The organism is Serratia sp. NFX21, assembly GCF_048517035.1.
In the GTDB taxonomy this organism is placed as follows: domain Bacteria; phylum Pseudomonadota; class Gammaproteobacteria; order Enterobacterales; family Enterobacteriaceae; genus Serratia; species Serratia quinivorans.
Genome location: NZ_CP183196.1, coordinates 3,026,887 through 3,488,259, shown reverse-complemented (window position 1 = coordinate 3,488,259; position 461,373 = coordinate 3,026,887). Strand labels below are relative to the sequence as shown.

Genomic DNA, 461,373 nt, shown 5'->3' with positions numbered 1-461,373 from the left:
TCTGAACATATAAGTGAAGTGTGACTGTGAGCCGAAACCAAAATCGAGGGCGATGTCGAAAATAGAGGCGTCACTGCTTCGCAACTGGTAAACCGCACCGGCCAGCCTGCGTTCGCGGATGTACTTGCCCAGCGAAATCCCGGTCGCTTCTTTGAACAACTTCTGCATGTGCCACAGAGAGTAGCCGGAGTATTCGGCCAGCTCTTCAAGATGGATCACTCTTCCAAGGTGAGTTTCGACCCATTTACTGAGGGCGCAGACCAATGAGAGGTGGTGTTCTTGTATCATCAGTGCGTCTGTGTGAGATCTACATAGCGCTGAAGTATACACAACTTGCCGCCATGGACAAAAAAGCCACCGACACCCGGGTGAAATTATTCGGAAAAACCATTGTCAGGTGGCTTGTCAGACCGAAGGGAAAACGGCTAATCTGGGCTTGCCCGCTGCCGCTGCTACCGAAGTGGGTCAGGTCGCAAAAAATAACAGCCTAAGCAGAGTCAGCCGTGACAATTCAGCGTTGATGGGGTGATCGCATGTTAATGACAGTGATTATTACTCTGGTTGTAATTGTAGGTGTAGCCGCTTTTATGGTGACACCGGTGATGAGAATGAATAATGCGGAAGGTGTGGGAGGTGAAGAGCCGTGAAATCAGGGCAGAACATGACCCCAAAAGGGGTCTGACAGACTACCGAAAAAGCCTGGGCAATCAGTGACCCGGGCTTTTTATTGACGAGCGTTTGCCGATCAGACGTTTTTCCGCTCCACGGTTTCTTCGCCCCAGTACAGCTGGTCGGCGCTGGTTTTGGCAAACGCCATTTGCAACGCTTCGTCACTGCCTTCTTCCCAGATTTTTTGTGCCAAAACCTCGTCATTTTTCGCCAGTTCAAAAATGGCCTCGGCGATCTCAACCGAAGTCTCACGCACGGTAGCCCAGGATTTCACATTGTGGTTTGCCATAACTTTCTCCTGTTGGGTGTGGCTGAGGGATACGCCGAAATGCGCGCCGCTCAAGCCCCAAGTATAGGTCAATTCAGCCGGGTGTTTTGACGCCCAATGCGCAATAACGTTGAAAATTCAGCGGCAAACGGCCAGGGAGCAGCAAAGCGCCAGTCGGCATGCTATTGTGTGCGGCGTCTGAATCAAGAAGGAAAGGTATTATGTCCGACATGCTGAACAACGATCAGGAATTGGCTTCCGACCTGGTTGCCTGCCAATTGGTGATCAAACAGATCCTGGATGTTATCGATGTAATCGCACCCACCGAGGTGCGGGACAAGATGGCCAGCCAGTTGAAAAACATCGATTTTACCACTCACCCAGCCGGTGCCGATCCCGTGACCCGGCGGGCGATTGAAAAAGCGATCGCGCTGATTGAAATGAAGTTTACCCGCAACTGAGGGGAAACCGCCGCTGAGCGACGGTTTGGGCGGTGGTGATTAATCCACCACCGTTTCGACTTTCTTGAACAGCGGGCAGTCGGCAACGCCAATCAGGCCGTTGTCACCATGCAGATACTGGGCAATCACCAGGTTGCGTGCCGTCATGTATTTACATTGCAATCCCAATCCCCCGACGTTTTTATTGCTGCCGACCAATACGCCATATCCCGAGAACAAAAACGCGCCATAAACTACCGCCAGCAGAACCGCCCATTTAATCAGCTTACCCATTGTGACTCCTTGTTATTTATCTTCGTTGCGATATAGCCATGCGGAAGAACGGGCCGCAATGGTAACAATCTGAAAAGTGGTGCTGGCACTGGTTTCTAAACGACAGGTTAAAGTTCGTTTAAGTTGGCTGTGATACATTCGGAACAAATTATCAAGATAACAATGAGGCTGCTAAATTTGTTGCGGAAAAAAATCCTCGTGATAATAGCCTTCCTTGCTGCCTGCCTGTTCTTTTATCTGTTGGCGCTGGATAGCTATTGCGATGCGGGGGGCACATTTGCGTTGGGAGTTTGCTCCGTCACCCGTTTCGTTCCCTGGTGAGTTGCGTAGCGGTGCGTAACAATTTTCTATCGGGATGTTCGAGCCTGCGCCCGGAGTGCTAAGATGTCCGCCTGTTTTTAGCAGTAGATAGGGTTGTCCATGTACGATTTAGGTTTTGGTCCGAATAGCCTGGTGTCGCTGGTTGTCGCCGTGTTGGCATTGTTGGTGGGATTATGGATCTGGTTCCTGGTGAATCGCGCCAGTGTGCGAGCCAATGAGCAGATCCGCCTGCTGCAGGAAATTGCCGAGCAGCAGCGTCAACAAACCGCGTTATTGAAAAGCCTGGCGCAAAGCGCGCGCGGCGATAGCGTAACGGACGATGACGATCTCAGCCCGGCGCTGGATTTCAAAGGTTTTATCCCCGAGCGTTAATCAAACTTTCTGCCGGGTGGCAGTGCCACCCGCGTTGCGCCGAAAAACATTAGTATAGATAATATGAAAAGCCATCCCATTGTCATAAATCTGTCGTATTGGCGTCGTAATGTAGCGCCAACTCTACGAAAGATGGATAAAGCCGATGATTAAATGGTATGAAGAAAGCGACGCCGAAGTGAACCGCAGCATTGCGCTGATCACCGGAGAAAACCCGGACAAGTGGTATCCTTACGGCGGCGTGAAAGGTAAAGATTATTGCAAGAACCCCTCCGATGCCTGGCCGATTATCTGCGCCAATAAAATCAGTCTGAATGCCGATACTCAAAGCGATAGCTCGCAGTGGCAGGCACGCATGAGCACCCAGCGTGGCGAGTGGCAGGCGGATTGCAGCAGCCCACTGCGCGCGGCAATGATCTGTTTCCTGCTGAGCCAGCAAACTAACGAAATGGTACGTTGAAACACCAGAATTACTGATGACTTTCCCTTTTTATGACAACAGAACTTGTCTCTGGCGGAGCCTGTTTATGAAGCGCATTATTAAAGGTGATAAAAACTTGTCTCATCTGGTGGTTGCCCATGCGGCAATCGATCGTCATGCCGAAAGCTTCGGTCAGCGCCGACAGGGCTGGCCGTCAACCTATCTGATAAAATATCAAAACGATCGCGTGGCGGTCGAAGTGGTAACGCGACGTCAGTCCTACGTCGCTACGCTGATGATTGGCGCGCGCAATCTGACCAAGTTGTGCGGCCTGTCCGGCTAAAAACCTCCTCTCTATAGGGTTACTCCCAGTCTAAAATAGCGCCCTGGCCATCCTTGCCGGGGCGCTACTCCTTGATGCTCACGGGGTTAAGTGTTAAAAAGCCGCCCGCAGATACATTTATTGATTGGCGAAATCTTGCGCAAAAGCGACAGGATCCCACGCCATATGAGGATAAGATGGGCGGTCAGCAGCAGGATACCCCGCTAAAACGCGGTTTAAAAAACAGACATATACAACTTATCGCCCTGGGCGGCGCCATTGGTACCGGCCTGTTTCTCGGCATTGCACAGACCATTAAAATGGCTGGCCCTTCGGTGCTGCTGGGCTATGCCATCGGCGGCTTTATCGCTTTTTTGATCATGCGGCAATTGGGTGAGATGGTGGTTGAAGAGCCGGTTGCGGGTTCGTTCAGCCACTTTGCCTATAAATACTGGGGTGATTTTGCCGGTTTTCTTTCCGGCTGGAACTACTGGGCGATGTTCATTTTGGTCGGCATGGCCGAACTGACCGCGGTTGGCATCTACATTCAATATTGGTGGCCGGACATCCCTACCTGGGTTTCCGCCGCGGTATTCTTTGTCCTGATAAATCTGATCAACCTGGTTAATGTGCGGCTGTACGGCGAAACCGAGTTTTGGTTTGCCATTATCAAGGTGGTGGCGATTGTCGGCATGATTGTTTTCGGTGCCTGGCTTTTGGCCAGCGGCAACGGCGGTCCGCAAGCCAGTATCAACAACCTGTGGGAGCAGGGCGGCTTTATGCCACACGGCATCGAAGGGTTGGTGATGGCGATGGCGGTGATCATGTTCTCATTCGGTGGGCTGGAGATGGTGGGTATTACCGCCGCCGAAGCGGCCGATCCGCGTCGCAGCATTCCCAAGGCCACCAATCAGGTGGTGTACCGCATCCTGATTTTTTATATCGGTTCGTTGACGGTACTGCTTTCACTCTATCCCTGGCACAAAGTGGTGGAAGGCGGCAGCCCGTTCGTGATGATTTTCCATGCGTTGAACAGCAACCTGGTGGCGACCCTGCTGAACGTGGTGGTGCTGACTGCAGCGCTGTCGGTGTATAACAGCGGGGTCTATGCCAATAGCCGTATGCTGTTCGGGCTGGCGACACAGGGGAATGCGCCCAAGGCATTGACCCGGGTGAATAAGCGTGGTGTCCCGGTATTGTCGATCGCGCTGTCGGCGCTGGTGACCTCCATCGGCGTATTGATCAACTATGTCATGCCCGGTAAGGCGTTTGAATTGCTGATGGCGCTGGTGGTGTCCACTCTGGTGATTAACTGGGTGATGATTTGTCTGGCACACCTGCGATTCCGCGCGGCGAAAAACCGCCAGGGCGTGATCCCGGTCTTCAAGGCCTTGTGGTACCCCTTCGGCAACTATCTGTGCCTGGTGTTCCTGAGCCTGATTCTGGTGATTATGTATTTCAGCGAGGGGATCCGTATCTCGGTATTACTGATGCCGGTGTGGATCTTGCTGTTGTGGGTTGGTTTTATGCTGACGCGCCGCAAAGGCACTAAAGTACGGCGGTAATTTTAACGGAGGCGCTATCTGGCGCCTCCGTTCCATCCATTAGCTGCGCGGCATAAAGGCATTGCCTGGGTTGGCGCGGCCCAATCCCAACAGTTTCCTGCACAGCAGGAACAGGGTGGTGATGACATCGATAGCCACCACGCTCAGCATCAGTACGCCCAGCATGAAGAAACTCACCAGCGCACCCAGCAGCAGCACCAGCGGTGCCGGTACGCGTACCCGGCGCAGTTTCATCGCGGCATACATTTTCCAATACTGCATCTGTGCCAGCATCGCGCTACGGATACGGCCCAATCGAACACGTGACTTGCGTGATGTAGAACGGCTCATAACTTCTCCTTTTCTGAATGTCCTATAAGTAAATCACAAGGATCTTAAGAGATGCTTAACAGGCTCTAGTCGGCCCTGGCATTCTCACAGAGACTGTGACAACACAATACCCGAAAAGGTCACTCAAGGTGAGCACGGTTCACAAAGCACGCCGATCGAGTATCTTGTTATGTTATTCACCTGCCCGTGTTGGGTGTCCGCAGTGGTCGGGAGAGCAATTTGAAGATAACCAATCGTTACTATGATGCCGGCAAAACGCACCATACCCCGCAGGGGTTTCGTAACCCGGAGCCTTCGCAGCGTCGGGATGGGGATTTGAAACGCTGGCAGAATGAGCGTAAACAGCAGGGGTTGCCCAAACCTCCGCAGATGGGCTATCAGCAGTTTACCCAGCGCTGGTGGCAACGTGCCGACCTTGGCGGCAGCGATAACAGCATTTGGTGGTTGGGGCACGCCTCAATGCTGCTGCGCCTGGATGGCCGATACATCCTGATCGACCCGGTATTGTCTGAACGTGCATCGCCGCTGAGTTTCTATGGCCCAAAGCGCAAAACACCGCCGCCGTTGACGGTGCAACAGTTGCCGGCAGTAGACGTGGTTTTAATCTCCCACAATCACTATGACCATCTCGATCGGCGCACCGTGCGGCAGTTGGCACGGCGTTTTCCGCACGCGACCTTTATTGTGCCCTTGGGGCTGAAAAACTGGTTCCGACGTTACCGGCTGCAACGGGTAGAAGAGCTGGACTGGTGGGATAGCCTGCAGTTGGGCGATTTGACTTTCTATTGCACGCCGGCGCGTCACTGGAGCATGCGTACCCTGTGGGACCGCAATCGCTCTCTCTGGTGCGGTTGGGTGATTCATCATCCGGCGCTGCGTTTCTATTTTTCCGGAGACAGCGGTTATTCGGATCGCCTGGCAGATATTGGCACCCGTTTAGGGCCGTTTGACGTGGCGGCATTACCGATTGGCGCCTACGCACCACGTTGGTTCATGCAGGAACAACATATGGATCCGCAGCAGTCGGTGACGCTGTATCAACAATTAAATGCGCCGCGGGTCATTCCGATCCATTGGGGCGTTTTTGAGTTGGCCGATGAGTCGTTGGATGAACCGCCGCAGCAATTAAATCTGGCTCTGAGTGCGGCGGGAATAGAGCAGCACCAGTTTCGGCCCATCAAAATTGGCGAGCGCATTGCGCTTGATGCTAACTCTTAAGCGTTATTCCTGGTCCTGTGTGGCGGGGGCTGTTGTCGTCACCGTCTGCAGGCCAGTCCCAATGCGGGTTGTAGCCATTCGGTGGTGCAGGGCCTGGCTTATCCCGCGTCTGACGTAACCTGTTGGCATGAATAGGGGCAACGCGTAGGAAAAGATAAAATAAATACGTTCACATGGCATTGTTATTGATGGCGTAAATACCTATGCCGATTTTAAGATTTAATTCAGCTATGGATTCCCATTGTTCTCAAGATTATTGCCGTTATTTAACCCTCGCAGACAGTAATGTATTTCTCTGCCACCGCACGGCAATAGTGCGTAAATTCTGATTTTGCATGCTTATGCACTATAAAGTGGCACGTTATTTGATTTTTGTCGCGAGAACTCCGCTGCACAAATTGTGCGCACCCTCACTGAGGGCAATAATGATCTTCAGTATTATTTCGTTGTCACAAGCGAGTGAAGTCGCCGACGTGAGGCGGTAGCAGCGTTGGGCCGTCCGGATGGCGGGCCGATGGTCGGATCATCCGATATCAAATGTACCCGTTCATCGATATTCAAAAGTTTTATAAGAAATACCATAAAGATTCAAAATTTTTAACGTTCTAAGCGTCCGTCAGGGGTTATATGTTGCCACATACATTGTTCAATCGGATGAAAGAATTGTTAAAATTCAGTCTGGGTGCGGAGTGTAGCGGGGTGCCATTGTTAAGCAGAAAATAGCTAAGGCTTCAACCTCTTTTAGTCTATTTAAGCTTATGTTGCTCTCGACCGTTTCAAATATGTGCGACAGCTCCACCAGTGATTAAAAATGGCTTGCCATCGAATACAGAGTATGTGATAACGCATCTGGGTAAAACGAGGTACAGTTCTGTATATGTGTGGCATTTTCAGTAAAGAAGTTCTGAGTAAAAACGTTAGCGTTGAATACCGCTTCTCTGCCGATCCTTATCTTAGTGCCTCAAGCAGTAACGACTCTAGTTTGTCTATGTAACGCCTCCGGGCGGTTTAAACAATCCAAAGGAAATACTCAAGATGGCAAAGATCAAAGGTCAAGTTAAGTGGTTCAACGAATCTAAAGGTTTCGGTTTCATCACTCCAGCTGACGGCAGCAAAGACGTGTTCGTACACTTCTCTGCAATTCAGGGTAACGGCTTCAAAACCCTGGCTGAAGGCCAGAACGTTGAGTTCGAAATCCAAGATGGCCAGAAAGGCCCATCTGCAGTAAACGTTACTGCAATCTAATCAGCGTCAGCTGTACAAAAAACCCGCCTCAGTGCGGGTTTTTTCGTTTCTGTTATCCGCCGGTAATAATAATTCCCGCGTACTGATTGCGCCCTCTAATCCCCGGATGAGTGGGATCTTGTTCGCGTCGGTGGCTGTTGCGCCGGTAGCTGGTGTATTTAAAACGCTGTGGCTGGCGCGGATCCGTGTTGGGGGTGCAGATGGTGCAGCTACCGGCATGGTCAACGGCGGAAAAACCCAGTTCGCGCAGTTTGGATTCGGCGATGGTGGCCAGGTCCAGGTGGCGAAAGCGTGGGCTGATTAAGGCCGCGGGCAGTGGCAGCTGTTGCTTGAAGCGCGCGACCAGTTCCTCGTTGACTTCGTAACAGCAGGGGCCGGCGGCAGGGCCAATGGAGGCCACCCAGTTAGCAGTCGAGTCATCACGGCTGATGCGCGCCGCCAGTTGCTCCAGTATGCCATCCAGCAGGCCACGCCAACCGGCATGGACGGCAGCAATGGCAGAGCCGTCGTTGCGGCTGAAAATCACCGGCAGGCAGTCTGCCGTTAACACACTCAGCAGAATGCCAGGCTCAGTGGTATAGAAACCATCGGCTTCGCCGCACTGTTGTTCCGCCTGGGTCACGTCAACAATGCGTGTGCCATGCACCTGTTTTTTTTCCGGCAGGGTAGAACGATAGGCCAACAGATGGCCTGGCAGCAGCGCACTTTTGTTGCCGAAACCGTGCTGGATGGATGGAATGGCGTTGAGCAGTGGGGAAAAATCGGTCATATCACGTCTTTGCCTGCGTAAGAAAAGTTAACGTCAGTGTAGCCAGTTTTTTTCCTCCCTGGCTAGGGGCTTGCGGCATCTGTCTTGCATCGTACAGAAGGCTTCTTTAGACTAGCCGCGCCGTATCTCTCTGGAATCCAAGCCATGTCTTATCAGTGCCCTCTGTGTCATCAGCCGCTTCATCTTTCTCATCTGCAATGGCGTTGCGACGCTAACCATCAGTTTGACTGCGCCAAAGAAGGCTATGTCAACCTGCTGCCGGTACAGCACAAGCGCTCAAAGCAGCCCGGAGACAGCGCGGAAATGATGCAGGCGCGGCGTGCGTTCCTTGATGCGGGTTTCTATCAACCCTTGCAGCAGCGGGTGGCTGAGCTGTTGGATCAGGCATTGGCGAGCGATGCGCAGGCGTTACTGGACATCGGCTGTGGCGAAGGCTATTACACGGCGGAAGTGGCTGCCCGGTTGGCGCAGCAGCGTAATATCACCGTTTATGGCCTGGACGTCGCCAAGGTGGCGATCCGCTATGCGGCCAAGCGTTACCCGACGGTCTCATTCTGCGTGGCGTCGAGCCACCGGCTGCCGTTTGCTGATGCTTCTCTGGACGCCATACTGCGTATTTACGCCCCTTGCAAAGCCGAAGAACTGGCTCGGGTAGTAAAACCCGGTGGGGTGGTGGTTACGGTATCGCCTGGCCCACGTCACCTGTATCAATTGAAAGAGCAGGTGTATCAGCAGGTGCAACTGCATGTCGAACAGGATGAGCAGTTTGCCGGTTTTGACTGCGAACGAGTGGAGTCATTGGCATACCCGATGACGCTGCCGGGTGAACAGGCGGCCAACCTGCTGCAGATGACGCCATTCGCCTGGCGCGCCTCGCCTGAGGTTCAGCAGCACCTGAGTGGCTGTGAGGCCTTCGCCTGCGAAACCGATTTTGTTATCGCGTTGTACCGCCGCCAGCCCGATTAAGCTGGTGGACAGACGGCCGGGTCATTGGTCCGCTCGTCTTCCAGGCTGTCAGGGGTGAGGGCGAAATGCGTTTTCAACGCCACCCAGCCCTTTGGCGTCACCGCGAGCGCTCGGGAGGACGGCAGCCGTTGCAGCCAACCCCACAGACAGAAAGCATTGAGCAGGTGAGCCGCCAGCGGCCCTGCAAGATGATATTGTCTCTCGGTCCAGTCCAGGCATTGGCGTCCTTTACCCACATCACCGGACGACAACGCGGCGGCCTCAGCCCCTAGCTCCTGCAGCCAGTCGGCCCCTGCGGGCGTCAGTGAATATTCTTGCAGGTCTTTTTCGACCATCAACCCCTGTTCCAGCAGGCGGCGCGTTATCGCTACGCCGACCTTTCCGGCTAAATGATCGTAACAGCAGCGCGCAAAGCGCATCTCCCGTGCCGAGCGATTGGGCGTGCTGCGCCAGGCCGGCGTAACCGGCCCTATCGATGCCAGACTTTCCAGCAGATGTGAAACATGAGGCCCGGCAAGGCGATAATAGCGGTAGCGGCCCCTCTGTTCGACGTTCAGCAACCCGCCATCCAGCAGTTTGCCCAGATGTGAACTGGCGGTTTGCGGGGTGACGCCTGCGGTCTCTGCCAGGGCACTGGCGGACAGGGCATTGCCGTCGGCCAGTGCGATCAGCATCACCGCCCGCACCGGTTCGGCAATCAGATGTGCCACGGTGGCAATATTGTGTTGGCCCACGACGTTATCCTCCCAGGATGGTCGGTGATATTTTAAGCGCTTAAGGCACGCTTCGATACGGCTCGAACTATTCCAGGCTAATCGTTGTTTATAGTCAACGCCTATTTCTTCAGCCGGGGGCCGCTGCGAGTGGCAAGCTTGAATCAACATCAAAAATCGGTCCTGATGGCGACCAGCCTCAGTTATGTCATCGTTATTCTCGATACTTCGATTGTAAACGTTGCTCTGCCGTCGATCGCCGGCGAACTTGGGGCAGGGTTGAGTGGCCTGCAGTGGGTAGTCAATGCCTACACGTTGGCGTTTGCCAGCCTGTTACTGAGCGGCGGAGCACTGGGGGATCGGTTGGGGGCCACAAGGCTATACCTTGGCGGGCTGACGGTTTTTGCCGGCGCTTCGGTTATTTGCGGCCTGGCAGAAACCCTGCCCGTACTGGTGGCGGCCAGAGTCTGCCAGGGGGTTGGCGCCGCGTTGCTGGTACCCAGTTCATTGATGCTGCTTAATGCGGCATTCGGCGATGCCAGGCAGCGGGCAGGGGCGATTGGCGTGTGGGCCGGATGTGGTGGCGTGGCGATGGCGGCGGGACCGCTGGTCGGCGGCTTGCTTATCGAACTATGGGGCTGGCGCAGCCTGTTTTGGATCAATCTTCCGGTGATTGTGCTGGGGATAGGTCTTACCCTGCGAATTGAAGTTCGGCGTCCGGTACCGGCCTTGCGACAAATGGATTATGCCGGGCAGGGCGCGGTGATCCTGGCGTTAGCCAGCTCAGTGTGGGTGCTGATCGAAGGCACCAGGCTTGGCTGGTGTTCTGGTTGGATCCTCGGCGGTATGGCTATCGCTGCCCTGAGTTGGTGGCGATTTGTGGTTATCGAACGGCGGCACCGGCAGCCGATGCTGCCGCTGACATTGTTCCGTAGCACCCTGTTTTCTGCCTCTGCGCTGGTTTCGTTAGTCTCGGCGCTGGTGTTCTACGGCGCATTTTTTCTGCTTAGCCTCTATTTTCAGCGGGTGCGGGGCTGGACGCCATTACAGTCTGGCCTGGCGTTTCTCCCCCTGACGATGATGGTCACGCTGGGCAGTTTTATTTCTGGCAGGCTGGTGCGGGCATGGGGGGGCGGGCGAGTGGTTTATTGCAGTTTGTTGCTCTATGCGCTGGGTTTTGTCGGTTTACTGGCGCTGGCGGAAAGCCCGCCCTACTGGCGCATTGCCTTGTCTTTTCCGTTGCTTGGTCTGGCGGCCGGTATCATTACCCCGGCGGCCACATCGGCATTGATGAATGATGTCGCGAATGAACGGGCGGGGATTGCAGCCGGCGTACTCAATGCCGCCCGTCAGAGCGGTTCGGCCTTTGGCGTGGCCATCTTTGGGGCGCTGATGTCGACCTCCCTTTCGCAGGCCGGCGGTATTCAGACTGCGGTGTACGGTGCCCTTGGGCTGTCATTATTCACCGCCATTGGTTGGCGTTTAGCGATAAATTTAGCGGCTCGTCCAGTTGCGTCGGTGAGGAATGAGCAAAGAGAGTGACGGGCCACAAACAAAAAAACCTGCCGTTGGGCAGGTTTTCTTTGGGTTCAGCGCTATCAGGCCAGATAGCCCAAATGCTCCAGCAGGATGTTCACACCGATACCGATCAGCACTACGCCGCCGAGGATCTCCGCGCGTTTGCCGAGCAACGGCCCGATAAAGCGGCCTATCATCATGCCCAGGGTGGCCATAATCATGGTGGCGCAGCCGATGGCCATGGCGGTGTGTACGATGTTCACCTGCAGGAAGGCCAGGCCGACACCGATAGCCATGGCGTCGAGGCTGGTAGCGATGGCGGTAGCGACCAATAACCAGAAGCCGTGACGCTTCACTTTTTCCACTTCGTCAGGCCGGTTCCTGACGCCTTCGACGATCATGCGCATGCCGAGGATAAACAGCAGCGAGAAGGCGACCCAGTGATCCCACTCCATAATGTATTGGCTGGCGAATAAGCCGATGCCCCAACCGATAATCGGCGTAATGGCTTCTACCACGCCGAAGATAAGTCCGGTGCGTAGTGCTTCACGAAAACGGGGTTGATGCAGGCTGGCACCTTTGCCAATTGATGCGGCGAACGCATCCATAGACATGCCAAAAGCGAGAATGAGTGTAGCTGACAAGTTCATGAAAAATAACCTCGGCCGGGCGGCTCCATATACACGTAACCCACCCCCAACCATACGACGGAGTTACGTGTCTATGGTCTCGCCAACCTTACCTGGCTGCCCGCACCACGTTTTAATGTATAAAACGAGTATGTTGATACGGGCGTTTCTGGCGTTTTATTATCCAGAAACCGGCTACTCCCCAATGACGGCGCAACCATAGCATATTAATTCCGTTACCAACAACCCTTATTCCCCATGGGCATTGGTTTGAAATTGATAATGGTTTTCATTAATGAAGTGTATAAGAAGGAATATAATGTAGGCGAGTGCAACAATATTGCGTAAATAATCATCAGGTAGCCATGTGCGCTGATGATTAAATATCCACATACAGCGCGGGGCAACACGGGGGAAGGATTGAAATTGTTTTTTACTCACTGATTTTCAACAAAAAAGTGGTAAATCTTTTCCAAGTCGTCTAATTGAGTGACCTGAATCAACAACCGACGCTGCTCAAGATCTATCACCAGGATGCCATCCTCGGATAAATTCATAGCCTTAATCCGGTTATATTCAATAAAGGCATTGGCATAAAAGAAACCCTGCGCTTTAAACAACATCTTGGGCCAGCGGATATAAGAAATATAAATGGCGATCAGTGCTAAAGAAATAAGCAGATAGGTGGTTATTACCGCACCCTGGGTGGTGACATTTCGGTAGAGCAGAATGGCGATCAGGCCGACAAATATCAGGCAATCAATCCGATTCCGGCGCTTTAACTGCACCTTGAGCAAGGTTTTGCCTTTCAGCAGGTTCATGCCGAACTCGTCGTAAATCGCATACACCAGCATCAGCGCGGTGAAAATCAGTAATACGCCATCGGTCAGCGACATCTTTCAACTCCACAAATAAAAAAACCGGGGGTTTCCCCGGGCAGACGGCTGGCAGAGCCAGTTATTAGGGAGAGCGTGCCGAAGGGGTTGTCGCAACTTTAGTTGCCGGAGCGCCCCTCGGTGCGCTAGGCCCGGGTATCTCGGGCTAAATATCAAACTCAAACCGGGGGTTTCCCCCCGGCGGTTAAAACGCTTACAGACCCAGCAGACCTACCCAATAACCGAAGATACCGATGGCGAAGAAGCCAATGATGATCCACAACGCATTCACTTTCCTGCGCAGCAGCCACATACAGCCGAAGGTCAGCAGCAGCGGCACCAGGCCCGGCATCAACTGGTCGAGGATGGTTTGCACCGTGGTCACCGTGGTATGCCCGGTCTGGTCGGTGATCTTCGACACCACCAGCGGGATATTCACGTGCGTCCACTTGTTAACCAAAGCCCCCATGACAAACAGGCCAAGAATGGACGCTCCTTCCGTCAGTTTTTGCAGGAAGCCGCCGCCCATATCATTAACGATATCCACGCCTTTGCGATAACCGTAGGCCACGCCGTAATAGCGGGTCAACAGGCGCACCAGGTTGAACAGGACGAAAAACAGAATCGGGCCCAGCAGGCTGCCGCTCATGGCAATGCCGGCGCCGAGCGCAGCGAATACCGGACGTACGGTACCCCAGAAAATCGGGTCGCCGACACCGGCCAAAGGCCCCATCAAACCGACTTTGATACCGTTGATGGCCGCATCGTCGATAGGCGCGCCGTTAGCGCGCTGTTCTTCCATCGCCATGGTAACGCCAAGGACCGGCGCCGCCACGTAAGGGTGGGTGTTAAAGAACTCCAAATGGCGCTTGATCGCCTGTTTGCGGTCGTCGTTATTTTCCGGATACAGGCGACGGATCACCGGCACCATTGAGAAGCAAAAACCCAGCGCCTGCATACGTTCGAAGTTCCATGAACCCTGGAACAGATTCGAGCGCATAAACACACCGCGAATATCGGCCGGCGTGAGTTTCTTTTGAGCTGTTGTATCAACCATTTCTCTCACCTATTCCTAGTCGAGTTCGTTATCGAGGTCGTTGGCATTTGCCGGGCCAGCCTGGACTACCTGAGACTTGTTGTATTTCGGGCTGAGCTGGATATAAAGCACGGCCATCACCACGCCGATCACGCCGAGGGCGACCAGGTTAAAGTTGGTGAAGGCAGCGGTAACGAAGCCGAGGTAGAAGAATGGCATCAGGTAGCCGGCACGCATCATGTTGATCACCATGGCATAACCAACCACCACGATCATCCCGCCGGCGATGTTCAGGCCGCTGGTGACGACTTCCGGGATCGAGTTAAGCAGCGCGTGAACGCCAGATGTCCCCACCGAGATAGCGACGATAACGGCCGGAATGGCAATACGCATCGCCTGCAGCAGCAGGGCAGAGATATGCAGCCAGGTGATGGCTCGCAAACTGCCTCGCTCCGCCGCGCTGTCCGCCGCGTGCTGGAAGGCCACGGTCAGGGTACGCACGATGATGGTCAGCACTTGCCCGGCCGCCGCCAGCGGAATGGCCAGGGCGATACCGGCACCGACGCTTTGTCCGCCGGCAATAACCAGAATGGTGGAAATAATTGACGCCAACGCCGCATCTGGCGCTACCGCCGCACCGATGTTCATCCAGCCCAGGGCGATCATCTCCAGCGTACCGCCGATGATGATACCGGTTTTCATGTCACCGAGAATAAAGCCGATCAGGGTACAGGCGACCAGCGGACGGTGGAACTGAAACTCGTCGAGGACGGAACCCATCCCGGCGATACAGGCAACGATAAATATCAGTACAATCTGAAGAGTGGTAATCTCCATTGCACTTCTCCTATGACCAAAGATCTCTGAGTAAAATAATTATTGGCTGTCGCCATTAATTGAGTTTGTTAATCAGGTCCATCATTTTTAACCGACTGTCGGACGAGACTTTACGAACTTCCAATTCAATACCGCGCTCGTTTAATTTCTTAAACGCTTCGATATCTTTTTCGTCAACCGAGACGGCGTTGTTCACCTGGGTTTTGCCCTGACGGAACGCCATACCACCGATATTCACCGATTTGATATCCACGCCGGCTTCCACCAAACGCCAGACATCGGTCGGGTTGGTAAACAGCAGCATCACGCGATCGCCGGCATATTTCGGGTTGTTCCACACCCGGATAGCTTTCGCCACGTCGACCACGTGTGCGGTGACGCCCGGCGGGGCAACCTGAGTCAGCAAGGTTTTGCGAACGTGGTCGGCGGCGACTTCGTCGCTGATCACGATGATACGGCTGACGTCGGTTTCCTTGGTCCAACGGGTCGCGACCTGACCGTGGATCAAACGGTCATCGATACGGGCCAGGCCGATTTTCATATGGTCATTGGGACCCAGCGGCGCCTGAGGGGCGGCGGGTTTAGCGGTGGGAGCACTTTGTGGTGCCGCGGGCTTAACACTCTCTTCGGCCGGTTTTTTCAGCGCTTTCACGCCTTCACGGCCGGTTTCCAACGCCAGCGCGACCAGTTCGTCGAAGCCAGGGTTGTCGTCTCGTGCCATGAACGTTTCCACCAGCATCGGAATGTTAACCCCGGTGACGACCTCATAGTTCTCTTTATCGACGGCGATGCGACTGGCCGCGTTGAACGGGCTGCCGCCCCAGGTATCCACCAGGAACAGGACGCCACCGCTGGTGTCTAGTCCGCTGATTTTACCCTTGTACTTCTCGATTAACGTTTCGGCATTCTCACCGGGGACGAAATCTATAAAAGCGACGTTATCCTGTTCGCCCAATAGCATTTCCGTGGTCTTCAGCAATTGTTCTGCTGCGGTCCCGTGTGTGCCGATGATAATAGCTATTGCCACTCGCTACCTCCTCATAGAACTTCATGCACGGATGGTGTGTTGGTTCAGTTCATTTTATTGCTGGCGGTCACTTCCGTGGTTCAGATACATTATGGTAGAAATTTAGAAACCCGCCGTTAACATTTCTCGCGCAGTTTCAAAAGCCTGTGCGCGTTGATCCACGCCAGCGCCATTTATTTTAGTGAGTGAAAAAATAAATTTTGTGACATTGCTCTGCTATTGAGCGCTCGGATTACTCCTAACCCGGTGTTTGCGGAATTAAACAACAGAGCTGTTACAAGACGATGCAGAAGGTAAAAAAGCTTCTTTGCCGGCCAAAAAATTCCTGCTAGAGTATTTCTTCTTTCATATTCAGGAGTGAAGGGCCTCAGCCCACCCTATGGACTGTCACCGAAGTTACTGTTTTTCAAGGTTCCACCCGCCACCTGCTGGCGTAGTACAAATCACACGGCCGCTCGGCCATTCCCCGGTACTGCAATCCCGATATCTTGCTATTTCTGTCCGCGCCTTTGCTGCGTCGGCATCGTCACGCCTGAGCATCGCTCGGCCATCCTGTCTTTTTTTCGGAGTCTGATATGGAATTTCTAATGGACCCCTCAATTTGGGCTGGGTTACTGACACTGGTGGTATTGGAAATCGTACTGGGCATCGACAACCTGGTGTTTATCGCCATTCTGGCCGATAAGCTGCCGCCGAAGCAGCGCGATAAAGCGCGTATCCTCGGCTTGTCGCTGGCGCTGTTTATGCGTCTTGGCCTGTTGTCGGTGATTTCCTGGATGGTGACGCTGACCACGCCGCTGTTTAGCGTCGGGGAGTTCAGCTTCTCCGGTCGCGACCTGATCCTGTTGTTTGGTGGTGTGTTCCTGTTGTTCAAGGCCACCATGGAGCTGCACGAACGGCTGGAAGGGCAAACGCACCAGGATGGCGCCAACCGTGGCTACGCCAAATTCTGGGCGGTGGTGGTACAGATTGTGATCCTTGACGCCGTGTTCTCACTCGACGCGGTAATTACCGCCGTGGGCATGGTGAACGACCTGCCGGTTATGATGACCGCCGTTGTCATCGCCATGGTGGTGATGCTGGTGGCTTCCAAACCGCTGACCAACTTCGTTAATGCGCATCCTACTATTGTGGTGCTGTGCCTGAGCTTCCTGTTGATGATCGGCCTTAGCCTGATCGCCGAAGGCTTTGGTTTACATATTCCTAAAGGTTACCTGTATGCCGCAATTGGTTTCTCGATCCTGATCGAGCTGTTTAACCAGATTGCCCGCCGTAACTTTATCAAACATCAGGCTCATCGCCCGATGCGTGAACGCACCGCAGAGGCGATCATGCGCCTGATGGGGCAGCAGCGCGCACAGCAGACTGACGAAGCGGCACCGCTACCGGTGAATGAAACCTTCGCCGAGGAAGAACGTTATATGATCAGTGGCGTGTTGACGCTGGCCTCACGTTCTTTGCGTAGCGTGATGACGCCGCGCACCGATATTTCATGGGTGGATTGCGATCGTTCCCGTGAAGAGGTGCGTGAACAACTGCTGGATACGCCGCATAGCCTGTTCCCGGTGTGCCGCGACTCGCTGGATGAAATTATCGGCGTGGTGCGTGCCAAGGATCTGCTGGTGGCCGTAGAGCGGGGTGAGGATATCGCCGAGTTTGCCGCGCGTACGCCACCGATTGTGGTGCCGGACACCATGGATGTGATTAACCTGCTGGCGGTATTGCGCCGTGCCAAGGGGCGTCTGGTGGTAGTTACCAACGAATTTGGTGTCGTGCAGGGGCTGGTCACGCCACTGGACGTGCTGGAGGCGATTGCCGGTGAATTCCCGGACGAGGATGAAACGCCGGATATCGTGGTGGAAGACGCCAGTTGGCTGGTGAAGGGCGGCGCCGACCTGCACTCACTGGAGCAGGCGCTGAACTGCGACGATCTGGTCAGTCCGACGGCGGACTTCGCCACTCTGGCGGGGTTCTTGCTGTCCCACTACGGCCAAATGCCGGCGGTGGGTGAAACGGTGGAGCTTAACCGGCTGCGTTTCGAAGTCGTTGCCGTGTCCGAGTACCGCATTGAACTGGTGCGTATTACCAAAGTTGAACCTCACGACGAGGAGCACCAGTAACCTACGGGCCGGAGGCATCACGCCTCCGGCTTGCTTTCCTGCTCCATCCGCCGTTCCTCCCGCTGATTCACCGCCCGCAACCGCGACTCATACTGCTGTAACCACAGTGGGAATACATTGATTGGCATCGGTTTGGCGAAATAGAACCCCTGCAACGCGTTCACCTCGCGCGAACGCAGATAATCCGCCTGTTCGGCGGTTTCTACCCCTTCCGCCACCAGTTTCAGCTTCAGGCGATGTGCCAGGGTAATGATGGTATCGGTGACGGTGGCGTTAATCGCATCGGTACCTATGGCCGCGGTGAAACCCCGGTCGATTTTCAACACGTCAGGGCTGAGTTTTTTCAGGTAACTGAGTGAACTGTGCCCGGTGCCAAAGTCGTCGATAGCCAGCATGATGCCCATTTCCTTCAGCGTTTTGATTTGTTCATACTGAATTTCCGACAGGGCGGTACGTTCGGTCAACTCAAGCATCAGCGAAGGCATAGGATGGGCAGGAAGCCACAGACGGCGGATATCATCGATAATGGTCACCCCGTTGAAATGCTCGGCCGCGACGTTGATGCTGATATAAAACGACGGGCGTGGCGGGAACAACTGCAGGTTTTCCACCACGGTGCTCATCAGGTAACGGGTCAGAGCGATGATCAAGCCATGCTGTTCCGCCAGCGGGATAAACACGTCGGGGGAAATCCAGCCCTGTCGTTTGTTTTTCCAGCGCAGCAGCATTTCAACCCCGACACAGCGGCCGGTTTCAGCATTGATGATGGGCTGACAGTAAACACGGAATTCGCGGCGGGAAATGGCATGACCAATGTGGTACGACAGGCTCATGCGATTAGCGGTGAGCAGATACACCACATAGGCCGCCAGCAGACTGATCAACAACGACAGCGGGATATGGCGCGGCAGCGCCGCCAGCGCCAGCATGCTGGCCTGCGGGCCGAACAGTGAAATAGAGAACGGATACCGAGTGGATTTCGCGGTATAGCGCAGGTCAGTGGTCAGGGTATCGCTGCGCAGGATTTCCCGACGCCCATACTCCAGGCTGTAGTTGCCGACGTTCAGCACTACTCGCTGCGCGTAGGGTTCCTGAGGTTCCAGCAGGAAGTTCGCCAATAGCTCAATATTGAACACGTGCAATACGCCGTTACTGTTGTTATCCGGCTGCGCGGGGGTCCACATGATCAGGGTCGGCACGCCTTTGGCGACAGAGAGCGAAGGGCGCAATACCAGCTTCGCGCCATCGTTTGCTACGCTGGGTAAAATAGTGCTTAAAAGGTACTTACGGGTGCCAAACAGGCTGGAACAGTAAATAACCCCGTCCTTAACCAACAGCATTGCCCGCAGAGCCTGGTTTTGCGCAGCGCGAAAACGCAGCGTTGGCATCACCTCTTCACAGGTGGAGCCCAGCAGTGGCATGGAGCGCTCGGCCTGTTGCATTGCCGGTGCCAGCAGATCGTTAATCTTGGCGACGGTGCGGGTCGCGAGCACCTGCCGGTTTTGTTCAATAGTGCCAATCTCTTGATAATAACGGGTGTAGAGCGATAACAGCAGAATAGCCAACCCGACCGCCCCGGCCAGTAGCCAACGGTAATAGCGGTATTTGCTCACGGCAAGTTGGGTCATCAACATCGCTAAATCCTTGTTCGGTAAGCCAGCCCTGAATCACCGTCAGGCCAAACTGCCATGAATGATACTTGGCTAATTCTAGCCTGTCGTTATACAAGAGTGATGTTAACCCAATAAATTATTTAAATTTGGCGAAACAGAGGGCTAAATTGCCGGTTAACTGTGGGATAGGGTTTTGAATAGCAGATGTGACGTTGTCACTAAAAAGGGGCAATGATTTGACTGGCTCAGGGGCAGGAAGAAAAAACCCGCCGGAAGGTGCAATGCCGTTCAGTTAAGCAAAGTTCTGAATAAGGATGTACGACGTTGTTTAAGTGGGCGTCCCCCTCTCCCGAGGGAGAGGGCCGGGGTGAGGGGCTTTCGCGTAAGTATGTATCCCCTCACCCTAACCCTCTCCCAAAGGAGAGGGAACAATATCACCTTAACTGACCAGCATTGCCGCCGGAAGGCGGGGTTAGAGGGTCAGTCACACTGCACTTTGATCGCCAGACCGCCGCGAGAAGTTTCGCGATATTTGGCGTTCATGTCTTTACCGGTTTCGTACATGGTTTCGATGACCTTATCCAGCGAGACACGTGGTTCACTGGTACGACGCATTGCCATACGCGCCGAGTTGATCGCCTTCACGGAAGCAATGGCGTTACGTTCAATGCAAGGAACCTGAACCTGACCGGCAACCGGGTCACAGGTCAGCCCCAGGTTGTGCTCCATGCCGATCTCTGCCGCGATGCAAACCTGCTCCGGGCTGGCGCCCAGCAGTTCGGCCAGGCCGGCCGCGGCCATTGAACAGGCCACGCCCACTTCACCCTGACAACCCACTTCGGCGCCGGAGATAGAGGCGTTCATCTTGTACAATGCGCCTACTGCGCCCGCAGCCATAAAGTAACGGATATAAATATCCGGGCTGACGGATTCAATAAAGTGGTCATAGTAAGCCAGTACGGCAGGGACGATGCCACAGGCGCCGTTGGTCGGTGCGGTGACGACTCGGCCGCCGGCCGCGTTCTCTTCGTTGACCGCCAATGCGAACATGTTGACCCAGTCAATCACGTTCATTGGATCGTTGGACAGTTTGTCGGAAGACACCAGCATGCGACGCAGCGCGGATGCACGACGTGGCACACGCAATGGCCCCGGCAGTACGCCCTCGGTGTTCAGCCCGCGATCGATACAGGCGCGCATGGTCTGCCAGATATTACCGAAGTAGGTCTCGATATCCTGCTTGCTGTGCAGCGCCAGTTCGTTCTGCATCACCAGGCCGGAAAACGACAGTCCGGTATCACGGCAGTGGGCGAGAATATCACGGGCAAAACTGAACGGATAAGGGACGCTCAGCTCGTGCGCGTCGGCTTTACCGAAGTTCTCTTCGTCGACGATAAAACCGCCGCCGAGTGAGTAGTAAGTCTTGCTGTAAACTTGTTTATCCCCGGCGAAGGCGTGGATCTGCATGCCGTTCTCATGCAGCGGCAAATTGTCGCTGCGGAAAACCATGCCGCCGTCACGCGGGAAATCAACCTCATGCGAGCCGTTGGCCAGCATCAGGCGTTGACGTTGTTCTACATCGCGAATAAAGCCCGGGATGCTATCGATATCAACGGTGTCGGGCATATTGCCCGCCAGGCCGAGGATGATAGCGATATCGGTATGGTGACCTTTACCGGTCAATGAGAGTGAGCCGTAAACATCTACGGCAACACGCGTGATAGAAGGCATCAGGCCTTGATTTACCAGATCGTCGACAAACTGTTTGCCGGCTTTCATCGGTCCAACCGTATGAGAGCTGGACGGGCCGATGCCGATCTTAAACATGTCGAAAACGCTAATCACGCTAAAACTCCTTAGAGGCATATTGTTATGGCTGCAGCGGTTAAAAACCGAGCAGGGAACAGCGATATTGTAAAAGGGCCGCACGGGTTTGGCTGCCTTTTTCGCATGAAATTAAATAATCCTTGGTGTTAGTTTTTTACTGATTGCCGCAGGCATTCGGCCGTTCGTGGAACATCCGTTGCCTAAACTCGGTTAATGGCAATCGCGCCAGCTTCCGCTGCTGAACGCGGCCGGCTTAAACCCTGCTGAAATAGTGGTTTATTCCGGACTGCGGTATTTTACAGGTATTTCGTAAGGTTGAAGAGAGGGTTTACAGTTTTTTTAAAACTCTGATAGCCAGAAAGGTAGTTTAAAAAGCAAACCAATGAAGTGATGCCGATCGCTTTACCCACGCCTGTTGCGCAGGTAACCGTTTGGCTTGTGATGGGCATCACATTATTGGCGTTAAATGCTGACCTGCTGTGCCAGTCGTCGAATGATGGCGGCGGTCATTCCCCAGACAAATTGGCTCTGATACCAGGACAGATAAATGCGGTGTGAATGACCGGCGCGGTGAATATCCAACGGATAATAGCGCGAAAGCGTCAGCGCTTCGTGCAGCGGCATTTCAAAAACCTCGGCCACTTCGTCTTCATTGGCGAAAAATTGCACGTCGGGTGAGATCAAGCCAACCACCGGGGTCACCTGAAAACCGGTGCTGCTGTCGAGGGGGGCCAGTTGACCCAGAATGGTCACGGCCTGGGGTGGAATAGCCACTTCCTCCTGAGCTTCACGCAGGGCGGTGATAATCGCCGAGGCGTCTTCAGCATCGGTTTTACCCCCCGGAAATGCCACCTGGCCCGGATGTTTGCGCAGTGAGTCGGCGCGGCGGGTCAACAACAGGGTAGGTTCGGGGCGGCAGATAATCGGGATCAGCACCGCTGCGGGCCGAACGTTATGTGAAATCTGCGATGCCTGTGGCAGTTGCAGCTGAAAGCGGCTGATAAAGGCTGCCAGCGAGGTGGGATAGGTCGGTGGGTTCATGAAGCGATAAACTCCCCCAGTTGCGGCAGGATGCGGCCGACTTTATCAAAGGTTTCCTGATATTCCGCCTGTTCCTGACTGTCGGCAACGATACCGCCCCCGGCAGAGCAGTAAATGCGGCCGTTTTCGGTGATCAGGGTGCGGATAGTGATGTTGGTGTCCATGGTGCCGCAGGCGCTGATATACCCGATGCTGCCGCAGTAGGCGTTTCGTCGCTGCGGCTCCAGCTCTTCAATAATTTCCATCGCTCGCACCTTGGGCGCCCCGGTAATGGAACCGCCCGGGAAGCAGGCGCGCAGCAGCTCGGTCGCCGGAGTGCGTAGCGGCAGGGTGGCGGTGATGGTGCTGACCAGATGGTGTACCGCCGGGAAGGGTTCGACCACAAACAGTTCGGGAACCTGCACGCTGCCCGGTTCGGCAACTCGGCCGATATCATTGCGCAGTAAATCGACAATCATCAGGTTCTCCGCACGGTCTTTGCTGGAGTTTGCCAAGCGTTGTGCCTGCTGCGCATCCTGATCGGCATCGGCCAGCCGCGGCAGGGTGCCTTTGATCGGGCGGGTCTGAATATGTTGGTTTTCCAGCCACAAAAAGCGCTCGGGTGAAACGCTCAGCACGGCGTTATCCGGCAGACGCAGGAAGGCAGAGAAGGGGGCGCGATTGCTGGCGCTCAATTGCTGAAAGGCTTGCCATTCATCGCCCTGATAATCGGCAGCAAAACGTTGCGCCAGATTGATTTGATAACAGTCGCCACTGCGCAGGTAATGCTGAATACGCTGGAACTTTTCACCGTACTGCCGTCGCGTCATATTGGCCTGCCAGGGGCTGGTCAGGGCAAATGCCGACTCTGGCGCAGGCTGCTGATTGCGGAGCCACTGCCAGCGCTGTTCCCCATCACCATAGCTGAGTAACGTCAGCGTTTGTCGGTGGTGATCGGCTATCACCGCCCAGTCGTAAATACCGACCGCCATATCCGGCAGCGTGATATCTGCCTGTGCCCATTGAGGCAGTTTTTCTACCCGACGACCCAAATCGTAACCGAACAACCCGAGGGCGCCGCCCTGGAACGGCAAGCAGGCATCCACCTGCGGGTGCAGGTTCAGCTGTTCCAGCTGCTGTTGTATCAGGCGGAAAGGATCTTCCGGCGACGTCCAATGCTCTTCACCGCGACGGATCTCGGTAATGGGGCCACGAGTGCTCAGGGTTGCACAGGGTTGCGCCACCAGAATATCGAAACGGTTATGTGAGTGTTCGGCAAAACCGGAATGTAGCAACATCGCCCAAGGCTGTGAGGCCAGTGGGGCAAACAGCTCCAGCAGGGCGGTGCGGGTGTAGGGTAAAGACTTAATATTCGGTGCGGTTGCGCTCATGGGCCTCAATAAACCTGACTGATGGGGCGGCGGTTTCTGACGGCTATTCTGCCATATTCAACCGGCTGACGCATGCTCTGGCATCAGGCGCATAAGCACACTCCGTATAAACGATGATTAAACATTTTTGCAAATGAAGCATTTTTTGCGACTTTGACTATAATCCAATATGTTAAAAACTACACCAGTGAAAGGTTGAGATAATTCTCGGACTCGATGTTTTTTAAATTCTAAACTTCATTATTAGTTTCATTCGGTTATTGTTTTTGCTTGTTATCACTCGTCTGTGAAAGCGCAGATCTTAAAATATAAATGATAACAAGACACATTTGTGCCCCGGCAGAGTCGATGGGCCAATGCCTTATTTAATTGCACCCTGATATTTTTAAAAATAGAAATATTCATTCGTTACTTTTTGCGAAGAGCTGCCTATGCCCCTAATGCTGAGTGTTATTGTCCCGTTGCACAACGTGGGCGAACTGTTTGAGCCGTTTCTGGCATCACTGCTGGCCCAGAACGAACGTCGGTTGGAAGTGATCATCGTTAATGATGGTTCCACCGACGGCTCGGGTGATATCGCCCACCGCTATGCGCAGCAACACACGCATATTACCGTGATTGATCAGCTTAATGCGGGGGTGTCCTGCGCCCGTAATGCCGGGTTGGCGGTTGCCAGGGGGAAATATGTGGCATTCCCCGATGCCGATGACTTACTGGCTCCGGAAATGTATTCAACGCTGATTGAATTAGCCGAACAAAACCAATTGGATGTCATGCAGTGTAACGGTGAGCGTTATTTCACCGACCAGGATGAATTGCAGCCGATTATTCCGCTAAAGCGATTAGGTGATACCGATGTTATTAGCGGCGTGCAATGGCTGGAGCGTGCGTTAGAATCAAGAAAGTTTATTCATGTGGTCTGGCTGGCGGTATATCGTCTTGATTTTATTAAGCAGCACCGGTTGTATTTCGAACCGGGTTTGCACCATCAGGATATTCCCTGGACTACTGAAGTGATGTTTAATGCCCAGCGGGTGAAATACCTTGGCAAAGCGCTGTATCGCCAACGGGTGCACGGCCAGTCGATCAGTAACCGCCGCCGTACGGGCAAGGCAAACGTCGAGTATCAGCGCCATTACATGAAAATTGTAGCCATGCTGGTGGCGTTGAATCGGCGTTATGCCGATAAAATTGCCATCCGCCCGGCTTTCCACTGGCAGATTACCCGTGAAGCCTTGGGCATTTGCCACAGCATCCGTCGTGAGCCAGAGCTGGCGGCCCAGTGCCGTATCACCGATGAGTTCTTTCAGCTTGGCATCGATCGGGCGATGGTTGATAACGCGCGCGGCCTCAAACAGGGATGGCACGTTATTCTCTGGCTTCACCGCCTGAAGCAGTGGCGACATGGCGATCCTTGTTCACTGCCGGCGGCCGAATAACAGACGTTGGGATCCGTCGGTTTAAGGCGTATACTCAGCCTCCATTTTGCCGGAGAGAAACACATGCTTGCAGGTATGCCGTCACTGAGTCATCTAGAGCAGCAGGAAGCTGCAGATCGTATCCATCTGTTGATGGAACAAGGCATGAGCAGTGGTGAAGCCATCGCGCGCGTCGCGCAGGAAATCCGCGAAAAACATCAGGGTGATCAGGTTAGCGTCATGTTTGATGACGAAGACGACGATGAAGAGTATCAGGAACGGCCGGATGACCAGGCTGATGACGACTCGGAAGAAGACGAAAACTATTGATGTTGTCGGGGCCGGCAAACCGGCCCCAAAGCATTAACCTTCAATCACCACCGCAGCTGCGGCCCGTTTGGCCGATTCCACCGGCAGCGCTACATTTTCTGCCGTAGCCAGCGCGACCCCCATCCGACGTTGACCGTTAATTTCCGGCTTGCCGAACAAACGCAGTTGATTGTGGCCGACCAGCGCGCGATCCAGCCCACTAAAGCGCAGGTCACCGCTGATTAGCTGTGGCAGGATCACCGCCGAAGCAGAAGGGCCAAATTGGCGAATGGCGCCAATCGGCAGACCGAGGAAAGCGCGAACGTGTAGCGCAAATTCGGACAGATCTTGTGAAATCAGAGTCACCATGCCGGTATCGTGCGGGCGCGGTGAAACCTCGCTGAAGATCACTTCATCGCCACAAACAAACAATTCAACGCCGAACAGGCCAAAACCGCCCAGCGCCTTCACCACATTTTCTGCAATCGCCTGTGCGCGGCTTAGCGCCAGGTCACTCATCTGCTGCGGTTGCCACGATTCGCGGTAATCGCCGTCCTCCTGACGATGGCCGATCGGCGCACAGAAATGCACACCGTCGACAGCGCTGATGGTCAGCAGGGTGATTTCAAAATCAAATTTTACCAGCCCTTCAACAATCACCCGGCCACCACCGGCGCGACCGCCTTGCTGGGCATAATCCCAGGCGGTTTTCAACTGTTCCGGGCTGCGGATCAGACTTTGGCCCTTGCCGGAAGAGCTCATCACCGGCTTGATAATGCACGGGTAGCCAATTTCGTCGACCGCCTGGCGGAAAGCGGTTTCGCCGTCGGCAAAACGGTAACTGGAGGTTGGCAGGCCAAGGGTTTCCGCCGCCAGACGGCGGATGCCTTCGCGGTTCATCGTCAGGCGAGTTGCCTCGGCGCAGGGCACCACGCGGTGTCCTTGCTGTTCCAGTTCAACCAGCATGCTGGTGGCGATGGCCTCGATCTCAGGCACGATATAGTCAGGACGTTCCTGCTCAATCACGGCCTTCAGCGCGTTGCCATCGAGCATGTTAATCACGTGGCTGCGATGCGCCACATGCATGGCAGGGGCGTCGGCATAGCGATCTACGGCGATGACTTCGAGGCCCAAACGCTGGCATTCGATAGCAACTTCTTTACCCAGCTCGCCGGAGCCGAGCAACATAACGCGGGTGGCGGACGGGCGCAGGGCGGTTCCAATAGTTAACATAGTCTCGTACCTGGATCTGTGGAGTGTAATGCGGTCGGATAATGGCCCGGCAGTATATACGAAAACGTTTGCGTATGCAGCCGGAGGCTATTGAACTGCCGATGTGTTGGCCAAAAGCCGCAGTTGGCGGCTTTTTTTATGCGTGAAATCCGTAATCCACCCTATCTCTGTTATCATCTGCGGCTGATTCGGTGCTGCCCTGAGCGCGCCGCCATTCCATTTGCCATAAAGAGTTATCGCCGTGAGCACAGTATCTTTTTCTTCCCTGCCGCTGCCAGCCGAACAGTTGGCCAACCTCAACGAACTGGGGTATGCCGAAATGACACCGGTGCAGGCCGCCGCACTGCCCGCCATCCTGAATGGGCAGGACGTACGTGCCAAAGCAAAAACCGGCAGCGGTAAAACGGCGGCGTTCGGCATCGGTCTGCTGGACAAAATTAACGTAGCTCAGGTGGCCGCGCAGGCGCTGATCCTGTGCCCGACGCGTGAGCTGGCTGACCAGGTGAGCAAAGAATTGCGCCGTTTGGCGCGCTTCACCCAGAACATTAAAATTTTGACCCTGTGCGGCGGCCAGCCGATGGGGCCGCAGCTTGACTCGCTGGTACATGCCCCCCATATCGTGGTGGGGACGCCGGGGCGCATTCAGGAACACCTGCGCAAGAAAACGCTGGTACTGGATGAACTGAAAGTGCTGGTGCTGGACGAAGCTGACCGCATGTTGGATATGGGTTTCGCCGATGACATCGATGATGTGATCAGTTACACGCCGCCGCAGCGCCAAACGCTGCTGTTCTCGGCAACCTATCCGAGCGGTATCGAACGCATCAGCGCCCGCGTGCAGCGCAGCCCGTTAAATGTGGAAGTGGACGACGGTGAAGAACAAACCACCATCGAACAACGCTTCTATGAAACCACCCGCGATCAGCGTCCGGCGGTGCTGGTGTCGGCAATCCGCCATTACCAACCTTCTTCCTGCGTGGTGTTCTGCAACACCAAGCGCGACTGTCAGAGCGTGTATGAAGCGTTGGAGTCTCGCGGCATCAACGTGCTGGCGCTACATGGCGATCTGGAACAACGCGATCGTGACCAGGTGCTGGTGCGTTTTGCCAACCGCAGTTGCCGGGTGCTGGTGGCAACCGACGTTGCCGCACGCGGCCTGGATATCAAAGAGCTGGAGCTGGTAGTTAACTACGAGCTGGCATTTGATCCGGAAGTGCACGTTCACCGCATTGGCCGTACCGGCCGTGCCGGTTTGAGCGGCAAGGCGATCAGCCTGTGCACACCGCAGGAAATGACGCGCGCACATGCCATTGAAGACTATTTGCAAACCAAGGTTAAGTGGGCACCGGTATCTGAGCTGAGCGGGGCGGGGAATACCACGCTGGAAGCCGAAATGGTCACCCTGTGCATCGACGGTGGTCGCAAGGCCAAAATCCGTCCAGGCGACATTCTCGGCGCATTGACCGGCGATGCCGGGCTGACGGCGGCGGAAGTGGGCAAGATCGACATGTTCCCGGTACATGCCTATGTGGCGATCCGCAAGGAAAGCGCCCGCAAGGCACTGCAACAGCTTCAGCAGGGCAAAATCAAGGGTAAGAACTGCAAGGTGCGGTTGTTGAAATAAGTCGCGTCAGGGGTGCGCTTGCATCCCTGCGTAAAATCACCTTATACTGTATAAAAATACAGTATTCTAACCTTTGAGGAATGCACACATGGCCGTTGAAGTTAAATATGTGGTGGTGAGAAACGGTGAGGAAAAGATGACTTTCGCAACCAAGAAAGAAGCCGACGCTTACGACAAAATGCTGGATCTGGCAGATAGCCTCGGTGAATGGCTGCAGCAGTCACCCCTGACCCTGGATGATGAGCAGCGTGAAGGGCTGAGCTTCTTCCTGGCGGAGAATAAAGACGTGCTGGGGCAAATTCTGCGCGGCGCTGGGCCGACAGAAGCGCCTAAGAAATCCGCCAAAGTGAAAACGGAAAAACCTGTCGCTACCACTAAAGAGGGATCTGCGTCAGAAAAGCAGGCAGCATAATGACTTATGTTGCGGCAATGTGATGAAAAAGGATCTAGAATGAGCCGTGAAATAACTTTCTTCAGCCGCTTTGAGCAAGATATTTTGGCCGGGCGCAAGACCATTACCATTCGGGATGCCAGTGAATCCCACTTTCAACCCGGTGAGGTATTGCGCGTTAGCCGCAATGAAGACAACGTCTTTTTCTGCCAGATTGAAGTGCTGTCAGTCACGCCGGTGCGCCTGGACGGGTTAACCGAGCAGCATGCCCGGCAGGAAAACATGTCACTCGGCGAACTGAAGCAGGTGATCAAGGAAATCTATCCGGGGCTGGATGAGCTGTTTGTCATCACCTTCGCCAAACGCTGATCTGTCGCCAGGCCAGTTGTGAGCCAAGGGCCAATGCCTGCGGATAGCGTTAATCACAACTGGAGGGAATATGAAAACAACGGGACTGAGTTTGGCGGTAGCGCTGTTGGCCATGGTGGGGTTAACCACCTCGGTGCAGGCACAGGAGCAACGTAGCGCCAAAGTCGCGCAATGCGCGGGTCTGCAACCGGCAGACGTTGCCGCTCAGGTGAAACGCGATTTTCTGCAAAACCGTATCACACGCTGGGAATCGGATAAAAAACTGCTGGGCACGGCCACCCCGATCGCCTGGATCAGCCCGGAAGCCATTACCGGTAAAGATGCCGTCTGGCAGGTCCCTTTGACGGTTCGCGGTACCAAACAGGATAAAACCTATCATGTTATCCTGGACTGCAACGCCGGCAAGATCACCTACAGCGAACCACAGTAGTAGCGCAAGTTTCAGGCGGTGCTGCGTATAGCTTGCCCAACTGAAAAAACTCAGCCCGCCTTATCAGCGGGCTTTTTGTTTTAAACCGTCGGCCTTAGTCGGTGAACGGGATCACTAATTCACCCGGTTTCACTTCCAGTCCTTTCGCCAGTTTCTTGGCCATCGCCTCGGTTTTACTGTTATCCGGGTTCAGCACGTAGGCCGGCTTTTGGTCGAAGTAGGATTTCAGCGACTGATTCAGGTAAGGCGTCAGCGCCTTCATCACCGTCTGCATTTTCTCTGGCTGCACGCTATAGTCGGTCAATTCCATATCCTTCAGGAATACCGCACCTTGCTCGCGGTCATAGACCGGCTGTGCCTTCAGCGTCAGCTTCAGATCCGCAGTCTGCGGGCCAAGGATCGAGGTAATGTTCACTTTCGCATCGCCGGAAAGGGTGACCTTGCCAGGTTCACTGCGGCCGATTTGGCTCTGCAACTGCGTCAGCACGATATTGGCGTCCAGTAATCCCGGCACGCCGATCTGCTTCTGGTAATCGTTATGCTTTTGCAGGTAGTCGTTCACTTCCTGCTCGCTAAGTGTGTATTGGGTCAGTTGGTTGCAGCCGACCAATGCGCCAACAAATGCCAGGGCTGCCACACCCATTAGGATCTTTTTCATAAGTACTCACGTGTTGGGGGCGTAGCTATCTGCCCCGATTGACATGGCCGCAGTATACCGCGGCCCTTCCGAAACATGGGATAATATTGATAATGCGCGGAAAACTTGTCACGACCTATCGGATAACGCCGAAACTGTTCAGCGCCGCAAACGCAATGCCAGCAACAGTACTCCCCCCAGACAGGCTAACCCGCCCAATGCCGGAAACAGCGGAATGCCCCACAACCGCACCGAGGATTGCATCAGATAGGGCGCCAGGCCCAGCGTGAAGGCGGCGGTCACTATGGCAATGGCCAGCGTGACGGCAGCACGTTCCAGCGCTTTGCTTAACTGACTGATGTTCTTGAGGTTGATATCGGCGCTGATTTGCCCGCGTTTTAGTCGGCGCATCAGCAGACGCAGGGTCTGCGGAAGTTCTTCGCCCGCATCCAGCGCTTCACCGCCTAGCGCCAGCATCCGCCGACGCACCGCTTCAGGGGTGTAACGCTGCAGCATCACCTGTTGCAGCATGGGTTTCAGGGTGGCGATGATGTCGAAATTGGGATCCAACCGGTGCAACACGCCGTCTGCGGTGATTAACGCCTTGAACAGCAACACCAGATCCGGTGGCAGCGCCAACTGATGTTCACGCGCCATCACCAGCAGATCGGTCAATGCCTTACCCAGCGTCAGGGTTGCCGAAGCCTGCTTATCGAGAAAGTTTTGCGCCGCCAGTTCCAAATCCAGCAGATCCAAAGGATCGCTGTCCGACCAGGCGATCAAGGTATTGACGATACCGCCGGACTCCCGCTCGGCAATCGCCTGCAGCAACAGCAGTAACTGATTGCGCCGCCGTTCGGAAAGTTGGCCGACCATACCGAAATCGATAAAGCCGACGCGATTATCCGCTAACGCCATCAGATTACCCGGGTGCGGATCGGCGTGATAAAGCCGGTGCTCCAGCACCATTTTCATAAAGGCCTGTGCGCCGCGCTGTGCGAGAAGTGGGCCATCAAAACCGGCGGTTGCCAATTGCTGTGGATTTTCCGGCGCGATGCCGGGCAGAAACTCCTGCACCAGCAGACGTTTTGACGACCATTGCCAGTAAATTTTCGGTATTACTACCTCGGGCTGTTGAGCAAATTGCTGAGCCACCCGTTCACAGTTATTGCCTTCGTGAGTCAGGTCCAGCTCATGATTAAGCGCGGTTGCCAGCGCTCGTACCATCTGACGTGGCCGATAGCGGGCCAGCGCCGGGCTTTGTTGTTCCACGGTTTCCGCCAGATAGGCCAGCAGGCGCAAATCGGCGTGAATGGTTTTTGCCAGACCGGGGCGTAATACCTTGATCACCACGGCTTCACCGCTGTGCAAACGGGCGCGATAAATCTGTGCCATCGATGCGGCGGCCAGTGGGGCTTGATCAAACTCGGCGAACAGGTGGTGTGGGTCACCGCCCAAATCGGCGGTAATCTGCGGTGCCAGTTCGCTCCAGGCCAGGGTTGTCGCCTGGCTGTGCAGGCGATCCAGTTCGTCGGTCCAGCTTGAGTCCAACAGGTCTGAGCGGGTAGCCAGGATCTGGCCGAATTTGACAAAGGTTGGCCCCAGCGCTTCCAGTGCGGCACGCAAGCGTTGTGGCAAGGTTTGGTTATCTTGCGGTTCACCGCCGCCTTCACCGCCGCTTAGCAGGGTGCTCAGGCCCAGCAGGCGAATGACATCCTGTAGGCCGTAGCGGATCAGCACCGCGGATATTTCTTTCAGCCTCGCCCGATCGCGGGCGGTAACCAGCACCATTTTCAACATTTGCGTGCTATATCCTTATTGCGGGGGATCACTGTTCCATATCGAACAGCAGTGGAATATCACTGCGCTGCGCCATCCGGTTACGATAGGCATCGATGTTATCCGGCAGCGTAAGCCCGGCGACGATCGACAGCGAACGCAGCAGTGGGAACAGGTGAATATCGTCTTCCGACAGGGTACCGTTCACGGCATCAGGGGCGGCTATCAGCCCGGAAAGCACCTGGAGATCGGCTTCCAGCTGAGCGATCAGATCGGCGCTGTCGGCAAGGTGCGTGGAGAAGTCACCGATTGAAGCCTGCTTTTTGTCGGTAAAATACTGGCGCGCTCCTGCTGTGGCGAACTCTTCGAAATCCGCGTTGGCGAAGCGTGGCAGCAGCAAGTTGAGGCTGTAGCTACCGACCCGTTGTAGCCATTCGGCGATCGCCGGGTTGGTTTTACCGGTCAGCAGGGGGTTACCGTCGAGTTGGTCGACGTAATGCACGATATCCATGCTTTCCGGCAGGTAACTGCCGTCGTCTTTTTGCAGAATGGGGGCCATTTTCTTGCCAATCATGCCGATCGGCGTCGCTTCATCATCGTTGAGCAGAGTGACCAGGCGGACGGGCAGATTTTTCAGGCCAAAAATCATACGGGCTTTAACGCAGAATGGGCAATGATCGTAGATAAACAGTTTCATGCTTGCTCCGGTTGTCAGGTTTTAACAGCAATAGTTATCACAGCATACTGAGGCTGTCGCGAAGAGTTCTTGTTGGAAGGTGCGTTATTGTTGAATGGCCCGCGCAAAGTACGCGGGCCAAAGCAGGCGTTATTTTTTGGTTGGAACGGAATTGATCACTTCTATCAGGTGGATACGCGCCTCTTCCAGATCGATTTTATCCCGTTCGTTGCTGGCGTTGACTATCTGCAACTGTTTGATGATGTCGCTCTTCAGGTTGGCATCTCCAGCAATGATATGGGCCAGTGCTTTTTCTACCAGAGTTGAGCGCGCGTACAGCATGCGCAGGTTCAGTACCATGTGCTCCAGTAACTGCGGTAATTTTGATTCATCGGTCATCGCCAACTTCTCCTGTTTATGTTTTTACTATCAGGATAGCAGCTATGGGAAATTCGGCTGATTTTCTGGCAACTTAGAGAAAAAATTAGCCTCCGGGGGCAACTGCCGGTGCGCTGCTGCGCGGGTTGAACTGCCAGTAAAGTGCAAACAGGGTAATAAAGCCTACGATACCCAGCAGTATCCACGGCAGTTCCGGCATATTCAGCGAGTGGCCGGTGTCGTACATCCAGCCGCCGCCGGTGTAACCCAGTGCGCCGCCCAATGCCAGCCCCAGGCGGCTGAACCCCATGTAACTGCCGCGTGCGCGGGGATCGGCCAGCGAGGCGCTGAGGGTTTCACGCGCCGGTTCGGCGATAATGGAACCGAGATAGAAACAGCAGATCAGGGTAAAGACGCCCTGCAGGCTGGTTGCCAGGCCAACCGGCATCAGGCTGAGGGTCATCAGCAGCAGGCCGGCCATCAAGCGTTGCTCCAGCCGAAAACGTTTTTCACTCCAGCGAGCCAGTGGATACAGCAGTGACAGCGACAGCGCGGCTTCGATGGCATACATCCATTTTACCGCCGTGGGTGAACCGGCGATTTCATTGACCACGATCGGCAGCATCAGCATCACCTGTACCGACAGCATGTAGTAGCCGGTCAGCGTCAGCACGTAGGTCAGGAAACGGCGGTCGCGCAGTACGCGCATCATGCCTTCCTTCATTGGGGTGCGGACGGTAGAAATACGGTATGCCGGCAGCAGCCAGGCGTTCCAGCCCGCGGCCAACACGAAAATGCCCGCGCCGACCCAGCAAACGAAGTGGAAATCATATTGCAGCAGCCAACTGCCGATCAGGGCGCCAATCACCGCCCCGGCACTGTCCTGCATCATTAACAGAGAGTAAAAACGGCCGCGCTCATGCGGACGGGTGAGCTTAATCACCAGCGCGGTGCGCGGTGGGTCAAACAAGGTGCCACCGAGGGCGGAAAGGGCGCAGGAGAACCACAGCAGCCAGGGCTGATCGGCCATTGCCATGGTGGCGAAACCGGCCGCGCGCATCAGCATGCCAGTGACAATCATCGGTTTGGCACCAAATCGGTCGGCGATTGCTCCGCCAAAAATCCCTAATCCCTGTTGGATTAATTGCCGTAAACCCAGTGCGGCACCGACCACCACGGCTGCCCAGCCAAGCTGATCGACAAAGCGAATCGAAATAAGTGGAAAGACTACAAAAAAGCCTAAAACCACTAACAGGTTATCGAGTAATAGAAAATACTTACCCAAGCTCCGAGCTTGCGATACCAGAGACATGCTTCACCACGAGCAATTAAGGGGGAGAGGAGTGCGACCGCTCTAGTTTGTACCCATTCCCGGATTGCCGATAGGGGCGAGGAAGATAATATTTTTTTATCGTCAATACGTTACCTGCACGGCAAAACAGCACGAAAATAGCCGTAAAATGGTTAATCGCTTATTTACTGAGCTGCCGGGATTTTACCTCCGGGGCAGGCTACGGTTATATTAAATGAGGGTAAGTGCGGTTCTGCGCCGGTGTTTAAAAAATAATGGCCCAGGATAGGTTCGTCGCAGGATGAATATCCAGACGTGCGCCCAATAAATACTTCTTATCGAACCGTTCTGACCGCGGGGGAAATGATGTTTGGCTATCGCTCTGCATCACCAAAAGTACGCCTCACCACCGACCGGCTGGTTGTCCGTTTAGTTCATGAACGCGACGCCTACCGGCTGGCGGAATACTATGCCGAAAACCGAGCCTTTCTTAAGCCCTGGGAACCGGTCCGGGATGAAAGCCATTGTTATCCTTCCGGCTGGCAGGCACGGCTGGGGATGATCACCGAAATGCAAAAGCAGGGCAGCGCCTACTATTTTATCCTGCTCGATCCGGAAGAACATGAAGTGCAGGGCGTGGCGAACTTCAGCAATGTGCTGCGCGGTTCTTTCCATGCCTGTTTCCTCGGTTATTCATTGGCCGAAAAATGGCAGGGGCAAGGGCTGATGTATGAAGCGCTGCAGTCCGCAATCCGCTATATGCTGCGTCAGCAGCGAATGCATCGCATTATGGCCAACTATATGCCGCACAATCAGCGCAGCGGCGCGTTGTTGACCCGCCTGGGATTTGAACGTGAAGGTTATGCCAAGGACTATCTGCTGATCGACGGGCAGTGGCAGGATCACGTACTGACGGCATTAACCAATAAAGAATGGCTACCGCCACGCTGAGGCCAGAAAATGAAATATGAATTAAGCGCTAAAGAAGCCAGGGTGATTGGCTGTCTGCTGGAAAAGCAGGTCACTACCCCGGACCAGTATCCCCTTTCTCTCAATGGCATCCAGCTTGCCTGCAACCAGAAAACCAACCGCGAGCCGGTGATGGAACTGACGGAAAGCGAAGTGCAGCAAATTCTCGACCTGTTGCTAAAGAAACATTTTCTGCGCACCCTCAGCGGCTTCGGCAATCGAGTGGTCAAATATGAGCACCGCTTCTGTAATTCGGAGTTCGGTCAGCTAAAACTGTCTGTTGCCGAGGTAGCGGTGGTTGCCACCCTGTTGCTTCGTGGCGCGCAAACCCCCGGTGAACTGCGCACCCGCACCAACCGCATGCATGAGTTCAATGATGTCAGCGAAGTCGAGCAGGTGCTGACGAATCTGAGCGCCCGTGAGGATGGGCCTTTTGTGGTGCGTTTGGCACGTGAGCCAGGCAAACGTGAAAGCCGATTTATGCATTTGTTCTGCGGCCAGATTGACGAGGCACCGGCAGAAGCCGCATTGGAAAATGACACTGAATTGACCCAGCGAGTGAGCGTATTGGAAAGCGAAGTTGCGCAGCTTAAACAACAATTGCAGGCGTTATTGGAGCGGGGGACGCATGACTAAATTACGCGTTGGCGTCGTGGGGTTGGGCGGCATTGCGCAAAAAGCCTATTTGCCGATCCTCAGTCAGGCGGCGGACTGGACGCTGGTCGGCGGTTTTTCTCCTAACCAGCAAAAGGCGCAGCCGATTTGCGACAGCTATCGGATGGCCTGTTTTTCGGGGCTGGATACTTTGGCTCAGCAATGCGATGCCGTTTTCGTCCACAGCAGTACCGCCAGCCATTTTCAGGTGATTGGCGAATTACTGCGCTACGGCGTTCACGTCTATGTCGACAAGCCGCTGGCGGAGACGGTTGAACAAGGCGAGCAGTTAATCGCGCTGGCTGAAAAGCAGGGCAAAACGCTGATGGTGGGTTTTAACCGTCGCTTTGCGCCGTTATATCTTCAGTTGAAGCAACAGATGCAGCAACCGGCATCGATTCGCATGGACAAACACCGCGCCGACAGCGTTGGGCCAAACAGCCTGCGCTTTACCCTGCTGGACGATTATCTGCACGTGGTGGATACCGCGCTGTGGCTGGGCGGCGATGAGGGGAAATTACTCAGCGGTAGCCTGCGAGCCACGGCGGCCGGTGAGTTGATGTATGCCGAGCATCATTTTGAGTGCGGCGAAACGCTGGTGACGACCAGTATGCATCGCCGGGCCGGCAGCCAGCGCGAAAGCGTGCAGGCAGTCACCGACGGCGCGGTCTATCAGCTGAGCGATATGCGCCATTGGCTGCGAGAAGACTCACAAGGCGTGCTGGAGCAACCGACGCCAGGCTGGCAGACCACCCTGGCACAGCGCGGTTTTGACGGTGCAATCCGCCATTTCCTTGCTTGTGTCAGCAACCAGACGGTGCCGGAAACCGCCGGAGAGCAGGCAATTGCTGCTCAAAGGGTGATTGAAAAACTGCTGCGCGATGCCGGTTTATAAGGTAACCCCATGTAACATATGGCGGTAGCTATTCTGCCGCGGATGGGTAAACTTAGCCGATAGTTTTACTGACGCCTGCTGATGCAGGCGTCGACATTTACAGGGCACATCAGAAAAACCACATGAACCTACTAAAATCGTTGGCCGCCGTCAGCTCTATGACGATGTTTTCGCGGGTGCTGGGCTTTGCCCGTGACGCTATCGTGGCGCGGGTGTTTGGCGCCGGAATGGCAACAGATGCCTTTTTCGTGGCGTTCAAACTGCCCAACCTGCTGCGGCGTATTTTTGCCGAGGGCGCATTTTCTCAAGCCTTTGTGCCGATCCTGGCCGAATATAAAAGCCAGCAGGGTGAAGAGGCGACGCGTACCTTTATCTCCTACGTTTCTGGTCTGTTAACGCTGATACTGGCGTTGGTCACGGTGTTGGGGATGCTGGCTGCCCCCTGGGTTATCTATATTACCGCACCGGGTTTTGCCGATTCGCCGGACAAGTTTGCTCTGACGTCGTCGCTGCTCCGCGTGACCTTTCCCTACATTCTGCTGATTTCGCTGGCCTCGCTGGTCGGCTCGATCCTCAATACCTGGAACCGTTTTTCAATCCCGGCGTTCGCGCCGACGCTGCTAAACGTCAGCATGATCGGTTTTGCGCTGTTTGCCGCGCCTTACTTCAATCCACCGGTGATGGCGCTGGCCTGGGCGGTGGTGGTCGGTGGGGTACTGCAACTGGGTTATCAACTGCCGCATTTGAAGAAGATTGGCATGCTGGTGCTGCCGCGCATCAAACTTGGTGATGCCGGCGTATGGCGCGTGATGCGTCAGATGGGGCCGGCGATTTTTGGCGTTTCGGTTAGCCAGATTTCACTGATTATCAATACCATTTTCGCCTCGTTTCTGGTCTCGGGATCGGTTTCCTGGATGTACTATGCCGACCGTCTGATGGAGTTCCCTTCCGGGGTGTTGGGTGTGGCATTGGGCACTATTTTGTTGCCGTCGCTGGCAAAAAGTTTCTCCAGCGGTAACCACGACGAATATTCCCGACTGATGGACTGGGGGCTGCGTCTGTGCTTCCTGCTGGCGCTGCCGAGTGCTATCGCACTGGGGATCCTGGCCAAGCCGCTGACCGTTTCGTTGTTCCAGTATGGCAAGTTCAGTGCCTTTGATGCCGCCATGACTCAGCGTGCGCTGGTGGCCTATTCGGTCGGGCTGATGGGGTTGATCGTGGTGAAGGTGTTGGCGCCAGGATTCTATTCGCGTCAGGACATTAAAACACCGGTTAAAATTGCCATTATCACGCTGATTTTGACCCAGGTGATGAACCTGATGTTTATCGGCCCGCTGAAACATGCCGGGCTTTCGCTGTCGATTGGTCTCGGGGCCTGCCTTAACGCTTCGCTGTTGTACTGGCAGTTGCGTAAGCAGAAGATTTTCCACCCGCAACCGGGTTGGGCGATGTTCCTGACCAAGCTGGTGATTGCGGTGATGGTGATGTCGGTGGTGCTGGTCGGTGTGATGTGGCTAATGCCTGCCTGGGATCAGGGCAATATGCTGGAGCGCCTGCTACGACTGGCGGTCGTGGTGGTCACCGGCGTGGTGGCTTACTTTGGCGTATTGGCTGGCTTGGGCTTCCGGCCTCGCGACTTTGCACGCCGGGTGGCATAAACGGACATTGCCGTTACCAAAGCATAAAAAAAGGGTCGCCGTGGCGACCCTTTTTCGTATTCAACCCGAGAGGTTACATACGCTCGACGGTTTCGATGCCCAGCGTGTCCAGACCGGCCTTCAACGTTTTGGCGGTCAACAGTGCCAGTTTCAGGCGGCTCTGCCGCGCTTCTTCGCTGTCTGCATTGAGGATCTGGCAGTGCTCGTAGAAGCCGGAGAACAGGCCCGCGAGATCATACAGGTAGCTACACATCACGTGTGGGGTGCCTTCACGCGCCACTGTGGTGATCACTTCTTCAAACTGCAGCAGACGGGTTGCCAGCGTGATTTCACGCTCTTCGGTCATCACCAGTGGCAGGGTCAGGTTGCTTTCATCGACACCGGCGCGTTTGAACACCGAGGCAACGCGGGTATAGGCATACTGCATATAAGGTGCGGTATTGCCTTCAAACGCCAGCATGTTATCCCAGTCGAAGATGTAATCGGTAGTCCGGCTTTTTGACAGGTCGGCGTATTTCACCGCACCGATGCCAACGGCATTGGCCAGGCTTTGCATTTCTTCTGCCGGCATATCCGGGTTTTTCTCGGCGATCAGTTTGCCGGCGCGATCCACCGCTTCATCCAGCAGATCGGACAGTTTCACCGTGCCGCCTGAGCGGGTTTTGAACGGCTTGCCGTCTTTACCCAGCATCATGCCGAACATGTGGTGTTCCAGCGACAGCGAGTCCGGGATATAGCCGGCTTTACGCACGATGGTCCAGGCCTGCATCAGGTGCTGGTGCTGACGCGAGTCGATGTAATACAGCACACGATCGGCGCCCAGCGTTTCATAACGGTATTTGGCACAGGCAATATCGGTAGTGGTGTACAGGTAGCCGCCATCCTTTTTCTGGATGATGACGCCCATCGGCTCGCCGTCTTTATTCTTGTATTCATCGAGGAATACCACGGTGGCGCCTTCGCTTTCCACCGCCAGACCCTTGGCCTTGAGATCGGCAACAATCCCCGGCAGCATCGCGTTGTACAGGCTTTCACCCATCACGTCGTCTTCGGTCAGGGTGACGTTCAGACGGTTATAGGTCAGCTGGTTTTGTGCCATGGTAATGTCGACCAGCTTGCGCCACATCTTCAGACAGTACTGGTCGCCGCCTTGCAACTTCACCACATAGGCGCGAGCGCGCTCGGCAAAATCGGCGTCTTCGTCATAGTGTTTCTTCGCTTCGCGGTAGAACTGTTCCAGGTCGGACAGACCCATATCGCTGGCGTTCTCGTTCTGCATTTTTTCCAGATAGGCGATTAACATGCCGAACTGGGTGCCCCAGTCGCCAACGTGGTTAGCGCGGATCACCTTGTGGCCCAGGAACTCCTGGGTACGTGCGGCGGCGTCACCGATAATGGTGGAGCGCAGGTGGCCGACGTGCATTTCTTTCGCCACGTTGGGGGCAGAGTAGTCAATAACGATGGTCTGTTGCTTGACTGGTGCAATATCGAGTTTTGGCGCACTCAGCACGCGATCGGCTTGCTGGGCAACCCATTGGCTGTTCAGGAAAATATTGATAAAGCCGGGGCCGGCGATTTCCACTTTGCTGGCGACGTCGCCGAGGTCAAGCAGTTGCACCACTTTTTCCGCCAACTGGCGCGGCGGCATGCCGAGTTTTTTGGCGACGGACATCACGCCATTGGCCTGATAATCACCGAACTGTGCTTTTGCTGATTGACGGACCTGCGCTTCGCAATCGGCTGGCGCGCCTGCGGCAATCAGCGCCTGGCTGACTTTATCTGAAAGAAGAACCTGAATATTCACCGGGTTACCTTAATGACGAACGAGGGGCCGTATGCCATGCCCCTGCGGGATTCAAAGGTGGTTTTTTTGGCTGCGCGTCAACACGGCGGCCCACCACAAAACAGCCTGTAATTGTAACTGATTTGATGGGTTACGTCAGCAGTTGGCGCGGGAGGATTAGGTGAAAGTCTTGGTTCATTAATGCCCGCCTGCAATGAGTTGCGGTGGCAGAGTGAACGGCATACGAGAAAAACATGGATGGGATAAAATGGAATCAGCAGAACTAGTGCTTTTTGTTTCGGCGGCCGGCATCCAGCGTGTTATTGCGACGTGATTTAAAATGACGATATATCGCATAGGCAGCAATAACTACCAATAGCAAAGAAACTATTAAAAGGAACATAAGTGATTATCTCTGACTCAATTTTCACTAAAGTAGCTCAATTGATATTTCCAAGCAATTACTGTACTCGTGTTTAGGAAGATTCTCATGCTTGGTTTATTGTAAAGTCTTTAGTTAACAGGTTGTTACTGTTTGTTTTTGTATGGGGATTCATTTCCAATCGTTTTTTGCTACGTATGAATTAACTATTTCTTAAGCATTTATGAATGTTGGCAGCGCTGAATTATTTGGCTTAATAAGTTAGCAATATCTTCAGTGCTCTGGTCATAAGAAAAAGCTATAAACTTATGCCATAGCCTTTGTCAGGAATTAAAGGCTGAAAAAGCAAAATCCGCAGTGTAATAAAAAACGTGAAAATTATTCTTTCGTGCTTTTTATGTTCAGCGAATAGTCACTTTATCTTGTCGCGATTTTTGAGAGCAAAAAATATTAACTTGCCGCGTCAGCCGGGTGGCTAGCAGCACCCCAGACGTGTAAATTACACCTCCTGAAAACCGCTTCCGCAGTATCGAGGACGTTATGACCACTTTCCCGGCGATGGCCGAACTTAACGATTTAGCGCTGGATTTACCCCGCTTTGAACTGGCGTTGAGCCGGTTTGCCGAAAAGCTGCATTTGGATTTGTCCCAGTTTACGGCGGATCATATCTCGGTGCGTTGCCATCAAAACACCACGGCCGATCGCTGGCGGCAGGGGTTGCTGCAGTGTGGCTCATTGCTGTCAGAGTCGATGATCAATGGTCGTCCTATTTGCTTGTTTGATCTCCAGCAACCGCTCAAGGTCGGGCCATGGTTGATCGACTGCGTGGAGCTGCCTTATCCCGGCGATAAACGTTATCCACACGAGGGCTGGGAACATGTGGAGCTGGTGCTGAGTGGCGAACCGGCCACCTTGTATGCGCGGGCGTTGAGTCATTTGCCTGATGAAGCGTTGTTGGCACCTGGGATTAAATTGAAACAGAGTTCACCGCAGGGCGAGGGCGAACGTTTGCCTAATCCGACGCTGGCGATCACCGATGGGACTGTGACTATCAAATTTCATCCTTATTCCATCCGGGAAATCGTCGCCAGCGAGCAAGCCTAATTTGGCATCAGCGCCTGGGTCGCCAGCATCATGCGATCCAGCGCCTGACTCAGTAGTTCACGCCGACAACCGAAATTCAAACGGACGAAATGGCGGTTGCCAAAATCCAGCCCCGAACTTAACCCGACGCCAGCCTGTTCAAAAAAGGCGTGTGGGTTATCGACTGCCAGTTGGCTGCAGTCGATCCAGGCCAGATAAGTGGCTTCGATGGGCTGCAGCAACAGTCCGGGCATGGCATTAATACGCTCGGTCACCAAATCACGGTTGGCGCGCAGGTAACTTAACAGCGCGTCCAGCCAGTCTTGGCCATGCTGGTAGGCGGCCTGGGCGGCAACCAGCGCCAGTACGTCCACCTCTGGCACGATGCCGCTGCGAGCACGGGCCAGCTTCTGACGTAACTGCGGGTTGGGAACAATCGCCATCGAGGCGCCAAGACCGGCAATGTTGAAGGTTTTTGACGGCGACATCAGCGTGATACTGCGCTGGGCCGCATCTTCATTCAAAGTGGCAAAGGGGATGTGCTCACCGCCGGGCTCAAGCAGCAGGTCGCAATGAATTTCGTCCGAACAGACTGTCAGCTCATGGGCCAGGGCAAACTCATGGTGTTCCAGTAACTCCTGCCGGCGATAAACCGTACCGCCCGGATTTTGCGGGTTGCACAACAACAGTAGTTTCTCTTTGCCGCTGAGCTGCCCGGTAATGGCGCTGAAATCCAACAGCCAGCGACGGTCGTGCAACGTCAACGGCACCGGCAACTGGGTGCGTCCGGCGAATTTCGCCGCTTTGCGAAACGGGGGATAAATGGGTGACGGTGCCAGGGTGCCTTCTCCTTCGGCGGTAAAGGCACGCACGCATAAATTAAGACCGCAAACCAGACCGGGCAGGAAAATCAGCCATTCGGGGTTGATTCGCCAGCCGTAACGTTCCAGCATGCGGCGGGTAAAAACCTCAATAAGTTCGGGTGAGGGATGACTGTAGCCGAACACCGCATGGGCTACGCGCTCCTGTAATGCGTCGATGATGGCCGGCGGTGACGGGAAGTCAGTATCAGCGACCCAGAGTGGAATAATGTCGCGGTCGCGATATTTATCCCACTTAACGCTGTCACTGTGACTACGGTCTACCCATTGATCAAAATTGAATGCCATAGTTACTACCCTGTATAGGTTGATAGCTCTTTATCAGCCTAAGAGATAAATCGAAAAATTAACAATTGCCGTCGCAGGTTAGCCGTCATCTGGGGGTGACAATGATAAAACTGGAAGTTTGTTGCTATAGCGTCGATTGCGCGCTGACGGCTGAGCGGGCAGGTGCCGATCGCATAGAATTGTGCGCCAGCCCGAGTGAGGGCGGTTTGACACCCAGCTACGGCTCATTACGCCTGGCGCGCGACAGAGTCAGCGTGCCGGTGCATCCTATTATTCGTCCACGCGGTGGGGATTTTTGCTACGGTGCGGTGGATTTTGATGTGATCAAGCATGATATTGCGCAGATCCGCGATATGGGTTTTGCCGGTGTGGTGGTCGGCATGCTGGATGAAGAAGGGCATATCGACCTGCCACGCATGCGTGAAGTGATGCGCTTGAGTGGCAATATGGCGGTGACCTTTCATCGCGCGTTTGATATGTGCCAGAACCCGATGGTGGCGCTCAGTCAACTAACTCAGTTGGGCGTGGCGCGGATACTGACTTCCGGCCAGCAGCAAAATGCGGAGCTGGGTTTACCCTTGCTGCGTGACCTGCTGCAGGCCAGTCAGGGGCCGGTAATTATGGCCGGTGCCGGCGTGCGCCTGAGCAATCTGCATAAATTTGTCGATATCGGTATTCAGGAGCTGCATAGCTCATCCGGTCATGCGGTGCCTTCGACCATGCGTTATCGCAAAGCCGGCGTGACCATGTGTTCAGACAGTGAGTTTGATGAATTTAGCCATTATTGCGTGGATGGCGAAATGGTCGAAGCCATGAAAAACTCGTTGGCGCTGGTCGATCCGCTGGTGCAAAGCGCATAAAGCACGTGGCCAAAGCATTTACCGACTGACAACATCATCCCCGTTGAATGTAAATCCAGCGGGGATGATGTTTTGGGCCTTAAGGTTTCCGGGCCACCAGCACGGCACGCAGCGGGGCGGGGTAGCCTTCGATGGTTTTGCCCGGATCGTTAGGATCAAGGAACTCGGCCAGTGACTCGCTGGTCATCCAGTCGGTGCGGCGTTGCTCTTCGGTGCTGGTCACGCACATGTCGGCGATTTTCACATCGACGAAACCGCACTTCTCCAGCCAGCACTTCAGTGCTTCGGCAGATGGAATAAAATAGACGTTACGCATTTGCGCATAGCGGTCACCGGGCACCAATACCTGATTGCGGTCACCTTCTATCACCAGCGTTTCCAACACCAGTTCACCTTCACTAACCAGCTGGTTTTTCAACTGGTAGAGGTGATCCAGCGGCGAGCGGCGGTGATACAACACACCCATCGAAAATACCGTGTCGAAGGCGGCCAGTTCGGGCAGTTGCTCAATGCCGAGCGGTAGCAGATGAGCGCGCTGATCGCCGCCCAGCAGTTTACGCACCGCTTCGAACTGACACAGGAATAACTGCATCGGGTCGATGCCGACTGCCAACTGCGCACCGGCGCCAAGCATGCGCCACAGGTGATAACCGCTGCCGCAGCCGACATCAAGAATGGTGCGACCGGCCAGCGGTGAAATGTGCGGTAAAACGCGATCCCATTTCCAGTCGGAATGCCATTCGGTATCGATATCGATGCCATACAGCGAGAACGGCCCTTTACGCCACGGCATCATGGTGCGCAGCATTTTTTCGATGCCTTCCAACTGGCCTGGTGACAGAGGGGTGTCCATCTCGGCACGCACGCCGTTCAGCAAATCCAGACGGGTCGGCGTCAGTGCCGGCAGGTGTTCAACCGAATTAAACCACTGTTTGAACTTGCCGTGCAGCGACTCACGCTGCCAGGCGCTAAGCTGTGCGGGCAGGGTATCGAGCCAATGGCTGAGGTTGCCTTTTGCGATGCGTTGATAAAAATCACCAAATTCAATCATGCTGCCGCCCCCGATTTCAGGGCGATCAGTGAACCGAAGTTAAAGCACTGGAACCAGACTTCAGCGTGTTCAAAACCGGCCTGCTTCAAACGCGTCTTGTGGGCGGCCACGGAGTCGGTCAGCATGACGTTCTCCAGCATGCTGCGCTTCTGGCTGATTTCCAGTTCGCTGTAGCCGTTGGCACGTTTAAAATCGTGGTGCATGTTGAACAGCAACTCGCCGACGTCGGCATCTTCAAAACTGAATTTCTCCGACAGCACCAGTGCGCCGCCCGGACGCAGCCCGCGATAAACCTGTTCCAGCAGGCGCAGGCGGTCGGCCGGCTCCAGGAATTGCAGAGTGAAGTTCAACACCACCATCGAGGCATTTTCGATTTTGATATCGAGAATATCAGCCTCAATCACTTCTACCGGGGTGTCGGCGCGGAAGGCGTCAATATGGCGGCGGCAGCGTTCCACCATCGCCGGGGAATTGTCGACGGCAATGATGTTACAACCCGCCACCTTGATATTCCTTCGCATCGACAGCGTTGCGGCGCCCAGTGAACAGCCGAGGTCATACACCTGGCTGTCGGGCTGAACGAAACGTTCGGCCAGCATGCCAATCATCGAAATGATATTGGAATAGCCGGGAACGGAACGCTGGATCATGTCAGGGAACACTTCAGCGACGCGTTCGTCGAAGGTCCAGTCGCCCAGTTTGGCGATTGGGGCAGAAAAAAGAGTATCGCGGTTTGGCATGGCGGCAAATCAGTTCAGAATTCGAAGGCGCATATGCTAACAGAAAATGGCAAGAAAGAGCAGCGGAAGCAGGCGGCGTAACCGCCTGAGGTGGTGCGGGGATCAATGAAGGCTGAAAATAATATCCCACGGCAGATAGAAAATATTGGCCAGCACCATTAACACCAACGAAAGGTAGGTGGCAGTCATGCCGGAACGACGCCAGCGGACTTCACGATTGCGTAAACCGTAATAATGCACCAAACGGCCGGCCATCAACATCAGGCCACAAATATGGATCATCCATACTTCAGCGCCGTTCATCTCCATGATCACCAGCAAAACGGCGGCGATAGGAATGTATTCTACGGCATTGCCGTGAACGCGGATGGCGGTCTGTAGCTCGTAAAACCCGCCGTCTCCGTAAGCGACACGGTATTGCATCCTTAGCCTAACCACGTCATAAGATAGTTTGAGCAACAACAGTGCGCCGAGCACGACATAAAGCGCGCTTACCATTTTTAACTCCATTCCCTAACCAAAACTGGCAGCCAGCATCATAGCCGCCATTGCATTCACTGTCGCGAGGAAAAATCTGATGTAATTGGTCAGATTAATAGGTCAAAACAGTGCATCCTGCTCGGGCCAGTCGGGTGGGGGCGGTAAATTAGGAATAGCCTGATGCAGTTGCTGCCAGATTTTTTGGGCCTGTTGTGGGGAATCGCCGTTATCCGGCGTATGGATAAACAAGAAGGGTTGATGTTGAGCTTGCCAACTGGGCAGCTTCTGTTGCCAGGCGTCGAACCAGCGCAGGTTATCCTGTAACACATCGCCACCGATAAAACGTACCAATGGATTGTTGGCGGTGACCAGCGCGTGTACCGGCAGTTTGGGTTTTTTCTGCTGTGCATCGCGCACCGCTGTACTGTTGGGGGCGGCGTGATGTACCGGCCGGCTGTCGAGGATCACCCGGTTGATACCGCGCTGATGCAGCCCCTGATTCAGCAGTCTTTCTTCTTCCCCCTTGCCAAAGAATGCCGGGTGGCGGACTTCCACTCCGTAGGTAAACTCTTTTGGCAAGGCGTCAAAAAATTGCCACATTGCCGGTAGCTCCGCCGGGCCGAACGCGGCGGGCAATTGCAGCCACAGTTGACCGATACGTTGATGCACCGGGCTCAGGCACTGGTAAAAGGCTTGTAGATCGGCGTCACAGTTGCGTAGTGCGGCCTGATGACTGATGGTGGCGGGAAATTTGAAACAGAAGCGAAAATCATCGGTGGTCATGTCGCGCCAGCGCTGGACGATTTCCAGTTTCGGTAACGCGTAGAAGGTGGTATTACCTTCCACGCAGTTAAAGTAGCGGCTGTAATCCGCCAAATCGCGCAGCCCGATACGGTTCCAGGCCGGGTGTTGCCACTGTGGGAGTCCGATATACATCAAGCTGGCATCTTCCTTAATTATCCCTGTCAGTCAAACGCGGGCGCAGTATGCGGCGCCCCTACAACTTAACGTTACTCGCCGATGGCGGCAAGAATTTCACGGGTGCTGCGAACGCGCGCCAGACGCGGGAAGATGTTGTTGAAAGCAAACTGGTGCATTTCAGCGTTGGGTGCGCTGCACAGGTCTTCGGCGATCACCAATTCATAGCCGTGTTCCCAGGCGTCACGGGCGGTCGATTCCACGCCGATGTTGGTGGCAATGCCCCCCAGCACGATGGATTTGATGCCGCGGCGACGCAGTTGCAGCTCAAGGTCGGTACCGTAAAATGCGCCCCATTGGCGTTTGGTCACCAGGATATCGCTGTCGCTAACCGCCAGAGACTCGGGGAATTCCCACCAGTTGGCCGGCAACCCGCCTGCAGGCGCTGGGGCGGGTTGATCCACCGGCTGTTTCAGCGCTTCGGCAAAGGAATCTGACCAGCCGACACGTACCAGGACAACCGGTGCACCCAGCGAACGAAAGTGTGCTGCCAACTGTGCACCATGGGCAACCACGCTCTCGGCGCTGTGTGGTCCACCGGCATAGGGCAGAATGCCGTTTTGCAAATCAATCAAGACCAGGGCCGTGGTTTGAGCATCAAGTTTTAACATGGGAATATCTCGTTACGAGGTGGATAAAATACGCGCAGGTGAGCTGGCGTGCTAAACAGGGGTTGATTCAGGCTACGTGAAAAAAGCGTCACGGGTTAATGGGAAATTTGTTAATCAATGTGTTACTTCGGGCAAAAACACGGCATTTAGTGCTGCAACAAAACCGTGTTCGCACTTATCTGGCGCATGAATTTCCTTTATAATGATCGCCTTTTTTCAACACACTTTACTCCGACGACCTATGCCGATTTATGAATATGCATGTGGTGCTTGCAGCCTTCGGTTAGAGAAACTGCAAAAATTTTCCGATGCGCCGCTGACAGATTGTCCGGCGTGTGGGCAGCCCGCGTTAACCAAGCTGATTTCGTCCACCGGTTTCCAGTTAAAGGGTACGGGTTGGTATGCAACAGACTTCAAACCGGGTAATAAGTAGAGTTCATCAGAAATCATCAGAAAACAGCCGCGTGGCAGGCGCTAAAGCCCGCGCGGCATCGGCTTAAGCCAAAAGGATAGCGTATGCGTACTGAATATTGCGGGCAGTTGAATCTGTCTCACGTGGGCCAGGAAGTCACTTTGTGTGGTTGGGTCAACCGTCGTCGCGATCTGGGCGGCCTGATCTTTATTGATATGCGCGACCGCGAAGGCATCGTGCAGGTGTTTTTCGATCCGGACCAGAAGGCCGCGTTCGATAAGGCGTACGACCTGCGCAATGAATTCTGCATCCAGATCGTCGGCACCGTGCGTGCCCGTCCGGACAGCCAGATCAATAAAGATATGGCCACCGGCGAAGTGGAAGTGTTCGCCCACGCTCTGGAGATCATCAACCGTTCCGAGCCTCTGCCGCTGGACTCCAACCAGGTCAACAGCGAAGAAGCGCGCCTGAAATATCGCTACCTGGATCTGCGTCGTCCGGAAATGGCCGATCGCTTGAAAACCCGCGCCAAAATCACCAGTTTTGTGCGTCGCTTTATGGACAGCCACGGCTTCCTCGATATCGAAACGCCGATGTTGACCAAAGCCACGCCGGAAGGTGCCCGTGACTACCTGGTACCGAGCCGGGTACATAAAGGCAAATTTTATGCGTTACCGCAGTCACCACAGCTGTTCAAACAGTTGCTGATGATGTCCGGTTTCGATCGCTACTATCAAATCGTTAAATGCTTCCGCGACGAAGACCTGCGTGCTGACCGTCAGCCTGAATTTACCCAGATCGACGTAGAAACCTCTTTCATGACCGCCGAACAGGTGCGTGAAGTGATGGAGAAACTGGCGCGTGAACTGTGGCTGGACGTGAAGAACGTAGATCTGGGTGATTTCCCGATCATGACCTTCGAAGAAGCGATGCGCCGTTACGGCTCGGACAAACCGGACCTGCGTAACCCATTGGAACTGGTAGACGTTGCCGACCTGGTCAAAGACGTAGAGTTCAAAGTGTTCTCCGGCCCGGCTAACGATGCCAAAGGCCGCGTAGCCGCGATTTGCGTTCCGGGCGGCGCGCAGCTGACGCGTAAACTGATCGACGAGTACGGCGCTTTCGTTAACATCTATGGTGCCAAAGGCCTGGCCTGGCTGAAGGTCAATGACCGTGCCGCCGGCATGGAAGGCGTACAGAGCCCGATCGCCAAATTCCTCAGCGCAGAAGTGCTGGAAGCGATCCTGGCGCGCACTAACGCGCAGTCAGGCGACATTCTGTTCTTCGGTGCCGACAGCTTCAAAATTGTCACCGATGCGATGGGCGCACTGCGTCTGAAACTGGGCCGCGATCTGGAGCTGACTAAACTGGACAGCTGGGCACCGCTGTGGGTGGTTGACTTCCCAATGTTCGAAGAAGACGGTGAAGGCGGCCTGGCAGCGATGCACCATCCGTTCACTGCTCCACGCGACATGAGCCCGGAAGAGCTGGCTGGCACGCCAACTAACGCTATTGCCAACGCTTACGACATGGTTATCAATGGCTATGAAGTGGGCGGCGGTTCAGTGCGTATTCACCGTAGTGAAATGCAGCAGACGGTGTTCAGCATTCTCGGTATTAACGAGCACGAACAGCGCGAGAAGTTTGGCTTCCTGCTGGACGCTCTGAAGTACGGCACGCCGCCACACGCCGGCCTGGCTTTTGGCCTGGATCGTCTGGTAATGCTGCTGACCGGTACCGACAACATTCGTGACGTCATCGCCTTCCCGAAAACCACCGCAGCGGCCTGTCTGATGACCGAAGCACCGAGCTTCGCCAACCCGGCGTCGCTGCAGGAGCTGGCGATCTGCGTGGTGAAGAAAGCCTCTGAACAAGAGAGCGAGTGATGAACTACAAGCGACCCGAGTCTATTCTGGTAGTGATTTATGCAAAATCCAGTGGTCGGGTGCTGATGTTACAGCGGCGCGATGATACCGAATTCTGGCAGTCGGTGACCGGCAGCCTGGAGGAAGATGAGTCGCCGCCGCATGCCGCCCGGCGTGAGGTCATGGAAGAAGTCGGCATCGATATCGAAGCAGAGAATCTGCCGTTGTTCGATTGCCAGCGCTGTGTGGAGTTTGAACTCTTTGTCCATTTGCGACATCGCTATGCCCCGGGAACCACGCGCAATAAAGAGCATTGGTTCTGTCTGGCTTTGCCTGAAGAGCGCGATCCGGTGATTACCGAACATCACGCCTACCAGTGGCTTGAGGCGGCGCAGGCCGTGAAGTTGACCAAGTCCTGGAGCAATCAGCAGGCGATTGAAGAGTTTGTGATTAATTCAGTCCAGTAATTTTTTTCGGAGATTTTTTATGGCAGGTCATAGTAAGTGGGCCAACACCAAGCACCGCAAGGCAGCGCAGGATTCCAAGCGCGGTAAAATTTTCACCAAAATTATTCGTGAGCTGGTGACCGCCGCGAAACTGGGCGGTGGCGATCCGGGGGCTAACCCGCGTCTGCGTGCGGCGATCGACAAGGCGCTGTCCAACAACATGACGCGCGACACCCTGAACCGTGCCATCGCGCGTGGTGTGGGCGGTGATGATGATTCCAACATGGAAACCATCATTTATGAAGGCTACGGCCCGGGCGGTACTGCCGTCATGATCGAATGCCTGAGTGATAACCGTAACCGTACCGTGGCCGAAGTGCGTCATGCCTTCACCAAATGTGGCGGTAACCTGGGTACTGATGGCTCCGTGGCTTACCTGTTTACCAAGAAGGGCGTAATCACTTACGCACCGGGCCTGGATGAAGACGTGGTGATGGAAGCGGCGCTGGAAGCCGGTGCTGAAGATATCGTCAGCTACGACGACGGCGTGATCGACGTATTCACCGCCTGGGAAAACCTCGGCGAAGTGAAAGACGCTCTGACCGCAGCCGGTTTCACCGCCGACTCGGCGGAAGTTTCCATGATCCCATCGACCAAGGCCGATATGGATGAGGAAACCGCGCCTAAGCTGTTGCGCCTGATCGACATGCTGGAAGACTGTGACGACGTGCAGGAGGTTTACCACAACGGTGAGATCTCCGACGAAGTAGCAGCGACGCTGTAATCGGCTTGAAGTACGGCGCTGCCTGGTGGCAGCGCCTGGCGAAGTTAATGCTTAACGCAAGGTGGGTGTAGGGATGACGATCATTCTCGGTATCGATCCCGGATCGCGCGTCACCGGTTACGGCCTTATTCGCCAGCAGGGACGCCAGTTGACCTATGTGGCCAGCGGCTGTATCCGTACCGTGGTGGATGACATGCCGACGCGTTTGAAGCTGATTTATGCGGGCGTCAGCGAAATAATCACCCAGTTTAAACCGGACTTTTTTGCCATCGAACAGGTGTTTATGGCGAAAAACCCGGATTCGGCGCTCAAACTCGGGCAGGCGCGCGGTGTGGCCATTGTCGCCGCCGTGAACCAGGATTTGGAAGTGTTTGAGTATGCGGCACGCCAGGTGAAACAAACGGTGGTCGGTACCGGTGCGGCAGAAAAAGCGCAGGTGCAGCATATGGTGCGCTCCTTGCTGAAACTGTCGGCCAACCCTCAGGCTGATGCCGCCGATGCGCTGGCCATCGCCATCACCCACTGCCATCTCAGCCAGAACGTGTTGCGGATGAGTGAAGGGCGCTTGAACCTGGCGCGTGGGCGTTTAAAGTAGCGCTTGATCGGTGATATAACAGGCTCCAGATAAAGTTTGTTATTAGGGAGAGCGTGCCGAAGGGGTCGTAGCGGCTTGTCCGCCGGAGCGCCCCTCGGTGCGCTAGGCCCGGGTATCTCGGGCTTGAAGGCCACTTTGTTATTAAACTTAGGCTGGATATTCATCCAGCCTTTTTTATGTTATAAGCTTTACCAGCACGGCATGACAGCAGGTCATGCTCATGAATTCTGCAGGAGGGTAAATGATAGGTCGTCTCAGAGGTTATATTCTGGAAAAGCAGCCGCCGCTGGTGTTACTGGAGGCAAACGGTGTGGGCTATGAAGTGCATATGCCGATGACCTGCTTTTATGAGCTGCCGGAACTGGGGCAAGAGGCTATCGTGTTTACCCAATTCGTGGTGCGCGAAGATGCACAGCTGCTGTACGGCTTTAATGATAAGCAAGAGCGTGCGCTGTTCCGCGAGTTGATCAAAGTCAACGGCGTAGGGCCAAAGCTGGCGCTGGCTATTTTGTCCGGCATGTCCGCGCAACAGTTCGTCAGCGCGGTAGAGCGTGAAGAGATCACTTCATTGGTGAAATTGCCGGGCGTAGGCAAAAAAACCGCTGAGCGCCTGGTGGTGGAAATGAAAGACCGCTTCAAAGGGCTTAATGGCGATCTGTTCAATAATAGCAGTGAAATCACGCTGCCAACCGCAGCGCAAGCCGCCGAGTTGGACGCGGAAGCCGAGGCAGCATCTGCACTGGTGGCATTGGGATACAAACCACAGGAAGCCAGCCGTATGGTCAGCAAAATCGCCAAGCCTGGCGCCGATTGCGAAACCCTGATCCGCGACGCGTTGCGCGCCGCGCTGTAAGCGCCGATAAGGGATAGAGAATGATTGAAGCCGATCGCCTGATTTCTGCCGAACCGATCAATGAAGAAGAAATTCTTGATCGCGCCATCCGGCCGAAGCTGCTGACGGAGTACGTCGGTCAGCCACATGTCCGCGAGCAGATGGAAATCTTTATTCAGGCGGCCAAGCAGCGTGGCGACGCGCTGGACCACCTGCTGATTTTCGGTCCGCCGGGGCTGGGTAAAACCACTCTGGCCAACATCGTTGCCAATGAAATGGGCGTTAACCTGCGTACCACTTCCGGGCCGGTATTGGAGAAGGCGGGCGATCTGGCGGCGATGCTGACCAACCTCGAGCCACACGACGTGCTGTTCATCGATGAAATCCACCGCCTCTCTCCGGTAGTAGAAGAAGTGCTGTATCCGGCGATGGAAGATTACCAACTGGATATCATGATCGGCGAAGGCCCGGCCGCTCGCTCGATCAAACTCGATTTGCCGCCGTTCACGCTGGTGGGTGCAACCACCCGTGCCGGTTCACTGACGTCGCCATTGCGTGACCGCTTCGGTATTGTGCAGCGCCTGGAGTTTTATCAGGTCGCCGATTTGCAACATATCGTTTCACGCAGCGCTAATTGCCTGGGGCTGGATCTGTCGGAAGAGGGCGCCCATCAGGTAGCTCGTCGTGCGCGCGGCACACCGCGTATTGCCAACCGTTTACTGCGCCGGGTGCGTGACTTTGCCGAAGTTCGCGCCAATGGCGTCATCAATGGCGAAGTGGCGATGCAGGCGCTGGATATGTTGAACGTCGACGCCGAAGGTTTCGACTATATGGACCGTAAGCTGTTGCTGGCGATTATCGACAAGTTCACCGGCGGGCCAGTGGGCCTGGATAACCTGGCGGCGGCGATTGGCGAGGAGCGGGAAACTATCGAAGACGTTATCGAACCCTTCCTGATCCAGCAGGGTTTTATCCAGCGCACACCGCGTGGGCGCATGGCGACCAATCATGCCTATAAGCACTTTGGCATGGTGCGCGAAGAGTAAGAGAACGCTGTGCATTAAAAAGGGCCGCAATTGAATCAATTGCGGCCCTTTTGACATCGGTAGCTGCCGGGGTCAGGCTTGCTGCTTCTTGGACAAGCTTAAAACAAACAGCACCGCGGCGCTCAAGACGACAGACGGCCCGGCCGGAGTGTCGTAGAAGGCCGAAAAGGTCAGCCCGCCGGTTACGGCAAGTATGCCCACCAGCACCGCGTATCCGGCCATTTGCTCCGGCGTGCGAGCGAAGCGGCGTGCGGTCGCCGCAGGAATAATCAACAGTGAAGTGATGATCAGCGCACCGACGAATTTCATCGCCAGGCCGATGGTCAGGGCCGTCACCAGCATCAACACGGTGCGCGCACGCACCAGATTAACACCGTCGACATGTGCCAGTTCCGGGCTGACGGTCATCGAAAGCAGGTTGCGCCACTGCCACCACAGGATCAGCAGCACGACGGTTACGCCAATGCCAATCATCCAGATATCGGTGAGGGTGACCGACAGCAGATCGCCAAACAGGTAGGCCATCAGATCGACCCGCACGTTCGACATCAGCGCCACCACGACCAGCCCCAGTGAGAGTGCGCTGTGCGCCATAATCCCGAGCAGGGTATCAACGGAAAGCTGCGGGCGACGCTCCAGCCACACCAACACCAGAGCCAACACCAGCGTCACGGCAATCACCGCATAGAAGGGATTGATGTCCAGCAGCAGACCGAAAGCCACGCCAAGTAACGAGGCGTGCGCCAGGGTATCGCCGAAATAGGACATCCGTCGCCAGACCACAAATGAGCCAAGCGGACCGGCGGCGCAGGCCAACAGGACGCCGGCCAGCCAGCCGGGTAATAACAGTTCGATCATGCCTCACGGCCCCCGGTTTTCTTCAACACAATTCGTCCTTGCAGGTCGTGACGGTGGTTATGGTGGTGGCGATAGACCGCCAGCTGTTCCGCACCGCGGTTGCCGAACATGGCGATAAATTCAGGATGCATCGAAACTACCTCCGGCGCGCCGGAACAGCAGATGTGTTGGTTGAGGCACAGCACTTCGTCGGTTTTCGCCATCACCAGGTGCAGGTCATGGGACACCATCAATACCGCGCAGCCCAACTCTTTACGCAGTTGGTCGATCAGATCGTACAGCGCCAGTTGGCCGTTAACATCAACCCCCTGGGTCGGCTCATCCAGCACCAGCAGTTGTGGCTTGTTCAGCAGCGCCCGAGCCAGCAATACGCGCTGGTTTTCACCGCCAGAGAGTTTTTGCATGGGCTGATCGAGCAGGTGGGCCGCCTGCACACGCTTAAGCGCCGGCAGAATATCGGCCTTTTTGACGCCGGGCTTCAGGCGCATAAAGCGGCTGACGGTCAGCGGAAGGGTGGCATCGAGGTGTAATTTTTGCGGCACATAGCCAATGCGCAGACCAGGCTCGCGTTCCAGTGTCCCCTCGGTGGGCGCAATCAGCCCCAGCACCACTCGCACCAGCGTGGATTTGCCCGCGCCATTTGGGCCGAGCAGCGTCAGAATACGGCCCGGCTGCAGGCTGAGCGAAATATTCGACAGCACCTTGCGGTTACCAAAGGAGACGGAGATATTTTTTAGCGTTGTCAGTGTGGACATCTCATGATTACATTTTGCAGAACTAACCGAATGTTATAATATCACGCCTCGCTGATGAAAACGACGGGATTACTGATAATGGCACAGAAAAATAAATGGCTGCAGCGTACGTTGCTGGCTAGCGCATTGATGATGGCCGGGCCGCTGAGCAGCGCGTCTGCGGCGGTGGTGACTTCTATACGGCCGGTGGGTTTTATCGCTGCGGCAATAGCCGATGGCGTGACGCCGACCGAAGTGCTGTTGCCGGATGGCGCATCACCGCACGATTTCGCGCTGCGGCCTTCCGATATCCAGCGCCTGCGTGCCGCCGATCTGGTGGTATGGGTGGGGCCGGATATGGAAGCCTTTCTGGCCAAACCCTTAATCTCCATATCGGCTAACCGCCAGGTTGCCATCAGTGAATTGAGTGGGGTCAAACCGCTGCTGATGAAGGGTGAAGACGACGATCACGACCATGAACACGACCATGATCATGCAGCAGATGCGCATAATCATGCTGGAAGTGACGAAGGGGATGGGCACCATCACGGCGAATATAATATGCACGTTTGGCTGTCCCCGGAAGTGGCAAAAGTGACCGCGATCGCGATTCACGACAGGTTATTGGAACTTATGCCGCAAAATAAAGACAAATTAGACGCAAACCTGCGCCAGTTCGAGAATCTGCTGACGCAAACTGACAAAAATGTTGGTAACATGCTTAAGCCTGTGCAAGGCAAGGGATATTATGTTTTTCATGATGCTTACGGCTACTTTGAGAAACATTTCGGTTTGAGCCCGCTGGGCCATTTTACCGTTAATCCCGAAATCCAGCCTGGGGCACAGCGCTTACACCAAATTCGAACACAGTTGGTTGAGCAGAAAGCAGTATGCGTTTTTGCTGAGCCACAATTCAGGCCGGCCGTAATCAATGCGGTTGCCAAGGGGACCAAAGTGCGTTCTGGAACGCTGGATCCGCTGGGCATCGGCATCGCACTGGGGAAAGACAGCTACGGGAACTTCCTGACTCAGCTGTCAAACCAGTACGTGAGCTGCCTGAAGTAAAGATTATGAGGATAAAATCGAGTGCAGCAGATAGTCAAAACTATCGCTCTGGCGTATAACAACCTGCCACGGCCCCACCGCGTCATGCTGGGGTCGTTGACAGTGGTTACATTGGCCGTTGCCGTCTGGCGGCCTTTTGTTTATCACCCAGAACATAACCCCATCGTTAAGAGTATCGAATTAGAATCCAGCCAGTTACGATCCTTGCTGCCAGAAGCCAGTGAGCCGATCGATCTTGACCAAGCCACCCCCGATGATGACATCCCACAGGATGAGCTGGACCAGAAGGTCGCCGGCGAGGATGGAGTGCATGAATATGTGGTTTCCACGGGTGACACCCTCGGCAGTATCCTGACCCAATATGGCATCGATATGTCGGACGTCACGCTGTTGGCATCGCAGAACCGCGATCTGCGTAATCTGAAAATTGGCCAACAGCTGTCATGGACAGTGAACGATGCGGGCGATCTGCAGCGTTTGACCTGGGAAGTGTCCCGCCGCGAGACCCGTACTTACGATCGTACGGGCAACAGCTTCAAAGAAAGTCAGGAATCTCAACAGGGTGAATGGCGTAATAATGTGATCAGCGGCCGACTCAACGGCAGCTTTGTCACCAGCGCCGCTAACGCCGGCCTGAGCCGTGCCGAAATCAATGCGGTGATCAAGGCGCTGCAGTGGCAGTTGGATTTCCGCAAACTGCGCAAGGGCGATCAATTCTCGGTATTGATGTCCCGCGAACACTTTGATGGCAAGAGTGCGCAGAGCCAGTTGCTGGGTGTGCGCATGCGCACCGGCGGTAAGGACTACTACGCTATTCGTGCCGAAGACGGTAAATTCTACGATCGTCAAGGTTCCGGTCTGGCGAAAGGCTTTATGCGTTTCCCGACCATGAAGCAATTCCGCATTTCCTCAAACTTCAACCCACGCCGGGTTAACCCGGTCACCGGGCGCATTGCGCCGCATAAAGGCGTCGACTTCGCGATGCCGGTTGGCACCCCGGTGCTGGCCGTAGGTGACGGTGAAGTACTTATCGCCAAACGCAGTGGCGCTGCGGGTAACTATGTGGCCATTCGTCATGGTCGCCAGTACACCACGCGTTATATGCATCTGAAAAAACTGTTGGTTAAGCCAGGTCAGAAAGTGAAGCGTGGTGATCGTATTGCGTTGTCCGGTAATACCGGCCGCTCTACCGGCCCACATCTGCACTTTGAAATGTGGACCAACCAACAGGCCGTGAACCCGTTGACGGCGAAACTGCCGCGCTCTGAAGGGTTGACCGGTAAAGATCGCAGTGATTATCTGGCGCAGGTGAAGGAAGTCACCCCGCAGCTGCAGTTGGATTAATCCCTTGTTCAGGCGCTATGCGCCAGTGATACCATCGGCCTGATTTCGGGCCGATGTTGTTTTATATTGGCGCTTCGCCGTGGTTAATTGCAAAATCAATCTTTGCAATTATGATTAGCCGAACCGCTAAGTTAAGAGCTTGTGCATGCAAAACGAAAAAAAATCTAACTCAGAGTTCATCCCGCAATTTCAGAAAGCCTTTTACCACCCGCGCTACTGGGGCGTTTGGCTGGGAACCGGGCTGATGGCCGGTATTTCATTAGTGCCTGCGCGCTTGCGCGATCCGGTGCTGGGTGCCGTTGGCAAGCTGGCCGGCAAGGTGGCTAAAGGCGCCCGACGTCGTGCGCGCATCAACCTGCTGTATTGCTTGCCGGAAGTGCCGGAAAACGAGCGTGAGCACATCATTGATGAGATGTTTGCCACCGCGCCGCAGTCGATGATCCTGATGGCCGAACTGGCCTGTACCAAACCGGAAAAAGTGTTGAAGCGCGTTCGCTGGCACGGGGAAGAGGTGTTGGATAAAATCCGTGAAGAAGGCCGTAACGTGATTTTTCTGGTACCACATGGCTGGGCGGTGGATGTTCCGGCGATGTTAATGGCGGCTCGCGGTCAACCGATGGCGGCGATGTTCCACAACCAGAGCAACCCGTTAGTCGACTACCTGTGGAATACGGTGCGCCGTAAATTTGGTGGACGGATGCATGCGCGCAATGACGGCATCAAGCCATTTATCAGCTCAGTGCGCCAGGGCTATTGGGGCTATTATCTGCCCGATCAGGATCACGGTGCCGAACACAGTGAGTTCGTCGACTTCTTCGCCACCTATAAGGCGACGCTGCCGGCAGTGGGCCGTCTGATGAAAGTCTGTCGTGCGGCCATTGTGCCTTTGTTCCCGGTGTATGACGGTAAAACCAGTATGCTGGATGTTTATATTCGTCCGCCGATGGACGATTTGGCCACCGCCGATGACCACACTATTGCGCGTCGGATGAATGAAGAGGTGGAGAATCTGGTAGGGCCGAACCCGGAACAGTACACCTGGATCCTCAAACTGTTGAAAACGCGTAAAGAAGGTGAGATTGAACCTTATTCGCGCGATGATCTCTATCGCTAAAAGTCATATTTGCTTAATGCCAAAGGTCAGTCATCTCAGGTGATTGGCCTTTTTCGTATGGTGCTTAAAAATGCAATAGGTGGCGCTCCATTTGCCGTAACGGCGACTGGAGATGAGTTTCTCAGGGGGAAGGGGGAGCGTAAAAAATGCCGACCGCGTTAACGGCCGGCAGCAGTATATTTTACTCGACGCGCAGAATACGGCTGGTATTGGTGGTACCCACGGTTTCCATCACGTCGCCCTGGGTGACGATCACCAGATCGCCTGAGACCAGGAAGCCTTTATCGCGCAGGCGGTTAACTGCGTCATTGGCCGCGATAACGCCATCATTATGGCTGTCGAAGTACACTGGCGTAACGCCGCGGTACAGCGCAGTCAGGTTCAACGTGTGCTCATGGCGTGACATGGCGAAGATCGGCAGACCGGAACTGATACGTGACATCATCAGCGCGGTTCGGCCTGACTCGGTCATGGCGATCAGGGCGGTAACCCCTTTCAGATGGTTAGCTGCGTACATTGAAGACATGGCAATGGCTTCTTCAATGTTGTCGAACTGCACGTCCAGACGGTGTTTGGAGACGTTGATGCTTGGGATTTTCTCTGCACCCAGACAAACACGCGCCATCGCCGCCACGGTTTCTGCCGGGTACTGGCCTGCCGCGGTTTCAGCAGACAGCATCACGGCGTCGGTACCATCCAGCACGGCGTTTGCCACGTCCATGACTTCGGCGCGGGTAGGCATAGGGTTGGTGATCATCGACTCCATCATCTGGGTCGCGGTAATGACGGCGCGGTTGAGCGTACGGGCACGGCGGATCAGTTTTTTCTGGATGCCGACCAGTTCCGGATCGCCGATTTCGACGCCCAGGTCGCCACGGGCTACCATCACGACGTCGGAGGCCAGGATGATGTCATCCATGGCTTCGTCGCTGCAAACGGCTTCGGCACGTTCAACCTTGGACACGATCTTGGCGTTGCAGCCGGCATCGCGCGCCAGTCGACGTGCGTAGTTCAAATCTTCGCCGGTACGCGGGAAGGAAACTGCCAGGTAGTCGACGCCGATTTTAGCCGCGGTGACGATATCGGCCTTATCTTTCTCGGTCAGGGCTTCAGCGGACAGGCCGCCACCCAGTTTGTTGATGCCTTTGTTGTTGGACAGTGGGCCGCCAACGGTGACTTCGGTAAACACTTTCATGCCCTGAACTTCGAGCACTTTCAGCTGTACGCGGCCGTCATCGAGCAGCAGCACGTCGCCGGGTACCACGTCGGCAGGCAGGCCTTTATAGTCGATACCGACTTTTTCTTTATCGCCTTCGCCCTTGGACATGTTGGCATCAAGCAGGAATTTATCACCGATGTTAAGGAAGATTTTGCCTTCCTTAAAGGTGGAAACACGAATTTTCGGCCCTTGCAGGTCACCCAGAATAGCGACGTGGCGTCCCAACTTGGCAGCAATTTCGCGCACTTTGTCAGCGCGGATCTGGTGGTCTTCTGCGGTGCCGTGGGAAAAGTTAAGCCGAACTACGTTAGCGCCGGCGGCAATGATCTTTTCCAGATTATTGTCGCGGTCTGTAGCCGGACCCAGGGTGGTAACAATTTTGGTTCTTCTGAGCCGTCTGGACATGTATTACTCCGTTGACTGGTGAAGCAAATTATTGGTGTTGCGATAACGTCGGATAACGAAACCAGGAGTGAAATGTCATTTTACTACACTGATATTTCACCCGGGTTACCCGCATGAGCGTATTACAGGGTACTGCCTCTAATGCTGCCGTCCAGATGACTTTGAACGACAGTTTTTTTCACATAGGTTACGAGTCGAAACTGTTGGGGATAACCACACCCTTATCAAAGCGCGATTCTTTCAACGCTTCCTTGACCCGCTTCAAGTTATCTCTGAATTTGGCCCCTCTACGCAAGGTAAATCCGGTGGCCAGCACGTCGATGAGCGTTAATTGCGCAATTCGCGATACCATCGGCATATAAACGTCGGTATCTTCCGGAACATCGAGCAATAATGCCAGCGTGGCTTCATGAGCCAGCGGGGTATCGCGCGAGGTAATGGCTATTACCGTGGCATCGTTTTCGCGTGCCAGTTGCGCCATTTCCACCAGGTTCTTGGTGCGACCGGTATGGGAGATGAGTACCACCACATCCCCCTCGCTGGAATTCATGCATCCCATGCGTTGCATGACGATGTCATCGAAATAGACCACCGGAATATTGAAGCGGAAAAATTTGTTCATCGCGTCGTGGGCCACAGCCGCCGAGGCACCCAAACCGAAGAAAGAGATTTTTTTTGCCTGGGTAAGCAAGTCAACCGCACGATTGATTGCTGCAATATCCAAATTTGCCTTTACTGTATCAAGGCTGGCCATGACGGATTCGAAAATTTTACCGGTATAGGAAGCAACGCTGTCATCTTCCTCCACGTTACGGTTTACGTACGGGGTGCCGTTGGCCAGGCTTTGGGCAAGATGCAGTTTAAAATCGGGAAAACCCTTGGTATCGAGACGGCGACAAAAGCGGTTGACGGTGGGCTCGCTAACGTCCGCCATCCTGGCCAGCGTCGCGATACTTGAGTGAATGGCGGTCTGCGGGGAGGCGAGGATCACCTCGGCGACTTTCCGTTCAGATTTGCTCAGCAGCTCCAGATGGCTCTGGATTTTTTCCAGCGTATTCATATAACGAGAGTCACTCATGGGTTTTGTCGATTTCAATCAAAGGAGAAATCAATGCCGGTTTAGTGAAAATATACTACGTGCTGGTAACCGTTGGCAGTGTCGACAGAGGGTATGCAGAGTTTTTTCATCAGAACATGACCTGTGTCTAACTTTCATAATGGTAAAAGAGCGTCAAAAAAGACAGAAAATTACAGTTTTTAGTTCAGTCAGCGGCATTTACTGCCAATAGCGCTTAACACTGCAATTTTTGGGGCTTTTTTTCTACTTTTGATCCGGGTTTACTGGCTGTAGTTAAAGAGAGTACATTAGTAATGTAAGAAAATTACAAATATCCTGCAACGAGGAGATGAACATGGCGGTAACCTCTACAGCCCAGGCGTGTGACCTGGTTATTTTCGGCGCGAAAGGCGATTTGGCGCGTCGTAAGCTGTTGCCTTCCCTGTACCAGTTAGAGAAAGCCGGTCATATCCACCCGGATACCCGTATTATCGGCGTCGGCCGTGCCGAGTGGGATAAAGATGCCTATATCAAGGTGGTCAAGGAAGCGCTTGGCACCTTTATGAAAGAAAAACTCGATGACGAACTTTGGGCCACGCTGAGTGCGCGCCTGGACTTCTGCAACCTGGATGTGAACGACAGCAAAAATTTTGCCAAATTGGGCAAAATGCTGGATCAGAAACATCGCACCACCATCAACTATTTTGCCATGCCGCCCAGCACTTTCGGCGCGATCTGCAAAGGGTTGGGTGAGGCCAAGCTGAACCACGAGCCGGCACGCGTCGTGATGGAAAAACCACTAGGTACCGATCTGGCGTCTTCGCGCGTGATCAACGATCAGGTGGCGGAGTATTTCAACGAGTCTCAGGTTTACCGTATTGACCACTATCTTGGCAAAGAGACGGTGTTGAACCTGCTGGCACTGCGTTTTGCCAACTCACTGTTTGCCTCCAACTGGGACAATCGTACCATCGACTCGGTGCAAATTACCGTAGCGGAAGAGGTGGGTATTGAAGGTCGTTGGGGTTACTTTGACCAGGCCGGCCAGATGCGCGACATGATCCAGAACCACCTGTTGCAAATTCTGACCATGATTGCCATGTCACCTCCGGCGGATCTGACCACTGACCGTATTCGCGATGAGAAAGTGAAGGTGCTGCGCTCACTGCGTCGTATCAATCAGACCAATGTGCGCGAAACCACGGTGCGTGGCCAATATACTGCCGGTTTTGTGCAGGGCAAAAAGGTCCCTGGTTACCTGGAAGAGGAAGGGGCGAACAAAAGCAGCAACACCGAAACCTTCGTCTCTATCCGCGTTGATATCGACAACTGGCAGTGGGCCGGCGTGCCGTTTTACCTGCGAACCGGTAAGCGCTTGCCGACCAAGTGCTCTGAAGTGGTGGTCTACTTCAAGAACCCACCGCTGAACCTGTTCAGCGATTCTTACCAGCAACTGCCGCAGAACAAATTGACCATTCGTCTGCAACCGGATGAAGGCATCGAGATCCAGGTATTGAACAAGGTCCCTGGCCTGGATCACAAACACCGCCTGCAAACCACCAAGCTGGATCTGAGTTTCTCAGAGACCTTCAACCAGGAGCACGTGGCAGACGCCTACGAGCGCCTGCTGCTGGAGACCATGCGTGGTATCCAGGCGCTGTTTGTGCGCCGTGACGAAGTGGAAGAAGCCTGGAAGTGGGTTGACTCCATCATGGACGCCTGGAAAGCGGATAACGAAGCGCCGAAGCCGTATCAGTCCGGTACCTGGGGCCCGGTAGCCTCGGTGGCGATGATTACCCGCGATGGCCGTTCCTGGAACGAGTTCGAATAACGACCCGGCCGGCAGTTTATCTGCCGGCATTTTTTTGCCTGCACGACCGGGGCGCAACATCACTTGGGGTACGGCCGGACGCCCGCGAGACTCTGTGGGCCCCTGTGGCAGGGGCGTGCCATTGATAACCCGTAAGTAATGGAGAAGTAACGATGAAAAACTGGAAAACCAGCGCGGAACAGATCCTGACCGCCGGTCCGGTAGTTCCGGTGATTGTGATTAATAAGCTGGAACATGCGGTGCCGCTGGCCAGGGCGCTGGTCGCCGGTGGCGTGCGCGTATTGGAAGTCACTTTGCGCACTGCCTGCGCGATGGACGCGATCCGCGCTATCGCGGCAGAGGTGCCGGAGGCGATTATCGGTGCCGGTACTGTGCTTAACCCGCAGCAGTTACAGGCGGTGACCGAAGCCGGTGCGCAATTCGCTATCAGTCCGGGCCTGACGGAGGCGCTGCTGAAAGCCGCTACCGCAGGCAGCATTCCATTGATTCCGGGTATCAGCACCGTTTCAGAACTGATGCTGGGCCTGGATCACGGTCTGCGTGAGTTCAAGTTCTTCCCGGCTGAAGCCAACGGTGGCGTTAAGGCGTTACAGGCGATCGGCGGCCCATTCCCGCAGGTACGTTTCTGCCCAACCGGTGGCATCACACCAGGCAACTACCGTGATTACCTGGCGCTGAAAAGCGTATTGTGTATCGGTGGTTCCTGGTTGGTACCGGCCGACGCGTTGGAAAATGGCGACTACGCACGCATCACTGAACTGGCTCGTACCGCAGTGAGTGGCGCCACGGCGTAACCCGCGCCGGGCCTGGGTTTGGCGATTACTTGCCCGAACCAACCTAAACCAAGGTTCAACAGAATGTTGAACCTTTTTTTTATTTTTAAATTCCTTAACTTTCTTATTTATAGACTATTTTTTTATAGTTTTTGTGAAAATAGCGGTTTGCTTTATGATTATTGCTATGGTACAACTATTGCAGTTAAAATTTTACTTGATGAGGATATTGGGCAAATCGCACTCCGTGTAACAAGATTATGTGCGGCTGAGAATAGAGAATACTTATGATGACAACTAATGGAATTACCCTCAGAACCTCTACTTGCCAGCTTTTCCTGTCTGCCATCCTTGCCAGTGAGCATCACTGGTGCAGCGAGCTATAGCGTCTTTCTCCCTTAACCGGTGCTGGTGACAGGCTCAGTCCTTCGTCATTTCGCGTAGCCGGGCAAACATTTTTATTACGTTTGGGTCAGTTTATCCCCAGGGATCTCTGCGTCTTCAGCGCCTGTTTGCGCCTGTCTGACGAGATAAATCGGGATAAATATGCCTTAGCGTGCCTTATTCGCCGTTTGGGAGAGAAATCATGATTTATTGGATCTTTTTAGGTTTGGCCATAGCGACCGAAATTATCGGTACCCTGTCAATGAAATACGCCAGCATTAGCGGCGGCATGACCGGCCATATAGTGATGTATGTAATGATCACCGCATCGTATGTAATGCTGTCGATGGCGGTAAAACGGGTTGCTTTGGGCGTCGCTTATGCCCTGTGGGAAGGTATCGGTATCCTGTTTATTACCCTGTTTAGCGTGCTGTGGTTTGACGAACCGATCTCGGCGTTGAAGGTACTAGGTCTGGTGACGTTGATTGTCGGCATCATGCTGGTGAAGTCCGGCACCCGCAAACCACGAAAACAGGTAACGCCGCGAGGTGACAACCATGCAACAGCTTGAGTTGTACCACATTGCTTTTCTGGGATTGGCAATCGTACTGGAGATTATCGCCAACATTTTCCTGAAGATGTCGGACGGTTTCCGTAAAGTTTGGTTGGGCCTGCTGTCTCTGCTGTCGGTACTGGGGGCGTTCAGTGCGCTGGCGCAGGCGGTGAAGGGGATTGATCTTTCGGTTGCCTATGCGCTGTGGGGCGGTTTCGGTATCGCCGCGACAATCGCTGCCGGCTGGATCCTGTTTGGTCAACGGTTAAATGCCAAGGGCTGGATTGGTCTGGTGTTGTTACTGGCGGGGATGGTGATCATCAAACTGGCTTAATCAGCAGCAAACACGACAAAATAAAACCGCAGGCGTTATCGTCTGCGGTTTTTTTGCTTTACAGCGCGGCAATGATTTTGATTTCAACCTTGTATTTCGGGTTCATCAATTTTGCCTGCACGGTGCAACGCACTGGGGTACTACCGGCAACCACCCAGGCATCCCAGGCGGCATTCATCCCGGCAAAGTCAGCGCCGTCGGCCAGAAAAATGGTGGCGTCCAGCACCCGGCTTTTGTCGGAACCCACACGGGCCAGGATCACGTCAATCGCCGCCAGGGCGTTAGCGGTCTGTGCGGTAGCGTCATCATCCAGATTTTCCGGCACGCTGGTGTAATAAACGGTGTCGTTGTGAACCACGGCTTCAGACCAGCGATCGGCGGGATCAATTCTTTCAATATTCATTCGGTTATCTCCATATCATAGTCGCGTGTAGGGTATCACAGCCATCGGCAGAAATACTCGACGTTAAAGTCGGTGGTAGCCGCGCGGCAGGATTGGCATAATCAACGCTGAATAATACCGGCAGAGAGATAGCGTGACAGACGATTTCGCAACAGACGGCGCCCTGGCGCAGGCAATCAAGGGTTTCAAACCGCGTGAAGCACAGCGGCAGATGGCGGAAGCGGTCACCGAAGCCATTAACTTCAAGCAGGAGTTGGTGGTTGAAGCGGGCACCGGCACCGGTAAAACCTTCGCCTACCTGGCACCGGCACTGCGGGCCGATCGCAAAGTGATTATTTCCACCGGTTCAAAAGCGCTGCAGGACCAGCTTTATGCACGGGATCTGCCCACCGTTGCCAAGGCGCTGAACTACAAAGGCAAGATGGCGCTGTTGAAGGGGCGATCCAACTACCTGTGTCTGGAGCGTCTGGAGCAGCAGTCGATGGCCGGTGGCGAACTGGCCGGACAGGCGCTGATCGATCTGGTCCATCTGCGCAAATGGTCATCAATGACCAAAGAGGGTGACATCAGCAGCTGCAGCGACGTGGCGGAAGACAGCTTCGTCTGGCCGCTGGTGACCAGTACCAACGATAACTGCCTGGGCAGCGACTGTCCGTTGTATAAAGATTGCTTTGTGGTCAAGGCGCGTCGCCGTGCCATGGATGCGGACGTGGTGGTAGTGAACCACCATCTGTTCCTGGCGGACATGGTGGTGAAAGAGGGCGGCTTTGCCGAACTGATCCCCGAGGCCGATGTGATGATCTTCGATGAAGCGCATCAGATCCCTGACATCGCCAGCCAGTACTTTGGCAAACAGCTAACCAGCCGCCAACTGCTGGACTTGGCCAAAGACATTTCCATTGCTTACCGTACCGAAGTGCGTGACGCGGCGCAGCTGCAAAAAAGTGCCGACCGTCTTAGCCAAAGTACGCAGGATTTCCGCTTAATGCTGGGAGAGCCAGGCTTTCGCGGTAACCTGCGCGAGGTACTAAGCCAACCTAATGTGCAGCGCGCCTTGCTGTTGCTCGATGATGCGCTCGAACTCTGCTACGACGTAGTCAAGCTGTCCCTCGGTCGTTCAGCCTTGCTGGATGCCGCCTTCGAACGCGCCACGCTGTATCGTGCGCGCCTCAAACGTTTGAAAGAGGTGACGGAACCCGGTTTCAGCTACTGGTACGAGTGCAACTCACGCCATTTTATTTTGGCGCTGACGCCATTGACGGTCGCCGATCGTTTCCGCGAGCTGCTCGATGAAAAACCGGGCAGTTGGATTTTCACCTCGGCAACGTTATCGGTTAATGAGCAAATGGGGCATTTTACCGATCGTCTGGGCCTGAATAAGGCCAAAACCCTGCTGTTGGCCAGCCCGTTCGACTATGCGAAACAGGCATTGCTGTGCGTGCCGCGCTTTTTGCCATCACCGAACCAGCCGGGTGGGGCACGGCAATTGGCGCGTATGCTGCGGCCGTTGATTGAGGCCAATAACGGCCGCTGTTTCTTCCTCTGTACCTCGCACCAGATGATGCGTGAACTGGCGGAAGAGTTCCGTGCAACCATGACCTTGCCGGTGCTGTTGCAGGGGGAAACCAGTAAGGGCCAACTGTTGGCGCAATTTGTTGAGTCCGGTAATGCGCTGTTGGTGGCGACCAGCAGTTTCTGGGAAGGGGTCGACGTGCGCGGCGATGCTTTGTCGTGCGTGATTATCGACAAGCTGCCGTTTACCTCGCCCGACGATCCCTTGTTGAAAGCGAGGATTGAAGATTGTCGACTGCGCGGTGGCGATCCTTTTAACGATGTGCAATTGCCGGATGCGGTCATCACTCTGAAACAGGGAGTTGGGCGCTTGATCCGCGATACCGACGACCGTGGCGTGTTGGTGATCTGCGATAACCGCCTGGTGATGCGGCCGTATGGAGAAGTGTTCCTCAACAGCCTGCCGCCGACGCCCCGTACCCGCGATATCTCCCTGGCGATTGCCTTCCTGCAGGCGGAGCGCTAGCGGATAGGCGTGACCACAGGGCTGTGCTACAATGCGCGCCCTGTATGAAAAACCCTGTTTTTTTCCCGCCTGAGGTTGGCATGTCCACGCGAATTTTAGCGATCGATACAGCGACGGAAGCCTGTTCCGTTGCCATCTGGAATCAAGGCGAAATCCACGCCCTGTTTGAACTGTGCCCACGTGAGCATACGCAACGCATTTTACCTATGGTGCAGCAAGTGCTGGCGGAATCCGGCGTCACTCTTAATCAACTCGATGCTCTGGCCTTTGGCCGTGGCCCAGGGAGTTTTACCGGCGTGCGTATTGGCATCGGTATCGCGCAGGGTCTGGCGTTGGGCGCCGACTTGCCGTTACTGGGTATTTCTACTTTGCAGACCATGGCACAGGGTGCCTGGCGCGTCGCCGGGGCCGATCGAGTGCTGGCAGCGATAGATGCGCGCATGGGTGAAGTTTACTGGGGCCAGTTTGAGCGTCAGCAAGACGGCCATTGGCTGGAAAGCGAAGGTGAGGCGGTACTTTCACCTCCGCAGGCGCTGGCGCGAGCGCAAGGCCTGCAGGGGCACTGGGCGCATGTTGGCACCGGCTGGCAAACCTATCCGGATCTGGTCACCGGTTCTTCGCTAAGCTTGAGCGATGGCCAAATGCTGTTGCCGCAGGCGGAAGATATGCTGCCATTGGCGCTGCATGCCTGGCAACAGGGGCAGGCCGTAGCGGTAGAAAATGCCGAGCCGACCTACCTGCGTAACGAAGTCACCTGGAAAAAATTGCCGGGGCGTGAATAGCGCAAACCTATTGTGCTTTGCTGGCGTTCGGCATATGAATGAACTGCAACTTGCTCGGTGAACTGATGTCAAAGTTACAGCTATTTCAGGAGATTGCGACGATGCTAACCCGCACTGTAAGTAAAAAAATGGCGCTACTGGCTATTGCCGGTGGTGCGTTTGCGTTGTCGGGCTGCGTTACCGTGCCCGATGTAATTAAAGGCAGCACGGAAACGCCGGTGCAGCAGTTGTCCTCGGTGCAGAATGCACCGAACCTGTTTGTGGGTGCTGAGGCCCGTTTTGGCGGTACTGTGGTGAATGTCGCTAATGAGCAGGGGCGTACGGTGCTGGAAATTGCCGCCGTGCCGCTCGATTCCGGTGCCCGACCGATTTTGGGCGAGCCGTCGCGGGGGCGCTTGCTGGCCTCTGTTAACGGTTTCCTGGAACCGGTTGATTTCAAAGGTCAGCTGGTTACCGTGGTGGGCCCAATTACCGGCGTCAGAGACGGCAAGATTGGCATGACGCCGTACAAGTTTGTCACCATGAACGCCACCGGCTATAAACGCTGGCACCTTAGCCAACAGGTGATGATGCCGCCGGCGCCAATGGGGCCATGGGGCTGGCGTAGCGGTACCTGGGGCCCCGGCTGGGGCGTGGGTTACGGCTGGTACAATCCTGGTCCGGTGCAGGTGCAAACCATAGTTACCGAGTAGTGTTCGCGAGAAGTTAACAATTTTGAAAGGGCGGCTCCGGCCGCCTTTTCCTTTTGGCGCAGGGAAACGGCGCCAATTAGTGACGTACATCGCAACCTTAATATTGTTTAAAACTCAAACTGGTCTGCTGAGTTAAAATATTGTTATGGTTTGGCTGCATATTTAGGGGCTGCGATGATAATGAATAATGATTTCAGGAGTAATACCTTGGATAAGGTTTGGTTAAAACGTTACCCGGCAGATGTTCCGGCAGAGATCGACGCCGATCGTTATTCATCTTTGGTCGAAATGTTTGAAAATGCGGTTAAGCGTTACGCGGATCAACCCGCTTTTATGAACATGGGCGAGGTGATGACCTACCGCAAGCTGGAAGAGCGTAGTCGCGCTTTTGCCGCTTACCTGCAAAATGAACTGGGTCTGCAGAAGGGTGACCGCGTTGCCCTGATGATGCCGAATTTGTTGCAATATCCGATCGCACTGTTTGGCATTTTGCGAGCCGGTATGGTGGTGGTCAACGTTAACCCACTGTATACGCCGCGTGAACTGGAGCACCAATTGAACGACAGCGGTGCCAGCGCCATCGTGATCGTCTCCAACTTCGCCCACACGCTGGAAAAAGTGGTGTTCAACACCCAGATAAAGCACGTGATCCTGACGCGCATGGGCGACCAGCTCTCCGCTGCCAAAGGTACGCTGGTTAACTTTGTGGTGAAATACATTAAGCGGCTGGTGCCGAAATACCATCTGCCGGCGGCTATTTCTTTCCGCAGTGCGCTGCAGCGCGGACGCCGGCTGCAGTATGTCAAACCCGATATCATCAACTCTGACCTGGCGTTCCTGCAATATACCGGTGGCACCACCGGCGTGGCAAAAGGCGCGATGCTGACGCACCGTAACATGCAGGCCAACCTGGAACAGGCCAAGGCGGCCTATTTACCGCTGTTCCGCGAAGGGCAGGAACTGGTGGTGACGGCGCTGCCGCTGTACCACATCTTCGCATTGACGGTGAACTGCCTGCTGTTTATCGATCTGGGCGGACATAATCTGCTGATCACCAACCCGCGCGATATTCCGGGGCTGGTGAAGGAACTGGGCAAATATCCGTTCACCGCCATGAGCGGGGTGAACACCCTATTCAATGCGCTGTTGAACAACGAGGACTTCCACAAGCTCGATTTCTCCACGTTGCGTTTCTCCGTCGGCGGTGGCATGTCGGTGCAGAAAGCAGTGGCGGAAAAGTGGGAGAAAACCACCGGCAAGCACCTGCTGGAAGGCTATGGCCTGACGGAGTGTGCGCCACTGGTCACCGGAAATCCTTACGATCTGAAACACTACAGCGGCAGCATCGGTTTACCGGTGCCTTCCACCGATATTCGGCTGGTGGATGATAACGGCCATGATGTGCCGGTCGGCGAGCCGGGCGAACTGTGGGTTAAAGGGCCGCAAGTTATGTTAGGCTACTGGCAGCGGCCGGATGCCACTGATGAAGTGTTGAAAGATGGCTGGCTCGCGACCGGCGATATCGTTACAGTGGATGAGATGGGCTTTGTGCGCGTCGTCGATCGCAAGAAGGACATGATCCTGGTTTCCGGGTTCAACGTCTACCCGAACGAGATTGAAGACGTGGTCAGCCAGCACCCTAAAGTGTTGGAATGCGCGGCGATTGGCGTGCCAAGTGACGTCTCTGGTGAAGCGGTCAAGATCTGCGTAGTGAAGAAAGACGCCTCGTTGACCAAAGAAGAGCTGTTGACCCATTGTCGTCGGCAGCTTACCGGGTATAAAGTGCCTAAAATTGTTGAGTTCCGCGACGAGTTGCCGAAGTCTAACGTCGGTAAAATTTTGCGGCGAGAACTGCGTGATGAGCAGAAAAAACCTGTGGCAGCCGATGCCGCCTAGGCTATCATCTACGCCTTACAGATCAACAACGCCGGTGAATGCCGGCGTTGTTGTGTTTGAATCATGAAAGCGACCAAGAGAATGACGTTTTGAACTATCAGTTGATCACTACCGATGCCGGATTGCAGCAGGTCTGCGATCAGGCGAAAAAGCATGCCCAGATTGCGCTGGACACCGAATTTGTCAGAACGCGCACTTACTATCCGCAGTTAGGCCTGATTCAGTTATACGATGGTGAACAACTCTCCCTGATTGACCCCTTGCCGATCAAGCAGTGGCAGCCGTTTATCGAGCTGCTGAGCAACACTCAGGTGGTGAAATTCCTGCACGCCGGCAGTGAGGATCTGGAAGTGTTCCTCAACGCGTTCAAAACGCTACCGACGCCAATGGTGGATACCCAGATCCTGGCGGCCTTTACCGGTCGTCCGATGTCTTGTGGTTTCGCTACCCTGGTGGCGGAGTACATGCAGGTGGAGCTGGATAAAAGCGAAGCCCGGACCGACTGGCTGGCGCGTCCGCTGACGGAAAAACAGTGTGTCTACGCTGCGGCGGACGTGTTCTATCTGTTGCCAATGGCCAAACGGCTGGTGCAGGAGACGGAAGAGGCCGGTTGGACGGCGGCTGCCAGCAATGAATGCCTGCTGTTGTGTCAGCGCCGTAGTGAGACGCTGGCGCCGGAATTGGCCTATCGTGAAATTACCAACGCCTGGCAATTACGTCCCCGCCAGTTGGGTTGCTTGCAGAAACTGGCTGAATGGCGACTGCGTCAGGCGCGTGAGCGTGATCTGGCGGTGAACTTCGTGGTACGTGAGGAGAACCTCTGGCAGGTAGCGCGTCATATGCCGACCTCGCTGGGTGAACTGGACTCGCTGGGGCTGAGCGGCCCTGAAATTCGTTATCATGGTAAAACGCTGGTGGCGTTGGTGGCAGAGGCCGCCGAGCTGGAAGAATCGGCATTGCCGGAGCCGTTACCGAACCTGATCGACCAGCCGGGTTATAAGAAAGTGTTTAAGGAAATCAAAGCGGCGATCGTCATTGCCAGTGAGCAAAGCGGGTTGAGCAGCGAATTGTTGGCATCGCGTCGGCAGATTAACCAGTTGCTGAACTGGCATTGGAAATTGAAGGTTGGCGACAATTTGCCAGAATTAGTCAGCGGATGGCGCGGTGATTTATTAGCGGCACCACTTCAGGACATTTTGAAGGGTTATTAATCGGGCTGTAAAACGTTGGGGTAGGGTAAGGAAACCCTGCTCTGATTATTTATTAGAAATAGTCGAAGTCAAAACACTTATCGGTAGCTTTTACTTTAAACAAACGTGACGCAAGATTAATTGAGATTAATCCCAAAGGATAAAAACGATTATTAAGTCTTTTTTATCTCAATAACTGGTTATGCATACAGTTACCCCCTGTATAAAATACACAGGGGGTAATTAATGCGTCACACTCATTTAGTTACTTCTTCCGATTCCGGTAATGTCACGTTGAGTTCAAGCACCGAAATATCGTCCCCTTTCTGCTCAAACTGCACGTGCAGCATTTCAGGGTCGATTTGAATGTATTTGCAAATTACCGCCAGAATATCGCGTTTCAAATCAGGCAGATACGGGGGCTCACTGTCCCCCCGACGACGCTCAGCGACGATAATCTGCAGCCGTTCCTTGGCTATATTGGCTGTCTGCTTTTTGCGGGACAGAAAGAAGTCTAGTAATGCCATGGTTTATCCCCCAAAAAGGCGTTTCAGGAAACCCTTCTTCTCTTCTTCAATGAAGCGGAAGGGGCGTTCTTCCCCTAACAAGCGGCTAACGGTGTCGTCATAGGCCTTGCCAGCGTCTGATTCGGCATCAAGGATCACCGGCTCACCCTGGTTGGAGGCCCGCAGCACGGACTGGTCTTCCGGGATAACGCCGACCAGTGGAATGCGCAGGATTTCCAGTACGTCTTCCATGCTCAGCATATCGCCACGGCTCACGCGGCCCGGGTTATAGCGAGTCAGCAGCAGATGTTCCTTAATCGCCGATTCGCCTCTTTCAGCGCGACGGGATTTGGATGACAAAATGCCCAGAATACGGTCGGAGTCACGTACTGAGGAAACTTCCGGGTTGGTGGTGATGATGGCTTCATCCGCGAAGTACAGCGCCATCAGCGCGCCGGTTTCGATACCTGCCGGAGAGTCACAGACCACGAAGTCAAAATTCATCTCGCCCAAATCGTTGAGGATCTTTTCAACGCCTTCGCGGGTCAGCGCGTCTTTATCGCGCGTTTGCGAAGCCGGCAAGATAAACAGATTATCGGTGCGCTTGTCTTTGATCAACGCCTGGTTCAGCGTGGCATCACCCTGAATGACGTTAACGAAATCGTAAACCACCCGGCGTTCGCAGCCCATGATCAGGTCAAGATTCCGCAGACCGATATCAAAATCGATCACCACGGTTTTCTTACCTTTTTGGGCTAGGCCGGTAGCGATGGCCGCGCTTGAAGTGGTCTTGCCAACGCCCCCTTTACCCGATGTAACAACAATAATGCGTGCCATGAAATGGATTCCTTGTCAAAAGGGCTTAATTTAAAGGTTGTATGGTTAAAGCGTTATCCAACAGGCTGAGTCGTACAGCCTGCCCGACAAAGTCGGACGGGATTTGGTCGCTCAACCAGTACTGCCCTGCGATAGAGACTAGCTCAGCACCCAGGTGCGTGCAAAAAATCTGGCACTGCGTATCACCTGAAGCACCAGCCAGCGCACGACCGCGCATCATGCCGTAAACGTGAATATTGCCATCGGCAATTAATTCAGCGCCGGCGCTGACGCTGCTGGTCACGATCAGATCGCTGTTGCGGGCATAAATCTGTTGGCCGGAACGAACAGGGGTACTGATGATGCGCGTCTTGGCGGGGGCGTTGGGATCCACTACCGGGGCTGGCGCGGGCGCCGGTTCCGGGGGAGCCATCTTCTGGCCTTTGCCTTCGTTCAATAACGGCAGCCCGGCACGGGCTATTGCACGTTTTTGCCGCTCATCTCTGCAACCGCTGATACCCACAACGCGCAGCCCTGCTGCCGTGACAGCCTGTTGAAGTTCTTTCCAGTTTGCGTCGCCGTTCAGCGTTGCAACGTTGATAACAACAGGGGCATTTTTCAAAAAAGCGGGCGCTTGCTCGACTTTTTCTTGTAACGCCTGACGTATTACCTCGGGTTCCGAATTATACAAATGAACAACCGATAGGGTAAAACTGCTGCCTTTTAGCTCAATTGGCGATTGTGACATCTATCCTGACTCAGTCTCAGCAACTTTAAATCCCCGGAATACCAATCGGGGTGCGATATTCCGAAGTACTATAAGCATGTTATAGTCAGAGTTATATCCAGGCAAGACGCTGCCCCAATTAAATAGAGTTAAAAACATGCTTTGTGTGATCTATAGAAGCTCGAAACGCGATCAAACTTATCTTTATGTCGAAAAAAAAGACGATTTCTCCCGAGTGCCGGAAGATCTGCTGAAAAGTTTCGGCACGCCGCAATTGGCAATGGTGCTTTCTCTTGAAGGTCGGGAGAAATTAGCCTCGGCAGATATTGAGAAAGTGAAAGAGGCCCTGAAAGAAGAAGGGTTCTATCTGCAGGTTCCACCGCCGCTGGAAAATTTATTAAAACAGCACTTGTCTGACGACAAAAAATAACCGTCGTTGGCGTACAGGGGCTACGCTGGATCAGTAACCCCAAACCAACAAAGGAGCTGGGTGATGAGAGGGTCAGCGAAGACAGCGATAGTGGCTCTGCTGGCGTTGGGAACTGGCGTCTGTCCGCAACTGATGGCACAGGTCGCTTCACCGGTCACAACTGCTGCGCCAGCACAAGGCACGTTGGCTGAAACCGGTCGCGATCCGGCACAGTTCCCAGCCTATATAGAACAACTGAAACGTCAGGCGCTGGCGCAGGGCATTAGCCCGGCTATCGTCGCCAGCGCTTTTGCCAACGTGCATTTTGTCGACCGAGTGATTAAGGCAGACCGTAATCAGCCGGAAAAGAAAATCACGCTGGATGATTATCTAAAACGTGTATTGCCGCCGGCCAAGATAGCGCAGGGCCGCGCTTTTTACCGGCAATATCAACCCCAGTTGTCTCGTGTTACCGCTCACTACGGTGTTCCTGGACGTTATGTGGTGGCGCTGTGGGGGATGGAAAGCGCCTTCGGCAAGATCCAGGGGCGTGAAGACGTGATATCTGCGCTGGCTACGCTGGCCTTTGAAGGTCGCCGTGAAGCTTTCTTCAGCCAACAGCTAATGGCAGCACTGCGGATCCTCGAACAGGGGCATGTCAGCCGTGAACAACTGAAAGGCTCCTGGGCCGGTGCGATGGGGCAGTGCCAGTTTATGCCGACCTCATTCCTGAATTATGCGGCGGATGGCGATGGCGATGGCCGTATTGATATTTGGAACAACGTTGATGATGTGTTTGCCTCTACGGCCCGTTATCTGTCGCGTGAAGGTTGGCAACCGGGCGTAGGCTGGGGCAGGGAAGTTAAACTGCCTGTCGGTTTCAGCAGTGACAGCCTGGGGCTGAAAGTGAGCCAGGCCCACAGCGTCAATGAATGGCAAAAACGTGGCGTGCGTCGTGCGGATGGTTCAGCCTTGCCGCATTCTATCCTGCGCAGTTGGGTGATCACGCCGGATGACATGCAGGGCCGGGCGTTCATGGTTTATGACAATTTTCGCACGATCATGCACTGGAATCGCTCTTACTATTTTGCCATCGGTGTGGGTATGATGGCTGACGGTATCGGGCAATAAAATAGGGCCAGGGTACCTCCACCCGCGCGTGGGATAACGGGCTTAGCAAGCTAAGCCCCTACATGATTGTAGGGAGATGCGGTATGTATCAACATAGAGACTGGCAGGGTTCATTACTTGATTTTCCGGTAAACAAAGTGGTTTGTGTAGGCAGTAACTACGCCGATCATATTAAGGAAATGGGTAGTGCGACCTCGGCAGAGCCGGTAGTGTTTATCAAGCCTGAAACGGCGCTGTGCGATATCCGCCAGCCGGTGGCGATCCCCAAAGAGTTCGGTTCGGTACATCATGAAGTGGAACTGGCAGTGTTGATTGGCACGCCGTTAAAACAGGCTAATGAAGATCGAGTGGCTCGGGCCATCGCCGGTTACGGTGTTGCGCTGGATTTGACGCTGCGTGAGCTGCAGGCGGGGTTCAAGAAGGCCGGGCAGCCTTGGGAAAAAGCCAAGGGTTTTGACGGCTCCTGCCCGATCTCCGGTTTTATTCCGGTGGCAGAGTTTGGCGATCCGCAAAATGCCGAGCTGTCACTGACGGTCAATGACCAGGTGCGTCAGCAGGGCAATACTCGCGATATGATCACCCCGATCCTGCCGCTGATCAGCTATATGAGCCGTTTCTTCACGCTGCGCGCAGGTGACATTATTCTTACCGGTACTCCGCAAGGCGTTGGCCCGATGAGCTCAGGCGACATGCTGAAAATCACACTCAACGGTAAATCATTAACGACTCGCGTGATTTAAAGCCAGGCAAGACGGCACTAAAAAAGGCCCCATGGGGCCTTTTGTCTTTTCTTCGGTTAGGGGCGGGTAAAGTGCTTATTTACGGCCCAGCAAGAAACCGAAAACAATCCCGACTGCAGCGGCGATAGCCACGCCGGCAAGTGGGTTGGATTCAACCTGAGTCCGCACCGTATCAGCCGCATCGCGAGCCGCGTAGCTGGCCTGAGAGGCATATTTGCGGGCTGCGCCTTTAACCTGATGATCCGGCGAGTCCGTTGCTTTACCAAAGGCTTCTTCAACGGCACCGGCAGCTTCATTGACCTTGTCTTCTGCTTTTCCAAACATACTTGGCTCCCTATCTCGGTTATAAAGGCGAACATTAAACATAGCAGGATTATGCCGTTCCTGGCGGCAAAAAGTGCTTTATAAGATGAATCTTAGCGGTGAGTTGAAGCGTTGGCCGGCAATAATCCTGGGGGAAACGAAAGGGTGATAGGCCTGTGATTTGTACGTATAATTAAGCGATGCGAGCCGTGTTGTTTTCCACCGAAAGCTCACAAAAATTGGCCGATGGCCATGACGCTTAATGCTGAATACTGTTGTTTTAAATAGCATTTTTTTTAAACAGATATATTGTTATCGCTATGATTATATTGTGTTTTCAGCCTTTCCATTTGGTTGGGATATCTATATAGTGCATCCTCAAAACCTGTACGCAGGTTATCTATTCATTTACCTATACCGGACGCGAACATGTCACAAACCCCTTTTTGGCAACAAAAAACGCTGGCGGAAATGTCAGAACAAGAGTGGGAATCGCTGTGCGACGGTTGTGGGCAATGCTGTCTGAATAAGCTGATCGACGAAGATACCGACGAGATTTATTTCACCAACGTAGCCTGTGACCAGTTGAATATTAAATCGTGCCAGTGCCGCAACTATGAACGTCGCTTTGAGCTGGAAGAAGACTGCATCAAGTTGACGCGTGAGAACCTCACGACGTTTGACTGGTTGCCACCGACCTGCGCATATCGCCTGATTGGCGAAGGCAAACCGTTATTCTCCTGGCACCCACTGGTTAGCGGTTCCAAGGCGGCGATGCACGGTGAGCGCATTACGGTGCGGCATATTGCGGTACGTGAAAGTGAAGTGGTGGACTGGCAGGACCACATCATGAACAAACCAAGCTGGGCGCGATAAACGAAAAAAGCCCCTGCAAAGAAGAGGGGCAAGACACACAACAACACCAGGGAAATCGTTAATACTAACTTGCGGATACTATAAGGTTTTTGCGGCCAAACTTCATCAAAATATCGATGCAATAATGCATCACTATGATGAGTTTTTTTGTATAAGGTGGGTGAGAGCAGATAAGTTGTTCCGTTATAGTACGATTTTATAGCGGAAAAGTGAGATTGTAATCCCGCGAATAAGACGTTTTCCCCCGCTAACTTAATGTTATGTAAATTACGTGCCAAATCTCGTCCGGATGCTTCTTTTTATACAGAAGGTTAGGTAGTTTGACCGCTCTCACGCTAAGTTCCGAGAGTAAAATAATGAAAATGATACGTCTGTTTGCCGTCGCTGGGGCACTGATAGTGCTCGTTTATTACCTTACGCACACTTGATATCGCTTTATCTCTGAAGAGTCTCCTCAACTCCATAAAAAACGGCGCCCTGAGGCGCCGTTTTTTATTCGGGCATGCTTAACGACCAAACAGGTCACGTCGACGCGGACGCACAAACTGCGCGATCAACACAATGATGGCGAAAAGCAGATAAGCCGTGAAGATACCCACCAGCCACTGCGGCATCTCCAGAGTCAGAAACTCCCATTGACGCACTGAACAGTCACCTGACGCGTGAAACACGGCAGGCAGCCACTTATCCAGCGGCAGCCAGGATGGGAAGCTGACAAAGAAATCACAGGTATTAAACGGCGAAGGATGCAGTTGGATCATGGTGTGTTTCCATGCCAATTGCAGGCCTTCCCAGGCGCTGTAAATCCACAGCAGGATAGCGGCATAACGCAGTGGCGTTTTCGGTGCGATGGCACCGAGCAGCGAGGCGCCCAGAATACCAAACAGCGCACAGCGTTCGTAAATGCACATCACACAGGGTTGCAGCAGCATTACGTGCTGAAAGTAGAGAGCAACTAATTCCAGCACCAGCGCAGTCAGGGCCATCAACAGCCAAGCACCGCGCCCCTGCGAGCAGCGGTTAAAGAATTGCAACATATATTTATTCTTCCATGCAGTAAGCAATTGAACTGGCAGTGTAAACCAATTCAACTCTGCTGCCAGCTACCTGAGCCTGTTTCAGCACAAAAATAGTCGCTGACAGCGGAGTGGGTTAACAGTGTCAGTGTGTAGCGGCTTCAATCGATGGCAGCGTCAGCCAATGCCACTGGGTCAGCAGCTCAGTCGCAGGTGCCAGTGTAAACTGGACGCACAGCAGACCCACCAGGGTTAATACCACAGTATAGGGTAAAGCCATCCATACCATCCGCCCGTAAGACAAACGCACCAGCGGTGCCAGCGCAGAGGTCAGCAGGAACAGGAAAGCCGCCTGACCATTCGGCGTGGCGACCGATGGCAGATTGGTGCCGGTATTAATGGCGACCGCCAGCATTTCGAACTGCTTCAGGGAAATCACACCGTTTTCAAATGCAGCACGGGCTTCATTGATGTATACCGTACCGACGAACACGTTGTCAGATACCGAAGACAGCAGGCCATTAAACAGATAAAACAGCGCCAGTTGTGAAGAGGGTTGCGCCTGCAGAACAAAATGAATAATCGGTGTAAACAGGTGTTGCTCAATAATTACTGCCACCACGGTGAAAAATACCGTCAGCAGCGCGGTAAAAGGCAGCGCCTCCTGGAAGGCCTTACCGATGGCGTGTTCATCGGTGACGCCGCACAGTGAAGTGGCGAGAATAATGACCGAAAGACCAATCAGGCCTACTTCCGCCAGATGAAAGGCCAGCGCCACCACCAACCAAATGCCGATTAGCGCCTGAACGACCAATCTGACCTGTTCTTGTTTACTGCGTCCGGCGGTAGCCTGGCGGTCAAACTCGGTCAGTACCTCACGTACGCGTTCCGGCAGTTTTGCTCCGTAGCCGAAGACGCCGAAGCGTTCGAGCAGTAAGCAAACCAGCAGGCCGCACGCAAACACCGGCAGGGTAACCGGCGCCATGCGCAGGAAGAAGTCAACAAATCCCCAGCCGGCGCTTTTGGCAATAATCAGGTTCTGCGGTTCACCCACCATGGTCATCACGCCGCCCAGCGCAGTACCGACGCCTGCGTGCATCAGCAGGCTGCGCAAGAAGGCGCGGAACTGCTCGAGCGTCTGTTTGTGATCGTCACTGACCAGGGTGCTATCGTCACCGACATCAATATTACCGTCATTACCGTCAGAACGGTTTGAAGCCACGTTGTGGTAGATCGAATAAAATCCGGTAGCGACGCTGATAACCACCGCAACGACCGTCAATGCATCGAGGAAGGCTGACAGCAGCGCCGCCGCAAAACAGAATGCCAAAGAAAGCAGCATTTTTGAGCGGATGTTGAGCAGTAGCTTGGTGAAAACGAACAGTAGCAACTGCTTCATAAAGTAGATGCCGGCTACCATAAAGATCAGCAGCAGCAGCACTTCCAGATTATGGGCAATTTCCGCACCCACCCGATCGGGGCTGGTCATGCCGATCAGCACTGACTCAATGGCCAGCAGACCACCCGGCAGCAGTGGGTAGCACTTCAGCGCCATTGCCAGGGTAAAGATAAATTCGACTACTAACAGCCAACCCGCAATGAACGGATCGACCAGGAAGAAAACCAGTGGGTTGACCACCAGGAAAACCAGAATGGCCAGTTTGTACCAGTCTGGTGATTGCCCGAGGAAGTTTTTCACCAGGGCACTGCGAAAGGTCGTTTCCATTATGCGTTACACGTCCTGAAAATAAGTTGTCTCATACTAGCCTAACAATGCCGCCGGGGCAGATGCAATAAGGGCTTGCTTTACGATGAGAAATTTCTCTAAGCGGTGTTTTTGCACGTTTTTTGCCACTTTATGCACAGTTTCGTTCAATGTTTTTCGCTCACGCTAGGTCATGCAATAGCGATCTGGTATGATCAGCCGACTACTATTACTGATTATCGTCGCTACGGAACGTCAAACACATGGTCATAAAGGCGCAGAGTCCTGCCGGTTTCGCGGAAGAATACATTATCGAGAGTATCTGGAATAATCGCTTCCCTCCTGGCACTATTTTGCCCGCGGAGCGTGAGCTTTCAGAACTGATTGGTGTCACGCGCACCACGTTACGTGAAGTTTTACAACGCCTGGCGCGTGATGGCTGGTTGACCATTCAGCATGGCAAACCGACCAAAGTAAATAATTTCTGGGAAACATCCGGCCTCAATATTCTTGAGACGGTGGCACGCCTCGACCATCAGAGCGTTCCACAATTGATCGACAACCTGCTGTCTGTGCGAACCAATATTGCGGCGATCTTTATTCGCGCAGCGGTGCGTAACCATCCAGAGGCCGCTCAGGAAGTGTTGGCGAAAGCCACTCAGGTGGAAGATCAGGCGGATGCTTTCAACCTGTTGGACTACGAAATTTTCCGTGGTCTGGCGTTTGCCTCCGGCAACCCGATTTACGGTCTGATCTTCAACGGTCTGAAAGGCTTGTATACCCGCGTTGGCCGTTACTACTTCTCAAACCCGGAGTCTCGCAAACTGGCGCTGACTTTCTATAGCAAGCTGTCGACGCTGTGCCATGAGAAGTCATACGATCAGGTAATGGACTGCGTGCGTAACTACGGTAAAGATAGCGGCGCCATTTGGCAAAGCATGCAAGGCACTATGCCAAGCGATCTGACCGAAGCCCGTCGTTAACCTCAACACCGCATTACGTAAAAGGGGCGCCATTTGGCGCCCCTTTAGTTTTTAGTTATTGAACAGTCTTACAGTGGTGTTGGGCGCGGTGGGCAACGCTCCAATAGCTCGACGCTGCCGTCTTCGTTCTGTTGCTCCAAAATAATGTCGAAGCCCCACAGACGGTGCAGGTGTTTCATCACTTCACGCCGACTTTTATCCAGCGGAGCGCGATCCTGCGGGATATAACGCAACGTTAATGAACGGTCACCGCGTAAATCTACATTCCAGATCTGTATGTTCGGCTCGTGGTCGCTCAGATTATATTGCGCCGACAACTCCTGACGGATTGCGCGGTAACCGGCTTCATCATGGATCGCGGCTATTTCCAGGTAGTTATTGCGATCGTCATCCAGTACGGTGAACAGCCGGAAATCACGCATGATCTTCGGCGACAGGAACTGGCTGATAAAGCTTTCATCCTTGAAGTCACGCATGGCGAAGTGAAGTGTTTCCAGCCAGTCTTTACCGGCGATGTCCGGGAACCAGTAACGATCTTCTTCCGTCGGCGACTGGCAGATGCGCTTGATGTCCTGGAACATGGCAAAGCCCAGTGCGTAAGGGTTAATGCCGTTGTAATAAGGGCTATTGTAAGGCGGTTGATAAACCACGTTGGTATGGCTGTGCAAAAATTCCAGCATAAAACGTTCGGTTACCCGACCCTCGTCGTACAGATGATTGAGGATGGTGTAGTGCCAGAATGTCGCCCAGCCTTCGTTCATCACCTGGGTTTGTTTCTGCGGATAAAAATACTGACTCACTTTGCGTACAATTCGCAGAATCTCACGCTGCCAGGGTTCCAGCAACGGAGCATTCTTCTCCATAAAGTAGAGGATGTTTTCCTGCGGTTCGCTCGGATAGCGGCGCGCCTGCTCAGGTGCCTCTTCACGTTCAACCCGTGGCAGGGTCTTCCACAGCGTGTTTACCTGGCTTTGCAGGTACTCTTCGCGGCTTTTTTGCCGGGCAGTTTCTTCGACCAGTGAAATTTTCTGCGGCCGTTTGTAACGGTCCACGCCGTAGTTCATCAACGCATGGCAAGAGTCCAGCAGTCTCTCCACTTCTTCAACGCCGTAGCGCTCTTCGCACTGGCTGATGTAGTGGCGGGCGAACAGCAGGTAATCGACAATCGAACTGGCGTCGGTCCAACTGCGGAACAGGTAGTTATTCTTGAAGAAGGAATTGTGCCCATAGCAGGCGTGCGCCATCACCAAAGCCTGCATGGTGATGGTGTTTTCTTCCATCAGGTAGGCGATGCAGGGGTTGGAGTTGATCACAATCTCATAGGCCAGGCCCTGTTGCCCATGCTTATAGCGCTGCTCGGTCTCAATGAATTTTTTACCGAATGACCAATGGGTGTAGTTAATCGGCATGCCGACGCTGGAATAAGCGTCCATCATCTGCTCTGAGGTAATGACCTCGATCTGATGCGGGTAGGTGTCGAGCTTGTAATGTTTGGCTACGCGATCGATGTGCTCCAGATACACCTGCAGCAACTCGAACGTCCAGTCCGGTCCATCGCTCAGACGTTTATCTTCCTTGACCTTATCATGTGTTGAAGTAGTCATCAGCGCACCCTCGTTATTACGGACCTTGCTCGAACGGCAGACCCTGTATCAATCGTAGCTCAATCTACGCAGAGGTAATAATGATATAAAGCTTAAAAATTCAACGATCTGTCGTCGGCAACCCACATGGAGAGCTACCGGGGAGCTTTTACCCTGAGTTTTTTCTGCTGGGAAGGGATCTCACTCCGGCAAAGCGTTATATCAGTAAAGTTGCTATTTTGTAGTTTATTACTCTGTGGTATTGGCGCTGTTTCATTTTTATATTCTGTTAAATCCTTGTTGCTTTCTTGGCTTTTACTTGGTGCTATCAATGCAGTCATTGACTGCGCATCGGCCTGTGTTTCGCTCTCAAATCCTCCTTTCACCGCATCTTATCGCTATTTATAGGTAGCTATTGCAAAAGAGACGGCCATGAACGATAAATTAATTGTGAATGTTGTCACGTTTGATGACGAAGATGTTGGACGGATTTTTCCACTGAGTTAATTTCCTGTGAGCAGAAGATTATGCTTTGTGAAGCCTTAAGCTGGAGTCAGCGATGCGAGTGGTAATTTTAGGTAGTGGAGTGGTGGGTGTTGCCAGCGCCTGGTATTTGGCGAAAGCGGGGCATGAGGTGACGGTGATCGATCGTCAACCCGGCCCGGCGATGGAAACCAGTGCGGCGAATGCCGGTCAGATCTCACCGGGCTATGCGGCTCCGTGGGCTGCGCCTGGCGTGCCTTTGAAGGCGGTTAAATGGATGTTCCAGCGCCATGCGCCTTTGGCGGTGCGTCTGGACGGCAGCAGCTTCCAATTGAGCTGGATGTGGCAGATGCTCAAAAACTGCAATACCGAACACTACATGACCAATAAAGGGCGTATGGTGCGGCTGGCGGAATACAGTCGTGACTGTATCAAGGCGCTGCGCCAGGAAACCGGCATCCAGTATGAAGGCCGTCAGGGCGGGACGCTGCAACTGTTCCGTACCCAGCAACAGTTTGAAAGTGCGGCGAAAGACATCGCGGTGTTGGAAGATGCCGGCGTGCCCTACAAACTGCTGGAAGCCAGTCAGTTGGCCAGCGTTGAACCTGCGCTTGCACAGGTGGCGCATAAGCTGACCGGTGGGCTGCAACTGCCTAACGATGAAACCGGCGACTGCCAACTCTTTACCCAGCAACTGGCCAAACTGGCGCAGCAGGCCGGAGTTACTTTCCTGTATAACCGCAACGTCGATCGCCTGCTGGTGGAAGGGGACAAGATCAGCGGTGTGCAATGTGGCGGAGAAATCTTCAAAGCCGACAGCTACGTGGTGGCCTTTGGTTCTTATTCCACCGCGCTGTTGCGTGACCTGGTGTCGATCCCTGTCTATCCGCTGAAAGGCTACTCGCTGACCATTCCTATTACCGATGAGTCCGCCGCGCCGTTCTCAACCGTGCTGGATGAAACTTACAAAATCGCCATTACCCGTTTCGATCAGCGTATTCGCGTCGGCGGTATGGCGGAAATCGTTGGTTTTAACACGCAGCTTGAACAAAAGCGTAGAGAGACGCTGGAGATGGTGGTGCGCGACCTTTACCCTAACGGTGGACGGGTGGAAGACGCTACCTTCTGGACCGGTTTGCGGCCGATGACGCCGGACGGCACGCCAATTGTCGGCAAGACCTCGCTGAAAAATCTGTTCCTGAATACCGGCCACGGCACCCTGGGCTGGACCATGGCCTGTGGTTCCGGCCAACTGCTTTCCGATTTGATTTCCGGTATCACGCCGGCCATTCCTTCAGACGATCTGGGAGTGGCACGTTACAGCGCCGGATTTCGCAGCCTCTACACCGGCCCCTTGAACGATGTGCATCCCGCGCGTTAAAAACCCTAATTTATAATGTTATTGTCACGGGCGTTGGCCCGTGACCGCATTTGCCGGCCCGTAGGAGTGCCCATGCCTCGCCCGATTTCCGCCACGTTACACCTTGGCGCTTTTGAAAATAACCTGCAGGTGGTTCGCCGTTTCGCCCCCAAAGCCAAAGTCTGGTCGGTGGTCAAGGCCAATGCCTATGGTCACGGTATCAAACATGTCTGGCGCAGTCTGGCGCAGACAGACGGTTTTGCCTTGCTGGATCTGGCCGAAGCCATTTTGCTGCGTGAGTCCGGCTGGCAAGGACCGATTTTGTTGCTGGAAGGTTTTTTCAAGCCACAGGATTTGGCCCTGCTGGACCGCTATCGTTTGACGACCTCGGTACACAGCGACTGGCAACTGGCGGCGATAGCCGAGGCCAAACTGTCGGCACCGCTGGATGTTTACCTGAAAGTGAACAGCGGCATGAACCGTCTGGGTTTTGCACCGGAACGTTTGCACTCTGTCTGGATGAAGGCTCAGGAGATCGGCAATATCGCCAGCCTGACGCTGATGAGTCATTTCGCCACCGCGGACGGTCCACAGGGCGTCGAGTCGCAAATGGCCAGCATAGAACGGGCGGCGAAGGGCATCACTTTGCCGCGCTGTCTGGCCAACTCTGCCGCTACGCTGTGGCACCCGCAAACCCATGGCAGTTGGGTGCGGCCGGGCATTGTGCTCTATGGTGCTTCACCAAGCGGCCAATGGCGTGACATTGCCGACAGCGGTCTGCAACCCACCATGACGCTGAGTAGCGAAATTATCGGTGTTCAAACGCTGAAGTCCGGTGATCAGGTGGGTTATGGCTGGCGTTACCGCGCCGAGGGAGCGCAACGCATCGGCGTGGTAGCCTGTGGTTATGCCGATGGCTATCCGCGTCATGCACAAACCGGTACGCCAGTCTGGGTGGACGGTGTGCTGACACGAACGTTAGGCACGGTTTCAATGGATATGCTGGTGGTCGATCTGACGCCTTGCCCGCATGCGGGTATCGGGGCGGAAGTGGAACTGTGGGGGCGACGCCTGCCGGTTGACGATGTCGCCACCGCGGCAGGTACGCTGGGCTATGAATTACTGACGGCACTGGCCGCCAGAGTGCCAATCATCACCGAGGCCTAAGCCTCAGGCAATCTTCTTCAACTGACCTTTTATTTGCTTGCTGCGCTGTCGTGCGTGCAGCGCCAGCAGGCAACCCACCAGCATCACCAGCGCCAGTGACAGTTTGGGCTGCAATGGCAGCGCCATCGCCAACAAGCCCAGAGCCGCACCGCCGGCCATCTGCACAAAACCTACCAATGCAGAAGCTACCCCGGCCTCATTGGAATACGGCTCCAGCGCGTAGCTGGTTGCCGGGCCCATCACAAAGGCTAAACCAGCGCAGGCAAAAGCGACCGGTAGCATATAAGCCAGCCAGTGAGTTTGTGCCGCACCAGACAGTAAGGAGACGCCCAGCAGTAGCCCAATAGCCCCGATACCCATCAATATACCGCCGGTTGCCAGACAGACTGGGCGTCCGACCTTGTGAATGATGCGGTTGGCGAAAAAACTCACCAGCATGATCCAAAAACCATTGGCGCCAAACACCAACGAGAATTGCAACGGCGTCAGCCCGGCGGTGCCCATTAGCACGTTGGGGGCCAGCGAAACGTAGGTCAGCGCCATGCCCATGGCACCGGAGTTGACTACGGCGAAGGACAGAAAGCGGCGATCGCGGGCGATGCGTGCATATTGTCGCACCGGCAATCCTTTGACGCGCACGGTGTCCGCCGGACGGGTTTCCGGCAGGCGAAGGGCGATCAGGACCAGTACCGCCAGCGCATAACACACCAGGAACCAGAATGGGGCGCGCCAGCCAAAGGCTTCTGCCAGCAGCCCACCCAGCAAGGGGGCCAGAGCAGGAATAATATTCAGCGTACCGTTGAGAAAACCGAAGGCACGGGCCGCATCGTCGCCGTTCATCCGATCGCGCACGCCACTGAATGCCACCACTGCGGTACAGCAGACCGCCACACCCTGCAACAGGCGAGAGGCGACAAACATCGTTGGCGTGGTGGCCAGCGCCGCCATCGCCGCGCCAATCATGTAAATCACAATACCGGCCAGAGCCACCGGCTTGCGGCCGTAGTTATCCACCAGCGGGCCGGCAATAACCTGCCCAAGGCCCAGCACCAAAATGAACAGAGAAATGGTGGACTGAATCAGCGCTTCACTGCTGTTAAGGCCAACGGCGATAGCGGGGATGGTCGGCAGATAGAGATCGATACCCAGCGGGCCGAGCAGCACTAGGCTAAGAAGCAGAAACAGAAATTTTTGCATAACAAAAACAGCACATCCGAGTGACAAAGAGGGCTAGAGTAGAGATTCTGGCGCTAAATGGAAAGAGGCAAAACATAGGCCCGCCGCCGGTACGCCAGTCCGGTTCTATTTATGACCCAGCGGCTTTGCGATAGTAAAGTGCCGATACCGTATCCGCCACGTAACGCGCCTGATGTTTGGCGTCGTCCAATGCCCGGTGGGGCGTGCCTTCAAATGCCCGTTCTTTCTTCGGATTAAAGCCCAGCATTTCTGCCAGGGTGATCACCGTGCGCACATCTTGCGTATCCCAAAACTTCCATGGACAGGGCATATCAAGCTGCTGGAAGGCATGTTCGAGGATGGCGCAATCGAACTCCTTGCCGTTACCCCAAACCTTGACCTTATCGGTGCTGTTCATATGGATAAACCGGCTCAGGTTGGTCAATGTGCGTTTAAGGCTTTCTGTGCCGCCGAAAGCCAGCTTGCGCGCTTCGTCAGACTGTTTCGCCCACCAGGCGACGGTATCCAGGCTGATGGTTCTGCCGGGTTGATCTTTTTGGCTGCTGACGGCGTTTTCAAATTCCGCACCGAGCTGCCCGGTTTGAGGATCGAAAAATACCGCGGCGACCACCAGGATCACCGCACTGGGTTTTATATCCAGCGTTTCAATATCTAACATCAGATGGTGCATTGGGTCTCCCGGCCGGTTGAGGTACCGCATAATATTACTACAAACCGGGCCAGGATGCGCCGTCAGCCCCGACGGTTGCCGGCGGTATTGGCCAGCGTTACTGCGAGCACCGCCAGTAATATCAGAGCGATCGCCGGTGCCAGGACTCCCCACGGCGCCCGTTCGATATAGGGCATGCCTTCCGCCAGCACCAGCCCCCATTCTGCGCTGGGTGGCTGCGGACCCAGGCCAAGGAAACCCAGGGCGGCCAGCGCCAGCGCAATGCCCGGCAGGCGCAGCATGGCATGGCGCAGCAGTGGCCCCCATAAGGCAGGCAGCAGGTAATGCGTCAAGGTGCGCACTCGGCCTATTCCCAACACCGGCAGCATGCGGATATAGGGCTGAGTGCGGGCTTCCATCAGCAGCGAAGCGCAATGAGCGGCCAGCGGAGCCCAACTGACCAACATCACCGCGCAGGCGGCGCCGTAGGCTGAAGGGCCGCTAATGGCGACCACTAACAGGCCTGCGATAATCGGCGGTGTGGCGTTGGCCAGCTCAATCATTCCGCACATCAGACGTGGCATCAGCCCGAACATTATCCCGAGGAACAGCGAAGCGAAGCTGACCGCCAGTGCCAGCAGGCTGGTATTCAGCGCACCGTAAGCGACGCGCGCCAGAATGTCCCGACCGGTGGCATCCGCGCCGAAGGGCAGATCGAGGCTGGGCGGCTGGAGGCGAATATGCAGAGACGAAAGTGGATCGCGTATGATCCCGCTCAGCACCAACAAGCACAACAACAGCGCGGCAAAGGTGGCGAAAACGTAACTGCCTTTGCCGCTGTGCGGTGGCGGCGTCGAATTGGCCAGGCTTGGCGCTACCCGACCCAGCAACAGATAATGCGCGCCCTGTGCCAAAAAACCGGTGCTGAAGGCGATCAGCAACAAGATCAGAATGCCGCACTGCAGCGTTGGCAGATCTTGTGCGATGGCGGCACCTAATGTCGCTCTGCCCAGACCGGGAATGGCGAAGACTTTCTCGACGGCGATGGCGCCGCCGGTAAGCCCAACCAGCACCAAACCGATTTGTGGTAACAAGGCGGGTAGCGTGCGGCGCAACACCGCCAGCAGACAATGCCACCGGGAGATACCGGCCAGGCTCCAGGTGATTAACCAGCGTTCGGATAAGGTCGCGGCCAGGCCGTCACTGAACAACAGGCCCAGCAGGCCGCCGGCAGGTAAACCCAATGCCAGCGCCGGCAGCACCACATGGCGCAAACTTTGCCAGCCGTAGGGGGGAAACCAGTTTAGCCAGACGGCGCCGAGGATCAGTAACAGCGCGGCCAGGAGAAATTCGGGCAGGGCGGTCAGCGCCACCGCCAACACGCCTGCAGAACGGCGGTACTCGCCATGCAGGCCGCGCCAAAGGGTTGGCAGTGCCAGCAACCCTGCGACTAACAGCGCTATCGCCAGCGCGTAGCCCATTAACGTTAGAGAAACCCCGGTAGCCTGTAACAGCCCCTCCAGTACCGGGCGACCGGAGATCCAGGAATGACCGGCGTCGCCATGCAATACCCCATTAAGCCAGCGGCCAAGCAGCATCAGCGGCCCGTCGTCCAGAGCAAAGCGTTGGCGAATGGCATTCAGGGCTTCGGGGGTCGCTTCCTGTTCGGCCGAGCGAGCTCGCAGCAGGCTAATTGCCGGGTCGCGACCGGATAGCCAGGGCATCAGACCGATCAGGGATATCATTGCCAACAGGGCAAACAGCCGCGAGGCCAGTGGCAATAGCCATTGCGCCAGTCGCATCAGGGCTGTCCGCTGACGATCATGCTGCGCGGTGTCACCAGTTGGCGTTCTCGCGGATCGCGCTCTGCATTCTTCATGCCCACGGCTTCCCCCTGGATCACTCGTTCATGCAGCAGCGGGATCGCGGCATTAGTGGCCAGTATGCGATTTTCCGCCACCATGATCGCCTGACGCCGCTGTGCTCCGGCCGCAATAGCGGCAGCCTGAGTTATAGCCGCATCCACCTGCGGGTCGCACAGTTGGGCGATATTGAACGAGCCCTGACAGGCGAAATCGCTGAACATATAAGCCAGTGGATCGCCGGAGTCCAACACCGTGGCTCGCGACAGAATAAATGCATCGAATTTGCCTGCCAGCGCATCGGCCTCAATATGCGCATATTCCCGCACTTCCTGTTTCACCACAAAGCCTGCCGCGCCAAGCTGTTGCGCCAGATAAACGGCGACTTCCGGTAGCTCGGCGCGATCGCTGAAGGTGGCCAGGGTGATGGTTTTATTCGTTACCGTCTTGGTGGGCAGCAAGGGTTGCGGCTGTCTCAATGGGGCGGCCCAGGGCAGTGCCGGGCCAAGCAGTCCGCTGGCGACATCGGCACGGCCTTCGTAGACATTGTCCACCAGGGGTTGACGCTCAATAGCCGCGGCGGCGGCGGCACGCACCTGCGGATCGCTAAAGACACCTACTCGGGTGTTCAGATACAGGGTGTTGGTGCGCGGCATCGGCACTTCATGGATGCGTTCTGCCGCAATCAGTGGCAACTGTGATACCGGCACGGCTTCAACCAGATCGGCACTGCCGGTGCGCAGAGCTGCGGCTCGGGCGGAACCGTCCGGTACAAAACTGACGTCGATACCCGGCGCTGCGGCTTTTTGGCCCCAATAACCTTCAAAACGCTTTAGTCGCGCGCTGCTGGTCCCGTTGATTTCCGTCAGCACAAAAGCGCCGGTCCCGGCCAGCAATGGGTTAACCACGCCGTTGGCACCGTAAGCCCGTTCGGCAAGGATCGCCAACTGTGGGCTGGACAGCCGTTGCGGAAGTAAAGGGTCGGGGACCGCGGTGGAAATAATCACGGCGTGATCGCCTTCAATGCTGACTGATAATTCAATGCCGTCGAGGATACGCGGTTTGGGTGCGGCGTTGATTGCCGCCGAAAGTGAGCGTACGACGCTCTGTGCTGTCATTACACTGCCGTCGTGGAAACTGACCCCCGGCCGCAACACAAAGCGCCAGCGGTGTTGATCTATCTGCTGCCATTCGGTGGCCAATGCCGGTTCGGCATCTCCATTGGCGTTCAGCAGCACCAGCGTTTCGGTATTGCTCCAGCGCGAAAGTTTAAACGCATCATCGCTGAGCGGCGTGAGCCCGGAACGAGGCGGTTGCAACATGGCCAGCCGGATGCGTCGTTCTTCGCCGGCATCGGCTTTCGGTTCGGCAGGGTCAAAACAGCCGCCAAGCAGCAAGCTGCCGGCGAGCAGGCAGCCGGTGGGGCCAATAAAGCGTGGGTTCAACATGAAAAAGTCCTCAGAATGTCAGGGCTGATAAAGGGCGGGTAACGAGGGAATGGCGGCCAGCAGATCGCAGGTGGCGGCATGTCGCGGGCTGCGCAGCAGTTCATCGGTTGGACGATCTTCCACGATGACGCCGCAGGCCATCACCAGCGTTCGTTGGCATAGGGCGGCGACCAGTGAAATATCATGGGAGACAAGCAGCATGCCCATATTTTGTTGACGAGTAATCTTGTCCAGCAGGCCGATGATCTGCTGACGCAGTGGCAGATCCAGACCGCTGACCGGTTCATCGGCGATTAAAAATCGGGGTTGTAGCGCGATAGCACGCGCCAGCGCCACCCGTTGTGCCTGCCCACCGGAGAGCTGGCCGGGGCGGGCGTGTATCAGGTGATCATCCAATTCGACCTGCCGCAAGGCCCGCTCAGCGGCAATGCTCAAATCCTGCCTGGGTGCCAGCTGACGCAGAGGTTCAATAATCAACTCGGCCACCGTGTGGCGCGGGTTAAGTGAGGCATGGGCATCCTGAGGGACGTATTGCACCAAACGTCGATACCAGCGCAATGGGTTCACAGCGGTTGGGCGGACGGCATTACCCTGGCACAGGATATGGCCGGCATCAGCAGTTTCCAAAGCCAGCAACAGCCTGAGCAGCGTCGATTTCCCTGCGCCGGAGCAGCCTACCAGCCCTACGCGTTCCTCCGGATAAAGATTCAGGTCGGTGGGTTTCAGTCCGTCAGACTGTGATGAATATCGCCGACAGACTTGCTGCAGGCTGATAAAGGGCAGTGCTCCACTGATTGACATGCCATTCACTCCGTTAACCTGCCAGACTCAACGGCGATGTCCGCTGGAAGGTTGGACGCTGCGCTGTGGCAACCAACTGCCGGGTATAGGGGTGAGCAGGGTGATGCAGCAATTGTGCAAACGATCCCTGCTCGACTATTTTGCCATCTACCATCACGATGGCGCGCTGACACAGGTTGGCGGCAACGGTGAGATCGTGGGTAATAAACAGCAATGCCGGTGCGTGAGGACGTTCGGTGTAAGCTTTCAGGATCTCGAGCAGTTGATGTTGGCTGACCATGTCCAGTGCAGTGGTAGGCTCATCGGCGATTAGCAGGCTTTTCTCACCCACCAATGCCAGCGCCGCGCAGACTCGCTGGCATTGTCCGCCAGACAGTTGGCCAGGATAGCGTGACATGATGATCTCCTGCGGCAAGCCTAATACTGCCAGCAACTCGATGGCGCAACGCTGTGCCCGCTGTTTTTTCATGTTGTTCTGCCCCTGCAGTGCCAGGATTAGCTGCTGGCCCACGCGGGTCAGGGGATTGAGACTGGTAAAGGGATCCTGAAAGATGGCCGCCAGTGCGGGGCGTTTGCGCTGTTGCAAATGCCGGCCAGCGAGTTCTTGCCCTTGCAGCCGAATGGAACCATTGACTGTCGCGCCAGTCGGCAGAGTCCCCAAAATGGCGGCGGCAGTGAGTGATTTACCTGAACCCGATGCCCCCAACAGACACAGACGTTCGCCGGCATACAGCGTAAAGTTCAAATCGTGAATTTTGACGTCTCCATCAAGCGACAGCGTCAGGTGTTCTACGGTGAGTAACGGCGAGGGTTGGTTATCCATGGCAGATCTTTTTCTTGTGATTTTTGTTATGTGATAACATAACATTCGCGTGCCGGAAATAACCAGCGGATTTACGAAATACTTTGAAATAGTGTAAAGCGGGGTAAGCAAGGTATGATGCTGAGGGTTTTGTTGTCAGGTTGGTCTTATCGGTGAGAACGCTTATTTTTGTTTTATGTATGGCAGGTTATCTGCTGGTGCTGAGTTACCTTGGTGTTTTCGTCACGGATAAAATATGTGAGAAATCCAATAACTACACCAAGGTGTGCCGCCTGGTCGATATTTCAGAACCGCATATTCCAAAGTAAATTCGGCTGTCAGCTCAAATAGTCAGCGGTGATCAACGGCGTCAACAGCCCTGCTAATGCCGCCAGCATTGCCCACTGTCGCCACCCAAGTCGTGCCAACCAATCCTGGCGCAGTGGCGGTGTCGCAAGCTGACCCACCGCAACCGTGCCGGTCAGCAGCAGCGTCAGAAAAATGAAAACCAACCCACGGCTCCATGCATTGAACTCGATGTGCAGCACATTGGCGTAGTACAGCCGCATCAGAATGTAATAGGCCAGCATCACCCAGGCGAAATGGGTGCGTTTTTTCAGCACCTGGTAAAGTAAAAATGCGATGAAAATACTGTGGCACACGGAGATCAGTGGCGCTTCAATCGGGCGCCTGACGCAGCCGTTATAGACCGCCAGATAGATATTAAAGACCAACTGGGCATAGAGGGTATAGATATACCAGCCATAGATGATTTTGAGCTTTTTGGGGGTGGGTGGGGTTGGGCAATAATCCGATATCATTGGAGCCTCCTGAGCTGACTAGCGTTATACCACCTAAAAACTAAATGAAAATTAAACGCCAAACAGGCTTTATTTTACTCCCGATCTGGAACTAAGCCGCATTCGCCAGGTCTGTTAAATGCTGCGACACGCAAGGTGTTTTAATGTGGTTCATGATGGTAATTCATTGATATGAAAGATTATAAAAGCGATAACTCCGCCGTGTATCTGCTGATTATCACCCTGGGACTTTATTTCTTCCTGCCACCAGCGCTGGTCGCTTTCTTCTTTGATTGGTTAAACCTCAACCCCTTCGTCATTATTCGCTTCTGGCATTTTAATCCGTTTTCCGCCGACCGCGGGATCCCCCTCTATCAAACCTTTATATACATATTAAGTTTATGGGTTATAGCGAATATTCTGCTGGCGCTTATTTTGCTGGTGGCTCGGCGTCTCTATGTTTGGTTCGTCAAAGGAACTCGTTGAGCACTGGCACCAGATAGATCATATTGATTCGAGTGTGTATGCCAGCCAAATGCTGGCATTTTTTTATTGTTGATTTTCAATCTACTTTTCCACAATCAGCCCAAGGTTTTTTGCCGACGGCAAGTTAGTTCGTCTGCTGATAAAAAGTATCCTCATGCTTGTAATTCCTTATCGATAAAGATAATAATTATCATTAATATTTCCTTTTCTTTACATACAGCACACCGATAGATCTTTTGCACTCTTGTCAGCCAGCGCTGCTGATGGGGGCGGGTCGGGGGTGACTTAATGATACTTACCGGGGATTACAAATATGCAGATGATTTTTCCTGTCAAACGATCGCGTGTTTTGTGTGCATTCGCGATGTTCCTGCCGTTGACTTCGTTGGCTGAAGACACCCTGGTGGTGAGCGCCAGGCCCGCTGATACTGCCGAGTCGGTGACTCAGGGCTACCAGGCGACCACCAGTCAGGGGGCGACTAAAACCGACCAGCCGCTGATCCTGACAGCGCAATCTGTTTCCGTGGTGACACGCCAACAAATGAGCGATCAGAATACCCAAACGGTCAACGATGCACTGAAATATACCCCGGGCGTTTTCACTAACTTCGCCGGCGGCGCGACACGCTATGACACCATTGCATTACGCGGTTTCCACGGCGGTGATGTCAATAACACCTTCCTCGACGGCCTGCGCCTGTTAAGTGACGGCGGCACCTATAATGCCTTGCAGGTTGATCCCTGGTTCCTGGAGCGTATCGACGTTATCAAGGGGCCTTCTTCAGTGATGTATGGGCAAAGCATTCCGGGCGGGCTGGTGGCCTTGACCACCAAGCGCCCGCAGTTTGCCACGCAGGGGCAGGTTAATCTTTCGGCGGGTAATAACAGCACCCAGGGCGCGGCTTTCGATGTGACCGGTCCTTTGTCGGAGCAGTGGGCTTACCGGCTGACCGGAATGACGCGCAGCAGCGATACCATGTATGACCATCAGCGTGAAGAACGCTATGCAATTTCGCCGTCATTGCTGTGGCAACCAGATGAAAATACCTCACTGTTACTGAAAGCTTACCTGCAAAAGGATCCGTCCGGCGGTTATCACAGTGCAGTACCGGCAGATGGCAGTATCTATTCCAGCGCGGGTGACAAACTGGGGCGCGGATTTTTTGATGGCGAGAGTAGTCGTAACGTCTTCAAACGTTGGGAGCAGATTTACAGCTACGCTTTCTCGCACAGCTTTAATGACGTTTGGTCATTCCGACAGAATGCCAGCTATACCCATTCTAACGTTGAACTGCAGCAGGTTTATCAGATTGGCTGGGATCAGGATCACCAGTTGCTGAACCGCTATTACAGCGGCTCGGCAACCTCACTGGATGCATTCGCCGTCGACAACCAACTGGAGGCCGACTTTGCTACCGGGCCGCTGGATCACAAAGTGATGCTGGGCCTGGATTACCAACGTTTTCGTAATAACCTGTGGGATGAATCTGCCGGCGCCTCTCAATTGAACCCTTATACCGGTGTGTCGGGGGGCGCGGGACTGACCAATCTGACGCATACCGATTCCCGACGCCACTATGAACAGACGGGCGTTTATCTGCAGGATGAAATCAGCCTGCAGAACTGGTATCTGAATCTGTCTGGCCGTTTTGACCGTATAGAGGCAAAAAATACGGTGCTCAACACCGGCACCAGCGATGAACGTCGTGACGACAACTTTAGCGGCCGTGCCTCGTTGCTGTATCGCTTTGACAGCGGTTTCTCACCGTACGCCAGTTACAGCACGGCGGTGACGCCGGAAGCGCTGGCCGATCAAAACGGCCATATGCTGAAGCCGAGCACCAGCGAGCAGTACGAGGTGGGCCTGAAATATCAACCGCCGGGCAGTTCATCAATCTACAGCATGGCCCTGTATGACCTGACGCAGAATGACGTCGCTAACCGGGTGGTGCAGCAAAGTTATTATCTGCCTGCCGGGAAAGTACATTCTCAGGGGATTGAACTGGAGGCTCGCAGCAAGTTAACCGAACATCTCGATCTGATAGCGGGCTACACCTACAACAAGGTGAAGTTTAAAGATGCAATTGACGGCAACAATGGCAATACGCCGTATCTGGCACCGGAGCAAATGGCTTCGCTGTGGGGCAAATATGCCACTGCCTACGGCGTGGATCTGGGGGCTGGGGTGCGTTATATCGGCAAACAGTGGGCGGATAACGAAAATACGCTACGTATTCCTTCCGTGACGCTGGTGGATGCTTCGGTGCGGATGAATCTGGATCGCGTTAATCCATCGTTGAAAGGGGCATATGTGCAGTTAAACGTGAATAACCTGACTGACCGAAAATATGTCGCGGCCTGTTATGGCACCGGTTATTGCTATTGGGGGGCAGAACGCTCGGTGCTGGCGACGGTAGGGTACGATTTTTAACGGAAGGCTCATGACTGCCCCGTCGCTCTTTGGCGGGGCGGTATCTCAAGCGTTAGAACAAGGAGAACATCAACACTACCGGCAGGCTCAATGGCCAGGTCAGGCCAATGGTTAACGCACTGATAAAACGAATCTTAATGGTATCTCGGCTGACCAGATAGGTAAAAATCATAGAAACTAACAGGCCAATTAAATAAAAGTATTGTGTTGCTACCCACAGCGACGACATGAAACCAATCCCAGTTGTATTTTTAAGCCTTAAATTTTAAGACCTCAATCCCACATAATCAATGCTTATTAATTCTTTCTTTTTTTAAAGAAATATACCCACAGAATTTGTAGATATATACCAATTTAACGGTTTTATTAGACTGCCGGGAGAGAGCGTAATTTGAAAATGTTAAGGATATGTAATATATTGGTGTCTTATAAAGCAAAATGAGGCGTTATTATGAGCTTTTGGAGAATTGTATTTACCATCATCTTGCCCCCTTTGGGTGTACTGCTGGATAAAGGGATCGGCGGGGCGTTTATCCTCAACATTATTCTGACCTTGCTTGGCTACTTCCCCGGCCTGATCCACGCATTCTGGATCCAGACCAAACAGTAATGGTTTTGCGGGCATATCGCCCAGGGAAGCGGTCTGTTCAGCGTAACGCTATCAACCCTGGTATGGGCACATGCCGGGGTTTTTATCTTTGAAGAGGCTAATGAATATTGAGGCCGTAGACAAACAACCATGAAAAAAGCATCGCCAACAGGCCTGCGATACAAAGAATGGAGATCATTTCCTTCACTGAATAATTCCCTTTTGGTTTCGTTGAAATTACTTCCCATTGTTTTTTCATGAGATTTTAGATCGTAATGGGTAAAAATCCTAGTTTTAATGTCGTGATGTGACCGAACCGTGGACTTATGCTGACGGAAATCTGGCAGATCACCCGAGCTGAATGGAACGCCAGAAGGGATATAACCAAGGGTTAACTATTCGTAGCTATTGCTGAAAGCGGCGGCAGTGAACTATATACAACAGGGCATATAAGGCGTTTTGGCTTGGTGCAGATGGCGCTGGAAGCATGGCGATGTTGATTATCGGGTCTGGCGTAACGCCTCCACGTGGTTAAAGAAGGAATTTGTGATGAATGCAAAACCTACAGTAGTCCTGGTTCATGGATTTTGGGGCGGTGCAGCGCACTGGAGTAAAGTCATTACCGAATTGTCGCATAAAGGATATCACTCGATTCATGCCGTAGAGATGCCGCTGACATCGCTGGCCGATGATGCAGAGCGCACGCGCAAGATGGTGGCACAGCAAGAAGGCCCGGTGTTATTGGTCGGGCATTCTTATGGTGGCGCGGTAATCAGCGAAATGGGCAATTTGCCTAATGTGGTCGGGCTGGTGTTTATCGCTGCCTTTGCACCAGATGCAGGGGAAAGCCCTGGCGGCATCACTCAGCAACATCCTCCGATTGCGGCGGCGAACCTGGCACCGGACAGTGATGGCTATTTATGGATTAAAGCCGATAAATTTCACGAAAGCTTCTGTCAGGATCTTTCCGCCGATGCAGCACTGGTGATGGCGGTGACCCAGAAGGCACCGCTGGCCAGCACCTTCGGTAACGTGATCACCGAACCGGCCTGGAAACACAAACCTTCCTGGTATCAAATTTCCAGCAATGACCGAATGATTGCACCAGAAAATCAACAGCATATGTCGGCGCGGTTGAAGGCAAAAAAAGTGATTACGTTGAATGCCAGCCATGCCTCACTCGCTTCGCATCCAAAGGAAATCGCCGCTTTGATCGACGATGCCGCTAACGCTTCGTAAACCTCCATCGCTCAGGCCCTGCGACTGCGGGGCTTTTTTATGACGGTCGGTTACTCGCGGACGTCTACCAGACCTCAAAATCCCTTCTGGCTATCCTGTTGACCTACAAAGTTTGATGCCAAAAAAATCCCGCACAGCGGCGGGATTAAGGGATGATAGCGACAAACTGGATGTTGTTCTGATTCTGCGGTGTTGTGTGTTTCCAGACCACGACAGTAGCGCACCTGAATTTCGACGACAAGACGAAAAACGGCAATAGCGCAGGTATCAGAATATCCTCATAAGAAACTGAAATTGTTTGCTAAATGGGTAACTCAATGGAAGGGGCATAGCCTGATAGCGATTATAGAACCACTTCCTTGTGGAGAGGCGTCCTAGCGTCGTTTCCGCTTGGTGTTGAAAGTAGTTCCCCTTCTTTGCCGCAAATACATGACAAAGGAAAATACGACAACTGCGATCAAAACGACGATGATTGCAACGGGAAGGTATTCCATAGCACTCACCTGAGATGGCAATTCGGCATCCCATTAAATAGGACTTTTCCTAATTCAAGCAATAAGCATTGCGTAAGGGAAGCGTAATTAGGAATTACCTTAGCTATTGTCCCCTGGAACTGTGCAGGAGAAAAAACCATTAAACGAACAGTAACTTACAGCTTTATCTGAGAGGCAGGGAAGGCGGGCAGTTGATTTGATCGACCGGGGCGTTAGGTAAACCTGAATTAAAACTTTCCAGTGGCAGTTTTCATTATTTTTGCAAAAGAAAACGGCCGATTAGTCTGATTAACCGGCCGTTGATAAAGATGTTAATTATGCGGTCTGCTTGTGGAAAAGCTCGCGGAACACCGGATAGATATCGTCCGGTTCGCGGATATGCTGCATGGCAAAATTATCGAATTTCGCCTGCAGGTCTTCATACTCACGCCACAGTGTTTGATGGGCACGGCGGGTGATTTCAATGTAGCTATAGTAACGCACCATCGGCAGCAGTTTCTTCGCCAGCAGTTCGTGACATAGCGGTGAATCATCGGCCCAGTTATCGCCATCCGATGCCTGTGCGGCATAGATGTTCCATTGTGCCGGGTCGTAACGTTCTTCAACCACTTCATTCATCAGTTTCAGCGCGCTGGAAACTATGGTGCCGCCAGTCTCCTGCGAGTAGAAGAACTCCTGTTCGTCCACTTCCTTCGCCTGGGTATGGTGACGGATGTACACCACGTCGACGTTTTTATAGGTTCTGCTCAGGAACAGATAGAGCAGAATATAGAAACGTTTGGCCATGTCTTTGGTGGCCTGGTCCATCGAGCCGGAAACGTCCATCAGGCAGAACATCACCGCCTGGCTGGAGGGTTCGGGCCGCCGTTCATAGTTCTTGTAACGTAAATCGAAGGTGTCGATAAAGGGCACGCTTTCGATTTTTTTGCGCAACTCGGCAATTTCCTTCCGCAGCCGTTCCTCTTCCAGCAGTTGCACCGGCTCGGTGTTTTCCATCTGGGTGAGTTCGTCTTCCAACTCATGTAAGGCACGCCGTTTACCGGCGGTCATGGCGGTTCGTCTCGCCAATGAGTTTTGCAGAGAACGCACTACGCTGATGTTAGCCGGCACGCCGTTGGCGGTGTAACCGGCCCTATGGGTCTTGTACTCGGTGAGCTGCTTGTACTGATTCTTTTTCAGGTTTGGCAGCGCCAGATCTTCAAACAGCAGATCGAGATACTCGTCCTTGGAGATCTGGAAGACAAATTCGTCCTCGCCTTCGCCGTCCTGGCTGGCGTTACCCTGGCCGCTGCCACCGCCGCCGCCACCCTGTGGGCGCTCAACGCGGTCATTCTGGACAAAGTGGTCATTACCGGGATGAACGCGGTGGCGTGTGCCACCGCGACCCTGATGAAACATCGGCTCGTTGATATCGCCAGTGGGGATCGAGACGGACTCCCCGCTGTCTACGTCGGTGACCGAACGCTTGTTGATGGCTTCGGCAATCGACTGTTTGATTTGCGACTTGTAACGACGCAAGAAGCGCTGGCGGTTCACCATGCTCTTGTTTTTACCGTTCAGCCGTCGGTCAATAAAATAAGCCATACTTCCCCCAAACGACGTTGCCAACTTTCTACGCCATCTCCATGACGCTAATTCTCATTAGACGTTATGAAGACTTTCTGACCCGCAGATACCATTCACACAGCAGGCGAACCTGTTTACGGGTGTAGCCTTTCTCCATCATGCGATCGACGAAGTCGTCGTGTTTCTTCTGCTCGTCCGTTGAGGTTTTAGCGTTAAACGAAATGACCGGCAGCAACTCTTCGGTGTTCGAGAACATTTTCTTCTCGATCACGGTACGCAGCTTCTCATAGCTGGTCCAGTTAGGGTTGCGGCCACTGTTATTAGCCCGGGCGCGCAGCACGAAGTTGACTATTTCGTTGCGGAAATCTTTCGGGTTGCTGATGCCGGCCGGCTTCTCGATTTTTTCCAGTTCGGCGTTCAGCGATTCGCGATCGAACAGTTGGCCGGTATCCGGATCACGGTACTCTTGATCCTGGATCCAGAAATCTGCATAGGTCACGTAGCGGTCAAAAATGTTCTGGCCGTATTCCGAGTAAGACTCCAGATAAGCCGTCTGGATCTCTTTGCCGATAAACTCGGCGTATTTCGGGATCAGATAGCCTTTCAGGTGCTCCAGGTATTTCTCTGACTGATCCTGAGGGAATTGCTCACGTTCGATCTGCTGTTCCAGCACGTAGAACAGGTGTACCGGGTTAGCGGCGACCTCTGCGTGATCGAAGTTGAATACCCGCGACAGAATTTTAAACGCGAAACGGGTAGACAGGCCGTTCATGCCCTCATCAACCCCGGCATAGTCGCGGTATTCCTGATACGACTTGGCTTTGGGATCGGTGTCCTTCAGGCTTTCACCGTCATAGACGCGCATTTTCGAGTAAATGCTCGAGTTTTCCGGCTCTTTCATGCGCGAGAGCACGGTAAAGCGAGCCAGCGTTTCCAGGGTGCCAGGAGCACATGGCGCATGGGTCAGTTCACTGTGATCCAGCAGCTTGTCGTAGATTTTGATCTCTTCCGACACCCGCAGGCAGTAAGGCACCTTGACGATGTAAACACGGTCGAGGAAGGCCTCGTTGTTTTTGTTGTTACGGAAGGTCACCCATTCGGATTCGTTGGAGTGAGCCAGGATAATACCGCTGAACGGCAGGGCGGAAATCCCCTCGGTCCCGTTGTAGTTACCTTCCTGGGTGGCGGTCAGCAGAGGATGCAGCACCTTGATCGGCGCTTTAAACATCTCTACGAACTCCATGATCCCCTGGTTGGCGCGGCACAGAGCACCGGAATAGCCATAGGCATCCGGATCGTTTTGCGCGTGATTCTCCAGCTTGCGGATATCGACCTTACCGACCAGCGCAGAGATATCCTGGTTGTTCTCATCGCCCGGTTCGGTTTTGGCGATGGCAATCTGTTCCAGAATAGAAGGGCGTACTTTGACGACTTTGAATTTGGTGATGTCGCCGCCAAACTCATGCAGGCGCTTGGCCGCCCACGGCGACATGATGGTGCCGAGGTAGCGATTCGGGATGTTATATTCTTTCTCCAGAATATTGGCATCCTCCTGCGGGTTGAACAGGCACAGCGGGTGGTCGTTAACCGGGCTGCGTTCCCCGTTGGCGCTCAGGGTGTAGATAGGCACCAACTGCATCAATGCTTTCAGGCGTTCTGCCAGTGATGATTTCCCGCCGCCCACCGGGCCCAGCAGATAAAGGATTTGTTTCTTCTCTTCGAGGCCCTGCGCGGCGTGTTTCAGGTAAGAGACTATCTGCTCGATAGCTTCCTCCATGCCGTAGAACTCTTCGAATGCCGGATAGCGTGCGATCACGCGGTTGGAGAACAGGCGAGACATGCGCGACTCAAGCGCAGTGTCGACCATGACTGGTTCACCGATAGCCATTAGCAGACGTTCGGCCGCATTGGCATATGCACTGCGATCTTGCCGGCAAATGGTAAGAAAGTCCTGCAGTGTGAACTCTTCGTCCTTGGCAGCTTCGTAGCGCTGGCGATAGTGGTCAAATATGTTCATGGCGATGCCCGTCCTTTCGTTATTAGCACAGGTTAAAGGGAGCTGGTGATAGTGTTTTGGCTCCCGAAAGAAGAAGTTATCCCTGAGTACAGCAACTCGTATGCCAACTTGGTGCGCTTATTATCGCGAGTTGCGCTGTATTGCCACTGGCTCAGGATTTATTCACCTTCTGATTTAAGCTTAGTTTGCATACCAGAAAATTTCCTGCGTGATAAAAAGCTTTTTTTAAGTCATATCAATGACTCAGTTATTACAGGGATAGCCAAATGCCTTGTCTGGCGCGGCCTGCGGCAAAAAACGTCATGGTTCTGCCATGATTAATTCATATTTAGGTTCTAAGTTATTCGATCTCGGTCGTTTTCTATTGTAAAGATTCAGCGCCTAACTAAATTCTCACATAAACTAAGCACGCTATTAACTCTGTTATTTATGGAAAAAGAACCAGTGAAGATTTTTAAACTCAAAACGCTAGCAATTATCGCTTCCGCAATGGTTTGTGCGCAAAGTGCTCAGGCAGGAACTTGGTCACTCGGCGCTTCCGCGCTGGTTAGCCCGGATCCGTATCGTGGCTATCAGGACCGCGTGTATCCGGTACCCGTCATTAACTATGAAGGTGACGATTTCTACTTCCGTACGCTGACCGCCGGTTATTACCTGTGGAAAGATCAGCAAAACCAACTGAGTCTGATGGGCTACTTTTCACCGCTGGGCTACCGCCCGGGTGACAGCGATGATGACCGCATGAAGCAGTTGAACAAGCGTCGCGGTACGCTGATGGCCGGTCTGGCCTATTCGCATTTTGCTGAGTGGGGGATTCTGCGCACCACCTTTACCGGTGATACGTTAGACTACAGCAACGGTATGGTGGGTGATTTAGCCTATCTGTACAAATTTGATCTGGGCGACTTCACCCTGGTACCTGGTGTGGGCGTGTCGTGGAGCAGCAAAAACCAGAACAAATACTACTACGGTATCAGCGAAAATGAATCTCGCCGCAGCGGTCTGGACAGTTACACGCCAAGTGATAGCTGGGCCCCGTACGTTGAGCTGAGCGCCAACTATAAGATCAACAAAGACTGGGATGCCTTCTTTGTTGGGCGTTATGTCCAACTGTCCGATGAAGTTAAAGACAGCCCAATGGTGGATAAATCTTACACCGGACTGTTGATGACGGGTGTGAAATACAGCTTCTAATCGAAGCCTGCACCAATGTTGTGCAATGTAGGCATTATAAAGGGGCGCTGGCGCCCCTTTTGCACATCTGTAGCGCAGCAAGTCTTTACTGCACTTAAAAGGGATCAGCCGTTGTTACGAATGCGGAAGGTCACTGCCAGCCGGGCCGGTTGTTCACCGGCTGCCAACAGGGGTTTACTGACGCGACCGGTTTCTACGCAAACCATGGTTTTATAACCGTCATTTGGCATATCCGCCATGCTGCAAGAAAGCTCCACGCCGGGATTCCAGGCAATCACGTCACTCATGTGATGGTGATGAACCTCAATGGTGCGTTGTTGCGCCGCATCTTTGATCAGACTGAAGGCGTCCGGCTGGGTATAAACCCGGTCGGTCTGGCCGAGAAAGGTCACGTCACCCACCTGGCGAGCTTCTGCGCCGCCGGCAACCTTATCGATATAGGGTTCGCCGAGCCCGGCAACTTTAACCTGCCCGATATCACCGATCTGGAAGTAGGTGTGCAACGCCGCGGTCGCCTGATAGTCGCCGTGGGATTCCAGCTCTATTTCGCATTCCTCACCCAGTTTGAAGCGGGCGATCAGCGTAAAGGCATGTGGCCACAGGCTGCGGGTCTGCTCATTGTCTTTCAGCGTGAAGGTCAGAATAACGCCGTTGTCGTCTTCATCATGCGCGGTCAGAGTCCACGGCTGATTGCGTGCGAAACCGTGTGAAGGTTTTGCTACCGGGCCAAACCAGGGCCAGCAGATAGGCACGCCGCCACGGATGGCATTGCCCTTTTTAAAGGGGGTGTTATTGCTCAGCCAAATAACCGGTTTTTCGCCGCTAGGTTGCCAGGCCAACAGATGCGCACCCTGAAGTGAGATAGCGGCACGCACTTTCGGATGGGAAACCACTACGACAGGCAGTTCATCGAGCTGGCGCTGACTGATAAAAGGGGAAATTTGTTCGGTAACGGGTAGGGTGAAAATCTTTTCGTTCATCGGGTTGCCTTTTGTTCGCCGTAGAAACAAAAAAAGGGTGACAAAAATGTCACCCTCATCATCAGCTTAACATCAATCCATTATTTGGAGATGTGAGCGATCAGATCCAGAACCTTGTTGGAATAGCCGGTTTCGTTGTCGTACCAGGAAACCAGTTTCACGAAGGTGTCGCTCAGAGCGATACCGGCTTTGGCATCGAATACGGAAGTCAGAGTTTCGCCGTTGAAATCGGTAGAAACCACTTCGTCTTCGGTGTAACCCAGTACGCCTTTCAGCTCGCCTTCAGAAGCGGCTTTAATAGCAGCACAGATTTCTTTGTAAGAAGCTGGTTTTGCCAGACGAGCAGTCAGGTCAACCACAGACACGTTCGGAGTTGGAACGCGGAACGCCATACCGGTCAGTTTGCCGTTCAGTTCTGGGATAACTTTACCTACTGCTTTAGCAGCACCGGTAGAAGAAGGGATGATGTTCTGGGATGCGCCGCGGCCGCCGCGCCAGTCTTTGTGAGACGGGCCATCAACAGTTTTCTGAGTTGCGGTAGTTGCATGCACAGTGGTCATCAGAGCTTCAACGATACCGAACTTGTCGTTGATAACTTTAGCCAGTGGTGCCAGGCAGTTGGTGGTGCAAGAAGCGTTAGAAACGATTTCCTGGCCAGCGTAGGATTTGTGGTTAACACCCATAACGAACATTGGGGTGTCGTCTTTGGATGGGCCAGTCAGAACAACTTTCTTAGCGCCTGCAGCGATGTGTTTACGTGCAGTTTCGTCAGTCAGGAACAGGCCAGTTGCTTCAGCAACGACGTCAACGTTGACTTCGTTCCACTTCAGGTTAGCCGGATCTCTTTCTGAGGTACAACGGATGGTTTTACCGTTAACAACCAGGTGGCCGTCTTTAACTTCTACAGTGCCGTTGAAGCGGCCGTGAGTAGAGTCATATTTCAGCATGTAAGCCATGTACTCTGCGTCTAACAGGTCGTTGATTGCAACGATTTCGATGTCAGAACGTTCTTGAGCAGCACGAAAAACAATGCGACCGATACGGCCAAAACCGTTGATACCTACTTTGATAGTCATATATTCCACCAGCTATTTGTTAGTGAATAAAAGGTTGCCTGTAAAATTACAAAAACCTTACCAAGCGTCAAGCGGAATCGTGTCAATTCTTGCTGCAAATCAAACCTGGAAGCCGGGTTTGAGTGCTTATTGCACATTCCGTTTGCGTTCGGCCTCATCCGTTATATGGGGTCAAACCGCTAAGTATAAAGTCAGCCTGTTTAAGATATGTGATCGGTATCACATATTGTCATGACGTGACCTTTATGGGCTACAGTTTAGGCCAAAAAGCGCTGCAGTGTTGTTAATTTTTTGTTATTATTACTCATTGTTTTCGTTGACATTATCCACATTCAGAGAAACGCACAAATGGCTAAAGAGACAACCCCTGACCATCCGGCCACGGAACTGAATGAAATCCAACGTTATGTGACTCAGGAACGTGGTACCGAAGCGCCGTATTCCGGCAAATTGCTGCACAACAAGCGCGAGGGCGTGTACCATTGCCTGTGCTGCAACCAACCGCTGTTCTACTCCGACAGCAAGTATGATTCCGGCTGTGGCTGGCCGAGCTTCTATCAGCCGGTTTCCGACGATGCTATTCGTTATCTTGATGATAATACGCACAATATGCATCGCGTTGAGATCCGCTGTGGGCATTGCGACGCACACCTGGGGCATGTCTTCCCCGATGGCCCGCAGCCAACCGGTGAGCGTTTTTGCGTTAACTCGGCGTCGCTGAGCTTTACCGACGGTGAGAACGGCGACAAAACCGCCGGCTGACGGATTATTCAGTAAGAAAAATCGATTCAGCTAATTATTCTTCCAAGAGTGAGGAAATGCTCTGATGGACGTAAAAGATCTGATTGCCGCCATGACGCCGGAAATCTATCAGCGACTGGTACTGGCCGTTGAGTTGGGCAAGTGGCCGGATGGCGTAGCGCTAACGCCGGAACAGAAAGAAAACAGTCTGCAGGCGGTGATGCTGTGGCAGTCATTGCACAACGCTGACCCGCAGCATATGAGTATCGGCACTGACGGGCAGATCGTGATGAAGAGTAAGCAGGAGCTGAAACAGCAGTTCATTGCTGAACCGCTGGTCAAGTTAAAGCCACAGTAAGTCTGACAGCTGGGCGATGCGAACATCGCCCGCTGAATTACTGTTTCCCGCCGTTAATCCCCAGAGATTCCGCCAGTTGATGTGCTAACCGGTTATTGTCGTCTGCGCCATATTCCCAGAACATCGCACCGCCCAACCCCTTGCTTTTGATGTAGTCAGCCTTGAGTGCAACCGAACGTGGGTTCTCGTAGGAAATAGCGAACAGCGGCTTGCCCTCGGCGGATTTCATCGTCAGATAAGGCACCTGGGCGTCACTGTCCCAATGGGCGGTGAAGCGCCGTTGGGGATCGTTTAGCAGCTTGCTGACGATATCGTTGTATTTGAAATAGCTGTCCTTGGTCAGATCCAGCCCCATAGCCTTGAACACGGCAGTTTCGCGTGCGGTGAAGTAGGGTTGGGTGACCGGGTTTTTAGCCGCATCCGCTTTGTCCCAATCGATGCCCGGCTCGGTAGCCCGTTTTGGCACCCGGCCATAGAAACCAATGCCCAGGTTCAACTGAGCAGGTTTTAACCCGGCGGCCAGATAGTTATCCACCACAAAATTGGCGCTGTAACGATCGGCAGCAGCGACGGTTGGCCATTGTTTGGAGTCATACAGATTGGAGTTGAAGTATTGGGTGCCGTACGCCATATCGTAAGTCATCAGGTTGATGTAATCGAGGTAGGGCGCAATGCCTTTAACATCGAGCCATTCCTGCGGGCTTTTCACGTTGGCCCCGACGGCGATGGTCAGCAACTTGCCTTTATCCAATGCTTTATGCAGCTCTGCCAGCAACAGCGTGAAGTTGGCACGATCCGCCGGTTGGCTTTCGACCAGCCCCCAGGCACCGTTAACCGGGTATTCCCAGTCAAGATCGATGCCGTCCAGATGATATTGCTTGATGACCTGCTGCACCGAGCGGATAAACACCGCCCGGCTTTCCGCTGTGGCAGCTGCGCCTGAGAACCCGCGCGCGCCCCAGCCACCGACGGACAGCAAGACTTTCAGCTCCGGGTTCTGTTTACGCAGTACCGGCAACAGTTGCAAATCCGCCATCACCTTGGGTGACAAATAAATTTGGTGCAGGCGGGATGGATCTTTTAACGCTGGGTTGGTTTCCTGTTTCTCGTCGTTGTAGATCAGACCGAAAGAGTAATTGAGGTGGGTAATTTGTGTGACGTCGAGCTTGTTGATATCGCCACCAGGGCCGGCGGTAACATCACCGCCACCGTTGAAATAACCGACGGAAAGGTAAGAAGCGGCATGAGCCATGCCGGCACCAGCCATACCAAGCTGCACCGCTACCAGCAAAGGCAGCAGTTTACGGGTTAATACCATGTCATCTCCTTTGGTCGGCAAGGCCGACCGAAACCGCCTGAGGCGGTAACATAAAGCCGGGCTCAATGGGCCCCGGATGCGTATAACTTACTGATGCCAATGCATCAGCGGTCATAACAGCAAAAGTGCCGCACGCGAACAAGATGTAATCACAGGAGAATGGTCGGAATGTGAGCGATGTCGAGATTTGGGCAGGGGGAGTGAAAGGGCGCAAAAAGCGCCCAAGGGCATCAGCGGTCGATGAATTGTGACAGGGTAACTAATTGTGCTCCGGCCTGTTGCATTATCCGCAGGGCTTCCTGACTGTCGCCGGGCTGCAAATCAACCCCGCGGCAGCCATCGGTAATCACCGTAGTTCTGTAGCCCAACTCCAGTGCATCCAGCACGCTGAATTTTACGCAGTAGTCGGTCGCTAACCCCATAATCGCCAGATGGCTAACGTTCTGCGTTTTTAGCCAGCTGTCCAACTCGGTGTGCGAGCGGTGACCGTTGTCGAAGAAGGCGCTGTAGCTGTCGATATCCGTATTTTGGCCTTTACGGAACACCGCGATAATCTCCCGTTGGTGTAATTGCGGATGAAACTCAGCGCCCTGGCTTTCCTGTACGCAATGCACCGGCCACCAAACCTGTGGTAACCCCTCCAGCTCACCCAGAGTGCCCACGGGGGCGTTGGCATTTACCGCAAAGCTGCGGTGATTGGCGGGATGCCAGTCCTGGCAGGCGACCACTGGCTCACCGCGTGCGCTGCAGGCCGCGATGGCCTGATTGGCAACGCTGATGACGGCATCACCGTTGGCCACAGCCAGTGCGCCGCCGGGGCAAAAGTCGTTTTGCAAATCGATAAGCAACAGGGCTGTTTTCATTGCGCCTCCGTGGTGTATGGGTTAACCGCTAATGCTTAGCTCGCCACGCAGATCCAGTTGCATCTGGCTGCGAATTTGTTCCGGCGTCAGCGGTTGGCTCAGCAGGTAATGCAGCTTGGTCAATGCGGCCTCGACCGTCATGTCAAATCCACTGATGACGCCGGCATGGGCCAGTGCATTACCGGTGGCGTAGCCTTCCATATTGACCCTCCCGGAGATGCACTGCGTCAGGTTGACCACCACAATGCCGCGTTCGGAAGCATCGCGCAATTCATCCACCAACTCTGCTTTTTGCGGCGCGTTGCCTACCCCGTAAGAGCGCAGGATCAAGGCTTTCACCGGCTGTAGCAGGAAGTTGCGTACTACCGCGCCGGAAATGCCTGGGTAAATGGTCACCACACCGATCGGCTGTGGCGTAATGTCATGCACCTTGAGTTCGCCATTGCAGACCGGGCTGTCGATGCCGTTCTGGCGACGAATATGAATACCGGCCTCCAGCAGCGGCGGCAGATTGGGGGAAGCAAAGGCATCGAAACCGTCAGCATGCGCCTTGGTGGTCCGGTTGCCGCGGAACAGCTTGTTATTGAAGAACAGGCTGACTTCATTTACCGGATGGTTGGCTGCCAGATACAGCGCGTTCAGCAAGTTGGTCTGGCCATCGGAACGCAGTTCCGCCAGTGGGATCTGAGAACCGGTGACAATCACCGGCTTGGCCAGATTTTCCAGCATGAATGACAGCGCCGAGGCGGTGAAGGCCATGGTGTCGGTACCGTGCAGGATCACGAAGCCATCATAGCGGTCATAATTCAGTTTGATATCGTCGGCGATATGCTGCCAGTCTTCCGGCGTCATGTCGGAGGAGTCGATCAGCGGCGCATATTCATGAATGGTGAAGTCCGGCATTTCCGGCCGGTGGAATTCCGGCATCAGGGCCAGTTGCCGCTGCAGGTGGCCGGAAACAGGAATATAACCGTGCTCAGAACGCTGCATGCCGATGGTCCCGCCAGTGTAGGCGACGTAAATCGATTTCTTTTGCATAGTGATTGTTTTAACAGAAATAAGATGGGCTGAATTATAGGGGGATAAGCGCAGAAAAAAAGCCCGGCGGGTGCCGGGCTGAGGATTAATTTGTTAGCGGACTTCTCCGCAGGTCAAACAGATGGCATAGCGATTTTGCGGATCGTTCAGGTTATTGAACAAACCCGGTTGCTCTTTGACCGCCATAGCCACTGATGCCAAGGGCGCAGGCAGCATCGACTGGATGGCTGCCGGCAGCATGGCGTGAATGGAAACGCCAAACTGACTGAGCACCATATCGGTCAGGCTTGGCGTATCGACAAACCAGTTAAGCTGCCACTGTTTCAATTGCGCCAGTTCGGCGGCTTTCTTCACCGCGTCGTCGAAGTCACCCAACTGATCGACCAGACCATTGGTCTTGGCATCGCTGCCCAGCCACACGTGGCCCTGAGCAATCTGATCAACCTGCTGCGGTGTCATTTTGCGTGACTTGGCGACCAGGTCGATAAAGTTTTGATAACCTTTCTCGATGTTCAACTGCATCATCTGCGAGAACTCAGGCGGCAGCGCCTTGGTGACCGCCAGATCCGCCAGCGGCGAGGTTGCCACGCCGTCGGTATGCACGCCGATGCTGTCCAGCGTCTGCTCGTAGGTGTTAATCACCCCGAAGATGCCAATGGAACCGGTGAGGGTGCTCGGGCTGGCGATGATGTAGTCCGCCGGTGTAGAGATCCAATAGCCGCCCGAGGCCGCCATGCCACCCATGGAAACCACCACAGGTTTACCGGCGGCACGTACCGCAGCCAACTCGGAGCGGATCACTTCCGAGGCGCTGACGCTGCCCCCTGGGCTGTTGACCCGGAAAATCACCGCCTTGATGGCCGGATCCAGTCGCGCCTGACGCAGTTCTGCGGCGGTGGTATCGCCGCCAACGGTGCCAGGTGTTTGCGGACCGTCCATGATCGCGCCGTTAGCGAAGATCACGGCGATTTTACCGCCTTGATCCGGCGTTGGCTTCGGCTGGTAGTCGTAGATGCTGGTCGCGTTGAAATCATTGGCCTGCTTGTCCCAACCGAAAGTCTTGATCAGTTGGTTTTCGATGACGGTGCGCGACGCCAGTTCATCGACCAGTTTGTTATCCAGCGCATACTTGGCCGTATCCCCCCCGGCAGCCTGCATACCGCTCAGCACGCCTGCGGCCCCTGGGAACAGCTGTTGCGCCGTGATCTGGCGGTTAGCCGCCACGGTATCCAGATAGTTTTGCCACAATCCACCAATCCAGCGGCTGTCTGCCTCACGGGCGGCCGGTGACATATCGTCACGGATCAAGGGTTCCACGGCGGATTTATAGGTACCGACGCGGAAGATGTTGGTGGTGACCTTGAGTTTTTCCAACAACGATTTGTAGTAAAGGTTGTTGGTGGCAAAGCCGTGCAGGTCGACCGCACCCTGTGGCGACAGATAAACCTTGTTGGCGTAGCTGGCCAGATAATATTGCGTCTGGTTATAGCTGTCGCCAATGGCAAAGATCGGTTTGCCACTGTCACGGAATTCACGTAGCGCTTTGCCGATGTACTGCAGCGAAGGCTGATCGGCACCGGCAAAGTCATTCAACTGCAATACCATGCCGGTAATGTTTTTGTCGTCTTTAGCCTTGCGGATGCTGTCAACCACGTCAAACAGGGAGTTTTCCTGCAGGCGGTTGCTGGAAGCGCCCAACAGTTCACGACCCCATTGGCGAACCTTGTTGTTCATCGATGGTTGGTCAACGACCACGCCGCTCAGGTCCACCAACAACGCACCGCGGGTAGGCACGGCAGGGGTGGTGGCACTCTGGAATGAAAGATAGATACCGACCCCAACCAGGATCAGCAACACCAGGAACAAATTGAGGATCAGTTCCCTGATAAAGTTCAGCAGACGCCATGTCCACCTGAAAACGCCGGCAATGATTTGCCACAATGTGCGCATGTGCTCTCCAGCAAGAGTCGAGAATGTTCCGCTATCCTAATGAGCGGCCAAAGAAATGTCAGCTTTAAATCGTGGGTCACAGAGGCTAATGCCGAGGCTGTCACTCGCCGTTTAGCTATGTTAACGTGATTTGAATGAAAATTGTTATCAGGAGTTTACGATGGATGCACTGGATCTTTTACTGAATCGCCGCTCTGCGTCACGCCTCGCGGCCCCGGCGCCGACGGGTGAGGCACGCCAGAATATCATCAACGCGGGCCTGCGAGCGCCCGATCATGGTGCCTTGCAGCCATGGCGTTTTGTGATGATCGAAAACCAGGGTCTGGAGCGTTTTAGCCAATTGTTACAAGCTGCTGCAAAGCAGGACGAAATGGATGAAGCCGCGCTAGAAAAGGCCACAAAAGCGCCATTCCGCGCCCCGCTGATTATCACCGTGGTGGCCCATTGCACTGAAGAAACCAAGGTGCCGCGCTGGGAACAGGTGGTTTCTGCCGGTTGTGCGGTTCAGGCGATGCAGATGGCCGCACTGGCGCAGGGTTTCAACGGTATCTGGCGCACCGGCGCCTGGACCGAACATTCACTGGTTCGTGAAGCCTTTGGCTGTCGCGAGCAGGACGAAATTGTCGGCTTCCTGTATTTGGGGACTCCACAGTTAAAAGCTTCCACCAAAGTGATCGCCCCAGACAGCACGCCTTTCGTCAGCTATTTCTGATCCCACTGGCGGGATTGCGGCAAAAATGCGCTAAATCCCGCCATTCTGTGTTGTTTATGAGCAGGCCGTTCGGTTATCGGCAGCCCGCTCTTACCAATCCCGTCGGCAAGCGCTACCCTATGATATCTTGAATGCCGTTAACCGAAGGGAGTGGTATATGACATCGCCAGCGATCCGTTTAACCCAGTACAGCCATGGCGCCGGCTGCGGTTGTAAAATCTCACCGAAAGTTCTCGAAACTATTCTGCACAGCGAGCGGGAGAAATTTGTCGATCCGCGCTTGCTGGTGGGTAATGAAACCCGTGACGATGCGGCGGTGTATGACATCGGCAACGGCGTGGGCATTATCAGCACCACCGACTTCTTTATGCCGATCGTCGATAACCCGTTCGATTTCGGTCGCATCGCCGCCACCAACGCCATCAGCGACGTGTATGCCATGGGCGGTAAACCGATCATGGCGATTGCCATTCTGGGCTGGCCGATTGCCACGCTGCCGGCAGAAGTGGCGCAGCAGGTGATCGACGGCGGGCGCTATGCCTGTCAGCAGGCGGGTATCGCCCTGGCGGGCGGCCATTCTATCGATGCGCCAGAGCCTATTTTTGGCCTGGCGGTGACCGGCATCGTCAATACCGAGCGGGTGAAGAAAAACAGCGCGGCGCAGGCCGGAGCCAAATTGTACCTGACCAAGCCGTTGGGCATTGGCGTGCTGACTACCGCCGAGAAGAAAAGCAAACTGTTGCCAGAGCATGAAGGCCTGGCAACCGAAGTGATGTGCCAATTGAATAAACCGGGCACGGATTTTGCCGAAGTCGAAGGTGTGACGGCGATGACCGACGTTACCGGTTTTGGTCTGCTGGGGCATCTGAGCGAGGTTTGCCAGGGCTCAGGACTGCAGGCGACGGTCTGGTTTGATCAGGTACCTAAATTGCCGGACATCGAGCGTTATATTGCCGAAGGCTGCGTGCCTGGCGGCACCGGGCGCAACTTTGACAGTTACGGCCATCTGGTCGGTGAAATGACCGACCTGCAGCGCCAATTGCTGTGCGATCCGCAGACCTCCGGCGGCTTGCTGCTGGCGGTACTACCTGAAGCGGAGCAGCAGGTGCAGGCGATTGCCGAGCGCCACGGCATTCAACTCCAGGCTATCGGTGAACTGCATGCGGCAGTGCCGGGCAAGCCGTTGATTGAGGTTGTCTAGTGTCAGCCACCAGGGAACGGGAAGACGGCCAGGATTATCGCCGTATTTTTTTGCAGGATATCCCGCTGATTGACGTGCGGGCGCCGGTTGAGTTTCAGCAGGGCGCGTTCGCCAATGCTGTGAATCTGCCGTTAATGAACGACGACGAGCGGCAGGCGGTTGGCACCTGTTACAAACAGCAGGGGCAGCAGGCAGCGATTGCGCTGGGCCACAGCCTGGTTAATGGCAGGTTTCGTGAGCAACGTACGGCAGCCTGGCTGGCGCAATGTGCCCAATGGCCGGAAGGCTATATTTACTGTTTCCGCGGCGGTTTGCGTTCTCAGTTGGTGCAGCAGTGGCTGCGTGAGGCCGGCGTCGTCTATCCGCGCATCACCGGTGGTTACAAGGCCCTGCGCAATTTCTTGCTCACCACGCTGGAGCAGAGCGCCGAACTGCCGATGGTGCTGATCGGCGGCAATACCGGCAGCGGTAAAACTCTGTTGGTCAATGAGCTGGCCGACGGCGTTGATCTGGAGGGGGCAGCGCACCACCGCGGTTCATCTTTTGGCCGAACGCTGGTGAGTCAAAGCGGACAGATTGATTTTGAGAATCGTCTGGCTGTGTTATTGCTGAAAAAACAGCATGGTGGCTGCCGCCGCTGGGTGCTGGAAGACGAAGGGCGCATTATCGGCAGCAACAATCTGCCATTACCCGTCTTCAACCGCATGCAGCAGGCACCGGTGGCGGTGATAGACGATCCTTTTGAGGTGCGTCTGGCACGGCTGCAGCACGAATATATCGACCGGATGCGTATTGAGTTTGAACAGGCCTACGGCGCGCAGCTCGGCTGGCAGAAGTACGATGAATATCTGCATCACGGCCTGTTTGCCATTCGCCGCCGCCTGGGGCTGGAGCGTTTCCAACTGCTGACGCAGCACCTGGAACGGGCACTGCAGTATCAGCAGGCCAGTGGAAATAGTGACGAGCATCAGCAGTGGCTGGTGCCGTTGTTGCAGCACTACTACGATCCGATGTATCACTATCAATTGGAAAAGAAATCCCAGCGGATTGTGTTCCGCGGGAATTATGCTGAAGTAAGAGAATTCCTGATGACGTACAGCCAGAATAACGGTGAATAATGCGACTGTTTATTGCCGAGAAACCGAGTTTGGCGCGCGCCATTGCCGACGTACTTCCCAAGCCGCATCGCCGCGGCGATGGGTTTATCGCCTGCGGTAACAATGATGTGGTGACCTGGTGTGTGGGCCACTTGTTAGAACAGGCGCAGCCGGATGCCTACGACAGCCGTTATGCGCGCTGGTCGCTGGCCGATCTGCCGATCATCCCTGAAAAGTGGCAGTTGCAGCCACGGCCTTCGGTCAGCAAACAGCTTAATGCCATCAAAAAGCTGCTGCACGAGGCCGATGAAGTGGTGCATGCCGGTGACCCGGACAGGGAAGGCCAATTGCTGGTGGATGAGGTGCTGGACTATCTGGCGTTGTCGCCGGAAAAACGCCACAGCGTCCGCCGTTGCCTGATCAACGATCTCAACCCGCAGGCGGTGGAGCGCGCTATCGAACGGCTGCGTGACAATCGCGACTTTATCCCACTTTGTGTCTCCGCCCTGGCGCGTTCCCGCGCCGACTGGCTGTATGGCATCAACATGACCCGCGCCTACACCATTTTGGGGCGTAATGCCGGTTATGATGGCGTGTTGTCGGTGGGCCGGGTGCAAACGCCGGTGTTGGGGTTGGTCGTCAGACGTGACGAAGATATTGAAAATTTTGTCTCGAAGGACTTCTTCGAGGTTAAAGCGCACATCGTGACGCCCAAAGACGAGCGTTTTGTCGCCCTGTGGCAACCGAGTGACTCCTGCGAGCCTTATCAGGACGAAGAAGGGCGCTTGCTGCACCGATCGTTGGCAGAACACGTGCTCAAGCGTATCGAGGGCCAGCCGGCGCTGGTCACCTCTTATAATGATAAACGGGAATCAGATACCGCACCCTTGCCGTTTTCACTGTCGACCTTACAGATTGAGGCTTCCAAACGCTTCAACCTGAGCGCGCAGCAGGTACTGGACGTGTGCCAGCGGCTGTATGAAACCCATAAATTGATCACCTATCCGCGTTCCGACTGCCGCTACCTGCCGGAAGAGCATTTTGCCGGGCGGCATTCGGTGTTGAACGCCATCAGCGTTCATCAGCCGGATCTGTATCCGCAGCCGGTGATCGACAGCGATCGCCGTAACCGTTGCTGGGACGACAAGAAGGTTGATGCTCACCACGCCATTATTCCGACCGCCCGTGCCAGTAAGGTTAGCCTCAGCCAGGATGAACTGAACGTTTATGGCTTGGTGGCGCGGCAGTACCTGATGCAGTTCTGCCCGGACGCCATGTTCCGCAAATGCGTGATTGAGCTGGATATTGCCGGCGGCAAGTTTATCGCCAAGGCGCGTTTTCTTGCCGAAGCAGGCTGGCGAACACTGTTGGGCAGTAAAGAGCGTGATGAAGAAAATGAAGGCGCTCCGTTGCCTGTGGTGGCGAAGGATGACCAGCTACTGTGTGAGCGTGGTGAGGTGGTTGAACGTCAGACCCAACCGCCACGTCCTTTTACCGATGCCAGCCTGCTTTCCGCCATGACAGGGATTGCACGTTTCGTTCAGGATAAAGCACTAAAGAAAATCCTGCGAGCGACCGATGGTTTAGGGACAGAGGCCACGCGCGCGGGCATCATTGAGTTGCTGTTCAAGCGGGCGTTTTTGTATAAGAAAGGGCGCTATATTCACTCCAGTGAAACCGGCCGGGCGTTGATCCATTCGCTGCCGGATATTGCTGCCCGTCCTGATATGACCGCCAACTGGGAAGCCACGCTGACGCAAATCAGTGAGAAATCCTGTCGTTATCAGGACTTTATGCAACCTCTGGTAGGTACTCTGCAGGAGCTGATTTATCAGGCCAAGCAGAGTCGGGCGAGTATGGCGTTTCGCGGGTTGCCGCCGTCGCCTTCCGGCGGGGCGAAAAAACGCAAGAAAAGCGCCGGTAAGGCGCGGGAGAAGAGCGAATGAATCACGGCTTACTGTTGCTGGCCGGTAGCGCACTGTTGTTTTGCAACGCGGCGATGGCCAATCGTGGCGATGTCGATGTGGTGGTGCCAGTGTCGCCGGAGATCTGGGGGGCAGCAAAAAACGCTGCGGCTCAACCCGCGGCACAACCTTGCAGCCGCTGCTGCATCTATCAGGATCAAAACTATTCTGAAGGGGCGGTTCTCAAGGTGGAAGGGGAAGCGTTGCAGTGCGTACGCGACCCCAACGTGGTAGGGACTAATCCGTTAATCTGGGTGCGTCTGAAGAAGTGACGCTGTAACTCAGGCTTCCGCCTGCAATGCGCTAATATAGGCGGTTAATAGCGGCACGTCCGCCGGAGCCAGGGGATAGTCAAACGCCTGCTCCGGCGCCAACCAGACAAAATCCGAATGGCAGCGCTTTTGTAATTCGCCACTAAAGGTATCAACCTGCCAGGCATGTAGCCGGATCATGCGCTCACTCTGTTGCCACTGGTTGCTGGCGACATAGCGGCCAACACTGGCCACAATTCCCAACTCTTCGTCCAGTTCACGCGCCAGTGCCTGTGGCTGGCTCTCGCCTGCCTCAACCTTGCCGCCGGGAAACTCCCACAGCCCGGCCTGATCGCTGTCAGCATTACGCTGCGCCAAAAGAATTTGGCCATTTCTTTCAATGATGGCGGCGACGACATCGATAATTTTCATAGGTACCACATAGCAAAACCCCGGCAATGGCCGGGGTTGGGTCAATTACAGCGAGAATTCCGCCCAGACTGGCGCGTGATCCGACGGTTTTTCCATCCCGCGGATCTGATAATCGATGCCGGTGGCGGTGCAGCGTGCGGCCAATGGCGTGCTGGCCAGCAGCAGATCGATACGCAGGCCCCGGTTTTCATCGAAACCGCGTGAACGGTAATCAAACCACGAGAATTGATCGTTACGTTCCGGGTTAGCGTGGCGGTAGGTATCTACCAGGCCCCAGTTCATCAGGCGATCCATCCATTCGCGCTCCTCCGGCAGGAAAGAGCACTTACCGGTACGCAGCCAGCGCTTACGGCTTTCCTCGCCGATGCCGATATCGTAATCGCTTGGGCTGATATTCACGTCACCCATCACCAGTACCGGTGAGTCCACCGACATTTGCTGCTCCAGGTAGTTTTGCAAATCCTGATAGAAGCGTGTCTTGGCGGGGAATTTGATCGGATGGTCACGGCTTTCCCCCTGCGGGAAGTAACCATTGATCACCGTCAGCGTGCCTTGCGGCGTCGCCAGATCGGCCATGATGATGCGGCGCTGTGCGTCTTCATCATCGGTAGGGAAACCACGGCGTACGGCAAGCGGCTTTTCTTTGGTTAGCAGCGCCACGCCATAGTGACCTTTTTGGCCATGATAGAACACGTGATAGCCATGCTGGCTGACTTCTTCCAGCGGGAACATGTCATCGTGAACTTTCGTTTCCTGCAGGCCGATCACGTCGGGCTGGTGCTGTTCGATGATCGCGGCCAGTTGGTGCGGACGCGCACGCAGTCCATTGATATTAAAAGAGACAAACTTCATGAGCGGTGCCGTTTTTACAAGAAAAATGTGTTGAGATAGTAGCAGAGTTTGACCAGAAATGTAACGCAGGCCAGCGGCATCGGGCCGCCGGCGGCAAGTTGAATTATTTTGCCCAGCGGTCGTAAGTTTTGGGCTGATAGTCGTCAAATTGTTGCAGTAAGGTTTGCGCTGATTCACTGATGTGCATGGTGCCCAGATAGTCATGGCGCATAAAGCCCTGATCGGCCACGTGCTGCAGGAAACTGTTTAGCGGGCGATAGAACCCGTTCACATCCAGCAAACCAACCGGTTTACTGTGATAGCCGATCTGGCCCCAGGTCCAGATTTCAAACAGTTCCTCGAGGGTACCTATGCCGCCGGGCAGAGCAATAAAACCGTCTGCCAGAGCCGCCATGCGCGCCTTACGGGTGTGCATGTCCGGAACCACTTCCAGTTCAGTCAGGCCACGATGTGCGGTTTCTGCTTCTACCAACCGCTCAGGAATAATGCCCACCGCCTCACCTCCGGCGGCAAGTACGGCATCCGCCACAATGCCCATCAACCCTTTTTTGCCGCCGCCATAGATTAGGCGTCGACCCTGAGCGGCGAGCGTTTGACCCAGTTGCCGCGCATTCTCGGCATAAGCAGGATTAACGCCTTCGCTGGCACCACAAAAAACGCAGATATTGTTACGCATGCACTTTCTTCCTTACTGCATTAAAGAAGTCAGTGGTATAGCGAATTGTTGGCCGGAGTTCAAGTTGAGGATGCGCTGAATGGTTAAGGGAATTGATAAATGATGAACTGAGAGAGTGATGGAATGCTGTCAGGTTTGGTTTGATTCTGGGGGATATACAAGGATGGTGGTGGGGGAAGGATTATTCGTCGCTGTGCGACTCACCCTTCGGGCCGCGCTGAAGCGCGTTGTCTCACTGCGTGAGACTCGAACCTTGTCGAAGCTTCTCATCCTTCCCGCTTGGGAGTGATGGAATGCTTTCAGGTTTGGTTTGATTCTGGGGGATATACAAGGATGGTGGTGGGGGAAGGATTCGAACCTTCGAAGTCTGTGACGGCAGATTTACAGTCTGCTCCCTTTGGCCGCTCGGGAACCCCACCATGGTATTCATGGTTTTACAAATTGTAGTTCCGGTTTCATCCGGAAGAAACCTGGCCGGTTTCTTTACTGCGTCTTCACTCTTGACAGAGAGAAGATGGTGGTGGGGGAAGGATTATTCGTCTCTTCGTTCCTCACCCTTCGGGCCGCGCTAAAGCGCGTTGTCTCACTGCGTGAGACTCGAACCTTGGCGAAGCTTCTCATCCTCCCCCTCAGTGTTTTATGTAGCTTCAGCTTTCGCTGCGCTCTCATCAACAGAGAGAAGATGGTGGTGGGGGAAGGATTCGAACCTTCGAAGTCTGTGACGGCAGATTTACAGTCTGCTCCCTTTGGCCGCTCGGGAACCCCACCACTGGCCTTGCTTGCGAAACATCTGTCTCGGTAAGCGGGGCGCATCATATCAAATGAAACGGGCGTGTAAAGTATTGAAATGCAGAAAATGAATCGTTTGCCGATTTTTTACTCGTGGCGGTGCATCCCTGAACGAAAGGCACCGCTTTCTTGAGCAATTACAGAATAACCGTCCGGTTACCGTAGACAAATACCCGTTGGGCCAACACATGGTAAAGCGCGCGGCTGAGCGCATTTTTCTCGACGTCTCGTCCGGCACGCATCATATCTTCAGCAGAATAGGTGTGATCGACATGAATCACGTCCTGCATGATGATCGGGCCTTCGTCCAGATTATCGTTAACGTAGTGGGCCGTAGCGCCGATGATTTTCACGCCACGCTCGTAAGCCTGATGATAAGGCCGTGCACCGATAAAGGCCGGCAGGAACGAGTGGTGAATATTAATCACCTGGTTCGGGTAGTGCTGTACGAATGCTGGCGTCAGTACGCGCATATATTTGGCCAACACCACGTAATCCGGCTGATACTGATCGATCTGGGCCATCATTTTCTGATCGTGTTGATCGCGCGTCAGGCCTTCATGGCTGACCAGGTGGAACGGGATATCGAAACGTTCCACCAACGTTTGCAGCGTATCGTGGTTACCGATAACCGCCGCAATCTCCACATCCAGGCCGCCGTAAGCGCTTTTCATCAGCAAGTCGCCCAGGCAATGCGCTTCTTTGGTCACCAGCACCACAATACGACGACGGCCGGAGTTATGCAGTTCGCGGACCGAACCCACCGGCAGTGCGCTATCGAGATCCGCCAGCAAAGTAGTGTCGTTAAAAATGCCTTCCAGCTCGGTACGCATAAAGAAGCGGCCGGTGCGGTGATCAACGAATTCATTGTTCTGAACAATGTTGAGTTCATGTTTGTAACAAATATTGGTGATCTTGGCGATCAGACCTTTGGCATCCGGACAAATGGTGCGCAAAACTTTTCTTTGTACATTTTGGTGTGGCATGGGAGTGAGGATCCTGTCTGATACTGAACGTCCTGTCTTCGCAGGCGAGAGTTTTTATCATCTATATTTTCAAGCGGCGACCGGATTGGCTGCGACCTGAAATCTATCGGGCTCTGTGACTGCCGGCTAACGCCCGCAGCACTTTTTATATTTTTTACCTGAGCCGCAGGGGCAAATGGCATTTCTGCCCGGCTGGGGTTTGGTTCCGTCAATATAATACCAGCGTTGGTCAAGTTGAAGGAAGCGTGAACGCTCGTGCATTGCCTGGCGTTCACCGGTGTTACCGTCAACGAATTGGGCAATGAATTCGACAAAACCTTCCCCGGCCTCATGGCCCTGTTTTTCTTCAACCACCGTCAAACCCAGCCATTCGGTATTTTTGAAACTGTCGACGATCGCGTTGCGCCATTCCGTGGCATGGCAGTCGGGATGCCAGGTGGCAATCAGATAATCCACGTTGTGTTTTACGTACGCGCTAAAGCGCGAACGCATTAATAGTCCGGGTGTCGCTGGCGTTTGAGTGCCGTTGACGTAGGGTTCGCAGCATGCGCTATACTCCAGTCCGCTACCGCAGGGGCATAATTCGGGCAAGGTGACTCCTAAAATGGCCGGAACGAAATGAACGGGCCGATGCCGAAAGTAATTTAGCGCATATGTTACCTAACAACATTCGACCCTGACAATCTACGCTGACGGCAGGATCGAAGCAATTCACCGAAAAAGGACCGGAACTATGCGAAAAATTAAGGTTGGATTGGCATTGGGCGCGGGGGCGGCTAAAGGATGGGCACATATTGGCGTGATCAATGCACTAAAGAAGTTGGGTGTTGAAGTCGATATAGTAGCCGGTTGTTCGGTTGGCGCATTGGTAGGGGCGGCTTTTGCCAGCCATCGTCTGCCGGCCATGGAAACCTGGGTGCGTTCATTCAGCTATTGGGATGTGATCCGTTTGATGGATTTGTCCTGGCAACGCGGTGGGTTGCTGCGCGGTGAGCGGGTGTTTAATGCGGTAGGGCAGTTGTTGAAGATCGATGATATCGCCGAGTGTTCATTGAAGTTTGGTGCCGTGGCGACCAATCTGAGTACCGGGCGGGAACTGTGGCTGACCGAAGGTGACATTCATCAGGCTGTGCGAGCCTCATGCAGCATGCCCGGCCTGTTGGCGCCGGTGTGGTTTGACGGCTATTGGCTGGTGGACGGCGCTGTGGTGAATCCGGTACCTATCTCATTGACCCGGGCGTTGGGGGCCGACATTGTTATCGCCGTTGACTTGCAACATGATGCCCATCTGATGCAGCAGGATTTGTTCTCGGTACGCAGTCCGGATATGGACGCGGCAAAAGATCTCCCCGCCCGTAACTGGCGAGGACGATTAAGGGAACGCATCAGCAAAATGACCACCAGAAAGCCTAATTTCACGCCAACGGCGATGGAAATTATGGGAACTTCTATTCAGGTGCTGGAAAATCGATTGAAACGCAACCGCATGGCGGGCGATCCGCCTGATGTGTTGATCCAACCCTATTGCCCGCAGATTTCAACGTTGGATTTCCATCGTGCCGAAGAGGCGATTGAAGCCGGCAGGCTGGCGGTTGAAAAACAGCTGGATAAACTGTTGCCCTTGATAAAAAACAGATAATTTACGGTTCTTGACTGTATAACCTGCGATGGGAGCAATTTCCGACAGGCATAAAAGGTCTTTTTGAGCCACTATTACATTATGAAAAGGGAAGAGGCTCGGCTGATGGCATTACCATTGACTCACAAGCGCATTTTGGTCGTTGAGGACGAACTGGTTTTTCGTTCCGTGCTTGTTGGCTATTTGAAATCGTTGGGGGCGGAAACCAGTGAGGCTCCCAATGGTTTGCAGGCGTTGAGTCTGGTGGATGATGTTCATCCCGATTTAATCCTGTGCGATCTGGCGATGCCGGAAATGGATGGGATTGAGTTTGTCGAACATCTGCGGCTGCAAGGGGTGCAAACTCCGGTGTTGGTGATTTCGGCTACCGATAAAATGGCGGATATCGCCAAAATGTTGCGGTTAGGCGTTCAGGACGTGTTGTTAAAGCCGGTGACCGACCTTAATCGTCTGCGTGAAGCGGTGTTGGGGTGTCTGTATCCCAATATGTTCACTTCGCCGGCCATTGAGGAGGTGGAACTGTTCCAGGACTGGGATGCGCTGAGTAAAAATCCTTCCGAAGCGGTGAAGTTGCTCAAACAGTTACAACCACCGGTGCAGCAGACCGTGGCTCATTGCCGGATTAATTATCGGCAATTAACCACTAGCGAGAATCCGGGATTGGTGCTGGATATTGCGGCACTGTCGGATAAAGACCTGGCGTTCTATTGTCTGGATGTGACCCGCGCAGGAGATAATGGCGTATTGGCGGCACTGCTGCTGCGCGCATTATTTAATGGATTGTTGCAAGATCATTTAGCTAATCAGCGTCATCGGCTGCCGCAAATGAGCGCATTGTTAAAGCAGGTTAATCAATTATTACGTCAAGGCAAGCTGGAAGGGCAATTTCCGATGCTGGTCGGTTATTATCACACCGAATATAAAAACCTGATCCTGGTCTCCGCCGGCCTGCATGCCAATGTAAATACCGGTGATAATCAAATTCAACTGAGCAACGGTGTGCCACTGGGAACGCTGGGTGCGACGTACATGAATCAAATCAGTCAGCACTGTGCCGCCTGGCAGTGCCAGGTTTGGGGCTCGGGTGGCAGGCTACGCTTGATGCTCAGTGCTGAATAATCCTCCTGGGTCAAAATAGTATTTGAAATTTATATATTTGAGATGCTTATTTTTACCTCAGTCAGTCCATTGGGTAATTGTCCTAAAGTTTTTCTATTTGCGCTGCGGTTAATGCCAGTCAGTCATAAGCTGGTATACTCCGAGGGTTTTTGTATGGCGGATGAAGCTCATAAACTGAGCGCTATTAAGAGAGGAAATAATGCCTGCTGTAAATCGTAAAGTCAGAAAGGCTGTGATCCCGGTTGCAGGCTTGGGAACACGGATGTTACCGGCGACAAAAGCCATTCCTAAAGAAATGCTGCCGCTGGTTGACAAACCCTTGATCCAATACGTTGTCAATGAGTGTATTGCGGCAGGGATTAACGAAATTGTGTTGGTTACCCATTCCTCCAAGAATTCGATCGAAAACCATTTCGATACCAGTTTTGAACTGGAAGCGATGCTGGAAAAACGAGTTAAGCGTCAGTTGCTCGATGAAGTGCAGTCTATCTGTCCCAAGGGCGTTACCGTAATGCAGGTGCGTCAGGGGGTGGCTAAAGGCTTGGGTCACGCGATTATGTGTGCCTATCCACTGGTGGGTGACGAACCGGTGGCGGTGATTTTGCCGGACGTGATCCTCGATGAGTACAGTTCCGATCTGAAAAAAGACAATCTGCACGAAATGCTGCAGCGCTTTGAGCAAACCGGTATCAGCCAGATTATGGTGGAGCCTGTGCCGCATAAAGATGTTGGCAACTATGGCGTGGCCGATTGCAAAGGGTATGAGCTGCAGCCGGGCGAAAGCGCCCCGATGGTTAGCGTGGTAGAGAAACCTTCGCCGGAGGAAGCCCCTTCCAACCTGGCCATTGTTGGCCGTTATGTGCTCTCCGCCGATATCTGGCCGCTGCTGTCGAAAACCCCTCCGGGCGCTGGTGGTGAAATCCAACTGACCGACAGCATTGAAATGCTGATGCAGCAAGAGACGGTAGAGGCGTATCACCTGAAAGGGATCAGCCATGATTGCGGCAACAAGCTGGGTTATATGCAGGCATTTGTCGAGTATGGCATGCGCCATGCCGGGCTGGGCCAAGAGTTCACTCAGTGGTTGAAACAGTTACTGGCCGCTGATAAAAAATAATTTATTCATCTTTCGTCTTAATTTGAAAAACTAGGATTTTCCCATGAAAGTAACAGTTTTTGGTATTGGCTATGTTGGCCTGGTGCAGGCTGCGGTGTTGGCTGAAGTCGGCCACGACGTTATGTGTATTGATATAGACGAACGTAAAGTCGAAAACCTGAAGAAAGGGAATATCCCTATTTTTGAGCCAGGCCTGACGCCGTTGGTGCAGCAAAACTATGAAGCAGGTCGCCTGCAGTTCACCACCGATGCTAAAGCCGGCGTTGAACATGGCACCATTCAGTTCATTGCCGTGGGCACGCCACCGGATGAAGATGGCTCTGCCGACCTGAAGTATGTGACTGCCGTGGCCCGCACCATCGCGGAACACATGATCGATCATAAAGTGGTGATCGATAAATCTACCGTACCGGTTGGCACCGCAGATAAAGTCCGTCAGGTTATGGAAGAAACGCTGCGCAAACGCGGCAGCACGATTCCTTTCGATGTGGTTTCCAACCCCGAATTCCTGAAGGAAGGCGCGGCAGTAGCAGACTGCATGCGTCCTGAGCGCATTGTTATCGGTACCGATAACAAAGATGTGATTGAACCTATTCGCGAGCTGTATGAGCCGTTCAACCGCAATCACGATCGCATGATCATGATGGATATTCGCAGTGCTGAACTGACCAAGTATGCTGCCAACTGTATGCTGGCAACCAAAATCAGCTTTATGAATGAAATGTCTAATCTGGCCGAAATGCTGGGTGCAGACATTGAGAAAGTGCGTCAGGGTATCGGCTCTGATTCCCGTATTGGCTATCACTTTATCTACCCAGGCTGCGGCTATGGTGGCTCCTGTTTCCCGAAAGACGTTCAGGCCCTGATCCGCACGGCTGAACATATCGGCTACCAGCCAAAACTGTTGCAAGCCGTAGAGCAGGTTAACTATCAGCAAAAATATAAGCTGACCAAGTTTATCAAGCATCACTTTGGTGAAGATCTGAAAGGCAAAACCTTTGCGCTTTGGGGGCTGGCATTCAAACCAAATACCGACGACATGCGTGAGGCTTCCAGCCGGGTGCTGATGGAGCAACTGTGGGAAGCGGGTGCTACCGTGCAGGCGTACGACCCTGAAGCCATGAACGAAGTTCAGCGCATCTACGGTCAGCGTGACGATCTGAAACTGGTAGGCACCAAAGAAGCGGCGCTGCAGGGCGCTGACGCGCTGGTTATCTGTACCGAATGGCAGAACTTCCGCGCGCCGGATTTCGACGTGATTAAAGGTTCGTTAAAGCAGCCGGTGATCTTTGATGGTCGTAACCTGTTTGATCCTGAACGTCTGGAAAGTCGTGGCTTTACCTATTATGCGATTGGTCGCGGTGCGTCCATTCAGCCGGTTATTTAAGGGATAAATATGAAATTCCTGGTTACAGGCGCGGCAGGGTTTATTGGTTATCACACCGCTGAGCGTCTGTTGGCCGCTGGGCATCAGGTTGTCGGTATCGACAACCTGAATGATTACTACGACGTGGGTTTGAAAATAGCGCGTCTCGATTTGCTGGCGGATAAGCCTGCCTTCCGGTTTATTAAGCTGGATTTGGCCGACCGCGAGGGCATGGCGCAGCTGTTTGCCGAGCACCAGTTCCAACGGGTGATTCATCTGGGTGCTCAGGCCGGGGTGCGTTATTCATTGGATAACCCGCTGGCGTATGCAGACTCGAATCTCATCGGGCATTTAAATGTGCTGGAAGGGTGCCGACACAATAAAGTTGAGCATCTGTTATATGCCTCATCCAGTTCGGTATATGGTCTGAATCGTAAGCTGCCTTTTGCGACCGAAGATTCTGTTGATCACCCGATATCTTTGTATGCGGCAACCAAAAAAGCCAATGAGCTGATGTCGCACAGCTACTCCCACTTATACGGTCTGCCAACCACCGGTCTGCGTTTCTTTACCGTATATGGTCCGTGGGGACGCCCGGATATGGCGCTGTTCAAATTTACCAAGGCCATATTGGCCGGTGAGAGCATCGATGTATATAACCACGGAGAGATGCACCGTGACTTTACCTACATCGACGATATCGCTGAGGCTATTGTGCGGTTGCAGGCAGTTATTCCTCAGGCAAATGCTAGCTGGACGGTTGAGCAGGGTTCACCGGCGACCAGTTCTGCGCCATACCATGTCTATAATATCGGCAACAGCAGCCCGGTAAAGCTGATGGAATATATCAGCGCACTGGAACAGGCGTTGGGGATCGAGGCGCGTAAGAATATGCTGCCGATGCAGCCTGGCGACGTGTTAGATACCAGTGCCGATACTGCGGAACTTTATCGTGTGATTGGCTTCAAGCCTGAAACCAGCGTTGAAGAAGGTGTGAAACGCTTTGTTGAATGGTATAAGTCTTTTTATAAAGTTCAGTAATTGAGCTGTACGTAAATGCTATAAGGGGCCACGGCCCCTTTTTTATGCTTTGCAAAAGTCAGGAAGGGGCAGCTAGCCGAGAAGCAAGACCAATGAGGTAGAAGGTTACCTGCATAGGATAATTACGCAAAGCCTGACTTGTGTTCTACTACTTCTGAAAATAAGCATAACAAAAAGGCTCCCAAGGGAGCCTTTTTAACTTGCAGCTGAATGCTATTACAGCAGGAAATCGTCCAGAGATTTACCTTGCTCTTCGATAGCTTTCTTAATCACTGCTGGGGTACGGCCCTGGCCAGTCCAGGTTTTCAGTTCGCCGTTTTCGTCTTTATATTGGTATTTGGCCGGACGTGCTGCACGTTTAGCTTTACCAGCGGCTTTAGTTGCAGCCATAGTTTGCAGCAGTTCATTAGGATCAATACCGTCAGCAATCAGCATTTCACGATATTGCTGCAGTTTACGGGTGCGTTCTTCAACTTCTGCTTGAGCCTGGCTGTCTTCTTCGCGACGTTCGTTCACAACAACTTCCAGTTTTTCAAGCATTTCTTCCAGCGTTTCCAGGCTGCATTCTCTTGCCTGTGCGCGTAGAGTACGGATGTTGTTCAAAATCTTTAATGCTTCGCTCATTGTCCTAGTCTCAAATTATATTGGTGGGGGGCGTCTGGATAATAATAGAGTGCTCTTTTCTTTTCTGCAATAGCCAAATTGAAAAGGAAGGCTCAAATTTACCTTTTAAAACACTAAACCAGAACACTCTGGCTAATATAGGCGGGGGAGATAAGTATTACAACCGTCATTTTTAAGTCAAATTTTCAACAGTGACGGTATGTTTGCTATGCCGGAATGGCATTCATGACTAAGTTATAATTGTGTTTTATATCAATATTACGTCGAATTCTGTGGGTTAAATCACGCGACCCAGTATGCAAACACTGTAAACAATGGGGGTATACGAGTAAAGATAACGTCAAGAACTGTACCCTGGCTGTTTTATGTCATTAAATACTCAGGCGTGGCGCTAAGGAGTGTTAATAGATTTAATTCCGTCCTGACCTGGCGCTTCTGGGGCTTTACTGTGCTGGCATAACCATTAATGCCGGGTGCTAATCATTAGCAGTAATTAAATGTGATGTCAGACAGAAATTATCCTGTAAATAGATGTAAAAGTAAGAGGTGCAGCGAACAGAATGTTTCACTTGAAAGTTTGGCATTCGTTTAGCGAGATGTTGATTAACCCGGAGGCGTGAGCAGGCCGATAGGTTATGGTACACTTTACCTCTGAATCAACCTTCGAATATTTCTTATACCATTGGAGTTGCGGGCCCATGGCTCAACTTTATTTTTATTACTCTGCTATGAACGCAGGGAAATCTACCGCGTTGTTGCAATCTTCATATAATTATCAAGAGCGTGGTATGCGCACGTTGGTGTTTACCGCCGAAATAGATCATCGATTTGGTGTCGGTAAGGTCAGCTCGCGGATCGGGCTGTCGTCACAGGCGCAGCTCTATAATAATGAGTCGATGCTCTATGCGATGATTGCACAGGAACATCAACAGCAACCGGTACATTGCGTGTTGTTGGATGAAAGTCAGTTCCTGACGAAACAGCAGGTTGAGCAATTGTGTGATGTCGTCGACCAACTGGATATTCCGGTTCTGTGTTATGGCTTGCGTACCGACTTCCTGGGGGAACTGTTCATTGGCAGCCAATACTTGCTGGCCTGGGCAGACAAACTGGTAGAGTTGAAAACTATCTGCCATTGCGGACGCAAGGCCAATATGGTGCTACGGCTGGATGAAAGCGGGCAGGCTATGCATGCCGGTGAGCAGGTAGTGATAGGCGGGAACGAGAGCTACGTCTCCGTTTGCCGCAAGCATTACAAGGAAGCCATACAGGCACTGGAGTAGCGTTTAGAACGCCCCAGGGAGTCCTGTGGCGTGTTTGAGCGCTATTGCGCACTCTGGTAAGTACTGGCCAACGTGCCGCATAAAAAAACCGCCTTTCGGCGGTTTTTTTATTGGTTCAATGAACCGTTATTTTTTGGACTTTTTTTCTGCTTTGGCTGCCGCTGGAGCTACCAAAACTTCTTCATCTTCCGCTTCACTAAACTTACGGCCGTAGAAGGTATCCAGCATGATTTGCTTGAGTTCGGCAATCAGTGGATAACGCGGGTTGGCGCCGGTACATTGGTCGTCAAAGGCGTCTTCAGACAGTTTGTCGACTTTCGCCAGGAAATCGGCTTCTGTCACACCGGCTTCACGGATTGAGGCCGGGATGCCCAGTTCAGCTTTAATCTCGTCCAGCCAGGTCAGCAACTTCTCGATTTTCTGCGCGGTACGGTCGCCCGGTGCGCTTAGACCGAGGTGGTCTGCGATTTCACCGTAGCGGCGACGAGCCTGTGGGCGGTCGTACTGGCTGAAAGCCGTTTGCTTGGTTGGGTTGTCGTTCGCGTTATAGCGAATAACGTTGGAGATCAGCATGGCGTTGGCCAGACCGTGTGGGATGTGGAACTCAGAACCCAGTTTGTGGGCCATTGAGTGGCAAACCCCCAGGAAGGCGTTGGCGAACGCGATGCCGGCGATGGTCGCGGCATTGTGCACGCGCTCACGGGCGACCGGGTTCTTGGCACCTTCTTTATAGCTGGCTGGCAGATATTCTTTCAGCAGTTTCAACGCTTGCAGCGCCTGGCCATCAGAGTATTCGTTCGCCAGTACTGAAACGTAAGCTTCCAGTGCGTGAGTCACCGCATCCAGGCCGCCAAAGGCGCACAGGGATTTTGGCATGTTCATCACCAGGTTGGCGTCAACAATGGCCATGTCCGGGGTCAGAGCGTAATCCGCCAGTGGATATTTCTGGCCGGTCACGTCATCGGTCACTACCGCAAATGGCGTCACTTCTGAACCCGTACCTGAGGTGGTGGTCACGGCGATCATTTTCGCTTTGACGCCCATTTTCGGGAACTTGTAGATACGTTTACGGATATCCATAAAGCGCAGCGCCAGGTCTTCGAAATGGGTCTCAGGATGTTCGTACAGCACCCACATGATTTTCGCCGCATCCATCGGTGAACCACCGCCCAGCGCGATAATCACGTCTGGTTTGAAGGAGTTCATCTGCTCCGCGCCTTTACGCACGATGGACAGGGTTGGGTCTGCTTCAACTTCAAAGAACACTTCTGTTTCAATGCCGTGTGATTTCAGTACGGAAGTGATCTGGTCAGCATAACCGTTATTGAACAGGTAGCGGTCGGTCACAATGAAGGCACGTTTTGCCCCGTCGGTCGCTACTTCTTCCAGCGCGATAGGCAGTGAGCCACGGCGGAAGTAGATTGATTTCGGAAGTTTATGCCACAACATGTTTTCTGCTCGCTTCGCTACAGTTTTCTTGTTGATCAGGTGTTTTGGACCGACGTTTTCAGAGATGGAGTTACCGCCCCAGGAACCGCAGCCCAGCGTCAGAGACGGAGCGAGTTTAAAGTTGTACAGGTCACCGATACCACCCTGAGACGCTGGGGTGTTGATCAGGATACGTGCGGTTTTCATCTTGTCGCCGAAGAAGGCAACGCGTTCCGGCTGGTTATCCTGGTCGGTGTACAGGCAAGAGGTGTGGCCGATACCGCCCATGGCAACCAGTTTTTCCGCTTTGCTGACGGCGTCTGCAAAGTCTTTGGCGCGATACATGGCCAGCGTAGGCGACAGTTTTTCGTGAGCGAAAGGCTCGGTTTCATCAACCAGTTTCACTTCACCGATCAGCACCTTGGTGCTTGCCGGCACTTTGATGCCCGCCATTTCAGCGATTTTTGGTGCAGATTGGCCAACGATAGCCGCGTTCAGGCCGCCGTTTTTCAGGATGATGTCCTGCACGGCTTTCAATTCTTTACCCTGCAGCATGTAGCCACCGTGGCTGGCAAAACGTTCGCGTACGGCATCATAGATGGAGTCAACCACGATGACCGACTGCTCAGAGGCGCAAATCACACCGCTATCGAAGGTTTTAGACATCAGAATTGAGGCGACAACGCGTTTGATATCCGCAGTTTCGTCAACCACAACCGGAGTGTTACCCGCACCCACGCCGATTGCCGGTTTGCCGGAGCTGTAGGCGGCTTTCACCATGCCTGGACCACCGGTTGCGAGGATCAGGTTGATGTCAGGGTGGTGCATTAACTGGTTGGACAGTTCAACGGTAGGTTGGTCGATCCAACCGACGATGTCTTTTGGTGCACCGGCGGCAATTGCGGCCTGCAGTACGATATCCGCTGCCTTGTTGGTAGCGTTTTTCGCACGTGGATGCGGGGAGAAGATAATGCCGTTACGGGTTTTCAGGCTGATTAACGCTTTGAAAATGGCCGTAGAAGTTGGGTTGGTGGTAGGCACGATACCGCAAATCAGGCCAATAGGCTCTGCAATGGTGATGGTACCGAAAGTATGGTCTTCGGCCAGGATGCCGCAGGTTTTTTCATCTTTATAGGCGTTGTAGATAAACTCTGATGCGAAGTGATTCTTGATCACTTTATCTTCAACGATACCCATACCGGATTCTTCAACGGCCAGTTTGGCCAAAGGAATACGGGCATCGGCAGCGGCGAGGGCAGCAGCGCGAAAAATTTTATCAACTTGCTCTTGAGTGAAGTTGGCATATTCGCGCTGGGCTTTTTTGACACGTGCAACTAGCTCGTTCAGTTCAGCGACATTTGTTACAGCCATAATGCTCTCCTGATAATGTTAAACTCTTTCAGTAAATCAGCCGTGCGAGCAAGTAGTATAGACATTTCGGTGGGAAATGCTGTTTTAAAAACAAAGGCTTTCCACCTTTTTGTGCCGCATGCTGCTGATTTGCTTAAAGAGCTTTACCCGATGCTTCAGCAGGAGAAGACAGCGGGCCGAACAGAGATGCCACTTTTTCCTTAACCTGTTCTACTCCCTGACTACGACTAAGAGCTTAACTACTCTTGGGTAGTGATTTTGTGATTTAAATCATAAAAAACGCAAGCTGACACCATTCAGCCATGGTTTTTGAGAATCATTCTTGATAACTGTGATGTCAGGCTCTTTTCTCAACATAAAAAATCATAAACCGTACATTGCTTTAACAATAGAGAATTATCTTATCTGCGAAGGTGTAAATAGAGATAAATCTCGCGCATGAGCAATGGATTACCCATGGCAATTCTATTACATTAGCGCGCGAAGGCAGTGTCACTTTTAAAGCTATTAAAGCGGAGTCATTTGTGGGCCAATCTCTGTTGGATTTTTCCGGCTTCATTAAATTTTTTGTCGGCCTGTTTGCGCTGGTCAACCCGGTGGGTATTTTGCCGGTGTTTATCAGCATGACCAGCTACCAGGCGGCGGCTGGGCGCAATAAAACCAACCTGACCGCCAACCTGTCGGTCGCCATCATCCTGTGGACCTCGCTGTTTTTGGGGGAGGGGATTTTGCGCATGTTCGGTATCTCTATTGATTCATTCCGCATTGCCGGCGGCATCCTGGTGGTCAGCATTGCCATGTCGATGATCAGCGGCAAACTGGGTGAGGATAAACAGAACAAACAGGAAAAATCAGAGAGCGCAATCCGTGAAAGCATTGGGGTCGTGCCATTGGCATTACCACTGATGGCTGGGCCGGGTGCTATCAGCTCCACCATTGTCTGGAGCTCCCGCTATCATAGCTGGCAGAACCTGCTGGGGTTCAGCCTGGCTATCGCGTTGTTCGCTTTTTGCTGCTGGCTGTTGTTCCGGGCTGCGCCTTTGCTGGTACGCCTGTTGGGGCAAACCGGTATTAACGTCATTACCCGTATCATGGGGTTGCTGCTGATGGCATTGGGTATCGAGTTTATCGTGACTGGCATAAAGGCGATATTCCCCGGCTTGCTGTAATCAGCCGAATGAGTCGCGAATAGGATGATTCGCGGCTCAAATTAATTTTAAAATTAAAAACTATTATTAGCTCGCATTAATATAGTGCGTAATATGAATGAATTTTCTTCACTTGCACCATGATGTGGCATAAATCTCAATTTGTTGCTCAATAAAAGCTCTAAGCGTTGTTTTTACCCCTTATCTTCCTCACTTCCTGCCCTTTTTCGCCTCCCGAATATCAAATTTGCTGTTAATTTAATCACATCATTCTGTAGGGCTTGTCTCGCTTTCATCCAGGTGTTATTAGTGATTAACCGCACATAAGCAGGTGTTTGTTCTTTGAACGGCGGCTTTGTTAACTGAATGTTTCTTTATCTGGTGTGTGGGTTCGCTGCGTACGGCTTTGATGGTGGTGTATTCAATTTTAATGATTAAAATCAATAAGTTGATTTGCACCTTTGTTACCCCCTCTTCGGGGTGACAAAACCCGTCTGATGCAATAAAAGAGAATTGCTTAACATTTCTGTAAAAATTATTGGCTATGGAAATTGCCTTCTGCTAATTTCCGAGCAACTTTCTACGCGTAATTAACGGTATCGCGTCGACAAAGTGGGAATGATTTTTGCTGGTGTCTGTTTATTTAGAATTCTTATAAATACTTCACGAATATCGATAAGCAATGCTTGTTGGTGAAAAGGAGCCTCGACCATGCAGCAAACCCTAAAGCACACACCATTAGCTATGTTGATTGCCGGCCTGCTGAGTATCAGCGCCGTTTATTCTGCTCAGGCGGCTGATGTTCCGGCCGGGGTGCAATTGGCCCAGCAGCAGAAGATTGTCATTAACAACGGCTCGGAAGTGGCTTCATTGGATCCGCACAAGGTTGAAGGCATACCGGAAAGCAATATCATTCTGAACCTGCTGGAAGGGCTGGTCAGCACCGACGCCAATGGGCACGTGGTCGCGGCTGCGGCGACAAATTGGGAAAATCAGGATTTTAAGACCTGGACTTTCCACCTGCGTCCCGACGCAGTTTGGAGTGACGGCTCTCCGGTTACCGCGCAGGATTTTGTCTACAGTTGGCAACGCCTGGCCGACCCGAAAATTGGCTCACCTTATGCCAGCTACCTGCAGTACGCCAAAGTTGAAAATATCGACGCCATTCTGACCGGCAAGCAAAGCCCGCAGACGCTCGGTATTAAAGCTATCGATGATAAAACTTTTCAGGTCACGCTAAGTGAGCCGGTGCCGTATTTTATCAGCATGCTGAGCCACACCTCGCTGAAACCGGTAAAACGTTCGGTGGTTGAGAAGTTTGGCGACAAGTGGACGCTGCCGGCGAACTATGTCGGTAATGGTGCGTATCGCTTGAAAGATTGGGTGGTGAATGAGCGCATTGTGCTTGAACGCAGCCCGAGCTACTGGAACAACAAGAAAACGGTTATCAGCCAGGCAACCTTCTTGCCGATATCCTCAGAGGTCAGTGACGTCAATCGCTTCCGCAGCGGTGAAATCGATATCACCAACAGCGCCATCCCGCCGAACCTGTTCGCGAAAATGAAAAGCGAGATCCCTGAGCAATTGCACGTTAACCCTTACCTGTGCACCTTTTATTACGAGATTAACAACCAGCGCGCGCCTTTTACCGATGCACGAGTGCGAGCCGCAGTGAAACTGACGTTGGATCGCGACATCATTGCCAACAAGATCATGGGCCAGGGGCAGATCCCGGCCTACAGCTTTACTCCGAGCTTTACCGAGGGTGCCAAATTCACGGCGCCGGAATGGGCAGGGTGGAGCCAGGAGCAACGCAATGCCGAGGCGAAGAAATTGTTGGCCGAGGCAGGCTTCAGCGCGACCAAACCGCTGAAATTCACATTGCTGTACAACACTTCAGATCAAAATAAACAGCAGGCGATCGCTGCCGCGTCAATGTGGAAGAAAAACCTCGGTGCGGATGTCCAACTGCGCAATCAGGAGTGGAAAACCTCGCTGGAAAGCCGCCATCAGGGGCAGTACGACGTGGCACGGGCCACCTGGTGCGGAGACTATAACGAGCCTAGCGCCTTCCTGAATCTGGTTGTCTCCAATAGCAGCATCAATACCATTTTTTACAAGAGCCCGGCGTTTGACGCCCTGATGGCCAGCACGCTAAAAGCGCCGGACGAAGCTGCGCGTGCTGCTCTTTATCAGCAAGCTGAGGCTCAGTTGGACAAAGACTCGGCGTTGATCCCGGTGTATTACCGCGTCAGTGCGCGCCTGATCAGACCGTCGGTGGGGGGCTTTACCGGTAAAGACCCGCTGGATTACACCGATGTAAAAAACCTGTACATCATCAAGCAGTAACGAGGGGTATTACGCCACGCCAACAGGGGTGAGTAATACAAGGGAGTCCGCCTGCCGTATTCGTTCAACGGCCGCCGGCATAACAAGGTCCGCTCACGGGCAACGCAGGTTCCACGACGAGCCTGTGATAATAAAAACTGGAGTATACACACATGACCAACATCACGAAAAAAACCATCCTTGCGGCCGGCATCATTGCCGCGCTGGGTATCACAGCAACCGGAAGTACTTTTGCGGCCGTTGTGCCGGCGGGCGTACAACTGGCAGACAAGCAAGAGATAGTTAAAAACAACGGTTCGGAAGTACAGTCGCTGGATCCGCACAAAATTGAAGGCGTACCTGAAAACAACGTTACGCGCGATCTGATGGAAGGCCTGGCCAACAACGGCCCGGATGGTTCCATTGTTCCAGGCGTGGCCGAAAGCTGGGATAACAAAGATTTTAAAGTCTGGACCTTCCATCTGCGTAAAGACGCAAAGTGGTCGAATGGCAAGCCGGTAACGGCACAAGATTTCGTGTATAGCTGGCAGCGCGTGGTGGACCCTAAAACTGCATCCCCATATGCCAGCTATCTGCAATATGCTCACGTAGAAAACGTTGATGACGTTATCGCCGGTAAAAAAGACAAGTCTACCCTGGGCGTAAAAGCCATCGATGATCACACCTTCCAGGTTACCCTGACCGAGCCGGTGCCTTACCTGGTTGAAATGACGCCGCACTATGCGATGAAGCCAGTATTTAAAGACGCGGTCGAGAAGTTTGGTGAGAAATGGACCCTGCCGGCGAATTACGTCAGCAATGGTGCCTACAAGTTAAAAGACTGGGTCGTTAACGAACGTATCGTGCTGGAACGTAACCCGGAATATTGGGATAACGCGAAAACCATCATTAATAAAGTCACGTTCCTACCAATTTCGTCTGAAGTGACCGACGTAAACCGCTACCGCACCGGTGAAATCGACATGACCTATAACAACATGCCGATTGAACTGTTCCAAAAGTTGAAAAAAGAGATCCCGAAAGAAGTTCACGTCGATCCATATCTGTGTACTTATTACTACGAGATCAACAACCAGAAAGCGCCGTTTACCGATCAGCGCGTCCGTGAAGCGCTGAAGCTGGGCCTGGATCGCGACATCATCACCAATAAAGTGAAAAACCAGGGTGATTTGCCGGCCTACAGCTTCACCCCACCTTATACCGATGGTGCCAAGTTGACGCCACCAGAGTGGTTCGGCTGGACGCAGGAAAAACGCAACGAAGTGGCGAAAAAACTGCTGGCTGAAGCGGGTTACGGCCCGGGCAAACCACTGACTTTCTCACTGCTGTACAACACTTCTGATCTGCACAAAAAACTGGCGATCGCCGCAGCCTCCATCTGGAAGAAAAATCTGGGCGTGGACGTGAAGCTGGTGAACCAGGAGTGGAAAACCTTCCTCGATACCCGTCATCAGGGTACCTATGACGTAGCGCGTGCCGGCTGGTGTGCCGACTACAATGAACCAAGCTCGTTCCTGAACATGATGCTGTCCGACAGCAGCAGTAACACCCCGCACTATAAGAGCGCGGAGTTCGATAAGCTGATGGCGAACGTGCTGACGGCGAAAACCAAAGAAGAACGCGCTGATTTGTATCAGAAAGCCGAAGTGCAGCTGGATAAGGATTCGGCCATCGTTCCGGTTTATTACTATGTGAATGCCCGTCTGGTGAAACCTTATGTTGGCGGTTACACCGGTAAAGACCCACTTGATAACGTGTACGACAAAAATCTGTACATCATCAAGCATTGATACGGTAAGTGCCGGCGGTGTAAACCGCCGGCCCATGTTGAGAATAATAAGCCGTTATCAGGCTGCAGCACAGGGTTAGGGCAATGCTTAAATTTATATTTCGTCGCTTGTTAGAAGCGATCCCGACACTATTTATCCTTATTACCATCTCATTCTTTATGATGCGTCTGGCTCCCGGTAGCCCATTTACCGGTGAGCGCGCGTTGCCACCGGAAGTCATGGCTAACATCGAGGCCAAATATCATTTGAACGATCCGATCTGGAAGCAGTACGGCCATTATTTGGCGCAACTGTCGCAAGGCGATTTCGGCCCGTCGTTCAAATACAAGGATTACTCGGTTAACGATCTGGTCGCCGCTTCATTCCCGGTATCCGCCAAGCTTGGCCTTGCCGCATTCTTGTTGGCGGTAGTGCTGGGGGTTAGCGCCGGGGTAGTGGCTGCACTGAATCAAAATACCAAATGGGATTACACGGTGATGGGCTTTGCCATGACCGGGGTAGTGATACCCAGTTTCGTGGTGGCGCCGTTACTGGTGTTGATTTTCGCCATCACGCTGAAATGGTTACCAGGCGGTGGTTGGAACGGTGGCGCACCGAAGTTTATTATCTTGCCGATGGTGGCGTTGTCACTGGCTTATATCGCCAGTATCGCCCGTATTACGCGTGGCTCGATGATTGAAGTGCTGCACTCAAACTTTATCCGCACCGCCCGTGCCAAAGGGTTGCCGATGCGTCGCATCATTTTCCGCCATGCGCTCAAACCGGCGTTATTGCCCGTGCTTTCCTATATGGGCCCGGCGTTTGTCGGCATCATCACCGGTTCTATGGTGATCGAAACCATCTACGGCCTGCCGGGTATTGGCCAGCTGTTTGTTAATGGTGCGCTGAACCGCGATTATTCTTTGGTATTGAGCCTGACCATTCTGGTGGGTGGCCTGACCATTTTGTTTAACGCGATCGTCGACGTGCTGTACGCCGTTATCGATCCAAAAATCCGTTATTAAGCTGGAGCACGCAAATGATGTTGACGAAAAAGAACAGCGAGGCTCTGGAGAACTTCAGCGAAAAGCTTGAAGTGGAAGGGCGCAGCCTGTGGCAGGATGCCCGTCGCCGCTTTGTGCACAACCGTGCGGCAGTCAGCAGCCTGTTTGTGCTGGCGCTGATTACCCTGTTTGTGATTGTAGCCCCCTGGCTGTCACAGTTTGCCTATGACGATACCGATTGGGCGATGATGTCGGCAGCACCGGCCTTTGACGCGGGGCACTACTTCGGGACCGATTCCTCCGGGCGTGATTTGCTGGTACGTGTAGCGATTGGCGGACGTATCTCGTTGATGGTCGGCGTTTCCGCTGCGCTGGTGGCGGTCATTGTCGGTACCCTTTACGGCGCAATGTCCGGCTACCTGGGCGGTAAAATTGACTCGGTAATGATGCGTCTGCTGGAGATCCTCAACTCCTTCCCGTTTATGTTCTTCGTGATCCTGCTGGTGACCTTCTTTGGTCAAAACATTCTGCTGATCTTTGTGGCGATCGGCATGGTGTCCTGGCTGGACATGGCGCGTATTGTGCGTGGACAGACCCTGAGCCTGAAACGCAAAGAGTTCATTGAAGCGGCGTTAGTATGCGGGGTTTCCAGCCGCAATATCGTACTGCGTCACATTGTGCCGAACGTGCTCGGCGTGGTGGTGGTATACGCTTCATTACTGGTGCCGAGCATGATCCTGTTCGAATCCTTTCTCAGTTTCCTGGGGTTGGGTACTCAGGAGCCGTTAAGCAGTTGGGGTGCATTGCTGAGCGATGGTGCCAACTCGATGGAAGTTTCACCGTGGTTGCTGCTGTTCCCGGCGGGTTTCCTGGTTGTTACTCTGTTTTGTTTCAACTTTATCGGCGATGGTCTGCGTGACGCCCTCGACCCGAAAGATCGTTAAGGAGTGCAATCATGAGCACCATTGAAAATCCGCAGTTGCAAACCGGTACCGGTGTTAAATCACCGCTGTTACTGGATGTTAAAGATCTGCGCGTGACCTTCGGCACTCCGGACGGTGATGTGACGGCCGTCAACGATCTTAACTTTGACCTGCGTGCCGGCGAAACGCTGGGGATCGTGGGTGAATCCGGCTCCGGTAAATCCCAGACCGCTTTCGCGCTGATGGGGCTGTTGGCCAGCAATGGCCGCATTGGCGGCTCGGCCAAATTTAACGGCCGCGAAATCCTTAACCTGCCGGAAAAACAGCTCAACAAGCTGCGGGCAGAAGAGATTTCGATGATCTTCCAGGACCCAATGACTTCGCTTAACCCTTATATGCGCGTTGGCGAGCAGTTGATGGAAGTGCTGATGCAGCACAAGAAAATGAGCAAAAGCGAAGCCTTTGAAGAGTCGGTTCGCATGCTCGATGCGGTTAAAATGCCGGAAGCGCGTAAGCGCATGCGTATGTACCCGCATGAGTTTTCCGGCGGTATGCGCCAGCGTGTAATGATTGCCATGGCGCTGCTGTGCCGGCCCAAACTGCTGATTGCCGATGAGCCGACCACCGCACTGGACGTGACGGTTCAGGCACAGATTATGACGTTGCTCAATGAGCTGAAGCGCGAGTTCAATACGGCCATCATCATGATCACTCACGACCTGGGGGTGGTGGCCGGTATCTGTAACAAAGTGCTGGTGATGTACGCTGGGCGGACCATGGAATACGGCAGCGCGCGTGACGTGTTCTATCATCCGAGCCATCCTTACTCCATCGGTTTGCTGAATGCGGTGCCGCGTCTGGACGCCGAAGGTGAGGCGCTGATGACCATTCCAGGTAACCCGCCGAACCTGCTGCGTCTACCGAAAGGCTGCCCGTTCCAGCCGCGTTGTGCGTACGCGATGCCACAATGTTCGAGCGCTCCGCCATTGGAGCAGTTTGGTGAAGGGCGCTTGCGTGCCTGCTTTAAACCGGTGGAGGCGTTGGTATGAGTACGGTAACCGACAAGAAAGTGTTGCTTGAAGTGGCCGATTTGAAAGTGCACTTCGACATTCATGATGACAAACAGTGGTTCTGGCAGCCGCCGAAAACCCTGAAGGCCGTTGACGGCGTGACGCTGCGCCTGTTCGAAGGGGAAACTCTGGGCGTGGTGGGTGAGTCTGGTTGTGGTAAGTCCACCTTCGCCCGCGCCATTATCGGTTTGGTGAAGGCCACCAGCGGGCGCGTTGCCTGGCTGGGTAAAGACTTGCTCGGTATGAGTGACGTTGACTGGCGTAAAACCCGTAGCGATATCCAGATGATCTTCCAGGATCCGCTGGCTTCGCTGAACCCGCGCATGACCATCGGTGAAATCATTGCCGAGCCACTGCGCACCTATTACCCAAAAATGCCGCGTCAGGAAGTGAAGGACAAGGTCAAGGCTATGATGCTGAAGGTTGGCCTGCTGCCAAACCTGATCAACCGGTATCCACATGAGTTCTCCGGCGGTCAGTGTCAGCGCATCGGCATTGCCCGTGCCCTGATCCTTGAGCCGAAGCTGGTGATTTGCGATGAACCGGTTTCGGCACTGGACGTGTCGATTCAGGCTCAGGTGGTGAACCTGTTGCAGCAACTGCAGCGCGAAATGGGCCTGTCGCTGATATTTATCGCCCATGACCTGGCGGTGGTAAAACACATCTCTGACCGTGTGCTGGTGATGTATTTGGGCCATGCGGTGGAGCTGGGCACCTATGACGAGGTGTATCACAATCCTCAGCACCCTTATACCAAAGCGCTGATGTCTGCGGTGCCAATTCCGGATCCGGATAAGGAAAAGGACAAACAGATCCAACTGCTGGAAGGGGAACTGCCTTCGCCAATTAACCCGCCATCCGGCTGCGTGTTCCGTACCCGTTGTCCGATTGCCGGGCCGGAATGCGCCAAGACGCGTCCACTGCTGGAAGGCAGCTTCCGCCATGCGGTTTCTTGCCTGAAGGTCGATCCGCTGTAACCGGCCACTTCAATCCGTTGTGTCGCCTAATTCAGGGTTCATGTTCATCATGAACCCTTTTTTTATAATCCCACATCACAAAACCGACAAAACCACATTTTTAATGGCTGCCTACATCACTGTTGTTTTTAGAGTAAAAATCAATTTACTGATTATAAGGCAGTTAATTGCTTTTTTTGTGTTTTATGGGTTTTTCTCTAGTGTTGATTTGTGTGGTTTTGGTGTTGTAATTGCCGTTCTTGTGTGGTTTTATTGTCACATGTTTCGTGGTGAGATAACGCGTATGACACAGCTGAATGAAAATGTTGATGTGGTAGTTATTGGTGGTGGCGTGGTGGGATGTGCCGTGTTCCGGCGTTTCACCCTTATGGGGGCGAAAACGCTATTGCTGGAGCGGGGCGGTGATATCTTGTCGGGCGCCAGCAAGGCTAACAGCGCCATTTTGCATACGGGCTTCGATGCACCTACAGGAAGCCTGGAATTACAATGCATGCAGGCCGGCTACGAAGAATATTTGGCGATCAGGGAAAAGATGAATCTCCCACTGTTGCAGACCACGGCTATTGTGGTGGCCTGGAATGAAGAACAGCTTGCCGCTCTGCCTGGCATTGTGAAGCAAGCGCATGAAAATGGGGTGACTGACGTGGAGCAAATTTCAGCCGCTGATGTTTACCTGCGCGAGCCAAAATTGGCCGAGGGGGTGTTGGGGGGCGTATTTGTCCCCGGCGAATATGTCATCGACCCCTGGAGCGCGCCGCTCGCGTATGTCACGCAGGGCGTGATGCATGGCGGAAAATATCGTTTCAACTGCGAAGTGACCAATGCGACACAGGATGAGCAGGGCTGGTTATTAAACACCCGTCAGGGCAGTGTGAGAACCAGACTGGTGATTAACTGTGCAGGCAACCATGGCGATTTGATCGATGGTCTGTGGCGTACGCCGGACTATGAGATCCGCCCACGCAAAGGGCAGTTTCTGGTCTATGACAAAGCGGCGGCCGCAGATATCAATGCCATTATCTTGCCGGTACCGACGGCCACCACCAAAGGCGTTCTGCTGTGTCGGACCATCTTCGGTAATATGATTTTGGGTCCAACGGCCGAGGAACAAACCGATCGTGACCGTGCGGATGTGGATGAGGCGGTGCTTAAAGGGCTGATTGAAAAAGGCAGCCAAATGCTGCCGACGTTGGGCCAATATACCGTTACCGCCACCTATGCTGGCCTTCGCCCAGCAACGGAAAAGAAAGAGTATCGAATTTATCATTACCCTCAGGAGAATTGGGTCAGCGTAGGTGGCATTCGGTCCACCGGGCTGACTGCCGCGTTGGGCATTGCCGCCCATGTGGAAGATCTTTACCGCAACCATTTCAGCGAGCTGTTTTCAACCCAACCGCCAGCCGATGTGCAGTGGCCGGTGATGCCGATGTTGTCTGACTACCAACCGCGCGATTATGCCTGTTCGGGCAATGGCGGCATCATTTGTCATTGCGAATTGGTTACGCGACGCGAGTTGGAGGCGGCCTTCCACTCGGCGGTACCGCCTGAATGTATCGGGGGTCTGCGTCGCCGCACTCGCGTCATGATGGGACGTTGTAACGGTTTTTTCTGTAGTAATCAGGTTGCCGAAATTGCGGGCGACCGTCTGGATAATACGCTGGTCGTCGGGAGGGTAGAATGAGTCGATTATACGACGTCATTATTATTGGCGCAGGGCCTGCTGGTTTGGCCGCCGCCCGGACTTTATGGGACGAAGGAGTAAACCGCGTTCTGTTGTTGGAAAGAGAAAAGGAGGCGGGTGGTGTACCGCGCCATTGTCGCCACCCAACCTTCGGTATGCAGACCTTCCACCGACCGATGAAAGGACATATTTGGGCTGAACGGATATTGAGCCTGGTGCAAAAAAATTGTGAAATCAGAACCGGCACCACGGTGGTGAATATCAAACCAGGTGGTGAAGTGACGGTCTCCAGCGACCGGGGTCTTGAAACCCTGGTAGGTAAACGCGTCATTATTGCCACCGGTGTGCGCGAAACGCCACGCCACGCCAGACTGGTTAGCGGCGTCAGGCCGCAGGGGGTGCTGACCGCGGGGGCATTGCAGCAGTTTATCTATTTGAAAAAACTAAAGCCGGGTATTCAGCCGGTGATCATAGGGTCTGAATTAGTCAGTTTTTCCACTATCTGGACGTTACGCAATGCGGGTATTAAAGCCCTGGCGCTGATTGATGAAAACACCCGGCCAACTGCGTTTCGTCTGGCAGCAATATATGCCCGCCTTATGGGGGTGAAACTCCATCTGGGGGCGCATGTTACCCAGATCAATGGCCGTGAACGGGTAGAAAGTATCGAATTTACCGCCGCAGACGGCAGTGCGCAGCAACTGGCCTGCGACAGTATTATCTTTACCGGCCGTTTTACCGGTGAATATACGCTGATTCGTAACAGCCACCTGGCCTATGAGCCAGAGAGTGGCCGTCCATGGTTCGATCAACATGGCCGTTGTTCTGACCGCGATTATTATGTGGTGGGCAATATGACTCATCCCGCTGATATGGGCGATCAGTGTTACCTGGAGGGGTTACGCGTAGGTCGGTTGGTTGCACAATCGCTACTACGGCAAGGCGCGCAGCCTTTTGATATTCCAGTTCAATTGGATGAGATATTCCGTATTGCCGCACCCAATGTTATCTCCGTCTCGCCAGAGGCCGCGGATCGCGTCACATTGAACGTGCGTGTTAACCGCTATCATAAAGGCGAAATCATCGTGCGTGATGGTGAAAAGGAACTTTACCGTGGTAAACACCGTTGCTTGCCTGAACGTCGTATTCTTCTGAAAAATATCGATATTTCTGGCTTAACATCGGACAGCCAAATAAGGGTTATCGCCCGCTAGGCTTTCTTTACTCGGCCCATCGAAAAGCCTGCAAATTTGCAGGCTTATTTTTTGGTCGTATTACAGAGAGTTATTTAAATTCGTGCTCAACTTCTGACCACAGGCTTACGCGTTGATTGCGAGATTGATAGAACTCAATCTCTCGCTTGATGCCTGCACTGTTATCCCAGCCGGCAAGATCCAAAATAACCAACTCCTCCATCAAATCTAAAAACAGGGCGTCAACGGGAGCCCACATTTTACCAATCTCTGCCTTATCGGTCTTTGCCAACTGCAAATTAATCGGGTGCGACATGGTTACCTGACTGAAAACCGCATGGCCCGCCTCGATGATGTTGGCAGCGACTTTATTACAAGCCAGGAACCGCTCCTGGACTACATTCTCATCGGCATGGCTGTAGGGGCAGGCAAGGAATATCTTACGCATGGTGACCTCATAGACTTAAAATAAAGCTGTGCCTTGGGAAGGCACAGCAAGGGAATAAAATAGGGGGATTAAATGGTTTGAGGGACGGCCGGTCGATCGTTTTGTACCGCGTCCTCTTCAACCTGATCGCGCTTTTCCATACGTTGCGCTTCCGGTACGGAAATGAAGATAGCGATGGCTACGGCAATGGCGCCGGCAAGAAATTTTCCGACCATAATTGGCAGGACCAGGGTCGGCTGGAAGTTAGCGGTAAAGGCCAAATGGTCACCTAATGTAGCCTGGGCACATATACCAAAAGCCACGCATAACACTTTGTCGCGGGCTCGCATATCTTTGAACAGGTGATAGACGGCGATGATATTTGCCAGCACCATGACCATGCCAATGGCTCCAGCGTCGGTAAGCCGAAGTTGACGGCCAATGAACTTCATCGGGCGCTGACAATATTTTTGGAACAGGTAACAAATCGGGAAGGTACCTGCCAGCATGATGCCGATATAACCGGCAATCTCAATGGCCCGATAAAGCTCTTTTTCGTCGGCGAAGAGGGGATCAAATACCCAACCGCCAAAGATTTTGCTAAACACGCCGGTGAAGTGCTGAATAATGCAGGCGGCCAGCACCATCTTGATAAAGGCATCCATAATTTTGCCAAAGAACAGGAAGCATTTAACCATCCACAAGGTTCGGTACTTCAGCCCCAATGCCAGCAGAATACAAAAAACAAACAGGGGCGAAAGCAGTTGCAAGGCATTGAAAAAGTCGATGCTCAGGTAATGGTTGGCGGGTGACGATGTGGAGATAATGTCCCTCACGGGAATATTATTGAAGGTGATGATCGTCAATGAAATCAAAACCCCAAACGGGATGCTGATCAAGCCTGCCATGGCGCCCAGGGCCAGATATTTATGGTCTTTGGGTTGTAACATCACCAGACCGACCGGGATCAAATAAACGATGCTGGCACCCGAGGTGTAGCCAATCAGCATCGCGGTGATCCATTGATCCCGGTTTGCGGCAATGGCGTCCGCCAACTGGTAGCCCCCCATATCAACGGCGATAATGGAAAGGGCGGCAATGGACGCATCCGATCCCATTGATTGGAACAGTGGGCCGACGGTGTAGGTAATGGCGTAAGAGAGGATCGGGATCGCCGCCATAATACCGGCTTGTGCCAGAAATACGGGGCCAATCGAGTGGATACCATTGACGAACTCCTTGCCTAAGCCGCTTTCGGGTTTTATCACCGATGCCATGGCACCGAGCAGGGTTCCGGCCATAATGATATAGATAATGATGTTGCCAATCTCAGACATAACTGCCTCCATTTTTCTTATTATTTATTCGCTACGCAGATTGCGGGAACGGGAAATAATGTCCTTATATTTTGCAAAATAAGGGGACAGATCGCGTTCTGCAGGTTCAGTAGTAACGTGTTGTGTGCTGACGTTCATGGGGTGGGCATTACCTAACCCCTTGCGCGCCAATAAAGCGACGCCCTGGGCGGTAATTTCCCGGTTTGACGGAGTGACGATGCGTTTTTGGATCAGGCTGGCCAGAAACTGTTTAAAGTAGAGATTTGCCGATAAGCCACCGTCCACAGAAATGGTGTCGCCAATGGGGCGAACTTTGTCCATGGCGTAGATCACCTCGGCTGAGCGCATGGCGATCCCTTCAAGAATGGATTGCAGCATATCTTTGCGTTCGGTTTCGAGCGACAACCCGGCCCAGAGACCCGCAGCGGAGCGATCCCAATATGGGCAGCCCAATCCGGAGAGCGCAGGGATAAATGCCAATCCACGAGCAATAGCCGGTTGATCCGGGAAGTCTGAGAACTCCTCGATATCACTGTACAAGCCGATCTTTTTGGCCCAGTTGATGGCTGATGCCGCGTTATAGACCCCGCCATCCAGGCCATAGAGCGGGGGTTCACCCGGTAATTTCCAACATAGCGTCGGCAATAGACCCGAGCCCTGCGCATCGGGCACCACGGTACCGGTAATAGACTGCAAAAATGCGCCAGTACCGAAAGTGATTTTCATCTGGCCGGGTTGCAGGCAGCCATGGCCATAGGTACCGGCGAATTGATCGACGATGCAGGCGGTCAATGGCGTGGTATTGCCAGAGCAAGCCACATCGCCAAAGTGGCCGATATTATCCCGAATTTCTGGCAATGCGGTGATTGGAACACCAAAAATCCGGCACAGTTCTTCATCCCATTGCAGGGTGTGAATATTGAACAGCGAAGTCCTGGAGGCTGAGTTGTAGTCCGTGACATGAGTACCGCACAGATGGAACATGAAAAAACTGTCCATGGTGCCAAGCCGTAACTGACCGCGGCGGGAAAGCTCGTCGGCACCGGGCACATTGCGCATAATCCAACCCAGCTTACTGCCTGAGAAATAGGTATCCAGTGGCAAGCCGGTTTTTGCTCGAACGGTTTCTTCTACACCTTCTGCTCGCAGACGGCGGAGAACGGATTCAGTTCGCTGGTCTTGCCAAATAATGGCGTTATATAGCGGTAAACCGCTCTGCGCATCCCAGGCAACAACGCTCTCTCCCTGATGAGCCAAACCCATAGCATCGACGACGCCACACTGGCTGATACAGGTTCGTATGTTGCGCAGGATCTCCATCGGGTCATGTTCAACCCAACCCGGATTGGGCGTTAACTGTTTATGCGCGATGGCGGCGGGGGAAAAGTGTTTTCCATCCTCGCCGAACACCACGACGCGTGTTCCGGTTGTTCCTTGGTCAATGGCTGCATAGCGTTGGTTCAGCATAAAGCCCTCAGGTCTATTTGTGGTTTAGATGTTGTCATTGTGCCCGTTTATATTACTTATTATCATTAAAGCACATTAAATCAACATTAAATTCACAACATTCGATTTAATTGTGACCAATATCGCGGTTTTTACTGATGGCAGTGTGGTTATGATGTGGTTGTTGCTGTGTTTTTGTGTGTGAAAGTTCAATAGGCTGTTGCTTCATGGTTGGAGTTGGTGAACAATTGCCAACTAAGCAATGAAAAACCCTTAAATCCACAATTTTTATCATGTTAAATGCAGCGAGATGGGTTAGAAGATGGATTATTCAAACGCACTAGAACGCAGAAACATCATTCTCGAAAAGTTGAAAACTAACGGGCAAGTCTTCGTCAATGAACTGGCTGATGATTTTAATGTTTCGCAGGAGACCATCCGCAGAGATCTCAATAAGCTTGAAGAACTCAAACACATCAAGAAAATCCATGGCGGGGCAGTCATCGCTCAGTTTGGGTTTGAGCTGGAGTTTAATCAGCGAGCCAGATTGGCTGAGGATGACAAAAAGGCCATAGCCGTTAAAGCTGCCGAATTGATCAAGCCCGGTGACTCACTGTTTATCGATTTTGGTACCACAACCTTAGAATTTGCCAAACAGATTGCCGGCATTAACCAGCTTACCGTTATCACCAATTCACCGGTTATTGCCAACCTGTTTCATGAAAATACGACGATTGACCTGATTTTGATCGGCGGGCAATTTGGTCTGTCAAAAATGGAATGCATTGGGCCGGTGGCATTGCAGGGCATCAGCGCTTTCTATGCGGATTATGCGGTTATCGGTGCGGGTGCGGTGAGCCCTAAGGCCGGGGTGATGGATCAGGATTTGAACGAAGCGGCGATCGCCCGTCAGATGATCAAAAACAGCAACAAAACCATTGTTCTCGCCGATGGACATAAGCTAAATAACCATGCGACGGGCCTGGTCGCAGATTTAAAAGATATTTCGTGGTTGGTGACCAGCGATCCGGAGAAGAAATTGAAGAACCTGGTTTTCCCGGCCAATCTCCAGGTGATCGTCGCCTGACGGCAAAGATAAATAACCATGCCGGTCAACGTGACCGGCATGGTTTATATTGATGTATGCGCTGTTACTCTTTCCACAGAATGTGGCAAAGCTTGTGGTCTTTCTCACGGCACAGCAACACGCGGGCAAACACGTCATTGATCGGTTCGCCATCGCTGTCCGCCAGGCCAATCACCACTTCGGCGAAAAAGTCCGGGTTCAGGTCAAAGTCCACATGTTCTGACCAGTCTTCCGCCGGGTCATACAGTTCTGCGCCGCCGCGCTCCTCAAACTGCAGGTTGAACAGCAGAATATCCGCCGGATCCAGATTGTCGCCGGCCAACTCCAAAAAGATGTCGTAAGCCTGTTCCAGCGTTTCGTCTTCAGTAAGGCGGTTATTCAAATCCATAATTAAATCCCGATAACAAATGATTCCTCATTATACCCTATGAATTTCAAGTTGCAGCTAGGCGACCAGCTCATTCATCCTCAGGCGCTTACTTAAGTAAGTAACTGGGGGAATGAGTGCAGGTAACAACGCTGCAACTTGAAAGGCGACGGGTATGAAGCATGCCCGTTACGGCGTTTATAACAGCGGGCTGAAAAAGTAGAACAGGCGCTCAACAATACGGTGCCAAAAAGGCCGTTTCTGCCACTCTGCGGCATTCAATAACTGCGAACGAGCAATATAGTCGTCCTGCACGCAGGCCAGATCGCTACCGAAACCGTCATCGTCAATCACCAGGGTAATTTCAAAGTTCAACCACAGGCTGCGCATGTCCAGATTCACCGTGCCGACCAGGCTGAGCTGGCCATCAACCAGTACGCTTTTGGTATGCAGCAGGCCGTCTTCAAACTGATAGATGCGTACGCCAGCCTCCAGAAGTTCGGAGAAGAAAGAGCGACTGGCCCAACGGACCATCGTTGAATCGTTATCGCGTGGGACAATGATGCTGACTTCAACCCCGCGCAGGGCGGCGGTGCAAATCGCATGCAGTAAATCGTCGCTGGGTACGAAGTAGGGGGTGGTCATGATCAACTGTTCACGTGCTGAGTAAACCGCAGTCAGCAACGCCTGGTGGATCATTTCTTCCGGGAACCCGGGGCCAGAGGCGATAACCTGAATAGTGTGGCCGCTTTCCTGTTCGAACGGCATGATATTGACGTCCGGCGGCGGCGGCAGGATCCGTTTACCGGTTTCAATCTCCCAGTCACAGGCATAAACGATGCCCATGGTACTGGCGACCGGGCCTTCCATACGGGCCATCAAATCGATCCACTGACCGACCCCGGCATCCTGTTTGAAATAGCGTGGGTCGACCATATTCATACTGCCGGTGTAGGCAATATAGTTGTCAATCAGCACCACTTTACGGTGCTGACGCAAATCCATTCGGCGCAGGAAAACGCGGAACAGGTTTACCTTGAGTGCCTCCACCACTTCGATACCGGCATTGCGCATCATGCCAGGATAGGGGCTGCGGAAGAACTGCAAACTACCTGCAGAGTCCAGCATCAGGCGGCAATGTACGCCACGGCGTGCAGCGGCCATCAGCGATTCGGCTACCTGATCGACCAACCCGCCAGGCTGCCAAATGTAAAACACCATCTCTATATTATGGCGTGCCAGCTCAATATCACGGATCAGCGCCTTCAGCGTTGCATCGGTAGTGGTGAGTAACTGGAGTTGGTTGCCCTTAACGCCATCGATGCCCTGACGGCGATCGCAGAGTTGGAACAGGGGTCTGGCGACCTCGCTGTAATCGGTGGCGAAGATGCGCTGGCTCTCTTTTAACTCGCTCAGCCAGCGTGCGGTAGAAGGCCACATGGCCTTGGCGCGTTCGGCACGGCGTTTGCCCAGATGTAATTCACCAAAAGATAAATAAGCCACAATACCGAACAGCGGCAGAATATAGATCACCAGCAGCCAGGCCATAGCGGAAGGTACGGCGCGGCGTTTCATCAGAATACGCAGTGTTACACCAGCGATAAGCAGCCAGTAACCGAACACCATGAGCCAACTGATTACGGTATAAAATGTTGTCATAAAGGCGAAAAATCCCGTTCGCAAACCACCAACGATGAGTGTACGCACAGAACGCTAAAGGGGAAACCTTTTCTCGGCGCTTATGTTGCAAAAATATGATTGGCTTAAGGCACTTGCTGTAAACAAAAAAACATTTTGGCGCGGAAGACGCGTCGCCCAGCCGGATTAAAATACGCTGAACTGTGGCTTGGATCCTGTAATGAAAGGACTATAATGCCCGCCGTTGGCATTTGACGAATGAGTGACAAAACGATGAGACGCAGTAGAAACGAGGTGGGCCGCTGGCGGATGCTGCGGCAGAGTCAGCGCCGCAGGCATCGCTGGTTGGAACGCCAGTCTTGCAGCAATCGGCATATTATTCGGGTGCGTCGTCGCCTGGATGACCAGCACCGGCGTTCATTGCTGTTTGTGGTGGCCTACGAGTGGTAAAACAAAAACAGTCCCCAAGGGGACTGTTTTTGTTAGCTGGGTTGTGATTATTTCCCCAGATAGGCGTTAAGCATCCAAACCTGTTTTTCCTGCTCTTTGATGTAGTCGCTCATCAGTGAAGCAGTACCTTCATCACCCGCATCGGCGGCCAGCGTCAACAACTCGCGCTGCTGTTGCAGCAGCACCGAATAGCCGTGCAGCAAACCACCCAACGTGCCTTTATCGTCGGTGACATTAGTGTCTTCCTTGATATCAGACGTTTTCAGATAATCGCTGAACGCATGGCGCGGCTGCGAGCCCAGAGTCAGAATACGCTCTGCCAGCTCATCAACCTTGGTCAGCAGATCGTTATAGGTTTCTTCAAATTTGACGTGCAGTTCAAAGAAGTGCGGGCCGGAAATATTCCAGTGGTAGCCGCGCACGTTCATATACAGCACCTGATAATTTGCCAGCAGCGCATTCAACGCTTCCGAGAGTTTTGCCGATTGTTTGCTGTCCAGGCCGATATGGTTTTTCGCTGCTTTCTTCGTCGTTGCCATAATAATCTTCTCCTGATTATTTGATTCGATGATTTACACAATATCCATAACAAACACAGTAACCGGATTTATCGCAGGGTTAAAGACGATCAAAAGCATCAATGCAATTGCTGAAACCGATAACGATAAATCCGACAAGCAAATTGCCCATTCAGTGTAAGCAGAATGCGTTAACAACAACAGCGGCTTGGTATCATTACTTGCGTAAGACCAATTTTGCCACGCCGGCGCTTAGCGCCATCAGTAATGCTGCTGCAATCAACACCGCGATAAATGCTCGGTCGAAAGCCAGCCGAGCCAGTTGTCTCAGTTGTTCAGCCTGTTCGACAGCCAGATTGGCAGCCAGCCGCAGGGCTTCATCAATGCTGTCGTAAGCGACGTCGCCCACCGGCAAATTGTCGGGTAACACCAGGCTGTGGCTATAGATGGCGGTCATCAACCCACCCAGCAAGGTAATACCGAGCACGCCACCCAGCTCATAGGACACGTCCTCGATCGAGGCAGCCATACCGGATTTTTCTTCCGGAGCATTGAGCATGATGGCGGTCGACGCGGCGGTAATGGCACCACCGATGCCAAAACCGGCGATAAACAGACAAACCAACTGCGACATCAGGCTGTTCTGGTAAAGCAGGGCCAGCCCGGCAATGCCCAGGCCGGTCAGGAACAATCCACCGAATATCATGTTGCGCTCGCCGTAACGCGGCAGCAGTAAACCGGCCAGCGGACCGGCCAGTGCGGAGGCCACCGGGATCGGCAGAATAAACAGCGCGGCCTGTAATGGACTCAGCTCAAGCACCAGTTGCAGGCGTTGAGTCAGTACCAGTTCAACACCGACTAGCGCAACCATCGACACCAGAGCCACGCCGACGCCGCCGGCAAACAGCCGATTCTGAAATAGTGAGAAGTCGATCATCGGATAACGGGCCCGACGCTGTCGACGAACAAACAGCCAGAGCGACAAAATGCCAATGGTGGCGGCGATTGCCAGCGCAGAAATGGAGGGCGTTGTTTTGCTCAGCTCCTTCAGGGCATAGATGCTACCCACCAGACCGGCCATGATCTGCACTGACCCGATGATATCGTAAGGGCGTTTATTTTCCCCACCGCAGTGCGGTATCAATCGCCAGGCCAGCGGCAGCACCACCATGACGACAGGGACGTTGATCAAAAATACCGATCCCCACCAGAAATACTCCAGCAAGACTCCACCGACCACCGGGCCGATAGCGGCACCACCGGACGCGACTGCGGCCCAAATGCCAATCGCCAGGGCGCGTTCACGTTCGTCGGTAAACACATGGCGGACAATGGACAGGGTTGCCGGCATCATCATCGCTGCACCTACCGCGAGAAATACGCGGGCGGCGATCAGCCATTGGGCTGAAGGAGAAAAGGCGGCACAAAGGGAGGCGACGGCAAACACCGGCAATCCGGCCATAAACAGCCGTTTATGACCAATGCGATCGCTCAACATGCCCGCACCGGGCAGTAACCCGGCGACCACTAGCGGGTAGGCATTCACAATCCATAATTTTTGCGAGGCGCTGGCGTCCAGCGCCTGGGTCAGCCGTGGCAATGCGGTGTATAGCACCGTCATATCGATAATGATCAAAAATAGCGCGCTGGAGATCATTGCCAGGATCAACCAGCGGTTGTTTGCGTGCATAATATTATTCCAAAAAAGCAGGCGACGCGGATGCGTTGCCATAAGGTCACCACCCGAACGCGCCGGGTGGTATACTGGCGTAATATATATCCATACGTATGTATTGAAAAGAGGGTTTCTCAATGGGACGTCAACGGAGCATCGATCGCGACAAGGTTCTGGATATGGCGGAGGAGATTGTCGCCAGGCAGGGTGCCGCCGGGTTGACCATTGATTCTGTTGCCAAGGCGATGGGGATTTCCAAGGGCGGGGTGCAGTACTGCTTTGGTACTAAAGACGCGTTAATTGATGCGATGTTCGAACGTTGGGGGAAAGCCTATGACCAGGTTTTCGATGCCATTGCCGGGGAAAGTCCCTCGGCCACAACGACAGTGCGGGCGCATATGCAGGCCACCCAAAGTTCCGATCAGGCATCCAGCGCCAAGGCCGCAGGGCTGATGGCGACCCTGATCCAAACGCCAGAGCACTTGGAAAGCACGCGCGAGTGGTACCGCAGCCGGATCGCCGGTCTGGATTTAACCACCGAGGAAGGCAAGCGGGCGCGGTTGGCCTTTCTGGCTACCGAAGGGGCATTTATGTTGCGTTTCTTTGGCCTGATGGAGATTAACCAGCCGGAATGGGATGCCATGTTCGCGGATATGCAGACGCTGATTCTGGCGAAAAAATAGTTCACCTATCACAGCGATAGCTGGCGGGCCGGCAGGTGAAGAGAGTAAGTTTAACGGACAAGATATTCCCTCGAAGAACCCTTTAGCCAGCCACTCCGTGCTGGCTTTTTTTTGCATGAAAAAGCCGCAGTGATCTGCGGCTGTTGTTAGTGTCGAACTCTTTAGACCTGACGCATATAAACATCCGTAATGCGCAGGTCGAAGTTGCTTTTCATTTTTGTGGTATCAACCAGTAAGAACGCATGAGTCGCCCAATCTGGAGCCCGTTCAAATGATGGTGGCTGGGTGACATAGCCCTGCATTTGTCCAGGAATGACCACGGTTTTCAATTCGGATTCTAATCCGCTGAAATTAAAGGTGTATGAGTGGCCGGTTTGTTGCATTAGTATTTTGGGCTCAACATCCTGCTGAGCACCAAATTCGCTCAGTTTTGCCCAAACAATTTTAACCTGGCAGCTTTGACCATCGCCTGCGAATGTATTGGCTCGGAGGTGATGAATGACACTGCCGTAGCCTTTCAGTTTTATGGTTCCTAACACGGCCTGAAATACACCGTCTCCGGCGCTTACATTACGCCCCAGGGAGACAAAGTTGGCCTGTCGGATCATACTGAAATTGGTACTGGCCGCGGTTCCCCAGCCGTAACGTGATTTGCGCACGGTATTAACGCCTCCTGGCGGTAATATCCAAACTTCCTCGGTCCATTTCTCATTCCCGGCACCGCTGGTATAGGTTGAGCCATCGAGCCAGTTGTCCTGCACCGTTGCATCGGTACGTACTTGCGACAACAAATAAGGCCAGGCAATCGGCAGTTGCGTATCATGCATTGATACTGAACCGTTACCATCAATCCAGCCGCTAACGTTTGCATCGCCACCTTGCTGCATCTGACCAATATTGACTTTTTCAAACACGACTCGTGCCAGGCTGCCAAAGTAGAAAGGGTTACAGGTAGTCGGATAGGTCGATGGGCTGCCACCAGCTTTAAAGGTGAATATGCCGCCAATAAAGTTAACTTTACAGCTTTTATCATCTGGGATGTTGACGATGTAATTTTGGGGGCCGTAACCCTCAAAGTGGCAATCGCGGAAAGTGTGTTGACCGCCTTCGATATGAATATATTTTCCCAGTCTGTCTGCCGACGTTTGCGGCCCACTTTTCCCGTAGATATAGTCGAAGGAACAATTGAAGAAGTAGCTGTAGCCCCCTTGCAAGTTAACGCCACAGTTACTTTGCGCAAAGACACAGCTGTGGAAGTTCATCTCTTCACCGGAGTCTGAGGTATTGTTTGGGAAGAAATAGCAAGTGTCGCAATGGTTGAAAGTGAAACCGTACATGCGCAGGAAATAGAAATTAGTGGTACCTGTTATGCCGCAGGAGAACCCCTCGATGCCACCGCCGGTGAACGTCAGCGAGTTACGTGGGTAGCTGCCTGAAAGCGATGTAGAGAATGCCATTCCATCAATAAACGAGTCAGCGCCAGGGCCGATCATTCGCAGATTTTTAGCACTAAGATTACCTTGGGCATAACCGGCATTATTTTTCCAGTCGATGGCAGCCTTGTGAAGTTCTGCAGTGCCAGGTGTCATTGCTGTGAAATCCAGTAATGCACCGGAAAAATCAAAATCGACGGTTTTGGTATCAAAGGTTAGTTTTGTCATACATTTGAAACGACCATTTCCAAAAATAAGATTGCCGTTTTTCAACACTCGTGCACCGCTGGTGGTTGCCCGCGAACTGGCGTAATCATGAGCTTTTTGGATCGCATCGGTATCGTCAGCAATACCATCGCCTTTCGCGCCGTACATATAAGGCGAGACGGTGCCCGCTACTTCTAATACGCGCAGCCACACCCACGACGCATTAGGGCGAATAAACATGCCACCGTCGTCTGCTGGGGTCGATTGCGCTTTTGCGACAAAAACACCGCCTCCAGTAGGTTGAAGATTACTGGTGCTCCAGTCGTCATTATAGGCGGTTACGGTGATCAGCTCACCGGCAGCGGTAGGAATAGTCGTTCTTAATGTTGCGATATTAGGGCAGGTGTTCATTATTTAGATCCTCATAGTTTTCAATGACTGTATGTGTGTACAGTCATTTTAGTCTATGAGTACGTCGGCTAATTCACCATAGCATGCGGTTGTGCCATGGAACGCTAAACATGGCGTATATCGGCAAACACCCCACGGCGACAGAGGCCAATGGGGTGCAATTGAAATCAGAACACCTGTTTAAAAGGTTTAACCGTCACGTCAGCATAAACGCCGGCGGCAACGTAGGGATCCTGCTCGGCCCAGGCTTGGGCGTCCGCCAGTGAGGCGAATTCCGCAATCACCGTAGAACCGCTAAAACCGGCACTGCCTGGGTCGTTGCTGTCGATGGCAGGATTGGGACCGGCCACCACCAAACGGCCTTCATCACGCAGTGTCTGCAGGCGTGCCAGGTGGGCCGGGCGTACCGACAGGCGGTTTTCCAATGAATTGGGTACGTCTTGTGCGTAGATCAGATAAAGCATGTTTCACCTTTAAAATCATTGCTATAGAACGGTAAATGTAAAGTAGCGCAAAAGGGGATACATGGGAATGCCTGCCCGTTGGATTTTGCCTGCGGCTGGCGCTTATGCCTTGAAGCGACTAGCTTTTATTCGTATAGTGCGGCCGCGCGATTTAATGAGACAAGGATCCAGAGGTGAGGAAATGACGGAACTGGTTAGAGATAAACTCGACTTGCCTGAAGGCAAAAGCAAACTGCTGCTGCACTCTTGCTGTGCGCCCTGTTCCGGTGAGGTGATGGAAGCTATTCAGGCTTCTGGCATCGAATACGCCATTTTCTTCTATAACCCGAACATTCATCCGCAAAAAGAATATCTGCTGCGCAAGGATGAGAACATCCGCTTTGCCGAGCAGCACGGCGTGCCTATTATCGACGCCGATTATGATACCGATAACTGGTTTGCTCGCGCCAAAGGAATGGAGCACGAACCTGAGCGCGGGATCCGTTGCACCATGTGTTTCGACATGCGTTTTGAACGCACTGCGCTGTACGCGCATGAGCATGGCTACGACACCATATCCAGTTCGCTGGGAATTTCACGCTGGAAGAATATGCAGCAAATCACCGACTGCGGCGTGCGCGCAGCGGAAAAATACCCGGACCTGGAGTATTGGGATTACAACTGGCGCAAAAAGGGCGGTGCGTCGCGGATGATTGAGATCAGCAAGCGCGAACGCTTTTATCAGCAGGAGTACTGTGGCTGCGTCTATTCGCTGCGTGACAGCAACCTGCATCGCAAGGCGCAGGGCCGGCCGCTGATCAAACTGGGCGTGCTGTATTACGGCGATGAAGAGTAACGCTGCATTGGTGACGAATGACCCGCTACGGCGGGTTTTTTATTTTCGGCGGCGGTAAATCAGGTTAATGAAGCGTGTAAAAGCCTAAGTTAAAAGGCAAATGAAAGGTTAATATCCCCATGAGTTTGCAGGTTTTAGCGATGAATAATGACGATTAGAGCGATAGTTTGCCATTCGTTATTGAATATGATTGCTATTTGCATTTAAACTTGGCGAACCAGAGGAAACAGAATCATTATGCCGCTAAAAAAGATGTTCCTTAATCGCCGTTTGTCCGTGCCAATTATCCTGTCTGTTGGCTTACATAGCGCCCTGGTGGCGGGTCTGCTCTATGCTTCTGTCAAGGAAGTGATGGAGTTGCCTAAACCTGAAGATGCGCCGATCAGCGTCATGATGATCAATACCGCCGCGATGGCAGAGCCGCCTCCGCCTGCACCGGCCGAACCTGAGCCAGAGCCACAGGTAGAGCCGGAACCCGAGCCGGAGCCGGAACCGCTCCCAGAGCCGCCGCCGAAGGCGATACTGAAGCCGGAGCCGGTAAAACCCAAGCCGAAGCCAAAACCGAAGCCGAAGGTCGAAAAAACGGTTAAGCGTGAACCACAGAAAACCGAACCGCGTGAGCCGTCGCCGTTTGAAAATAACCAACCGGCCAAGCCTATCGATAAGGCTCCGGTGAAGCAGGGGCCGGCAGCACCGATTCAGGGCAATTCACGAGATGTGGGGCCGAAACCGATCAGCCGTGCCGATCCGATTTATCCGCCGCGCGCCAGAGCGTTGCAGATTGAAGGCAATGTGCGGGTGCAGTTTGATATTGACAGTGATGGTCGTGTGAGTAACGTGCGTATCCTGTCTGCGGAGCCGCGCAATATGTTTGAGCGTGAGGTGAAACAGGCATTACGCAAGTGGCGTTATGAAGCCAAAGAAGCGAAAGATCGTACCGTAAACATTCGCTTTAAAATTAATGGCACCACGGAAATGAACTGACACTGAGATGGTTTTTTTATAACGAAGAGGGTCGCCATGCGACCCTTTTTGCTGTCTGCGACCCGGTAAAACATCGTCTTCGCTTTGAAATTTTGTTGGAAATAAAAGAGTGTAACGATAAACCTTTAGTTGATTCGCCCCTGGCCTAATGAATAAAAACCCTACTCTGGGGTTAATTCTCTGGATTAACCTCAAAAAAACACGATCCCCATCCCACTTGTCGTATTAATAACAGCCTTCTGAACGAATTGTGAACCCGATCACTTCAATAAAAAGGTGCATAAAACAAAATAAATTGGTGTAACGTTAAACCTTTTCGGGGAAAGCTATGAGTTCTTACAAAGCAAGTTTACTGTCAGTCTCATTTATGACCTACATGGTGATGGCCGGACTCCTCACTCAAATAGGCATTGTCATTAGTCCGATGTCTCAATATCTGGATATCAGTATTACGGACGCCGCGGCCATGTTCTCGTACCTGACCGGCGGTACTCTCCTGGGAACATTCATCTCGATGGTGGTGTATTCCCGATTTGAGATCCGCCACATTTTGCGAGCCACCTATGCAATTTTTCTGATTGTTATGGCCGCATTGGTCTTTCTCGAGGTCAGAAATCCGTTTGTCGTCTCGTTTTATCTGTTTGTTTTGGGAGCCTGCTGCGGTACCGGTTTGTCAGGCGGCGCCGTACTGATCTCCAAAGTTTTTGATGAAAACAAACGCGCTTCCGCCTTTATCGCCACCGACTGTGCATTTAGCGCCTCAGGTTTTATTTTTCCATCGGTGGCGACAATGATCATCGCTGCAAACATGCAATGGACCAATGCTTACGGATTGGTCGGCATTATTGCCGCACTGGTGTTTATCAGCACCTTTGTTTTGCAATACCCGAAAGGGGATTTGGCGGAAAACACGAGAGGTGAAGCCAACGCCAGCGCTTCCGGATTTAACTTCAAACAGATTATGACCCCCAGAGTGATTCTGATGGGGTTAGCGCTGGGTATCTATCTGTTCGCCCAAAGCACTTTCCTGACCTGGTCGCCCAGCTACCTGCAGCAGGCGTTTGGTTTATCTTCGACGGATTCCGGTGCGGCAGTGCGAAATTATTGGGGGCCATCCGTGTTTGGCTTAATCGCCGCCGCCATATTAGTGAATAAGATCCCCGCGAGGGTCATGCTGGTGACGGTCTCTGTCATCGCCATTGTCGTAACCTTCTACTTAAGCATGACCCATAGCCCGAAAGTCTTTTTGACCGCCACCCTGGGGTTCGGTTTCCTGACCTCGTGTGTCTATAAATTAGGGATTTCTGTTGGCTCTCAGCAGGTTAAAAACTCACCCGCGGTGCTCGTCACCTTCTTGCTGACGTGCGGAACCCTTGGCAGCACCATTTCGCCGGCCTTGTCTGCCGCCATGGTTGCGCGGTTCGGGGTTGCCAGTGCGATGGTCATGACTGCCCTGGGTTTTACTGCCGTATGCGTTTGCGTTGTCGCCTGCCTGATCCTTGAGAAGGTTGAAAATTCCAAATCCACAAAGGAAATATACTTATGAAGAGAAAAGTCATTTTTGATACGGATCCCGGTATTGATGACACTATGGCGATGCTATTGGCGCATGCCAGTGACCAGATTGAGCTGGTGGGCATTACCACGGTTTTTGGCAATGCGACCATTGAGAATGCCACAAGAAACGCCCTGTATATAAAGCAGCGGTTTGGCCTGACTGCTGATGTCGCCGTGGGCGCGGATACGCCTTTGGTGGTAGCGGCGGGTGAGGCGACCACTTTCGTTCACGGCGAAAATGGTTTGGGGGATATAGATATCCCCGCGGGGGATTACCAGGGTATTGATAAGCGAGCGGCACATGACTACATCATCGATAGCGTAAAAGCGCATCCCGGTGAAATCACGCTGATTGCCGTCGGCAGGTTGACCAATCTTGCCCTGGCGGTTGAAAAGGATCCCGGTATCGCCAGCCTGATTAAAGAGGTGATTATTATGGGCGGGGCATTTGGCCATAACGGTCATACGGGCAATGTTACCCCTTTTGCCGAGGCCAATATCATCGGTGATCCCCATGCAGCCGATAGGGTGATGACCACCAACTGGCCGGTTTCCGTCGTCGGACTGGATGTCACTCAGCAAACGGTGATGAGCAGCGAATATATTGAGCGTTTGCGCATCAATTCAGCCCGCTACGGTGAGTTCATTTACCATATCACGCGTTTTTACGCTGATTTTCATAAGAGGGAGATCGGCATGGATGGATTCTATGTACATGACTCCTCGGCCATTGCCTATGCCATTGCGCCCGAGTTGTTTGAGGTAAAAGTCGGTGCTGTACGGGTGATTACCGAGGGGCCGGCCATCGGGCATACCCTGCTTAAGGAAGGGGCGAAACCTTACCCTATCGATGAGTGGAGTGGCAAACCTCAGCAACGGGTCTGCGTTCAGGTTGACCATCGGGGCGTGCTTGATCTCTATATGGCAACCATGGCGGAGAGGGTTACCGCTTAGACTACGCGTTTTTGACGGTCATTTGCCAAAATCGGTGGGTTCACTGACTGAGCCCCTGACAACCAGGCTGGGCGTGGCGGATATTATTGCTTTACTGCCTGGGGTGGACATTTTCATGCTCAACCCTTCCAGCGCCTGGTAAGCAATGTCGTCCAAAGGAATTCTGACCGTGGTGAGTGACGGGAAAGACAATTTGGACATTTCTATATCATCATAGCCAATGACCGAGAGTTCTCTGGGTATTTTCAAACCTAACTCATTCGCTGCATTTTGTACGCCAATGGCCATTAAGTCGTTATGACAGATAATGGCCGTTGGCAACGCCACGGAGGAAAATAGTTGATACATGGCATCAACGCCACTCTGATAGGTGTAATTCCCTTCGATAAAATCGACTGAGTCTTCCGGCAGGTTAAAATCTGCAAGTGCCTTTTTCAAACCCGCTATGCGATTCACCGTGGTTTTTAACGCTTTTGGGCCGGTAACGCAGGCAATTTTTTTGTGCCCTTTGGACAGCAAAAATCTACCGGCTATGTAGCCGCCGGTCTCATTGTGTAAATTGAATTCCGTACCGCCGCAGAGGCTCATTACATCACCGATATCGAAAGCGATGGCAACGACGGGGACCGCATGGATATGTTTGATTACGTTATCGATTTTATCGCGCTTTAACGAGATAAGGATGATTCCGTCAACGCGACCCGACATCAGATTAATGTAGGTGTGTAAATCCTCTTTATCTTTATGGCGGAAGCAGGAGATAACGGTAAAGTCTTGCTTGAAGCACTCATTTTCCAGCTTGAAGAATAACTCGGAGAAAAAGGGATTTTGGTCAACGATGGAAATGATGCCAATGCTTCTCAGGCTCGCAGAGCTTTTCTTCAATGAGGCGGCCAGGGCATTGTGTCGGTAGCCGGTAGCTTGAATAGCCTCCAGAATGTTATGCCGGGTATCATCTTTGAGCTTTTTTTTATTATTAATAAAATTCGATACTGTCGTTACAGAGACACCGGCATGGAGTGCAACGTCTTTAAGGGTAGCCATTCTCTACTTATAACCTCAGTTTTATGTCACAAGATGGATTGATAGTGCGCATCCCTTAACAGAATACCCATAGGCGCCCCAGGTCGTGAGGGTACCCGGTTGATTATACACAAGCAAAATCAAGATTCAGGCCTTTAACGTTGAAAAGGCGTTATCGAAACTGGGTATTGCGGCACCGGGTAATCAGCATCAATAAAAAAACCCGATGGGTCACATCGGGCTTTTTGAAAAAGAATCCTGGCGCTAAGGCTTATTCTTCGAATCCGACGCGGAAGTTCATCTTGCCATCGGGCAGGGCGCGTGAATTGCCTTCATCGTCTACGGCAACATAGGTAAACACCGCTTCGGTGGCGCGATAGCGCTGGCCGATAGGGGCGGAAGACACTTTCTTGACCCACACTTCGATATTGATGGTGATCGAGCTGCGTCCGGTACGGATACAGTGCGCGTAGCAACATACCACGTCACCTACCGCGACCGGCTTCAGGAAGGTCATGCCATCCACTCGCACGGTGACTACGCGGCCTTCGGCAATTTCTTTGGCCTGAATAGCGCCGCCGATATCCATCTGCGACATCAGCCAGCCGCCAAAAATATCGCCGTTGGCATTGGTATCTGCCGGCATCGCCAGCGTTCGCAGCACCATTTCGCCACTGGGTAAAGGTCGTTGTTGAGTCATAGCTGTCTGCTTATCAAAGAAGGGATTTCACTATACTGCCCGTAGCAAAGGCTACGGGCATTAACAATTTTGTAACTATTTTTTCTGTTCTTCCGGCATGTGCCGATAAATATAAACGCCGCTGAGCAGAGTAAAGACCAGCGTCAACGCGGTCAGGCCGAACACTTTAAAGTTAACCCAAACGCTCTGAGGCAGCCAGAAGGCGACGTAGATGTTTGCCAGGCCGCAGACCAGGAAGAACACCGCCCAGGCCAGATTGAGGCTGTTCCAGACCTTATCCGGCAGCGTCAGTTCTTTGCCCAGCATGCGTTGCACTAACGGTTTTTTGAGCACCAGTTGGCTGATCAGCAGCGCCAGCGCGAACAGGGTGTAGATGATCGTCACTTTCCACTTGATAAACAAATCGTTATGGAACACCAGCGTCAAAGTGCCGAACACCAGCACCATCAGGAAGGTGATCAGAGTCATCTTCTCGATTTTGCGGTATTTGAACCAGGTGAACACCAGCGCCAGGGCGGTAGCAACAATCAATGCGCCAGAGGCCACATAGATATCGTAGAGCTTATAAAAAGCGAAAAAGACAATTAACGGGAGGAAATCAAGAAACTGCTTCATAAATCAATCCATCATCTGTTCATCGGCCGACTATACCGGATTTGGCGGGCTCTGTGTACCGCTGGCAACTGCTGATTATCGGCGTTTGGCCGCCGGATTTCCGCCATGAAAGCAGGAATTTGCATAAACTTACGATTGAGGTCGCGAGTTCGCGGCGGGCAGATTGCCAGCACGGCATTGGCATCGCATGATACGCGCAATAATAGCCGGATAATTTATAACGGAAAACAGTTTATGCAGTGGAAATCTCTCCAGGCGCTTACGCCCGGTTTGACGCATTTATTAGGGTATCAACGCAGTTGGCTCAAACCGGACATCCGCGCCGGGCTTTCCGTCGCCGCCGTGGCCTTACCGGTAGCGATTGCCTACGCCGAACTGGCCGGAGTCAGCCCGATAGTGGGGTTATATTCCTGTATTTTACCCATGGTGGCCTATGCGTTTTTCGGCTCCTCACGCCAACTGATTGTCGGGCCGGATGCGGCGACCTGTGCAGTGATTGCCGCCGTTGTGACCCCGTTGGCGGCGGGTAATATGGAACGTCACTGGCAATTGACCATTATGATGACGGCGATGATGGGCGCCTGGTGTCTGTTGGCCAGCCGCTTCAAACTGGGCGCACTGGCCGATTTACTCTCACGACCGATACTCAGCGGGTTGCTGAACGGCGTGGCGATTACCATCATGGTCGATCAGATTGGCAAGGTGTTCGGATTTGGTGTGCACCCGGCGCAGCTGATCGAACGTATTTACGCGTTGCCAGGCAACCTGATGCACAGTGATTGGCTGACCATGGCGGTCTCGTTACTGGCTTTGGTTACGCTGATCGGGTTTAAAAAATGGCGTCCCAACTGGCCGGCACCGTTATTTGCCATTGTTCTGGTCACGTTTATTACCTGGGCATGCAAGCTGCAGCAACATGGTGTGGTGACGGTCGGCGGCTTTAGTGATGTCTTGCCGATAGTACAGTGGCCGGATTTTCAACCGGGTTTGCTACGTGACATGGTGATCCCGGCGCTCAACTTGGCCGTCGTGAGCTTTGTCAGCATGATGCTGACCGCCCGAAGCTTCGCGGCGAAAAACGGTTACGAGGTGAATGCGGATGCCGAGTTTCGTGCGCTCGGGCTGGTGAATATCGTCTCGGCGCTGTCGCAGGGGTTCGCCATCAGCGGGGCGGATTCACGCACCGCGGTCAATGATGCCAACGGCGGCAAGAGCCAACTGGTGTCGATCATTGCGGCGGCGGTGATTGCCTTCGTGCTGTTGTTCCTGATGGCGCCGCTACAGTTTATTCCGGTCGCGGGGTTGGGCGTGGTGCTGATGTATGCCGCCTGGTCGCTGCTGGATATTCGTGGCATCTGGATCATGCGGCGACGCAATGCTCAGGCCTTCCGGCTGGCGATGTTTACCTTCCTTAGCGTATTGCTGGTGGGGGTGATCAGCGGTATTGGCCTGGCGGTTTTACTGGGTCTGATGCAGTTTCTGCGCACGGTGTTCCGCCCGACTGAGCAGCTGTTGGGCGTCAATGAGGAAGGCATGATCCACTCGATGGGCAACAATAACGGCATTAAAGCGGTACCCGGTGTGATGATGTATCGCTTCAACTCGCCGCTGACCTATTTCAACGTGGCGTATTTCAAACGGCGGATCCTGAACCTGGTGGACAGCACACCGTTCCAGCCGCGTTGGGTGGTGGTGGACGCCGTTGCCAGCTTTACCCATGCCGATATCAGCGTACTGGCGGCCATCGACGAATTGAAACGTGATTTGTTACAGCGTAACGTGAAGCTGGTGCTGGCAGGGCGACGAACCGAACTGACGCGCTGGTTCCGTATTAATCGGATGGGGCGCGACCGGGAGTTGATCCTGGTACCGGATTTGTACCTGGCGCTAAAGTTGATCCAAAGTAAGGAACAGGCGGAACCGGCCGTGGCTCAATAAACAAAAAGGCACGCCGAAGCGTGCCTTTTGGATTTCTACCGCAAGATTAGCTGCGCAGCAGCATATACAGACGGAACAGGTAAATCAGCAACAGGGCCGAAACCAGGTTGCTCAGGGCGGTCAGCACTACGCTGGCGACGTTCGGGGTCAGCACCGAAAGGTGGCTCACCATAAACAGCACCAGCAGCTTGGCTGCCAGCCACAACATCATCGCCGGAACAATCACCCGCGCATTGGCGAACGCCAACTTGCAGCTCAGCTTAATCGAAGCGAAAACGCCTTTCTTGTCGGTAGCCGTAATCACCGGCGCCAGCGAGAAGGCGATCGCCATGATCACGCCCGGCACCACAAACAGCGTCAGGCCCAGCTGGATCAACAGCGTGCAGATAAACAGCAGCAGCAGCAAACGCGGCAGTTCCGGCGCGGAAGCACCGATAGCGCGCAGTGCGCTGATGCGCTGCCCCTGAGAAACCAGACGAATCAATGTCAGCATCCCGCCAACCAGCAACACGTTGCCCACTAAGGCGGAAAAAGTGGCGGCGGCTGAAACCTTCAATAACACCATCTGTTGCTCAGGCGTCATTTGTTGAATGATTTCCTGGATCCCCATACCGGCGGATGCAGCAAAGTCACCTTCCGTTGCGCTCAGGATCTTCAACTGCTCGACGTCAGGGCTGAAAGCCTGATTGAGCAGCACAGAAATGAACGCGGTCAACAGCGCCAGCATCAGAATACTGGTCAGTTGGTTACGGAAAAAATTAAAACTGTCACGGTACAACGTGTTGGCCGTGATAGGCATGCAGACTCCTTGGCATCGAGAAACAGAGATAAATCAAAATCAGTGGGCGATTGTACCCTGTTCCAGGCCGCTGTGGCACCCCGCGAAGTGCACTGTGACGATTTCTTCTGCAATCAGCCTCATCGACATTCCCCGTCGTCTTTCAAGCCGCGCCCTGGCAACTGAACATGTAGATAATTTGCAACAAAAGGCGTTTTTTGATTCAGATCAATCCTTGATTTATTAGCCTCTTAGGTAACCTTGTTTTTAGTAGGAATTAAAACTTTTACACATAAGATGTGATCTCGATGGGATCATAAATACCCGTAAGTAGGTATATTCCCCCTGGATGATAACCACACAAATGGAATGGATAATGAAAAAGACAACTCTGGTGGTATTGGCGGCAATGATGGCCCCTATGTTGGCAAGTGCGCATCAGGCAGGCGATTTTCTGTTCCGCGCAGGCGCTGCTACTGTGCGGCCAAATGCCGGATCGGACGACGTGCTGGGGCAAGGCTCATTCAGTGCCGACAATAATACCCAGCTTGGTCTGACCTTCGGCTATATGGTAACGGACAATATTGGCGTCGAACTGCTGGCCGCAACGCCGTTTCGCCACAAGGTAGGGCTGAATGGTGGCGCAGTGAACGGCAATATCGCGACGGTACACGATTTGCCCCCGACCCTGATGGCGCAATACTATTTTGGCGACAAACAGGACAAACTGCGTCCGTACCTGGGGCTGGGCGTTAACTACACCACCTTCTTCGATGAAAAATTCAACGATAACGGTAAAAGTGCCGGGCTGAGCAACCTGAGTTTGAAAGACTCCTGGGGCGTAGCCGCGCAGGCGGGTCTGGATTACAACCTGGATGAACACTGGATGCTGAACATGTCAGTGTGGTGGATGAACATCGAAACCAAAGCTCGCTTTGACGATGCGGACGGTAACCATCACAGCATTGATACGCGTTTGGATCCGTGGGTGTTTATGTTCGGGGCAGGGTACCGCTTCTGACAGGGGTGAAACAGGGAGGCGCATGCAGCGCCTCCGTTTTACTTTTACTACTTGATGTTCATGACGTTCTCAACGGATTTCACACCCGCTACGCCACGAGTCACCTGTACCGCACGGTTGGCATCGGCGCTTGAGCTGACAAAGCCGCTCAGTTGCACACGACCTTTAAAGGTCTCGACGCTGATTTCGGTAGATTTGATGGTTTTATCCGCCAACAGCGCTGACTTCACCTTGGTCGTCACTACCGTATCGTCAATATAACCGCCAGTCCCTTCAGATTTCGCTGTTGGCGCGCAGGCACTCACTGCGAATGCCACAACGGCTGCCATGCATAAGACCGAAAGGGTTTTAAATAGCTTCATAAATTACTCTCCATGCAATGTTATTGTTGAAACTACATTTGGGTATTCACCTGAAAACATAGCGCATTCCCCCAAATAAAGAAATGCCCAACGCGCAAGGTTAATTGTGAGACAAGAATTGGGTTTGTTCAAATCCAGGCTGTAAAAAATAGCACAACTTTGAAGAGAAACAATATGTTAACAACGGGCACAGATCCTCTGCGCCCGTTGCTGGCCAATTATGCCCGGGTTGCGGCTTTCATTTCACTGACGAAGGTCGCCAGTCGCGCCAGCATTTCGGCCGGTTGCGTATGGTTTTGCTCGATAATCTTGACGATCGCCGAGCCGGATATCGCCCCGGCAGCCCCGGCCTGCAGTGCATCACGCACCTGGGCCGGCTCAGAGATACCAAAGCCTTGCAGCGGTGGCGCAGCATGGTATTCACGCAGTTTGTTCACCAGATGATGCAGTGGCAACTGGGCGCGGCTTTCGGTTCCGGTTACGCCTGCACGTGACAGCAGGTAGGTGTAGCCCCGGCCATGTGAGGAGATTTCACGCAGCAAATCGTCGTCTGCATTGGGCGGGCAGATAAAGATTGGCGCGATACCATGGCGGATAGCGGCGGCACGGAAAGGCGCAGACTCTTCATACGGCACGTCGGCGATCAGCACCGAGTCTACGCCCACTTCGGCACAGCGTTGGTAAAACGCATCGATGCCTTTATGGAACACCAGATTGGCGTACATCAACAGGCCGATCGGCATGCTGGGGTGTTTCTGGCGGATAGCGGCCAGCGTTTCGAAGCACTGAGTCGGCGTGACGCCAGAGGCGAAAGCGCGCAGCGCCGCACTTTGAATGGTTGGACCGTCAGCCAGCGGATCGGAGAACGGGATACCCAACTCCAGCGCGTCGGCGCCGGCTTCAACCAGGGTATCGATGATTTGCAATGACAATGCCGGGTTAGGATCGCCGAGGGTCACGAACGGGACGAAGGCGCCTTCCTTGTTGCTTGCCAGGCGGTCGAACAGTTGCTGGTAACGTTCCATCAGATTTCTCCCCGTGCTTTCAGAATGTCGTGAACGGTAAATATGTCTTTGTCGCCGCGGCCGGACAGGTTAACCACCAGGATCTGTTCCTTTTGCGGTGTTTCACGGATCATTTTCAGCGCATGCGCCAGGGCGTGGGAAGACTCCAGCGCCGGGATAATCCCTTCGCTACGTGACAGCGCCTTGAATGCGTCCAGCGCTTCGTCATCGGTAATCGACACATATTCGGCGCGACCGATGCTGTTCAGATAGGCGTGCTGCGGCCCAACGGAAGGGAAGTCCAGCCCGGCGGAAATGGAGTAGGACTCTTCAATCTGGCCTTCGGAAGTCTGCATCATCGGCGCTTTCATGCCGAAATAGATGCCAACGTGACCGTGTTTCAACGGCGCACCGTGCTGGCCGGTTTCGATACCCAGACCTGCGGGTTCAACGCCGATCAGCCCTACGCTGGTATCATCGATAAAGTCGGCAAACATGCCGATGGCGTTGGAGCCGCCACCCACACAGGCCAGTACCGCATCCGGCAGGCGGCCTTCGCGTTCCAGCATCTGCGCTTTGGTTTCTTCACCGATCATGCGTTGGAATTCACGCACGATAGTAGGGTACGGGTGTGGGCCGGCAGCGGTACCCAACATATAGTGGGCGGTTTCGTAGCTGCCGGACCAGTCGCGCAGCGCTTCGTTACAGGCGTCTTTCAGCGTAGAAGAACCGCTATGTACCGGGATCACTTCCGCACCCATCAGGCGCATGCGGAATACGTTAGGCGACTGGCGTTCAATATCTTTGGCACCCATATAGATGCGGCATTTCAGACCGAGCAAGGCACAGGCGAGGGCCGAGGCAACGCCATGCTGACCGGCACCGGTTTCGGCAATGATTTCGGTTTTACCCATGCGTTTGGCCAACAATGCCTGACCCAACACCTGGTTGGTTTTATGCGCGCCGCCGTGCAGCAAGTCTTCACGCTTCAGGTACAGCTTGGTTTTGGTACCGGCCGTGAGGTTTCTGCACAGCGTCAGCGCCGTTGGGCGACCGGCGTAGTTTTTCAGCAGGTCAATAAATTCAGCCTGAAACTCTGGGTCGCGCTGAGCGCTGACAAAGGCTTCTTCCAGTTGTTTTAGGGCCGGCATCAGAATCTGCGGCACATATTGGCCACCAAATTCGCCGAAGTAGGGGTTAAGCAGCGTCATTATAGTTCCCGTTATTATCCGTTAATGATCTTCAGTAAGCGCGCAGGGTCTGGAACACCGCTGCGAGGCGGGCAGGATCCTTAATGCCGGGCTGGCTCTCAACGCCGGAGTTAAAGTCCAGACCGGCACAGCCAAGTTTGGCCGCGTCAACACAGTTATCCGCGCCCAGGCCACCGGCCAGCATCACGTTCTCCAGGTTTTCGCCGTGCAGTACCGACCAGTCGAAACGCTGCCCGGTACCACCCGCGCCGTTATCCAGCAGATAGCGGTCAACGTGCAGCAAATCGCGCTTTGGCAAATGGTCTTTTACGCTCAGCGCTTTCCAAATTTGGCAGTCGGCCGGCAGTTTGGCACGCAAGGCGGTGATATAGGCTTGATCTTCAGCGCCGTGCAGTTGCACCGCTTTCAGGCCCAGGCGCTCGACGGTCTGTACTACCGTCTCTACCTGCGCGTCACAGAACACGCCGACGTATTTTAGCGGTGCACCGGCAATCACTTCGCGGGCACGATTGATATCAACATAGCGCGGCGAGCGCCCGACAAAAATCAAACCCCCGTAGACGGCACCGGCCTGATAAGCCGCGGCAGCATCCTGTGGACGGGTCAGCCCGCAGACTTTATTGTCGCCCAGTATCACCCGGCGAACGGCTGCGCGCAGGTCAGTTTCCGACATTAATGCGCTGCCAATCAGGAAACCGTTGGCAAAGTGGCTCAACTCGCGGATCTGGCCGTAATTGTTGATGCCGGACTCGCTGATCACCGTCACGCCGTGTGGCACGCGTGGCGCCAACTGACGGGTGCGATCCAGATCGATACTCAGGTCGCGCAGGTCACGGTTATTGATGCCCACCACGCGCGCTTCCAGAGCAATGGCCCGTTGCAGCTCTTCTTCGCTGATCACTTCGGTCAGTACACCCATGTTCAGGCTATGGGCCACTGCGGCTAACTTGCGGTATTGCTCGTCGTCAACCACCGACAGCATCAGCAAGATGGCATCGGCCTGATAGAAACGCGCCAGATAGATCTGATACGGGTCGATAATGAAATCTTTGCACAGTACCGGCTGTGTCACCGTTTTGCTGACCAGCGGCAGAAAATCGAAGCTGCCCTGGAAGTATTTTTCGTCTGTCAGCACCGAAATTGCCGAGGCAAAATCTTTGTAGACCGAAGCTATTTCTACCGGATCGAAGTTTTCGCGGATCAACCCTTTGGAAGGGGATGCCTTTTTACATTCAAGAATAAACGCCGTTCTGGCTCCCTCTAACGCGTGGTAAAAACCGCGTTCGCTTGGGACGATTTCATTTTGAAAACTGGCCAGTGGCTGTTGTTGCTGTCGTGCTGCGACCCATTGCGCTTTGTCACGAACAATCTTGTTGAGCACGGTTTCCTGCATCATTTATCCTCTTGCTGCCAGTGCGGTGACACGCTCGTAAGCCTGCCCGCTGTGAATCATGTCCAGTGCCTGCTGCGCATTTTGGCGCAGGTCTTCATGCCCGAATAACTTCAGCAGCAGCGCCACATTAGCGGCTACCGCAGCGGCGTGCGCCGGGTCACCTTTACCTTGTAACAACCTTGCCAGAATGTCACGATTTTCTTCCGGCGAGCCGCCCAGCAGGGCTTCCAGCGGATAGCTTTGCAATCCGAAGGACTGCGGCGTCAACTGATAGCTTTCAATTTCACCGTTGTTCAGCTCGGCCACGTGGGTCGTTGCATGGATCGCCACTTCGTCCATACCGCCGCCGTGTACCACGGCCGCCCGTTGATAACCCAGTACGCGCAGGGTTTCGGCAATCGGCAACACCAGTTCCGGGCTGTAAACGCCGATCAGCGCCAGCGGTGGGCGTGCCGGGTTGATCAACGGGCCGAGCACGTTGAACACCGTGCGAGTTTTCAACTGCTGGCGTACCGGCATCGCATGGCGGAAACCGGTGTGGTACTGCGGGGCAAACAGGAAGCACACGCCCAGTTCGTCCAGTGCCTTACGTGCTTCTTCTGCCGGCAAATCCAGGCGAATGCCAAATGCAGCCAGCAGATCCGATGAACCCGAGCGGCTGGAAACGCTACGGTTGCCGTGTTTGGCCACTTTGGCGCCGCACGCCGCCGCCACAAAGGCGCTGGCGGTGGAGATATTAATACTGTTGGTGCCGTCACCCCCGGTGCCGACGATATCGGCAAAGGGGTAATCCGGGCGCGGGAACGGCAGGGCATCGGCCAGCAGCGCTTTGGCTGCACCGGCGATCTCTTCCGGGTGTTCGCCGCGGATCTTCATGCTGATCAGTGCGGCGGCCAGTTGGCTTGGCTCCAGTTCACCGCGCACGATGGCGCTGAATAACTGCTGGCTCTCCTGCTGGTTCATCGACTCTGAACGGTACAGTTTTTCAAGAATAGTTTGCATCGTCGTTTCCCCTCGTTATTTCGCCAGCGCCCAGGCCAGAGTCTGCTCAAGCAAACGCGCGCCATGGGTGGTCAGGATCGATTCCGGATGGAACTGGAAACCGCATACGCGATGCTGGTCATTACGCACTGCCATCACCATCTCGTTAAAATGGGCGTTAACGGTGAGTTCGGTCGGGATATTGCTGCCAACCAGTGAGTGGTAGCGTGCTACCGGCAGCGGGTTCGCCATACCGGCAAACATGCCTTCGCCGTCATGACTGATTGCCGAGGCCTTGCCGTGCAAGATCTCCCCGGCCTGGCCGACGTGGCCACCGTAGGCTTCGACAATCGCCTGATGTCCCAGGCAGATGCCGATAATCGGCAACTGGCCGCGCAGGCGCTGTAACAGCTCCGGCATGCAGCCGGCTTCGGACGGGGTACCCGGACCCGGTGACAGCATCAGCACCGGTTGTTCCATCTGCTGCAGGCGTTCGATAATCACGTCGGCAGAAATCTGGTTACGGTAAATCACCACCTGATGGTCGCTGGCGCGCAGCTGATCGACCAGGTTGTAGGTAAAGGAATCGACGTTATCGAGCAGTAAGATATCGGCCATCAGAACACCTCCTTGGCCTGGTGCGCGCTGGCAATGGCACGCAGCACGGCACGTGCCTTATTACGGGTTTCATCGGCTTCCGCCTGAGGAACAGAATCCAGCACCACACCGGCACCGGCTTGCACGGTAGCAATGCCGTCTTCAACATACGCGGAGCGGATGACAATACAGGTATCCAAATCGCCGGTGGCGGTGAAATAACCGACCGCACCGCCGTAGCTGCCGCGGCGGGTGCCTTCAGAGGCGGCGATTAACTGCATGGCGCGCACTTTGGGGGCGCCGCTCAGGGTGCCCATGTTCATACAGGCCTGATAAGCGTGCAGCACGTCGAGGTCGGCGCGCAGGGTGCCGATTACCCGAGACACCAGGTGCATCACGAAAGAGTAGCGGTCCACTTTGGTCAGGTCGGCCACATAGCGGCTACCGGCCTGACAGATGCGCGCCAGATCGTTACGTGCCAGATCGACCAGCATCAGATGCTCGGCCAGTTCTTTATGATCGGTCCGCATTTCCAGCTCGATACGGCTGTCGAGATCCAGATCCAGCGAACCGTCGGCGCGACGACCACGCGGGCGGGTACCGGCAATCGGGTAGATCTCTATCTGGCGGTTGCCGGCGTCGTATTTCAGCGCGCTTTCCGGCGAAGCACCGAACAGGGTGAATTCGTCATCCTGCATATAGAACATGTATGGGCTTGGGTTGTTGTCCTTCAGCGTCTGGTAAGCGGCCAACGGGGCCGGGCACGGCAGTGAGAAACGGCGTGACGGTACCACCTGGAAGATTTCGCCCTGACGGATGGCCTGTTGCAATTCGCTGACAACCGCACCGTATTCTTCATCGGTCTGGTTACAGCTCAGTTGCATGTTTTCCAGTTTCTGGTGCGGGATCGGCTGTGGGGTCTGTTTCAATTGCAGCTGCAACTGCTCCAGGCGCTGTTGCAAGCGCTGTTCTTCCGCCGTATCGGCCGTGAAAACGCTGGCCTGCAGACGGGCAACGCCGCGTTGATGATCCAGCACCAACAAGGTTTCCGCCAGATAGAAGCAGAAGTCCGGGCAGCGGTTTTCCTGACGCAGCGGCGGCAGGTCTTCGAACCCGGCGACCAAGTCGTAGGCAAAGAGTCCGCCGAGCATCACCGCTTCACGTTCGTCAGCCGGGGAGTCGACCAGTGTCAGCAGGGTGCGCAGTGCATCAAACACCGACAGCGAACGCAGGCGGGCATCTTCATCCTGAATCGCATCAATCACCGGGAAAGTCAGTTCACGTCCATTAGGACGCACCTGGTTCTGGACTTCTGCCGGCAGGGCCTCATCCAGCAGCGGCAGCATCGCCGCGCCGTTGGCGGTCAGCGCATGCAGCGTCACGGTGCGGCCCAGTGCGGTGATGCGCAGAGCGCTGTCAATTACCAACAGGCTTTGCAGGTTTTGCTTGCTGTTGATTTCAGCCGATTCCAACAGCAGGGTGGCCGGACGAGCGCCGCACAGCTGGTGGAAAATGGTGGTCGGATCGCCCCGGTAACTGGCCTCCGCCTTCAGTAGTTTGAGTTGTGGTTTGATGTTCATCATTGGTGGTTCCAGTTAAAATTTGTCCATAAAAAAGCCCGCGTTACCAGCGGGCTTAGGGAATCTGCAGTGTCAGATGACAGGTATGCGTGATTACTCCGCCCGAAAAAGGGAGTGACGCCACCAACGAAGAAGAGAAGTTTGCTTATTCATTTCTATGCTCTCTTGTTTATCATCCAACCAGGGAACTGCCCTGAACTTGTGTACTAGTTAACTGGTTCGCAGGAATAAAGTCAACCCTCTTTTCGCACAATGTTTTAGCGCCAGGCGTGAATTATTTTCATCAAGGGGAAGGGGACGTGACCCAGAATAGATTTCCGTCCGGCGGGCGATCGCGGGTATGATAGAAACCCAAGCCATTGCCGGATATTCCTTTTGACAGACAGCAACCCCCAGCCCTCCGCCTTTACTCTCTACGACTTACACAGCCACACCACCGCCTCTGACGGTTATTTGACGCCGGCGCAGTTGGTGCAGCGAGCGGTTGAAATGCGGGTAGGCGTTTTGGCGATTACCGATCATGACACCACCTCCGGCCTGGCCGCTGCGGCCGCCAGCATTGCTGAATTGTCGCTGCCGTTGCAATTGGTTAATGGCGTAGAGATCTCCACGCTGTGGGAAAATCACGAGATTCATATCGTGGGTCTCGGGATAGAGACCGAGCACCCGGCGATGGTGCAATTGTTGGCCGAACAGACTGAACGCCGTAACCTGCGAGCGCAGGAAATAGGCGTACGGCTGGCTAAAGCGCGTATCGACGGTGCTTTTGAATGTGCGCAAAAGCTGGCGGACGGTGGTGCGGTGACCCGTGGCCACTTTGCCCGTTATCTGGTGCAGATCGGCATGGCCGATAATATGGCTCAGGTGTTCAAGAAATACCTGGCCAAAGGCAAAACCGGTTACGTTCCGCCCCAGTGGTGTACAATAGAACAAGCCATTGATGTGATTCATCAATCTGGTGGCCAGGCGGTGATAGCTCACCCTGGTCGTTATGACCTGACGGCCAAATGGCTGAAGCGGTTGTTGGCGCACTTTGCGGAACATGGCGGTGATGCCATGGAAGTTGCGCAGTGTCAGCAGGCGCCGCATGAGCGTTCGCAACTGGCAAAGTATGCGCAGGAATATCAATTACTGGCGTCGCAGGGTTCTGATTTCCATCAACCCTGTTCGTGGATCGAACTGGGTCGCAAACTGTGGTTACCCGGCGGTGTTGAACCCGTGTGGCGTGACTGGCCGCAGCCACAACTGGCCAAGGTCGATTGATTTAACGTGGGCGACGCCGCCCGCGTGCATCATTTTTAGGAGCAAGTCATGAGTCAGCTTTTTTATATTCATCCAGACAATCCGCAACCGCGACTGATCAACCAGGCGGTGGATGTGCTGCGTAAGGGCGGGGTGATCGTCTATCCCACCGATTCCGGTTACGCGCTGGGTTGCAAGCTGGAAGAGAAGTCGGCAATGGAACGTATCTGCCGCATCCGTCAATTGGACGGCAATCATAACTTTACGCTGATGTGTCGCGACCTGTCCGAGCTGTCGACTTACGCTTATGTCGACAATACCGCGTTCCGACTGATCAAGAACAACACACCCGGCAACTACACTTTCATTCTGAAAGCGACCAAGGAAGTGCCGCGTCGTTTGATGAATGACAAACGTAAAACCATAGGTTTGCGCGTGCCGTCGAACCCGATTGCGTTGGCGTTGCTGGAAGTCTTAAACGAGCCGATGATGTCGACTACGTTGATGCTGCCGGGCAATGATTTTGCCGAATCCGATCCGGAAGAGATCAGCGATCATCTGGGTAAACAGGTGGATCTGGTGATCCACGGCGGTTTCCTGGGCCAGCAGCCAACCACCGTCATCGATCTGACCGAATCCGCGCCGGAAGTGGTGCGCGAGGGCGCGGGCGACCCAGCGCCTTTCCGCTAAGTTATTGCCGGAATTTTTGCTCATTTTCTGAAAAGTGGCTGAAACGACGTCATTTATCGTTAAAGCCGCTATTCTACAATCATCAAAAATTGATAATCAGGCAGGATGCGTAGCGATGATTAAGTGTGTTTCTCTTTTAGCGGCCATATTGTTTTCCTCTGCGGCCAGCGCGGGTTTTTATTCTGGCAGCGCCTTGCTGTCTGAGACCAGCGGTTATGTGAAAAATAAAGACGGGGCAGCCACCGTTGCCGAAGCGCTCGATGGCGGGTTGTTTATGGGCTATGTGGCTGGGGTATTCGATACCTTTTCGATGCAAGGCAACCGCAATATTTGCCCGGATGCCGGTATGAGCGTTGGCATGGCATCAGATGCAGTCATGCAGTATTTAAATGAACACCCGGAACAACTGCACTACTCAGCACCTTCGGTGATTATGCTGGCATTAACCGCCGCTTACCCTTGCGAACGGCATTAAAACTGTTCGTTTAGTGCGTATTTTTTCATTAGGTGCGAAGCCGATTATTTAGCACCATTTCCAATCGATGAAATCGATAAACGCTGTCATTTTACCGCTAACGCACAACACCCCTAACCGATGGGGGAATATGACGTTCAGGAGATAAAATGACAGCGTTTCGCCATGGTACTCTTTCCCTCGATTATCAAGATTCCGGCTCAGGTCCGCTGACGCTGGTATTACTGCCCGGTTGGTGTGAGCCGAAAACCGTTTTTGCCCCTTTCACCGCTTTGGCAGAACAACACTACCGGGTGATTAGCCTCGACTGGCGCGGCCACGGCCTGTCAGCCCGCGATGCCGGGCTGTCGCTGGGCGCCGACGATTTGCTGGCGGATCTGCGGCAACTGTTACTGGCACTGCAGGTGGAGCGATTTGTGACCCTGTCTGTCGCGCACGCCAGTTGGATTGCGGTGGCGCTGGCCGAAAGCCTGCCACAGCAGACGCAAGGGATGGTGTTTCTCGATTGGATAATGACACCGCCCGAAGCGGAATTTTTCGATTCGGTACAACAAATGCAATGGCCAGAAAAATGGTTGGAGGCGCGCGATGCTTTGTTTAACTTCTGGCAAGGTGGCATTGAGCAACCGCAGGTTAAACATCATTTGACCGTTGAAATGGCACGGGAAGATTTTCGTGTCTGGCAGGCGGCCGGCGTGGCGATTGAACAAGCCTATCGGCAATACCATTCGCCGCTTAACCGACTGCGTGAATTAAGCTCACCCCCGGCTTGTCGGCATATTTACTCTCTTGATCGTGACGCCGATTACCTGCGGCAACAACAGACATTTGCCGCTGAGCATCCGTTTTTCTCGGTTGTACGACTGGAACAGGCCCGTACTCATCTCGGTATTCTGGAACGGCCGGATGCGGTGTATCGGGAGGTCGTCAATTTCCTCGGTAATTAATCAGCCGGGCAATAAAGTGGGTTTCAACCCCATTGAAAGCCTGTATAATGCGCGGTTCGATCTATGTAAACGTATTGTTACTGCTGCGGCGCCTGACGCCGCGGCAGTCATCCCCCCGACGCCTGTGAAGGCGACACTAGAGGTTGCTCAATGAGCGAGAAGTTACAGAAAGTTTTAGCGCGCGCCGGCCATGGCTCGCGTCGTGAAATCGAAACCATTATTGAAGCCGGCCGCGTCAGCGTCGACGGTAAAATCGCCAAATTGGGTGATCGCGTTGAAGTCACCGCTTCAATGAAAATCCGTTTGGATGGCCACGTTGTCTCAATTAAAGAATCCGAGGAAGAAGTTTGCCGTGTGCTGGCGTATTACAAGCCAGAAGGTGAACTCTGCACCCGTAGCGATCCTGAAGGCCGCCCGACGGTGTTTGATCGCCTGCCTAAGCTGCGTGGCTCACGCTGGGTGGCGGTAGGGCGCTTGGACGTCAATACCTCAGGTTTGCTGCTGTTCACCACCGACGGTGAATTGGCGAACCGCCTGATGCACCCGAGCCGTGAAGTTGAACGTGAATATGCGGTGCGTGTATTTGGTCAGATTGATGACGAAAAAATCAAGCAACTGAGCAAGGGCGTTCAGCTGGAAGACGGCCCGGCCGCTTTCCGCACCATCAGCTTCCAGGGTGGCGAAGGCATCAACCAGTGGTACAACGTAACCCTGACCGAAGGGCGTAACCGCGAGGTTCGTCGTCTTTGGGAAGCGGTTGGCGTTCAGGTTAGTCGCCTGATCCGCGTACGCTACGGCGATATCGATCTGCCGAAAGGCCTGCCGCGTGGCGGTTGGACTGAACTGGATTTGCCGGCGATTAACTATCTGCGTGAACTGGTTGAATTGAAGCCGGAAACCGTTAGCAAGATGCCGATTGAGCGCGAACGTCGCCGCGTGAAAGCCAATCAGATCCGCCGTGCCGTCAAGCGCCATACACAGGTTGCCGGCAGCGGTCGCCGCAGCACTGCGGGCAGCAAGCCTGGCAGTAAGCCTGGCAACAAACCTAGCAAGCGCAGCTAATCATCACGCCGCAACCCTCTTAGGGCTGCGGCGTTTTCTTTCTGTTACCAGTCAATTCCCTGTTGCGCCTTGATACCTGCGTCAAACGCGTGTTTCACCGGCCGCATCTCCGTGACCGTATCCGCCAGTTCCAACAGATCGCGATGGCATCCCCGCCCGGTGATAATCACCGTTTGGTGCGCAGGGCGCTGTCGTAACGCCTCCAGCAGTTCCTCCAGCTCAAGATAGCCGTAGCTGACCATATAGGTCAGTTCGTCCAACAGCACCAGATCCAGGCTGCTGTCGGCCAGCATGCGCTTGCCGTGTTGCCATACGGCCTGACAGGCTGCGGTATCGCTGGCTTTATCCTGGGTTTCCCAGGTAAAACCGGTAGCCATCACCTGAAATTCAACGCCATGTTGCTGCAACAGATTTTTTTCCCCGTTCGGCCATTCACCCTTAATGAACTGAATAACGGCGGCTTTCATGCCGTGGCCGACGGCGCGGGTAACGGTGCCAAACGCCGCGGTGGTCTTGCCCTTGCCGTTACCGGTGAATACCAGCAGCAAACCCCGTGCGTCCTGAGCCGCAGCGATACGGGCATCGACCTGTTCTTTCAGGCGTTGCTGACGTTGTTGGTGACGATCTTCAGCCATGGTAAAGCCCCTTTTATTCGGCGGCGCCGGGTTTACGGTTTGGCTGTGCGTCGAAGCTCATGCCGGTTTTACGGCGGCTGTCGTCACCCATCAGATAGAGGTAAAGCGGCATAATATCAGCCGGAGTTTTCAGCTTGCTTTTGTCTTCATGCGGAAAAGCCGTTGCGCGCATTTGAGTGCGCGTTCCACCAGGATTGATGCAATTTACCCGAAGATTGCGACTTTTATATTCATCGGCCAACACCTGCATCATGCCTTCGGTGGCAAACTTGGACACCGCATAGGCACCCCAGTTAGCCCGCCCGCTACGGCCGACGCTGGAGCTGGTAAAGACCAGCGATCCGGCATTGGATTTCAATAGCAGCGGCAACAGCGCCTGGGTGAGCATAAAGGTCGCGTTGACATTCACCTGCATCACCTCGTTCCACATCTCCATCGACAGCTCGGCCATCGGGGCGATATCGCCCAGTAGCCCGGCATTATGCAGCACGCCGTCGAGGCGCGGGACATGAGTAGCCAATTCTTCGGCCACCTGTTGGCATTGTTCCTGAGTGGTATGCAGCAGATCCAGGGTGATGATGTAGGTTGGCGCACTGCTGAGCCTGGCGATTTCGGCTTGCACCGCCTGCAGTTTGCTTTCGGTACGGCCTAACAGCACCAGTTGCGCACCAAATTTTGCGTAAGTGAGTGCCGCTTCGCGACCGATACCATCACCGGCGCCGGTGACCAAAATAATACGTTTTTCCAGCAAATCTTGTTTAGGTTGGTAATGCACAATAATTCCTCGCGCCTTGGCGGCTGGTCTCCCGCTTGCATCGGGGAGAGGGGTGGGTTGAGAGGCCATGACAGGAGCTAAGGCTCGACCGCATGCAAGGCCCCGCAGCGAATTTGGATCATCATGTTGATGAATAATCCGTGTTATATGCCTTAAATGGATCGTATTTTCAATGATTAGGCAGCAGAATCGGCATTCTTTTGTAACAAAAACGGAACAGCAGCGGCTTGGTTAAGCCAAAATGCGCCCACATAGTAAAGAGGTAGCACAAGGAATTTTTATTTAGCCGCGACAGCCACTGCGTCGGTTGGCTAGAATGAATGAGATAGTACTAACAACCTGTTAATAAAGGCGGAATCTGTGGAGTTTATATCTGTTTACGGCCTGTTTTTGGCCAAAGTCGCGACGGTAGTGATTGCCATCGCCGCGCTGGCGTTGCTGGCGGTCAGCCTGGGGCAACGTAAGAACCGCCAGAAAGGGGAACTGCAGCTGACTGACCTCGGTGAACAATATCGCGACATGCAGCGTGATATGCGCCTGGCGCGCATGGGTGATGCGGAACAAAAGGCCTGGAACAAGCAGTTTAAAAAACAGACCAAGGCCGATGATAAACTGAAGAAACAACGCGCTAAAGCCGGTGCGGTTGAAGCCACCAAGCCTTGCCTGTACGTGCTGGATTTCAAAGGCAGCATGGATGCCCATGAGGTGACCTCACTGCGTGAAGAAATCTCGGCGGTGCTGGCGGTGGCGACGCCGCAAGACGAAGTGTTGCTGCGGTTGGAAAGCCCGGGTGGGGTGGTACACGGTTACGGCCTGGCGTCATCGCAACTGGCACGTTTGCGCACCGGCGGTATTCGCCTGACGGTAGCGGTAGACAAGGTGGCGGCCAGTGGGGGCTATATGATGGCCTGCGTGGCGGATCGCATTGTTGCGGCTCCCTTTGCCATCATCGGTTCAATCGGCGTCGTGGCGCAAATCCCCAACTTCCACCGCCTGCTGAAAAAGAATGATATTGATGTAGAGCTGCACACCGCCGGCGAGTTCAAACGCACGCTGACGCTGTTTGGTGAAAATACCGAGCAGGGGCGTGAGAAATTCCGTGAAGATCTGAACGACACCCATGAGCTGTTTAAGCAGTTTGTGCATCAGCAACGTCCATCGCTGGATATCGACAGCGTGGCGACCGGTGAACACTGGTTCGGCACTCAGGCGAAAGAGAAAGGGCTGATTGACGCTATTGGCACCAGTGACGATTTACTGATCGCTGAAATGGAGAATCACGAGGTGGTCGGGGTGCGCTATGCACGTCGCAAACGCATGATGGACCGTTTTACCGGCAGTGCGGCTGAAAGTGTCGATCGTCTGCTGTTACGCTGGTGGCAGCGTGGTGAAAAGCCACTGCTTTAAACCGCAGAATTAAACATCAAAGGGGCCAGGGCCCCTTTTTAATGCTTAGTCGACTAAATGATATTTATCAGAAAACACGTGGGCCAAGTGTTTAAACATATTAAATACTGCGGTAGTTTTTATTGTTGGCAATCCGTCCGGATCCAAAAAGAATTCGCCGCGGAAAACTAAAACGCTGCCTTTTTGTTCAACATCGGTGGCAACCATACCTTGCAGATAATCATCATGCTGACGAATTAGATTATTTGCTTCTTCCAGCAGGGCTTCACGGGCAATAGGTGAGGTTTCAGCGCGCATTTATTACACTCCAATGAAAAATTCTGCACATATTCTAACGCCAGTTCGCATTTATCCGCAAACAGACTAAGGTTTATTTGCCGTCTGGATGGCCAGCACTATCTGCCGATTGGCGAAATCTGCCTTTCCGTGCTAATTAGGTTGCGTGACGCTTTTTATCAGGTACAGTGTGGGATTTTGCGGCGTCGGGTGGAAGGTTTTGTTTACGCCATAAATGAGTTTCACACAGCCATACCTCTGGGGCATGGGTGAATAGCGGCCAGGATCAACAACTTGCGTTCAGGTTGAGCAGTTAAGCAGCCAATAGAAAAAAACATGTTGATCTCTTGCCAGACTGCCGCAATATAAAAAAGAGATACGAATCGCTGCGGCAAGGCGAGATAAAAGACTTCTTTTTAGAAGAAATAAAATTAGGTAAAGGTAAATATGGGTAAAGCTCTCGTAATAGTTGAGTCCCCGGCAAAAGCCAAAACTATTAATAAATATTTAGGTAATGACTACGTGGTGAAGTCCAGCGTCGGTCATATCCGTGATTTGCCGACCAGTGGCTCAGCCAGCAAAAAGAGCGCTGACTCAACCGAAGACAAAGCCAAGAAGAAAGTTAAAAAAGATCCAACGACGGCGCTGGTAAATCGTATGGGCGTCGATCCTTACCATGGCTGGAAAGCGCATTACGAAATCCTGCCGGGTAAAGAAAAAGTTGTTGCCGAGTTAAAGTCGTTAGCGGAAAACGCCGACCACATTTATCTCGCAACCGACCTTGACCGCGAAGGGGAAGCCATTGCCTGGCACCTGCGGGAAGTTATCGGTGGTGACGACAAACGCTTTAGCCGCGTGGTGTTTAACGAAATTACCAAGAACGCGATCCAAAACGCGTTCAAACAGCCCGGCGAACTGAATATCGACCGTGTCAACGCACAGCAGGCGCGTCGCTTTATGGACCGCGTGGTGGGTTACATGGTCTCGCCACTGCTATGGAAAAAAATTGCCCGTGGCCTGTCCGCTGGGCGAGTGCAATCCGTTGCGGTTCGACTGGTGGTGGAGCGTGAGCGCGACATCAAAGCCTTCGTGCCGGAAGAATACTGGGAGTTGCACGCCGATCTGTTGGCGAAGGGTGATACCGCGCTGCAGATGGAAGTGACCCATGCCCACGACAAACCCTTCAAACCGGTTAACCGTGAGCAGACTCACGCCGCACTCAACGTGCTGGAAAAAGCCCGTTATACGGTACTGGATCGCGAAGACAAGCCGACCAGCAGCAAGCCGGGTGCACCTTATATTACTTCTACGTTGCAGCAGGCGGCCAGTACCCGTCTGAGCTTTGGCGTGAAGAAAACCATGATGATGGCTCAGCGCCTGTATGAAGCCGGTCACATCACCTATATGCGTACCGACTCCACCAACCTGAGCCAGGATGCGCTCGAGATGGTGCGGGGCTACATCGGTGACAATTTCGGCGACAAGTACCTGCCGAAAGCGCCGAACCAGTACAGCAGCAAAGAAAACTCGCAGGAAGCACACGAAGCCATCCGTCCGTCGGATGTCAACGTGCTGGCCGAGCAGTTGAAAGATATGGAAGCGGATGCGCAAAAACTGTATCAGCTGATTTGGCGCCAGTTTGTCGCCTGTCAGATGACACCGGCGCAGTACGACTCCACCACGCTGTCGGTGAAGGCCGCTGATTACCAGCTGCGCGCCAAAGGCCGTACGCTGCGTTTCGATGGCTGGACCAAAGTGATGCCTGCTCTGCGTAAGGGTGATGAAGACCGCACCTTGCCGTATGTTGAAGTAGGCAGCGATCTGGAACTGCAGAAACTGATCCCAAGCCAGCACTTTACCAAACCGCCGGCGCGTTATAGCGAAGCGTCATTGGTAAAAGAGTTGGAAAAACGGGGTATCGGCCGTCCTTCAACCTACGCTTCGATCATTTCCACCATTCAGGATCGTGGTTATGTGCGAGTCGAAAGCCGCCGTTTCTACGCTGAGAAAATGGGTGAGATCGTTACCGACCGTCTGGAAGAAAACTTCCGCGAGCTGATGAACTATGACTTCACCGCACGCATGGAAAACGGTCTTGACCAGGTAGCCAACAACCAGGCCGAGTGGAAAGCGGTGCTGGATGAGTTCTTTGCCGAGTTCAGCGAACAGCTGGAAACGGCGGAGAAAGAGCCGGAAGAAGGCGGTATGCGCCCGAATCAGATGGTGATGACCAGTATCGATTGCCCAACCTGCGGTCGCAAGATGGGTATCCGTACTGCCAGCACCGGCGTTTTCCTGGGTTGCTCCGGCTATGCATTGCCGCCGAAGGAACGTTGTAAAACCACCATTAACCTGGTGCCGGAAACAGAAGTGCTCAACATTCTCGAAGGGGATGACGCGGAAACCAACGCGTTGCGTGCCCGCCGTCGCTGCCAGAAATGCGGCACGGCGATGGACAGCTACCTGATCGATAACCAGCGCAAGCTGCACGTGTGCGGTAACAACCCGGCGTGTGACGGCTATGAGATCGAAGAGGGTGAGTTCCGCCTGAAAGGGTACGACGGCCCTGTGGTTGAGTGCGATAAGTGTGGTTCTGAAATGCACCTGAAAATGGGGCGCTTCGGTAAGTACATGGGTTGCACCAACGAGAGCTGCAAAAATACCCGTAAGATCCTGCGTAATGGTGATGTTGCACCGCCGAAGGAAGATCCGGTTCCATTGCCGGAGCTGCCATGCGAAAAGTCGGACGCTTACTTTGTTCTGCGTGACGGCGCTGCCGGTGTGTTCCTGGCGGCCAATACCTTCCCTAAATCGCGCGAAACCCGTGCGCCGTTGGTGGAAGAGTTGGCCCGGTTCAAGGACCGTCTGCCTGAAAAACTGCGTTATCTGGCGGATGCGCCGGTGGCCGATGCGGAAGGCAACAAAACGCTGGTGCGTTTCAGCCGCAAGACCAAGCAGCAGTATGTCTCGGCAGAGAAAGACGGCAAAGCCACTGGTTGGTCTGCTTTCTACATCGATGGCAAATGGGTTGAAGGCAAAAAATAAATTTGCAGCCTGAATGCAACATTAAAAACCAGCCCATGTGGCTGGTTTTTTTATTGGCCAAAGAGGGCTAACGGATCTATCCTTGGCTGTTTTTTTCCTCCTGGGCCTGGGTTTCACCTTGATCGCAATGCAAAATAATCGTTACCACAGTGTGACGTGGATCTATACTTGAAGCTGTAGCGTGATATAGTGGTTATATAAAAAGTTTTTTTATGATTAAAGCTTATTAACAACGGCGGTTTCTTCAGCGTCTGGGTGAAACACGGTGTTTATGGCTTGTTACTTTTCAGCATACCGGGGCGACACCGATATACCTGGCTGCGGCTCAACGCAGTGTTTAACCTAGGATGGTATAAGATATGAAATTGCAGCAGCTTCGTTACATCGTGGAAGTGGTTAACCACAACCTGAATGTCTCCTCGACGGCAGAAGGGCTTTACACTTCACAACCCGGTATCAGCAAGCAGGTGCGGATGCTGGAAGATGAACTGGGCATCCAGATTTTCGCCCGTAGCGGTAAGCACCTGACTCAGGTGACTCCGGCAGGCCTTGAAATTATCCGGATCGCCCGTGAAGTCCTGTCCAAGGTAGATGCCATCAAAGCCGTCGCCGGCGAGCATACCTACCCGGACAAAGGTTCACTGTATGTGGCCACCACTCACACCCAGGCACGTTACGCGCTGCCTAACGTCATTAAAGGCTTCATTGAGCGTTATCCGCGTGTTTCGCTGCATATGCATCAGGGGTCGCCGACGCAAATCGCCGAAGCCGTATCCAAAGGCACCGCAGACTTTGCCATTGCCACTGAAGCGTTGCACCTCTACGACGATTTAATCATGCTGCCGTGCTACCACTGGAATCGCGCGGTGGTAGTAAAACCCGATCATCCATTAGCCGGTAAAAGCCACATCACCATCGAAGAGTTGGCGGCTTACCCGATTGTTACCTATACCTTCGGTTTCACTGGCCGTTCCGAGTTGGATACCGCTTTTAACCGCGCCGGTCTGACGCCACGCATCGTATTCACCGCGACTGACGCCGACGTGATTAAAACTTACGTGCGACTGGGGCTTGGTGTAGGGGTGATTGCCAGCATGGCTGTGGATCCGGTTCAGGATCCCGACCTGGTGACGGTGGATGCGCGTGATATCTTCACTTACAGCACCACCAAAATCGGTTTCCGCCGCAGCACCTTCCTGCGCAGTTATATGTACGATTTCATTCAACGCTTCGCTCCACATCTGACGCGTGACGTGGTCGATAGCGCAGTTGCGCTGCGTTCCAACGAAGAGATTGAAGCGATGTTTAAAGACATCAAACTGCCGGAAAAGTAAGCCGTCAGGTTAATGGCTGATAGCAGGAGGGGAACCCACCCCTCCCTGTTTTATCTTTTCAGGTTTGTTCACCTCTGATACCCCCTTTGTACTCCCACAGAACGCTGCCAGTACCGGCATCCATTCGTCAGCTGTTTCTCATTGCCAGTTTCTGCTGCACGGCAAGCAGGGTGCGGCGCCTTATCCAACCGCTGGCCGGGCGAATGGCTCCCCAATAGCAGGCAAAACGCGCTTTTACCTGGGGCGTAGGGCACCAGACGAAGGTTTCCGTACTCAGTATTGCCCATCCGGCATTGTCCTGTGTGACGTTGAAGCGCAACACCAGCTTAGCCGCAGCGGGATCGTTGTAATGGGCAAACTCTTCTGCATTGGCCAGATTTGCCACCCCCATGGTTGGGCGCCAGAAACGACCGGCCAATCCAAGAGAAATTTCATTAGTGTTCTGATGCAGCAGGGTAAAAGTGTCGAAACCAAATGCAGCGGCCGGCGTAGTGTTTTTGGTGTTGGTGAACCATTGGCGCAGCTTCGTGGGTAACTGACGCAGCATCAGTAACCGGCTTATGATTGGGTCCTCGGCCATATCCAGCGCAAGCACCGCCTGAATAATGGCTTCAGGTGTGGCATTAATGGGGGCTGACTGATGTTTTTCATGAAAGCTGAAGGCGGGAATATAGGGCGGCGCGCTTTGCCAGCGCTGACACTCACGTTCACTGACGAATCCCAAAAATGCCACTATTCTCTCCCTGGATTTAAAATATGACTTTGGCATCACGGCCGATGCCGTGCGGTAAGTCGCAAGTGGCTCTTCGAACGGCTGGAAAGGAACCTTAACAGATAGCAATCGACGCAGGAATATGGCCCTGTTGCTATTCTGTGCTCAGCGAAGCTCATGCCTAAGCCGTTGGGAAAAAACGACTTCTCCCTTCTTGATTACTTCTGCCTATCGTTATGATCAAAACGTGTTGTTATCAAAACGTTACATCATCTTTGTGTTATCTTTAAGTAAGACCTCAGTGATTACCCTGTTTTAAGCATAATAAGAAATGGAGGAGCTATGTCGTCCGATCTTCGTGAAACGAGTATGGATAAGCTGGTTGCACTGAATAACGAGTATCGTTATTACAGTCTGCCACTGGCCGCGAGACAGCTGGGTGATATCGACCGGTTGCCAAAATCAATGAAAGTGCTGTTGGAAAACCTGCTACGCCATGTGGATGGCGACACCGTGCAGGTTGACGACCTTAAAGCTATCGTCGGCTGGTTACAGACCGGTCATGCCGACCGCGAGATTGCCTACCGACCGGCTCGCGTACTGATGCAGGACTTTACCGGCGTGCCCGCGGTGGTGGATTTGGCCGCTATGCGTGAAGCGGTGCAGCGATTGGGCGGCAATGTTGACCAGGTCAATCCGTTGTCACCGGTCGATCTGGTGATTGACCACTCGGTCACCGTTGATGAGTTCGGCGATGACGAAGCGTTTGAAGAAAACGTGCGTATCGAAATGGAACGCAACCACGAGCGCTATACCTTCCTGCGTTGGGGGCAGAAAGCCTTCAACCGCTTCCGCGTAGTGCCGCCGGGTACCGGTATCTGTCACCAGGTTAACCTGGAATATCTTGGCCAAACGGTGTGGCACACCGACGAAAGCGGTCAGCGTATTGCCTACCCGGACACGCTGGTGGGCACCGACTCCCATACCACCATGATCAACGGTCTGGGCATTCTTGGTTGGGGTGTGGGGGGTATTGAAGCCGAAGCGGCGATGCTTGGCCAGCCGGTATCGATGCTGATCCCGGACGTGGTGGGCTTTAAACTCACCGGTAAGCTCAGCGAGGGTATTACCGCTACCGACCTGGTGTTGACCGTCACCCAGATGCTGCGTAAACACGGCGTGGTGGGCAAGTTTGTTGAGTTCTACGGTGACGGCCTGGCGGATCTACCGCTGGCTGACCGAGCGACCATTGCCAATATGTCACCGGAGTTTGGCGCGACCTGTGGCTTCTTCCCGGTGGACGAAGTGACGCTGGGGTATATGAAGCTGAGTGGCCGCAGCGATGAGCAAATCGCGCTGGTGGAAGCCTATGCCAAAGTGCAGGGCATGTGGCGCAATCCTGGCGACGAACCGGTGTTCACCAGTACCCTGGCACTGGATATGTCGACGGTGGTAGCCAGCCTGGCTGGGCCGAAGCGCCCGCAGGATCGCGTAGCGCTGCCAGAGGTGCCCAAGGCTTTCAATGCCGCTACCGAGCTGGAGATCGGCAACCAGCAACGCAAATCCGAATTCAAGCCCTTCACCCTTAATGGGCAGCAGCACGATCTGCATAACGGCGCGGTGGTGATCGCCGCCATTACCTCCTGTACCAACACTTCCAACCCCAGCGTAATGATGGCCGCCGGCTTGCTGGCGAAGAATGCGGTGAAAAAGGGGCTGCGAACCAAACCCTGGGTGAAAACCTCATTGGCGCCGGGATCCAAAGTGGTGACCGACTATTTCGACAGCGCCAAGTTGACGTCCTACCTGGAAGAACTTGGGTTTAACCTGGTGGGTTACGGCTGTACTACCTGTATTGGTAACTCCGGGCCGTTACCTGAGCCTATTGAGCAGGCGATTAAAGAGGGCGATCTGACCGTTGGTGCGGTGTTGTCAGGTAACCGTAACTTCGAAGGCCGTATTCATCCGCTGGTGAAGACCAACTGGCTGGCCTCGCCACCCTTGGTGGTTGCCTATGCACTGGCCGGTAGTATGAAGATTGATCTGACCAACGAGCCGCTGGGTGAAGGCCGTGACGGCCAGCCGGTTTATCTGAAGGATATCTGGCCGAGCAGCCAGGACATTGCCCTGGCAGTCGAGGAAGTGCGTACCGAGATGTTCCATAAGGAATACGGTGCGGTATTTGACGGTGACGCCAACTGGCAGTCGATTCAGGTTGCCGGTTCGGCGACCTATCCATGGCAGGCGGACTCCACCTATATTCGCCATCCGCCGTTCTTCAGCAGCATGAAAGCGCAGCCGGATCCGGTGCAGGACATCAAGGACGCCCGCATTCTGGCGATCCTGGCCGACTCGGTGACCACCGACCATATCTCACCGGCAGGGAACATCAAACGCGACAGCCCGGCAGGCCGCTATCTGAGCGATCACGGCGTTGCGGCGCTGGACTTCAACTCTTACGGCTCGCGCCGTGGTAACCATGAAGTCATGATGCGTGGCACCTTTGCCAACATCCGCATCCGTAACGAAATGGTACCGGGGGTTGAAGGGGGTTATACCCGCCATATCCCGTCACAGAATCAGTTATCAATCTACGATGCTGCGATGCAGTATCAGCAGGAGCAGGTACCGCTGGCGGTGATCGCCGGTAAAGAATACGGTTCCGGTTCCAGCCGTGACTGGGCTGCGAAGGGGCCACGACTGTTGGGGGTTCGCGTGGTGATTGCCGAGTCCTTTGAGCGTATTCACCGTTCCAACCTGATTGGTATGGGCATTCTGCCACTGGAGTTCCCGGCAGGTGTGACGCGCAAAACGCTGGGACTGAGTGGTGATGAGCAGATCAGCGTCAGCGGGTTACAAACGCTCAAACCAGGGCAAGTGGTGCCGGTGCTGATCGCTTATGCCGATGGGCGCAAAGAAGTGGTCAATACCCGTTGCCGTATCGATACCGGCAATGAGCTGACCTACTATGAAAATGACGGCATCCTGCACTACGTGATCAGGAAAATGCTGTAATAAAAAGGGCGCCTTTCATGGCGCCCTGATTTTTCCCGCGGGAAATTACTCTTGGTCCAGTAAATGGCCCATTTTTGCGGCCTTGGTGGCCAGGTAACGCTCGTTCTTCGGGTTGCGACCGACGATCAGTGGCACACGCTCGGTAATGTTAATACCGGCTTCGGTCAGGATCTCGACCTTTTTCGGGTTGTTGGTCAGTAAACGCACCGCATCCACGCCCAGCAGTTTGAACATGTCCGCACACAGGGTGAAATCACGTTCATCCGCAGCAAAACCCAACTGGTGGTTGGCTTCTACCGTATCAGCGCCCTTGTCCTGCAGGGCATAAGCGCGGATCTTGTTCAGCAAACCGATATTACGACCTTCCTGACGATGGTAGAGCAGAATACCGCGACCTTCTTCCGCGATATGCTCCAGTGCGGCTTCCAGCTGAAAACCACAGTCGCAGCGCAGGCTGAATAAGGCATCACCGGTCAGACACTCAGAATGTACACGTGAGAGTACCGGTGTTGCGCCAGAAATATCCCCGAACACCAGTGCCAGATGATCGTGCCCGGTCGCCAGTTCTTCGAATCCTACCATCAGGAAATCGCCCCAAGGTGTTGGCAATTTGGCCTCTGCCACCCGTTTAAGCTGCATGTTGCTCTCCACAAATACTTCCGATTCAATCATGGTTGCGCATCCTACTTCCGGGTCAGTTGGCTGACCAGTATTAAATGCACAACGACGATCGGCATTTCGTTAATTATCGGCTATTTTGCCATAACTTCTTGCCCTGAGGTGCTCAGCAAATCAGCATCCGACGCTTTCAGCCAACTATTATTGCGATAGTCCGTTTATCTGTTTAATTTTTCGAGTGTTATCAATATTGCAAGATTGTTACACTGCAAATTGGCTTATGCAAAGGACGATGGGAATGTTTGAGATTGCAAAACGTACGGCAGCAGGTGCAATAGTGCTGTTGCTGATGCCGCTGGCGGTATGGATTTCCGGCTGGCAATGGCAACCGGGTGGCGACGGCAGGCTGCTGAAAGGCCTGTACTGGTTGACTGAAACTGTCACTTCGCCCTGGGGTATCCTTACCAGTATTATTCTTGGCGCCTGGTTTCTGTGGTGCCTGCGCTTTCGTATCAAACCGGCCATTGGGTTGTTGGTGTTGCTCAGCGCGTCGATTCTGATCGGACAGGGCGTGAAGTCCTTTATTAAGGATCGCGTGCAGGAGCCTCGGCCATTTGTGTTGTGGCTGGAGTCGGCCCACCAGATTGATGAAAAGCACTTTTACTCGCTCAAGCGCAAAGAGCGGGGCGCGTTGGTGAAAGAGCAACTGCAGGAGCAAACGCTGGTACCGGTATGGCTACGTGAGCACTGGCAGTTTGAGACCGGCTTTGCGTTCCCTTCAGGCCACACGATGTTTGCCGCCAGTTGGGCGCTACTGGGCGTAGGGTTGTTGTGGCCACGACGGCACTACAAGACCGTAGCGGTCTTGATGGTGTGGGCAATAGGTGTCATGGGCAGCCGTTTGCTGCTGGGCATGCACTGGCCACGGGATCTGGCAGTGGCGACCTTGATCAGCTGGCTGTTGGTGACGATAGCTTGCTGGTTGGCTCAACGCTGGTTTGGCCCTTTTACGCCACCGCCGCAAGAGCAGCAGGAAATTGCGGAAAGAACCTCGGAAGAGAAAATCAGGTGACGCTGTCACTTAATGCGGTGTCGCCATGGCACCGCATTAACCGCTTACATTTCCCGTCATTGTAATTCTTATTAATGCCCCCACATCCTTATTAATCTATTATTTTGAGAAGCTTTCTCATTAATTTGTTCGGGAGCGTCGTTTACTGTCGAATATGCCAGCAGATATGTGGTTTTATCGTGCCGCAGGGTTTCCCTGCCACGATGGGAAATGCTAACTTAAAGGTTAGGGAAGCCACGTATTGGCATATACCCGTCATCTTTCAAGTCGCAGCGTTGTTATCTGCACTAGCTCACCCCAGTTACTTACTTGAGTAAGCGCCTGGGGATGAGCGAGCTGGCCGCCTAGCTGTGCTGTACAGGGATGTACAAATGCCGCGAGCGCATGGACGCGCTAGAGCGGCCAACTTGAAAGCTATAGGGTAGAATTCATCCGATTAACTCGGCATTGCGGGAAAGAATGTGAAATATTTGCTGATTTTTTTGTTGGTTCTGGTGATTTTCGTGATTTCTGTCACGTTGGGCGCGCATAACGATCAGGTTGTGAGTTTTAACTATCTGGTTGCGCAGGGCGACTACCGCGTATCGACCCTGTTGGCGGCGTTGTTTGGCGCCGGTTTTGTTCTTGGCTGGGTCATTTGTGGCCTGTTTTATCTGCGTACCCGCATTGCGTTGGGGCGAGCCGAACGCAAAATCAAAAGGCTGGAACTGCAGCTTGAACAACCTGCTGAATCGGCAGCTCCGTCCGTTGTCAGCAAGGAATAACCTTCTATGTTAGAGCTGCTGTTTCTGTTGTTGCCCGTGGCTGCCGCGTACGGCTGGTACATGGGGCGCAGAAGTGCTCAACAGGACAAACAACAGGAAGCCAACCGTCTGTCGCGTGAGTATGTGGCCGGGGTTAACTTCCTGCTTTCCAACCAGCAGGATAAAGCGGTCGATCTGTTCCTTGATATGTTGAAAGAGGACAGCAACACCGTTGAGGCCCACCTGACGCTGGGTAACCTGTTCCGTTCGCGTGGCGAAGTAGACCGTGCAATCCGCATCCATCAGGCGCTGATGGAAAGCGCTTCCCTGACCTTCGAACAACGCCTTTTGGCCGTGCAACAGCTGGGGCGTGATTATATGGCCGCCGGCATGTACGATCGCGCCGAAGATATGTTCGGCCAGTTAATCGGCGAAGAAGATTTCCGCATTTCCGCGTTGCAGCAACTGTTGGTGATCCACCAGGCAACCAGCGATTGGCAAAAAGCCATCGACGTGGCGGAAAAACTGGTCAAGTTGGGTAAAGATAAACAACGTATCGAGATCGCCCATTTCTACTGCGAACTGGCTTTGCAGGCGATGGGCAGTGACGATCTCGATAAGGCGATGGGCTTGCTGAAAAGAGCGGCCTCGGCAGATAAACAGTGCGCCCGAGTTTCTATAATGGTAGGGCGCATTTATATGGCGCAGGGTGAATACGCCAAGGCGGTTGAATCGCTCACGCGAGTGTTGAACCAGGATAAAGAGCTGGTGAGCGAAACCTTGCCGATGCTGCATGAGTGTTACCAGCATCTGGAGCAGCAACAGGATTGGGCGGACTTCCTCAAGCGCTGTGTTGAAGAAAATACCGGTGCCACCGCTGAGCTGATGCTGGCGGAAATTATTGAGCAGAATGAAGGCCGTGACGTGGTGCAGGTGTATATCAACCGCCAGCTCCAGCGTCACCCGACGATGCGGGTATTCTATCGCCTGATGGATTATCACCTGGCAGATGCGGAAGATGGCCGTGCGAAAGAAAGCCTGTTGCTGCTGCGTGATATGGTCGGCGAACAAATACGTACCAAGCCGCGTTATCGCTGCCATAAATGCGGGTTTACCGCGCACTCGCTGTATTGGCATTGTCCTTCATGCCGGGCCTGGTCATCGGTTAAACCGATTCGTGGGCTGGATGGGCAATAAGCTGCAATAAAAAACGGGGCTAAAATAGCCCCGTTTTTTATGATGTTAGCGATTTATTTTTTCTTGCCGGCTTTGACGCCGCCTTTCAGCAGTTGACGCAACTTCTTCAATTCTTTCTGGTTCAGCGGTTGCTCGATTTCCTCTTCAATCCCCTGATTGTCAATTTCACCGTGATGTAACTCCGCCGATTTTTTAGCGGTTTTGTCCGCCTTGGCCGGTAACTCGAAGCTATTTTCAAGACGTTGACAGACCTCGGCGCTCAGAGAAAGTTGGTTATCGGCAGCAATGGCACGAATTTTTTCTTTGAGTTCCAGAGGGATTTTAATCGTTAGTGTAGATATCTCGCTCATTTTGAAGCCTTTCTGCGGGAAGATTGTCTTCAAGCTAAGCCAGTCGGGAGTGAGAGTCTAGTGTGTAATAAAAATTTAATATTTCTGTAACATTGATCGGGGGAATAATGAACGATAAGGCGGGAGTATTGAGGTAGAGCCCGGCGTGCCGGGCTCTATACCAGAGTGCTTATTTGTAGATGACGGCGGTGCCACTTAGCATGTTATTACCACCGGCAGAGATAATGCGGTAGCTGCTGGCGCCCTGGGCTTCGGCTTTGGCGGCCAGTTTGGCTTCCAGGCTGCTCAGCGTCGTGGCATGGCCTGCAGAGACGACGCCGGATGCGCTCAGGCTGGTGGCCTGCTGCAGGTCTACCGGTTCAGCGGCGAAGGTAGCGAAAGAGGTCATGGCGATAGCGGCGGCTGCTGCAAAATATTTGATGCTTTTCATAAGAGACTCCAGTCTGTTTGTTTGGGTTGGAAGCCGTTCGCTTCCGATGTGTTGAATAATAAAGCATCCAGGAAGATTTAAAATCTGATAATGCTGAGCATCTTGTTCAAATTATTTGATTTATAATTTACGCAACTTTACGGCGCTTTACGCAGCCTGGGTTAATGGCAGCGGGGTTATATTGACGCTTGATGACGAACCTGGGCCTAACATTACTTAACCGCAGGGTGCGCTGCGGCTGGGATTTCTGTCGGCTGGCATGTAGAATGCGGCGGTCAGTTTGGCGGGTTGTTACCTGGTTATGTCCATTTTACAGAAGGTAGAAGAAATGAAGTCTGAAAATAACATTAATAACAACGACTTAAAATCATCTCCGATCATTGTTGCGCTTGATTACGCAGATATTGGCGCAGCATTGGCATTTGCCGATCGTATCAGTCCGCAGGACTGCCGGCTAAAAGTGGGCAAGGAAATGTTCACCCTGTTTGGACCACAATTGGTGCGCGACTTGCACGCCCGCGGTTTCGATGTATTTCTGGATTTGAAATTTCACGATATTCCCAACACCACCGCCCGTGCGGTAGCGGCGGCGGCTGAGCTGGGCGTGTGGATGGTTAACGTCCACGCCAGCGGCGGTGCGCGGATGATGACCGCAGCCAAAGAGGCGTTGCTGCCTTATGGCGCGCAGGCGCCGTTGTTGATTGCCGTGACCGTGCTTACCAGCATGGAGGCGGAGGATTTGCAGGCTATCGGTATCGACCTCTCTCCGGCCGAGCAGGCGGAACGACTGGCGCGTCTGACCCGCGATTGTGGACTGGACGGCGTAGTCTGTTCTGCGCATGAGGCCGAACGCCTGAAAGCGGCCTGTGGCCAGCAGTTCCAGTTGGTGACACCAGGTATCCGTCCGGAAGGCAGCGATGCCGGCGATCAGCGCCGTATTATGACGCCGGTGCAGGCACAGGCGGCCGGTGTTGACTATATGGTGATTGGGCGCCCGATCACCCAATCTGCCGATCCTGCTGCTACATTGAGCGCCATTCGCGCTTCACTGGCCTGAGGAGTTACTGATGAAGGACGATAACAGCCGTCTGGTTTACTCCACCGACAGCGGACGCATCAAGCCGGAAGAGGTTAAGCCACAGCGTGACAAGGGTGACGGCATCGTGCGCATTCAACGCCAGACCAGCGGGCGTAAGGGGAAGGGCGTTTGCCTGATCTCGGGCGTCGATCTGGATGATGCGGCACTGGAAAAACTGGCGGCTGAACTGAAGAAGAAGTGTGGTTGTGGTGGCTCGCTCAAGGATGGTGTGATTGAGATCCAGGGTGATAAGCGCGATTTGCTAAAACAGCTGCTGGAAGCCAAAGGGATGAAGGTCAAACTGGCGGGCGGTTAATCGCCTGGGGGAATTGCCATGCCGCGGTGCAATGCTGCGGCATGGCAGTGGGTGATGCTGCCGGGCGTTAACCCGTTAATGGCAATGATGCCATTGACTAAAAGTAAAACAGACCTGAAATAATCTTTATTATGGTTAATACGTCAAAGCGTAAACGCTTTTGCCAGCCTGTCGGCTAGTGATCGGACAGGTTACTTGCCTACCTGATGACCAATGATGCCCCCAACGGCGGCCCCGCCGAGCGTACCCAGTGCGCTACCATCGGTCAACACCGCGCCGCCTACAGCCCCCGCACCGGCACCAATAGCGGTGTTACGGTCACGTTTGGACATGTTGGAACAAGCGCTGAGTGAAAACACCAGCGTAAGCGCCAGAGCGGCGGTGGCGAAACGTTTATTGATAATCATCATAGTGACTTCTCCTTAGCATTGGCTTATGGGAGTGCCCTATAAGTATAGGCATGAACCCTAAATTCGGCCTGCTATTGGCTCCCAAAGCGTATCGATATAAAAAATGGCATTTTTTGTTAAAGGCAGAACAATTGAAAAGCTAAAAGCGCTCTCTCTGCCAATATCCACTATAAGCCTCTGCCTGACGATAAACAGGTAAATAGTCCTAAAGTCCATTTACCCGCTTTTGGCCGGCCATTTCCTCTGTGCTCCACAGTTCTCGGTTTCCAGCAGAAGGCTACGCGGTCTTTAGCGATTTACGCCATACCCTCTCAGGAGCCGCCTGCCGACAATATTCCCAACAGGCTTAACCGGGAAAGACACATGCTTAACGAACTCAAGCAGCAGGTATTAGAGGCCAACCTGGCCTTGCCACGCCATCATCTGGTGACTTTCACCTGGGGTAACGTCAGTGCTGTCGATCGCCGTGAGGGGCTGATGGTGATCAAACCGTCGGGGGTAGAGTATGCATTGATGACCCGTGACGATATGGTGGTGGTGGAACTGGAAAGCGGCAAAGTGGTGGAAGGGAGTAAAAAGCCGTCATCGGACAGCGATACCCATCGCGTGTTGTACCTGGAGTTTGCCGCTGCCGGGGGGATTGTTCATACTCATTCGCGGCATGCCACCATCTGGGCGCAGGCGGGGCTGGATATTCCTGCCTGGGGCACCACCCACGCCGATTATTTTTATGGTGATATCCCTTGTACCCGCCAGATGCATAATGAGGAAATCAATGGCCGCTACGAGTGGGAAACCGGCCGGGTGATCGTCGAAACCTTTGCAGAACGCCAGTTGGATCCGGCGGTGATACCGGCGGTGCTGGTGCATTCACACGGCCCCTTTATCTGGGGAAAGGATGCGGAAAACGCGGTGCACAATGCGGTGGTACTGGAAGAGATTGCCTACATGGGGATTTTTTCGAGCCAACTGACTCCGGGGCTGACGAACATGCAGCAGACGCTATTGGACAAACATTACCTGCGCAAGCACGGTAAAAATGCCTATTACGGTCAGTAACCCTCAGGTAGGCCGTCGTGTGACGGCCACCATTTCCCCGCCTGGAGCCTAGTCGTTTACTATATCCAACTGTATTCCCTGGCGTTTTAACTGGTGCTGATAGTCCAGCGACAGCCGGGAATCGGTGATCACCCGATGCACTTTTCCCTGCTGAGTCAGTGGGTTGGGCTGTATTTGACCAAACTTGGACGAGTCGGTCAGGACAATATTCTCTACGCCCTTCGCCAGCACGGCATTAACCACATCGGCGCGCATCATATCGCGACCGGTAAAGCCGGTGTCCGCATGGTAGCCATCAATGCCGATAAACGCCTTGCTGAAATGCACCTGCTGAATACATTGTCGCGTTAACGGCCCGACCACGGTTTCGCTTTTTTTCTGATACAGGCCGCCCAGCACGATCACCTCGCAGTCGGTCTCTTTCAGCAGGTTGGCGATATAGTGGCTGACGGTGATCAGCGTGATGCGCTTGCGTTCGGCAATGTAGCGAGCCAACAGCGCGTTGGCACTGCCGCTTTCGATAAAAATGGTTTCATCGTCGTTAACCAGCGATGCGGCATATTGCGCCAGCTTTTGCTTGAGGGTGAAGTTGGACATCATGCGTGCATCGACGTCGTCACTTTCCAGCGCCAGCGCGGAACCATGCACCCGTTTCAAATAGCTGCGTTTCTCCAGCAGGTTCAAATCCTGACGGATTGTCACCTCAGAAACGCCGGTAGCGGCAGCTAAATCGCTGACGCTGATGCGCCGACGATCGTTAACCAATTGCAATATTGTCTGTTGTCTTGAATTCATATCAACCTGATGTGCGGCCACCAAGGTGCGGCCGCTAATATTTGTTGTTTAAATAGTATGTTCTGTTCGCGCAATAATATCATCCTGCGCGTCAGGGGATAATGCGGTAAAGAACGCGGAATATCCAGCAACGCGAACCACTAAATCACGATACTGGTCAGGATGTTGCTTCGCTTCCAGCAGGGTTTCCCGCGACACAATGTTGTACTGTACGTGCCAGCCCAGGTAGGTCTCAAAGAAGGTGCGCAGCATCAACATCAGCTTTTCACGGTCGACCGGGTTTTCCAGCGTGGCCGGGTTGAGTTTCTGGTTCAGCAGCACGCCACCGAGGATTGAAGCGGTAGGCAACTTGGACAGTGAATTGAACACGGCAGTCGGCCCGAGATGGTCGGTACCTGATGCCGGGCTGGCACCTTCCGCCAGCGGCGTATGCGCTTTGCGCCCATCAGGGGTTGCCAGGGTAGCGGCACCAAAGGGGACGTTAGCCGAAATGGACGAAGTGCCGGCGTAGTAAGTGCCGCCAATCGGGCCACGACCAAAGCGGGTATTGTGGTACTGCGCGAGTTCGTCAATGTAGCTTTGATAAGCGCGTACCAGCAATTGGTCGACCTCATCCACGTCATTGCCGTATTTTGGCGCGGCGTTGAGCAACCGCTGACGTAACTGCTCGCCGCTCAGCCCGTCAAAGTCATTGGCCAGCGCTGCCGCCAACTGCTGCTGGCCGATCGCACCCTGTTCGAACACCAGTTTACGCACTGCCGCCAGGCTGTTGCCCAGGTTGGCGATACCGACCTGCAGGCCAGAAACCCAGTCGTATTTTGCACCGCCTTGCTTAATGCTTTTACCGCGTTCGATGCAGTCGTCCACCAGCGCTGAACACAGGATGTCATGAGCATTTTCTTCCAGCACGCTATCGACCACGCACTCAATTTCAATCGACTTACGGGTGTAGTAGCGGATCTGGCTGTCCCAGGCACCCAGCACCTGGTCGAAATGGCTGAAGTTGCCCCGCGACAACGCCAACTCCTGGGGCAGGAAGACTTTGCCGGAGGTGGCATCACGCCCTTGCTCCAGTGCTGCCAGCAATACTCGGGCGAAGTTGATAAAACTCATGCCGGTGCAGCGATAACCCCATTTTCCGCCGACGGCGGTTTCGATGCAGCCGATCGCCGCATAATCATAGGCATCCTGAGGTTCCACGCCCAGCTTGATAAACTCCGGAATCACTATCTCATCGTTGTTGAAGGCCGGCATGCCAAACCCACAGCGGATCACCTGCACGCAGGCATCGAGAAAGTCGCTGCTCATCCCGGCATGGTAACGAACGCTGAGGTTGGGTTGGGTCGAACGCAGGCGGCCGCAGGACTCCAGAATGGTATAGGACAAAGGGTTCACCGCGTCGCGGGGTGAGCCATCGACCAGCTGTTGTCCGCCGATAGTGACGTTCTGATACAGCGGGCTGCCTGCCGAGGCTTTGGAGTGCGAGCCGGAACGGATCTTGTTGATCTCCAAAAGTTTCAGCCAGCAGCTGTGCAGCATTTCAATCGCACGCTCACGTGGCAGAGTCTGCTCCAGCTCGACATCGCGGCGATACCAGGGGTACAGATATTGGTCGAGACGGCCAAAGGACACCGAATGGCCGTTGGATTCAATTTGTAGCGTTAACTGAATGAAGTAACACAGTTGCAGCGCCTGCCAGAAGGTCTGCGGTGGGCGGTGGGCGATCAACTCGCAGTTTTCCGCGATGGCCTGCAGCTCTTCACTCCGCCAGTGGCGGCTTTCCGCCTGTGCCATGCTGCGGGCCAGTTCGGCAAAGCGCAGGATATGGGCGCTCAGCGCCTCCAGGGTCAGGTCGATAGCCTTCAGGAATTGTTCCTGCTGTAACTCTTGCCAGTCGGTGAGGTGAATGCGGCTGCGGCGCTCGTCCACCTTGTCGCGTAGTCCGTCGAGGCCTTTCTCCAACAGCAGTGGGAAATTCACCGCCAGGTGGGCATCTCCCGAAGTCATATTGCCTTCGGCCTTGATGATGCCGGTGGCCAGCAGCGCCCGTTGTTCATCGGTGAACATGCCGTAGCAGCGGTCTTGTACCGTCTGGCCACGCCACCACGGGCATATCCGGTGCAGGATGGCCTTATTCTCTTCGCTGATGGAAAAACCGGCACCCGGACGGTCGGCCAACTGGTCAATCTCGTCTTCGATCCAACTGACGGTATATTCCGGGAAGATCGGCGCGGCGCGCAATTCGCTGGCCTGGTTGCCGATAATCAGCTCATCGTTTTCTATTCTCAGGGTTCGTTTGGCCAGATGATTAGCTAATGCCAGCGCCCGACGCACCGGCAAGGGTTTGTCCAGGTGTTGCTGATAGGCTTCGGTATAGTGTTGCGCGCGTTCGGTGCAAACCGGCGGTTTGACGATATGGATCAACGCGTTCTTGTGGGCCAGGGTGCGTGCGGTCAGGGTGGTCAGGTCCAGCGTGGTCATGATGTTATCCTCGCAAAATAGCGGTCAGCCCTTTGGTGTTGGCGTACTGCTCGGCATAGGCCAGCAGTTCGGGCGCATCCAGTGGGGTACGGGCAGCGTGATAGGGTTCGCCGAGCAGGTGGTATTTGTTGATGCCCAGTGTGTGGTATGGCAAAAAATGAATCTCTTTGGCGCCGGCTTCATCGGCGGCGAAATCGACAATCGCACGGACAGAGTGGCGATCGGCGTTAAACTCCGGGATCAGTGGTACGCGCACAATAGTTTGGGTACCGCGCTCGGCCAGCCGACGAAAATTGTCCATCACTCGTTTGGCGGAGCCGCCGGTCCACTGTTTGAAGCGCCGTTCATCGACGTGTTTCAGATCCGCCAGCATCAGGTCAAGCCAGGGCAGTGACGGGGCGATGTATGACCAGGGGGTATGCAGACAAGACTCCACCGCGGTATGAATACCGGCCTCACGACTGCGGCGCAGCAGTTCAGCCGCCACGGTCGGTTGCATAAAGGGTTCACCGCCGGACAGCGTCAGCCCACCGCCGGTGCGCAAATAAAAGGGTCTGTCGCGCAGAACTTCGGCCATGATATCGTCGATATTTATCGCGCTGCCGCACAGGCTGAGCGCGCCGGTTGGGCAACGGGCAGCCAATGCGGCATAATCCTCATGGCTGAGTAAATCGCGCTGGATCACCAGGCTATCGTCTATCCGCCGGACAGCCTGCGGATCCACTTCGGTACACAGTGTGCAGCCGCCAAGACACAGGCGTGGGTCGAACAACAGGTCTGCCTTTCGCGCCCGGCTTTCCGGGTTCTGGCACCAGAGGCAGCCAAGCGAGCACCCCTTTAGAAACACTACGCTGCGAATGCCTGGGCCATCATGGGTGGAATAACGCTGCAGATTGAAAATCACGAGTCACCTGTCATTCGGTTGCTTTGCTGCTTTCATTAAAGTTGTTTCGAATGAAAGTTGATTTGATTTCGATCAAATATAAACCTATTGCATGTCCTACTATGTTCAGAGTTTGAATTCGCCCACAGAAGATTCAGGAGTCCGTAATGGAGCTTTATCTCGATACCGCTGATGTGAACGCCGTGAAACGCCTGGCGCGCATCCTTCCGTTGCATGGTGTGACCACTAATCCAAGTATTGTGGCCAAAGAGGGGAAACCGATTTGGGAGGTGCTTCCGGCGCTGCGCGATGCGCTGGGAGGCACCGGTAAGCTGTTTGCTCAGGTGATGGCCAACGATGCCGAACTTATGGTGGCAGAAGCGGCGCTGCTTCATCAGCGCGTACCAGGGCTGGTGGTGAAGGTACCGGCGACCGCGGAAGGGCTGGCAGCAATCAAGAAACTCAAAGCGATGTCGATCCCTACGCTGGGGACGGCGGTCTACGGCGCGGGTCAGGGATTGCTGGCGGCGCTGGCCGGGGCAGAGTATGTTGCCCCTTACATTAACCGGGTGGATGCGCAGGGCGGTGACGGCATTAAGATGGTGCAGGAGCTACAGCAGTTGCTGACGCTGCATGCACCAGGCGCCAGAGTGCTGGCCGCCAGTTTTAAAACGCCGCGTCAGGCACTGGAATGCTTACTGGCAGGTTGCCAGGCCATCACCTTGCCGGTCGACGTTGCCGAACAGTTCCTTGCCGCACCTGCGGTACAGGCGGCGGTGGAGAAATTCGAACAGGATTGGCAGGGGGCCTTTGGGACTAATTTATTGAACTGAGTTGTAAACAAAGAAAAGGGCACTGACCAAGTGCCCGGTTGTTTAGAAGTAGGGGCGCTGCATGCCGCGCCCAATCGCAGGTTTACCCATTCTCACGCAGGACGATCGGTGACTCCTGAGCGGTAGGTTGGCTGGAGTTCAACGCACGGCGGATCACAAAGAAGGCGGAGACCAGCATGGTTACCGCCACCAGCATAAAGAAAGCACAGAGCGCGGCGTTAATCTGGTTGCTGAACACGATGGTTTCCATATCCTTTAACGTCTTGGCCGGTGCGATTAACGTACCTTGCTCAATACCGGTAGAGAATTTCTTCGCCTGTGCCAGGAAGCCGATACTCGGTTTTTCATGGAAGATCTTCTGCCAGCCGGCGGTCATTGAGGTGATAAACAACCAGACGGTGGGCAGGATAGTCACCCAGGCGTAGCGCTGTTTTTTCATTTTGAACAGCACCACGGTACCGAGGATCAGCGCCATCGATGCCAGCATCTGGTTACCGATACCGAACAGAGGCCACAGGGTATTGATGCCACCGAGCGGATCGACCACCCCCTGATAGACAAAGAACCCCCAGCCTGCGACTGCCACCGTAGTCCCCGCCAGATTACCGAACCACGAACGGTTGTTGGCCAGCCGTGGGATCGCCACGCCCACCAAATCCTGCACCATAAAGCGACAGGCACGGGTGCCGGCATCGACGGCGGTCAAAATAAACAGGGCCTCGAACAAAATGGCGAAGTGATACCAAAACGCCATCATCGCGCGGCTGTTAAATACCTCGGTAATGATGTGCGCCATACCTACCGCAAAGGTCGGTGCGCCACCGGCACGGGACAGAATCGAGTGCTCCCCGACGTCTTTGGCAATCATCGTCAGGGTTTCCGGGGTGATCATAAAGCCCCAGCTGTTAATCACCTGCGAGGCATTTTCCACCGTGGTGCCGATCAGCGCCGCCGGTGAGTTCATGGCGAAGTAAACGCCCGGGTCGATGACCGAGGCGCAGATCAGCGCCATGATGGCCACGAAGGACTCCATCAACATGGCACCATAGCCGATAAAGCGGATATGGCTTTCACGCTCCACCAGTTTCGGTGTCGTGCCGCTGGACACCAGCGCATGGAAGCCGGAAATCGAGCCGCAGGCGATGGTAATAAACAGGAACGGGAACAGCGATCCGGCGAACACCGGGCCGCTACCGTCGATAAAGCGCGATACCGCCGGCATTTTCATTTCCGGCATAGCGAAGACAATGCCAACCGCCAGCCCGATAATGACGCCAATCTTCATAAAGGTGGACAGATAGTCACGCGGTGCCAACAGCAACCACACCGGCAGCACCGAGGCGACAAAACCGTAGACGACCAGCACCCAGGTCAGCGTAGTACCGTGCAGCGTGAAGAACGGGCCCCAGTAGGGGTCTTGCGCCACATTGCCGCCGTAAATAATCGCCAGCAGCATCAGGGCAAAACCCACCACCGAAATTTCGGCGATTTTACCCGGCCGGATAAAGCGCATATACACGCCCATAAACAGAGCGATAGGAATGGTGGCGGCGATAGTGAACAGACCCCATGGGCTGTCGGCCAACGCTTTTACTACTACCAGCGCCAGCGCAGACAGAATGATAATCATCACCCCCAGCGCACCCAGCATGGTGATCACCCCGGCGAAGGCCCCCAGTTCCTGCTTGGCCATTTCACCCAGCGAACGGCCATCGCGGCGAGTGGAGATAAACAGGATCAGGAAGTCCTGCACGGCACCGGCCAACATCACCCCAACCAGGATCCAGATGGTGCCGGGCAGAAAGCCCATTTGTGCTGCCAGGATCGGGCCAACCAACGGCCCGGCACCGGCGATGGCGGCAAAATGGTGTCCAAACAACACCCATTTGTTGGTGGGCACATAGTCCAGCCCGTCGTTGCGACGTTCTGCCGGCGTCTTGCGGCGATCGTCGAGCTCAAATACTTTCTTGGCAATAAACAGGCTGTAGAAGCGGTAAGCGATGCTGTAGCAGGCGACCGCCGCGACGACTAGCCAAACCGCATTGACATGCTCCCCACGGCTTAGCGCCAGCATGGCGAAGGCAAATGCGCCCACCAACGCCACCGCCAGCCAGATGATCCCGGACTTGACGTTTTTCATGATCAACAACTCCTAGGTGCGCAGAAATAAAAAAAGAAGCTCTTATTGGAGAATGGATACAAATTAAAAGTAGGAGTTTTGTGTGTTAAGAACAGCAAGTCGGATGAGAAATGTGAAGCAGGTTGAGTAATGACGTAAAAACAATGTGATGGGTGTGCGGCCAGGCTTACCTGGCTGTGGCGCAATAGCAGGGACGCGGCTGCTTGAGCGACGAAAAAAAACACCGGAGGTTGACCCGTCCGGTGTTTGTCTGGCGTGCGATTAATCTCGCGAGGTTAGGCCGCCGGTCTGGCGATCACGCTGCGGGTTTCCATACGCACTTCGGCGATGGTGACCTGCAGGTTATCACCCTGGCGATAGACGACTTCGCCTTTGATCTGAACGGTGCCGGTCTCCTGGCTGCAGACCATTTCATCACGCACCGCGTGAATAAATGGAGCCGGGATAAAGGCCACTGCACCGTTGTCCAGCAGGCGTACACGCAGGCCGCCGCGGGTTACGTCGATGATCTCGGCATTGAAGCGCTCGTCGGTGCCGGCTTTATCTTTCAGGTAGCGAGCGTACAACCAGTCACCCACGTCGCGCTCCGCCATGCGGTTCAGACGACGGCGTTCTGCCAGTTGGACGGTGACTTCATCCTGAGGTTTTTCGGCGGGCTGCTCGGCGATAATGGCTTTCAGCAGACGGTGGTTAACCATATCGCCGTATTTACGGATCGGTGAGGTCCAGGTGGCGTAGGCTTCCAGCCCCAGGCCATAATGCGGGCCCGGTGTGGTGCTGATCTCGGCATAAGTTTGGGAACGACGGATGCGGCTGTCGAGGAACTGGGTCGGCTGTGAATCCAGGTGACGGCGCAGTTCGCAGAACCCGTCCAGCGTCAGCAATTTCTCGGCATCGGCTTCCACGCCGTTGGCCTGCAGCACGGTAACCGCCTGCTCAACCAGCAGCGGATCGAAACCGGTATGCACGTTGTAAATGCCGAAGCCGAGACGGTCGCGCAGCACAATAGCGGCGCAAACGTTGGAAGCAATCATGCACTCTTCAACGATCCGGTTGGCCGTGCGGCGCTGCTCGGTGACGATCTCCAGCACTTCGCCTTTTTCGCCCAGAACAAAGCGGTAGTCAGGGCGATCTTTAAATACCAGAGCGTGCTGGTGGCGCCAGGAATTACGCACATCACACACGCGCTTGAGCAGGGTGATTTGCTGTGCAATGTCGTCACTTGGCGGTTGCCAGCCGGCAATGCCTTCCAGCCAGTCGGACACTTCGTCATAAACCAGTTTGGCTTTTGACTCAATCTCGGCGGCGAAGAAGCGAATGTCGTCAGCCAGGGCGCCGTCGGCACCGATGGTCACGCGGCAGGCCAATACCGGACGGCGTTGGTTCGGGCGCAGTGAACACAGGTTGTCTGACAGATCGCGTGGCAACATAGGGATGTTGAAGCCCGGCAGGTAGTTGGTGAAGGCGCGCTTGCGGGCGATTTCATCCAATGGGCTACCTTGCTCGACGTAGGCGGTCGGATCGGCAATGGCGATGGTCAATTGCAGTGAGCCGTCACCGTTGTCCTGTACGAACAACGCATCGTCCATATCTTCGGTGCTGGCACTGTCGATGGTGACAAAATTCAGCGCAGTCAGGTCTTCACGCGGCAGTGAAGCATCCGGCTCGCTGATGGCGATCATCTCCGGAGCTTCTTTTTCCAGATTATGACGGGCCAGCGTGACCCACCATGGCGCCAGGTGATCTTCACCATCGGTAATGAATTGGGTAAGATCGGCGTTGAAACCGCGGTCGCCTTTCAGCGGGTGGCGACACATCTCTGCCACTGCCCAGTCACCGGCCTGGAAATTGTGGTTCAGGCCACGCACGGGACGACACTGAATCGCGTCTTTCAGCAACGGATGGTCGGGCACGATTGACAAGCGGTCATCGCGCTTTTGCACTCGGCCAACAAAGCGCGACAGGAATGGCTCGATCAGAGTTTCCGGCTCGGCGATTTCGCGCTCTTTCTCGGTGTGCAGAGTCGCGCTCACCCGGTCGCCGTGCATGACTTTCTTCATGTACGGTGGCGGAATGAAATAGCTTTTTTGACCGTCTACTTCAAGAAAGCCAAAGCCTTTCTCAGTCCCTTTTACTACGCCTTCAACGCGCGGGGTCTGAGAGTGAAGTTGCTGTTTAAGCTGCGCCAGCAGCGGGTTATCTTGAAACATATCGTCCAGTGAATGGGTTGTGAGTGGCAAGATTTGCGGCTGACAGTTTTACGCGAATCACCCGCTGCGGGCAAGCCTAACGTCACGGTTTTACCGCGTTAGCGCGTGATTATAGGGAATATCCAGTCATCAAAAGTCGCCGGAGAGAAAAGCGGGCCCGTTGGCGATCGAGATATTAGCGCGCCCGGCGTAAACTGGGCGCTGCAGGTCAGGCGATACGCAGCGTCGGCTGCGCGGCGCAACGGCGTATTTCCACCGGTATCGACTTGGAGGTCGGCGTGCCGGTGCCGTCACCAAAGCTGGTCAGTGGCACCAGCGGGTTGGTCTCGGGATAATAAGCCGCCAGATTGCCGCGCGGGATATCGTAGCTCACCAGTTTGAAACCGCTTACCTTGCGGGTGATGCCGTCATTCCACAGGGTTTCGATCTCCACCAATTCGCCATCCTGCATATCCAGAACGGCCAGATCTTCCGGGTTAATAAACAGCACTTCTCGTTGACCATACACGCCACGATAGCGGTCATCCAGCCCGTAGATAGTGGTGTTGTACTGATCGTGCGAGCGCAGGGTCTGCAGTGTGAAGGGCGCCTGGTGACCATCCAACTGCGGGAACAGGCTGTCCGGCAACGGGGCCGCGCCGAATTCCGCCTTGCCGCTCGGCGTATCGAACCGCAGTTCGGCGGCGGCATTGCCCAGATAAAAACCACCCGGCTGATCGCAGCGATGGTTAAAATCTTCGAAGCCCGGAATGGTGGCGGCAATATGATTGCGGATCAATGAATAGTCATCCGCCAACTCCAGCCAGTCGAGCTGTTGGTTGCCCAGCACCGCATCAGCGATACCGCAGACAATGGCGGTTTCCGAGCGTTGGGTTTCCGCCAGCGGCTTGCCGACGCCTTCGGACGCATGCACCATGCTGAAGGAGTCTTCTACCGTGATGTACTGCGGGCCGCTGGCCTGCAAGTCCTGCTCGGTTCGGCCCAACGTTGGCAGGATCAGTGCGTCCTTGCCGGTGACCAGATGGCTACGGTTAAGTTTGGTACTGATATGCACCGTCAGGTCGCAGCAGCGCAGGGCGCGGGCTGTGCGTTCGGTGTCCGGCGCGGCGGCGGCCAGGTTACCGCCCAGCGCCAGCAAAACCTTCACTTCACCACGCAGCATGGCCTCAATCGCCTCTACGGTGTTATGGCCCGGTTCGCGTCGCGGCGAGAAGTTAAAATGTTGTTCCAGGCTGTCTAGCAGCGCCTTGGGCGACTTCTCGTCGATCCCCATGGTACGGTTGCCCTGCACGTTGCTGTGGCCGCGTACCGGGCACAGACCGGCGCCCGGTTTGCCTAACTGACCGAACAGCAGTTGCAGGTTGGTGATTTCACGTACCGTCGGCACCGAGTGTTTATGCTGGGTCACACCCATTGCCCAGGTGCAGATCACGCGCTCGGCACCCTGATAAATGGCCGCCGCCTGGCGTAGTTGTGCTTCGCTGAGGCCGGACTGCTGGGTGATTTGCTCCCATGAGGTGGCATCCACCTGGGCCAGATAGCTCTCCACACCGACGCTGTGCTGCTCAATAAAGGCCAGGTCGAACAGGCCCGGCTCACCGGCCGCCAAGTGCTGACGGTGGCCTTCAAGCAAAGCTTTCACCATGCCGCGTACCGCGGCCATATCTCCGCCGAGGTTGGGTTGGTAATAGGACGAACTGATCGGTGATGACTTGGGCGTCAGCATCTGAATCGGGCTTTGCGGATCGGCAAAGCGCTCCAGCCCACGTTCGCGCAGGGTGTTAAAACTGACAATGCGCGCCCCACGGTTGGCCGCATTTTTCAGGCTGTGCAGCATGCGCGGGTGGTTGGTGCCGGGGTTCTGGCCAAATACGAAGATGGCGTCGGCCTTTTCAAAGTCATCCATACGGATGGTGCCTTTACCCACGCCGATGCTTTGTTTCAGCCCGACGCCGCTGGCTTCGTGGCACATGTTGGAGCAGTCAGGAAAGTTACTGGTACCGAGCATGCGACCAAACAGTTGATACAGGTAGGAGGCTTCGTTACTGGCGCGCCCCGAGGTATACAGCTCGATCTGGTTCGGATTATCCATTTGCCTGATGTGCCGGGCAATCAACGCCAGCGCGTCTGGCCAACCGATCGGCTCATAGTGGTCGGTTTCGGCGTTATAGCGCATTGGGTGGGTGAGGCGGCCCTGATACTCAAGAAAGTAATCGCTTTGTTGCTGCAGAGTGCTGACGCTGTGAGCGGCAAAGAATTCCGGTTCGACCGCATTACGCGTGGCTTCCCAACTGACCGCCTTGGCGCCGTTTTCGCAGAAACTGAAGGTGCTGTGATTATCATCGCCCCAGGCGCAGCCCGGGCAGTCGAAGCCGCGGGCCTTATTTACGCGCATCAGGTTACGCAGATTTTTCAGCGTCTGTTTGCTGTCGAGCACATAGCGAGTGGTGGCTTCGAGTGAACCCCAGCCGCCCGCCGCGCCGGTATAAGGCTTTATTGACGGTTTAAATTTCATTTTGGTCTTCGCAGGTGGTTGTAGCTAAAAAGTGAACGCTTTTTTAAGCGCTTTCAGTGTTTATGTCACAAGTTTAGGAGGGTGCGGCTTCAGCGTCTAATCGAATGGGGCTATGGCGGCATAGAGCCGGTTTATCGCATGCTCGGCCCGGGCAAACAAATGGTTGCATAATGACATGTGCTGAAAAAGAGTAATGATTCCGCTTTCGCCACAATTAATGCAGTCTATGCCTCGGATTATATTGGTATTTTACTTTGCCCGCAGGGCCTGAGGAACAGCAATTGAAGCGTTCAGTATTGGCGGTGATCACCGGAATTTTGCTGCCGTTGGCGGTACAGGCGGCAGATGCGCCACTCAACTTTCCCCTTAATACCCCGCCGGCGATAGACGCCGCCTCTTACGTGCTGATGGATTACACCACTGGCCAGGTACTGGCACAGGAAAATGCCGATCAAAGGCGTAATCCGGCCAGCCTGACCAAACTGATGACCGGGTTGGTGATTGATCACGCGCTCGATCAACACAAGATTGGTCTGGATGACGTGGTGACGGTGGGTAAAGATGCCTGGGCGCAGGGCAATCCGGTGTTCAAAGGCTCTTCGTTGATGTTCCTGAAACCCGGTGACAGGGTCACGGTTCGCGATCTCAGCCGCGGCATTATCATTGACTCCGGCAACGACGCCTGCGTAGCCATGGCGGACTACGTGGCGGGCAGTCAGGCCGCATTCGTCAAACTGATGAATGAAAAGAGCGCCCAGCTTGGCCTGCAAAACACCCATTTTGAAACCGTCCACGGTCTGGATGCCCCAGGGCAATTCACCACGGCGGGCGATCTGGCGGTGATCTCCCGCGCCATTATTATGAGCGAACCGGCGGAATACCATATGTACAGCGAGAAATCGCTGACCTGGAACGGTATCACCCAGCAGAACCGCAACGGGCTGTTGTGGGACAAAAACCTGCGGGTGGACGGCCTGAAAACCGGCCATACCGAATCCGCCGGTTTTAACATTATTGCGTCTGCCACCGAAGGCGACCGTCGGCTGATTGCCGTAGTGATGGGCGGTAAAAGTCCAAAAGGGCGCGAAGAACAGGCGCGTAAACTGCTGACCTGGGGGCTGCGTGATTTCGTTACCCTACATTTGTTTAGCGCTGGGCAAAGCCTGGGGCAGGAGAAAGTGTGGTACGGCGATCGCCATGAGGTTGCGGTGGGCAGCCAACAGGATCAATATCTCAGCCTGCCGAAAAGCGAGGCGGATAAGCTGAAGGCGCAATATGTGATCAATACGCCGCGTCTTGATGCTCCGCTGACTCAGGGGCAGTCGGTCGGCGAAATTCGTATCAGTGACAATGGCAAAGTACTGAAAACCTTGCCGCTGGTGGTGTTGCAGCCGGTCAATCAGGGCGGCATGTTCTCGCGCCTGATGGACTATGTGAAGTTGAAAATCTGACTCTCGGGGCGCAGCGCTCCGCGCCCGAAATCCAGCAGCGATGATATACTCAGGTCAGTCATGACTTGTTGAGCCGTTTTATGGATATTAAGCAACTGATCTACCTGTGTAATCTCGAGCGTGAACGTCACTTTGGCCGTGCGGCGCAAGTCAGCTTCGTCAGCCAGCCGACGTTATCCATGCGGCTGAAAAATCTGGAAAAAGAACTGGGCGTTTCGTTGATCAATCGCGGCAACAATTTCGAAGGCTTTACCGCTGAGGGTGAACGAGTGCTGTCGTGGGCGCGTGAGATTGTCTCGGTTTATCAGGGGCTGAAGCTGGAGGTCGAGTCGCTTAAGCACGGCCTTAGCGGCACGCTGCGCATCGGTGCCGTTCCTCAATGCAGCATTTCGCTGGCACAAATGTTAAAGGCGGTCAGCGAGCGTTTCCCGCAGTTGGACTACCGGGTGTCCGTGTTGAGCGCCGATCAGTTGCTGGAGGCGTTGACGGCGCATACCGTGGATATCGGCATCGGCTTCTTTGAACTTTCCACGTTGCAGGAGCTGCATTTCCAGTCGCAGCCATTGGCGGACGCCGGCGTTGAATTGGTGTTCCATCCTGAGTACTTCCCCGAACTGACAGGGGATACGCCAATGACGTTGGAGGAGGTGGCGGCACTGCCGCTGTGTCTGGCGGAACCGACGCGTTATTTCCGCCGCTACCTTGATCAAAACTTCCGTGAAGCCGGTTTGACGCTGCATGTACGTATGGAAACCACCTCGATATTCCAATTGCTGCAGGGCATTTTTGTTGGCCTGGGCTGCGGATTGTTTCCGCCAGGCAACCTGTTGCCGACCATGATGCCGGAGCTACAACGCAGGCCGGTGACCATCGCAGCCATGTCACGTCACGCCGCAGTGGTCACCGCCGAGCCAGGGCGCGCATCGCCATTGGCGCAGCACTTTTTTGATGCCGCGCGCGGTTGGCTGCTGCGGTAACTATTCCGCCTGGCTTTCGTTGAAGTACTGTGTGTCACCCAGAGTTTGGCGTAAACGGTTCTCCCAGGCGTAGAGTGCCCCGGTCAGGATCACATCCAGCGCCTGGGCCTGATTCATCCCATTGTTAAACAACGGCTGCACGCTACGTGGAGTGAATTTTTCCGGCGTGCGGGTCAGGTCTGTAGCCACGCGGATCACCGCCTGATAAACCGGGTTATCGGTGCTCTCCAGCCCATGATCAATATTGCTGAATAGGGCATTGACCAATAAGTCATGCTCAATATCCTGCGCCACGGTGGAGGCACAATAGCGACTGCCGTTAATGCGCGAAACCGCCAGCGTTGCCAGTGCCTTCAGCCGCGCCGACAGGCCATAGCCGTCGGCGTTGATACTGTTAAATACGCCGTTGCGCTCACGTAGCGCGGGAGCATCGTGGGCCAGCAGCAGATAATAAGACTCGCTGCGGGCGTCGGGGTGGCTTTGATCCAGCACGTCAAGTTGTTCAGCGCATGCTTCCTCCAGCACCACCGATGGCAGCCGTGCTTGCCATGTCAATTCTTCCGTCGTGAAGGGCACACTTTCAGCATCCGCTATGTTAGGGAAACCGGGCACCACGCCAGTTGGCCGCCCGGCTAATGCGGCCACGCCGGCCACCACCCGCGCCTGATAGCTGACAAAGCCGATGATCTGCGAAAACGCCACAATATCCGCCGGGCTGAGCCCGACGTCGCTGAGCTGTTGTAAGGCTTTAGGGCAAATCAGGGTCGGCTGACTGGCGAGCTGACGGGCATATTGGGTGATTTGTGCCAGGCGGATGTTACTTTCTCGGGAGGCGTCAGGGCTGTACAGCGGGGCGAGGCGGGCAGCGTAATGGCTACAGAGGGATTGCACACCGGTCACCTGTGCCACCGTCAGCGCAGTACTGAGACGGTCGTAAGGTGACAATGTCACTGTTCGCGTTAATTCGACCCGATCCGGGAACAGTACGTGGTAACTGGCCAGCGAGGCGTTAAATACCCCCGCGCGTGCGGTCAGTGCCGTATTCAGCGCTTCGTCGGCAAAAGCGCCCAGCCCCAGCAGGAAGCGATCGCGGATACCGGCCGCCTGGGGTTCCAGCGGCTGGTCACCGCGCACGCTGCTTTGGGTTTCGTGATACCACTGGGCATTATGTTGTCGACGTAGTAGTTCCATAGGGGATAGTCCTTAATCAAGCACAACAGCCACCGCTGCAAGAGGCAACGGCGGCAAGATAAAAAGGCAACCTGCCCACACAGGGGCACGGAATGGCAGGATCAGCGCTGACTGTCGCAACACAGTGCGTGGCCATAAACAGAGAAACCTGCGGCTAAAGCGAGCAAAAACTGCGCCAGTTGGCGATGGCGTGGGCTGTTCATCAGTGCGATATCCTGTCGTTTAAGAAGCTCAACGTAGGGGATATCCTCACCGATTCGATTGACGAGATAAAATAATGTTAAGTGCTAATCAATAACTGAATGGAATAAAATATAATGAGATATAACAAAAATGTAATTTGTATTTGAGGATATTGGCTAAGCCAGTGCCGGGTAGATCAACAAGTCTGTCCGGCATGGCTTAAGCGGACGTCACCCTCTCCAGGGGGAGAGGGCCGGGGTGAGGGGCTCATGCATCTCAGGACCGAAGGATCAGAACCTGCCGCCGTCGCGCCGCCAGGCGTCCGCGGTCAGGGCTTCACCGAAGTGGCTGGCGATCAGGCGTTTGGTCAGTTCGTGAAGAGGGGAAGCCAGTACCTCTGCGGTACTCCCGCGTTCGACGATTTCCCCTTCGTGCATCACCATCACCTGATCGCTGATATGCTTCATCATTCCCAAATGCTGGGTCACGTAGATATAGGAGATGCCGTGTTTCTCCTGCAGCTCAAGCATCAGGTTGATGATCTGCGAGCGCATCGACATATCCAGCGAGGCCAGTGCCTCATCAGCAACGATCACCTTGGGTTGCAGGATCAGCGCCCGGGCCAGCGCCACACGCTGTTTCTGGCCTGAGGCCAGCATGTGCGGGTAATAATTGGCGTGGTCCGGCAACATGCCTACCTGGCGTAGCGTCTGGTTGATGTGCTGCTCGCGCTCCGGGGCGGCCATTTCGGTATTCAGCCGCAGCGGGGCATCCAGCAGTTGGCCAATACGCTGGCGAGGATTGAGCGACGTGCTCGGGTCCTGAAATATCATGCGAATGCGCTGGCTACGATAGCGATAGTCACCATAGTCAAGCCGATGATCGTCGATCAGCAGCTCGCCGGATGAAGGCTCCACCATGCCGGACAGCATCTTGGCCAGCGTCGACTTACCGGATCCGTTTTCGCCGATGATGGCCAGCGTTTGCCGTTCGCGCAGGGTGAAACTGACCGATTTCACCGCCTCAACGTGCTGGCGGCGAAACAGCCCGGTACGGTAGCGGTAGGTTTTGCTCAGATTGCGCACTTCCAACAGCGTTTCCATGTTATTGCTCCTCCATGTTCAGCGGGAAGTGGCAGGCGAACAGGTGGTTTTTCACCGGGCGCAGGCGGGGTGTCTCAATGCACTTTTTCTGTGCGTAAGGGCAACGCGGCCCCAGGCGGCAACCGATAGGTAAATGCTCCAGCGACGGAATGGCTCCCGGCAGGGTGTTGAGCCGGCTTTTATGCGGCAAGGCGCGGCCGAAGTCAGGCATTGAGCGGATCAGCGCCTGGGTGTAAGGATGGTGCGGTGCAGCCAGCAGATCTTCGCACTGGGCGCTTTCCACCGTTTGGCCGCAGTACAGCACGTTGACCCGATCCGCCCATTTACTCATCATTTGCAAATCGTGGCTGATCAGCAAAATGGTGGTGTTGTTGTTTTGGTTCAGGCGCGCCAGCAGGCGGAAAATCTGCGCCTGAGTGGTCGGTTCCATGGCGTTGGTCGGTTCATCGGCAATCAGCAGGCGTGGCTGATTGGCCAGGGCGATGGCGATCATTACTTTCTGGCATTCGCCGTCGGTCAGCTCATAGGGGAAGCTGCCCATAATGTCCTTGTGATCCTTGATGCCCACGCGGTGCAGTAGCTCAATCGCGCGGCGCTTGCGCCAGTTAAAACGTTGCCACCAACGGCCCTTATAGGTCCAGCCAGGGATCGCCTGCGCCAACTGGCGGCCAATGCTTTCGGACGGATCCAGACAAGACTGCGGCTCCTGGAAGATCATCGAGACGTTATGCCCGACCAGTTTGCGCCGTTCACGCGGGGTCAGTTGCAGCAGGTCGATATCGTCAAAACGGAAACGGTCGGCGGTAACGCGCCAGTTGTCTTTGGTGACGCCGCAAATTGCCTTGGCAATCAGGCTCTTGCCTGAGCCTGATTCACCCACCAGGCCACGGACTTCACCTTCGCTCAGCGTCATGCTGACACGGTCTACCGCTTTGACCGGTCCTTCGGCCGTCATAAATTCAATCGTCAGGTTGCGGATATCAAGTAATGGCATTATTCCACCCCCGTATTGATTGCGCGGCGCATACCGTCGCCCAACAGGTTAACCAGCAGCACGCTGATCAGGATCGCGGCACCGGGCAGCATGACTGTCCAGGGGGCGACATACACCAGTTCCAGTGAGTCGCCGAGCATGGCTCCCCATTCCGGAGACGGGAGTTGTGCGCCGAGATCGAGGAAGCCGAGTGCGGCAATATCCAGGATCGCCATCGACAGCGCTCGGGTGAATTCAGTCACCAGCACCGCCACAATATTGGGCATCACGGCATACCACAGGATCTGCAGCGTAGAGGCACCGTCGAGACGCACCGCGACTACGTATTCTTTTTCCAGTTCGTCGTGTACTGCGCTGTAGATAGTGCGCACCATGCGTGGCAACAACGCCAGCCAAACGGCCAGCATGGCGTGTTCGAGCTTGGGCCCGAGGAACGCCACCACCACAATCGCCAGCAGCAGCGAAGGGATGGAGAGCAGGGTGTCGAGAATATGATTGAGCACCGCAGAGCGAAAACCACGAGTTACGCCGGCAAATACCCCGAGGATCACCCCGACAACGGATGCGGCCACGGTGACCAGCAGTGCGGCGCCGTAAGTGGCGGCGGTACCGGCCAGCAGACGGCTGAGAATATCGCGGCCGAGGTCGTCAGTGCCCAGGAAGAAGGAAACGTTGCCGTAACGCGACCAGGAGGGTGGCAGCAACTGATAGCCCAGGAACTGTTGATCGAGCGCATAAGGCGCCAGCAGGCTGCCGAACAGGGAAAGCAGCAGCAGCGCTATCACGCCGTAGAAACCAATCATCGCCAGCGCATCACCGTAAAAAATCCGCCAGGTGTAGAGCAGCGGACTCGGCATTTTCTTTTCGCGGTATACGTTATCTAAGGGCATACCATTCCTTATGTTTCAGTGGGTTGGTGGCAGCGCCCAAGATATCGGCCAGCACGTTAATGGTGATCACCAGCGTGCCGACCACCATCACACCGGCGGAGATCGCCGCGTAATCCTGCTGGCGGATGGCGTTAATCATCCAGCGCCCGAGGCCCGGCCAACTGAACACCACTTCGGTGATCATCGCCAGCGTCAGCATGGTGGAGAACTGCAGGCCCAGTTTGGGCACGATCGGTGGCAGTGCATTGTGCAGCACGTGGCGACGGATAATGGTGAAACGGGAAAGCCCACGGGTCGCGGCGGCCTTAATGTAGTTCTGGTTGAGCACGTCGTCGGTGCTGATACGCATCAGTCGCACCACCTCGGTGGTAGGTGCCACTGCCAGCGCGGCAATCGGCAGGATCATATGGCGTAGCGCGCTGCCAATCATTTCGCTGCGATAGGGCGAATCGGACAGCCAGGCGTCAATCAGGGCAAAGCCGGTGATCGGTTTAACCTGATACAGCAGATCGAAACGGCCGGAAACCGGCAACCAGCCGAGGTGCAGCGAGAAAAACAGCATCAGCAGCAGCGCCAGCCAGAACACCGGCATCGAGAAACCGAGCAGCGCAAAGGTACTGATGGCGGTGTCCTGCCATTTGCCGCGCATCACGCCGGCAATAATCCCCAGGGGAATGCCGATAAATAACGCCATGGTGAACGCCAGAATGCACAGCTCCATGGTCGCCGGGAACACTTCACGAAGTTGTTCGCTGATGGCCTGGCCGTTAATGCTGGAAACGCCAAAATCCCAGTGCAACAGGCTGACAAAGTAAAACTGGTAGGCATCCAGCAGGGCGGCACCGTTCAGCGGAGCGCGCGGTGTGAAATAGCTCAGGCTAAAGCTGACCAGCGTCAGGAAGAACAGCGTGATCAGCAGCAGCAGGCAACGGCGTAAGGTAAAGATAATCACTTTTTCGGCCCCTGGGCAGATTCACGGAACACGCCGGCAAATGATGCATTGCCGAACGGGCTCAGAACCAGTCCCTTAATGTCGTAACGATAGGCCTGCAGGCGCAATGAAGACGCCAGCGGCAACACCGGCAGTTGTTGTTCGAGAATTTTCTGCGCCTTCTGATAGTTTTCGATTCGCTGCGCCAACTGCTGTGACAGCAGGGCATTTTGCAGCACTTCGTCAAACCCCGGGTCACACCAGTGAGCATAGTTGGTTTGTGAGCGGATTGCCGCGCAGCTCAGCAGCGGCCGGAAGAAACTGTCCGGGTCGTTACTGTCGGTGGCCCAACCGGTCAGGGTCAGGTCGTGATTCATCTCCATCAGCCGGGCTTCCTGGAAACGACCTTCAACCGGAACTATGGTGACTTTGATCCCCACCTGGGCCAAATCGGCCTGGATCAGCTCGGCGGTCTTCAGCGGGCTGGGGTTGTAGGATTGCGATGCGGTAGGCACCCACAAGCGCAGGTTTAGCGACTCAATGCCTGCCTGTTTCAGCATTTCGCGTGATTTGGCCGGGTCAAACTCGGTGACGTGCGCATCATTGTCGTATGCCCACGAAGCGCGCGGCAATATGGATGCGGCGGTTTCCGCCGTGCCGTAGTAAATCGACTGCATCAGACGCTGGTTATTGATTGCCAGCGAAATTGCCTGACGGACCTTCAAATCGTCAAGCGGCGGTTTGCGGGTGTTGAACGCCAGATAGGCGATATTCATCCCCGGGCGCAGCGTCAGGCGCAGACGCGGATCATCACGCAGAATAGAAAGCTGGCTGGCGGCCGGATAGGCCAGCACATCACACTCGCCGGTCAGCAGCTTCGACAACCGACCGGTGCCGCCGGCACCCAGGTCGATCACCACCTGCGGCATGCGTGGTTTACCTTTCCAATACAGGTCGTTACGAGCCAGACGAATGTATTGCCCGGAGCGATATTCATTCAGCAGGAAGGGCCCGCTACCGACAGGTTCACGGTCGATCATCTCCTGACGGCCTTCACGCGTCAGGTTGTCAGCATATTCCGCCGACAGCACTGGCGCATAGTGGGTCGCGATATGCCACAGGAAGGAGGCGTCCGGCGCTTGCAGACGGATCTCGACCGTGTACTCGTCGAGCTTTTTCACGCTTTGCACCGAGTCGCCAAACTGCAGGCTGTCGAAGTACGGATATTCGCCGCCGTTGACGTCATGGTATGGGTGCTTCTGGTTAAACACGCGCTCAAAGCTGAATACCACGTCGTCGGCGTTCAGTTTACGGGTCGGCTTGAACCAGGCGGTGGTCTGGAAGGGCACATCCTTTCGCAGATGGAAACGGTAGGTCGCGCCGTTATCCAGCACCTCCCAGCTTTGCGCCAGTTCGGGGATCAACCGATAAGTATAGGGGTCAACATCCAGCAGACGATCGTACAGCTGTGCGGACAGGGTATCGACCGTCAGGCCGCTGCTGGCCATCTGCGGGTTAAAGGTGTTCAGTATGCCGCTGACACAATAGACAAAGCCGCTTTGGCGGATGTCCGGCAGCGGGGGGGCCGCGGCGGGCGCAGGAGGTGTTGAGGCCAGGGCGGTGCTCGCCAGGCAACTCAGCGACAAAATCCAAAGGGGTAAACCACGCATAGAGGCTTCATGGGTTAATAAGCAATAGCCTTAGTGTATCGCACTCTGACGAACAGCCCAATCCATTGAGCAAAATGGCTGAGTTTTCTGCTACTTGATTGAACAATTCGCCGTCAAGAGCAAAAAAAGTTTAATTGATATGTTATAACATAACAAAATAATGTTACCTTTCTCTGGCAATGTATCAATAATCGCAAGGGGATGTATGAACAAGGTTGCACTTCCACCAACCCAGCCGCTGCCGGATGCACAGGCCTGGCAGGGGGCAATGAGTAATGTCGGACTCGATTGGGTAGGGATGCAAGGGATCGCACTGCCGCTGGAGTTGGCGGGCAAGCCGCTGATGGCAAAAGTTAATGCCGGGATCAATCTGCGTGCCAGTCGCCATGGCGCGCGTGGAATACATATGTCGCGCCTGTACCTGACGCTGGATGAATTGACTCAGGGCGAACTGACGCCGCAACGTATTGCTGATTCGCTGCGGGCTTTTCTGGCATCACAGCCGGAACACAGCGACAGTGCCAGCCTGAGTATCAGTGGCGAACTGATGTTGTCGCGCCCGGCGCTGCTGTCGGCACATCGCGGCTGGAAAGCTTACCCACTGAAAATTGACGCCAGCCTAACCACCGGGTTAACCCTGTCGCTGACGGTGGGCGTGCCCTATTCCTCCACTTGTCCGAGTTCGGCAGCGCTAAGCCGCCAACTGGCACAACAGCAGTTTCAGTTTGATTTCGAACAGGCGCCGGACAAAGTCAGTCAACAGCAGGTGATTGACTGGCTGGGTGAACAGGGCATGCCTGGCACCCCGCATAGCCAGCGCAGTTGGGCCTGGGTGATGGTCACGCTCAATGAAGGCGAAGCCGAATTGCCGGTGGTCAATTTAATCGATCGCATCGAGCATGCGCTGGGCACACCGCTGCAGACGCTGGTGAAACGTCAGGACGAGCAGGCATTTGCCCTGGCGAATGGCCAGAACCTGATGTTCTGTGAGGATGCCGCGCGCCGTTTGTATCGGATGTTGCGCAGTCAGTGCCACCACCGCGCTTTTTCATTGCGTGTGGAGCATCAGGAAAGTCTGCACGCCCACAATGCGGTGGCGGAATTAAGCTGGCAGGAGGCTGGAAATGCTGCGTAAGAACCCCAGTGGTCATCTGCCACAGGTTTCGCCGAAAGCCTACATCGATCCTACCGCCATTATTTGCGGCCGGGTGATTGTCGAAGATTTTGTCTACGTTGGCCCCTATGCCGTGATCCGTGCGGACGAACTGAATGCGGTCGGGGACATGGAGCCGATCATTATCGGTTCCCATTCCAATATTCAGGACGGCGTGGTGATCCACTCTAAAAGCGGCGCAGCGGTCACCATCGGCAGCTTCAGCTCTATCGCCCATCGCGCGATTGTCCACGGCCCGTGCCGCATTGAAGATCGGGTGTTTATCGGTTTTAACAGCGTGCTGTTCAACTGCCATATCGGCTCCGGCTGCGTGGTGCGTTACAACGCGGTGGTGGACGGCGTGACGCTGCCGGAAAACCTGTATATCCCGTCAACCGAGCGCGTCGGTATCGACAGCGATCTGTCGCTTTACCCGCAGGTGGATCGCGGCGCGCTGCAATTTTCTGAAGAAGTGGCTGCCACCAACGTTGAACTGGTGCGCGGCTACCAGGCATTACGTAATGAATTTTGAGTGAGGAACCCCATGAATCCATTACCCGTAACCGTACTTTCCGGCTTTCTCGGCGCCGGTAAAACCACGGTGCTGAACCATATTCTGAATAATCGTCAGGGCATGCGTGTGGCGGTGATCGTTAACGACATGAGTGAAGTGAACATCGACGCCGCGCTGGTCGAGAACGAAGTCCAGCTCGACCGCCAACAGGAAAAGCTGGTGGAGATGAGCAATGGCTGCATCTGCTGCACGCTGCGTGAAGACCTGCTGATTTCGGTGCGCGAATTGGCGCAGGCCGGCCGCTTTGATTACCTGCTGATCGAGTCCAGCGGTATCTCCGAACCTTTACCGGTGGCAGAAACCTTCACCTTTGAAGACGAGCAGGGCGAAAGCCTGTCGCACTTCGCCCGCCTGGACACCCTGGTTACGGTGGTGGACGGAGTCAACTTCATCCAGCAGTACCAACAGGCGCAAACGCTGCAGGAAGCCGGTCAAAGCCTGGGCGAGGATGATTTGCGTAGCGTGGCCGATCTGTTGATCGAACAGATTGAGTTCTGCGACGTGATGCTGGTGAGTAAAACCGACTTGCTGACCCCGGAACAACAGGGCGAAGTGATGGCGCTGCTCGCCAGCCTGAACCCGGATGCCAAAATCATCGCTATCTCTCCCGGCAAACTGCCGCTGGAGGCGGTATTAAACACCGGCAGCTTCAGCTTTGACAAAGCGCAGCGGGCTCCCGGCTGGCTTAAGGAGCTGCGCGGTGAGCACCTGCCTGAAACGGAGAACTATGGCATCAGCAGTTTTGTTTATCGGGCGCGTCGACCTTTTGCACCGGATAAATTCTATCGGGTGATCAACGGCGACTGGGGCGGTGGCAAACTGTTGCGTTCCAAAGGGTTCTACTGGTTGGCGACGCGTCCGCGTCAGGCTGGGCAGTGGAGCCAGGCCGGCGGCATCGCCCATTATGGATTGGCCGGGACTTTCTGGCGCGCTATCGCGCAGGATAACTGGCCGCAGGACGCAGAGACCCAGGCACAGATTATGGAGAAGTGGGTGGAGCCTTTTGGCGATATGCGCCAGGAACTGGTGTTTATTGGGCAGAACCTGCCGCAGGCTGAAATAACGCGTTTGCTGGATGCCTGCCTGCTGAACGACGAGGAAATGGCTGCCGGGGTAGACTACTGGCATGAGATGGCCGATCCCTTCCCTGAGTGGTAATTGCACAATGACAGTGTGGTAATGAGAAAAATTCTCAACAAAGTGCTTTACAGGTGATACTGATAACTATTATCATCGCCTGGCAGTTCACGGAAGGCCACGGTTTGTGGCTCTGCTGTGAAAGGCACGACATTGCTCACATTGCTTCCAGTGTTTTTTAAGCCAGCTCGGGTGCTGGCTTTTTTTTTGCCTGTTATTCCTCTTCTGCCTCGCCATTTTGCAACAGCGCGTGCTTTTTCAACATGCCACGTAATTGGTGATAGGTCAGCCCCAGCAGCTCCGCCGCCTTACGCTGATTAAATCTTCCCTGTTGTAGTGCGGCTTCGATTAGCGATTTTTCCTGCGCCAACTGCCAGGCTTTCAAATCCAGCGGCAGCGTTGGCCGTTCATCATGCGTTACGCGCTCGGTGGGCAAGGGCATAGTTTCCCGTTGGGCGAAGGGGTTGATGACTATCTGATCCAACGCGCTGTCGCTGGTACCATGCCGATACATCGAACGTTCCACCACGTTTTTAAGCTCACGCACGTTGCCCGGCCAGTGATAGCCGAGCAGGGTGTCTCTGGCACGTTCGGTAAAGCCGGGGAACAGTGTCAGCGACAGCTCACGGCACATCTGAATCGCAAAGTGCTCGGCCAGCAACATGATGTCTTGCTGCCGCTGGCGCAGCGGCGGTAACTGCACTACGTCGAATGCCAGCCGATCCAGCAGGTCGGCGCGGAATTTACCCGCCGCCGCCAGTGCCGGCAGATCGTCGTTGGTGGCACACACCAACCGCACATCGACCTGCAACGGCTGGCTGCCGCCGACGCGCTCCAGATGGCCGTATTCAATCACCCGCAGCAGTTTTTCCTGCACCAGCATCGGAGCGGTGGCCAGTTCGTCGAGAAACAGCGTGCCGCCGTCGGCACGTTCAAAGCGGCCCAGATGGCGCTTTTGCGCGCCGGTAAAGGCCCCGGCCTCGTGACCGAACAGCTCGGAGTCCAGCAGGTTTTCATTCAGGGCCGCGCAGTTAAGCGAGATAAACGGCCCCTGCCAACGGTTGGACAGGTAATGCAACCGGTGGGCAATCAGTTCTTTACCGGTGCCGCGCTCACCGATCACCAACACCGGTTTGTTCAACTTTGCCAGTTGCGAGACTTGCTCCAATACTTCGACAAAGGCATTCGCTTCGCCCAACAGGTTTTCTAACTGTTCGCTCATGATGAAATTCGCCAATGTTTGGTGAAAATAATCACTCTACAGTATGCTCGCAGAGAGTCAAAAATATATAATCGTTATTATTCAATGAAATAAAAGTTGGCACGGGTTTTGATTAGGTATTAGGGAAATCTGTATGACCCAACGCGGCGCTTCAGACGCCATCAGAACCAAGAGGAAGTGAATTATGGGTATTTTTTCTCGTTTTGCCGACATCGTGAACGCCAACATCAATACGCTGCTGGATAAGGCGGAAGATCCGCAAAAGCTGGTGCGTTTGATGATCCAGGAAATGGAAGACACGCTGGTTGAAGTTCGCTCCACCTCAGCGCGTGCGCTGGCGGAGAAAAAACAGTTACTGCGTCGTATCGAGCAGGGTGAAAACCAGCTTAGCGATTGGCAGGACAAAGCCGAACTGGCACTGCGTAAAGAGAAAGAAGATCTGGCCCGTGCGGCACTGATCGAAAAACAGAAAGTGGCCGACCTGATCGCCACGCTGACGCATGAAGTGTCCACCGTAGAAGAAACGCTGGCGCGTATGAAAAGCGAAATCGGCGAGCTGGAAAACAAGCTGACCGAAACCCGCGCTCGCCAGCAGGCGTTGACCTTGCGTCACCAGGCGGCGTCGTCTTCCCGTGACGTGCGTCGTCAGCTCGACAGCGGCAAACTGGACGAGGCGATGGCTCGTTTCGAGCAGTTCGAACGCCGTATCGACCATATGGAAGCCGAGGCGGAAAGCGTCATCATCGGTAAAAAGAAGTCACTGGATCAAGAGTTTGCCGAGCTGAAAGCCGACGACGCCATCAGTGAGCAATTGGCAGCGCTGAAAGCCAAAATGAACCGCTCTGAGTAAGGCAACAGCGGCCACGGTGTGTGGCCGCCCACCAAGACGCATTAAGAAGGAAAAGAAATGAGTGCTCTATTACTTGCCATTCCGTTGACAATCTTTGTGTTGTTTGTCGCACCGATTTGGCTTTGGCTGCATTACAGCAATCGGCAACAAAACGGCATTCAACTGAGCCATCAGGAGATGCAGCGTCTGGCGCAGTTGGCTGAAGATGCCAAGCGCATGCGTGAACGCATTCAGGCGCTGGAAGAGATCCTTGATGCAGAACACCCGAACTGGAGACAGTCTTGATGAACAACACTCTGGGCAGTAAAAAGCTTTATCGCGTTCCTGAAGAAGGCATGCTGAAGGGCGTCTGCGCCGGTCTGGCCCATTATTTTGACGTGCCGGTACGCCTGATCCGAGTGATCGTGGTGTTGTCGATGTTCTTCGGGCTGTTCTTCTTCACCCTGATCGCTTATTTCGCGCTGGTATTCGTGCTGGACGAAGCACCGGCCAGCCGTTTTGAGGGCGAGCAGCAAAAAACACCGCGCCAGTTGCTCGACCAATTAGAGTACGAACTGGGCAGCGGTGAACAGCAACTGCGACAGGTTGAGCGTTATGTCACGTCGGACACATTCGGCGTACAGAGTCGCTTCCGCAAGTTATAACCCCGCCTTGCGCGCAATGGCCTGCGCACGGCGCAGGTCAGGCATCGCACCTGACATCATCCTTTTGAACCAAACCGTGCCGGAGGGCATTGCTAATGAAAAAAACCTATGCCGTAAACGCCGTTAAATCCGGTGGATTTAAACAAGGAGCAGGTGCAATGTTGAAGACATTGTCTAAAGTCATCATCATAGCGTTACTCAATTACGGCCCGGCAGGGGCGGCCGGCTGGCTGCTGCGCACCGTAGGCCGCAAACCGATTCGCTTTGTCCTGGCGCTGGTGCTGGAACCGCTGTTCCGCAAAGGGCTGAACAAGGTATTTGGGCGTTATGCCAAGGAGAACAATGAAACGACTGCAAAATGAGTTAACGTCGCTGGTCAACCGCGGGATGGATCGCCATCTGCGTCTGGCGGTGACCGGCCTGAGCCGCAGCGGCAAAACCGCCTTTATCACCGCTTTCGTCAATCAATTGCTGCATGTTCACAGCGGTGCCCGCATGCCGCTGTTCTCGCCGGTGCGCGAAGAACGCCTGCTGGGCGTGAAGCGCATTCCGCAACGCGACCTCGGTATTCAGCGTTTTACCTATGATGAAGGGCTGGCACAGCTTTATGGCACTCCGCCGAACTGGCCGACTCCGACGCGTGGCGTCAGCGAAATTCGCCTGGCGTTGCGTTATCGCTCCAACGATTCATTGCTGCGTCATTTCAAAGACACTTCAACGCTGTATCTGGAGATTGTCGATTATCCCGGCGAATGGTTGTTGGACTTGCCGATGCTGGAACAGGACTATCTGGCCTGGTCGCGGCAAATGGCCGGCTTACTGCAGGGCGATCGCGCCGAATGGGCCAGGCCCTGGCTGGAACTGTGCAAAAGCTGCGATCCGCTGGCACCCGCCGATGAAAACAAGCTGGCGGCCATCGCCCAGGCCTATACCGATTATCTGTTGCGCTGCAAAAGTGAAGGGCTGCATTTTATTCAGCCGGGTCGCTTCGTGCTGCCGGGCGATCTGGCCGGTGCGCCGGCATTGCAGTTTTTCCCGTGGCCAAACGTCGACAGCCTTGGCGAGTCAAAGCTGGCGCAGGCGGATAAACACAGCAACATCGGCATGCTGCGTGCGCGTTTCAACTATTACTGCCAGACCATCGTCAAAAACTTTTATAAAGAGCATTTTGTCCGTTTCGATCGCCAGATTGTGCTGGTGGATTGCCTGCAGCCACTCAATAGCGGCCCGCAGGCGTTCAATGACATGCGGTTGGCGCTGACCCAACTGATGCAGAGTTTCCACTATGGCAAGCGCACGCTGTTCCGCCGTTTATTCTCACCGACCATCGATAAACTGATGTTTGCCGCTACCAAGGCCGATCACATCACCGCCGATCAGCACGCCAATTTGGTGTCGTTGTTGCAGCAATTGGTGCAGGAAGCCTGGCAGAACGCGGCGTTTGAGGGCATCAGCATGGACTGCGTCGGGCTGGCCTCGGTGCAGGCGACCGAAAGCGGCATCGTTGACCATCAGGGGCAGCGCATCCCGGCACTGAAAGGCAATCGCCTGAACGACGGCGCACCGTTGACGGTGTTCCCCGGCGAAGTGCCGGCACGTTTGCCGGGGCCAGCGTTCTGGCAGAATCAGGGCTTCCATTTTGATGAGTTCCGTCCACGCGCGATGAGTGTGGACAGTCCGTTGCCACATATCCGCCTGGACGCGGTGATGGAGTTTTTACTGGGAGATAAATTGCGATGAGCGAGCCGATAAAACCGCGTATCGATTTCGAACAGCCGTTGGAGCCACCGCAGGAGCCGGTGCTGCGTGCCAACGTTGCTTTCGACGAACAGCAGGCTGAGCACTTTTTCCCGGCGGCGCCGGAGCTGCAGCAGGAAGAGGAAGAGGGGCGTGCCGAAGGCATTATCAACGCAGCCTTGAAACCCAAACGCAGCCTGTGGCGCAAAATGGTTACCGCCGGGCTGACGCTGTTCGGTGTCAGCGTGGTGGCGCAGGGCGTGCAGTGGGTGCATACCGCCTGGGTGCAGCAGGATTGGATCGCCATGGGCGGTGGCGTGGCAGGTGGGTTGATTGTCTTCGCCGGGGTAGGTTCGGTGGTGACCGAATGGCGCAGACTATATCGTCTGCGCCAGCGTGCAGAAGAACGGGATGTGGCACGTGAACTGTTGCACAGCCACGGGTTGGGCAAAGGGCGTGAATTCTGCGAAAAACTGGCGCGTCAGGCCGGTCTCGATCAGGGGCATCCGGCGTTGCAACGCTGGCAGGCTTCACTGCATGAAACTCAGAACGATCGCGAAGTGGTAGCGCTGTACGCCAAGCTGGTGCAGCCGGTGTTGGATAATCAGGCGCGGCGTGAAATCAGCCGTTCGGCGGCGGAGTCCACCTTAATGATCGCCGTCAGTCCGTTGGCGGTGGTGGATATGGCGTTTATCGCCTGGCGTAATATTCGGCTGATTAACCGTATCGCCGCGCTGTATGGCATCGAGCTGGGTTACTTCAGCCGTCTGCGCTTGTTCCGTCTGGTGCTGTTGAATATCGCCTTTGCCGGCGCGTCCGAGCTGGTACGCGAAGTGGGAATGGACTGGATGTCGCAAGACCTGGCCGCCCGATTGTCCGCCCGAGCGGCGCAGGGCATCGGTGCCGGTTTGCTGACGGCCAGGCTCGGTATCAAGGCGATGGAGCTTTGTCGTCCGTTGCCCTGGCTGGAAGGGGAAAAACCGAAGCTGGGTGATTTCCGCAGCCAACTGATTGGCCAGTTGAAAGACACCATGAAAAAGAGCGACAACAAGGCCAAATAATCTGCCCACGGCGTCTATTCAGGCGCCGTGGTTATTTTTACCGCAATGATTTTCCCCGCTAACGCCAATACGTAACCCGCGCTTGACGAAAGACGATCCCCCTGTAAATGCATTATATTTATCTGCAAATTTACTGACGGTTGTGATAACTCTCTGCTGATAAGCTAAAATGACGCCGATGGTGTTATTCACTTGCGTTTAAAATCATCAACAACAACGATAAATCAGAGTTCTGTCAACTTTTGCTGACAGATTGCTTCTACCGCTCGGGGTGAGAGAGTATCATCATCTTCAGTCATCCCCGCACCTGCAGAGATAAGGCCAATACTGATGCGTTTGGAAGTTTTTTGCGAAGACCGGATCGGTCTGACTCGAGAGTTACTCGATCTTTTGGTATTGCGCAGCATAGATTTACGTGGCATCGAAATCGATCCCATCGGCCGCATTTACCTCAATTTTTCCCAACTGGATTTTGACACCTTCCGCGCGCTGATGGTGGAAATCCGCCGCATTGCCGGCGTGACCGATGTGCGCACCGTGAATTTCATGCCGTCTGAACGCGAACACCGCGCACTGCGTGCGTTGTTGGAGTCGATGCCTGAGCCGGTGTTCTCGATTGATATGAAAGGCAAAGTTGAACTGGCCAATCCGGCAGCGCAGGCGCTGTTCGGGCTTAGCGAAGACAAAATTCGCAACCAGACGGCCACCGCATTGATTGGCGGTTATAACTTCAACCGTTGGCTCGAGAGCGAACAGACGGCGCCACAATCTGAGCGGGTGGTGATCCGCAGTCAGGACTTCCTGATGGATATCACGCCAATCTACCTGGAGGACGAAAACCAGCAGAATGCCGCCGTAGGCGCGGTAGTGATGCTGAAGTCCACGGCCCGTATGGGGCGTCAGTTACAGAATCTGTCGGTGAACGACGATACCGAGTTTGATCATATCGTTGCCGCCAGTCCGAAAATGCGCCAGGTGCTGGAGCAGGCGCGCAAGTTGGCGATGCTGGATGCGCCACTGTTGATTGTGGGCGATACCGGCACCGGCAAAGATATTCTGGCCCGGGCCTGCCATTTGCGCAGCCCGCGTGGCAAGCAGCCGTTCCTGGCGCTCAATTGCGCCGCACTGCCGGATGACGTCGCGGAAAGCGAGCTGTTCGGCCATGCGCCGGGGGCTTACCCGAATGCGCTGGAAGGCAAGAAGGGCTTCTTTGAGCAGGCGCACGGTGGCTCGGTGCTGCTGGATGAAATCGGTGAGATGTCGCCGCGCATGCAGACCAAACTGCTGCGTTTCATTAACGATGGCACTTTCCGCCGCGTGGGTGAAGAACACGAAGTCCATGTAGATGTGCGGGTAATTTGCGCGACGCAGAAAAACCTGACCGAACTGGTGCAGCGTGGTGAGTTCCGTGAGGATCTCTATTATCGACTTAACGTGTTGACCATCACCATTCCACCACTGCGTGAGCGTCCACAGGACATCATGCCGCTGACTGAACTGTTTGTGGCGCGTTTTGCCGATGAGCAGGGCGTGGCGCGGCCGAAGCTGGCGGGCGATCTGGGCAGTTTCCTCAGCAAATATGGCTGGCCGGGCAACGTGCGACAGTTAAAAAACGCCATTTACCGGGCGTTGACGCAAACCGAAGGTTTCGAACTTCGTCCGCAGGATATTGTACTGCCGGAGTTCGAGGTTGAAATGTCGCTGGGCGATGAAGTGATGGACGGCTCGCTTGATGATATCAGCAAGCGTTTCGAACGTTCGGTGCTGACCCGTTTGTACCGTACTTACCCGAGTACCAGAAAACTGGCGAAACGCCTGGGGGTTTCACATACCGCGATCGCCAATAAGTTGCGCGAATATGGGCTCAGTAGCCGTAAGCCTTCCGGGGAAAACGAAGAATAAAAAAACGGGCGCCATAAGCGCCCGTTTCAACGTTTAGAGGCCGGCAATCGTCGGCCTTCTGGCATTACTTCAATGCAGCCAGCGCCGCATCGTAGTTCGGCTCGGTGGTAATTTCATTCACCAGCTCGCTGTACAGCACGTTGTCCTGGCCATCCAATACCACAACCGCACGTGCGGTCAGGCCTGCCAGCGGGCCTTCAGCGATTTCAACGCCGTAAGCCTGTTTGAATTCTGCGCCACGCAGCGTGGACAGGGTGACTACATTGTTCAGGCCTTCTGCACCGCAGAAACGTGACTGGGCGAACGGCAGGTCGGCCGAGATGCACAGCACCACGGTGTTATCCAGGTCGCTAGCCAACTGGTTGAATGTACGAACCGAAGTTGCGCAAACGCCGGTATCAATACTTGGGAAAATGTTCAGAACTTTGCGTTTACCCGCGAAGCTGCTCAGCGCCACGTCCGACAAGTCTTTGGCAACCAGTGAGAAGGCTTTGGCTTGTTCGCCGGTTTGTGGCAGGTGGCCTGCAACGCTAACCGGGTTGCCTTGAAAATGTACTGTCTGAGTCATTAGCTTGATTCCTTTTACAGGTGTTTATACAAAGGGCATGAACCTAATAAAATGGCTTTTTAGCCGCTTTTAACATTAGGTTCACACCCTGGCATCAGTTTATGTCAACAATTGTGGGTTGGATAGATAAAGTTTGCTAAATAGTTGTATATATTAGAGTGTGTCCAAAAAAGCACCCGCGCGTTCGCCCGATTTTATACGCAATTTCCGTTCAGGAGCCGTTATGAGAAGCATGCGTTTTTACCCAGAAGCCTGGCCGTTGCATACCGCCTTTGTTATTGCCCGTGGCAGCCGCACCGAAGCCAAAGTAGTGGTGGTCGAAATTGAGCAGCAGGGCGTGCGGGGGATTGGTGAATGCACACCTTATCCGCGTTACGGTGAAAGTGAGGCTTCGGTGATGGAACGGCTGGCCGAAGTGGCTACGGCGGTCGAACAGGGCGTGACGCGCGAGCAATTGCAGCAGCTAATGCCGGCCGGCGCGGCGCGTAATGCGGTGGATTCCGCCTTGTGGGATTTGGAGTGTCAACTCAGTGGTCAGAGCCTCTGGCAGCGTAGCGCGGTTGCCGAGCCAGAACGCATTCTGATGGCGCAAACCGTCAGCATAGGTTCGCCGGAAGCCATGGCCTTCGCCGCACGCGAACTTGAACAGCAAGGGGCACGCTTGCTGAAAATCAAACTGGACAATCATCTGATCAGCGAACGGCTGGTGGCGATCCGTGCGGCGGTGCCGGATACCACGTTGATTGTCGATGCCAATGAGTCCTGGCAGGCGGAAGGGCTGGCGGCGCGCTGCCAACTGTTAGCGGATCTGGGCGTGGCGATGCTGGAGCAACCCCTGCCGGCAACGGATGACAGCGCACTGGAAAACTTTATCCACCCGTTGCCAATTTGCGCCGATGAAAGCTGCCACACCCGCGGTGATTTACCCAAGCTGGTCGGTCGTTATCAAATGGTCAATATCAAGCTGGATAAAACCGGCGGCCTGACCGAAGGGCTGGCGCTGGCGCAGGAGGCGCGGCAACAAGGGTTCGCTATTATGCTCGGTTGCATGTTGTGCACTTCGCGGGCGATCAATGCCGCATTGCCGCTGGCCCCGGGCGCGCGATTCGTCGATTTGGACGGCCCGACCTGGCTGGCTAATGATGTTGAACCGGGGTTGGATTTTGAATGTGGGGCGATTAATCTCGCCCCATAGCCGGTTTAGCCCGGGTAAGTCAGCAATTCTACCATCGCGTTGAGGTAGTTTTCGCTGGCCGCATCGGCCGAGATCGGCGGGAATTCTGCGGTAATGCAAGGCAGTGACAAATCGGCGCACCAGCTGCCGAATGATCCCGGCGTCTCGTAGCCGACGCTGGTGACCAGCGGCAAAGCAAACTTATGCGAAAGCCAGACGCCGAGCTGTGAACTGGCCGGGTCTTCAATACAGGCCAATGGCTCGTGGAACGACACCACCCAGTGCGGCTTCAACCGATGGATCAGATGACACAGCCCCTGGGTTTCCGGTTCGGAACCTGGGCGGCCGCCGGTCGAGAGTTTTACATCCCGCGCTTCCGCCGCGCTGTTCCAACGATAAACCGTATCCCCGGATCGCCAATTGGCCGCCGGGAAGTTACGGTTCAAATCAACCCCGTTAGCGTTGGCGCGCAGCCCGAGTTGGCAACCGTCGGGATTGACCGCCAGTACTACATGGTGACGCAACTGGTTTGGTGCAATGCTGCGTAATGCGCAGGACAGGGTAACGATAGCGGCGCTCTCATCACCGTGGGTACCGGCAATAATCAGCCCGGTTTGCGGGCCACTGACGGCCGCCGGGAAATAGAGCAGTGGTGCACCCAACAGCGAACTGCCGTAATTCTCTCCTGCAACGGCCAATTGGCCACGTTCACTGCGCGGTCGATGCTGGGTCATGATGTAGTCCCTGATTTAAAGGTCGAGAGTGATTATCATTTTATTCAGTGTATTACGCTTTCACTTAACTTTCCCAGAGCAATTTCTCACCCAGTGACAAAATTGATTGTCATAAAATCCTGAACAGTGATTCCAATTATTGATGACTGGCAGACGATCTTGGGTTCGCTACACTGGCTCCTATTGTGAACAGATAAACTGGAGCTCTTCATGAAAGCCATTGCAGTCAAACAACTCGGTGCTACGCCAGAACAGGTAGAGATCGCCAAACCCTCACTACAACCCGGCCAGATCCTGGTTAAAATGGCCGCTGCCGGGCTAAACCCGGTTGACTGGCGGATAGCCGACGGCATGCTGCAGGGGAAATTGCCACACGTTTTCCCTTTGGTGATTGGTACCGACGGTGCGGGCGTGGTGGAGGCAGTCGCCGATGATGTCAGCGGATTCAGCGTCAATGAACGGGTGGCCGGCAAGTTTATGTTCGGCGTTGTCGGCGCCGGTAGCTACGCCCAGTATGCGGTGATTGACCAAAAAGCGGTACTGGCGCGAGTACCTGATGAGGTGAGTTTGACCACTGCGGCGGCCATGCCGATTGCGGCCGGTACCGCGCTGAAACTGGTTGAAAAGTTGCAACTGAGCGCGGGGGCGACTCTGCTGGTGGTGGGCGCAACCGGCGGCGTTGGGCGTTTCGTTATTCAACTGGCCAAACGGCAGGGGCTGAAGGTAATTGCTACCGGCGGGGCTGATGCCGAGGCCGCATTGCGTGAGCTGGGGGCTGAGAAGGTGATTGATCATCACCGGGCGCCCGTGCTGCAGCAGGTTCAACAACTATACCCGCAGGGTATTGACGGCATGATCGATCTGGTCAGCAATGCCGAAGCATTCAGCGCCTTACTGGTTATTCTGCGTAAGGACGGTGTGGCGCTGAGCACCATTTGGTCGGCAGCTCCGGAGCAGATGCAGCAACAAGGCCTGCGTGGCGGCAATATTGAGGCGCAAATCAGTGCGGATGAGCTGGAGCAACTGTTACAGAGCGTCGCGCGCGGTGAGCTGCAGGTGCCGGTGGAACGTCTGGTATCGATTAAACAGGCACCGGAAATGCTGGCGGAGAGCAAAGCCGGTGGCTCACGCGGCAAAACCGTGCTGAACATTGATTGGTGAAGCCAATAAAACCACGCCATCTATTTCGCTGTTGTTATACTATCGGCAAAGCTAACCAAACAGGGGATTTAACATGCCAGTAGCCAGAATAGTTGCCAGCTATAGCGAAAATGATAAGGATACCATCACGCTGCTGTGCGGCGTGGACGAGGAAAACCAGATCCGTCAGGGTGAATGGTTTGGCGTGGTGAAGAACGACGACGGGCGTGGCGATGAGTCCAACTATCCGTTTACTCTGCACGTCGATTACCAGAAAAACAGCTTCTATCTCGACTATGGTTTTGACGATGCCGAGTCGCGCCAGATGCAAAAAACCGATATTCATGCCAAGCCATTGGCAGAGAAAGGCTTCTTCACCATTTTTGATGAAGAAGAGGGTGAAGAATTCAGCTACCGCATCAATACCATTCACCTTTACGACTAATAAAGCCGACTAACAGAAAATGCCCGTATCGACACCGTCGTGCGGGCATTTTTATTGCCTGGCCCCCAGTTTTTACATCTTGTCCGCCGGGAACTCTAGGTGAGACTAATCTTGTGCTATAAGATAAAAAATTCAGATGGTTAACGGGGGATAAATCAGAATGACGAGAAAAAAAATTCAACAGGGTTTTCGTTTGGCGCTGTGTGCCGTGGCGATTGGCGCAGGGTTGAGCAGCGCCATGGCGGCTCAGGTTCCCCCAGGTACTACGCTGGCGGAGAAACAGGAAATAGTTCGCCATATCAAAGATGAGCCAGCCTCACTCGATCCCATTAAAGCGGTTGGCCTGCCGGAAGCACAATTGGCGCGCGATCTGTTTGAAGGGCTGGTGAACCAGGATGCCAACGGCAAGGTGATCCCCGGCGTCGCAACCCGCTGGCAAACCACCGATAACCAAACCTATATTTTCACCCTGCGTAAAGATGCGCGCTGGTCTAACGGTGACCCTGTCACGGCGAAAGACTTCGTTTACAGTTGGCAGCGGCTGGTTGAGCCGAAGAACTTGTCACCTTTTGCCTGGTTTGCCCAGTTGGCCGGCATCCAAAACGCCGATGAGATCATTACCGGCAAGCTGCCTGCCGATAAGCTGGGCGTCACCGCGCTGGATGATTACACCTTCAAAGTGCAGTTGAACAAACCGGTGCCGTATTTTGTCAGCCTGACGGCCAACTTCAGCCTGTTCCCGGTCAACAAGGCGGTGGTAGAGAAATTTGGCAACGACTGGACCAAAGTCGGCAACCTGGTCGGTAACGGCGCGTTTAAACTGCAGGAACGGGTAGTTAACGAGAAACTGGTACTGACGCCAAACGATCACTATTGGGATCATGCGCATACGGTGTTGACCAAAGTGACCTTTGTGCCGATTAACCAGGAATCCAACGCCACCAAGCGTTATCTGGCCGGCGATATCGATATCACCGAGTCCTTCCCGAAAAACATGTACCAAAAACTGCTGAAAGACATCCCAAACCAGGTCTATACCCCGGATCAGCTCGGCACCTATTATTATGCTTTTAATACCCAACGCGCGCCGACTAACGATGTGCGGGTGCGCAAGGCATTGTCTTACGCTATCGATCGCAAGATTATCGCCGAAAAAGTGTTGGGGACCGGTGAAAAACCGGCTTACCACTTCACCCCGGATGTTACCGCCGGGTTTAAGCCGGAAGTGAGCCTGTTGCAACAGCAACCACAGGCCGAACTGGACGCCCAGGCCAAGGCGTTGATGCAGGCGGCAGGTTATGGCCCGAACAATCCGCTGAAACTGACGCTGTTGTACAACACTTCGGAAAGCCATCAGAAAATTGCGATTGCCGTGGCTTCAATGTGGAAGAAAACGCTCGGTATTGACGTCAAGCTGCAAAATCAGGAATGGAAAACCTATATCGATAGCCGTAACACCGGCAATTTCGACGTGGTGCGTGCTTCCTGGGTCGGCGATTACAATGAAGCCTCGACCTTCCTGTCGTTGTTAAGCTCAACCCACAGCGGAAATATCGCTAAATTCAAAAGTGCGGATTACGACAAACTGCTCGCGCAGGCCAGCCGAGAAACCAGTGCGGCAGCCTTGACCACTGACTACAACAAACTTGAGCAGATCATCGCCGAACAGGCACCGATCGCGCCAATTTATCAGTATACCAATGGCCGATTGATCAAACCCTGGGTGAAAGGCTACCCGATCACCAATCCGGAAGACGTGGCGTACAGCCAGACGATGTATATTTTGAAGCATTGATATATTGCGATAGTCCCATGTGTTGCCATCAAACCCCGCGAGAGCGGGGTTTCTACTTAGGTGGCAGGACTATGGGGCATCAAACAATGCGCTACGGCCTGTCGTCGAAGGAAATACGCAGGCTACATCGTGGGCACAGTCGGGAACGATCAGCAAATCACGTTTGGCGTGCGGCGCAATAAACCGCCGGTCGTAAGCGGCATAGGCGATGCCGCGCTGCAGTCGGTAGGGGCCTTGCGCCTGAGCTGCGCAGGATTTATCGAGTATTTTGTAGAAAGTGCCGGGTGCGCTGCCGGTATCCTTCTCGCCTTCAAGATAGGTGATATCCGCCGATGCATAGCGCTGGCGCACCGATGTGCTGTTTTGGTCGAGAAAGGCCGGAACTGCTTCAATGCCGTATTTCCAACGATCGACGTTCGGGCAGACATCATTCCTGTTCTCAACCCAATCAAAGCTACAGCCGCCTTGTTGGTTACAGTCGCGCCAGTCGGCAGGGCGATCATTTTTTACCGGCTGCGGCCGCCGGCTATCGAAATAGAGCCAACTGCCGGGGTCGGCGATGACGTAACGCAGCTTCACGCCGGCCGGCGGATGGGCGAACCCGACATAGTGCTGCACAAACTGTGCCCCGGCAGAGAAGCCGGCGATGGTCACCGACCGTACCGTTGGCCATTTTATTTTCAGCTCGGCAACCAGACTATCCAGTGCAGCAAATGAGCTGGTATTCCCCTGATTGTCCAGATCCCCTTCGATCCAGGAACTGCAACTCCAGAGTGCGTCATCTGCCTGTGCGGGTGGCACTCCGGGGGAGTGACAGCGTGCGGCCTGCGCATCGCTAACCGGAAACAGCGGGGCAACCAGCAGCCTGTCGTCGGTTTTGGCTGCCAGTTGAGCGGCTTTCAGCGCCGCAGCCAGGGTTTTCCCCGCATCTCTGGGGTGCCCGTGCAGTACGATTAACGCACTGTGTGGCGTGGGGCCATGATATTTCGCGACGAAGTAAGGCAGGTCACCCGCTGACTCACCCAATTTGACCCGATATGCGTCCGCGATAGCGTTGAGTGAGTTATCTGCGGCAAACAGCGGATGAAACGGCGCCGGAGCAAACGCCAAAACTGAGGCTAACAAGAATGTCGAAGTGGATTTCATTAGGTGCCCGGCCGCGCGTTGTGCGTTATTTATCCATGTTAGCGCATAAGCTCCTCCCAGGTGCAGTATTCGCACGGCTTCATCTTTGATCCGCTTACCATTAACGCTAGACTCTGGAATAACTGAAAAGCAGAGGGGATGAGGAATGGAAGTCATTGAGGGGCGCGAGTTACAGGTTCCTGACGCAGTGTATGCCTACCAGCTCGATGGCAAGGGCGGTGTAACATCGATTGATTACGATGACAAAGTTACCTGCGATGAGCCTTGCTGGCTGCATCTCGATTATGCGCACCCTGCCAGCGCCGAATGGCTGGCCACCACGCCACTGCTGCCGGATGCGGTCAGAGAGGCGCTGTCAGGAGAGAGTTCGCGGCCACGCGTCAGTAAGGTGGGCGATGGCACCATGATTACACTGCGCAGCATTAACTTTAACGCCAATTCACGGCCGGATCAGTTGGTGACCATTCGCGTCTACATGACGGATAAACTGATCGTTTCCACCCGCCATCGCAAGGTTTTTTCCATCGACCAGGTGGTGAACGATCTGCAAAGCGGCATCGGGCCGACCAACAGCGGCAACTGGCTGGTGGAAATTTCGGATGCACTGACCGATCACGCCAGTGAGTTTATCGAGGATCTGCATGACAAGATCATCGATCTGGAAGATTCGCTGTTGGAGCAACAGGTTCCCGAACGCGGGCAACTGGCGCTGATCCGCAAACAGCTGATCGTACTGCGCCGCTATATGGCACCGCAACGTGATGTATTTTCCCGGCTGGCCAGCGATCGTCTGCCCTGGATGAATGATGACGACCGTCGTCGCATGCAGGATATTGCCGATAGATTAGGACGCGGCCTGGATGATTTGGACGGCAGCATTGCCCGTACCGCGATCCTTTCTGATGAAATCACCACCGTGATGGCTGATGCCATGAACCGCCGAACCTACACCATGTCATTATTGGCGATGGTGTTTTTGCCGACGACCTTTTTGACCGGGTTGTTCGGCGTCAACCTGGGCGGCATTCCAGGCGGCGACAACCCTTTTGGTTTTGCTACGTTTTGCCTGACGCTGACCGGATTGGTGTTCGGCCTGGGCTGGTGGCTGAAGCGACGCCGCTGGCTGTAGCCAAAAAACGCTGATAACCCGGTTAACATTGAGCGATATCAACTTTTACCGGAGGGAAATGGGGCATGATCTATCTCGCAGGTGAATGCAACGTCAAGCGATGGGCGTTGTGCTCCATAATTGTCTTACTTTCTTATATTTAGAATTACTGCATAGCACATTGATTCATACGATGCCGGTTTAATCACCGGCATTTTTTTGTCTGCAATTTGCCCGTCAGGCCGCACTCTCATCCCAGAAACTGGCCTCGATCTTATGTCCGTCCAGATCCCGAACAAAGCAGCCGTAATAGGCTTCGCCATAGTGTGGCCGTGAGCCGGGGGCGCCTTCATCTGTCGCACCGGCCTGCAGCGCCTGGCGGTAAAAATCATCGACCTGCTGTTTGCTGGTGGCGAAAAAACCCACGTGCAGGCCATTGCCGGTAGTGGCCGGTTTACCGTCGATCGGTACCTGCAACCAGAACTCCGGATAGTCACGCCCATAGCCAATGGCGCCAGGGTGTTCCAACACCCGCCGGCAACCTAGCGCGGCAAGGGTTCGATCGTAGAAGTCGGCTGCGGCGTCAAAATGATTGCTGCCGAGAGAAACGTGAGACAAGCAGGGGGTGATGTTCATCGGTTATCTCCAGTGACTGTATAAAAACACAGTACAGGATAAAAACGACACTGTCCGATGAATTCTGCTGAAATTGCGAGCGGGATCGAAAACTGATGAAGGGAAATTTCCGCCCACAGCGTGCGGGCGGAATAACGACTTACTTGATTTCGAGAACGTCTAAACGCACTGGGGCGGCATCATCCGCATCTTCCGGTTGCCAGCCGATCGGCTGCATTGGAATATCTTCACGGTCAAAGGCCAGATCGCCACCGTCAACCACTTCGCTGCCGTGGTGAATCCCTTTGAAATCAAAAAGGTTGTAGTCACTCAGGTGCGAAGGCACTACGTTTTGCATCGCGCTGAACATGGTTTCCAGCCGGCCCGGATAACGTTTATCCCAGTCGCGCAGCATGTCGCCAATCACCTGGCGCTGCAGATTAGGCTGCGAGCCGCACAGGTTGCACGGGATAATCGGGAAGCCTTTGGCAACCGAGAACCGCTCGATGTCTTTTTCACGGCAGTAAGCCAGCGGGCGAATGACCACGTGTTTGCCATCGTCGCTCATCAGTTTAGGTGGCATGCCTTTCAGCTTGCCGCCGTAGAACATGTTGAGGAACAGCGTCTGCAGAATGTCGTCGCGGTGGTGGCCAAGGGCAATTTTGGTGGCCCCCAGCTCGGTAGCGGTGCGGTAAAGGATACCGCGGCGCAGGCGTGAACACAGTGAGCAGGTGGTTTTGCCCTCAGGGATCTTGTCCTTGACGATGCTGTAGGTGTTTTCCTCAACAATCTGGTATTCCACCCCCAGGCTTTCCAGATAGGCCGGCAGAATATGCTCGGGGAAACCGGGTTGTTTCTGATCGAGGTTGACCGCAACCAGTGAGAAATTGACCGGGGCGCTTTGCTGCAGGTTGCGCAAAATCTCCAGCATGGTGTAGCTGTCTTTGCCGCCGGACAGGCAAACCATGATGCGGTCGCCTTCCTCAATCATGTTGAAATCGGCGATCGCCTGGCCCACGTTACGACGCAGGCGCTTTTGCAATTTGTTCAGATTGTACTGCTCTTTTTGACTAACTGTTTGTTGTTCTGACATTTAAATCGTGCTCGTTCTCAATTGGGGGCACTATGGGCATAAAGTTTTAGGCAGCGAGTTTAGCATTCTATGGGCTGCTTGGGTATTTCATCCATCCGCTCCGGATAGCAAATGCGGTTTGCTTGCCTCAGTACACGCGGGCACGTGGCAAATCTGCCACCCGCGTGGTGTAAGCGGGAGAGAGAAACTCACGTTTCATCGACCATGTCTGTTGGTTTCCTTGCCCGGCAAACCAGATCCCGGCATGCCCGGACTGATTGATTTTATCCAACGCGGCCATTAAGCGTGCGCTGTTAGGCCGTGGCTGATACTCATCGAACAAGTCCAACTGAGCGACGCCTTGCGAGTAAAAGTCTTGTAGCATAACGCCGGCTTTTAGATAGCGGTAGCCGGGCTGCCATATCTTATCAAGGCATCGAATCGCAGCGGCGATGATGTCGCGCGTATCTTGCGTCGGCGTATTGAGCCTGATGCTCGCGGTGTTGCCGTAATACTTTTCATTGGCCGAGAAGGGGCTGGTTTTAACCCATGCATTGATATTCCGGCAATACTGGTGTTCTGCACGCAGTTTTTCTGCCGCGCGGGAAGCGTGCATGCAGATCGCCTGATGCATATCCTGGTATTCAGTGACGCGTTCGCCAAATGATCTGCTGCAAATGATTTGCTGTTTGGTGGGGGCAAACTCCTCAAGTGACAAACAGGGTTCACCACGCAGTTCACGCACCGTGCGTTCAACCACCACGCTGAAATGCTTGCGGATCATCGTGGTGCTTGCATCCGCCAGCTGCAGTGCGCTTTTGATCCCCATATTTTGCAATTCTTTGGTTATGCGCCGCCCGATGCCCCAGACTTCTGCTACCGGTACTTTATCCATTAGTTTTCGCTGCCGCTCCTGGTTGGAAAGGTCAACCACGCCTTGGGTCTGACTCCATTTTTTCGCCGCGTAGTTCGCCAACTTTGCCAGCGTCTTGGTCTGGGCAATACCGACGCCGACGGTGAGGCCGGTGCATCGCAAAACGCGGGCGCGAACCTGGTGCCCAAAGGTGGCCAAATCGACACAATTTTGTACCCCGGCAAGCTCCAGAAAGCTTTCGTCGATAGAGTACATTTCGGTCCGCGGTGCCATTTCTTCGAGCACGGCCATCACTCGCATCGACATATCGGCGTACAGCTCGTAGTTGCTGCTGAATGCGATACCCCCGGCACGCTCAAAATCATGCTTTATCTTGAAATAGGGCGCGCCTGTTTTCAGGCCCAGGGCCTTTGCCTCTTTGCTCTGTGCCACCACGCAGCCGTCGTTGTTCGACAGAACAACAATCGGGCGGCCACGCAGATCCGGACGCCACAGCGTTTCACAACTCGCATAGAAGTTGTTTACATCGGCCAGGGCGTACATTATTTCAGCCTGGTGATGGTTGAAACCACCACGCCGACAATGTCCAGTTCCGCACCATCATCCGGGAGCGGTATCGGCCTGAATGTCGGGTTCATCGGCTCAAGCTGTTTGACAGGATGCAGGCACAGGCGCTTAACCGTGAACTCGCCTGCGATGCTGGCGATCACGATATCGCCGTGACAGGCACCAATACTGCGATCGACCACCAGCATGGATCCGTCGGTGATCCCGGCTTCGATCATGCTTTCTCCTGAAGCGATCAGAAAGTAAGTCGCCGAAGGGTGGCTAATGCAGTACTCGTTGAGGTCGATCCTCGCGTGTATATAGTCTTGCGCGGGGCTGGGAAAGCCCGCCGGGACGTTATCGGCGTAAAGCGGAATGAACTGTTTCTCTGGGGTTGGCGTGGGGAAAAAGTGTTTCATGGTGCATTTCTCTGTACTGTTTTTATATACAGTATAAGCGAGTTTTAGCCATTACAACCATAAAGAAAGTCAGGGGCGAGAGGATCCGCAGCTATCCCCTTGTTGGGCAAGATGATCCTCTCGGAAAATTTTTAGGGTGTGGCTTGCAGGGCCGAATGTAGCGGTGTTTTTACGCCTGGAAACGTTTTTTATCAGCCGGGAAAGGCGAGCTACGTGCGGGGGGCGGTGAAAGAGGCACAGCGGCAAAGCTGGCTGGAAGCGGGGCGCGAACCGGTCGCGCCCCGATGATTTACTCGGCGGAGGATTTTTCCCCTTTGCCGGCCAGCAGGCTGAGGAAGTCGTACTTCTCCTTCAGCTCTTTCTCTGCGGCCTGATACAGCGCGCTGGCGACCTCCGGTTGCTGCGAGTTCAGGCGGCGGAAGCGCTGTTCTTTCAGCAGCGTTTCGGTCAGGTTGCTGTTTGGCGGCCGGGAGTCCAGCGCCAGCGCAGCTTTGCCCTCATCGGCACGGCGTGGATCGAAGCGGTACAGCGGCCAGAAACCGGTGGCGGTCAACTGCTTCATCTGGTCGTGACTGAGCGCCAGATCGTAGCCGTGCTCTTCGCAGGGGCTGTAGGCAATAATCAGTGACGGGCCGGGATAGGCCTCGGCTTCCTGAATCGCTTTCACCGTCTGGTTGAGCTGCGCACCCAGCGAGATTTGCGCCACATACACATGGCCATACATCATCATGCTGACGCCCAGATCCTTACGTGCCTTGCGCTTGCCGTGCTCACCGAACTTGGTGACTGCGCCCAGCGGGGTAGCTTTCGACTGTTGGCCACCGGTGTTGGAGTAACATTGGGTATCCAGCACCAGTACGTTGACGTTCTCGGTCAGGCTAAGGACGTGATCCAACCCACCGAACCCGATGTCGTAAGCCCAGCCGTCACCGCCAATCAACCAGATGGACTTATCCACCAGATAATCGGCGTCGGTCGCCAGTTGGCGTGCATCGTTGCCTTCAATTTTCGTCAACAGGCCGCGCAGTTCAGCAATCTGCTGGCGGCGCGGTTCCGGTGCGATATCTTCCATCTGCAGAGCATTAACCAATTGTGTCGGCAACTGCGGTGCCAGCGTGTTCAACAGGCGCAATACGCGGCTGCGGTGCTGGTCGACAGTCAGGCGGAAACCCAGACCGAATTCGGCGTTGTCCTCAAACAGCGAGTTGGCCCAGGCCGGGCCGCGCCCTTCGGCATTGGTGGTGTAAGGCGTGGTGGGCAGGTTGCCGCCGTAAATGGATGAGCAGCCGGTGGCATTGGCAATCAGCAGCCGGTCGCCATAAAGCTGGGTCAACAGTTTGATATACGGCGTTTCGCCGCAGCCGGAACAGGCGCCGGAGTATTCGAACAGCGGCGAAATCAGCTGCGAGGTGCGAATATCGATCCGCTCGATCTGCGCCGGGTCGATCTCCGGCAGTTGCAGGAAGAAGTCGTAGTGTTCTTTTTCCACGGCCAGATGCTCCAGCCGTGGCGCCATGTTGATGGCCTTGATGTCAGGATCCTGGCGGTCTTTCGCCGGGCACACCTCAACGCACAGGTTGCAGCCGGTACAGTCTTCCGGCGCTACCTGCAGCACATATTTCTGACCGCGCATATCTCGCGCCTTCACGTCCAGCGATTGCAGCGAGGCAGGGGCATTCTCCATGGCCTCCGGCTGAACCACTTTGGCGCGAATGGCGGAGTGCGGACAAGCTGCAACGCAGTGGTTGCACTGGGTGCACAGATCCGGCTGCCAGATAGGGATCGCCTCGGCGATATTGCGTTTTTCCCACTGGGTGGTGCCCACTGGCCAGGTGCCGTCCGGCGGGAAGGCGGACACTGGCAGTGCATCGCCCAATCCGGCCAGCATCGCGGCGGTGACGGTTTTGACAAAGTCAGGCGCGGCGTCGGAAACGATTGGTGGTCGCATTGGGCTGCTGTCGTTAACCGGCTGCAGCGAGATCTCAATCAGTGCATCGAGCGTAGCGGCCAGCGCCTGCCAGTTGCGTTCAACAATATCCTGGCCCTTGCTGCTGTAGCTGCGGGCAATGGCGTCGCGCAATTGCTGCAGTGCCACATCGCCCGGCAGGATCTGGGTCAGGTGGAAAAACGCCATCTGCATCACGGTATTGATACGCGCGCCAAGTCGGCATTCCCGCGCCAGTTTGGCGGCGTTGATGATGTAAAATCGCGCCTGACGCTGTTGCAGCACCGCCTGCACTTCCTGCGGCAGCCGCGACCAGACTTCTTCCGCACCGTACGGGGTATTGAGCAGGAAAATGCCGCCGGGTTTCAGGCGCTCCGCCATCTGGTAGGTATCGATAAACTGCAATTGGTGACAGCCGACAAAGTCAGCGCGACTGACCAGATAGGCCGAGTTAATCGGCTGTTCACTGACGCGCAGATGCGACACCGTCAGGCCACCGGCCTTTTTCGAATCGTAGACAAAATAGCCTTGGGCATAGAGCGGCGTGCTGTTGCCGATGATTTTTATGTTGTTTTTGGTGGCGGAAACCGACCCGTCGCTACCCAGGCCGTAGAATAACGCCTCCAGCGAGGCACGCTGCGGCAGGGTTTCTTCACTGAGCGGCAGGGAAAGGCCGGTCACATCGTCAAAAATACCGACGGTAAAACGCGGGCGCGGTTTGTCCAGCGCCAGTTCTTTAAATACTGCCAACGCGCAGTCCGGCCCGAACTCTTTTGAGGACAATCCATAACGGCCACCGATCACCATCGGCATGTTGGCGCGTTCACCCCGGCTGAAGGCTTCGGCCAGCGCGGTCATCACGTCCAGATACAGCGGTTCCGCCAGCGCGCCTGGCTCCTTGGTGCGATCCAGTACGGCGATTTTGGTTGCGCTTGCCGGCAGCACGCTGAGCAGGTGTTGCGCGGAAAAGGGGCGAAACAGTCGTACTTTCAGCACGCCGACTTTTTCGCCGCGAGTCAGCAGGGCGTCGATCGCTTCTTCGCAGGTACCGATAGCGGACCCCATCAGGATCACGACGCGTTCGGCCTGTGGATGACCGTAATATTCAAAAGGCTGATAGGCCCGGCCGGTGATCTGGGCAAACTTGTCCATCGCATCAATCACGTGCTGACTGGCCGCGTTATACCAGGGATTGGTGGCCTCACGGGACTGGAAATAGGTATCCGGGTTGGCGGAGGTACCGCGCACCACGGGATGGTCCGGTGACAGCGCGCGGCTGCGGTGCGCATCAATCGCTTCCTGCGGCAGCATCTGGCGCAGGGTATCGTCGCTCAGCGGGACGATCTTGTTGATTTCATGCGAGGTGCGGAAACCATCAAAAAAGTGAATAAACGGCAGGCGACTGTTGAGGCTCGCCGTTTGAGAAATCAACGCAAAGTCTTGCGCCTCCTGCACGTTACTGGCGCACAGCATGGCGCAGCCTGTCTGGCGTACCGCCATCACGTCGGAATGGTCGCCGAAAATCGACAGTGCGTGCGTAGCGATGGTCCGTGCGGCGACGTGCAGAACAAACGGCGTCAGTTCACCGGCCAGTTTGTACAGCGTCGGGATCATCAACAGCAGGCCCTGCGACGAGGTAAATGAGGTCGACAGTGCGCCGGTTTGCAATGCACCGTGCACGGTGGCGATCGCACCGCCTTCCGACTGCATTTCCACCACTCGCGGTACGTCGCCCCAGATATTCTGACGGCCGTCGCCGGACCAGGCATCGGCCTGTTCCGCCATGGTCGAACTGGGTGTAATCGGGTAGATGGCAATCACTTCGCTGGCGCGATAGGCCACGGAAGCGACTGCGTTATTACCATCTGTAGTAATCATCGACTTTACCTTTCATTGCTCAAAAAGCCGCAAAAGTCGCCTCTTGCAGTAATTAACAAAGTCTAGCAGAGGGATATATTGGCCCTTTATCGCATTTGTGTGGCGGTGGAAAAATCGACCAGAGTTACTGTAAGTTGATATTTCCCGCATTAAAATCACGCCGCGAAGACGAATTGTCATGGTTGTTTAACGACAATTTATTTCCAGCGCGTCATACTGTCGAACAGGTGAACTTACGGAAGAAAAAACGATGAGCGGATTTATGTATTTAGCCATGGCGATTGTGGCGGAAGTGGTCGCCACTACCATGCTGAAAGCCTCTGAAGGCTTTACCCGCCTGTGGCCGTCGCTGGTGGTGGTGGTCGGTTACGCGGTCGCTTTTTGGGGGCTGTCGATGGTGGTTAAAACCATGCCGCTAGGCATCGTCTACGCTATCTGGTCCGGTATGGGCATTGTTCTGGTGTCCATTGCGGCAGTATTTGTTTATCAGCAAAAACTGGATTTACCGGCAGTTCTCGGGATGGGGTTAATTATTGCCGGCGTACTGGTGATTAATTTACTGTCGAAAACGGCGGCGCACTAATTGTTATTTTAAGGTGAACATAGCCAGCGTGACATTCAGTGACGCTGGCTGAACGCCTCAGTAATAATAACTGAAAATAATGAATCAGTTATATTCACCCAGTAACAAAACCAACGCTGTTTTTTTACTATTGTCTGACAATTCCCAGCCCGTCTATTGCTCCCAATCTGCTCCTTCGAACCTGTTATCGCACGTGTCGCCCAGACCGCACGCTGGCTGCTCCATGAGCTGCGTGAAAGCCGCGGTGACGACAAGAATGATCGCAACGTTCAAATAAACGCCAAATAATTGCAGGAATATATTTTCATTATTTATATATCAGGCTAGATTAAATAGGTTTGCATCAAAGATAACGAAACGTGTCCGTAATAAGTGACGCGAGTTATCGGCAATGGCGATTTTACACAGCTTAGTTCCGGGTTCAGGAGTGGGATAATGACAACATCAAAATGGTTGCTGGCCGGTGCCGTATTGCTTTTGGCCGCATGCAGCAGCAAAAATGAAGAGCCAGTACAGCAGGGCAACAGTGCCAGAATCAATACCTTACAGACCAGCGCGAACTGCGCCAGCGTGGGCGGTACCACTACCGTGACGCACAATTTAAACGGCGAGGCGGTAAGAATGTGCCAGATGCCGAATGGTAAGCAATGCGAAGAATGGACGCTGGGTCAGGGAGCCTGTTCAACCGCCGGTTAAACCGGAAAGAACACCAGGCCACCTGGGCCTGGTGAACAGGGATTACTGCACCCAGTCTCGCTGGGTATAGACCAGGACGTGGCCGCTGCCGCTCAGTGTCAATTTCTGAGCGCTGAGGGTGACTTTTGCCCCTTTGCCCAGCACGTCGCCAATCAACCAATCCCACTGGTTGAGTTGCGGGTCTGAGCAGGCCATGCGGGTTGAAGCCAGCCCAGGCACCGTCAACACGCCGTCTTGCAATTGGCCGCCGCCAAAGAAGTGGTTACACATGGCGCCGGAAACGTGCATTTTCTCACCGAACTCAAGATTGGGTCCGTTGCCGGGGCGTGATTTCACTGCCACGCCATCGACGCTTTGCAGCGCAAAATTGTGATGCAACAGATCGCTTTCTGTCACCGTTTTACCGTTCTGGCTCATACCACACCCCGCTAACAGCAGCGCCGTTAACGCCACTGAGATAGACTTTTTCATCGACTCTCCTTGTTAAAAATATCAGGCATTAAGCTGATTCGGGCAGTTCTCGCCCTGTTCCAATTGGTGAATGTTTTTCAGCGTGGTTTCCGAGATGCTGGTCAGCGCCTCTTCGGTCAGGAAAGCCTGATGGCCGGTAAACAGCACGTTGTGGCAGGCTGACAGGCGGCGGAAGATATCGTCCTGGATCACGTCATTGGATTTGTCTTCAAAGAACAAATCGCGTTCATTCTCATACACATCCATTCCCAGTGCGCCGATTTTCTGCTGTTTCAAGGCATCAATTGCCGCCGAGGAGTCAATCAGTGCGCCACGGCTGGTGTTGATAATCATCACGCCGTTTTTCATCAGGCTGAAAGCATCACTGTCCAGCAGATGGTGGTTTTCCGGCGTCAACGGGCAGTGCAGGGTGATCACGTCGGACTGTGCGTACAGCGTTTTCAGATCGACATATTCGGCACCCATCTCCAGCGCTTGTTCGCTTGGGTAGGGATCATAAGCCAATAGCTTCATGCCAAACCCTTTCAGGATCCGCATGGTGGCGATGCCAATTTTACCGGTGCCAATCACCCCGGCGGTGCGGTTATGCATATTGAAGCCAATCAACCCCTCGAGCGAGAAGTTGGCATCGCGGGTACGCTGATAAGCGCGATGAATACGACGATTCAGACACATCATCATCCCCACGGCGTGTTCAGCGACCGCTTCCGGCGAATAGGCCGGGACGCGTACCACTTTGATGCCCAATTCTTTGGCGGCGTCCAGATCCACGTTATTGAAACCGGCGCAGCGCAGGGCCAGGATTTCCACCCCCAGCGCCGCCAGTTCTTCAAGGACTTCGCGGCTGCCGTCGTCGTTAACGAAGATACAGATGGCTTTGCAACCGGCGGCGTTTTTGGCGGTTCTTTTACTGAGCAGGAAATCGAAAAACTCCAGCTCGTAGCCAAACTGCTGATTCACCAGTTCGAGATATTTACGGTCATACTGTTTAGTGCTGTATATCGCCATTTTCATCGTGGTTTCTCCAGCGTCATTTTTGTGATCAATTTAACAGATTTTAGTAAATTCTACAATTGGTTAGCCGGCTTCGGTAACGTTAAAAAGGGGTAACTACCATCGCCTGGGGCGGTATCAATTAAGGGTAGCTGGCGACGCTGGAGTATGGCGGATATTCGTGGTGGGTGGATTGGCAAGGCGATGTGCGGCGCAAGGCTCTTTCGGCCTGAGCAAAAAAAAATCCCCACGGGGGGTGGGGAATGGCTTCTCAGTATAGTTAGCTAGCAGCTGACTTTTGTTAGAATGCTTGCAAGACTATTAATGATCAAATGTAACGACAATAACAAAAGTCTGAAATAGGTCATATTCATGTGATGAATATGTAACTAAAACTTACAGCATCCGCAGCAATGGCTATAAAAGCCCCGGTACAAGGTATCTTCTTCGGTCTCAGCTTCACCCTATGTCAAATTCATGCCATCATTATTGCCAATTCAGGCATAGACTTAGCCTAAACCTAAACGGTCTTTGGCCCGGGCAAAGGGCGCCTAACTCAGGAATGAAACAATCATTTAATGACTAAGCGATTGAAAGTATTCATAGGGATTGTGGTGAGTGTGCTGATCCTGCTGGTGGCGCTGTGGCAAACTCTGCCGCGCTGGCTGCCGCGTGTGCTCTCGCACTGGTTACCGCAGGGCAGCCAGTTGGTTTTGCAGGGCAAACTACAGTGGCGGCAGGGCGCCTTGCAGTTGGATGGCGCCCGCTTTTTAGCGCAAGACTGCCTGCTTGCCAGCGCCGGTCCAACCCGATTGGCTTATCAGCAAGGGCGTTGGCAACTGATCGGCGACAAGCTGCATGTCGATACGGCCTGCCTATCAAAATTGCCTGCCGGTGATGCCAATAGCGCCCCCCTGGCGCTTGACCAACTGCAAAAACAACTGCCGCTGCTGGATATCACCATTAAGGATCTCTCGGTGCTGCCGTGGCAATTCTATGCCGGTAAACTGCAGATACACGCCACCGCAGAAGGCCAGAGCCTGCAATATCAAGGCCCCAACATCAGCGTTGATGCGCTGCTGGATCAACATCAACAACTGACGCTGAACAGCCTGACGCTCACCGCGCCCAACAGCCCGCAGCCGCTGCATCTGACCGGAAAAATCAGCATTCCGCTGGATTTGGACAGCATGCCGACGCAAGGCGCACTGCAGGGCGAACTGCAGACCGCTTATCTGGAAAAGCCTTTGCTGCTGGATATGCGCTGGCAACAGCAGCAGGGGGTGATGACGCTGACTGAAAAGGGGGCAGATAAACCCTTGGCCACCTTGCCGTGGGAGATCAACCCGCAGCAGGTGAGTATCAAGCAGGGCGAGTGGCGCTGGCCGTACAGTCAGCAACCGCTTAACGGCGGCTTGAGCATCGCGCTGCATGACTGGAGCAAAGGCTTTGATGAAGCCCAGATCAGCGCCCGTTTAAATGTGATCACCGACGGCCACAACGGCAAGGGCAACGCGGTGTTGACGCTGGGGCCGGGTAAGGTCGGGCTAATCGACAGCGACTTACGCTTCCAACTGACCGGTCAGGCGAATATGGCCGATTTTTCCATGACCGCTTCCATCCCCGGCATCATCAGCGGCACTATTCTTAACCCGACGCTGGTGTTGCAGTCAGGGTCACTGCTGCGTTTGTGGGGCAACGCCACACCGGAAATGAAACTGGAAGAGGCGCGGTTGCCGCTGGCCGGCGTGAAGGTCACCGCGGGCGGTATCACCGGCCGCCTACAGGCGATCATTAATGCCAGCGACAGCTATTGGGGCCGTTTTAAACTGCATCTGGACGGCAAGGCCCAGGATTTTTGGCCGGATCACGGTAACTGGCAATGGCGCTATTGGGGTAACGGCCAGTTGCCGCCGCTACAGGCTGCCTGGGACGTCGCCGGCAGCGGCAGTTGGCAGGACAGCACCCTGGTGCTTGATCGCCTTTCTACCGGTTTTGATCAATTGAAGTACAGCATGGTGACGGTAGACGCACCGCGTCTCAGTCTTAGCCAACCGCTGCGTTGGCAGCGTGACCAGCAGGCCCCGGCATTCAATGGCGAACTGCAGCTGGTTTCCGGCAAGGTTAGCTTCACCAACGGGGGTTACCTGCCGGCCCCGGTGCTGGCGCTGCAGCTCAAGGGCAAGGCGCCGGACAGTTTCCAGCTACAGGGCAAACTGCAGGCGGAACAGATTGGGCCGATAGCACTGCGAGGCCGCTGGGACGGTGAGCGTTTGCGCGGAGAGGGCTGGTGGCCAAAACAGTCGATGGAAGTGTTCCAACCCTTGATCTCACCCGATCTGAATATCAAACTGCGCGACGGCGAGTTTTATGCCCAGTCGGCCTTCTCTGCGGCCCGGGTACAGGGCTTTGAGGCCGGTGGCCACTGGGTGGTGAAAAACGGCGGCATGTGGCTGAAAGACGGCGAGATGAGCGGCCTGGATTTTGTGATGTCCTACCGACTGAAAAACCATCTCTGGCAGTTGGGGGCCAAAAAGCCGGTGATGTTACGCATCAGGTCATTCAGCAACCTGTTTGAAATGCAGAATATTACCGCCGATCTCCAGGGGACCTACCCGTACAGCGAACAGGCACCGCTGACGCTGAGCAACGTCGGAATGGATGCATTAAACGGTCATATCAGCCTGTCGGCGCTGCGGATGCCGCAGCATGACGCTGCCGTATTGAAACTGGATAAAGTTGATCTCAGCGCCTTGTTTACCGCGCTGAAGCCAAAACAGTTTGCCATGTCCGGGCGGGTGGACGGCGAACTGCCGCTGTATCTCAATCATCCCAAATGGCTGGTACGCAACGGTTGGATCGCCAACTCGGGCATGCTGACGCTGCGGCTGGACAAAGATATGGCCGATGCCATCGGCAGCAATAATCTGGCGACCGGCGCGGCGATCGACTGGCTGCGCTATATGGAGATTAACCGCTCGAAAGCCAGGGTTGATCTCGACAACCTCGGTGAGCTGACGCTGAAGGCGCGCATTGACGGGGTTAATCCGCAAAAAAGTGCCAAACGAGAAGTTATCCTGAACTATAGCCATCAGGAAAACGTGTTTCAGCTGTGGCGCAGTCTGCGCTTTGGCGACAATTTACAGGAGTGGCTGGAACAGGCCCTCTCAAAACCTGGGGAACAACCATGAAAATCATCAGCGGGCCATTGCTGGTCGCCGTGCTGGGCACGTTTTTGCTGAGCGGCTGCGTGCCGCGCATCGAGGTCGCGACGCCTAAAGATCCGATCACCATCAACATGAACGTGAAGATCGAGCATGAGATCCACATCAAGGTAGATAAGGACGTTGATAATCTGCTGAAAACCCAAAGCGGCCTTTTCTAGGAGCCAACATGAAAAAACGTTATTTAGGCTTGATGGCCGCCGCCTGGATGTTCAGCAGCATGGCGATGGCGCTGACGCTCGATGAGGCCAAACAGCAGGGCCGCGTAGGGGAAACGCTCAGCGGTTATATCGCGCCGGTGAAGCAGGACGCCGAAACGCTGACGTTGGTGAAAAACATTAATGCCGGGCGCACCGAAAAATACCAGCAAGTGGCGGACAGCAATCATATTGCCATCGACGATGTGGCGCGCATGGCGGGGCAGAAGTTGGTAACGCGAGCCCCGGCAGGGGAATACGTGCGCGGTATTAACGGGCAGTGGCTGAAGAAATAAAAAAACGCGCCGTCAGGTGTAATGCCGGTCAGTTAAGCAAAGTTCTGAATAAGAATGTACGACGTTGTTTAAGTGGGCGTCCCCCTCTCCCGAGGGAGAGGGCCGGGGTGAGGGGCTTTCGTGTTGGTATGTATCCCCTCACCCTAACCCTCTCCCAAAGGAGAGGGAACAATACACCTTAACTTACAAGCATTACGCCCCAGCGAGGGACATCAGGCGGCAACCACCTGAGTCAGCACGGCCTTGGCGTCGGCCTGTGCTTTGGTCGCGACGTCCGGGCCGTAAGCGATGCCTTCCGCAAACACGAACTCAACGTCGGTGATGCCGATAAAGCCCAGGAACAGACGCAGGTAAGGTTCTACCAGGTCAGTCGGGGTGCCTTTATGAATGCCGCCGCGGCTGGTCAGGATGATGGCGCGTTTGCCTTTCACCAGGCCTTCAGGGCCGTTTTCGGTGTAACGGAAGGTGACGCCGGCACGGGCAATCAGGTCGAAATAGTTTTTCAACTGGGTCGGGATGTTGAAGTTGTACATCGGTGCCGCCATAACGATGGTGTCATTGGCCTGCAGTTCAGCGATCAGTTCGTCGGACAAGGCCAGCGCTTCGGTCTGACGTGGGGTCAGCGGCGTATCGGAAGGGCGCAGTGCACCCACCAGCTCACCGTCCAGTACCGGGATTGGCTGTGCAGCCAGGTCACGTACGGTGATAGTGTCGTTGCCATGAGCGCTTGCCCATTGCTCAACGAAGAAATCGGCCAGTTGGTTAGACTGAGAGTAACCTGCCAGGATGCTTGATTTAAGAACCAATACTTTGCTCATCGGTAATTCCTTAGGTTAAGACAGTGACATCAGGACGGTGCGTCCCTTGCATGCAGTACACTCTATTCACATTTTTCCAGCAGTGATAGCGCAATATTTCGAGACCTTTGTTCGATTTTATTGAATAACCTTTTGGGCCTTAAGCGGCGGGATTATGGGGAAAAAGCGGCTTGTGATATTCTTCGCGTCCAAAGCTAAAAACGGGCTAACCCATTACCAAACCGTTGCTAACGCTTGATACAGCAGCGATGAAACAAGGAATACCGAACGTGAAATCTCCGCTCGCGGCATTGTCTGCCCAACTGGGCGAGCTGATGCTCCGTGATCAACAGCGCCTGCAACGTCGGCTGCAGGGCGCACGAAAAATCAAAAATCCCGATGCTCAATTGGCGGCTGCCGTTGAAATCGAAAGTGACATGGCGCTGGCGTTGCGTAAGGTGCAATCCCGCGCTGCGACCTGCCCGAAAATAACCTATCCGGAAAACCTGCCGGTCAGCCAGAAAAAGCAGGATATTCTGCAGGCGATCCGTGACCATCAGGTGGTGATTGTTGCCGGTGAAACCGGCTCGGGGAAAACCACCCAGTTGCCGAAGATCTGCCTGGAATTGGGGCGCGGGGTCAAAGGGCTGATCGGTCATACCCAGCCTCGACGCCTGGCCGCGCGCACCGTGGCCAACCGCATTGCCGACGAACTGGAAACCCCATTGGGCGGCAGCGTCGGTTATAAGGTACGTTTTAACGATCAGGTCGGGGAAAATACCCTGGTCAAGCTGATGACCGACGGCATCCTGCTGGCGGAAATCCAGCAGGATCGGCTGTTGATGCAGTACGATACGCTGATTATCGATGAGGCGCATGAACGCAGCCTGAACATCGATTTTATCCTCGGCTACCTGCGCGAACTGCTACCGAAGCGCCCCGATCTGAAAGTCATCATCACCTCGGCAACCATAGATCCGCAGCGGTTTTCACGTCACTTTAACAACGCGCCGATTATTGAAGTTTCCGGCCGGACTTATCCGGTGGAAGTCCGTTACCGCCCGGTGGTGGACGACGCCGACGATACCGACCGCGATCAACTGCAGGCGATTTTCGATGCGGTGGATGAGCTTGGCCGCGAAGGGCCGGGGGATATCCTGATCTTTATGAGCGGTGAGCGCGAAATCCGTGATACCGCTGACGCATTGAATCGCCTCAATCTGCCACATACCGAAGTCTTGCCGCTGTATGCCCGACTGTCCAACAGCGAACAGAACCGGGTATTCCAGTCACACCACGGGCGGCGCATTGTGCTGGCCACCAACGTGGCGGAAACCTCATTAACCGTACCGGGCATCAAGTATGTGATTGATCCGGGGACGGCGCGTATCAGCCGCTACAGCTTCCGTACCAAGGTACAGCGACTGCCGATCGAGCCGGTGTCGCAGGCCTCGGCCAACCAGCGTAAGGGCCGCTGCGGCCGTGTGTCGGACGGTATTTGTATTCGCCTGTATGCGGAACAGGATTTCCTGTCGCGACCGGAGTTTACCGATCCGGAGATCCTGCGCACCAATCTGGCGTCGGTGATTTTGCAGATGACCTCGCTCGGGCTGGGCGACATCGCCGCATTCCCGTTCGTGGAAGCGCCGGACAAGCGCAATATTTTGGACGGCGTGCGCCTGCTGGAAGAATTGGGGGCGATTAAAACGGCAGAGAATGGTCACTACCAGCTCACCGCCCAGGGCCGTCAATTGGCACAGTTGCCGATCGACCCACGCCTGGCGCGTATGGTGCTGGAAGCGCAGAAGAGCGGTAGCGTGCGCGAGGTGATGATTATCACCGCGGCGTTGTCGATTCAGGATCCGCGTGAACGGCCAATGGACAAACAGCAGGCGTCGGATGAAAAGCACCGTCGCTTCGCGGATAAAGACTCGGACTTCCTGGCCTACGTGAACCTGTGGGACTGGCTGAAAGAGCAGCAAAAAGAGCATTCCTCCAGCCAGTTCCGTCGGCTGTGCCGCAATGATTTCCTGAACTACCTGCGGGTGCGCGAATGGCAGGATATTTACACCCAACTGCGCCAGGTGGTGAAAGAGCTGGGGCTGCCGGTTAACAGCGAGCCTTCCGATTACCGCAGCGTGCATACCGCACTGCTGACCGGCTTGCTGTCGCACATCGGTCAGAAAGATGTCGACAAGCAGGAGTTCACCGGCGCCCGCAACGCGCGTTTCTCCATCTTCCCGGGTTCCGGCCTGTTCAAGAAGCCGCCGAAGTGGACCATGGTGGCCGAACTGGTGGAGACCAGCCGCCTGTGGGGGCGTATTGCCGCACGTATCGAACCGGAATGGATAGAACCGCTGGCTCAGCATCTGGTGAAGCACAGCTACAGCGAACCCCACTGGTCCAAATCCCAGGGGTCGGTGATGGCCAGCGAAAAGGTAACGCTGTTCGGGTTGCCGATCGTTGCCGCGCGCTCGGTCAATTACAGCACCATTGATCCGCTGCTGTGCCGTGAGCTGTTTATCCGCCATGCGTTGGTGGAAGGTGACTGGCAGACGCGACATGCGTTCTTTGCCGCTAACCTGAAACTGCGTGCCGAAGTGGAAGAGCTGGAACATAAATCGCGTCGCCGTGACATTCTGGTGGACGACGAAACCCTGTTTGCTTTCTACGATCAGCGCATTCCGAACGATGTGGTGTCCGGACGCCATTTCGATAACTGGTGGAAAAACGCCGGTAAGCAAAATTCAGACCTGCTCAGTTTTGAAAAGGAAATGCTGATCAAAGACGGCGCCAATCAGGTCAGTGCGCTGGACTACCCAAACACCTGGTACCAGGGCAACCTCAAACTGCGCCTGACTTACCAGTTTGAACCGGGCACCGACGCCGATGGCGTGACGGTACACATTCCGCTGCCTATTCTTAATCAGGTTGAGCAGCAGGGCTTCGAATGGCAGATCCCGGGCATTCGGCGGGAACTGATCATTGCCTTGATCAAGTCCTTGCCGAAGCCGGTACGCCGCAACTTTGTGCCGGCACCGAACTACGCCGAAGCTTTCCTGGGGCGGGCGACGCCGCTGGAGATGCCGCTGCTGGATTCACTGGAGCGCGAGCTGCGTCGCATGACTGGTGTGACGGTGTCACGTGAAGACTGGCAATGGGATCAGGTGCCCGATCACCTCAAGATGACATTCCGGGTGGTGGGTGAAAAACACAAAACCCTGCTTGAAGGCAAAGATCTGACGGCATTGAAGCTCAAGCTGAAGGACAAGGTGCAGGAAACGCTGTCGGCGGTGGCGGACGATGGGCTGGAACAAAGCAATCTGCATATCTGGAGCTTCGGTAAACTGCCGGAGTTTTATGAGCAGAAGCGCGGTGGCTACTCGATGAAGGCTTACCCGGCGCTGGTGGACGAAAAAGACAGCGTGGCGATCCGCCTGTTCGACAGCGAGCAGGAGCAGCGACAGGCGATGTGGCAGGGCACGCGTCGCCTGCTGTTGTTGAATATTCCTTCACCTATCAAATATCTGCATGAAAAACTGCCGAACAAGGCCAAGCTGGGGTTGTACTTTAACCCTTACGGCAGGGTGCTGGATCTGATCGACGATTGCATTTCGTGCGGCATCGATAAATTGATCGCCGAACACGGCGGGCCGGTGTGGCAGGAGGAAAACTTTGCCCGTCTGCAGGAGCTGGTGCGCGGCGAACTGAATGAAACGGTGGTGGGCGTAGCCAAACAGGTCGAACAAATCCTGACGGCGGTGTTTAACATCAACAAGCGCTTGAAAGGCCGGGTTGATATCTCGTTGGCGCTGGCACTGTCAGATATCAAAACTCAGCTCGGCGCTCTGGTTTATCGTGGGTTCGTCACCAACAACGGCTGGAAGCGCCTGCCGGATACGCTACGTTATCTGCAGGCGATTGAACGTCGGTTGGAGAAACTGGCTATCGATCCGCACCGCGACCGCGCGCAAATGCTACGGGTGGAACAGGTGCAGCAGGCCTGGCAGCAATGGCTGAACAAACTGCCGCCGAAACGCCAGCAGGATGACGAGGTGAAAGAGGTGCGCTGGATGATTGAAGAGCTGCGCGTCAGCCTGTTCGCTCAGCAACTGGGCACGCCTTATCCGATCTCGGACAAGCGCATCCTGCAGACTATCGAGCAGCTTTCAGTGTAAATAATCGGGGGCAACAAGTTGCCCCCGGGTTTTATTTCCCCGCCGCCAGCGCGTCCAGCGCATCGCGGATACCGGTCACTGCCAGCGCGCGGTTATCGGCGCGGTAACGGTCTTTGGCTGCCGGTGCGGAGCTTTGAATGGCAATAAGCCGCCAACCGTCGGCAGTTTTCAGCAGTAACGGCGAACCGCTATCGCCGGGCAGAGTATCGCACTGGTGTGAAAGTACGCCTTGTTGCGCCCAGCCGGTCACTTTACAGTTCTGGTGGCTGTAGAGATCGTCCAGATGGTCTTCTGGGTATCCCGCCTGGGTAATCAGCCGTTTGGCTTGTTTCATTGCCTGGGTCAGTGCCTTGCTGTCGCCTTGCCACAACGGCAGCGGCTTAATCGGCAAGGTTTTTTTATCCTTCAGACGGATCAGGGCAAAGTCATAGGCCGCTGCCGCTGGCGGTACAATCCAGCCATCGCCGTCAGGTTTGAGTTTTTTCCCCAGTTTGCGATCCACCAGCGTCTCAATATTGTCGGTCTGGTATTTCCAGGTCTTATTACCGGCAACAAAACGCAGCGCAATGGCTTTATCCAGTTGACCCGGTGGTGCCAGCACGCAGTGGCCTGCGGTGAGCGCCAGATGCGGAGAGATCAGCGTGGCGGTGCACAGGTTACCGCTGGCGGTTTCCACTTGCCCAATGGCCTGCCACGGCCAACCGTCGGTTTCCGTTACTTTTATTCGTTCATCCTTGCCAAAAAACAGGCGGGTTTGCTCAGCGGTCGACGAATCGGATGGGCTGTCGGCCCGTGCTGAGAGGGAGAGTGCGAGCGGGAATGAGCACAGCAACAGCAAAACGGTTATGCGCATAGGTTTCTTGCCTGGAAAATACGGATCATCCATAAACACACTGAATGGTAACTATAGACTGAATTAGTCGCCGTGTGGATGGGCAGTGATTGATTTTTCAATAATTTATTATCCAGAGGGCGGTGTGGCTACAGATAAAAAAAGGCGGCGATCAGTCCACAGAGGATCAGCGTGGTCAGAATGATTTCAAATAGGTAGCGACGCAGCATGATGAGAACCCCCGATGAAAAAACACCCGGCGAACCGGGTGTTGGACAACTCAAGCCTGAACTGGTGAGGGGAGCCTCACATTAATTGCTGTTACGCCGCTTTTTTATGGCTGGCTGTTTTGTGGTGTTTTTTAGCTGCCTGGGCTTTCTGAGCCGGCGCTTTTTTAGCGGTGGCTTTGTGGTGCTTTTTAGCCGCCTGAGCTTTTTGAGCTGGGGCTTTCTTCGCGTGATGTTTTTTCACGTGAGTGGTCTTGGCTGGTGCAGCCGCGGTGGTGGTAGCCGTCGCCGCAGGTGCGGTAGTGGTGGTAGTGGCAGCGTCAGCAGCGAAGGCAACAGAAGACAGACCCATTGCAGCGGCAACAACCAGAGCTAATACTTTTTTCATCGTTGATTCCTCAAGTTACTCATCATGTATCAAGCCCACTGCGGGGCCGGTGATAAGATAGTAGGCAAACGGCCCGATGCTTTCCGTGAGTGATTGGTTTCGGCGTGTAACCTAATGTACATCGCGAGCACTGGCCGGTTAACGAACCGGATCCATCGAAGTTTAAATCTCACTTTAGTTACAACATACATGTAGGGAGTGGCCAACCGGTACTCTGCAGCCTGGGCGTCTTGGGTGGAGGGGGTGCGCTATGGAATAGCGGCGGCAAAGTAGGGGAAAAAGGCACGGGATTAGCCGTGCCTGGGGATCTTACAGGTAACGACTTTCCAAATGCTTACGGAAATAGTCTGGGTTCAGGGCCTCGCCGGTCGCATTGGCGATCAGGGTATTGGTAGGGAAACGGCTGCCGTGACGCCAGATATTCTGCTTCAGCCATTGGAACAGCGGATTCAGGTTGCCTTCGGCAATGTCACTGTCCAGCGTTGGCAGAGCTTTGCGGACGCTGTGGAACAGTTGCGCGGCATACATGGCACCCAGGGTGTAAGTCGGGAAGTAACCGAAGGCACCATCGGTCCAGTGAATATCCTGCATACAACCGTTACGGTAGTTGCCGATAGTATCGAGGCCAAGGTAACCGTGCATTTTCTCGCCCCACAGCGCCGGGATATCTTCTACCTCAATCTCGCCTTCGACCAGAGCCTTCTCGATTTCATAGCGCAGGATCACGTGCGCCGGGTAGCTGACTTCGTCAGCGTCTACGCGGATCAGGCCTGGTTTCACTCGCTGATTTAGTCGGATGAAGTTACCTTCTTCCAATGCCGGTTGCTCGCCGAATTGTTTGACCACCAGTGGACGCAGGATCTTCAGGAAATCGCTGCCGCGCGCCAGTTGCATTTCAAACAGCAGACTCTGCGACTCATGGATAGCGGTTGAACGAGCCTGGGCTACCGGCTGGCCCAGCCATTCGCGTGGCAGATTTTGTTCGTAACGAGCATGGCCGGTTTCATGCACGATGCCGAGCAATGCGGTCAGAAATTCTTTGTCGTTGTAGCGGGTGGTAATACGAACATCTTCCGGTACGCCGCCGCAGAATGGGTGAGCGCTGACGTCCACGCGACCGCCGTCGAAGTTAAAGCCGAGCAGCTTCATCACGCTCAGGCTCAGTTGACGTTGGGTTTCCACATTGAACGGCCCCTGCGGAACCAGACAAGGTTCCTGGGCCTGTTTAGCCACCACCTTCTGCAGCAGGTCGGGCAGCCAGGTTTTCAAATCGCCAAAAATGCGATCAATATCGCTGCTGCGCATTCCCGGTTCATAAAGGTTCAGCAGGGCATCATAACGACTGCTACCTGCCGCTTCGGCACGGATCTGCGCTTCCTGGCGGCTCAGTTTAACCACTTCGCGCAGATTTTCCGCGAAACCTTCCCAGTCGTTAGCTGGGCGTTGGGAACGCCAGGCATGTTCACAGCGTGCACCGGCCAGGGATTTAGCCTCGACCAACGATTCTGGTACCAGCACCGCATTGTCATACTGGCGGCGCATCTCCAGCAAATTCGCCTGGTCAATGTCGTCCAGCGTTTCTTGCTGTGCGCGTTCAAACAGACGACCGGTTTTATCCGATGTTAAAATCTGGTGTTGCAATACGCTTAGCTCAGCCAGTGCCTCGGAACGCGCTTTACTGCCGCCCGGTGGCATCATGGTTTGCATATCCCAGCCGGCAATGGCGGAGAGATGGCCGAAGCGTGACAGGCGGGTGAAAATGGCACGCAGCTCGTCGTAAGAAGAAGGGGAATGTGCAGATGTCATCGTTTAGCTCCATTTTTTGTAAACCGGATCACTGTTTCGCGTTTTTATGCTGCCACGTAAACGGGGTTACACCGGGTCTGCTTTTAAATTGAAAGTGGGCTTTAGCGGCCAACAGAAGCGGAAGCTGGCACCACCGAGAGAGCTGGCGTCAACGTAGACCTGGCCCTGGTAGGCCACGGCAATCGAATGAACAATCGCCAAACCCAGGCCACAGCCGCCGGTCGCGCGATCGCGGCTGGGATCGAGACGTACAAAGGGCTCGAATACCCGCTCACGTTCTTCCGGTGGAATACCTGGCCCATCGTCTTCTACCTGCAGGCAGGCGTTGTCGCCGTCAAACCACAGGCCGATGCGCAAGCGTTGCTCACTATAACGCAGCGCATTGTTCACCAGATTATCCAGCACCCGCTCCATTAGCCGTAAATCGACGCCGCCAAAATCACCGACGTGCGGGATGTTCAATTCGATTTCACGTTCCGGGTGGATCAGGCGCAGGTCGTCAGCCTTGTCCTCCAGCCATTTGGGCAAATCCAGCGGTTCTATATTGAGTGCGACCTGCGGACGGTCCAATCGTGCATAGGTCAGCAGTTCGTCGATCAGTGACTCCAACTGACCGATATCGCGGTTCAGCGCCTGCTGTTCACTCTCGGAAAGGTTATCGCTCATCGCCAGGCGGTAACGCAGCCGTACCAGCGGAGTGCGCAGTTCATGGGCGATACCGTCTATCAGCTGTTTCTTGCTGGCGATCAGCGTATTGACGTTATCCGCCATCTGGTTAAAGGCCACCCCGAGCCGATTCAGGCTGGAGGTAGGGTCGAAATGGGTTCGCTCATCCAGATGCCCGGCACCGAGGCGCTGAGCCGCGTTTTCGAGCTTCAGCAAGTCCTGCCAGTGCGGACGCATCCACAGAAATACCGGCAGCGCCAGCGACATGCCGATGAACACCAGCAGCGCCAAATCCAGCAGCCGCATTTGATGCAGATAGAACAGATAAGGGATCGGCCCGACCACCAGCACGTAGTGACTGCGCGGGATACGCTGCATAAAGGTGTATTGATCGTCGAGGGCGATAATCTCCCCCAGACGCAGCCGTTTTTTCAAATCTTCGCTCAGATCCTGTTTGCCCAGCGGCTCGATGTGCAGCTTAAACGACAGATTCAAGTCCAGCGTGGCGATGGTCTTGTTCCAGTCTTTCAGCGGAATTTCCCGTAGTTCGCTGCGCATCAGGTACAGCGAGCTTTTCATCAGATCGTCCATTGACTGGCGGCCGGCGCGTTCGGCGGTGACTTTGTACACCAACCCCACCAGCATCGCCATCACCAGGAAACACACGAAAAGCAGCAGGAAGAACTGCACAAAGAGCTTTCTCATTGCTGCACGAACTCCCAGGCATTCGGAGCGAACAGGTAACCTTTATTACGCACGGTTTTGACGCGGAAGGGTTCCAGGGCATTGTCGTACAGCTTGCGGCGCAGGCGAGAAATCGCCACGTCTATACTGCGATCCAAACCGTCATAACTCACGCCACGCAGGTTCTGCAGCAGGGCTTCGCGATCCATTATTTGGCCGGCGTGGGTGGCCAGTTCCCACAGCAGATCAAAATCTGAGGTGGAAAGGGTGATGACCTCTTCACCCAACGTCACCTGCCGGTTAACCGGGTCGATGCATAACAGGCCAAAGTGCAGGGCGTTGTGTTGAGTGAGCGGTTGTGTTGACTCTTCCTTTGGCTGGCTGCCATGCTGACGCAGGTGCAAACGTAGTCGCGCCAGTAACACCGCCGGCGGCGTGGTCTTCAGGATGTAATCGTTAGCGCCCATTTCCAGCGAAAGAATATGGTTCATATCGCTGTCGAGTGAGGTGAGCAGCACGATCGGGCCGGGGAAGGTTGGGCGCAAATCACGGCACAGCGTCATACCATCCTTGCCGGGCAACATAATATCCAGCAGCACCAAATCAGGTTGCTCCAGCTCGATGCGGGCCTGTGCACTGTCGCCGCGTGGCTCAATCAACACTTCAATGTCGTGCTTGCCCAGATAGGCGGCAATCAGTTTGCCGACTTCGGGATCGTCTTCCACAAAAACAATTTTATGCATATTCAGCGGTTTTATCAGAATAACGAAATTCAGCATAACGCGGGGCTCCGCGATACGCCATGCAGATCATGCGTTAGCGCAGCGGGCGTCCGCCGTCGACACCGTGGGTACGGCCGGTGACATAGCGGCTGTCCAGCAGATAGTTCACCAGATTGACCACTTCACTCTCGCCTGGGGCGATTTTCATCAGTGATTTTGCCAACGCCTGTTGCCGATAATGCTCGTCGTCGCCCGGATTGAAAATAATCAGCGCCGGGGCGATGGCGTTGACTTTAACTTCGGGTGCCAGCTTGCGGGCAAAAGAGCGGGTCATATTGTCCAGCGCGGCCTTACTGGCGGCATAGGCAATGTGCTTGTCGCTGCCTTTCTCTACCACATAGTCGGTCAGATGGATGATATCCGCACCGGCTTGCCCCTGGCCCAACAGACAAGATTCCAGCAGTTGATTGAGCAGATAAGGCGTATAAACGTGAATTTGCAACATGGCCGCCATCACTTGCTCCGGTGGCACTTCCGGTGATTCGGCCTGCCAGGCGCTGGCGTTGTGGATCACCGCGCGCAGTTTGGGCGCTGCCTGGCGAACCTGCTCGGCGAAACGATAGATACCGTCGTGCGTTGAGAAATCGCCCTGAATGCAGGTTGCCCCCAGTCTTTTCAGTTCGCCCAGCGCCGGGTAGTCGCTGCGATAGGCAATGATCACGGGAATATCACGTTGCAAGAATGACCTGGCCAATGCCAGTCCAATCCGGCGTGCGCCGCCCGTAATCAGCACCGGGGCTGAGTTGTGAAGTTCCATTGATTAAAGCTCCTGGACAGACTGGCAAACAATAGGGGAATTATGCCATTATACGGCGGAAATTCGTTAAAGCTTCGCATCGATTATCCATTTCAGGATGTAATACACCCGGCAATGAGAGGAAGGGATGAACAGCAGTCACCTTGCATCCGTCGCCCGCAGTGAGAAAGTCTGTTTTGATTACATGGATTTTCTGTCCGCATCGTGCAAGAAGCACTGGCGCTTTGTTGATGCAATTTATGGCGTGATGCCATTTTTTGGCATGGTATTGAAATCTCAGGCTTCCGCTTCGCAAACGCGGAAAGAGCAGTTGAAAGCGTTGGCGCTGCAGGTGGTTTCTACCCAGGTCAGCGACGAAACCAACATCGTGCGCCTGATCGACCTGGCACAGCAACAGGGGCTGGCGGTATTCGACATTAAGCTGCCTTACGCTCTGGACACGCAGCAGTTGGCGACCATTCAACAAGAGTGCGTTGAGGGAGTGATTATCTCTCAGGTTGGGGAACGCATGACCATCAGCCTGCGTACATCTCAAAGTAACTGACCGGGTGATCCCACCCGGCCATTTTTCACCTACTGCAGCATAAACCAGCCGGCCGGTACCGTGGCCACCAGCAACAGAAAAATACTGCCTTTCTCCAGCTGATTCAGCAGCTTGACGTCGTTATGTCCGCTTCGGGCATAAATAAACACCAGCAGCCCCGGTGCATACAGCAACACCGACATCAGCAAATGCATTAACCCAGAAGCGTAGAGTAGCCAAATGCCGTACAGGCAGGCACCTGTGGCGGCGAACATCAGCCGTTTGTCCTGACGACGAATTGCCACCTTAAACAGGAAGGCACCGACCAGGAAATAAGGCACCAGGATCATTTCCGAGGCGATAGTCAGCAAAGAATTATAATTGCTGCCGGTCAGCCAGATCAGCACCAGTGCGAACTGCACGGCAATATTGGTCAGCCACAGTGAAGCTGAAGGCGCATGATTCTTGTTCTGCTTGCGGAAAATCTTTGGGAAAGCGCCGTGTTGTGCCGCTAGCAGCGGGACTTCGGCGGCCATAATCGTCCAGCTCAGATAGGCCCCGCAGACCGAAACAATCAGCCCGGCAGCGATAATCACGTCACCCCAGGGGCCAATCAGATCGACCATCAGCACCGCCATGGAAGGATTGCGCATTTCGGCCAATTCGCTGCGCGGCACCACACCCAGGGACAACAAAGTCACCAGCAGGTAAACCGCCAGTGCGGAGATCACTGCCAGCATGGTTGCACGGCCGACATCCTTTTTATGACGCGCCCGCGCTGAAACCACGACTGCGCCTTCCACACCGATAAATACCCACAGGGTAATCAGCATGGTGTTTTTTACCTGTTCCCACACCGGTTTACCGAGAGCGACGCCGTGGAAATCCAGCGTAAAGACGTCCATGTTGAACGCCATCGCTGCCAACACGGCGAACATCCCCAGCGGCAATAGCTTGGCCAGGGTTGCCACCAGATTGATGCTGGCTGCAGTTTGCACGCCGCGCAACACCAGCGCATGGACGATCCACAGCAATACTGACTCTGCCAGTAGTGCCTGCCAGGTATTGCCATCGCCCAGAATGACGTTTCCGCCGCGATCGGTGAATAAACTCAGTGCGGCGAACACGATAACCAGATAAGAGACATTGGCGATCACTGCGCACAACCAGTAACCCCAGGCGGAACAAAAGCCCACCAGCTCGCCAAAGCCTTCTTTCGCATAGGTAAAGATGCCACCGTCCAGATCGGGACGCAGGCGGGTTAGCAACAGCATGGCAAAAGCCAGAAACAGGATGCCGACGCCGGTGATTGCCCAACCCAATAGCAGGGCCGCCGGGCTGGCAACCTGCGCCATGTTTTGTGGCAGGCTGAAAACCCCGGCGCCCAGCATTGAGCTCAGCACCAATGCGGTTAACGCGGTAAGACCTAGTTTTTTTTCCAATGACGGATCCTGAGCGCAGAATAAACAACTGGAAGGGAACTGCTTGGCAGTAACAACGTAATGACAATTACTGAACGAGTAGACAATAGCCCTAAAAATTGGCGCAAATTCTACGGCTGGATGCGTGTGGATGCAATGATTAAGTATGCGTGATTTACAAAAAACTATTCAACTGGCAGGGCGGTATCAGCGACAAAAAAACGGGCAGCTCAATGGCTGCCCGATGGTAAACCGCAAAGTGAAACTTATTTGAACAGGTCGGCGCTGACGGTCAGGTTGCCGCCGCTCTTGTTCTGCCACTGGCGGGTCACATGATAGTACTTGGCGCCTTTCTCGGCCGCACGTTTGGCAACTTCGCTAGAAACGTCAGTCATGCTGTTGAAGTGACCAGTGAAGGTCACGGAATCAAACGGCACCATCTGCGCGGCAGTCACGTTGTTCACTTCCTGAATCTTGGTCCCGTTCGGTAAAGTGACAGTATAACGTTTGCCGGTAGACGACTGGGTTTCGAAGAAACGGCCTACGTCGCGACTTGGTGAGCCAGAAGAGGCAACACCTGGAATTTCAACCTTGGCAGCAGCAGCGCCACCGGCAGCCAGTGCGGCCTTACCGGCTTCAGAATCAGCCGGGATGGCATCCGGGCTCTGAACGGTACGTTTAGGGGCATCGGCCTTATAGATATAAGCGGTAATGAACTGGTTGCCGCCCTGGTTGGCATCTACCTGACGCACGATAAAGAAGGAGGCTGCGCCTTTCTTTTTCGCTTCTTTGGTGATGGCATCGTTGATGTCCGGCTGGCTGCGGTAGAAACCGCTGACGCTCACCGTGTCGTACGGCTCCAACAGGAAGGCTTGTTCTTTCGGCAGTTCGGTAACCCCGTTAATCACGCGGTATTTTGGTTCTTTGCTCACTTCCGGCGCATCTTTATGATAAAGATCTGCGGTGACGCGCCAGTTGCCGCCATTGTTGCTGTTGTTGCTGTCCTGAATGTAGAAGGAGTCTGCACCCAGTTTATCTGCACGGCGGGATATGGCATCAGCGGCTTCATTGATGGCATTAAAGCGGCCGGTAATCGTGATGCGATCAAACGGCTTCAGCGCCGCTGCTTTTTCAGGAGTTAACTCTTGTGCCGCCTGAGCAGACAGCGCTGTGAGTGATAACAAGGCTGATGCGATGATCGTGTTCTTCAGCTTCATAAAAAATCCTTTCGCCTAGCGCATTAACGTTTATAACGTGCTGAACTGTTTAGGTGTAATTCAGCCGCCGATTATTACATGTAATCTCGACCAGTGTCTCAGCATTTTATGTCATCCCGTGAGACAAACCCCCAGAAGGATTGTGCCCGATATATTGCGCAGAATCGCCATAAGTTTCAATAATAAAGCCTTTGATGTCATAAGTGTTAATTATTCACAATTTTATAACTTTTATGCGTCCTGGCCATGTATCACTGGAAAATCGCCAACCTCCACCAGCCACAATATGGCCGCAAAAACGGCATTCCACCGGGGTTTTTAACTTTAATTTGCGATTTATCATGTCACTGCCTGAGTTTTTATGTAAAAACAGACATGAATGCGTAAGCAATTATGGATCATCGATCATATTTTCAGTAGGTTATAGATGGTGCCTTAATTCGTTGCCGACAAGGCTAATAAAAACCTGTCGGCCGGGGCCATCGCTATGGGTAGGAAGATAATAAACATCATCATAGACAGGTGAGAAGGGAACATTATGCGTATTGGTGTACCAAGAGAACGGTTGGCCAATGAAGCCCGGGTCGCAGCAACGCCGAAAACGGTGGAACAACTGCTGAAGCTGGGCTTTACCGTCGCGATTGAAAGCGGGGCGGGTAAACTGGCAAGTTTTGACGATAGCGCTTATGAAGCCGCTGGGGCAACAATCACTGACACCGCTGATGTCTGGCAGTCAGACCTGATTTTGAAAGTTAACGCACCGCTTGAGGACGAGATTGCGTTAATGCGCGAGGGCAGCACCCTGGTCAGCTTTATCTGGCCGGCGCAAAACCCGGAGCTGATCGCGCAGCTGGCCGCTCGCAATGTCACTGCGATGGCGATGGATTCTGTACCGCGTATTTCACGCGCACAATCCATGGACGCACTGAGCTCAATGGCCAACATCGCCGGTTACCGTGCGATTGTTGAGGCCGCGCATGAGTTTGGCCGTTTCTTCACCGGGCAAATCACCGCTGCCGGCAAGGTTCCACCCGCCAAGGTAATGATTATCGGTGCCGGCGTAGCGGGCCTGGCGGCCATCGGCGCCGCAGGCAGCCTGGGGGCGATTGTTCGCGCCTTCGACACCCGCCCGGAAGTCAAAGAGCAGGTGCAGAGCATGGGCGCTGAATTCCTCGAGCTGGATTTTGAGGAAGAGGCGGGCAGCGGCGATGGCTATGCCAAAGTGATGTCCGAAGCCTTTATCAAGGCCGAGATGGCGCTGTTCGCCGCCCAGGCGGCCGAGGTCGACATTATTGTCACCACCGCGTTGATCCCGGGCAAACCGGCACCGAAGCTTATCACCAAAGAGATGGTGGCTTCGATGAAACCGGGTAGCGTGATCGTCGATCTGGCGGCGCAAAACGGTGGCAACTGTGAACTGACCGTGGCCGATCGCGTGACCGTGAGCGACAACGGCGTGAAAATCATTGGCTACACCGATTTGCCAAGCCGCCTGCCGACTCAATCCTCACAGCTTTACGGCACCAACCTGGTTAACCTGCTGAAATTGCTGTCGAAAGAGAAAAACGGCGAAATTGACGTTGATTTTGAAGATACCGTGATCCGCGGCGTTACCGTGGTGCGCAGTGGCGAAGTCACCTGGCCGGCACCGCCAATCCAGGTTTCTGCCCAGCCTAAACAGGCACCGGCAGCGGCATCGGTCGCCAAACCGGCAGCAAAACCGGTTTCGCCATGGTTGAAATATGGCCTGATGGCGCTGGCCATCATCCTGTTTGGCTGGCTGGCCAACGCCGCACCAAAAGAGTTCCTGTCTCACTTTACCGTGTTTGCGCTGGCCTGCGTGGTGGGTTACTACGTGGTTTGGAACGTCAGCCATGCATTGCACACCCCGTTGATGTCGGTCACCAATGCGATCTCAGGGATTATCGTGGTCGGTGCGCTATTGCAGATTGGCCATGGCGGCTGGGTGAGTTTCCTCTCCTTTATCGCCGTGCTGATCGCCAGCATCAACATTTTTGGTGGATTCACCGTCACTCAGCGCATGCTGAAGATGTTCCGCAAGAACTAAGGGGTAGCATATGTCTGGAGGATTAGTTACAGCTGCATACATTGTTGCCGCTATCCTGTTTATTTGTAGTCTGGCCGGCCTGTCGCGCCATGAAACCTCAAAACGGGGCAACCTGTTTGGCATCGCCGGGATGGCGATTGCGCTGATCGCCACCATCCTCGGGCCGGATTCCGGCAACGTGGGCTGGATCATCATCGCGATGATTATCGGGGGTTCCATCGGGGTTTATCTGGCGAAAAAGGTCGAAATGACCGAAATGCCAGAGCTGGTGGCGGTGCTGCACAGTTTTGTGGGTCTGGCGGCGGTTCTGGTGGGCTTGAACAGCTACCTGGATCACGGTGTGGCGATGGAGCCGGTGATGGAGAATATCCATCTGACCGAAGTGTTCCTCGGCATCTTTATCGGTGCGGTCACTTTCACCGGTTCGATTGTCGCGTTCGGCAAACTGCGCGGCATCATCTCTTCCAAACCGCTGGCGTTGCCAAACCGACACAAAATGAACCTGGCGGCACTGGTGGTTTCCTTCGTCCTGTTGGTGGTGTTTGTTCGCGCCGACAGCGTGGGTTGGCAAGCGGTGGCACTGGTGCTGATGACCGCTATCGCGCTGGCGTTTGGCTGGCATCTGGTGGCTTCCATCGGCGGTGCAGACATGCCGGTCGTGGTGTCGATGCTCAACTCCTATTCGGGTTGGGCGGCAGCGGCAGCGGGCTTTATGTTGAGCAACGATTTGCTGATCGTGACCGGTGCGTTGGTGGGTTCTTCGGGGGCCATCCTGTCTTACATCATGTGTAAGGCGATGAACCGTTCGTTTATCAGCGTGATCGCCGGAGGCTTCGGTACCGATGGCTCTTCGACCGGTAATGCGGAAGAAATGGGCGAGTATCGCGAAACCACCGCGGAAGAAGTTGCCGAGCAGTTGAAAAACTCCACGTCGGTAATCATCACCCCAGGCTACGGCATGGCGGTAGCGCAGGCGCAGTATCCGGTGGCAGAAATCACCGAGAAACTGCGCGCTCGTGGTATCAAGGTGCGTTTCGGTATTCATCCGGTTGCCGGGCGTTTACCGGGCCATATGAACGTGCTGTTGGCCGAAGCCAAGGTGCCATATGACGTGGTGCTGGAGATGGATGAAATCAATGACGATTTCGCCGATACCGACACCGTGCTGGTGATCGGCGCCAACGACACGGTGAACCCGGCCGCACTGGAAGATCCGCGCAGTCCAATCGCCGGTATGCCAGTGCTGGAAGTGTGGAAAGCGCAGAATGTGATTGCCTTTAAGCGTTCGATGAACACCGGCTATGCCGGCGTGCAGAACCCGCTGTTCTTTAAAGAGAACACCCAGATGCTGTTTGGCGATGCCAAAGAGAGTGTGGAAGCGATACTGCGTGCGCTGCAGGCGTAACGCAAACAAATAAAAACGGGCCTTTTCGGCCCGTTTCTTTATGCGTCAAACATCAATCCTCGTCGTCGTGCTCATCGTCCTCATCGACTTCGATCGGGCAATTGAAGTTTTCCGGCTTAATCACCAGTAGGTCACATTTCAGATGGTCGATCACATGTTCTGCCGTGTTACCGATAAACGCCGCCGAAATGCCGGTGCGCCCCAGGGTACCCAATACCACCACACCCGCCTGCAAGTGCTCGGCCAAATCGGGGATCACCTCTTCCGGCAGGCCTTTTTCAACGTGGGTAAACTCTTCTTTAATGCCGAATTTTTGCCTTAACGCCTTCATGGCGATCAGGTGCTGCCCGCGAATGGCGTCGTTGTAGACGCTGGGGTCAAAGTCCGGGAGTTCGATAGCAATATTGATGGGGGTAACGGGGTAGGCGCCGACCAGGTGAACTTCGGTTTGGTTGACGTTTTGCGCCAGTTCCACGGTTTCCTGTACCAGCTTGATGTTCAATGGGTCATGGTAGGGTTCTTCACTGGCCAGATTGACCGCCACCACCGCTTTGCTGCCTTCCTGCCAGGGTTGGTCCTTGACCATCCACACCGGGCAAGGGCATTTTCGTAACAGATGCCAGTCGGTGGGGGTGAAAATAACGGATTCGAGGCGGTCGTGCTGATGCGCCATTTTTAACAGCAAATCGTGCTTGCTGGCGATCACTTCCTGAATAATCGCTTCATAAGGGCGGTTATGCCAGACCACTTTGATTTCAATAGGAACGCCTTCGTCGAGGTAAAAACGGCATTGCTCGTTAATCCATGCGGCACGTTGGCTGATAACACCTTGTCGCATCGCCGTCCTTTCGTCCGGTGAGAGCAAGGTCGTCATCTCGTAAGAGAAGTCGTAAATAGGCAGGAAGGCCTTAATGCGCCCGCCATTTCGTTTAATCAGGTACACCGCCCGGCGCAGCGCCGGCTGGTCATCCTGGTTGGGGTCAATAGCCACCAGAAGATTCTGATACTTCGCCATAGGGCCTCCTTACAGCTGAAAATCAACAGTCTGTCAATTTACAGAGTAACCCAACATTGAAAAACAGAACAGCAGCAGAGATAGGCTGGGTCAATAATTCTGTTGAATTACTAACCCAGCTTGGGATCAGGCGTTTACGGTCACGTTAATGCGTGGCGTACCGGCCAGCACCGACAGGGCGTCGACGTTTTCGATGGTGATATATTTACCTTTAACGCTGAGGATTTCGCTTTTCTGGAAGCGGCCCAGCAGACGGCTGATGGTTTCTACCGTCAGACCAAGGTAGTTGCCGATGTCGCCACGGGTCATGGTCAGACGGAACTCACGCGGTGAGAAACCGCGTTCTGCAAAGCGGCGCGACAGGTTATAGACGAATGCGGCCAGGCGCTCTTCGGCATTTTTCTTCGACAACAGCAGGATCATGTCCTGATCGCCTTTAATCTCGCCGCTCATCAGGCGCATGATCTGCTGACGCAGATTCGGCATTTTACCGGACAGGTCATCCAGGGTTTCGAACGGGATCTCACACACCATGGACGTTTCCAGCGCCTGAGCGAAGCTTGGGTGCTTCAGGCCGCCAATGGCGTCAAAACCAACCAGATCGCCCGCCAGGTGGAAACCGGTGATCTGCTCATCGCCTTGCTCGGTAATGGTATAACTTTTGATGGTCCCGGAGCGGATAGCGTACAGCGATTTCAGTTCATCGCCGGCCTTGAACAAGGTCTGGCCCTTCTGGATAGGCTTCTTCCTTTCGATAATGTTGTCGAGCTGGTCCAGCTCATGGGCATTAAGAGTAAAAGGAATACACAGTTGGCTGATACTGCAATCCTGACAATGGATCGCACAACCACCAGACTGGATACGACGAATCACGCGTTTTTCCGGGATCATAGATTACGCTCATTCAATAATTGATATGCGTCAATTTTAACATCTTTTCCGGCAGGTGATAAGGGTAGCATTAATAACAACGGGGGCATTCTGTGCGAATTTTGCGCAAACATGCCGCCGAATATCCTGTAGTGGCCTGAAATGTTTTGATTTCTTTGCTACTTACATCAATACGTAACGCTTACCGCAGCCGGGGTATCTTGCGATGTATCGGCTGCGGTGGGATTAAAGCAGATCGTTTTGCAAATAGCCTTCGTGCTTGAGCAGCCACTGCTTGCGCTGAACGCCACCGGCATAGCCGGTCAAGGCGCCTTGCGAACCAATCACCCGGTGGCAGGGCACCACGATGCTGATGGGGTTGGAGCCGTTAGCCATACCGACTGCGCGTGAAGCGGTCGGGCGACCTATGCGTTTCGCCAGTTCGCCATAGGTAATGATTTCCCCGCAGGGGATTTGGCGCAGTTGCTGCCAGACGCTGCGCTGGAATTCGGTACCGGCGGTCATTACCGGCAACTGATCAATGACATCCAATTCACCCGAAAAATAGCGTTGCATCGCTTCGGTCAGGCCGCCGGGGTTGCGTTTGTCTATCAGTTGAAAACGATCGGCTCGGTAATGAGTATTCAGCAGCTTCATCAGGCGTACTTCATGCTCAGTCCAGTCGATGGCGCGCAAGCGGTCCTGCTCATCAGCAATCAGCACCAGTTCGCCTACCGGCGTCGCCATACGGTCAATAAAAAAGGTCTGCATGTGAACTCTCCTCTCGTTTGATGAGGGGATTATTGCACGAAATGCGGGGGAGCGATGGCGGATTCCGGACATGAAGATGGGCAACCTCGGGTTGCCCATACTGTGAGCATGAATGTGGTGTGTCGCTTTATGCCTCAAATGTATAAAATAAATTTACAAATCCTCAATAAGTTTATTTAATTGAGTCAAAATTAATACTAAAAAAGTTTCGCAGGTGATTAATAAAAGTAACCTGGGTTATTAATAAAGTAACGCAGGTTATTTATAGCTGATTATGATGTTCTTTAGTTTTTCGTTATTATTAATGGTTTCGGTTGTTACGTTGGAAACCAGTTCAGGCGACATGTTGTTTAATGAGCTAATGCCAGGACTCTTGCCATTGGCTAGAGTTATACCAGAGCAATTAGAAACGATCCCTTCATTCAGATGTTTGATAGTGCAGGCTGGCGCTGTGATTTCGCCGGTAAAACGGATGGTGCCAGAAGCCACGCGGCTGTTGTAGCCCTGCGCTGCCTGCAAGGTCGCTGGAAGAAGGGCCAGGAGTACCAAAGCTATGCGAGAATAGTTCATTATTAATTCCTTTTTAAAATGAAATGAAAAATAATTGACTCCAATTAAATAAACATTAAACGGGTATGTTGAATGTCATCCTGATCCAAATTCCACTAATCTCCGTTTTGAATGGTTTATATACTATTCTTAATTTTTAGTGCCAATAGATTTGATAATAGGGAGGGGGGCGGGAAAAACCATGATTTAGATCATGCTGAAGACGGCTTAATGATTTGCAGGCGGATGTAGCGGGTGGGCTGTGAACTCTGTCACGGTAAAAAAATGGATTTGGCCGCCATTGAATCTTAAGCGGCGGCCAGCTGTGGTGATTTATGCTGAGTTACAGCATGCCGCTGCTGCCGCAGATGCGGATTTTCTCGGCCACCACCTCCTTCATCGCCAATTTGCCAGGCACGATATACTTGCGCGGGTCGTTGGCGTCCGGGTGCTGGGAGAAATAGCTCTTCACCGCATCGGCAAAGGCAATTTTGAGTTCGGTCGCCACGTTGACCTTGCAGACGCCCAGTGAAATGGCGCGTTTGACCATGGCTTCAGGAATGCCGGAGGCCCCGTGCAGCACCAACGGGATATCGACCTGTTTGCGGATCAGCGCCAGACGATCAAAATCCAGTTTAGGTTCGCCGTGGTACAGGCCATGGGCGGAGCCAATCGCCACCGCCAGCGAATCGATGCCGGTCGCGGTGACAAATTCGCGCGCGGCGGCCGGGTCGGTAAAGAAGCTGTCGGTCGAATCGACAATCAGGTCGTCCTCCTGCCCACCGAGTCGTCCCAGTTCAGCCTCCACGCTGGCTCCGTAGCGGTGGCACAGTGCCACGGCTTCGGCCACCTTGGCAATATTCTGTGCGAATGGCAGGTGTGAGCCGTCGATCATTACCGAACGGATACCGCTTTTGACCTTATATTCGATGTCATCCATTTCTTCGTGGTGGTCCAGGTGCAGCGCCAATGGCAGATCGTAACGATGAGCGGCGGCCTGGCAGATGCCGATCAAATAGTCGGTGCCGGCATAGCTGAAGGTGCCGGGCGTACCGGCCATGATCACCGGTGAGCGCAGTTCGGCAGCGGTTTCCGCCACCACCTGCACGGTTTCCAGATTATGCACGTTGAACGCCGGCACGGCATAACCCTGGCGCTGCGCTTTTAGCAGCATTTCGCGGTTGGATATCAGGTACATAGAGATTCCTTACGCCACAGATGACGGGTAACGGTAAATAGTAACGCCTTTAACCACCCGGTTAACTTCTCCGGTCGGGCATGGGTTATCCGGCGTCAGGCCAAGTGCCAGCGAGCTTTCAAAGGCCAGCATCTGGGTGAATAACAGGTAAGGGAACAGCAACCAGACGTCATCTTCGGCGTGGTGCAGGTTCAGCATTTGTTCACACAGCGCCTTAGTATTGCCGGTCAGGCCGACCATCTGCATCGCCAGACCGTCGCGTTGCAGCTCGTTCCACAGATCGCGATCGTACTGGCGGGCATAGTCGCCGCTGGAGAACATCAGCAGGACCAGGGTTTGGTTGTCGACCATAAATTTTGGCCCATGGCGCAGGCCGAGCGGCGAGTCGTAACGGGTGACAATCTGTCCGGCCGTCAGCTCCAGCATCTTCAGCGAAGCCTCTTCTGCCAGCCCGGTAAAACAGCTGCCGCCCAGCGTGATGTAACGCCGGAAACCGCTGGCAGCCAACGCCTTCACCTGCGGTTGCAGAGTTTCACGCAGTTCGCGGCAGCGCTCCACCATGGCCGTCAGAGGCCGCTGGGCCTCGGCAAGGGAATAGGGGCCGAGCAACAGCGCGGCGGACAGCATCATGCAGCTGAAGCTGGAGGTCATGGCAAAGCTTTGATCGTTGGAACCCTGTGGCATCACCAGCGAACAGACGTTATCGCGTTGATGGGCATATTGCGCCAACTGGCTGTCCGGATTGCATACCAGCATCAGGTGATAGCTTTCCGGCAGCAGTTGATCGGCCAGCTCCACCGTTGCCACGCTTTCCGGGCTGTTGCCGGAGCGAGCGAAAGACACCAGCAGCGTAGGGCGGGTCAGGTCTAGATATTGGTGCGGGTTGGCGACAATATCGGTGGTGCCGTAGGCCACCACGTCGCGACCGGTTTTCTCGCGCAGCCAGGGTGCCAATGCCCGACCGGCGAAGGCTGAGCTACCTGCGCCGCACAGAACAATCTGCAGGCGCGGGTTAGCCAGCAGCGGGGTAAGGAAAGGCTGCCACAGCGTTTGTTGCTGCTGTAACTGTTGGTGCAGGGCGGCCCATAAGTCCGGCTGCTGCCAGATCTCACGTGCGGTATGCAGCGCATGTCGTTGTTCCAGCCAGCCCGCATCGTAAGCAAAATAACCGTTCATGTTGAAACTCCTTAAAAACCTCGGTTAACGGTCGGCGATAATCACGTCGACCCCTAAATGGTTCAGCGCATGCAGGTAGCTTTCCGGGATGCGGCTGTCGGTGACCAAACGCTGGATTTGGCCGATTTCACGGATCATGCAAAAGCTGGTGCGGCCGAACTTGCTGGCGTCCGCTACGGCGATCACTTCACGCGCTACGTCGCACATGGCGCGGTTGAGTTGCGCTTCACCGGGATCCGGCGTGGTGATGCCGCTAATCAGGTCAAAACCGTCGACGCCGAGAAACAGCTTGTCGAAACGGAACTGACGCATGTGTTGCTCGGCGGCCGGGCCATACAGTGACCAGGATTTGCGTCGTACGCTGCCGCCGACCACCATCAGATCAACCTGTTCGTTGTTGGCCAGTTCGAAAGCGATATTCAGCGCATTGGTCATCACCACCAGATCCTTTTTACCGACCAGCTGCTGCGCCATTTGGCTGGTGGTCGAACCGGAGTCGAGAATGATGGCATCGCCGTCTTTGACCAGTTCCGCCGCCGCGCAGGCAATGGCGTATTTCACGTCGCGATTGAGGCGCCCCTTGTCCTGTAGCGGACGATCGAAGGCGAACTGCTTATTGAGCATTGCGCCGCCATAGGCACGGACCGCACAGCCGCTTTTTTCCAGTTGGCGCAGGTCGCTGCGAATAGTGACGCTGGAAACCGAAAACTGGGCGCTGAGTTGCTCGACGCGCACTGAGCCTTCGCGACAAAGCTGGTCGATAATTAATTCCCGTCGTTTTAGGGTATTTATCATTAACGCGTGACTCCTGATTTAGCTGTAGCCATACCCGGCCGCGGCGCAATGCGTCGCAGTTAATCTGGCAGGAGTGCTTTCAGTTGTTCGTGGCGAATTACAGCAAACGAAACAGTGAAATGCAATCGGTTATTTTATAAAAAACCATATGTATCAGTTGCTTATATTTAAAAAGCCTTTCGATTGGCCCTCAACCGAAAGCTGCCTGGAAATAAAGTGAAAAGCCGTAATCCGTTATTTATCAGGCGGCAACTTGCCGCCTGGGTTAATTTGCCAAAAGCAGGATGAAAGCTGCGGCACTGATTTTTTCCTGGCGGTCTTTTCACTATTTTTTATTGCCAGCTTTGGCGTAATAACGCGGCTCCTCGTACACCGCTGCTGTCGCCGTGCACCGGCGGATAGATTGCCGCCGGTTCGGTACCGGGCAACAGCCAATGGCTCATGGCCGGGGGCAGCAGTGAATACAGCTCGCCAACGTTGGACAGGCCGCCACCCAGCACAAAAGCATCGACATCCAACAACAGTTGCAGGCTGGCCAGTGCGCTGGCCAGAATATCTACGTACATTGCCATCAGTCGTCGCGCCAACGGGTCTCCCTGTCGATAACTGGCGATTAACGTCGGTACGCTGTCGGCCGGGTGACCGAAATGACGGCTCAGCGCCAACAGACCGCTGCCGGAAACGTAGCGTTCAAAGCAGCCAGTCAGACCGCAATTGCAGGTGAATAACGGCAAGTCGTAGCGCTGCGCCAACTGGGCGGAGATAGGCGTGTGGCCCCATTCGCCTGCCAACCCATTGCGGCCCTTATGCAACTGCTTGTTCATCACCAGGCCGCCGCCGGCCCCGGTACCGATAATGGCGCCGAACACCAGCGCCAGATGCTCGGTTTGCGGCGTGCTGGCTTCGGAAAGGGCAAAGCAGCGGCAGTCGTTTTCAATTTCAACCGGTCGCGCCAACTCTTGCGCCAAATCGTCTGCCAGACAGTGGCCGGTCAGGCAGGGGACGTTAACCGCCAACTGTCGGCGGCTGCGCGGGTCGGTCACGCCCGGTAAACCGATGCCGATACTGCCCTGGGTGTGCAGCTGGCTGTCGGCACTGTCGACCAATTGATGGATGCAGGACAAGAACTCGCGATAATTACCGGTGGGAGTCGTGACTCGCTGGCACAGTACCTGTCTGAGCTGCCGGTCGTAGGCCGCCATCTCGATCTTGGTGCCGCCGATATCGAAACCGTAGCGCATCTGTGATATTTCCACGTTTTCAGGCTCCACTCAGGGTGATCACTGCAGATTCGCGGCGTGCGCGTTCCGCCGCAAACACCATCAGGTGGCTTTCCAGCGTTTCTGCCGGGCCGGACAGCACCTGTGAAGGATCGTTGGTGCGAATGGCGTCGATAAAATGCTGCATCAGGTAGTAATCGCCACCGCCGTGACCGGACATGGCGTGCAGATCTTCGGCCTCATCGACGTCGTAGACCTTTTCACTGTCGTCGACGAATGAGGTAATGCGGATGTAGCGTCCGTCTCCCTCGAGACAGCCATGGCTGCCGAAAATACGGGTCTGGCGATCTTCCAGCCGGGTAAAGGCGGTCATGGTAAAGGAGGCGGTGCGGCCACCGGCAAATTGCATGTTGACCACCTGATGGTCGACCACGTTATTGTCGCAGCGATAGACGCAGCGGCCATATTGACCGTCGCGCAGCGCCGCCTGCAAATGCGGCTGGCTGACTTCTGGGGTCAACACCCGCAGGAAACCCGGCGTCGCCTTGTGATCGTCACCCAGGTAGATGCGTTTGGCGGAGTAGGGGCAACTGGCTTCTACCGCGCAGTCCAGGCAATTATCTGCTGCCCCGGCCGGTTGGTTTTCCTGGCGAAAATGGCGTAGGCCGCCGAATGAACTGATCTGCTCGCAGGGCAATTCCATGATGTAGCGGATCCAGTCGATGTCGTGGCAGGACTTCTGCAGCAGCATAAAGGCGGCTTCGTTGTCGTTGCGCCAGTTGCCGCGCACGAAGGAGTGCGCCTGATGCCAGTAGCCCACCGGCTCCAGATGTTGCAGGCTGACGATGTCGCCAATCACGTTATCGCGCAGCAGTTGCTTCAGTTTTTGGGTGTAGCGCGTATAGCGCAGCACGTGGCCGACGGAGAAAATCAGCTTCTGGCGCACCACTTCCTCGACGATGGTGCGGCATTCGCTGGCGTCCGGCGACAGCGGTTTCTCCAGCAGCATGGCATAACCCTGTTTGGCGAAGGCCAGTGCCGGTTCGAGGTGCAGAGTATCCTGAGTGCAGATCAGCACCGCATCGGCCAATTTGCCTGCGTCGGCGGCCTGCCGCCAGTCGGTGAACACCTTGTCCGCCGCGATAGCGTGCTGTTCGACAAATTGCTGACGGTAGACGTCACGTGGCTCGGCCACTGCCACCACCTGCATTAAATCCGGGTGAGCCAACGCGTAGCGCGAGTAAATTTCTCCACGCGCCCCGGCACCAATCACCAGTACCCGAACCGGGCGGCCGGCAAAACCATTTTGTTGAGCTGACGACATTGCACATTCTCCGATCTAATTATTTGAGGTTTTGGCCGCTGATTTCGTCAAACAGGTGTGCGCGGGACAGGTCGAAAGCCAGGTGGATCTGTTCCCCCAGGCGTGGCTCCCAGTCAGGCTGCGACGCCATGCGCAGCACAAAGCGCAGTCCGGCCAGTTCGCAGTGCAGCAACTCTTCATTGCCCATGCGTTCGATAGTGACAATCTTCGCCGGGAAGCAATTACTGCTGCCGGGCGCACACAGACGCAGAGACTCCGGGCGAATGCCAAGGCACACGCGTGGGTGCGGGTAATTTTCCAACTGTCCTTGCAGCGTCGCCGGCAGTTCGAGGGGATATTCGTCACCAATGCGCAGCCCGATACCCTCAGCGCTGCGGGTAATCGCCATATCGTGCAGGTTCATCGACGGGCTGCCGATAAACTCGGCGACAAAGCGGTTGGCCGGTTGGTGGTAGAGATTGATCGGTTTATCCACCTGCATAATGGCCCCCCGGTTCAGCACGCAAATGCGGTCACCCATGGTCATTGCCTCCACCTGGTCGTGGGTGACATACACCATGGTGGCGGCAGCACCCTCCTGCTTGAGTTGATTGTGCAGTTCGATCAGTTGAACGCGCATCGAGACCCGCAGCTTGGCATCAAGGTTGGACAGCGGTTCATCGAACAGAAACACTTTGGGCTTGCGCACAATGGCACGGCCGACCGCTACACGCTGGCACTGGCCGCCGGATAACTGGCCCGGTTTGCGTTGCAGCAGATTGGTGATTTCCAGTTTTTCGGCCGCGTCCCGCACCCGGCGGTCAATTTCGGCTTTGCTTTCCTTGCCGATCAGGCCAAACGCCATGTTTTTGTAGACCGTCATGTGCGGATACAGCGCATAGTTCTGGAACACCATGGCGATGCCGCGATCTTTCGGCATGGTGTCGTTGACGCAGCGGTCGTGGATCAATATCTGGCCTTCACTGACGCTCTCCAGCCCGGCGATCATCCGCAGCAGGGTGGATTTGGCGCAGCCGGATGGCCCGACAAACACCATAAACTCGCCGTCTTTAATATCCAGATCGATCCCGTGCAATGCTTTGAACCCGTTGGGATAAACCTTCTTCACACTGTTTAACTGTATACCGGCCATATTATTTACCTTGTGTACGCGGTTAGCCTTTTACCCCAGCGCTGGCGATGCCCTGGATGAAGTAGCGTTGGAAAAGAATGAACAGCATCAGCATTGGGATCACCGCCATCAGCGCACCGGCCATCAGCAGCGGGTATTCCACTCCGGCACGGCTCGACAGCGATGCCAGCCCGACCGGCAGCGTCAGTTTTTCGGTAGTGGTGTTGACGATCAGCGGCCACATCAGGTTGTTCCAGCTCCACAGGCCGTTGATGATGATGCAGGCGATAATGCCGGGGCGGATCAGCGGCAGCATGATGCGCCAGAAGATAGCGAAGTAGCTGTAACCGTCGATCAGCGCCGCTTCTTCCATCTCTTTCGGCACCGCCAGGAAGAACTGGCGCAGCAGGAAGGTGGCATAAATACTGAAAATACCCGGCAAAACCAGCCCGGTGATGCTGTTCACCAACCCCAGTTTCTGCACCACCAAAAACTGCGGGATCAAAAAGGCCTGACCAGGCACCATCAGGATCGAAATACACACCAGGAACACCGCATCACGGCCGCGAAAGTGCAGGCGAGAGAAGCCGTAGGCAGCCATGGTGGCGATCACCATCTGCAGCGTGACGGTGAAAAAGGTCGCCAGCAGCGAGTTCACATAGAAGTCGGTGAACGGAATTTCACGCATCACCTTGCCGTAGGCCTGCAGGCTGGGGTGTGCCGGTAACAGCGTCAGCGGGATCTGGATGCTCTCGGCCTGGGTTTTCAGCGAGGTCACCAGCATCCAGATAAAAGGCACTACCGAGGCCAGCGCCGCCAACACCATAAACAGATACACCAGCGTTCTTTTACTTATGCTCATCGTCGTGGCTCCTCAGCTGACTTTCAGGCGTTTGCCAATCATCATTTGAATCAGGGTGATCAGCAGGGTGACGGCGAACAGCACCACGGTGATGGCGGAGGCGTAACCTTTCTCCTGCAGGTAAAAGGCATACTTGTAAAACAGGTTGGTGACGGTCATCACGTCGCTTTCCACCAACGCGCGGTCGAACATCAGGAACACCACGTCGAATATTTGCAGGATCTCGATAAAGCTCATCACCGAAACGAAGAACAGCGTTGGCACCATCATCGGCAGGGTGATGCAAAAGAAGCGGCGCAGGGTGCTGATACCGTCAATATCGGCGGCCTCATACAGTTGATGTGGAATGCTTTGTAACCCGGCCAGCAAAATGATGATCTTCAAGGCCAGCGACGACCAGATAATGATGATGGAAACGCTGATGCGCACCACGTCCGGGTCGGACAGCCAGGCCACCGGCGAAATCCCCAGCAGGCCAATCGCCTGGTTGATCAAACCGAAATCCTTGTTGAACAGCCATTGCCAGACCATCGCCACGGCGGCAGGCATGGTGACCGCCGGCAAGAACAGCAGGGTGCGCAGCAGCGCCTTGCCGCGAATGTTCTGGTTCAGGCCAATCGCCAGCAGCAGCGACAGGCTCAGGCTGACGGGGACACACACCACCACATAGAACAGCGTATTGCCGGCGGCGGTGTAAAAGTCGTCGTCTTCAAACAGATTGACGTAGTTATCGACGCTGAGGGTGCTCCAGCGCATAAATTGGTTGAGGTCGGTAAAACTGTAAAAGATGTTCTGTAAAAAGGGGACCAGGTAAAACACCGTCAAACCAATCAGCAACGGCAAGATCATCACCCAGCCCCAGAAACGCTCGGCACGCTCCAGGCGGCTGAGTGCGGGTCGTGGGGTACTTTTTTGTTGTTTTAGGGCACCGTAGCTTTCTGCCAGCGACATGTTGCCTTTCCTCACCTGTAACTGCTCTGCGGTATTCCGCAGCCGGTGCGCCTTCGGGCAGGCGCTACCGGCTCGGGGTGATTACTGCTCCATTACGCGTTCGATCTTCTTGACCGATTTGTCCATCTCGGCTTTGGCGTCTGCACCCATAAAGATTTTCTTCAGGCTGGCAATCCACATGTTTTGCCATTTCGGCGTATTGGTACCGGCTGTGGGGTAGGCTTCGGTCACGTTGAGAGTGTCAATATAAGGTGTGACATCGACTTTTTTGATCTCCGCCGCCCAGGCTTTGGCCGCCAGTTTGTTGGCCGGGATCACCGCTTTTGCCAACTCGGTCTGCGAGGCTTCGGAGCTCATAAATTCAATGTATTTCCAGGCTTCCTGCTTGTGGGCGCTGTTGGCGGACATGGCAAATGCCAGGCTGTGCGCCACGCCGGACTGGCGCTCGATTTTCGGCATCATGACCACGCCGATATGGTCGTTGATCAGCGGATTGCCGGCGAACGGGGCTGCCAACCATGAGCCGGCATACACCATCGCCGCACGGTTGGACTGGAAGATGTTTTCGGTTTTGACTTCGCTCATCTGTTGGGCGCTGGGCATCAAGCCATCTTTCATCATGGATTGCAGCTGTTGATAGACCCAAATTGATTTATCGTTAGCGATGTCGGTGGGTTGACCGTCTTTCGGGACTATGTGGTTGCCGTTTTGGAACAGCAGGTTCATATAGCTGTCCTGCCCGTCAATGCTCAGATCCATCACCAGCGGGAAGGCACTGCCCTTCAAGCCGGTTTTCAGCGCGGTGGCTTTGTTTTTCAGGTCATCCCAGCTCCAGTCGTTGGTTGGGTAGCTGACGCCGGCCTGGTCGAATAATTTTTTGTTGTACCACACGGCGATTGAGTCAACGTCGCGGGGGATGGCCATTTGCTGCCCATCATACTGATAGGCTTTAACCGAACTGGCGACGATATTATTTAATTGCACGCTGCTGCCGGTAATATACGGCGTTAAGGGCTGCATAATGCCATTTTTGGCGTATTGAACGAAATAAGGCATGTTTATCCAGAATATATCTGGCGCGACACCCCCTGCGGCGGCGGAATCCAATTTAACGAAGTATTGTGCCGACGGCGTTAATTCTATGGAGATTTTAATGTTAGGGTTTTCTTTTTCAAATCTTTTGGCAATCTCCTGCTCGGCAGGTAATTGATTTCTGTCCCACACGGCGTAACGCAGGGTTATTTGATCGGCGGCATATAACATGGTCGGCAATAATAATGCAACCGCAATGGCAGAGTGCGCCAGAAGACGGCCGGTATTTTTTATCGGTGACATTGCTTTCCCCTCGGTGAACGACGAATAAATATTTTCGTAACGTGAATTCTTTCTATCCCTTAACTTTCAATGTGTCAATACGCCCCGATCTGCCCAAAAAAGGGGCATGAATGTTTCGTTGTTGTTAAAATCGAAAGGGTTGAAGCTTAAACCGAAAGCGTTACTTGTTCACAATCTGTTAACCTCTTGAGCCGGTTTTGGCCCTGCCAGGCAGTAATTCCGGGCCACTGGGGTCATAGGAATAAATGATAACCCTTGCACCATAATGGGGATTAAAAATATTTTTATTGTGCATGCCGGGTTATCTTTCATTTTTGTGATGCAAATAAACAAAAAAATCGTATGGGGCAGCCGCTGCGACGGCGTGTTGTCGATTTTTGAATGGGCTCTATTGTTTACAGCGATAAAAGGGTTTAGCCTGAAAATCACTCGTCGGTATTTCCCAATAAAAGAGAGCTCACCGTTATGCGCCTTTCATTGACCTTTACCCATTGCCTGGAAAAGATATTCCACAGCCATAACTCGCCGCAGATTATGCAGATAAATAAACTCAGCGGTCTTAATAATGAAACTGTTTCCTGGCAGGCCGTTTATTGCCTGCAACGGGCAGGAAACGAAACGCGTCGTGAATTAGGCTATCGTATTGAGGGGCCATTGGCGGAGTATATCAGCGTGCGTCAGGTGCAATCGGTGCCCAGCCACTTTCCCTGTTATGCCGAGACCGATGAGAACTATCTGCGTACCGAACCGGGGTTATTTCCCGATCCGCTGATGCCCCTGGTCGATCGACTCTTCTTTGCCGCCTGCAATTATTACGGCAGCCTGTGGTTGACCTTAACCCCACCGGCAACGCCAGTAGCGGGCGGGGACTACCCACTGACGCTGACCTTGTTTGACGTGGCCAGTGAGCAAGTGCTGGCCAGTGCTGGATTCACGCTACATATCGTCCCGGCCGCGCTGCCACCGCAAACCCTGCTGCACACCGAATGGCTGCACTCCGATTGCCTGGCGGATTATTACCAGTTGCCGGTGTTCAGCCGGGAGTACTGGCTGGCGGTACGCAACTTTGTCCGTACCGCGGTTAACAGTGGGGTAAACATGCTGTTGACGCCGATCTTCACGCCGCCGCTGGATACCGCCATCGGCGGCGAGCGTACCACCGTACAACTGGTGGGCGTACAGCGCTCTGCGCAGGGCTACCGTTTTGATTTCCAACGTTTGGCGCAATGGGTGGCAATGGCGCAGGAAGAGGGCATTGAGCACTTTGAAATTGCGCCGCTGTTTACCCAGTGGGGGGCGGCGCACGCGCCGAAAATCATGGTGGAGATAGACGGCACGCTGAGTCCGCTGTTCGGATGGCATACCGACGCCCACGCCGAAGAGTATCAACAGTTTCTACAGGCTCTGCTGCCGGCGCTGACCGACTGGTTCCGCGAGCGGCAGTTGCAACAGCGGGTTTGGTTTCATATTTCTGACGAGCCGACGTTGGACAATATCGACGTTTACCAGCGTGCCAGCGCTACCTTGCGCCCACTGCTGGCCGGTTTTCATACTTTTGATGCGCTATCTGATTATGCATTTTACCAACAGGGGTTGGTGGAAACGCCGGTGGCTGCCACCGATCATATTGAGCCATTTATTGAGAATCGGGTGCCAGGCCTGTGGGCCTATTACTGCTGCGTACAAAAGACCGAGGTGGCCAACCGCTTCTTTGCCCAGCCTTCGGCACGTAACCGCATTTTGGGGATCCAGCTCTACCGCTACAACATCACCGGCTTTTTGCATTGGGGCTTCAACTTCTATAACAGTGGTCATTCGCGGGAGCAACTCAACCCCTACGCGGTGACGGATTGCCGCAATGCCTTTCCCTCCGGCGATGCCTTCGTGGTCTATCCCGGTGAGGATCTGACGCCGGTGGAGTCCCTGCGATTGCGGGTACTGCACCAGGGTCTGCAGGACATGCGAGCCTTACAGTTGCTGGAAAGCCTGACGGACCGCGCGACGGTGGAGACTTTGATTGAGCAACAGTTGGGGATGGACATCACTTTTAAACGTTATCCACATCAGGCGGAGCCGCTGTTGCGGCTGCGGGAGGTGGTAAATCAGCGCATCGAAACCTTAATTTCGATGGCATAAAATGCGGCTTTGGTGGCGACAGGCTTCTCTTCGCCACCAAATTTTCAATAATTTGCTATACCTGATAGTTGAGGGATTTCATTTTTCTGTCATGTTTCTGACATGTTAGGGTCATAGCGCTGGCTTAAGTTTGCAGCGACTAAGCCAGGAGATAACGCGATGTTTAGCTTGGACTCTCTGTTGCATGATGCATTTCCACACCGCAAGACCCCTGCCTGGCAGCGTAGCCTGCTGAGAACTTTACTCTTCGAAAAAGAATTCAAACAGTTTGCCGCCGACTATCCACACCTGAAGGGGCTGGATTTGATAGAGCAGGTGGTGGACTACTTTAACCTCAGCTGCGAGTTGGTCGATGGCGACCTGGAAAATATTCCGAGCCAGGGTCCGGTGGTGCTGGTGGCCAACCACCCGATTGGCTCGCTGGATGGGCTGGTGCTGCTGCGTGCCGTGGCGGCAGTGCGCCCGGATGTCAAAGTGGTCGCCAGCCAACTGTTGACCTACATAGAACCGCTGCGCAACCTGTTTGTGCCGGTGGACAACGTCGGCAACAAGACTAATCGCAAACAAATTGAAGGCATGCAGACCCAGTTGGATAAGCAGGGCGCCCTGATCCTGTTTCCTGCCGGAGAGGTGTCGCGTATGAGCCCGAAAGGCATTCGTGACGGCCACTGGCATACCGGCTTCCTGCGGCTGGCGGCCAAGGCCCGGGCGCCGATTGTGCCGATCCACATCAGCGCGCGTAACAGCAACCTGTTCTATTTCACCTCGCTGGTTTACCGACCTCTGTCCACACTCTTACTGGTACGTGAAATGTTCCAGCAGCAGGGCGGACGCATCAAAATTCGCGTAGGTGGCCGTATTCCGTTTAGCAACTGGCATGATGGCCACACCAGCGCCAAAGATTTGGCCGAGCGTTTCCGCCGTCATGTCTACCGTCTGGGCCAGGGTAAAGAAGGATTGTTTGCCAGTGAGTCACCCATCGCCTTGCCAGAGGATCGGTTGGAGCTGAAGAAGGCACTGGCAAACTGTGAGCGTCTTGGGGTGACGCCGGACGGGAAGATTATCTTCCTGTATCGCCGTCAGGGTGAGGCGCGTGCGCCTATCCTGCGTGAGCTCGGTCGGCTGCGTGAGATTGCTTTCCGCGCGGTGGGCGAAGGTTCCGGTCGCCGTCGTGATTTGGACAGCTATGACGATGACTATTATCACCTGGTGCTGTGGGATGCCGACGAACTGGAGATTGTGGGTGCCTACCGCTTTATTCCTACTGCCGAGCAGTTGGAGCGCAAAGGGCTGGAAAGTATCTATAGCAACAGTCTGTTCCATTATGACCGCGAGATGGCACCGATCCTGGCGCAGGGCATCGAACTGGGCCGCAGCTTTATTCAGCCTGCCTATTGGGGCAAACGCGGTCTGGATTACCTGTGGCTGGGGATTGGCGCTTACCTGGCAAAATATCCGCAGTACCGCTATCTGTTTGGCCCGGTTTCCATTTCCGGCGGCATGCCGGTGACGGCGCGTGACCTGTTGATTGCCTTCTACCGACTGTACTTCTCACCTAATCATGCCCTGGCGCAGTCTCGTCAGCCTTATCCTGCTTCGTTGCCGCAGGTATTGGCACAGTTTGCCGGCGATAACTATCAGGAAGATCTGGTGCGGCTGAAAAGCCTGTTGAGCAACATCGGCTGTTCGATACCTACGCTGTATAAACAATATACCGAGTTGTGTGAACCCGGCGGGGTGCAGTTTATTGATTTCGGCACCGATCCGGCCTTCAACAACTGCATTGACGGCCTGGTACTGGTCGACCTTACCCGGCTTAAACCGGCGCGGTTCCAGCGTTATATTGCTGTGCATCAGCCACAGGACACCTGTATAGAGTAATTGGCATGCGCTTCATGCTTTTTTGATCTAACCCGAAGCTTGGCAACGGTGGTGGGGTATAGCCTAAGATAAGGCTTTGTTCCGCCACCGGAGTTTTTCATGCCACAGTCGTTCGTCTCATCTTTGTTATCCGCTGAAGACCCCGCCGCCGTGGCGATTGAAACGCCCAGGGGCGTCGCGCCTTTTCTATTACTCTGCGATCACGCCGGCCAGGCGATACCGCAGCAGTTGGGCGATCTGGGTCTGCCACCCGGTGAAATCGACCGCCATATCGGTTGGGACATCGGCGCATTAAACGTTTCGCGTCATCTCAGCCGTCAGTTGGACACTACGTTGATCCATCAGCGTTACTCCCGTTTGGTGATTGACTGTAACCGCACGCCCGGCATCAATAGCTCGATCCCGTCACTGTCAGAATTGACGCCGATACCCGGGAATGTCGATATTGATGCCAGACATGCGCAGGCTCGCGAGCATGCCATTTTCAGGCCTTATCATCAGGCGATAACCGACCATCTGGATGAACGCCAGCGCAACGGGCTGCCGACGGCGGTTATCGCCATGCACAGCTTCACGCCGGTATTCAAAGGCAACGAGCGGCCGTGGCAGGTGGGGCTGCTGTTTAACCGCCAGCCGGAGTTCGCGTTGCTGCTGGCAGAGCTGCTGCGGGAGGAAGGGGATTTGCAGGTCGGCGTTAACGAGCCGTATGCCATGACCGATGCAACGGATTACACCCTGCCGGTGCACGCCGAGCGGCGGGAGCTTCCCTACGTTGGCATTGAGATCCGCCAGGATTTAATCGCCGACCAACAGGGTCAGCAAGCCTGGGCTGAACGCTTCGCCAGACTGCTGCCACAGGCCTGGCATCGCTGGCAAATTTGACTTTAGGAATATTCCCAGTGATGATAACTGTAAGGAACGTGTAAAGCGTCATTGGGAAGAGTCAGGAGCGACGAGTGGAGCAGAATGATAACGGATTGTTTATCAAGCAGGAGCGATTCGAAGTACTGGCAATACTGCGTGAAATTTGTAAACAGCGCACGCCACTGAAGGTCGTCAATGATCGGCAGCAGTTTCAAAGCCTGCTGTTGAGCGTCGGGCCGGATAATATTGTGTTTAGCGGCGATGAGGCGGACAACAGGGTCGACGGCGAATGCACCATTGTGATTGAAAGCCATGACGCGAAGATCGAATTTTCCGTGGGACAGGCCGAGTTCACCGACCATCAAGGGGTTAACGCCTGTTCAACCCGATTGCCGAAAGAACTAATCTACATCCAGCGCCGTCGTCAGTTTCGCGTCACCACTCCCCACTGGCGTGAATTTCTCTGCAGCGGCGAATACGCCGATGGCAGCGAGTACCAGTTGAGGATCCACGACCTGTCTGCCGGTGGCGTTGGTTTGCGAGTTGATGGCCCATTGCCGGAAAACCTGCAGCCCGGCTTTCAGTTTAAAAAGGCCTTGTTGGATCTCGGCAGTTACGGCAGTTTCAAGGTCAATATGGAACTGGTGGTGATCAATGAAGATCACGAACTCGATGACGACGACAACATGGTGCACTTCTCGCGCCTGTCGTGCCGTTTTATGAAGCTGGGCCTGGCAATGGAAAGAAAAATTCAGAGCGCAGTGTTTGCTTTCGAATTGGATTTCAATAAAAAGAAAAAACGCTAAATAGGAAATCAGCGGGGCAGCAGGCTGCCCCGTCACTCCGTTCTATTCTATTTCAAGGCACGCAGGCTGCCGATTTCCTCCAAACCGAAATGCGCCGCTTCAGTCAGCACATCGCAGACCTCACTGCTGGCGGTCAGGACTGCACTATTGAGATTTTTCCCGTTCAACAAATGGCTGACCAGCAACGCGGTGAACATGTCACCGGTGCCCTTTACCTTCGACTGAATCTTGGGATGGGTATAGCTTTGCACCTCGTCGTGGCTGACCAACAGTAAGCCAATCTGATCGTCATTTTCCGCCACGCCTGGCGCACTGGTCACCAGTACCCACTCGGTAGTGTCATTCAATAACGCCTGTGCGGCATGCTGCGTTTGCTCTCGGCTGGTTAACGGATGCCCGCAAAGTTGCTCCAGTTCGAAACCGTTGGGGGTGAGGCCATTAGCCAGTTGCAGGAACGGTGAACGATAACAACTGACGATACGTTCATCCACGTAAACGCCTTCACCGTAATCGCCCATCACCGGGTCGATATAAATTTTTATCTGCGGATTGATAGCGCGCACGCGCTGTAGCCAGGTGTGTAGAAAATGACATTGGCCAACGTCGCCCAGATAACCGATGATCACCGCCCTGGTGCGTTTCATTACGCCGCGGGTCAGTAAATCCTCGAGAAAGCCGCTGAACCACTCGGCCGGAATTACGCCACCGCTGGGCGCGCCATAATAGGGCGGGCAGCCGAACAGCACGCTGGGTACCTGTAACGCTTCCAGCCCTTTTTTCAGCAAGGTGCGATAGGCGATACCGTTGCCGACGCTGCCATACACGACCTGCGATTGAATACTGATCACATCAATCTGCGGCGGTTGTAATTGAGAAACCTGTTGCATCTATAACATCCTTGGTTCGACTTTATCCAGCCACCGCGTAAATACCTGACGGGCGCGCTGTTCTAATTCTGTACCGTGGCGAGCAGCCTGTTGGCGCAAACGCTGTGGCAGAATACCGGCCAGTTCAAGCTCACAGGCATGGCCAACCAGCCAGCGTTCCAGATCCTGATGATCGGCTTCCAGATGGAACTGTAGCCCAAGGGCAAAATCCTGATACTCAAATGCCTGATTAGGACAAACTTCGGTACCGGCCAGGCAGGTCGCGCCCTCCGGGATCATAAACATATCGCCGTGCCAATGCAGCACGGGTGTTGTTCCCAAGGGCGCCAGCACCGAGTCTTCATGCTCTGAGAGCGTTAACAGCTCGAAGCCGATCTCTTTCACGCCGAGCGAAACCACGTCGGCCCCCAGGGCCTGAGCCATCACCTGAGCGCCAAGACAGACGCCCAGCGTAGGCCGTTTTTGCTGCAGCCGCTGGGTTACCAGTGCTAATTCATCGTTGAGAAACGCATAATGCTGCTGACCGGCAAAATGCTGCGCCGCGCTGATCGGGCCGCCAAGCACCACCAACAGGTCGGTCTCCTCATTATTGATGGCACGTATATCGTCACGGCCCGCATCGTAATAATCAATCTGATAGCCCCGTAGTGAAAGCAGTGAGCCCAGGATACCGAGGTTTTCAAAATTCACATGTCTGATAGCGACAACTTTCTTCATGGCTGCACCTCCGTGCCAAGGGGATAAGGTTCCAGTTCCAGCGTATCGCCCAGGATGGTGATACCGCCAATGCCGCTTTGATAAACTATCCGACGCTCTTTAACCTGGCTGATATGCAACCGGTAGCCCTGCTCCGTAGGAAACAGCGCCTGGGCCTGCTGCAGTTGGTCGCTGGCCCAGGGGGTGAACATCTGCAAACGGGCGAAAGCTTTGCCATCGTGTTGAATATCGAGTACGTAATGTTTTTCCATCTTTACCCCTTAACTTTTACGTTCCAAACAGGTAATCTGTTTTGAACTAATACAAAAAGGCTTTATGTATGGGTTCATTGTATGCAAAAGGCGGCAGCGCTGTCCAGATTGCTGAACAGATCAGCACGCAGATCAAGCAGGGGGATTTACAGCCGGGTGACCTGTTGCCGCCGGTGCGTCAACTGGCCGGCGAACTGGGAGTTAACCCCAATACCGTTGCCAGCGCCTATGGCAAGCTGCGCGATGCCGGGTTGGTCGCCACCCGCGGGCGTGCCGGTACTCAGGTACTGGAGCAACCGCTGATGGCGGTGCACAGTGTTCGGCAGGTACCCGAAGGCATGCGTGATTTGGCCAGCGGCAATCTGGATGGCACCTTGCTACCGGCACTGTCGCTGAGTGCGGCCGACGTCTTCCCACAGCAGAGTGGCTATGACATCAGCGGTGATTTACCGGCGCTATGTCAGCTTGCCGCTGGCTGGTTGAGCCAACAGGAGGCGGAACTGGGTGAGACGGCGGTGTTTTCCGGGGCGCTGGATGCCATCGAAAAGGCGCTGCGCAGCCATGCGGCACCGGGGGCCTCGGTGTGGGTGGAAGATCCCTGCTGGCCACCGTTATTGACGCTGCTGCGGCATCTGCGTCTCAAACCCTTGCCGCTGCTGGTGGATGAACAGGGTTGCCGTCTGCCGGAAAAGGACGCGGGTACGCAGGGGTGTGCAGTGATCCTGACGCCACGCGCACAGAACCCAACCGGTATGTCGCTTAGCGCTACACGTGCCAATGACTGGCGTGAGTTCCTGGCCCAAAATCCGGGTTGTCTGGCGATTGTCGATGATTTCTGGGGGCCGCTATCGCAACAGCCACTGAATTTGCCGTTTACGGCAGACAAGGGATTGTATGTGCTGTCACTGAGCAAGTTTCTCAGTCCGGATCTGCGTATAGCGCTGGCCTACGGCAAGCCGCAACTGTTGCAGGCAATGCGTGCGGATCAATACATACGCGAACGCTGGGTCAGCCATATTCTGCAGCAAATTGCCGCCAAATTATGGATGCAGGCGCAGCATGATGGTTTGCTGGTGCGGGCGCAGCAGGCTTACCAGCAACGACGAGACGCGTTGACGGAGCGGTTGCAAGCATTGACCGGCTCGCGGTTAGCGCCGGGTGAAGGGGTACATATCTGGCTGCCGGTGCGTTCAGAAGCCGCCGCCAGCCAAATCATGGCACAGCGCGGCTGGTTGGTGCAGGGCGGTGAACCCTTCCGTCTGAAAAGCGGCCCGGCGATCCGTGTCAGCCTGGCCAACCTGTTTCCGGAGCAGTTAGAGGAACTGGCTCAGGATCTGGCCGTGGCCATCGGCGCGGGTGCCGTGGTGAACTGATTGGGCAGGCTCAGGCCTGCGCCAACAGTTGCAAAGAGGTCAAACGGGCGACAGGCTCGCTGATCGGCGTGTCTATCACAAACTCTTCCACGCCATATTGCTGCTGTAATTGATCTAACTGGCTGCGTACCTGCCGGGCAGTGCCGAGCAGGATGTGGCTTTCGCGCGGCTCAATACGGTAATCGGTAGCTCCGGCCTGCTGAACATAACTCTCTGCCTGCTCAAGGCTGCCGACCGTCACGCTTTGTCCGCCGGTCACATGTACCCGATATTGCTGGATCCCGGCGGCCAACGCCTGGGCCTGATCGGTCGTGTCGGCAACGATCACCGCGACGGCCAGCAGGGCTTTGCGTCCGCCACTTTGCTCGGCGTAATGAGCTAGTGCGCGCTGGATATCGTCCGGGTTACCATTGAGCTGCGCGGCAAAGACAAAGGCCCAGCCGTGTTCAGCAGCCAGTTGGGCACTTTCTTTGCTGGCTCCCAGCAGGAAGCGTTGTGCGGGCTGTGACGGTTGCGGAGTGGCACTCAGACCGGGTTGCGCGTCATCATTGAGGTAGGCGTTGAGCTGGGCAAGCTGCTGCGGAAAGTCCGGTTTATTCTGTTGATCGTGGGCGGCCTGCAGCGCCTGGGTAGAGAGCGGCAGCCCGCCGGGCGCTTTGCCCACCCCCAGATCGACCCGTCCCGGTGCCAGTGTCGCCAGCAGATTGAAGTTTTCCGCCACCTTATAGGCGCTGTAATGTTGCAGCATGACCCCGCCGGAGCCAATGCGGATGCGGGAGGTTTGCCCGAGTAAATAGGCGATCAGCACTTCGGGGGAAGGGCAAGCGAGCTGCGCGGTATTGTGATGCTCGGCCAGCCAAAAACGACGGTAGCCCCAGATTTCCGCCTGCTGCGCCAAATGCAGCGTGCGTGTCAGCGCCTGGGCGGCGCTCTCTCCTTCGGCAATCGGACTTTTTTCCAACACGCTCAGGGCATAAGCCATTTTCCTGCTCCTTTATCATCAATTATTGATGACAAATAGCATGCCCGGCCCCACAGGCTTAATATTGATTGGAGATAGGATATTCCATTGATAAAAAACGGATTTGGATATGCGCAGAACGGTAAAGAGGCGCGTGATTAACGCGCCTGAAACAGATCAGGATTCCAGCCAGGCTTTCAGGCGAATGGCGTCTTTATAGTGGCCATAGCGCTGCTTCGAGCCGAGCAGGATGATCACCACCGGCTGCCCTTTAATCAGAGTACGCATCACCAGACAGTGTCCGGCTTCGTCGGTGAAACCGGTCTTTTGCAACTGGATTTTCCAGGCGGGATTGTTGATCAGTCCATTGGAGCTGCGGTAGACCAATTGACCGCGGCCAGGACGCACGATTTGCTGTTTGTCGGTACTGAAACGGCGAATGGTCTGATAACGGTAGGCGTGATTAACCATTTTCAGCAGGTCATTGGCACTGGCGACATTGCGCGGTGTCAGCCCGGTAGGATCATAGAAGCGGGCGTGTTTCATGCCAATGGTGCGCGCTTTTTGATTCATTTTCGCCACGAAGGCTTTGCGCCCCCCGGGATAGTTGCGACTCAGCGCCGAAGCGGCGCGATTTTCCGACGACATCAGCGCGATATGCAGCATGTCACGGCGGCTGAGGGTAGAGCCGATCGTCAGGCGCGAGTGGGTTTTCTTCAACAAATCACGGTCGGCGGCGGTGACCATCATCCTGTTGCCCAGCGGACGCTTGCTGTCCAGCGTGACCATGGCTGTCATCAATTTGGTTAGCGAGGCGATAGGCTGCACCCGGTTGGCTTGTTTCTGATACAGGATTTTCCCGGTATGTTGATTGACCACCAATACCGATTTCGAGTACAGCGCCAGCGGCGCAGCGGCTTGTGCTGCGGGCAGAATGAACAGCAGTGTGAGAACCAAAATGGCGCCAAAGCGGCGTGCGGGAAAACGGATGAGGGAATTAAATAAAGACATGGCAGACGTGATTATGATCCTGACAGGTGAATGAATATTGCCAAGAGTCTGCACAGCAAATGTGGAGAAAATAGGGTGGCGTTGTAACGGGATGAGAATCCGACAGGGATCAGGGAGGCGTTTTATCACCTCCCTGGATAAATCAATACACTTCAGGCACCACCATATTGTCGGGCACCGGGTGGCGGTTGTAATCCGGGCTGCGTTTACGCGGCGGCAGGGTGATGACATTGCCTTCCGCCTCTTCGTATGGCAGTTGCTCAAGCAGATGGCGAATACAGTTCAGGCGCGCCTTTTTCTTGTCAACGCCCTGAACCACCCACCATGGCGCCTCAGGAATGTTAGTGCGCGCTAACATGACCTCTTTGGCCTCGGTGTAGTCTTCCCAACGGCGGCGGCTCTCCAAATCCATCGGGCTGAGCTTCCACTGCTTTAACGGATCGTGGATGCGGCTGAGAAAGCGCAGTTCCTGCTCATCGTCAGTGATAGAAAACCAGTATTTGACGATCTGTATACCGCTGCGCGTCAGCATTTTCTCGAACTCCGGCACGCTACGGAAAAACTCTTCATATTCCTCGTCGTTGCAAAAGCCCATCACTTTTTCCACCCCGGCGCGGTTGTACCAGCTGCGATCGAACAGCACCATTTCGCCCGCCGCCGGCAGATGGGCGATAAAGCGTTGGAAGTACCACTGGGTACGTTCGCGGTCGTTCGGCGCAGGCAGCGCGGCCACGCGGCAGGTGCGAGGGTTCAGGCGTTGAGTGATACGTTTGATCACGCCACCTTTGCCGGCGGCGTCGCGGCCTTCAAAAATGATCACCAGCCGGTGGCCGGTGCGCATCACCCAGTCCTGCAGTTTGACCAGTTCTCCCTGCAGGCGCAGCAATTCGCGGAAATACTGTTTGCGCCAGGCTTTCTTCTGGTCACTGTCCACTTCGCTATCGTCAAAGCGCAGGTCGTCCAGTTCCATCTCCAGCTCTTCGTCGTAACTGTCGTAAAACTCCTGCAGCAGGCGTTGGTTGAAGCTTTCGTCGCGGTCAAATTCATGCATGGCCATAATTAATTCTCCGTGTTAGCCCGGTTTTAGAAATGGGTGAAAATCCAGTACAGCCCGGCAGAAAGCAGCACCGAGGCCGGCAGCGTCAACACCCAGGCCATCAGCAGATTGCGCAGGGTGGACATTTGCAGGCCGGAGCGGTTGGCCGCCATGGTACCGGCGATGCCGGATGACAGAACGTGGGTGGTGGAGACCGGTAAACCAAAAATGTCCGCCGCGCCGATAGTGGTCATCGCCACCAGTTCGGCACTGGCCCCCTGGGCATAGGTCAGATGACTTTTGCCGATTTTCTCACCAACGGTGACCACAATGCGCCGCCAGCCGACCATGGTGCCCAACCCCAGAGCAATAGCTACCACCACCTTGACCCAGAACGGGATAAAGCGGGTGGCGCTGTCCAGATCGCTTTTCAGGGCATCCAGATTGCGCTGCGAGTCAGCGGATAATTGCAGCTGTTTTTCCGACTTCAGGTGTTTAATCACCTCCGATGCCAGATACATATCGTTACGGGTGTTGGAAACCGCCTGCGCAGGGATTTTGTCGACCGAGCCGTATTGGCGAATTTGATCGCCAATGGCCCCGGTCAGCTGCGCCAGCGCTGGGACCACTTCTGCGGTCAGTTCACTGGTACGCACATAGCCGGTCAGCACGTCGCGCGGCGGAGTCTGGCTGACCTGCGGGAACTGGTGCAGCAGTTGGTTTTTGGTTACTTCCGCCAGTGCCGCCACGCGTGGGATTTGTTCTGGCGGCATGGAGCGGTTCAGCGCGTAGGCAATCGGCATGGTCCCGACCAGGATCAGCATGATCAGCCCCATGCCTTTTTGCCCGTCGTTGGAGCCATGGGCAAAGGAAACCCCGGTACAGGTGAGGATCAGCAAACCGCGGATCCACAGCGGCGGCGGCGAATCATTCTTGGGGGCGGTGTACAACTGACGATTTTTGACGAAGACTTTCAGCGCCAGCAGCAGCAGGGCAGCAAACACAAAACCGATCACCGGGGAAAGCAACAAGGCGTAGCCCACCTTAATCGCCTGGCCCCAGTCAACACCGCTGGTGCCGGTGCGGCCATGGATTAGCGCATTGGCTACCCCAACGCCGATGATTGAGCCAATCAGGGTATGAGACGAGGAGGCCGGCAGCCCGAGCCACCAGGTGCCGAGGTTCCAGATAATCGCCGAGAACAGCAGGGCGTAAACCATGGCAAAGCCATTGCCGGTACCGGCCTGCAAGATCAACTCAACCGGCAACAGCGAAATGATGCCGAACGCCACCACTCCGCTGGAAAGCAACACGCCGAGAAAGTTAAAGAACCCTGACCAAACCACGGCCACCATGGGCGACAATGAATGGGTATAAATAACGGTGGCCACCGCATTGGCGGTATCATGAAAACCATTAACAAATTCAAAGCCCAGCGCAATCAGCAACGCTAACCCCAATAAAAGGAACGGCAGGTAGCTGGTATATACCGCACCGGCATCGCTAACGTCGTTAAATAAATTCACCCCGGCAAAAGCTATCCCCAGCACTAATAAAAAAACAAAAAAAAGAACAGTGAGTCGACTGTTCTTTTGGTAGATTTTTGGCAGGCTGGACGCGGTAGGCGCACCTGCCTGAACGGCGCTGTTATCGCTCATAAAGGACCTTCCCGATAGACTTCATTAGAATACTGACGATGTTGTACAGTGCTGCCATCAAAGTATTGGGAAATAATGTGACTTTTTTATGACGCTAATATTAATCATCGGGAAAAGTGAAAATAATTAACGTTGTCATTTAAAGATTGATATAAAGGCGAAAGCCAATTAATTAATCAGTGCGGTTATTCAGGATAAAGGTTTATGGCTCAAACGGTTGCGGGAAAATTGCACAAACTTGATTTCGATGATGAGGTTACCGGGCTGATTTACGGACACGTGTTCCGCACGGCAGAGCCGCCGCAGCCGGTGTCTTCACAGCAGGCTTGCCAGGCCTGGCAGGCGTTATTGCCGGGTGAGGGATTTATCTGGCTACATCTCAACCTGAATCATGCGGCCGCTGAAAAATGGCTAAAAAACCACTTTGCCATTTCCGATTTTTTCTTTGACGAAATTCGTCACGGTTCCCATACCACCCGCATTGAGCGCCAGGGCGATGATCTGTTTGCGGTGCTCAACGACGTCATTTTTCACCCCAAAGAGAACAATCCAGAGATTGCCACGCTGTGGCTGTACTGCCGTAGCGGGCTGGTGGTCACGGCAAGGCACAAACCGCTGCGTTTGATTGAGCGGTTGCTGGGCCGTCTGGGGCCGCTGCAACTGGCATCCTCTACCGAGCTGTTGGCGCATCTGCTGGAAGAACAGGAAGAGGTGCTGGAGCAGGTAGTCCGTCAGGCCAACCAGTATGTCGACACCATTGAAGATCGCCTGTTGAGCAATCATGTGAAGCGTAATCGCACCGAACTGGGGCGCATGCGTCGCATGCTGCTGCGATTTCAGCGGCTTTTGGCACCGGAGCCGGCGGCGCTGTTTCGTTTACTGAATCGGCCGCCGACCTGGCTGAGCCGCGACGTGGTGCAGGATTTACGCCAGTTCACCGAAGAGTTCACCGTGGTATTGAACGACCTTGCCAGTCTGACCGAGCGAATTCGTCTGTTGCAAGAGGAGATTGGCGCCAAGCAGATGGAGCAGAACAACCGCACGCTGTACACCCTGACGGTGATCACCGTATTGGCGTTGCCGATCAATATCGTTGCCGGTTTCTTCGGTATGAATGTGGGCGGGATCCCGCTGGCCAGCAATCACCACGGTTTTATCCTGTTGGTGTTGCTGGTCGGCGGCTTTACGCTGGTGACCGGCTATCTGGCCTTCAGACGCCGGGATGAAGGGTGATCAGAGTCTGGCCCGGTACTCTTCTTCCAGCCTGGCGTGGGTACTCCAGAAGGGCTGAGGTTGCCGGTCGTGCAGACGGTCGACCAGAATATCCAGATGAGTGTGCCAGCCGCCGGCCACGCTGAGCATTTCGTCACGGTTAGCCAGGCGACGATGGGTCACCGTCAACAGCACCGCGTTACCCTGTTCGGTCAATTCGAAGGTCACTTCGGAAGGGCGGTTCTGTCCCTGTTCCGCCCAGGTAAAGCTCAGCAGCCGCGGCGGGAACAGGCAGGTGATATGGCCGACGTTGCTGACGCTGCAACCGAGGTTTTTATATTTGGCCGGCGTTTGTTCATGCTCACCGGTCAAGTCGGAATTGCGGAACACCAGCTCAACCTGGGCACCGTTTTCCAGCTTCATATCGCCGGCGGCCAGCCAGGTGGCGCGTTTGTCGGATTCCGTCAGATAGGCCCAGACCCGTTCGATCGGGCCGGGCAGCAGCCGCTGAATGCGCAGCGTGCCGGTTTCAATAATCATGCCGTAGTCGTTCATAGTTCACTCCTTGGGAGGATTCGGTTCGGGCTGCAGCAGCGCTATTTCCAGCGCGTCCAGCCGCTCTGTCCAGAAATGCTCGTAGGTTTTCAGCCATTGCATGGCCTGCGCCATTGGCTCGGGTTCAAGCCGGCAGATATGGTTTCTTCCCTGCACGGTTCGCTGCACCAGCCCAGCAAGCTCCAGCGCCTTGATATGCTTGGATGCGCCGGCAAACGACATTTGCAGCGGCGCGGCCAGTTCACCAATGCTGTGCTCACCACCGGCCAACGCACGCAGTATCGCGCGCCGCGTTGGGTCGGAAAGTGCACGAAAAATGGCGTCCAGCTGTGAGGAAGATAATTTAACCATATGGTTGAATATAGAACAGGTGGGCTAATATTCAACCAGTTTGTTGAATATTTTTTTTCCAGGCCCCGGCCGATTAACCGGGGCTGCGGGATCAGGCGCGGGTTTGTGCCAGCAGCGCGTTAAGCAACACGTTGGCACCGGCGGTCGCCCACGCAGGCGAGATGTTCTCCAGCTCGTTGTGGCTGATACCGTCCACGCAGGGAATAAAAATCATCGCCGTGGGGGCCACCCGACTCAGGTAGCAGGCGTCGTGACCGGCACCGGAAACCATATCGCGGTGTGAATATCCCAGCGCCTGTGCCGCCTGGCGGACGCTGTCGATACAGCCTTGATCAAAACGTATCGGTTGATACTGGAAGATACGCTCGGCACTGGCGCTCAGCCCCTGGTTGCCAACCTCGGCCACCGCAGCCAGCAGCTGTTGTTCCATCTGTTCCAACACCGATTCTTGCGGGTGACGAAACTCAACGCTGAAGAACACCTTGCCAGGCACCACGTTGCGCGAATTGGGAGTGATTTGTGCCATCCCCACCGTGGCGCGCGCGTCTGGCATGAAATGCTTGCCGATGTTGTTGACTGCCGTAACCAGGGTGGCGAAACCAAGCAGGGCATCACGGCGGCAATCCATCGGCGTGGTACCGGCATGGGCGCTAAAACCGGTGATCTCCAGCTCATACCAGCGTTGACCTTGCGCTGTGGTCACTACGCCAATCTCAATGTTTTCCGCTTCGAGGATAGGGCCTTGCTCAATATGCAGCTCAAAGGCGGCGTGGATCGGCATGTCGCCCACGGTGTGTTCACCGGCGTAGCCAATCTGTTGCAACGCCTCACCGATACTGATGCCTTGTGAATCGCTTCGTGACAGGCCGTATTCCAGATCGAACACCCCGGCAAACACCCCGGAGGCAATCATTGCCGGGGCGAAACGAGCGCCTTCTTCGTTGGTCCAGTTGATCACTTCCAGCGCTCGCTCGGTGGCAATCTGGCGATCGTTAAGGGTGCGGATCGCTTCCAGACCGGCCAACACGCCATAAATACCGTCGAAACGGCCGCCGTTGGGCTGGGAGTCAACGTGGGAACCGGTGATCACCGGCGCCAATTCCGGGCGGGTGCCCTCACGGCGCAAGAACATATTACCCATGCGGTCGACCCGTACACTGCAACCGGCTGCCAGCGCCCAGTCACGCAATTGGTCGCGAGCCTGACGGTCCTCTTCGCTGAGCGCCAGGCGGGTGACGCCGTCTTTCGGGATGGCGCCGAATTGCGCCATGTCGAGCAGGCTTTGCCACAGGCGTTCGCCATTCACCTGATGCGTCATTTTTTCTCTCCCTGCGCTTTGGCGGTGTAGCGGAAATCGCAGCAGGACGCGCCGGACATAATGGTCTGGGTACGCTGCAGTTCGACATCCGGCGCATAGCCGACGATAAACTGACTGTCGCGAGCGCAGGACAACAGGTGGCCGATTTCACCCAGCCCCATCTGGTGGTACATTTCGGCATAACGGCAGCGGGTGACGTTATAGTCGAAATGCTGCTCGTCCTGGTTGATCACCTTCACCTGCAGCGCATCGTCTTTTTCCCACAGGTACTGCAAGGCGGCGAAACTCTGCAAATCAGCGCCATTCGGCTCCTGCGCGGCAAAGTTTTTACCGGCCTCGATGGCCGCGTTTTCGATGGCTTCGCCAATCACCGCCTGCGCTCGCTCTTTACCGATCTCACGCACCAGGATTTGGTAGATTGGCTTGATGATTTCCGCCTCTATCCGGCGTCGGGCCAGAATGCCCAATTCGTTTTTTGCCTCGCTCATTGCCTTGCTCCTCACTGCCTTGCGGATTGTTATTGTGCTTTTGCGCCGCCCAGTACGCTTTGCGGCTGCCATTTGCCGTCAACCACCCGGTAAAGAGTGAAACTTGGCTGCTGCAGATTGCCCTGTGCATCGAACGCAATGACACCCGTGACGCCCTGATAATGGATGGCGCGCAGCTTCGGCAGATAATCGGCCGGATCGGCGGACCCCGCCTGCTCGATGGCGGCAATCAATACCCGCGTAGCGTCGTAGGCGAACGGCGCATGCAGTTCGATATGGGTTTTGTAGCGGTCACGGTAGGCCTGCTCAAAGGCTTTGCCGCCGGGCATCTGTTCCAGCGGCAGGCCCGGTTCCAGTGCCACCACGCCTTCACCTTCTTTCTGTGCCAGCGTCAGGAAAGTCTGGCTGACAAAGCCACCTGCGCCCATCAGTTGGGTGTTCATCCCCAACTGTTTGATCCGACGGGCCAGCGGGGCGGCCTGCGAGTCGACGCCGCCGAAGAAGATCAAATCGGCGTTCTTGCTGCGCACGGTGGTCAGTACCGCACTGAAATCAACGGTCTTGTCGTCGACATACTCCCGCGCGACCGGTTGCAGGCCCTGAGCCGCCAACGACTTGATAAACTCATCTGCCAGCCCCTGGCCGAACGCGGTGCGATCGTCGATTACCGCAATACGCTTGGCCTTCAGCACCTTCACCGCATAGTCGCCAGCATAATGACCGCCGTCATCGTCGTGGCCCATTACGCGGAAGCTGGTATCGAACCCTTGCTGAGTATAGCCGTGGCCAGTGGCGACCGGTGCGACCTGAGCAATCCCGGCGTCGTGGTAAATACGCGCCGCCGGGATGCTGGTGCCGGTGTTCCAATGGCCGACCACGCCGGCGACGCCTTCGTCCACCAGGCGTTGGGCTACCGCAACGGCGGTGCGTGGGTCTGACTGATCGTCCTCGGACAGCAGTTTAAAGGTGACCGGCTTGCCTTTCAGCGTCGGTTTTTGGGCGTTGGCATCGGCGATGGCCAACTGCGCGCCATTTTCCAAATCCTTGCCGATACGGGCGGAAGGGCCGGTCAGCGGGCCTGCCAGCCCGATCAAAATAGTTTCATCGGCCTGAACCGGCGATGTCGCGCCCAGGCTGACCAGAACGGCGGCGGCCAGCGCCAACGGCTTGAAGCGAGTTATCTTGCTCATGTAAAACTCCCGGTGTGGTTAAAAGTAAAAACGGTTATTCGCCCAGATAGGCTTGTTTGATTTTTTCATCGTCCAGCAGGTCGGCAGAGCGACCACAGTGGCTCAGGCTGCCGCTGTCCAGCACATAGGCGCGATCCGTAGATGCCAGTGCCAGTCGGGCATTTTGTTCCACCAAAAGCAGCGTGACACCGTCACGAGAAAGGCTTTTGATAACCTCAAAAATGGCTTCAACCACGATCGGCGCCAACCCCATAGAGGGCTCATCGAGCACCAACAGGCGCGGACGGCTGAGTAACGCCCGGCCAATGGCCACCATCTGCTGCTCACCGCCGGAAAGCAGCCCGGCCTGCTGTTGCAGCCGTTCACGCAACCGCGGGAATATAGAGCAAACCTGTTCCAGATCCTGGCGCACCGCCGGTTTGTCACGGCGCGAATAGGCACCAAGCTGCAGGTTTTCCAGCACCGTCATGCGGGCGAAAATACCGCGTCCTTCCGGGACCATCACCAGGCCCTGTTGCAATAAGCGATGAGGTGGCATACCGCGAATGGAACGGCCATCGAACAGGATTTCCCCTTCGAAGGGTTGCAGACCGGTCAGCGCGCGCAGGCTGGAGGTCTTACCTGCACCGTTAGCACCGATTAAAGTCACCTGTTCGCCGCTGTTCACCGTGAAATCGATGCCTTTCACGGCATGAATGCCGCCGTAAGACACTTTTAACTGTTTGACCATCAATAAGGGTTCAGACATCGGCAGCTCCCCCCAGATAAGCGCGGATCACCGCCGGTTCACGTCGCACCTGTGCCGGTTCGCCTTCGGCGATCACTCGGCCGTAATCAAGTACTGTCAGACGGTCGCACAATCCCATCACCAGTTTGACGTCGTGCTCGATCAACAGCAGGGTTTTGCCGCTTTCGCGGATACGTTGCAGTAGCTCGCGCAGCGCCACTTTCTCGGCGGCGTTCATACCGGCTGCCGGTTCATCCAGCGCCAGTAATTTCGGCTCGGTCGCCAGCGCCCGGGCGATTTCCAACCGCCGCTGGTGACCATAGGAAAGGTCGCCGGCGCGATAGTGGGCAAACTGGCTGATGCCGACGTACTCCAGCAGCGCGTGGGATTTCTCTCGTGTGGCTTGTTCTTCCTCTCGGGCACGCCGATGGCGTGAGATCGCCGCCCACAGGCCGTTGCGGGTGCGCAGATGGCAACCGACCATCACGTTCTCCAGAACGCTCATTTCATTGAACAAGCGCAGGTTTTGGAAGGTGCGGGCGATACCGGCCTGTGCCACCTTGTCGATGGCCTGCGGCTTGTAGCGGCGATCCTGCAGACGAAACTCGCCGCTGTCGGCCCGGTACAGGCCAGTGATCAGGTTGAAACAGGTGGTTTTTCCTGCACCGTTCGGCCCGATCAACCCGTAAATTTCGCCCTGGTGAATGCTGATGCTTACGTCATCCACCGCGGTCAGCCCGCCAAAGCGCTTACTGACGTGACTGAGTGTGAGAAGTGGCGTCATGAAGCGGCTCCCGGTTGATGGCGTGCCGGCCACAGGCCCGCAGGGCGATACAGCATCACCAGAATCAGGGCCAGCCCGTAGAACAGTTGGCGAATAATCTCTGGATCTATCCACACCTGGCCGAATAGCGCCTGTTGCAGAGGGCCCATGGTGCTGCGCAGCAGCTCTGGCAGGGCGGCCAGCAGTAATGCGCCGAGGATCACGCCGGGTATGTGGCCCATGCCGCCCAACACCACCATTGCCAATACGGCGATCGACTCTTGCAGAGTGAAGGATTCCGGTGAGACAAAGCCCTGAAACGCCGCAAACAGTGCGCCGGCGACACCGCCAAAAGTCGCTCCGATGGCGAAAGCCAGCAGCTTGAAGTTGCGTGTGTTGATGCCCATCGCCCGCGCCGCGTCTTCATCTTCGCGAATGGCGGTCCAGGCGCGGCCAACCCGCGAATGCTGCAGGCGCAGGCAGACAAACAGGATCAGTAACAGCAGAGCAGCGAACAGGTAATAATAGAGATACAGCGATGAAAAACGGATGCCAAACCATGAGTGCATACCGGAAAACTTCAGGCCGAACAGCGTGACTGGGTCGATAGCGGAAATCCCTTTAGGACCATTGGTGATATTGAGTGGCCGGTCCAGATTACGCATCAAAATACGCACTATCTCACCGAAACCCAGCGTGACGATCGCCAGATAGTCTCCACGCAACCGCAGCGTAGGTGCTCCCAGCAGAATGCCGCACAGCGCTGCCAGCACCGCTGCCAGTGGGATCAACAACAGGATCGACAGATGCAGCCCCTCAGGGAACCACTGCAACAGCAGCGGAAATTGTTGAGTAAGGTGCGGTGACGAGAGCAGTGCGGTCAGGTAGGCGCCGACGGCGTAAAAAGCGATAAATCCCATGTCCAGCAGGCCGGTGAGGCCGACCACGATGTTCAGACCCAGCGCCAGCATCAGATACAGCAGTGCGAAGTCGATCACCCGCACCCAATAGTTACCGCCGACGGATCCGGCCACCCAGGGGGCCAGCAGCAGACCGAGAAAAAACAGAACCACACCAAGTCTGGCGCGATGAGGGGAAGCGGTGTGTAGAGTAGCGGTCAGAATAGTCATCTCGTGTCCTCAGGCGCGGGTGGCGACGCGTTCGCCCAACAGCCCGGATGGGCGCAATACCAGTACGGCAATCAATATCAGGAAGGCGAAAACGTCCTGATAGTTACTGCCGAAGGTGCCGCCGGTCAGTTCGCCGAGATAACCAGTGCCCAGTGACTCAAACAGCCCCAGCAATAATCCGCCGAGCATGGCACCGCGCAGGTTGCCGATACCGCCCAGCACGGCGGCAGTAAAGGCCTTGATGCCCGGTAAGAAGCCCATGGAGAAACCGGCGTTACCATAATTGCTGGCCATCATGATGCCCGCTATGGCTGCCAGCGCGCCGCCGAGGGCGAAGGTCAGAATGATGATGCGGTTGGGATCGATGCCCATCAGGCTGGCGACCTGCGGGTTTTCCGCCGTGGCGCGCATGGCGCGGCCAAAGCGCGAGTGCTCGACCAGCAGCAGCAACCCGAGCATCACCAGTACGGCGACCCCCAACGTGGCGATACCGGTACCGGTGATCACCGCTGGTGCGTGCCCAGCACTACCCTGGGTCAGGGCAATAGGTGACATGGGCAGCAGTTGCGGGAACATTAACGGATTGCGCGACCAGATCAGCATCGCCAGCGTTTGCAGCAGTAGCGATACGCCAATCCCGCTGATCAGTGGCGCCAGACGCGGAGCATTACGCAGGCGACGGTAGGCCAGCCGTTCAATGCTCATCGACACCAACGCGCAGACCGCCATGGCAACCAGCGCCGCCAGAAACAGCATGACGTAAGGTGACAGGCCAGGGAAATGATGCTGCAACACGCCCAGGGTAGACAGGGCGCTCAGTGCGCCAACCATCAACACATCGCCGTGGGCAAAATTGATAATGCGCAGAATGCCGTACACCATGGTGTAACCCAGGGCGATCAACGCATAAATGCTGCCGAGCATCAGTCCGTTGACGGTCTGCTGTACCAGCGTATCCATAGGGGGAGTCCCGAAAAATTATGATTCAGGAAGCTCAGAGTAGAGAGTTAGCGAAAATTGTAAAATACGGAAATATAATTTCTTATACAGAAAATGTGTGTTTTTAATTTATTGATTTATTTGTATATTAATTTCAAACCGCCGACGATGTTTAACCGAAATAGTCAACATATGAAAAAAACAGAACAATGCGTCACAGCGTTGCCTAACGATCCGCCGCTGCGCGCGGTGCGGGCGTTTGAGGCTATCGCCCGCCTGGGTAGCATCACCGCCGCGGCGAAAGAACTTGCGATATCCCCTTCGGCAGTCAGTCACCAACTCAAAACGCTGGAGGCCTTTCTGCAAATGCCGCTGACCGAGCGGCAGGGGCGTAACCTGATCCTGCGCAACGAAGGGCGGGATTATTACCGCTCTATTCGCTCGGCGTTTAACGTATTACGCCAGGCGACCGAGCAGGTGCGTGAGCAATCGGCTTCCCGGCAGGTCACCATCAGCCTGATCCCGTTGTTCGGCATGGGCTGGTTTATTCCGCGTTTGCATCGGTTTCTGCGCGAAAACCCTGATATCGACATCAATGTGGTGTACGCCAACCACCGTAATTACCTCAGTGACGCTGCCGATATCTCGATTCGTTTTGGCACCGGGCAATGGAGCGGTTATCGCAGCGAAAAATTGATGTCCGGCAAAATGGTGCCGGTGTGCAGTCGGGGGTTTATCAAGGTGCACGGACTGTTGGACACGCCGGATCAACTTTCACCACTGCCGCTGCTGCATGACGAAGAACGCACCACCTGGATGCAATGGTTTCAGTTGGCCGGAGTCCGTCGGCCGCTACGCAGTACCGGCCCGATGTTTGAAGATGGCTTGCTGACGCTGGCGGCGGTGCAGGCGGGTTTGGGCTGCGCCCTGATGCGTGAGCCATTGATCGCGCCTTACCTCAGCAGCGGCGAACTGGTTAAGCTGTTTGACCTGGCAATTGATGACGGCCGAGATTACTACCTGTGCGTAAGGCAGAACACCGAACTGTCGCCGGAAGGGCTGAACCTGCAACGCTGGTTGCTCAAAGAGGCCGAAGGTTGAATAAGGCCACGTGCTAACGGCCTGAACTGTCTATCCTGAATATATCGCGATGGCTTATTCAGGAACGCTTGATGACCACAGAGAATGAACCGGAAACGCCTAAAATGAGCCTGCCACTGCTGGCCGGTGGCGCATTGGGGGTGGTGTTCGGCGATATCGGCACCAGCCCGCTGTATACCCTGAAAACCGTGCTGTTTCTCTCCGGTGATGCGCCGTCGCCACCGGTGATCCTTGGCCTGCTGTCGCTGATTTTCTGGACGCTGGTGATTGTCACCTCACTGAAATACGCCATGTTTGCCATGCGTATCGATAACCGTGGCGAAGGCGGCATCATGGCGCTGATGTCATTGTTGGTCAGTAAGAAAAAGATCCGACCGATGGTGGTGTTTGCCGGCCTGTTTGGTGCCGCGCTGATCTACGGCGATGGCGCGATCACCCCGGCGATTTCGGTATTGTCGGCGCTGGAAGGGCTGAATATTGTCCTGCCCGAGTCTCAACCCTATATCCTGCCGGCGGCGGTGGTGATCCTGGTCAGCCTGTTCGCCATTCAGCCCTTGGGCACCGCGCGCATCGGCAAAGTTTTCGGGCCGATTATGGCGCTGTGGTTCTTTTCCATCGCCGCGCTGGGCATTTGGGGAATTATCCAGCATCCGGCGGTGCTGATGGCGTTAAACCCGCTGTATGGAATTGATTTTCTGTTTTCCAATGGGCTGACCAGTTTCCTGGTGCTGGGCGGCGTTTTCCTCTGTGTTACCGGTGCGGAAGCGCTATACGCCGATATGGGGCACTTTGGCAAAAAACCGATCTGGCTCGCCTGGTTTGGCATTGTGTTCCCCAGCCTGTTACTGAACTATGCCGGGCAGGCCGCGCTGATCCTCTCCGGTGCGGACGTCACCCAGAATATCTTTTTCCGCCTGTGTCCGCCGATACTGCAAATTCCGCTGGTGATTTTGGCGACCCTGGCCACCATTATCGCCAGTCAGGCGATCATCAGCGGGGCGTTTTCCATGACCCGCCAGGCGATCCAGCTTGGCTGGCTGCCGCGATTGCGGGTCAAACAGACCACCGAAGAAAGTTATGGGCAAATTTACATCAGCGCCATTAACTGGCTGCTGATGGCGGCGACGGTATTTTTGACCGTGTTCTTCAAGTCATCCGATAATTTGGCCGCCGCCTACGGTATCGCCGTATCGCTCACCATGATCATGACTACCGGACTGCTGTTTGTGGCCATGCGCGAGGTGTGGCGTTGGGGAGCGATCGCCAGCCTGTTGGTGGCCGGAAGCTTCTTTATCGTCGATCTCAGCTTCCTGCTGGCTAACTTCAGTAAGGTGCTGGAGGGCGGGTACGTCCCGCTGCTGCTGGCGACTCTGGTGTATGGCGTGATGTTAATCTGGCATCGCGGGGTGATCGCGGCTTCCCGTACGTTGGGGGAAAAGAGTCTGCCGCTGGCAGATTTTCTGGTTCATCTTGAGGAGCAGAGTATCCCTAGGGTGCCGGGCACGGCAATCTTTCTTACCCGCACCCTGAGCGGCACGCCGCCGGTGATGAAATGGCATGTCAAACGCAACGGTTCGCTGCATGCCAATGTGCTGTCGCTGCATATCACGATCGTTAACGAACCCCGGGTGGCGAATGCCGAACGGCTGGTGATGCGGCAACAATCACCGGGATTTTGGTGTGGCGTGGCGAGCTATGGCTTTATGGAACGACCCAATATTCCTCGTCTGTTACACCATGCGGAGGCACAGAAAACCGGGCTGAATTTTGACGATGCCACCTATTATCTGGGGCTTGAAACCGTGGTGCGCCGCGAGGCCAATGACCGACTACCGGCCTGGCAACGCAACATTTTTGCGCTGATGGTGCGTAACGGTATGCACGTGACGGATTACTATTATTTGCCGAGTGACCAGGTAGTCGAAATCAGCCGTCGGGTGCCGGTGTGAGCCGTTTGGCTATAGGTTAAAATCAATGGGTATTTAGCCAGCGGCGAGTGAGAGGGTAAATTGCCGTGGCAGCGATGGTGCTGCTAACGGACGAAGCCCCTATGTCATTATTCGATCTTGCTGCGCTGGCCAGCGATTTACCGGAAGCGTGGCGTTCCAGCGTATTGGGCCATGTCGGCCCGGCCAATATCAAAGTATTGCGGATGGATCCGCGCACCATTGACGATGAAGTTCATGACTATCACGAAGGATTACTGGTGATCGCCGGGCAACTGCGGCTGGAAGTGAAGGGCGAGGAAATTACGGTCAACGCCGGGCAACTGTATCAGGCCACTGCCGGCGTGCCGCATCGGGTACTGGCTGGCAGCCACGGCACCCTGGTGATATTTGATTTACCGGAGTGATCAATCCAGCGCCGAAAGCGCAATCTTGACCGCTGCCTCTAATCTTGCCCGGCTGACGCCATCGCGCGCCTGCACCGACAAACCGTGCAGGAAGGCGGCAAAATAGTCGCCAAGAGCGTCAGCATCGGTTTCTGGTGGCAGTTCCCCCGTCGCAACGGCGGTTTGCAGCCGGTCAATCATGCCCTGGGTGCGTTGCAAACGATGCTCCGCCAGCCAGTCTTTGATACCGCTGTTTTCGTCACTGACGCTGGCGGCGGAAGACACTACCATGCAACCTTGCGGCAGGTCAGTGCGGCTGTAGAGCGCCACCGCGTCGTCCAGCAGGCGTTTTATCGCCACACGCACGCTGCTTTCTTCGCTGAAAGCGCGATCGGCAAAGCCACCTTCATGGTTTTCGTAGCTGGCAATGGCTTCGCGGAACAGCAATTCTTTCGAACCGAACGCTTTATAAATACGCGCAGAGGCAATGCCCAACTCGGCGACCAAATCCGACATGGAGGTGCCTTCATACCCCTGACGCCAGAAGAGATCCCGGGCCTTCAATAACGCCTGTTCACGGTCGAATTCGCGCGGTCTGCCTGCCATTCCTCTGTTCCTGTTTATCTGTTGCTCTGCGCAACAGGATCGCTTAAATCCACTGTAATACCAACGATTTTTTAAAATTCACTTGCTGAGGAATTGATTTAAGCCTATTGTTTGTCAATCGACAACCAATTGGAGTTTAGAATGAAAACCTTGAAAGGTCCAAGCCTGCATCTGGCACAGTTCAGTGACGATGCCGCCCCCTTTAACAGCCTGCCGGCTATCGCCCAGTGGGCGGCGCAAACCGGCTTTAAAGCTTTGCAAATTCCGGCATGGGATAGCCGCCTGTTTGATTTGGCCACCGCCGCAGAAAGCCAAACCTATTGTGATGAGCTGGTCGGCATGTTGGCAGACCATGGCCTGGTGGTCAGTGAACTCACTACCCATATTTTTGGCCAGTTGATGGCGGTGCATCCGGCCTATGACGCATTGTGCGACAGTTTTGCGCCAGCGGAACTGCATGGCAACCCGCAGGCTCGTGGCGAGTGGGCGCACCAGCAGTTGCTGTTGGCGGCCAAGGCCTCTGCGCGGTTGGGACTCAGTGAGATGGGCACCTTCTCCGGTTCCCTGGCCTGGCCGTATTTGTTCCCGTTCCCGCAGCGTCCGGCGGGGCTGATCGAAACGGCGTTCGATGAACTGGCCAAACGCTGGTTGCCGGTGCTCAATGCCTGCGACGAGCAGGGAGTGAACCTGTGTTATGAAATTCACCCGAGCGAAGATCTGCACGACGGCGTGACCTTTGAAATGTTTCATCAGCGCGTTGGGGCACATCCGCGCTGCCAGATCCTGTTCGACCCAAGCCATTTCGTGCTGCAACAGCTGAACTATCTGGATTACATCGATATTTACAAGGACTTTATCCGCATGTTCCACGTCAAGGACGCCGAGTTCAACCCGACCGGACGGCAGGGCATTTACGGCGGCTATCAGTCATGGACCGACCGTGCCGGACGTTTCCGCTCATTGGGTGACGGCCAGGTGGATTTCAAAGGCATTTTCTCGCGGCTGACCCAGCATGGCTACGCCGGTTGGGCGACGCTGGAGTGGGAATGCTGCCTGAAACACCCGCAGGATGGCGCACGCGAAGGCGCGGCCTTTATTCGTGACCACATCATCAACGTCACCGACAAGGTGTTTGATGACTTTGCCGGTGCGCCGGTTGACCAACAGCAAATCAATACCTTGCTTGGCCTGCGCTGAGCCACACAATTCCACCACGGAGAACACCGATGACACTGCAAAATAACGGGTCCATGTTGAATGGACCTGAACCCGAACACGTCTATACGCGGGTAAACGGCAACCGAATTCACTGCGTGACGCTTGGCGAAGGGCAGCCGGTACTGCTGATCCCGGGGTGGCCGCAAACCTGGTACACCTGGCGTCATGTGATGCAGGCCCTGGCGGCGGCAGGCTTTAAGGCGATAGCGGTAGATCCGCCGGGCATTGGCGATTCGGACAAGCCGAGCGGCGGCTATGACACCGGCAGCGTGGCCGCTACCTTGCACCAGACCATGCTGCAACTGGGGCATCCGCGCTATCAACTGGTCGGTCATGATATTGGCATGTGGGTGGGTTATGCCATGGCGAGCGATTTCCCGCAGGCGGTGATGGGGCTGGTACTGACGGAGGCGGTGATCCCAGGGTTGGCACCCGCGCCACCGATTTTTGTACCGGCAGAACAAAACATTTTCCTGTGGCACTTCATGTTCAACCAACTGGCGGATTTGCCTGAAGCCTTGACGCTGGGTCGTGAGCGGGAGTATCTGAGCTATATCTTTAACCGCTGGTCTTATCGCCGCGATCGGGTAGCGGCGGAAACCTACATCGCCGCCTATTCGGCACCGGGCAGCCTGCGGGCCGGTTTTGATTATTATCGCGCCATTCCGGAAACCATCCGGCAAAACCAGCGTCGGGCCCAGACACCGCTCAGCATGCCGGTGATGACCATTGGTGCCGAGCACGCCACCGGCGATGCGCCCTATGTCACGTTGCAGGGCAACGCCGTTAACCTGCGCGGCGAAACCGTGGCCGGCTGCGGTCATTTCATCACCGAAGAGTGCCATGAGGCGTTTATCGCTCTGGTAGTGCCATTCTTGTCAGGGAGCCTGGCCGATGCCGCTTGACTCACAGATTGCCCGTTTTCTGGCGGAAACGGCAGATGCCGCCGCGCCTGAATCCCTGAGTGAAATGCGTGCCGCCGCGCAGGCCGGGTTGTTGGCGTTGCAGGGGGAAGCAGAAGCCAGTGGCGGCGTCCGTGATGGAAGTGTGACCGCTGACGATGGCCATGAGATCGCCGTTCGCGCTTATGTGCCGCTGGGCGTGACGCAGGGTGAACCTCTGCCCGCGATGCTGTACGCCCACGGCGGCGGTTGGTGTTTGGGGTCGCTGGCGCTGTACGACCAGCCTTGCCAGGCGCTGGCCAATGCCACCGGGCGGGTGATCTTGTCGGTTGATTACCGACTGGCGCCGGAGCATCCCTATCCGCGGCCGCTGGAAGACCTGTATCAGGCACTGTGCGGCGTGGTTGAACGGGCCGATGAGTGGGGCGTTGACGTTATGCGCCTTGCGGTTGGCGGCGACAGCGCCGGTGGTAATCTGGCCGCCGCCGTGGCGCTGTTGGCCCGCGACCGGAATGGCCCACGGATTGAACATCAACTGTTGCTGTATCCGGCGTTAAGTCGCGCTATGGATACGGCGAGTTACCAGGCTTATGCGCAGGGTTACTACCTGACCAGGGAGGTCATGGAGTTTTGCTGGGGGCAGTATCTGGGTAACGGGGCCCAGGGGCATGACCCTTACGCAGAACCGCTGCATGCCGCAACGTTGCGGCAGTTGCCACCGGCGACTATTCTGAGTTGTGAGTACGATCCGTTGCGCGATGAGGCCGAGCATTATGCCCAGCGGTTGCGTGAAGATGGGGTCGCGGTGCGCTGTGAACGGTTGCCGGGCATGGTACACGCCTGCATTCATATGCTGGGTTTGACCCCGGCAGCGCGAGTGTTATTCGATAAGGTTGGTTCGAAGTAAAGCCCAGGCTGTTATCTGGGTGAGAATCACCCTCTCCAGGGGGAGAGGGTCGGGGTTAGGGGAAACAGACAGAACCCTCTCCCAAAGGAGAGGGACTGTTAATTAGCGCCCGGCGACGGTGACAAAGCGGGTTTCCAGATAGGATTCGATGGCTTCGCTGCCGCCTTCGGTACCGTGGCCAGAGTCTTTAACCCCACCAAATGGCGTTTCCGGCAGGCCGAAACCGATATGGTTGATGCTGAGCATGCCGCTTTCCACATCCCGGCCCAACGCCGTTACCGTAGCGATACTCCGGCTGTAGGCATAGGCCGCCAGACCGTAAGGCAGGCGATTGGCTTCGGCGATGGCTTCCTCGTAGCTGGCGAACGGGCGCAGCAGGGCGACCGGGCCAAAGGGTTCTTCAGACATCGCTCGCGCACTCAGTGGCACGTCGCGCAATACCGTCGGTTCGAAGAAGTTGCCGGGGCCGGCCACGCGCTTGCCACCGGTAGTGGCTTTGGCACCCTCGGCGACGGCATCCTTCACGAAGGCCTCAATGGCGTCCACGCTGCGTTGCAGCACCATCGGCCCCATAGTCACACCGTCCTGCAAGCCATTGCCCATTTTGATTTCGCGCACCGCAGCGGTGAACTTCTCGATAAAGGCTTCATAAACGCCTTGCTGGATCAGGAAGCGGGTTGGAGCGATGCACACCTGACCGGCGTTGCGGAACTTGGCCAGCGCCAGCTCTTTGGCGGCCGCATCCAGATCGGCATCGTCAAAAATCAGTACCGGTGCATGACCGCCCAGCTCCATGGTGGCTTTTTTCATATGCTGACCGGCCAGCGCCGCCAAATGCTTGCCCACGCGGGTTGAACCGGTGAACGAGATTTTGCGAATGGTCGGATGCGGGATCAGGTACTCGGAGATTTCTGCCGGGGTGCCGTACACCAGTGCGATCACACCGGCAGGAATGCCCGCATCGGCAAAGGCTCTGATCAGTTCCGCCGGGGACGCCGGGGTTTCTTCCGGGCCTTTAATGATGATGGAACAACCTGCGGCCAACGCGGCAGACAGTTTGCGTACAATCTGGTTAATCGGGAAGTTCCACGGGGTAAACGCGGCAACCGGTCCCACCGGCAGTTTCAGGGTTTGCTGCTGAACGTCCTGGCTGCGGGACGGGATTACCTGGCCGTAGGTGCGGCTGGCTTCGCCGGCAAACCAGTCAATCACGTCCGCCGAGTTAAGAATTTCCACCTTGGCCTGCGCCACAGGTTTACCTTGTTCCTGGCTCATGATTGCGGCAATTTTATCTGCACGCTCACGAAACAGAGCAGAGGCTTTACGCATCAGATTGGCCCGCTGGTAAGCGGAGGTTTCGCGCCAGATTTTAAAACCGCGCTCGGTTGCGGCCAGCGCCAGATCGAGATCGGCTGTGGTAGCGTGCGCCACGCTGCCAATCACTTCATCGGTAGCGGGGTTGGTGACCGGCGTGGTTTTACCGGCGACTGCGTTGCGCCATTGTCCGTCGATATAGAGTTGAGTATCTGGATACATTGTTGCCTCTTACTTTCAGGGGGTTAAAGACAGGTTTCCCACTCTGCGGCGGGATAATCAAGGTGTCGACGCTGGCAGGCAGGCGTTGAGCACCGGATAAAATACCCTACGCGGAATGAACCGCAGCGTCCAGCGCACTGCGTGCGCCACTACTCAAACCACACCGCTTTGACTATCATACAGCCAGCAATGACATTGAAGCAGGGTGGTACGGTGCAGGGTGTTCCAGAGCAGTTTCCCTTTGAAAAAGACAGTGCGCAGTTCCGGCAGTTAGTGCAGGTGCCGGGCGTAGAGCTTTATCACGCCCATATTGAGCGCTATGCCTTTGAGCCGCACACCCATAATGCTTTTGCCATCGGTACCGTCGATTTTGGTGCCGAGCGTTTCCGCTATCGTGGCGCGCAGCACCGGGCTGCGCCGGGTTCACTGGTGTTGATGAACCCGGATGAGCTGCATACCGGTGAAGCAGAAACCCCAGGTGGCTGGAACTACCGCATGCTTTATCTGGAACCGGATACGCTGGAGTTGCTGTCTGGTGAACAGGGATTCTGGTTCACCGATGCGGTGCGCCAGGACTTGCAGGCGGCACAGCAATTGTCTGCCACGTTGGCCGCACTGTGGCAGGCCAGCGATCCGCTGACCATTGACCACTTGCTGGCGCAGGTGGTCGACATCTTCCGCCCGCATATTCAAGTGGCTCGCCCGTTAAAGGCCGAAGCGGCGCACCGTTTTGATATCGTCAAAAGTTACCTGCAGGATAACTTCTCTGCCGTAATTACTCTCGATCAACTGGCGGCACTGGTTTCCCTCAGCCCTTATCACTTTCTGCGTAAGTTCAAAGCCCAATACCATGCTTCCCCCCAGCAGATGCTGATGGCGATCCGCCTGTCGCAGGCCAAGCAGATGTTGGGGCGCGGTATGCCTGCGGCACAGGTGGCGGTGGCGGCGGGGTTAACCGATCAGGCGCATTTGACCCGCGCTTTCGCTAACCGTTACGGTGTCACGCCGGTGCGTTATCAAAAACAGGTTACGGCCCGGTGAAAACGGGGGTTACGATTGCAGTTGATATAAATCTTAATAAAAATTATTATCATTTACGTATTTTTGACCCAAAAGAAATAAACAATAATTAAGAACAACCCCACTCCTGAGGACCTCCATTTTATGGGCGCTCGAAATTTTAGAATCTTTATGCTGTTCGCCATTTTTTTAATTATGCCTGGCATCACCAGTGCGGCCACGACCACATTAACCGATGTTCTGGGGCGGAAGATTACGCTTGATACCCCGGTAAAAAGGGCGGTTTTAGGTTTTTACTTTGAAGACTACATGGCCGTGGGTGGGGAAGCGGCATACGAGCATGTCATCGGCATTTCTCGTGAGGCCTGGCGGGGAAAGGTTCCGGCAAATTGGAATATGTATGTTAAACACCAGCCATCACTGGCTCGTATCGCTGATATTGGCGAGGTGGATCTCCATAATATCTCGCTTGAAAATATAATATCTTTGAAGCCGGACGTCATTATTTTGGCTGAATGGCAATATGTTGCTTTGAAACATGAGGTCTCACGCCTGGAAGAATTAAAAATCCCAGTGGTCGTGGTAGACTACAATGCGCAAACTGTCGAAAGACATGTCAGCTCTACAAAAATATTCGGCATACTCACGGGGCAAGAAAAACGCGCTCAGGAATTATCAGAGCTTTACGCTAATAACATTGCTGACGTGCAGCGTAGAGTCAATGCGTCAGGATTAAAGAAACCCAAGGTTTATATTGAATTTGGGAATAAAGGGCCTGGCGATTATTCATTCACCTACGGTAAGAACATGTGGGGTGCGATGCTGAAACTTGCCGGAGCAGACAATATTGCCGAGCCCTTTTTTGAGTGGTGGGGTGTGATTAACCCAGAACAGCTTCTGTTTGCCAAGCCTGATGCTATTTTCATCTCCGGCAGAGAAAATAATAAGGTTTCGTCAGCGCTATCAATGGGGGTGGGAGTAGATAAAAACACTTCTGTTCAACAGCTTATAGCTTTTTCCACTCGTAATGGCTGGAACTCATTGCCGGCGATAAAAAACAAGCAATTATTCGGCGTGTACCAGGGCGCATCAAGAACGCTTTCCGACTTCGCCATGATTCAGTTTATTGCCAAATCACTTTACCCAGAACAGTTTAAAGATGTTGACCCGGTAAAGAACTACCTGGATTACTACGAAAAATATTTACCGGTTAAACCGGAGGGGACATTTGCTGTTGCCGCATGGCAATAAAGTCACCGCGCCCCCATGATGAGATGCGACCCGCAAACATTCAGTTCGGTTTGCGAAGTCTTTACCAGACCGGCTAAAACAGCAATTTGCTACAATATTCCTCTGCACGAGTAGGTTAGGCTGGCGCCAAATTTAATTCATGGGGCCAGCCTGCTGCGCCTGGTCGTTGATGGAGTCATTATGTTTGTTGGCGTGTTATTTGCCCTGGCTGCCGGGCTGATGTGGGGGCTGATTTTTGTCGGTCCGGTTATGATCCCTGAATATCCGGCGGCGTTGCAGTCTACCGGGCGTTATCTTGCCTTTGGGTTGATCGCTTTGCCGCTGGCGTGGTTTGATCGTCAGCGGTTGAAAAAGTTACATCGTAACGATTGGCTGGAGGCGCTGAAACTAACGGCGATCGGCAACCTGCTGTATTACCTGTGCCTGGCCAGCGCCATTCAGCGCACCGGAGCGCCCGTTTCCACCATGATTATCGGCACGCTGCCGGTGGTGATCTCGGTGACCGCCAACCTGTTTTACAGCCGGCATGACGGGCGACTTTCGTGGCGTAAACTGACACCGGCGTTGGTATTGATCGCCTGCGGACTGGCGCTGGTTAACGTTGCCGAGTTGCGGGGGAATACGGCACCAATTGATGTCTGGCGTTACACCAGTGGGCTTGGGTTGGCATTGCTGGCGGTGGCTTGCTGGACCTGGTTCCCGCTGCGCAATGCCCGCTGGCTACGGGAAAACCCGCACCAAAGGCCTGCCACCTGGGCGACCGCGCAAGGGCTGGTCACTTTGCCGCTGGCGTTGGTGGGCTATCTGTTGGTTTGCGGGCAATTGGCTTTAACCCAGCCGACGTTTGCGCTGCCGTTTGGGCCAAGGCCGGAAGTGTTTATTCCCTTGATGATCGCCATTGGCATGCTGTGCTCGTGGATTGGCGCCCTGTGCTGGAATGAGGCGAGTCAACGCTTGCCGACGGTATTGGTGGGGCCGCTGATCGTCTTCGAAATACTGGCCGGACTGGCTTACACCTTTATGCTGCGTCAGGCCTGGCCGCCGCTGTTGACGCTGGGCGGGATTAGCTGCCTGATTATCGGCGTGATTTATGCGATGCGTATCAAACCGCAGCCGGTGGTGGTGGCTCTGGCCACAAAAGAGTGAAGCCTGCCGCTGAGGGCGGCAGGCAGTCAACTCAGGATTTCCGGTGATGAATGATCTCTTCAGCCACGTTGCGCGGTGCTTCTGCGTAGTGGCTAAATTCCATGGTATAGGTGGCGCGGCCCTGTGACATGGAACGCAGTGTGGTTGAATAGCCGAACATTTCGGATAACGGCACCTTGGCGTGGATCTCCTTACCGCCGCCGCCGGGAATGTCTTCCATACCTTGCACCAGACCGCGCCGCGATGACAGGTCGCCCATGATGCTACCGGCGTAATCCTCGGGTGTTTCCACTTCTACCGACATGATCGGCTCGAGGATAACCGGGTCGGCCTGGCGACAGGCTTCTTTAAAGCCGAAGATCGCCGCCATGCGGAAAGCCTGTTCCGAAGAGTCGACGTCGTGGTAGGAGCCGAAGGTCAGGTGAACCTTGACATCCACCACCGGATAACCGGCCAGTACGCCGGTATTCAGCGCCTCCAGCACGCCTTTTTTCACCGCCGGGATAAACTCGCCCGGGATCACGCCGCCCTTGATCTCATCTAAAAACTCAAAGCCCTTGCCAGGCTCATTGGGTTCCACGGTAAACACCACGTGGCCGTACTGGCCCTTACCCCCGGATTGGCGCACGAACTTGCCTTCCACGTCGGCCACGCGCTTGCGGATGGTTTCGCGGTAAGACACCTGCGGTTTGCCGGTGGTGGTCGCCACGCCAAACTCACGCCGCATACGATCGACGATGATTTCCAGGTGCAGTTCGCCCATGCCGTAAATAATGGTCTGGCCGGAATCCTCGTCGGTGCGAACGCGGAACGACGGATCTTCCGAAGAGAGGCGCTGCAGGGCAATCCCCATTCTTTCCTGATCGGCCTTGGTTTTGGGTTCAATCGCCTGGGCGATCACCGGTTCAGGGAACACCATTTTTTCCAGTGTGATAATGGCGTTAGGGTCACACAGCGTGTCGCCGGTAGTGACGTCTTTTAGCCCCACGCAGGCGGCGATATCCCCAGCATGCAGTTCTTCGACATCTTTACGGTCATTGGCGTGCATTTGTACGATGCGGCCAATGCGTTCTTTCTTGTCTTTCACCGGGTTATAGACGCTGCTGCCTTTGGTCAGCACGCCGGAATAGACCCGCACGAAGGTCAGTTGGCCGACGAAAGGGTCGGTCATCAGCTTGAAGGCCAGCGCCGAGAACTTTTCGTCATCGGCGGCCCGGCGAATGACAATATTGTCTCGCTCGTCATGGCCTTCCATCGGTGGAACATCCAGCGGTGAAGGCATCAGTTCAATCACCGCATCCAGCATGCGCTGCACGCCCTTGTTACGGAAGGCCGAGCCACACAGCATCGGCTGAATTTCGCCGGCCACCGTGCGCAGACGCAGACCACGGACGATCTCTTCTTCGCTCAACGGCACCTGATTGAGGTATTTGTCCATCAGTTCTTCCGAGCCTTCTGCGGCGGCTTCGATCATTTTATCTCGCCATTCCTGCGCGGAGTCGCGCAATTCGGCCGGGATCTCTTCAAAACTGAAGCTCATGCCTTGCGTAGCCTCGTCCCACAGGATGGCTTTCATGCGCACCAAATCGACCACGCCGGTGAAATGGTCTTCGGCACCAATCGGGATGACGATCGGCACCGGGTTGGCTTTCAGCCGTTCGATCATCATTTTGCGCACGCGGAAGAAGTCGGCACCCACTCGGTCCATTTTATTGACGAACGCCAGACGCGGAACCTTGTATTTATTAGCCTGACGCCAGACGGTCTCAGATTGCGGCTGTACGCCGCCGACCGAGTCATAGACCATTACCGCGCCGTCCAATACCCGCATGGAGCGCTCGACCTCAATGGTGAAATCCACGTGTCCTGGGGTGTCGATGATATTGATGCGGTGCTGCGGATAATTATGCTGCATGCCGTTCCAGAAACAGGTAGTCGCCGCCGAAGTAATGGTGATGCCGCGTTCCTGCTCCTGTGCCATCCAGTCCATGGTGGCGGCGCCGTCGTGCACTTCGCCCAGCTTGTGACTGACCCCGGTGTAAAACAGAATCCGCTCGGTGGTGGTGGTTTTGCCGGCATCGATGTGCGCCGAGATGCCGATATTGCGGTAGCGCTCAAGGGGGGTAGTACGTGCCATAATTAACCTTTCTTAGCCGCATCAAAGAAGGGCGGCTTTAAGCAGTATGAATAATTATGATAATCCTCTGTGGGTTATCTCCGGACGGGTGAATGTTTACACCGGTCACAGACTAATCGTAGTTGATGAAGGGGGTTTTGGTATTCGATGGCTGCGATAGGTTTTTTCGTTCGAGCGTTGGCACAAGACTAAGGCTCAAAGGGGCGGTAAGCCCCCTTGATGGGCTACTCGGCAAAGATATGCGCCTGGCCGATGATGTTCAGATTGACGTGAGAACCGGCACGGAGACCTTCGCGGCTGATGGTTTTAATCTCGATCGCGATATTACTGCCGGTCATGTGCAGGTTTAAGGTCGAGACAAAACCGGCAAAATCAATACCGGTGACCACCGCCTGGCTCTGTTGCTGTGGCTCGGACTGGCTAATCTGAACCTGCTCAGGACGGAGCATGATGCGAGCGGGGCCGCGGCGCTGACGATCGTCAACGGCAATCCGTCCTAACGCGCAATCCGCCCAGCCTTGCTCCAGCTCAGCGGAAAGGACCAGCGTTTCGCCTAAAAAGGTGGCGGTCGGTTCGTCCACCGGCCTTAAGTAAAGATCTTGCGGCGGCCCGACCTGCGCCAATCGGCCATTGCGCATTACCGCCACCTGATCGGCAAACGACAAGGCTTCGGTTTGATCGTGGGTCACCAGAATCGACGCGACTTTGGCTTCTGCCAGCAGTTCCGCCACCGCTTTGCGGGTCGCGGCGCGCAGGCCGGTATCCAGCGCGGAGAAAGGTTCGTCCAACAACATCAACCTGGGTTGCTGAGACAGCGCACGGGCCAGCGCCACCCGTTGTTGCTGACCACCGGAAAGCTCATGCGGCCACAGCGCCCCCAGTCGACGATCCAGCGCCACCATCTCCATCAGTGCATCAATACGCAGCCGCTTGTCACGCTTGCTGCCCTTCAGGCCGAAACCAATATTGCCGGCTACGGTAAAGTGCGGAAATAACGCGCCGTCCTGGGGGACAAAACCAATGCCACGCAGGTGTGCCGGCACCCAGCCGCTGCCGTTGGCCATCGCTTGCCCTTGCAGTATCACCTGGCCGCTGTCCGGTATTTCAAAACCGGCGATAATACGCAACAGGGTGGTTTTTCCCGAGCCGGAAGGGCCGACAATCGCCGTACGGCTGCCCTGTGCCACGTTTAAATCAACATGCTCGAGCACCTTGACCGAGTTATAGGATTTACCGATGCCTTGCAGTTCAAGCGTGCTCATAATCCCGCCGTACGTTTGGATTGAGAATAAAGAAGCCAGGTCAGTGGCAATGACAACACCACCATAATCAGGGCGTAGGGTGCGGCCGCCACATAGTCTATCTCGCTGGTCAGCGCCCAGAAGCCGGTGGCCAGCGTGCGGGTACCGTTGGGGGCCAGCAGCAGCGTGGCGGTCAGCTCATTGGTGATAGCCAGAAACACCAGTGCGGCACCGGCGGCGGCTCCGGGGGCCGCCAGACGCAGCGTGGTGCTCCATAATGCTGCCGCTGGCGAACGACCGAGACTACGGGCCACGTTTTCTAACTCGACCGGTGCCTGGGCAATCCCCGCGCGCAGGTTGATCAGCGCCCGTGGCATAAACATCAGCAGGTAGGCCAGCAGCAGGGTGATTTCAGTCTGATAAATCGGTCGAAAACTGTGAATGGTGATGGTCACCAGCGCCAGTGCCACCACAATGCCGGGCAGTGAACTGGTGATGTAATTACAGCCTTCCAATACCCGATACAGCCGTGCCGGGTAGCGTACCGACAGCCAGGCCATAGGGATAGCGCACAGCGTGATCAGCAGCGCACCACTGGCGGCCAGTGACAATGTTTGCAGCAAGGCAGGCAGCAATTCGCTGTTGCGCCACACCTCAACGCCTCCCAAGGTCAACCAACGGGCCAAGGTGATAAAAGGCACGCCAAGCGCCAGCGCGGTGAGGCTCAGGGGCAGCAGCAGGCAGAACAGGGTGGTGATGGGCCCAAGGCGATAAGCCGTTTGACTGCGTGCACTGCCGGAACCGACGCGGGCATAACGCGCTCGCCCACGGCTGACGGCTTCCAGCATTAATAATCCCAGGCAGCACAGCACCAGCACCCCAGCCAGCATATTGGCCGCCGGGCCGTTAAAGGTCGATTGGAACTGGTCGAAAATAGCGGTAGTGAAGGTGTCAAAGCGGATCATCGCATACAGGCCGTACTCGGCCAGCAGATGCAGCGCGATCAGCAGCGAGCCACCCCAAACTGCCAGTTTTAGCTGTGGCAGCACCACGCGGAAAAACACCGCCAGCGGGCGCGTACCGAGCGAAGTGGCGACGTCTTCAATTCCGGGATCCAAGCGGCGTAATACCGCAGCGGTTGGCAGATAAATAAAGGGGAAGTAGGCGATGACCGAAATAAATACCCCGGCTCCCAACCCATGCATCGAAGGCACCAGACTGATCCAGGCGTAGCTCTGTACGAATGCCGGCACCGCCAGCGGCGCGGTGGCCAATAACGACCAAATGCGACGGCCCGGCAGCGTAGTGCGTTCGGTTAGCCAAGCCAGCGCTACCCCCAGAATGGCGCAAATCGGCAGCGTGAACACCACCAACAGCAGCGTGTTGAGCAGCAGTTCGGCCACCCGGGGGCGCAATACCAGAGCTTTTACCGTTGGCCAACCGGTTTCAAACGCCACGCTAATGACAAACCCCAGCGGCAATAGCGCCAGCAGGGAGAGTAAAATGGCGACCGCCACGATAAACAACCCGGGCCGCTGATGGCGGCGGGCCGAAGTATACCGTGGCTTTGAGCCGGCGGCGTTGAGACCTGTATTCGACATAGGGCTAAAAACTCTCTGTACTAATCAACCGGCTTACATCAGCCCGGCTTGAGTCATCAGTTCGACCACTTTTTTACCGTTCAATGCAGAAGCGTCAACTTTTGGCGCATCCAGTTCTTTCAGCGGTACCAGTTTCGGATTAGAAGCCGCGTTGATGCCAACGGCATATTCGAAGGCGTTATTGGTACGCAGGATCTCCTGGCCGTTTTTACCGGTGATCCACTTAACGAATTCTTGCGCCTGTTTTTGGTGTTTGCTGGAAGCCAGCACGCCACCGCCGGAGATGCTGACGAAAGCGCCCGGATCCTGATGTTTGAAGTAATACAGTTTGATATTTTTACTGTTCTCGCCGGTCTTGGCGCCGTCGACGAACGGATAATAATGGTAGATCACGCCGCTGTCGATTTGGCCGGCATTGACCGCTTTCATGACGGTACTGTTGCCTTTATAAGCGGTGAAGTTGGCTTTCATCGCTTTCAGCCATTCCAGCGTGGCTTTTTCGCCTTTCAGCTCCAGCAGTGCGCTGACAATGGCCTGGAAATCAGCCCCTGAAGGCGAGGCGGCCCAGCGGCCTTTCCATTCTGGCTTGGCCAGATCCAGCAGTGACTTGGGCAACTGTGCCTCGGTCAGTTTCGCCGGGTTATAGACGAACACCGTTGAGCGGGCGGCAATGCCAATCCAGCGGCCGTGTTGCGGACGGTACTGTGGTTCAACCTGGGCCAGCGTCGCGGCATCCAGCGGGGCAAACAGCTTGGCGTTATCCACCAGTACCATCGACGGGGAATTTTCCGTTAAAAACACGTCGGCAGGGGATGCGCTGCCTTCTTGCACCAGTTGGTTGCCCAACTCGCTGTCGCCGCCGTTACGCAGGGTCACTTTAATGCCGGTGTCTTTGGTAAAACCGTCCACCCAGGACTTCACCAGGTTTTCGTGTTGGGCGTTATAAACAACAATGCCTTCATCCTGGGATGCCGCATTAGCCGAGAAGGCCAGCATCATGGACGATGCCAACAGGGCAATCGGGCCGAGAGAAGTGAAACGCAGCTTCATACAGTCATCCTTATTTAGAGAGTGCAGAGAGGAAATGCTAATTATGCCAAACGGACGTTGGGAGCCCTGATTGTATATAAGAACATTAATAATGATAGTGAAAACGATTCGTATTAATTTATTTTTAGTTTTAGCTCAATAATTATCTCGTCTTAAGGAAAAATTAAGCTTTTAGAATATTATCCAGGCATGGTGGGTAGCTATTTGATTGAATATGAAAGAAATTCACGTTGTTTGCCGAGTGCTGTTTTGGTTATGAGTCATAGCGTTTAATCATTTAAGTTATTCAACTGCTTCAATGTATATATACGTCGACAAAACACCAACAAGGGATAGCGACGTGAAGTATTCATTCAAACTTAAAGGATTGGCTGGTCTAATCATCTTGTCTTTTCAGGCGGGAGTAGGGGTTAACGCCGCCGAGGTACCGGCAGGAACGTCACTGGCGGCGACGCAGGAGCTGGTACGGGCCAATGGCTATGAGCCTGCAACGCTGGATCCGAATCTGGCGGAAAGCAACGTAGAGTTTTATATCTTCAATGACCTGTTTGAAGGGTTATTGCGGGTGGGTAAAAATGGCGAAGTGATCCCCGCGTTGGCGACAAAATGGGAGCATCAGGGCAATGTCTGGACCTTCCATCTGCGCCCGGACGCCAGGTGGTCCAACGGCGATCCGGTGACTGCCGGGGACTTTGTCTTTAGCTGGAGACGCCTGACTGACCCAAAAACCGCTTCTCCCTACGGCAGTTATCTGGCATCCGCCTACGTGCTAAATGCGGCGGAAATTAATGCCGGCAGTAAACCACCGACAGAACTGGGCGTGAAAGCGCTGGATGCACATACCCTACGGGTGACCTTGGCCGAGCCTAACTCTTATCTGCTCAAACAGTTGGTCCATTTCCCGGTGCTGCCGGTCAACCCGAAAGTGGTGGAGAAGTACGGTAAAAACTGGACGCAGCCGCAGAACTTTGTCGGTAATGGGGCATTCCGACTGGCGCAGTGGGTGGTCAATGAAAAGGTGGTGGTGGTGCGCAATACCCAGTATTGGGATAACGCCCATACGGTGCTTAACAAAGTGACTTTCCTGCCGCTGCAGGGGTTCCCGGAGGTGGCGCGCTTCCGGGCCGGAGAGATTGAGCTGGGTTACAGTGCGCCACCGGAACTGTACCAACAGTTAAAAAATAGCCTGGGTGATGAGCAATTAATCACTTACCCGCTGTTGTCGACCAGTTACTTTGCCTTTAACAACCGCCAGGCCCCGTTTAACGATGTGCGGGTGCGTCAGGCATTAAATCTGGCGCTGGATAAAACGGTTATTGCCACTAAAGTGCTGGGCTACGGTCAGCAACCGGCCTGGACTTTTACCCCAACCGGTGCCGGTGGCTTTAAACTGCAGGCCGGTGAGGCGGCGGGATGGTCACAAGAACAACGCATCACGCAGGCGAAAAAACTGCTGGCCGAAGCCGGGTTTACGGCGGAACGTCCTTTACGCTTTACCCTGCTGTACAGCAATGACGCGACCATTAAGAAGATTGTGATCGCCGCCAGCGCCATGTGGAAAAAGAACCTGGGTGTGGACGTCAGCCTGCAGAATCAGGAGCGCAAGGTGGTGCTGGACAATATCAATAACGGGCAGTACAGCGTGGCTTTCAGCCGCTGGCTGGCGGACTACAACGATCCCTCGACTTTCCTGAACGTTTTCCGCTCCACCAGCAGTGAGAACTCGGCCAAATACGCCAATCAAAATTACGATCGCTTATTGCATCAGGCCACTGCGGCCCAGACACCGCAGCAGGTACAACAGTATTTCCAACAGGCCGAAGATCTGCTGACGAAAGATACCCCGGTGGCTCCGGTTTATTACGAAGCCAACGCTACGCTGGTCAAACCCTATGTAAAGGGCATCGACTTTACCCGGCAGGGGCCGCTGTACGATAAAAATGTGTATATCATCGCGCATTGACGATTTAATAATGCGGATTGGGATGAATCTGGTCCGCTGTTAATCTATTTTTCTAAATGTTTCATAAACGGTCAGCCAGTTTTTCACCCGAAAATAAAAAACGCGCCTATACTGCCTCCCGTAGTTTATATGCAGTATCTCGTTTGGCGAGGCTCCTATACAAACACAGGTTACTGATCTGACGACATCGAGAGATGCCCAAGGTTAAGACAGGCTTTATCGGATTAAGGTTCAGCCCAAGGTAACTTCTGATGAATACATCAGATACGTTGTATAGTGCTAAAACCTGGACGCGGAGATAGGCTTTCTGCACTCCCTCTGTGGTTAACGCCCCTATGCGATTCGCTGTTGAAGTTCAAACAGAAATAGGGACTAACATAATGAAGTCACATCACAACACACTATCCCCGGCGCTGGCCACAACTGAAACTCTTGATGAGTCTTCGGTGGCGGGCTATATGAACGCCGATTTCATTACCATCCCAGGTAATATGACGGTTAATAAAGCAAAGGAATATTTTCTTTCGCAACTTAAAACCGACGAAATTCCGACGCAACTGTTTGTTACCGCCGACGATTATCATTTGCGCGGTACACTTTCGGTTAAAAAATTACTGCAATGTGAAGATAACGATAAAGCCGTTGGGGTCATGATCAACCACAGCTATTTTCAGGTTTCACCCGATGACGATCGTAATGATGTCGCGCATTTATTGGGTAAGGGCGGGCTGGACGTGGTGCCGGTGGTGGTCAATAAAACCCTGGTGGGCGTGTTGGGTGAAAAAGAAATTGCCCGACTGATTGAAGACGAAAACACCGAGGATGCACAGCGCCAGGGCGCCAGCCTGCCGCTGGATAAACCTTATCTGGAAACCAGCCCCTGGGCGTTATGGCGCAAGCGTTCGGTTTGGTTACTGATGTTGTTTGTCGCGGAAGCCTACACCGGGAATGTGCTAAAGGCATTTGAAGAACAGTTGGAAGCAGCGATTGCGCTGGCGTTCTTCATCCCGTTACTGATTGGTACCGGCGGTAACAGCGGCACCCAAATCACCTCCACTCTGGTTCGTGCCATGGCGCTTGGCGAAGTCAGCTTGCGTAACCTGGGCGCAGTGATCCGCAAAGAGGTGTCTACTTCGCTGCTGATAGCTGCCACCATTGGTATAGCCGCCTGGGCGCGCGCCTGGATCATGGGGGTGGGCATGGACGTAACTATGGTGGTCAGCCTGTCGCTGGTGGCGATCACCGTCTGGAGCGCCATTGTCTCCTCGATTATCCCAATGCTGCTCAAGCGGCTGGGGATTGACCCGGCGGTGGTGTCGGCACCCTTTATCGCCACCTTTATTGATGGCACCGGCCTGATTATTTACTTCAAAATCGCTCAGTATATTCTGGGGATTTAAACCGACATCCGCTCCGTGTCGTAGCCGGGGCGGGTATTTTATCTCACCGAAAAGGAGCAACGTAAATACTCATGAGTAATGACAATCCCCGATTTTTAATTAAAGGGGCATCTATCGATAATAGTTAACCGAGGACAAGATAATGGGAAATATGACAATTTTTGTAGGATTCCTGAGCGTTATCAGCTCACTGGGCCTGTTAGCCGCCTATATGAGCACTAAATGGGATGATTAATGAACGCTAAAGATCCGCCTGGATGCATCCTCCCTGAAGGTTTTATTTACTACGGGGAGGATGCGATTAAACTCTGAGCGCCCAATGGGGACTTTGGGAGTATAACCACCATGATCCTTCTTATTCTTGGCTTACTTTATGCCATTTTGATGATCTCTGTTGGTGTGAATGAGATTTATTTTTATTCAACCGGAAAATCAGAATTCCTGTCTAGTTTAATACTGACATTCTCGGGTACTATGCTGCTGGTTGCCTTTGTCTGGCAATGCTCTACTAAAATAAAAAAATGAATTGCCCATTTGAATGTGAGCCGTAATATGCAAAATGAAAAACAATCCGTTGCCAGAAATTCCATGATAGCCAGTGGGCTATTGGCAACCGGTAAATTTATTGCCGGTATTTTTACCGGCAGTATTGGTCTTATTTCCGAAGGGATCCACTCTTTCACCGATTTTATCGCCACCAGCATTACCTGGCTGGCGGTGCGTATCAGCGACAAACCGGCTGATGATGATCACCATTTTGGTCATGGCAAAGTCGAAAACCTGGCGGCGTTGTTTGAAGTGCTGCTGCTGTTGGGCGCGGCGGGGTGGATTGTTTATGAGGCCGGCAAAAGCCTGTTGGGGGAGGCCCATGAAATTGTCGCGGCTCCGGTGGTGATTGCCGTGCTGTTGATCTCGATTGTGGTCGACTTTTTCCGCGTCAGGGCGCTCAATCGCGTGGCGAAGGCGACCGACAGTGCGGCGCTGGAAGCCGACGCACTGCATTTCTTCTCCGATATGCTTGCCTCCGCCGTGGTGCTGTTAGGTATGGTCTTTGTGATGCTGGGCTTCACCCGCGCAGATGCCATCGCCGCGCTAATCGTCGCTTGTTTTATCGTAGTGGCAGCGGTGAAATTGGGTAAACGCTCGTTTGATTCGCTGATGGACACGGCACCGGCCGGTGCCAAGGAGGAGATCGGTGCTTTGCTGGAGTCCTTCCCGGCGATCCTGGCCACGGAAAATATCCGCATTCGCAACGCCGGTGCCATCTTGTTTATTGAGGTCACCGTCGCGGTCTGTCGCACTTTACCGCTGGAACGCATCAACGCGTTGAAGCAATCAATTGCCGAACGGCTGGAGCAGCAATATGCTCATGCCGAAGCCACGGTTATAGCTAATCCACAAACCCGCAGTGATGAAGACATGGCGACGCGTATCCGGGTGATCGCCGCCAACCACGGCGCGGTAGTGCAAAATCTGGCGTTGCAGCAACTGCCGGAGCGCATGTCGATCAGCATGGATCTGGCCGTGCCGGCCAGTGCCAACGTGGCGCAGGCGCATGAAATTGCCAGTGAGATTGAAACGCTGTTACGGCAGGCGATTGGTGAAGATACGGAGATCGAAACTCATCTGGAACCCCAGACGAATCACTGGATCGCCAGCGAAGATGTAGCACCTGAGCAACTGGCGAGCATTCGCCAGATATTGGAAACCGCGGTGGAAAAAGGCGAGATGGTGCAGGACGTTCATAACATCCGCGCACGTAAAACCGCTGGCGGCATTATCGTCAATTTCCATTGTCGGGTTTCCCCGGCGGCTTCTATCGCGTCGGCGCATGCGGCGGTAGACAGCATAGAGCGCCAGTTACGTGCGCTTTACCCGAGTATCTCGCGGGCGGTAGGGCATGTGGAACCGATAAAGCCCAAATCGGTCGTCTGAGTCCGGCAGCGGAGCCTTGTGGAAAGGCCGCCCGCGGGCGGCCTGTAAAGGTTAGTCCAGATTCAGTCGTGCGGTGAGGGTGGAAATCTCACTGCGCCATTGTTGCTGCAAGTGCGTTTTTTGATGTTTTGGCTTGCGCGCCAAATCCTCCTGCAGTTTGCTTTCCAGTTCAAACAGCGCGGCCAACAGCCGTTCCTCGTCATCGTGCTGCAACGGATGATTGACGGCATCCTGGTTTGGGATAGTCATAGTGACGGTGTCACGTTCTTCTGCCAGCCGGGCGTAAACCGGCTCCAGATCCTGCCACTCTTCCAGCCGCTGATGGTCAATCAACCAGAAACGGTTACAGCTATTTTCGATCAGCATTCGGTCATGAGTGACCAATATGACTGCGCCGTCAAACTGGCGCAAAGTCTCCGCCAGCTCCTCCTTGCCTTCCATATCCAGATGGTTGGTGGGTTCATCGAGCAACAACAGCGAATGGTTGGCCAGCGTCAGGCCGACAAACAGCAGGCGTGAACGCTCGCCACCGCTCAGGGTACTGATGCGTTGTTGATGACGCAGATAGGGGAAACCGGCACCAATCAACGCCATCTTGCGCTGATCTTCGGTCAATGCCGCAAAGTGGGTTAATGCTTCACTCAGCGTGTCATCATCGTGCAGTTGCTGCAGGCTTTGATCGTAATACCCGATGCGAACCCGGGGATGGAAAATCGTTTCCCGCAGGGTCGTATCCTGATACTCACGCCACAGATGATGCAGCAGAGAAGATTTCCCACAGCCATTGCGTCCGACGATGGCGATGCGGTCACCGCTTTTGACCCGCAATGGGTCGAGGCGAAACAGCACCGGCGCGTCGATTGCCGGGCGAACTTCCATTGGTGGCAGGGCCAGCAGGCGATCGGCATCCAGCGCCTCTCCCTTCAGCCTGAGCCGCCATTGGCTGCCCGCGCTCAGCGTGGTTTGCTCCTCTTTCAGCCGGTCAACGCGTTTCTCCATTTGCTTGGCCTTGCGGGCCAGATCTTCGTTGTCGTAAACCTTGCCCCAAATGGCCAGCCGATGGGCGCTTTTCGCTACACGGTCGATCTCTTTTTGCTCCGCCTGACGGCGATGGGCATCCGCCGCATCCTGTTCCTCCAGCGCCTTGCGCGCAGCAGTGCAGGGTAAGCGGAAGAATTGCAGGGTCTTGTCGCGCAAAATCCAGGTGCAGTTAGTGACCTGATCCAGCAGATAGCGATCGTGAGACACCAGCACAAAACTGCCGGACCAGCTTTGCAGGAACCGCTCCAGCCACAGCAAAGTAGGAAGATCCAGATGGTTGCTGGGTTCATCGAGCAGTAGCAAGTCCGGTTGGCGGATTAATGCTCGTGCCAGCAGCAGACGCGTGTGCTGGCCGCCACTCAGGGTACCGGCGGTCAGCGTCCATGACGGTGGCGCAAAACCCAGGCTGGTCAGAAGAACCTCAGCCTGCCAACTTTCACTGATGCGCTGATTTTCAGGCAGCCGGGCCAGTACCGCATCCAGCAGGGTACAGTCGTGCAGGGCTTCAGGCAGATGCTGTTCTACCCGCGCCATCAGACACTGGTGGGAAGGGGTGACGCTGCCGGTACCGGCAGGCAGATCGCCGCTGAGGATTTTAAGCAGGGTGCTTTTGCCACAGCCGTTGTGGCCGATTAAACCGATGCGATCGCCTTTTTTCAGGCTGAAGGAAACCTCAACCAGCAGAGGGCCGAAATTGTTGTCGTAACCGACAGATTGTGCAGATAGTAATGTGGTCATTGCTTACTCAAGAGTTACAGGCATGCAGATGCCTATCGTCAAACATCGCTGACGACAACCCGGTAAGCCGGAGGGAAGGAACTTCAGATTTTAATCAGCTTCGCTCAAGCCTGGGTTATCGCAGCACGATACCGGTAATGCTTGAGCAGCAGCGATTACTATAGAAGTGTGAGTAAAAAAACAATTCACACATCGGCATAGTAATCCTCCTTTTATTTCGTTGGTTAATGAGTGAGCTGAGTATAGGGCGCTTTGTCCGCTTACGCCACTGTGAATTACTCTAGTTATCAGTGCCGTAAGCGGAAAACTCTGGCGGGATTATGCAGACAGAGGCGGCGGTGCGGATAATCGTGCTGAATGGGAGTAATACTGATATTTAAGCGCAGATTAAGCAGTTATCATAATCACAGTTTATGATTAGCCAAGCGGGACGGTAAATACCGGCCCGCTTGTTTCGTCTGTCTATCATGCAAATGCTGAGCACCGAATTTATGTTAAAGCCCCGTCAAATTATTCTTTTCCTGTTCCTGCTGCTTGGTTTGCAGTTGGCGCCGCTGACCAGCGTCGCCGCACAGGATGATGATGTTCCTGTTGTTGAAGCCCCGGTAGACCCTGCGGTTGCGCTGAAGAACTACCAAAAGCAGTTGGACAGCATCAAACAGCAGGTCTCCAAGGCCGACAACGATAACCAACTCAGCAAGCTGAAGCTGGCTACCGACGATCTGGCCGCCGGGTTGGATAAACTGGCAACCGATCTGCAACCGGCGCAGGAGAAACTGCAGGGGCAACTTGATGTGCTAGGCCCGCAGCCGGCCGCCGGTTCGATGGCCGAAACCGCCGCCGTGGTGCAGCAGCGTAATACATTGAATAACAGTAAAAAACAACTGGATGATGCGGTGAAACGCGCACAGGCCATGCGGGCCGGTGCGATTGATCTGGGCCAGCAAATCAGTGATTTGCGTCGGGTGGCGTTCAAAACCCAATTGGCATTGAATACCGGTAGCGTGCTGGGCAGCAAGTTTTGGTCGCCGGTGGTGCAACCTGCCGCCAGTGACATGCAGCGCTTGGACGAGTTTAATACGGCCATGAAACAGGCCTGGGACACCAGCTGGCAGGAAGAGTGGCGCTATGGCACTCTCACTTTTTTGGTATTGGCGGTGATTATCTGGTCATGGGGGCGTTATTTTTCCGAGCGTTTTCTGGCCTGGGTGAGTATTCGTTTTCTGCCGGATGGCCGTTTACGCCGCAGCTTTATGGCGATAATGACCGTCACCGTTACGGTTATCACCACCAGTATTGCGCTGAATCTGCTGTATCTCACTTTTACCCGCGTGCAGCCGTTGCCGGGAATGCTGGAAGATTTTGCCGAAGGCTTTTATCGGTTGGGGATCTTCTGCGCACTGATTGCCGGTCTGGGCCGGGCGACGCTGTCTCTTAACCGTCCGTCATGGCGTCTGGGTGCCATGGATGACGCGGTGGCCGCCGGTTTACGCTATTTCTCGCCGCTGCTGGCCGGGTTAGCCTTGGCATTTGGCTCAATTGAGCTTATCAACAACGTGGTGAGTGCCAGTCTGGGCACCACCATTTTCGGCAACGGTCTGGTTGCCGGATTAATCGGTATGGTGCTGTTGGCGATGCCGCTGCGTTCCCAGCGCATTCGCCGCCAACTGGAGCAGCAGGGTGAGCACGTAGAGAAGCGCTCTACTCTCAGTGGCTTGTTGCACATGAGCACCCTGGTGTGTTCGGTGATAATCCTGTTTTCACTGTTGGTGGGGTATATCGCCTTCGCCCGATTCCTGACCTATCAAGTGATCTGGGTCGCTCTGGTACTGATGGCGTTTTATTTTCTGCTGATGTTCGCCACCGATCTGTGCGGTGCGATATTTTCTTCGCAGACCGCCAGCGGCAAGATGCTTAAAAAGTCCTTCAACTTCAAAGACCGTCACCTGGAGCAAATGGCGATTATCTTCACCGCCATTGCCAAGTGTTCTCTGTTGTTATTAATGATTGTCTCGCTGTTTAACGGCTCGTTCGGCACCACCACGCCCAACTCGTTGCTGGACAAGATCATTGCCATTCTGAGCGGCGAAGGGCTGCAACGGCTGAACATTGTGCCGGGCAACCTGATTAACGCGGTTATTTGTCTGGCGATCGGTATCTATATTCTGCGGGTGACCCAGCGCTGGCTGAGTCAGGAACTGTTGCCGAAAACCATTTCAGACATTGGTATTCGTGCATCACTGGTCACGCTGTTCAGCAATGTGGGTTACGTGCTGCTGATCCTGATCACCCTGGCGGCGTTGGGCATCCAGTGGAACAATCTGGCGTGGATCGTCAGTGCGTTGTCGGTGGGTATCGGTTTTGGTCTGCAGGAGATAGTGAAGAACTTCATTTCCGGCCTGATCCTGCTGACCGAACGGCCGGTAAAAGTGGGCGATATGATCGGTATTGGCGGTGTAGAAGGGGATGTGCGTCGTATTAACGTGCGCGCCACCGAGATCCAACTTAGTGACCGTTCGACCATGATCGTACCCAACTCGCAGCTGATTTCGCAAAACGTGCGTAATGCCACCATGGGCAATGCGCAGGGCGTGGTGACCATCGCGCTGACCTTCCCGACGGATATCGATCCGGAGCAGGTACGTAATATCTTGCTGAGTGCTTACCAGGAGTATGAAGCGATTCAGGAAACGCCTGCACCTTATGTTCGTTTTAGTCAGCTTGGCCCGGACGGCATTATTCTTAGCGTGACCGGTTATGTAGCCAGCCCACGGATGGTGGGTGCCACCAAAAGCGAACTGCTGTTCAATATCCTCAAGCTGCTGCGCGCGGAGCGGGTCAATATGTCCAGCCCGCAGGAAGTGGTGTTTATGAAGCAACAGGCGAAAAACCTGGCCAACGACGAAGAACAATCTTCGTAATAATACCCTCTCCCTTGGGAGAGGGGGCGTTCACGGAAGTGCATAAATTAACGACACTGAGGTGCAGAGCAAACTCAGTGCATCGCCGGTACCACGGACTGCGAGCAATCGCTGTTGGCACTGGCGGACGTGTTATTACAGGTTTGTGGATCGTTATGTACGGGCGGTGGCGGGACATCCTGTGGGCCGCCTCTGCCCATACAGCCGGACAGCATCAGCATCAACAGCACAGGGATCATTGTTTTCATCGCAGTTACCTCCATCCTGAACACTCTGTTAAGTATATGCCCAGAAAGGTACCGGGGCCGCCCAATGATGCGTTATCGACTGGATGACAATTACAACAGAGGGCGGATCGGCTCCAGATGCTGCTGCATTAACCTTTGCATCTGCACCAGGTGAGGGGCATCCGCTTTTTCGCGCATCAGATAAATGCCGACGGTACAGCGTTGGCCTGGCTGAGTCAGTTGCAATGGCTCGATCCCGTAATCGGCAAAATAGCCCGCCATGCAGGCAGGATAGGCCAGCAGCACCGCGTCGGAATCGTTGATCATATCCACTGCCGACATCATCGAGTTGGTCGAACAGATCACCCGTTCCGCCAGGTGCAGGCGGTTGCGCGCCAGCTTTTTCGGCTGCATATCCTCCACCATATGATGATAGCGGCTTTCATCCGGCGTCAGTTCGACACAGGGATAGTCCAGTAATGCGTCCGGCGCTACCGGTTGGCCCAGTAATGGATGCCCGCTTCGTACGAACATGGTGTCGCTGGTGCCGAACAGCGGCAGAAAACTGATGCCTGCCTTGGGGTTCAACCCCTGAATTTCATGACCGATAAACAAATCGATATCGCCGCCCAACAGTAAATCCATCAGGCGCAGATGGTTACCCAGATCGATATGGATGTTCACCGACGGGTGCAGCCTGCGGTAGGCGTTGAAACTGTCGCGCACAAACATATACCACCAGGCATGACCGGTGCCCATGCGCAAGCTCTGCTCCTGACGCTCCTTGATAAATGCCAGTTTGATCAGCGTATTGTCGTAAATTCGCTGCATCATCTGTGCCTGCTCCAGCAGCAGGTCACCGTATTCGGTGGTTTTCACTCCGGTTGAGGTACGTTCCAGCAGTTGCACCCCCAGATTTTCTTCCAGTTTCTTCATGTTGTGGGTCAGCGTTGGCTGGCTCAGGCAAAGCTTGTTTGCTGCATGACTCACATTTTTGAACATCGCTACTTCGATAAACTGCCGCAGAATTTTGTCCACGATCATATTTTCCACTGGTGGTATAGAAAGTTTCTATATCGTAGCGATGAAAAACGATTTCCGCCAATGACCCGCCTTCGATAGCTTGCTCCCATGCCGGTATTCCCAGCCGCCACCCCAGAGGATGCAATGAGAAGATTGATACCGAGTATGGTTGCTGCCGCACTGGCGTTGTCAGCGGGCCAGGCGCAGGCCGACACGCTGCGCATGCAGTGCGCACCCAGCAAAGAGGGGCGCCAGTACTGCAATGAGATCAAGCAGCGCTTCGAGGCCCAGACTGGCCATAGCCTGGAGTTTATCGATCTGCCTCCCGCTTCTGATGAAAAACTGTCGCTGTTCCAGCAACTGTTTGCGGCCAAAGACGCCAGCGCCATCGATCTGTTCCAGGCCGATACCGTGTGGATCGGCGTACTGAACAAGCACCTGCTGGATTTGACCGACAGCGTGAGCGACATCCAACCGGATTTTTTCCCTGCCGCCTGGCAAAACAACGTGGTTAACGGCCGGGTCAAAGCGGTACCGGCCTATCTGGACAGCGGCGCGCTCTACTACCGTAAGGATCTGCTGGAAAAATACGGCGAACAGCCGCCGGTAACCTGGGCCGATCTGACCCGCATCGCCACCCGCATTCAGCAGGGTGAACGTGCCGCCGGTCATAAGAACTTCTGGGGGCTGGTGTTCCAGGGAAAATCTTATGAAGGGCTGACCTGCAACGCACTCGAATGGGTAGCTTCACAGAACGGCGGCAGTTTTATCAACGCCGAAGGCAATATCACCATCAACAACTCACAGGCGGCGCAGGCGCTGGATATGGCCGCCGGCTGGATCGGCAAGATTACCCCCAGAGGAACGCTTGGCTACATGGAGGAGGAGTCGCGGGCGGTATTCCAGAACGGCGATGCCATGTTTATGCGCAACTGGCCATACGCCTACGTGCTGGCACAGGACAACAGCAGTGCGATCCGCGGCAAGGTGGGCGTGATGCCGCTGCCGAAAGGCGCAGATGGCCGTTCAGTCAGTGCGTTGGGCGGTTGGCAGTGGGCGATCAACGGTTATACCAAAAACCCTCAGGCGGCCATCGCGCTGCTGAAAATCGTCAGCGATGCCGAATCGCAAAAAAGGGCGCTGGCGCTGCTGGGCCAGGCACCTTCCCGCACGGCGCTATACGACGATCCGCAGGTACTGGCACAGGCGCCTTATCTGGCGGACTTCAAGGGCATTTTCGCCCAGGCGATGCCGCGCCCGGCAACCCAAACCAAAAGGCAGTATGCGCAGGTCTCCCGGGCTATCTACAACGCCACCTTTAACGTGCTGCGCGGTGATAGTGACGGTGTCACGGCAGTGGCGGATCTACAGCAAAGACTGGAACGGATTAAAGCCAGAGGATGGCGTTGAAAGCAGGGTAACTATCCATTAACCGCCGGAGTCTGATGCATGAAACGCGATACTCACGCTTTATCCCTGACGGCCACGCCAGCCCCTGCCCAAGCGCGGTCGGTCAGGCGCAGCAAGCTTAATCACCAACAGCGTCGCAGCCGTATCGCCTGGCTGCTGGTGGCACCGGCCATGCTGTTGCTGGCGGCGGTGGCGGGTTGGCCACTGCTGCGCACCCTGTTTTACAGCTTCACCGACGCCATGCTGGACGCGCCGGACGACTATCGCTTTGTTGGTTTCGCCAACTACCTTGACCTGACTACGGACGGCCACCATTACGGCGTGCTGGCGGATCCGCTGTGGTGGCTGGCGGTGGGCAACACCTTGCGCTTTAGCCTGTTATCCGTCTCGCTGGAGCTGGTGTTTGGCATGCTGCTGGCGTTGCTGATGAACCAGAAATTCCGTGGGCAGGGGCTGGTCCGCACCGCCATTTTGGTGCCCTGGGCTATCCCGACCATTGTTTCCGCCAAGATGTGGGGCTGGATGTTTCACGATCAGTACGGCGTGGTCAACGATCTGCTGCTCAAAAGCGGCATCATCGCCACGCCGTTGGCCTGGGTGGCGGAGCCGGGGTTGTCGATGTGGGCGGTGGTGATTGCCGACGTCTGGAAAACCACGCCATTTATGGCCTTGATGTTGCTGGCTGCGCTGCAACTGATCCCTGGTGATTTGTATGAGGCCGCGCGGGTCGATGGTGCCAACGCCTGGCAGCGTTTCCGCCGTATTACCTTGCCGTTGATTATGCCGGCGATGATTGTTGCGCTGATTTTCCGGGTGATGGATGCGTTGCGGGTGTTTGATCTGATTTATGTGCTGACCTCGAATAGCGAGGCTACGGTGTCGGTATCCGGTTATGCCCGCGACCGCATGGTCAGCTATCAGGAGATGGGTTCTGGCTCGGCCGCTTCGGTGCTGGTGTTTATGATGGTGGCAGGTATCGCCGCCTGTTTCCTCACGCTGGGTCGCCTGAATGATAAGGAGAAACGCGCATGAAACTGAGTCGCCAACAGCAAAAGTACGGCCACAAGGCGCTGATATTTGCCGCTGCCGCGTTGGCCAGCCTGATTTGCCTGTTTCCGTTCTATTACGCGCTGATCACCTCATTGCGTTCGGGGCAGGATTTATTCCAGGTCGCCTATCTGCCGAGCAACCTGCACTGGGGCAATTACCTGACGGCGTTGCTGGAAAACGGCATCGCCCGCAGCCTGCTCAATTCCATCGCCGTGGCGACGCTAACGGTGGGTATCTGCTTGCTGGTGTCAATTACCGCCGCATTCGCCCTGGCGCGTATCCGTTTTCGCGGCCGCAAGTATCTGCTGTTCACCATTCTTTGCGTGTCGATGTTCCCGCAGGTGGCGGTGCTGTCCGGCATGTTCGAACTGGTGCGCTTTATGGGGCTGTATGACTCTCTGGGCGCGCTGGTGCTGTCCTATACCACCTTTTCACTACCGTTTACCGTCTGGGTGCTGACCACCTTTATGAAGGCGATCCCGGCGGAACTGGAGGAGGCGGCGATCGTCGACGGTGCCGGTACCTGGACCATCATCAGCCGTATTTTTGCGCCGATTATGGGCCCGTCGCTGGTGACTACCGGGCTGCTGGCATTTATTGGTGCCTGGAATGAATTCATGTTCGCGCTGACCTTTGTCATCTCCAGCGGCAAACGCACCGTGCCGGTAGCGATTGGCATGCTGCAGGGCGCCTCTCAGTTCGAACTTCCCTGGGGCGCCATCATGGCGGCCTCGGTCATCGTCACACTGCCGATCATCGCACTGGTTCTGATTTTCCAGCGCCGTATCGTCAGCGGATTAACCAACGGCGCAGTAAAAGGCTGATTTTCGATTAACCCTAAGCAGGAGCAAACCAATGGCTACAAAAATCGTTTTAGTGGGTGCGGGCAGCGCGCAATTCGGCTACGGCACGCTGGGGGATATCTTCCAGAGCAAAACGTTATACGGCAGCGAAATTGTGCTGCATGACATCAACCCGGCCGCTCTGGCGGTGACCGAGAAAACCGCCAGGGAATTTTTGGCGGCGGAAGATTTACCCTTTACCGTCAGTGCCACCACCGATCGTAAAACCGCGCTGCGCGGGGCGGAGTTTGTGATTATCTCCATTGAGGTGGGCGACCGCTTTGCGCTGTGGGATCTGGACTGGCAAATCCCGCAGCAATACGGCATTGGGCAGGTGTATGGCGAAAACGGTGGCCCCGGCGGGCTGTTCCACTCGCTGCGGATTATTCCGCCGATCCTCGACATCTGCGCCGACGTCGCCGACATCTGCCCAAATGCCTGGATATTTAACTATTCCAACCCGATGAGCCGTATCTGCACCACCGTGCATCGTCGCTTCCCGCAGCTCAATTTTGTCGGCATGTGCCACGAAATTGCCTCGCTGGAGCGCTATCTGCCGGAAATGCTCGGCACTTCGTTTGAAAACCTCAACCTGCGGGCCGCCGGGCTTAACCACTTTAGCGTACTGCTGGAAGCCAGCTACAAAGACAGTGGTAAGGACGCTTATGCCGATGTGCGTGCCAAGGCACCGGATTATTTTTCCCGCCTGCCGGGCTACAGTGACATTCTGGCTTACACCCGTACCCACGGCAAACTGGTACAGACCGAGGGCAGCACCGAGCGCGATGCGCTGGGCGGCAAAGACAGTGCCTATCCCTGGGCCGACCGCACGCTGTTTAAAGAAATTCTGGAAAAATTCCACCACTTGCCGATCACCGGCGACAGTCATTTTGGCGAATACATCCGCTGGGCCAGTGAGGTTAGCGATCATCGCGGCATCCTCGATTTCTACACCTTCTATCGCAATTACCTCGGCCATGTGCAGCCGAAAATAGAACTGAAGCTGAAAGAGCGCGTGGTGCCGATCATGGAAGGGATCCTGACCGATTCCGGCTATGAAGAGTCGGCGGTCAATATCCCTAACCTTGGGTTTATCAAACAATTGCCGGAATTTATTGCGGTTGAAGTGCCGGCCATTATCGATCGCAAGGGCGTGCATGGCATCAAGGTCAATATGCCGGCCGGCATCGGTGGCTTGCTCAGCAATCAGATTGCCATTCACGATCTGACCGCCGACGCGGTCATTGAAGGCTCGCGTGACCTGGTGATCCAGGCGCTGTTGGTCGATTCGGTCAACGACAAGTGCCGGGCGATCCCCGAACTGGTGGACGTGATGATTTCGCGCCAGGGGCCGTGGCTCGATTACCTTAAATAAGCCGGATGGCGGGGCGCTGGTCGGCGTCCCGCCAAATGCCAATTGGGTGTGAGAACGGGAGGAATATGGCGCAATTAACGCTGGAAAAACTGCAAAAACGCTACGGGGCTAACGCCGAGGTGATCAAATCGCTGGATCTGCAGATCAATAGCGGAGAGTTTGTGGTGATCGTCGGACCTTCCGGCTGTGGCAAATCTACCCTGTTGCGGATGATCGCCGGGCTGGAGGAGATCAGCAGCGGTGGCATGTATATCGATGGCAACTATGTCAATGACGATACGCCCGCCGAACGTGGCATCGGTATGGTGTTCCAGTCTTATGCACTTTACCCGCACATGAGCGTGTATAAAAACATGGCGTTTGCGCTGGAGTTGGCGGGGCATTCAGCGGCGGAAATCGACAATCGGGTACGTGAGAGTGCGCGTATCTTGCAGCTTGAGCCATTGCTGGAACGTCGGCCGAAGGATCTTTCCGGTGGTCAGCGGCAACGGGTGGCGATTGGCCGCGCCATCGTGCGCGAACCCAAGCTGTTTCTGTTCGATGAACCACTTTCCAACCTCGACGCGTCGCTACGGGTACAGATGCGTATGGAGGTGGCATCGCTGCATAAGCGGCTGAGGTCGACCATTATTTATGTCACCCACGATCAGGTGGAAGCCATGACGCTCGCCGATCGCATTGTGGTGCTCAACCAGGGGCAGGTTGAACAGGTGGGGACGCCGCTGGAACTGTATGACCAGCCAGCCAATGAATTTGTCGCGCAGTTTATCGGCTCGCCAAAAATGAACCTGATCCCGGCAATTTTACGGCGTGCCGGTGAACGCCAAAGCGTGGTGGAACTGGACAACGGTAAGGCGCTGGTACTGCCGATCGCCACGCCAGCCGGAGCGGAAGGCCAGAGCGTTAACGTCGGCATTCGGCCGGAGCATATTCGCGGCGGTGAACTGGCCCAGTGCGAGTTTCAGGGGGAGGTGATGTTCGTTGAGCACATGGGCAATGAAACCTATCTCTATCTGGATAATGGCAACGCTTGCGAGCCCTGGGTACTGCGTAATCCCGAGCGTTCGACCATTCAGGCCGGTGATACGGTGGGTGTGCGTCTGCCGGTGGAGTGCTGTTATTTGTTTGACTCTCAGGGCCAGGCATTCCAGCGCATTCTGGCGTCGGAACAGGCGCATTAATCAATTAAAGGAAGTCGGGACATGAGCAGTGGGCAAACCGTGCGTTGGTGGAAACAGGCGGTGGTTTATCAGATCTATCCGCGCAGCTTTATGGATTCTAACGGCGATGGCATTGGCGATCTGAATGGCATCACCGACAAGCTGGACTATTTGCAGTGGCTGGGCATTGACGTGATTTGGATCTGCCCGATGTACCGCTCGCCGAACGACGACAATGGTTACGATATCAGTGATTATCAGGCCATTATGACGGAGTTCGGCACCATGGCTGACTTTGACCGTTTGTTGTCCGAAGTGCATGCCCGCGGCATGCGTTTGATACTGGATTTGGTGGTCAACCACACTTCGGATGAGCATCCATGGTTTATCGAATCCCGGTCATCTCAATCGAGTGCCAAACGCGACTGGTATATCTGGCGCGATGGCAAAAACGGCGCGGAACCCAACAACTGGGAAAGCATTTTCAACGGTTCCGCCTGGAAATATGACCCCGGCAGCGAACAATACTTTCTGCACCTGTTCTCTGAACGTCAACCGGATCTGAATTGGGAAAACCCACAGGTGCGTGCGGCGCTGTATGACATGATGCGCTGGTGGCTGGATAAGGGCATTGACGGCTTCCGCATCGACGCTATCTGCCATATGAAAAAACAGCCGGGCCTGACCGATATGCCCAACCCGCAGGGACTGCGTTATGTGCCGTCGTTCGAACGGCATCTTAACTATGACGGCCTGCTGGATTATGTCGATGACCTGTGCGAGCAGGTATTTAACCGCTACGACATCATGACGGTGGGCGAAATGAACGGGGCCTCGGCACAGCAGGGCGAGGACTGGGTGGGGGAACAGCACGGCCGTCTGAATATGATCTTCCAGTTTGAACACGTCAAACTGTGGGAAAGCAGCCATCAGCAGTCGCCGGACGCTGGGCTAGATGTGATGGGTCTGAAAGAGATCTTTACCCGCTGGCAGACATTGCTGGAAGGGAAAGGCTGGAACGCGTTGTACGTCGAAAATCATGATATTCCGCGCGTGGTCTCTAAATGGGGTGACGACAGGCAGTATTGGCGTGAAAGTGCTACCGCCATCGCCGCCATGTATTTCCTGATGCAGGGAACACCGTTTATTTATCAGGGCCAGGAACTGGGGATGACCAATACCCGCTTCACGAGTCTGGCGGATTTTAACGATATTGCCGCCAGAAACCGCTTTGCCAAACTGCAGGAGCAGGGCATGGATGAAGCTCAGATCCTGGCGTTTCTCGGTCGTAGTGGGCGCGATAATTCACGAACCCCAATGCAGTGGGACAACGGGCCTCATGCTGGCTTCAGTACCGTTACGCCGTGGTTCGCATTGAATGCCAACTTTGAACAGATTAACGTGGCGCGTCAGCGTAACGAGCCGGATTCGGTGCTGAGTTTTTACCGGGCCTTGATCCGCCTACGCAAGCAGGATCCGATGTGGGTCTACGGCCGCTACCAATTACAACTGGCGGCGCATCCCCATATTTACGCCTACAGCCGTAACCTGGATCAACGTCAAGGGTGGGTATTGTGCAACCTGAGTGGTGAAACACAACAAATTGACTCTCAACTCTTGCCATTGGGAAAAAGATCATTGTTGTTGAGTAATTATTCCCACCAGGGTGAACGACAAATACTTCGTCCTTATGAGGCACGAATCTATCAATAGGGGAAATACGGCAATAGATTGAGCCAGGCCCTAAATTAATTTCTATGGGAAAGTTATTTTAAATCGCTAACTTTCCCAGTTAATGACTTTCCAGAAGAATGGCAAAATACCGTTTGACCCACTTTAAGGCGTATGGGATGACTTAAATCACCAGAAACCTTACAGACTTTTGTTTGATTCCTCCCCTTGTAGCCATAAAACTAATCAATCTGTTGATATTTAATCAATTTTTCTTTTGGGGGAGCATTTCACTGGCTGTTTCCCAGCCGAAACACGGCCTAAACCAAGGTGAAATTTTATGATTTTTTACGATTTCACTTTTAATTTCACATTAACAACTCATGTGTTAGCCCTAATGTTATTTTTTTTCACATGTCAACGTGCAACTTTAGCGCTACTCTGAACAGGCTGTGTCTAATTAAGGATGATGCCATGTGGAATATGCAAACTAACATAGGGATATGTTATGAATTCCTCTGTTGTCCCATTGAATTTCATTTCCTCGAAATTCTTTCCAAAAGCACACCTTTTTCATGACTCCGCGATAACACTAATGGCGCAGGGTTAATTTGTCTTCAATTGTCAGGGTGGCAATAATAATATCATGTTGTGATTATTATTTAATTGTTCTTTTTACAACCGGATAAATTTCTCGGCCAGTCTAATTATTCACTCAGGAGCACTCTAATGAACCCGTGTTTGGACTTTATCGGTATTGGCATCGGTCCGTCCAACCTCAGTATTGCTGCCCTTGGCAGCGAAATCGAAGGTTTTAATTGCAAATTCCTCGAGCGCAAATCGCAGTTTTCCTGGCATCCAGGCATGATCCTGGCGGAATGCAGTATGCAGACCAGTTTTTTGAAGGATTTGGTGACCGCCGTCTCGCCAACCAACCCTTTTAGCTTCCTCAACTATCTGGTGAAAAGGAAAAAATTCTACCGTTTCCTGACAACGGAACAACGCACGGTGTCACGCGAAGAGTTTGCCGATTATCTTCACTGGGCTGCCACGGGGCTGGATTCGCTGGTTTTCAACCAGGACGTTCAGCGCGTGGAGTTTGATAGCCAACAGCGGCAGTATGTTGTCACCACCCAGAATCAGGTGTTTTACGCTAAACATGTCTGCGTGGGCATTGGCAAGAAAGTCAAACTGCCGGACTGCGTGACCGAACAAAATGCTCAATGTTTTCACGCCAGCGAAATGATGTTTCGCCAGCCAAACCTTAGCGGGAAACGCGTGGCCATTGTGGGCGGGGGTCAAAGCGGAGCCGATCTGTTCCTTAATATTTTTCAGGGCGAGTGGGGCCAGCCAGAGCAACTGAGTTGGATCTCCCGGCGTAACAACTACAACGCTCTTGATGAAGCGGCCTTTGCTAACGAGTATTTTACGCCCGATTATGTCGACGACTTCTACACGCTCAGCAACACCGCCAAACAGCAGATGCTGCGCGAACAAAAAATGACCTCCGATGGCATCACCAGTGAGTCTCTTTTGGCTATTTATCGCGCCATGTATCACCGTTTCGATGTTCTGCAAGAAAAACGCTGGGTACGCCTGCTACCCAGCCGCTCCGTGACGGCCCTTAATGCCCAGGATAATTTTTATCGGTTGGAAACGCGGCATCATCTTGACCAGGGGCGCGAGACCCTGGATGCCGATGTGGTTATCTTTGCTACCGGTTATGAACAGGCTCAACCGGCTTTTCTTGCCTCCCTGGCGGACCGGATGTTAACCGATGCCGATGGGCAATATCGTATTGCCTCTGATTTTACTCTGGAGCGCGAGGGGGAGCATGAGAATGCTCTGTTTGCCGTCAATGCCAGCATGGACCACCACGGGATTGCCGATCCTCAGCTCAGTCTGGTGGCCTGGCGATCGGCCCGCATCCTCAATCGGGTACTGGGCGAGAATAAATTTGATCTGAGTACCGCGCCGGCGATGATTCAATGGCGCAGTGAGCAATAACAGCCAATAGCAACAAATCTCCTTTGGTTCCTTCCAGGAGCCGTTTTAATACTTTGTTCAAGTTATGAGACAGGTTGTATGAAAAAGAATATTAATAAATTTATCATGAACCAATTGGCTACATTCACACCGACTTTTAAAACCAAATTAATATATAAAAAAGCATTCGGGAAGAGGTTAAATCTTAACCCGCCTGTGACCTGGAACGAAAAGATAAACTATCTAAAACTTAACGATTACAGCAACAATGCACTGGTTACGCAATGTGCGGATAAATACGCAGTCAGGGAGTATTTGAAGGCGAAAGGGTGTGAAGAAATTCTCAATGAGCTTTACTTCGTTTGCGATTCAGTCGATGAGATCCCTTGGGATTCCTTGCCTGATAAGTTTGTGATTAAGGGCAACCATGGTTCAGGTTACAACCTGATTTGTCAGGATAAAAAGTCCCTGGACGTTACCAGGGCCGCGAAAACCATTGATAACTGGATGAAAGAGGACTACTGGAAGGTCTATGCAGAGCTGAACTATAAGCAAATCAATAAAAAGATAATAGGTGAGAAATTTATAGAGTCATCCAGTGGTCATGGCCCTGATGATTATAAAATATACTGTTTCCATGGTGTTCCTTACTGCACATTACTTTGTGTTGGCAGAGAAACCGGCATGCCGAAATATTACTTTTTTGACAAAGACTTCAAGTTTCTTTGCTACAGCCAGGATTGCCTGGCGCTTAGTCAGCAGGAGATAGATGCCTTTGTTAAACCCGCGGGATATGACGAGCTCTTCGAGTACGCCAGAAAATTATCTGCGCCCTTTGAGTTTGTCCGTGTCGATTTTTATATTGCCAACGGCAAACCGGTTTTTGGCGAATTGACCTTTACGCCCTCCGCAGGCATTGATACGGACATGCTCGAATCAACCGATATTTTGCTCGGGAAGATGCTCCGGTTGAAATAACCTCAACACTGACTGCTGCCGGCGTAGTTCTGCCACATAAGACATCCCGACGCCCTGTTAACGCCGCAGGGCGCTTTTTATCTGCAAGAGGTTTCGCCTGCGGGCGTCTCCTTACCCGTTCAAACCGGTGTGAATGCGCTGGACGTCTGCCGCTATGGTTTGAAACATAATACTATTTTTATATTTTCAATAAACGGATGCCAGACCCGCGAAAACTGGCAATAATGTCAGTCTGGCTGTTCACCAAACAGGCATTGCCAGACAGGGTGAGCAGGCTAATGGCCGCCATCATGCAGGTCGAATTTTATCCGTATTCTTCGCAAGCTTCTGGAAGCAAGATGCACACCACTGAGTTACCCGACGCCACTAAATTGCGCCTCGCGCTAATCGTCTTTTTGCTGGTGTTCTGCGCCTGCATTTTGGGTATTGAAAGTCGTCCCATCGGTCTGTTAGCGCTATTTTGGCCAACCAATGCGGTACTTTTGGCCGTGCTGGTACGCTACCCGGCCATGGGCAGTCCTGTTGGCTGGTTGATGGCGATGTCAGGCTATTTGGCGGCAGATCTGATCACCGGCAGCCCGCTGGGCAAAGCCATATTGCTCAATGGTGCCAATATTGCCGGCGTGGCGGTCGGGTTTTATCTGTTTATGCGTTTATCGCCGCAGGTCAGAACCCTGGAACGCACCTCATCGAGCATTTATCTGTTCGCTATCTGTCTGGCGAGCGCGACAGCTACGGCGTTACTTGGTGCCGGGGCTTCGGTGTTGCTGTTTGGCCGCCAGTATCTGCCTTCATTGGCGTTGTGGCTGTCTTCGGAATTTACCAACTACATCACGCTGATGCCGTTTATTCTGGCTTTTCCGCGGGACTGGAAAGGTTATTTGCGCAGCATTTTCCAGGCCGTGGCCCTACGCAGCCAGTGGCCCAATACCGTCAGAAAAATCGCGGTGTTACTTCTGCTGCTGTTGGCCTGCATCGGTAGCATCCTGATTGGTGGCCCCGGAGCGGTGATTTTCCCGATGCCGATCCTGCTATGGTTGGCGATGTCGTTCTCGCTGTTCAGCACAATGATCGCGGTATTGGTTTATGTGTTGTGGTGCCACCTGGCGATAGATCTGGGCCTGATTACCACTAACCTTGATATGAAAATGCTGCAAAACACGGTGTCGATGCGACTTGGCGTGGCGTTACTGGCGCTGGGACCTATTGCCGTGGCCAGTATGAATTTTGCTCGCAATGCGCTGCTGCAAAGGCTTGAGCACGTGGCGAATCATGATGCTCTGACCCATGTATTGACCCGCAGCGCTTTTATGCAGCGCGGAACGCGGCTGGTTAGCCAAAAGGGCGAGCGGATCTGCATCATGATGCTGGATATCGACTACTTTAAATCGATCAATGACCGCTTTGGGCACGCCGGCGGCGATGCGGCGCTGCTGTCCTTTACCCGCGCCATTACTGGCGATCTGCGCGATAACGATTTGTTTGGCCGCATGGGGGGTGAAGAATTTGCGATCGTCGCACCTATTGCGCAACAGCAGGATGCGCTATCGCTGGCCGAACGTCTGCGTCACCGAGTTGAAATTGAATCCATCAACATGCCCGCAGGTGCTGCTTTACAGATCACCGTCAGCATCGGTATGGTCACCTGCATCGGCGGTTCCGGACAAAATCTGGACAACCTGCTGAAAATCGCCGATCTGGCGGTCTATAAAGCCAAAAATAGCGGCCGTAACCGGGTCGCCACGCCAGAATTCCTGCCGCACCATTCCACCGAGATCTAAAGCCCGGCCGCCCTCGTCATGGTTGACCCCGCTAATGGGGTCTAAAATGGAAGAGGGCGCAGGCAGTTCCGCCGGCGCCATCCCGACTGTCTAATCGACAAGAGGACACTCCGATGAAATATGTTGATGGTTTTGTAGTGGCGGTGCCGGCCGCCAATAAGGAGGCGTATCAAAAACTGGCCGCCGCGGCTGCACCGCTGTTTAAAGAGTTTGGGGCTACGAGGGTCGTCGAATGCTGGGGCAATGATGTTCCCGACGGAAAACTCACTGACTTTCGCGGTGCGGTTAAGGCCGAGGCCGACGAAGTGGTGGTGTTCAGTTGGATCGAATACCCGTCAAAACAAGTTCGCGATGACGCCAACCAGAAGATGATGGCCGATCCGCGCATGAAAGCGCTCGGCGATCAAATGCCGTTTGACGGTAAACGTATGATCTTCGGCGGCTTCGAACCTATCCTGGACCAGTAGCGGAGGGGGTATCGTGAAAATTACCCAACACCTGTGGTTTGAGAAGGATATGGAAGCGGCGCTGCGTTGCTATATCGCTTTGATCCCCGGCTCTTCCCTGACCTGGCAATCTACCTTGCCGGCCGATACTCCCAGCGGCCCGGCCGGCAGCGTAAAACTGGCGTCTTTTATCCTTGGCGATCAGCGCTATGCAGCAATTGAGGCCGGCCCGTTGGATGCTTTCAATCACAGTTTTTCCATTATGGTCGAATGTGCCGATCAGGCAGAAGTCGATCGACTTTGGCAAGCGCTGAGTGACGGTGGCAAGGTTGAGCAGTGCGGTTGGCTGCGCGATCGCTGGGGGCTGAGCTGGCAGATAGTTCCCAAGCGGTTGGCCGAACTGATGAGTGACTCCGACAGTGCGAAGGTACGCAGGGTCACCGAAGCGATGCTGCAGATGGTCAAACTGGATATCGCCGGATTGGAGGCGGCGGCGCGCGGATAAGATTACGCGGGTTGATGCCCCGTAGCATCCAGAGTTACGGGGTATTTAAGGTGATTCAGCATCACTCAAACCGTCAGTACGGCTGATAAATTGACGAGCATCATCTTTTTGCATCAATTCTGCTCACGCAAGGCTCAAATTTTATCATTTGTCAGCCTGGGGAAATCGCTGCACCCTAGAGCTAACCTTATGCAGCGCAGAGAACAACCATGGAAAAGACACAGATTCAGCAGCTGGTTAAGCAATTCCCGCTGGTGCAGGAACTGATCGAACTAAACCCGGTAACCTGGTTCAACCCACGAGCGACCACTTTGCAGGCCGGGTTGCCGTTCGTTGGGCTGGATGCCGCAGACGTGGCCGACGCAGAACAACGTCTGGCGCGTTTCGCCCCTTATCTGAGTGCCGCCTTCCCGGAAACCCGAGCCGCAAATGGCGTGATTGAATCCGAAGTGGTGGCGCTTCCTGCAATGCAAACTGCGCTCGATCAACGTTATGGCTTGTCGCTAGCCGGCCGGTTGCTGTTGAAAAAGGACAGCCATCTGCCAATTTCCGGTTCGATCAAGGCGCGCGGCGGTATCTACGAGGTGCTGGCGCATGCGGAAAAACTGGCGCTGGCAGCGGGGCTGCTGCAACTGACGGACGACTACGCCAAGCTGTTCTCGGCGGAGTTTCGCGAATTCTTTGGCGGTTACCGCATTGCCGTGGGTTCGACCGGCAATCTGGGGATGTCGATCGGTATTATCAGCGCCCGGCTGGGGTTTAGCGTGAGCGTGCATATGTCGGCAGACGCTCGCGAATGGAAAAAACAGAAGCTGCGTGACAATGGCGTCAACGTGGTGGAGTACGAACAGGATTATGGCGTTGCCGTTGAACAGGGTCGTTTGCAGGCGGCGAGCGATCCGCGCTGTTTCTTTATCGATGACGAGAATTCACAGACGCTGTTTCTGGGCTATGCCGTGGCCGGTGGCCGCCTGAGACGTCAGTTTGCCGAAAGTGGCGTCCAGGTTGATGCTCAGCACCCATTGTTTGTTTATTTGCCTTGTGGTGTTGGCGGCGGACCAGGCGGGGTGGCCTTTGGGCTGAAACTGGCCTTTGGCGACCATGTACACTGCATTTTTGCCGAACCGACGCATTCACCTTGCATGTTGCTTGGTGTGCATACCGGCCTGCACGATGGTATCGCGGTACAGGATCTGGGCATTGATAACCAGACCGCGGCGGACGGGCTGGCGGTAGGGCGCGCATCCGGCTTTGTCGGCCGGGCTATGGAGCGCCTGCTCTCCGGCTTCTACACCCTCAGCGACCGCGAGATGTTTGCACTGCTGGGGTTATTGGACAGTCATGAGCATATTCAGCTCGAACCTTCAGCATTGGCGGGGATGCCGGGGCCGTGGCGCGTGACGGCTGACACTGAGTGGTTGGCGGCTCAGGGCTTGAATGAGCAACAAATGAAAAATGCCACCCACCTGGTGTGGGCGACCGGTGGCGGCATGGTGCCTGAGGCGGAAATGGCCAAGTACCTGGCCAACGCGCGCCAGTCGATTTAGTGGTTTAGTAGCGAAAGTTCCTGTGAGCCTTCGAGCAGGATCGGCAGGATACGTTCGGTCAGTTCGCTCAGCGGGACATGGCCGGCCTGCACCCCAACGTTTAACGCGGCAGTGACGCCGCCGTTGACCGAGGTAATCGGTACCGCGATGGATCGCAGACCGATTTCCAACTCCTGATCGTTAATCGCGTAACCCTGAGCGCGAACCTTATCCAGTTCTTCACGCAGTTTATCAATCGAACTCAGGGTGTATTGCGTGTAGCGCGTCAGGGTGATGCGTTGCAGGTAATCCTCACGCTTATCAATCGGCAAATGGCTCAACAACACCCGGCCCATCGAGGTGGCGAAGGCCGGCAGGCGGCTGCCGATGTTCAGATCTATGGTCATGATGCGTTCGGCAGAGGCACGGGCGATATACAAAATATTGTCGCCGTCCAGCGTGGCGATAGAACAGGACTCATTCAACAACTGGCTGATGTGTTTCAGCACCGGCTGGGTGGCTTTCGCCAGCGGCGTGGCACCGAGATAGGCATGGGCCAGCGTCAGGATCCGTGGGCGCAGCTCAAAGTTTTTGCCGTCCTGCGCGTAAACAAACCCCAGCTTGTTCAGGGTATACAGGCAACGACGCACCGCAGCGCGTGGAATGCCGGTTTTCTGGCTGATTTGTGAAATCGACATCAGACGACGCTGCGGAGTAAAAGCCTGGATCACCTCAAGGCCGCGGGCCAGCGAGGCCATAAAATTGGGGTCGCCCTTAAAGGGATCGCCGCTGGCGGCGGACACTAAACTATCAGGCGCGGTGATTTCTTCGCCGTCGGTGATTTTGGTCATCACAATCTCCCAGGGAGCAGTGCTTACAGCGCCAGATAGCGCAGGGTGGCCACCACGGCCAACTGACGGATATGACGAACCTGATCTTCCGGCGGTTGATGGCTTTCAAACAGGGCATTAAAGGTGTACTGGTTGGCAACGTAGTGGAAACAAAGGCTGCTGATCAAGCGATGCACGTCGGCTGCGCTGGCGTCCGGCGTGAACAGTTTCTCTTGCTTGCCGCGCTGCAAGATATCTTCCAGCAGGGTCAATGCACTTTGATTTAACGCCTTAATGCGCGAGGACTGGCGTATATACTGGCCGCGCATCATGTTTTCCATACAGATAACCCGGATGAAATCGGGGTGTTCAGCATGGTAATTAAAGCTTTCTTCGACCAAACGAGTCATGGCTGCTACCGGGGCTAATGCTTGCAGATCCAGCCCGGTTTCATGTGCGCGAATATGCTGATACACGTGTTCCAGCACCTCCAGGTACAGTGATTCCTTGGTCTTGAAATGATAAACCACCATGCGTTTGGTGGTGGCCGCGTGCTCGGCAATGTTTTCCATGCGGGCACCTTTCAGACCGGCCTCGGCGAACTCGGCCAGCGCCGCAGCGAAAATACGCTGTTTCAGTCCGACAGGGTCGTTTTTGCGTTTAGTCGCGGGGAGATCATCATTGTTCAAAACATCAGTCACTTATCTTGGAGGAACACCGGTTAAGAGTAACTGGGGTGACCCGGTAATACAATCCGCTGCCGCTGCGCTTTTGTGAACGACGTCATATTGCTCAAACGTAAACCCTGGCGACGATAACCGCAGGGTTGGGAAGATCCCTCTCGCAATTTGAAAACATTATTTTCCGCGTGCCCAGGGTGTATTTCCGGTCAGAAAAGGGCATTTATGGCTCAATCCCAGCGTATTGTCTTGTCGGTGAAAGCTGCCGTGGTTTTTTTGATGGTGAGCGAACGTACCATTGGGTTCAATGAGCGCCAGCTTATCAATAATCTCCGTTGCCGAGCCGCACGGGAGTTCTTACAGTAGACGCCAGAATCTTTAATCTCGGTTCGATTATCGAACATTTGCATTTATTGGCGTCTGTACCAAGGAAAAATTGTGGCTTCAAACGAAATTGATGTTCGAACGCTGATCAACGATCGTCCGATATGCGGCTATCAAAAACTGATTATTCTGCTGGGTTTTATCGTTATTGCGCTGGATGGCTTCGATATTACCCTGATGGGGTTTATTGCTCCTGAGCTGAAAAGCCAGTGGGGCGTCAGCAATCAGCAACTTGGCATGGTGATTAGCGCCGCGCTGGTTGGCCTGACGATCGGTGCGCTGCTGGCCGGCCCGCTGGCCGACTGGCTGGGGCGTAAAGTGATCATTATCAACAGCGTGTTCTTTTTTGGCCTCTGGACGCTGGTCACTGCGTTTTCGCACAATATCGATCAAATGATATTTTTCCGTTTTATGACCGGGTTGGGGCTGGGGGCGGCAATGCCGAACGTCGGCACTTTAATCTCCGAATATGCGCCGGAAAAGAAACGTTCCTTCATTATCACCGTGGTGTTTTGCGGCTTTACCTTCGGTGCCGCGCTGGGCGGGTTCGCGGCGTCATGGGTCATTCCACAAATGGGGTGGCATGCGCTGCTGTTGCTCGGTGGCCTATTGCCGCTGCTGAGCGTTCCGCTGTTGATAGCCAGGCTGCCTGAGTCGGTGAGGTTTTTGGTTACCCGGCGAGCCAGCAATCAACGCATTGGCAAAATTGTGGAAAAGCTGGCGCCGGGCAGTACCAATGCCGAAACCCGTTATACGCTGCCGCCACTGGTGGCACCTGGCAAGGGAGCCATGCAGATTGTGATCTCGCGGCAGTACCGCCTTGGCAGCCTGATGCTGTGGCTGGGTTATTTCATGGCGCTGTTTCTGGTTTATCTGCTGGGCAGTTGGTTACCGACGCTGGTAAAAGGCATCGGCATGAGCGTGGCGCAGGCGGCGGTGATTACCGCGCTGTACCAGGCCGGCGGTACCTTAGGCTCGCTGTTTGCCGGCTGGCTGATGGATAGGGTGGATCCACACCGGGCGCTGGGCATGATTTACCTGCTGGGGGCGGGGCTGACATTGTCGATTGGCCTGGCGTCACACAGCAGCCTGATGCTCGGTGTGTTGGCACTGGCCTGTGGTTTTTGCCTGAACGGTGCCAATACCGGCATGAACGCGCTATCGGCGCATTATTACCCAACTGAGGCGCGCGCCACCGGGTCGAGCTGGATGCACGGCGTTGGGCGTATTGGTGCCATCCTGAGCGCCTTTGCCGGTGCGGAAATGCTGGCGTCAGGCTGGGGGTTCGACCGCATTTTTGCCATTATCGCCATTCCGGCGTTGATCACCGCCTGTGCCATCTTTATCAAAGGTGCCAGAGGGTATAACCGTCAGGCGCAGTTGGTCAGCCGGGAAACCGCTAAAGGCCTTTGATCTCACTGATTGAGCCGTTGCAATTGGATTTGATCGGCCTGTCGCGCCTGCTCTGCCAGTGAGGAAAACTGTGCCGGACGATAGAATGTTTTGGGCACCGGCAGGCGGCGCATATCGCTGCCTTTATGAATTTGCAGTTCGCCCAGATGGCTTAAGGTGAACCCGGCTATTTTCACCGGCATGGTCAAGCGATACGGCGGTGTCTTTTCGAAAGGCACTGCGGTAGGAATTCGGTTTTCGCCAAGCGAGTAATTCCGTTTCAGGACTAAAAATTTATCGGGCACCCGGCGTTTGCTGTTCCACCAATCGCCATCGACCTCACGGAACTGGCGTTCTGTTTCTGCCTCATTGACTGCCTCAAGGCCGATTAAAGCTTGTGAAAGCGCCTTATCCATCGCCAGATTATAGTTCTCCACAGAGCCGGCATGCCCCTGCAAAATCACGTTTACCGCCAGCCTCGCTCCCAGCAAATTTGCGTAAAGGTCTTCCGGTGAAAAAGCAGAAATTTCCTCAGAAAATCCGGCGACAGACTGGAAGCCGTACCACTGGGCGATTTCATGCCACTGTGCCAGTTGAAACGCCACATGCCCGGCCAGCCAGGCCGCCAGATTGTATCTGTCGGTCATCGATGCCGGAGGGGGAAACGCGTAAAACTGAGCGCGTCTGAGCCCTAATTCCTCACTGTAAAACAGGCGCCATTCGCGGCCCAGTTTCGGATACAGACGAGTGAACAGATAAAAGGTGTTATCGGCGGTATCGCGAACATGGGCGATATCAATAAACCCGCCGCGTCGCGTATAGATAAGCCCGTTGGCTTCGTCGCTCAGACCAACGATATTTTTCACCGCGCCCAGCGCACTGTCATTGTAGTGATGGTGGCCTAGCGTACTGAGTGAGAGCAGGTTACCAATTTGATAAACGGGAATCGGGATGCCGGCCGCGCGCACCTGCAGGTTATAGCCAAATGCACAGCAGGGGCGAAGTGATTCCGGTGGTGAAAGGTTTTGCGCGACGGGCCAAATGCGTCTTGCCTGCTCAAAGGGTAAAACGTCGGTCTTGCCCGGTTGCGCCTGTGCCAAACTGGCGACAGCCAACGACAGGGCGAGAAAAAAAACACGCATTAAAAGGCCTCCGCGACCTGAAAATAAAATCCTGCGCTCTCACGTCCCACGCCGAGATCGAGTCGCAGATTCATATTGGGTTTTATTTCAAAACGATAACCCGCACCCAGGGTCGGCAGAATAGGGTGTTGTCCCATTTTATCCAGGCTACCACCCAGCGAACCGGCGCCTAGCCAGAGTACGTAACCGTGCCGCCAGTTTAATTTTTTGCGGTATTCGATTTGGCTGCTCACGACATCTTTGTCACGGTAACGCCCCTGATAATAACCGCGTAATCGGCGGTCATCACCAGCCTGTGAAAGGCGATCCCATGGCACATCTCCGCGGGCAAAACGTCCCCAGGCATCGAATGCCAGCACGTCATTGTCGTTAAGCGGAAAATAGTAATTGTATTGCAACTGCAGGGCGGTGAAATGGGTATCCGAACCCAGCGATGGATCAAACAGGCTGTAGCTGGCACTGGCATACTGCCCTTTTTTCGGCTGCGTGATGGCGTCGCGGGTGTCGTAATTGAGGGCGAAAGTGGCGCCAGAACTCAGCGGCGTTGTGGAGTCCGTATAGCGAGAGAAGGTATCGCCAGGCTGCGGATCATCAACTTTGGCATTCAGCGTGGAAAAATCCCAGCCCACACCAGCATAAAGATTATCGACCAGCCGATAAAAAACCTGCGGATGAACGCTAAACGAATCCTGAGTATATTTCTGGCTCGAGCCCTGCGCCGCATCGTAGCCCACGCCCCAGAATTCCGTCGGGATCTTGGCAACCGAACCTACCACAAAGAGACGCCACTGATCATCGCTAAAGAACGTGTAATTATTCAGACCCAACCCCAGGGCGCCACTGGTGCTGACAAAACCGGTAAATGAGATAGATGAGTTTTGCGTGACCTGATCGTGTGGATCGACCCGATAAAGCCCGGCCGCTGCTGCCCCCAAGCCCAGTTTTAACTCAGGGGTATAAAAAGGGCCGGGTAACACCGTCCAGTTCACGCCTTTAGCCTGGTTGTATTGGTCGTCGGCCCCCATGGTGCCGAGAAACGCATCAATGGATTCACGCGTAAGCAGCTCCGCATGAATAGGGGCAACCAACAGGCTCAGTAGTCCACTCAGGAACCGCACGGGTATCTTCATTAGAATCGATATTCACCCGCCAGGAAAAAACTGTTTCGCTCATTGAAACCGACTTCGGCCAGGACGTTGAAGTTCTGTGTGAGTTCGTACTGCGCCCCAATCAGCGTATTCCACGGCGAGGAGAGATGCTGTTTGACATCAAAGCGCCCGGCGTTGTCCTTATTCACGGCGTCAATCAATGGCTGAAGTTCTGCCGGCATATGCAGATCTGAAATATTGCCTTTAAACTCCTGGTCCACATCCTGATACATGCTGCCAATCCACAAGCTCAGGTGAGAAGGGCCAGAGATAGCAGGCATATCAAAGCGATAGCCCACGCGTGGTGAAACCGTAATGGCTGAAATTTTGCCATCCAGAATGTCAAACTCCGTGCGGGTATAATTGGTGTCAACCAGTGCAAACCATTTCTCGTAGCCCCCTGCCAGGGTAAACCCGGTGCCCCAGGTGGTACCTTTAAAGTCGAGAGCAAAATCAATGTCCTGCAGATCGCCATTTTGATTAAGGCGATGGACCGCAGAGGCGATGATACGGTCGATGCCGGTGTATTTCGACGGATCGGCATCGACAGAAACCTGGGATAAAGATGACCCTCTGGTGTGCCCGACCAATCCATAAATGTTTAAAAAGGGGAAGACCCACATATCCAGCCGAAGGTTCTCGCTTTTGCTGCGCTGGCGTGTCTTCCCGACATCAATATTGAACAGATCGCTGGGGATCGGGTGATCGCCGAGTTTCAGACCGGAAAACGTAATGCTATCGACATCAATATTCTGACGTATATTCATGTAACTGAGATTGGCGCCAAACGGCAGCGGAATGCTATAGCCGCGTGCGCGGGCCTCATCCCCCCAGATAGGAAAGGTGCTGTCGCTTTGAGCCGGGGCATGGGTTGCCGCACCAAAGGCGGCACCCGACCACAGCAACAGGGGGAGAATCATTCGTTTTGCGTACTGGAGCGGGAGATGATTGCCGCTATTTTGGCAATGCCACGGTATTGTCATTATTTGATTCTCCACGTCAGGCAAGGAACCAGCAGGGCACTCAATTTTGTCATGAGGGTTTATCCGGTTGCACGGCCGGCGCGGTGTACCAGTGATCCTGACTGACCATCACCGCATTTTCGGGCTGAAGTACGAAGTTAGGCGACATAATCTGGACGTTAAATTCATTGAACACATCCTGAATGTGGCTATGTAATTCGCTTTTAACGCTTGCCAATGCTTCGCCGGCACCCAGCTTGACCTGTAATTCATAGGCGATGTACCAGTCCATTAAACTGAGCTGACGAACAAGGGGAGGAACCCGGTTGTCGATACCCCTGGTGCGATTGGCAGCAAGTTCCAACATCGCGTGGACCTGACGCCATGGAGTGTCGTAGCCAATAGTCACGCAGGTGGTCAGATTCACCCCATCACCGGGCTTGAGTGCGCTGAGATTGGTTATTTTCCCGCTGACAACAACGGCATTGGGTACTGTTACAACGTAACTTTCGCGGGTGAGGATTTTAGTGGCCAGCATCCCGACTTCGCTGACCAGGCCTTCATTGTCACCGATCCTGATAAAGTCGCCTTTGCGCAGCGCACGCGAATAAGTCAGTACCAATCCGCTCATGGCATGGTTCATCAACCCGGCCGAGCCGAGGGTTAGCATCAGCCCAAAGAAAACGCTGACGCCTTTAAATGCCAGAGAGTCGGCACCCGGTAAAAAAGGATAGGCGGCCGACAACGCAAACAGCCAAACCATTACCGAAATCAGTTTGCGTGTGGCGCCTACCGTTTCGGGATGCAGACCTGGCACCACCAGCTTTCCGCTCTCGACGCGTTTTAACAGCACTTTGAGCAGTTTGAGAATAAAACCGGTCAGCAAAAAGATAATGGCGACAATCGCCAAGCCTGGGAAAGCAGACACAATGGATAGAGTGACTTGCTGTATCACGCTGATAGACCAGTTACCCAGTGAGTCGCCCCAAATGCGCGTCCACGGAAATAACCGAAATACCCAGCTCAACCAGATATAAAAAGCGCCGATGCTCAGCAAAACCATCAGCAGCGCATACAGGCGAGATTCAAAAGCCCCGAGCACCATACGCCAGCTTTGCGGGATCCATCCTCGTTTGAGCGCAATTCGGGTGGCATAAAACTTTTTAACTCGTTGCCAGGATTTGAATGCTGCGTAAAGTACCAACCCCAGTACCAGGGTTCCGGCTGCGCTTTTCACCACCGCAATGGCCAGATAAGCAGAGGAATATTGTTCCAGCAACGCCGAGCGTTGGGCATTGAATCTTGCGAGTACTCGTTGGGAAGCCTGATCAAGCGTCAGATCATCTCCTTCATCAAGATCTCCCTGCGTTAATAACATAAATGGCTTGCCGTTAATGCTAAACAGCCGTCCCTGCTGGTTATAGCGCTTTATGACATGAACCTGTACCGGCTGGCGGATGTCTTCTTCGGAGAGGGAGCGCAGGGTGTTGCGGATGCGCAGAACGCGTTGTTCCGGGGTGGTAAAACCAAACTTTGCCTGCAGCATGACTATCGGTTGATGAAAGATATAAAGCGTGCGGGCTTTTTCTTGTTCGGTGGCGAGTTGGCGCGGTTCAGCGCCAAAACACAGGGAAGAAATCAGAAATAACAGACAGCAAACAACGCCATTCACTTTCTTGCTCATGGTTACCTGCCCAGTCAGTAATTTATTTTTATTATTTTGTGCTCTTCAATTTCAGCTTAGCCCAGACGCTTGTGCTTTCAAGTCGCTCAATCAAGCTCGGTTTTTGCGACGTGCAATTAAAACTGTCGGTCGAAGCAGACTGAATCCCAAAGCCAGACAACGGCTGAGTAAATGGCCATGGAACAGGATCAGGAATGGTTTCATCAATGTTAATTGGCTCACAGAACCCATACGCCATATTTTTCCGTAAAAACATGGCATCCAATTGATAATAATACTCTTCCTGTAAAACAGTCCTTTTCTCGTTCGGTTATCGCACGCTAATTAATTTAACAATATTGAAACTTATTGTTGGCGATGCTTTTATGGGAAGGCGATTAACGAACCAAGTTTCGATAATCGCACAAATGCGACTTTGCCAGGGATAGGCCTGGCCGTTACCGCCGGGGCTATTTAGCCTGGCCAACCCAGGAAGCGCACTATGTCCCAGTCAAATACCATAGAAATTCAATCATTTATTAATAACAACCCGTTCTCCCGCTACCAATGGATGATCTTGATACTGTGTTTTTTAACCGTGGCGCTGGACGGCTTCGACACCGCGATCATCGGTTTTATCGCCACCTCGTTGGTACAGGACTGGGGAATAGAGAAAACCTCGCTGGGGCCGGTGATGAGTGCGGCGTTGGTGGGGCTAGCCGTGGGGGCGCTCACCGCCGGGCCGTTGGCGGATCGCATCGGTCGCAAGAAGGTGTTGGTGCTGTCGCTGGTGCTGTTCGGCGGTTTCAGCCTGTTGACGGCGTTCGCCACCACCTTGCCAATGCTGACATTGCTGCGCTTCTTAACCGGGCTGGGGCTGGGTGCGGCAATGCCAAACGCGGCCACCCTGATGTCGGAATATGCGCCGGAGCGCAAGCGTGCGCTGCTGGTCAACCTGATGTTCTGCGGCTTTCCGCTCGGGTCATCGATGGGCGGTTTCGTTTCCGCCTGGCTGATCCCGCACTTCGGTTGGCAGAGCGTGATGGTGCTGGGCGGTGTGATGCCGCTGCTGTTGGCGGTGGTGCTGATCGTCGCGCTGCCGGAGTCCGCCCGTTTTATGGTGGTGCGTGGCTACCCGGCACAGCGTATTGCCGCGGTGCTTAAGCGCATTGCACCGCTTAATTTAACCGAACTGCCGCGCTTTAGCCTGGTTGAAGAGGGCCAGGTGAAAGCCAAATCGGCACTGGGGGTGATTTTCTCTCCACGCTATCTGTTGGGTACCCTGATGCTGTGCCTGACCTACTTTATGGGCCTGATGATCTTCTATCTGCTGACCAGTTGGTTACCGCTGCTGATCCGTGAAACCGGCGCATCCATTCGTCAGGCATCATTGATTACCGCGCTGTTTCCTTTGGGCGGTGGCATTGGCGTGCTGATCATCGGTTGGCTGATGGATCGAATGAATCCGCACAAGGTGGTGGCGGTGGGCTATCTGTTGACCGCGCTGTTTGTCTGCGCCATTGGCTACGTTTATACCGATCCCATACTGATGGCGGTGACGGTGTTTATCGCCGGTACCTGCATGAACGGCGCACAGTCCTCAATGCCGGCGCTGGCCGCCGGTTTTTACCCGACGCAGGGACGGGCGACCGGTGTCGCCTGGATGCTGGGGCTGGGGCGTTTCGGGGGCATTCTTGGCGCGATGAGCGGCGGGGTGCTGATGCAAATGCAGCTGTCATTCAGCACCATTTTCACCCTGCTGGCGATCCCGGCGCTGGTGGCGGCACTGGCGCTGATAGTCAAACATTTTGCTACCAGAGCAACGGCATTGGCCGGCTCGCTCAATAAGGCTTTATAAGGAGATAACCATGCGTACACAAATAGCAATTATTGGTGCCGGCCCGGCCGGATTGATGTTGTCGCATCTGCTGCATTTGCAGGGCATTGAGTCAGTGGTATTGGAAACTCGCGGCCAGCAGGCGGTGGAATCCACCATTCGCGCCGGGGTGCTGGAGCAGGGAACGGTTGATTTACTCAATCAAACCGGGCTGGGTGAGCGTATGCGCGCAGAAGGGGCGCAGCACCATGGCATCCGGCTGGCATTTGGCGGTCAACAGCACCGGATCGATCTGACCGAACTGACCGATCGGGCAATCACCGTCTACGCCCAGCATGAAGTGTTGAAAGATTTGATTGCCGCGCGGCAGGCGGCAAACGGACAGCTCCATTTTGAAGTGGAACAGGTGGAACTCAAGGCGCTGGACAGCGAGCGGCCACAGGTGCATTACCGGCATCAGGGCGAGCAACGGCGAATTGACTGTGATTTTGTCATTGGCTGCGACGGTTTTCACGGCATTAGCCGGGCCGCGATGCCCGGCGGACTGCGACAGGACTATACCCGGATTTATCCCTTCGGCTGGTTCGGTATTCTGGTGGAGGCCCCTCCGTCCAGCGATGAGCTAATCTATGCCCGACATTCACGAGGATTCGCGCTGATCAGCACCCGTTCGCCTGGCGTTCAGCGGATGTATTTCCAGTGCGACCCGACGGAAAACGTCGACCAATGGTCAGACGATCGCATCTGGAACGAACTGGAGAGCCGGCTGGAGAATCACGATGGCTGGTCGCTGAAAAAGGGCCGTATATTCCAGAAGAACGTGGTCGGCATGCGCAGCTTCGTCACCGAGCCGATGCGGTGTAAACGCCTGCTGTTGGCGGGGGACTCAGCCCATATTGTCCCGCCGACCGGGGCCAAGGGGCTGAATCTGGCGATGGCGGACGTTTGTCTGCTATCGCAGGCACTGGAGACGTTCTATCGCCACAAAAGCTGGCGGCGGCTGGACAGCTACAGTGACGATGCTTTGCAACGCGTCTGGCGTGCGGAACATTTCTCTTGGTGGATGACCAACATGTTGCACACCCGCAGTGACGACAGTGCGTTCCAGCAACGCTTACAATTATCGGAGCTGCAATACACCGTGAAGTCGCGCAGCGCCATGACGGTGCTGGCGGAAAACTACGTCGGCTCACCGTTTCAGATGATGTAACCCGACAAATATCACAAAAACCAATAAATTCGCTCAATGTACCGATAATCGCCCAGCGTCGCGTTTAGCGTTCTTGACGCTGCGGACCGCGCCGCGCCATCATCGGATACTCGCCTTTTTGCCTGGAGGAACTATGGAGTTACTGACGCCGCTGCTGCGGTCTTCGGCGGTGACCCCTTGCTTTAGCGATACCGCTACGTTGCAGGGCATGCTGGATTTCGAAGCAGCGCTGGCCAATGCACAGGCCGGGTTGGGCATTATTCCTGTCGAAGCTGCGCAGCACATTAGCGAGGCTTGCCACAGTCATTTATTCGATGCGGCCGATCTGGCACAGGCGGCCGCGCAGGCGGGCAATCTGGCGATCCCGCTGGTTAAGCAATTAACCCGCCAGGTGGCACAGCAAAATGCCGAGGCTGCACGTTTCGTTCATTGGGGGGCAACCAGCCAGGACGCCATTGATACCGGGTTGATACTGCAATTGCGGCAGGCGATCACGCTGACGCAGAACGACCTTGACCGACTGATCACGGCGTTGGTATCACAAATAACTCGCCATCAGGATTGCGTGCTGGTCGGCCGCACCTGGATGCAACACGCTTTACCCACCACGTTGGGGTTAAAGCTGGCGGGCACGCTGGATGCCTTGTTGCGCTATCGACAGCGGCTGGATGAAATGCGGCCCCGCGTGTTGGCACTGCAATTGGGGGGCGCCGCCGGCACCCTGGCTTCTTTGGGTGAGCAGGGAAGTCTCTTGGTGACGGAGTTAGCCAGCGGGCTACAACTGACCGCCGCAAATACTCCCTGGCACAGTCAACGCGATCGCCTGTTGGAGATTGCCGGATGGTATGCCGGGTTATGTGGCTCGCTGGGCAAACTGGCGCGTGATATTTCGTTACTGACACAGACCGAAGTAGCGGAAGTTGCTGAACCGGTGGCGGCTGGGCGCGGCGGCTCTTCGACCATGCCGCACAAGCGGAATCCGGTGGCCTGCGCGGTGATCCTCGCCGCGGCCAATCGGGTACCTGCGCTGGTTGGCGGGTTATATGCCGCCATGGTGCAGGAGCATGAACGCGGCCTGGGCGGTTGGCACGCCGAATGGGAAAGCCTGCCGGAGTTGGTGATGTTAACGGCGGGGGCGCTGCACACGGCGGGTGATCTGCTGGACGGGCTGCAGGTGTTTCCGCAACAGATGGAACATAACCTGAAGTTAACCCACGGCCTGATCATGGCCGAGGCGGTCACCATGGCGTTGGGTGAAGCGATTGGCCGCCAGCAAGCGCATCAGCATATCGAAAAACAGTGTCATCTGGCGCTGGCACAGCAGCTCACGCTGCTAGAGGTGTTACTGGACGACCCGGTCGTCATGGCGCATTTATCTGCCCAGCGGCTGGCCGAGCTGTTGGATCCCCAGCAGTACCTCGGCAGTGCAAAAGTCTTTACTCAGCGGGTGCTGGAACAGGCCGCGGCCGCAACTTCAGGAGCAAATCAACATGAATGATCAACAACGTTATCAGCAGGGTATTGAGGTGCGCAGAGCGGTACTGGGGGATGCACATGTGGATCGTACCCTCAGCCAGCTCACCCCGTTAAATGAAGAGTTCCAGGATTTTATCAGTCGCTATGCCTGGGGAGAGATCTGGACCCGACCGGGGCTGGCTCGTCATACCCGCAGCCTGATCACCATAGCGATGCTAATCGCCCTTAATCGCGAAGCCGAACTGCGCATGCACCTGAAAGCGGCGGTGAACAATGGAGTGACTCGCGAGGAGATTAAAGAAGTGCTGATGCAAAGTGCGCTGTACTGTGGCCTGCCGGCGGCCAACTCGGCGTTTCATCTGGCGGCAGAAGTGTTTGCCGAACAGGACCGGGAAGCCGATTAAGCAGAACGCACTGCGCCAGCGATACCACGCACGGTGGAGATAAATGCCAGTACGGCCTCGCTTAATTCACCGTCGTTACGGGTCAGAATGCCTACCGCTTCTTCCATCCCCTGAGTCGGCAGTGGCAGCGGGATCAACTGACCGGCGGCAATATCGGCTTTCACCGCGCTGGAAGGCACAAACCACAGATAGTCAAATTGCAGCGTCATCTGACGGGCCAGCGAAGCGGACAGCGTTTCTATGTATTGGCCGGGCAGACTGAAGCCCTGGGTTGAAAGCAGACTCTCGGTGTTGTGGCGCGGCACCGTGCCCTTCGGCGAGATAATGGCAGGATAATGCAGCGCGCGCTCCAGAGTGATGGTCTCGCTTAACAGCGGGTGCCCCGGCCGCGTCACCATCAGCAGTGACTCCAACAGCAACAGCTCGAAAGCCAGCCCGCTCATCATTTCCGGATCGGCCATGCGGCCAATCGCCACGTCAATCTCACCCGCTTTGAGCTGTGCCAGCAACTCGGCATTTTTGCCGGTAATCACCTGAATGCGTGAATGTGGGTGGGCCTGCTGATACTGGCCGATGGACTGTGGCAGCATGCCCAGTGCGGTGGTCGGCAGCGCACCGATACGTAATACCCGCGCAGGTGCATCGTCGAGCCGGTCAAGCGCGTGCCCGGCGGCGGTCAGCGCCTCCAGCACCCGCGTGGCATAGCCGAGGAACTGCTCCCCCTGTTCGGTCAGCAGGGTTCCCTGGCGGTTACGCACCAGCAGGCGGTTGCCGGTTAGCGCTTCCAGTTCGCTCAGCGTCTTTGAAAGTGCGGGTTGGCTCAGGTTCAGCTTATCGGCGGCGCGGCTCAGCGAGCGTTCCTGCGCCACGGCAACAAAGCCGTTGATGTGGCGTAAACGCATGCGTTGGATGAATAAATTTGCTTTTTTCATCCCCCAGTGTAGGGAGTTTTTCCCATCGCTAACAAGTGACGGCGGCCGCATTTTTGCACAGACGTACGATTTTTTGCGGCCGCAGACTGGCGGCGTTTACAGGTCGAAAAACACCGTTTCGCCTTCGCCCTGGATCACGATATCAAAACGATAGACCAACTCTTCCCCCCGGCGTTCTGGCTGGGCAATCAGCGTTTTGCGCCGTACCTCGAGTTCGATCAGGTTCAGTACCGGATCCTGCTGATTAGCGGCATCCTCATCGGCAAAATACAGCCGGGTATGCAGGCCAATATTGATACCGCGCGCGACGATCCACAGGTTAATGTGCGGCGCCATCATCCGGCCGTCCCGGCCACAGACGGCACCCGGCTTGATGGTTTCAAAGCGGTAGAGACCGGTTTCAAAGTCGCTGCAGCTGCGCCCCCAGCCCCGAAACGCGGCATCCAAAGGTTTGTTTTGTTGCTGGTCGCCGGGGTGGCTATAGCGGCCGTGACTATTGGCCTGCCAGATTTCCAACAACACATCGCGGATAAGGCTGCCGCTGCCGTCAAACACCCGGCCTTCCAGGGTAATGCGCTGGCCCTGAGTTTCCGGCTGGGTCAGTACCTGGCCGAAGTTATTCTCAAAAATCTCAAAACCCGCGGCCAGAGGAGCGAGGCCAATGTGCACATAAGGCCCGGCGGTTTGCGACGGGGTTTCCTGTAGGTAGTTTTGCGGCATCATGCTTTCCCCTGCAGACGGTTTTCAAACAAGGTGGCGCGGTGGCCGCGTAACACCAGATCGAAACGATAGGCCAGGCTGTCCAACTGTACCGCGGCGGTTTTGTCCAGTCCTGCAATCAGTGAGCGCACCGCATCGTCATTTTTGATGGCGCGCACGATGGGGCAACTGGCAATCAACGGGTCGCCCTCAAAGTACATTTGAGTGATCAGCCGTTGGGCGAAAGCGCTGCCGGAAAGCGAGAAGTGAATATGCGCAGGGCGCCAGTCATTGACCCGGTTGCGCCAGGGATAAGGGCCGGGTTTGATGGTGCGGAAAAAGTAATAGCCGTTTTCATCGGTCAATACCCGGCCGCAGCCGCCAAAATTGGGATCTATCGGTGCCAGATACTGATCCTTCTTGTGGCGGTAACGCCCACCGGCATTGGCTTGCCATACTTCGACCAGCGCATTGCGCATCGGCAAGCCGTTTTCATCACGAACGTAGCCGTGCACGATAATCCGCTCGCCGATCGGCAAGCCTTGTTTGGCGTAGTTGAGGATCAGGTCGTTATCCAGTGCGCCGAGTTCGTGTTGGCCAAATACCGGCCCGGTGATCTCGGACAGTGAGTTTTGCAGGGATATCAGCGCATTTTTAGGTGAGCGCAGCACGCTGGTTTTATATTCTGGTGCCAGCACCGGCGGATGGCGATCGTAGTTACGTTGGTAGAGTTCATCTATCTGGCTCATGCGGAAATCCTCATGGCGTAGGCAGGGTGCAGAGGGCTGATCTGTTTTGGTTTAATGTCAGCACGAAGGGGAGAATAGCTTTCCCTATCCTGAGTCTCGCAAGCCAGAGTGTTACGATAAAGTGAAATTTAGCGGTGTTTTGCATAACCTGAGGTTATGCAATGTGTCGTGTTCGCTTCTTTGCCAACCCCGATAGTTTAGAGGAATGGATGTTTAACCGTCTTTGTGCCGACCATGATTGCTTGCCCGCCGACCCTAACACGACTAATCCTCTGCTCTTGTGTATCAATCGTCACTTGGATCAGGGAAGAACATCCCATGGCCCGTCCTTGTTCTAACAGGAAGTGCGTTTTGCCGGGCAGGAGATGATTGACCAGATAGCACCCCAAAGCGCCACTGGCACTGCCGGTTGCGGATTCTTCATCTATACCGTACAGCGGTGCAAAATTTCGACAGTGAGCGGTGATGGATGTTTGGTGACTCAATTCAAATACGTGGAAGCCAATGGCGTCGAATTTACGGCTCAGGTTTGCGATCGCTTCATAATCGGGTTGCAGCAGGTCTAGCTGGCCGGGTTGTACGGGGATAAGGATATCCGGTAATCCCGTTGAGACCACCGCAATGGGCAAGCCGGTCCCCGTAATGACCTCAGGGGGGACTCCGAGGGCAACGGCAACATCATCGATATCAGGCCCTTGCCGCGTGACAGGCAGAGCCTGATCCATGACGACACTGTGGGGGCTGACGGCCACACTCAGAATACCGGCTTTGGTTTCTTGCGTGTAATGGCCCGGCGCAAGCCGATCGAGCGAAGCCAGGGTGAAAAAAACGGCCACGGTCGCGTGCCCGCAAAAATCAACTTCCCCTTCAGGGGTAAAAAAATCCACCTTGAAATCTGTATCTTCACCGACGTAGACAAATGCGGTCTCGGAAAAACCCACCTGCCGCGCGATTGCTATTTTTTGCGCGACGCTCAGCTCGGGGGGATTGAGAATGACACCAGCGGGATTGCCGCCAGAATTATCTCTGGTAAATGAGTTTACAAGGTGTACCTGGACGTCGTGCTCAACCGAGCGAGTTACCTCTCTTTGCATCTGTTGCTCCTGCGTAATGGCTTGGTGAACCCTTTCATTCATCGAGGCTCCCTTTCTTTTAACTTTAGAAATTCTTTCTACCATCTTTAGGGACTGAAAACCGATAAGATATTTGAACGAGCATATGCTTTGTGATGATAGCACCATAAAAATGAGCCACAGGGACGTGGCTCATAATGGATTATTGGGCAGATGACTAAAGCTGTTCGCCGTTGCTGGCGATCACGCGGCGGTACCAGTCGAAGCTCTTCTTGCGCGATCGCTCCAGCGTGCCGGTGCCGTCGTCGTGCTTATCGACGTAGATAAAGCCGTAGCGCTTGCCGTATTCACCGGTGGTGAAGGAAACGCAGTCGATACAGCCCCACGGGGTGTAACCAATCAGATCCACGCCGTCTTCGATCACCGCTTTTTTCATCTGTTCGATATGAGCACTCAGATAATCGATGCGGTAGTCATCGTTGATTTGACCGTCGGCCTCGACCTTGTCGAAGGCACCAAAGCCATTTTCAACGATAAACAGCGGCTTCTGATAGCGCTCGTAGAGCACGTTCAACGAATAACGCAGGCCAACCGGGTCAATCTGCCAGCCCCAGTCGGAGGCTTTAACATGCGGGTTCGGCACATTGCCGGGGAAACCGAACATCGGGTCGCTGCTGCTGACCGCATCTGCCTGCAGGGCGTTGCTCATGTAGTAGCTGAAACCGATGTAATCCGCGCAGCCTTCACGCAGGGTTTGCTCGTCCTGTGGCTGCATTTCTATCTGGAAACCTTTGCGCTGCCAGTCACGCAGCAGGTACGACGGATAGTAACCGCGCACCTGAACGTCGGTGAACAAATAACGCTGGTGCATGGCTTCGACGCTGTACATCACGTCATCCGGCTTGCAGGAGAACGGGTAGAAGGGCACGCAGGCCAGCATACAGCCGATTTTGAACTCAGGGTTAATCTGGTGGCCCAGTTTCACCACCTGGGCGCTGGCAACGAACTGATGGTGCAACACCTGATACAGCGTTTGTTCCGGGTTTTGTTCTTCACTGTAGACCACGCCGGAGCAGCAGTAGCCGAACAGCGGATACTGGTAGTTGCTCTGGTTGTTGATCTCGTTAAAGGTCATCCAGTATTTGATTTTGTGCTGATAACGGCGCAGTACCACTTCACTGAAACGCACGAAGAAATCGACCACCTGACGGTTTTTCCAGCCGCCATACTCTTTCACCAGATGATAGGGCATTTCAAAGTGGGACAGGGTGATCACCGGCTGGATATTGTATTTGAGCAGCTCATCAAACAGATCGTCATAGAATTGCAGACCGGCTTCGTTCGGCTCCAGTTCGTCACCCTTGGGGAAAATACGCGTCCAGGCGATTGAGGTGCGGAAGCATTTGAAACCCATCTCGGCGAATAGCGCGATATCCTGCTTGTAGCGGCCGTAGAAATCCACTGCCTCATGGTTAGGATAACGATAACCTTCCAGTACGCCATCGGTCATTACGCGATCCACGCCGTGCGCGCCACCTGACAGTACGTCAGCGATGCTTGGGCCTTTACCGCCCTGATCCCAACCACCTTCAACCTGGTGTGCGGCGACCGCGCCACCCCACAGAAAATCTTTCGGTAACTGTTGCTGTTTCATCGTTGGTTTCTCATTCGCTTATTAATGAAAGGTAATGAGAAGATACTAGCAAGCTGGAATGGAATGTCACGATATAACAAAATAGCGTTCGGGTAACTTGTCACATTAAAAAAACAGGCTGTTTTATTTGGCGGCGTTAATATGGCCCAACCGCTTGCCGATGGTTTCGATAATGTAAATGACCGGGATCTGGGTGGTGATGTTATGTTGCCCAGCGATCAGCTGTTGGGGAACATGATAGGAGAGGTTGAAGTCCGCCATACGTGCCAGCGACGAGGTTTCGTTGTTGGTGATGCTGACGATTTTGCAGTGGTGCAGGCTGAACTGGCTGGCCAGACGCAGGATCTCTTCGGTTTCACCAGAGACGGAAAGCATAATCGCTACCGCGCTTTTATACATGTCGCTATTCACCGGATAATAAGGGTCATCAATATGGGTGCTGAATTTCCCCACGTTGGAAAAGAAACGAGCGCCATATTTCCCCAATGCCCCCGAGGTACTTACCCCGACGAAAATAATGCGCTCGGCGGCGGCAATATGTTGCACCGCCTGGTCAATCAGCTGATTAAATTCGTCGTTGTTGATGCTCTTAAAGAAACTGATTATTTCGCTGGTGCCAAAGTCTACCGGCGGCGCTTCGTTTTGCTCAAGATATAACTTAAAGCGAATACGGAATTCGGAATAACCCGCGCAGCCCATTTTCTTGCAAAAACGCAGTACGGTGGTGGTGGACACCCCGGCGGCCTCGGCCAGCTCGCGGATGGTCATATACATCACCGCGTTTTTGTTTTTGATGACGTAGTTATAAATCATCAACTCCAGCGTATTGAGTTCGGCAATGGCTTTATGGGTAAACATAGACCTATCCGGCGAGTAACAACAGACCTTAATCAGAGCGGGCTAACATAGCAAATTTTGCCGTTGCCCGCTCGTGGTTTTCGTTGTTATTCAGGCGCGTTTGGCCTTATCCAACAGTGGGTCATGCGCCGGCTCGCTGCTGGTCAGGTCACATTCTCTCGGCAAGCGCCAGGCGATAATACCGGCGATGATCAGCGATACCGCCAACGCGCAAACCGCGACGTTTTGACCGTACAGGTAGATCATTACACCGACCAGATAAGGCCCGCAGAAACCCCCCAGATTGCCCAGACCGTTAATCACACCGCGCGCGCCACCGGCCACCTCCGCCGAAGCGATACGCCCTGGCATCGACCAGAACGGGCTGGTTGCCGCCTTCAGGAAGAAGCCGCAAACCACTAATGCGATATAGGCCGCCACCACGTTATGGCGCAGCACCACCGAGGCCAACAGCGCGGCGGCGAAGCAGAACAGTGAAACCATTACCCACAGGCGGCGCTTGCCGGTTTTATCGGTCAGCACCGAAATCAGGTAAATCCCCAGCAGGGTGGCGACGAACGGCAAAATGGCCAGGAAACCGACCGAGGCCATATTGCCACCGGTCAGGTTTTTCAGAATGGTCGGCAACCACAGGGTGTAACCATAGTCACCGGTCTGGTAGAAGAAGTTCAGCAATACCAGCTTCATCAACCCCTTATTGCGGAATACGTCCCTCAGTGGCGCCTTGCTGACCGGCTGCATTTTGCTGCGTGCTTGCCGTTCGCGCGTCAGCTCGGTGATCAGATATTCGCGCTCGCGGGCCGGTAACCAGCGCGCTTCCTGCGGCCGATCGCTGATCAACAGCCACCAGACGGCCAACACCACCAGTGACAGCAAACCTTCGAGGATAAACAGCCAGCGCCAGTCGAGCTGGTTAATGATGGCGCCAGAAATGGGGGCGGTGAGCATGCCACCCAGCGGGGCGAACATCATCACGAAGGCGTTGGCACGGCCCAGTTCTTTTTCCGGGAACCAGTTGCTGATCATGGTCAGCACCACCGGCAACATACCCCCTTCGGAAATACCCAACACAAAGCGCAAGATCAGCAATTGATAGTGGTTAGTGACAAAACCGGTAGCCACGGAAACCACCGCCCAGGCACACAGTGACCAGGCAATAAAGCGCTTGCCGCTGCCGTTAACCGCAATGCGCCCGCCGGGAACCTGCAAAAACAGATAACCGATAAAGAAGATGCCGCTGGCCAAACCGGCCATCTGGCTGGTGATGCCCAAATCACTTTCCATCCCGCCGGGCAGGGCAAAACTGATATTGACCCGGTCCATAAAGGAAATAATGCAGGCGATCAGGATCGGGGCAATAACCCGCAGCCAGCGGGTGTTGGGTATTTTATTATCCATGGCGATCTCTCTTTATAAGGCGCAGGGAGAACCTCTCAATTCAATAAAGAGGTTCTGTGGTACGGCGATAATAAATTCGAAAGAAACGGCTTAATTACTCAATGGCGTGGGGTAACGGTGCCTGGTTGAAAAAGGCTTCAACGTTGGTAAATACGATGTCGCTCATTTTTTGCCGGGTTTCCTGCGTGGCACTGGCAATATGCGGCTGCAACACGACATTATTCATGGCGATCAGCTCGGCAGGCACCTGTGGCTCGTGGGCATAGACATCCAGCCCGGCACCGGCAATGTCACCGTTTTGCAACGCGGCGATCAGGTCCTTTTCGTTGACGATGCTGCCACGGGCAATGTTGATCACCAGCGCATGCGCCGGCAACGCATCAAATACGGTTTTGTCCACCAGGCCTGCGCTGTCCTTACCACCGGAGATGGCGATCACCAGAAAATCGCTTTCCCGCGCCAGCGCCAGCAAGTCCGGGTAATAAGCATAGGGCAGCGTGGTGTCCTGCCGATGGCTGGCATATTGGATACGCATGTTGAAACCGGCTGCGCGCTGGGCGATGGCGCGGCCGATGTTGCCCATGCCAAAAATCCCCAGTCGTTTACCGCTGACCTGCACCGATAAGCCCGGTGCCTCCTGCAGCCAGTGCCCGTCACGGACAAAACGGTCGTTGTGGCATAACTGACGGGCGGTGGCCAACAGCAGCCCCAACGCCATATCCGCCACGTCTTCGGTCAACGCGCCGGAGGTGATTGTTACCGCGATGTCGCGCTGACGGGTGTAGTTCAGGTCAATGGCGTCAGTACCGACGCCGAACACTGCAATCAGCCCCAGTTGCGGTAGCTGCTCGAGCACCGGCGTGGTGACACCGATATCGCCACGGGTGACGACCGCGCGGATGGTTTCGCCGCGGGTCGCCAGAAAATTGACCGGGTCCGCCTGCTCATACAGCCGGTGCACCACAAAGGTTGCCTCAAGACGGGCAAGCAGGTTTTCCATCACGGGAGCGATTAACAGCAGTTCATTGGGCGTATGAGTCGTCATGGTTTCACCTGTTTAAAAATAGCGATGATACGTTATGGCTATCAAAGCGGTTTTCCGCAGGCGGTTTTGCGACAGATATCACGCTGAAGGATGTTAAAAAAGGGTGTTACCCGGAATGTGATCGACGGAGAAAAAGTGGTAACAGCAATCCGTAACATGTCGGCAGTAACGCCAAAATAAGGTTATTTCCGATAGTCGCATAATGATTTTCATTAGCCGTATTTTAGCTAAGTCCGGCTAGATGTTTTTACTATAAACCCTAATTAAAAGTTATTTATTCCTGCTCTGAAAAGGGTAATAGATTGGAATTAATCAAAGGGAATAAGCTGATTGAAAAATAGAGAAAACGCCGGAGGTTAATATGCCCGTAACATTAAATTACGCGACTGCACAACAGGTTAAGAACCATCCCAAGGTCAATGTTGATAGCCCGTACCCTGATCATCAAAGCACGCCAAACACCCCGATTTTCGAACGCGATCTGACGCCGGAGGCGAGCTGGCAATTAGTGAAGCTTGGAGCGGCAGTGTTGGTGGATATTCGCACCCCGGAAGAGCGTAAGACCTTCGGTTACGTTGAGCCTTCCTCGCAGGTTCCCTGGTTAACCGGGTCGAATAAAATCCGCAATCCCCGTTTTTTCATTGAGTTAAGCAAGGTTGTCGATAAACAGCAGCCGATCATTTTGCTGTGCCAAACCGGTAAACGTTCCACGGATGCCCGACTTGCCGCCCTTAAGGCCGGTTACACCCAAGTCTATGGCGTGCTGGGCGGGGTTGAGGCAGCACGCCATTTGCCGTGGTTTACCGACGATAATCGGCACCCCTGAAGCAGGTTTGCCAGCAGGAATTTCGGCCATTTGAAGCGATGTAATAAGGGAAAATATGACTAACTTGTTCCAGATAAAAGAACAGGCCCACTGGCAACTGGCCGACATTGTGAACGAACTGCGCACCACGCGGCTACTCTGGCGTGAGCGCAGTGGCCAGTCTTCGCGATCCGGGCACAAGGAACTGCCTTCCAGAGCGGTCGTCAACCAGATTGCCGAATCCCTGCGGGCCATACTCTTCCCGATGCGGCTGGGGCCGGACGATTTACGTCATGAAAGCGAAGATTACTATGTTGGCCATACGCTGGATGCGGTACTGAATGCCTTATTGGCTCAGGTGCGTCTGGCCCTGAGTTTCAGCCGTTCGGACGAGCAGGCCGCGACGCCCGGCGACGACGAAGCCATCAATCTGAAAGCGGTGGCGCTGGTTCGCCAGTTCGCCAGCGTGCTGCCGACAATCCGCAGTCGTCTGGATAGCGACGTTCTGGCGGCCTACCATGGCGACCCTTCGGCACGCAGCGTTGACGAGGTTTTACTGTGTTTCCCCGGCGTTAACGCCATTATCCATCATCGGTTGGCACACTATTTCTATCAGGTGGGCGTGCCGCTGTTGGCACGGATTATCGCGGAGAAGGCGCATGGTGAAACCGGTATCGATATTCATCCCGGCGCGCAAATTGACGACGGATTCTTTATTGACCACGGTACCGGCGTGGTGATTGGCGAAACCGCCGTTATCGGCAAGCGAGTGCGGCTCTATCAGGCAGTGACGCTGGGTGCCAAGCGGTTTGTGACCGAAGAGTCCGGCATCTTGCAGAAAGGGCAGCCACGCCACCCGATTATCGAGGACGATGTGGTTATCTATGCCGGGGCCACCTTGTTGGGCCGGATCACCATCGGCAAAGGTTCTTCTATTGGCGGCAATGTGTGGCTGACGCGCAGCGTAAAACCCGGCAGCAATATCCGCCAGGCCAATATCCAGAGTGACAGCCAGGAGTTTGGTTCCGGGATTTGATGCTAATGGTTCGCTATTATTAATTATTCCACAGGGGGTGACGCTATTCGCTAATAGTAGGTTTGTTGCTATTTAATGATATTAACGCGCTATTTGATTGGCAGTTCTTAATTATTTATTCGCCATTATTTATTCGCCACCTATTTTTTCAGGAGAATCACCCGATGTCACAACAAAATGAAGCCCGGCTTGCATTAGGGGATAATGCTGCGCGGCAATTGGCCAACGCAACAAAAACCGCCCCGCAATTATCTATTCTGACGCCGCGCTGGCTGGTGCATCTACTGCAATGGACGCCGGTAGAAGCGGGTATATTCCGGCTTAACAAGGTAAAAAATCCGCTCAATGTGCAGGTTGCCTGCTCGCAGCGAGATGAAGGATTATTACCGCAAACCTATGTTGATTACGAAGAGGCGCCGCGCGAGTATTTTCTTAATGCCGTGACCACCATTCTGGATGTGCATACCCGGGTATCCGATTTATACAGCAGCCCGCACGATCAAATTCGCGAACAGCTGCGTCTGACGATTGAAACCATTAAAGAGCGCCAGGAGAATGAGCTGATCAATAACCCTGAGTACGGGTTGTTGGCCAGCGTTGATGAGTCGCAACGTATTTCTACCCTGACCGGCGCGCCGACGCCCGACGATCTGGACGAATTGATCACCAAAGTGTGGAAGGAACCGGGTTTCTTCCTGGCCCATCCTCTGGCCATTGCAGCCTTTGGCCGTGAGTGCACTCGCCGTGGCGTGCCACCACCGACCGTCAGCCTGTTTGGTTCGCAGTTCCTCACCTGGCGCGGTCTGCCGCTGATCCCATCCGATAAGTTACCGATCGATGACGAGGGTAAAACCAAGATTATCCTGTTGCGTACCGGCGAAAAACGCCAGGGTGTGATCGGTCTGTATCAGCCGGGCGTCGCCGGTGAACAGAGTCCGGGGCTGTCGGTGCGCTTTATGGGGATTAACCGCAATGCGATCGCCTCCTACCTGATCTCACTTTATTGCTCATTGGCGGTTCTGACCGAAGATGCCGTTGCCGTTTTAGACGATGTTGATGTGAGCAAATATCATGACTATCCAGACAGTTACAAGTAGTTCATTGCCCCACCAGGCGCAGCCTCCAGCCGGTTTGCCGGACGTCAACGCCTTGGCCAATTTGGCCAATCAGATCTTCAGTGCCTTGCCTGGACGCGAGATTGGCGCGACGTTGCCGCAGGCTGCCGAGGGTGAACAGGCTGCGACGGTACTGCCACAGTCCTATGCTCCGGCGCTGGAGCCGACACTGGCCACCGAGGTGCCTGAAACGCCAACGTTGTCTGGCCGCCAGCAGCGCGTGCAGCGACAGGCTTTTCTGGCACCGCCCACGCTGCCTCAACCGCAGGGGCCGGTGGCGAGCGCCGGCTTCTATTTTTTGAAAGAAAACCAGCGTCAGCCGTCGGAGGCGGGGTTAGACAGCCTGGCGAACCAGGCGCTCACCGGTCAAGACTCGCTTAGCGATCAACCTTTTGCGGGGGCGATTAATGGCGGGCTGGAGGCGGTGATTGGCTCGCTGTTTCCGGCTGTCCCGTTATCGGTCCATGGTGTTGCGCAGGATAATGCCAGCGGAAACTACTATTTTCTGGAACAGGGGCGGCCCGGGCGCGAAGCAACGCCGCAACAGCAACCGCGCAGCAGTTTTGATGTCCACGCCGTACGTCGCGATTTCCCCATCCTTGCGGAGCGGGTCAATGGCAAACCCCTGGTGTGGCTGGATAACGCGGCGACGACTCATAAGCCGCAGGTGGTGATCGATCGGCTGGCGTATTTTTATGCGCATGAGAACTCGAATATCCACCGGGCGGCGCATGAACTGGCCGCCAGGGCTACTGATGCCTATGAGGGGGCCAGAAATAGCGTAGCCCGCTTTCTCGGGGCCAAATCGGCGGCGGAAATCATCTTTACCCGTGGCGCGACGGAGGCCATCAATCTGATTGCCAATACCTTTGGTCGTCAGCACATTGGCGAAGGCGATGAGATCGTGGTTTCTCAGTTGGAACACCACGCCAACATCGTGCCCTGGCAGCAGCTCGCCGCCAGCGTGGGAGCGAAAATTCGGGTGATCCCGGTGGACAATAGCGGGCAAATTCTGTTGGCAGAATACCGCAAACTGTTGTCATCGCGTACCCGTCTGGTTTCCATTACCCAGGTGTCCAACGCGTTGGGCACGGTGACCCCGGTGGAGGAGGTGATTGCGCTGGCGCATCAGGTCGGCGCGCGGGTGCTGGTCGATGGGGCGCAGGCGGTCTCGCACCTGAAAGTCAATGTGCAGGCGCTGGACGCGGATTTTTACGTGTTCTCAGGCCACAAGGTGTTTGGCCCAACGGGTATTGGTGCGGTGTACGGTAAGGCAGAGCTGCTGGACACTCTGCCACCGTGGCAGGGGGGCGGTAATATGATTGCCGACGTCACCTTTGAAAAAACGCTGTATCAGCCGGCACCGGCTCGGTTTGAGGCGGGAACCGGCAACATCGCCGATGCGGTGGGGCTTGGGGCGGCACTGGACTATGTCGAACGTCTGGGGCTGGACAATATCAATCGTTACGAGCATGAGTTACTGCAGTATGCCACCGATCGGTTGGTTCGTATTCCCGGCCTGCGTCTGATTGGCACCGCAGCCAATAAGGCCAGCGTGCTGTCGTTTGTGCTGAGCGGTTATCGTACCGAGGAGGTGGGGAATGCGCTAAACCATGAAGGCATTGCGGTGCGCTCCGGTCATCACTGTGCGCAGCCGATCCTGCGGCGCTTTGGCGTAGAGGCCACGGTGCGGCCTTCACTGGCGTTTTACAATACTTACGAAGAAGTGGATCTGCTGGCAGCGACCTTGCACAAGCTGGCCAAAGGGCGCTAACAGTTCCCCGAGGCTAATGACAAGGCTGCCTTTGATTCCGAGATACCCGGGCCTGGCGCACCGAGGGGCGCTCTCCCTAATCATGGGCTTTCTCGGCAGTCTGAGCGCTAACGGCGTCTGCTGATGTTCGACCCGGCGTGGATCCTTCTGCGCCGGTTTTTTTCTGCCTGTCGGACTTAAAAGTACGGAAATTCATAATAAATACCCACTTTTCGGTAAAGCAATTCACGCTACATACCCTTAACATCACTAAGTGTTCTAATGATTATAATTAGCAGGCTGTGAATCATTCACCGCAGTGATATTACGGAGAAATCCGTTTAGTTAAGGATATATTTCACCATGGAAATCAAAATAAACGGCCGGATGGTCGCGCTTGACGACGTCTCGCCCGAGACGCCTTTACTCTACGTGTTACGCAACGATCTTGGCCTAAACGGCCCCAAATACGGCTGTGGTTTGGGGGAGTGTGGTGCCTGTACGGTGCTGGTCGATGGCGTTGCTGCTCGTTCTTGTTCCATTCCTCTGAGCGGTGCGCTCAATAAATCCATTACCACGCTGGAAGGCCTCGGTGAAGCGGGGCAATTGCATCCGGTGCAACAAGGCTTTATCGATGAGCAGGCCGCACAGTGCGGTTATTGCACCAACGGCATGATCATGACGCTGGTCGCTCTGTTTGAGCGCAATCCGCAGGCCGATGAACAACAAATCAAAAACGAACTGGCCTATAACCTGTGTCGTTGCGGCACCCATATCGAAATCCTGCGCGCCGCCGCCAAAGCCCGGCAGCTGTTGGCTGAAAGGGGGCAGGCATGAGCCGCCTGGAAATAACCCGCCGCCGCCTGTTACAGGCCGGTGGCGTGGTGATGGTCAGCAGCCTGTTGCCGGTTTCGCTTAATACCCTTGCCGCCGAGCCTGCCACCCTGGGCAGTTTGCCGCTGGATCGCGTGGACAGTTTTATCGGTCTGACCGCCGACGGCCGGGTCACCGCCTTTAACGGCCATGTGGATCTCGGTACCGGCATTCGCACGGCATTGGCGCAAATTGTTGCCGATGAGATCTGCGTCCCTTTTGATCAGGTTACGGTCATTCTGGGGGATACCCAGCGCACGCCGGATCAGGGGCCGACCATCGCCAGTGCCACCATTCAGGTGACTTCAATACCGCTGCGTCAGGCGGCGGCACAGGTGCGGCAATTGCTGTTGGGGCTGGCCGCTCGCGCTTTCGCGTTGCCGGTGGACAGGCTGCGTGCAGAAAATGGCCGGGTATTTGCAGCGGATAAACCCCACGTCAGCCTGAGTTATGGCGATCTGGCCAGCGGGCAAAACTTACAGGTGGCACTGGATAAAACGGTCATGTTGAAGAGCGTGACGGAGAGTCGTTACGTTGGCAAGGCGGTGCCACGGGTGGATATCCCGGCCAAGGTCACCGGCCAACTGACCTATGTGCACGATCTTCGCCTGCCGGGCATGCTGCACGGCAGAGTGGTGCGGCCGCCTTATACCGGGGCTGACAGCAGTGCCCCGCTGGGCAGTGGGCTGCTGTCGGTGGACAGAGCTTCCATTGCTCATTTGCCAGGTATCGTAAAGCTGGTGGTGATTAACGATTTTATCGGCATCGTGGCCGAGCGTGAAGAGCAGGCGATCGCAGCCATGCGCCAATTGAAAACCGTGTGGCGCCCGTGGTCCGGGCTACCGGATCTCTCGGCGGATGGGCTGCATGCGGCGTTGGTGGCTAACCCGAAAACCGACCGCGTACTGCGTGATGATGCCGGGGTCGATGCCGCGCTGGGGTCGTTACATACCGAGGTGAATGCCGATTACGTCTGGCCCTATCATCAGCATGCTTCCATCGGGCCTTCCTGTGCGGTGGCCGACGTCAGCAGTGAGCATGCAGAAATTTGGTCCGGCACGCAAAACCCTCACGATCTGCGTAAAGACATTGCCCATTTGCTCGACCGGCAGCCGGAGCAGGTGCACATCAACCGTATGGAGGCCTCAGGTTGCTATGGCCGCAACTGCGCCGATGACGTATCGGCAGATGCCGCACTGTTATCACAGGCGACCGGCAAACCGGTCAGGGTGCAGTTGATGCGCGAGCAAGAGTCTGGCTGGGAGCCCAAGGGCACCGGGCAGTTGATTCGGGTTCGCGGTGGGCTGGATCAGCACCGGCAGGTGGCGGCCTATGAGTTGAAAACCAGTTATCCTTCCAATAATGCCGTGACATTGTCACTGGTATTGACCGGCAAGGTGGCCAATCGGGCCGACGTACAGCAGATGGGCGACAGAACCGCCATTCCACAGTATGAATATCCGAACATGCGAGTAATTTGCCAGGACGCTGCGCCAATCGTTCGGGCTTCCTGGATGCGCGGGGTGTCGGCGCTGCCCAACGTGTTCGCCCATGAGTCGTGGATTGATGAACTGGCATGGCATGCCGGGCAGGATCCGATCGCTTTCCGCCTGCAATATCTGAAAGACCCGCGTGCGGTCGCGTTGATCAATGCGCTGAAGAAACAGGCTAACTGGCAGCAGGGGCCGTCGCATCGCAACCCGGCACCGGATACGCAAGCGTGGGTCACGGGACGTGGCTTTGCCTATGCGCGTTACTTCCACAGCAAATTCCCCGGTTTCGGCGCCGCCTGGGCTGCCTGGGTGTGTGACCTTAGCGTCAATCGCCACAGCGGCCAGATCAAGCTCGATAAAATCTTTGTTGCCCATGACTGCGGACGCATCATCAACCCGGCCGGAGTGCGCCATCAGGTGCATGGCAATATTCTTCAGTCCGCCAGCCGGGTGCTGAAAGAGTTTGTCACCTTTGACGCTTCGGCGGTGACGTCGCTGGACTGGGGCGGCTACCCGATCCTGCGTTTTGACGAGTTGCCGCAGGTGGATGTTCAATTGCTGGACTATCCGGATGAGCCGCCGATGGGGGCGGGAGAATCGGCTTCGGTGCCGAGTGCGGCCGCTATCGCCAATGCGTTATTTGATGCGCTGGGGGTGCGCCTGCGGGAGGTACCCTTTACTCCCGAGCAGGTGCTGAAAGCGTTAAAACAGCAGGCTTCCGCCAACGCAGCAACCAGGGATAAGTCATTATGAGCAAATTAAAGAAAGCCGCTGGATGGGGCAGCCTGGCCGTCATCGCCGTAGCAGTCACCGGCGCTATTATCAGCTGGCAGCCGGAAATTGCGCCTCGTGATGTGAACGAGACCCAGGTTTTTAGTCAGCAACAGATTGTCCGTGGTAAAATGCTGGCCGATCTCGGCGACTGTTCGGTTTGCCATACCCGGCCGGGCGGTAAACGCAATACCGGCGGGCTGGCGATGGAGATCCCATTCGGCACCATCTACACCACCAACATCACTCCGGATAACGAAACCGGCATTGGCAAATGGTCGTATGCTGCCTTTGAACGGGCAATGCGTCATGGGGTCGATCGCCAGGGGCGCTATCTCTATCCTGCCTTCCCCTATACCGCCTTTACCCGTACCAGTGACGAAGATCTGCAGGCGTTATACGCCTATCTGATGTCACAACCGGCGGTGAACTACCAGCCACCCGTTACCGCACTGAGTTTTCCGTTTAATATTCGCCAGGGCATAGTCACCTGGAACTGGCTATTCCTGACGCCGGGCGCGATGAAGGCAGACCCCGACCAAAGCGCCGAATGGAACCGGGGAGCCTATCTTACCGAGGGGCTGGGTCATTGCAGCGCCTGTCATTCACCCCGCAATCTGATGTTTGGCGAAAAAGGCGGCAGTGCGCACTTGACCGGCGGCGTGGCGGAGGCCTGGACGGCGCCGTCGCTTACCGGCAGTTCGGTGGCACCGCTGGATTGGACCCGGCAGGATCTCCTCAGCTTTATGCGCAGCGGATACTCGGCAAATCACGGCGTAGCGGCAGGGCCGATGGCACCGGTAATCGAAGAGGGGCTTTCACGCCTGCCGGAGCAGGACCTGCAGGCCATCGCTACCTATCTCCGCAGCTACCACCCGGCGCAAGCCAAGGCTGCGGAGGCACAAAGACTGAACGACTGGGCAGAGTTAAAAACGCAGCCGTTAACCACCGAAGGGGCGCGTATTTTCTCCGGAGCCTGCATGGCTTGCCATGCTCAGGAAAAGGGGGCGCAAATGGCCGGTGTCAGGCCTTCACTGGCGCTGAATACCAATCTGTTTGCCGATACGCCAGACAATGCGATTAGGGTGGTGCTGGATGGTATCCAGCGGCCGGCCAATATCAATCTGGGATATATGCCGGCATTCCGTCATAACCTGAACGATGGACAGATTGCGGCGTTGCTTGATTTCCTGCGGCAAAGTTACGCCGGGAAAGCGCCGTGGCCTGACCTGCAGGCGCAAGTCAGCCGCTTACGCAGTGAGACTGAAGATAGATAGGTTTGGTAAATAGATAGGTTCGTTAAATTGGCGGGGGCCATTGCAGGCCCCCAATTTAGCATTTGCCCCGTAAACTCTCGCCCCCTCGGGCGGGGATATAAGGGGAGCTAATCAGGTATTTTCTGCGATGGTACATAGGTTTTCAGTGTTTCGATTGTTGCGCTGCGGTGAGATAAAAACTCGTCCAGAATGGACAACGCATTTGCTGACCCAATGGCAACGGTGAAGATAACCGGTCAACTTATAGTGATGCACATTTTCTGGTCAAAGGCTTCCTAAGGTCATACAGTACAAGCTGATTATCGGTGAGCGTCCATGATGAAAAGAGCCACTAAAGTACGCCTGTACCCGACTACCGAACAGGAGGCATTCTTGAATGCTCATGATGAAAAATCACAAGCTGGCGCGGCACATTGCGGATGCGTCGTGGTCTGGGTTCGTGATGAAACTGGAATACAAAGCGGAGCAGTCCGGCAAACACCTGGTGAAAATTGATCAATGGTTTGCCAGCTCTAAAACCTGCCATTGCTGCGGTTATAAAATGACGGAAATGCCGCTGAATAAACGTATCTGGCCATGCCCGGCGTGTGGTGTTGAGCATGACCGCGATATTAACGCGGCCATCAACATCCAGCACAAGGGTATAACGGATTTACAGGCGGCGGGACTCGTCGTTTCTGCCCATGGAGGCCAGCGTAAATCTGTCATATCGACGGTTGCGGCCTGAGAAGTGGGAAGCCTCGCCGTTTACGGCGGGGAGCAGTCACTGAGTCACGCACAGCTCATTCCAGTAGCTGAAACGGACGCGCTGTTTCAGTCGGTTATTCCACAAATAAAGCGTCATCGTTTGTTCCTCCGCCATGTCTGTCTCAATAAATAACAGCTATTTCTCAACGGGGCGAATACCTTATTTTGCTGAGCTTTTGATATTTTTGGGATAACCCTGCCTGATGTGTATCGGTGATAAAAACGGGTCTTAAGGCGTTTGGCTCTCGTCCGCCAGACAGGGCTTTTTCTTCGCCCGCAACAGCCGCCAACCAAAATTCATGCCCGCCGCCGCCAGCAAGATGGCCGCAGCGCCCAACAGTTGCATCAGGCTCAGGCGGTGGCCGAACACCGCCCAGTCGACGATAATCGCCACCAACGGATAGATAAACGACAAGGCACCCACCAGGCTGGTCGGGATTTTCTGGATCGCGCTGTACAACAGCGAAGACATCAACCCGGTATGCACCAGGCCAAGGGTTGCCAGCAGCAGCCAGGCATTTGCCGTTGATGGCAGAGCGTCCAGCCCGGCGAAGGGGGCCAACAGCACCACGCCAACGGTGAGCTGAATCAACACGATCAGATGCGGTGGCACCCCTTTCAACTGTTTGACAATCGCTGCCGCGACCGCATACATAAAAGCCGCACCCAGCGCCAGCATCACACCGGTAAAGTAATGGGATCCGGAAGCAGCGCCTTCATGTTTTCCGGTAATAATCAGCAACATGCCGCCAAAGGCCAGCAGCAGCCAGCCGATTTTGTTTGCGGTCAGTTTTTCACCAAAAAACAACAGCCCCAGCCCGACCAACATAAAGGGTTGCACGTGGTAAGTGACCGTTGCCACGGCAATAGAGGCGTAGGAATAGGCAGCAAATAACAGCGTCCAGTTCAACACCAGCGCGATCCCACCCAGTACCGCTATTGCGGCCTGTCGCCGGGTTAACCGGCCCTTTTTCAGCAGGCCGAGCAGGGCGCAGGCAACCAGCATCGCCAGCGCGCCAAAGGCACAACGCCAGAAGACCACCGTGGTAGCCGGTTGCCCCAGCATCACCACCGGCCAGCCTACGGTGCCGGAAATCATCATGGCGAGCGTCATCTGCCATACGCCGCTGGTTTTCACCTTCATTCACCTTCTCCCCGTTTGCGCTCAGTGCTTGCCGACATCGGCAGTTACCATTAAAATGAACAACTGAACATTATGATGAACAGCCTGCGGCCGTTCGTCAAGTCGAACAAATGGATGATATGGTGAACAATGAGCGCTAATACCGACAGTAACCTCACTCCTATTGGCCTGCTTTCTAGCGCTATTCGCCGCGAACGCGAGCGGCTGGGGCTGTCGGTTACCGAGTTGGCCCGGCGGGCGGGTATAGCAAAATCGACGCTTTCGCAGCTGGAAACCGGCAACGGTAACCCCAGTCTGGAAACGCTGTGGGCGTTGGCGATGGCGCTGGATGTGCCGGTCAGCCGGTTAATCTCCCAGCCGCGTCAGCACGTGCAGGTGATCCGCTCCAATGAAGGGGTGACCACCGTTTCCGAGCAGGCCAATTACGCCGCGACCTTGTTGGCGACCTGTCCGCCGGGCGCGCAGCGCGATATTTACCGCCTGAGCGTGCAGCCGGGCGAGGCACGCATTTCGCGCCCGCATATGCCGGGCACCATTGAGCATGTGATTATCAGTAGTGGCAGGGCGCTAGTCGGGCCGAAGGATCAGGCGGTGGAGTTGAGTCCGGGGGATTACATCAGCTACTCCGCCGATCGGGAGCACATTTTCGAAGCCCTGGCAGCGGATACCACGGCGGTGATGCTGATAGAGCAAGGCTAGTCCCATTGGGTCACTCAGGCAGGGGGGCTGTGTAAAAGGTCATCTTTTGATAATGGTCGTTGAGCAGATTGACCTCCGCCGTCACGTTGAACCCCAGCGTTTGATACATTCTGCCCAGATAGGGTTTACTCTTGTCGGCCAGCAAACCGACCTTTTGGAAACCCTGTTTTTTGGCCTCAAGCGTCACCTGATTAACCAAACGTTTGGCTATACCCTTACCCCGGCATTCCGGTAACACCGCCAGAGAATCAATATAGATTTCATCCGGTTCAGACTCATTTTCCATATCGGGCAAATGTTCGGTGATGGACTGAAAACCGGATTCATCTTCACCGCGAAAGTAGAGGATACAACCCAGGATCCCGCTGTGGCTTCTGGCGACAAAGATGTTTCTGTAACTGAAGTAGATATCATCACGACTGAAATTGATTTCGTACTGGTGGAGGGCATCGTTAATATCATCCTTACCGGAAAGAGCCAATACGGCATCTTTATCTGCCAGGGAGATGAGCCTTACAATTTCTGCCGCATCGGTTTTTTTCGCTTTTTCGATAATGATATTTTCCATAAATTGCCTTCCTTTTAAAACGTGGCCTTTGTACTTTGAAAGTTGCTGCCCCGAATGATACCTCGGATCCTGTCAGGCGAATCGGTATTTTATTGAAAACGCTTCTCATTTATACTATTGTGCCGCGCCTGATTAAGGCCACCGTCATGGTTTAACAACCTTCAAGGACTGAAGATGAAAATTGTTGTTCCCTCGATACTTTTGCTTGCCGGTCTGACTGCGGCGCAACCGGCAACGCTGCTGGCTGCAGAGGCCCCGACGGCTACCGCGCAGGAAAACGCTGCCCGTAATGATTTTAGCTTTGTGCGTTACCGCGCCGATTATCAAGTGCGAGCCAATGCCAGCAATGTGAAAACCGAGAGCTACGAAGTCCTGCTAAAAACCAAAGCCGCGGTCGAGAAATTCAGCCAAATCCGCCTGAGTTACAGTGAGAAAATGGAAACGCTGGAGGTGCTCTCCGCTTATACGTTGACCGCCGATGGCCAGCGCCATGATGTGGCGCCCGATCGCATCTATACCCAGGAAAGTTATTCCAGCGCCTCGGCGCCCTTGTATGCCGATCGCAAGGTGCGGGTTATCGTGTTCTCCAACCTGGCACCGGGTTCACGCGTGGTGTATGAACTGCGTCGCACGCAAAACACGCCGTATTTCCCTGATTACTTTGGCCTGTGGGAAACCTTCAGCGTATTCGATCAATTTGATGACGCGGAAGTTAACCTGCTCGCGCCGGCAGATTTGCCGATGCATGTGTTTACCCGTGGCGTGGAAGGTGGCAATGCGCCGCAGGTGCGCGATGGCCAGGCACACTGGCGCTGGCGTTATCAGCGCAGCGATCCGCTAAAGGCCCAGAACTGGTCGGCGAACAGTTGGACGTTCAGCCCAACCATCATGGCCAGCACCTACCGTGAATGGCCGCAGTTGGCCAAAGCCTACCAGTTGAAAGCCGGCCAGGCGGCGAAAGTCACCCCGGCAGTGCAAGCCCTGGCGGATAAAATCACCAGCGGTATCAGCGATCGTCGTGAGCAGACGGCGGCGATCTACCGCTGGGTGGCACAGAATATTCGCTACGTTGCCGTGTATTTGGGCAACGGTGGGCTGGAGCCCAATTCGGCGCAGAGTATCCTTGATAACCATTACGGGGACTGCAAGGATCACGTGGTGCTGCTGGAGGCGTTGTTGGCCGCCAAGGGCATCGTCAGTTCGCCGGTGCTGATCGGCATGGATGAAGGGCCAACTCTGCCAACGGTGCCGCTGTTGGGGCGCTTCAACCACGCGATTACCTACGTGCCGGAATTCAATCTGTATCTGGATTCCACCAATCCCTGGGCTCGTTTTGGTCAACTGCCGGGGGCCGATCTCGGGGCGCCGGTATTGATCACGCGCGAAGCGAAATTGGCACGCACCCCAGACAATGATGAACTGCGTAATAACACGTCACTCAGCGTGGACTTTGTCTTCGATAAAGCGGGCAATATGCGTGGGCAGACGGAGCGCAAGCTGGGTGAGGTGGATGAGATTGACCTGAGGGGCTATTTTTCCCAACTTAACCAGCAAAACCAGGCACGGGTGGAAGAAACCATTATGGCGTCTTCCGGTATTGATGGCCGTGGTGAAATTGCATTGCATGGCGATCCACTCGATCTCAAAAAGCAGTTTGGTTACAGCTATCGTTTCAAGGCCGAGGACTATGTCGATTTTGGCGTGGTAGGCGGGATGACGGTGCCAACGCCGCCCGGTGGGAAATCTTTCCGTACGCTTTACTCGACGACGTCGGCACCGACCAACGAAACGCCGTTCTATTGCACCGCACAACGCTATGATGAGACCTATCGTCTGAGTTTGCCCACCGGCGTGCCGATCATTGCGGTTCCAAAGAACCAGCAGTTCAATAATGCCGCCGGTGAATACCGGGTGACATGGCAGCTGGAGGGACGGCAGGTGGTGGTTAACCATCGGTTGCAGATGAATGCCGTTCGCGGCAAGGATGCCCTCTGTCAGCCGCAGGATTACCCGGCATTCCGCGAACTGTTCCAGCAGGTACGTCGCGGTTTCCGTGGGCAGGTGGTTTATGGTGAATTGACTCAAGGGGCCGTTAAAGCGGCTACGGCTGCGAGGTAATAAAGCCAACCGGGCGGGCTTACTGTGAAGCCGCCCGGTTTTTATCGTTACTTTTTCACCACCAATCCCACACCGCGGCCACGAGGGTCGGACGCCGTCTCTGGCGTATCGCCGTTGACGCGGATCGCCTGAATATCCCCCATATACCAGCCCTGATCTTCCAGCTTATAGCCCATGGCTTTAAGTTGTTCCGCTACTTTGCCGGTCAATGGGGCAAAGCTGTCGAAGAAGATAGTGTCTTTAGGGAGAAGTTGGTGATGAACGCGTTGGGCGGCCACGGCTTTGTCCAATGGCAGTTGGTAATCATAGATGTTGTTGATCACCTGGAAAATCGAGGTGAAAATGCGCGAGCCGCCGGGGGTACCAATCACCAGGCTGACGTTCCCGTCACGGGTGATAATGGTCGGGCTCATGGATGAAAGCATGCGTTTACCCGGTTCAACGGCATTGGCATCGCTGCCGACCACGCCAAAAGCGTTGGCTACGCCCGGTTTGGCGCTGAAGTCATCCATCTCGTCATTCAGCAGGAAGCCAGCCCCTTTCACCACCACACCGCTGCCAAAGTCCCAGTTCAGCGTATAGGTGTTGCTGACCGCATTGCCCTGGGCGTCAACAATCGAGAAATGGGTAGTCTGGTGCGGTTCTAAGCCAGGACGTACTTTTTCGGTTGGCGAAATGGCGGTGGGGTTGATCTCCGCTGCGCGTTTTTGCAGGTAGTCCGGCGCGACCAGTTGAGCTACCGGCACCTTGGCAAAGTCCGGGTCGCCGAGGTAATCGGCGCGATCGGCAAACACGCGTTTCTCTATTTCCGACAGCAGGTGAATATAACGTGCGGAGTTAAGTTCTACGCCTTTGAAGTCGGCGGCACGATCTTCTTTGATCCCCAGCAACTGCGCCAGCGCAATGCCGCCAGAACTGGGCAGCGGGGCGGTGTAAAGGGTATTGCCGCGCCAGGAGATTTGCATCGGTTCACGCCATTTCACCCGGTAGTCAGTCAGATCGGCCTGGGTAATCAGGCCGCCATCGTGCTGCATCTGGGCCACCAGCAGTTTGGCCGTTTCCCCCTGATAGAAGTCTTCGGCGCCTTTATTGGCGATGCGCTCCAGCGTTTTGGCCAGCTCCGGTTGTTTAAACACCGCGCCGGGCTTCATACTGCCAAAGTAATCGCCAAAGTTGGTTTTTCCGGCGAACAGCTTGTTGGCGTCTTCACGGTACTGATATTGCTGATCGGCGACCTTAAAACCTTGCTGCGCGTAGCCGATGGCCGGGGTCAACAGCTCCGCCCAGGGTAATTTACCAAAGCGTTTATGTGCTTCCCACAACCCCAGCACCGTGCCGGGCACTCCGGCGGCCTTGGTCCCCACCAAACTGAGGTTTTCAATCACTTCACCTTTTTCGTTCAGGTACATGGTTTTGGTAGCGGCTTTGGGGGCGATTTCACGGTAGTCGAGGAAATAGGGTTTGCCGTCGACGTACAGCGTCATAAAGCCGCCGCCGCCAATGTTACCGGCTTCCGGGTAGGTCACTGCCAGGGTAAAAGCGGTGGCGACTGCCGCATCGACCGCGTTACCCCCGGCCTGCAAAATTTGTGCGGCCACTTTGGCACCGTATTGATCCGGTGCCGCTACGGCGCCGGCATTCAGATTTGCGGCCAACACCGAGGGGCTAAGAGTGGCGAGTGCCACGCTGAGTGCTAAGGTTTTCAATAAGCCAGAATGCATAGCGGTTCCTTTTCGAATTGAACGATGGCAGGTGACTTCAATCTCAACAATTACTTAGCGCCATTCTGTGCAGGTTTTCGGGCGCCTGATTGAAGGTAGCATCGCTCAATCCGCCATGCTTTATCCGCTGCATGGATCCGTGAACTGGAGCGTTAAACGGTGGACGGCAACTGAGTTAGCAACCACTCACAAAACTGCCGGGTATGAGGACTCTGTTCGCTGTCGCGGTGGACAAGCCAGGCCCAGTGGGGTCCGCGTACGCTTTGTTCCGTCAGGGGTTGCAACACGCCTTTTGCCTGCGCCTGTCGGGCCAGCAATTGGCTGACCAGCGCGATCCCCAGGCCATCGCAGGCGGCATCCAGTAACAGGCCAGGATCTGAAAAATTCAGCCCGTGACTGCTTTGCCCGACATTGACGCCGCCCTGAACGGCCCAATGGCTCCAGTCCATCTCACGTTCGCCGTGCAGAGTGGTTCGTTGCTCAGCCTCCAGTTTCAGTACGTCAGGATGGCCAGCCGGATAGAGTCGGTCCTGATGTAATACCCGGAGGCTGCATTCGGCTTGTGCGCTGAGATCGTCACGGATCGCCAGATCGACGGTTTCCGTCGCCATATCCGGTGGGGCGAAGGTGGTGAACAGCCAAAGGTCGATATCCGGGTGCTGCCGATGAAAGCTTTTCAGGTTCGGCACCAGCCAGTGACGGGCAAACGCCGGAGTGGTATTGACGATCAGTTGGTTAGGTTTGCGGTATTGATCCAGACGGCGGATGCCGACTGCCAGTTGTTGCAGCATCACTTGGGCGGTGCTGTACAGATCGTGCCCGGCGTCGGTCAGGCTGACGCTGCGGCCGCTGCGGAAAAACAACGGTTGTTCCAGATAGGCTTCCAGGCTGCGTATTTGCTGACTGATCGCCGACTGGGTGAGGTGCAGCTCATCGGCGGCCTGGTGGAAACTGCCCAGGCGGGCAGCGGCTTCAAAACCACGTAACGCGTTCATCGGGGGCCAGTGCTTTAGCATTATTGATAAGCCTATCTAATCAGGTGTCTGCTAAATGTATCCTTTGTTATGGCAGCGTTGGAAGCTTTAACATGTATTACATCGAAATCACGCCGTCTTTCACTGAACAGAATATCTTATTTAAATGACGGCAATACAGGAGCTAAGCATGTCAACGCGTCGTGAATTTATTAAGCAGGCATCCCTGATTGCCGGCATGAGCCTGACGGCATCCATGGGGCTGACGTTATCCGCCCATGCCGCGCCAGCCGTGCGAGGAGAGGGCTGGCGTATGCCGGATGAAGGCGAGGAGCAGCAACGCGCTTTTATCGCCTTCGGTGCGCAGCGGGCTATTTGGGCTGATTACACTGCGGGTGTGCAGGATGCTTTGGGGCGCATCGCTCGGGCGATCGCTCAATATCAACCGCTAACCGTATTTTGCCGTGAGAGTGAGCGTCGGCTGGCGGAAGAAAAATGCGGCAGCCACAATGTGACCTTTATTGTCACCGAGCTTGATGATATCTGGATGCGTGACATTGGCGCCAATTTTGTCGTCAATCAGACGGGCAAACTGGGGGCGGTGGACTTTAACTTTAACGGCTGGGGCAACAAACAGCAGCACCGCTACGATGCGCGTTTGGCGGCGTTTGAAGCCAGTCATTACGGTGTGGCCAACATATGGCGCAGCGGACTGGTGGGGGAAGGCGGCGGCATCGAAATGGATGGCCACGGCACCGGTATCATGACCGAGAGCAGTTGGGTCAACAAGAACCGTAACCCAGGCTGGAGTCGTGATCGGGTGGAGCAAGAGTTGAAAGAGATGCTCGGGTTGCGCAAAATCATCTGGCTGCCGGGGATTAAAGGCAAAGACATCACCGACGCCCACGTCGATTTCTACGCCCGTTTTGCCAGCCCGGGAGTCGTGGTGGCTAATCTGGATACCGATCCCGACTCTTACGACCATAAAGTGACCCAGGCGCATTTGGCGATCCTCAAACAGGCGATCGATGCCGATGGCCGCAAGTTGCAGATACATACCATGTCGCCGCCGATGGAACCGCGCCTTAGCCGTTTCAGCAAGGGTAATCCGGACTTTGCTGCGGGATATATCAATTACTTTGTGATCAACGGCGCGGTTATCGCTCCTGAATTTGGTGATCCGGAAGCGGATGGTGAGGCGTTGCGACTCTTAACCGGGCTTTATCCGGATCGTGAAGTCGTGCAGTTGAATATTGACGCCATTGCCGCAGGCGGCGGGGGCATTCACTGCGTGACCCATCAACTGCCGGCGGTTTAAGTCGGGTAACCGTGCAGGGCCGGCTCTGGCCCTGCAATCACACTTGTGGCCCCAGACCGTGGGTCAACAGCGTAATGGCGTGACGGGCGATAATATCGGCGCTTAGTGGGTTGCTGTCATCGCGGTGCCATTTGGGCGCGGTGGCCAACGGCAACAATGTCATGCCAAACAGGGTGATAAACAGCAACGAGGGTTCCAGTCCGGCATGCAGTTTACCTTCCGCCTGCCAACGGATGATCGATTGCAGCGCACCTTTGCGCTGGGTGTCGCCAAAACGCTCGTTCATGCGCTGCTTCAATACGCCGTTATCACTCATCACCTCACGCAGCCACAGCGGGGGAAACCACGGGTGCTCGCTGGAGATATCAATAAACCGCTGCGCCAATTGGGTAAATGCGGCCACCGGATCGTCGGTATTAGCGTCAAAAACGCTGCTGGCAGCGAGCCTCACCGGCATAAAACGTTCGTCGATCAACACATCCAGCAGCTGTTCACGGTTGTGAAAGTAGTAGTGCAGCATGGCTGGCGTCACGCCGGCCTCACGGGCGATGGCGTTGAGTGAAGTTTCGGCAATGCCCTGACGGGCAAACATATTTAGCGCCGTGTCGAGCAGATGCTCGCGCTTTTCTGCGCCATTGGCGCTGCCGCTGGGGCGACCGGGGCGGCGTGATTTTTGAACGTTTTGTGCTGTCATCGCGGTGAGATCCATTGACCGGAGAAAAGAATAACCCATATATTAATTACTCGATTAATTAATTACAAGCAGGCTCGGCTAAATGGGTATTGATAACGTAGCAGGCAACGAAGAAAGCGGCAGGGCGTCTGAACAGGCACCCTCGATCCGCTTGCTGTTCTCCGCGCTGCTGCTGGTTATGCTGCTGGCAGCACTCGATCAGACCATTGTGTCTACCGCATTACCGACCATCGTTGGCGAATTTGGTGGCCTGGAGAACCTGTCGTGGGTGGTGACCGCCTATCTGTTGGCATCCACCATCGTGGTGCCGCTGTATGGCAAGTTTGGCGATCTGTTCGGTCGCAAGATAGTGCTGCAGATCGCCATTGTGGTGTTCCTGCTCGGTTCGGTGCTGTGTGGGTTGGCACAGAATATGACGGAACTTATCCTGATGCGTGCGCTGCAAGGGCTGGGCGGTGGGGGTCTGTTGGTGGTGACCATGGCGGTGGTCGGCGATGTGATCCCACCGGCCGATCGTGGACGCTATCAAGGGTTGTTTGGCGGGGTATTTGGTCTGGCGACGGTGGTCGGCCCGCTGATCGGCGGATTGCTGGTGCAGCATTTCTCCTGGCGCTGGATTTTCTATATCAACCTGCCGCTGGGGATTTTCGCGCTGTTGGTGATTGGCGCGGTGTTCCAGTCGAAGGTCAATCGGGTTAAACATGAGATTGATTTTCTCGGGGCCAGTTATCTCGCGGCGGCACTGACCTGCATCATCCTGTTTACCAGCCAGGGCGGTACGGTGATGGCCTGGTCGGACGGTCAACTGTGGTGCATTCTGGCCTTTGGCCTGGTGTCGATAGGCGGGTTTATCTACGAAGAGCGGCTGGCGAGCGAGCCGATTATTCCGCTCGACCTGTTCCGTAATCGAACCTTTGTGCTCTGTGCATTGATAGGTTTTATCGTTGGTATGTCACTGTTTGGATCGGTGACTTTTCTGCCGCTGTATCTGCAGGTAGTGAAGGATTCCACGCCTACCCAGGCCGGGATGCAGCTGCTGCCGCTGATGGGTGGGATTATGCTCAGTTCGATCATCAGCGGTCGGTTGATCAGCAAGCGCGGCAAATACCGCATTTTCCCGATTATCGGCACCCTGTGTGCCTTGGCAGGCATGGTGTTGCTGGGGACGTTGAAGAACTCGACCCCGGTGCATTTGCTGTACCTCTACATCAGCCTGCTGGGGTTGGGGCTGGGTATGGTGATGCAGGTGATGATCCTGGCGGCGCAAAACAGCGTAGAACCAAAGCATATGGGGGTAGCGACCTCCAGCGCCACGCTGTTCCGCTCTATTGGCGGCTCTATCGGCGTGGCAGTGTTTGGCGCAATTTTCACCAATGTGCTGCACAGCCGCCTGGCCACTTTGCTGCCGGAGGGCGCAGAGCTGCCGCGTTCACTGGGGGCTGATGCCGTGCACCATTTGCCGGCGCAACTGCAAAACGACTACCTGCAGGCCTTCGGCGGGGCGATCCACTCGGTGTACCAGATTGCGGCGGGAGTAATGGCGCTGGCCTTTGCCTTGACCTGGCTGTTGAAAGACGTGCCTCTGCGCAAGAAATAAACCCTGAGCCGGTGTGTGAAATGCGTACGTACCGGCTCACCACTCGCTCTGCAGTGCACTTTTACTGAATCCTTACGGAACCCTGTCAGACTAAAAACGTCGCTTTCTATATATTGAGAATAAACGTTCTCAATAGGATGAAAAGTCGATGCAAAGGAACAAGGTTTTACTGGTCAGCCTGTCGCTGTGGTTGTCTGCCTGTGATGGTCAGTCCGGTAGTACACCGGCTGGTGCGGTCGGCGCACCTGAGGTTGGCGTGGCAACGTTGCACAGTCAACCGGTCACCTTGAGCAGTGACCTGACGGGCCGGGTCAATGCCACCATGACCTCGGATGTTCGTCCGCAGGTGGAAGGCATTATCAAGGCACGCCTGTTTACCGAAGGGGCGGAGGTCAAAGCCGGACAGGTGCTGTATCAAATCGATCCCGCGACCTACCAGGCCAGTTACGATCAGGCCGCCGCGCAGTTGAAAAGTGCCCAGGCTACGGTGAAGTCCAGCCGCTTGAAGGCGCAGCGCTATGCCGCACTGGTGAAGGAGAATGGCGTCTCCAAACAGGATGCGGATGATGCGATGGCAACCTATCTGGAGGCCGTAGCCGCCGTCGCGCAGTATCAGGCGGCGCTGGAAACCACCAAAATCAATCTTGCCTATACCCAGGTACGCGCACCGATTTCCGGCCGTATTGGTATTTCTTCGGTCACGCCGGGGGCGCTGGTGACCGCCAGCCAAACCGATGCACTGGCAACCATTCGCGCGCTCGATCCTGTCTATGTCGATCTCACCCAGTCCAGCAGTCAACTGCTTAAATTGCGCAAGCAGCAGGCTTCACTACAACGTGACGATGTCACGCCGGTAGCGATCAAACTCGAAGACGGCACGCCCTATACCCACCCCGGCAAGCTGGAACTGACCGAAGTGTCGGTGGATGAATCTACCGGCTCTGTCACGCTGCGTGCCGTGTTCCCTAACCCCGAGCACGAATTGCTACCGGGCATGTATGTCCATGCCACCCTGGACAACGGGGTCGATCCCAAAGGCATTTTGGCACCGCAACAGGGCATTACCCGCAATGCCAGGGGCGAGGCGACCGCGTTGGTGGTTAACGCGCAAAACAAAGTGGAACAACGCACCGTCACCACCGGACAGGTGATCGGCAGCAGTTGGCTGGTCAACAAAGGGCTGAATGCAGGTGACCGACTGATCGTCGAAGGCACCAGTAAGGTGGCCGTCGGCGTTGAGGTCAAGGCCGTTGAAGTGCAACAGCAGGCGAATAAGGCTGCGACTAACGGCGGGGATCAATAACCATGGCGCAGTTCTTTATTCGGCGGCCGGTGTTTGCCTGGGTGATTGCGATCATCATCATGCTGTGTGGCCTGATGTCGATCAATTCGCTCCCCATCTCGCAATATCCGGACGTCTCCCCACCGCAGATTTCCATTTCCGCCACCTACCCGGGGGCCGATGCGGAAACGCTGGAAAACAGCGTTACCCAGGTGATTGAGCAGCAGCTTACCGGCCTGGACGGACTGCTTTATTTCTCTGCTACCAGCAGCTCCGACGGTTCGGTGAGCATTAACGTGACCTTTGATCAGGGCACGGATCCGGATATCGCTCAGGTGCAGGTGCAAAACAAGGTACAGCAGGCGGAAAGTCGTCTGCCGGCAGAGGTGACCGCTCAAGGGGTCACGGTCAAGAAATCCCAGAGCAGTTTTTTGCTGATCGTCGGGCTGTATGATGAAACCGACAAGGCCAGCATGGCGGATATTTCCGACTATCTGGTGAGCAACATTCAGGATCCGCTGTCGCGCATAGACGGCGTCGGTGATGTGCAGGTATTCGGGTCAGAATACGCGATGCGCATCTGGCTTAACCCGACCAAAATGGCGTCTTTTTCACTGATGCCGTCCGATGTGGAAACGGCGATTGAGGCGCAAAACACCCAGGTTTCTGCCGGTAAGGTCGGCGATTTGCCTTCCGGTGCCGATCAGCAACTGACCGCCACGGTGAAGGCGCAGTCGCGGCTGCAAACGCCGGAGCAGTTCCGCAATATTATCCTGAAAAGCGACAGCAGCGGGGCGTTGGTGCGCCTGGGCGATGTGGCGCGGGTTGAACTGGGCAACGAGGATTACTCCTCCAGCGCCCGCTTGAATGGCCACCCGGCCTCAGGGATTGCCGTCAAACTGGCCGCCGGGGCCAATGCGCTCAATACCGCCAAACTGGTCAAGGCCAAGGTGGCGGAATACCAAACCTCAATGCCGCATGGCTACAAGGTGGCCTATCCGAAAGACAGCACCGACTTTATTAATATCTCGATCGAAGAGGTGGTGAAAACCCTGATCGAGGCGGTGGTGTTGGTGGTGATCGTGATGTTTGTCTTCCTGCAGAACTTGCGTACCACGCTGATCCCGACCATTACCGTGCCGGTGGTGCTGTTGGGCACCTTCGGTGTACTCGCCGCCTTCGGCTATTCAATCAACACCCTGACGCTGTTTGGCATGGTACTGGCTATCGGACTCTTGGTGGATGACGCCATCGTGGTGGTGGAGAACGTCGAACGCGTGATGCGGGAAGAGAAACTGCCGCCGCGCGAGGCAACCGAAAAATCGATGAAGGAAATCACCGGCGCGCTGGTTGGCATTGCCATGGTGCTGTCGGCGGTCTTCCTGCCGATGGCGTTTTTCGGCGGTTCCACCGGGGTGATCTACCGCCAGTTCTCGGTCACTATTGTGGCTTCCATGGTGTTGTCGGTGATCCTGGCGTTGACCCTGGCTCCGGCACTGTGCGCCACCTTGCTGAAACCTGCGCATGAGGAACTGACCAACAAGGGCCTGCTGGGCAAATTTAACCGCGGCTATAACCGCCTGCAGGAGAAATATGCCGATAAGGTCGGCAGGGTGATCCACAGCCCAATGCGCTATCTGTTGCTGTATGGCCTGTTGTTGATTGCCGCTGCCGTGATGTATATACGTTTGCCGACCGGCTTTCTGCCCAATGAAGATCAGGGGGTGGTGATGGTGCAGTATACGCTGCCTGCCGGTGCCACCAATGCCCGTACCTCGGCGGTCAGTGACGAAGTAAAAGATTATTTCCTCAACGATGAGAAGGCCAACGTCAGTACCATTTTCACCATTAACGGCTTTGGTTTCAGCGGCAGTGGACAAAACGCCGGTATGGCCTTCGTCAGCCTGAAAGACTGGAGTTTACGCTCCGGCAGTGCCAATACCGCTGATGCGATTGCCAAGCGTGCGATGGCGCACTTCGCCAAGATCCGCGATGCCCAGGTGTTCTCGATGAGCCCTCCGGCGATCGACGGTTTTGGCCAGTCTGACGGTTTCACCTTCGAATTGCAGGCCAAAGGCGCAACGACCCGTGCAGAGTTGCAGGTGATGCGTGACCAGATAATTGCGGCGGCGGCGAAAAATCCCAGCCTGAGCGCGGTTCGCGCCAACACTCTGCCGGATACGCCACAGCTGCAGGTGGAGATCGACAATGACAAACTGCAGGCGTTGGGGCTGAGTAATAGCGACGTCAGCAGCACGCTTACCAACGCCTTCGGCAGCACCTATATCAACGACTTTATCGACCGCAACCGGGTGAAAAAAGTCTATATGCAGGGTGACGTCGAGTACCGTTCAAAACCGGAAGATCTCGAAAAATGGTTTGTCCGTGGGACTTTCAGCAGCGGTACCACCAGCATGACGCCGTTCTCGGCCTTTGCCTCTTCCCACTGGATCTACGGGCCGGAAAACCTGTCGCGCTATAACGGCCTGTCGTCGTTTGAGATCACCGGTGAAGGCGCGCCCGGTACCAGTTCCGGTACGGCGATGGATGAGATGGCAAAGCTGGCGGCGCAGTTCTCTTCCGCCAGCAGCTTTTCCTGGAGCGGTCTGTCTTATCAGGAACGCTTGACCAGCGGACAGGCTGGGTCCCTGTATGCCATTTCACTGGTGGTGGTGTTCCTGTGCCTGGCCGCACTGTATGAGAGCTGGTCAATTCCGTTCGCGGTGATGATGGTGGTGCCGATGGGCGTGGTCGGGTCGCTGTTGGCGATCACCCTGCGTGGGCTGGAAAACGATATTTACTTCCAGGTGGCGCTGTTGACCATCATTGGTCTGTCGGCCAAGAACGCCATTTTGATCGTCGAATTCGCCGAAGAGAAATACCTGCGGGGTGAAACCTTGATCGCCGCGGCGGTCGAGGCATCACGCATGCGTTTGCGCCCGATTCTGATGACTTCCCTGGCGTTTAGCGCCGGCGTGTTGCCGCTGGCGGTGTCCAGCGGTGCCGGGGCCAACAGCCGCATCGCTATCGGTACCGGGATCATTGGTGGCACCATCACGGCAACGATACTGGCGATCTTCTTCGTTCCCTTGTTCTACGTCTTGGTGCGCCGGATGTTTTCACGCAAAACCACCGTCGCCAAACCGCTGGAAAACACTGCGCCGCAGGCAGGAGAATAATGTGTTGCAACGTTTAATCACTCTGACATTTCCGCTGTTACTGGCGGGGTGTATCTCGCTGGATCCAAACTACCAGCGCCCAGCGGCACCGGTACCGACCACCATGCCGCAGGGGGCGGCTTATACTGCGCCTTCCGGTAAATTATCACTGAGCTACCCGGATATTCCGTGGCGTGACTATGTGGTAGACGCCAAACTGCGGCAGGTGGTAGCGATGGGGCTGAGCAGCAGTCGAGATCTGCGTGAAGCCATTGCCAATATTGAATCGGCGCGGGCGCTCTACGGCGAGCAGCGCTCCGATTTGTTCCCGACCATTAACGCCGGTGTGGACGGCAGCCGTGGGCGGGCACTAACCGGTAACGCCACCGCGATTAGCCAGAGCTACGAAGCCACGGCCGGCACCAGTGCATTTGAGCTGGATTTGTTCGGCAAGAACCGTAGCCTGTCACGATCGACCTTTGAAACCTATCTGGCGGAGTCGGAGGCGGCCAAAAGCACTCGCCTGACGTTGATCGCCGATATCGTCACCGACTGGGTGAACGTGGCCGCCGAACGCAGCAACCTGAATGCGGCCAGGGGCACCATGGAAAGCGCCAAATTGTCACTGGCCGTGACGCGCAAAAACCAGCAAAACGGCATTTTGTCGATGGTTGATGTCGCTACGGCGGACACGGTGTATCAGCAGGCTCGCTCGGACGTGGCCAGCTACACCACCAGCGCCGCACAGGCGAAAAATGCGCTGGATCTGGTGGTGGGGCAAAGTGTACCTGAGAACCTGTTGCCGACGGATATCGCAGCATTGTCCGGCATAATGAAAGATATTCCGGCGAATCTGTCATCCCAGGTGCTGCTGAACCGTCCGGACGTGCTGGAGGCTGAGCATAACCTGAAGGCGGCCAACGCCAATATCGGTTCCGCTCGCGCAGCGTTTTTCCCGTCTATCAATCTGACGGCCAGTGGCGGTATAGGCAGTGGGGAATTGTCATCACTGTTCAGCAAGGGGGCTGGCGTCTGGTCATTTGCACCGAGTATCAGCCTGCCGATTTTCACCGGCGGCTATAACACCGCCCAGTTGAATTACACCAGGGCGCAGAAAGACCTGTACGTTGCCACCTACGAGAAAGCGGTGCAGACGGCATTCCAGGAAACTGCCGATGCCCTGGCGCGTAAGGGCACTATTCAGGAACAGTTAGCGGCACAAACCGGCTATGTGGCGGCTTCACAGGAATATTATCGCCTGGCAGAGCTGCGTTATCGCCACGGGGTGGATACCTATCTGACGATGCTTGACGCGCAGCGTACCTTGTATAGCGCTCGTCAGTCGTTGATTACCACTCAGCAAACCGAATACCAAAACCTGATCACGCTGTATAAAGTGCTGGGCGGGGGTATTAGCGCAGAGAAGCAGGGCGATGGCGTTATTGCCAATAATGTCTCCCTGACCCAATAAGATTTACTGTAAACAACCATGCTAATACGCAGGATGCCGACAACATTCTGCGTATTTTTATATTCACTCTGTGGTGAAAGTGTAAAGAAAAGGAAAATCACTTTGTCATGCAGAACTCGCTACCTTAAGAAAGGTCTGAATATTATCGCATCATTCTCGCGGCCAAATAGTTTGAGGTTGAAATGGAAAGTGATATTCAGCAGCAGGTGATTTCAGTGGTCGACCGTTATAACACGCCGGGCCTGCTCAAAAGGGGCATAGACGTGACTCTCAATACCGAAATAAACAAAGAGCTAAACCTGTCTTTACCTATGTCGGAGACGCTGATGCATGGTTACTTCGACGCCTTCCGAATAGACAGCAGTAATTACAACCATGAGCTGTATTTTCGTCAGGAGTCTAAATCAGTGTCATTATTTTCCCCATCATCCCGACGTGGTAATCATTGGGATCTTGAGATGGAAAGGATCCGCCCCTTGTATGTTTATATGCTGGTGCGATCCGCCCGGGCAAAACGTTGGCTCTATGACATTCACTTTCTGATTGAGCAATTAAAGTAACCTCGAATTGTTGGCGGAATAATTAACCGACGAACAGTCAAAGTAAAATATTGGCCCGCGCTGGGTTGCGGGCCTTTTCATTGCGTTATTCCGCCAGCAGTTCGGCAAATTTCGCCAACCATTGTGGATGTGCCGGCCAGGCCGGGGCAGTCACCAGGTTGCCATCAACATGGGCCTGATCGATGCCGATGTCGGCAAAGTGTCCGCCAGCCAACTGCACTTCTGGCGCGCAGGCCGGGTAGGCGCTACAGGTTCTGCCTTTCAACACGCCGGCGGCGGCCAGCAGCTGCGGACCATGGCAAACGGCGGCAATGGGCTTGCGTGCGGCGTCAAAGGCCTGCACCAGCTTGATGACCTGCGGGTTCAGTCGCAGATACTCTGGCGCTCGGCCGCCGGGGATCAATAGGGCGTCGTAGTCTGCTTCCTTGGCTGCCGAAAAATCGGCGTTCAGGGTGAAACGATGACCCGGTTTCTCACTGTAGGTTTGCGCGCCGTCAAAATCATGGATTGCCGTCATGATGTAGTCGCCTATGGCCTTATCGGGGCACACGGCATCCACCTGATGACCTATCATTTGTAACGCCTGAAACGGCACCATGGTTTCATAATCTTCGGCGTAATCGCCAACCAGCATCAGGATCTTTTTCTTGCTCATCAGGGGCTCTCCGGGAGGGGAAATGATCCCTAACATATAGCCTATCAGGCAGCGGAGCGCGAACCTTTACACTGGTATGACCTCGTCTATACTGATTACTGCCGTGGTTTTTTTTCGCCGCAGGCTGTTCAGGGAGAGCAACCTCAGCGAGGTCGCGCAGTATCTCAGTCGATGACTCACCGGGCATGCCCGGTATCTGCTTTCGAGAAAACCTCATGCTAAATTTGGCTACATTGCTTGAAGAGAGTGCGCGTTCGTTTCCGGATCGGCTGGCGTTGGTGCAGGAGGATATTCAGTTTAGCTACGCCACGTTGAATCAAAAGGCCAATCAGATCGCTAATTTGCTGATTGCCCGGGGAGTGCAGCCCGGTGAAAGGGTGGCGCTGGCTTGCCCGAACAGTTGGGAGTTTCCCGCTATTTACTATGGCATCCTCAAAGCCGGTGCGGTGGTCGTCCCTTTGAACACCTTGTTAAAAGCGGGAGAGTTTGAATATTACCTGCAGGATTGCCAGGCGGTAGTGTTCTTCTGCTTTGAGGGCGGCAATGGATTAACGTTGGGGGAAGAAGCTCGACGCGCGTTTGAAACCGCAGAACATTGCCGTGATTTTATTATTATCGGCGATAGCCTGCCGCTGGCGGGTGACCGTTTCAGTCAGGCGATCGGCAGCCAGTCCACCGATTTTGACAGCGTCAGCACGGTGGAGTCCGACACCGCCGTGATCCTCTACACCAGCGGCACCACCGGCCGTGCCAAGGGGGCGGAACTGACCCATTCCAATCTGGTGCTGAACGCACTGGGTTCGGTACAGTTGTTCAATAGTTCGTTAGAAAATCCCGATCGCCATTTGGTGACGTTGCCGCTATTCCATACCTTTGGTTCCACCGTACAGATGAACGCCGGTTTTGCCCTGGCGGCGACGTTGGTCATGGTGCCGCGTTTCGATGCGAAGCAGGCCATTGCGCTGATGCAAAAGCACGCCATCACCTTTTTTGCCGGTGTCCCCACCATGTACTGGGCATTACTGAACGCGCTGGATGATACGGCGGATCTTGCCCTGTTACGTAAAAACCTGCGCATGGCGGTCTCCGGCGGTGCCAGTTTGCCGGTGCAAATTATTGAAGATTTTGCCCAGCGTTTCGGGGTGAATATTCTGGAAGGCTATGGCTTATCGGAAACCAGCCCGGTGGCGACCTTTAACCATCCGGGGCGGATCAATAAAGTGGGTTCTATTGGCCAGCCGATTTGGGGGATTGAAGTTCGTCTGGTTGATGTCACCGGCAAAACATTGACGGAGATAGATCAGGTTGGCGAGATTGCAGTGCGTGGCCACAACGTGATGAAGGGCTACCTTAACCGCCCGGAAGCCACGGCCGAGGTGCTGGAAAAGGGCTGGTTCAGAACCGGTGACCTGGCACGCCGTGATGCCGATGGCTTCTATTTTATCGTCGACCGGTCGAAAGATGTGATTATCCGCGGCGGATTTAACGTCTATCCGCGAGAAATTGAAGAACTGATGATCCGCCATCCGGCCGTGTCATTGGTAGCCGTGATTGGCGTAGCGCATCCGTCACTCGGCGAAGAGATTAAAGCGGTGGTGGTGCTGAAGGATTTGGACGAAGCGGTGAGTGAAGAACAGCTGATCGCCTGGACCAAAGAACGGCTGGCGGCGTTTAAATACCCACGCGTCGTTGAGTTTGTCGAACGGTTACCGATGACCAGTACCGGCAAGGTGATGAAACGATTGCTGCGTTGAAGGGGATCGCTTTGAAATAATCCCGGCCTGCAGAGCAAGCCGGGAGAGATAACGCATTAACCTGGGTAAATGCCACGCTCTTTACGTGCGGTCAGGATACGCTCACAGGCGACGATATAAGCCGCTGTGCGCAGGCTGCACTCTTTCTCTTCGGACTTGTTCCAAACGTGAATCATGGCGTCGGTCATGATCTTGTCCATACGCTCGTTGATTTCGCTTTCGCTCCAGAAGTAGCTGGCCATGTCCTGCACCCATTCGAAGTAGCTGACCGTTACGCCGCCGGCGTTACAGATAACGTCAGGTACCACGGTGATGTTGCGTGAACGCAGCACGTCGTCCGCATCTGGGTAGGTTGGGCCGTTAGCGCCTTCCAGAACCAGTTTGGCGCTGAGGATTTCTGCACGTTGACGGGTAATCTGACCTTCCAGTGCGGCTGGGATCAGGATATCCATGTCTACGGACCAGAAAGCTTCGCTTTCGATTTCGCTGGCGCCAGGGAAGCCGGCGATTTGCTTGTTCTTGGCCTGCCATTCGGTCAGTGCAGTCAAATCGATGCCGTTGGCGTTGAACAGGGTAGCGGAGTGGTCCTGAATCACCACTACACGCGCGCCGATACCAACAAACAGGCGGGCGGCTTCGCTGCCCACGTTACCAAAGCCCTGAACCGCAACCTTGGCACCTTCGATTTGCACGCCCAGACGTTTTGCCACTTCACAGCCGGTAACGAATACACCGCGACCGGTGGCTTTCTCACGACCCAGAGAGCCGCCCAGGTGAATAGGTTTGCCGGTAACCACGCCGGTGATGGTAGTGCCGTGGTTCATGGAGTAGGTATCCATCATCCAGGCCATGACTTTGGAGTTGGTGCCGACGTCCGGTGCCGGGATATCTTTCTGTGGCCCGATGATAAAACCGATTTCGCTGGTGTAGCGACGGGTCAATCTTTCCAGCTCGCCTTCAGACAGTTTGAAAGGATCGACGCGGATCCCCCCCTTGGCGCCACCGTAGGGCAGGTTGACTGCCGCACATTTGATGGTCATCCAGGCTGACAGCGCCATGACTTCATCGAGATCAACGTCCGGGTGATAACGGATGCCGCCTTTACCCGGGCCGCGCGACAGGTTGTGCTGAACGCGGAAGCCTTCGAAATGGCGGATTGAACCGTCGTCCATCTGCAGTGGGATATCAACGATCAGCGCACGCTTCGGGTGACGCAGGGTATCAACCCAACGCGACAGATCACCCAGGTAAGGTGCAACGCGGTCGATTTGTTGCAGATAGGTGGCCCAGGCCGTTGTGCTGCTTTCTGAAGCGTAGGATAGCTTTTCCATAACCAACCTTTTTTATATAGAGGTGTTTATTTTGTTTAACCGTGGTTTACCAAGTGCATAACACTTTTGCGACGCCAAATTTACCATTAAAAGTGCCGCTTGTTAGCCCCCCCTTGATGGGCTGCGGGGCGGTTTCCAGCGGGTTTTTCGGTGCAAAAATGAATAGTTAATTACTTTTTCAGGAGGGGTTAGCTGACCACGCATACTTTATGCATAAAAAGTGCATAAAATGCGTTTTTATCTATTTTTCAGAACCTTGAATGTGATCAAAAAGTTTCATTTTATTTAAGTGTCGTGTTGACAATGCCGTTTCCTGACGCCAGAGTTAAATTCATGTTAAATCTGTGTTGGTCGCATGTTTTTCTTGAACGGGAATGATAATAACCCACTGATATAAAGCCATTTATCCTCCATGCTCATGCTTCGCATGCTAAATGTGAGCTGGCACTCGGTTCGAACAGTCGTTTTCTGAGTCGTACAGATATTTACTTCCCTTTAACAAAAGGGCAGGCAGCGTTTGGCCTGAATTTCTTTTTTGCCGGTAGAACGCCAACGGCGTTTCACTCCTGCTGCAGCGGTAAAAGCTGCTTAATCGCCTTAATGACGGACAGGTAACACCATGACAAAAAGTAAGCAACATCGGTTGAATACCCTTTCAACCGAGGGGCACGACTGCGCCCAAACATTGCAACGAGGTCTGAGCGAACGCCATATTCAGCTTATTTCCATCGGCGGTGCCATTGGCACCGGGTTGTTTATGGGCTCGGGCAAAACCATCGCGCTTTCCGGCACTTCCATTGTTTTGACCTACGTCATTGTCGGTTTCTTTATGTTTATGGTGATGCGGGCGATGGGCGAATTATTGCTGACCAAGCTCGACTATCGCTCATTTGCCGATTTCGTCTCTGAATACCTGGGGCCCAAAGCCAGTTTTTTTCTCGGTTGGTCTTACTGGCTGAGTTGGGTGGTGACCTGCATTGCCGATGTGGTGGTCTGCGGGGGTTACGTGCAGTACTGGTACCCGGAAGTTTCGCCCTGGCTGCCGGCCTTGCTGACCCTGGGGCTGCTGTGCCTGTTCAATATGCTGTCGGTGAAGATGTTTGGTGAAGCCGAGTTTTGGTTTGCCATCATTAAAGTGATTGCCATTATCGCGCTGATCCTGACCGGTGCCTGGATGGTATTTATTGGCTGGACCTCGCCGGATGGGGTTAAAGCCTCGGTGAGGAATATCACCGACCCTAATATCTTTATGCCACACGGCATATTCGGCTTTTTTGCCGGCTTCCAGATTGCCATATTCTCCTGTACCGGCATTGAGCTGCTGGGCACCATGTCGGCCGAGACCAAAAATCCGCAGAAAGTACTGCCCAAAGCGATCAACGTGATCCCGGTGCGCATCATCATTTTCTATGTGTTTTCGATGCTGGCGATTATCGCCGTGACCTCATGGAGCCACGTTTCGCCGGATAGCAGCCCGTTCGTTATGCTGTTCGACCAGGCTGGTTTGCCTGCGGCAGCCGCGGTGATTAACTTTGTCGCCTTGACCTCCGCCATGTCTTCGGCCAACAGCGGGGTTTATTCCAGCACCCGCATGCTGTATGGCCTGTCGATGGAGAAACACGCGCACGGGCAGTTCAAAATACTGTCACGTACCACCGCTATTCCAATCCGCAGCCTGATGTTCTCCTGCTTCTGTATGGTGGTAGGCACCATGCTGTTGATCCTGATGCCGAACGTGATGACGCTGTTTACCATTGTTTCTACCGTGGCGGCGATACTGGTGGTTTACAGCTGGGGCATGATCCTGGTGGCCTATCTGGTTTATCGTAAGCAACGGCCCGAACTGCATGAGCGTTCTACCTTCAAGATGCCGGGCGGGGTGATCATGACCTGGCTGACGTTGGCGTTTTTCGCTTTCACGCTGGTGCTGATGGTATTTGACCGGGATACGCTGATAGCGCTGTGCAGTATGCCGCTGTGGTTTATCGCCCTGGCGTTAGTTTGGCGCTTCAGAATCAAAAATAGCCTGGCCAGGGAAGGCTATGTGTATTACCAGGCTGGTCAAGAGGCTGAGTAGGTTCGGTGAGTAAAAAATGCCAGAACAGCTCAATACTGTTATAAACCCCAGTTTGAATTTCTGAATGGTTCCGATATAGTTGTTTTATACAACCATATCGGAGCCGCCATCATGCCAACCCCTCATCCGAGCCGGTATTTACAACCGATCCGGGATGCGTCACGCCATCTGGTACGTGAGCTGGGCTTTATGGGCAATACCCTTGCCGGCACAGATTTACCGCCGTCGGCGGTACATGCGTTGATTGAAATCGGCGATCGCCATGTCGATACCGCGGCGGAGCTTTGCAGCGTGCTCAACCTGGAAAAATCCAGCGTTAGCCGCATGCTTAACAAACTGATCAAAACCGGAGAACTAGTGACTTTTCCCAGTGAGCGCGATGCCAGGGAAAAAATCCTGCGGTTAACGGATAAAGGACGACAGACTCTGGCTGGGATTAACCGTTTTGCCGAGCATCAGGTTCTTAATGCGCTGGATAAACTGCCGCCTGGCGCCAGCGCAGGCATTGCCGAGGGCCTGCAGAATTATGCTGCGGCGTTACGCGCTCACCGTTTGGGAGAAGCGTCGTTCTCGGCGCCAGCAATCGATATTGTCAGCGGTTATCTGCCTGGGTTTACCGGCAGAACGCTGGAAATGCACATGCAATATTATTCGCGCGCGGTGGGGTTTGGTGCCTTTTTTGAAGCTGCCGTCGGCGCAGCGCTGGCCGATCTGGCCGGGCGGCTGTCGCATCCGCTAAACCAGACCTGGTCTGCATTGAGCGACGGCCGCATTGTCGGTTCGGTTTCAATCGATGGGGAGTCCTTGGGTGAAAATCGTGCCCATTTGCGCACCTTTATTATTGATGACTGCCTGCGCGGCAGCGGCGTAGGCCGCCAACTGCTGAACCGGGCGGTCAGTTTTTGTGATGAACACGGCTTTGATGAAACCCATTTGTGGACCTTCAAAGGGCTGGATGCGGCCCGGCATCTGTATGAAAGCGTCGGTTTTACGCTGGCAGAAGAGCAGCCGGGCACACAATGGGGTCAATTGATGACCGAACAGCTATTTATTCGCCCTCAAGTTGCCCGAGGTTGACGTATTTGGTTTCGAGATACTCATCAAGCCCGATAGCAGCGCCTTCACGGCCCAGTCCAGACTCTTTGACGCCGCCAAACGGGGCGACCTCGGTCGAAATGATGCCTTCGTTGATGCCAACCATGCCGCTTTCGAGCTGACGCGTCACACGAAATGCGCGCGCCAAATCGCGGGTATACAGGTAAGCCGCCAGCCCAAAGGGCGTGTCATTGGCGCGGCGGATCGCCTCATCTTCATCGTGGAAGCGGAAACAGGCGGCCAGTGGGCCGAAAGTTTCCTCATGCGCCAACTGCATCCGTTCGTCGGCATCGGCCAACACCGTTGGCTGGAAGAAGGAACCTCCAAGCAGGTGGCGTTCTCCACCGCACATCAGTCGCGCCCCCTGGTTTATAGCATCCTGCAGATGAGCCTCCACTTTTTCTACTGCTTTCAGGTGGATTAACGGGCCCTGCTGCGCGCCTGGCGTCATGCCGGGAGCCACTTTCAATGCTCGCGCGGCATCGGTCAGCCGCTGGACAAAACGGTCGTAAATGCCGTCCTGAATGTAGAAGCGATTGACGCACACGCAGGTTTGGCCGCTGTTACGGAATTTGGCCGCTATTGCGCCCGCCACCGCGGCATCCAGATCGGCATCGTCGAACACGATAAACGGCGCATTGCCGCCCAACTCCAGCGACAGTTTTTTCACCGTATCCGCCGCCTGGCGCATCAGCAGTTTGCCGACCGGGGTGGAGCCGGTAAACGACACTTTTCGCACCAGCGGGCTGGCCATCAGTGCGGCACCGATAGCCGGAGTATCACCGGATACGGCGTTAATCACCCCTGGCGGTACTCCGGCAAGTTCAGCCAGTACGATCAAAGCAAAGGCGGAAAGCGGTGTCTCGTTAGCGGGTTTGATCACGGCGGTGCAACCGGCCGCCAGCGCAGGGCCTAATTTGCGCGTCAGCATCGCCAGTGGGAAATTCCACGGTGTGATAGCCGCAATCACGCCGACCGGCTCTTTAAAGGTGATGATTTGGTTACCGGCCTTGGTCGCCGGAATGGTCTGCCCATAAGCGCGTTTGGATTCTTCGGCAAACCATTCGATAAAGCTGGCGGCGTAAGCGACTTCGCCCTGGGCTTCGCTCAATACCTTGCCTTGTTCGGTGACCATCAGCGCAGCCAATGCCGCCTGATTTTCCATGATCAGTTGAAACCAGCATTGCAGGATTTGTGCTCGTGCCTTGGCGGGCAAGGCACGCCACGCCGGCAGAGCCGCGGCAGCTGCTGCAATGGCCTCGTTGGTTTCTGCGCTGCCAACCGAAGCGACCTCAGCCACCGATTCTCCGGTGGCGGGATTGCTGACCTGATAGTGCTGGGTACTGGTTCGCCATTGGCCGTCACAGTACCAACCGTTGCGCAGTAAAGAAGAATAGTCAGTCATGCAATGTTCCTTGTGTCGGTATTGTCCATGGCAAATAGCCCGTTGGCTGGGCGGCTCTCACGCGTTATACGCTTACCGGCGGTGTAATCATTGATGACATCGCATGGGGTATAGTGGCGTTCCAGTTCGTAGCGTTCATCCTCACTGAGCGGGGTAGACAAGGCACTGACGGCACTGTCTATTTGCTGCGCCGTATCGGCCCCGACCAGCATGCAGTCGCCCCCCGGGTGGCTGAGCACCCAGGCCTGGGCAACCTGTGCCGGAGGGATACCCCGTAGCGACGCCACCAGACTGACCGATTGGGCCACGTTGCGTGAGGTGGCGTCGGCGTACATTTCCTGAGTGAAGAAATCCGTCTGGTTACGCACCGAGTTGAAATCGCAGCTTAATAAACCGCGCGCCAGTGGGCTGAATACCGATACGCCCAATCCCTGATCGCGACACAAAGGGATCATCTCCCGTTCCTCTTCGCGGTAGGCGCAGTTGAGTTGCAACTGCATGTTGATGGGTTTGACGAAGCCGTGGCGCTCACATATCCACAGAATTTTGGCCAACTGCCAGGCAGACATGGTCGATACGCCGACATATCGGGCTTTGCCGGAGCGGACGATATCGTTCATCGCCGACCAGGTTTCTTCGATCGGCGTATTCACATCGAAATAGTGCAGCATGTAAATATCGACATAATCGGTACCCAGGCGGCGCAGGCTGGCGTCAATGCTGGCCATGATGTGCTTGCGTGAATGCCCCTGATTATTGGCGCCGCCACCAATCGGGTAACCGACTTTAGTGGCCAGCACCAGTTCGTCTCGCTGGGCCAAGCGCCCAATGATATTGCCGACCACTTCTTCACCCGCACCGCTGGAGTAGAAATCCGCCAGATCAATAAAGTTGATGCCACACTCCAGCGCATGGCGGATCAGCGGTTCACTTTGTTGTTCGTCGAAGATCCAGGGTTTCCACTGTTTGCTACCCATATTCATGGTACCGAGACACAAACGGGAAACCTTCAGCCCACAATGGCCAAGATTGATGTATTCCATGGGGGTTTTCCTCAGGCACACGGCGTATAGAAGGGGTTAGCCAATTGCGGCAGGGCGTCGGCAAGCCGTCAGATAAAACAGCTTGAGGAGTTTCTGGGTAAATTGCTGTTTATCCGTAGCCATAGCGGCCTGGCGCTAACCCAGGATGCAATTTTGTTGTTGCCGCGGGTACGGCAGTCACTGGATATCCTCGAAGAGGGGATCCAACAGGTACAGCTGCATAATCCGTTGCAGCATCTGAGGTTACAGGTAGCGCCGACCTTCGCGACCCGCTGGCTGGCACCGCGACTGGTGGCGTTACGTCGCCGCAACAGCCAGTTGCAGATCGCCCTGATCAGTGAAACCCGGCAAAAATATTGCGATTTTGACTGTGCCATTCGTTTTGGCGAACCGGCCGATTGTGCTGTCAGTGGGGAATGGTTATGCCATGAACGACTGGTGCTGGTCGGTAGCCCTTTATTAATGGTTAACGAGGCCTTCCCGCCGTTGCATACCCAGCCGCAGTTGCACATTCTTAACGGTGATATCCGGCTGGATAACTGGGCGTGCTGGCTGGCGGCGGCGGGGCAAGTGATTGCCGGTCAGCAGAGTGGGTTGGAGTTCAGTACTCAGGATCAGGTGATTAACGCCTGCATTACCGGTGCCGGCTATGCCGTGCTGGATCGATTGATGATCCGTAACGAACTGCAAAGCGGGCTGTTGGTGTTACTGTCGCCACTGGAGCTGAAAAGTCGCAACGGCTACTGGTTGGAAATTCCGGCCGGCAAGCGCGATTTACCGCGGGTAGGTTACTTCCATGACTGGCTACAGGAGGAAATTGTGCAGCTATCACAGCTTCCTGAACCGATGTCGGGCATGATGGCGGTGGTTTGAGCAGACGTGGCGATACCGGTGTGTGGGTGTGTTACCTTATTGTTAATGAACATTGCCCGTTCCCCATCCGGACGGGCCTGACTGGGGAAAGACGTGTCTTCAATTGTTGAATTGTTAAAACTTCATCCGGTGATTGCCGCAGTAAAAGATAATGAAAGCCTGCAGGCCGCAGTGAAGTCGGATTGCCGGATTATTTCGGTGCTTTACGGCAACATCTGTAATATCGGGCGCATCGTGCAGCAGATTAAAGAAGCCGGGAAATACGCCTTTGTTCACGTTGATCTGCTGGAAGGCAGTTCCAACAAAGAAATCGTGATTAACTTTCTGAAGATCGTGACGGCCGCCGACGGCATCATCAGCACCAAAACCTCAATGGTGAAAGCCGCACGTCAGCAGGGGTTCTATGCCATTCACCGGTTGTTTATCCTCGACTCCATCTCCTTTAATAACGTCGACAAACAGGTGGCGCAGTCCACGCCGGACTGTATTGAAATCCTGCCGGGCTGTATGCCGAAAGTGTTGGGATGGGTGGCAGACAAGATTGATCTGCCGATCATTGCCGGTGGTTTGGTCTGTGATGAAGACGACGCCCAGACGGCATTAAAAGCCGGGGCTATTGCCGTCTCCACCACCAACCATGACGTGTGGAAATTAAAGCTTTAACTAATCCACCAGGGGACTGAGCGCACGTAACAGAGGATCGAGATGGGTGCTCACCCGCTGATAAACCTGCTGATTGAGTTGCTGGTACAACCTGTGGTTGTGAGCGTCCGGCGTAAAGCTTTCGCCTACCTTCACCAGGGTGTCGGTTGCCTGTTGATAACTGTCGAATACGCCTATCGCCATACCGGCGTTGATGGCGCAACCCACCGCAGCAGAACCACTCATCAAATTACGTCTGGTCGGGATACCAAACACATCGGCAAAAATTTGCATAAACAGGTCGCTGTTGGCACCGCCGCCGGAAATGATCAGGCTGCGGAATGGCGTATTCAGTTCCTGCGCCATCTTGTCCATATGGTTTTTCATAGTGAAGGCAATGCCCTCCAGAATGGAACGATACATATGTGCCCGGGTGTGACGCCCGTCGAAACCGATCATCGCGCCTTTGCGGAATTCCGCCTCTGGCGGTGGTGCCCAGTCATGTACGGTGATTAACCCTTCGCATCCGGCAGGCACGCGTTCTGCTTCATGGTTTAACAGATCTTCGATGCTCACCCCGGCGTCATGGGCAGCAGATGACGCTGCGGCACCAAATTGGTCGCGAAACCAGCTGACTGTCCACATGCCACGCCGTACGCCCATGCATTCATACAAATAACGGCCGGGTATCGAGGCTTGAAACGGCCAGAAATTCTGCGCATTTTTCACATTGGCATGGCCATGCACCATGGCACCGATATAGGTGCCCAGTGAGATCAACGCAACCCCCTCATCCAGCGAGCCGGCCCCCAGGGCTTCTACCGCCTTATCGTGTGCGGTCGCCACCACAGGAATCCCAGCAGGCAAGCCGATTTGTTGCGCCGTACGTTCGCTGAGGTGACCGAGAATTTCCCCCGGCTTCACCACATCAAAAACCTGATCGCGCGTCAGGTTGCAGCTTTGCCAGACTTGCGGATCGGTACTCCAGTCCAGTGTGTCATTGTCCATCGGCCACCAGCCGATATAGTTGGCGCAGGTATCTTTAAATTCACCGGTCAACCTGTGCGTGATATAGCCGGAAGTGGTGGTGACATAGCGCACGCCCCGGTAAGCCTCGATATACTCATAAGGCTTATTCAGACGCTTATCCATCCAGTTGATGACCGGGTAGGCCAGCTCACCGTTTTCTTTCAGTAACGCCCGGCAACAGCGAATGATGCAGACGCCCATAGACACAATGTCCTGTGGCTGGCCGCCATGGTCAGCAAAACGCTGCATCACGCGGCGGAACGCCACTTTTAAAGCATTCCACAGGTCGTCATCAGGGTGTTCCGCCAATAGCGGTGCGGGGATATCCAGCTTGCGCAGTTGCTGCTTGCCTTCGCAAATGACCTTGCCGTCCAAATCAAAAATCACCACTTTTGCGCTTTGGGTGCCAACGTCCACACCCATCAGATACTTCTTCATGCGATCGCTCCTTAAGAAAAATGCCTTACCCGACGGCCGGCTTTGTGGTTATGGTTTTAGCGTCGGCAGTTTTGATCTTGTTGAACAACAGATAAGTAAACACCACCACCAAAACGGTGGCCACCAGGCCCATCAGCCACATGTTGCGGTAAGCCTCGGCGGCGGGCAGGGTGTCTTGCCAGTGCCCGACCAGCGGATAAACAAACACGTCCGGCAGGAAACCAATCACCGAGCAGATACCGACGGTCGTCCCCATAATGAATTTTGGCGTGCGGGCTTCACCTATACAGGCGAAATACAGCCCACGTGAGGCGTAGCAGGCAAAAGCCAACAGCAGAATCAAACCGATACCGACAGCGACCGACGCGGGTTGCCGATTGGTGAGTAACAGGGCGACCAGCGTGATCAAACTGACCAGCGCCAGCAACTGGATCACTCGGGTGGGGGATTTCAACCGGCTATGGCTGGTGATCAAGCCGCCGAGCGGGCCGCACATGGCTCGGAAAATTTTATTGATGACAATGCCCATATAGCTGGCGGCCACCAACGTCATGCCATACATTTCGGTCAGATAATTGGTCGAATAACTCAGGATGGCATAGATGGTGTAAACGCCGAAAATGATCATGCTGCAATACCAGGTGGTACTGACTTTTAGCACTTTGAGGATATCGCCAAGGTTAAATCGGCGCGAGGGTTCAGAGCTGTCCGCCGCATTGTTGATCCCGTCAGTGACAAAGAACCAACAAAGAATGCCGAGCAGAATATACACGCCGCTGTAAATCAAAATCACCGCCTTAAGGCTGTTAGGATCTTCGGTGGCGAACAAAGAGAACACCCACATGGTGAACACTGCCAGCGCCATGACGCCGACACCGCGTAAGCCCTCCATCCAGCCCATGATTTTGCCTTGTTCTGTATGGTCGCCCAGCAGCGATGCCGCCTTGATGGATACGGACCACAACAGCAGAATAGTGGTAATGGCGAACGCCACCTGGATCAGGATCATCATCCAGAAAGGGGGGTAGAGTGCCATTAGCCCGCCCAGTAGCCCGGTGGCGATCATGGAGAAAGTCATTATTTTACGATGGGAAAATTTATCGGCGATAATCCCGCTGGGAGCATAGAGAATAATAGCGGCGATACCGAAGGTACTCATTATTAACCCTATTTCGGTATTGGAAAAGCCCATAAACTTCGCCATGGGTATTTGATATATATAACGCAGATAGGCCAGGTCAAAACTCACGCCGCCGCTTATACTTATTATCGCCAGCGTTAACCAGCGGTGGAAATTTGATTTTTTCATGCGGCATTCCCATTGAATTGCAAACAAAAAAAGAGAAAAGCAAGCTCCCCGCATTGCGGGAAGTTACTTTTCTCTTCGGCTCATTCAGTAACTGTATTAACAAATAGCATGGAGCAGAAAACAATAAAAGCGACAGTCATCACAAAATATTAAAATAACAACGACACGGGGGAGTGGGTTAATTTTTAAAATGATGTCGAACACTGTATTTTTAGACATAAAATGATTTTGTGAGGAAAGTCACGGAACAGCATTGGTGCGGCATGTTAGCTTGCTCCTCAGTTACTAGAGCCGATGAGAAAAGTAACTTCTCTGCCCACCCGCAGAGGAGCTTACTTTTCTCATTTTTTTTGCATTTTTTTCAGGTTAAGGAGTTAGTACATGTCACTAGATGCATTGAATGCGTTCTCACTGGATTTCTTTTCGCTGAAGGGCAAGACGGCCATTGTCACCGGTGGCAACAGCGGTCTGGGACAGGCGTTTGCCGTTGCCCTGGCCAAGGCCGGTGCCAACCTGTTTATTCCCAGCTTTGCGATGGATCGCGGCCAAACCCGCGAAATCATTGAACAGCAGGGCGTTCGCGTTGAGTTTATGCAGGTGGATATCACCGAAAAAGGGGCACCGGCAAGGGTCATCGCACAATGTATGGCAGACTTTGGCAGCGTGGATATCCTGGTTAACAACGCAGGGATCTGCAAACTGAACAAGGTGCTGGATTTTGGCCGGGCGGACTGGGATCCGATGATTGACATCAATCTGACCGCTGCTTTTGAAATGAGCTACGAAGCCGCCAAAGTGATGATCCCCAATCAGCAGGGCAAGATCATTAATATCTGCTCGCTTTTCTCATATCTTGGCGGGCAATGGTCCCCGGCCTATTCCGCGACTAAACATGCATTGGCAGGTTTTACCAAAGCTTATTGCGATGAGCTGGGCCAATATAATATTCAGGTCAATGGTATTGCGCCTGGGTATTACGCCACCGATATTACCGCCGAGACACGCAGTAATCCGGAAACCAATCGCCGCGTTCTGGAGCATATTCCAGCCAATCGTTGGGGTGACACTCAGGACTTAATGGGCGCAATGGTATTTCTGGCCAGTAAGGCATCAAATTATGTTAATGGCCACTTGCTGGTGGTCGATGGTGGTTATCTGGTTCGTTAAATAAACGGGGAAACCCGTTTTATCTCAGGAAACAAATTTCATATTCTTATTATCAGGAAGGAATAATCATGTCTTTGCCTCGTGAAGCTATTGTCACTCATTTAAAAGAAATCGTTGGCCCGGCACGGGTTATTACTGATGAAGAAGTACTGAAAAAAAACAGCGTCGATCGTTTCCGGAAATATGCCGATATCCACGGCGTATTCACCCAGCCGTTACCTGCAGCGGTCGTCAAGCTGGAGAATACCCAACAGGTGGCTGACGTATTGAAGTTTATGAACGAAAATCGCATCAACTGCGTGCCCCGTACCGGCGCGTCAGCCACCGAGGGTGGGCTGGAGACGGTGATAAAAAACTCGGTGGTGCTGGATGGCTCGGGATTGAACCAGGTGGTCAGCATCGATATCCGCAATATGCAGGCCACGGCCCAGTGTGGTGTGCCGCTGGAAGTGCTGGAGAATCAATTGCGCGCTCAGGGTTATACCACCGGGCATTCGCCACAGTCCAAGCCGCTGGCACAAATGGGCGGGCTGGTGGCAACCCGCAGCATCGGCCAACTGTCTACGTTATACGGGGCGATTGAAGATATGGTTGTGGGGTTGGAGGCGGTGTTCCCCAATGGCACCATTACCCGGATCAAAAATGTGCCGCGCCGTGCGGCCGGGCCAGATATTCGCCATGTGATCATCGGCAACGAAGGGGCGCTGTGCTATATCACCGAAGTGACAGTCAAAATTTTCAAATATACGCCGGAAAACAACCTGTTTTATGGCTATACCCTCGACAACATGCAAACCGGTTTCGACATCCTGCGTGAAGTGATGGTCGATGGCTACCGTCCATCCATCGCCCGACTCTATGATGCGGAAGACGGCACTCAGCACTTTACTCATTTTGCCAAAGGGAAATGCGTGCTGATCTTTATGGCTGAAGGAGCCAAAGGCATTGCGCAGGCGACCGGGGCAGGTATTGAGGCGATCGTACAACACCATGCTGAATGCCACAAAGTGGACAGTAAACTGATAGAAGAGTGGTTCAATAATCTGAACTGGGGGCCGGAGAAGGTGGAGGCCGAACGCGTACAGATTATGAAAACCAATAATATGGGATTCACCACCGAGGTCTCTGGCGACTGGGCGAGTATCAATACCATCTATGAAAACGTGATCCAGCGGATACGTGCCGAATTCCCGCATGTCGCGGACATCACCATGCTGGGCGGCCACTCTTCCCACAGCTATATCAATGGCACCAATATGTACTTCGTTTACGATTACAACGTGGTGGGCTGCAAGCCAGAGGAAGAGATCGACAAGTACCACAATCCGTTGAACAAGATTATCGTTGAGGAAACGCTGAAGCAGGGAGGCTCTATGGTGCATCACCATGGTATCGGCAAGCATCGTACCCACTGGACCAAGGACGAGCACGGCAGCGCCTATTATATCCTGAAGGCGTTGAAAGAGGTCTACGATCCCAACGGCATTATGAACACCGGCACCATTTATCCGCTAGAGAAGTAATCTTGCAACTGGCCCGGTAAACCGGGCCTTATCGTTATTCTATATGTGCACCAAAACCACCCCGGCCGGGGGCAATATCGGGTTTCAGGGTTAATGCCGGGATCTCGTATTCGCCCGCATTTTGTCGGCGGAAAGGGATTGGTGCGGTATGCGCCAGGTCGTCCAGCCGTTGCCCCAGGGCGTCACCGATCTCGGTAAAACGTGTTTCATCCATTCGGCCGGTACGATAGATGACAAAGGGGGGGAGCACCTCGAAACCGGGGTAATGCAGGATGCCATGCTGGATAGGGAACAGGATGTCATCGATCGGGCCATTGATACCCCTCGCAGCGTAATGAGATTCCCAACCACCGGTGGTAACAATCAGCATTGCCCGTTTCCCCGCCAGGGTGCCTTCGCCATAACGATCACCCCAGCGTGAGTCAGAGTGTTCCCCGACGCCATAGGCAAATCCGTAGGCATAGACGCGTTCAACCCAGCCTTTAAGGATTGCCGGCATGGAAAACCACCACAGGGGAAACTGCAAAATGACCGTATCCGCCCAGCGTAGTTTTTCCTGCTCCAGCTCAATGTCCTGGCTCTGTAACCCGTTGGCAAAGGCATGCTGGGAATCGAGTGAGGGATCAAAGCGTGATCCTAGCGGGGGAACCCTGCTGTCATTGGCATCGAGCGTGGCTTTCCATTGCATGGCATACAGATCGGAAACCTGTACCTGGTGCCCAGCAGCTTTCAAACGTTGGACCGATAAATCCTTAAGGGAGCCATTTAAAGACTGCGGTTCAGGGTGAGCATAGACCAGTAAAACATTCATAGCGTGACCTCCATTAGTTGATGGAAGTCAGGGTAGGCGCTTATCAGGTATACTAGAAATGAATTTCTAATATTACAGGTATTACCATGAATAATATCAGGCGCCTGGATCTCAATTTGTTGGTGACGTTGGACACCTTGCTGGCCGAGCACAATGTGACCCGGACGGCACAGCGATTAAACCTGTCGCAGCCTGCGGTCAGTGTGCATCTTGCCAAACTCAGGGACATCTTTCACGACCCTTTGTTGATGCCGGGACCACGCGGGATGCGACCGACTGCGCGTGGTGACGAATTACGTGAACCACTGCGGCTGGCACTCGAGGCGTTGGAGCTTGCGGTATCACCATCAGAACCTTTTGATCCCAGAGTGGCCGATAATACCTGGCGTGTGGCGGCATTCGACTACGGTGAGTCGACCATCGTTCAACCGGCGCTGATGGGGTTGCGGGCTGCGGCACCGCACAGCCGCCTGGCAGTGATAGAAACCGTGCCCTCACGCATTGCCAAACAGGCCGAGCAGGGCGAGATAGACCTGGCCTTTCATACTCGTGAAGGTTCACCGCCCAACTTGCGTCAGCGCATTTTGTTTAGTGAACGCTATGTGCTGGTCGGGCGTGCGGGGCACCCTGGCTTGCAAAACCCGCCGTCGCTGGCCCAGTTTTGCGAGTTGGAACATGTGATGGTATCACCGGACGGCGGAGGGTTTTTCGGCATCACCGACAAGGTACTGGCAGAAGCCGGTTTAACCCGGCGAGTGGTGCTTTCCGTACCACATTTTCTGTTTGTGATGTCGGTGCTGGCAAATTCAGATCTGGTGGCGATGTTGCCATCGCGGCTGGTACGTAACAACAATGCGCTGCAGGTGGTTGAACCGCCGCTTCAAGTGCCTGGGTTCGAAATGACCATGTTGTGGCATGAGCGTTCCCATCGTGATCCGGCACATCAATGGCTACGTGAGCATATTGTTGCCTCGGTTGGCTGAAGTTCAGGGATGCCTGCTGTATTTCAGTAATTTACCTTGAAGCAACAACATCAGCGTACGCACAAACAGCAGGCCAATCAGCACGTTGCTGAAGACAAAAAGAGGTAATGCAAGCGCAGACAATATTCCTTCCTGGCTTGCATGCCCCAGATGCAGCGCGGTGGTCGCCAGGGCAGAAAGTCCGAATGAGAAGCTCCAGAACGAGACATTGAAGGGACCTTTCAGATACCAGGGAAGCAGACGCACGATAAACAACAGTTGCAGCAGGCCGTAGCCGAAAAGCATTTTGGCCAGTACGTCCGCGTCCCCCCCATTAATCGCCAGCCAGGCGCTGCAGGCCACCAGAGCCGGGGCCAACTGGATCCCGAGGGAAAGACGAACCGGTGTTGGCATTTCACCCTGGCTACGCAACCGCTGCAAAATGGACGGCTCCAGACTCAGCCAGGAAAGGATCCCCGCCCCCAGAAACAGCAGGCCCAGATCCTGATAACCTAATGCACCGCAGGCCATGCAGCTGATAAAGTTGTTGGCGACCGTTGGCAAATAGAGCCCGGGCGTGGTGGCTTCAGCAGGATGAGCCCCGCGCCACAAACCGGCACTTTGCCAGGCGGCATAGCTCAGTTGTGCCACGGCCCCCAGGGTGAATATCGCAACGGCCAGTGAACGCCACCAGGGCACCACACCAATGGCGACCAGGATGGTGGTGGCCGGGAGCAAACTGACATAACTGCTCATCAGTGGATGCTCTATTTCTGCTTTCACGCTGTGGGGAAAACGCAGTAGGCGGTATAAAAATGCGCAGGCCAGCAAAAACCAAATGCCGATGGCGGTGACGATCAGCGCCTCGCCAATCATTGAGGAGACGGGCAGGATAGTGGCGGCATAACGCCAACCAAAACCCGAGCCAATGATACCCAATACCATGCCAAAGTAGCCGGCAGGCAAATCGAGGAAACGCGGTGCATCGTTTAAAATAGGTTTATTCATTTTGTTTATTTTTTAAAATATATTTTAAGCGATCTTAGCGAGTTTGGGGTGGGGAAGCAATAATACTTAGGGAGTGAGAACAGGCTCAAAAGGGGCTTTGCCAGGGGGCAAAATTAGCCACATCCCTGAGGATGCGGCATAAAAGGTTATTTCAGGTTGGTTTTAAAGAACGACGTCAGCTTGGCAAAAGGGATCAGGTCGGTACGGTCGTACAGATCGACATGGCCTGCGCCTGGGACGATGTACAACTCTTTCGGTTGTCCGGCACCTTGGTAAGCATCTTCGCTAAATTCTTTCGAATGCGCCTGACTGCCGGTGATGAACAGCATCGGGCGTGGCGAGATCGTTTCAATATCATTGAACGGGTAGAAGTTCATAAACTTCCCAATGCTGCTCAACATGGGTTTGGTCGTCAGTTCTTCTTGCTCGCCTTTTGGCGTGTAGCCGCCACGCGATGTACGGTAAAAATCGAAGAATTCTCTCTGAATCGCAGATGTTGAATCATCCAGTTGGTTCACGGTCCCTGGGATATAGGCGATATCACCGCCTTTAGACTCAACAAAGCGCTGTTCGGTAGCCGATTTAATCAAGGCTTTACGCTGTTCTGACGTAACCGAATGATGAAGACCATTACGGAAAACAGACCCCATGTCATACATGCTGACAGTGGCAATGGCTTTCATTCTCGGGTCAATTTTGGCCGCACTGATGACAAAGCTCCCGCTACCGCAGATACCCAACACGCCAATTTTCTCCGCATCCACGTAAGGCTGAGTACTCAGATAATCGACGGCAGCACTAAAGTCATCCGCGTAAATTTCCGGAGAAATCAGATGACCGGGTTTGCCATCGCTCTCACCCCAGAAGGACAGATCAATTGCCAGCGTCACAAACCCTTGTTCCGCCAGTTTCTGAGCATATAAGTTTGAACTTTGTTCTTTTACCGCCCCCATAGGATGACCAACAACGATAGCCGGGTTTTTAGCGTTCTGCTCCATTCCTTTCGGCATAAACAGGTTGCCGACCACATTCATCTGGTACTGGTTTTTAAAGGTCACCTTTTGTTGGGTGACTTTATTGCTTTGGTAAAAGTTATCTGCTCCGTTAGACATATCGGCTCCTGTGGCAGCAAACGAGCTGATTAACAGCCCCAATAACATGGTTAATGTTCTCACTGAATAATCCTCAATTGGTTTGGTAGAGATCTTTACGTGACGTCCATAAAGTCAGGGCAGCCGCGATCACTAATAAAACGATGCTGATGGTGAAAGTGCTTTGATAACCGCTATGGTCAAATGCGAAACCACCGAGGGTGGAACCCAGTGCGATTGACAGTTGCACTATGGCAACCATCAACCCACCGCCGGCTTCCGCATCATCAGGCAATGTTCTGGCGATCCAGGTCCACCAACCGGTCGGAGCAGCCGTAGCGAACAACCCCCATAAACCCAGCAGCAGTGTGACAATCCAGACGCTGTGGCCAAAAGCGATCAGCGCTCCGGCTATGGCAGCCATCAGCAATGGGATGGCGATCAACGTCAGATAGAAGGTGGATTTCAAGAAAATGCCAATCAGCAAAGTACCGATAAAGCCCGCAACCCCGATGGTCAGCAAAATGAGCGACAGCGTGGTGATATCCACCCGTGTTACCGTTTCAAGAAACGGACGCAAATAGGTAAACAAAGAAAACTGGCCCATAAAGAACAATCCACAGGCGGCAAGGCCAAGGGTCACCAACGGATTGGCAAAAAGGCGAAATACAGTGCCGCTACGCTTGGCGTTTTTATCCGTAGTCATGGCCGGCAAGCTGAACAACTGCCAAATAAAAGCAATTATCGCGACCGGCACAATGCAAAAGAATGCGCCACGCCAGCCGATGACAGAACCCAGATAACTCCCCAATGGAGCGGCTATAACAGTGGCCAGCGCATTGCCCCCATTAAAAATAGCCAGTGCGCGAGGTACCCGATGCTGCGGAACCAGGCGAATAGCCGTGGCAGCCGATAGTGACCAGAAGCCACCAATAGCAATTCCAATCAGGGCTCGGCCAGCCATGTAAATAAAATAGCTGGGCGCTAACGCTATGATGGCTCCGGAAAGCGCCATCAAAGCCGTCATACCCAACAGCAAGATTTTGCGATTCGCAGCCCCAGCCAGCGTAGAAATGGAGAGACTCGTCAATACGGCAAAAAGTCCGGAAATAGCGATCCCCTGACCAACCAGTCCCTCACTCACGGCCAGGTCCGCGGATATTGGTGTCAGTAGGCTGACTGGCATAAATTCCGAAGCAATTAAGGTGAAGACGCACAATGTCATGGCGAATACGCCGCTCCAATACGCGCGCTCATTGTGAAGTGGTGTGTCACTCGACGATCTGGGCATAAACTGCTGACTCCGAATAATCCCCGCCTGTGTTTAGGCAAGCCGGGGCCGTACGCTATTGGCAGGAATAACGTCAGAAAAGGTGAATGAAAGATGAAATGGCAACGGCGTTTATCCGCCATCGCTTAAGAAACTCTTGCTGAAAATTTTACATGCAGGGTGCAAAATAACTAGCTAATGAATACTTAATGACTTTATAACCAATGCTTATTAATAGGGTGGCTAGACCAGATGAAACGCAACCTGAATGACCTGCTTTATTTTGTTACGGTCGCACGTGAAAGCAGCTTTACCCGCGCGGCGGCACAATTGGGCGTCACTCAGCCGGCTCTGAGCCAGGCGATTTCCGCACTTGAAGAACGGATGCAAATTCGCCTGCTGACGCGTACCACCCGTAGTGTGTCACCGACTTCCGCTGGAGAACGATTGTTACTGGCTATAGGCAATCGTATCGATGAGATTGAAGCCGAACTGGATATGCTGACGGAGCTGCGCGATAAGCCGGCGGGTAGGGTCCGCATCACCTGCGGGCCAGACGTTTTACACAGCACGCTGTTGCCAAAGCTGGCGCCCCTGTTGCGAGAGTATCCGGACATAAATATCGAATTCGACGCCAATCATGGTTTCCGCGACATTGTGGCAGACCGTTTTGATGCGGGCGTTCGGCTGGGTGACACCATTGATAAAGACATGATAGCCGTTCCGATTGGCCCCAAATTACGCATGGCTGCAGTGGCAGCACCGGACTACTTTTCACGTTACCCGATCCCCAATACCCCCCACGAATTGACGCAACACCTGTGCATAAATCAGCGAATGGTCAGGTCTGGCGGGCTGTATGTCTGGGATTTTGATCAGGATGGTGGGGATCTTAATGTGCGCGTCAGCGGACAACTCATTTTCAATACTTCTGTACATATTGTTGATGCCGCGCTTGCAGGGCTGGGGATTGCATTTTTGCCAGAAGAAGAATTTGGAAAGCATATTGAAGACGGGCGTCTGATTCGCGTACTGGAGCCATGGTGTAAGCCGTTTCCTGGCTACTACTTGTATTATCCCAGTCGTAAACAGCCTTCCCCAGCTTTCTCATTGGTTGTTGAAGCGCTTCGGGTAGGGTGAAAATGCAGACCCGCCCAAGTCACTTGGGCAAAAATCTTTGCCGGGCGATGATAATCACCACCCGGCTCTGTTTAGTTAGAAGGTGACGTTGACCTTGGCCCAGAGGGTGCGCCCTGGCTCATTTACCGAAGTATTCGATGAATAACCGAAGGTGCTGTTGCCTGCCAGATTGAGATGCTCGCTGTAGGTTTTGTTGAAGATGTTATCCAGGCCGGTGCTGAGTTTGACCTGCGGAGTGACCTTGTAGGCCACATTGGCGGAAAGCACGCCAAAGCCCGGACTGTCGGCAAAGTCTTTACCCACCACGTTACCCTGATTGATCGCCACACGGTGCTGGCTACTGACCAGACGCCAAAGGCCGGTGCTGCTCCAGTCGCCACGTTCGTAGGTTAAACCAAAGCGTGCTTCCAGCGGCGGTATTTGCGGCAGTGGCTGGTGGTCAGTGGTGTTTTTACCCCAGGCATAGGCCAGGCTGGCATCGGTTTTCCAGTGCTCGGCAAGTTGGTAACCCATGCCCATTTCACCGCCCATAATCGTGGCGTTCACGTTATCGGCCTGACTGATACGAGCATGGTGTGGATCGTATTTGAACAGGATAAAGTCATTCACATGACCCAGGTATGCGGACACCCAGCTGTTAAAGCGTTTATCGGTGTATTGAGCGCCGATATCGATTTGCGTGGTCTTTTCACTTTTCACGCTATCAAACGGGCTTTTACTGCCGTTCGGCCCCAAAGTCGGGGAGAACAGTTCCCAGTAGTCAGGGAAGCGTTCGGTATAGCCAATCCCGGCGTAAACCATCAGCGGCATGCCGGCAAGCGTATGCTCAATGCGCGTAAAACCGCTAGGCAAGGTATCGGAACGTTCACGCTCATTAGCCGATTGATAGTTATCCACCAGGCTGCGATCGAGGCGTGCACCGCTGATCACCTTGCTTTGTTCGGTCGCGGTCCAGGTCAGCTCGCCAAAAGCACCGTAGTTATGAAATTGCGCATCTTTCTGCCAGCCGTCACCCTGTCTATTGCGGTGAGTGTTGGTTTGCGTATCCATACCGCTTTCCAACTTGAAATCTTGCCATAGCCAGGTACCCATGACGCGCCCGCCGACGGTGCGGCGATCCAGTTGCATCGTCATCCCCATATTCATATGACCCATGCCCATATGTCCCATCGCCATGCCACCCTGACCGGGGGAGCGAAGGGTGACGTTATCCATAATATGGTTGGCGTAGTTGTAATAAACCTGAGCTTCAAGTTTATCCAGCACCTCACCAATGTTGGATTTTTCAAACCGCATGCCCAGACTTTCACGCTTGAACTGTGAACCGTCCATGCTGCGCCCGGCATAACGAGCCTCACCATTACCCCGGCCCATGGTCACTTCCAACAGAGTATCGCTGTCTGGCGTCCAGCCCAGCGCCAAATCACCATTCCATTTATCCCAGCGTGATGGTACGCGGTCGCCATTGCCATCCTTATAGTCGTTGGAGCGCGATTTGTTGCCCATCAGGCGTAAATAGCCTTGTTCGCCCCCCAGACTGGCATCGATATTTTCATCCCAGCGACCGTTAGAACCGGCCAATACGCTGGCATTGCCCTTGATGCCGGGCTGTTCAAAGCGCGGACGCTCACGTTCGAAACGTACTGTTCCCGCTGAGGAACCTGGCCCCCAGAGCACCGTCTGCGGGCCTTTGGTGATGGTCAGCAGATCATAACTTTCCGGCGAGATATAGGAAGTAGGGGCGTCCATCCTTGCCGGACAGGCACCCAACATTTCGCCGCCGTCGGTCAGAATTTTCAGTCGTGAGCCAAACATGCCGCGAAACACCGGATCGCCATTGGTGCCGCCGTTACGGATTTGCGAGAAGCCTGGAATGGTTTTCAGATAATCAGAACCATCGCTGGCCGGCACCGGCTGACGCGGTGTTTTAGGGGACGTCACTATGGTCATCGGTGAATAGAGTGGCGCAGTCACGGTAATGACGTCACCGTCGTTGGTTTTGACGGCAACATCATGCTGATGCTGTTCTGCGGCATGGCCGTTAAAGGCCACCAGAGCAAACAAAGGCATCGCCGCAGTAATATGCAGTGACAGAGGGTGTTTTTTATAATTTTTTGTTTTACCGAACATCATCGTTCCTTAATGCAAATTTTGACGCTAAACGTATTTTCACATCACGACCGGTTATTATTTAGACGCAGTGATGCCCGGAGCATCATGCCGCCGTAAATAGAGGGTCGTTCTCGCCATGACGGATTAATAACGCCAGTCGAGTTGCGATAAATAATGATCTGCAGCAGTAAATTTGACAGGCGTGCGTCAACCTCCTGATTGAATTATCTCAACAGGAATAATTTGGCTGCAGTCTATTAACTTTTAAATCAGAGGAAGTGATGCTGGTGGTGCGCGAGGTTGTGACTCGGAGTAGGTCAGATGGGCGAATAACGGGAAGATATAATGCGCTGGTGGAGCACGGGACAGCAACGAACCAGACCAGAACAACGGCGAATAGGCCAGGTCCAACAACGGCACATGGATCAGCAGCACACAGTAACCGCAGGCGCTGTCATCCATCATCATCGCCATATTGTGGCTGCCGGTCTGCATGCCCATTGGCATACCGGGTTGGCTGGCCTTACCGCTCGGTGCTGACGGTGGCGGATGATGCATATGCGTCGACATATCCATACCGCAGTCTGCCATACTGGCGGTTTCAGACTGCCCGACGCGCGCATGCTCCAGCGATCGGGAGATCACCGGGGCAATGAACAACATCAGGATCGCAAAAATCCCCAGACAGGCGGGGAGACGGCTTCGCGATGTGGCAGTCCTAATTAACGACACATATATCCTAAAAATAGTGCGAAATTAACGGACTGAATTGTACTGTTTTATCTGACAAATGTTAAAACATTTTATCCGGGGTTAGCCTATTGATAAAGTGAATTGCCGTTTGCCTCACAATCTCAACCAATTTAACCATTGGGATATATCTTGGTTCTGACGGAAAATAATACCGGCAGTAAAGAAGTGGTTATATCTCGAACATCGCATTCCTGTCGAAAATATCATCCCCGACAACAAAGACGATTAAGTGATATTACCTGCCCACATCCGCATTTCTGTTAGAGACTGATGCTTACACAGGGAGTTCCCCCAGGTTTTTTAACCAAGCAATGAAGGCGTCAATCTTCGGCCACTGGCGGTCGGAAAGTGTCGATACATAGTAGTGCTGGTCACATTTCAGCTCCATTTTCGGGAATGGCGCCACCAGTTCACCGGAGTTAAGCCGTTTGTGGATCAACCGTTTGCGGCCCATAGCCACGCCAACATGATTGATGGCTGCCGTAACGGCCAAATCGGAACGATCAAAACCTATACCCGGAGAGGTATCCAGATTGACACCGAAATGCTGAGCCCAACTGTGCCACTCATCGGTACCGGAATCATAGCTCCAGGCTTGTCGATCGTGGAGCAGGGTGCAGTGGGAGAGGTTGCCGGGAAAGTTGGCCAGCTCAAATTGACTGGCGTACTCCGGGCTGCATACCGGGATGATCGCTTCATCCATCAGGTATTGATAATGAAGCTGCGATGACGGGGTGGCGTCAAAGTAAACCGCCAGATCAATGCCGGCGCGTTGGAAGTTCACATATTCGTTGCCGGTCAGAATAGTCAGATTAATGGCGGGGTATCGGCGTGAGAAATCCGCCAACGCCGGCACGATCCAGCACTGAGCAATGGAGGGGCGGGAGTAAATTGTTAATGAACCTGATAGCGCCTGATTCTTGATATCCAGAATCTCCTGGTTCAGGGTGCCAAGTGAAGATTTTAGCGCCCAAAAAACCCGTTTGCCTTCGGTTGTGAGTTCAACCTTACGGTGAGAGCGGACAAACAGCTGGATACCCAGATTGGCTTCAAGCTGGTTAATATTATGGCTGACGGCGCTGGGGCTGACAGAAAGCTCATCGGCCGCCATGGCGAAAGACTCATGCCGCGCAGCCACTTCAAAGGTAAATAACCGCGATAACTGCCAACCATTCAGTGAGCGATGTGGCCCCGTTAGATTTACCGTCATAATCCCCCCAGAAAATTTAAAAATATCTGCGATTTACACACCAGCTTGGTGAGTAAAGTTGACCTATGTCGCTAAACTGCACCATTTTTTGGCGTAAGTCACTCGTTTGATTCTGTTTCACTCATGTGAGAGCGGATTTTTATCGTTTGTCACCGATCGTCGTTTTCCTGTCCAATGACAGTCAGTTTATGACGGGGGTATGGGCTATGGATTCGCAAGTTTGGGTTGCCGGCACGCTGATCGCCAGTATCGCGATCATCATTTTGACCATCGTGAAGTTTAAGCTTCACCCTTTTTTGGCGTTACTGTTAGCAAGCTTCTTTGTTGGCAGCATGATGGGGATGGGCCCGATTGATATGGTCAATGCCATCGAAAACGGCATCGGCAGTACGCTAGGATTTTTGGCAGCGATCATTGGGCTGGGGACCATTCTGGGGAAAATGATGGAGGTCTCCGGCGCGGCAGAGCGCATTGGTATTGCGTTGCAACGCTGCCGCTGGTTGTCTGTCGACGTGATTATGGTGCTGGTCGGCTTGGTTTGCGGTATCACGCTGTTTGTTGAAGTGGGCGTAGTTCTGTTGATCCCATTGGCTTTCTCCATCGCCAGAAAAACTGGGACTTCATTACTCAAGCTGGCCATTCCTTTGTGTACCGCATTGATGGCGGTGCACTGTGTGGTTCCCCCTCATCCCGCAGCGTTATTTGTAACCAACAAGCTGGGAGCCGATGTGGGCACGGTGATTGTTTATGGCCTGTTCGTCGGGCTGACGGCGTCACTGGTAGGTGGTCCACTGTTCCTGAAATTGCTGGGTAAACGCTTGCCGTTTAAAGCGGTACCGCCTGAGTTCTCCAATCTGGCCGTGCGAGAAGAACATTCACTGCCATCACTGGGAGCAACGCTGTTTACGGTTTTACTGCCCATAGTGCTGATGCTGGTCAAAACGGTCGCTGAGCTGAATCTGAATAAAGAAGGGCGCTTGTTTGCCGCTATGGAGTTTATCGGTAACCCGATCATTGCCATGTTTATTGCTGTATTTGTGGCTTATTACGTTCTGGGGATACGTCGTCACATGGGGATGAGCGCGCTGTTGAGCCATACTGAGTCCGGTTTCTCCTCCATTGCCAATATCTTGTTGATCATCGGGGCCGGCGGAGCATTTAACAGTATTTTGAAGACCAGTGGCCTGGCCGATACCCTGGCGCTGATGCTGTCAAACCTGCATATGCATCCTATCTTGTTAGCCTGGCTGGTCGCGCTTATTCTGCATGCTGCCGTGGGTTCCGCCACCGTAGCCATGATGGGCGCTACGGCGATAGTTGCGCCGATGTTGTCGCTTTATCCCAATGTCAGCCCAGAGATCGTGACCATTGCCATCGGTTCTGGTGCTATTGGCTGCACCATAGTGACGGATTCACTGTTCTGGTTGGTGAAGCAATATTGTGGAGCGACGCTGAATGAAACCTTCAAGTATTACACTACGGCCACCTTTATCGCTTCGGTATTGGCGCTGGGCATGACCTTCCTGCTTTCATACATTATTTGAGTATCTTCATCGGTAATCGTCGCCAGGTGAAGTCCTGCGACGATTGCCGTTATTAAGATTGTTTTGGGTCAGAAGTGATGCGGCGAGGACGATAAATTGCAGGTATTTCCGGGTTATTACCGCTGATCAGCTCTTCACTGACCATTCTGCCCAGGGTAGCCGCACAGGTTACCGCCGGATGCATGACGGCAACATAAACTCCAGGCCTCTCGCCGACAAATCCGATGACCGGACATCCATCTTCCGGCACTGGGCGCTGTCCCACCGATTGGCTCAGTAAGTGCAGCGAAGCTGCGCCGTTCAATCCTGATTTCATCGCTGCCAGGGTCTCAGCGGCGACATTATCGGTATTGCCCGATAGCGGAAAGTCTTCCGCAGCCAAAATATCACCGTTACGGGCATGCCGGGCTTCTACATCATGACCTGAAATCAGGGTGTTAATTAAATGCTTTTCGGTGCCGAACCGTAACAGAATTGCCGGTGACGCCAGGATCGGCAACGGGATCCCAATGGTAGCAAGTAGGGGAGTTATACCTGTTCCGCAGGCCAGGATAACCGCATCCGCATTTAATACGCCCTCCGGGGTTTGGATGCCGATAACATGGTTGCCATTTTGGAGAAAACCGATGACCGGCGTTTGAATTTTCAGCGTAGCGCCCAAGCTACAAGCCTTTTCCAGCAGGGCGTGCGTGGCATCGATGGGGTCGACAGCACCATCATAAACCGCATAATATGCACGCCGTGGCGGGTTGTTAAACGCGGGTTCAAGCCTGGATATCTCGGGTTGTTGAAGCAGGTTTTCATTGGGCTGACTTTCCAGCGATTCATCGTCATAACTTAGTGCGCCAGTCCAATTCACCCAAAGCTCCGGGATTTCTTTTTCCAGTCGCTGCCAATCGGCCACCGATGCGCGGCGAAGAAAAGCATCAGGTGCATCATCACTTACTGTCGTGTGGATCCAGCCAAAAGAGCTGCCGGTAGCGCCAGAAGAAGGTTGGTTTTTATCAATGACCGTCACTTTTATCCCGCGGCTTGCCAAATGATAGGCTATTGATGCACCCATAATTCCCGCACCGATAACAATCATATGTTTCTCTGTGGTACACATCCTGAGTTCCCTGTATACAAACTGGGCTGACTATCCCATAGAATAGCCAAATCTTGCAGAGGTATTTTGGACTTGATAGCAAAGGGAGCTTTTCCCATGATAATGGCCAGGGCTTAGATCTCAGTTTCTCATATAGGGAAGGAAATAAAGTGCGAACGCGACCAGCATCCAGGCTTTTGATTACTGAACCTTCAGGACAGGTTTTGTTGTTTAAATTCACGCACAGCTCTGGCGCGTTGGCGGGACAATCATATTGGGCAACACCAGGCGGCGGTGTTGAACAAGGTGAGTCCTATAAACAAGCGGCTGTTAGAGAGCTACAGGAAGAAACGGGCATTGTGTGCAATGAAGTTGGCCAGTGTGTGGCGCAAAGAAACTTTGAGATGATGTTGACGAATGGCGAGATGGTTGAAGCGCAGGAAAAGTTTTACGTTGTGCGAGTGAGACATCGCGAGATCAACACTGACCGTTGGAGCGGTGAGGAAAAGCGTGTCATCAGCGAGCATCACTGGTGGAGTATCGAAGAGTTAAGAACAACGGATGAGATTGTCTATCCAGAAAACATAGCTGAGATACTCGAGTCGATTTAGCCGTGGAAATTCATCCGGTGGGCTGGCGGCCAACCAACTTAGAGATATCTTGATAAGGCCATGATAAAAGCCAGAAGCTCAGATTCTACGTACAGCTACCATGGTGCGCATAATGTATATTATGTTAAATTGCATTTATGGCCACGCACCGGGCTGTCTATCCTGTCCATAACTCACCTCGCCTTTCTCTTTACCGGTTCTTGTCTGTTCATTGGTGATTGTTGGTTTGTGGCTCAACATCACCTGTGTCAACAATTGGTCGGCGTGCCCTGATGAAAACGCATCTGCCATCGACCGCCATTGTCATTTGCAGATAATAACCAGATCGACGATCGCAATGTACATCGAGTAACGTCACCATCGTCACCCTGTTGAAAACTACGGTACGTCAGCAACACCGCACCTTCGGTAATGATGGCCAGCTTAAACCCTTCGGAAAAAATCGGTGTCTGACCACTTTCGATTTGAAGTGCCGCCAGGGTTTGCAGTTTGTCATAGTAATGCCCTGAACGCCCAATCTCTTCAAAGTCGTCATGCAGCAACTCGCTGACCACCGCGACGTTGTTCCTTGTTGCCGGCAGATGCAGCTTAACTTCCAGGGATTGGATTAATGCTAATAGCTGTGTCGAATCGGTCAAAACGCCCTCCTTTTTTGATCGCGCTACGTGAAATCTGAAAAAAATTGGCAGCATTGCCCCTGCAGAATCCTTCAAAACGCACCATGAAATTTGGCGTTAACGCTTCTGATTTATCGCCCGGTAGCGATTTATTGCTCAGCGTAATGAACGGCCAACCAAATCGTCGGCCCGTTGGGATCGGTCCATTCAACTCTATAGCGGCATTGTGCTGGAATGAAGAATGGATCCTTACAGCCTGGAAGTATTTATTCAGCGAAGCTATCAACGCCGGCCTGAGCAAACTTGGCGTCCAATTCAGGAGTAGCACCACTGATGCCTATGCCCCCAATATGTTTTCCCGCCTTGTTGAATATAGGCAAACCACCTTCTAATAATAACATTCCAGGAATGGATGAGTAGGGATTTCCAGGTAGTTTAGCGCTTCGCTCAGCAAGCACCTTAGAAGAAACTGGGAATTTAGCAGAGGTTAAAGCTTTCAGTTGTGAGACTTCAATACTGCCAACGCTGGTCTCATCCATTCTATTGAAATATTTGAGATTTCCATTATTATCCACAATACTTACAACTATCGAAAAATTTTCCTTTCGTGCTGCATCTTCAGCAGCCAAGGCCATCTTTTTCGCTGTTTGCGAAGTAATGGATAATTGATTCAATGGGCTATCTTTCATTGTTTCCTTACGTTCAACGTTACTTTGAGCCATTGCTAGTCCACAGTTCAATGAGATAATACTGGCTACAAAAAAGGTAAAAAGTTTAAATGGAATTTTCATAATGACCCGTTGGTAAAAGTTTGAAATTTATAATTATTTTACACACCATTCACCTGGAGGGGTGGTTATAGTGTTAACAGTTAAATTAATGTTTGTTTTTCTGGAATTGGTAATATATTGAGTGCAATATAATTCTTCATGAGAAAAATAGCTTTCAACAAATTATTTTCAAGCGCGGATATTTAAACAAATTTACATTAAAGGTGCGTAAGCCTTATTTAATGTATTGTAAATATATTTTTTTAATAAATTGGATATAAATAACAGATCCCCTGCCAGTCATTTCCTCAGATGTTCGTCGGGAAAAACCAGGGGGTTGTTCCGGGGAGCACATCTCAGACGCCCGCCGGAACAATATGCCGTGAACCTTCTCTAGCGGGCCAGTTCCACTCCGTCCAGTTCAGAGATGGCGAGGCAGAATACTTCAGTGATGGCATCCACCGTGTAGGCGGTTTTAGCCGGGATCATCAACATCTCATGAGCCTGTAGAGTCTGATCGCCAATTTTCAGCTCACCCGACAGGACCATCAGTTTGACCCAGCCCGGATGCATTCTGGCTGACTGATGACTGCCAGCATCAAGTTTCAACAGCGCCGTGTGCCCCTGCGCCTCACGTTTCAAGATGTGGTAATACACTCCATCGTAAGGCATTTTCTCGTAGTGCAGTGTCGCCAGTGTTCTTTTATGCATGATAGCTTCCTAGTAATCGGTGATTAGTTGGATCAAGTATCACAATTCCCTAACGGCCTATGGGCCTGTTAATAAATATATAGGACGGATGCCTCATACGCAAAAACTCACTTTTGCGAACTCAATCAGCCAGATCGCTCAAGAACTTCCGTGCAGGAACAAAGAAGTTAACGCCGGCCACGGCCGTGGAGAAATCAAGGATCCGGTCGTGCAGAGGGGCTGGATTGCCAATGAACATACGCTCAAGCATCTTCTCAATCACCCAGAGATGGCGTGAATAGCCGATAAAATAGGTGCCATATTCACCACGCCCCGGTGAGGCAAAGGACATATTATCGCGCAAAATGTCGTGTTCACCCTGCTCGTCCTCAATAGTACACAGAGTCTTATGTGATTTTTGACCCTCTGTCGCATCCGGTAACTCGACGTTATCAAACTTGGTGCGCCCGATAATGGCTTCCTGAGTTTCCACCTTCTGTGCACGCCAGGCGGCCATATTGTGCAAGTATTTTTGTATCACCACATAGCTGCCACCCGCGTAGTCAGGATCCTCATCACCTACGATTGTCGCCTGTGGCAAAGCCAGACCCACCGGATTCGCGGTACCATCGACAAACTCCAGCAGGTCACGCCCGTCGAAATAACGGAATCCCGCAACTTCATCGACAACAGTGATCGAATCGCCAAAGGCTTCCAGCAGGATTTTCTCGAACTCAATGATTAAATCTGTCGCACCTGCGCGCACGTGGTACAGCAAATCGCCGGAGGTGGCCACGGCCGTATGCTTGGCGCCTTTTATTTCCTTAAACGGCGTCAGCTCTTTGGGCGCGGGTTTTCCGCTAAGGCTCTCCCAGACACGATGTGAAATACCGACGTTGCAGGTGAAGCTGACATCGATGGATCGTATCTGGACATTTTTAATCAGATCTTCGGTACTGGCGATCACGGCTCGGGCGGTGGCGAGAGATGCACTATCGTCTTTGATCTTGAGGATAAGAAAGGCGGCTGCGGCCGTCATGGGTGCATCAATGTATTGGGGTTCGGTCTCCAGCGCGCGTTGCGCCAACGACAGTGGTGAAGATGATTCTTGGCTCACGAAAATCTCCCTTAATGGGTGAGTAATCAAGGGTATTTATCTTAGCGTCGAAGACGCCGCATAGCCAAGCTATATCCCTGCGGATGCCATTGACATTGAGTAACAAATTGATTGGCGGGAATAGCAGAAATGCCCGCAAAATGCGGGCGATATCCAGTACATTCGTACCCTGTCATCCCTTTTTAGACTGCCGCTCGCCGGCAAACAACCCCCGCTCTCTGGCCCAGACAATGGCTTCGCTACGGCTGTGTACGTCGAGTTTGGAGTAAACCATCGCCACATGATTGCGCACGGTATTGGGGGCAAGATTGAGTCGCGTGGCGATTTTCTTGTCTGGAAGGCCCTCGCAGATTAACCCCAACACATCGCGCTCACGGGCGGTAAGATCGGTGAAGGAAAATCCGGACAGATTGGGCTTATTGATACTTTTCACATTGGCCAGTTTCTCGAGCAGCGTCTGACTGAACCAGGAAGCGTCCTGCATCACTTCCTCGATGGCGGAAACCAACTCCAGTTCCGAACGTTTGCGCTCGGTAATGTCCATCATGACCAACAGGTAACAGGGGACGTCATGAATACTCACGGCATCAGCAGATACCACGCAGTCGAGCACTTCATTGCCCTTCTTGCGGAGTTTAAGGTCCTGACTTTCTACGTTGCCGGTTTTTCCCAGTAAGCTAAACAAGCGCCGACATTCCCCCTGCCCGTCGATGACATTGATATCCTCGACCCTCTTGCCAATCAGCTCCTCAGCGAGGTAACCGGTGGTCTTCATAAAGGCTTCGTTAATATCCAGCACCTGCTGCTTGTCCGCAGTGCACACCAGCGTGGGAACCGGGCTCAAACGAAAGGACTTGGCGAACCGCTCTTCACTCTCGCGCAGCGCCGACTCGGCCTTACGGCGGGGCTCAAGGTCAGTGAAGGTGAACAGCATGCAATCGACTTCATTAATATCCAGCGGCTGACCGGCGACGATCACCAGTTTGGTTCCTCCGGCCGGCAGTTTTAACTCCGCCTGCATCTGTGGAATGGTTGCCCCTTCGCTCAAGCGCTGCACCGCCAGATCCTTATGTTCCGCTTGCTCCAGCACATCCAGCGCGTAGACCGAGTTACCCATAACCTGATCGCGGCTATAGCCGGTCATATCGAGGAACCCCTGGTTAACCTTGATGTAACGCAGGTCGCTCAGGCTACAGATCACCGCAGGAGCCGGATTGGCATTAAAGGTTTTTTCAAAGCGCTCTTCGGCGCTGGCCCACTCGGTAGCGTCACTCAGTATCAATACCAGCAGCTCGGGCTGCCCTTTGGCGTCAGTGATCGTCAGGCTGCGCAAACGGTGAACCCAGAGAAAATCCGGCTCGCCAACGGGCCGTACCTCGACCAGCACGTCGTTGAATTCCTCGCCAGCAGCCACCCGGTTAAGCGGATATTGCTCTGAGCTCAAAGGATGATTGTTGCGATAACGCAAGGCAAAACGCTCTTCATACTCCTGGGCATTGGCCCCCAACTCACTGAGCCTGGTCAACCCATGCATGCTCAGTGCGGCCTCATTGGCCCACAGAATGGTCCGGTCGACTTCAGTCAGGATCACCCCTTCGGTCAGTCCCGAGATGATCTGTTGTAGTTGGCTACGGTTGGTTTCGCTGGCAAGAACGGACTGGCTCATTATTTCTCCATAAGACAAAAGATCTCAGGCCACCGGGCGGCGATCGGAGCGCCTGACAATGACACGACTTCCCCACCAGCATAGTGCTTAAGTAGTTCATTCGCGGGGTGTGAATGCACTAGTTCCATGGGTGCAAATGAACCGGGACGTTCAGTGGTGCACAGCGGCAGACTGATTCTGTCGGTGCAGCGGAGTGCTGCGCGTACAACCACTTGTCCAGTAAATATAAGGAATAACAATGACCACTGTCTATGAATCCAATCGCCTGGCGTTTAACGTTTCATGGGGCTCAATATTGGCCGGGAGTGCCATGGCGCTGGTGACCTATCTGATATTGAGTGTACTGGGTACTGCTGTCGGCGCATCGGCCGTGGATCCGTTGCACGCAGGCAATCCCCTGAGTGGCTTCGGCGTGGGGACCGGCATCTGGCTGTTCGTCACCACCTTGCTCTCCCTGGCCGCGGGTGCTTTTGTCGCCGGCCGAACGGCCCCCAACCGCGGTGGCTTGCATGGCCTGTTGAGCTGGGCGGTCACAACCTTGCTGACCACCTGGCTGATTATTTCATTGGCGAGCGGCGTGGTCGGTCTGGCCGGCAGTGCGGTTGGCAAGGGGTTGTCTCTGGCGGGTAACGGTGTGGCGGCGGCAGCGCCGGGCATTGGTGACAGCGTTAAACAGCAACTTGATAAAAAAGGCATCAGCCTGGATTGGGATGAGCTGCAAAATCAGTTGGTTACCACGCTCAAGCAAACCGGCAAGGTTGAATTAGACCCGTCTAAACTGCAACAAAAAACCGAGCAGGCCGGTGCGGATGGCAAGCAGTCGGCGACCGATGCGGCTAGCGACCCGGCACAGGCGGCAGCGGAGCTTAAGCAATGGTTCGAGCGCGTTAAGCAATCCGGGGAACCTACCCTGAACGCGGCGGATAAAGACGCGCTGGTGAACATCGTCGCCGCACGTACCGGCAAGAGCCACGCAGAGGCGACCCAAATTGTCGACAATTACGCCCAGGCTTATCAGCAGGCGGTTCAAAAAGTCGAACAACTTAAGGCTGAGGCCGAACAGAAAGCGCGTGAAGCGGCTGACGTTGCGGCCAAACAGGTATCCCGTGCCGCCTGGGGCTCCTTGCTGATGCTGCTGTTGGGTGCTGGCTTGAGTTTTGCTATCGGGCGTATTGCGCTGTCAACACGTCGTACTCTTGTTGTGAGCGAATGAAGATGGACGTTTCCATAAAGCGAGAGCTGTCATCTATCTCATTAAATTATCGTAAAGTCGTGGGGGCTTCAGTACCGGTGCTTACCATCGATTTCTACAATGAAAAAAACGAGCGCTATACCCTGCGTTATAACTTGCCGCCGGACACGCCGGAGCGGACAGAGCGACGGGTGTCTTTACTGCTGCATCTGTTGAGCAAGCAAAAGCCGCTGGAGATCGATAACGCAATAACTTAATTCAAATTAAGTGATCCGCCAGGCCCGAGCCGGATACGCCACCGGACTCGGGCCTTTTAATTCTCTGATGCCAATTACCTGACCGCAATCCCCCACTTTTTCATGCGTGAAAGCAGCGTAGTGCGCTTGATACCCAGGCGCTGCGCGGCACCTCGTGGGCCGGCAACCACACCGTTGGTTTCTTTCAATACGCGGATAATCCGCTCGCGATCGTCCTCACCCGCCTGGACAGGCTCTGCCGAGGGCAAGGGTAAAGCCATCGACGGCACCGGATAGCGCAGCTCCGGCAACTCCAGGTTAAGTACCGTGCCACGCGTCAGCAATACTGCCCGTTCGATGACATTTTCCAGCTCGCGCACATTGCCCGGCCAGGGCATTTGACTCAGCAGGCGCAGCGTCTCCGCCGGAATGCTGTCGATGGTGCGCTTCATCCGACGCGCTATTTTGTAGGTGAGAAACTTCACCAATTGCGGGATGTCTTCCGGCCGTTCACGCAATGGTGGGATGACGATCGGGAACACGTTCAGCCGGTAAAAAAGGTCACTGCGAAACTCCCGGTCGGCCACCATTTGCTGCAGGTCGCGATTGGTGGCGGCAATCAGGCGCACATCCACCGAAATCACCTTGTTGCCGCCTACCCGTTCAAACTCCCTTTCCTGCAGCACTCGTAGCAGTTTAGGCTGCAGTTCCACCGGGATTTCACCCACTTCATCCAGAAACAGCGTTCCTTTATCCGCCAGTTCAAAGCGCCCCATCCGCTGGTTGGTTGCGCCGGTGAAAGAGCCTTTTTCATGACCAAACAGATCGCTTTCCAACAGCCCGGTCGGCATCACCGCACAGTTCATTTTCACCATGCGCTGGTCACGCCGCTCGCTCAGGTTGTGGATAGCGCGGGCGATCAACTCTTTACCGGTGCCGGTTTCGCCGAGGATCAGCACCGAACAGTCGCTTTTCGCCACCATTTCAACCTGTTTAAGCACCGCAGACATCACCACGCTGCGCCCGACAATCTCACCAAAGTCCGGGTTGTTGCCGTTGATTTGCTCGGTCAGATAGAGGTTTTCATGCACCAGGCTCTCTTTGAGGCGGCTGATTTCCTGGTAGGCCAACGCGTTGTCCACCGCGATGGCGATACGCTCGGCGATCTGTTGCAACACCCGCAGATTGGCGGCGTTGAAGTTGTCCGGCTGGCATTGCGCCAGCTTCAATACGCCCAGGGTCTTGTTGCCAAACACCAGCGGCAAGAGGCACAGCGTTTGGATTTGATCCTGCCAGAGATCGAACAGTTGGCGTTCATAAGCCGCCAGACGATCGGAATGCTTCAGATTGAGCAGCAGCATTTCCCCGCTCTGCATCACCTGTTCGGATAAGGTGCCGGCCAGTGCCACGCTGTACTGCTGACGTTCAACCACGTCGTCTTGCAAATAGTGGGTGGAATAGATGGTCACCCGATCGGTTTTATCGACGCATAGCACCATGCTGATGGCATCGATCTTGAAAAAACGGTGGATCTCGGTAGATATTTCGCCAATCAAATCATCCAGATCGAGTTTCGATAACACTGCGTTGGTGACGTCGACCAAAACGCGGTAATCGTCACGCTCATGGCATAACTGACGTTGGCGGTTTTCCGCCTGCTCACGCAACCTGATCTGTTCCACCGCCAGCGCAACCAATTCCATCAGGGTCTGCAACTGCACCAGACTGGCATCACTGAAGGGTTGCGAACTACTGCGTAACAGTTCACAACCGCCGATCAGGCTACCGCCTGCGTGCAGCGGCATCAGGCAATATTGGTTAAACGGCAGATACAGCGCCAGGGCGTTGATTTGCGGATAACGCGCATGCAGATCTTCGCTCTGCCAGCGCTGCGGCAACGGGCTTTGTCGCAGTCGGCTCACCGGCCCATTGGCCAGCAAAGTCTCATCCTGATAGATGACCGGCTGCCGCTGTGCATCCAGCCCATGAAAGCTGACCCGCTCACTGTGCAAATCAAACAACACCAGCGTCACATGGTCTGCCAGTTGCTGACGTTGCAGCACCTGGCGCAGTTGCCGTAACAAATCGCCGAAGCTGTGTTGACTGAGCAGCGTGCGGGTCGTTTCCAGTAATTCTTGTTTTTCTAATTGAGCATTCGACATTGTTTATCACTTGCCTGAGTCGCGATGATGATTTTAGTGAGTCACGTCACAAAGTGTAACGCTGGGCGACAAGGTTCTCCCCCGACAGGATCAACAAATGCGCGGCAAAGGTTCGGCATGCGGCAAATCCAGCAGGCGGCTGATGCCATAAGCGCCCTGCAGCCTCACTTGTCGTCCGGCAGTCACCCGGCCAATCAATGCCGCGGCCTTGCCCAGCGGATGCGCCTGTAACGCAGCCAGTACCGCCTGTTCGGCTTCCGGCGCGGCCACCACCACCAGCTTGCCCTCGTTGGCAAAGTTAATGGCATCCAGCCCCAGCAACTCGCAAATCCCTCGCACTGCCGGCGCTATCGGTAACAGGTTCTCTTCAACTTCAATCCCCACGCCCGCCGCACGAGCAAACTCATGCAGGATGGCGTTCACTCCACCACGGGTAGCATCGCGCATGGCTCGCACGCCGTTAATGCCACGTAATGGCGTGATTAACGGAGCCAACACCGCGCAATCGCTGATCACATCCAGCGACATGCCCAGCTTTTCCCGCAGGTTGAGGATCGTCGCCCCGTGATCGCCGAGCGTACCGCTGACAATCACCGCGTCACCGACGCGAATATTTTGCGCTGCCCAATCCAGGCCCGGCGGGATCACCCCAATACCGGCGGTATTGATAAACACTTTGTCGGCCGCGCCGCGCTGCACCACCTTGGTATCCCCGGTCACAATGCGGATACCGGCCTGCTGCGCAGTGGCCGCCATCGAAGCCACCAGCCGTTGTAAATCAACCAGCGGCAAACCTTCTTCGAGGATAAACCCGCAGGAAAGATAACGCGGAAACGCGCCGCTGACCGCCAGATCGTTAGCCGTCCCGCAGACCGCCAGTTTGCCAATATCACCGCCCGGGAAGAAAATCGGGTCAATCACGTAGCTGTCGGTAGTAAACGCCAGCCGATCGCCCTGTTGGGTTAACTCGGCCAAATCCAACCGGGCCTGGTCTTCACGCTGATCCAGCAGCGGATTGGCAAAGGCCGGTAAGAAAATCTCATCCAGCAGTTGCTGCATCGCGCTGCCGCCGCTGCCGTGCGCCATAGTAATCACGTTATTCATGCCGGGGTTTCCTCTGTTTCACGACGGTATTGGTACCAGGCGGCGCAGGCACCTTCCGAAGACACCATCAACGCGCCAAAAGCATTTTGCGGTGTACAGCCACCACCAAACAGTGGGCAGTCACGCGGTTTGCAACGCCCGGTCAGCACCTCTCCACAGCGGGCACGAGGATCGTCAGCCACCTGCCGGTGTTGCGGACGGAAACGTCGTTCCGCATCAAAGGTGCTATAGGCCGGGGTTAAGGCAATGCCCGAATCGGCAATGGTGCCAAGGCCGCGCCATTCGCTGCCACCGCCCAGCACAAAGACTTCGCTCATTGCCTGTTGTGCCAGCAGATTGCCCTGTTCAGGTACCACCCGGCGGTATTGGTTTTCGGTTTGGCTCTGCTGACCCACAAACTGCTCAACCAGCATCATCACCCCTTGCAGGATATCCAGCGGTTCAAAGCCGGTCACCACCAGCGGTTTATGGTATTGCCGACTGATAAAGTGATACGGCGCGGTACCAATCACCATACTGACGTGGCCGGGCGCCAGAAAGCCGTCGATGCGGACATCCGGCTGTTGCAACAGGCTGCGCAAGGTGGGGATCAGGCTGATGTGCTGGCAAAACACGCTGAAGTTATTCAACCCTTCCAGCCGGGCCTGTTGCAAGGTAATGGCGGTGACCGGCATGGTAGTTTCAAACCCCAGGGCAAAGAACACCACCTGCCGCTGCGGGTGTTGCCGCGCCAGCATCAAAGCATCCAACGGCGAGTAAACCACCCGCACATCGGCGCCGCGCTCGCGGGCCTGCAGTAAAGAGCCCTGTTTGCCCGGAACCCGCAACGCGTCGCCGAAGGTGCAAAAAATCACCTCCGGGTGAGCGGCGATTTCACAGCAGGCATCTATACGCCCCATGGGCAACACACAAACCGGGCAGCCCGGTCCATGAATGAACTCAATCTGCGGCGGCAGCAGTTTATCCAGGCCAAAGCGGAAAATGGCATGGGTATGACCACCGCATACTTCCATAATTTGCAACGGCCGCTCAGCGCTAAACGGCAACTGTGCGGCTCGCTGCCGAATATGCTGCAACAGGGTTTTTACCCGCTTCGGATCGCGGAACTCATCAACGTAATGCATGGTTGCCTTCCCCCGCCAAAAACAGCGCCACGTCCTGCTCCACTTCCCCCATCGCCTGCAGTGCCGAAAGCATCTCCTCGGCCTCTTGCCTGTCGAGCCGACTCATGGCGAAGCCGACGTGGATCAGCACCCAGCAGCCGATCATCGCTTCCCTGGGCTCACCCTCCTGGCGCACCAGTGCAATATTCACTTCCCGCTGCACGCCACAGACTTCGGCCCAGGCATGCTGAGGCTGCTTTTCATCCAGCGCCACGATCTGCCCTGGAACGCCTATGCACATAACTGTGTCTCCAGCCAGGCCAGCCACTGATCCATGCCTTCACCGCTGGTCGCCGAAAGGGTAATCACCTCAATCGTCGGGTTCACCTTGCGGGCATTGTCGATACAGGCTGCCAGGTCGAAGTTCAAATACGGCAGCAGATCGATCTTGTTCAGCAGCATCACCCGTGCGGCAGCAAACATATGCGGGTACTTGAGGGGTTTGTCTTCCCCTTCGGTAACCGACAGTACCGCTACCTTGTGGCGCTCCCCCAGATCAAAGCTGGCCGGGCAAACCAGATTGCCGACGTTCTCGATAAACAGCAGGCTGTGGGGTTTGAGTTCCAGACGCCGGGCGGCCTCGTGAACCATTTGCGCATCCAGATGGCAGCCTTTACCGGTATTGACCTGGATCGCCGGCACACCGGTGGCGCGGATACGTTCCGCGTCATTGGTGGTTTGCTGATCGCCTTCCACCACCGCGCACGGGTGCTGACCATGCAGCCGCAGCAGCGTTTCTGTCAGCAGTGTGGTTTTGCCAGAGCCGGGGCTGGAAACCAGATTCAGCGCCAGAATATGTTGGTTGGCGAAATACTGGCGATTACCCTCCGCCAGACGATCGTTCTTATCCAGCACCCGGGTTTCAATTTCCAGCATCCGGCGCTGGCTGATACCCGGTGCATGGGTGCCTGCCAGCCCCAAACCGTAATGCAGATCGCCCTGTACATTGCGTTGCGGACGGAATGGCACCTTCACATCCCCTTCAATGGTTAATTCACCCTGGGCACAACCGCAGGTACTGCACATATTCATTCCCCTCTGTTATTCAATTTCCAGGCGTTTTATTTGCAAGCCATCGTCGGCCTGTACCCGCAGATTTCGTCCGGTACAGTGCGGACAGACCAGCACCTGCGGTACCAGCAGCTCGACATCGCTCTGGCAGTCATGGCACCAACACAGCGCTTTCTGTTCCGCCAGATGCAGTTCGCAGCCTTCGGCCAGCGTGTCGCGGCACACCATGTCAAAACAAAACCGCAGCGACTCCGCTTCAACGCAGGAAAATGCGCCAATCTCGAACCATACCGCGGTGATGCGTTGCGCATTATTTTGGCGAGCCTGTTGCTGCATTATTTCCATCGCATGTTGGCATAAGGTTATTTCGTGCATCCGGCCTCCGTTAATGGCGATAAACGCGTTATTCCCTTCACGTTGCAAATATGATGCCAAGCCGCCAATGACATATTTGTCGAACCGACTGTCATCGTCAGTCATTAAATCAGTTACTCCCTAACGGATTGACGGATTAATTTAACTCTGATGGTTGAATTAAAAGGAAATAATGTAATTTACCGGAATTTGGCACGCTTTATGCTTTAACTCGCTGACCCGGAGCTATTTCGACAACGACTATCAATTTTGAGTGAGGACCATGAGTACAATCAGTGAAGTAACCAGTCAGGCCGATTACATCGCCAACAAAAGCAATCGTCTGATGGCACAATGGCAGACCTACCACAGCACTCTGGTTAAAGCGGTCACCACCACCAAAAAGAAGATTAATCATCAATTTACCTACGGGCAGGAAAACGATCTGCGCTTTGTGCTGTTTAACCACTTTACGGTCAGCATCCAGTTGAGCGAAGGGTTTTACAGCCGGGATATTTGCTACCGGATTAATCTGGCCACGGCCCACGAGCCGGAAAACTTTGCCCCTTTCGCCCATGCCACGCTGGATGAAAACGGCAATATCGACGAAGTAATAAACAACCGCGACATGCAGGCTGTATTTGAACATTACCTGGATAAGATCGCCGTTATTTATCAATGCCTGTTTGATTCCTTGCATGATGGTCACGCCATTCAAGACGCTCTGAAAAAAATAACCTTACCCGTCTGATCACAGGCGTTAATCACCGACAGAAAACTGTCGAAGCGTCATTTTTTACTGACGATTTCGTCATAAATGACGAAGCAAGGAGTGTGCATGAACCGCTTTATTATTGCGGACCCTAAATTGTGTATTGGCTGCAATACCTGTATGGCCAGTTGTTCTGCGGAACATCGGCAATATGGATTGCAGTCATTACCCCGCCTGCAGGTGATTCGCAACGCTCGCGACTCTGCGCCGGCGATGTGCCACCAGTGTGAAGATGCCCCCTGCGCGCAGGTATGTCCGGTCAATGCTATTCGCCATCAGGATGACGCCATCGTACTGAACGAAAGCCTGTGCATCAGTTGCAAGCTGTGCGGCATTGCCTGCCCGTTTGGTGCCATAGGTTTCGGCGGCAGCACCCCACTGGCGATCCCTGCGGACTGCAACACCTCGCTGGCATTGCCTGCGCCCCAAGCACCGCGCCCAATCAGCCCCTTCCTGGATTGTGTGCCCGGTGTCCGTGCCGTGGCGGTGAAGTGCGATCTCTGTGACTTCAGCCCCGAAGGCCCCGCCTGTATCCGCACCTGTCCGACCCAGGCGATCCGGCTGGTGACCGACCGAGACGTGCGCAACGCCAGCGAACAGAAAAGGCGCAATGCGATGCAGGCGCTCAGCGCCGAGTTGCCGTTTGCGGCCGTCCCTGGATCCCACAAGGAGCCAAATTGATGATATATGCCCTGTTGCCCGACCCGTTGTTACTGCTGACTTCGGCCCTGGTCGGGTATTTACTCTGCGCCCTGTTGGGCTGGTTACTGGCCCCCTGGTCGCGTGTCAGCACTTTGCTGAGCGGCGTTACCTTAATCTGTGCCGTCGCCTCGCTGTTGGCCGCGGTACAAATGCTGTTTGCCCCACTGCACAGCGCCCGTTTGCCGTGGCTGCATTACGCGGTGGAAATCAGTGGCCTTAACGCCCTGTTACTGCTGGTGATGGCTCTCTGCGGGGTCTTTGCCGCGCTGTATCACGCAGGCAGCTTATCCAGACTGAACCCTCGCGCCCGTGGCCGGTTGGTTGGGTTAAGCAACCTGATGCTGGCGGCCTTAAGCGCTGCGGTGATGGCCGATAATGCCCTGGCCTTGCTGTTGTTGCTGGAATTGGCGGCGCTTTGCGGCTATTTCCTGATTGTCCATGCCCCAAGCGCTAAAAGCCTGCGCGCCGGACATAGTCAGTTCTTGCTGATGCGCTCAGGCACCCTGCTGTTGGTTGTCGCCTTCGCGCTGATCTATTGCCATAGTCACAGCCTGCAGTTCAGCGTGATCCGCGCTACGCCACTGCCGGACGCGTTACGTAATGCGGTATTCCTGCTGGCGCTGGCCGGGTTTGGCATTTTTGCCGGGCTGATGCCGTTACATGCCTGGGTGCCACAATCCCATAGCAGTGCGCCCGCCTCCGCCGCCATGTTGTTTTCCAGCGCGCTGATGAAGGTCGGCCTGCTGGGCATCCTGAAAATAGGGCTGGATCTGCTGGGTACGCCGCCGCTGTGGTGGGGATTACTGGTCTTGCTACTGGCTGCCGGTACGGCTTTCTTCGGCGGGCTGTATGCGATGATGGAGCACGATCTGCGCCGCTTGCTGGCTTACCACACGCTGGAGAACATCGGCATTATCCTGCTGGGCATCGGTGGCGCAATGGTCGGTACGGCGCTGCAACAACCGTTATTGACCGCCTTCGCCCTGATCGGCGGCCTGTTCCATTTGTTGAACCACAGCCTGTTTAAAAGCGCATTGCTGCTGGCAGCCGGTGCCATTGAACAACAGACCGGGCTGAAAGACATGGAGAAAATGGGCGGTTTGGCGCGGCTGATGCCCTGGACCGCCGTTTCTCTGCTGATTGGCCTGGTGGCGATGGCCGCGTTGCCGCCGTTGAACGGCTTCGCCAGTGAATGGTTGATCTATCAGGGACTGTTCCACTTCAGCGCGGCACCCGGTTTTATTGGCCATCTGTTTGGCCCGCTGCTGGCGGTGGCATTAGCCCTGACCGGTGCGCTGGCGGTGATGTGCGTCAGCAAAGTGTTTGGCGTGGCTTTTCTGGGCGCTCCGCGCTGCGACGCTGCGGCAAACGCGGTTCAGGCCAATGTTTGGCTGACGCTAAGCCATGCGCTGCCGGCTCTGTTGTGTCTGGTTTGCGGTCTGGGTGCGCCCTGGATCATTCCACTGTTTGCCCACCTGATCGGCCTGACGTCCGAACAGTCACTCTCCTTGTCCGATACGCTGGTTTCCACCCCGCTGATCGCCATTTTATTGCTGGCGATGCCGCTACTGCCGTTGTTGATCGCGGCGCGTTACCAGACGCGTCGGCAACCTCGGCGGGTACAAGGCAGCGCCTGGGCCTGTGGTTATGGGCATGAGGACGCGATGGTGATCACTGCCACCGGTTTTGCTCAGCCGTTGCGAGTGATGTTTGCCCCACTGTATCAACTGCGCCGCTGGCTACCGGGATCCTTCGGTGACCGGTTACACCGTAACGCATTCGTTGCCTTCTGCCGCGGTCTGGCCGCCGTAGAGTTGGCGGTGCTGCTGGTCGTGGCTTTTGCCTGAGGAGGTAACGATGACCTATCCCTATGTGTTACTCGGTTTGCTGCAGGCCCTGCTGTTACTGGCTGTTGCCCCGCTGTTTGCCGGCATCAGCCGGGTGCTGCGTGCCCGCATTCATACCCGACGCGGCCCCGGCGTATTACAGGAATACCGTGATATAGCCAAACTGCTTAAACGCCAAAGCGTGGCGCCGGGGGCTTCCGGTCTGGCTTTTCGCGCTATGCCTTACTTACTGACCGGCACCTTGCTGGCCATCGCCTGTGCACTACCGATGCTGACTACCGCCTCACCGCTGCCTGCCATCGGTGATGTGATCACCCTGATCTATCTGTTCGCCGTGGTGCGCTTTGTGTTTGCCATTGCCGGGCTGGATACCGGTAGCCCCTTCACCGCTATCGGTGCCAGCCGTGAGGCAGTGTTAGGCATTCTGGTCGAACCGATCCTGTTGCTGGCTCTGTGGGTGACGGCGCTGGTCGCCGGTTCTACTCAACTGAGCGCCATGGTGCAAAGCCTGCTGGGCTTGCCGCATCACGCCTGGCTGCCACTGCTGTTGGCCGGTTTGGCCTGCGCGTTCGCCACCTATATCGAAATGGGCAAGCTGCCGTTCGACATGGCGGAAGCCGAACAAGAGCTGCAGGAAGGCCCGCTGACGGAATATTCCGGCGTCGAGCTCGGCATTATCAAATGGGGCATCAGTCTCAAACAACTGGTGGTGCTGCAACTGTTCCTCGGCGTGTTCCTGCCCTGGGGCCAGGCGGCACAGCTCACTGCCCCGCAGCTGTTGACTGGACTGGTGCTGGCGCTGTTCAAGCTGTTGTGTGCGGTGGTGCTGATCGCGGTTCTCGAAAATAGCGTGGCACGTTTGCGCTTCCTCAAGACGGGCCGTACCACCTGGGCCGGTTTTGGGCTGGCTTTTCTGGCGCTGGTTTCCTGGCTGGTCGTCGGCTGAACAATGATTAAGGCAATCAATAATGACTAACGAACATCAAGGCCAGCACTATCTGGCGGCGTTGCAGCAACAATTCCCCGCTGCCATGCTGGCGGCAGAATGGCAAACGGCCGACCAACTGACGGTGACCGTCAAACTCAACGCGCTGCCGGAAGTGGTGGAATGGCTGTATTACCAACAGGGCGGCTGGTTGTCGGTGCTGTTTGGTAACGACGAACGCACACTGTGTGGCAATTACGCGCTGTATTACGTGCTGTCGATGGAGCAAGGCACCAAATGCTGGATCACGGTACGGGCCGAGGTTGACGCCCAAACGCTGGAGTTTCCTTCCGTTACGCCACGGGTGCCTGCTGCCGTCTGGGGTGAACGCGAAGTGCGCGACATGTATGGCCTGCGCCCGATCGGTTTGCCGGATGAACGCCGGTTGGTGCTGCCGGACGACTGGCCGGACGATCTCCATCCGTTACGCAAAGACGCCATGGATTATCGTCAACGGCCCGCGCCCACCACCGATGTGGAAACCTATCCGTTCCAGAGCCTGGCCGGCAGTAAAGCCAACGTGGTGCCGATCGGCCCGCTGCATATCACCTCGGATGAACCCGGGCATTTCCGCCTGTTCGTCGACGGCGAAGACATCATTGATGCCGACTACCGGCTGTTCTATGTGCACCGTGGCATGGAGAAACTGGCCGAAACCCGCATGGGTTACAACGAAGTGACCTTCCTGTCGGACCGGGTGTGCGGCATTTGCGGTTTTACCCACAGCGTGGCCTACACCAGTTCGGTGGAGAACGCGATGGGCATCCAGGTGCCGGAACGCGCCCAGATGATCCGCTCAGTGCTGCTGGAAGTGGAACGCCTGCACAGTCATCTGCTGAATCTGGGGCTGGCCTGCCATTTCGTCGGTTTCGACTCCGGTTTTATGCAGTTCTTCCGGGTGCGCGAACAGTCGATGAAGATGGCGGAGATCCTGACCGGTGCACGCAAAACCTATGGTTTGAACCTGATTGGCGGCATCCGTCGCGACATTATGAAAGACGACATGCTGCAAACCCTGCGGCTGGCGGCGCAAATGCGCAGTGAGTTGGTGGATCTGGTCGATATCTTGCTCAGCACGCCGAATACCGAACAGCGCAGCGTCGGGGTTGGCCGGCTCGATCCACAAGTGGCTCGCGACTACAGCAACGTCGGTCCGATGATCCGCGGCAGCGGCCACCGCCGTGATACCCGTATCGATCACCCCTTTGCCGGTTACGCCAAACTGCCGGTGGAACTGTGCGTAGAGGACGGCTGTGACGTCTATTCCCGCCTTAAGGTGCGCATTCACGAAGTGTTCAACTCGCTCGGCATCATCGAGTTCGGCCTGCAAAGCCTGCCGAGCGGGCCGCTGGCGGTTGATGGGTTCAACTATATTCCGCACCGTTTTGCCCTGGGCTTTGCCGAAGCCCCACGCGGTGACGATATTCACTGGAGCATGACCGGCGACAACCAGAAGCTGTTCCGCTGGCGCTGCCGTGCCGCGACCTACGCCAATTGGCCAACCCTGCGTTACATGCTGCGCGGCAACACGGTTTCCGACGCCCCGCTGATCATCGGCAGCCTGGATCCCTGCTATTCCTGTACCGATCGCATGACCATCGTCGACGTGCGCAAGCGCCAGTCCATCATAGTGCCGTACAAAGAGATTGAGCGTTATGGCATCGAACGGAAAAACAAACCGTTCTAACCGGAGCCCATCATGCTGAAACTGATTAAAAAAGTGCTGAAAACCGGCCCGGCCACCGTCGCCTATCCGAGCCAGCCGTTGGTTGTAGACCCCAACTTTCGTGGCAAGCCCGAATACAACCCACAGCAATGTATTGCCTGCGGGGCCTGCGCCAACGCTTGCCCATCCAATGCGTTGAGTATGACCACCGATCTGACCCGTGGCACGGTGCGCTGGCAGCTGTTTCTCGGGCGCTGCATCTTCTGCGCCCGCTGTGAAGAAGTTTGCCCCACCGCCGCCATCCGGCTTTCACAGCAGTTCGAGCTGGCAGTGTGGCGTAAAGAAGACTTATACGAGCAGGCCGACTTTGCCATCTGCCATTGCCGTCAATGCGGCAAAGCCTATGCGTCGCAGAAGGAAATTGACTATGCCATGGCGCTACTCGGGCTAAGCAGTACAGAAACCGCCACGCGCCGTACGCAGTTTGAAACCTGCCCGGCGTGCAAGCAACAGCAAAACCTGACTCAGGCCGATCGCATTGACGTTGGCCGCCATTTGACCCGGGAGATCATCTCATGAATCCGCCACTGATTGGCCCACGCGACGAAAATGGCCTGCCGGTGCCGATCACCCTCGACGAAAGTATCGCCAAGCTGAAAACCACCTTACTGCAGGATATCCGCCGCTCGGCCTATGTTTATCGCGTGGACTGCGGCGGGTGCAATGGCTGCGAAATTGAGATTTTTGCTGCCGTTTCCCCGTTGTTCGACGCCGAACGCTTCGGTATCAAAGTGGTTCCTTCACCCCGTCATGCCGATATTTTGCTGTTTACCGGGGCTGTCACCCGCGCCATGCGTATCCCGGCGATCCGCGCCTGGCAGGCTTCGCCCGATCCGAAAATCAGCATCTCTTACGGTGCCTGCGGCAACAGCGGTGGCATTTTCCACGATCTCTACTGCGTATGGGGCGGCACCGATCGCATCGTACCGGTTGATGTCTATATCCCCGGCTGCCCCCCGACGCCGGCCGCCACCATTTATGGCTTTGCCATGGCACTCGGCCTGTTGGATCAGAAAATCAAAGGCCATCAGCATGACGAAACCCAGGGCGAGGCCACCCGCCTGTTGCACCCGGCATTACCTCAGCCGCTGCGGGTGCTGCTGGATCGCGAAGCCCGGCGGATGGCCGGTTATCGCTATGGCCGCCAGATCGCCGACCAGTTTATGCAACTGTTGGCCGCAGACAGCCCATTGCCGGTCGAACAGCGCATTAGCGCCTACCTGCAACAGCAGGACGATATGCGTTTAAGCGAGATTGTCGGCAACCTGCTGGGGATCTATCAACGGGTATTGCGGGGGGAACTGCGACTATGAGCCACTCCCATGCCCAGGTGGTGTTCTACTCCCTGAGCCGCAAATTCGTGCAAGAGAAAAAGGCCCCGCCGAAAGCCCAGGAGGTGATCTATTACAGCCTGGCGATTGGCCACCATCTTGGCGTCATCGACTGTCTGGAAGCCAAACTCAGCTGCCCGCTGGCCGGTTTCCGCGCCTGGGTACAACAACTGCCCGCGGCCAGCACCGCCCGGCGCAAGCTGGAAGGGGTCGATCGCTTCGGTGAAATCTGTATCGACAGTAGCCATACCCACCTGCTGGCCACCGCGTTAAGCGCTGCCGCCCCGCAAATGGACCCCCAACAGCAAGACTGGAGCCAACAGTTGATCGCCCTGCTGCAGTCGATTGAAAACGAACCCGCCATCTACCTGATGGTCCGGAGGCATGATGACTGACGTTTTATTGTGTGTGGGCAACTGCATGATGGGCGATGACGGCGCCGGCCCGCTACTGGCGGAGCTCTGTGCCGGCAATCCCCCCGCCGGCTGGACGGTGATCGACGGCGGAGCCGCACCGGAAAATGACATTGGGCATATCCGCGAACTGCGCCCTGCGCGGCTGGTGATTGTCGATGCCACCGACATGGGGCTGGCTGCGGGAGAAACCCGGGTGATCGATGAAAAAGACATTGCCGACATGTTCATCATGACCACCCATAACCTGCCGCTGAATTTCCTGATCGACCAACTGCGCGAAACGGTGCCGGAAATCACCTTTATCGGCATTCAGCCTGAGGTGGTGGCGTTTTACTACCCGATCGGCGCCGCGGTACGCCGTGCGGTGACCACCCTGCACCAGCGGCTACATGACTGGCCAATAAATGGCGGTTACCCGCCACTGGTGGTGACGAATGTCTGACGCCGCATCGTCATTTGTGTCGAGATGCCGTCGGTCACTTCGTCAGCTTCAGGCTAACCCTCTGCTTTTATTTGATTTTCAGGGTTGGCACGCTTTATGCGTAACCCAAGGCACAACCTATCCATAGTCATACCCGGATGAAGGGTAACTCAGGAGTTATTGATGAACCGGTTTATCATCGCCGATCCCAAGAAATGCATCGGCTGCCGTACCTGCGAAATTGCCTGTGTGATGGCGCACAGCGAAAGCCAGGACATTTCAGCGCTCAATGCCGCCAGCTTCGCCCCACGTCTGCATGTGATCAAAGGCGTTAATGTCAGCACCGCCGTGCTGTGCCGCCAGTGTGAGGACGCCCCTTGCTCCAACGTTTGCCCCAATGGGGCGATCAGCCGTACCAACGGCATGGTGCTGGTGATGCAGGAGCGTTGCATCGGCTGCAAAACCTGCGTGGTGGCCTGTCCCTACGGCGCGATGGAAGTGATCACCCGCCCTGTTGTCCGCCAGAACGGCGCCGTGATGAGTGCCACCACCGAGAAAGCCGAAGCCCATAAATGCGACCTGTGCATCGGTCGTGATAGCGGCCCGGCCTGTATGCAAACCTGCCCGACCAATGCGTTGCACTGTGTGGATCGCAACATGCTGCAAGAAATGAACGCCGAGAAACGCCGTCGCGCCGCGCTCGACACCCTGTCGTCACTGTTTTAGGAACTGAACCGATGAAAAAAATCACAACCGTCTGCCCATACTGCGGTGCAGGCTGCAAAATGAAACTGGTGGTCGACAACGGAAAAATCATCCGCGCCGAGGCGGCTGACGGCGTGACCAATCAGGGCGAACTGTGCCTGAAAGGCTATTACGGCTGGGACTTTCTCAACGATACCAAACTGCTGACCCCGCGTCTGAGCCAGCCGCTGATCCGCCGTGAAAAAGGCGGCAAGTTTGAGGCCGTCAGTTGGGATGAGGCCATTAGCTACACCGCACAGCGGCTACAGCAGATCAAGGATAAGCACGGTGCTAGCGCCATCATGCACACCGGTTCTTCACGCGGTACCGGCAATGAAACCAACTACGTGATGCAGAAGTTTGCCCGTGCGGTCGTCGGCACCAACAACGTCGACTGCTGCGCCCGCGTCTGTCATGGTCCGTCGGTAGCGGGTTTGCAGGCCACGCTGGGCAACGGCGCGATGAGTAACTCGATTGGCGATATCGAAAACTCCAAATGCCTGCTGGTCATCGGTTACAACTGTGCCGATTCGCATCCTATTGTGGCTCGCCGGGTGCTGAAGGCCAAAGAGAAAGGCGCGCAAATTATCGTCTGCGACCCGCGCCGTATCGAAACCGCGCGCATTGCCGACCAGCATTTGCAGATCAAAAACGGCTGTAATATGGCGCTGGTGAATGCCTTCGCCTATACGCTGATTGAAGAAAATCTGTATGACCGCGACTACGTGGCGAAATACACCGAAGGTTTCGAGGCTTACCGCCAGCAGTTAGCGGATTACGCACCGGAAGCGGTAGAACAGCTGACCGGCGTCAGCGCCCAGCAAATTCGCCAGGCGATGCGCACCTACGCCAGTGCCCCTTCCGCCACCATCATGTGGGGCATGGGAGTCACCCAGTTCGGTCAGGCGGTCGACGTGGTCAAAGGGCTCGCCAGTCTGGCCTTGCTGACCGGTAATCTGGGCCGGCCCAACGTGGGGGTTGGCCCGGTGCGTGGGCAGAACAACGTTCAGGGTGCCTGCGACATGGGCGTGCTGCCTAATGAGTTCCCAGGTTATCAGGCGGTCACTGACGCCGCGGTACGCGCCAAGTTCGCCGCCGCCTGGGGCATTGACGCCGCCAGGATGGACCCGGAAGTCGGTTACCGCATCACCGAGATCCCGCATTTGGTGCACGAAGGCAAAGTGAAGGCCTACTACATCATGGGGGAAGATCCATTACAGACCGAAGCCGATCTGAGCCTGGTGCGCGGCGCGTTCGAAGCGCTGGAGTTTGTGGTAGTGCAAGACATCTTTATGACCAAAACCGCTGAACAGGCGGACGTGATCCTGCCTGCCACCTCCTGGGGTGAGCATGGCGGCGTGTTCTCCTGTGCAGATCGCGGGTTCCAGCGTTTCGAGAAGGCCATTGAACCGCAGTACAACGTCAAACGCGACTGGGAGATCATCAGCCTGCTGGCCACCGAGATGGGCTATCCGATGCATTACGACGATAACCAGCAAATCTGGGATGAAATGCGTGAGCTTTGCCCGCTGTTTTATGGGGCCACCTACGAAAAAATGGGTGAGCTGGGCCATGTGCAATGGCCTTGTACCACGCTGGAAAGTCAGGGCACCCCTTACCTGTATCAGGGCAACCAGTTCACCACCCCGACCGGTAAAGGCCAGCTGTTCGCCACCACCTGGCGTGCTCCGGCGGAAGTGCCGGATGCAGATTATCCGCTGGTGCTCTGTACCGTGCGTGAAGTCGGCCACTACTCCTGCCGCTCTATGACCGGTAACTGTGCCGCGCTGCAAACCCTGGCGGATGAACCCGGCTTTGTGCAGATCAATCCGCAGGACGCCGAGGCGCTGGGTATTGCCGATCAGCAACTGGTGTGGGTCAGCTCGCGCCGTGGCAAGGTGATCAGCCGTGCCAACTATAACGAACGTATTAACCTGGGCGCGGTGTATATGACCTACCAGTGGTGGATCGGTGCCTGTAACGAGCTGACCCAGGAGAATTTGGACCCGATCTCCAAAACTCCGGAAACCAAATACTGCGCGGTAAAACTGGCGGCAATTAGCGATCAGCACTGGGCGGAAAACTACGCGCAACAGAGCTACAGCGATATGAAGGCCCGCCTGCGTCGCGCAGCAGAAGATGTGATGTAAAGTTGCACTGTCACTTTGTAGAGGGGCGAAGAAATTCGCCCCGATTCACCCGGGCGCAGCATACAGCGCCCCTACAAAAACCACAGAGAGTAATAAAAAGTGTCCCATTCAGGATTACTGCTGCGCATCAGCGGCAAGGTACAGGGCGTCGGCTTCCGGCCTTTTGTCTGGCAACTGGCCGAACAGCTCAACCTGCGTGGTGAAGTCTGGAACGACAGCGCCGGGGTGGAAATTCGCCTGGTGCAACCTGTCGATCTTGAGATACTCCTGCACGTATTACATCACCAGGCGCCGCCGTTGGCACAAATCGAACGCATTCAGCAGCGCTCGTTTACCTGGTTGCAAGCCCCCACCGATTTCAGTATCCGCCCCAGCCAAAGTGGCGCCATGGCAACCCAGATCGTGCCGGATGCCGCGACCTGCCCACAGTGTTTGCGGGAAATGAACGATCCGCAGGATCGGCGTTACCGTTATCCCTTTATCAACTGCACCCATTGCGGCCCGCGCTTTACCATTATTCGCGCCATGCCATACGATCGCCCGGCAACCAGCATGGCGCCCTTCACTCTCTGTCCGCACTGCGCCTGGGAATACCATTCTGCGCAGGACCGACGTTTTCATGCCCAACCGGTGGCCTGTAGCGATTGCGGCCCACAGCTGTTTAGCTGTCTGGCGCCAGGGCAGCCGCAGCATCAGGGGGATGAAGCGTTGCAACAGGCCGTTGCTGCGTTGGCTGCCGGGCAGATTGTGGCGATCAAAGGCCTGGGCGGTTTTCACCTGGCCTGCGACGCCACCAACACTCAGGCCGTCGAACGGCTGCGCCTGCGTAAACGGCGGCCGGGCAAACCACTGGCGGTGATGCTGCCGGATGCCGGCTGGCTGGTACGCTGCGTAAGTGGCGTTAGCCTGGCGCAATTACAGGCATTGTTAACTTCACCCGCCGCGCCTGTGGTGCTGGTCCCCCAATCCCCTTACTCGCCGCTGTCTGCCGCCGTGGCTCCGGGGTTGGATGAAGTCGGCCTGATGTTGCCTGCCAACCCGATTCAACATTTATTGATGCAGGCGATACAGCGCCCCCTGGTGATGACCTCAGGCAATGCCGCTGGCCGTGCTCCGGCGTTAACCAATGAGCAGGCATTGGCTGATTTGGTCGACATTGCCGATCTGTGGCTAATGCACGATCGCGAGATCTTGCAACGCGCAGACGACTCGCTGGTGCGTTTGCTCCCCAAAGGCCATGAAATGCTGCGCCGAGCGCGCGGGTTCGTTCCCGACGCCCTGCCGCTACCGCCCGGTTTCCCTGCTCAGCAGGCATTGTTGGCGGTAGGCGGCGATCGCAAAAATACCTTTTGCCTGGTTCAGGGAAATCAGGCCCTGCTCGGCCCGCACTTTGGCGATTTGGAGCAAGAGGATATTCAGCAACAGTGGCAACAGGCCATCAGGCACTTCACCGGGTTATACCATTGCCAGCCGCAGCGGCTGGCCAGCGATGCCCATCCCGGTTATGTCAGCCACCAATGGGCGGCCCGGCAGTCACTGCCGGTGACCCCGGTGCTGCATCATCATGCGCATCTGGCTGCTTGCCTGGCCGAGCACCGTTGGCCACTGGAAGGCGGTGCCGTGATCGGCCTGGCGCTGGATGGTCTCGGTTATGGTCAGGGCGGCGCTCTGTGGGGTGGCGAGTGTCTGCTGGTTGATTACCGCCGCTGTCGTCATCTGGGGGGATTGCCCGCGGTGGCGCTGCCAGGTGGCGATCTTGCGGCTCAGCAACCCTGGCGCAATCAGTTGGCGCACTTCGCGCGCTTCGTACCGGACTGGCAAAGCTACCCTCAGGCCGAACGGCTGTTGGCTTCCCCATGGCGACCGTTGCTGCAAGCGATTAAGGCCGGTATTAATACCCCGCTGGCCTCCTCCTGTGGCCGCTTGTTTGACGCCGCCGCTGCCGCCCTGGGCTGTGCTCCGACACAACAAAGTTGGGAAGGCGAAGCGGCCAGCCGGTTTGAAGCGCTGGCGCACCAAAGTGGGCCTTGCCCACACCCCGTGACATTGTCACTGACAGGCGAGCAATTTGATCTTGCCGCGTTCTGGCAACGCTGGCTGGCCTGGCAAGCGCCTGCCTCGCAACAGGCCTGGGCCTTTCACGATGCGCTGGCGCAGGGTTTTGCCAGTCTGGCCAAGCATTTTGCCCTGCAGTATGGCATTGGCCATGTGGCGTTGAGCGGCGGCGTGCTGCATAACCGCCTGCTGCGTCAACGCCTGCAGCACCATCTGGCCCCTTTGCAGATACTGCTGCCACAGCAACTGCCTGCAGGTGATGGCGGGCTGGCGCTGGGCCAGGCGCTGGTCGCTTGCGCCCAACATTCTCCGGCTTCTTCTTCCACCTTTGACAGGACCTGACATGGTAAACCGCGAGTTTTTCCGCACCCATACCCGCGCCTTTTGGCTATTACTGGCGCTGGTGGCGCTAAACCTGTTGGCCTGGGGAGCGGCTTTTGCCGCATTCCATCACTACCCGGCGTTAATCGCTGCCGCTTTGCTGGCTTATGGCTACGGGCTGCGTCATGCGGTAGATGCCGATCATATCGCCGCTATTGATAACGTCACCCGCAAACTGATGCAGCAAGGCCAGCGCCCGGTTTCCGTCGGCGCATTCTTCTCTTTGGGCCACTCCAGCATTGTGATCCTGGCCTGCATCGCCATTGCCGCCACTTCATTGGCATTTGGCGATCGTATTGGCTGGCTGCATCAGTACGGCGCGACACTGGGCACGCTGATCTCCTCGCTGTTCCTGTTGGCCATGGCGCTGTTGAACTGGCTGATTTTCCGAGACGTTTACCGAATTTTCCGCCAGGTGAAACGCGGGGAAAAACTGGTGGAACAAGATGTGGCCCTGCTGGTTAACGGGAGCGGCGGCGTGATGACACGTCTGTATCGCTTCGCTTTTAATCTGGTGAATAAAAGCTGGCATATGTATCTGGTCGGCTTTTTATTTGGCCTGGGTTTTGACACCGCCACCGAAGTCGGCCTGTTGGGCATCTCCGCAGCCGGTGCCACTTCCGGCCTGTCGGTCTGGTCGATTATGCTGTTCCCGTTGCTGTTCGCCAGCGGCATGGCGTTGATAGACTCGCTGGATAATTTTGTGATGGTCGGCGCTTATGGCTGGGCCTTCAATAAACCGATCCGCAAGCTGTATTACAACATGACCATTACCGCCACCAGCGTGGCTATTGCACTGGTGATCGGTGGCCTGGAAGGTTTGGGGTTGTTGGTCGACAAACTTGGGTTACAAGGCGGGCTGTGGCGCGGTGTTGAAGTCCTCAATGACCATATGGGCAGCGTGGGTTACGCCGCTATCGCATTATTTGTGGTGCTGTGGGCGTTGTCCGCGCTGAATTACCGCCGCAAAAACTATGACTCGCTGACCCTCTAGTCCCCTTACCGGCAGCCACCGAGGCTGCCGGTAAAAAACACTGCATTGGTTATTAAATCCTTTCAGTTAATATTATAACCCAGGATATTAATCAACCCGCTCCGCATATTATCTTTATCAACCAATAACAATGAGTTATTTAAATAACCAAAAATTACAATAAAAAACACTTAAGAAAAAGCGACGTATCATTGCAATTCAGACTATGTTTATTAATGTTGTAATTCGCGCTCGAATAAATAAAACTAAAGTTAGTCGCCATCTTTGTTAGCCATTAATATTCCAGTTTAAAACAGCATTCGCATGTTACTCGCCACGTCCGAGCCACAGGCAATATCCGATCCTAACTTATTATACAGGTGATATTATGTCCATTGATAAAACACAGACGACTAATGCCATCAATGCGGCGTTAGAAGAACTTCACTCCGCAATAAGAATCGCTAATTTAAACTCTGATAAAACTACTGACGGGTCAATCGGCTGCGTCCCTTTTGCAGGAGCCGTTTATGAAAAGGCCGGAGGAAAAGACACGGATAAAATGTACAGAATCAACGTCAATAACCTGACCGGAGACGAACTTAAAAAATATAAGAATGGCGATCTGGTTAATATACTGCTCAACTACAATGACTGGGATTACACTCACGCATGCTGCATTTATTTCTCTTCAGACACCTCTTATGTTATTCAGACCTACCTTAACCACACCGTACGCATCGTCACCTCATTTGAACACGCTGTTTTAAATCAACGTTGGCATCAATACGCAGAGACCAAAGGCGGCAATGCCGACGTCTTTAATTCGCTTTTTTCAGTAAAACCAGTGAACCTGCCCAATGTGGTCGAGGTTATTATCACTGAATTGCTTTGACGAGGCTTGGCACATTGATTGCCTTTAACGGCAGCCCAGCTCTCCTTGGTTGGGCTGCCACCAGCGCAGGCTCGCATTAACGGATGGCATAGGTCCCTTTGCCGGCGGATTTGGCCTGATACATGGCATCGTCTGCTTTGGTCAGCAGGGCTTCGGCGCTCATATCGTCGCCAGAAGTAATGGCTGCACCGATACTGGCAGAGAGTCTCACGTTTTGATTACCGACCCGTTCCGTTGCCGCCAACCTGGCCAACACACTCTCGCAAAACGCGCTGACCTGCAGCTGCGGATGCGCCAAAGGCCAGAGGATGACAGTAAACTCATCGCCGGCGAGGCGCGAAACGCTGTGCTGAGGCCCGGCACAGACACTGAGCAATTCGGCGAAGGTTTTCAGGATAAGATCGCCGAAATCATGGCCAAAACTGTCGTTAAGCGTTTTGAAACCATCAAGATCGATAAACAGCAACGCCATCTGCTGTTGTGGGCAACAAGCCTGCAGCGTCGCGCCTAACCGGAGCAAGAAAGCCCGCCGATTGGTTAACCCGGTCAGTATGTCATGAGAAACGTCGTACTCTAACCGCCGCTGCAAACGTTTAAGCTCGGTAATATCCATGGAGAGAATATAAAAGCCCCGGGTTTCGCTGGGTACCAGGGTGTTATGAATGATCGCTGTCCCCTGGCGCGTTTGCAGTTCGTTCTCAAAACTGACGGTTTCCCCCTTTAACGCCCGCTCGATCATAGGCTTGGCTGCGGCATAAGCCTCGTCGCCCATAAATGCCTGTACGGTCATCGCGCTGAGGTGAGATTCATCCAGACCGAACCAGCTTTTGTAGGCGCTGTTGGCAAACAGATAACGCTCATTGGCGTCGATCTGACTGATCAAGGCCGGCATATTATCGGTAATGGCCCGCAGGCGTTCTTTTTCACTACTCAGTTGCAGCTCGGTGAGTGCCCGATTGGCAATCTCGTGATTGAGTTTATTAACGGCAAAATTCAACTCACGGGTACGTGTCACTACCCTGTCTTCGAGCTCATGTTGCAGAGTGTAGAGGTCGGCCTCTGCCGCTTTGCGCTCGCTGATATCGACAATAACCGAGATAAAATGATGGGGCTCACCATTGGGCAGACGATTAAGCGACACGGTAAGCTGAACCCAAATCCTTGAGCCATCAGCGCGGATATAGCGCTTTTCCATCGAATAGGTGTCTATTTCATTGGCCAATAACTGTTGCAGCAGCCCGAGGTCGTTGTGCAGGTCTTCGCGATAGGTGATGTCCTGGAAGGTACGTTCCAGCAATGCCCGTTCAGAGTACTGCAACATTTCACAGAGCCGCGGATTCACCCGTAGCCAATATCCCTCTAATGAGACCAGGGCCATGCCCACTGCCGCTTGTGAAAAGGTCTGTTCAAATAAGGCTTCGCTACGTTGCAGGTTTGATTTCAGAGCCTCGGTATAAATATCACGCTCAATACTGTGTAAATACTCTTCGATAACGGCGGCAAAATCGCGTAAATCATGCACCATCTCTGAAGAGAACGCCTGTGGGTGACCGTCGATAATGCACAGAGTACCCAGCGGCAGACCATCCAGTGACAACAAGGGTTGCCCGGCATAAAAACCGATTTTTGGCCCACCGGTGACCAAGGGGTTGTCGAAGAAACGTGGATCGGCCGCGGTATCCGGCACCACCAACGCATCACGTTGCAAAATGGCGTGTCCGCAAAACGAAATATTGCGTGGCGATTCCCGTGCCTCCAAACCCGAGCGAGAAAGGAACCATTGGCGCTCACGATCGATCAAGGAAATCAGGGCAATACTGACGCCAAAATATTTGGCGGCCAGGCGCGTGACCCGGTCTAATTTCTCTACCGAATTCGTGTCCAGTACGTTGAGTGAATGCAGAACCGACAGCCGTTCGGTTTCATTTTCTGGAAAACAGGGTTCGTACATAGGTTGCTCCGGCTTATCCTTTCTGGGCGATGCTGATTCACAACCTGCATGGCTAGCCGTTACCTTTAATGGCTTAACACCGCACCGTAAATGACTTATTTCATTCAGCTTAGACGGTTCTGCTGGTTTTACTGACCCTTGGGAGGAATTAATCATGCCGACTAAACGTCAATAAAACCCTCGATATTTAAGTTCAACGACCATAGACCCTGCTTTCCTTCTGGGTATGCCAGCCTTAAGTCGGTTAATTTCTAAGCAACGATTTATTTATAATAAGTTGTTGCTTAAAAAACACCCAGGCGTCAATCCGACGACAATCAGAAAATTGTCAGCAAAATAAATGCATTGGGCCAGTACCCCTACTTTTATTGCGGTAGCATTACGTGCCTTGTCAACTCCCCTGTCACGGCCATACGGCAGGATTATTGGCCAATAAACCAGCAATTTATTGTTTTTAATAGAAAAAACATTAAATTTCATGCGACTAAATAACTATTGAGCCGGGGGGTAAAAAGCCATATATTGGGCGCGTTTTTTCACGGTAGTTACTTATTCATTTTAATAATTCAACTAGGGCGTTACTGATACCCCCAGTTGTAGGAGAGATATGATGACGGATAAAGTCCGTATTGATAATTTCGGTGTGAATTTAGAAAATGTAAACAACGAAACATATTTGGCGAGACAAGCCGAATTTGAATCGAATGTCAGGAGTTACCCCCGTAAATTGCCGTTGGCAATTGCGAAAGCCCAAGGCGTGTGGATCACCGATGTTGAGAATAATCAATATCTTGATTGCCTGGCTGGTGCGGGTACGCTGGCTCTGGGTCATAACCATCCTGACATCCTCCAAAGCATCCAAAATGTCATTACCAGCGGCTTGCCGTTACATACCCTCGATCTTACAACGCCGTTGAAAGATCAGTTCTCAGCTTATTTGCTCTCTTTATTGCCAGGACAGGGCCAGGAATACTGCCTGCAGTTCTGTGGCCCTTCGGGCGCAGACGCGGTTGAAGCCGCTCTGAAACTGGCGAAAAAGCACACCGGCCGTTCTGGCGTGATCAGCTTCTCCGGCGGCTATCATGGCATGACTCATGGCGCACTGGCGGTTACAGGCAACCTGTCACCGAAAGAAGCGATTAACGGCATGATGCCGGAAGTCCAGTTTATGCCTTACCCGCATGAGTACCGCTGCCCGCTGGGTATCGGCGGCGAAGCCGGCGTTAAAGCACTGACTTACTATTTTGAAAACCTGATTAATGACGTCGAAAGCGGCGTGCGCAAACCTGCGGCAGTCATCCTGGAAGCGGTTCAGGGTGAAGGCGGCGTCAACCCGGCTCCGGTCGAATGGTTGCAGCGCATTCGCAAGGTCACTCAGGAACACGGCATTCTGCTGATTATCGACGAAGTTCAGGCCGGCTTTGCCCGTACGGGTAAACTGTTCGCCTTCGAACATGCCGGTATTGAGCCGGACATCATCGTGATGTCCAAAGCGGTGGGCGGCGGCTTGCCGTTGGCCGTTCTGGGTATCAAGAAAGAATTTGACGCCTGGGAACCTGGCCACCATACCGGCACCTTCCGCGGTAACCAACTGGCGATGGCCACCGGCCTGACTACCCTGCAGCATCTTAAAGACCACAACGTGGCCGCTAAGGTCGCCGCACAAGGCGAATGGCTGAAAGCCAAACTGGCCGAGCTGCAAAAACGTTATCCGGCCATTGGCCACGTGCGCGGCCTGGGCTTGATGATCGGCATGGAAATCGTTAAACCAGGTGAAGCCCAGGATCATATGGGTTGTTACCCGGCGGACCCGCAATTGTCTGCCCTGCTGCAGAAGAAATGTTTCGAAGCCGGGTTGATCCTGGAGCGTGGCGGCCGTAACGGCAACGTACTGCGTCTGCTGCCTTCGCTGTTGATCACCAACGACGAACTGGGCATTTTCCTGGATAAATTTGAACAGGCCCTGTTAGCCGCCGGCGTCAAGCCTGTAGGTATGGAGTGAATTCGATGTCCCGGTTAAACCCGATTCTGGCCGCTTCGGCGCAAAGCACCGAAGCCTACCAGCAAGCGATCGAGCAAAGCAGCCAGGCGGTAGTGCAGTGGCTGCAACAACCCGAGATGTATCAGGGGAAAACCGTTGCCGAATTGCGTGAACGCATTACGCTTGATTTTAATCCGCAGGGCCTGGGCAACCAGGCGGCGATCGAACGCGCGATTGAGTACTTTTTAAAAGACAGCCTGTCGGTACATCACCCACAGTGCGTCGCGCATTTGCATTGCCCAAGCCTGGTGATTAGCCAGGCCGCGGAAGTGCTGATCAACGCCACCAACCAGAGCATGGACTCCTGGGATCAAAGCCCGTCAGCCACCATCATCGAGATGAAGCTGATCGAGTGGTTGCGTACCCAGGTCGGTTATCAGCCTGGCGATGCGGGCGTGTTCACCAGCGGCGGTACCCAGAGCAATCTGATGGGCCTGATGCTGGCACGCGATGCCTTCTTCGCCAAACAGGGCCACTCTGTGCAACAGGATGGCCTGGTCGGTAACCTGCGCAAGATTAAAGTCTTATGTTCTGAGAATGCCCATTTCTCGGTGCAAAAGAACATGGCGTTGCTCGGTCTGGGTTATCAATCCGTGACGCTGGTGAAAACCGATCAATTCGCACGAATGGATGTGAACGACCTGGCCGAAAAACTGGCGCAAGCCCAGGCCAATGGCGAACAGATCCTGGCGATCGTTGCCACCGCAGGCACCACCGATGCCGGAGCTATCGACCCGCTGCGTGCGATTGCGCAGTTGGCGGCAGAACACCAGATCTGGGTGCATGTTGATGCGGCATGGGGTGGCGCGTTGCTGCTTTCCGAGAAGTACCGTGACTATCTGGACGGCATTGAATTAGTGGATTCCATTACCCTGGACTTCCATAAACAATTCTTCCAGACCATCAGTTGCGGCGCCTTCTTGCTGAAAGAAGCCCGTCACTATGAGCTGATGCGCTATCAGGCGGCTTACCTGAACTCCGAATTCGACGAAGCTCAGGGCGTGCCTAACCTGGTGTCCAAATCCTTGCAGACCACCCGCCGTTTTGACGCGTTAAAACTGTGGATGGGGCTGGAGGCATTAGGGCAACAGCAATATGCTGCGATCATCGATCACGGCGTGACGCTGGCGCAACAGGTTGCTCACTATATCGGCGACCAACCGGCGCTGGAACTGGTGATGCAGCCACAGTTGGCCAGCGTGCTGTTCCGCTACCGTCCGCAGTCATTAGCCACCAGCAGCGATGCCGCAGTAGCACTGCTGAACCAGCGAATTGGTGATGCATTGCTCGAGTCAGGACGTGCCAACGTTGGGGTGACCGAATTTAATGGCGTAACCTGCCTGAAAATGACGTTGTTAAACCCAACGGTCAGCCTGGACGATATCAAAGTCCTGCTGGCACTGGTGGAAAAAACCGCGCAGCAGTTGCCTGCCGCCTAATCCACCTGCCCTGACCGGCAGCCAAAAGCCGATAACCTTTACGGGTTATCGGCTTTTTTGCACCAGACGCCTTCCCTTATTGCCTGCTCAGGATGCCCGACATGACAGATCCCGATCTTAATTTACTGATTGCTCTCGATGCCCTGCTTTCCCTGGGCAGCGTCGCAGGTGCTGCCCGCCGTCTTAAATTAAGCGCTTCGGCAATGAGCCGCACGCTTAGCCGCCTGCGAGCGGTCACCGGCGATCCCTTATTGGTGCGCGCTGGTCGCAAAATGGTGTTGACGCCCTATGCCGAAGAAATACGCGAACGCACGCAAAACGCCGTGTTTGAAGCCCGTGCGGTATTGCGCCCCTCGGTGTCAGAACTGAATTTAGCTACTCTGGAACGCACCTTTACCCTGCGCGCCAACGAGGGTTTTGTCGAAGCCTTTGGCGCCGTGCTGATCGCAGCAGCCGCAAAGGAAGCCCCTTTGGTACGCCTGTGTTTTGCCCCCAAGCCAGAGAAAAGCTCCACCCATTTACGCGAAGGATTGGTCGATCTTGAGATTGGCGTGCTGGGGGAAATGGGGCCGGAGATTCGATTACAGACCCTGTTCCGTGACCGATTTGTCGCGGTAGTCCGCAAAGGCCATCCGTTTGAGCAGCAGACCGAAATTACCGCCCAACAGTATGCCGCCTGTGGTCATGTGGTTGCCTCGCGCCGTGGGCTATTAACCGGGCCAGTAGACCAGGCGTTGGCCGAATTAGGACTGGAACGCAAGGTGGCCGCCGTGGTACCGAGTTTTCCCGCCGCGCTGGCGGTAGCTCAGGCCTCTGATTTAGTGGCATTGGTCCCCGCCTCTTTCCTGATCAACCAACCGGTCGGCACCACACTTTATGCATTTGAACTGCCGGTAAAAACACAGGGCATTACCGTTTCGCAAATGTGGCATCCACGTTTAGAAGCCGATCCAGCCCATCGTTGGCTGCGACAGTGGGTGTTAGGCGTGGTTAAACAGCGTTTCGCGACGATAAATGATTGAGTTGTACTGAAAATTATTCATCGGTGCCGGGGGGGATTATTGATTTATTACTTAAGAATAAAGCCAGATTTAATAGTGCCCACTATGCAGTACATTAAAACGATGACGCCCAATCAACCGAAGCACTGCATAGCGGAATACTAATAATAACGTAACAAATTAAAACATTTAACCTTATGTAACTAAATAAACCGAAAAGGCCCGATTAACGGGCCAGAAATATCAATAACACCAAATACAACCTGGTTTTTGTATATGAGTTGCTCATTAAAATTAGCAGCTTTTATTTACCCTGATTTTCCCAGGGTTAATAAAGTAATCAATAACCTCATCATCAACACATTGATTCAGTCCGGTAAGTGCGAGGGTATGTCCGTCCCCTTCTACCTTAATGATCGGAGCATTAAAATCTTTTGCCATCTTTTTGGCCCCCTCATAAGGGGTAGCCGGGTCAAAACGCTGTGCGACAAATAATAATGGCGGCAGTTTGGATGAGGCTACCGGCGTATGCGGCTGTAGCTTTCCTTTAAAGGGCCAGGTATCGCAAATATTACGTGGCCATTCTTGCTTGCCGGGATAGTTACTGAATGCCGAAGCCTCCTGCAATTTTTGCTCTTTTAACCGGCTCTTTTCCAGATCGCCACCCGGATTGGCGGAGTCCGCACAGGAAATGACCGTTAAATTGTCAGCTTCTTGATCTGCCTGGCTTTTATCGTCCAATTTCCTGTTATTACCAGGCATGCGGGCGGCTCTTGGCTGGGGGACCGCCTCCGTACTCAGGGTATTATCCAATGATGCCAGCGTTTTGAAGTCGAATTTTTCGCTATCGATAGAGCGCAACAGTTTTGCCAACGCAGGCCAATCCTCGGATGAATACAGGGTGCTGGTGGTAACGCGAACGATATTATCCGCGTTGACCTCCCCGCCGTTTTTATCAGTCAGCGCCAGTTCATCCACCTTTTTAAGTAACCCGTGATAGATCTCCGTGGAATTGGCTTTATTTAACTGACATTGGTTTTTTTTCTCACAATAGAGCGCAAACTGCTCAAAGGTTCTCTGGAACGACAGGGCCTGTTTGTAATCACTGGTGTAAGCATCCTCCGTGATGTCGACGACGCCGTCCAATACCATGGCTTGCACTTTATCCGGGAAGCGTTCTGCATATATTTGCGCCACCTGGGTACCGTAGGATAAGCCGATAATACTCAGTTTGTCTTCCCCCAGCACCGCCCGAAGCCTATCCACATCATTGACCGCTTCATCGGTACCCAGATGTTTTAATACATTAAGTCCGGTGTTAGTAATACAGCCTTTTACCCAATCGGCATTTTGTTGCTCAAGCGTCAGAGTATCAGGTTCAGCATCGGTATCATTATCCGGCTTTGCCGGGCAGGATATTTTGGGCCGGGACTGCCCTACACCGCGTGGGTCATAGCCAATAATATCGAAATTTTCATTTAACGTGTCCGCTTCGAAAGGAACTACTATCCCCGCCATTCC

General features: G+C 54.6%; 415 protein-coding genes, 2 tRNA genes, 2 other RNA genes, 3 pseudogenes, 2 riboswitches and 1 other annotated feature (2 of these 425 cut by a window edge). Of the genes and pseudogenes, 212 read left to right on the top strand and 210 right to left on the bottom strand.

The annotated features are described in order from the left end of the window. Both ACNT1W_RS16445 and ACNT1W_RS16440 read right to left on the bottom strand, forming a co-directional pair. Window positions 1-288: the 5' portion of a helix-turn-helix domain-containing protein gene (locus tag ACNT1W_RS16445; protein ID WP_012145556.1), read on the bottom strand. It extends 99 nt beyond the left edge of the window; only the first 288 of its 387 coding nucleotides appear in the window; the start codon lies at window positions 286-288; its stop codon lies beyond the left edge, outside the window. 457 nt (window positions 289-745) lie between these two features. Further along, window positions 746-958 carry a YccJ family protein gene (locus ACNT1W_RS16440; RefSeq protein ID WP_012145555.1) on the bottom strand — a complete coding sequence of 71 codons (213 nt, stop codon included), beginning with the start codon at window positions 956-958 and terminating at the stop codon, window positions 746-748. A 200-nt stretch (window positions 959-1,158) separates the two neighbouring features. Between ACNT1W_RS16440 and ACNT1W_RS16435 the strand changes: the two genes are divergently transcribed. Then, the gene (locus tag ACNT1W_RS16435) at window positions 1,159-1,398 is read left to right on the top strand and encodes a DUF2766 domain-containing protein (protein WP_261109105.1); all 240 of its coding nucleotides are present in this window, start codon (window positions 1,159-1,161) and stop codon (window positions 1,396-1,398) included. A 39-nt stretch (window positions 1,399-1,437) separates the two neighbouring features. On the opposite strand, the gene ACNT1W_RS16430 is transcribed toward ACNT1W_RS16435, so the two are convergent. Next, entirely contained in the window at window positions 1,438-1,671 is a 234-nt protein-coding gene (locus ACNT1W_RS16430; RefSeq protein ID WP_012145553.1) for a YobH family protein, read from the bottom strand. A gap of 162 nt (window positions 1,672-1,833) precedes the next feature. Here ACNT1W_RS16430 and mgrB point away from each other — a divergent pair, with 162 nt between their 5' ends. The 5 genes from mgrB (at window position 1,834) to ACNT1W_RS16405 (ending at window position 4,672) form a co-directional block, all read left to right on the top strand. Beyond that, window positions 1,834-1,992 (top strand): PhoP/PhoQ regulator MgrB, encoded by a 159-nt coding sequence (gene mgrB, locus ACNT1W_RS16425; protein ID WP_071593022.1) that lies wholly within the window; start codon window positions 1,834-1,836, stop codon window positions 1,990-1,992. Window positions 1,993-2,091: 99 nt separating this feature from the next. Next, window positions 2,092-2,364: a YebO family protein gene (locus ACNT1W_RS16420; RefSeq protein WP_135344212.1), complete on the top strand. Its 273-nt coding sequence runs from the start codon at window positions 2,092-2,094 to the stop codon at window positions 2,362-2,364. Window positions 2,365-2,509: 145 nt separating this feature from the next. After that, entirely contained in the window at window positions 2,510-2,824 is a 315-nt protein-coding gene (locus ACNT1W_RS16415) for a phage protein NinX family protein (RefSeq protein ID WP_012145550.1), read from the top strand. A 67-nt stretch (window positions 2,825-2,891) separates the two neighbouring features. Next, window positions 2,892-3,128 carry a DUF4060 family protein gene (locus tag ACNT1W_RS16410; protein WP_012145549.1) on the top strand — a complete coding sequence of 79 codons (237 nt, stop codon included), beginning with the start codon at window positions 2,892-2,894 and terminating at the stop codon, window positions 3,126-3,128. A 176-nt stretch (window positions 3,129-3,304) separates the two neighbouring features. After that, on the top strand, window positions 3,305-4,672 hold the full coding sequence (locus ACNT1W_RS16405; RefSeq protein ID WP_112362313.1) for an amino acid permease: 1,368 nt from the start codon (window positions 3,305-3,307) through the stop codon (window positions 4,670-4,672). Between the two features lie 39 nt (window positions 4,673-4,711). Here ACNT1W_RS16405 and ACNT1W_RS16400 read toward each other — a convergent pair whose 3' ends face one another. Next, window positions 4,712-5,002 carry a hypothetical protein gene (locus ACNT1W_RS16400; protein ID WP_012145547.1) on the bottom strand — a complete coding sequence of 97 codons (291 nt, stop codon included), beginning with the start codon at window positions 5,000-5,002 and terminating at the stop codon, window positions 4,712-4,714. Window positions 5,003-5,221: 219 nt separating this feature from the next. Between ACNT1W_RS16400 and ACNT1W_RS16395 the strand changes: the two genes are divergently transcribed. From ACNT1W_RS16395 to cspE, 3 genes are all read left to right on the top strand, one after another. After that, on the top strand, window positions 5,222-6,220 hold the full coding sequence (locus tag ACNT1W_RS16395; RefSeq protein WP_012145546.1) for an MBL fold metallo-hydrolase: 999 nt from the start codon (window positions 5,222-5,224) through the stop codon (window positions 6,218-6,220). 877 nt (window positions 6,221-7,097) lie between these two features. Further along, window positions 7,098-7,214, top strand: coding sequence for a DUF2627 domain-containing protein (locus ACNT1W_RS16390; RefSeq protein ID WP_071593021.1), 117 nt, complete (start codon window positions 7,098-7,100; stop codon window positions 7,212-7,214). Between the two features lie 41 nt (window positions 7,215-7,255). Then, window positions 7,256-7,465, top strand: coding sequence for a transcription antiterminator/RNA stability regulator CspE (cspE, locus tag ACNT1W_RS16385; RefSeq protein WP_002221949.1), 210 nt, complete (start codon window positions 7,256-7,258; stop codon window positions 7,463-7,465). Window positions 7,466-7,517: 52 nt separating this feature from the next. Here cspE and pgeF read toward each other — a convergent pair whose 3' ends face one another. After that, window positions 7,518-8,234 (bottom strand): peptidoglycan editing factor PgeF, encoded by a 717-nt coding sequence (pgeF, locus tag ACNT1W_RS16380; protein WP_411227081.1) that lies wholly within the window; start codon window positions 8,232-8,234, stop codon window positions 7,518-7,520. A 144-nt stretch (window positions 8,235-8,378) separates the two neighbouring features. Between pgeF and rlmA the strand changes: the two genes are divergently transcribed. Then, entirely contained in the window at window positions 8,379-9,200 is an 822-nt protein-coding gene (gene rlmA, locus ACNT1W_RS16375) for a 23S rRNA (guanine(745)-N(1))-methyltransferase (RefSeq protein WP_115184457.1), read from the top strand. On the opposite strand, the gene ACNT1W_RS16370 is transcribed toward rlmA, so the two are convergent. Further along, entirely contained in the window at window positions 9,197-9,934 is a 738-nt protein-coding gene (locus tag ACNT1W_RS16370) for an ArsR/SmtB family transcription factor (RefSeq protein ID WP_419245853.1), read from the bottom strand. The two genes, rlmA and ACNT1W_RS16370, sit on opposite strands and share 4 nt — an antisense overlap. A 129-nt stretch (window positions 9,935-10,063) precedes the next feature. Between ACNT1W_RS16370 and ACNT1W_RS16365 the strand changes: the two genes are divergently transcribed. Continuing rightward, window positions 10,064-11,455, top strand: a complete 1,392-nt coding sequence (locus tag ACNT1W_RS16365) for an MFS transporter (protein ID WP_419245852.1) — start codon at window positions 10,064-10,066, stop codon at window positions 11,453-11,455. Between the two features lie 56 nt (window positions 11,456-11,511). On the opposite strand, the gene mntP is transcribed toward ACNT1W_RS16365, so the two are convergent. The 5 genes from mntP to manX form a co-directional block, all read right to left on the bottom strand. Further along, window positions 11,512-12,081 carry a manganese efflux pump MntP gene (gene mntP, locus ACNT1W_RS16360; protein WP_012145541.1) on the bottom strand — a complete coding sequence of 190 codons (570 nt, stop codon included), beginning with the start codon at window positions 12,079-12,081 and terminating at the stop codon, window positions 11,512-11,514. 13 nt (window positions 12,082-12,094) lie between these two features. Continuing rightward, window positions 12,095-12,276, bottom strand: a riboswitch (yybP-ykoY riboswitch). A 221-nt stretch (window positions 12,277-12,497) separates the two neighbouring features. Continuing rightward, entirely contained in the window at window positions 12,498-12,956 is a 459-nt protein-coding gene (locus ACNT1W_RS16355) for a DUF986 family protein (protein WP_017893114.1), read from the bottom strand. Between the two features lie 193 nt (window positions 12,957-13,149). Beyond that, a complete protein-coding gene (locus ACNT1W_RS16350) occupies window positions 13,150-13,992 on the bottom strand; it encodes a PTS mannose transporter subunit IID (protein WP_012145539.1) in 843 nt (280 codons plus the stop codon). A gap of 15 nt (window positions 13,993-14,007) precedes the next feature. Beyond that, window positions 14,008-14,808 (bottom strand): PTS mannose/fructose/sorbose transporter subunit IIC, encoded by an 801-nt coding sequence (locus ACNT1W_RS16345; protein WP_017893113.1) that lies wholly within the window; start codon window positions 14,806-14,808, stop codon window positions 14,008-14,010. A gap of 55 nt (window positions 14,809-14,863) precedes the next feature. Next, window positions 14,864-15,835 (bottom strand): PTS mannose transporter subunit IIAB, encoded by a 972-nt coding sequence (gene manX, locus ACNT1W_RS16340; RefSeq protein ID WP_012145537.1) that lies wholly within the window; start codon window positions 15,833-15,835, stop codon window positions 14,864-14,866. 575 nt (window positions 15,836-16,410) lie between these two features. Between manX and ACNT1W_RS16335 the strand changes: the two genes are divergently transcribed. Continuing rightward, window positions 16,411-17,955, top strand: a complete 1,545-nt coding sequence (locus ACNT1W_RS16335) for a TerC family protein (RefSeq protein ID WP_012145536.1) — start codon at window positions 16,411-16,413, stop codon at window positions 17,953-17,955. A gap of 17 nt (window positions 17,956-17,972) precedes the next feature. On the opposite strand, the gene ACNT1W_RS16330 is transcribed toward ACNT1W_RS16335, so the two are convergent. From ACNT1W_RS16330 to pabB, 4 genes are all read right to left on the bottom strand, one after another. Continuing rightward, window positions 17,973-19,589, bottom strand: a complete 1,617-nt coding sequence (locus tag ACNT1W_RS16330; RefSeq protein WP_419245851.1) for an EAL domain-containing protein — start codon at window positions 19,587-19,589, stop codon at window positions 17,973-17,975. 459 nt (window positions 19,590-20,048) lie between these two features. Beyond that, complete coding sequence (gene sdaA, locus ACNT1W_RS16325; RefSeq protein WP_261408848.1) at window positions 20,049-21,413, bottom strand: L-serine ammonia-lyase; 1,365 nt, start codon at window positions 21,411-21,413, stop codon at window positions 20,049-20,051. 444 nt (window positions 21,414-21,857) lie between these two features. Next, window positions 21,858-22,436 carry a CoA pyrophosphatase gene (locus ACNT1W_RS16320; RefSeq protein ID WP_012145533.1) on the bottom strand — a complete coding sequence of 193 codons (579 nt, stop codon included), beginning with the start codon at window positions 22,434-22,436 and terminating at the stop codon, window positions 21,858-21,860. Beyond that, window positions 22,433-23,806: an aminodeoxychorismate synthase component 1 gene (pabB, locus tag ACNT1W_RS16315; protein WP_115184463.1), complete on the bottom strand. Its 1,374-nt coding sequence runs from the start codon at window positions 23,804-23,806 to the stop codon at window positions 22,433-22,435. The genes ACNT1W_RS16320 and pabB overlap by 4 nt, the downstream gene beginning before the upstream one ends. Window positions 23,807-24,237: 431 nt before the next feature. Between pabB and ACNT1W_RS16310 the strand changes: the two genes are divergently transcribed. Together ACNT1W_RS16310 and ACNT1W_RS16305 are read left to right on the top strand one after the other, a co-directional pair. Beyond that, on the top strand, window positions 24,238-25,245 hold the full coding sequence (locus ACNT1W_RS16310; RefSeq protein ID WP_041418587.1) for a glycosyltransferase: 1,008 nt from the start codon (window positions 24,238-24,240) through the stop codon (window positions 25,243-25,245). A 63-nt stretch (window positions 25,246-25,308) separates the two neighbouring features. Continuing rightward, the gene (locus tag ACNT1W_RS16305; protein ID WP_012145530.1) at window positions 25,309-25,554 is read left to right on the top strand and encodes a YoaH family protein; all 246 of its coding nucleotides are present in this window, start codon (window positions 25,309-25,311) and stop codon (window positions 25,552-25,554) included. A 33-nt stretch (window positions 25,555-25,587) separates the two neighbouring features. Here the strand turns inward: ACNT1W_RS16305 and purT are convergent, their stop codons facing one another. After that, entirely contained in the window at window positions 25,588-26,766 is a 1,179-nt protein-coding gene (purT, locus tag ACNT1W_RS16300) for a formate-dependent phosphoribosylglycinamide formyltransferase (protein WP_419245850.1), read from the bottom strand. A 241-nt stretch (window positions 26,767-27,007) separates the two neighbouring features. Here purT and dbpA point away from each other — a divergent pair, with 241 nt between their 5' ends. The 4 genes from dbpA (at window position 27,008) to yebF (ending at window position 29,580) form a co-directional block, all read left to right on the top strand. Continuing rightward, window positions 27,008-28,390, top strand: a complete 1,383-nt coding sequence (gene dbpA, locus ACNT1W_RS16295; RefSeq protein WP_012145528.1) for an ATP-dependent RNA helicase DbpA — start codon at window positions 27,008-27,010, stop codon at window positions 28,388-28,390. Window positions 28,391-28,478: 88 nt separating this feature from the next. Then, a complete protein-coding gene (locus ACNT1W_RS16290; protein WP_017893104.1) occupies window positions 28,479-28,802 on the top strand; it encodes a YebG family protein in 324 nt (107 codons plus the stop codon). 39 nt (window positions 28,803-28,841) lie between these two features. Further along, complete coding sequence (gene yqfB, locus ACNT1W_RS16285) at window positions 28,842-29,150, top strand: N(4)-acetylcytidine aminohydrolase (protein ID WP_012145526.1); 309 nt, start codon at window positions 28,842-28,844, stop codon at window positions 29,148-29,150. Between the two features lie 70 nt (window positions 29,151-29,220). Further along, window positions 29,221-29,580, top strand: a complete 360-nt coding sequence (gene yebF / locus ACNT1W_RS16280; RefSeq protein WP_261278349.1) for a protein YebF — start codon at window positions 29,221-29,223, stop codon at window positions 29,578-29,580. Between the two features lie 94 nt (window positions 29,581-29,674). Here yebF and ACNT1W_RS16275 read toward each other — a convergent pair whose 3' ends face one another. From ACNT1W_RS16275 to mdtH, 5 genes are all read right to left on the bottom strand, one after another. After that, a complete protein-coding gene (locus ACNT1W_RS16275) occupies window positions 29,675-30,238 on the bottom strand; it encodes a lipoprotein (RefSeq protein ID WP_012145524.1) in 564 nt (187 codons plus the stop codon). A gap of 138 nt (window positions 30,239-30,376) precedes the next feature. Then, window positions 30,377-32,017, bottom strand: coding sequence for an ABC1 kinase family protein (locus ACNT1W_RS16270; RefSeq protein ID WP_115184467.1), 1,641 nt, complete (start codon window positions 32,015-32,017; stop codon window positions 30,377-30,379). 28 nt (window positions 32,018-32,045) lie between these two features. Continuing rightward, the gene (gene grxB, locus ACNT1W_RS16265) at window positions 32,046-32,693 is read right to left on the bottom strand and encodes a glutaredoxin 2 (protein WP_419245849.1); all 648 of its coding nucleotides are present in this window, start codon (window positions 32,691-32,693) and stop codon (window positions 32,046-32,048) included. Window positions 32,694-32,822: 129 nt separating this feature from the next. Continuing rightward, window positions 32,823-33,071, bottom strand: coding sequence for a hypothetical protein (locus tag ACNT1W_RS16260; protein WP_012145521.1), 249 nt, complete (start codon window positions 33,069-33,071; stop codon window positions 32,823-32,825). An 85-nt stretch (window positions 33,072-33,156) separates the two neighbouring features. After that, entirely contained in the window at window positions 33,157-34,362 is a 1,206-nt protein-coding gene (gene mdtH, locus ACNT1W_RS16255; protein ID WP_017893099.1) for a multidrug efflux MFS transporter MdtH, read from the bottom strand. A gap of 345 nt (window positions 34,363-34,707) precedes the next feature. Here mdtH and rimJ point away from each other — a divergent pair, with 345 nt between their 5' ends. The 4 genes from rimJ to murJ all read left to right on the top strand — a co-directional run bounded on the left by rimJ (window position 34,708) and on the right by murJ (window position 38,517). Then, window positions 34,708-35,292, top strand: a complete 585-nt coding sequence (gene rimJ, locus ACNT1W_RS16250; RefSeq protein ID WP_012145519.1) for a ribosomal protein S5-alanine N-acetyltransferase — start codon at window positions 34,708-34,710, stop codon at window positions 35,290-35,292. 9 nt (window positions 35,293-35,301) lie between these two features. Next, window positions 35,302-35,946 (top strand): YceH family protein, encoded by a 645-nt coding sequence (locus tag ACNT1W_RS16245; protein WP_419245848.1) that lies wholly within the window; start codon window positions 35,302-35,304, stop codon window positions 35,944-35,946. Further along, on the top strand, window positions 35,939-36,859 hold the full coding sequence (locus tag ACNT1W_RS16240; RefSeq protein WP_419245847.1) for a Gfo/Idh/MocA family protein: 921 nt from the start codon (window positions 35,939-35,941) through the stop codon (window positions 36,857-36,859). The genes ACNT1W_RS16245 and ACNT1W_RS16240 overlap by 8 nt, the downstream gene beginning before the upstream one ends. A 122-nt stretch (window positions 36,860-36,981) precedes the next feature. After that, a complete protein-coding gene (gene murJ, locus ACNT1W_RS16235) occupies window positions 36,982-38,517 on the top strand; it encodes a murein biosynthesis integral membrane protein MurJ (protein ID WP_012145516.1) in 1,536 nt (511 codons plus the stop codon). A 73-nt stretch (window positions 38,518-38,590) separates the two neighbouring features. Here murJ and argS read toward each other — a convergent pair whose 3' ends face one another. Then, the gene (gene argS / locus ACNT1W_RS16230; protein ID WP_112363967.1) at window positions 38,591-40,321 is read right to left on the bottom strand and encodes an arginine--tRNA ligase; all 1,731 of its coding nucleotides are present in this window, start codon (window positions 40,319-40,321) and stop codon (window positions 38,591-38,593) included. Between the two features lie 901 nt (window positions 40,322-41,222). Here argS and ACNT1W_RS16225 point away from each other — a divergent pair. Beyond that, complete coding sequence (locus ACNT1W_RS16225) at window positions 41,223-41,786, top strand: VOC family protein (RefSeq protein ID WP_012145514.1); 564 nt, start codon at window positions 41,223-41,225, stop codon at window positions 41,784-41,786. Here the strand turns inward: ACNT1W_RS16225 and ACNT1W_RS16220 are convergent. After that, the gene (locus ACNT1W_RS16220) at window positions 41,783-42,934 is read right to left on the bottom strand and encodes a MalY/PatB family protein (RefSeq protein WP_419245846.1); all 1,152 of its coding nucleotides are present in this window, start codon (window positions 42,932-42,934) and stop codon (window positions 41,783-41,785) included. The two genes, ACNT1W_RS16225 and ACNT1W_RS16220, sit on opposite strands and share 4 nt — an antisense overlap. Before the next feature lie 101 nt (window positions 42,935-43,035). Between ACNT1W_RS16220 and cutC the strand changes: the two genes are divergently transcribed. After that, window positions 43,036-43,794, top strand: coding sequence for a copper homeostasis protein CutC (cutC, locus tag ACNT1W_RS16215; RefSeq protein WP_017893093.1), 759 nt, complete (start codon window positions 43,036-43,038; stop codon window positions 43,792-43,794). Between the two features lie 79 nt (window positions 43,795-43,873). On the opposite strand, the gene cmoB is transcribed toward cutC, so the two are convergent. The 5 genes from cmoB to ACNT1W_RS16190 all read right to left on the bottom strand — a co-directional run bounded on the left by cmoB (window position 43,874) and on the right by ACNT1W_RS16190 (window position 47,654). Further along, complete coding sequence (gene cmoB / locus ACNT1W_RS16210) at window positions 43,874-44,845, bottom strand: tRNA 5-methoxyuridine(34)/uridine 5-oxyacetic acid(34) synthase CmoB (RefSeq protein ID WP_259189628.1); 972 nt, start codon at window positions 44,843-44,845, stop codon at window positions 43,874-43,876. After that, entirely contained in the window at window positions 44,842-45,585 is a 744-nt protein-coding gene (cmoA, locus tag ACNT1W_RS16205) for a carboxy-S-adenosyl-L-methionine synthase CmoA (RefSeq protein ID WP_012145510.1), read from the bottom strand. Before cmoA ends, cmoB begins: the two co-directional genes overlap by 4 nt. Window positions 45,586-45,687: 102 nt before the next feature. Further along, window positions 45,688-46,083, bottom strand: coding sequence for an MAPEG family protein (locus ACNT1W_RS16200; RefSeq protein WP_012145509.1), 396 nt, complete (start codon window positions 46,081-46,083; stop codon window positions 45,688-45,690). Between the two features lie 102 nt (window positions 46,084-46,185). Next, a complete protein-coding gene (locus ACNT1W_RS16195; RefSeq protein ID WP_419245845.1) occupies window positions 46,186-47,001 on the bottom strand; it encodes a DUF72 domain-containing protein in 816 nt (271 codons plus the stop codon). Window positions 47,002-47,075: 74 nt separating this feature from the next. Continuing rightward, window positions 47,076-47,654, bottom strand: coding sequence for a hydrolase (locus tag ACNT1W_RS16190; protein ID WP_261128569.1), 579 nt, complete (start codon window positions 47,652-47,654; stop codon window positions 47,076-47,078). Window positions 47,655-47,856: 202 nt separating this feature from the next. On the opposite strand from ACNT1W_RS16190, the gene ACNT1W_RS16185 reads away from it, so the two are divergent. From ACNT1W_RS16185 to ruvB, 7 genes are all read left to right on the top strand, one after another. Next, complete coding sequence (locus ACNT1W_RS16185) at window positions 47,857-48,087, top strand: FmdB family zinc ribbon protein (protein WP_331251156.1); 231 nt, start codon at window positions 47,857-47,859, stop codon at window positions 48,085-48,087. Between the two features lie 83 nt (window positions 48,088-48,170). Continuing rightward, entirely contained in the window at window positions 48,171-49,952 is a 1,782-nt protein-coding gene (aspS, locus tag ACNT1W_RS16180; protein ID WP_012145505.1) for an aspartate--tRNA ligase, read from the top strand. Continuing rightward, window positions 49,952-50,398, top strand: a complete 447-nt coding sequence (nudB, locus tag ACNT1W_RS16175) for a dihydroneopterin triphosphate diphosphatase (protein WP_419245844.1) — start codon at window positions 49,952-49,954, stop codon at window positions 50,396-50,398. Before aspS ends, nudB begins: the two co-directional genes overlap by 1 nt. A gap of 19 nt (window positions 50,399-50,417) precedes the next feature. Next, entirely contained in the window at window positions 50,418-51,161 is a 744-nt protein-coding gene (locus ACNT1W_RS16170) for a YebC/PmpR family DNA-binding transcriptional regulator (RefSeq protein WP_012145503.1), read from the top strand. Window positions 51,162-51,234: 73 nt separating this feature from the next. Then, window positions 51,235-51,756, top strand: a complete 522-nt coding sequence (gene ruvC / locus ACNT1W_RS16165) for a crossover junction endodeoxyribonuclease RuvC (protein WP_012145502.1) — start codon at window positions 51,235-51,237, stop codon at window positions 51,754-51,756. Window positions 51,757-51,997: 241 nt separating this feature from the next. Beyond that, window positions 51,998-52,609: a Holliday junction branch migration protein RuvA gene (gene ruvA, locus ACNT1W_RS16160; protein WP_012145501.1), complete on the top strand. Its 612-nt coding sequence runs from the start codon at window positions 51,998-52,000 to the stop codon at window positions 52,607-52,609. Window positions 52,610-52,629: 20 nt separating this feature from the next. Next, window positions 52,630-53,634, top strand: coding sequence for a Holliday junction branch migration DNA helicase RuvB (gene ruvB / locus ACNT1W_RS16155; protein WP_012145500.1), 1,005 nt, complete (start codon window positions 52,630-52,632; stop codon window positions 53,632-53,634). 72 nt (window positions 53,635-53,706) lie between these two features. Here ruvB and znuB read toward each other — a convergent pair whose 3' ends face one another. Together znuB and znuC are read right to left on the bottom strand one after the other, a co-directional pair. Beyond that, complete coding sequence (gene znuB / locus ACNT1W_RS16150; RefSeq protein WP_012145499.1) at window positions 53,707-54,492, bottom strand: zinc ABC transporter permease subunit ZnuB; 786 nt, start codon at window positions 54,490-54,492, stop codon at window positions 53,707-53,709. Beyond that, window positions 54,489-55,247 (bottom strand): zinc ABC transporter ATP-binding protein ZnuC, encoded by a 759-nt coding sequence (znuC, locus tag ACNT1W_RS16145; RefSeq protein WP_012145498.1) that lies wholly within the window; start codon window positions 55,245-55,247, stop codon window positions 54,489-54,491. The genes znuB and znuC overlap by 4 nt, the downstream gene beginning before the upstream one ends. A gap of 78 nt (window positions 55,248-55,325) precedes the next feature. Between znuC and znuA the strand changes: the two genes are divergently transcribed. The 3 genes from znuA (at window position 55,326) to lpxM (ending at window position 58,749) form a co-directional block, all read left to right on the top strand. Continuing rightward, the gene (gene znuA, locus ACNT1W_RS16140) at window positions 55,326-56,291 is read left to right on the top strand and encodes a zinc ABC transporter substrate-binding protein ZnuA (RefSeq protein ID WP_419245843.1); all 966 of its coding nucleotides are present in this window, start codon (window positions 55,326-55,328) and stop codon (window positions 56,289-56,291) included. Between the two features lie 21 nt (window positions 56,292-56,312). Next, complete coding sequence (gene mepM, locus ACNT1W_RS16135) at window positions 56,313-57,635, top strand: murein DD-endopeptidase MepM (protein ID WP_012145496.1); 1,323 nt, start codon at window positions 56,313-56,315, stop codon at window positions 57,633-57,635. A gap of 145 nt (window positions 57,636-57,780) precedes the next feature. Continuing rightward, window positions 57,781-58,749, top strand: a complete 969-nt coding sequence (gene lpxM / locus ACNT1W_RS16130) for a lauroyl-Kdo(2)-lipid IV(A) myristoyltransferase (protein WP_012145495.1) — start codon at window positions 57,781-57,783, stop codon at window positions 58,747-58,749. A gap of 181 nt (window positions 58,750-58,930) precedes the next feature. Here the strand turns inward: lpxM and pyk are convergent, their stop codons facing one another. Both pyk and ACNT1W_RS16120 read right to left on the bottom strand, forming a co-directional pair. Continuing rightward, on the bottom strand, window positions 58,931-60,373 hold the full coding sequence (pyk, locus tag ACNT1W_RS16125; RefSeq protein ID WP_012145494.1) for a pyruvate kinase: 1,443 nt from the start codon (window positions 60,371-60,373) through the stop codon (window positions 58,931-58,933). Window positions 60,374-60,560: 187 nt separating this feature from the next. Next, entirely contained in the window at window positions 60,561-61,433 is an 873-nt protein-coding gene (locus ACNT1W_RS16120) for a MurR/RpiR family transcriptional regulator (protein ID WP_012145493.1), read from the bottom strand. 352 nt (window positions 61,434-61,785) lie between these two features. On the opposite strand from ACNT1W_RS16120, the gene zwf reads away from it, so the two are divergent. The 4 genes from zwf (at window position 61,786) to mdtI (ending at window position 65,305) form a co-directional block, all read left to right on the top strand. Further along, window positions 61,786-63,261 carry a glucose-6-phosphate dehydrogenase gene (zwf, locus tag ACNT1W_RS16115; RefSeq protein WP_012145492.1) on the top strand — a complete coding sequence of 492 codons (1,476 nt, stop codon included), beginning with the start codon at window positions 61,786-61,788 and terminating at the stop codon, window positions 63,259-63,261. Between the two features lie 152 nt (window positions 63,262-63,413). Beyond that, window positions 63,414-64,055 carry a bifunctional 4-hydroxy-2-oxoglutarate aldolase/2-dehydro-3-deoxy-phosphogluconate aldolase gene (locus ACNT1W_RS16110; RefSeq protein ID WP_012145491.1) on the top strand — a complete coding sequence of 214 codons (642 nt, stop codon included), beginning with the start codon at window positions 63,414-63,416 and terminating at the stop codon, window positions 64,053-64,055. Window positions 64,056-64,620: 565 nt separating this feature from the next. Beyond that, complete coding sequence (gene mdtJ / locus ACNT1W_RS16105) at window positions 64,621-64,989, top strand: multidrug/spermidine efflux SMR transporter subunit MdtJ (RefSeq protein ID WP_012145490.1); 369 nt, start codon at window positions 64,621-64,623, stop codon at window positions 64,987-64,989. After that, window positions 64,976-65,305 carry a multidrug/spermidine efflux SMR transporter subunit MdtI gene (gene mdtI, locus ACNT1W_RS16100; RefSeq protein ID WP_012145489.1) on the top strand — a complete coding sequence of 110 codons (330 nt, stop codon included), beginning with the start codon at window positions 64,976-64,978 and terminating at the stop codon, window positions 65,303-65,305. The genes mdtJ and mdtI overlap by 14 nt, the downstream gene beginning before the upstream one ends. 58 nt (window positions 65,306-65,363) lie before the next feature. On the opposite strand, the gene ACNT1W_RS16095 is transcribed toward mdtI, so the two are convergent. After that, window positions 65,364-65,708, bottom strand: a complete 345-nt coding sequence (locus ACNT1W_RS16095) for a RidA family protein (RefSeq protein WP_419245842.1) — start codon at window positions 65,706-65,708, stop codon at window positions 65,364-65,366. 133 nt (window positions 65,709-65,841) lie between these two features. On the opposite strand from ACNT1W_RS16095, the gene ACNT1W_RS16090 reads away from it, so the two are divergent. The 5 genes from ACNT1W_RS16090 (at window position 65,842) to rnd (ending at window position 72,327) form a co-directional block, all read left to right on the top strand. Further along, window positions 65,842-67,746 carry an ATP-dependent DNA helicase gene (locus tag ACNT1W_RS16090; RefSeq protein WP_419245841.1) on the top strand — a complete coding sequence of 635 codons (1,905 nt, stop codon included), beginning with the start codon at window positions 65,842-65,844 and terminating at the stop codon, window positions 67,744-67,746. Window positions 67,747-67,826: 80 nt separating this feature from the next. Beyond that, a complete protein-coding gene (gene tsaB / locus ACNT1W_RS16085; RefSeq protein WP_112363977.1) occupies window positions 67,827-68,528 on the top strand; it encodes a tRNA (adenosine(37)-N6)-threonylcarbamoyltransferase complex dimerization subunit type 1 TsaB in 702 nt (233 codons plus the stop codon). 101 nt (window positions 68,529-68,629) lie between these two features. After that, window positions 68,630-69,220, top strand: a complete 591-nt coding sequence (locus ACNT1W_RS16080; protein ID WP_112364017.1) for a Slp family lipoprotein — start codon at window positions 68,630-68,632, stop codon at window positions 69,218-69,220. Between the two features lie 207 nt (window positions 69,221-69,427). Then, entirely contained in the window at window positions 69,428-71,116 is a 1,689-nt protein-coding gene (gene fadD / locus ACNT1W_RS16075) for a long-chain-fatty-acid--CoA ligase FadD (protein WP_017893083.1), read from the top strand. Window positions 71,117-71,205: 89 nt separating this feature from the next. Then, window positions 71,206-72,327, top strand: a complete 1,122-nt coding sequence (gene rnd, locus ACNT1W_RS16070) for a ribonuclease D (protein WP_259189618.1) — start codon at window positions 71,206-71,208, stop codon at window positions 72,325-72,327. Window positions 72,328-72,563: 236 nt separating this feature from the next. Here rnd and minE read toward each other — a convergent pair whose 3' ends face one another. The 3 genes from minE to minC are packed head-to-tail and all read right to left on the bottom strand — an operon-like array spanning window position 72,564 to window position 74,376. Continuing rightward, the gene (minE, locus tag ACNT1W_RS16065; protein ID WP_012145482.1) at window positions 72,564-72,833 is read right to left on the bottom strand and encodes a cell division topological specificity factor MinE; all 270 of its coding nucleotides are present in this window, start codon (window positions 72,831-72,833) and stop codon (window positions 72,564-72,566) included. A 3-nt stretch (window positions 72,834-72,836) separates the two neighbouring features. Beyond that, a complete protein-coding gene (minD, locus tag ACNT1W_RS16060) occupies window positions 72,837-73,649 on the bottom strand; it encodes a septum site-determining protein MinD (protein WP_012145481.1) in 813 nt (270 codons plus the stop codon). Between the two features lie 25 nt (window positions 73,650-73,674). Next, the gene (minC, locus tag ACNT1W_RS16055) at window positions 73,675-74,376 is read right to left on the bottom strand and encodes a septum site-determining protein MinC (RefSeq protein WP_419245840.1); all 702 of its coding nucleotides are present in this window, start codon (window positions 74,374-74,376) and stop codon (window positions 73,675-73,677) included. A 136-nt stretch (window positions 74,377-74,512) separates the two neighbouring features. Between minC and ACNT1W_RS16050 the strand changes: the two genes are divergently transcribed. The 3 genes from ACNT1W_RS16050 (at window position 74,513) to ACNT1W_RS16040 (ending at window position 76,635) form a co-directional block, all read left to right on the top strand. Then, entirely contained in the window at window positions 74,513-74,785 is a 273-nt protein-coding gene (locus tag ACNT1W_RS16050; RefSeq protein ID WP_012145479.1) for a YcgL domain-containing protein, read from the top strand. A gap of 63 nt (window positions 74,786-74,848) precedes the next feature. Further along, a complete protein-coding gene (locus tag ACNT1W_RS16045; protein ID WP_419245839.1) occupies window positions 74,849-75,895 on the top strand; it encodes a lytic murein transglycosylase in 1,047 nt (348 codons plus the stop codon). Between the two features lie 83 nt (window positions 75,896-75,978). After that, entirely contained in the window at window positions 75,979-76,635 is a 657-nt protein-coding gene (locus ACNT1W_RS16040; RefSeq protein ID WP_012145477.1) for a fumarylacetoacetate hydrolase family protein, read from the top strand. A 75-nt stretch (window positions 76,636-76,710) separates the two neighbouring features. Here ACNT1W_RS16040 and ACNT1W_RS16035 read toward each other — a convergent pair whose 3' ends face one another. Next, window positions 76,711-76,959, bottom strand: a complete 249-nt coding sequence (locus tag ACNT1W_RS16035; protein ID WP_012145476.1) for a CsbD family protein — start codon at window positions 76,957-76,959, stop codon at window positions 76,711-76,713. Between the two features lie 408 nt (window positions 76,960-77,367). On the opposite strand from ACNT1W_RS16035, the gene ACNT1W_RS16030 reads away from it, so the two are divergent. Next, window positions 77,368-77,814 (top strand): YcgN family cysteine cluster protein, encoded by a 447-nt coding sequence (locus tag ACNT1W_RS16030; RefSeq protein ID WP_012145475.1) that lies wholly within the window; start codon window positions 77,368-77,370, stop codon window positions 77,812-77,814. 506 nt (window positions 77,815-78,320) lie between these two features. Here the strand turns inward: ACNT1W_RS16030 and dsbB are convergent. Further along, on the bottom strand, window positions 78,321-78,851 hold the full coding sequence (gene dsbB / locus ACNT1W_RS16025; protein WP_012145474.1) for a disulfide bond formation protein DsbB: 531 nt from the start codon (window positions 78,849-78,851) through the stop codon (window positions 78,321-78,323). A 124-nt stretch (window positions 78,852-78,975) separates the two neighbouring features. Beyond that, the gene (gene nhaB, locus ACNT1W_RS16020) at window positions 78,976-80,556 is read right to left on the bottom strand and encodes a sodium/proton antiporter NhaB (RefSeq protein ID WP_261408863.1); all 1,581 of its coding nucleotides are present in this window, start codon (window positions 80,554-80,556) and stop codon (window positions 78,976-78,978) included. A 242-nt stretch (window positions 80,557-80,798) separates the two neighbouring features. On the opposite strand from nhaB, the gene fadR reads away from it, so the two are divergent. Then, complete coding sequence (fadR, locus tag ACNT1W_RS16015) at window positions 80,799-81,518, top strand: fatty acid metabolism transcriptional regulator FadR (protein WP_012145472.1); 720 nt, start codon at window positions 80,799-80,801, stop codon at window positions 81,516-81,518. A gap of 68 nt (window positions 81,519-81,586) precedes the next feature. On the opposite strand, the gene ACNT1W_RS16010 is transcribed toward fadR, so the two are convergent. After that, window positions 81,587-83,122: a SpoVR family protein gene (locus ACNT1W_RS16010; protein ID WP_012145471.1), complete on the bottom strand. Its 1,536-nt coding sequence runs from the start codon at window positions 83,120-83,122 to the stop codon at window positions 81,587-81,589. A gap of 538 nt (window positions 83,123-83,660) precedes the next feature. Here ACNT1W_RS16010 and ACNT1W_RS16005 point away from each other — a divergent pair. Together ACNT1W_RS16005 and dadX are read left to right on the top strand one after the other, a co-directional pair. Then, window positions 83,661-84,965: a D-amino acid dehydrogenase gene (locus ACNT1W_RS16005; RefSeq protein ID WP_419245838.1), complete on the top strand. Its 1,305-nt coding sequence runs from the start codon at window positions 83,661-83,663 to the stop codon at window positions 84,963-84,965. Window positions 84,966-85,037: 72 nt separating this feature from the next. After that, complete coding sequence (gene dadX / locus ACNT1W_RS16000; RefSeq protein ID WP_259189610.1) at window positions 85,038-86,111, top strand: catabolic alanine racemase DadX; 1,074 nt, start codon at window positions 85,038-85,040, stop codon at window positions 86,109-86,111. Window positions 86,112-86,114: 3 nt separating this feature from the next. Here the strand turns inward: dadX and ACNT1W_RS15995 are convergent, their stop codons facing one another. The 7 genes from ACNT1W_RS15995 to ACNT1W_RS15965 all read right to left on the bottom strand — a co-directional run bounded on the left by ACNT1W_RS15995 (window position 86,115) and on the right by ACNT1W_RS15965 (window position 93,691). Next, window positions 86,115-87,308, bottom strand: a complete 1,194-nt coding sequence (locus ACNT1W_RS15995) for a multidrug effflux MFS transporter (RefSeq protein ID WP_012145468.1) — start codon at window positions 87,306-87,308, stop codon at window positions 86,115-86,117. Between the two features lie 109 nt (window positions 87,309-87,417). Then, on the bottom strand, window positions 87,418-87,978 hold the full coding sequence (locus ACNT1W_RS15990; RefSeq protein ID WP_012145467.1) for a 3'-5' exonuclease: 561 nt from the start codon (window positions 87,976-87,978) through the stop codon (window positions 87,418-87,420). A gap of 62 nt (window positions 87,979-88,040) precedes the next feature. Further along, window positions 88,041-89,759, bottom strand: a complete 1,719-nt coding sequence (locus ACNT1W_RS15985) for an ABC transporter permease subunit (protein WP_375190699.1) — start codon at window positions 89,757-89,759, stop codon at window positions 88,041-88,043. Next, window positions 89,759-91,267 carry an ABC transporter substrate-binding protein gene (locus tag ACNT1W_RS15980; protein WP_419245837.1) on the bottom strand — a complete coding sequence of 503 codons (1,509 nt, stop codon included), beginning with the start codon at window positions 91,265-91,267 and terminating at the stop codon, window positions 89,759-89,761. The genes ACNT1W_RS15985 and ACNT1W_RS15980 overlap by 1 nt, the downstream gene beginning before the upstream one ends. 18 nt (window positions 91,268-91,285) lie before the next feature. After that, on the bottom strand, window positions 91,286-92,068 hold the full coding sequence (locus tag ACNT1W_RS15975; protein ID WP_419245836.1) for an ABC transporter ATP-binding protein: 783 nt from the start codon (window positions 92,066-92,068) through the stop codon (window positions 91,286-91,288). Between the two features lie 13 nt (window positions 92,069-92,081). Continuing rightward, window positions 92,082-92,891, bottom strand: a complete 810-nt coding sequence (locus ACNT1W_RS15970) for an ATP-binding cassette domain-containing protein (RefSeq protein ID WP_419245835.1) — start codon at window positions 92,889-92,891, stop codon at window positions 92,082-92,084. Window positions 92,892-93,208: 317 nt separating this feature from the next. Then, complete coding sequence (locus ACNT1W_RS15965; protein WP_135344230.1) at window positions 93,209-93,691, bottom strand: hypothetical protein; 483 nt, start codon at window positions 93,689-93,691, stop codon at window positions 93,209-93,211. 171 nt (window positions 93,692-93,862) lie between these two features. Between ACNT1W_RS15965 and ACNT1W_RS15960 the strand changes: the two genes are divergently transcribed. After that, a complete protein-coding gene (locus tag ACNT1W_RS15960) occupies window positions 93,863-94,156 on the top strand; it encodes a hypothetical protein (protein WP_012145461.1) in 294 nt (97 codons plus the stop codon). Window positions 94,157-94,469: 313 nt separating this feature from the next. Next, window positions 94,470-96,587, top strand: a complete 2,118-nt coding sequence (locus tag ACNT1W_RS15955; protein WP_419245834.1) for a TonB-dependent siderophore receptor — start codon at window positions 94,470-94,472, stop codon at window positions 96,585-96,587. A gap of 52 nt (window positions 96,588-96,639) precedes the next feature. On the opposite strand, the gene ACNT1W_RS15950 is transcribed toward ACNT1W_RS15955, so the two are convergent. Then, a complete protein-coding gene (locus ACNT1W_RS15950; RefSeq protein ID WP_012145459.1) occupies window positions 96,640-96,816 on the bottom strand; it encodes a GhoT/OrtT family toxin in 177 nt (58 codons plus the stop codon). A gap of 222 nt (window positions 96,817-97,038) precedes the next feature. Between ACNT1W_RS15950 and ACNT1W_RS15945 the strand changes: the two genes are divergently transcribed. Together ACNT1W_RS15945 and ACNT1W_RS15940 are read left to right on the top strand one after the other, a co-directional pair. Further along, on the top strand, window positions 97,039-97,197 hold the full coding sequence (locus ACNT1W_RS15945) for a YqaE/Pmp3 family membrane protein (RefSeq protein WP_006322621.1): 159 nt from the start codon (window positions 97,039-97,041) through the stop codon (window positions 97,195-97,197). 528 nt (window positions 97,198-97,725) lie between these two features. After that, window positions 97,726-98,415, top strand: a complete 690-nt coding sequence (locus ACNT1W_RS15940; RefSeq protein WP_115184485.1) for an alpha/beta hydrolase — start codon at window positions 97,726-97,728, stop codon at window positions 98,413-98,415. Between the two features lie 809 nt (window positions 98,416-99,224). On the opposite strand, the gene ACNT1W_RS15935 is transcribed toward ACNT1W_RS15940, so the two are convergent. After that, window positions 99,225-100,493, bottom strand: a complete 1,269-nt coding sequence (locus tag ACNT1W_RS15935) for a YeaH/YhbH family protein (protein WP_017893069.1) — start codon at window positions 100,491-100,493, stop codon at window positions 99,225-99,227. Window positions 100,494-100,557: 64 nt separating this feature from the next. Next, entirely contained in the window at window positions 100,558-102,492 is a 1,935-nt protein-coding gene (yeaG, locus tag ACNT1W_RS15930; RefSeq protein WP_012145456.1) for a protein kinase YeaG, read from the bottom strand. Between the two features lie 429 nt (window positions 102,493-102,921). On the opposite strand from yeaG, the gene ACNT1W_RS15925 reads away from it, so the two are divergent. Beyond that, window positions 102,922-103,686 (top strand): MipA/OmpV family protein, encoded by a 765-nt coding sequence (locus ACNT1W_RS15925; RefSeq protein ID WP_012145455.1) that lies wholly within the window; start codon window positions 102,922-102,924, stop codon window positions 103,684-103,686. Between the two features lie 104 nt (window positions 103,687-103,790). Here the strand turns inward: ACNT1W_RS15925 and ACNT1W_RS15920 are convergent, their stop codons facing one another. Together ACNT1W_RS15920 and gapA are read right to left on the bottom strand one after the other, a co-directional pair. After that, a complete protein-coding gene (locus ACNT1W_RS15920; RefSeq protein WP_261098259.1) occupies window positions 103,791-104,666 on the bottom strand; it encodes a D-hexose-6-phosphate mutarotase in 876 nt (291 codons plus the stop codon). Between the two features lie 80 nt (window positions 104,667-104,746). Continuing rightward, window positions 104,747-105,742, bottom strand: a complete 996-nt coding sequence (gene gapA / locus ACNT1W_RS15915) for a glyceraldehyde-3-phosphate dehydrogenase (RefSeq protein WP_012145453.1) — start codon at window positions 105,740-105,742, stop codon at window positions 104,747-104,749. Window positions 105,743-106,090: 348 nt separating this feature from the next. Between gapA and msrB the strand changes: the two genes are divergently transcribed. Beyond that, on the top strand, window positions 106,091-106,504 hold the full coding sequence (gene msrB / locus ACNT1W_RS15910; RefSeq protein WP_012145452.1) for a peptide-methionine (R)-S-oxide reductase MsrB: 414 nt from the start codon (window positions 106,091-106,093) through the stop codon (window positions 106,502-106,504). Between the two features lie 64 nt (window positions 106,505-106,568). Beyond that, entirely contained in the window at window positions 106,569-106,841 is a 273-nt protein-coding gene (locus tag ACNT1W_RS15905; RefSeq protein ID WP_012145451.1) for a YeaC family protein, read from the top strand. Window positions 106,842-106,878: 37 nt separating this feature from the next. Here the strand turns inward: ACNT1W_RS15905 and ACNT1W_RS15900 are convergent, their stop codons facing one another. From ACNT1W_RS15900 to sppA, 4 genes are all read right to left on the bottom strand, one after another. Next, window positions 106,879-108,159 carry a glycoside hydrolase family 18 protein gene (locus ACNT1W_RS15900; protein ID WP_419245833.1) on the bottom strand — a complete coding sequence of 427 codons (1,281 nt, stop codon included), beginning with the start codon at window positions 108,157-108,159 and terminating at the stop codon, window positions 106,879-106,881. A gap of 230 nt (window positions 108,160-108,389) precedes the next feature. Then, window positions 108,390-109,022: a bifunctional nicotinamidase/pyrazinamidase gene (pncA, locus tag ACNT1W_RS15895; protein ID WP_259189544.1), complete on the bottom strand. Its 633-nt coding sequence runs from the start codon at window positions 109,020-109,022 to the stop codon at window positions 108,390-108,392. 21 nt (window positions 109,023-109,043) lie between these two features. Further along, window positions 109,044-110,060 carry an asparaginase gene (gene ansA, locus ACNT1W_RS15890; RefSeq protein ID WP_012145448.1) on the bottom strand — a complete coding sequence of 339 codons (1,017 nt, stop codon included), beginning with the start codon at window positions 110,058-110,060 and terminating at the stop codon, window positions 109,044-109,046. 93 nt (window positions 110,061-110,153) lie between these two features. After that, complete coding sequence (sppA, locus tag ACNT1W_RS15885; protein WP_419245832.1) at window positions 110,154-112,010, bottom strand: signal peptide peptidase SppA; 1,857 nt, start codon at window positions 112,008-112,010, stop codon at window positions 110,154-110,156. Between the two features lie 160 nt (window positions 112,011-112,170). Here sppA and ACNT1W_RS15880 point away from each other — a divergent pair, with 160 nt between their 5' ends. From ACNT1W_RS15880 to ACNT1W_RS15860, 5 genes are all read left to right on the top strand, one after another. After that, window positions 112,171-112,722: an NAD(P)H nitroreductase gene (locus tag ACNT1W_RS15880; RefSeq protein ID WP_012145446.1), complete on the top strand. Its 552-nt coding sequence runs from the start codon at window positions 112,171-112,173 to the stop codon at window positions 112,720-112,722. A gap of 157 nt (window positions 112,723-112,879) precedes the next feature. Continuing rightward, window positions 112,880-113,923, top strand: a complete 1,044-nt coding sequence (gene selD, locus ACNT1W_RS15875; protein ID WP_419245831.1) for a selenide, water dikinase SelD — start codon at window positions 112,880-112,882, stop codon at window positions 113,921-113,923. Further along, window positions 113,923-115,041: a tRNA 2-selenouridine(34) synthase MnmH gene (gene mnmH, locus ACNT1W_RS15870; protein WP_419245830.1), complete on the top strand. Its 1,119-nt coding sequence runs from the start codon at window positions 113,923-113,925 to the stop codon at window positions 115,039-115,041. Before selD ends, mnmH begins: the two co-directional genes overlap by 1 nt. Then, window positions 115,041-116,966 carry a DNA topoisomerase III gene (locus ACNT1W_RS15865; protein ID WP_012145443.1) on the top strand — a complete coding sequence of 642 codons (1,926 nt, stop codon included), beginning with the start codon at window positions 115,041-115,043 and terminating at the stop codon, window positions 116,964-116,966. Before mnmH ends, ACNT1W_RS15865 begins: the two co-directional genes overlap by 1 nt. Further along, on the top strand, window positions 116,963-117,256 hold the full coding sequence (locus ACNT1W_RS15860; protein ID WP_012145442.1) for a DUF1496 domain-containing protein: 294 nt from the start codon (window positions 116,963-116,965) through the stop codon (window positions 117,254-117,256). The genes ACNT1W_RS15865 and ACNT1W_RS15860 overlap by 4 nt, the downstream gene beginning before the upstream one ends. A gap of 9 nt (window positions 117,257-117,265) precedes the next feature. Here ACNT1W_RS15860 and ACNT1W_RS15855 read toward each other — a convergent pair whose 3' ends face one another. From ACNT1W_RS15855 to ACNT1W_RS15815, 9 genes are all read right to left on the bottom strand, one after another. After that, window positions 117,266-117,667 (bottom strand): pyrimidine (deoxy)nucleoside triphosphate diphosphatase, encoded by a 402-nt coding sequence (locus ACNT1W_RS15855; protein WP_218216557.1) that lies wholly within the window; start codon window positions 117,665-117,667, stop codon window positions 117,266-117,268. 45 nt (window positions 117,668-117,712) lie between these two features. Next, window positions 117,713-118,519, bottom strand: a complete 807-nt coding sequence (xthA, locus tag ACNT1W_RS15850; RefSeq protein ID WP_115184531.1) for an exodeoxyribonuclease III — start codon at window positions 118,517-118,519, stop codon at window positions 117,713-117,715. 103 nt (window positions 118,520-118,622) lie between these two features. Next, window positions 118,623-119,195: a TIGR00730 family Rossman fold protein gene (locus ACNT1W_RS15845; protein ID WP_012145439.1), complete on the bottom strand. Its 573-nt coding sequence runs from the start codon at window positions 119,193-119,195 to the stop codon at window positions 118,623-118,625. A gap of 164 nt (window positions 119,196-119,359) precedes the next feature. Continuing rightward, window positions 119,360-119,486: non-coding RNA, RtT sRNA (locus ACNT1W_RS15840), on the bottom strand. 43 nt (window positions 119,487-119,529) lie between these two features. Further along, a tRNA-Tyr gene (locus tag ACNT1W_RS15835) sits at window positions 119,530-119,614 on the bottom strand. 96 nt (window positions 119,615-119,710) lie between these two features. Next, window positions 119,711-119,837: non-coding RNA, RtT sRNA (locus ACNT1W_RS15830), on the bottom strand. Window positions 119,838-119,878: 41 nt separating this feature from the next. Beyond that, window positions 119,879-119,963, bottom strand: a tRNA-Tyr gene (locus ACNT1W_RS15825). 158 nt (window positions 119,964-120,121) lie between these two features. After that, window positions 120,122-120,970 carry a formyltetrahydrofolate deformylase gene (gene purU, locus ACNT1W_RS15820; RefSeq protein ID WP_012145438.1) on the bottom strand — a complete coding sequence of 283 codons (849 nt, stop codon included), beginning with the start codon at window positions 120,968-120,970 and terminating at the stop codon, window positions 120,122-120,124. A gap of 126 nt (window positions 120,971-121,096) precedes the next feature. Then, entirely contained in the window at window positions 121,097-121,561 is a 465-nt protein-coding gene (locus tag ACNT1W_RS15815) for a YchJ family protein (RefSeq protein WP_026142401.1), read from the bottom strand. Window positions 121,562-121,703: 142 nt separating this feature from the next. Here ACNT1W_RS15815 and rssA point away from each other — a divergent pair, with 142 nt between their 5' ends. From rssA to ACNT1W_RS15790, 5 genes are all read left to right on the top strand, one after another. Then, window positions 121,704-122,609 carry a patatin-like phospholipase RssA gene (rssA, locus tag ACNT1W_RS15810; protein WP_012145436.1) on the top strand — a complete coding sequence of 302 codons (906 nt, stop codon included), beginning with the start codon at window positions 121,704-121,706 and terminating at the stop codon, window positions 122,607-122,609. 105 nt (window positions 122,610-122,714) lie between these two features. Continuing rightward, window positions 122,715-123,728 carry a two-component system response regulator RssB gene (rssB, locus tag ACNT1W_RS15805; protein WP_012145435.1) on the top strand — a complete coding sequence of 338 codons (1,014 nt, stop codon included), beginning with the start codon at window positions 122,715-122,717 and terminating at the stop codon, window positions 123,726-123,728. Window positions 123,729-123,927: 199 nt separating this feature from the next. Then, on the top strand, window positions 123,928-124,845 hold the full coding sequence (galU, locus tag ACNT1W_RS15800; protein WP_115184533.1) for a UTP--glucose-1-phosphate uridylyltransferase GalU: 918 nt from the start codon (window positions 123,928-123,930) through the stop codon (window positions 124,843-124,845). 43 nt (window positions 124,846-124,888) lie between these two features. Next, the gene (locus ACNT1W_RS15795) at window positions 124,889-126,232 is read left to right on the top strand and encodes a UDP-glucose dehydrogenase family protein (RefSeq protein WP_419245829.1); all 1,344 of its coding nucleotides are present in this window, start codon (window positions 124,889-124,891) and stop codon (window positions 126,230-126,232) included. Between the two features lie 9 nt (window positions 126,233-126,241). Beyond that, a complete protein-coding gene (locus tag ACNT1W_RS15790) occupies window positions 126,242-127,252 on the top strand; it encodes an NAD-dependent epimerase (RefSeq protein ID WP_419245828.1) in 1,011 nt (336 codons plus the stop codon). Window positions 127,253-127,468: 216 nt separating this feature from the next. On the opposite strand, the gene hns is transcribed toward ACNT1W_RS15790, so the two are convergent. Beyond that, the gene (gene hns / locus ACNT1W_RS15785) at window positions 127,469-127,876 is read right to left on the bottom strand and encodes a histone-like nucleoid-structuring protein H-NS (protein WP_006321188.1); all 408 of its coding nucleotides are present in this window, start codon (window positions 127,874-127,876) and stop codon (window positions 127,469-127,471) included. Between the two features lie 698 nt (window positions 127,877-128,574). Here hns and ACNT1W_RS15780 point away from each other — a divergent pair. Further along, complete coding sequence (locus ACNT1W_RS15780) at window positions 128,575-129,159, top strand: thymidine kinase (RefSeq protein WP_017893051.1); 585 nt, start codon at window positions 128,575-128,577, stop codon at window positions 129,157-129,159. A 126-nt stretch (window positions 129,160-129,285) separates the two neighbouring features. Here the strand turns inward: ACNT1W_RS15780 and adhE are convergent, their stop codons facing one another. Continuing rightward, a complete protein-coding gene (gene adhE / locus ACNT1W_RS15775; protein ID WP_012145430.1) occupies window positions 129,286-131,958 on the bottom strand; it encodes a bifunctional acetaldehyde-CoA/alcohol dehydrogenase in 2,673 nt (890 codons plus the stop codon). Between the two features lie 524 nt (window positions 131,959-132,482). Between adhE and ACNT1W_RS15770 the strand changes: the two genes are divergently transcribed. The 9 genes from ACNT1W_RS15770 to ACNT1W_RS15730 all read left to right on the top strand — a co-directional run bounded on the left by ACNT1W_RS15770 (window position 132,483) and on the right by ACNT1W_RS15730 (window position 144,093). Continuing rightward, a complete protein-coding gene (locus ACNT1W_RS15770; RefSeq protein WP_012145429.1) occupies window positions 132,483-133,127 on the top strand; it encodes a YchE family NAAT transporter in 645 nt (214 codons plus the stop codon). Between the two features lie 690 nt (window positions 133,128-133,817). Then, the gene (locus ACNT1W_RS15765; RefSeq protein ID WP_012145428.1) at window positions 133,818-135,455 is read left to right on the top strand and encodes an ABC transporter substrate-binding protein; all 1,638 of its coding nucleotides are present in this window, start codon (window positions 133,818-133,820) and stop codon (window positions 135,453-135,455) included. Window positions 135,456-135,607: 152 nt separating this feature from the next. Next, window positions 135,608-137,245 carry an oligopeptide ABC transporter substrate-binding protein OppA gene (oppA, locus tag ACNT1W_RS15760; RefSeq protein WP_261434363.1) on the top strand — a complete coding sequence of 546 codons (1,638 nt, stop codon included), beginning with the start codon at window positions 135,608-135,610 and terminating at the stop codon, window positions 137,243-137,245. A gap of 83 nt (window positions 137,246-137,328) precedes the next feature. Continuing rightward, the gene (oppB, locus tag ACNT1W_RS15755; RefSeq protein WP_012145426.1) at window positions 137,329-138,249 is read left to right on the top strand and encodes an oligopeptide ABC transporter permease OppB; all 921 of its coding nucleotides are present in this window, start codon (window positions 137,329-137,331) and stop codon (window positions 138,247-138,249) included. Window positions 138,250-138,263: 14 nt separating this feature from the next. Next, window positions 138,264-139,172 (top strand): oligopeptide ABC transporter permease OppC, encoded by a 909-nt coding sequence (gene oppC, locus ACNT1W_RS15750; RefSeq protein WP_012145425.1) that lies wholly within the window; start codon window positions 138,264-138,266, stop codon window positions 139,170-139,172. A gap of 11 nt (window positions 139,173-139,183) precedes the next feature. Beyond that, window positions 139,184-140,200, top strand: coding sequence for an ABC transporter ATP-binding protein (locus ACNT1W_RS15745; RefSeq protein ID WP_012145424.1), 1,017 nt, complete (start codon window positions 139,184-139,186; stop codon window positions 140,198-140,200). After that, window positions 140,197-141,198 (top strand): murein tripeptide/oligopeptide ABC transporter ATP binding protein OppF, encoded by a 1,002-nt coding sequence (gene oppF, locus ACNT1W_RS15740; protein ID WP_012145423.1) that lies wholly within the window; start codon window positions 140,197-140,199, stop codon window positions 141,196-141,198. Before ACNT1W_RS15745 ends, oppF begins: the two co-directional genes overlap by 4 nt. A 283-nt stretch (window positions 141,199-141,481) precedes the next feature. Next, window positions 141,482-142,879: an NAD(P)/FAD-dependent oxidoreductase gene (locus tag ACNT1W_RS15735; protein WP_112362455.1), complete on the top strand. Its 1,398-nt coding sequence runs from the start codon at window positions 141,482-141,484 to the stop codon at window positions 142,877-142,879. Beyond that, window positions 142,876-144,093, top strand: coding sequence for an FAD-dependent oxidoreductase (locus ACNT1W_RS15730; protein ID WP_419245827.1), 1,218 nt, complete (start codon window positions 142,876-142,878; stop codon window positions 144,091-144,093). Before ACNT1W_RS15735 ends, ACNT1W_RS15730 begins: the two co-directional genes overlap by 4 nt. A 70-nt stretch (window positions 144,094-144,163) precedes the next feature. Here the strand turns inward: ACNT1W_RS15730 and ACNT1W_RS15725 are convergent, their stop codons facing one another. From ACNT1W_RS15725 to ACNT1W_RS15715, 3 genes are all read right to left on the bottom strand, one after another. Beyond that, the gene (locus ACNT1W_RS15725) at window positions 144,164-144,520 is read right to left on the bottom strand and encodes a DUF1937 family protein (protein WP_026142399.1); all 357 of its coding nucleotides are present in this window, start codon (window positions 144,518-144,520) and stop codon (window positions 144,164-144,166) included. 68 nt (window positions 144,521-144,588) lie between these two features. Next, the gene (eutH, locus tag ACNT1W_RS15720; protein ID WP_112362452.1) at window positions 144,589-145,836 is read right to left on the bottom strand and encodes an ethanolamine utilization protein EutH; all 1,248 of its coding nucleotides are present in this window, start codon (window positions 145,834-145,836) and stop codon (window positions 144,589-144,591) included. Between the two features lie 24 nt (window positions 145,837-145,860). Beyond that, window positions 145,861-147,303: an FGGY family carbohydrate kinase gene (locus ACNT1W_RS15715; protein WP_419245826.1), complete on the bottom strand. Its 1,443-nt coding sequence runs from the start codon at window positions 147,301-147,303 to the stop codon at window positions 145,861-145,863. Between the two features lie 301 nt (window positions 147,304-147,604). Here ACNT1W_RS15715 and ACNT1W_RS15710 point away from each other — a divergent pair, with 301 nt between their 5' ends. Continuing rightward, entirely contained in the window at window positions 147,605-148,369 is a 765-nt protein-coding gene (locus ACNT1W_RS15710) for a DeoR/GlpR family DNA-binding transcription regulator (protein ID WP_012145417.1), read from the top strand. A gap of 64 nt (window positions 148,370-148,433) precedes the next feature. Here ACNT1W_RS15710 and ACNT1W_RS15705 read toward each other — a convergent pair whose 3' ends face one another. Both ACNT1W_RS15705 and cls read right to left on the bottom strand, forming a co-directional pair. Then, window positions 148,434-148,757: an HI1450 family dsDNA-mimic protein gene (locus tag ACNT1W_RS15705; RefSeq protein WP_004945300.1), complete on the bottom strand. Its 324-nt coding sequence runs from the start codon at window positions 148,755-148,757 to the stop codon at window positions 148,434-148,436. Window positions 148,758-148,934: 177 nt separating this feature from the next. Next, entirely contained in the window at window positions 148,935-150,395 is a 1,461-nt protein-coding gene (cls, locus tag ACNT1W_RS15700) for a cardiolipin synthase (RefSeq protein WP_012145416.1), read from the bottom strand. Window positions 150,396-150,647: 252 nt separating this feature from the next. Between cls and ACNT1W_RS15695 the strand changes: the two genes are divergently transcribed. Continuing rightward, window positions 150,648-150,824, top strand: coding sequence for a YciY family protein (locus ACNT1W_RS15695; protein ID WP_071593055.1), 177 nt, complete (start codon window positions 150,648-150,650; stop codon window positions 150,822-150,824). A 47-nt stretch (window positions 150,825-150,871) separates the two neighbouring features. Here ACNT1W_RS15695 and ACNT1W_RS15690 read toward each other — a convergent pair whose 3' ends face one another. Both ACNT1W_RS15690 and ACNT1W_RS15685 read right to left on the bottom strand, forming a co-directional pair. Next, entirely contained in the window at window positions 150,872-151,363 is a 492-nt protein-coding gene (locus ACNT1W_RS15690) for a Dps family protein (protein WP_012145415.1), read from the bottom strand. Between the two features lie 196 nt (window positions 151,364-151,559). Next, complete coding sequence (locus tag ACNT1W_RS15685; protein WP_419245825.1) at window positions 151,560-153,032, bottom strand: MFS transporter; 1,473 nt, start codon at window positions 153,030-153,032, stop codon at window positions 151,560-151,562. 122 nt (window positions 153,033-153,154) lie between these two features. Here ACNT1W_RS15685 and ACNT1W_RS15680 point away from each other — a divergent pair, with 122 nt between their 5' ends. Further along, window positions 153,155-153,700, top strand: coding sequence for a TetR/AcrR family transcriptional regulator (locus ACNT1W_RS15680; protein ID WP_017893039.1), 546 nt, complete (start codon window positions 153,155-153,157; stop codon window positions 153,698-153,700). Window positions 153,701-153,861: 161 nt separating this feature from the next. On the opposite strand, the gene ACNT1W_RS15675 is transcribed toward ACNT1W_RS15680, so the two are convergent. Beyond that, window positions 153,862-155,751, bottom strand: coding sequence for a glycoside hydrolase family 55 protein (locus ACNT1W_RS15675; RefSeq protein ID WP_261408879.1), 1,890 nt, complete (start codon window positions 155,749-155,751; stop codon window positions 153,862-153,864). Between the two features lie 167 nt (window positions 155,752-155,918). Then, entirely contained in the window at window positions 155,919-156,215 is a 297-nt protein-coding gene (locus ACNT1W_RS15670) for a YciI family protein (RefSeq protein WP_269935147.1), read from the bottom strand. A gap of 181 nt (window positions 156,216-156,396) precedes the next feature. Here ACNT1W_RS15670 and ACNT1W_RS15665 point away from each other — a divergent pair, with 181 nt between their 5' ends. The 4 genes from ACNT1W_RS15665 (at window position 156,397) to ACNT1W_RS15650 (ending at window position 160,545) form a co-directional block, all read left to right on the top strand. After that, a complete protein-coding gene (locus tag ACNT1W_RS15665) occupies window positions 156,397-157,050 on the top strand; it encodes an epoxyqueuosine reductase QueH (RefSeq protein ID WP_017893038.1) in 654 nt (217 codons plus the stop codon). A 237-nt stretch (window positions 157,051-157,287) separates the two neighbouring features. Then, window positions 157,288-158,034 (top strand): TonB system transport protein TonB, encoded by a 747-nt coding sequence (gene tonB / locus ACNT1W_RS15660; protein WP_115184540.1) that lies wholly within the window; start codon window positions 157,288-157,290, stop codon window positions 158,032-158,034. A gap of 328 nt (window positions 158,035-158,362) precedes the next feature. Beyond that, the gene (tsgA, locus tag ACNT1W_RS15655; RefSeq protein WP_012145408.1) at window positions 158,363-159,580 is read left to right on the top strand and encodes an MFS transporter TsgA; all 1,218 of its coding nucleotides are present in this window, start codon (window positions 158,363-158,365) and stop codon (window positions 159,578-159,580) included. After that, window positions 159,577-160,545, top strand: coding sequence for a nucleoside hydrolase (locus tag ACNT1W_RS15650; RefSeq protein ID WP_419245824.1), 969 nt, complete (start codon window positions 159,577-159,579; stop codon window positions 160,543-160,545). Before tsgA ends, ACNT1W_RS15650 begins: the two co-directional genes overlap by 4 nt. Before the next feature lie 18 nt (window positions 160,546-160,563). Here ACNT1W_RS15650 and ACNT1W_RS15645 read toward each other — a convergent pair whose 3' ends face one another. The 3 genes from ACNT1W_RS15645 to ACNT1W_RS15635 all read right to left on the bottom strand — a co-directional run bounded on the left by ACNT1W_RS15645 (window position 160,564) and on the right by ACNT1W_RS15635 (window position 162,883). After that, window positions 160,564-161,589: a LacI family DNA-binding transcriptional regulator gene (locus ACNT1W_RS15645; protein ID WP_112362450.1), complete on the bottom strand. Its 1,026-nt coding sequence runs from the start codon at window positions 161,587-161,589 to the stop codon at window positions 160,564-160,566. Window positions 161,590-161,839: 250 nt separating this feature from the next. Further along, window positions 161,840-162,268 carry an acyl-CoA thioester hydrolase YciA gene (yciA, locus tag ACNT1W_RS15640; RefSeq protein ID WP_012145405.1) on the bottom strand — a complete coding sequence of 143 codons (429 nt, stop codon included), beginning with the start codon at window positions 162,266-162,268 and terminating at the stop codon, window positions 161,840-161,842. Between the two features lie 75 nt (window positions 162,269-162,343). After that, window positions 162,344-162,883: a septation protein A gene (locus ACNT1W_RS15635; RefSeq protein WP_012145404.1), complete on the bottom strand. Its 540-nt coding sequence runs from the start codon at window positions 162,881-162,883 to the stop codon at window positions 162,344-162,346. Window positions 162,884-163,117: 234 nt separating this feature from the next. Here ACNT1W_RS15635 and ACNT1W_RS15630 point away from each other — a divergent pair, with 234 nt between their 5' ends. Next, window positions 163,118-164,821 carry a SulP family inorganic anion transporter gene (locus ACNT1W_RS15630; protein WP_261098305.1) on the top strand — a complete coding sequence of 568 codons (1,704 nt, stop codon included), beginning with the start codon at window positions 163,118-163,120 and terminating at the stop codon, window positions 164,819-164,821. A 46-nt stretch (window positions 164,822-164,867) separates the two neighbouring features. On the opposite strand, the gene ACNT1W_RS15625 is transcribed toward ACNT1W_RS15630, so the two are convergent. Further along, the gene (locus tag ACNT1W_RS15625; protein WP_012145402.1) at window positions 164,868-165,620 is read right to left on the bottom strand and encodes a YciC family protein; all 753 of its coding nucleotides are present in this window, start codon (window positions 165,618-165,620) and stop codon (window positions 164,868-164,870) included. A gap of 355 nt (window positions 165,621-165,975) precedes the next feature. Between ACNT1W_RS15625 and ompW the strand changes: the two genes are divergently transcribed. Beyond that, window positions 165,976-166,620, top strand: coding sequence for an outer membrane protein OmpW (gene ompW, locus ACNT1W_RS15620; protein WP_017893033.1), 645 nt, complete (start codon window positions 165,976-165,978; stop codon window positions 166,618-166,620). A 47-nt stretch (window positions 166,621-166,667) separates the two neighbouring features. On the opposite strand, the gene ACNT1W_RS15615 is transcribed toward ompW, so the two are convergent. From ACNT1W_RS15615 to ACNT1W_RS15590, 6 genes and pseudogenes are all read right to left on the bottom strand, one after another. Then, on the bottom strand, window positions 166,668-166,982 hold the full coding sequence (locus tag ACNT1W_RS15615) for a BON domain-containing protein (RefSeq protein ID WP_012145400.1): 315 nt from the start codon (window positions 166,980-166,982) through the stop codon (window positions 166,668-166,670). 218 nt (window positions 166,983-167,200) lie between these two features. Further along, on the bottom strand, window positions 167,201-168,007 hold the full coding sequence (gene trpA, locus ACNT1W_RS15610) for a tryptophan synthase subunit alpha (protein WP_419245823.1): 807 nt from the start codon (window positions 168,005-168,007) through the stop codon (window positions 167,201-167,203). Beyond that, window positions 168,007-169,200 (bottom strand): tryptophan synthase subunit beta, encoded by a 1,194-nt coding sequence (gene trpB / locus ACNT1W_RS15605; protein WP_172491194.1) that lies wholly within the window; start codon window positions 169,198-169,200, stop codon window positions 168,007-168,009. The genes trpA and trpB overlap by 1 nt, the downstream gene beginning before the upstream one ends. A gap of 28 nt (window positions 169,201-169,228) precedes the next feature. Continuing rightward, window positions 169,229-170,590 carry a bifunctional indole-3-glycerol-phosphate synthase TrpC/phosphoribosylanthranilate isomerase TrpF gene (gene trpCF / locus ACNT1W_RS15600; protein ID WP_012145397.1) on the bottom strand — a complete coding sequence of 454 codons (1,362 nt, stop codon included), beginning with the start codon at window positions 170,588-170,590 and terminating at the stop codon, window positions 169,229-169,231. Window positions 170,591-170,593: 3 nt separating this feature from the next. Next, window positions 170,594-172,189, bottom strand: a pseudogene (trpD, locus tag ACNT1W_RS15595) (bifunctional anthranilate synthase glutamate amidotransferase component TrpG/anthranilate phosphoribosyltransferase TrpD). Continuing rightward, window positions 172,189-173,751 carry an anthranilate synthase component 1 gene (locus tag ACNT1W_RS15590; RefSeq protein ID WP_135344241.1) on the bottom strand — a complete coding sequence of 521 codons (1,563 nt, stop codon included), beginning with the start codon at window positions 173,749-173,751 and terminating at the stop codon, window positions 172,189-172,191. Before ACNT1W_RS15590 ends, trpD begins: the two are co-directional and overlap by 1 nt. Before the next feature lie 25 nt (window positions 173,752-173,776). After that, window positions 173,777-173,880: a sequence feature (Trp leader region), on the bottom strand. 243 nt (window positions 173,881-174,123) lie between these two features. On the opposite strand from ACNT1W_RS15590, the gene rnm reads away from it, so the two are divergent. The 5 genes from rnm to rluB all read left to right on the top strand — a co-directional run bounded on the left by rnm (window position 174,124) and on the right by rluB (window position 178,164). Further along, on the top strand, window positions 174,124-175,011 hold the full coding sequence (rnm, locus tag ACNT1W_RS15585; RefSeq protein WP_419245822.1) for an RNase RNM: 888 nt from the start codon (window positions 174,124-174,126) through the stop codon (window positions 175,009-175,011). A gap of 48 nt (window positions 175,012-175,059) precedes the next feature. Beyond that, window positions 175,060-175,680 carry an L-threonylcarbamoyladenylate synthase gene (locus ACNT1W_RS15580; protein WP_012145392.1) on the top strand — a complete coding sequence of 207 codons (621 nt, stop codon included), beginning with the start codon at window positions 175,060-175,062 and terminating at the stop codon, window positions 175,678-175,680. A 115-nt stretch (window positions 175,681-175,795) separates the two neighbouring features. Next, the gene (locus tag ACNT1W_RS15575) at window positions 175,796-176,155 is read left to right on the top strand and encodes a Rap1a/Tai family immunity protein (RefSeq protein ID WP_012145391.1); all 360 of its coding nucleotides are present in this window, start codon (window positions 175,796-175,798) and stop codon (window positions 176,153-176,155) included. 149 nt (window positions 176,156-176,304) lie between these two features. Next, window positions 176,305-177,102, top strand: coding sequence for an alpha/beta fold hydrolase (locus ACNT1W_RS15570; RefSeq protein WP_419245821.1), 798 nt, complete (start codon window positions 176,305-176,307; stop codon window positions 177,100-177,102). A 150-nt stretch (window positions 177,103-177,252) separates the two neighbouring features. Next, window positions 177,253-178,164 (top strand): 23S rRNA pseudouridine(2605) synthase RluB, encoded by a 912-nt coding sequence (gene rluB / locus ACNT1W_RS15565; RefSeq protein ID WP_017893026.1) that lies wholly within the window; start codon window positions 177,253-177,255, stop codon window positions 178,162-178,164. Window positions 178,165-178,208: 44 nt separating this feature from the next. On the opposite strand, the gene cobO is transcribed toward rluB, so the two are convergent. Together cobO and ACNT1W_RS15555 are read right to left on the bottom strand one after the other, a co-directional pair. Next, entirely contained in the window at window positions 178,209-178,799 is a 591-nt protein-coding gene (gene cobO / locus ACNT1W_RS15560; RefSeq protein ID WP_012145388.1) for a cob(I)yrinic acid a,c-diamide adenosyltransferase, read from the bottom strand. A gap of 13 nt (window positions 178,800-178,812) precedes the next feature. Then, a complete protein-coding gene (locus tag ACNT1W_RS15555; protein WP_115184547.1) occupies window positions 178,813-179,574 on the bottom strand; it encodes a YciK family oxidoreductase in 762 nt (253 codons plus the stop codon). A 360-nt stretch (window positions 179,575-179,934) separates the two neighbouring features. Between ACNT1W_RS15555 and sohB the strand changes: the two genes are divergently transcribed. Further along, window positions 179,935-180,981, top strand: a complete 1,047-nt coding sequence (gene sohB, locus ACNT1W_RS15550; RefSeq protein WP_012145386.1) for a protease SohB — start codon at window positions 179,935-179,937, stop codon at window positions 180,979-180,981. Window positions 180,982-181,026: 45 nt separating this feature from the next. Here sohB and ACNT1W_RS15545 read toward each other — a convergent pair whose 3' ends face one another. Then, entirely contained in the window at window positions 181,027-181,278 is a 252-nt protein-coding gene (locus ACNT1W_RS15545) for a YciN family protein (RefSeq protein ID WP_012145385.1), read from the bottom strand. A gap of 426 nt (window positions 181,279-181,704) precedes the next feature. Here ACNT1W_RS15545 and topA point away from each other — a divergent pair, with 426 nt between their 5' ends. Both topA and cysB read left to right on the top strand, forming a co-directional pair. Then, a complete protein-coding gene (gene topA / locus ACNT1W_RS15540; protein WP_012145384.1) occupies window positions 181,705-184,302 on the top strand; it encodes a type I DNA topoisomerase in 2,598 nt (865 codons plus the stop codon). A 359-nt stretch (window positions 184,303-184,661) separates the two neighbouring features. Continuing rightward, window positions 184,662-185,636, top strand: coding sequence for an HTH-type transcriptional regulator CysB (gene cysB / locus ACNT1W_RS15535; RefSeq protein ID WP_012145383.1), 975 nt, complete (start codon window positions 184,662-184,664; stop codon window positions 185,634-185,636). Window positions 185,637-185,763: 127 nt separating this feature from the next. Here the strand turns inward: cysB and ACNT1W_RS15530 are convergent, their stop codons facing one another. After that, a complete protein-coding gene (locus ACNT1W_RS15530) occupies window positions 185,764-186,369 on the bottom strand; it encodes a hypothetical protein (protein WP_411227112.1) in 606 nt (201 codons plus the stop codon). 321 nt (window positions 186,370-186,690) lie between these two features. Between ACNT1W_RS15530 and acnA the strand changes: the two genes are divergently transcribed. After that, entirely contained in the window at window positions 186,691-189,363 is a 2,673-nt protein-coding gene (gene acnA / locus ACNT1W_RS15525; protein WP_012145381.1) for an aconitate hydratase AcnA, read from the top strand. 45 nt (window positions 189,364-189,408) lie between these two features. Here acnA and ribA read toward each other — a convergent pair whose 3' ends face one another. Next, entirely contained in the window at window positions 189,409-190,002 is a 594-nt protein-coding gene (gene ribA / locus ACNT1W_RS15520) for a GTP cyclohydrolase II (protein WP_012145380.1), read from the bottom strand. Window positions 190,003-190,279: 277 nt separating this feature from the next. Here ribA and pgpB point away from each other — a divergent pair, with 277 nt between their 5' ends. The 3 genes from pgpB to lapB all read left to right on the top strand — a co-directional run bounded on the left by pgpB (window position 190,280) and on the right by lapB (window position 192,993). Further along, window positions 190,280-191,053: a phosphatidylglycerophosphatase B gene (gene pgpB / locus ACNT1W_RS15515; protein ID WP_419245820.1), complete on the top strand. Its 774-nt coding sequence runs from the start codon at window positions 190,280-190,282 to the stop codon at window positions 191,051-191,053. A 461-nt stretch (window positions 191,054-191,514) separates the two neighbouring features. Then, a complete protein-coding gene (locus tag ACNT1W_RS15510) occupies window positions 191,515-191,817 on the top strand; it encodes a LapA family protein (RefSeq protein WP_017893019.1) in 303 nt (100 codons plus the stop codon). 6 nt (window positions 191,818-191,823) lie between these two features. Beyond that, a complete protein-coding gene (gene lapB / locus ACNT1W_RS15505) occupies window positions 191,824-192,993 on the top strand; it encodes a lipopolysaccharide assembly protein LapB (protein ID WP_012145377.1) in 1,170 nt (389 codons plus the stop codon). Between the two features lie 53 nt (window positions 192,994-193,046). Here lapB and ACNT1W_RS15500 read toward each other — a convergent pair whose 3' ends face one another. Beyond that, a complete protein-coding gene (locus ACNT1W_RS15500) occupies window positions 193,047-193,343 on the bottom strand; it encodes an Arc family DNA-binding protein (RefSeq protein ID WP_129939713.1) in 297 nt (98 codons plus the stop codon). A gap of 169 nt (window positions 193,344-193,512) precedes the next feature. After that, window positions 193,513-193,773: a multiple stress resistance protein BhsA gene (bhsA, locus tag ACNT1W_RS15495; protein WP_012145375.1), complete on the bottom strand. Its 261-nt coding sequence runs from the start codon at window positions 193,771-193,773 to the stop codon at window positions 193,513-193,515. Window positions 193,774-194,101: 328 nt separating this feature from the next. Here bhsA and pyrF point away from each other — a divergent pair, with 328 nt between their 5' ends. Together pyrF and yciH are read left to right on the top strand one after the other, a co-directional pair. Beyond that, a complete protein-coding gene (gene pyrF / locus ACNT1W_RS15490) occupies window positions 194,102-194,830 on the top strand; it encodes an orotidine-5'-phosphate decarboxylase (protein WP_017893016.1) in 729 nt (242 codons plus the stop codon). Window positions 194,831-194,840: 10 nt separating this feature from the next. Next, entirely contained in the window at window positions 194,841-195,167 is a 327-nt protein-coding gene (gene yciH / locus ACNT1W_RS15485; RefSeq protein WP_012145373.1) for a stress response translation initiation inhibitor YciH, read from the top strand. Between the two features lie 191 nt (window positions 195,168-195,358). Here the strand turns inward: yciH and osmB are convergent, their stop codons facing one another. Continuing rightward, window positions 195,359-195,577, bottom strand: coding sequence for an osmotically-inducible lipoprotein OsmB (gene osmB, locus ACNT1W_RS15480; protein WP_218216527.1), 219 nt, complete (start codon window positions 195,575-195,577; stop codon window positions 195,359-195,361). 363 nt (window positions 195,578-195,940) lie between these two features. Here osmB and araD point away from each other — a divergent pair, with 363 nt between their 5' ends. Beyond that, window positions 195,941-196,636: an L-ribulose-5-phosphate 4-epimerase gene (gene araD, locus ACNT1W_RS15475; protein WP_419245819.1), complete on the top strand. Its 696-nt coding sequence runs from the start codon at window positions 195,941-195,943 to the stop codon at window positions 196,634-196,636. 48 nt (window positions 196,637-196,684) lie between these two features. Here araD and ACNT1W_RS15470 read toward each other — a convergent pair whose 3' ends face one another. The 3 genes from ACNT1W_RS15470 to ACNT1W_RS15460 are packed head-to-tail and all read right to left on the bottom strand — an operon-like array spanning window position 196,685 to window position 200,816. Then, a complete protein-coding gene (locus tag ACNT1W_RS15470) occupies window positions 196,685-197,431 on the bottom strand; it encodes a DNA-binding transcriptional regulator YciT (RefSeq protein ID WP_012145371.1) in 747 nt (248 codons plus the stop codon). Between the two features lie 48 nt (window positions 197,432-197,479). Then, on the bottom strand, window positions 197,480-199,912 hold the full coding sequence (locus ACNT1W_RS15465) for a formate C-acetyltransferase/glycerol dehydratase family glycyl radical enzyme (protein ID WP_261423296.1): 2,433 nt from the start codon (window positions 199,910-199,912) through the stop codon (window positions 197,480-197,482). A 4-nt stretch (window positions 199,913-199,916) separates the two neighbouring features. Further along, window positions 199,917-200,816, bottom strand: coding sequence for a glycyl-radical enzyme activating protein (locus ACNT1W_RS15460; protein WP_129939715.1), 900 nt, complete (start codon window positions 200,814-200,816; stop codon window positions 199,917-199,919). 146 nt (window positions 200,817-200,962) lie between these two features. Here ACNT1W_RS15460 and fsa point away from each other — a divergent pair, with 146 nt between their 5' ends. Beyond that, window positions 200,963-201,628 carry a fructose-6-phosphate aldolase gene (gene fsa, locus ACNT1W_RS15455; RefSeq protein ID WP_115184556.1) on the top strand — a complete coding sequence of 222 codons (666 nt, stop codon included), beginning with the start codon at window positions 200,963-200,965 and terminating at the stop codon, window positions 201,626-201,628. Between the two features lie 82 nt (window positions 201,629-201,710). On the opposite strand, the gene ACNT1W_RS15450 is transcribed toward fsa, so the two are convergent. The 3 genes from ACNT1W_RS15450 to ACNT1W_RS15440 all read right to left on the bottom strand — a co-directional run bounded on the left by ACNT1W_RS15450 (window position 201,711) and on the right by ACNT1W_RS15440 (window position 208,493). Beyond that, window positions 201,711-203,768, bottom strand: coding sequence for a carbon starvation CstA family protein (locus ACNT1W_RS15450; protein ID WP_112362434.1), 2,058 nt, complete (start codon window positions 203,766-203,768; stop codon window positions 201,711-201,713). A gap of 275 nt (window positions 203,769-204,043) precedes the next feature. Continuing rightward, window positions 204,044-205,978: an exoribonuclease II gene (locus ACNT1W_RS15445; protein WP_012145366.1), complete on the bottom strand. Its 1,935-nt coding sequence runs from the start codon at window positions 205,976-205,978 to the stop codon at window positions 204,044-204,046. A 208-nt stretch (window positions 205,979-206,186) separates the two neighbouring features. Next, on the bottom strand, window positions 206,187-208,493 hold the full coding sequence (locus ACNT1W_RS15440; RefSeq protein WP_419245818.1) for an FdhF/YdeP family oxidoreductase: 2,307 nt from the start codon (window positions 208,491-208,493) through the stop codon (window positions 206,187-206,189). A 281-nt stretch (window positions 208,494-208,774) separates the two neighbouring features. Here ACNT1W_RS15440 and dacD point away from each other — a divergent pair, with 281 nt between their 5' ends. Further along, complete coding sequence (gene dacD / locus ACNT1W_RS15435; protein ID WP_012145364.1) at window positions 208,775-209,944, top strand: serine-type D-Ala-D-Ala carboxypeptidase DacD; 1,170 nt, start codon at window positions 208,775-208,777, stop codon at window positions 209,942-209,944. 80 nt (window positions 209,945-210,024) lie between these two features. Further along, the gene (locus ACNT1W_RS15430; protein WP_012145363.1) at window positions 210,025-210,921 is read left to right on the top strand and encodes a LysR family transcriptional regulator; all 897 of its coding nucleotides are present in this window, start codon (window positions 210,025-210,027) and stop codon (window positions 210,919-210,921) included. Here the strand turns inward: ACNT1W_RS15430 and ACNT1W_RS15425 are convergent, their stop codons facing one another. From ACNT1W_RS15425 to sapA, 6 genes are all read right to left on the bottom strand, one after another. After that, window positions 210,922-212,112: a CMD domain-containing protein gene (locus ACNT1W_RS15425; protein ID WP_419245817.1), complete on the bottom strand. Its 1,191-nt coding sequence runs from the start codon at window positions 212,110-212,112 to the stop codon at window positions 210,922-210,924. A gap of 473 nt (window positions 212,113-212,585) precedes the next feature. After that, entirely contained in the window at window positions 212,586-213,398 is an 813-nt protein-coding gene (sapF, locus tag ACNT1W_RS15420; RefSeq protein WP_012145361.1) for a putrescine export ABC transporter ATP-binding protein SapF, read from the bottom strand. A gap of 1 nt (window position 213,399) precedes the next feature. After that, window positions 213,400-214,392 carry a putrescine export ABC transporter ATP-binding protein SapD gene (gene sapD / locus ACNT1W_RS15415; RefSeq protein WP_012145360.1) on the bottom strand — a complete coding sequence of 331 codons (993 nt, stop codon included), beginning with the start codon at window positions 214,390-214,392 and terminating at the stop codon, window positions 213,400-213,402. Continuing rightward, window positions 214,392-215,282, bottom strand: coding sequence for a putrescine export ABC transporter permease SapC (gene sapC, locus ACNT1W_RS15410; RefSeq protein WP_012145359.1), 891 nt, complete (start codon window positions 215,280-215,282; stop codon window positions 214,392-214,394). Before sapC ends, sapD begins: the two co-directional genes overlap by 1 nt. After that, window positions 215,269-216,234, bottom strand: a complete 966-nt coding sequence (gene sapB, locus ACNT1W_RS15405; RefSeq protein WP_012145358.1) for a putrescine export ABC transporter permease SapB — start codon at window positions 216,232-216,234, stop codon at window positions 215,269-215,271. The genes sapC and sapB overlap by 14 nt, the downstream gene beginning before the upstream one ends. Then, window positions 216,231-217,883 carry an ABC transporter substrate-binding protein SapA gene (sapA, locus tag ACNT1W_RS15400; RefSeq protein WP_012145357.1) on the bottom strand — a complete coding sequence of 551 codons (1,653 nt, stop codon included), beginning with the start codon at window positions 217,881-217,883 and terminating at the stop codon, window positions 216,231-216,233. The genes sapB and sapA overlap by 4 nt, the downstream gene beginning before the upstream one ends. 205 nt (window positions 217,884-218,088) lie before the next feature. Here sapA and folE2 point away from each other — a divergent pair, with 205 nt between their 5' ends. Genes folE2 through zigA form a run of 3 tightly spaced genes read left to right on the top strand, consistent with a single transcriptional unit; the run spans window position 218,089 to window position 220,768 of the window. After that, entirely contained in the window at window positions 218,089-219,018 is a 930-nt protein-coding gene (folE2, locus tag ACNT1W_RS15395; RefSeq protein ID WP_419245816.1) for a GTP cyclohydrolase FolE2, read from the top strand. Further along, complete coding sequence (locus ACNT1W_RS15390) at window positions 219,008-219,568, top strand: carbonate dehydratase (RefSeq protein WP_112362425.1); 561 nt, start codon at window positions 219,008-219,010, stop codon at window positions 219,566-219,568. The genes folE2 and ACNT1W_RS15390 overlap by 11 nt, the downstream gene beginning before the upstream one ends. 12 nt (window positions 219,569-219,580) lie before the next feature. After that, window positions 219,581-220,768 carry a zinc metallochaperone GTPase ZigA gene (zigA, locus tag ACNT1W_RS15385; protein WP_419245815.1) on the top strand — a complete coding sequence of 396 codons (1,188 nt, stop codon included), beginning with the start codon at window positions 219,581-219,583 and terminating at the stop codon, window positions 220,766-220,768. Between the two features lie 193 nt (window positions 220,769-220,961). Here the strand turns inward: zigA and pspF are convergent, their stop codons facing one another. Further along, window positions 220,962-221,969, bottom strand: coding sequence for a phage shock protein operon transcriptional activator (gene pspF, locus ACNT1W_RS15380; protein ID WP_261098347.1), 1,008 nt, complete (start codon window positions 221,967-221,969; stop codon window positions 220,962-220,964). 184 nt (window positions 221,970-222,153) lie between these two features. Here pspF and pspA point away from each other — a divergent pair, with 184 nt between their 5' ends. From pspA to tyrR, 7 genes are all read left to right on the top strand, one after another. Then, on the top strand, window positions 222,154-222,819 hold the full coding sequence (pspA, locus tag ACNT1W_RS15375; protein WP_135316761.1) for a phage shock protein PspA: 666 nt from the start codon (window positions 222,154-222,156) through the stop codon (window positions 222,817-222,819). A 57-nt stretch (window positions 222,820-222,876) separates the two neighbouring features. Then, window positions 222,877-223,104 carry an envelope stress response membrane protein PspB gene (pspB, locus tag ACNT1W_RS15370; RefSeq protein ID WP_012145351.1) on the top strand — a complete coding sequence of 76 codons (228 nt, stop codon included), beginning with the start codon at window positions 222,877-222,879 and terminating at the stop codon, window positions 223,102-223,104. After that, window positions 223,104-223,463, top strand: coding sequence for an envelope stress response membrane protein PspC (gene pspC / locus ACNT1W_RS15365; RefSeq protein ID WP_012145350.1), 360 nt, complete (start codon window positions 223,104-223,106; stop codon window positions 223,461-223,463). The genes pspB and pspC overlap by 1 nt, the downstream gene beginning before the upstream one ends. Before the next feature lie 95 nt (window positions 223,464-223,558). Next, the gene (pspD, locus tag ACNT1W_RS15360; protein WP_017892999.1) at window positions 223,559-223,825 is read left to right on the top strand and encodes a phage shock protein PspD; all 267 of its coding nucleotides are present in this window, start codon (window positions 223,559-223,561) and stop codon (window positions 223,823-223,825) included. Then, complete coding sequence (locus ACNT1W_RS15355; RefSeq protein WP_012145347.1) at window positions 223,806-225,203, top strand: YcjX family protein; 1,398 nt, start codon at window positions 223,806-223,808, stop codon at window positions 225,201-225,203. Before pspD ends, ACNT1W_RS15355 begins: the two co-directional genes overlap by 20 nt. After that, window positions 225,200-226,261: a YcjF family protein gene (locus ACNT1W_RS15350; RefSeq protein ID WP_012145346.1), complete on the top strand. Its 1,062-nt coding sequence runs from the start codon at window positions 225,200-225,202 to the stop codon at window positions 226,259-226,261. Before ACNT1W_RS15355 ends, ACNT1W_RS15350 begins: the two co-directional genes overlap by 4 nt. 330 nt (window positions 226,262-226,591) lie before the next feature. Continuing rightward, window positions 226,592-228,163: a transcriptional regulator TyrR gene (gene tyrR / locus ACNT1W_RS15345; RefSeq protein WP_012145345.1), complete on the top strand. Its 1,572-nt coding sequence runs from the start codon at window positions 226,592-226,594 to the stop codon at window positions 228,161-228,163. Window positions 228,164-228,227: 64 nt separating this feature from the next. On the opposite strand, the gene tpx is transcribed toward tyrR, so the two are convergent. Beyond that, window positions 228,228-228,731 (bottom strand): thiol peroxidase, encoded by a 504-nt coding sequence (gene tpx, locus ACNT1W_RS15340; protein WP_112362853.1) that lies wholly within the window; start codon window positions 228,729-228,731, stop codon window positions 228,228-228,230. Between the two features lie 223 nt (window positions 228,732-228,954). On the opposite strand from tpx, the gene ycjG reads away from it, so the two are divergent. Continuing rightward, window positions 228,955-229,926, top strand: coding sequence for an L-Ala-D/L-Glu epimerase (gene ycjG, locus ACNT1W_RS15335; RefSeq protein ID WP_419245814.1), 972 nt, complete (start codon window positions 228,955-228,957; stop codon window positions 229,924-229,926). A 5-nt stretch (window positions 229,927-229,931) separates the two neighbouring features. On the opposite strand, the gene mpaA is transcribed toward ycjG, so the two are convergent. Further along, a complete protein-coding gene (gene mpaA, locus ACNT1W_RS15330; RefSeq protein ID WP_112362855.1) occupies window positions 229,932-230,639 on the bottom strand; it encodes a murein tripeptide amidase MpaA in 708 nt (235 codons plus the stop codon). 210 nt (window positions 230,640-230,849) lie between these two features. Between mpaA and ACNT1W_RS15325 the strand changes: the two genes are divergently transcribed. The 3 genes from ACNT1W_RS15325 (at window position 230,850) to ACNT1W_RS15315 (ending at window position 234,019) form a co-directional block, all read left to right on the top strand. Next, complete coding sequence (locus ACNT1W_RS15325) at window positions 230,850-231,800, top strand: NADP-dependent oxidoreductase (RefSeq protein ID WP_419245813.1); 951 nt, start codon at window positions 230,850-230,852, stop codon at window positions 231,798-231,800. A 73-nt stretch (window positions 231,801-231,873) separates the two neighbouring features. Continuing rightward, a complete protein-coding gene (locus ACNT1W_RS15320) occupies window positions 231,874-232,224 on the top strand; it encodes a hypothetical protein (protein WP_419245812.1) in 351 nt (116 codons plus the stop codon). Window positions 232,225-232,384: 160 nt separating this feature from the next. Next, window positions 232,385-234,019 carry a peptide ABC transporter substrate-binding protein gene (locus tag ACNT1W_RS15315; RefSeq protein WP_419245811.1) on the top strand — a complete coding sequence of 545 codons (1,635 nt, stop codon included), beginning with the start codon at window positions 232,385-232,387 and terminating at the stop codon, window positions 234,017-234,019. A 69-nt stretch (window positions 234,020-234,088) separates the two neighbouring features. On the opposite strand, the gene ACNT1W_RS15310 is transcribed toward ACNT1W_RS15315, so the two are convergent. Beyond that, entirely contained in the window at window positions 234,089-235,165 is a 1,077-nt protein-coding gene (locus ACNT1W_RS15310; RefSeq protein WP_419245810.1) for a hypothetical protein, read from the bottom strand. 145 nt (window positions 235,166-235,310) lie between these two features. Here ACNT1W_RS15310 and zntB point away from each other — a divergent pair, with 145 nt between their 5' ends. Next, on the top strand, window positions 235,311-236,294 hold the full coding sequence (zntB, locus tag ACNT1W_RS15305; RefSeq protein ID WP_261137119.1) for a zinc transporter ZntB: 984 nt from the start codon (window positions 235,311-235,313) through the stop codon (window positions 236,292-236,294). Window positions 236,295-236,510: 216 nt separating this feature from the next. Here zntB and ACNT1W_RS15300 read toward each other — a convergent pair whose 3' ends face one another. The 5 genes from ACNT1W_RS15300 to nifJ all read right to left on the bottom strand — a co-directional run bounded on the left by ACNT1W_RS15300 (window position 236,511) and on the right by nifJ (window position 243,622). Continuing rightward, entirely contained in the window at window positions 236,511-236,909 is a 399-nt protein-coding gene (locus ACNT1W_RS15300) for a VOC family protein (RefSeq protein ID WP_012145336.1), read from the bottom strand. A gap of 139 nt (window positions 236,910-237,048) precedes the next feature. After that, window positions 237,049-237,981 (bottom strand): tRNA 2-thiocytidine(32) synthetase TtcA, encoded by a 933-nt coding sequence (ttcA, locus tag ACNT1W_RS15295; RefSeq protein ID WP_012145335.1) that lies wholly within the window; start codon window positions 237,979-237,981, stop codon window positions 237,049-237,051. 127 nt (window positions 237,982-238,108) lie between these two features. Continuing rightward, window positions 238,109-239,377: a translesion error-prone DNA polymerase V subunit UmuC gene (gene umuC, locus ACNT1W_RS15290; RefSeq protein WP_419245809.1), complete on the bottom strand. Its 1,269-nt coding sequence runs from the start codon at window positions 239,375-239,377 to the stop codon at window positions 238,109-238,111. Next, window positions 239,377-239,799, bottom strand: a complete 423-nt coding sequence (gene umuD / locus ACNT1W_RS15285; RefSeq protein WP_012145333.1) for a translesion error-prone DNA polymerase V autoproteolytic subunit — start codon at window positions 239,797-239,799, stop codon at window positions 239,377-239,379. The genes umuC and umuD overlap by 1 nt, the downstream gene beginning before the upstream one ends. Before the next feature lie 289 nt (window positions 239,800-240,088). Continuing rightward, window positions 240,089-243,622 carry a pyruvate:ferredoxin (flavodoxin) oxidoreductase gene (gene nifJ, locus ACNT1W_RS15280; protein WP_419245808.1) on the bottom strand — a complete coding sequence of 1,178 codons (3,534 nt, stop codon included), beginning with the start codon at window positions 243,620-243,622 and terminating at the stop codon, window positions 240,089-240,091. A 250-nt stretch (window positions 243,623-243,872) separates the two neighbouring features. Between nifJ and ACNT1W_RS15275 the strand changes: the two genes are divergently transcribed. Continuing rightward, window positions 243,873-244,205, top strand: a complete 333-nt coding sequence (locus tag ACNT1W_RS15275) for an SMR family transporter (protein WP_012145331.1) — start codon at window positions 243,873-243,875, stop codon at window positions 244,203-244,205. 435 nt (window positions 244,206-244,640) lie between these two features. Next, window positions 244,641-244,901: a DUF333 domain-containing protein gene (locus tag ACNT1W_RS15270; RefSeq protein WP_017892986.1), complete on the top strand. Its 261-nt coding sequence runs from the start codon at window positions 244,641-244,643 to the stop codon at window positions 244,899-244,901. Window positions 244,902-244,943: 42 nt separating this feature from the next. Here ACNT1W_RS15270 and hslJ read toward each other — a convergent pair whose 3' ends face one another. Together hslJ and ACNT1W_RS15260 are read right to left on the bottom strand one after the other, a co-directional pair. Continuing rightward, on the bottom strand, window positions 244,944-245,372 hold the full coding sequence (hslJ, locus tag ACNT1W_RS15265) for a heat shock protein HslJ (RefSeq protein WP_012145329.1): 429 nt from the start codon (window positions 245,370-245,372) through the stop codon (window positions 244,944-244,946). 21 nt (window positions 245,373-245,393) lie between these two features. Next, window positions 245,394-246,386, bottom strand: coding sequence for a 2-hydroxyacid dehydrogenase (locus ACNT1W_RS15260; protein WP_012145328.1), 993 nt, complete (start codon window positions 246,384-246,386; stop codon window positions 245,394-245,396). A gap of 557 nt (window positions 246,387-246,943) precedes the next feature. Between ACNT1W_RS15260 and ACNT1W_RS15255 the strand changes: the two genes are divergently transcribed. The 3 genes from ACNT1W_RS15255 to ACNT1W_RS15245 are packed head-to-tail and all read left to right on the top strand — an operon-like array spanning window position 246,944 to window position 250,082. Further along, window positions 246,944-249,556: a YdbH family protein gene (locus tag ACNT1W_RS15255; RefSeq protein WP_419245807.1), complete on the top strand. Its 2,613-nt coding sequence runs from the start codon at window positions 246,944-246,946 to the stop codon at window positions 249,554-249,556. Next, window positions 249,553-249,750 (top strand): YnbE family lipoprotein, encoded by a 198-nt coding sequence (locus tag ACNT1W_RS15250; protein ID WP_012145326.1) that lies wholly within the window; start codon window positions 249,553-249,555, stop codon window positions 249,748-249,750. Before ACNT1W_RS15255 ends, ACNT1W_RS15250 begins: the two co-directional genes overlap by 4 nt. A gap of 8 nt (window positions 249,751-249,758) precedes the next feature. Next, the gene (locus ACNT1W_RS15245; protein WP_012145325.1) at window positions 249,759-250,082 is read left to right on the top strand and encodes a YdbL family protein; all 324 of its coding nucleotides are present in this window, start codon (window positions 249,759-249,761) and stop codon (window positions 250,080-250,082) included. Window positions 250,083-250,294: 212 nt separating this feature from the next. Here ACNT1W_RS15245 and azoR read toward each other — a convergent pair whose 3' ends face one another. Further along, window positions 250,295-250,900, bottom strand: coding sequence for an FMN-dependent NADH-azoreductase (gene azoR / locus ACNT1W_RS15240; RefSeq protein ID WP_012145324.1), 606 nt, complete (start codon window positions 250,898-250,900; stop codon window positions 250,295-250,297). 269 nt (window positions 250,901-251,169) lie between these two features. Here azoR and hrpA point away from each other — a divergent pair, with 269 nt between their 5' ends. Then, window positions 251,170-255,057 (top strand): ATP-dependent RNA helicase HrpA, encoded by a 3,888-nt coding sequence (gene hrpA, locus ACNT1W_RS15235; protein ID WP_419245806.1) that lies wholly within the window; start codon window positions 251,170-251,172, stop codon window positions 255,055-255,057. A gap of 31 nt (window positions 255,058-255,088) precedes the next feature. Here the strand turns inward: hrpA and ACNT1W_RS15230 are convergent, their stop codons facing one another. The 6 genes from ACNT1W_RS15230 to folM all read right to left on the bottom strand — a co-directional run bounded on the left by ACNT1W_RS15230 (window position 255,089) and on the right by folM (window position 261,199). Beyond that, on the bottom strand, window positions 255,089-255,910 hold the full coding sequence (locus tag ACNT1W_RS15230; RefSeq protein WP_041418578.1) for a trypsin-like serine peptidase: 822 nt from the start codon (window positions 255,908-255,910) through the stop codon (window positions 255,089-255,091). A gap of 300 nt (window positions 255,911-256,210) precedes the next feature. After that, entirely contained in the window at window positions 256,211-256,504 is a 294-nt protein-coding gene (gene asr / locus ACNT1W_RS15225; protein ID WP_259189448.1) for an acid resistance repetitive basic protein Asr, read from the bottom strand. A gap of 309 nt (window positions 256,505-256,813) precedes the next feature. After that, window positions 256,814-258,310, bottom strand: a complete 1,497-nt coding sequence (locus ACNT1W_RS15220; protein WP_012145320.1) for a carboxypeptidase M32 — start codon at window positions 258,308-258,310, stop codon at window positions 256,814-256,816. 66 nt (window positions 258,311-258,376) lie between these two features. Continuing rightward, a complete protein-coding gene (gene rstB / locus ACNT1W_RS15215; RefSeq protein WP_012145319.1) occupies window positions 258,377-259,681 on the bottom strand; it encodes a two-component system sensor histidine kinase RstB in 1,305 nt (434 codons plus the stop codon). Continuing rightward, on the bottom strand, window positions 259,678-260,403 hold the full coding sequence (gene rstA, locus ACNT1W_RS15210; RefSeq protein WP_026142393.1) for a two-component system response regulator RstA: 726 nt from the start codon (window positions 260,401-260,403) through the stop codon (window positions 259,678-259,680). Before rstA ends, rstB begins: the two co-directional genes overlap by 4 nt. A 73-nt stretch (window positions 260,404-260,476) precedes the next feature. Beyond that, complete coding sequence (folM, locus tag ACNT1W_RS15205; protein WP_012145317.1) at window positions 260,477-261,199, bottom strand: dihydromonapterin reductase; 723 nt, start codon at window positions 261,197-261,199, stop codon at window positions 260,477-260,479. Between the two features lie 127 nt (window positions 261,200-261,326). On the opposite strand from folM, the gene ACNT1W_RS15200 reads away from it, so the two are divergent. Continuing rightward, window positions 261,327-261,743 carry a hypothetical protein gene (locus ACNT1W_RS15200; protein ID WP_112362865.1) on the top strand — a complete coding sequence of 139 codons (417 nt, stop codon included), beginning with the start codon at window positions 261,327-261,329 and terminating at the stop codon, window positions 261,741-261,743. 29 nt (window positions 261,744-261,772) lie between these two features. Here the strand turns inward: ACNT1W_RS15200 and ACNT1W_RS15195 are convergent, their stop codons facing one another. After that, window positions 261,773-263,164 (bottom strand): amino acid permease, encoded by a 1,392-nt coding sequence (locus tag ACNT1W_RS15195; RefSeq protein ID WP_112362866.1) that lies wholly within the window; start codon window positions 263,162-263,164, stop codon window positions 261,773-261,775. Window positions 263,165-263,409: 245 nt separating this feature from the next. Continuing rightward, complete coding sequence (ydgH, locus tag ACNT1W_RS15190; RefSeq protein WP_419245805.1) at window positions 263,410-264,360, bottom strand: DUF1471 family protein YdgH; 951 nt, start codon at window positions 264,358-264,360, stop codon at window positions 263,410-263,412. Window positions 264,361-264,898: 538 nt separating this feature from the next. On the opposite strand from ydgH, the gene pntA reads away from it, so the two are divergent. Both pntA and pntB read left to right on the top strand, forming a co-directional pair. Then, window positions 264,899-266,428: a Re/Si-specific NAD(P)(+) transhydrogenase subunit alpha gene (gene pntA, locus ACNT1W_RS15185; protein WP_419245804.1), complete on the top strand. Its 1,530-nt coding sequence runs from the start codon at window positions 264,899-264,901 to the stop codon at window positions 266,426-266,428. 10 nt (window positions 266,429-266,438) lie between these two features. Continuing rightward, entirely contained in the window at window positions 266,439-267,833 is a 1,395-nt protein-coding gene (pntB, locus tag ACNT1W_RS15180; protein ID WP_115184605.1) for a Re/Si-specific NAD(P)(+) transhydrogenase subunit beta, read from the top strand. Between the two features lie 52 nt (window positions 267,834-267,885). On the opposite strand, the gene uspE is transcribed toward pntB, so the two are convergent. The 13 genes from uspE to ACNT1W_RS15115 all read right to left on the bottom strand — a co-directional run bounded on the left by uspE (window position 267,886) and on the right by ACNT1W_RS15115 (window position 281,010). After that, the gene (uspE, locus tag ACNT1W_RS15175) at window positions 267,886-268,848 is read right to left on the bottom strand and encodes a universal stress protein UspE (protein WP_012145311.1); all 963 of its coding nucleotides are present in this window, start codon (window positions 268,846-268,848) and stop codon (window positions 267,886-267,888) included. Window positions 268,849-268,974: 126 nt separating this feature from the next. After that, window positions 268,975-269,739 carry an FNR family transcription factor gene (locus ACNT1W_RS15170; protein WP_012145310.1) on the bottom strand — a complete coding sequence of 255 codons (765 nt, stop codon included), beginning with the start codon at window positions 269,737-269,739 and terminating at the stop codon, window positions 268,975-268,977. Between the two features lie 225 nt (window positions 269,740-269,964). Continuing rightward, window positions 269,965-270,489, bottom strand: coding sequence for a methylated-DNA--[protein]-cysteine S-methyltransferase (gene ogt / locus ACNT1W_RS15165; RefSeq protein ID WP_112362869.1), 525 nt, complete (start codon window positions 270,487-270,489; stop codon window positions 269,965-269,967). Window positions 270,490-270,747: 258 nt separating this feature from the next. Further along, on the bottom strand, window positions 270,748-271,059 hold the full coding sequence (locus tag ACNT1W_RS15160; protein ID WP_017892970.1) for a hypothetical protein: 312 nt from the start codon (window positions 271,057-271,059) through the stop codon (window positions 270,748-270,750). Window positions 271,060-271,381: 322 nt separating this feature from the next. Next, window positions 271,382-272,236: a tagatose bisphosphate family class II aldolase gene (locus ACNT1W_RS15155; protein WP_261277971.1), complete on the bottom strand. Its 855-nt coding sequence runs from the start codon at window positions 272,234-272,236 to the stop codon at window positions 271,382-271,384. 9 nt (window positions 272,237-272,245) lie between these two features. Then, window positions 272,246-273,412, bottom strand: coding sequence for an SIS domain-containing protein (locus ACNT1W_RS15150; protein ID WP_419245803.1), 1,167 nt, complete (start codon window positions 273,410-273,412; stop codon window positions 272,246-272,248). Between the two features lie 24 nt (window positions 273,413-273,436). Continuing rightward, a complete protein-coding gene (agaR, locus tag ACNT1W_RS15145) occupies window positions 273,437-274,207 on the bottom strand; it encodes a transcriptional repressor AgaR (protein ID WP_012145305.1) in 771 nt (256 codons plus the stop codon). A 332-nt stretch (window positions 274,208-274,539) separates the two neighbouring features. Then, on the bottom strand, window positions 274,540-275,448 hold the full coding sequence (locus ACNT1W_RS15140; RefSeq protein WP_419246874.1) for an ROK family protein: 909 nt from the start codon (window positions 275,446-275,448) through the stop codon (window positions 274,540-274,542). 19 nt (window positions 275,449-275,467) lie between these two features. Continuing rightward, window positions 275,468-276,751, bottom strand: a complete 1,284-nt coding sequence (locus tag ACNT1W_RS15135; RefSeq protein WP_012145303.1) for a Gfo/Idh/MocA family protein — start codon at window positions 276,749-276,751, stop codon at window positions 275,468-275,470. Window positions 276,752-276,770: 19 nt separating this feature from the next. Then, on the bottom strand, window positions 276,771-277,883 hold the full coding sequence (locus ACNT1W_RS15130; protein WP_261408925.1) for an ABC transporter ATP-binding protein: 1,113 nt from the start codon (window positions 277,881-277,883) through the stop codon (window positions 276,771-276,773). A 22-nt stretch (window positions 277,884-277,905) separates the two neighbouring features. After that, complete coding sequence (locus tag ACNT1W_RS15125; RefSeq protein WP_012145301.1) at window positions 277,906-278,724, bottom strand: carbohydrate ABC transporter permease; 819 nt, start codon at window positions 278,722-278,724, stop codon at window positions 277,906-277,908. A gap of 12 nt (window positions 278,725-278,736) precedes the next feature. After that, window positions 278,737-279,675: a carbohydrate ABC transporter permease gene (locus ACNT1W_RS15120; RefSeq protein WP_419245802.1), complete on the bottom strand. Its 939-nt coding sequence runs from the start codon at window positions 279,673-279,675 to the stop codon at window positions 278,737-278,739. An 81-nt stretch (window positions 279,676-279,756) separates the two neighbouring features. Continuing rightward, window positions 279,757-281,010 carry an ABC transporter substrate-binding protein gene (locus ACNT1W_RS15115; protein ID WP_419245801.1) on the bottom strand — a complete coding sequence of 418 codons (1,254 nt, stop codon included), beginning with the start codon at window positions 281,008-281,010 and terminating at the stop codon, window positions 279,757-279,759. A 465-nt stretch (window positions 281,011-281,475) separates the two neighbouring features. Between ACNT1W_RS15115 and ACNT1W_RS15110 the strand changes: the two genes are divergently transcribed. The 4 genes from ACNT1W_RS15110 (at window position 281,476) to ACNT1W_RS15095 (ending at window position 286,697) form a co-directional block, all read left to right on the top strand. Further along, the gene (locus tag ACNT1W_RS15110) at window positions 281,476-283,146 is read left to right on the top strand and encodes a DUF4091 domain-containing protein (protein WP_419245800.1); all 1,671 of its coding nucleotides are present in this window, start codon (window positions 281,476-281,478) and stop codon (window positions 283,144-283,146) included. A 159-nt stretch (window positions 283,147-283,305) separates the two neighbouring features. Beyond that, on the top strand, window positions 283,306-285,027 hold the full coding sequence (gene olsF, locus ACNT1W_RS15105; protein ID WP_419245799.1) for an ornithine lipid synthase OlsF: 1,722 nt from the start codon (window positions 283,306-283,308) through the stop codon (window positions 285,025-285,027). Window positions 285,028-285,126: 99 nt separating this feature from the next. Further along, a complete protein-coding gene (locus ACNT1W_RS15100; RefSeq protein ID WP_012145296.1) occupies window positions 285,127-285,909 on the top strand; it encodes an N-formylglutamate amidohydrolase in 783 nt (260 codons plus the stop codon). 74 nt (window positions 285,910-285,983) lie between these two features. Continuing rightward, entirely contained in the window at window positions 285,984-286,697 is a 714-nt protein-coding gene (locus ACNT1W_RS15095) for a flagellar brake protein (protein ID WP_012145295.1), read from the top strand. Between the two features lie 47 nt (window positions 286,698-286,744). Here ACNT1W_RS15095 and pdxY read toward each other — a convergent pair whose 3' ends face one another. From pdxY to ACNT1W_RS15080, 3 genes are read right to left on the bottom strand one after another with little or no spacing between them, the layout of a single operon-like run. Beyond that, on the bottom strand, window positions 286,745-287,584 hold the full coding sequence (gene pdxY / locus ACNT1W_RS15090; protein ID WP_012145294.1) for a pyridoxal kinase: 840 nt from the start codon (window positions 287,582-287,584) through the stop codon (window positions 286,745-286,747). After that, window positions 287,585-288,301 carry a glutamine amidotransferase gene (locus ACNT1W_RS15085; protein ID WP_419245798.1) on the bottom strand — a complete coding sequence of 239 codons (717 nt, stop codon included), beginning with the start codon at window positions 288,299-288,301 and terminating at the stop codon, window positions 287,585-287,587. It lies immediately after the preceding gene. Next, window positions 288,298-288,552: a hypothetical protein gene (locus ACNT1W_RS15080; protein WP_012145292.1), complete on the bottom strand. Its 255-nt coding sequence runs from the start codon at window positions 288,550-288,552 to the stop codon at window positions 288,298-288,300. Before ACNT1W_RS15080 ends, ACNT1W_RS15085 begins: the two co-directional genes overlap by 4 nt. Before the next feature lie 68 nt (window positions 288,553-288,620). Between ACNT1W_RS15080 and ACNT1W_RS15075 the strand changes: the two genes are divergently transcribed. Continuing rightward, window positions 288,621-289,925 carry an aminotransferase class I/II-fold pyridoxal phosphate-dependent enzyme gene (locus ACNT1W_RS15075; protein WP_112362882.1) on the top strand — a complete coding sequence of 435 codons (1,305 nt, stop codon included), beginning with the start codon at window positions 288,621-288,623 and terminating at the stop codon, window positions 289,923-289,925. Window positions 289,926-289,935: 10 nt separating this feature from the next. Here ACNT1W_RS15075 and ACNT1W_RS15070 read toward each other — a convergent pair whose 3' ends face one another. From ACNT1W_RS15070 to ACNT1W_RS15055, 4 genes are all read right to left on the bottom strand, one after another. Further along, window positions 289,936-290,907 carry an LLM class flavin-dependent oxidoreductase gene (locus ACNT1W_RS15070; protein WP_112362883.1) on the bottom strand — a complete coding sequence of 324 codons (972 nt, stop codon included), beginning with the start codon at window positions 290,905-290,907 and terminating at the stop codon, window positions 289,936-289,938. A gap of 156 nt (window positions 290,908-291,063) precedes the next feature. Further along, window positions 291,064-291,897 carry a D-alanyl-D-alanine endopeptidase gene (gene pbpG, locus ACNT1W_RS15065; RefSeq protein WP_419245797.1) on the bottom strand — a complete coding sequence of 278 codons (834 nt, stop codon included), beginning with the start codon at window positions 291,895-291,897 and terminating at the stop codon, window positions 291,064-291,066. Between the two features lie 142 nt (window positions 291,898-292,039). Then, the gene (gene ppk2, locus ACNT1W_RS15060) at window positions 292,040-292,954 is read right to left on the bottom strand and encodes a polyphosphate kinase 2 (RefSeq protein ID WP_012145288.1); all 915 of its coding nucleotides are present in this window, start codon (window positions 292,952-292,954) and stop codon (window positions 292,040-292,042) included. Between the two features lie 26 nt (window positions 292,955-292,980). After that, window positions 292,981-294,591: an inorganic phosphate transporter gene (locus ACNT1W_RS15055; RefSeq protein ID WP_368460062.1), complete on the bottom strand. Its 1,611-nt coding sequence runs from the start codon at window positions 294,589-294,591 to the stop codon at window positions 292,981-292,983. A gap of 204 nt (window positions 294,592-294,795) precedes the next feature. Between ACNT1W_RS15055 and ACNT1W_RS15050 the strand changes: the two genes are divergently transcribed. After that, window positions 294,796-295,824 (top strand): transporter, encoded by a 1,029-nt coding sequence (locus ACNT1W_RS15050; protein ID WP_012145286.1) that lies wholly within the window; start codon window positions 294,796-294,798, stop codon window positions 295,822-295,824. On the opposite strand, the gene ACNT1W_RS15045 is transcribed toward ACNT1W_RS15050, so the two are convergent. The 9 genes from ACNT1W_RS15045 to ACNT1W_RS15005 form a co-directional block, all read right to left on the bottom strand. Beyond that, complete coding sequence (locus ACNT1W_RS15045) at window positions 295,825-296,358, bottom strand: SRPBCC family protein (protein WP_112362886.1); 534 nt, start codon at window positions 296,356-296,358, stop codon at window positions 295,825-295,827. Window positions 296,359-296,361: 3 nt separating this feature from the next. Beyond that, complete coding sequence (locus ACNT1W_RS15040; RefSeq protein WP_012145284.1) at window positions 296,362-296,709, bottom strand: ArsR/SmtB family transcription factor; 348 nt, start codon at window positions 296,707-296,709, stop codon at window positions 296,362-296,364. A gap of 91 nt (window positions 296,710-296,800) precedes the next feature. Then, a complete protein-coding gene (locus ACNT1W_RS15035; protein ID WP_419245796.1) occupies window positions 296,801-298,027 on the bottom strand; it encodes a Zn-dependent hydrolase in 1,227 nt (408 codons plus the stop codon). Further along, window positions 298,024-298,515: an L-2-amino-thiazoline-4-carboxylic acid hydrolase gene (locus ACNT1W_RS15030; RefSeq protein ID WP_261277981.1), complete on the bottom strand. Its 492-nt coding sequence runs from the start codon at window positions 298,513-298,515 to the stop codon at window positions 298,024-298,026. Before ACNT1W_RS15030 ends, ACNT1W_RS15035 begins: the two co-directional genes overlap by 4 nt. Window positions 298,516-298,544: 29 nt before the next feature. Beyond that, entirely contained in the window at window positions 298,545-299,705 is a 1,161-nt protein-coding gene (locus ACNT1W_RS15025; RefSeq protein WP_135344273.1) for a branched-chain amino acid ABC transporter substrate-binding protein, read from the bottom strand. Window positions 299,706-299,739: 34 nt separating this feature from the next. Then, window positions 299,740-300,453: an ABC transporter ATP-binding protein gene (locus ACNT1W_RS15020; protein WP_012145280.1), complete on the bottom strand. Its 714-nt coding sequence runs from the start codon at window positions 300,451-300,453 to the stop codon at window positions 299,740-299,742. Then, window positions 300,446-301,216, bottom strand: coding sequence for an ABC transporter ATP-binding protein (locus ACNT1W_RS15015; RefSeq protein WP_017892945.1), 771 nt, complete (start codon window positions 301,214-301,216; stop codon window positions 300,446-300,448). The genes ACNT1W_RS15020 and ACNT1W_RS15015 overlap by 8 nt, the downstream gene beginning before the upstream one ends. After that, the gene (locus ACNT1W_RS15010; RefSeq protein ID WP_112362889.1) at window positions 301,213-302,325 is read right to left on the bottom strand and encodes an ABC transporter permease subunit; all 1,113 of its coding nucleotides are present in this window, start codon (window positions 302,323-302,325) and stop codon (window positions 301,213-301,215) included. Before ACNT1W_RS15010 ends, ACNT1W_RS15015 begins: the two co-directional genes overlap by 4 nt. A gap of 9 nt (window positions 302,326-302,334) precedes the next feature. Further along, entirely contained in the window at window positions 302,335-303,285 is a 951-nt protein-coding gene (locus tag ACNT1W_RS15005) for a branched-chain amino acid ABC transporter permease (protein WP_261408932.1), read from the bottom strand. Window positions 303,286-303,456: 171 nt separating this feature from the next. On the opposite strand from ACNT1W_RS15005, the gene ACNT1W_RS15000 reads away from it, so the two are divergent. From ACNT1W_RS15000 to ACNT1W_RS14990, 3 genes are all read left to right on the top strand, one after another. After that, on the top strand, window positions 303,457-304,365 hold the full coding sequence (locus ACNT1W_RS15000) for a LysR substrate-binding domain-containing protein (protein ID WP_390901942.1): 909 nt from the start codon (window positions 303,457-303,459) through the stop codon (window positions 304,363-304,365). Window positions 304,366-304,436: 71 nt separating this feature from the next. After that, window positions 304,437-306,314: a potassium transporter Kup gene (locus ACNT1W_RS14995; RefSeq protein WP_419245795.1), complete on the top strand. Its 1,878-nt coding sequence runs from the start codon at window positions 304,437-304,439 to the stop codon at window positions 306,312-306,314. 101 nt (window positions 306,315-306,415) lie between these two features. Beyond that, window positions 306,416-306,718 carry a cupin domain-containing protein gene (locus tag ACNT1W_RS14990; RefSeq protein ID WP_419245794.1) on the top strand — a complete coding sequence of 101 codons (303 nt, stop codon included), beginning with the start codon at window positions 306,416-306,418 and terminating at the stop codon, window positions 306,716-306,718. Here ACNT1W_RS14990 and ACNT1W_RS14985 read toward each other — a convergent pair whose 3' ends face one another. Further along, the gene (locus ACNT1W_RS14985; protein ID WP_012145273.1) at window positions 306,719-307,303 is read right to left on the bottom strand and encodes a TetR/AcrR family transcriptional regulator; all 585 of its coding nucleotides are present in this window, start codon (window positions 307,301-307,303) and stop codon (window positions 306,719-306,721) included. It lies immediately after the preceding gene. 141 nt (window positions 307,304-307,444) lie between these two features. On the opposite strand from ACNT1W_RS14985, the gene ACNT1W_RS14980 reads away from it, so the two are divergent. The 3 genes from ACNT1W_RS14980 to ACNT1W_RS14970 are packed head-to-tail and all read left to right on the top strand — an operon-like array spanning window position 307,445 to window position 310,330. Further along, window positions 307,445-308,500, top strand: coding sequence for a sugar phosphate isomerase/epimerase family protein (locus ACNT1W_RS14980; protein WP_261277985.1), 1,056 nt, complete (start codon window positions 307,445-307,447; stop codon window positions 308,498-308,500). A gap of 29 nt (window positions 308,501-308,529) precedes the next feature. Further along, complete coding sequence (locus tag ACNT1W_RS14975; protein WP_261098410.1) at window positions 308,530-309,426, top strand: alpha/beta fold hydrolase; 897 nt, start codon at window positions 308,530-308,532, stop codon at window positions 309,424-309,426. Then, window positions 309,416-310,330: an alpha/beta hydrolase gene (locus ACNT1W_RS14970; protein ID WP_419245793.1), complete on the top strand. Its 915-nt coding sequence runs from the start codon at window positions 309,416-309,418 to the stop codon at window positions 310,328-310,330. Before ACNT1W_RS14975 ends, ACNT1W_RS14970 begins: the two co-directional genes overlap by 11 nt. Window positions 310,331-310,432: 102 nt before the next feature. Here the strand turns inward: ACNT1W_RS14970 and ACNT1W_RS14965 are convergent, their stop codons facing one another. Then, window positions 310,433-311,866 carry an NAD-dependent succinate-semialdehyde dehydrogenase gene (locus ACNT1W_RS14965; protein ID WP_112362895.1) on the bottom strand — a complete coding sequence of 478 codons (1,434 nt, stop codon included), beginning with the start codon at window positions 311,864-311,866 and terminating at the stop codon, window positions 310,433-310,435. A gap of 213 nt (window positions 311,867-312,079) precedes the next feature. Here ACNT1W_RS14965 and ACNT1W_RS14960 point away from each other — a divergent pair, with 213 nt between their 5' ends. From ACNT1W_RS14960 to ACNT1W_RS14950, 3 genes are all read left to right on the top strand, one after another. Further along, a complete protein-coding gene (locus ACNT1W_RS14960) occupies window positions 312,080-312,907 on the top strand; it encodes an AraC family transcriptional regulator (protein ID WP_012145268.1) in 828 nt (275 codons plus the stop codon). A 123-nt stretch (window positions 312,908-313,030) separates the two neighbouring features. Beyond that, window positions 313,031-314,137, top strand: coding sequence for an ABC transporter substrate-binding protein (locus ACNT1W_RS14955; RefSeq protein ID WP_017892935.1), 1,107 nt, complete (start codon window positions 313,031-313,033; stop codon window positions 314,135-314,137). Window positions 314,138-314,317: 180 nt separating this feature from the next. After that, on the top strand, window positions 314,318-315,283 hold the full coding sequence (locus ACNT1W_RS14950) for a DMT family transporter (RefSeq protein WP_112362897.1): 966 nt from the start codon (window positions 314,318-314,320) through the stop codon (window positions 315,281-315,283). A gap of 31 nt (window positions 315,284-315,314) precedes the next feature. Here the strand turns inward: ACNT1W_RS14950 and fusA are convergent, their stop codons facing one another. The 4 genes from fusA to ACNT1W_RS14930 form a co-directional block, all read right to left on the bottom strand. Then, window positions 315,315-317,420, bottom strand: a complete 2,106-nt coding sequence (gene fusA, locus ACNT1W_RS14945; protein ID WP_012145265.1) for an elongation factor G — start codon at window positions 317,418-317,420, stop codon at window positions 315,315-315,317. Window positions 317,421-317,644: 224 nt separating this feature from the next. Then, window positions 317,645-318,682: an ABC transporter ATP-binding protein gene (locus tag ACNT1W_RS14940; protein ID WP_411227145.1), complete on the bottom strand. Its 1,038-nt coding sequence runs from the start codon at window positions 318,680-318,682 to the stop codon at window positions 317,645-317,647. Further along, complete coding sequence (locus tag ACNT1W_RS14935; protein ID WP_126501707.1) at window positions 318,679-320,262, bottom strand: ABC transporter permease; 1,584 nt, start codon at window positions 320,260-320,262, stop codon at window positions 318,679-318,681. Before ACNT1W_RS14935 ends, ACNT1W_RS14940 begins: the two co-directional genes overlap by 4 nt. Before the next feature lie 33 nt (window positions 320,263-320,295). Then, window positions 320,296-321,312 (bottom strand): iron ABC transporter substrate-binding protein, encoded by a 1,017-nt coding sequence (locus ACNT1W_RS14930; protein WP_135344281.1) that lies wholly within the window; start codon window positions 321,310-321,312, stop codon window positions 320,296-320,298. 298 nt (window positions 321,313-321,610) lie between these two features. On the opposite strand from ACNT1W_RS14930, the gene ACNT1W_RS14925 reads away from it, so the two are divergent. The 5 genes from ACNT1W_RS14925 to ACNT1W_RS14905 all read left to right on the top strand — a co-directional run bounded on the left by ACNT1W_RS14925 (window position 321,611) and on the right by ACNT1W_RS14905 (window position 326,610). Then, the gene (locus ACNT1W_RS14925) at window positions 321,611-323,275 is read left to right on the top strand and encodes an ABC transporter substrate-binding protein (protein WP_419245792.1); all 1,665 of its coding nucleotides are present in this window, start codon (window positions 321,611-321,613) and stop codon (window positions 323,273-323,275) included. A gap of 131 nt (window positions 323,276-323,406) precedes the next feature. Next, window positions 323,407-323,580, top strand: a riboswitch (M-box (ykoK) riboswitch). Window positions 323,581-323,655: 75 nt separating this feature from the next. Further along, window positions 323,656-324,675, top strand: coding sequence for a magnesium transporter (locus tag ACNT1W_RS14920; RefSeq protein WP_172491157.1), 1,020 nt, complete (start codon window positions 323,656-323,658; stop codon window positions 324,673-324,675). Between the two features lie 142 nt (window positions 324,676-324,817). Continuing rightward, window positions 324,818-324,910 carry a protein MgtS gene (mgtS, locus tag ACNT1W_RS14915; protein ID WP_147284273.1) on the top strand — a complete coding sequence of 31 codons (93 nt, stop codon included), beginning with the start codon at window positions 324,818-324,820 and terminating at the stop codon, window positions 324,908-324,910. Window positions 324,911-325,020: 110 nt separating this feature from the next. Further along, entirely contained in the window at window positions 325,021-325,200 is a 180-nt protein-coding gene (locus tag ACNT1W_RS14910; RefSeq protein WP_071593016.1) for a hypothetical protein, read from the top strand. A gap of 27 nt (window positions 325,201-325,227) precedes the next feature. Beyond that, entirely contained in the window at window positions 325,228-326,610 is a 1,383-nt protein-coding gene (locus ACNT1W_RS14905) for a cation diffusion facilitator family transporter (protein ID WP_218216455.1), read from the top strand. Window positions 326,611-326,661: 51 nt separating this feature from the next. On the opposite strand, the gene ACNT1W_RS14900 is transcribed toward ACNT1W_RS14905, so the two are convergent. Further along, a complete protein-coding gene (locus ACNT1W_RS14900; RefSeq protein WP_419245791.1) occupies window positions 326,662-328,389 on the bottom strand; it encodes an ABC-F family ATP-binding cassette domain-containing protein in 1,728 nt (575 codons plus the stop codon). 491 nt (window positions 328,390-328,880) lie between these two features. On the opposite strand from ACNT1W_RS14900, the gene ACNT1W_RS14895 reads away from it, so the two are divergent. Continuing rightward, window positions 328,881-331,310 carry a DUF3772 domain-containing protein gene (locus ACNT1W_RS14895; protein WP_026142387.1) on the top strand — a complete coding sequence of 810 codons (2,430 nt, stop codon included), beginning with the start codon at window positions 328,881-328,883 and terminating at the stop codon, window positions 331,308-331,310. Window positions 331,311-331,384: 74 nt separating this feature from the next. Here the strand turns inward: ACNT1W_RS14895 and ACNT1W_RS14890 are convergent, their stop codons facing one another. Further along, complete coding sequence (locus ACNT1W_RS14890; RefSeq protein WP_017892925.1) at window positions 331,385-331,558, bottom strand: hypothetical protein; 174 nt, start codon at window positions 331,556-331,558, stop codon at window positions 331,385-331,387. Window positions 331,559-331,648: 90 nt separating this feature from the next. Continuing rightward, window positions 331,649-332,581, bottom strand: coding sequence for a LysR substrate-binding domain-containing protein (locus ACNT1W_RS14885; protein ID WP_419245790.1), 933 nt, complete (start codon window positions 332,579-332,581; stop codon window positions 331,649-331,651). A gap of 123 nt (window positions 332,582-332,704) precedes the next feature. Here ACNT1W_RS14885 and ACNT1W_RS14880 point away from each other — a divergent pair, with 123 nt between their 5' ends. The 12 genes from ACNT1W_RS14880 (at window position 332,705) to ACNT1W_RS14825 (ending at window position 347,311) form a co-directional block, all read left to right on the top strand. Beyond that, window positions 332,705-333,970: an ABC transporter substrate-binding protein gene (locus ACNT1W_RS14880; protein ID WP_112364076.1), complete on the top strand. Its 1,266-nt coding sequence runs from the start codon at window positions 332,705-332,707 to the stop codon at window positions 333,968-333,970. A gap of 39 nt (window positions 333,971-334,009) precedes the next feature. Continuing rightward, on the top strand, window positions 334,010-335,002 hold the full coding sequence (locus ACNT1W_RS14875; protein WP_017892922.1) for a carbohydrate ABC transporter permease: 993 nt from the start codon (window positions 334,010-334,012) through the stop codon (window positions 335,000-335,002). Beyond that, complete coding sequence (locus ACNT1W_RS14870) at window positions 334,999-335,844, top strand: carbohydrate ABC transporter permease (RefSeq protein ID WP_012145252.1); 846 nt, start codon at window positions 334,999-335,001, stop codon at window positions 335,842-335,844. Before ACNT1W_RS14875 ends, ACNT1W_RS14870 begins: the two co-directional genes overlap by 4 nt. A 31-nt stretch (window positions 335,845-335,875) precedes the next feature. Beyond that, window positions 335,876-337,237, top strand: a complete 1,362-nt coding sequence (locus ACNT1W_RS14865) for an alpha-glucosidase (protein WP_012145251.1) — start codon at window positions 335,876-335,878, stop codon at window positions 337,235-337,237. A 65-nt stretch (window positions 337,238-337,302) separates the two neighbouring features. Then, window positions 337,303-338,418 (top strand): ABC transporter ATP-binding protein, encoded by a 1,116-nt coding sequence (locus ACNT1W_RS14860; RefSeq protein WP_041418573.1) that lies wholly within the window; start codon window positions 337,303-337,305, stop codon window positions 338,416-338,418. A gap of 21 nt (window positions 338,419-338,439) precedes the next feature. Beyond that, on the top strand, window positions 338,440-340,110 hold the full coding sequence (locus ACNT1W_RS14855) for an alpha-glucosidase (protein WP_419245789.1): 1,671 nt from the start codon (window positions 338,440-338,442) through the stop codon (window positions 340,108-340,110). A gap of 687 nt (window positions 340,111-340,797) precedes the next feature. Beyond that, a complete protein-coding gene (locus ACNT1W_RS14850; protein WP_419245788.1) occupies window positions 340,798-342,075 on the top strand; it encodes a lysine N(6)-hydroxylase/L-ornithine N(5)-oxygenase family protein in 1,278 nt (425 codons plus the stop codon). Window positions 342,076-342,153: 78 nt separating this feature from the next. Then, window positions 342,154-343,032 carry an ATP-grasp fold amidoligase family protein gene (locus ACNT1W_RS14845; RefSeq protein WP_261098441.1) on the top strand — a complete coding sequence of 293 codons (879 nt, stop codon included), beginning with the start codon at window positions 342,154-342,156 and terminating at the stop codon, window positions 343,030-343,032. A gap of 338 nt (window positions 343,033-343,370) precedes the next feature. Then, window positions 343,371-344,813 (top strand): diguanylate cyclase, encoded by a 1,443-nt coding sequence (locus ACNT1W_RS14840; protein WP_419245787.1) that lies wholly within the window; start codon window positions 343,371-343,373, stop codon window positions 344,811-344,813. Between the two features lie 113 nt (window positions 344,814-344,926). Then, window positions 344,927-345,280 (top strand): DUF1428 domain-containing protein, encoded by a 354-nt coding sequence (locus ACNT1W_RS14835; RefSeq protein WP_017892916.1) that lies wholly within the window; start codon window positions 344,927-344,929, stop codon window positions 345,278-345,280. A 13-nt stretch (window positions 345,281-345,293) separates the two neighbouring features. After that, the gene (locus ACNT1W_RS14830; protein WP_135344286.1) at window positions 345,294-345,764 is read left to right on the top strand and encodes a VOC family protein; all 471 of its coding nucleotides are present in this window, start codon (window positions 345,294-345,296) and stop codon (window positions 345,762-345,764) included. 209 nt (window positions 345,765-345,973) lie between these two features. Continuing rightward, window positions 345,974-347,311, top strand: coding sequence for a D-serine ammonia-lyase (locus tag ACNT1W_RS14825; protein WP_012145243.1), 1,338 nt, complete (start codon window positions 345,974-345,976; stop codon window positions 347,309-347,311). On the opposite strand, the gene ACNT1W_RS14820 is transcribed toward ACNT1W_RS14825, so the two are convergent. Then, window positions 347,308-348,141, bottom strand: a complete 834-nt coding sequence (locus ACNT1W_RS14820; protein ID WP_012145242.1) for an IclR family transcriptional regulator domain-containing protein — start codon at window positions 348,139-348,141, stop codon at window positions 347,308-347,310. The two genes, ACNT1W_RS14825 and ACNT1W_RS14820, sit on opposite strands and share 4 nt — an antisense overlap. Before the next feature lie 23 nt (window positions 348,142-348,164). After that, window positions 348,165-348,809 (bottom strand): TetR family transcriptional regulator, encoded by a 645-nt coding sequence (locus ACNT1W_RS14815; protein WP_012145241.1) that lies wholly within the window; start codon window positions 348,807-348,809, stop codon window positions 348,165-348,167. A gap of 426 nt (window positions 348,810-349,235) precedes the next feature. Here ACNT1W_RS14815 and ACNT1W_RS14810 point away from each other — a divergent pair, with 426 nt between their 5' ends. Then, window positions 349,236-350,597, top strand: coding sequence for an MFS transporter (locus ACNT1W_RS14810; protein ID WP_371257924.1), 1,362 nt, complete (start codon window positions 349,236-349,238; stop codon window positions 350,595-350,597). Between the two features lie 2 nt (window positions 350,598-350,599). Here the strand turns inward: ACNT1W_RS14810 and ACNT1W_RS14805 are convergent, their stop codons facing one another. The 4 genes from ACNT1W_RS14805 to ACNT1W_RS14790 form a co-directional block, all read right to left on the bottom strand. Further along, window positions 350,600-351,718: a DUF4056 domain-containing protein gene (locus ACNT1W_RS14805; RefSeq protein WP_419245786.1), complete on the bottom strand. Its 1,119-nt coding sequence runs from the start codon at window positions 351,716-351,718 to the stop codon at window positions 350,600-350,602. Next, the gene (locus ACNT1W_RS14800) at window positions 351,718-352,848 is read right to left on the bottom strand and encodes a BamA/TamA family outer membrane protein (protein WP_259189381.1); all 1,131 of its coding nucleotides are present in this window, start codon (window positions 352,846-352,848) and stop codon (window positions 351,718-351,720) included. Before ACNT1W_RS14800 ends, ACNT1W_RS14805 begins: the two co-directional genes overlap by 1 nt. Beyond that, on the bottom strand, window positions 352,848-353,786 hold the full coding sequence (locus ACNT1W_RS14795) for a hypothetical protein (RefSeq protein WP_419246873.1): 939 nt from the start codon (window positions 353,784-353,786) through the stop codon (window positions 352,848-352,850). The genes ACNT1W_RS14800 and ACNT1W_RS14795 overlap by 1 nt, the downstream gene beginning before the upstream one ends. Window positions 353,787-353,898: 112 nt before the next feature. Next, window positions 353,899-355,512: a mechanosensitive ion channel family protein gene (locus tag ACNT1W_RS14790; protein ID WP_419245785.1), complete on the bottom strand. Its 1,614-nt coding sequence runs from the start codon at window positions 355,510-355,512 to the stop codon at window positions 353,899-353,901. Window positions 355,513-355,993: 481 nt separating this feature from the next. On the opposite strand from ACNT1W_RS14790, the gene ACNT1W_RS14785 reads away from it, so the two are divergent. From ACNT1W_RS14785 to pcaC, 4 genes are all read left to right on the top strand, one after another. Further along, window positions 355,994-357,349: an MFS transporter gene (locus ACNT1W_RS14785; RefSeq protein WP_259189378.1), complete on the top strand. Its 1,356-nt coding sequence runs from the start codon at window positions 355,994-355,996 to the stop codon at window positions 357,347-357,349. A gap of 10 nt (window positions 357,350-357,359) precedes the next feature. Next, window positions 357,360-358,538, top strand: a complete 1,179-nt coding sequence (locus ACNT1W_RS14780) for a 4-hydroxybenzoate 3-monooxygenase (RefSeq protein ID WP_017892904.1) — start codon at window positions 357,360-357,362, stop codon at window positions 358,536-358,538. 133 nt (window positions 358,539-358,671) lie between these two features. Next, the gene (locus ACNT1W_RS14775) at window positions 358,672-360,036 is read left to right on the top strand and encodes a 3-carboxy-cis,cis-muconate cycloisomerase (RefSeq protein ID WP_419245784.1); all 1,365 of its coding nucleotides are present in this window, start codon (window positions 358,672-358,674) and stop codon (window positions 360,034-360,036) included. After that, a complete protein-coding gene (gene pcaC / locus ACNT1W_RS14770; RefSeq protein WP_012145232.1) occupies window positions 360,029-360,418 on the top strand; it encodes a 4-carboxymuconolactone decarboxylase in 390 nt (129 codons plus the stop codon). The genes ACNT1W_RS14775 and pcaC overlap by 8 nt, the downstream gene beginning before the upstream one ends. Here the strand turns inward: pcaC and ACNT1W_RS14765 are convergent. From ACNT1W_RS14765 to ACNT1W_RS14730, 8 genes are all read right to left on the bottom strand, one after another. Further along, a complete protein-coding gene (locus tag ACNT1W_RS14765; RefSeq protein ID WP_041418570.1) occupies window positions 360,415-361,350 on the bottom strand; it encodes a LysR substrate-binding domain-containing protein in 936 nt (311 codons plus the stop codon). The genes pcaC and ACNT1W_RS14765 overlap by 4 nt on opposite strands. A gap of 96 nt (window positions 361,351-361,446) precedes the next feature. After that, entirely contained in the window at window positions 361,447-362,070 is a 624-nt protein-coding gene (pcaG, locus tag ACNT1W_RS14760) for a protocatechuate 3,4-dioxygenase subunit alpha (protein ID WP_112362916.1), read from the bottom strand. Next, entirely contained in the window at window positions 362,070-362,798 is a 729-nt protein-coding gene (gene pcaH / locus ACNT1W_RS14755) for a protocatechuate 3,4-dioxygenase subunit beta (protein WP_012145229.1), read from the bottom strand. The genes pcaG and pcaH overlap by 1 nt, the downstream gene beginning before the upstream one ends. Before the next feature lie 197 nt (window positions 362,799-362,995). After that, window positions 362,996-363,892, bottom strand: a complete 897-nt coding sequence (locus tag ACNT1W_RS14750; RefSeq protein ID WP_115184962.1) for a PhzF family phenazine biosynthesis protein — start codon at window positions 363,890-363,892, stop codon at window positions 362,996-362,998. Between the two features lie 196 nt (window positions 363,893-364,088). After that, on the bottom strand, window positions 364,089-365,525 hold the full coding sequence (locus tag ACNT1W_RS14745; protein WP_419245783.1) for a 6-phospho-beta-glucosidase: 1,437 nt from the start codon (window positions 365,523-365,525) through the stop codon (window positions 364,089-364,091). A 123-nt stretch (window positions 365,526-365,648) separates the two neighbouring features. Next, window positions 365,649-366,383 (bottom strand): MurR/RpiR family transcriptional regulator, encoded by a 735-nt coding sequence (locus tag ACNT1W_RS14740; protein ID WP_012145227.1) that lies wholly within the window; start codon window positions 366,381-366,383, stop codon window positions 365,649-365,651. Between the two features lie 90 nt (window positions 366,384-366,473). Beyond that, entirely contained in the window at window positions 366,474-367,781 is a 1,308-nt protein-coding gene (locus ACNT1W_RS14735; protein ID WP_012145226.1) for an MFS transporter, read from the bottom strand. Window positions 367,782-367,875: 94 nt separating this feature from the next. Then, window positions 367,876-368,826: a 2-hydroxyacid dehydrogenase gene (locus tag ACNT1W_RS14730; protein WP_419245782.1), complete on the bottom strand. Its 951-nt coding sequence runs from the start codon at window positions 368,824-368,826 to the stop codon at window positions 367,876-367,878. Between the two features lie 361 nt (window positions 368,827-369,187). On the opposite strand from ACNT1W_RS14730, the gene ACNT1W_RS14725 reads away from it, so the two are divergent. From ACNT1W_RS14725 to ACNT1W_RS14690, 8 genes and pseudogenes are all read left to right on the top strand, one after another. Beyond that, entirely contained in the window at window positions 369,188-369,652 is a 465-nt protein-coding gene (locus tag ACNT1W_RS14725) for a rhodanese-like domain-containing protein (protein ID WP_261408956.1), read from the top strand. A gap of 55 nt (window positions 369,653-369,707) precedes the next feature. Continuing rightward, window positions 369,708-370,667 (top strand): serine O-acetyltransferase EpsC, encoded by a 960-nt coding sequence (epsC, locus tag ACNT1W_RS14720; protein WP_017892896.1) that lies wholly within the window; start codon window positions 369,708-369,710, stop codon window positions 370,665-370,667. A 164-nt stretch (window positions 370,668-370,831) separates the two neighbouring features. Continuing rightward, window positions 370,832-371,764 carry a family 2A encapsulin nanocompartment shell protein gene (locus ACNT1W_RS14715; RefSeq protein WP_012145222.1) on the top strand — a complete coding sequence of 311 codons (933 nt, stop codon included), beginning with the start codon at window positions 370,832-370,834 and terminating at the stop codon, window positions 371,762-371,764. Then, a complete protein-coding gene (locus ACNT1W_RS14710; protein WP_419245781.1) occupies window positions 371,739-373,556 on the top strand; it encodes a family 2A encapsulin nanocompartment cargo protein cysteine desulfurase in 1,818 nt (605 codons plus the stop codon). Before ACNT1W_RS14715 ends, ACNT1W_RS14710 begins: the two co-directional genes overlap by 26 nt. A 342-nt stretch (window positions 373,557-373,898) precedes the next feature. Further along, window positions 373,899-374,372 (top strand): (2Fe-2S)-binding protein, encoded by a 474-nt coding sequence (locus ACNT1W_RS14705; RefSeq protein WP_012145220.1) that lies wholly within the window; start codon window positions 373,899-373,901, stop codon window positions 374,370-374,372. Beyond that, window positions 374,369-376,654, top strand: a complete 2,286-nt coding sequence (locus tag ACNT1W_RS14700; RefSeq protein ID WP_419245780.1) for a molybdopterin cofactor-binding domain-containing protein — start codon at window positions 374,369-374,371, stop codon at window positions 376,652-376,654. The genes ACNT1W_RS14705 and ACNT1W_RS14700 overlap by 4 nt, the downstream gene beginning before the upstream one ends. Continuing rightward, entirely contained in the window at window positions 376,651-377,949 is a 1,299-nt protein-coding gene (locus tag ACNT1W_RS14695; protein ID WP_419245779.1) for a c-type cytochrome, read from the top strand. Before ACNT1W_RS14700 ends, ACNT1W_RS14695 begins: the two co-directional genes overlap by 4 nt. A 382-nt stretch (window positions 377,950-378,331) precedes the next feature. Beyond that, window positions 378,332-378,676: pseudogene (locus ACNT1W_RS14690) on the top strand (RNA-guided endonuclease TnpB family protein); the annotation flags it as partial. A gap of 249 nt (window positions 378,677-378,925) precedes the next feature. Here ACNT1W_RS14690 and ACNT1W_RS14685 read toward each other — a convergent pair. After that, the gene (locus tag ACNT1W_RS14685; protein ID WP_259189360.1) at window positions 378,926-379,840 is read right to left on the bottom strand and encodes a DMT family transporter; all 915 of its coding nucleotides are present in this window, start codon (window positions 379,838-379,840) and stop codon (window positions 378,926-378,928) included. Window positions 379,841-379,969: 129 nt separating this feature from the next. Here ACNT1W_RS14685 and ACNT1W_RS14680 point away from each other — a divergent pair, with 129 nt between their 5' ends. Then, the gene (locus tag ACNT1W_RS14680; protein ID WP_218217014.1) at window positions 379,970-380,539 is read left to right on the top strand and encodes a helix-turn-helix domain-containing protein; all 570 of its coding nucleotides are present in this window, start codon (window positions 379,970-379,972) and stop codon (window positions 380,537-380,539) included. A gap of 10 nt (window positions 380,540-380,549) precedes the next feature. Here the strand turns inward: ACNT1W_RS14680 and ACNT1W_RS14675 are convergent, their stop codons facing one another. Beyond that, window positions 380,550-381,107 carry a GNAT family N-acetyltransferase gene (locus ACNT1W_RS14675; RefSeq protein WP_419245778.1) on the bottom strand — a complete coding sequence of 186 codons (558 nt, stop codon included), beginning with the start codon at window positions 381,105-381,107 and terminating at the stop codon, window positions 380,550-380,552. 174 nt (window positions 381,108-381,281) lie between these two features. Here ACNT1W_RS14675 and ACNT1W_RS14670 point away from each other — a divergent pair, with 174 nt between their 5' ends. After that, the gene (locus ACNT1W_RS14670; protein WP_419245777.1) at window positions 381,282-383,225 is read left to right on the top strand and encodes a DUF3857 domain-containing protein; all 1,944 of its coding nucleotides are present in this window, start codon (window positions 381,282-381,284) and stop codon (window positions 383,223-383,225) included. 47 nt (window positions 383,226-383,272) lie between these two features. Here the strand turns inward: ACNT1W_RS14670 and ggt are convergent, their stop codons facing one another. Together ggt and ACNT1W_RS14660 are read right to left on the bottom strand one after the other, a co-directional pair. Continuing rightward, entirely contained in the window at window positions 383,273-384,946 is a 1,674-nt protein-coding gene (gene ggt / locus ACNT1W_RS14665) for a gamma-glutamyltransferase (RefSeq protein WP_419245776.1), read from the bottom strand. A gap of 152 nt (window positions 384,947-385,098) precedes the next feature. Then, on the bottom strand, window positions 385,099-385,962 hold the full coding sequence (locus ACNT1W_RS14660; protein ID WP_176979336.1) for a LysR family transcriptional regulator: 864 nt from the start codon (window positions 385,960-385,962) through the stop codon (window positions 385,099-385,101). Between the two features lie 148 nt (window positions 385,963-386,110). Here ACNT1W_RS14660 and ACNT1W_RS14655 point away from each other — a divergent pair, with 148 nt between their 5' ends. Then, on the top strand, window positions 386,111-387,238 hold the full coding sequence (locus ACNT1W_RS14655; protein ID WP_419245775.1) for an agmatine deiminase family protein: 1,128 nt from the start codon (window positions 386,111-386,113) through the stop codon (window positions 387,236-387,238). Window positions 387,239-387,275: 37 nt separating this feature from the next. On the opposite strand, the gene ACNT1W_RS14650 is transcribed toward ACNT1W_RS14655, so the two are convergent. Beyond that, window positions 387,276-387,971 carry a TetR/AcrR family transcriptional regulator gene (locus ACNT1W_RS14650; protein WP_419245774.1) on the bottom strand — a complete coding sequence of 232 codons (696 nt, stop codon included), beginning with the start codon at window positions 387,969-387,971 and terminating at the stop codon, window positions 387,276-387,278. Between the two features lie 43 nt (window positions 387,972-388,014). On the opposite strand from ACNT1W_RS14650, the gene ACNT1W_RS14645 reads away from it, so the two are divergent. From ACNT1W_RS14645 to ACNT1W_RS14625, 5 genes are all read left to right on the top strand, one after another. After that, window positions 388,015-389,529: an MDR family MFS transporter gene (locus tag ACNT1W_RS14645; protein WP_126501695.1), complete on the top strand. Its 1,515-nt coding sequence runs from the start codon at window positions 388,015-388,017 to the stop codon at window positions 389,527-389,529. 148 nt (window positions 389,530-389,677) lie between these two features. Then, the gene (locus ACNT1W_RS14640; RefSeq protein ID WP_419245773.1) at window positions 389,678-390,832 is read left to right on the top strand and encodes an efflux RND transporter periplasmic adaptor subunit; all 1,155 of its coding nucleotides are present in this window, start codon (window positions 389,678-389,680) and stop codon (window positions 390,830-390,832) included. Window positions 390,833-390,834: 2 nt separating this feature from the next. Continuing rightward, window positions 390,835-393,990: an efflux RND transporter permease subunit gene (locus tag ACNT1W_RS14635; protein ID WP_419245772.1), complete on the top strand. Its 3,156-nt coding sequence runs from the start codon at window positions 390,835-390,837 to the stop codon at window positions 393,988-393,990. Between the two features lies 1 nt (window position 393,991). Then, entirely contained in the window at window positions 393,992-395,440 is a 1,449-nt protein-coding gene (locus ACNT1W_RS14630) for an efflux transporter outer membrane subunit (protein WP_419245771.1), read from the top strand. 182 nt (window positions 395,441-395,622) lie between these two features. Beyond that, window positions 395,623-396,000 (top strand): DUF1493 family protein, encoded by a 378-nt coding sequence (locus ACNT1W_RS14625; RefSeq protein ID WP_012145204.1) that lies wholly within the window; start codon window positions 395,623-395,625, stop codon window positions 395,998-396,000. 85 nt (window positions 396,001-396,085) lie between these two features. Here ACNT1W_RS14625 and ACNT1W_RS14620 read toward each other — a convergent pair whose 3' ends face one another. Then, window positions 396,086-396,655, bottom strand: coding sequence for a DJ-1/PfpI family protein (locus tag ACNT1W_RS14620; RefSeq protein ID WP_017892877.1), 570 nt, complete (start codon window positions 396,653-396,655; stop codon window positions 396,086-396,088). Between the two features lie 215 nt (window positions 396,656-396,870). Here ACNT1W_RS14620 and ACNT1W_RS14615 point away from each other — a divergent pair, with 215 nt between their 5' ends. Further along, the gene (locus ACNT1W_RS14615) at window positions 396,871-398,409 is read left to right on the top strand and encodes a long-chain-fatty-acid--CoA ligase (RefSeq protein ID WP_419245770.1); all 1,539 of its coding nucleotides are present in this window, start codon (window positions 396,871-396,873) and stop codon (window positions 398,407-398,409) included. A gap of 56 nt (window positions 398,410-398,465) precedes the next feature. Here the strand turns inward: ACNT1W_RS14615 and ACNT1W_RS14610 are convergent, their stop codons facing one another. After that, window positions 398,466-399,740: a Glu/Leu/Phe/Val family dehydrogenase gene (locus ACNT1W_RS14610; RefSeq protein WP_017892875.1), complete on the bottom strand. Its 1,275-nt coding sequence runs from the start codon at window positions 399,738-399,740 to the stop codon at window positions 398,466-398,468. Between the two features lie 619 nt (window positions 399,741-400,359). Here ACNT1W_RS14610 and ACNT1W_RS14605 point away from each other — a divergent pair. Together ACNT1W_RS14605 and ACNT1W_RS14600 are read left to right on the top strand one after the other, a co-directional pair. Beyond that, the gene (locus ACNT1W_RS14605) at window positions 400,360-401,817 is read left to right on the top strand and encodes an amino acid permease (RefSeq protein WP_419245769.1); all 1,458 of its coding nucleotides are present in this window, start codon (window positions 400,360-400,362) and stop codon (window positions 401,815-401,817) included. Window positions 401,818-401,928: 111 nt separating this feature from the next. Further along, window positions 401,929-402,894, top strand: coding sequence for a bifunctional helix-turn-helix transcriptional regulator/GNAT family N-acetyltransferase (locus ACNT1W_RS14600; RefSeq protein WP_419245768.1), 966 nt, complete (start codon window positions 401,929-401,931; stop codon window positions 402,892-402,894). On the opposite strand, the gene ACNT1W_RS14595 is transcribed toward ACNT1W_RS14600, so the two are convergent. Together ACNT1W_RS14595 and ACNT1W_RS14590 are read right to left on the bottom strand one after the other, a co-directional pair. After that, window positions 402,866-404,317, bottom strand: a complete 1,452-nt coding sequence (locus tag ACNT1W_RS14595) for an NAD-dependent succinate-semialdehyde dehydrogenase (protein ID WP_261128813.1) — start codon at window positions 404,315-404,317, stop codon at window positions 402,866-402,868. The two genes, ACNT1W_RS14600 and ACNT1W_RS14595, sit on opposite strands and share 29 nt — an antisense overlap. Further along, entirely contained in the window at window positions 404,314-405,360 is a 1,047-nt protein-coding gene (locus ACNT1W_RS14590) for an aldo/keto reductase (RefSeq protein ID WP_419245767.1), read from the bottom strand. Before ACNT1W_RS14590 ends, ACNT1W_RS14595 begins: the two co-directional genes overlap by 4 nt. 51 nt (window positions 405,361-405,411) lie before the next feature. On the opposite strand from ACNT1W_RS14590, the pseudogene ACNT1W_RS14585 reads away from it, so the two are divergent. Together ACNT1W_RS14585 and ACNT1W_RS14580 are read left to right on the top strand one after the other, a co-directional pair. Beyond that, a pseudogene (locus ACNT1W_RS14585) lies at window positions 405,412-406,233 on the top strand (LysR substrate-binding domain-containing protein); the annotation flags it as partial. A gap of 93 nt (window positions 406,234-406,326) precedes the next feature. Continuing rightward, complete coding sequence (locus ACNT1W_RS14580; protein WP_012145193.1) at window positions 406,327-406,896, top strand: glycerol-3-phosphate responsive antiterminator; 570 nt, start codon at window positions 406,327-406,329, stop codon at window positions 406,894-406,896. Here ACNT1W_RS14580 and ACNT1W_RS14575 read toward each other — a convergent pair whose 3' ends face one another. Together ACNT1W_RS14575 and ACNT1W_RS14570 are read right to left on the bottom strand one after the other, a co-directional pair. Next, entirely contained in the window at window positions 406,897-408,342 is a 1,446-nt protein-coding gene (locus ACNT1W_RS14575) for an FGGY-family carbohydrate kinase (protein ID WP_012145192.1), read from the bottom strand. A 25-nt stretch (window positions 408,343-408,367) separates the two neighbouring features. Then, window positions 408,368-409,651, bottom strand: coding sequence for an MFS transporter (locus tag ACNT1W_RS14570; RefSeq protein ID WP_261408974.1), 1,284 nt, complete (start codon window positions 409,649-409,651; stop codon window positions 408,368-408,370). Between the two features lie 381 nt (window positions 409,652-410,032). Between ACNT1W_RS14570 and ACNT1W_RS14565 the strand changes: the two genes are divergently transcribed. Next, window positions 410,033-410,818, top strand: coding sequence for an SDR family oxidoreductase (locus ACNT1W_RS14565; protein WP_012145190.1), 786 nt, complete (start codon window positions 410,033-410,035; stop codon window positions 410,816-410,818). 68 nt (window positions 410,819-410,886) lie between these two features. Continuing rightward, the gene (locus tag ACNT1W_RS14560; RefSeq protein ID WP_012145189.1) at window positions 410,887-412,341 is read left to right on the top strand and encodes an FAD-binding oxidoreductase; all 1,455 of its coding nucleotides are present in this window, start codon (window positions 410,887-410,889) and stop codon (window positions 412,339-412,341) included. Window positions 412,342-412,375: 34 nt separating this feature from the next. Here the strand turns inward: ACNT1W_RS14560 and ACNT1W_RS14555 are convergent, their stop codons facing one another. Next, on the bottom strand, window positions 412,376-413,152 hold the full coding sequence (locus ACNT1W_RS14555) for an NAD(P)H-dependent oxidoreductase (protein WP_012145188.1): 777 nt from the start codon (window positions 413,150-413,152) through the stop codon (window positions 412,376-412,378). Window positions 413,153-413,238: 86 nt separating this feature from the next. Between ACNT1W_RS14555 and ACNT1W_RS14550 the strand changes: the two genes are divergently transcribed. Then, window positions 413,239-414,135: a LysR family transcriptional regulator gene (locus tag ACNT1W_RS14550; protein ID WP_012145187.1), complete on the top strand. Its 897-nt coding sequence runs from the start codon at window positions 413,239-413,241 to the stop codon at window positions 414,133-414,135. Between the two features lie 3 nt (window positions 414,136-414,138). Here ACNT1W_RS14550 and tehA read toward each other — a convergent pair whose 3' ends face one another. The 3 genes from tehA to ACNT1W_RS14535 all read right to left on the bottom strand — a co-directional run bounded on the left by tehA (window position 414,139) and on the right by ACNT1W_RS14535 (window position 417,504). Next, window positions 414,139-415,122, bottom strand: a complete 984-nt coding sequence (gene tehA / locus ACNT1W_RS14545; RefSeq protein WP_419245766.1) for a dicarboxylate transporter/tellurite-resistance protein TehA — start codon at window positions 415,120-415,122, stop codon at window positions 414,139-414,141. Window positions 415,123-415,268: 146 nt separating this feature from the next. Further along, on the bottom strand, window positions 415,269-416,282 hold the full coding sequence (locus tag ACNT1W_RS14540; protein WP_012145185.1) for an alpha/beta hydrolase: 1,014 nt from the start codon (window positions 416,280-416,282) through the stop codon (window positions 415,269-415,271). Between the two features lie 25 nt (window positions 416,283-416,307). Beyond that, window positions 416,308-417,504: an MFS transporter gene (locus ACNT1W_RS14535; protein WP_419245765.1), complete on the bottom strand. Its 1,197-nt coding sequence runs from the start codon at window positions 417,502-417,504 to the stop codon at window positions 416,308-416,310. A 231-nt stretch (window positions 417,505-417,735) separates the two neighbouring features. Between ACNT1W_RS14535 and ACNT1W_RS14530 the strand changes: the two genes are divergently transcribed. Beyond that, entirely contained in the window at window positions 417,736-418,623 is an 888-nt protein-coding gene (locus ACNT1W_RS14530) for a LysR family transcriptional regulator (RefSeq protein WP_017892867.1), read from the top strand. A gap of 75 nt (window positions 418,624-418,698) precedes the next feature. Here ACNT1W_RS14530 and ACNT1W_RS14525 read toward each other — a convergent pair whose 3' ends face one another. From ACNT1W_RS14525 to dsdC, 3 genes are all read right to left on the bottom strand, one after another. Continuing rightward, complete coding sequence (locus tag ACNT1W_RS14525) at window positions 418,699-420,756, bottom strand: TonB-dependent copper receptor (protein WP_329909344.1); 2,058 nt, start codon at window positions 420,754-420,756, stop codon at window positions 418,699-418,701. Window positions 420,757-420,999: 243 nt separating this feature from the next. Then, the gene (locus ACNT1W_RS14520; RefSeq protein WP_232020787.1) at window positions 421,000-421,398 is read right to left on the bottom strand and encodes a DUF2946 domain-containing protein; all 399 of its coding nucleotides are present in this window, start codon (window positions 421,396-421,398) and stop codon (window positions 421,000-421,002) included. A gap of 364 nt (window positions 421,399-421,762) precedes the next feature. After that, the gene (gene dsdC, locus ACNT1W_RS14515; RefSeq protein WP_017892864.1) at window positions 421,763-422,698 is read right to left on the bottom strand and encodes a DNA-binding transcriptional regulator DsdC; all 936 of its coding nucleotides are present in this window, start codon (window positions 422,696-422,698) and stop codon (window positions 421,763-421,765) included. Window positions 422,699-422,904: 206 nt separating this feature from the next. On the opposite strand from dsdC, the gene dsdX reads away from it, so the two are divergent. Continuing rightward, window positions 422,905-424,242, top strand: coding sequence for a D-serine transporter DsdX (gene dsdX / locus ACNT1W_RS14510; RefSeq protein WP_261128830.1), 1,338 nt, complete (start codon window positions 422,905-422,907; stop codon window positions 424,240-424,242). A gap of 52 nt (window positions 424,243-424,294) precedes the next feature. Here dsdX and ACNT1W_RS14505 read toward each other — a convergent pair whose 3' ends face one another. After that, window positions 424,295-425,350 carry an NAD(P)/FAD-dependent oxidoreductase gene (locus ACNT1W_RS14505; protein WP_419245764.1) on the bottom strand — a complete coding sequence of 352 codons (1,056 nt, stop codon included), beginning with the start codon at window positions 425,348-425,350 and terminating at the stop codon, window positions 424,295-424,297. A 149-nt stretch (window positions 425,351-425,499) separates the two neighbouring features. On the opposite strand from ACNT1W_RS14505, the gene ACNT1W_RS14500 reads away from it, so the two are divergent. After that, a complete protein-coding gene (locus tag ACNT1W_RS14500) occupies window positions 425,500-425,940 on the top strand; it encodes an NUDIX hydrolase (RefSeq protein ID WP_419245763.1) in 441 nt (146 codons plus the stop codon). Window positions 425,941-426,188: 248 nt separating this feature from the next. Here ACNT1W_RS14500 and ACNT1W_RS14495 read toward each other — a convergent pair whose 3' ends face one another. From ACNT1W_RS14495 to ACNT1W_RS14475, 5 genes are all read right to left on the bottom strand, one after another. After that, on the bottom strand, window positions 426,189-426,578 hold the full coding sequence (locus tag ACNT1W_RS14495) for a DUF4440 domain-containing protein (protein ID WP_419245762.1): 390 nt from the start codon (window positions 426,576-426,578) through the stop codon (window positions 426,189-426,191). Between the two features lie 245 nt (window positions 426,579-426,823). Then, window positions 426,824-427,348: a GlcG/HbpS family heme-binding protein gene (locus tag ACNT1W_RS14490; RefSeq protein ID WP_012145174.1), complete on the bottom strand. Its 525-nt coding sequence runs from the start codon at window positions 427,346-427,348 to the stop codon at window positions 426,824-426,826. 372 nt (window positions 427,349-427,720) lie between these two features. Continuing rightward, window positions 427,721-428,038, bottom strand: coding sequence for a cupin domain-containing protein (locus tag ACNT1W_RS14485; protein WP_012145173.1), 318 nt, complete (start codon window positions 428,036-428,038; stop codon window positions 427,721-427,723). A 121-nt stretch (window positions 428,039-428,159) separates the two neighbouring features. Further along, complete coding sequence (locus ACNT1W_RS14480; RefSeq protein WP_419245761.1) at window positions 428,160-429,134, bottom strand: Dyp-type peroxidase; 975 nt, start codon at window positions 429,132-429,134, stop codon at window positions 428,160-428,162. Between the two features lie 172 nt (window positions 429,135-429,306). Next, window positions 429,307-430,800: a PAS domain S-box protein gene (locus ACNT1W_RS14475; protein WP_012145171.1), complete on the bottom strand. Its 1,494-nt coding sequence runs from the start codon at window positions 430,798-430,800 to the stop codon at window positions 429,307-429,309. Window positions 430,801-431,038: 238 nt separating this feature from the next. Here ACNT1W_RS14475 and ACNT1W_RS14470 point away from each other — a divergent pair, with 238 nt between their 5' ends. Together ACNT1W_RS14470 and ACNT1W_RS14465 are read left to right on the top strand one after the other, a co-directional pair. Continuing rightward, the gene (locus ACNT1W_RS14470) at window positions 431,039-432,013 is read left to right on the top strand and encodes a hypothetical protein (protein ID WP_329909365.1); all 975 of its coding nucleotides are present in this window, start codon (window positions 431,039-431,041) and stop codon (window positions 432,011-432,013) included. Between the two features lie 2 nt (window positions 432,014-432,015). Next, a complete protein-coding gene (locus tag ACNT1W_RS14465; protein ID WP_017892857.1) occupies window positions 432,016-432,249 on the top strand; it encodes a hypothetical protein in 234 nt (77 codons plus the stop codon). 74 nt (window positions 432,250-432,323) lie between these two features. On the opposite strand, the gene flhA is transcribed toward ACNT1W_RS14465, so the two are convergent. From flhA to hypA, 6 genes are all read right to left on the bottom strand, one after another. Further along, complete coding sequence (flhA, locus tag ACNT1W_RS14460) at window positions 432,324-434,390, bottom strand: formate hydrogenlyase transcriptional activator FlhA (protein WP_419245760.1); 2,067 nt, start codon at window positions 434,388-434,390, stop codon at window positions 432,324-432,326. A gap of 90 nt (window positions 434,391-434,480) precedes the next feature. After that, window positions 434,481-435,494 (bottom strand): hydrogenase expression/formation protein HypE, encoded by a 1,014-nt coding sequence (gene hypE / locus ACNT1W_RS14455; RefSeq protein WP_419245759.1) that lies wholly within the window; start codon window positions 435,492-435,494, stop codon window positions 434,481-434,483. Next, on the bottom strand, window positions 435,491-436,618 hold the full coding sequence (hypD, locus tag ACNT1W_RS14450) for a hydrogenase formation protein HypD (protein ID WP_115184660.1): 1,128 nt from the start codon (window positions 436,616-436,618) through the stop codon (window positions 435,491-435,493). The genes hypE and hypD overlap by 4 nt, the downstream gene beginning before the upstream one ends. Beyond that, the gene (locus ACNT1W_RS14445) at window positions 436,605-436,898 is read right to left on the bottom strand and encodes a HypC/HybG/HupF family hydrogenase formation chaperone (protein WP_012145165.1); all 294 of its coding nucleotides are present in this window, start codon (window positions 436,896-436,898) and stop codon (window positions 436,605-436,607) included. Before ACNT1W_RS14445 ends, hypD begins: the two co-directional genes overlap by 14 nt. After that, on the bottom strand, window positions 436,889-437,683 hold the full coding sequence (gene hypB / locus ACNT1W_RS14440) for a hydrogenase nickel incorporation protein HypB (protein WP_419245758.1): 795 nt from the start codon (window positions 437,681-437,683) through the stop codon (window positions 436,889-436,891). The genes ACNT1W_RS14445 and hypB overlap by 10 nt, the downstream gene beginning before the upstream one ends. A 15-nt stretch (window positions 437,684-437,698) precedes the next feature. Then, complete coding sequence (gene hypA, locus ACNT1W_RS14435; RefSeq protein WP_012145163.1) at window positions 437,699-438,043, bottom strand: hydrogenase maturation nickel metallochaperone HypA; 345 nt, start codon at window positions 438,041-438,043, stop codon at window positions 437,699-437,701. 262 nt (window positions 438,044-438,305) lie between these two features. Between hypA and hycA the strand changes: the two genes are divergently transcribed. The 14 genes from hycA to ACNT1W_RS14365 all read left to right on the top strand — a co-directional run bounded on the left by hycA (window position 438,306) and on the right by ACNT1W_RS14365 (window position 453,420). Then, the gene (hycA, locus tag ACNT1W_RS14430; protein WP_012145162.1) at window positions 438,306-438,773 is read left to right on the top strand and encodes a formate hydrogenlyase regulator HycA; all 468 of its coding nucleotides are present in this window, start codon (window positions 438,306-438,308) and stop codon (window positions 438,771-438,773) included. 87 nt (window positions 438,774-438,860) lie between these two features. Next, window positions 438,861-439,475, top strand: a complete 615-nt coding sequence (locus tag ACNT1W_RS14425) for a 4Fe-4S dicluster domain-containing protein (protein WP_419245757.1) — start codon at window positions 438,861-438,863, stop codon at window positions 439,473-439,475. Then, window positions 439,475-441,343: a proton-conducting transporter membrane subunit gene (locus tag ACNT1W_RS14420; RefSeq protein ID WP_419245756.1), complete on the top strand. Its 1,869-nt coding sequence runs from the start codon at window positions 439,475-439,477 to the stop codon at window positions 441,341-441,343. The genes ACNT1W_RS14425 and ACNT1W_RS14420 overlap by 1 nt, the downstream gene beginning before the upstream one ends. Window positions 441,344-441,353: 10 nt before the next feature. Then, window positions 441,354-442,289, top strand: coding sequence for a respiratory chain complex I subunit 1 family protein (locus ACNT1W_RS14415; protein ID WP_419245755.1), 936 nt, complete (start codon window positions 441,354-441,356; stop codon window positions 442,287-442,289). Window positions 442,290-442,311: 22 nt separating this feature from the next. Then, window positions 442,312-444,015, top strand: coding sequence for an NADH-quinone oxidoreductase subunit C (locus ACNT1W_RS14410; RefSeq protein WP_375190682.1), 1,704 nt, complete (start codon window positions 442,312-442,314; stop codon window positions 444,013-444,015). A 12-nt stretch (window positions 444,016-444,027) separates the two neighbouring features. Continuing rightward, a complete protein-coding gene (locus ACNT1W_RS14405) occupies window positions 444,028-444,573 on the top strand; it encodes a formate hydrogenlyase complex iron-sulfur subunit (protein ID WP_012145157.1) in 546 nt (181 codons plus the stop codon). Further along, window positions 444,570-445,367 carry an NADH-quinone oxidoreductase subunit B family protein gene (locus ACNT1W_RS14400; protein ID WP_112364070.1) on the top strand — a complete coding sequence of 266 codons (798 nt, stop codon included), beginning with the start codon at window positions 444,570-444,572 and terminating at the stop codon, window positions 445,365-445,367. The genes ACNT1W_RS14405 and ACNT1W_RS14400 overlap by 4 nt, the downstream gene beginning before the upstream one ends. Further along, window positions 445,364-445,780 carry a formate hydrogenlyase maturation HycH family protein gene (locus ACNT1W_RS14395; protein ID WP_419245754.1) on the top strand — a complete coding sequence of 139 codons (417 nt, stop codon included), beginning with the start codon at window positions 445,364-445,366 and terminating at the stop codon, window positions 445,778-445,780. The genes ACNT1W_RS14400 and ACNT1W_RS14395 overlap by 4 nt, the downstream gene beginning before the upstream one ends. Continuing rightward, entirely contained in the window at window positions 445,773-446,243 is a 471-nt protein-coding gene (hycI, locus tag ACNT1W_RS14390) for a hydrogenase maturation peptidase HycI (RefSeq protein ID WP_012145154.1), read from the top strand. The genes ACNT1W_RS14395 and hycI overlap by 8 nt, the downstream gene beginning before the upstream one ends. Before the next feature lie 162 nt (window positions 446,244-446,405). Continuing rightward, window positions 446,406-446,948 carry an electron transport protein HydN gene (gene hydN, locus ACNT1W_RS14385; RefSeq protein WP_261118605.1) on the top strand — a complete coding sequence of 181 codons (543 nt, stop codon included), beginning with the start codon at window positions 446,406-446,408 and terminating at the stop codon, window positions 446,946-446,948. Window positions 446,949-446,959: 11 nt separating this feature from the next. Beyond that, window positions 446,960-449,116, top strand: coding sequence for a formate dehydrogenase subunit alpha (gene fdhF, locus ACNT1W_RS14380; RefSeq protein WP_012145152.1), 2,157 nt, complete (start codon window positions 446,960-446,962; stop codon window positions 449,114-449,116). A gap of 99 nt (window positions 449,117-449,215) precedes the next feature. Next, complete coding sequence (gene hypF / locus ACNT1W_RS14375; protein ID WP_419245753.1) at window positions 449,216-451,513, top strand: carbamoyltransferase HypF; 2,298 nt, start codon at window positions 449,216-449,218, stop codon at window positions 451,511-451,513. 1 nt (window position 451,514) lies between these two features. Further along, window positions 451,515-452,546, top strand: coding sequence for a HoxN/HupN/NixA family nickel/cobalt transporter (locus ACNT1W_RS14370; protein WP_017892844.1), 1,032 nt, complete (start codon window positions 451,515-451,517; stop codon window positions 452,544-452,546). 367 nt (window positions 452,547-452,913) lie between these two features. Continuing rightward, window positions 452,914-453,420, top strand: coding sequence for a hypothetical protein (locus ACNT1W_RS14365; RefSeq protein WP_419245752.1), 507 nt, complete (start codon window positions 452,914-452,916; stop codon window positions 453,418-453,420). Window positions 453,421-453,496: 76 nt separating this feature from the next. Here the strand turns inward: ACNT1W_RS14365 and ACNT1W_RS14360 are convergent, their stop codons facing one another. Beyond that, window positions 453,497-455,371, bottom strand: a complete 1,875-nt coding sequence (locus ACNT1W_RS14360) for a diguanylate cyclase domain-containing protein (RefSeq protein WP_419245751.1) — start codon at window positions 455,369-455,371, stop codon at window positions 453,497-453,499. 610 nt (window positions 455,372-455,981) lie between these two features. Here ACNT1W_RS14360 and ACNT1W_RS14355 point away from each other — a divergent pair. The 3 genes from ACNT1W_RS14355 to ACNT1W_RS14345 all read left to right on the top strand — a co-directional run bounded on the left by ACNT1W_RS14355 (window position 455,982) and on the right by ACNT1W_RS14345 (window position 459,873). Next, the gene (locus ACNT1W_RS14355; protein ID WP_017892840.1) at window positions 455,982-457,373 is read left to right on the top strand and encodes a diaminobutyrate--2-oxoglutarate transaminase; all 1,392 of its coding nucleotides are present in this window, start codon (window positions 455,982-455,984) and stop codon (window positions 457,371-457,373) included. Window positions 457,374-457,378: 5 nt separating this feature from the next. Beyond that, on the top strand, window positions 457,379-458,851 hold the full coding sequence (locus ACNT1W_RS14350; protein ID WP_112364129.1) for a pyridoxal phosphate-dependent decarboxylase family protein: 1,473 nt from the start codon (window positions 457,379-457,381) through the stop codon (window positions 458,849-458,851). 101 nt (window positions 458,852-458,952) lie between these two features. Next, window positions 458,953-459,873, top strand: coding sequence for a LysR family transcriptional regulator (locus ACNT1W_RS14345; protein WP_115184669.1), 921 nt, complete (start codon window positions 458,953-458,955; stop codon window positions 459,871-459,873). 273 nt (window positions 459,874-460,146) lie between these two features. On the opposite strand, the gene ACNT1W_RS14340 is transcribed toward ACNT1W_RS14345, so the two are convergent. Next, window positions 460,147-461,373, bottom strand: partial view of an alpha/beta hydrolase gene (locus tag ACNT1W_RS14340; RefSeq protein ID WP_419245750.1) — the 3' portion only. Its footprint extends 291 nt past the window's final position; 1,227 of the gene's 1,518 nt are visible here — the last part of the coding sequence; its start codon lies off the right edge, out of view; the stop codon is at window positions 460,147-460,149.

Bases quoted from the DNA above. Each gene is read 5' to 3' on its own strand.
- ACNT1W_RS15350 (WP_012145346.1), top strand. From the start codon at position 225,200: ATGAGCGAGCCGATAAAACCGCGTATCGATTTCGAACAGCCGTTGGAG.
- umuD (WP_012145333.1), bottom strand. From the start codon at position 239,799: ATGAAACACTTTTTCCCCACGCCAACCCCAGAGAAACAGTTCATTCCG.
- ACNT1W_RS15000 (WP_390901942.1), top strand. From the start codon at position 303,457: ATGAAAAAAACAGAACAATGCGTCACAGCGTTGCCTAACGATCCGCCG.
- ACNT1W_RS14475 (WP_012145171.1), bottom strand. From the start codon at position 430,800: ATGAGCCAGTCCGTTCTTGCCAGCGAAACCAACCGTAGCCAACTACAA.
- mdtH (WP_017893099.1), bottom strand. From the start codon at position 34,362: ATGTCTCTGGTATCGCAAGCTCGGAGCTTGGGTAAGTATTTTCTATTA.
- bhsA (WP_012145375.1), bottom strand. From the start codon at position 193,773: ATGAAAAGCATCAAATATTTTGCAGCAGCCGCCGCTATCGCCATGACC.
- ruvA (WP_012145501.1), top strand. From the start codon at position 51,998: ATGATAGGTCGTCTCAGAGGTTATATTCTGGAAAAGCAGCCGCCGCTG.
- ACNT1W_RS14880 (WP_112364076.1), top strand. From the start codon at position 332,705: ATGAGAAGATTGATACCGAGTATGGTTGCTGCCGCACTGGCGTTGTCA.
- hns (WP_006321188.1), bottom strand. From the start codon at position 127,876: ATGAGCGAAGCATTAAAGATTTTGAACAACATCCGTACTCTACGCGCA.
- msrB (WP_012145452.1), top strand. From the start codon at position 106,091: ATGGCTAAAGAGACAACCCCTGACCATCCGGCCACGGAACTGAATGAA.
- ACNT1W_RS14520 (WP_232020787.1), bottom strand. From the start codon at position 421,398: ATGTTGTTCATTGCCCCGGTGATCTCCCGATCGCTGGAGCATGCGCGC.
- ACNT1W_RS15630 (WP_261098305.1), top strand. From the start codon at position 163,118: ATGCAGTGGAAATCTCTCCAGGCGCTTACGCCCGGTTTGACGCATTTA.
- lpxM (WP_012145495.1), top strand. From the start codon at position 57,781: ATGCAAAACGAAAAAAAATCTAACTCAGAGTTCATCCCGCAATTTCAG.
- acnA (WP_012145381.1), top strand. From the start codon at position 186,691: ATGTCGTCCGATCTTCGTGAAACGAGTATGGATAAGCTGGTTGCACTG.
- ACNT1W_RS15745 (WP_012145424.1), top strand. From the start codon at position 139,184: ATGAGCACCATTGAAAATCCGCAGTTGCAAACCGGTACCGGTGTTAAA.
- ACNT1W_RS15270 (WP_017892986.1), top strand. From the start codon at position 244,641: ATGACAACATCAAAATGGTTGCTGGCCGGTGCCGTATTGCTTTTGGCC.
- dadX (WP_259189610.1), top strand. From the start codon at position 85,038: ATGCCTCGCCCGATTTCCGCCACGTTACACCTTGGCGCTTTTGAAAAT.
- ACNT1W_RS15635 (WP_012145404.1), bottom strand. From the start codon at position 162,883: ATGAAGCAGTTTCTTGATTTCCTCCCGTTAATTGTCTTTTTCGCTTTT.
- ACNT1W_RS15680 (WP_017893039.1), top strand. From the start codon at position 153,155: ATGGGACGTCAACGGAGCATCGATCGCGACAAGGTTCTGGATATGGCG.
- ACNT1W_RS15070 (WP_112362883.1), bottom strand. From the start codon at position 290,907: ATGGCTTATGCCCTGAGCGTGTTGGAAAAAAGTCCGATTGCCGAAGGA.
- nudB (WP_419245844.1), top strand. From the start codon at position 49,952: ATGAACTACAAGCGACCCGAGTCTATTCTGGTAGTGATTTATGCAAAA.
- cls (WP_012145416.1), bottom strand. From the start codon at position 150,395: ATGACAACATTTTATACCGTAATCAGTTGGCTCATGGTGTTCGGTTAC.
- ACNT1W_RS15765 (WP_012145428.1), top strand. From the start codon at position 133,818: ATGCAGCAAACCCTAAAGCACACACCATTAGCTATGTTGATTGCCGGC.
- ACNT1W_RS16410 (WP_012145549.1), top strand. From the start codon at position 2,892: ATGAAGCGCATTATTAAAGGTGATAAAAACTTGTCTCATCTGGTGGTT.
- ACNT1W_RS15945 (WP_006322621.1), top strand. From the start codon at position 97,039: ATGAGCTTTTGGAGAATTGTATTTACCATCATCTTGCCCCCTTTGGGT.
- ACNT1W_RS14740 (WP_012145227.1), bottom strand. From the start codon at position 366,383: ATGTTTACCCATAAAGCCATTGCCGAACTCAATACGCTGGAGTTGATG.
- ACNT1W_RS15390 (WP_112362425.1), top strand. From the start codon at position 219,008: ATGCTGCGTAAGAACCCCAGTGGTCATCTGCCACAGGTTTCGCCGAAA.
- sapF (WP_012145361.1), bottom strand. From the start codon at position 213,398: ATGGAAACGCTGTTGGAAGTGCGCAATCTGAGCAAAACCTACCGCTAC.
- ACNT1W_RS15050 (WP_012145286.1), top strand. From the start codon at position 294,796: ATGGCTCAAACGGTTGCGGGAAAATTGCACAAACTTGATTTCGATGAT.
- ACNT1W_RS14350 (WP_112364129.1), top strand. From the start codon at position 457,379: ATGTCCCGGTTAAACCCGATTCTGGCCGCTTCGGCGCAAAGCACCGAA.
- ACNT1W_RS15995 (WP_012145468.1), bottom strand. From the start codon at position 87,308: ATGCAAAAATTTCTGTTTCTGCTTCTTAGCCTAGTGCTGCTCGGCCCG.
- ACNT1W_RS14550 (WP_012145187.1), top strand. From the start codon at position 413,239: ATGAATAATATCAGGCGCCTGGATCTCAATTTGTTGGTGACGTTGGAC.
- fdhF (WP_012145152.1), top strand. From the start codon at position 446,960: ATGAAAAAAATCACAACCGTCTGCCCATACTGCGGTGCAGGCTGCAAA.
- ACNT1W_RS15030 (WP_261277981.1), bottom strand. From the start codon at position 298,515: ATGAGCGAGGCAAAAAACGAATTGGGCATTCTGGCCCGACGCCGGATA.
- ACNT1W_RS15010 (WP_112362889.1), bottom strand. From the start codon at position 302,325: ATGACTATTCTGACCGCTACTCTACACACCGCTTCCCCTCATCGCGCC.
- ACNT1W_RS15665 (WP_017893038.1), top strand. From the start codon at position 156,397: ATGACGGAACTGGTTAGAGATAAACTCGACTTGCCTGAAGGCAAAAGC.
- yciH (WP_012145373.1), top strand. From the start codon at position 194,841: ATGAAGGACGATAACAGCCGTCTGGTTTACTCCACCGACAGCGGACGC.
- ACNT1W_RS15045 (WP_112362886.1), bottom strand. From the start codon at position 296,358: ATGAACGACTACGGCATGATTATTGAAACCGGCACGCTGCGCATTCAG.
- ACNT1W_RS16260 (WP_012145521.1), bottom strand. From the start codon at position 33,071: ATGACCGATGAATCAAAATTACCGCAGTTACTGGAGCACATGGTACTG.
- ttcA (WP_012145335.1), bottom strand. From the start codon at position 237,981: ATGTCAGAACAACAAACAGTTAGTCAAAAAGAGCAGTACAATCTGAAC.
- oppB (WP_012145426.1), top strand. From the start codon at position 137,329: ATGCTTAAATTTATATTTCGTCGCTTGTTAGAAGCGATCCCGACACTA.
- ACNT1W_RS16290 (WP_017893104.1), top strand. From the start codon at position 28,479: ATGGCCGTTGAAGTTAAATATGTGGTGGTGAGAAACGGTGAGGAAAAG.
- ACNT1W_RS14600 (WP_419245768.1), top strand. From the start codon at position 401,929: ATGCCAACCCCTCATCCGAGCCGGTATTTACAACCGATCCGGGATGCG.
- ACNT1W_RS16400 (WP_012145547.1), bottom strand. From the start codon at position 5,002: ATGAGCCGTTCTACATCACGCAAGTCACGTGTTCGATTGGGCCGTATC.
- ACNT1W_RS16345 (WP_017893113.1), bottom strand. From the start codon at position 14,808: ATGGAGATTACCACTCTTCAGATTGTACTGATATTTATCGTTGCCTGT.
- ACNT1W_RS14965 (WP_112362895.1), bottom strand. From the start codon at position 311,866: ATGTATCCAGATACTCAACTCTATATCGACGGACAATGGCGCAACGCA.
- ACNT1W_RS16245 (WP_419245848.1), top strand. From the start codon at position 35,302: ATGAAATATGAATTAAGCGCTAAAGAAGCCAGGGTGATTGGCTGTCTG.
- rstB (WP_012145319.1), bottom strand. From the start codon at position 259,681: ATGAGAAAGCTCTTTGTGCAGTTCTTCCTGCTGCTTTTCGTGTGTTTC.
- ACNT1W_RS15040 (WP_012145284.1), bottom strand. From the start codon at position 296,709: ATGGTTAAATTATCTTCCTCACAGCTGGACGCCATTTTTCGTGCACTT.
- yqfB (WP_012145526.1), top strand. From the start codon at position 28,842: ATGAGCCGTGAAATAACTTTCTTCAGCCGCTTTGAGCAAGATATTTTG.
- minE (WP_012145482.1), bottom strand. From the start codon at position 72,833: ATGGCATTACTAGACTTCTTTCTGTCCCGCAAAAAGCAGACAGCCAAT.
- ACNT1W_RS15845 (WP_012145439.1), bottom strand. From the start codon at position 119,195: ATGCGTAACAATATCTGCGTTTTTTGTGGTGCCAGCGAAGGCGTTAAT.
- pyk (WP_012145494.1), bottom strand. From the start codon at position 60,373: ATGTCCAGACGGCTCAGAAGAACCAAAATTGTTACCACCCTGGGTCCG.
- ruvC (WP_012145502.1), top strand. From the start codon at position 51,235: ATGACGATCATTCTCGGTATCGATCCCGGATCGCGCGTCACCGGTTAC.
- rssA (WP_012145436.1), top strand. From the start codon at position 121,704: ATGCGAAAAATTAAGGTTGGATTGGCATTGGGCGCGGGGGCGGCTAAA.
- ACNT1W_RS15170 (WP_012145310.1), bottom strand. From the start codon at position 269,739: ATGATCCCGGAAAAACGCGTGATTCGTCGTATCCAGTCTGGTGGTTGT.
- sapD (WP_012145360.1), bottom strand. From the start codon at position 214,392: ATGCCATTACTTGATATCCGCAACCTGACGATTGAATTTATGACGGCC.
- araD (WP_419245819.1), top strand. From the start codon at position 195,941: ATGCTTAACGAACTCAAGCAGCAGGTATTAGAGGCCAACCTGGCCTTG.
- ppk2 (WP_012145288.1), bottom strand. From the start codon at position 292,954: ATGGCCATGCATGAATTTGACCGCGACGAAAGCTTCAACCAACGCCTG.
- fusA (WP_012145265.1), bottom strand. From the start codon at position 317,420: ATGGCACGTACTACCCCCCTTGAGCGCTACCGCAATATCGGCATCTCG.
- hypA (WP_012145163.1), bottom strand. From the start codon at position 438,043: ATGCACGAAATAACCTTATGCCAACATGCGATGGAAATAATGCAGCAA.
- ACNT1W_RS15860 (WP_012145442.1), top strand. From the start codon at position 116,963: ATGAATCACGGCTTACTGTTGCTGGCCGGTAGCGCACTGTTGTTTTGC.
- dsdC (WP_017892864.1), bottom strand. From the start codon at position 422,698: ATGACGGTAAATCTAACGGGGCCACATCGCTCACTGAATGGTTGGCAG.
- pgeF (WP_411227081.1), bottom strand. From the start codon at position 8,234: ATGACCGATTTTTCCCCACTGCTCAACGCCATTCCATCCATCCAGCAC.
- ACNT1W_RS14555 (WP_012145188.1), bottom strand. From the start codon at position 413,152: ATGAATGTTTTACTGGTCTATGCTCACCCTGAACCGCAGTCTTTAAAT.
- pspD (WP_017892999.1), top strand. From the start codon at position 223,559: ATGAAAAAAACCTATGCCGTAAACGCCGTTAAATCCGGTGGATTTAAA.
- cutC (WP_017893093.1), top strand. From the start codon at position 43,036: ATGATAAAACTGGAAGTTTGTTGCTATAGCGTCGATTGCGCGCTGACG.
- ACNT1W_RS15955 (WP_419245834.1), top strand. From the start codon at position 94,470: ATGCAGATGATTTTTCCTGTCAAACGATCGCGTGTTTTGTGTGCATTC.
- ACNT1W_RS15900 (WP_419245833.1), bottom strand. From the start codon at position 108,159: ATGGTATTAACCCGTAAACTGCTGCCTTTGCTGGTAGCGGTGCAGCTT.
- ACNT1W_RS14445 (WP_012145165.1), bottom strand. From the start codon at position 436,898: ATGTGCATAGGCGTTCCAGGGCAGATCGTGGCGCTGGATGAAAAGCAG.
- trpA (WP_419245823.1), bottom strand. From the start codon at position 168,007: ATGGAACGTTACCAGCAACTGTTCGACCGCCTGGCAAGCAACAAGGAA.
- ACNT1W_RS16040 (WP_012145477.1), top strand. From the start codon at position 75,979: ATGTATCAACATAGAGACTGGCAGGGTTCATTACTTGATTTTCCGGTA.
- azoR (WP_012145324.1), bottom strand. From the start codon at position 250,900: ATGAGCAAAGTATTGGTTCTTAAATCAAGCATCCTGGCAGGTTACTCT.
- ACNT1W_RS16010 (WP_012145471.1), bottom strand. From the start codon at position 83,122: ATGACTACTTCAACACATGATAAGGTCAAGGAAGATAAACGTCTGAGC.
- pcaH (WP_012145229.1), bottom strand. From the start codon at position 362,798: ATGAGCCAGATAGATGAACTCTACCAACGTAACTACGATCGCCATCCG.
- selD (WP_419245831.1), top strand. From the start codon at position 112,880: ATGACATCGCCAGCGATCCGTTTAACCCAGTACAGCCATGGCGCCGGC.
- pyrF (WP_017893016.1), top strand. From the start codon at position 194,102: ATGAAGTCTGAAAATAACATTAATAACAACGACTTAAAATCATCTCCG.
- ACNT1W_RS14980 (WP_261277985.1), top strand. From the start codon at position 307,445: ATGAAAACCTTGAAAGGTCCAAGCCTGCATCTGGCACAGTTCAGTGAC.
- yeaG (WP_012145456.1), bottom strand. From the start codon at position 102,492: ATGAACATATTTGACCACTATCGCCAGCGCTACGAAGCTGCCAAGGAC.
- fsa (WP_115184556.1), top strand. From the start codon at position 200,963: ATGGAGCTTTATCTCGATACCGCTGATGTGAACGCCGTGAAACGCCTG.
- ACNT1W_RS16170 (WP_012145503.1), top strand. From the start codon at position 50,418: ATGGCAGGTCATAGTAAGTGGGCCAACACCAAGCACCGCAAGGCAGCG.
- topA (WP_012145384.1), top strand. From the start codon at position 181,705: ATGGGTAAAGCTCTCGTAATAGTTGAGTCCCCGGCAAAAGCCAAAACT.
- ACNT1W_RS14995 (WP_419245795.1), top strand. From the start codon at position 304,437: ATGACCACAGAGAATGAACCGGAAACGCCTAAAATGAGCCTGCCACTG.
- ACNT1W_RS14570 (WP_261408974.1), bottom strand. From the start codon at position 409,651: ATGAAAAAATCAAATTTCCACCGCTGGTTAACGCTGGCGATAATAAGT.
- ACNT1W_RS14650 (WP_419245774.1), bottom strand. From the start codon at position 387,971: ATGGGTTATTCTTTTCTCCGGTCAATGGATCTCACCGCGATGACAGCA.
- ACNT1W_RS16310 (WP_041418587.1), top strand. From the start codon at position 24,238: ATGCCCCTAATGCTGAGTGTTATTGTCCCGTTGCACAACGTGGGCGAA.
- ACNT1W_RS15905 (WP_012145451.1), top strand. From the start codon at position 106,569: ATGGACGTAAAAGATCTGATTGCCGCCATGACGCCGGAAATCTATCAG.
- pntA (WP_419245804.1), top strand. From the start codon at position 264,899: ATGCGTATTGGTGTACCAAGAGAACGGTTGGCCAATGAAGCCCGGGTC.
- ACNT1W_RS15310 (WP_419245810.1), bottom strand. From the start codon at position 235,165: ATGAAATCCACTTCGACATTCTTGTTAGCCTCAGTTTTGGCGTTTGCT.
- cmoA (WP_012145510.1), bottom strand. From the start codon at position 45,585: ATGCCAAACCGCGATACTCTTTTTTCTGCCCCAATCGCCAAACTGGGC.
- ACNT1W_RS15140 (WP_419246874.1), bottom strand. From the start codon at position 275,448: ATGCGCTACGGTTTCGATATCGGCGGCACCAAGATCGAGATGGCGGCC.
- ACNT1W_RS14405 (WP_012145157.1), top strand. From the start codon at position 444,028: ATGCTGAAACTGATTAAAAAAGTGCTGAAAACCGGCCCGGCCACCGTC.
- ACNT1W_RS15275 (WP_012145331.1), top strand. From the start codon at position 243,873: ATGAGCGGATTTATGTATTTAGCCATGGCGATTGTGGCGGAAGTGGTC.
- ACNT1W_RS14560 (WP_012145189.1), top strand. From the start codon at position 410,887: ATGTCTTTGCCTCGTGAAGCTATTGTCACTCATTTAAAAGAAATCGTT.
- ACNT1W_RS14860 (WP_041418573.1), top strand. From the start codon at position 337,303: ATGGCGCAATTAACGCTGGAAAAACTGCAAAAACGCTACGGGGCTAAC.
- ACNT1W_RS14920 (WP_172491157.1), top strand. From the start codon at position 323,656: ATGAAGTCACATCACAACACACTATCCCCGGCGCTGGCCACAACTGAA.
- mdtJ (WP_012145490.1), top strand. From the start codon at position 64,621: ATGATTTATTGGATCTTTTTAGGTTTGGCCATAGCGACCGAAATTATC.
- ACNT1W_RS16225 (WP_012145514.1), top strand. From the start codon at position 41,223: ATGACCACTTTCCCGGCGATGGCCGAACTTAACGATTTAGCGCTGGAT.
- ACNT1W_RS15255 (WP_419245807.1), top strand. From the start codon at position 246,944: ATGACTAAGCGATTGAAAGTATTCATAGGGATTGTGGTGAGTGTGCTG.
- ansA (WP_012145448.1), bottom strand. From the start codon at position 110,060: ATGCAAAAGAAATCGATTTACGTCGCCTACACTGGCGGGACCATCGGC.
- pgpB (WP_419245820.1), top strand. From the start codon at position 190,280: ATGTTTGAGATTGCAAAACGTACGGCAGCAGGTGCAATAGTGCTGTTG.
- ACNT1W_RS15220 (WP_012145320.1), bottom strand. From the start codon at position 258,310: ATGACATCTGCACATTCCCCTTCTTCTTACGACGAGCTGCGTGCCATT.
- ACNT1W_RS14525 (WP_329909344.1), bottom strand. From the start codon at position 420,756: ATGATGTTCGGTAAAACAAAAAATTATAAAAAACACCCTCTGTCACTG.
- ACNT1W_RS14935 (WP_126501707.1), bottom strand. From the start codon at position 320,262: ATGTCGAATACAGGTCTCAACGCCGCCGGCTCAAAGCCACGGTATACT.
- ACNT1W_RS16335 (WP_012145536.1), top strand. From the start codon at position 16,411: ATGGAATTTCTAATGGACCCCTCAATTTGGGCTGGGTTACTGACACTG.
- ACNT1W_RS15425 (WP_419245817.1), bottom strand. From the start codon at position 212,112: ATGGAACTACTACGTCGACAACATAATGCCCAGTGGTATCACGAAACC.
- ACNT1W_RS14490 (WP_012145174.1), bottom strand. From the start codon at position 427,348: ATGAAAATTCCATTTAAACTTTTTACCTTTTTTGTAGCCAGTATTATC.
- ACNT1W_RS14575 (WP_012145192.1), bottom strand. From the start codon at position 408,342: ATGAAGAAGTATCTGATGGGTGTGGACGTTGGCACCCAAAGCGCAAAA.
- uspE (WP_012145311.1), bottom strand. From the start codon at position 268,848: ATGGCGAAGTATCAGAATCTTCTGGTGGCTATTGACCCCAACCAGGAT.
- minD (WP_012145481.1), bottom strand. From the start codon at position 73,649: ATGGCACGCATTATTGTTGTTACATCGGGTAAAGGGGGCGTTGGCAAG.
- ACNT1W_RS16355 (WP_017893114.1), bottom strand. From the start codon at position 12,956: ATGTCGCTGACCGATGGCGTATTACTGATTTTCACCGCGCTGATGCTG.
- ACNT1W_RS14400 (WP_112364070.1), top strand. From the start codon at position 444,570: ATGAATCCGCCACTGATTGGCCCACGCGACGAAAATGGCCTGCCGGTG.
- grxB (WP_419245849.1), bottom strand. From the start codon at position 32,693: ATGAAACTGTTTATCTACGATCATTGCCCATTCTGCGTTAAAGCCCGT.
- ACNT1W_RS14855 (WP_419245789.1), top strand. From the start codon at position 338,440: ATGAGCAGTGGGCAAACCGTGCGTTGGTGGAAACAGGCGGTGGTTTAT.
- ACNT1W_RS16120 (WP_012145493.1), bottom strand. From the start codon at position 61,433: ATGAATACGCTGGAAAAAATCCAGAGCCATCTGGAGCTGCTGAGCAAA.
- osmB (WP_218216527.1), bottom strand. From the start codon at position 195,577: ATGATGATTATCAATAAACGTTTCGCCACCGCCGCTCTGGCGCTTACG.
- ACNT1W_RS15925 (WP_012145455.1), top strand. From the start codon at position 102,922: ATGGAAAAAGAACCAGTGAAGATTTTTAAACTCAAAACGCTAGCAATT.
- ACNT1W_RS15130 (WP_261408925.1), bottom strand. From the start codon at position 277,883: ATGGCCGGTATACAGTTAAACAGTGTGAAGAAGGTTTATCCCAACGGG.
- ACNT1W_RS15005 (WP_261408932.1), bottom strand. From the start codon at position 303,285: ATGGATACGCTGGTACAGCAGACCGTCAACGGACTGATGCTCGGCAGC.
- ACNT1W_RS15780 (WP_017893051.1), top strand. From the start codon at position 128,575: ATGGCTCAACTTTATTTTTATTACTCTGCTATGAACGCAGGGAAATCT.
- ACNT1W_RS14425 (WP_419245757.1), top strand. From the start codon at position 438,861: ATGAACCGCTTTATTATTGCGGACCCTAAATTGTGTATTGGCTGCAAT.
- ACNT1W_RS15230 (WP_041418578.1), bottom strand. From the start codon at position 255,910: ATGCGCATAACCGTTTTGCTGTTGCTGTGCTCATTCCCGCTCGCACTC.
- rlmA (WP_115184457.1), top strand. From the start codon at position 8,379: ATGTCTTATCAGTGCCCTCTGTGTCATCAGCCGCTTCATCTTTCTCAT.
- ACNT1W_RS15025 (WP_135344273.1), bottom strand. From the start codon at position 299,705: ATGAGCAAGATAACTCGCTTCAAGCCGTTGGCGCTGGCCGCCGCCGTT.
- ACNT1W_RS15990 (WP_012145467.1), bottom strand. From the start codon at position 87,978: ATGCACCATCTGATGTTAGATATTGAAACGCTGGATATAAAACCCAGT.
- ACNT1W_RS15100 (WP_012145296.1), top strand. From the start codon at position 285,127: ATGCCACAGTCGTTCGTCTCATCTTTGTTATCCGCTGAAGACCCCGCC.
- ACNT1W_RS14795 (WP_419246873.1), bottom strand. From the start codon at position 353,786: ATGATTCTCCCCCTGTTGCTGTGGTCGGGTGCCGCCTTTGGTGCGGCA.
- ACNT1W_RS16275 (WP_012145524.1), bottom strand. From the start codon at position 30,238: ATGAAAAAGATCCTAATGGGTGTGGCAGCCCTGGCATTTGTTGGCGCA.
- znuB (WP_012145499.1), bottom strand. From the start codon at position 54,492: ATGATCGAACTGTTATTACCCGGCTGGCTGGCCGGCGTCCTGTTGGCC.
- yebF (WP_261278349.1), top strand. From the start codon at position 29,221: ATGAAAACAACGGGACTGAGTTTGGCGGTAGCGCTGTTGGCCATGGTG.
- ACNT1W_RS15020 (WP_012145280.1), bottom strand. From the start codon at position 300,453: ATGTCTGAACCCTTATTGATGGTCAAACAGTTAAAAGTGTCTTACGGC.
- ACNT1W_RS14685 (WP_259189360.1), bottom strand. From the start codon at position 379,840: ATGAAGGTGAAAACCAGCGGCGTATGGCAGATGACGCTCGCCATGATG.
- nifJ (WP_419245808.1), bottom strand. From the start codon at position 243,622: ATGATTACTACAGATGGTAATAACGCAGTCGCTTCCGTGGCCTATCGC.
- ACNT1W_RS14875 (WP_017892922.1), top strand. From the start codon at position 334,010: ATGAAACGCGATACTCACGCTTTATCCCTGACGGCCACGCCAGCCCCT.
- ycjG (WP_419245814.1), top strand. From the start codon at position 228,955: ATGAGAAGCATGCGTTTTTACCCAGAAGCCTGGCCGTTGCATACCGCC.
- ACNT1W_RS14775 (WP_419245784.1), top strand. From the start codon at position 358,672: ATGGAGTTACTGACGCCGCTGCTGCGGTCTTCGGCGGTGACCCCTTGC.
- fadR (WP_012145472.1), top strand. From the start codon at position 80,799: ATGGTCATAAAGGCGCAGAGTCCTGCCGGTTTCGCGGAAGAATACATT.
- ompW (WP_017893033.1), top strand. From the start codon at position 165,976: ATGAAAAAGACAACTCTGGTGGTATTGGCGGCAATGATGGCCCCTATG.
- ACNT1W_RS15200 (WP_112362865.1), top strand. From the start codon at position 261,327: ATGAACAGCAGTCACCTTGCATCCGTCGCCCGCAGTGAGAAAGTCTGT.
- ACNT1W_RS14590 (WP_419245767.1), bottom strand. From the start codon at position 405,360: ATGGAATACATCAATCTTGGCCATTGTGGGCTGAAGGTTTCCCGTTTG.
- ACNT1W_RS15055 (WP_368460062.1), bottom strand. From the start codon at position 294,591: ATGAGCGATAACAGCGCCGTTCAGGCAGGTGCGCCTACCGCGTCCAGC.
- ACNT1W_RS16430 (WP_012145553.1), bottom strand. From the start codon at position 1,671: ATGGGTAAGCTGATTAAATGGGCGGTTCTGCTGGCGGTAGTTTATGGC.
- ACNT1W_RS15705 (WP_004945300.1), bottom strand. From the start codon at position 148,757: ATGGATTTGAATAACCGCCTTACTGAAGACGAAACGCTGGAACAGGCT.
- ACNT1W_RS14365 (WP_419245752.1), top strand. From the start codon at position 452,914: ATGTCCATTGATAAAACACAGACGACTAATGCCATCAATGCGGCGTTA.
- pspA (WP_135316761.1), top strand. From the start codon at position 222,154: ATGGGTATTTTTTCTCGTTTTGCCGACATCGTGAACGCCAACATCAAT.
- ACNT1W_RS16440 (WP_012145555.1), bottom strand. From the start codon at position 958: ATGGCAAACCACAATGTGAAATCCTGGGCTACCGTGCGTGAGACTTCG.
- purU (WP_012145438.1), bottom strand. From the start codon at position 120,970: ATGCCACACCAAAATGTACAAAGAAAAGTTTTGCGCACCATTTGTCCG.
- ACNT1W_RS14865 (WP_012145251.1), top strand. From the start codon at position 335,876: ATGGCTACAAAAATCGTTTTAGTGGGTGCGGGCAGCGCGCAATTCGGC.
- oppA (WP_261434363.1), top strand. From the start codon at position 135,608: ATGACCAACATCACGAAAAAAACCATCCTTGCGGCCGGCATCATTGCC.
- ACNT1W_RS16185 (WP_331251156.1), top strand. From the start codon at position 47,857: ATGATCGCCTTTTTTCAACACACTTTACTCCGACGACCTATGCCGATT.
- ACNT1W_RS15545 (WP_012145385.1), bottom strand. From the start codon at position 181,278: ATGCGCGCTGAAACCTCACCTATTGCCCGTGAAGCCCTGCTGGAAGAA.
- ACNT1W_RS15615 (WP_012145400.1), bottom strand. From the start codon at position 166,982: ATGAAGCTATTTAAAACCCTTTCGGTCTTATGCATGGCAGCCGTTGTG.
- ACNT1W_RS14415 (WP_419245755.1), top strand. From the start codon at position 441,354: ATGACCTATCCCTATGTGTTACTCGGTTTGCTGCAGGCCCTGCTGTTA.
- hypB (WP_419245758.1), bottom strand. From the start codon at position 437,683: ATGTGCAGTACCTGCGGTTGTGCCCAGGGTGAATTAACCATTGAAGGG.
- nhaB (WP_261408863.1), bottom strand. From the start codon at position 80,556: ATGGAAACGACCTTTCGCAGTGCCCTGGTGAAAAACTTCCTCGGGCAA.
- ACNT1W_RS14785 (WP_259189378.1), top strand. From the start codon at position 355,994: ATGTCCCAGTCAAATACCATAGAAATTCAATCATTTATTAATAACAAC.
- ACNT1W_RS16195 (WP_419245845.1), bottom strand. From the start codon at position 47,001: ATGTATATCGGACTCCCACAGTGGCAACACCCGGCCTGGAACCGTATC.
- ACNT1W_RS15920 (WP_261098259.1), bottom strand. From the start codon at position 104,666: ATGAACGAAAAGATTTTCACCCTACCCGTTACCGAACAAATTTCCCCT.
- ACNT1W_RS14410 (WP_375190682.1), top strand. From the start codon at position 442,312: ATGACTAACGAACATCAAGGCCAGCACTATCTGGCGGCGTTGCAGCAA.
- ACNT1W_RS14635 (WP_419245772.1), top strand. From the start codon at position 390,835: ATGGCGCAGTTCTTTATTCGGCGGCCGGTGTTTGCCTGGGTGATTGCG.
- pbpG (WP_419245797.1), bottom strand. From the start codon at position 291,897: ATGTCTTTATTTAATTCCCTCATCCGTTTTCCCGCACGCCGCTTTGGC.
- ACNT1W_RS16200 (WP_012145509.1), bottom strand. From the start codon at position 46,083: ATGGTAAGCGCGCTTTATGTCGTGCTCGGCGCACTGTTGTTGCTCAAA.
- ACNT1W_RS15795 (WP_419245829.1), top strand. From the start codon at position 124,889: ATGAAAGTAACAGTTTTTGGTATTGGCTATGTTGGCCTGGTGCAGGCT.
- ACNT1W_RS15855 (WP_218216557.1), bottom strand. From the start codon at position 117,667: ATGAAAATTATCGATGTCGTCGCCGCCATCATTGAAAGAAATGGCCAA.
- mgrB (WP_071593022.1), top strand. From the start codon at position 1,834: ATGAGGCTGCTAAATTTGTTGCGGAAAAAAATCCTCGTGATAATAGCC.
- dsdX (WP_261128830.1), top strand. From the start codon at position 422,905: ATGGATTCGCAAGTTTGGGTTGCCGGCACGCTGATCGCCAGTATCGCG.
- pntB (WP_115184605.1), top strand. From the start codon at position 266,439: ATGTCTGGAGGATTAGTTACAGCTGCATACATTGTTGCCGCTATCCTG.
- ACNT1W_RS15935 (WP_017893069.1), bottom strand. From the start codon at position 100,493: ATGGCTTATTTTATTGACCGACGGCTGAACGGTAAAAACAAGAGCATG.
- ACNT1W_RS15245 (WP_012145325.1), top strand. From the start codon at position 249,759: ATGAAAAAACGTTATTTAGGCTTGATGGCCGCCGCCTGGATGTTCAGC.
- ACNT1W_RS15970 (WP_419245835.1), bottom strand. From the start codon at position 92,891: ATGGATAACCAACCCTCGCCGTTACTCACCGTAGAACACCTGACGCTG.
- mntP (WP_012145541.1), bottom strand. From the start codon at position 12,081: ATGAACTTGTCAGCTACACTCATTCTCGCTTTTGGCATGTCTATGGAT.
- ACNT1W_RS15965 (WP_135344230.1), bottom strand. From the start codon at position 93,691: ATGATATCGGATTATTGCCCAACCCCACCCACCCCCAAAAAGCTCAAA.
- agaR (WP_012145305.1), bottom strand. From the start codon at position 274,207: ATGATAAATACCCTAAAACGACGGGAATTAATTATCGACCAGCTTTGT.
- ACNT1W_RS14905 (WP_218216455.1), top strand. From the start codon at position 325,228: ATGCAAAATGAAAAACAATCCGTTGCCAGAAATTCCATGATAGCCAGT.
- ACNT1W_RS14640 (WP_419245773.1), top strand. From the start codon at position 389,678: ATGCAAAGGAACAAGGTTTTACTGGTCAGCCTGTCGCTGTGGTTGTCT.
- ACNT1W_RS15320 (WP_419245812.1), top strand. From the start codon at position 231,874: ATGCCAGTAGCCAGAATAGTTGCCAGCTATAGCGAAAATGATAAGGAT.
- ACNT1W_RS14700 (WP_419245780.1), top strand. From the start codon at position 374,369: ATGAGCCGCCTGGAAATAACCCGCCGCCGCCTGTTACAGGCCGGTGGC.
- ACNT1W_RS15035 (WP_419245796.1), bottom strand. From the start codon at position 298,027: ATGACGCATCAGGTGAATGGCGAACGCCTGTGGCAAAGCCTGCTCGAC.
- ACNT1W_RS14680 (WP_218217014.1), top strand. From the start codon at position 379,970: ATGAGCGCTAATACCGACAGTAACCTCACTCCTATTGGCCTGCTTTCT.
- ACNT1W_RS15975 (WP_419245836.1), bottom strand. From the start codon at position 92,068: ATGTCAATCAGTGGAGCACTGCCCTTTATCAGCCTGCAGCAAGTCTGT.
- ACNT1W_RS14890 (WP_017892925.1), bottom strand. From the start codon at position 331,558: ATGAAAACAATGATCCCTGTGCTGTTGATGCTGATGCTGTCCGGCTGT.
- ACNT1W_RS14835 (WP_017892916.1), top strand. From the start codon at position 344,927: ATGAAATATGTTGATGGTTTTGTAGTGGCGGTGCCGGCCGCCAATAAG.
- ribA (WP_012145380.1), bottom strand. From the start codon at position 190,002: ATGCAGCTTAAACGGGTGGCAGAGGCCAAATTGCCAACACCTTGGGGC.
- ACNT1W_RS14900 (WP_419245791.1), bottom strand. From the start codon at position 328,389: ATGACCACATTACTATCTGCACAATCTGTCGGTTACGACAACAATTTC.
- sapC (WP_012145359.1), bottom strand. From the start codon at position 215,282: ATGCCCTTAGATAACGTATACCGCGAAAAGAAAATGCCGAGTCCGCTG.
- ACNT1W_RS15880 (WP_012145446.1), top strand. From the start codon at position 112,171: ATGGATGCACTGGATCTTTTACTGAATCGCCGCTCTGCGTCACGCCTC.
- ACNT1W_RS15015 (WP_017892945.1), bottom strand. From the start codon at position 301,216: ATGACGCCACTTCTCACACTCAGTCACGTCAGTAAGCGCTTTGGCGGG.
- rluB (WP_017893026.1), top strand. From the start codon at position 177,253: ATGAGCGAGAAGTTACAGAAAGTTTTAGCGCGCGCCGGCCATGGCTCG.
- ACNT1W_RS16415 (WP_012145550.1), top strand. From the start codon at position 2,510: ATGATTAAATGGTATGAAGAAAGCGACGCCGAAGTGAACCGCAGCATT.
- rimJ (WP_012145519.1), top strand. From the start codon at position 34,708: ATGTTTGGCTATCGCTCTGCATCACCAAAAGTACGCCTCACCACCGAC.
- ACNT1W_RS14955 (WP_017892935.1), top strand. From the start codon at position 313,031: ATGGGCGCTCGAAATTTTAGAATCTTTATGCTGTTCGCCATTTTTTTA.
- minC (WP_419245840.1), bottom strand. From the start codon at position 74,376: ATGTCACAATCGCCAATTGAGCTAAAAGGCAGCAGTTTTACCCTATCG.
- epsC (WP_017892896.1), top strand. From the start codon at position 369,708: ATGACTAACTTGTTCCAGATAAAAGAACAGGCCCACTGGCAACTGGCC.
- ACNT1W_RS14625 (WP_012145204.1), top strand. From the start codon at position 395,623: ATGGAAAGTGATATTCAGCAGCAGGTGATTTCAGTGGTCGACCGTTAT.
- ACNT1W_RS14505 (WP_419245764.1), bottom strand. From the start codon at position 425,350: ATGTGTACCACAGAGAAACATATGATTGTTATCGGTGCGGGAATTATG.
- ACNT1W_RS15725 (WP_026142399.1), bottom strand. From the start codon at position 144,520: ATGCGTAAGATATTCCTTGCCTGCCCCTACAGCCATGCCGATGAGAAT.
- hypD (WP_115184660.1), bottom strand. From the start codon at position 436,618: ATGCATTACGTTGATGAGTTCCGCGATCCGAAGCGGGTAAAAACCCTG.
- ACNT1W_RS15085 (WP_419245798.1), bottom strand. From the start codon at position 288,301: ATGAAGAAAGTTGTCGCTATCAGACATGTGAATTTTGAAAACCTCGGT.
- ACNT1W_RS14940 (WP_411227145.1), bottom strand. From the start codon at position 318,682: ATGAGCACGCTTGAACTGCAAGGCATCGGTAAATCCTATAACTCGGTC.
- ACNT1W_RS14420 (WP_419245756.1), top strand. From the start codon at position 439,475: ATGATATATGCCCTGTTGCCCGACCCGTTGTTACTGCTGACTTCGGCC.
- ACNT1W_RS14825 (WP_012145243.1), top strand. From the start codon at position 345,974: ATGGAAAAGACACAGATTCAGCAGCTGGTTAAGCAATTCCCGCTGGTG.
- ACNT1W_RS14950 (WP_112362897.1), top strand. From the start codon at position 314,318: ATGTTTGTTGGCGTGTTATTTGCCCTGGCTGCCGGGCTGATGTGGGGG.
- pspB (WP_012145351.1), top strand. From the start codon at position 222,877: ATGAGTGCTCTATTACTTGCCATTCCGTTGACAATCTTTGTGTTGTTT.
- oppC (WP_012145425.1), top strand. From the start codon at position 138,264: ATGATGTTGACGAAAAAGAACAGCGAGGCTCTGGAGAACTTCAGCGAA.
- ACNT1W_RS15980 (WP_419245837.1), bottom strand. From the start codon at position 91,267: ATGTTGAACCCACGCTTTATTGGCCCCACCGGCTGCCTGCTCGCCGGC.
- folM (WP_012145317.1), bottom strand. From the start codon at position 261,199: ATGGAACTTCACAACTCAGCCCCGGTGCTGATTACGGGCGGCGCACGC.
- ACNT1W_RS16270 (WP_115184467.1), bottom strand. From the start codon at position 32,017: ATGTTGAAAATGGTGCTGGTTACCGCCCGCGATCGGGCGAGGCTGAAA.
- ACNT1W_RS14750 (WP_115184962.1), bottom strand. From the start codon at position 363,892: ATGCAAAGAGAGGTAACTCGCTCGGTTGAGCACGACGTCCAGGTACAC.
- ACNT1W_RS15950 (WP_012145459.1), bottom strand. From the start codon at position 96,816: ATGTCGTCGCTGTGGGTAGCAACACAATACTTTTATTTAATTGGCCTG.
- pcaG (WP_112362916.1), bottom strand. From the start codon at position 362,070: ATGCCGCAAAACTACCTACAGGAAACCCCGTCGCAAACCGCCGGGCCT.
- xthA (WP_115184531.1), bottom strand. From the start codon at position 118,519: ATGAAGTTTGTCTCTTTTAATATCAATGGACTGCGTGCGCGTCCGCAC.
- ACNT1W_RS14745 (WP_419245783.1), bottom strand. From the start codon at position 365,525: ATGAAACAGCAACAGTTACCGAAAGATTTTCTGTGGGGTGGCGCGGTC.
- ACNT1W_RS14845 (WP_261098441.1), top strand. From the start codon at position 342,154: ATGAAAAAGAATATTAATAAATTTATCATGAACCAATTGGCTACATTC.
- ACNT1W_RS15650 (WP_419245824.1), top strand. From the start codon at position 159,577: ATGAAGAGAAAAGTCATTTTTGATACGGATCCCGGTATTGATGACACT.
- cspE (WP_002221949.1), top strand. From the start codon at position 7,256: ATGGCAAAGATCAAAGGTCAAGTTAAGTGGTTCAACGAATCTAAAGGT.
- ACNT1W_RS16390 (WP_071593021.1), top strand. From the start codon at position 7,098: ATGTGTGGCATTTTCAGTAAAGAAGTTCTGAGTAAAAACGTTAGCGTT.
- ACNT1W_RS14605 (WP_419245769.1), top strand. From the start codon at position 400,360: ATGACAAAAAGTAAGCAACATCGGTTGAATACCCTTTCAACCGAGGGG.
- ACNT1W_RS15260 (WP_012145328.1), bottom strand. From the start codon at position 246,386: ATGAAAATGGCGATATACAGCACTAAACAGTATGACCGTAAATATCTC.
- ACNT1W_RS15465 (WP_261423296.1), bottom strand. From the start codon at position 199,912: ATGACCACGCTGGACCTGACCACCCTGACCGCACGCACCCTGGCCCAC.
- pdxY (WP_012145294.1), bottom strand. From the start codon at position 287,584: ATGCAACAGGTTTCTCAATTACAACCGCCGCAGATTGATGTGATCAGT.
- ACNT1W_RS15440 (WP_419245818.1), bottom strand. From the start codon at position 208,493: ATGAAATTTAAACCGTCAATAAAGCCTTATACCGGCGCGGCGGGCGGC.
- ACNT1W_RS15445 (WP_012145366.1), bottom strand. From the start codon at position 205,978: ATGTTTCAAGATAACCCGCTGCTGGCGCAGCTTAAACAGCAACTTCAC.
- ACNT1W_RS15670 (WP_269935147.1), bottom strand. From the start codon at position 156,215: ATGCTTTATCTGATCTACGCACAAGACGTACCCAATTCATTGGAAAAC.
- ACNT1W_RS14615 (WP_419245770.1), top strand. From the start codon at position 396,871: ATGCTAAATTTGGCTACATTGCTTGAAGAGAGTGCGCGTTCGTTTCCG.
- ACNT1W_RS14470 (WP_329909365.1), top strand. From the start codon at position 431,039: ATGACCACTGTCTATGAATCCAATCGCCTGGCGTTTAACGTTTCATGG.
- ACNT1W_RS15575 (WP_012145391.1), top strand. From the start codon at position 175,796: ATGATTAAGTGTGTTTCTCTTTTAGCGGCCATATTGTTTTCCTCTGCG.
- yciA (WP_012145405.1), bottom strand. From the start codon at position 162,268: ATGACTCAACAACGACCTTTACCCAGTGGCGAAATGGTGCTGCGAACG.
- ACNT1W_RS16110 (WP_012145491.1), top strand. From the start codon at position 63,414: ATGAAAAACTGGAAAACCAGCGCGGAACAGATCCTGACCGCCGGTCCG.
- galU (WP_115184533.1), top strand. From the start codon at position 123,928: ATGCCTGCTGTAAATCGTAAAGTCAGAAAGGCTGTGATCCCGGTTGCA.
- ACNT1W_RS16435 (WP_261109105.1), top strand. From the start codon at position 1,159: ATGTCCGACATGCTGAACAACGATCAGGAATTGGCTTCCGACCTGGTT.
- ACNT1W_RS14660 (WP_176979336.1), bottom strand. From the start codon at position 385,962: ATGCTAAAGCACTGGCCCCCGATGAACGCGTTACGTGGTTTTGAAGCC.
- ACNT1W_RS15450 (WP_112362434.1), bottom strand. From the start codon at position 203,768: ATGAAAAACGTCAAGTCCGGGATCATCTGGCTGGCGGTGGCGTTGGTG.
- folE2 (WP_419245816.1), top strand. From the start codon at position 218,089: ATGAACAAGGTTGCACTTCCACCAACCCAGCCGCTGCCGGATGCACAG.
- ACNT1W_RS14705 (WP_012145220.1), top strand. From the start codon at position 373,899: ATGGAAATCAAAATAAACGGCCGGATGGTCGCGCTTGACGACGTCTCG.
- ACNT1W_RS14540 (WP_012145185.1), bottom strand. From the start codon at position 416,282: ATGTTATTGGGGCTGTTAATCAGCTCGTTTGCTGCCACAGGAGCCGAT.
- ACNT1W_RS14465 (WP_017892857.1), top strand. From the start codon at position 432,016: ATGGACGTTTCCATAAAGCGAGAGCTGTCATCTATCTCATTAAATTAT.
- ACNT1W_RS16030 (WP_012145475.1), top strand. From the start codon at position 77,368: ATGTCACAAACCCCTTTTTGGCAACAAAAAACGCTGGCGGAAATGTCA.
- ACNT1W_RS15590 (WP_135344241.1), bottom strand. From the start codon at position 173,751: ATGATGAACATCAAACCACAACTCAAACTACTGAAGGCGGAGGCCAGT.
- ACNT1W_RS16050 (WP_012145479.1), top strand. From the start codon at position 74,513: ATGCTTTGTGTGATCTATAGAAGCTCGAAACGCGATCAAACTTATCTT.
- olsF (WP_419245799.1), top strand. From the start codon at position 283,306: ATGTTTAGCTTGGACTCTCTGTTGCATGATGCATTTCCACACCGCAAG.
- ACNT1W_RS14715 (WP_012145222.1), top strand. From the start codon at position 370,832: ATGTCACAACAAAATGAAGCCCGGCTTGCATTAGGGGATAATGCTGCG.
- ACNT1W_RS14850 (WP_419245788.1), top strand. From the start codon at position 340,798: ATGAACCCGTGTTTGGACTTTATCGGTATTGGCATCGGTCCGTCCAAC.
- ACNT1W_RS14530 (WP_017892867.1), top strand. From the start codon at position 417,736: ATGAAACGCAACCTGAATGACCTGCTTTATTTTGTTACGGTCGCACGT.
- ACNT1W_RS14725 (WP_261408956.1), top strand. From the start codon at position 369,188: ATGCCCGTAACATTAAATTACGCGACTGCACAACAGGTTAAGAACCAT.
- hypE (WP_419245759.1), bottom strand. From the start codon at position 435,494: ATGAATAACGTGATTACTATGGCGCACGGCAGCGGCGGCAGCGCGATG.
- ACNT1W_RS15110 (WP_419245800.1), top strand. From the start codon at position 281,476: ATGCGCCTTTCATTGACCTTTACCCATTGCCTGGAAAAGATATTCCAC.
- ACNT1W_RS16420 (WP_135344212.1), top strand. From the start codon at position 2,092: ATGTACGATTTAGGTTTTGGTCCGAATAGCCTGGTGTCGCTGGTTGTC.
- ACNT1W_RS14620 (WP_017892877.1), bottom strand. From the start codon at position 396,655: ATGAGCAAGAAAAAGATCCTGATGCTGGTTGGCGATTACGCCGAAGAT.
- asr (WP_259189448.1), bottom strand. From the start codon at position 256,504: ATGAAAAAAGTATTAGCTCTGGTTGTTGCCGCTGCAATGGGTCTGTCT.
- mgtS (WP_147284273.1), top strand. From the start codon at position 324,818: ATGGGAAATATGACAATTTTTGTAGGATTCCTGAGCGTTATCAGCTCA.
- ACNT1W_RS14930 (WP_135344281.1), bottom strand. From the start codon at position 321,312: ATGAAGCTGCGTTTCACTTCTCTCGGCCCGATTGCCCTGTTGGCATCG.
- tsaB (WP_112363977.1), top strand. From the start codon at position 67,827: ATGTCCACGCGAATTTTAGCGATCGATACAGCGACGGAAGCCTGTTCC.
- ACNT1W_RS16350 (WP_012145539.1), bottom strand. From the start codon at position 13,992: ATGGTTGATACAACAGCTCAAAAGAAACTCACGCCGGCCGATATTCGC.
- ACNT1W_RS15645 (WP_112362450.1), bottom strand. From the start codon at position 161,589: ATGGCTACCCTTAAAGACGTTGCACTCCATGCCGGTGTCTCTGTAACG.
- zigA (WP_419245815.1), top strand. From the start codon at position 219,581: ATGAATCCATTACCCGTAACCGTACTTTCCGGCTTTCTCGGCGCCGGT.
- lapB (WP_012145377.1), top strand. From the start codon at position 191,824: ATGTTAGAGCTGCTGTTTCTGTTGTTGCCCGTGGCTGCCGCGTACGGC.
- ACNT1W_RS14925 (WP_419245792.1), top strand. From the start codon at position 321,611: ATGTATATATACGTCGACAAAACACCAACAAGGGATAGCGACGTGAAG.
- ACNT1W_RS16190 (WP_261128569.1), bottom strand. From the start codon at position 47,654: ATGTTAAAACTTGATGCTCAAACCACGGCCCTGGTCTTGATTGATTTG.
- ACNT1W_RS15315 (WP_419245811.1), top strand. From the start codon at position 232,385: ATGACGAGAAAAAAAATTCAACAGGGTTTTCGTTTGGCGCTGTGTGCC.
- ACNT1W_RS14355 (WP_017892840.1), top strand. From the start codon at position 455,982: ATGACGGATAAAGTCCGTATTGATAATTTCGGTGTGAATTTAGAAAAT.
- tonB (WP_115184540.1), top strand. From the start codon at position 157,288: ATGCCGCTAAAAAAGATGTTCCTTAATCGCCGTTTGTCCGTGCCAATT.
- ACNT1W_RS15155 (WP_261277971.1), bottom strand. From the start codon at position 272,236: ATGTACCTGATATCCAACCGCGAAATGCTGCTAAAAGCGCAGCGCCAG.
- ACNT1W_RS14885 (WP_419245790.1), bottom strand. From the start codon at position 332,581: ATGATCGTGGACAAAATTCTGCGGCAGTTTATCGAAGTAGCGATGTTC.
- ACNT1W_RS15715 (WP_419245826.1), bottom strand. From the start codon at position 147,303: ATGCTGAACCAACGCTATGCAGCCATTGACCAAGGAACAACCGGAACA.
- ACNT1W_RS15120 (WP_419245802.1), bottom strand. From the start codon at position 279,675: ATGTCGCTGGCAGAAAGCTACGGTGCCCTAAAACAACAAAAAAGTACC.
- ACNT1W_RS15355 (WP_012145347.1), top strand. From the start codon at position 223,806: ATGAAACGACTGCAAAATGAGTTAACGTCGCTGGTCAACCGCGGGATG.
- tyrR (WP_012145345.1), top strand. From the start codon at position 226,592: ATGCGTTTGGAAGTTTTTTGCGAAGACCGGATCGGTCTGACTCGAGAG.
- cysB (WP_012145383.1), top strand. From the start codon at position 184,662: ATGAAATTGCAGCAGCTTCGTTACATCGTGGAAGTGGTTAACCACAAC.
- ACNT1W_RS14695 (WP_419245779.1), top strand. From the start codon at position 376,651: ATGAGCAAATTAAAGAAAGCCGCTGGATGGGGCAGCCTGGCCGTCATC.
- ACNT1W_RS15710 (WP_012145417.1), top strand. From the start codon at position 147,605: ATGGATTATTCAAACGCACTAGAACGCAGAAACATCATTCTCGAAAAG.
- ACNT1W_RS15735 (WP_112362455.1), top strand. From the start codon at position 141,482: ATGACACAGCTGAATGAAAATGTTGATGTGGTAGTTATTGGTGGTGGC.
- hslJ (WP_012145329.1), bottom strand. From the start codon at position 245,372: ATGAAAAAGTCTATCTCAGTGGCGTTAACGGCGCTGCTGTTAGCGGGG.
- ACNT1W_RS14595 (WP_261128813.1), bottom strand. From the start codon at position 404,317: ATGACTGACTATTCTTCTTTACTGCGCAACGGTTGGTACTGTGACGGC.
- ACNT1W_RS14645 (WP_126501695.1), top strand. From the start codon at position 388,015: ATGGGTATTGATAACGTAGCAGGCAACGAAGAAAGCGGCAGGGCGTCT.
- ACNT1W_RS14395 (WP_419245754.1), top strand. From the start codon at position 445,364: ATGAGCCACTCCCATGCCCAGGTGGTGTTCTACTCCCTGAGCCGCAAA.
- oppF (WP_012145423.1), top strand. From the start codon at position 140,197: ATGAGTACGGTAACCGACAAGAAAGTGTTGCTTGAAGTGGCCGATTTG.
- ACNT1W_RS16405 (WP_112362313.1), top strand. From the start codon at position 3,305: ATGGGCGGTCAGCAGCAGGATACCCCGCTAAAACGCGGTTTAAAAAAC.
- tehA (WP_419245766.1), bottom strand. From the start codon at position 415,122: ATGAATAAACCTATTTTAAACGATGCACCGCGTTTCCTCGATTTGCCT.
- ACNT1W_RS15325 (WP_419245813.1), top strand. From the start codon at position 230,850: ATGAAAGCCATTGCAGTCAAACAACTCGGTGCTACGCCAGAACAGGTA.
- ACNT1W_RS15960 (WP_012145461.1), top strand. From the start codon at position 93,863: ATGAAAGATTATAAAAGCGATAACTCCGCCGTGTATCTGCTGATTATC.
- ACNT1W_RS15790 (WP_419245828.1), top strand. From the start codon at position 126,242: ATGAAATTCCTGGTTACAGGCGCGGCAGGGTTTATTGGTTATCACACC.
- ACNT1W_RS15675 (WP_261408879.1), bottom strand. From the start codon at position 155,751: ATGAACACCTGCCCTAATATCGCAACATTAAGAACGACTATTCCTACC.
- rssB (WP_012145435.1), top strand. From the start codon at position 122,715: ATGGCATTACCATTGACTCACAAGCGCATTTTGGTCGTTGAGGACGAA.
- zntB (WP_261137119.1), top strand. From the start codon at position 235,311: ATGGAAGTCATTGAGGGGCGCGAGTTACAGGTTCCTGACGCAGTGTAT.
- ACNT1W_RS15125 (WP_012145301.1), bottom strand. From the start codon at position 278,724: ATGAGCATAAGTAAAAGAACGCTGGTGTATCTGTTTATGGTGTTGGCG.
- ACNT1W_RS15080 (WP_012145292.1), bottom strand. From the start codon at position 288,552: ATGGAAAAACATTACGTACTCGATATTCAACACGATGGCAAAGCTTTC.
- ACNT1W_RS15300 (WP_012145336.1), bottom strand. From the start codon at position 236,909: ATGAACATCACCCCCTGCTTGTCTCACGTTTCTCTCGGCAGCAATCAT.
- ACNT1W_RS14765 (WP_041418570.1), bottom strand. From the start codon at position 361,350: ATGAAAAAAGCAAATTTATTCATCCAACGCATGCGTTTACGCCACATC.
- ACNT1W_RS14800 (WP_259189381.1), bottom strand. From the start codon at position 352,848: ATGAAGATACCCGTGCGGTTCCTGAGTGGACTACTGAGCCTGTTGGTT.
- ACNT1W_RS16080 (WP_112364017.1), top strand. From the start codon at position 68,630: ATGCTAACCCGCACTGTAAGTAAAAAAATGGCGCTACTGGCTATTGCC.
- ACNT1W_RS15135 (WP_012145303.1), bottom strand. From the start codon at position 276,751: ATGTCGTCAGCTCAACAAAATGGTTTTGCCGGCCGCCCGGTTCGGGTA.
- pncA (WP_259189544.1), bottom strand. From the start codon at position 109,022: ATGAAAACAGCCCTGTTGCTTATCGATTTGCAAAACGACTTTTGCCCC.
- ACNT1W_RS15580 (WP_012145392.1), top strand. From the start codon at position 175,060: ATGAGTCAGCTTTTTTATATTCATCCAGACAATCCGCAACCGCGACTG.
- adhE (WP_012145430.1), bottom strand. From the start codon at position 131,958: ATGGCTGTAACAAATGTCGCTGAACTGAACGAGCTAGTTGCACGTGTC.
- gapA (WP_012145453.1), bottom strand. From the start codon at position 105,742: ATGACTATCAAAGTAGGTATCAACGGTTTTGGCCGTATCGGTCGCATT.
- ACNT1W_RS15865 (WP_012145443.1), top strand. From the start codon at position 115,041: ATGCGACTGTTTATTGCCGAGAAACCGAGTTTGGCGCGCGCCATTGCC.
- ACNT1W_RS14840 (WP_419245787.1), top strand. From the start codon at position 343,371: ATGCACACCACTGAGTTACCCGACGCCACTAAATTGCGCCTCGCGCTA.
- ACNT1W_RS14790 (WP_419245785.1), bottom strand. From the start codon at position 355,512: ATGAGCAAGAAAGTGAATGGCGTTGTTTGCTGTCTGTTATTTCTGATT.
- ACNT1W_RS16320 (WP_012145533.1), bottom strand. From the start codon at position 22,436: ATGAACCCACCGACCTATCCCACCTCGCTGGCAGCCTTTATCAGCCGC.
- pcaC (WP_012145232.1), top strand. From the start codon at position 360,029: ATGAATGATCAACAACGTTATCAGCAGGGTATTGAGGTGCGCAGAGCG.
- ACNT1W_RS14910 (WP_071593016.1), top strand. From the start codon at position 325,021: ATGATCCTTCTTATTCTTGGCTTACTTTATGCCATTTTGATGATCTCT.
- ACNT1W_RS15695 (WP_071593055.1), top strand. From the start codon at position 150,648: ATGAGACGCAGTAGAAACGAGGTGGGCCGCTGGCGGATGCTGCGGCAG.
- ACNT1W_RS14675 (WP_419245778.1), bottom strand. From the start codon at position 381,107: ATGGAAAATATCATTATCGAAAAAGCGAAAAAAACCGATGCGGCAGAA.
- hycA (WP_012145162.1), top strand. From the start codon at position 438,306: ATGAGTACAATCAGTGAAGTAACCAGTCAGGCCGATTACATCGCCAAC.
- ACNT1W_RS14360 (WP_419245751.1), bottom strand. From the start codon at position 455,371: ATGTACGAACCCTGTTTTCCAGAAAATGAAACCGAACGGCTGTCGGTT.
- znuA (WP_419245843.1), top strand. From the start codon at position 55,326: ATGGCACAGAAAAATAAATGGCTGCAGCGTACGTTGCTGGCTAGCGCA.
- trpCF (WP_012145397.1), bottom strand. From the start codon at position 170,590: ATGCAGGAAACCGTGCTCAACAAGATTGTTCGTGACAAAGCGCAATGG.
- murJ (WP_012145516.1), top strand. From the start codon at position 36,982: ATGAACCTACTAAAATCGTTGGCCGCCGTCAGCTCTATGACGATGTTT.
- ogt (WP_112362869.1), bottom strand. From the start codon at position 270,489: ATGCAGACCTTTTTTATTGACCGTATGGCGACGCCGGTAGGCGAACTG.
- sppA (WP_419245832.1), bottom strand. From the start codon at position 112,010: ATGCGCACATTGTGGCAAATCATTGCCGGCGTTTTCAGGTGGACATGG.
- umuC (WP_419245809.1), bottom strand. From the start codon at position 239,377: ATGTACGCCCTGGCCGATGTAAACAACTTCTATGCGAGTTGTGAAACG.
- pspF (WP_261098347.1), bottom strand. From the start codon at position 221,969: ATGAGCGAACAGTTAGAAAACCTGTTGGGCGAAGCGAATGCCTTTGTC.
- pabB (WP_115184463.1), bottom strand. From the start codon at position 23,806: ATGAGCGCAACCGCACCGAATATTAAGTCTTTACCCTACACCCGCACC.
- ACNT1W_RS14870 (WP_012145252.1), top strand. From the start codon at position 334,999: ATGAAACTGAGTCGCCAACAGCAAAAGTACGGCCACAAGGCGCTGATA.
- ACNT1W_RS14895 (WP_026142387.1), top strand. From the start codon at position 328,881: ATGTTAAAGCCCCGTCAAATTATTCTTTTCCTGTTCCTGCTGCTTGGT.
- zwf (WP_012145492.1), top strand. From the start codon at position 61,786: ATGGCGGTAACCTCTACAGCCCAGGCGTGTGACCTGGTTATTTTCGGC.
- tsgA (WP_012145408.1), top strand. From the start codon at position 158,363: ATGAGTTCTTACAAAGCAAGTTTACTGTCAGTCTCATTTATGACCTAC.
- mdtI (WP_012145489.1), top strand. From the start codon at position 64,976: ATGCAACAGCTTGAGTTGTACCACATTGCTTTTCTGGGATTGGCAATC.
- eutH (WP_112362452.1), bottom strand. From the start codon at position 145,836: ATGTCTGAGATTGGCAACATCATTATCTATATCATTATGGCCGGAACC.
- purT (WP_419245850.1), bottom strand. From the start codon at position 26,766: ATGTTAACTATTGGAACCGCCCTGCGCCCGTCCGCCACCCGCGTTATG.
- ACNT1W_RS14970 (WP_419245793.1), top strand. From the start codon at position 309,416: ATGCCGCTTGACTCACAGATTGCCCGTTTTCTGGCGGAAACGGCAGAT.
- hycI (WP_012145154.1), top strand. From the start codon at position 445,773: ATGACTGACGTTTTATTGTGTGTGGGCAACTGCATGATGGGCGATGAC.
- ACNT1W_RS14345 (WP_115184669.1), top strand. From the start codon at position 458,953: ATGACAGATCCCGATCTTAATTTACTGATTGCTCTCGATGCCCTGCTT.
- mpaA (WP_112362855.1), bottom strand. From the start codon at position 230,639: ATGACCCAGCATCGACCGCGCAGTGAACGTGGCCAATTGGCCGTTGCA.
- ACNT1W_RS16305 (WP_012145530.1), top strand. From the start codon at position 25,309: ATGCTTGCAGGTATGCCGTCACTGAGTCATCTAGAGCAGCAGGAAGCT.
- ACNT1W_RS15985 (WP_375190699.1), bottom strand. From the start codon at position 89,759: ATGCGACTGGCGCAATGGCTATTGCCACTGGCCTCGCGGCTGTTTGCC.
- ACNT1W_RS14730 (WP_419245782.1), bottom strand. From the start codon at position 368,826: ATGACGACTCATACGCCCAATGAACTGCTGTTAATCGCTCCCGTGATG.
- ACNT1W_RS16045 (WP_419245839.1), top strand. From the start codon at position 74,849: ATGAGAGGGTCAGCGAAGACAGCGATAGTGGCTCTGCTGGCGTTGGGA.
- dsbB (WP_012145474.1), bottom strand. From the start codon at position 78,851: ATGTTGCAATTCTTTAACCGCTGCTCGCAGGGGCGCGGTGCTTGGCTG.
- znuC (WP_012145498.1), bottom strand. From the start codon at position 55,247: ATGTCCACACTGACAACGCTAAAAAATATCTCCGTCTCCTTTGGTAAC.
- ACNT1W_RS15940 (WP_115184485.1), top strand. From the start codon at position 97,726: ATGAATGCAAAACCTACAGTAGTCCTGGTTCATGGATTTTGGGGCGGT.
- ruvB (WP_012145500.1), top strand. From the start codon at position 52,630: ATGATTGAAGCCGATCGCCTGATTTCTGCCGAACCGATCAATGAAGAA.
- ACNT1W_RS16095 (WP_419245842.1), bottom strand. From the start codon at position 65,708: ATGAATATTGAAAGAATTGATCCCGCCGATCGCTGGTCTGAAGCCGTG.
- ACNT1W_RS14670 (WP_419245777.1), top strand. From the start codon at position 381,282: ATGAAAATTGTTGTTCCCTCGATACTTTTGCTTGCCGGTCTGACTGCG.
- ACNT1W_RS14610 (WP_017892875.1), bottom strand. From the start codon at position 399,740: ATGGAAAAGCTATCCTACGCTTCAGAAAGCAGCACAACGGCCTGGGCC.
- ACNT1W_RS14735 (WP_012145226.1), bottom strand. From the start codon at position 367,781: ATGGATAATAAAATACCCAACACCCGCTGGCTGCGGGTTATTGCCCCG.
- ACNT1W_RS14975 (WP_261098410.1), top strand. From the start codon at position 308,530: ATGACACTGCAAAATAACGGGTCCATGTTGAATGGACCTGAACCCGAA.
- ACNT1W_RS15160 (WP_017892970.1), bottom strand. From the start codon at position 271,059: ATGAACTATTCTCGCATAGCTTTGGTACTCCTGGCCCTTCTTCCAGCG.
- ACNT1W_RS14370 (WP_017892844.1), top strand. From the start codon at position 451,515: ATGGTAAACCGCGAGTTTTTCCGCACCCATACCCGCGCCTTTTGGCTA.
- pspC (WP_012145350.1), top strand. From the start codon at position 223,104: ATGAACAACACTCTGGGCAGTAAAAAGCTTTATCGCGTTCCTGAAGAA.
- ydgH (WP_419245805.1), bottom strand. From the start codon at position 264,360: ATGAAGCTGAAGAACACGATCATCGCATCAGCCTTGTTATCACTCACA.
- ACNT1W_RS14655 (WP_419245775.1), top strand. From the start codon at position 386,111: ATGTCAACGCGTCGTGAATTTATTAAGCAGGCATCCCTGATTGCCGGC.
- ACNT1W_RS14985 (WP_012145273.1), bottom strand. From the start codon at position 307,303: ATGGCAGGCAGACCGCGCGAATTCGACCGTGAACAGGCGTTATTGAAG.
- ACNT1W_RS15690 (WP_012145415.1), bottom strand. From the start codon at position 151,363: ATGGCAACGACGAAGAAAGCAGCGAAAAACCATATCGGCCTGGACAGC.
- hydN (WP_261118605.1), top strand. From the start codon at position 446,406: ATGAACCGGTTTATCATCGCCGATCCCAAGAAATGCATCGGCTGCCGT.
- ACNT1W_RS14485 (WP_012145173.1), bottom strand. From the start codon at position 428,038: ATGCATAAAAGAACACTGGCGACACTGCACTACGAGAAAATGCCTTAC.
- ACNT1W_RS16035 (WP_012145476.1), bottom strand. From the start codon at position 76,959: ATGTTTGGAAAAGCAGAAGACAAGGTCAATGAAGCTGCCGGTGCCGTT.
- ACNT1W_RS14565 (WP_012145190.1), top strand. From the start codon at position 410,033: ATGTCACTAGATGCATTGAATGCGTTCTCACTGGATTTCTTTTCGCTG.
- rstA (WP_026142393.1), bottom strand. From the start codon at position 260,403: ATGCATAAAATTGTTTTTGTGGAAGACGATCCCGAAGTCGGCAAACTG.
- ACNT1W_RS14820 (WP_012145242.1), bottom strand. From the start codon at position 348,141: ATGACCAAAATCACCGACGGCGAAGAAATCACCGCGCCTGATAGTTTA.
- ACNT1W_RS14990 (WP_419245794.1), top strand. From the start codon at position 306,416: ATGTCATTATTCGATCTTGCTGCGCTGGCCAGCGATTTACCGGAAGCG.
- aspS (WP_012145505.1), top strand. From the start codon at position 48,171: ATGCGTACTGAATATTGCGGGCAGTTGAATCTGTCTCACGTGGGCCAG.
- ACNT1W_RS16005 (WP_419245838.1), top strand. From the start codon at position 83,661: ATGCGAGTGGTAATTTTAGGTAGTGGAGTGGTGGGTGTTGCCAGCGCC.
- cmoB (WP_259189628.1), bottom strand. From the start codon at position 44,845: ATGATTGAATTTGGTGATTTTTATCAACGCATCGCAAAAGGCAACCTC.
- ACNT1W_RS16240 (WP_419245847.1), top strand. From the start codon at position 35,939: ATGACTAAATTACGCGTTGGCGTCGTGGGGTTGGGCGGCATTGCGCAA.
- ACNT1W_RS14805 (WP_419245786.1), bottom strand. From the start codon at position 351,718: ATGCGTGTTTTTTTTCTCGCCCTGTCGTTGGCTGTCGCCAGTTTGGCA.
- ACNT1W_RS15625 (WP_012145402.1), bottom strand. From the start codon at position 165,620: ATGCCTATCACGGCCAACACGTTGTACCGTGACAGTTTTAATTTTTTC.
- ACNT1W_RS16330 (WP_419245851.1), bottom strand. From the start codon at position 19,589: ATGTTGATGACCCAACTTGCCGTGAGCAAATACCGCTATTACCGTTGG.
- ACNT1W_RS15075 (WP_112362882.1), top strand. From the start codon at position 288,621: ATGGGTTCATTGTATGCAAAAGGCGGCAGCGCTGTCCAGATTGCTGAA.
- ACNT1W_RS14535 (WP_419245765.1), bottom strand. From the start codon at position 417,504: ATGCCCAGATCGTCGAGTGACACACCACTTCACAATGAGCGCGCGTAT.
- cobO (WP_012145388.1), bottom strand. From the start codon at position 178,799: ATGGCTGAAGATCGTCACCAACAACGTCAGCAACGCCTGAAAGAACAG.
- ACNT1W_RS15430 (WP_012145363.1), top strand. From the start codon at position 210,025: ATGGATATTAAGCAACTGATCTACCTGTGTAATCTCGAGCGTGAACGT.
- tpx (WP_112362853.1), bottom strand. From the start codon at position 228,731: ATGACTCAGACAGTACATTTTCAAGGCAACCCGGTTAGCGTTGCAGGC.
- sapA (WP_012145357.1), bottom strand. From the start codon at position 217,883: ATGCGTGGTTTACCCCTTTGGATTTTGTCGCTGAGTTGCCTGGCGAGC.
- ACNT1W_RS15570 (WP_419245821.1), top strand. From the start codon at position 176,305: ATGACAGCGTTTCGCCATGGTACTCTTTCCCTCGATTATCAAGATTCC.
- ACNT1W_RS15500 (WP_129939713.1), bottom strand. From the start codon at position 193,343: ATGAGCGAGATATCTACACTAACGATTAAAATCCCTCTGGAACTCAAA.
- ACNT1W_RS15470 (WP_012145371.1), bottom strand. From the start codon at position 197,431: ATGAATTCAAGACAACAGACAATATTGCAATTGGTTAACGATCGTCGG.
- ACNT1W_RS15685 (WP_419245825.1), bottom strand. From the start codon at position 153,032: ATGCACGCAAACAACCGCTGGTTGATCCTGGCAATGATCTCCAGCGCG.
- ACNT1W_RS15250 (WP_012145326.1), top strand. From the start codon at position 249,553: ATGAAAATCATCAGCGGGCCATTGCTGGTCGCCGTGCTGGGCACGTTT.
- ACNT1W_RS15115 (WP_419245801.1), bottom strand. From the start codon at position 281,010: ATGTCACCGATAAAAAATACCGGCCGTCTTCTGGCGCACTCTGCCATT.
- flhA (WP_419245760.1), bottom strand. From the start codon at position 434,390: ATGTCGAATGCTCAATTAGAAAAACAAGAATTACTGGAAACGACCCGC.
- ACNT1W_RS14710 (WP_419245781.1), top strand. From the start codon at position 371,739: ATGACTATCCAGACAGTTACAAGTAGTTCATTGCCCCACCAGGCGCAG.
- ACNT1W_RS15150 (WP_419245803.1), bottom strand. From the start codon at position 273,412: ATGAACGGTTATTTTGCTTACGATGCGGGCTGGCTGGAACAACGACAT.
- ACNT1W_RS14780 (WP_017892904.1), top strand. From the start codon at position 357,360: ATGCGTACACAAATAGCAATTATTGGTGCCGGCCCGGCCGGATTGATG.
- ACNT1W_RS16220 (WP_419245846.1), bottom strand. From the start codon at position 42,934: ATGGCATTCAATTTTGATCAATGGGTAGACCGTAGTCACAGTGACAGC.
- ggt (WP_419245776.1), bottom strand. From the start codon at position 384,946: ATGCATTCTGGCTTATTGAAAACCTTAGCACTCAGCGTGGCACTCGCC.
- ACNT1W_RS15730 (WP_419245827.1), top strand. From the start codon at position 142,876: ATGAGTCGATTATACGACGTCATTATTATTGGCGCAGGGCCTGCTGGT.